This is a genomic window from Paenibacillus sp. EKM301P (assembly GCF_011800295.1).
GTDB lineage: Bacteria > Bacillota > Bacilli > Paenibacillales > Paenibacillaceae > Paenibacillus > Paenibacillus polymyxa.
On the sequence record NZ_JAALFM010000001.1, the window covers coordinates 57,672 to 519,044 of the forward strand.

Sequence of the window (461,373 nt, forward strand, 5' to 3'; positions counted from 1 at the left end):
TGAACCGTAAGTCGGAGATGTATGGGAAAAGTAATTGTTCGTGCTCATGTCCTTCGCCTTCGCTAAGGCTACTTCTGTAAGCTTCGCATTAGATGTGAGGGGCTTCAGACCTTTTTGACTGCGCTCATTGTTTACAAGCTTTACAACCTCAGCTGCAAATTGAGACTTGCTGAGTTGTGCATTAGAATCTGTAGACTGACCTGCACCTGAATTGGTGTTTTGTGTTTGGGTCTGTTGCTTGTTAACAGACTTTGAAGCCTTTTGGTTACCCTGATTCGTCGTTTGCTTGCCAGAAGAAGGATTTGCTGTTTTTGTTTTAGCCTTGTCCTTTTCAGAATAATCCTTAATGACCGTCTTTGTTATTGTCGTCGTCCCGTTGGACATATTGACTGTGTATCCGTTATTTTGAAACCACTGTTGTAATTGAGCAGATAAATCGTCAGCTGGTGAAGCTGATGCCGGAACGATGAATCCTGCGGATAAAATGGCGCTTAGGCTTCCCATCACCAGTGTTTTTTTCAACATATTCTTCATTTCGTCATCTCCTTGTTGTATAAGTGCCTTGGTGTGAACGTCTCAGGTTACAACTTTGTAATCTTTACTCTAGCAGTATATCATGTTTTATAGCATCATCAATGGTATAAAAGTTGGAAAAAAAATAGTCCTGCTCGGCAATGGCGAACAGGACGAAGTTAAAAATAGTGAGGCTTTAAGTATTAGATTGTTTGTTGCAAGCTGATTATCTAAGCTTTTTGCTGAAACGGTAGCCTTGCTTCTCAAAGCCGATTCGGTTGTAGAAAGCACGGGCCTCTACTTGTTTGATGCGGTTATTCGCTCCAGTAATGAATAAATGATAGCATCCTTGCGCACGCCCCCACTCCTCACCACAAGCAACCAACCGCTTGCCAATGCCTTCGCCGCGATACTCCCCGCTCACGACCAGCATGGTGATTTGTACAGCAGGATCAGGATAGGCCAGGCTTTGAGCCGTATGCATGCCGATTACTCCGACTACACGACCATCCATTTCTGCAACCATCATATTCGCTTGACTGTCCTCCTGCGCTGTTCCCATAACTTCTTTCATAACACCACAAGTCATCGGGTATCCGACTTCTCTGAGTAGTCCAGTTACGGCTTCACAATCGCCAAGCTCTACGGAACGAATTGTCAGTACTGGAATCATCACACTGTTAGACATGATTTACCTCCACTTTCAGCATATTGGCAGCTTCTTTGGCTGTCTTCCGTGCTGTTTCCACATCTTCTGCAGCGCTAAGCGCTACAGCCATCCGGCGTCCCGGCTTGGTTTCAGGCTTCCCGAACACTCGCACCTGTGTCCGGGGTAGCAATAGTGCATCATGCAGACCGCTTATTGCGAAATCGCGCGTAGCCACTTCTGCCTTTAAGGTAGCTGAAGCTCCTGGTGTAAGCAGCGTGACGGATGGCACCGGGAATCCGAGAATTGCCCGTACATGAAGCGCAAATTCAGACAAATCCTGCGTAATCATGGTCACCATACCTGTATCATGCGGACGCGGGGATACTTCACTGAATATGACGCTATCAGCCGTTAAAAACAGTTCTACGCCAAACAATCCGTAACCACCCAGTTCATCCGTAATCGTACGGGCAATGTCCTGCGCCTCCGAAAGCTGCTTGTCCGTCATGCCATGAGGCTGCCAGGATTCGACATAATCCCCATCTTTTTGAATGTGGCCAATCGGTGGGCAAAAAGTCGTGCCTGATTCCGATCTGACGGTCAATAAGGTGATTTCGCTCTCAAACGGGACAAAAGCTTCAACAATGACACGTGTCGTTTTGGCACGTGCGCCTTCCAGCGCCGTATTCCAGCAGGATTCTGCGTCTTCGAGTGTCCGGCATACAGACTGCCCTTTACCCGACGAACTCATTAAGGGTTTGACCACGCATGGCGTGCCCAGCTCTTGAACCGCCGACCGTAACTGCTCAAAATCATCTGCAAAACGGTAGGCAGCAGTCGGAAGCTGTAATTTCTCGGCAGCCAACCTGCGGATACCCTCACGGTCCATCGTAAGACGAGCGGCCCGTGCCGTTGGTACTACGTGAAATCCCTCTTGCTCTAATTCTTCCAAAGCACCCGTAGCAATAGCTTCGATTTCAGGTACAATTATGTCGGGCTGTTCCTTGCGAATTAGTGCCTTCAACGCCTCAGCATCCTGCATATCCAGACAGTGAGAGCGATGGGCCACCTGCATTGCTGGAGCCAGCTCATAGCGATCTACAGCAATACATTCCACGCCAAGCCGCTGAGCTTCAATAATGACTTCTTTTCCCAATTCGCCGCTACCCAGCAGTAGCATCTTCTTAGCCTTGGCAGAAAAAGGAGCACCCCACATCTTGAACTCTTCCCCCTCTGACGATATTGCTCTGATCTCTTTTCATCTTTATTTTCAGGGTTTAGCTCCAAGAATGCAATAGTGCTCGGCATTTTAATTTACAAAAAACGCGATTTTTTGATCTTTTTTTTACAAAAATCTGAACTGTGCTTCCACCAGCCCCCGATATATTCCATGTTTTTTCATCAATTGTTCATGATTACCACTTTCTTGGATCTCCCCATGGTCCAGTACAACGATATGATCAGCATTCCGGATGGTGGACAAACGGTGAGCGACCATAAAAGAAGTTCTGCCTTTCAATAGAACCTGAAGGGCCTCCTGAATTTTCAACTCCGTTTCTGTATCAATGCTGGCTGTGGCCTCATCCAGAATAAGAATTCGCGGATTAGCCAGTAAGGCACGGGCAAAGGATAAGAGCTGGCGCTGACCCATGGACAGCATCCCCCCACGCTCCTCTACCTCTGTTTCATAGCCATCTGGCAAATGAACAATAAATTCATGAGCATTGACCGCCTTCGCAGCCGCTTCAATCTCCTCATCCGTTGCATCCAAACGGCCAAATCGGATATTATCACGTATCGTTCCCGAAAAAATAAATGTATCCTGAAGCACGATGCTAATCTGGCTGCGTAAGCTCTCCACTGTGACATCTCGCACATCATAACCGTCAATAGTAAGTCGCCCTGACGTAATGTCATAAAAACGGCTGAGCAAATTAATAATTGTACTTTTACCTGATCCAGTATGACCTACAAGCGCTATAGATTGACCTGCCTTGACAGAAAGATTAATACCTTTAAGCGCCTGACGTCCCTTTTCATATTCAAAAATGACTTTATCAAATTGAATATCACCCCGAATAGGCGGCAAGGCTTTTGCTCCTGGTTTGTTTGCAATATTCGGCTGTTCATCCATGAATTCAAAAATTCTTTCTGACGAAGCCATCGCAACCAGTAGCTGATTATACATTTGACCTAGCCGATTAATCGGCTCCCAAAAGTTCCCTACATAGTTGGCAAATGCAACCAGCAAACCCACCGTCAGCTGATCTGTCTGAATTAAATGCGCTCCAAACCAGAACAGCACAAGCGTACCTAATCCTCCGGTAATATCAATAAGTGGGCCAAAGACCTGATTCATGGCAGAAGCCTTATCCCACGATTTTTTACTGGAGCTGTTCATATCGTCGAAATAAGCCATGTTTTCCTGCTCCTGCGTATACGCTTGTGTCACACGAATTCCCTGAATAGATTCATTCAAATGAGAATTGATACGCGAGTTCTTCATGCGTACTTCTTGCCAGGCGCGACGGATGCGTACTCGCAGCTTGGTCGAAATCAAAAACATGATCGGAACAGTCACAATCACTGCCAAACCGAGCTTCCAGTTAATAAGCAGCAAAATGACAATAATTCCGAAAAGCTGTACGCAGTCAATCAGGACGTTCACTGCACCATTCGTAAATAAATCCTGTAGCGAGTTAATGTCATTCGTTACACGTACTAATACAGAACCCGCTGGTCTTTTATCAAAAAAGTTGAAGGAAAGCTTCTGAATATGCTTGAACAAATCTTCACGCAAATCGTAAATAACCCGCTGACCAATAATATTGGTGAATTTAATACGGTACGTGCTGGCTGCCCATTGGATTAAATATAACAAGAGCACGGCACCCGTGATGAGCAACAATAACTTTACGCTAGGTAGTGCAGGCGATGCAGGAGCAATGGCCTTGTCAATAGCCAGACTGATCAAATATGGAACCGTCAGCTTAGTAATCGTGCCTAGAATCATCATGACCAGAAGAATCGGCAGAATCTGACGGGCATAAGGTTTCATGTATGCTAGCAAACGTTTGAATTCCGCCCAGTTAAACGGTTTATCAATAATCTCATCATCTTGATAGACAAAGCGCTCATTGGTCGGCTTCTTTAACGGTTTGGCTTTTTCTACTGGAATATTCATGGTCTCACCTGTCCTTCGGATACACCGCCTGGAGCCTCCGCTATGTAATCGGCGTATTGAATATGATACACATCTTGGTATGGACCTGGAGTAGCAATGAGCTGTTCATGTGTTCCACGTTGGACGATTCGTCCTTCCTCAAGCACCACAATTTCATTGGCATGACGAAGCGAGGAGATTCGGTGAGCTATAATAAACGTTGTGCGTCCACGCATAACCTCTTGAAAACCGGACTGAATTTCATGCTCCGTCTCCATGTCGACCGCACTGGTAGCATCATCCAGAACCAGAATTTTTGGATTTTTGAGTAGTGCACGCGCAATGGCGATCCGTTGTTTTTGCCCTCCAGACAGTCCCAATCCACGTTCACCAACGACAGTATCGTAGCCCAGCGGTAATTCAGTGATGAATTCATGCGCCTGAGCCAGCTTGGAAACGCGTATGATGTCATCCATACTGACATGACTTAATCCATATGCAATATTGTTGCGTATGGAGGACGAGAACAGAAACGTCTCCTGAAACACGGAAGAAATTTGAGCACGTAAATCACGAATTTTCAAATGACGTATATCCGTCCCATCCAGCTTGATGCTGCCTGCATTCACATTATAGGCTCGCATGAGTAGTTGAATTATGGTCGACTTCCCGGACCCTGTTCCTCCTAAAATCCCAATGACCGATCCCGGTGGCGCATCCAGATTGATGTCAACAACAGCAGGTAGCTTATTTCCGTAAGCAAAGGTAACATGTTCAAACGTCACATGTCCCTTCACCTGATCGGCGTTGAGTGTAAGTGCATTAGCTTCATCAGTTACATCTACAGACTGGTTTAGCAACTCCAAAACCCTTTCACCGGAAGCTTTGGACTGCGTATAGTTATTGATATGAAAGCCAATGCTCCAGATGGGACCGATAATATACCAAATTAAGCTAAAGAAGGCGACGAGTTGCCCCAAGGTCATTGACTTCTGTATAACCAGATATCCACCCATCCCCAGGAGAAGAACCACACTGACCGAGGCAATCAGTTCCATCGCGGGGAAAAATCGACTCCATAAGGAAGCAGCCTGAATCTGGTTGCTCTTGTACTGCTCATTACGTACGGAGAATTTTTCAACTTCATAGGATTCGCGAGCAAAAGATTTAACGGTTCGCACACCTGTAATATTTTCTTGTACCGCTGTTGTCAGGGCGCTGAGAGCAATTCGCATTTCCTGAAAGGTGGGATGAATCCGTGATTCAAATTTGAATGTGACGAAGAGTAGCAATGGCATGCTGATCATCGTAAAGAGGGTGAGCTGCCAATTAATATACAGCATCATGATAGAGCCGAATACGACCATCAGTAGCACATTGAGGAGTTGCGCAAAGCCAAACCCGATAAAGTTGCGGATCGCCTCCAAATCACCAGTCAGACGGGACATAAGATCCCCCGTTTTGGCAGTGTCATAATATCTGAAGGATAGAAATTGCAGCTTTTCGTAACAGGCATTGCGAAGTCGATACGCCAAGTAGTTACCTAGCCGTCCACCAAAAAAACCATGTAAAAATTGCATAAACCCTTTGATGATCACGACTCCCAGTACAGTCAGAGCCAGAACCGGAACTTTCTCGAAGTCGCCGGGAATGATAGCGTTATCAATGAGCCGTTGGAGCAGGTTCGGATACACCAGTCCCAAGGCCGTCGCTATCGCAAGGCATAGAATGGAAAGAAATAGATAATGTCTCCTCTCTCGAAAAAAAACTTGCAGTTGCCTGAGCACTTCCATGTCAAGTCCCTCCATTAGTTGCACGACGTTGTTATATGGCTTAGTGAAGTTTACCATCCGGGTTCCAAGGCGGCAAAGAGGATAATGGGCCGTTTTCAGGCAGGTTCCCAATTGGTAGGTGATTAGACAAATTAAATCGCTTTCTTATCATTGAATATGGCTATTTCCTCAGTTTTCCTTTCTTTTTGAAGTATGCTCAAAACACCGGATTGTCCCGCAACCCGGTGTCCTGACCTTAAAGCAATCGTGAACATATTTATATGGACTCTAAATTCGCGAGCTGACCAGCAAGCTCTTCCCAAACTTGTGGCTCCTCACCGCCCTTAAGTGCATGCTCCATGCCACGAGTAGTCTCCTGCATTTCCTCTCGTAGCTGTGCTTTCTGCCACGTTTGTTCCTCTTGCATCATAGCAACGTAAAAAGAAGACAATCGTTCTCGCTGCTGATCCACAGCTTCCCCGATTAGCTGGCGTAATATGGGCTCCAGTCTAGTTTGTAAATTCGCACGCCCCGTCCCTTCAAAAAATAGCTTTGGATTTTTAAAGCTATTCCAATAATCCTTCCACTGAATGGACTCCTGCAAGGAAATATCCATCAGTTCGGGAACAGCCCATTCTCTGAATTCAGGAACTGTACAATCTAATCCATTCAACTGATGGTTCATGTGATCTACGCACTGTTGGATAGCCTTACGCACTAAAGCTTGCCCGGTTTTTTCCAGTCTGAGTGTGGTTGCTAGCAATTCCTGAGACAGCTCCAGTTCGATCAATCGCATCAGTTCACGACCACAAGATGCAAAAGCCGAACGAAGATCACCTACTCCTTCACGCAGAACAGATGGATGAAACGCTTCTGCCATAAATTCACCCGTTCGGTAGGCTAACCTTTGACGTACATGATACAGCAGTTCATCGGTTTCGTCCGACAACACAGATCCACCATTGCTACCAGTCGAACCAAGGAGCACCTCCTCCAGCTCCCTACGGATTCGATTTAATTGCTCTATTCGGATCTCTCGCTCTTCAGCGCTGTACCGAGCATCAGCAGCATGTTGTTCTATTCGGTTCCGCAGCCGTCCCAGCTCCTGCATAGCAGCTGCAATGGACAAACCTGCCAGCTCTTCGGCTGCAAATGCCGAAAAATCATCTTCAAACGCATCAAACCGTGAAACTGAACGCAGCGAAACCTCTCCCCGCTCGGCTGCTTCCAACGCCAGCATGCTGGAAAGCGGATAAATACGCGGCTTGCGGATTCCGTTCGCTTGAAGTTGTTCCTGTACATGCTGAGTCACAGAATGTAATTCTTCTTCAGAAGAAGCCAAATCAGATGCGTTGACAATAAAAAATGTCTGATCCAGCGCCAATGTCTCTTTGACTCGGCCCAATTGATTCAAGAACTGTCGGTCCCCTTGTGTAAACGCATGATTATAATATGTCACAAATACAAGGGCGTCTGCATGCTTCATATAATTGAAAGTTACGCCCGTGTGCCGCGCATTCACAGAATCGGCACCTGGCGTATCTACTAGCACGATGCCCTGACGAGTCAAAGCGCAATCATAATAAAGGTCGATATGCTCGACGAAGCATGACTTGCGCTCGGATGCAACAAAATCTCGATATTGCTCTAGATTCACCTCAAGCTCTTTTCCCAGCAAGCTTTCAGCTTCTTCCCATCCAGCTGCTGCAGCCTTCAAAAAACTGTAATGAGGCCTTCCCGCAGGATGAATGCCTTCCGGTGATAACGCATTTACGGCTTCTTGCCAGCCCACGGACGCTGGCTCTCCCAATCCTAATAACCGAAAAGAGTATTTAAGATCTTCCCGTAATGCGTCCACTGATTTCATGTAGACGTCAGCCGTGGCATGGCGCTCATGACTTGTAGGCGCCATAATGCGGTTAATCGCCGCTGTCGTCGGATGCGGCGATACGGGCAACACCGCTTCGCCTAACAAAGCGTTGGCAAAGCTGGACTTCCCGGCGCTGAACGCTCCGAATAGCGCCAATGTAAAGCGCCCGCCCTCCAGTGCAGCGGCACGCGCATGTAAATCCCGAACAGCCGCTTGCATGGCAGGGTACGGGCTTATTAATGCAGCGGCGGCCTTCAATCGTGTCGCTGCTGCATCCAGTCGCGTACGGCGGCCCCCGGCGGCAGACCGCGCTGTAGTCGTGCTTGCTTGTGACCGCACCGATCCGTTGCGCGAGCCAGCAATGTCTGGACGCACGGCACCTGTTGATGCCGTATCTGTCGGGGCAGCAGCGGCGGTCTCAGCCGCAGGAGCAGGCGTGCCCACTCGGGGCAACCCGCCAGGCGCGGAAGCCTGCGGCAGCAAGCTACGCAGCAGGTCGGCGTGCGAAGCTGAGGCTTGCACGCGAGTGCTGTAGCGGCCCGCCGCGTCCGCCTGCGCCAGCAACGCTGTGCGCGCATCCGCGAGAGCCTCACGGTGGGAGTTGGCCCGAACCGCAAGCTGGGCCAGCAGGCGGTCTACCAGCGCCAACGCCTTACGGCGGCAATCAGCGGTCACCGCAGCGCGTAGGTCCTTGCAATAGTTCAACGTGTACTCAGGAGACAAAGCATTTTCCTTTACTGTCTGCTCTACCAGTTGCCGATCCATTACAGGGCGGATGTCATCCAGCTCCTGCTCCATCGCAGCGGTCCACAAACCTTGGCCTTCTCCCCATGACCTCAGTAACTCACGCACATGAGGCAACAGCTGTCCCTCCACCTGATCAGCCAGCATCTCTGCCAGCCGATCCAAACGGCGCTCCTTTTCTCGCTCTGTCTTGCCTCCGGCAAACCATAACCCTGTTTTAAAGCCCGGCTTACGGCTCTCTAAATATTCGCCAGCCGCTTCACGTAGCTCCGCAGGCGTGAGGTGAGCGTGTTCTAATAGATGATCCAGCTCTTGACGCAGCCGTTTATGCTCCTGTTCTGGAAGCATCCTCCAGTGTTCATCTTCTTGCTGCAAGGTTTTCTGCTCTATGTCCAGGCGCAAAATGGCTTCTTCTCCACCTGCTTCTTTGAGCAGTACGTTCAGTTCCTCTTCTTCAGCAGCCTGCACTGTCTCCACATGCTGATCTACCAAATGGTGCATAGAGGACACTAAACTATAAGCCAAAAGCTCAGCTTTGCGCTCCAGCAGTTTCGGAATTAAGCACGTCAACTGTTCCCACTGGTTCCAGGGGTGATTTTGCTCCTTCAAGGAAGTAAACAGGATGTCCGTGTAATGTACCTGCCAGGCATGAAAGCTGCTTTCCACCTCATTACGATAACGTGAAAATGATAGCTCCCGCTCTCGGTGCTTATCGATTTGATTGATGATCAAATATAACGGCTTGCCCCAATCCGACAAACTTTTGGCAAAGGACAAATTATTTTCAGATTGGACATGATTGTAGTCCATCACATAAAAAACAATATCAGCCCAATGTAAAGCTGAATGCGTCGCCATCGCGTGTCCGTGGTCTGTGGAATCTACGCCGGGGGTATCCAGCAGCACTCCTCCGCCAGATAATATCGGGATATCCTCCCATACTTCAACGGATTCATAGGCCCCACCATTTTTACAATACTCAGCAAGTTCAGATAGGGAAGCTTCCACGATTTCCGGCTCCGGGTTTTCTGCCGATCGGGCTGGATGAATAAGCGCTCTCGAACGTCCATGACGGATGGACACTACATTAGCACTCGTAGGTACCGGTCCAGATGGCAGCACGGTTTTACCGCACAGGCTGTTAATCAAGCTCGATTTACCTGCTGAAAAGTGTCCGCAAAAGGCAATGGTCAGCTCTTGTGCATGCGCTTTTTCCAGCAAATCCCCTACTGCCTTCGCTCCCGTTTCATCCCCCGCTTTACGCAAGGTATCCTGTATTTGTTCTATCGTATTCAACCACTTTTCTGCGTCTCCTGTAATCGTTTGCATCATAAGCTACGGTTTCACTCCTTGTCTTATCTGCACCAAATAGCTATATTGTAGCATTCCTAAGCCACTGTGAGAATCATCACATTAAAAAAACTAAAAAAGCGCTCCCTGCCTGTACCTGGCTTTCGGGAACGCTGTTCTTGTAAATGGAAACCATAAGTTTATTAATAATATCCAAAACAGATCATTACAGTAATGCTTCAATATATTCTTCCATATCCAGAGGGTCAGTCGTTGCTTCAAATCGTTTGATCACTTTCCCGTTCCGATCAATCAGGAATTTCGTGAAATTCCATTTGATCGAATCTCCTGGTAAGTACTCAGGATGACGCTCATGAATTAAAGGAATAAGTATTTTGGCAACCGAATGCGTTTCATCAAAGCCCTCAAAGGGCAACGACGAAGCAAGATATGTAAACAACGGGTGAGCCTGCTCATCACGTACATTCACCTTTTGAAACATAGGGAACGCGACACCATAATTCAGAGTACAAAATGTTTGCACACTTTCATTGGAATCCGGCTCTTGATCGGCAAATTGATTGCATGGAAAACCGAGAATCACCAAGCCTCTATCCTTAAATTGATCATATAGACGCTGCAAATCCTGATATTGAAATGTAAATCCGCACTGGCTGGCCGTATTTACAATCAACACTACTTTATCTTTATAATCACTAAGGACAATCTCCTTACCGTTCATCGCAATGGCTGAATAATCATAAATGCTCATTTAAGAAACTCCTCTGAAAATGTAATTGAAGATTTCATATTTAAACATGTGAAATCGTCCATATCCAGCGTTTTATGACGTTCTTCAAGGTTTGTGTTAATATGCGCCTACAGGCTGGTTAGACCAGCCGAGCCGCCTACACCGGAACATGCAACGCATGTCGTCCGCAAATTGCACTTAATTAGCTGCAGTCTCAAGCACTGGCAGCAAAATTTCAAATACTTGACCATGCTGTAAAATCGTAATCCCACGGGATTTATCCTTCATTACAACCACTTCTGGCTTTTGTGACATACGCTCCAAGTAATGCTCGGGTACATCACCAGAATGACTAACTGTGATTCCCTCTAGCTCGCGCTCTTCGTTTTCAGCAAACTCTGTTGTTACAATTTGCTCAAAAATATCGGAGAACGCCTCAAAATTGTCTGTATATACCGAAATGCACTTCATTACTCTTCATCCTTTTCTACACATAAATGGTTAAACCCTCTATTACCTTTATAGGTCATTCGGGTCTTTAAGCTCTACGTTTCTTATCTTTTCTGATAAGAGACGTTTTCATACGTTTCTTGCCTTCCCTGCACACATCAAGCAATGGACATACCTGACATTGAGGGTTTTGAGCTTTGCAATGGTAGCGTCCGAAAAAAATGAGTCGGTGATGGGTCACAGACCATTCATCCCTAGGTACCCTTTTCATCAGCTTTTTTTCCACCTCAAGCACTGAATCATCCCACCCTGCAAAGCCGAGCCGTTTGGAAACGCGCTCTACATGCGTATCTACCGCAATAGCTGGTACATCAAAGGCAGTAGATACTACGACATTAGCCGTCTTGCGGCCAACACCAGGTAGCTTGACCAGCTGATCATGCTCCGAAGGTATCTCTCCCCCGTACTGGTCTATTAAAATCCGGCAGAGGTTATGAATATGCTTGGCCTTGTTTCGGTACAAGCCGATTCTACGAATATCCTGCTCCAGTTCCTCAAGAGGAACTGCCAAATAATCCTCAGGTGACTTGTATTTTTGAAACAGGTCTGCCGTTACTTTATTGACCATCTGATCGGAGCATTGAGCAGACAATAACACGGCAATCGTTAATTCAAAAGCATTGTCATGGTTCAGCTCACAATGGGCATCCGGAAACATCGTACCGATGGTGTCCAATATATGACGTGCGGTTGCTGCATTCACGGAAATCCTACCTCCTAGCAAAAAAAACGTCTTGATACGGGATAGCCCGCATCAAGACGGTCACTCTAAATAATCATCCGGAAAGAAACGAATACTATTTGTGCATGACTGCCTGCATAGGCGAGAAATACACTCCTATATTATCATTATCTGTCACAGATTGCACGTGAAAAGTGTGTAAATTCCCAAGAAATTTTCATACAGTCTGATCGATTAGCGGCTCATAGGATGCTCCAAATCTACATGTCCCATTAAGGACTCTAGAGATTGACCATCTACGAGCAAATCCAGCGTTTTGACTTCCTTGAATTGGAACATCGTTTGCTTCAAGGCATCGATAGCCAATTCCTCACCGCCAGCTCCCAATCGAGCCTCATCCGGCAGGGAAATATCAAAGGTCAATGCACCGTTATCCAATTTGATCTTATGCACGGTAATTTTCTCGGACCACAATGGAACCAGAGCAGAATCACCGCTCTTTTGTAGAGCTTCAAACGCTTTTTGGAATTTTTCCAGCTCGCTTGGATAGGTAATTTCCTTTTTCTGTTCTTTTAAGCCGTTCTCTTGTGTATCCGTGTAGTACACCGTGATCTGCTGTGTTTGACGATCTCCTGACTTTTCCGTGTCTGTCTTGGTCTTTGTAGGCTCCGTCGACGGAGATGCAGGTGTTTGACTCGCTCCATTATTTTCAGCAGACTGAGCTGATGGATCAGGGGTCGTCTGTTCGGGTGTACTATTTTGTGCAGCTGAAGTTTGTGTTTCCTGAGATGGAGTCGCAGGAGCCGATGTTTGCTTAGAGGCACACCCTGCACCTGCAATGGCAAATAGTGCCAGCAGACCTGCAATTACGATTTTTTTGTTCATATGTCTGTCCCCCTCCTTACTTGACGTTGGCAAGCGATTTGTTGAAGATTTATTTTACGTCGAGATACTCTGTGATTCCATCTGCAATCCCTTGAGCCACCCGGTTTTGAAAATCTTCATCAAACAGTGTTGCTTCCTCTTTTGCATTACTCAGATATCCTACTTCAAGCAAAACAGCTGGCATCGTCGTTTCCCGAATTACATGGAAATTCCCATAACGAATGCCTCGGTCTGTCAGACCCGTCGCAGGAGCAAAGTACTTATGCATAACGTTGGCGAACGCTTTGCTTGCACTACGCTGGTAATACGTCTCTGTGCCGTTGGAAGCTGAGCTACCGCTACTGTTAGCATGAATGGACACAAACACGTTGGCTTTAAGATTTTCAGCCACTTTTACGCGCTGTTTAAGCTCCAAAAATGTATCATCGCTACGTGTTAACACAACCTCAAGTTTGGGGTTTTGTTTTAATATGCTTTCTACTTTCAGGGCCATCGCCAGGTTGAAGGTCTTTTCATAATTTTTTCTCGAAATACCAACTGCCCCGGAATCTTTTGCTCCATGTCCAGCATCAATAACAACGACCTTTTTACCATTGCTGTTAACCGGGGATGTCTGTGTGTCATCAGGCTGTGACCCATCCGGTAACGTTGCATCTGGCGTTGTATTCACTGAATCCTTGGAGGCCAGATCGACGATAACACGATTCGATCCATCATTATATGCGGTATAATTCATGGCATGTTTCAAATCAATAACAACGCGCACCGTTGATGGTTCCTTTTGGAATAAAGCATATCGGATACCGGACACATCCGCTTCATTCTCAATGTCCAACGAACCATTTAAGTTGCTATCCAGCTTCTGCTGATCTCCGAAATTGTCTGCAAACGCAGTCGCTGGCAAATCTACCACTACCCGATCGGGGCCTGTCATCGTAAACGCTTTCGGCTTGACGGCACTTGCTGTTGTGATCGTTAAACGGTTTTGGCTGAAACTGACTCCCTGCACCTGTGTCACACCTGAACTGGCATTATTGGTTGGCGCAGTTACACTTCCTGTACCTGTACTGTTATTTCCGGACTTGGGAGGTGTAAATTCCCCGTTTCCAGACCCACTACTGCGGGTATATAATTTTACGGACTTGGAGCTGCTGTCCCATTTTACGTCCAGTCCCATTTGCTCGCCGATAAAACGAAGCGGTACAAGGGCATAATTGGAACGCAGCAGAGGCGAAGCATCCAGACTAATGTCGCTTCCATTGACAGTCGCCGTCTTACTTCCGATTATCATTCGGATCGAGGTACTGTCCTTCTCAATCGTTATGGTTCGCGCCTGCTGCTTCCATGTCACGTCATATCCCAAATTTTCAGAAATTACGCGTAGCGGAACCATCGTACTTCCGCCAATTACTTGTGCCTTAGCACCACTAGGGACACTTAACTGTTGATCGTCGAGATAGATTTGTGTTCCACTCGAAGCCGCATGTCCATAACCCGGAACCGCCCACATGAAGACAAATAATAACAACAAAAAACCAAATTTCTTCATTCGTCACCCTTCCATTCATAATTTTTTTGCCACATGCTCCGGTGCGGCGACCTGATATACGCGCTTATGTAATATCAGACAACCTTATAGACGTTATCTCACACCAAAAGTTGCGAATATATTCCATCATAACAGAAATATACGTGCCAAAGAACTATTTTTGTCGAATTTTGACTAAAAATATGGACCATTCGCTTCCCGTCAAAAGTCACGGTCCGTAAAATAAAAAAGCTACTTTTCACCCTCATGAATTTCCATCAAAAGGTGAAAAAATAGCTTTTATTGCACGCCTTCTTAGTTGAATGTTTCAGTTATTCCTGTGCCTGTTCCAAGGTACTCCTTCAGGCCATCGACAATACCTTCGGCAATCTTCTGCTGTGTTTCTTCTGTGAACATGGCCGCTTCATTAGACGGATTACTAAGGTAGCCACATTCCAACAGTACAGCAGGCATTTGTGATTTTCTTGTCACCACATGGTTTGCCACCTTAATGCCGTTATCCTTAAACTCAGTTGCTGCTACAAGATGCTTATGCATGATCGTGGCCAGGCTTAAACTTTCCTGACGTGCATAATAGGTTTCAGACCCATTAGCTTTTCCGTTATTGGAGGTCGGCATACTGTTACCATGAATGGAAACAAACACGCTGGCCTGTTGATTATTAGCGAGCTGTGGCCGTTCATCCAGTGTAGGATACGTATCTCCATTGCGAGTCAATACAATTTGAATGTCAGGATCATTTTGGGCAAGCTGCTGGACCTTTAACGCTACAGCCAATGTAAATTCCTTCTCATGTCGTCCAGTCACACTGCCTGCTCCAGGGTCCTTACCACCATGTCCTGGATCAATTACGACGATTCGCCGTCCTTCGACATACGTTGGTGCTACTATCTCTGGATTCACACTACGTTCACGCAACTGAAGGGTGATATCGCCTACGCCATTAGTCGAAAGATCGTAATCACGTGTCTGATTCAAAGCAATGACAATACGTGCTCCTCCTTTTGTTCCATCTGCAGGAGCAAATCTGATTTCCTGTACATCCTCACTGTCACTAATTGTCAACGCCCGCGTGCCATCCTTGCGAACCGGGAACGACTGGAGAAGATCTGCCGACAGTGAAGCCTCCGGTAAATCTACAACTATACGGTCAGGTCCCGTCATTTTGGATACTTTAGGAGTTAGATCTTTGTTCAGAGAAATCTTTAGCGTTTCACTCTCAAAAGAAATGTTTTGTACAAGCACCGCATTTGCAGTGGTCTGTTCTACATTTTGCTCCTTGGATGTTGATGGTACGACTTCCGTATGCTTGTCTGCTTCAACTGGATTTATTGTCGTCGCTGTGGCTGTAGACGTTTTATTTGTGCTTTTTGGACTCTGTGTTGACGTTTGCGACGGTTGTTGGGATTGAGACTGTTTATTCGCTTGTTGAGTTGCAGTCTTCTGACTGAGATTTACGGATTTATTTTCATTATTCCAATCCACCTTTAACCCCATTTGCTCCCCAACAAAACGCAATGGAACCATGGTCGAGCTGCCTCGCAGCACAGGTGGTGCATCCAAACTAACTGTTTTTCCGTTCACATCAGCCGATGTACGGCCTACATACATAGACATATCGGTACTGTTTTTTTGTATTGAAATTTTATAGGCTTGAGGTTCCCACTTAAACTGATATCCAAGCTGCTCCCCAACCACCCTGAGCGGTACCATGACTTTACCATTGACCATTTCAGGCTTGGCATCTGCAGGCGCTTCCACCCTTTTGCCATCCAAAAACAATTCTGCTCCAGCCGCATTCACATGAGGGGAGGACGGCCACAACCAAATCAAAATAGCCGCTAGTATCACCCAACCATATTTCTTCATCCTCATTCCCCTAACTTATATATGTATTTTTTGTGCTACTTACAGACATAGTCCTTCAACCATTTTACATTTACAATACCATGATGAGTCGAACCGTCAACCCCTTATTTACCAATTTATTTTCTAAACATGATAAAAGCCCGCAGGCAAAAGAGTTGCCAGTACGGGCTGTTTGTCTATCAAATAAATCAACTATATTTCTTCATAATGAAGCTGGACTGGAGATGAACATTATGCTCCTTGTTTCGCAGCACGTTTTTGCTCATAAGCCAGAATTTCAGACTCATGCTGGAGGGTCAAGCCAATATCATCCAAGCCTTGCAGCAGGAATTGACGGCGATGTTCATCCAGATCAAATTCAATACGCAGACCGTAATCGTCAGTGATCGTTTTTTCATTCAGATCTACGTTTAATTGGTAATTATCATGCTTCGCCGTGCGCTGGAACAATTCCTCTACTTGCTCTTCAGACAGCTTGATCGGCAAAATACCGTTTTTAAAACAGTTATTATAGAAGATATCTGCAAAAGACGGTGCGATTACACAACGGAACCCATAGTCCATGATTGCCCACGGCGCATGCTCACGGGAGGAGCCGCAACCAAAGTTGGCGCGAGAGATCAGAACAGATGCCCCTGCATAACGAGGCTTGTTCGGTTCAAATTCAGGATTAATATTGCCCGCTTCATCAAACCGCCACTCATAGAACAAAAACTGCCCAAAGCCTGTGCGCTCGATTCGTTTCAAAAATTGCTTAGGAATAATAGCATCCGTATCCACGTTCACCCGATCCACAGGCGCTACAATTCCTTTTAAAGTTGTGAAAGCTTCCATCGTTAATTCCTCCTCCGTATCCTAGCGGACAACTTCTTCCTGCTTGAATTTCCAATCCCGTACATCAACAAAATGTCCATGAATCGCCGCAGCGGCTGCCATTGCTGGAGATACAAGGTGAGTACGTCCTCCGCGTCCCTGACGACCTTCAAAGTTGCGATTAGAAGTTGACGCACAACGCTGTCCCGGTTGAAGCACATCTGGATTCATCGCAAGACACATGCTGCAACCCGCTTCGCGCCATTCAAATCCTGCTTCTTGAAAAATGACGTCCAGTCCTTCTTCTTCAGCCTGAATCTTCACACGACCCGAACCTGGTACGACGATTGCCGTGACTTTGTCAGAAACCTTGTAGCCTTTGGCTACCTCGGCCGCAGCGCGCAAATCTTCAATCCGACCGTTGGTACAGGAGCCGATAAACACGTAGTCAATCGCAATATCCGTGATCGGTGTACCTGGCTTCAAATCCATATATTCAAGCGCTTTTTCAGCTGCTTTACGTTCGTTTTCTGTCGGCAATTCTGCCGGAATGGGTACGGTTGAGGAAATATCAGTCCCCATACCCGGACTGGTGCCCCAGGTTACTTGCGGTATCAAAGCATCTACGTCAAACTCCAGCACAACATCAAACTCGGCGCCTTCATCGGTGACAAGTGCTTTCCACTCAGCAACTGCTTGCTCAAAAGCAGCTCCTTGCGGCACATGCTCGCGTCCACGCAAGTAGTTGAAGGTCGTTTCGTCCGGTGCAATCATACCTGCTCTGGCTCCGCCTTCAATGGACATGTTACACACTGTCATGCGCTCTTCCATGCTCAACTCGCGGATGGACTCACCTGTGTACTCAATAACATAGCCTGTAGCGAAATCTGTACCGTATTTGGCGATGACACCCAAAATCATGTCCTTTGCCGTCACACCAGGTTTGCGACGCCCTACGAAACGAACTTCCATCGTTTTTGCTTTTGCTTGCTGGAGACATTGCGTTGCCAATACGTGCTCTACCTCACTAGTTCCGATACCAAAAGCGAGCGCTCCGAACGCCCCGTGTGTGGAGGTATGGCTATCACCACACACAATCGTTTTTCCCGGATGAGTCAGACCCAGTTCAGGCCCCATAACGTGAACGACACCTTGATCCACCGTATCCAGATCATATAGTGTGACACCGAAATCGCGGCAATTTTGAGTTAATGTATCAATCTGCTGCTTGGAAATCGGGTCCGTAATGTTGTAACGATCTTTTGTCGGTACATTATGATCCATTGTGGCAAACGTGAGCTCTGGACGACGCACCTTGCGCCCGCTAAGACGTAGTCCTTCAAACGCCTGCGGCGAAGTTACCTCATGTACGAGGTGAAGATCAATGTACAAAATACTCGGCTTGCCCGCTTCCTGATAGATGACATGGTTATCCCAAATTTTCTCGAACATGGTTTTTTTACTCATCAATATTCACCCCTGTGTTTTTCGAACCTAGTGGAGAGAAGCTGTACGGCTCTCTCTTGGATGTCAACAATATACCACGACGTGTCTGATTGGTCTAAGATATGATATCTATAGAAGTGATAGTCTTGACCTATAAGTGTGCTAGAGAAAATATTGAGGCAGGGAGTGAAGTTGGTAGGATAGAAAAATATATCCCCCTAGTTTTCTAACCAACATTTGCCCCGAGAGCTATGTATCTTGGAAGATTAACACACCAAAGGCCGAGGGTTATTTTTCCTTTCGACCTTTGGTATGACTCTATTTTTATATCATTATAGTTTTCTGTTAAACCTTGAGATTCAGTGTTTCTCCATATCGTACAACGTCAACCTCCGCTGACAGTTTACTTCAAATAGGTTCCCGTTTCTCCAATTCCACCACTGCCATTCAATACATATACCCTTGCATTTCCTTTACCGGAGCAAGTCAAGGTGATTTTGCCATCCGTAACGGTTTTGGAATCACCGGTCACTGCATCCACATAGGTTCCGTTCGGAATCCCGGAAAATGTTGCATTACCTGAAATCGTGACCAACGCAAAACTGTCAATGCCTTTGGCGCTGTCGGTATATCTTCTTTTAAACGCAAGATTGCCCGTTACATTCTCTGTAGAATACTGGCCTTTTTGCAAGGCAGGAACAGCTCTTCTAATTAAATTTAGCTGTCTGATATGTTTCGCCAGAGGATGGTTCAGTGATTCCGCAAGCGTGCCAGTAGCGTTTGTGTATTTGCCATAATCTTGTACCATAACACTGCCTTCTATGTGATCCCCGTAATAAGCCCGTCCCGTTTTGCTTAGCGGTGCGTTTGGACCCGGATCAATGACTGCCCCCTTTTGAAATTCGATTTCGGAGCCATAGAAGATGGCGGGTATTCCGCGGAAGGTGAACATCAGATCGAGATTCTCGGCCCAAGTGTCTTGTGTGCCCGCAAATCTTTGATTTTCCGGAGCCTGATCAGGCGCATAGTCATGCGAGTCGACATAGGTTACATTCCACGTAGCATCATTATAGTATTGGTCGCCACTTCTCATATTAAAGGCTTCATGCGCGGTCTTGAATGCCCAATGCATCGGGAAATCAATCACATCCATGCCCGATTTCCTCGAATAGTCAGGTGTATGATAGGTATTGCCGATTAAGAAAGCATTGTTCGAGGTTGGCTGTCCTGCTGTAGTAGAGTTATCCGCCCACTCTTGTTCAACCGACATTTTATTAGAGGCATAGTCATTTTTCCCATCGCCCGGATACGATTTTGAAGCCTTCCAAGTATAGAATGGTGTTGAGATCGCTGGAATTCCGCTGTTCCAAACATCTCTGTACCGGGTGGCTACTTCTCCAAAAACATAGAAATCCGAGCCTCCTCTTGTCTTCCAGGCAGGAATATAGTATTTATTGAAAATATACCGGCTCACATGCTTCACTGTATCGACACGGAAAGCGTCCACACCCATGTCTATATAGTGATTGTAAGTATCAATTAAATATTTGTTAACTGCAGGGTTTTCTGTATTCAAATCCACGCAATCTCCCGCTATCTGACCAGTCTGAACAGTATAGGATTCCCAGGAAAGACTTTTCTCTGTATGGTAAATGTTATTGTTCGTTTCCGTATTCTTCATTAGAGCGAGCCTTGCCTGATACTGCTGATCGGGTGTCATGGAATCATAGTTTGGCGGCAGCTTATCCGTAGTTTTCACCAAGTTGTTACCGGTATCCGGTTTAGCCGGATCTTTCCTAAACATGGGGTACAGATTCTCTTCACCAAAATTGCCGGTATGATTGACGACGATGTCCTGAATGACCTTCAGCCCTTTGGCATGGGCCGCATTGATCAAATCCTGATAAGAAGCTCCCGCCGATTCATACCTTGGGTCTACTTTGGCAAAATTTATAGCATGGTAACCATGATAATCATAACCGCTGGCATTCTGCACAACAGGTGTAATCCAGATGGCACTAAATCCGAGGGCTTTGATATAATCGAGTTTCTGAATCAGCCCCTTAAAATCTCCTCTCCAAGCAGGGTCTGAATCTGGATTACGCGCCTTGGCATCATCCCATGCGTGCACATTGTTGCTTGGATCACCGTCATAGAACCGGGAAGTAATCACGAAGTAAATAGTGTCTTCCCGAAAATCACCTTTGTCTCCAATATTATAAACAAAGCTCTGTTTGGTTTGATTTCCAGCACCGTCTATAACAAGAAATTTTAATGTCGTGGTCTTGGAGATAAGGATGGATGGTCCGGTCAATCCGGCCAATGCGTTACCGAGGATGTAGACTTTTGAGCTTGTGGTCGGTTCCGTACCATCCTCCGTGTAGTATGCCTTGGTCGTTGCCGCCTTGTTATCTTTCAGGTTGAAGGATACAGTCACAGAGGAACCGGAATGCCCGGCAGGCAAATTCGCTGTGATTGTCGGAGCTTGCAGATCGGCATTCAGGTCAATTACATAATCGAAAGAGGATGCATTTCCGGTTTGACCGATTGAATTGACGGCGATGGCCTTGATAGTCAAAGAGGAAGCAACCTGAATTGGAGTGGTATACAAGGTCGAGGAGGTCGTAGGTGTCGAACCGTCTACCGTATAATAAATCTTGTCGCTACTGTTGGTGCTGGAAAGCGTTACCGTTTGAGTCGAATCGTATGTTTTCGGCACGGGAGAGATGGAAACCGCCGGAATTTTTGGAGTTTCCGGGTTGGCATCATACCATACATTATCCGTGTAATACCAACCCTCTTTCACACTGCGAGACAAGTCGGCCGTCTGTTTGCCACTACTGTCATTAAAAACGAGACTTGAGCCTGTCGCCTCGGCAATGGTATAGCTATACCAGTCGTTTCCGTCCGACTTCATCAGAATTCCTGGCCACGCCCCACTAATCGGAACGGTTGACGGATTCAAATTCCAGTAATGGATTCGAATTGTTGAATTCCAGTTTGAAGGCTTCTTAAAGTGAACCGTTAATCCGTTTTGAGTTGCTGTAGGTGTTGCTAAAGGTGCATATGTTGCACTAACGGTAGAAGTAGCAGCCGATGATGGAAGAGCATTCACTGTGGAATTCATATAGGTTGCTGTATAATCGGTATTGCTGGCCGAAGCACCACTAGGTAAACCGAAGAAGTTCAAGCAAAGCGACAATATAATCAACCAAGAAATAAAACTCCCTGTTTTTTTTCTTAGCAAGTTAACACCCTCCTGATAAAATTTAGTGGGTAGATCGTGCAACCGGTTGCATAAAAACAAAAAAAAAAGAAAGACACTTATTTGGATAAAATGAATCTATTGATCGCCTCCTCCGTGTTATGTAGGGAAAATAATCATTGTACGCGCTTACAAAATTAGCACTTAGAAAAGCCCATTTAAATACGGCTCAATAATACCCAATGATTTTTCCTTTTTTGATTATATCATCCATACTTTTCCTCGGTCAATGTATTTGCTAGTGTGTAGATTTCCTCGCTCGCTAAATTCCCAGCACACCTATCTCCAATCTAAACTATGTAAAATTTTGGTTAGGTGTAATGAATTTCACATCTTTCCGGGTCAACCTGTTCTACCATAGAAGAGTGATACGCCGTGCTGGGCAGACCATTTTGGTTGGGACGTCTACTTCCTTTTCTAAATTAGCTACAGAGGCTGTCTGGCATGTGCGGCAAGTACGCCTTTATTTTGATTCGAAGCGGAGTGTCCAGATGTTGAATACCGAATTGGAATACCGTGAGCGCATCAGGAAGCTGGCCGTATGTATTGTCAAGCATTACCGAGGAAAAGGACCGGACAACGTTAAGGTTTCTCTCAACTCACCACTCCGAGTTACAGTAGAGATCCAGGGTACTTTGTCTAATCTGTCCGAAATTCTCGTTCATGAAGGCGCTGTGGAAAAGGTCAGTGATTACTGGAACGTCCTTCGTCCTTATCTGGAAAAGGAGTTTATGAGGGAAGCCGAAAAAACACTTGGCAGTCCCTTCACTTACACTTGGGAGGTCTGCCCCTCCGTCCATGGAGACGGACATATTATCATTACTCTTGAACTACAACACATACCCCGGTTGGATTAGCGGGAAGGAGATTATCTCCTCGCTCGCGGATAAGCCAGTACAGGATGCAGCGTGAAGCGGCATTTTTGTATTGGCTTTTTTTCATGTTACGAGTTTCATCTATTTCATATAAAAAGAGGTGCTGCACACATGGCAGACAAGGTATTAACAGTATGTCCTTACTGCGGAAGCGGTTGTCAGCTTCATTTGCTAGTGGACAAAGGACAGGTAATTGGCGCAGAGCCGGCTAATGGTCGTACAAATGAAGGAACATTGTGTTTGAAAGGACATTATGGGTGGGATTTTCTGAATGATCCACAGATTCTGACTGCACGCTTGCGCAAGCCCATGATTCGCAAAAATGGAGTCATGGAGGAAGTGGAGTGGAATGAAGCCATTCAGTATACTGCCGAAAGACTGTCAGCAATTAAGGAAAAGTATGGACCTGACTCTATCATGGGGACGGGCTCCGCGCGCGGTCCGGGAAATGAAGCCAATTATGTCATGCAAAAGTTCATGCGGGCAGTCATTGGCACCAACAATATTGATCATTGCGCTCGTGTATGCCACGGCCCTTCTGTAGCAGGTTTGACTTACTCGCTCGGGGATGGAGCTATGTCCAACTCTATTCCTGAAATTGAACACTCTGATCTCATTTTCGTATTTGGATACAACGCACCCGAAACGCATCCAATCGTCGCAAGACGCATTGTAGCTGCCAAGCAAAGAGGTGCCAAAATTATTGTTTGTGATCCACGCATGACTGAAACTGGACGCATTTCAGATATGTGGCTACCTCTAAAAGGCGGCTCGAACATGGCTTTGGTGAACGCTTTTGGTCATGTGCTAGTGCATGAAGGGCTGTACGACAAAAGATATGTGGAAGCAAACACAGAAGGCTTTGCCGAATACGTAGATAGCATTAAAAAATATACGCCCGAATATGCAGAAGGCATCACAGGTGTCAAGGCGGCTGACATTCGGGCGGCTATGAGGGAATATGCCAAGGCTCCTACCGCTACAATTCTGTACGGAATGGGCGTATGTCAATTTTCACAGGCTGTTGATGTGGTAAAAGGGCTTGCTTCCCTTGCCCTACTGACCGGAAATCTGGGCAAGCCAAATGTAGGTATTGGACCTGTACGTGGACAAAACAATGTTCAGGGCTCCTGCGACATGGGTGCATTACCTAATGTGTATCCTGGTTACCAGGATGTCATTGACACCGCAGTTCGCAAAAAGTTTGAAAAAGCATGGGGTGTTGAGCTACCGCGTAAAAAAGGATATTCACTTACAGAAGTACCGCATCTCATCCTGAAAGAGAACAAGCTGAAGGCTTATTATATTTTCGGCGAAGACCCTGTACAGAGTGATCCGAACGCTGCCGAGCTGCGTGAAGCGCTAGAACAATTGGAATTTGTCGTGGTGCAGGATATTTTCATGAACAAAACGGCGCTGCATGCGGATGTCATCCTCCCTTCTACCTCTTGGGGCGAGCATGACGGGGTGTATTCTTCGGCAGATCGGGGCTTTCAGCGTATCCGTAAGGCCGTCGAGCCGCAAGGTGATGTAAAGCCTGACTGGGCCATCATTAGTGAGGTTGCTACCGCCATGGGCTACCCTATGTCCTATGCGAACACAGAGGAAATTTGGGATGAAATGCGAAGCCTCAGTCCTTTATTCGCTGGTGCCAGCTACCAGAAAATGGAGGAACAAGGCGGCGTGCAATGGCCCTGCCCTACAGAGGATCATCCAGGTACACCGTATTTGTACAAAGGCAATCAATTTTCCACACCTAGTGGTAAAGGACGATTATTCGCCTGCGAATGGCGTCCGCCGCAAGAACAGCCGGATGCAAAATTCCCGCTTGTCTTATCTACAGTCCGTGAGGTAGGCCATTATTCGGTGCGTACGATGACTGGGAATTGCCGTGCATTACGCCAGTTGTCTGATGAGCCTGGATTTATTCAGATTAGCCCAGAAGACGGAGCAGATCTGAATATTCTGGATGGCGAAATTGTTGCCATCTCCTCCCGTCGGGGACGCATCATGGCGCGGGCACAAATTAGCGACCGTGTGCAACAAGGTGCGACCTACATGACCTATCACTGGTGGGTCGGAGCATGTAACGAGTTAACCGCCGATTTTCTCGATCCGGTATCCAAAACCCCAGAATTGAAATACTGCGCCATCCGGTTGGAACGGATTGCCGACCAAGCGCAGGCTGAACGTGATGTACATGAATCGTACCAAAAGATTCGTAGACAGATGAACGTCCAGGAAGCCGTTCTAGCTGACAAGGTGACAAGATGAGCGGCGTACGAAACACGCTGAACCGTTCGACGAGCAGAATGGGTTCAGCCAATAGAACAAGTGCTGTTGCCTCCTCTTTCGTCGTTGCGGATGGCGGGCAATGTATTGGCTGCAAAGCCTGTGAACTGGCGTGCTTTGCCGTTCACGGTCAGGCGAGCGGCATAGGCGCTTCGATCGGAACCGTCAGCGTGCCTGTGGTGCCCAAGGTGTATGTGGTGCGAGCTGGGGATACGTACGTGCCAGTGCAATGCCGGCATTGTGAGAATGCCCCCTGTGCACATGCCTGCCCGGTGCAGGCCATTCGTCAGGAGGACGGCGTAGTCATGATTGATGAGGAACGATGCATCGGCTGCACCTCCTGTGTATTGGCCTGCCCCTTCGGGGCAATCGAGGTGTCTCCAGTCTATCGAGCCGGGCACGTTATCACGCAGTCCGGCCTGACTCACCGTGCAAATCGAACCGCGCTTCCCCGCACTGCGGCAAGCAAATGCGATCTGTGCGCGGAAACAGAGAACGGACAGCCTGCTTGTGTAGAAGCCTGTCCAAATCATGTGCTACGGCTGGCCAATGGTATATCCGACTCGCCTCCAGAGCCTCGGCGGGAAGTCTTTTTCCCACGCCTGTAAGGTCAAAATCAGCCGCAGAAAGGTAGAAAAACATGTCAACAACAGACAAGATCTCTTCGCCTCCTTGTATGAGGACGTCTGATTCTACAGACCCCGTCATTCATATTGACCCAACGCTCTGCACTGGATGCAGACGCTGTGCGGGTGTTTGTCCGGTAGATGCCATAGAGGGACTGCCTGGAGAACCTCAAACCGTGAACGCAGACCGCTGTGTTATTTGCGGTCAATGTGTGCAAATATGCAGCGTATACGCCTCAGATTGGGCAGATTCATCTCCACAGGCAGCCGCCATCAGACGACAGGAACGTATACGTGAACGCGATATGCCTGCCGACATCGGCGAACCGCTATTTGCTGCCTATTATAGCTATAACCTGAATAAGGTAGCTGACATGATGAAGAAGCCAGGACAGCTTCGAATCGTGCAGTGCGCCCCAGCCATTCGCGTGTCACTCGCAGAGGAATTTGGTATGCCGTTTGGTACCCTGACGCCCGGCAAAATGGCCGCTGCCCTTCGTCGCCTCGGTTTTGATCGAGTATATGATACGAATTTCGGAGCTGATGTAACCATCATGGAAGAAGGCACTGAGCTGATTCGCCGCGTAACCGAGGGTGGACCGCTGCCGATGTTCACATCCTGCTGTCCAGCTTGGGTCCGTTTTGCCGAGATTGAATACCCCGATCTGCTAGACCATCTATCCAGCTGCAAATCGCCAATGCAAATGGTGGGAGCGCTGATCAAGACCTATGGTGCACAGCTGGATGAGGTGGAACCTGCGAATATTTACAGCGTCGCGATCATGCCATGTACCTGCAAACAATTTGAATGCGATCGTCCCGAAATGGAATCCGACGGTTATCGTGATGTGGATGAGGTGCTGACCACGCGTGAGCTGGCATACTGGATCAAGCAGCGCGGCATTGATTTTATGAACCTGCCTGATGAAGAATTTGATGCACCGCTAGGACAATATTCAGGCGCAGGCACTATTTTTGGGGTAACTGGAGGAGTTATGGAAGCTGCCATCCGCACAGGCTATGAGCTGCTGACGAATGAGAAGCTGCCCAAGCTCCAGCTGGATTTTGTCCGTGGCGAGGAAGGCATTCGAGTAGCAGAGGTACAGGTAGGCGAGCTGCAGCTCAAGGTGGCGGTCGTCGCTGGACTCCAGCATGCCTACCAACTCCTGGATCGTGTGCAGGCGGGTGAATGTGATTACCATTTTATTGAGGTCATGGGCTGTCCAGCCGGCTGTATCAGCGGAGGAGGGCAACCCAAGCTCATGTTGGAGAAACAAAAAATCGATGCTTATCGTGCACGTAAATCGTCCATCTATGGACACGATGCTGCATCTCAGGTGCGCAAATCGCATGAGAACCCTTTTATCATCAAGCTGTACGATGAATTTCTGGGTGAGCCGCTAGGTCATGTATCGCACCATCTGCTGCACACGACCTTCCAAAAGCGTGGACCCGGCAAGCAGAGCCGTAGCAATGATATGCCCGTCAAAGGGCATAACGATTATTCCATTCATTAGTGCGCTCAACACATAAGTATGATCATTAGAAATTATATTTTGCTGTTAGTTAGAGAGGAGTCGAGTTGTATGAATCGCTTTGTTTTAGCTGATCCCGATCAGTGTATCGGCTGTCGCACCTGTGAAATCGCCTGTGTTATCGCACATTCGCCGGAGAACCCCTTTATCTCGCCAGATGACGAGTTTCATTTTCACCCTCGCCTTCAGGTGATCAAATCATTCGGAGTCACTGCACCTGTTCAGTGTCGTCACTGTGAGGATGCTCCATGTGCTAATGCCTGTCCGAACGGCTCCATTACGAACGCAGACGGCTGCATTCTTATTAATAGCGAAAGCTGCATTGGCTGTAAAACCTGTATGATCGCCTGCCCTTACGGTGCGATTACCATGGTGCCTCAATACAGAGACGGGCAGCCGGTCGTGCAAGACGGACTGTACACCAATGTGTCGGGTCGTTTGCAACCTAAAGAACGCATGATTGCCAGCAAATGTGATTTGTGCGAAGGTGTGGACGGCGGACCGGCCTGTATTGGAAAATGTCCAACTCAAGCCCTCAAGCTGGTCGAGCCAGATCTGGTTCATGCCCGGGTTGAGGAAAAACGAGCTGCAAGTGCACGTCAGCTGCTGCATATGACACGCATTCCGGCGACGGGTCTATAACATGACTCCGTCTTCTCCTCTGGTCAAAGTTATGCGGACCGAACGGGATGCACTAGGAGACATGGAAATTCCTATGGATGCCTTGTACGGTATTCATACCGCACGTGCGATGAACAATTTTGCAGTCAGCGGCAGGCCCGTGAACAGAAATCTGATTCACGCTCTTGTGTTGGTAAAAAAAACCGCCGCTCAAGTGAATGGTGAGCAGACCCGGTTGTCTGCCCACCGGGTCTCTGCCATTGTAAATGCCTGCGATGAATTACTCGCAGGACGGCATCAAGATATGTTTACCGTGGATGCCATGCAAGGCGGTGCAGGCACCAGTACCCATATGAACGTAAATGAGGTCATTGCTAATTTGGCCATCGTACAGCTGGGGGGGCAGCCAGGACAATATGAGCTTGTACATCCGCTGGATGATGTGAACTGCTGCCAATCTACGAATGATGTATATCCGACGGCGCTACGAATTGCAGCGATACGCCTGCTGCGCCCTTTGTGTGACACGATGTCTTTGTTACAAAATGCTTTACAGCAAAAAGAAATAGAATATGCCGACCTGCTCAAGCTAGGCCGCACACAGCTAATGGATGCCCTGCCTATGATGGCCGGGCAAGGCTTTGGCGCCTACGCAAAAGCTATAGGGCGTGACCGTTGGCGCCTCTATAAAGCCGAAGAGCGGCTACGAGAAATCCCTATTGGAGGCACGGCGATTGGCACAGGTATGAATGCGCCTCGGGCTTACAGCTACCGGATGGTCGAAAAGCTGGCGGACGAGACTGGATTAGGGCTATGCCGTAGCGACCACCCCATGGACCCGATTCAAAATATGGATGTCTTCGTCGAGGTGTCAGGTCTACTTAAATCCGCCGCGGTAAATCTGCTCAAAATATCTAGCGATTTTCGTCTGCTAGCCTCTGGTCCTTTCGGTGGTATCGGTGAATACATGCTACCTCCGGTCCAAGCTGGTTCCTCTATTATGCCTGGCAAGGTCAATCCGGTAATGGCTGAAATGGCCGGATTGACAGCGATGCGTGTGATGGCCGAAGATGCGGCTATCACGATGGCTGCTGCCTCTGGACAGCTGGAGCTGAACGCGTTCCTGCCGTTGATTGCCGAATCGCTGCTGGAATCGCTGCATATTCTCACCAATGCCGTTCAACTGTTCGAGGAACGGTGTGTGCGCGGTCTGATCGTACAGGAGGAACGCTGCTCTGCTAATCTGCACAGCTCAGCTGTGATGGCCTCCGCGCTGGTCGCTGAGCTTGGCTATGATGAAGCTGCTTCCATTGCATCAGCAGCCATTGCACAGGGTCGCACACCAGAGGATATTGCAGAGGATCGCGGTCAGCTGACCCGTGCGCGGATTGACCAATTGTGCCATCCCTATACCGTAACCAAGCCCGGAATTCCGGGGCAGGAAGAAGGAACTCACCATGGGAATGAATGATACCCCAAGAAGTAACCGACCACATATCGTTCTGCTTGGTCGCCGAAATGCAGGCAAATCCAGCATTCTGAACGCCTTGACCGGCCAGCCCGCCGCTGTGGTATCACCTATAGGAGGAACGACTACGGACCCCGTTTTCAAGCCGATGGAGCTACTTCCTGCGGGTCCCATTGTTCTGGTGGATACCGCCGGACTGGACGATGAGGGTGAGATCGGGGAGCTGCGCCGCAACAAAACGCTAGAAATACTTAATAGTACAGACTTGGCTCTGCTGGTCATCGACGCCACTGTTGGAGTCGGACCATTCGAGTACGAGCTGCTCGAAAAGCTACGCACCAAAAAGATTCCTGTCATTGGTGTACTAAATAAAATAGATACCCTTGCTGAATCAGATCCAATGGCTGCAACGCTGGAGACCGAATTGAATCTCGCACTGATTCCTTTCAGTGCATCTATGCTCCGGGGTGACGCAGAACTGAAAAAGGCCATCACAAATACACTCCCCCAAAACGAAGATCGCTTCCGTATCGTAGGTGACCTGTTGTCACCCGGCGATCTGGTCGTGCTGGTGGTTCCCATCGATAAAGCGGCACCAAAGGGACGATTGATTCTGCCGCAGCAGCAAACGATCCGTGATACGCTAGAGAGCGATGCCATCGCTGTCGTGACCAAAGAGCATGAGCTACGTTTGACGCTGGAGCGACTGGGACGCAAGCCCAGCCTGGTCATTACCGATTCACAGGTCTTTATGAAAGTTGCGGCCGACACGCCCAAGGATATACCACTTACCTCTTTCTCCATTCTGTTCGCCCGTCATAAAGGCGATCTGGACGAACTGGTGCGAGGAGCAAGAGCCATTGAACGCCTCAAGGATGGAGACCGTGTGCTCATTGCGGAAGCCTGCACTCACCAATGCCAATCTGACGATATTGGTCGAGTAAAAATCCCTCGTTGGCTGCGTCAAACGATAGGCAAACGCCTCATTATCGAACATGCATCTGGCTCCAGTTTCCCTGACGATTTGAGTGAATATGCGTTGGTTATTCATTGCGGTGCCTGTATGCTCAATCGGCGTACAATGCTTCACCGAATGTCTGAAACGAAAGCCGCCAGGGTGCCGATTGTGAACTATGGTGTGTTTATCGCTTATGTCCAGGGAGTCTTCCCCCGGGCTATTGAATGCTTTCCATCTGCTATGCTAGCCTGGGAGCAAGCCGCTAAAGCAGGAAGTTATTCTTAAAATCTCGTCATTAATATTCTTCTCTCTAGACATACAAAAGCAGCCGCGCTGATTCCAACGCGACTGCTTTTTATTTTCAAATGCTATTATTATCAATTGCTAAAAATACAAATCGCGCTCGCCTGCTTCTAATCGTTCAAGTCTGTCAAGCGTCAAACGGCGCGTTGATTCACGTGGTATACGCTCCAGATTTTCACGCAGAGCAGCAGCTCCCAATTCACGTGCTTCCTCATCCCCATAATCCAGCAGATATTCTTGGAAGGTCAGCAGCGAATTCGGCTGGCACACATTGTGAATTTGTCCGGATTTGGCAAGCTCCATAAAGCGATCTCCAGTTCGTCCCTCACGGTAGCAAGCTGTACAGTAGCTTGGCATATATCCGCCACGGCACAAACTTTTAATAATTTCCGATGGAGAGCGATGGTCTCCCACCTCAAATTGAGGCTTATCTTCCGTCTCCTGTTTTGCATAGGCGCCTACGCCTGTAGCTGATCCAGCACTAATCTGTGACACGCCTAAACCAATGACACGGTCTCTATATTCCGGCTCCTCGCGCGTAGACAGGATCATCCCAGCATAAGGGACAGCCAGTCGAAGAACGGATACAATTTTCATAAAATCATCATCGTTGACCAGGTACGGATACCGCTCCAGGTCTACATTTTCAGCCGGACGCAATCGTGGAACCGAGACCGTGTGAGGCCCGCAGCCAAAGGTTTCTTCCAAGTGTTCGGCATGTTTCAGCATGGCTACAGTTTCATAGCGGAAATCATACAAGCCATACAACACACCGATCCCCACATCATCTATACCCGCACGCATAGCCCGGTCCATTGCGGTGGTGTGCCAATCATAATCCCGTTTGGGTCCCTGCAGATGAAATTTGCGATAGCTCTCCCGATGATACGTTTCCTGAAATAAAATATACGTACCAATACCCACCTCTGCCAGTTTCCGATAGTCCTCCTCGGTTGTGGATGCAATATTCACATTAATCCGCCGAATGCTGCCGTTATCTACCTTGACCTCATAGATCTGGCGCAGACAATCGACGATATAATCAATGGGACAATGGACTGGGTCTTCCCCCGCTTCCAGTACGAGTCGCTTGTGTCCCAATTCTTGAAGCACTCTAACCTCCTCCACCAATTCCTCCGGGGTCAGGCGGCTACGCGTAAAGCTATCATTGGTATGCTTATACCCACAATATTCGCAGTTATTAACACAGTGATTGCTTACATATAAAGGAGCGAACAACACAATCCGGTTGCCATAAATCTGCTCTTTGACTGCTCGCGAAGATTTGAACATCTCTTCCAATAATTCAGGATCATCTACATGCAAAAGAGCCGCCGCTTCACTTGCATTCAGCCCGCGGCAGGCTCTGCCCTTTTCTAAAATTTCCAAAATGCGTTGTCGATTTGTTGCCTCTTGTTTCCCCTGCTCCACTGCGGCCATAATCTCTGCTTCATTAATAAAATCTGCTGACACTTTCTCCCGTACTCCACTCACGTATACCCATCTCCTTATTTATGGTTACTGCAATGTTTCCGTCACGTTCTCACACGGTCCCCTGTCTCATAAGCTGTCGTTGCACTCTCAAACTATCGCCGCGCCCCATATCGACTTCAAATCCCGCTCCACGGATTCGCAGCTCCAAGCAATGTCTACATTGGGCAGACTCATCGCCCAAACATATTTTATTCTCATAAATCGCATACTTAGGCCTCACCGCCAGTGGCGACAAATTAGGCATCACCACATTCGCTCCCGCCTGAAGCGCCTTCTCCCTTCCCTGGGGATGAATCGTCCCCATGGCCGTGGATGCCGGAATAAGCGCATCTGGAACGACCAACCGGGATAATGAAATGATATCAAGTGCCTTTTCCATGCTCCCCTGGCTGGCCTCACGAAGCGGCGTATTGCTATGTGGTAAAAAGGGGCCAATCCCGATCATATCTGGCGACAGGCTATGCAAATAGACCAAATCATCTGCTAATTCACTGTTCGTTTGTCCCGGCAATCCCACCATACATCCAGCCCCGATCTGAAAGCCGATCCGTTGCAAAGCCAGCAGCCGGCTACGCCTGCTTTCGATCGTCATCGTCGGATGCAGCTTGGCGTACAAACTGGGTGAAGCTGTCTCATGCCGGAGCAAAAAACGGTCCGCGCCCGCCTCGTATAGTTGCTCATAAGTTTCGTCATCCCGTTCACCGATGGACAATGTAACCGCCACATCTGCAAAACGGCTTTTAATTTCCCGAATTAGTTTCGTCAGCCGGGCAGCCGTAAACCAGTAATCTTCCCCACTTTGCAAAACAAAGGTCCGATAACCCAGTTCATACCCCTCCGCGCAGCAGGCCAGAATTTCTTCCGGCTGCAAACGGTAACGGTCTGCCTGTTTATTCGAAGCACGCAGCCCACAGTACATGCAATCCTGACGACATATACTTGAGAATTCAATTAATCCTCGTAAAAAAACACCTTTGCCATAACGCTCCAATTTGGTGCGAGCTGCCAGTTGGCGCAGTTGTGCTCGTAGCGTCGGCTCACTATCCAGACGTGTCAGCAGCTCCGTCATTTCCGTATGCGTCCATTCCTTGCCATCAGCCAGACGCAGTAATAATTCGTCCGTGACTCATCCCTTCTTCCCTCGTCCATCCGGACTTTACATCATCAGTGGCTTATATCGTACATGTATTATTCTAGCAACATCAGAGAGAATATAACGTGACTAGTTTCACAAAAAATCCCATTTTCTGAAAACCAATTTCATTCTCACCTTAAAAACTACATATTCATCTCTACACACAAAAAAAGCTGTTCCTCCGTTATAGAAGAAACAGCTTCTCCCGATAGGTCTATTTATCACTGAATCAAATCAATCGCCTGCTGGGGTACAAAATAATCAACGCCGTTAAATACGACTACACCGTTGAGCGTAGAATTTTTACCATTCAGTGTAGCAATATTTTTGTATACTGGAAGCTCCAGCTTGTTACTGCCTTTGGTCACCGTAATGACTTTCGTGTCCGCAGTAAACTTGGCTCCTTTAGCTTCAAAAGCGGCTTTTGCAGGAACAAACAGTTGCTTGCTGACTGTATCCAAATCCAGTCCAAGTACACGTGTCATATACTTATTTACATCTGTATTGTCGATGACACCGGATGGACGGTCACCGTTCGGCGCGTACGTGTACAACACGACATCACCCCCTGTGTGTCCACCTGTAGTCCAGCCAATATTGGCGCGTTTGCTAATAATTGGTCCGACGGCATAGTTCATGCTGCCTTCTTTGGCATCTTTAATTGTTTTTACTTCTTCGTCTGACAAATCGGTGATGCCAAAATACGTGGAAAGCACCTCTTTAATATTGCTGCGATCTGCATTCAGCTTGGATTCCAAGCCTTCACCCGTCAGCTTCGCTTTTTTCAATGGATCTATAAAAGAAGCTAAAGGCGTTTTGTCATAATTGCTAGTTGTATCACTGCTACCAATCGTCAATCCACCGTTTCCGTGGTCTGTCACTGCTACGACGACAGTATTTTGGTTTTGCTTGGCGTAATCAAGAGCAACCTTCACTGCATCGTCAAATGAAAGCACGTCACTAATAATTCCCGTTGGATCATTAGCATGTGCAGCCCAATCCACTTTACTGCCCTCTACCATTAAGAAAAAGCCTTTATCATTTTTGGATAACACATCAATGGCTTTCGTTGTCATTTCTGCCAAGCTAGGTTCCTTCGATGCATCGCGATCCAGGTCATATGCAAGAGCTTCAGGAGAAAAGCTGCCCCAGAGCTTGCTGGAGGTCGAATTTTTCAGCCCTTCAGGTGTTGTGACAAAATCATAGCCCTGGTCTTTAATTTGAGCAATTAAATCTTGGCCGTCCTTACGCCCTGCTGGCTCCAAAAACTTGCCGCCTCCACCTAACACAACGTCAACTCCGTTGTAGGCTTGTTGCATGCTGAGTGCATCATAATTTTTGCGGTCAGGATAATGTGCGGTAAAATCAGCTGGTGTCGCATGCATAATCTCCGAAGTAGCAATAATTCCGGTTGATTTCCCTGCTAGCTTGGAAGCCTCCAGAATGGAAGCTACAGGCTTTTTGGCGTCACCTGCTGCGATCGGTTGCTGTCCGGGCATCGTTGCTTCATCTGGGAGAACGCCTACATACCCAGTATGTGATTTATGTCCTGTGGCAAAAGCTGTACCCGCCGGAGCAGAATCGGCAATCGGTGCATCCGCAGAATGTGTACGCACCATCCCGCTTGCCATGCTGTCTAACGTTAAGGATGATCCTTTGTACCATCTAGCCAATGCAGTAGCGTCATTAGCCATGCCGTCTGGAATCAGAATAATTACATTTTTAATTGTCGTGTCCTTCTCGACTGCCATCGCTGTCCCGCCGCTTACGGTTAGCATCATCGTCGCTAGGAGTGCAGCTACCGATTTTTTCGTATGTATCCCCCAACATTTTAGCATTCATTTTCCTCCCAGACCTTTTTTTGTACAACCAGAACTAAGATTAATTATGTTTTATCAGGAGAATGTTAAGGGAATTAATTATCTATATTAAAAGACTCTATTTGTGAAAAAACGCTTCATCTTATATAAAACTTCTGACACATGAGACCCGTTAGGATTGGGCATTTAATTTTATTATTGTATAATCAGTCTATGATGTAATAGGAAAAGCTTATAAGATAAGGAGCATGAAATTCGATGGAATTCAGACAGCTTCAGTACACCCTGCAAATTGCAGCGGAAAAAAACTTCTCACGCGCAGCAGAAAAACTGCATATCGCTCAGCCTTCGTTGAGCCAGCAATTGTCCAAACTGGAAAAAGAGCTTGGGGTACTGTTATTTCAACGCAACACCAGCACGGTGGAACTAACACATGCCGGAGCAAGCTTTGTGGAAAAGGCAAAAAAAATAGTCGACGCGGTGGAACAGCTCCGACAGGAAATGGACGATATCTCTCAGTTGCGAAAAGGGAAGGTCGTCGTTGGCAGTATGCCTATCACGGGCTCCCATTTGCTGCCACATGTGCTGCCTGTATTCAAGAGGGCTCATCCAGACATTGAAATCGTGTTAGTCGAAGATTCATCCATGAATCTGGAGAAAAAAACGGCAAGTGGCGATACCGATCTCAGCCTGCTCTCTCTTCCCCTAGTAGAACCTACACTTTCTTATGTACCCATCGGTGAAGAGTGGATTGATCTCGCTGTTCCTCCAGGTCATCCCCTAGCCCTGCGTAAAAACGGTAATCAGCCGCAGCCAGTGCACATGGAAGAACTTAAAGACGAGCCTTTTGTCGTCCTGAAAAAAGGGCAAGGCTTTCGCAAGCTGACGATGGATCTGTGTCATCAGGCAGGCTTTGAACCTAATGTGGTGTTTGAAAGCACCAATATGGAGACACTCCAATCGCTCGTAGCGACAGGTATGGGAGTGACGCTCGTTCCCCGTTTTATCGCCCGCGCCGCCAGCAGCGAGTTTGTTCCAGCATTGCTGCCACTAGCCGAACCTACCCCCAGCCGTACCCTGGCGATTGCTTACCGGAACGGACGTTATTTGTCTAAAGCTGCCGAAGCTTTTATTGATACCTTCCGAGAAACGGTCAAGCAACTTTCTCAAAAGTAGCATCGAACGTGAAAAGGACCGTCTTCCTCCCCAGCCCAAGCCAGAGAGGAAGACGGTCCTGGGGCTTCGCCCCTATACTTTCAATACGGCATTTAGATCACGGGTTCGATTACACTGTTGCGATTGCTTCCCTCTGTCTTCAACGAACCACATTTCATGTTCATTTGAAATCCATGTCAGCCTCGCCTGATTACTCTACACTTGCTCGGAAACTCCACTTTATCCATCCCGCATCACTTCTTTCCTTAAGGTCTCTAGTCTTGGTATCCAAGAATGTCCTACCTCAGTTCCAATGTGCTGTGTGATCCCAAAGTGCCTGTCCTCGCCTTGTTGTGATCAGGGTCTCCCTACATGGGGGGGACTTTTATCCTGATCATAGCCCATTTCAAAGTTGTTTCCGACAACCTGTCTATTTAAGCCTCTCGGCCGTGACAGGCCATCCCTATTCGCCAGTTCGGATCTACTTTGGTTATCCATCGTTATCAACCTCCTGGTGTCGGGATACTATTATAATACACCTATGGGCTGTATCTGAAACAGATTCAACAATTTTTTTATCGGGATGAACCAAATGCTTGCTGCACGTCGGATTCACTCACTTGTGTCTTAATAACCAGTTTCGAAGGATCTTGAGGCGAATATATCACCTCTATAATACTTCCCTGTTGCAGTTTGGATAGTTGGGAAGAAAAAACTTCCTTTTGTGTGGTTACATTAAATGTTTCGCCATTGCTTTTCGTCACCGCTAGTGTAAATTGAAGCTTAATTTTATCGGGTCCAGCTTCCCCCATGGGTGTAACATCCAGTATCTTCGCGTAAGCCTGCTCACCGGTTTTGGCGATTTCCATCAGCTCAGGCGAGACGCCCTGCTTGACCATCTGCTCATTCATTAATGCTTGCAAATCCATTTGCGACACCTGACCTTTCAGGTCAAGACCTACCTTCATTTTGTCTTTCTCAGATACGATCAACGGAATGATCGAGCCCGGCTGAAATTGAGCCATGGAGGTCAAAGGAATAATCGTCGTCAAGGCAGTATCATATTTATCTTCACCCTGTTTGGTTACGGTCAACCCGAGCTTTACCTGTGGCTGATTGTTTACATAAGTCCCTGTTTGTTGAACACTTGTAATGATTCCAACCCCCGGAACACCCTTCTTGACTTTACCGCCACCAAAAAACAAACCTAAAATACCCGGTAGAAATATAAGCGCAAAGCCTGTATAAATTAACGGCCGATACCACGGGGCTTCCATAATTAAAAATGGATCATCCCATAAATATTCAGCCAGAAAAGGCGAAAATCCTACCCCAAACACCAGAAGTACCCCGATCAAACTCAAAAATCCTTTCATTCTCCAAAACCCCTTTTTCAATCATTTATTTAAAAAAATGTGCTCGCAAGAATGGTGAAATGCCCGCCAATCATTTACGCTGTCACCAGCCCCATATAAATCAGCTCTGATGGATTTGCCGGATTGCTACCCAGACCCACCACATCTCCAGGTCGCGGAATTTGCAGCTTAGATACGAGCGTTTCCAGCGTTTTTTGGTATCGATTGCCACTAACTTCCGTCACATCTAGTACAAGCACCACAATCGGATCAAAATTCACGAGCTTCCCGGTATCTGTTACCGAAATCACAACCGCAGTTGCTGCCATCGCCAAGCCTCCGTTAGCCGCCGTTTGAGCTTGTCTTGCCGAGTTTAAGCTCTGGTTGATCTGTTCCCGATGCTCTTTGGGGACCAGACCTTTCATAAATAATCCGGACAAGCCCTTATTCATCAGTTGATCTGCATGTTCTATCGCATCCTGCTGTTTTTTCTTCTTACCGAAAAAGTTCATCATGTGGTTGCACCTCATATTTTGTATTGTTGTACCTTATGAATTCAGTATAGAAGACGGTATCCAACACCACAATACGTTTTGACGCATACAAAAAAACCGAAAAAACAGCAGCTTTAAACTGTTTTTTGTCGGTTTAGTTTTGAGCTTTGGGGCGGTTTGCACAAAATTTTGCGCACTTCAGAGCATTCTTTTGCACGATCATCTGAATGTTTTGTGAAAAACGAGTGCATTCAGCCTATTTTTTACGCAAAAGATAGACCAGTTTACGATAATACGCTGATGATTCTTTATAGCGACGACTGTCCTCCGATACTACAGCCAGCGTTTCATATAGTTGCTCAAGCCGCGCTGGATGCTGGAGAGTTTCAAAATAAGGCAAACATTGCAGAGCATGCATCCAAAAAGCATCCTGTTTTCCCTGGGCAAGCGCAAGCTGGCTTTCATAAAAATCAAGCCCCATTTGCTGATCCGTTGTCAGATTAGTTTTACGTAGCTGATCCAGATGCTGTGAGAGCAGTCCCCAGTTTTTTCGGGCAAATGCAATCTCACAACGGTATATCAGCGTAACGGGCAGCATTATTTGTTGCATTTCCTCTCGCTCCCGACTCACCAATGCTTCAAAACGCACTACTTCCTCCAAGGCCTTATCCAGCTCGCCAATCGACGTCAGCATAATAATCCGATTGTTCAGGATCGTCGTAAGCATATCTGCCGCATTTTCCAAATAGACCAAATTCGCCTCCGCCATAGACAACGTTAACAGTGCTTCCTGTACAGAACCCATAGCAAAGCAATATCCGCTATAAGTCACGTACAGGCCCGTCAGACGGTGAAAGAGCCGATCATCATATACCCTGCGCATTGTTTGCTCAAACACCTGTTTGGCCTGATCAAATTGCTTGACCTGAATGCAGGCCTCCATCATAATGTTTTGCGCATTCAGCCAGTTTTCGGTTCCCTCATCCACCAGGCGGAGGAGCTGCGTAACGTTATTTAGTACATCATAATAATGATTTTTAGAGCGGAAATATTGAATTTTATAAAATAAAATTGCTTTTTTTAGTGGTGCGGGCAACTCCACCTCATCCGAGCGACCAAACCTCTCCAAATAAAAATTCAAATAGGTTTGATGCAAATATTCATAGGCTGTTGGGTCATTTAGCTGCTGGAAATAAACAGCCTTCATCAAATAAGTCGTCATTTCCACCACGAGCGAATCGTTGCGATCCTCCAACTGATCCACATAGCTTTCCGTAGCGGGATTAGCCAGCTTGGACAGCTCTGTGAAAATCGTATCCGCTGTAGCCAGCGTCTCCTCATCCTCTGCCGATGCACGTAATAGGTAGGAAGATTGTACACCTAGACGTTCAGCAATTTGCTCAGCTAAATCCTCAGCCAGCGGGTAACGGTCAGCCAATATATTCGCAAAATGTGCAGGGGTAACTAATCCGTCTACTAACTCTTTACGGGATAGGTTTTTCTTTTTACACAAAAATTCAATGCGTTCCTTAAGCATGGATTATCCTTTCTATACTGACTATCGGTCATACAGCAGGGGACGCCGATCTTCAAACACTGGAATACGCCCACGCACGTCCTGAACCAAGGCAGACTCAATTGAGCCTGTGAGAATCTCCTCCTGCTCTCCGCCTTCGGCAATCATTTCTCCCCATGGATCAATGATGAGCGAATGCCCGAAGAAATCGGTATCTCCACTACGACCTACCCGGTTACAAGCAATGACATACATCTGATTTTCAATAGCCCGTGCGGTCAGCAGGGTACGCCAGTGGTGAAGCCGGGGATGAGGCCATTCTGCAGGTACGATCAGCAAATTTGCGCCAGACAGGGCCAGACTGCGAGCCAGCTCAGGAAAACGGATATCGTAACAAATTGACGCCCCAGCCTGTATTCCGCCATCCAGTGTGAATACAACTTTCTCCTCGCCAGGCTGTAAATATTTCTCTTCATCCATAAGTCGGAACAGATGAATTTTAGAATACGACGCTACCTCTTTGCCTGTACGGTCAAAAACGAGCATCGTATTGTATACATGACCGTCGCTTTTTTTCTCTGCGATCGACCCTGCTACTACATTCACTTGATAAGTGGCGGCAAATGCCGCTATCCATGCCCGAGTCTCCGTGCCTTCTTCGTCCGCCAGCTCATGAATGCGATCCAAGGCATAACCTGTATTCCACATTTCCGGTAGAACAATCAGATCTGGCTTTTGTTCGGCCTTTACCGCTTGTTCCATTAAAGAACGGATATGATTGTGGTTTTCGGGAGGATTTCCTATCTCTATATGAGCTTGTATAAGTGCCACACCGAATGGCTGAGCTTCCTGATACGTCAAAGTTCTTCATCCTCTCTATGAGCCGGAACTTTTCCCGTGTCCCATTGTCCGGTATTTTCTCCCATCATAGCCCGATTAGTCTGGGTTACGCAACCATACAAGCTCAATTCCCCCTATACAACTCGGTAAAATCGTGATAGATTGTTTCTTAAACTATTCCAAAAGGTCGTGTACATTGATGACTCATTTTTCTATTCCCTCGGCTGACGTCATGAAACAGTTACCCACTCAATTTTTTGCCACACTTGTACAAAATGTAAACCGTGAAATTGCAGCAGGGCATGATGTCATTAATCTCGGACAGGGAAACCCGGACACTCCTACTCCATCTCATATTGTAAAAGCTTTGCAGGAATCAGCGGATAACCCGCTGTATCATAAATATTCTCCTTTCCGCGGCTACAGCTTTCTCAAAGAAGCCATCGTCCAGCGCTATCAGGAGGATTACGGTGTAACGCTTGACCCGGAAAGCGAGGTCGCCATCCTGTTTGGCGGAAAAACGGGCTTGGTTCAGCTACCGCAAGTTTTGCTCAATCCCGGCGATGTGTGTCTCGTCCCTGATCCCGGCTACCCGGATTACTGGTCTGGCGTAGCCTTGGCTAAAGCGGAAATGTCATTTCTCCCCTTAAAGGAAGAGAACCGTTTTCTGCCTGATTATGAAGCCATTTCCGAAGAAGATCGCCGCCGCGCCAAATTAATGTTCCTTAATTATCCGAATAATCCCACTGCGGCAACTGCCCCACTCTCCTTTTACGAGGATACGGTTGAATTTTCGCTACGTAATGGTATTGTGGTTGCCAGCGATTTTGCCTATGGCGCTATTGGATTCGATGGCAAGCGGCCTGTAAGCTTCCTACAGGCCGAGGGGGCTAAGGATGTGGGGATTGAGTTCTATACCTTGTCCAAAACATACAACATGGCCGGCTGGCGTGTTGGTTTCGCGCTCGGTAATGCCAAGATCATCTCGCTGATTAATTTGCTACAGGACCATATTTATGTAAGCCTGTTTGGAGGTATTCAGGCAGCAGCGGCGACAGCTCTGACGTCCTCACAGGAATGCATAACCGAGCTGGTTGCTCGCTATGAATCACGCCGCAACGCTTTTTATGATGCCCTTGGTCAAATAGGCTGGAAGGCGACGCGTCCAAGCGGCTCCTTCTTCAGCTGGTTGCCTGTGCCGCAGGGCTATACTTCGGCTTCTTTTGCCGATCTGCTACTGCGTGAAGTCAAGGTAGCTGTCGCTCCAGGGATTGGGTTCGGTAGCGGCGGCGAAGGATATGTGCGAGCAGGGCTTCTGAGCTCAGAAGCTCGACTGGCCGAGGCGGCTGATCGAATTGGCAAGCTAAACCTGTTTGGTTAAGCCGTATTTTCCAGCTACAACTTCTTTGCCAAACCTAGTCTTTTCGTGGTATTCTGTATCCAATATCATTTAGCGCGTTGAAGGGACTATTAAGAGAGGCTCGGTCCTGTTCAGAGAGTAAATTCCGATAGGCTGCAAGAATTTACCTGGACTCTCTCCCAACTCCTATCCCCGAGCGCCCTGCGCAATCAGGCGGTCCCTGCCGTTAACAGGTTTTAAGTGGGATGATCATGAATCATCAATGAAGGTGGTACCGCGGAAGCACAAACTTTCGTCCTTTGCATACAAAGGATGGAAGTTTTTTTGCATTAAAAAGAGTAAAATTAAGGAAGTGGACGTCTTGTCAACACGTATCGTCATTAAAATCGGTAGTAGCTCCCTGACTGGAGTGGAAGGTGGCCTGAATCGGGAAGCCATCGCTTATTTTGCTAGGGAAATCAGCTTGCTTCGTGCAAAAGGCCATGAAGTGCTGCTGGTTACATCAGGTGCTGTAGCTGCCGGATTTCGGGAGATTGGGTATCCCTTTCGGCCCAAACTGCTGCATGAAAAGCAAGCGGCAGCTGCCGTCGGCCAAGCTCTTCTCATGCAAGCCTATGAGCAGGCTTTTAAAAATTTTGACCTCGTAATCGCGCAGGTTCTGCTGACCCGTAGTGACTTTCTGAGCCGCAAACGGATGAACAATGCCGGAATGACTGTAGAAGAATTGCTGCGCCAGCAGGTTATCCCGATTTTTAACGAAAATGACACCGTATCGATTGACGAATTGAAATTCGGCGATAATGATATGCTGTCTGCACTAGTTGCCAATCTGGTCAAAGCCCAGCATTTGATTATCATTACGGATACCGATGGCGTATATACGGCTGACCCGCGCAAACATCCAAACGCTGTACGTTTTGAACGTATCGAGGAAATTACAGAGGAGATTTATGCATTAGCCGGAGGTTCTGGATCAGCAGTAGGAACTGGCGGCATGCGATCCAAAATCGAGGCTGCCAAAGTGGCTACACGCGGCGGTGTGCCTGTATATGTGGGACGGGTAAGCGAAAATGGTGATCTGGACGCAGCCGTCGAAGGACACGGACCGGGCACTTATTTTGATACTCACCTCTCCTCACTGCCGATGAAAAAACAATGGCTTGGCTTTATGTCCACCCCTCTGGGCTCGGTGCATGTAGACCAAGGGGCCGAAGAAGCGTTAGTACACGGAGGACATAGTCTGCTTCCGGTTGGCGTACGACGTGTCGAAGGCAGCTTTCATGCTGGAGATGTCGTTGAGGTACTGGGACCGGAAAATAAGGTATTAGGACGCGGCATCGTCAATTATGATGATGAACAGCTTGAAATGGTACAAGGTTTACCTAGCGGTGAGGTTGTGGGCAAAATTGGTCCCATCCATCGGCTTGAGGTGATCCACAGGGATGAATGGATTACATTATGTATGTAGGGAGGCCATAATATGAGTGATTTAACGACAAACACAGCGATAACAGAGGATAACCAGTTCAGCGAAGTACGAACCAAAGCAAGTCTCGCGAAAAAAAGTGCCGGGGTTATGAACCGACTGACTACAGCACAAAAAAACGAAGCATTGCTTGCTATGGCTGAAGCTCTAGTAAACCATGCAGAAGAGCTGATTGCAGCTAATCATAATGACCTGAAACGTGGACGGGAACTGGGAACGTCCGAATCACTGCTCGACCGCCTCAAGCTGACCGAGGAGCGAATCGGGGCTATTGCTGAAGGATTGCGGCAAATTGCGGCACTACCTGATCCGGTCGGCGACACGCTTGAGCAAATTGAACGTCCAAATGGTCTGCGGATTGAGAAAATACGTGTACCGCTGGGTGTCATCGGAATCATATATGAAGCGCGTCCAAATGTGACTGTGGATGCAGCGGGTCTGTGCTTGAAAACAGGCAATCCGGTTGTGCTGCGCGGGGGTTCGGCTGCTCTCTCCTCCAACCGCAAGATTATTGAAGTGCTTCAGCAGGCGCTAGACGCAACAGCCGTGCCACGCGAGGCGCTTCAACTCATTGAAGATTCAGACCGTGCCTCCGTCAGCGAAATGCTCACCTTGAACGGCTTGCTGGATGTAATTATTCCACGCGGGGGGCGTTCACTCATTCAAAATGTTGTTCAGAACGCTACCGTGCCTGTCATCGAAACCGGGGCTGGCGTATGCCATACGTTCTTGGACGCTACAGCGAATGTAGAAATGGCCGAAGCGATTACACTCAATGCGAAGGTACAAAGACCGTCCGTGTGCAATTCGATGGAAACACTGCTCGTACACTCGGATTATGCTCAAGCACATTTAACAGGATTGGCTGAACGTTTTCGTGATGCTGGGGTTGAGCTGCGCGGATGTGCACGGACACGAGAACTAGCTCCTTGGGCTGTCTCTGCGACGGAAGAGGATTATGGCACTGAGTACAATGATTACATTTTGAATGTAAAAGTCGTAAACAATTTGGACGAAGTACTGGAGCATATTGCCCGGTATGGCACGATGCATTCAGAGTGTATTGTTACTGAGAATAAAGCTCATGCTGAGCGTTTTCTGCAAGAAGTGGACGCGGCAGCCGTGTACCACAATGCATCCACCCGCTTCACGGATGGCTTCGAGTTTGGATTTGGTGCCGAGATCGGAATCAGCACACAAAAATTACATGCCCGCGGCCCTATGGGGTTGCCTGCCTTGACTTCAACCAAATACCGCGTGTACGGTACTGGACAAATCAGGGAATAATATCATAAATCAATCCGTATCTTTGGAGGTATGAATCCATGTGTGAATCACAAACAAAGGTGTTAATTAACGAGCAAATTACGTTTTTCGGTGCAGGTTCAATGGCTGAGGCTATTATTCGTGGGATGACGAATCGTTCTGTCGTTAAACGTGGCGGTATTACCGTCATCAACCGCAGTAATCAGGCTCGTCTTGAAGAACTCCAACAGCAATACGGAGTATTGTTCCAAACTGAGGATGCAGCCAAAACGGAACTGCTGCGTCATTCTCCAGTGATCGTGCTTGCCATGAAGCCTAAAGATGCTGCCGGGGCACTTGGACAGCTCGGTCCCCTTCTGTCAGATGAACAGCTGATCATTTCGGTCATCGCCGGGTTGTCTATTCGTACCATGCAAACGTTGCTTGGTCGCAAACAGCCAATCGCACGGACGATGCCCAACACATCCAGTTCGATTGGACTGGGAGCCACAGGCATCAGTTTTTCCAAGGAGATCAGCGAAACTCAACGTAAAAACGTGCTTACGATGTTCGAATCCGTAGGTACAGTAACGGTTATAGAGGAAGAGAAAATGGATGTACTGACCGGCATTTCCGGAAGCGGCCCTGCCTATGTCTACTACTTAATGGAGGCCATGATTGCCGGGGGAATCCGCGGTGGCTTGACTCCTGAACAAGCGCATGAACTAACAGTGCAAACTGCGCTTGGCGCAGCACGCATGGTCCAGCAAACCGGAGAGGAGCCTTCTGCCCTTCGTCATAAAATCATGTCTCCTAATGGCTCCACGGTAGCTGCATTGGAAACACTGGACAAAGGTGACTTCTACGAAACGGTGATTGCGGCGGTGCAGCGTTGCGCTGAACGATCCCGCGAGATGGGAGCTGTACTTAAGGAGGGAATTGAGTGAGCTATTGCCTGGCGACCTACCGAATATACGATGACAAAGCTGATTTTAAGCAAAAGGCCCAATCTATTGCCATCGGCATGACGGTGGGCAGCTGGACTGAGCTCCCGCAGGCCAAGCGGGATGCGATGCAAAAGCATCTCGGCTCTGTTCAATCTGTGGATATTCACGATGGAGGTCCCGGTGAGCGGTACGCCGACTTAACGATCGCTTACCCGGATGTCAATTTCAGCCGTGATATTCCCGCATTGTTGGTTACGGTCTTCGGCAAAATTTCGATGGATGGCCGAATTAAGCTGACGAAGCTGGGTTTCTCGGAAGCATTCCTCTCTGCTTTTTCAGGTCCGAAATTCGGTATCAGCGGCTTGCGTGAGCAGCTTGGCGTGTATGACCGGCCTCTGCTCATGAGCATTTTCAAATCCGTAATTGGGCTCAATTTGGACGAACTGCGTGAACAGTTTACCCGTCAGGCTCTCGGCGGCGTTGATCTGATCAAAGATGACGAGATCTTGTTTGAAAATGGGCTGACGCCGATTGAAAAACGTGTCGAAGCCTGTATCCGGGCTGCCGAAGCGGCTGAACGTGAAACTGGTAAAAAGCTGCTGTATGCCGCTAATTTAACCGGTCCAACCTCGCAGCTCAAGACGCAAGCCCTCAAGGCTATTGACGCAGGCGCGAACGCGTTACTGTTTAACGTGCTGGCCTATGGTTATGATGTGCTGCATGAGCTTAGCAGCGATCCCGCCGTTTCGGTACCGATTGCAGCCCATCCTTCATTAGCAGGTGCTGCATACCCATCACCTCATTATGGTATATCGGCGTCCGTCCTGCTTGGTCAGCTTATGCGGCTAGCTGGTGCTGATCTCGTTCTCTTCCCTTCCCCCTATGGCTCAGTGACAATGCCGCGTAAGGAAAACATGGCGATTCGCGACGAGCTGATCACCCCTGCTCTACCGCTGAAGACCAGCATGCCTGTCCCTTCCGCAGGGATACACCCCGGTCTGGTGCCACTCATTGTACGCGACTTTGGTACTGATGTGGTGGTTAACGCCGGGGGCGGTATTCACGGACATCCACTGGGTACGGAAGCTGGTGGGCGCGCTTTTGTGCAGGCGATTGAGGCGGTGCAGCAGAATGTCCCGCTGGCCCAATACGCCCGCACTCATCCTGAGTTGCAATCTGCGCTCGACACGTGGGGAGGCGAACGATGAGCACAGCCAAGAAGCCTGTCATTTTTTGTGATTTTGACGGGACCATTACGAACAGTGATAATATTGTCGCTATTATGAAGCATTTTAAGCCTGTGGGCTATGAGCCCATCATGCATCAAATTGTGAACGGGCATATGTCCATTCGTGAAGGCGTAGGTGCGATGTTCGCCTTGATGCCTTCGAAGCTTAAGGAAGACGTTATCTCATATGTACTTGGACAAGCGGGTATACGTCAGGGCTTTGCACGCTTTTTGGACTTTGTACGAGAGCAGCAGATTGAATTTTTCGTTACTAGCGGCGGCATTGATTTTTTTATTGATCCATTGCTAGAACCGTTCGGCATCCCGCAGGATCACATTTTTTGCAACGGAGCGGATTTTTCCGGGGCTCACATCCAGATCACGTGGCCGCATCGGTGTGAGGAGCCATGTAAGAATGACTGTGGCATGTGCAAAACGACCGTCATTCGTCAATACCCTCCCGAGCAATACGAACGGATTTTGATTGGCGACAGCCTGACAGATTTTGAAGGAGCCAAAATTGCCGACCTTGTGTACTCCCGCTCACATCTGACATTAAAGTGTCAAGAGCTTGGCGTACCGCATGTACCCTTTGAGACATTTGACGATATTATCGAGGATTTAAAGCAAAAACAGGAGCAGGGGGTACTGTAATGAGTTTTAACTTGGCAGACATTTCGTTTGAGGAAAAACGCCGTTCACTGGAAGAACTCGCTGATGTCAAGGAGCTATTCGCCTCTCGCAACTGGTTCCCAGGTACAAGCGGTAATCTGTCGATCCGAATCGGTAATTTTCACCCAGAACAATTTTATTTTGCAGTCACCGCTAGCGGCAAGGATAAGACCAAACGTACTCCTGAGGATTTTCTGTTCGTAGACCAATACGGAAAAGCGGCAGAAGCCACAAACCTCAAGCCAAGTGCAGAGACGCTCATCCATTGCGAAATTTACCGCCTGACAGGCTGTGGAGCAGTTTTTCATGTGCATACCGTGTTTAACAACCTGATTTCCGAATATTACGGTGAGCAGGGCTTTGTACCTGTGCAAGGCATCGAGCTCATTAAGGCTTTTAACATTTGGGAGGAAAATGCCGCCATTCAGATTCCCGTACTGCCAAATTATGCTGACATCGCCTCAATTGCCAAGCTGGTACCAGACGTGCTGAATGATCAGGTTCCAGGCATTTTATTGCGTAATCATGGCATTTATGCATGGGGTTGTGATGTGTTTGAAGCTAAAAAGCATCTGGAGGCGTTTGAATTTCTGTTTGAAACGACCTATCGCTCCCTGCTACTGAAAAATTCGAAATGAATAAATCATAAATATTAAAGATGCGTATCATTGAATGGTAAAAATGGTCATTGAATATCGAGAACGGTACCTAGCGAAAGCACGGAACGTTCTCTTTTTTATTTAAAAAAAGCAACCTATCCTACTGGCTACCTAAAAACTAACCTGTTTTCTCAAATGGACTTTTTTAATCCCATGAAGGTATCACTGAAAATTGAAAGGCAACCTGGGGTGATAAGTTGAGTAAAGAATTAAAAGATATAATATTAAGTTTAGAAAAGCAGTTAATGCATGCTCGAAGAGAGGATTTTGAAAAACTATTAGCTCATGACTATATTGAGTATGGTTCGTCGGGTAGAAAGTACGACAAGTCAATGCAATTAACCTTTTTAAAGAGTAGGTCTCCATTGAACCATATACCATTTATAATTACTGACTTTAACATAAGGTTGTTATCTTCAGAAATTGTGCATGCAACATACTGTACTGAGTCAAATGATACCGGAATTAAATCATTAAGAAGTTCAATTTGGAAATTAAATGAAGGGCAATGGCAAATTTCAATATTGTAAAAAAACAACGTCCCCTATTGGGGACGTTCCAGCGTGAATTGCTCTCCTAGCTTTGCATAGTTGTTTCCAGCCAACCGACTCACCGGACGCAACTCCTTGGCAATCACATATGTATTTTGGTACGCTTCCTCTGATAAATGATACTGCACTACGCGCCCAATTAATAGGTCACAGGCAGGTGTGTCCTCCTTGCCTCCCAGCGGTATCACCTTCTCCAAAATACATTCCATACGTATTTTCGCTTCAGTCACACCGGGAACTGCAATTTTTGTACTCTTTATTGGGGTGAGACCTGCCAGTGTAACCTCACTCTCCTCCGGCGACAGACGAGAAGCCGTCACATTCACTGCCCCCACATTGTCTTCGTCTGTAATATGTACGACAAAAGCATTGTGCTCCATCGCATTACGCGCTGTATCTTTAGAAACTCCATCGACACGCTGTACGGATACAGACAGCAGTGGCGGCTCGGCGGCAACGATGGAAAAATAACTGAACGGAGCACCATTCAGCACCCCTTCGCTACTCAAAGTCGTTACAAACGCTACTGGCCTTGGGATAATACTCCCGGTCAACAGCTTATAATTTTCACGCTCTGTAAGTGTGTCAGGATTTAAAGAAATCATTTTTCCCCTCTTTTCCGACTACATTCGCTTCGAATGTATATCATCAAGTTACGCCTGGTAAGCAACTACATCTTATAACCAGTCACATGGTGCAACTCAGGCTTCCCTAACAAGTATCGCGTGAATGATACAAAATGTAAAGCTGAAGCTAGAAGCCCTCTCTATTTTTCAATCACATTCCCCTGACTGTCACGCACAGTAACCGCTATTCCCTCAGGGACAGCAATGGTAACGTCAAGCTGATGATGTGTCTGCATAAAACGTGTGGGAACCTGGCTGAGAAGTACATATAGTGTGTCTCCAATTTGCTTTGTCTGATAGAGCTCCGTTCCTTTGAAATCATCCTCATTGCCTGTATATATATAATTCCCGAACACATGCACCTCCGGTGAGGTGGTTGCGTCAATTTTGACCGCATAGGGATCTTCTCCCTGTACAATCACCTTGGTCACTCCGGCAGGCAGTTTTTCATGCCAGTCTGGGAGAGTCCTTGTTTCCTGAACCGAACTCATCATTTCTCTGACTTGCGGAGTGATGCCCAATGAGCTGACTAAGGCAAATCCGATACAACAAAAAACCAATATCGCCGTAATAAACATACTGAACAGATCATAGCGAATGCGCTCACGTGTCCCTTTCCAAGCGGTATACATTAAAATCTCCAGTCCCAGCAAAACAAACACGACAGGCCACCACGTCAATGCTTGATCCAGTATGCCCGCTCCCCAAAACTTAGACGCAAACGTTACGCCGCCCAGCAGTACCAGAAAAAGCCCCATGGACAGCCTTCCAACTTTCCACACACCTGTTGGAGCGTTTGAGCTCTTGGAGGTGCCATTCTTATGGGATGAAGTACCCAATAAACCTATTGCCCCAGTCACGTCGCTCTGAGAGTGATGGGCTCCCTTAAAGGAAGCCTCACTCTTTGAAAATTCAGTATCCATTCTATCGTTTCTCCTTTGCTCGCTTCAATTTGGAATTACCGATCATCATCCAAACACCGCCGCCAATTAATAGAAGGGAGACAATAATGGTTCTTAAATACATATCAACTAAATTGTAAATTTGTCCATCCGGGAACAGACGGTCCAGTGTCGGAACAAGTACGTTAATCAGGATGTAGTATGCACCTAGCAGAAGCAGTCCCAAGCCTACCCAGCGATGATATTGAGCAAACATACCGATCACAGGCTTGTCGATCAGCTGCTCCTGCCCATAACGGCTTACCTGCTGCAATGCATCAAAAAAGCTGTAAAACCAGACCACCGGGATTAGAAACAAAAAGAGTGAAAGATGCAGCACGTCCAGTATATAGATAAATCCTAAAAACAGTAGCATGAGCTGTAGTCCACGTTTTTGCAACCCAATATACATATGTCCGGCACCAGGAAATACCGATAAAATGGTAGCCAGCATTTTACTACGACGTCCCTCAACTCTTCCATGCTCCAGTTCCTCAAACAAAGTCCGGTCCTGAAGAATGTCTCCAGCTTGTTTACGATGTACATGCTGCACCGCATCAAACATGCAATACAGCCAAATAATCGGCAACACGCCTGCAAACGCCAAAAATCCGGATTCGTTCGTTATGCTAGTAATAAAGATGAGGATCGCGCCAAAGCCAAAGAAGGATAACAGAAAAGACAAGCCACGCTGCATCAGCCCCAAATGAAGGTGCCCCAAACCCGGAATGAATGACAGCAAAATCGTAAAAAATCGTTCATTATCCGATCCTTTTTGAAAAGCAGGTGATCCTGCCATACCATAGTATCCTTGTTGATAATACCCGGGACCAGATCCCATACCTCCCCCCGTGGTATTCGTGCCTGTGTCTGTTGCTCCCTCCGGCACCTCTCCTGTTAAACCAGCCTCTCCATAAGGTTCACTTTGCGAGTAAAAGCCATATGGATTGGGTCCTGCATGAGGGGGGTATGGAGCAGCGACTGCACGAGGATCATAACGTAATAAGCTAATCACGATATGCAGCATGCAGAGTCCCCATAAAAGGGCAGCAATAAACATACCCACCAAAAAAAACGCTCCGTCACTTGCTACCACTGACAAAAATATTCCCCCTGCCAGACATCCGAAAAACAAAATGGTATAGACAAACGCATTGGCTTTTCTGGTCCAGTAATAGTGTCCTACACCCGGAATGATGTTCAATAGAAATGCCAATAGCTTGCTTCGTTCCGTATAAGGCATCGCTACACTTCCTTTCTATTTATGGAATCTTGGTAAAATTCCCAACTGAAGTTTAAACTTGTTCGTCTTACCCTTAACTTATTTAGGGCTTTAATTTATCGAGCCAGGTTGTCGTAGCTTGCATGACTTCTTCACTGTAAGAGACGCGTTCTTTTGAAGGAACCGGCTTATTGCCTGTTTGCGGCATCATTTTGTCAAAGGCTCCACTGGATAGCAAGATCAACGTCAGACTTGCGGCAATAACATAGTGGAACACAGGTTTTTCAAACCAACGACGTTTTTTGAACATAATTTGACTCGGTTCAGCTTCTATATTAGGAAGAACGGCCATTACCTGATCTGTGAAGTGCTCTGTATCCATCCAGGCAGAGTGTTCTTCCAATGTCGGCTCTAATTGCTCCAGTGCGACAAGATATAGCATCAGCGCTTGTTCATCTTCCAACAAGAGCTTTTCCAGTCGGGTAGATTCCTCTATCGAACAAGTTCCTGTAATGTATGCATGCCAGTCATTCGTTTGCCCTTCCATCCACGGTCTATCCTGTTGGTCAGTCATTGCCATTCCTCCTCCTTCCAGTGATTCCGAATCCATAGTCGGGCCCGATAGAGTCTGGACTCTACCGTTTTTAAAGCTACCTGCGTCTCTTCTGCTATTTGATCGTAGGTTTTGCCCTGCATATAGTAAGCTTGAATAATATCTCGATGCTGCTGGGGCAACTGGGCGATTTTTTGTGATAGTTCTACCGTTTGCTCTTCACGGATGAGACGGGCCAGTACATCTTCATCCGGGGAAGGGAGCTGCACAAGGGATTGTGCCACGTCTATGAGCTCTGCGGGCCGCCTGTCTTGTTTGCGCTTGATATCCAGCGCTTTATGAAGCGCAATTCGGCTCAGCCACGTTTTAAACCCTTCGTTCCGGTACTGGGGGAGAGACTTGTACACCTGAACGAACGCCTCCTGCGCGGCATCCTCCGCTTCCTTGCTGTCATGCAGTACCGAATAGGCCACATGAAATACATGCTTGCTGTACAGCTCTACGATCTCACGGAACGCCTGCCGATCACCGGACCGGATTCGTTCAATGATTCTCTCTATATCAATGACGCTCTCCCCCTTCCCAATACTATAGACGCCAGGAATTTTTCTTCCCCTGCATATTTCTAAAAAAAATTTAAAAAGGACACACCCTCCTAATCGGAAGGGTGTGTCCTCTATCATTAAAGTCTACTTGCTCACTTTAAATTTCTGCCCTACATTACATGTTGCACAAGCGATACTCCGCGTTGTCCATGTATCGCCATTTCAATGTGACAGCCATAGCGCATCAATTTACTACCTAAAAGGCTCAGTGTGCTACTTTAATTGCGACCGCCACCACGGAATCGCTGGGCATATTCTTTCACATCCTGTGCATTACGAACCCGGTTTCGGCTCCACTCTAGCAGAATGCGATCTATATACCGGAAATGTACCTTCCCAGCAAACACCGCTTCCTTCAGGGCCAGCAAAATAAGCTCCTCCGGATACCGATCCTGATCCACCCAACTGCTGATCGTCTCATATTCCATCGGTGATAATGGTCGGCCGAATTCTTTCTCAAAAATTGTGAATAAATTTCGTTCTTCTGTAAGTGGAGATTCCGATACTCCATTCAGTAAATCCGGCTTCCCGGTAAACAAAATGTCATCTTCATCGTGCTGCTCCGAACGCTCGGCGATCATACATTCAGCCAGCTTGCGATACAGACCCGCCAAGTTATAACGTTCAAATTGGACGGATGAACTGCGGTCTTCCACGGAATCTATTCGCAAAAACCCTTCTTTCATGAGCTTACTGAAATAAAGCGCGATTTCGTTTGCAGTGCACCCAATTCGAGCCTGCAATTGCTCCCATGTCGGAAATTCATTACGTTCCGCTTGTTTAAATGCAAGTAACTGCATCAGTAGCAGCATTTCACCATCCGTCAGCCGAAGCGTCCGATAATGCTTGAGCAGAGCGTAGGGAATTTGAACCATTCCGGTTTCCATAGCATAGGCTACTCCCTCCGCCCAATCTGCCGCTGATGTCTTATCAAATGATCCTGTCATTGATTATGGATACAAACGATACAGCATACGTGGGAACGGAATCGTTTCACGTACATGATCGAGTCCACAAATCCATGCTACTGTACGCTCCAGTCCCAATCCAAAGCCAGAATGCGGAACGGTACCATAGGTGCGCAGATCCATATACCATTGGTAGGCTTCGCGTGCCAGGTTATGCTCGTTAAAACGTTCTTCCATCAATGCTGGATCGTCAATTCGTTGGGAACCCCCGATAATTTCGCCATAACCTTCAGGAGCGATCATATCGGCACACAGAACAACCTCTGGGCGGGATGGGTCAGGTTTCATATAGAATGCTTTAATGTGAGTCGGCCAATGCGTAATGAACACAGGCTTGTTATATCTTTCGGCAATAGCTGTTTCATGAGGAGCACCGAAGTCTTCTCCCCACGGGATGTCGAATCCTTCACCTTGAAGGAAGGCAATCGCCTCATCGTACGTAATCCGTGGAAACTCACCTTGAATTTGCTCCAGCTTCGAAACATCGCGTCCGATAGCTTCAAGCTCCTTCGCACAATTTTTCAGAACAGACTGCACGATATGGCTTACAAACTGCTCCTGAACGCGCAAGGATTCTTCGTGATCCACAAAAGCCATCTCAGGCTCGATCATCCAGAACTCAATCAGGTGACGACGTGTTTTGGACTTTTCCGCACGGAAGGTTGGACCAAAGGAATATACTTTACCCAGCGCCATTGCCGCAGCTTCCATGTACAGCTGTCCGCTTTGTGTCAAATAAGCATCCTCGTCAAAATATTTGATGTGGAACAACTCAGTTGTACCTTCCGCAGAAGAAGGAGTCAAAATAGGCGGGTCTACCTTCGTAAAACCGTTGCCGTTGAAAAATTCCTGTACAGCACGGATAATTTCCGCCCGTATGATCAGAACCGCACGTTGCTTGGCGGAACGTAGCCACAAATGGCGATGATCCATCAGGAAATCTACACCGTGCTCTTTTGGGGTAATCGGGTAGTTTTCGGTCAAATGAATGATTTCAATACCTGTAACCGTTAATTCATAGCCCGATTGACTGCGCGGCTCCTCTCGCACGATTCCAGTTACATAAAGGGAGCTTTCTTGTGTCAGGGATTTGGCGTCATTCCAAATATCCTCAGACACTTCGCTTTTTACGATAACCCCTTGAATATACCCGCTGCCATCACGTAGTTGCAGGAACTGAATTTTACCACTAGACCGCTTATTGTTTACCCAAGCGCCAATTGTAACCGTTTCCCCTACATGGCGACCCACTTGGGCAATCGTACTTTTATTTGTCATGACCGTCTCTCTCCTTGAACCGAAAATCAAACAGCCCTCCCCCTTGGGTTAGGCTGTTTGCTCTCGCTGTTTGGTGCATGTGGTACTTAAACCATAGTTCCACATGTATAAAGTTTACACTTACGGACCGAACTACTGAACCAGACGGAACGTGTCACGGGCAATTACCAGTTCTTCGTTTGTTGGAATGATCAGTACTTCTACCTTTGAATTTGCAGTTGTAATCCGGCGAATCTCGCCAGAACGAATAGCGTTCAATGATTCATCCAGCTCGATACCGAGGAATGTCAGTTGTTCCAACACTCTCTTACGCAGAACGATGGAGTTCTCGCCTACGCCTGCTGTAAATACAATTACGTCTACTCCGTTCATTGCGGCAGCATACGAACCAATATACTTGCGTAGACGGTATTCATACATTTCAAATGCCAATGTAGAATTAGCTTCGCCTTTTTCCATACCTTCAGTGATTTCACGCATATCACTGCTGATACCAGAAATAGCTAGAAGTCCACTATGCTTGTTCAGCATGGAATTGACTTCATTGACAGTCAATTCTTCTTTGTTCATGACATAAGGCACGATTGCTGGGTCCAAATCACCACTACGAGTACCCATCATAAGTCCTTCCAGTGGAGTCATACCCATGGAAGTATCTACAGACAAACCGCCTTGAACTGCTGTTACACTACCACCATTACCGATATGGCAAGTGATGATCTTCAAGTCTTCCAAAGGACGGCCGACAAATTTGGCAGCTTCCTTACTTACAAAGTCATGGGAAGTGCCGTGTGCACCGTAACGACGAACCTTATACTTATTGTACAACACTCTCGGTATGGCGTACATATAAGCTTTTTCTGGCATGGTTTGATGGAACGAAGTATCAAATACCACAACTTGCGGTACTTCTGGCATATTCAATTCAGCCGCTTTAATCCCCATCATGGATGCTGGGTTATGCAGTGGAGCCAGGTCGAACAAGCGACGGATTTCACTCTTCGCTTCAGGAGTTACGAGCGCTGACTGTTTGAAAATTTCGCCTCCATGAACCACACGATGGCCCACAGCCTGAATTTCGCTAATGCTGGAGATAACACCATGCTCTGCATCTGTGAGTGCATTCAGTACTTTACGGATGGCAGTAGTATGCTCCAAAATTTCGCTAACTTCAGTGTATTCTTCCTTATTGGTTGGTTTATGCGTCAGAATCGAAGAGTCCATACCGATGCGCTCTACCAATCCTTTTGCCAAAACGGACTCGTCCGTCATATCATACAATTGGTATTTCAGGGAAGAACTCCCTGCGTTGATTACGAGGATTTTCATATCCGGTCACCATCCTTGTCATACTTAAAGAAGCCTTCGCCCGATTTCACGCCCAGATTACCTGCACGTACCATTTTCTTCAGGACGATGGACGGACGGTATTTCAGTTCGCCAAATTCACGGAACATCCGCTCCAGAGCCGCCAAAACAGAATCCAGACCAAAGCGGTCAGCCATTTCCAAAGGACCGTTTTGGAAGTTGTAGCCGATACGCATAGCATCGTCGATATCTTCGGCAGAAGCTACGCCCTCTTGAAGTACATGAGCTGCTTCGTTAATCAGCAGACAGATAATCCGGCTAGTTACAAAGCCAGGAGATTCATAAATCATGACTCCTTTTTTCTCCACGATTTCTTCCACGAACATTTTCGTGTTTTCAAAGGTATCATCTGAAGTTTTCAAACCACGAATAATTTCTACAAGATCAATACGGGATACTGGATAAATAAAGTGCATACCAATAACACGCTCTGGATACTTGGTCGAGCTGGCAAGCTCGGTCAGGCTCAGCGTGGATGTATTACTTGCAAGGATGATGTTGCTTGGACATACATGATCCAGCTCTTGGAAAACAACTTTCTTCTCATCCAGATTCTCTGTAATGGTTTCAATGACCATATCACAGCTAGCGAGCTCCGCCAGATGGGATACTTTTTCAATACGAGATAAAATCAGTTTTTTCTCTGCTTGGGTAATTGCCCACTTTTCCAGTTGCTTATCTAGACTTGTTTCAATCATATTATAAGCGTAGTCTAGTTTCTCTGGTGTCTGCTCTACTAGCAGCACATCGATTCCTTTGGACGCAAGCATTTCAGAAATACCTTGTCCCATGGTGCCGCCGCCAATGACGCCGATTTTTTTAAATTGCATGGTTCTTAACTCCACCCTTTCCTGGTCACTCTCATATATTGTATCCTTCTTTGTCGAAAAATACATGTTTATGTCCCAATAGATAATAATATCTTAGCACGGACTAAAAGTAAAAAAAAATAACCAGCATAAAAAATTATGCTGGTAATAAAGCATTTTCACTAAATTGACATCTAAATTGATCTCCGGATAGCGTTTCTTCCTTCATCAAGATGTCAAGAGAATTGTCGAACACAGGACGATGCTTTTCCAACAACTCCAAAGTGCGGTTATGCAGGTCATTCATAATCTCGCCATTTTCCCGCATGAGTTCCTCTTTTGTAACCATTTCCATGTTAATAATCCCAAGAGAAGTTAAACCGGAAGTCATCATCGTATGAACGATGTTCAGTGCCTGCTCAAAATCATTACTTGAACCAGTACTTCGACCGCCGTAGTACATTTCTTCTGCTGTAGCACCTGCAAGCGAGATCATAATTTGCTCCTCCAGGTACTGCTTGGTATATAAATAATGCTCTTGCTGTGGGTTGTGACGCACGTAACCGAGCGCTTTCCCACGCGGGCTGAGCGCTACTTGACTTACACTACCAGGACGGACGATTTCAGCCATAATAGCATGTCCCAGCTCGTGAATCGCTACACGTTTTTTCTCTTCGAATGTCGATTCTCGGTCTGTTTTTTCGCCCATCATCACCTTGTCAATCGCCATGGACAGATGACTTTGCGCAATCATTTGCCGATCCTGTCTCATTGCATAGATAGCCGCTTCATTCATGACGCTCTCCAACTGTGCACCGGAAAAACCGTAAGACTCCTCTGCAATTTTGTCCAAATTAGCATCTTCCTGGATCGGTTTGTTTTTGGCATGAATTTTAAGGATATGAAGACGACCCTTTTTATCAGGTAAGTCTACTTGAATATGACGGTCAAAACGTCCTGGACGCGTTAAGGCGCTGTCCAACATTTCTTTACGGTTTGTTGCCGCAATGAGCAATATCCGCGGCGTATCTGCCGAATAAATGCCATCCATTTCTGTCAGCAACTGATTCAAAGTCTGATCATATTCTCGTTGCTGCCCACCCTCACGCTTACCGCCAATAACATCAATCTCATCAATAAAAATGATTGCATTTTCTTTCTTTTCCTTGGCTGCACGAGTGCGAGCCTCCCTAAACAACTCACGGACACGACCTGCACCAACACCTACATACATTTCAACAAATTCACTGCCTGAAGCTGCAACAAACACTGAATTGGTATAGTGTGCAGCTGCTTTCGCCATCAGCGTTTTCCCTGTTCCCGGAGGGCCTGTAAGCAAAACGCCTTTCAATGGACGAATGCCAAACTTGGAAATTTCATCATGACGATTCAAAAAATCCAAGGCTTCACGCAATTCCTGTTTAGCGCTTTCTTGTCCACCAATTTCCTCAAAAGTCAGCTTGTCCGGACCATTTTTTTTACGTTTGCGCTCTTGCCCGGCACCTACGGCCAAGCCGCCACGAGCATGCATGAGCATTAACAAGCCACTGAGCATCACGCCCGCAACAAGAAGAGGGATAATGTTTACCCCAATAAAAACGAGAAATATAATGGCCACCGGCACAATACCGATTAATATTTCCTTGATCCATCTAGGCATTAGGCCATACCCCCATTTGCTGAGATTGACGTGGCAAAACGATAAACTTCGTCGCATTGCCTTCGCTGAGTCGGATATAGACATTGTTCGAATCCATATCGGTATCAGCCTTGATACCTGTCTTTTTCTTTTTCATCTGCTCAACTGTAGATGAAATTTGAGTATACTTTTTATTTTCCATCGCTTCGGCTACAGGAAACATAGCCTCAGACCACCATTGATTCAGTGCTGAATTGGAACGATCTGCGATATCCAGCTTAATGGTGCGGCTGCCAATGATGGATTGCCCTTTTTGCTTAACCACATCGACTAATCCGGCCACATCCGCCTGCGGTTTGAGATCTAGTTTCAATACCACCTGATCCTGTTTAATATCTATTTGAGCGCTTGTCACGCCTGGATATTGAGATACCAGTTTTTCCAGAGGACTTTGCATTGTAACCTGACGGTAAATGAACCATCCTCCAAACATTAACAAGGCTGCCAAAACGGCCGCCACAACAATAGGAACTGCACGCAATTTCAAACAACATCCTCCTCTCAAAATGTAAAACCCAGAAGAAACGGGACGAATGTCAACAAACAACCAAATTGCATGATCTTATAATGATCAGCAACTCATTTATCTATCATTTTTGTCTATCACTTATAAAATATAGTATATCATAACGTAAATCTAATATCGAAGGCAATGTGTGGAGGAGTTGTGATAAGGCAAAAAGATGCTTCTGGCTTTTAGTCCAGCTTTGCGGAGCATTAAGTAAAAAGACGCAAATACGAATTAAATCGTATTTGCGTCTTTTTCTAATACTTTCAATCATTCCAAGCTATATAGACTGAGTATAAAAGTTATTTGGAGTGGCCCCATAGCTGTCAGCCAGCGGAGTGGAACACTTGAATCTGCAGAAGCGAAGCGATCGTAAGATCAAATGGACTACGCAGCGCTCCTAACGCTTTTGGGTACTCCCAAGCCACCAATCCACACTCTTAACATGGTGCTAGTAATTAGGCAAAGTATACTTTATCCCCGTCGATGCTCCATCTGAGAAACGGTAAAAGGTATAGTTGTGATGGCTTTCATCATCGTAAAACAGTTGCCATACATATTCGCCATTGAACACACTCGGTTGGAGCCTTACAATTTTTGCATTTGGAAGTTGCTGCTGAATTATTGCTGTCATTTTTTGCTCGTCGACTCCGTTTTTCATCAGCTCGGTATGAACACCACTTGGATCTGCGGCAGGTATGTTAGGTTGCCCCTCCATTTTTTGAAAAGGAACCCACACCATTATATTTTCATTCTGTGCGTTTTTTCCTTGAACTACCCAATATATCTGATCCCACACAGACTTCCAAGTCTGAGTCGTGCTAACCAGACCACCTGATTGCTTGGCCTTCATGATAGCGGCATTTTTCTCAGCCACCTGGTCTTGAGTAACATACGAATAATACCAGAAAATGCTGACCAGGATCAGTATTACGGCCAAAATGGCGACCGCTATCCATTTCTTCTTATTTTTCAAACCTGTGCTTCCTCTCTAAGGGGATGTGACACCTAAATTAGCGCGACAGCAGCCCTTCAAAGGCGGCTTGTGCCTCATGTTTGATACGTTCCTCGTCCATCGTCAGGCATTCGCCATTTTTCACAACCTGACGGCCGTCTACCCACACATGAGCCACGTCTTTGGCACTTGCAGAGTATACGGCATGGGAAATAAGATCTGTACGCGGCAAGAAATGGGCCTGATCCAGATCTAGCGCGATAAAGTCAGCCTTATTGCCTGCTGCCAGCGCTCCTACCTCTTTTAAACCAATCGACTTTGCACCATACTCTGTTGCCAGACGTAGTGCTTCATTTGCAGGAACTGCCGTTGGGTCGCCAGATACTCCCTTGTGAATGAGTGCTGCCAGACGCATTTCCTCGAACATATCCAGGTTATTATTGCTGGCAGGACCATCTGTTCCGAGTGAAACAGTAACTCCTGCACGCAGCAATTCAGGCACTCTAGCTACACCACTTGCCAGCTTCAAGTTGCTGCCTGGATTATGCGATACCGCCACACCTCGTTCCGCTAACAAAGCTATTTCTTCGTCGTTCAAGTGAACGCCGTGGGCAACAAGTGAAGGACGGGAGAAAAAGCCAAGCTTATCTAGGTGTGCAACTGGACGCAAGCCGTAGTCGCGTACGTTTTGTTCAACTTCGGCGATCGTCTCGGACATGTGCGTATGCAATGGTAAATCGAGATCATGTGCTGCTTGAACAAATTTCTCAATAAACGCAGGCGGGCATGTGTATGGGGCATGAGGAGACATCATTGTTGTGATACGTCCGTCTGCTTTTCCATGCCAGTTACGCGCAAAAGTCACGGCCTCAGCTAGCTTAATCCGCTGTTCTTCTTCTGAACAGAGTCCAATGGCTCCACGCATCAAGCTTGCACGAATGCCCGACTCTTCAGCTACACGAGCCACCTCATCCATATGATCGTACATATCCAGGAAAGTCGTGGTTCCACCTTTCAGCATTTCCAGCACTGACAAAGAAGTTCCCCAGTACACATCCGTAGATGTAAACTTGGCTTCCATAGGCCACATTTTTTCCTGAAGCCACACTTGAAGTGCCAAATCATCTCCATACCCTCGCAGCAGAGACATCGCCGCATGACCATGAGTATTGATCAGACCAGGTAAAAACAATAACCCCTTGCCGTCGATTGCTTCTGTCTCTTCCTCACCCGCAGGCAAAGTCTCGCCAATGTAAGTAATACGGCTATCCTCCACAATCATAAAACCATGGATTACCCCAGCCTCGGGTCCATTCACGGCAAACGAGCCGTTTTTAATCATCCATTTATTCACTGTCATATTGTGCTTCTTCCTTTCCGTCCTCCAGATAATAAGCGAGGCTAAGCAAATCAGTTGTAAAGTCTGTGGCATGTATCCGAATGTTAGCCGGTGCCTTGAGAATGATAGGTGCAAAGTTCAAAATCGCTCCAATTCCACTCTCAATCAGCCTATCAGCTACGTGCTGTGCCTCAAAATCAGGTACAGTAATAATCCCGATTCGTATATTTTTTTCTTTCACAGTCGCTTCCAGTTCATCCATCGGCTGTACGACCAAAGTATTGATTCTGGTCCCAACCTTATCCGGGAACGCATCAAAAACCGCCACAATCTTCATATTGTCTTTTAAATAAGCATTATAGTTCGATAGGGCTTGACCCAGATTACCTGCTCCGACCAATACTACATTAATTTGCTGGTCGATTTTCAGGATATGGCGTATTTTCTCAATTAGATAAGAAACATCGTAACCGATGCCCTTCCGACCAAAATCGCCAAAATAGGCAAGATCTTTACGAATTTGGGCCGGATTCAAATCTAACCTCTGTCCCAGCTCTTGAGAAGAGACCGTAGCCACCTCCCGTTTGTGCAGTGCATTCAGATAACGTAAATATACGGGTAATCTCCGTACGACAGCCTCTGAAATTTTATCTGATTTCATACTTGCTCCCCCTAATTGTAACGGACTTTAAGTGTCCGTCCGTTGTGCCTCAGTCTCCGGGGCGGATTGGAGCCATTCGGCGATGCGAGGCACCATTTGCTCCGATGGCATATGCTCCATTTTTGGTCCCGGTAACGAGTACAAAAAGTGCTTTCCATAATAGGATTCGATCACACGCGTATCGTAAACGATGACGACTCCGTGGTCGCTCGCTGTACGTACCAATCGCCCAAATCCCTGTTTGAAGCGAATAACTGCTTGTGGTACAGACAGCTTCATAAATGGATTCTTCTTCTTCTGCTGGAGCAACTCGCTTTTGGCCTCCAGTAACGGGTGGTTGGGCGGTTGAAACGGCAAGCGAACGATAGCCAGACAAGTCAAAGCTTTCCCTGGAATATCGACGCCTTCCCAGAAGCTACTGGTTCCCAGCAATACAGAAGCTTTCGCTTCCTGAAAACGGCGGGTTAGCTTGCTGCGACTCCCACTGTCCACACCTTGTCCTAACACGGTAATATCGCTGGACGCTAACGCCTCTTTGAGCGGCTCATACACTTGCCGGAGCATCCGATAGGAAGTAAACAGAACGAGCATTCTCCCCCGCGTTGCCTGGGCAGTCGCTCCTAGAGAGCTAACGAGCATCTCTACAAAATGTGCATCTCCTACACTGCCCTTCACACTCGGAAAATCTCGCGGAATGACCAGCAACACCTGATCCCTATAATTAAAGGGTGATGGGAGCTGTGACGTCATTAATCGTCCTTGATCTGCTGCCTCCTGCAAACCGAGTTGATCGGTCATGTACTGAAACGATTTATCTACTGATAAAGTAGCAGATGTCAGAATAATACTTCTTTTTTTGTCAAAAAACATTTCTTTCAACTGGCGGCTCACATCGACGGGCACCGCATAAAATTGCAATGATTTACTACGGAATTGTCCACTCGCTTCAAGCCAATATACGGTTGTTTCATCATCGAGTCGTATAAAGAAGCGCAAATTTTCCCTAATCCCCGCCAAATCCTTAAGCAGACCCGTGATATCTGTAATGAGACTATCCGCCGCATAATCGTCATGTTCTTCCTTGACATCCAGCATCAGCTTGTCGCCCTTGCGCAAAATTTCGCTCAATGTTACATAAAGCTGATTTTCCAATGCCGCCGCCTGATCCCACTTTGCAGGCTTGGCTGACGGTTTGAGACGCGAAGAAAATTGCCCCGTTTCACCTGGTGTGGCATCAGTTCGCTCTGGTAACATGCCAAACAGCTTATCGCTTAGTAGGTCCCAAGTTTCCTTAACCTCTAACACAAGTGGGTACAACTGATCAATGACCGAGGCCCATTCCGTCGACTTCTCATGCCCCGACTTTGCCAACTGCTGACGTAACGAAGGCAATTGCCCATTCTTGCTGTCCTTGAACAATCGAGTCAGCGTATGCACGAGTGTGAAATATTTCATATGCATGCCCAGGTGCTTACCAGCTACTTCCTCTAGATGATGTGCCTCATCAATCACCAAGTGTTCATAGCTAGGCAGCAACTGATGACTTGCTTTGACGTCGGTGAACAGCTTGGAGTGATTCGTTATAACCACATCCGCTGTTCCAGCTTCATGACGTGCACGATGATAGTAGCATTTGCGGAACCATGGACAAGAACGACCAAGACAGGACTCGGAATCACTAGCTACCGTTTCCCAAAAATCCCCTCCACGGTTGCTCAGGTTTAGTTCCTCATCATCACCGGTTTCTGTCAGAGTCAGCCAGACAATCATTTGAGCCGCTGTAATCAAGTCTTCCTTTGGTGTCGCGAAGTCTCTTCTGTTTATTTTATGTTCAAACTTACGCAGACACAAATAATGCCCCCGTCCCTTAAAGATGGCAGCCCGGAACGGGAACGGAATCACTTTGGTCAGCATCGGAATATCACGCTCTCGCAATTGCTCCTGCAGATTAATGGTATGCGTGCTTACGGTGACCCTCTGCCCATATTTTACACTGTGATACAGTGACGGAAGCAAATAGCCCAGGGACTTCCCTGTTCCTGTACCCGCCTCAATCAACAAATGCTTATCTTGACTCAGGGCTTGATTTACACCCTCAATCATTTGTATCTGCGCCTCGCGCTCCTCATATTGGCTCAAGGATGAACGCAAATTGTCCCGTACATCATCCATATACTGCTCAAAGGAAACGCCTGACAGTGGATTCGGGTCATCTTCTCTGCGTGGAGCAGCCAGTTCAGTCCAATCTTCCACTTTAAGCGCAAGCTGACGAAAAAACTGATGTTTCTCCAAATCCTGAATAGGATCTAGCTCTTTCTCTTCTCGTATGCCGTCAAGAAACCAACCCAGGTCGCTGTCTTCCTCTGCGAACAAATCGCTAAGCCGCTGTATCGTTATCAGAGGCAGTGCTTGAAGCTCACCCAGACACTTTAAAAACACCTCAGCCGTAGCCAACGCGTCGCTGTCTGCTTGATGAGGGCGGTCATGCGCCAGCCCAAACTCTGAGGAAACAAAACCTAGCTGATAAGAAGATAATGATGGAAACATAATTTTCAGAAAATCCATCGTATCCAAAATTCTACCGCTAAAGGGTAAATATCCACACCGGTCCAAAGCGCTTTGCAAAAAATTAAAATCAAACGCCACGTTATGACCGACGAGTACGACATCGTCCAGCATAGGCACGAGCTCCATCATCATTTCTTCGAGTGCAGGTGCATCCTTGACGTCATCGTCTGTAATTCCGGTCAATCCGGTGATAAAAGGTGGAATAGATCTGCCAGGGTTTACATAAGAGCCGTAAACACGGGAAATGCTGTTATCATGATCTATAATTGCAAGTCCGACTTGAATGATGTCATCCGCGGACTGGGTGCCTGTCGTTTCAAAATCCAATACCGCAAATTTCATTCGAGCTTAATCCTTTCTTATGACACATACAATAATAATAACTCTGTATAATAGCATAGCAGAAGATTGCCTGTTTGGAAATTAAGACAGCCAAAAAAGACGATGCACACGCCGCCTAAGAGAGGTGGGCATGCATCGTCTTACTCGGTGTCTGACAACTACATCCAGGTCAACATGGAGCTGTCGTAGCGAAGCTTTTCGACACCGGACAAACAGGCTTGCATATTGTGCAGTGGCTCGGGCAACGTTGGATCGAACTGATGCGCGAGAGCAAAATATTTTTGCGCCTCTTTTACGTCAGCCTGCTTTGCCATCAAACAACCCAGCGCATTATAGATGACCGCTTTTAGCCCTGGCTGTTCAGTCAGGTGCAGCACCTTTTGAAACTGGCTTATAGCCTCTGCTGGATCATCCAGTTGAAAATGAGCCATTCCCATATACATGTGACTCTGCCAGCTGTTCGGAAAATGCTGTAGCACCTGCTCAAATTGCTGGATTGCCTCCGGGTACATAAGTAAGCGATAATACCCCTGCCCCCGGTTAAATGCCGGTAGCTCCTTTTCAGGCAGCTCAGCGTCAGACATGTCGGCCTCTGCAGAAAATCCTGCTGCACGCAGGTAAACCATTTTTTCCTCAAAGGCCAGCCACTCATCCATAATTCCGTCACTCATTCTCCGCAGCAGACTCCAGTGCTGTAGCAGCTCCTGTCTGCGGGGGCCCTGGGCTGATGGGTAATGCTTCACGATATCATCTAACATGCTGTTCATTTCTGCGAATACATGCTGGAACATGTGCATCCCGCCCTTACGAAAGATGGATTAATACACTCACATTTTTCGCTTAAAAGACGGGTTTCATCCGCATTCCCATTCATTACATGATCGTTGCATGTACTTCCTTGTTCATCGTTTGGGCTGGTTTATTATGTTCATCCACAAATACCACAGTTGGTTTGTATGTTTTGGCCTCTTCATTTGACATGGAAGCATAGGAAATAATAATGACTGTATCACCGGGCTGGACCAGACGGGCTGCCGCACCGTTGAGACAAATCACGCCGCTCCCACGCGGTCCGGGGATCACATAGGTTTCCAGTCGAACTCCATTATTATTGTTTACAATTTGAACCTTTTCATTCTCCAGTAAATCCGATGTCTCCATTAAATCCTCATCTATGGTAATACTTCCCACGTAGTTCAGGTTAGCTTCGGTAACCGTCGCGCGGTGAATTTTTGATTTCATCATAGTTCTAAACATGGGAAAGTACCTCCACTTTCTGTATTCTTATATTATCAATCAGTCGGGTATTCCCAAATTTTACGGCTAGCGCAACAATGACATCTTCTTGCACATCACATAGGCGCTGCTCAGGGCGAAGGGGCTCCAGGCCAGGAAATGTTAATATTTCAATATAGTCAATATCTGCCAAAGGAGATGAGGCGATGGTCGACTCCACCATTTGACGCAACTGCTCAATCGTAATGGTGTTCTGCACAATATCTTCGCTCACTTCTTGCACCTTGCGCAGTGACTGGGACAGCACTAACGCCTGCTCTCGCTGTTCCGCACTTAAATAGACATTACGGGAGCTAAGGGCCAAACCATCGGCCTCTCTAACGATAGGACAAGGTATGAGGGTCACATTCATATTAAGATCAGTCACCATTTGTTGAAGCACAGCAACCTGTTGCGCATCCTTCATGCCAAAGAAGGCCAAATCAGGACCTACCATGTTAAACAGCTTGGCTACCACTGTAGTCACACCATCAAAATGGCCAGGACGGGAAGCGCCGCACAAGCGGTCTGTCAAAGCGGATACGCGAATTTTGGTTTGAGTTGGCTGTGGATACATTTCTGCTACAGTCGGCAAAAAGACAATATCCACGCCTTCGCGCCGTGCTACTTCCAGATCACGAGCTTCATCGCGAGGATAGCTGTCCAAATCCTCGGTAGGTCCAAATTGAATTGGATTAACGAAAATACTAAGCACGACCGTATCTGCCATTTCACGCGCCTTTTGCATCAAGCTCGCGTGCCCTTCGTGCAGGTATCCCATTGTTGGTACAAAGCCGACTTTATGTTGTTGTACAGAGGCAGAATCGTGTAGCATTTTTGCTCCATTGGCCCCAAGCTGCCGACGCTCGGCAATAACCTTACGCAGTTGAGCCACTTCTCTTACGATGATCATGACTGTGATTCCACCTTTTCCTTAGCTTGTTCCTGCGCTTGTCCTTTTGCCTGACCGTACAAGGACTCCAGGGACTCCACAACGCGATCATCCGCGCTGAACACATGCTCTGCGGCCGGGAATGCCCGCCCTTTCACATCGCTCACATACTGCTCAATGCTGCTGCGGATCAAGCCGCCTACATCGGCATAGGTTTTAACAAAACGTTTACTGAAATATGGCGATGCATATTGAATTAGATCGTGATAAACAAGTACCTGACCGTCACATCCACGTCCTGCACCGATTCCAATGGTTGGAATGGAAAGTTCTTTAGAGATCGCCGTTGCCACTTCCTCAGTCACCAATTCCAGTACAATACCAAAGGCACCCGCCTGCTCTAACGCCTTGGCATCAGCCATTAAGCGGCGTGCGTCTGCTTCGTCCTTACCTTGAATGCGATAACCGCCAATCTGATTAACCGATTGCGGAGTAAGTCCGATATGTCCTAGCACAGGTACACCTGCCTGAACAGTCGCTTTTACGACATCGGCAATTTCAGCTCCGCCCTCCAATTTAACAGCATGCGCATGTCCTTCCTGCATCAGACGACGGATGCCTTGAAGACTTTCAGATATGCTGCCGTGATATGTCATAAAAGGCATGTCCGCTACGATGAACGTATGCTCGGCGCCTCTTGCCACTGTCCGGGAATGGTACACCATATCATCCAGGGTCACTGGGATGGTCGAATCGTAACCAAGAACTACGTTACCCAGCGAATCACCCACGAGAATGATATCAATTCCCGCCTCCTCGGCTATTTTTGCCGATGGATAATCATAGGCGGTCAGCATACTGAGCGGAATGCCCTCTTGCTTCATTTTTTTCATTTTTACAATATTCAGTGCTTGTTTTCCTGCCATTGTGAATGGCTCCCTTCCATCTTTTTTTGGCACAAAAAATAACCTTTTATGAACGCCTGTACATCTGCGTCATCAAAAGGTCCGAACAGCCAAAAAAGACACTCATTTTGAGATCGTCCCTTCTGTCTCGGTCCTGTTCGGCTCAGAGCAGAATCCAACGTAACCTTCAAATGAAGTTATGATGGTCTTACAAACTTACTAAAGTAGAGCATGTGCCCTTGGAGTGCAGCTCGGACCGTCCGATGCCGCCTCCTGCACAGTATAACAAAAAATATCAGCTTTTTCACGTGAAGTTTTACACAGGAAACAGAAAGATTGTGGTCGTATGCTCAGCTAGGGTCGCTTCTACAAATGTATATCCCCTGATATGACCTGGATTCGCTCACCGTGGTCCGTTTCAATTACAAGTGCTCCTGAAGGGTCCAAGCCAACCGCTGTACCTTCTACCGCCATCCCTTGTCCCGTATGTGCCCGTACGCTGCGGTTCATCGTCACGGATAACGCCTCCCACAGCATGGCTATAGGCTGGAACCCCTGATCGGCATATAGCTTGCTTAGCTGCTCCATTTCTTCCAAAACAGCAGCAATCAGCGCAGTACGGTCAATTTCAAGCCCTGCCTCTATTTTCAAAGATGTCCCTACATGGGATAACTCTTCCGGGTAATCTTCTACATTCAAATTAACGTCAATGCCAATCCCTGCAATGCAGTACCGAACCCGTTGATCCTCTGTTGCAGATTCCAGCAGAATACCGGATACCTTGCGACCATGAATCAGCAGATCGTTGGGCCATTTGATGCCTGCCTCTACACCCGTCAGTCGGCGAATAGCCCTACACACCGCCACGCCTGTTAACAGCGTTAGCTGGGGGGTAAAGGCCAAGGGCTGGGTGGGGCGCAATACAATGCTCATCCAGATACCTTTGCCGCGAGGGGAATACCATTTCCGCCCCAGACGTCCCCGACCTGCCGTTTGTTCCTCCGCAAGCACTAACGTTCCCTCCAGCGCACCCTCTTCTGCCAAACGCATTGCATCCTGCTGAGTGGATACTGTTGAGTCCAGAATAACGATACGCTGACCAAACGATTGAGTGGTTAACATACCTGCCAATTTGGAGACTTCCAGCCGGTCTGGCTGAGAGATCAGCCGATAGCCCCGACGTGAGGAGGCATCGATATTATAACCCAGCTCACGCAGTTTGTTGATCTGCTTCCATACCGCTGTACGACTAACCGACAGTCGTCGGCTAATCTCCTCCCCGGATACGTAATCGGATGAACCTTCCTCCAGTATGCCTAACAATCTTTCATGATTATTCACTACTCATCACCCGTTTCACTTCCTGAAGCAATGTTTCTGTTTCATTCGGGATATCTCCGCAAGCGACCGCTTGTAAAAGCCGTTCCATCATCTGTCCCAGCCAAGGTCCACCTGGTCGATTCATTGCCTGAACCAGTTCATTTCCAGTAATATTTAAATCCTTGATCCGAACGACTCCTGCCTGCTGAGTCCACGAGTTTGCCAGTTCGGCAATTTTCTTCACATGCTTTTCTACCCATGGCGGTAATCCACGGAACGAAGAAGGCAGTGTCTTGTGAAGCTCCAGCCAGTCTGAAGCTGTGTCCTTTCCCAGCTTAATTAACAATCGAATCCAGCTACGACGTAATTCCTCATCGTTGATACGGTCAGGATCCCTCGAAACTGAGTTGCCAGCTAGGGCAACAGCATGACTGATGAGCTCAGTCTCCCATTCCAATAAATGAACCAAACGTAGACGTACAGCGTTGGAGAAAGTCCAAGCTCTTAAAAGCTCGTCCGCTGCCTCTGAGCTAAGTCTACAAGACATAAGGAGCAAACCCCACCGCAGCTCTGCTGGCAGCTGCACGATCTCCTGGAGCGCCTGTGCGTCACATTGTTCCCAGGGAACCGGAACCTTCGTACAGCCCAGCAATCCACTACGACCCAGCATCTCCAGCCCACGTAATGGATCAGGTCCCGCTAGCATCTTTTCTAACTCGACTCGCACCCGTTCCATGGCTATGTATCTAAGTCCCTCTCTGCGACGAGTCATACCTTTCCAAGTATTGTAGGCCACTCGGAACCGAAATACAGAGGCAAAACGGATGCAGCGCAGCATTCGCAGCCCGTCCTCCTCAAAACGTTCCTCAGCTCGTCCCACACAACGAACGAGAGAGGCTCGCAAATCTGCTTCCCCTCCAAACGGGTCCACTCGCTCCCCATGTTCAGCCATCGCGATTGCGTTCATCGTAAAATCGCGCCGCATCAGATCCTCACGGATGTCCTTCACAAAGGATACTTCCGTCGGACGGCGGTGATCGGTATAACCGCTTTCCGTACGAAAAGTGGTCACCTCGAACGCATGACCGTCCTGCATGACCGTTACCGTCCCATGCTGGATTCCTGTCGGAATAACATGAGGGAATAGCGCTAAGACCTCTTCAGGTTCAGCCGAGGTGGTCAGATCCATATCATGAATAGCACGTCCTAATAGCTCATCCCGCACACAGCCACCGACCCAATAAGCTTCGTGGCCTGCTGTGGTTAGTGTATGTATGACCTCTCTGCCGTGAAGAGCCATCTCTGGGTCAGCATGTTGCCAAGTATTTGTATTCACAGGGTTTCCCCCTTTGCAAGTATTCAATAAAAAAACGGACGCGAGTCCGCCCCCTTAAACGCTGATCGGTTTAAGATCCGGCACCTCGCGTCCCAACACACGGTAATAAATCTCTTCATATTGACGAGTAATCAGCTTATCACAGAATACGGTACGTGCGCGTGTCAGGCACGCTTCACGGAAACGTTCCGCCATTGCTTCATCGGACAACAGTTCTACAGCATATTCTGCCATCGCCTCTGTATTACCGATTTCAGCCAGATACCCCGTACTTCCATGTACAACGAGTTCAGGTACTCCTCCTGCCTGAGAACCGATTGTTGGCACTCCACAAGCCATGGCTTCCAGCGCAACTAGACCAAAACTTTCTTTCTCCGACGGAAGCAACAGCACATCTGCCATAGAAATCACTTCTGCGATTTGATCCTGCTTACCTAAAAAGAAGACTTTGTCCTGTAAGCCTAAACTTTCGATTTTACAACGAATTTTCGGAAGATCCGGTCCTTCTCCCACCAACAGTAGCTTCGCAGGTACCTTTTGTTGCACTCTGTCGAATATATCCAGCACATCTCCCACCCTTTTGACAGGACGGAAATTGGAAATATGCATCATAATTTTTTCGTGCGGTTGGGCAAAATCTCTCCTAAGCGCAGCAGCATCTCGTGGATAATATACTCGTTTATCTACAAAGTTGTAAGTCAAATCAATAGGTCGTGTTATTTCCAACGCATCAATCGTCTCCCGAATCAAATCTTTGGAGACGGCTGTCACAGCGTCACTTTTGTTAATAGCCAGTCGAATCAGATCCTTTAATGATTCATCCTGTGCCAACACTGTAATATCTGTACCGTGCAGGGTGGTAACCACTTTCAAATGATCGCCCACCATTTCCTTCGCCAAATATGCGCATACTGCATGCGGAACAGCATAATGGACATGGAGTACATCCAAATTCTTCATTTGAGCCACCTGGGCCATTTTTGTCGCTAGCGACAAATCATATGGCGGATATCTAAACACGTAATAATCGTTAACCTCAACTTCATGATAAAAAATATTCTTCTGGAACGCCCCGCCTAATCTGAACGGAATGCTATTGGCAATAAAATGAACCTCATGCCCTTTTTCTGCCAGCAACTTGCCCAGCTCTGTAGCCACAACGCCAGAGCCACCCAGCGACGGATAACAGGTAATCCCAATTTTCAGTTTGTCATTCAAGCTAAGCTGCCTCCTTCCGTCCATCCATAATCACTCGTATGCCCATGTATTTCAGCATTCTACAACATGCGTAAGTATATAGTCCTTATTTGAATAGCTTAACCAGATATGGCGTTTTGGACGCAAATCCTTCTGCATATGAAATCAGTTTACGTTGACCCAACAACGAGTCCCGAGCTTTTACACGTTCCACATACCCCTGATTCAGTGGTGTGGATACCGTATCCTTCCCAGGCGCTGCCTGAAATTGCGAAACATAACTCAACAACGACTGTTCCTTGGCTTCATAATGCTCGGTAATGTCCACGATCAAGTCCGTTCTGCCGATATCATTAATAAAGTAAAAATATAATTGCTCTACCTGTACCGCAGGACTTTCTGGCATAAAGCGTCTCAACTTGGCGTTAAACACAGCTTCCTCTACTAGCTTGCTGCACATGACATGATCCGGATGCCGATCCTCCCAATAAGGAGCAAATACAATTTTTGGTGCATGGCGTCTGATTTCTGCTGTAACTGCAGCTACATGTTCAGGAGTTACATATAACCCACGATCAGGCAGACCCAAATTCGTCCGCACAGCCAGCCCGAGCACTTTTGAAGCGTGTTCAGCTTCTGCCATACGAGTATCCACATCACCATTAGATGACATTTCAGCCCGTGTCAAATCGCACACCCCCACCTTTAACCCAGCGGCTGTATGCTTGGCAATCGTGCCTCCCATTCCTATTTCTGCATCGTCGGCATGGGCTCCGAAAATCAGGATGTCCAGCGTCATTTTACATCACCCTGCTGGTCAATGCCCGGTTTATATTTATGTACCAGCTCACGCCAAGCAAAATCGCCACGATCCAACGCTTTAACCAGTATTTCAGCAGTTGCAACGTTGGTTGCCAAAGGAATCCCCTGTACATCACACAGACGTAATAATGCGCTAATGTCCGGCTCATGCGGCTGTGCCATGAGTGGATCACGCAAAAATATAATCAAGTCCATGTCATTTTGCGCAACCATAGCCCCGATTTGCTGATCTCCACCAAGCGGCCCAGACATGAAGCGGTGAATTTGAAGCTTGGTTTGCTCCATAATGCGCTGACCTGTTGTACCTGTTGAATATAATTGGTGATCTGTAAAAACATGCTCATATGCCGTAATAAAATTAACCATTTCATCCTTTTTGCGATCATGCGCTATAAATGCAATCTTTAACATTCGAAATTCCTCCTGCCTCATTCTATAATTCCATTCATCAATTCATTCGTATATTCTTAATCAATGTAATGCTCAAAACCATATACAAGCCCCGGCTGCTCCATTACCTTCTGGATACCGATTTTAACACCAGGCATGTATCCAGCCCGTTCATATGAATCCTGACGAATTTTCAGAGATTGTCCAAATCCTCCAAATATGACTTCTTGCTGTGCGAACACACCGGGAAGACGGACACTGTGAATGCGGAAGCCTTGATAGTAACCGCCACGCGATCCTTCTAGCGTTTCTTCCTCTTCCGGGTTGCCTTGTCGTAGCTCCTGACGCTGCTCGGCGATCAGTTCAGCAGTCTTAATGGCTGTACCTGAGGGCGCGTCCAATTTTTGGTCACCATGATATTCGATGATTTCCAGATGTGGGAAATACTTCGCTGCCTGAGCCGCAAACCGCATCATCAAAATGACGCCGATCGAAAAGTTGGGCGCAATCAGACCACCAATTTGTTGCTCACGACACTGCTTGTCCAGTTCATCAATTTGTTCAGGAGTAAACCCTGTCGTACCGATAACTGGACGAACTCCATGCTTAATAGCAAGCGCTGTATGTGCGTACGCAAAACGCGGCCCCGTAAAGTCAACCATGACATCGGCTCGGCTCTCCAGTAAAGCCTGCTCTACATCCTCCATAATAGCGATACCAGCTTCCGGTAGTCCGACGAGAAGGCCGGCATCACTGCCGGCGTGTGTTCTGTTCACTGCGGCTACAAGCTGTAGTTCCTCATCCTGAAGAACCAATTTGACCACCTCACGGCCCATACGCCCTGCTGCTCCAACGACAGCCACTTTTATTGGTTCTGACATATCCCTACAACTCCTTATGCATCCATTTGTGCTAGATTTGTTCATTCATCTGCTGGCATAATTTCTTCATGAGGTTGGCAAGCTGCACATTATGAGGAAACAGCGCTGCAGCCTCACGAGCAGCCTGCACAGCCAGCTTATATTCATTCAATTCGTCATAAATCAAAGCGAGCAGTAAAAATGCGTCACCACATAACGGATCAAGGGAAATTGCCCGTTCGAGCAGCAAAATCGCATCCTGGCGCATCTGTGGCGTAGCTCTGTCGACCTCCAGCATTTTTCTGGCTTTTTCTGTATACTGCCTGGCTTCCTGCGCATGCAGATGGAGAACATATTCATCCTGCTGTGGAGCGAGACGGACCGCATGCTCTGCATATGCCAGGGCCTGCTCCAATCGTCCACTGCGAGCATAGGTAACCGAGCAACGGAAATAATGCTCCGCATGATCAGGCTGGGCTGAAATCGCTTTTTCAAACCATTCCACCGCCTGCTCAAAATCGTTCTGCAAAATGCACTGATAAGCTTTTTGAACGTATTCCTCCGCCTTCATGACACTGCACCTCCGGGTAACCGGTTTGGTACAGCATATGTACAAAACGCCTAATCGGTGTCCTTTTTGGTCCAGCGATTCGCGTCACGCGTGTTAAATTTATGCATAACCTTATCATGTGCCTCAGTCAAATTGATACCCAGTGAGTTCGCAAAGCAAACAGTGATGAACAAAATGTCCCCCAGCTCCAGCTCAATGGAATTGTCCGCCTCATCCTTTTTTTTCGGCTTCTCACCAAAGGAGTGATTGACTTCCCTCGCCAGTTCACCGACTTCCTCGGACATCCTGGCCAACATGGCCAAAGGACTAAAGTACCCTTCCTTAAATTGAGAGATGTACTGGTCCACCTCACGTTGAATTTCATCTAACGATTTTTCCATGAAACACGCAATCCCCCCATGTGCAGGTTTATTCATATGTTATCGTAAAGCACATTTTAAAACAAATTTTTTTTAATTGTGAACTAGCGATACCAACTTGCAGTCATCTGTCTTTTAAAGATGCCGCAAAAAGGTATACTAAACATAAGGGTCTGCGATTTAGCAAAAAAATTGTATGTAGTCGCACAGCCTTAAACTGCTACTGTGAGGGATCATATGAAAATATCCAAGTCCATGGAACAGCTTAAATTGATTTTGCCCATCGTATTTGGCACCGCCATCTATGCATTCGGTCTGCTTTATTTTATTATACCCAGTAAACTGATGGAAGGCGGTATTACAGGGATCACCCTGCTGCTAAATTATGCTTTTTCGATTTCACCTTCTCTCTCCACTTTGTTACTGAACATTCCATTATTTTTAATTGGATGGAAAATGCTTGGGGGCAAGCAGATTATATACACGGGGGTTGGTATCGGGTCGCTCACATTCTTTTTGTGGTTGTTTGAAAAAATGATTCATCTCGGATGGATGGGGACCTTTCAGACTGAACACGATTTTATACTTTCTTCATTATATGCAGGGGTTACGCTTGGGGCCGGGTTAGGTATTGTGTTTCGCTTTGGCGGCACTACTGGAGGCTCGGATATTATCGCTCGTATTTTAAACCGGAAGTTTGGCTGGAGTATGGGAAGGATTCTACTGGTCATTGATATTGTCATTATCGGTGCTTCACTACTTTACATACCCAAAGAAAAAATTCTATATACATTAGTGGCTGTGTTCATCGCGTCCAAGATTATTGATTTTATACAAGAAGGGGCCTACTCTGCCAGAGCCTTTATGATTATCAGCGACCATACGATGGACATTGCAGATATTATTACCAGGGACATGGATCGCGGAGTTACCATTATTCCGGCTGTAGGTGCATTTTCCAAACAGGCCAAGCATGTTGCCTATTGTGTCGTGTCCCGTCAGGAAATAAGACGACTGCATCAAATTGTTAAATCAGTTGATCCACGGGCGTTTATCATCATTCAGGATGTTCATGATGTACATGGCGAGGGGTTCAAAGAGGAATAGCCCGGTAATCCGGGCAATGGGCTGACATCTATGAATGGCTTTACAGCCAACGACGCGAATGTTCAAACTTTCATCATTACCCAGTGAAGCCAGCCCGATATTTACGATAACCTGCATAGGCCAGCGCCAACAGCACAATCATGCCGATAGCCAATTCAGCCCGGCGCTCACTCTCACGCGGGATAAATGGCGCCAGTGCGGTAGCATCTTTTTCACGTCCAAACAAGGCATTCAACGTCGGGTTGCCCTGGTCCAATGCTCCTCTAATCGCTGAGGCATCTGCATTTTGCTGATCCCCCAATCCTCTGACGTAGGAAATCCAGGAATCAGTCCGCACGACCTCGGTTGTTCTGCCCTGGATCAATGCTGCTGTACGGATCGTTTCATAGTGATCCTCTAGAACTGCGGTTCCAGCTTTGAATCCCTTCATATTCCCTTTAGCAAACTGGTTATTCAAGCCGCTAACATCTTCTCTTAAAATCTTATAATACTGCTGCCATAAAGGCTGGCGCGGGTGCGCAAGCGCATCTGTCGCAAGCCGTAAATTGGCCACTGCCTTCACCCATTCATCCGGTGATGCTTGAACCGACTGTGTAGCTTGCTGCACCTCCAGGATGCTGCCGGATAGAGCATGAATGGCCTCTACAGATAGCGTGGCCTGTACCTGTCCAGTGCTGAACCATCTGCTCACCTCGGCTACATCCGCACGCGCTTTTTCAATATTCCCGTCCATTACGTCACGGTACAGTGTCGCAGCTGCATGATCCAGTTCTTCAATTTCCTTGCTATTACCTTCGGGTTTTGGCTGATCGCGCGCTTCTGCCATACCTGGAGGGACGTAGACGGACAGCAGCAGGACCATGGATAACACAATACTCGAAACCACACGTAACGTAATACGAACCCCCCGACCCCTAATCATGGGACATCCCTCCTCACCTTACTGTATGGCAAGGTTAACGGGACTAGAACTGGCTTTAGGTGAATCATTCGAAACCGGCTATGCTCTGGACAAAACAGGAAACATAAGTGGATTTTCATTACATCTGTTTGGGTGCTTAGTCATATAAAACAGTGTAGTATAAGGAATGTCGCCCGCTCCAAAAATATCGTAACAGTTCATCGTATCTCCTTCGAAACCTGCAACAACAATCGTATCGTATTGAGGTATGTGCCAAAAAAACTTGTCTTTAAAAAATAACGTACTATAAAATAAAACCAACCACTCATTGTTTTCCGCAGAAAAAAGTGAATACGGATTGAAGTCAGCACTCTTCATTTTCAACAACTGCAAATCCGGCATTTCTTCCATATTTAATTGATCAATCTTTATGTTTAGGTTGCTGGTAGGTGCCTTCCGACTACATTGATACTCAGGTGCCGAAGCGAAGCCCAATCTAGGATAAAAATCCTTCACACTATCATTTCCAAACAGATAGATACCGTCACAATTGCCATGCCAATCTTTCAGCGCTTGCTCTACTAAAAACCGACTCAAACCTTGATTCCTGTAGTTTGCAATCCCCCAATTGAAACCAGGTTTCAAAATCAAAACCAAAACTCTGTTTTGCTAAATAATTAAAGCTTACTTTTATTTTGTGATCATCACGGATGCCTTTTTGGAATACATATTCCTTCTGATTTATAACGATATGCATCTCTATTTCTCCATTCAAAAGACTCAAGCTAGTTCACGATAAGACGATACCTTTCGATTGCGTGCTAGCATGGCAAGCCATGCCGCTACAATACTAACAAGGGTCAGCATGTAGGTAAAAGTACGCACTTGCGTCACATCATCCGTTAGCGTCCTGGGAAGATAAGGGTATATGCCATAGGTATAATCCATCGTATCATTTAACAATGTCCAAAGTGCGGCTAAGCATAAAGCAATCCATTTGCAGCTAAAAAACCGTACAAACAGTAACGCTTCGACCGCCATTGCTGTGTGAGATGCTATCAGCATCCAATCCTGCCACACCATAGGCCCCCCCTGCGCAACTCCCCACAAAATAATAGCCGAAGCCCAAATGCCGTACTTTACACTCGTAACGACAGCCAACGCTTCCATGATTTGGCGAATGACCTTCAAGCTTTTGAATTGCGGAGGATAGAGCAAAAATGCTATGGAAATTGTAAAAAATAGGCTGGCCGTCGGACTATCAGGCACAAATACAATCTGCCACGCCGGGTGATAATTCAGTGTATATTCCAGCTGTCCCCCATACCATATGTACCCATACACCGTTCCAACTAAATTACACCAGAACAGCAGCCACAAAAAGGGCCGGCTCGTCAAGAACGACCGGCTCCACAAATAAGATAACGACACGTCCTTCATCCTCCGTTCATACGACAGTTGCCTTGTACAGGCACTATCCTACAATGACTATATCATATCCAAGCGTATCAAAAAAACCTGACCGCCGTTACAGTCAGGTTTGATGATATAATCTCGAACTGGCGCTTGGTCAAAATGACCACCTTAAGCTTACCAAAAGCGTTCTAACTCATTGCTTTCAGCTCATCCGTAAGATGACGAAAAGCTACTTCATCTCCGGAGGCTAACGCCTCATCAATATCCTTGTAGAGTTTTTCACTCCGGTGTTTACGTAATGCCTCGTCCAAAACCATCTCAGCAGACAGGCCCAACATTACCTCATAAGTAACCTTCATTTTATCCATAGGATGCACCTCCAACATGAGTTTAAGAGATCCTATATTCTTTTCCTTTCGCCACATAGCTGAGTGTCGTTCGTGACATCCGCTGTAAATCTGCATCTGTCAATTCGCGCACCACTTTGGCAGGTGTACCGATAGAAAGAGTATAGGGTGGTATTTTGGTATTTTCCGTAACGACCGACCCTGCTCCTATTAAAGCATATTCACCAAGCTCCGCTCCGTTGAGTACAATGGCCCCCATACCAATTAAAGTGCCTTTGCCTATCGTACAACCGTGGATAATGGCAGCATGTCCTACCGAAATATCATCCGCCAGCAACAGGGGCTGATTCGTGTTCACATGTCCCACGACACCATCCTGAATATTGCAGCGTTCACCGATGATGATAGGCGCCATATCCCCGCGCAGTACGGCATTAAACCATACGGAGGAATCTTGGCCGATCGTTACTTTTCCGACAATTTTTACTCCTTCTGCCACATAGACAGATGAATGGAGTTGTGGCAAGTTTCCGTTGTAGTGAATTAGCATCAACTTCACCCTCTCATATTTTGGGTGAAATTCTATCAACATGTGTACTGCTTGTCAATGGAGCTGTATACCCGAGTCGTTTCGCCCAAGACGGCACTCTCCCGCCAACTTCTGCCCCCAGGCCGTCATTTGTACAGAGGGTCCTGTCGGATGCTCACCTTGTCGAAGCATACCCAAGTGAAGCATCATTCGTATAATCCTCTGATCAAAGACCGAACGGGAGGTATCATAGTAAAACGGTCGGATCAGTGGGCCGATATGCACAAAAAGCGACTCTGAGGAAGTCCATGGCCTGGCACATTCTCCAATCCAGTAGACTAGTGAAAGCAGATTGGGTACGGCTCCTTTATACAATCTTAACCAAAACCTGAATAGCTGTATCATTTCATCCTCAATTGCGAGTTCCTGTTGTGCCTCCCCTTTTGCGGTCAGCTCAACCCTGTCTCCCTTCTCCTCAATATACTTGGAGTGCCGGGCGTAATCATACAGTAATGCCATTCGATCCGGATAAAACTTAAAAGAGGAACCATAGCCAAAACGCCATCCTCCTTTACCCAATAACGGCTCCGCAATGTGCAAATGCTCCATTAGCTGCTGCTGATTGCGACGGTACCAAGCTCCCTCAGGATTAAGCAGAACCTCATGCTGCCTCATATATTGAAGGAAAAGCCGTAAATCCTCCGCCAGTAGATGCCCTTCATCCCGGTACGACGACGGTTCGCTTACCCGGATCATTCCGTTTTGAAAGTCATGTACCATAACACGCCGAAAGCGCTCCTTCATATCCGAAGGAATTTGGTACAAATATCTCGTATTGTGCGTTGAACCATTGAACAACCAGCCGCTAGAACGTAGACGGGTCACAATATCTCGTGGTCGCTCACCAACATCTCCGTCCTGCTCGACAGACTGTTTGGCAATCGCAATCAATTCCTCCATACTGAAATAAGGTCGGTCATCGAACAATAGCGCATTCAAAAACCTTACCTCTGACAACCTCAGCTCCTTGACCTGCGTCTCAAAAAAACTACTACTGCCGAGCTTTGTCAAAATCCCTTGGATCAACTCATGCTTGGAATTAGGTTTGCAGTCACAATCGTAATACACTGCGATTCTGTTCAAATGCACAATATCCGCAAATGTCAGCATATCCGCCAGATTCATTGTTCCATCGCCTCGTCACTGGACTGTCATCCGGAAATGATTCTTACCTGTTGTACCCACAGCTTTGACGGAATCTTCAGACTCTAAACCTCTTTTTTTGCAAAGGTATAATTAAAAAAACAAAAAGACCACGACTCTACAATGAGTAGAAGCCGTGGTCTTTCACAAAGTATTGGAGTTGCAGTCACTTTTTCTCTTGCAAATGCTTCGTGCAATTATATAAAAGCGGTTCCCAGTCCGCATCCTCACGCTGGAGTACACTTAGTGACAAATTTCCAATTCGTTCTGTAAATTTTTCCTGATACAGAGCCTTATACAAATTAGCCAAGAAACCCCCGTGGGAAACGATCAACAGATTCTTGTCCCGATTTTCCGTCCAAAGAGCCTCCATAAAAGCTAGCGCACGAAGCTGAAGATCTGCATCGCTTTCCTGCCCTAAATCCAGCAGATGCCAGTCAACTCCCCACTTCTCTTCACGTTCGGCCTGTGTCATCCCCTCGACCTGACCATAAGCACGTTCTCTTAGTCGATCATCAGGTTCCAGCAATGGCAAATGCAGGGCAGAGGCAATAATATCCCCCGTCTCTTTCGCTCTGGAGAGACTACTTGTAATAAGCCCGTCCCATTGATAAGGCTCTTCCTTCAATCGTTCTGCCAGCAAGCGTGCCTGCCGACGCCCTTCCTCATTCAACGGAATATCACTGTGCCCCTGGATTTTTCCTACCGCATTCCAATCCGTCAATCCATGTCTGATCAAGCCAATAAGCATTGTGTCAGTCCTCCGCTGTTGTGTTATTCAGGCATATAATGAATTTTATATGGAGCCCATCTGCCAGCTAATTTCTAACTCTTCTCGTCCGATGGATCCAGCCCAGAGAAAATAAAGCAAGCGCAAGTGCCAATACAGACAACAACATCCAGTATTGCGGGTAAGTAGGAACAATGCTTGCAACCAGCGGATCCATAATGCCACTATTCACATCTTTAATGTGGTATTGATACTGTGGAGATGTACTTGTAGTTTCCAGCAGGCCTGTCGGTAAAATACCCGTGTCCATGACAGGAGCCGCTTGGGGGGGATTTTCCTGAGAGGAGCTTCCATTCCAGTTCAAAAACAAAAAGCTGCACAAAAATACGGCCAAAAAGCCGGCGATCCATACAGACATATACTTACGGGCTGCTGGGTTCACACGCGCACGTCGATGCTCGCCCGGAACAAGCCACGGTGATTCTTCATAAATTCGATCCATGACTCTACGATTCATTGCCTCTAGCTTATCATCTGTTATTTCAAAGGAAATATCACGAATAGCCGATCGACTTTCTTTTGACAAATTCCAATCATTCTCTTCCGAACCATGCTCCCACCCGGCAGACGAGCTTTTGGCCCGTCTGCGCTCCGAGTCTTGTTTCGATACATTTTTGCCTGTAGCGAACAAATCCTCAGCGTCCCTGGATTTCATTGGCTGCTCATCCCTTCGTTTTCCTCATAGAGAGGCTCAAAAAAATAAGGCTCCAACTGCGTCTTCACACTGGTTCTTGCCCGGAAAAGCAATGACTTCACCGCACTGACCGTCTGTCCTAAAATAGTCGCAATCTCCTGATAATCTAATTGCTCATATTCACGCAAAATCAGCGCAGATCGCTGCTTCTCAGGCAATCTGTTGATTGCTTCACGAACCATCTCTACCTTCTCACCGCGAAGAACAGCCTGCTCCGGAATTACATCCGATGGAGCTACCGGTACATAACCGCTCTCTTCCAATGGAACCTGACCACTACGGTGCTTGCGAAGCTCACTTAGCACCGTATTGCGTGCAATTGTATATAGCCAAGTGGAGAACGATGCATCTACCTCGCGAAAAGAATGCAGGCTCCGATACGCTTTATAAAACGTCTCCGAGCATAAGTCCTCAGCAATCATTTCCAGGTTCGAACTTTTCAGCATATGATAAACAAAAGCTAAAATTTTACGTTGGTGCCGCCTCATTAATTCTGAATAAACCTCAACATTACCTTGTTTGATTTCCTGAATCATCTGGGAATCTGTCATCATCCGAGTGAGACCCTCCTCGCCCATACATGTGCTGTTTTCCCGTCCGATTCTGTCTATATATACCGAACAGGCCAAAAAAAGTTGCGCCCTCTGCGCAAATGGATGAAACAGCATCATGGAACATTTGTTATTTTCTTACCCTATGTAGTGCCAACATTAACGGTGCTATCCCCAACAATATTCAATATCCAAAATGGACTTACCCATTGTACCACAAAATGGCCGCCAGTAAAAAAGTCCAAAATCCCCACGATTTCCATCAAAGGCTCCCTAACGCTGGCAGCTAATTCATTTAAACCGCTTTTCAATGGATTTTAAGTTTATTCAAGATAAATGACAAATCCAATCAAAGTGTTTCATTTAGAGCACCAATAAGGATAATTAAACAAAAAGAAAACGCTTTAAAAAAAATATTGACAAAATGAAAACGTATACATATAATAAAAGTACAGTATGGTTTCTCTCCACTCCTATCCTACTCAGCTACTTTACTAAAAGTAGCTACCACCCGGGGCTTTACCCGGGTGGTCTTTTTTTTCTTTATTAATAAGTAGTAAAGGACTATTCCATCGGCTCTTCAAATAACAAAAAAGCGGGAAGAGAACCTTCGCCCGCTTTAAATCTTTTCTTACTACTTCACTCCAGAAAGTATGATGCTTTTAAGACGGTCCGTAGCGGAGCGATTCATTTGAATCTGGAGAAGCGCAGCGTTCGCCTTTGCCTGCGGATTTTCCCCTTTGTACATATATTCAGAAAATCTGCAGGCAACAGCGATCGTAAGATCAAATGAATCGCGGAGCGGTCTACCTCCTTATTGAACACTCATACTTTCCTTCTATACAACCACTTTATAACCCATCGAATCCAGTAAGGTTTTGGCACGCTCCCAGTCCTGCTCTTGACGGAAGGAAAGCCTCATGATGCCAGGAACATCCTCCCGACTTTCAATGATTCGCATATTGCTCAGATTAATGCTGTGATTTCCTAGTTCCATTGCAATTCTTCCGATAATCCCTGGGGTGTCCGGTACATCAATATACAGATCAAACGTAGAGACAATAACTCCTTTACGACGCTCTGGCAGTTCACTACGGAAATGCCCTGCTGTCAAAAATTCGTCAGCAATTCCCTCTCCGTCTTGTGTTCTCAGCAAATGAGTAAAACGCTCAATCTGCCCATTCCATTCTTCTAACAGGCCCAGTAAAACATCACGATTACTCAGCAAAATGTCCCGCCACACAACCGGATCACTAGAGGCTATCCGTGTAATATCACGAAACCCACCAGCAGCCAATGTACGGTACAACGGATTTTCATCATTGTGCTTTCGTACCTGATTCACCAGCGCTGCTGCAATAATATGTGGAAGATGGCTAATCGCACCGACAATATCGTCATGCATATCAGGTTGGACACGCACAACATGAGCACCGGTATATTTCAACAAACGCTCCAGCGAACTGTAAGCTTCCTCAGGCACACCCTCTGCAGGGGAAAGCACATAATATGCATTTTCAAACAACAACGCAGAAGCGGCCCTGACACCGGAACGCTCCGAGCCAGCCATCGGATGACCCCCGATAAAGTAAGCATTGTGCAAAGATATTTCTGATGCCTTTTTGGCAATCGCCGATTTTGTGCTACCTACGTCGGTAATAATACACCCCGCTTTAAGCGGTAACTTGCTTAACAATTCGAGGTAATGCTCCAGTAAACCAACCGGAACGCATAAAAAAATAAAATCGGCATCCTTGACCGCCTCTTCAACCGAAAGAGTCGCGGTGTCCACGACACCACGGCTTAGCATCGGTTCTATCAGTTCAGGAAGATGAGCATGACCGACCACAGTAATATCCGGCTTCCCTCTAAAACAAAGTGCGAGGGACCCGCCAATCAGTCCCACGCCGAAAATGGCAATCTTCATCTATTATCAAATCCCATCTGCGGAAATTATAGGCGTACTTTCGCCGCTTCCGCCCCCAGGACCTGTTCCAGCGCACGAATAAACAACTCATTTTGCGGCTGTGATCCAACCGACACCCTAATATATGTCGGATATTTGTGATGACCTGCGCGAATAATCACACCTTTACGAAGCAACTCCTGAAATACCTCACCGGATGGACGACGTACGTCCAGCATAATAAAATTACCATGTGCCGGGAAAGACTCCAGCCCCAAACGCTTCAGCTCATTTTGCAAATAAGCTCTACCCTCTGCATTACGATCCCGACATTCCTGAACAAATTCCTGATCTTCCAAGGCAGCAATGGCCGCAGCCTGTGCTACCCGTGAAGTATTAAACGGCTCACGAACCTGATTGATCAAGCGAATGGTTGCCTCGGCTCCCATACCATATCCGATACGTAGCGAAGCCAGACCATAGATTTTGGAGAAGGTACGCAGTACAACCAAATTTTCATAAGCTGACAACAAGCGAATGCCGTCTGGATACGAACGATCTATTACAAACTCAGCGTAGGCTTCATCCAGCACCACCATGATATGCTTTGGCACTTGGTTCAGAAACGCAATCAGCTCAGCTTCGGGTACAATCGTTCCCGTCGGATTATTTGGATTACAGATCCAAATAATTTTTGTACGGTCATTGATATGAGACAGCATGGCATCCAAATCATGTACACCGTCACGCAAAGGCACCTCAACTGCAACTGCTCCCTCAATTTCCACGTTACTTTTATAGACGGAAAATGTCTGATCAGCCATGATGCTTTCTTCCCCTGGAAGGAGGAATGCACGCGTAATCAACGCAATAATTTCGTCAGAGCCACAGCCATAGATAAATTGTTCTTCTTTTAATCCCGTCCGTTTAGCTAGTGCCTGTGTCAGAGCAACTGCACTTCCGTCAGGATATACACTGATGTTAGCAAACTCCTGCTGAATGGCCTGCAACACTTTGGGAGAGCTGCCATACGGATTCTCGTTTGAGGCGAGCTTGATTACTTCATCGAGTCCCAGCTCACGTTTCACATCCTCAATCGGTTTACCGGGCTGATATACTGGCAAATGTACAATATGCGGTTTAGGCTGCATGCCCCTTCCTCCTCTATCCAATCAGAACTAAATTAAATATTTTATATTTGACACCCATTACTGCTTTAATTGTGCCACAAAATCGCGAATTTGCAAAAGCCCTTCTTCTCTGCGTGCAGAATCCTCCAGCAATGGAATGGCTTCCTCCACCTGTCGCACAATGGCACTGCCAACCACAACTCCATCGCAAATGTCTGAAAACCGGACAACCTGCTCACGATTTGAAATACCAAAGCCTATCGCCACCGGAACATCCGTATGCCGTTTGACCTGCGCGATAAAGCCCTCTATACCTTCAAAAAAAGAAGCTCTTTCTCCGGTTACACCCAGCGAAGATACACAGTACACAAATCCTCGGGCCTGACGGGCAATTCGTTCGATCCGTTGTTCAGACGTTGGGGCTACCAGCGGAATCAGATGCACACCTACCTCTGCTGCCCGTCCTCCCAGCTCCTCTGCTTCTTCAAGCGGAAGATCCGGAATAATCAGACCACTGATACCGTGCTCCTGCAAGCCTGCAAAGAAAGCATCCATCCCCATTTGCAATACAGGATTATAATACGTGAACAGAATAAAAGGCAGGCTTGAACCTGCCGCCCTAGCCAGAGACGCTGTCTCCATACAGGTGCGGATTGAAATTTGCCGTTTCAGTGCACGTTCAGACGCACGCTGAATCACAGGGCCGTCAGCCAACGGGTCCGAATAAGGTACGCCTAGTTCCAATATATCGGCTCCGGCTGACTCTAACTGCCGAATGATCTCTATCGTGGTATCCACATCCGGGTCGCCTACCGTCAGAAAAGGAATTAATGCCGTTTTGCCTTCATGTTTAAGGCGTTCAAACGCCTGATCAATTAAGTTCATGACGGATTTCCCCCTAAATACTTGATAATGGAGTCCACATCTTTATCCCCACGCCCAGACAAACAAATAACGATAATATCATCTGAAGTCAACGTAGGTGCCAGCTTGGCGACCTGTGCAACGGCATGTGCCGACTCTAATGCAGGCAGTATTCCTTCGGTACGGCAAAGGAGCTGAAGTGCATCCAGCGCTTCCTGATCAGTAATCGGGACATATTGGGCCCGCTCAATATCTTTTAGGTATGAATGCTCCGGTCCAACACCTGGATAATCCAGTCCAGCCGAGATGGAATGCGCAGGTTGCACTTGTCCGTACTCATCCTGAAGCAGATAACTCATAGAGCCTTGGAAGACTCCTTGCGTCCCCTTGCTCATGGTAGCTGCATGGAATTCCGTCTCGACGCCTTTACCAGCAGCCTCCACGCCAATCAAAGCAACACCTTGATCCTCTATGAAAGGATAAAACATACCGATAGCATTGCTTCCGCCACCGATCGCTGCCACAACAACATCCGGAAGTCTGCCTTCCTTCTCCAAGATCTGACGGCGTGTTTCATCGCCTATCACACGCTGGAAATCCCGCACCATCATCGGATACGGATGCGGACCGACAGCCGAACCCAAAATATAAAACGTATCATGGACATGGCTCACCCAATAACGTAAAGCTTCATTCCCGGCATCCTTAAGTGTACGCGTACCGGATGTCACCGGAATCACTTCTGCACCCAAAAGCTGCATCCGAAATACGTTCAACTGCTGGCGAACCGTATCCTCTTCGCCCATAAACACTTTGCATTCCAATCCGAGCAATGCAGCTACGGTAGCCGTTGCGACACCATGCTGTCCTGCACCTGTTTCGGCAATGACCTTCTGTTTACCCATACGCTTTGCCAGCAATCCCTGGGCCAATGCATTATTAATTTTGTGGGCGCCAGTATGGTTTAAATCTTCGCGCTTCAAGTAAATTTTTGCCCCGCCCAGATGTTGGCTCAGACGCTCCGCATGATAAAGCGGAGTTTCCCGACCCGAATAGTCTTTTAGAAGTCCGTTCAACTCTGCTTTAAATTCAGGATCATCCGCGTATTTTCGGTAGGATTCCTCCAATTCAATCAGTGCGTTCATCAACGTTTCCGGTACAAAACGTCCGCCAAATGTTCCAAAACGTCCGTTGTTATCAGGTAATTGTGTCATGCCTGCTTCACCCTTTCTACGAATGCTGTGATTTTTGCAATGTCCTTGACTCCGTTCGTCTCTACACCGCTGGAAACATCCAGCCCGTCGGGATGATACTCGCTAATCAGCTTTTCTGCGTTATCGGCAGTCAGCCCCCCAGCTACAAACAGAGGGATTCCGTGTTGATGAGTCCAAGCCTGATAGGCGGGAATTCGATCCCACGCAAACGTTTTTCCAGAACCGCCGCCATACAGGGGATCGTATGTATCCAGCAGTAAAGCATCAATTGTTCCGACATAAGCCTCTAATTCGTCTGCTCGGTGTTCGGTCTTCCCCTGCTCTGTCTGCCCTTGGCTGTCCACAGACCAAGCCTTGAATATCTGTATGCCAAAACGTTCCTTAATCTCCCGACAGCGCTGTGGACTTTCCTGTCCATGCAACTGAATGACATCCAATGGTGCTTTCTCCATCACATCGTTTAACAGTGCATCGTCAGGGTTCACAAATACGCCCACGCTGCGCGGTCTGCTGCCCGAGGCCCATTCATCCAATACGCGAAGCAACTCTCCAGCATGTGCGCCGTCAATCCGGCGCTTGCTGTCAGCAAACACAAAACCTATATAATCGACCGGTAAGTTTACCATAGATTTTAGCACTTCAACGCTTTGAAGTCCACAAATTTTTACGCCCGTTTTGTTCATGCTTTAACCCCGTCCATCAATTCGACTACAGCCTGTCCTACATCTTCCTTACGCATCAGATGCTCCCCTACCAGAATGCCGTGCGCACCTACCGAATGCAGATACTTAACATCTTCCGGTCCTGCAATGCCGCTTTCGCTGATGAATGTAACCCCTTTTGGGATCAGTGAGATCAGCTCCTCTGTCGTCTGGAGACGGGTCTCAAATGTCCGAAGATTGCGATTGTTCACACCAACTAAGGTCGCTGTACCCAGATCCAGCACTGCTTTAAGTTCCTCACTGTCATGCACCTCTACCAACGCATCCAGCCCAAGATCCTTGGCGATTTGTAAGAATGAACCTAATACATTCTGTTCCAATATCGCGGCAATCAACAGTACCGCATCCGCTCCCAATAGACGAGCTTCATAGATTTGCCGTTCATCAATGATAAAATCTTTTCGCAGCAGCGGAATTTTCACTTGATCGCGAATTTGCTGTAAATATTCAGGACTCCCCTGAAAATACGTAACATCTGTCAGTACAGAAATGCAATCGGCTCCTGCTCCCTCATATGCACGCGCAATATCCACCGGATGGAAATTGGGTCGAATCAACCCTTTGGACGGAGAAGCCTTCTTTACTTCAGCAATCAGCCCGAGCGGACGGTTGCGTCCGCTAGCGATCGCATTTTCAAATCCTCTCGTCACAGGTAAATCTGCAATTAAGCGTTCGGCTTTATTAATCTCAAAATGCTGCTTAAGCTGCTCCACTTCTTGTCGCTTCGTCACCACAATTTTATCAAGATACATATTGATATTCCCCCGTTGCCTGTATTAATTGATCCAGCTTGGAAAGAGCCAATCCAGAGTCGATAGCTTCTGCCGCTCGCGCTACTCCGTCTGTCAAGGTAGCTGCTGCGCCTGAGACATAAATACACGCTCCTGCATTCGCTAGCACAACATCACGATAAGCTCCATGCTCTCCGTTCAAAATTCGCCGTATGATCTCTGCGTTAACCTGAGCATCGCCGCCCAACACCTGATCGAGAGAATGTGTCTGCAAGCCCAGATCGGACGGATGAAGCTCGAACGTGTGAACCTTGCCGTCCTTGAGCTCGGATACTCGTGTGGCGGCCGAAATACTAATTTCATCTAGCCCATCCAAACTGCTGACGACCATGGCTCGTTTGGAGCCAAGCTGGTTCAATACCTCGGCAATCACTTCCGTTTTGCCAGCATCATAAATACCCAGCAACTGCCGATCCGCACCAGCCGGATTCGTCAATGGACCGAGCATATTGAATACCGTCCGCACACCTAGCTCGCGGCGCGGTGCTGCGGCATGCTTCATAGACGGATGATACAGCTGTGCGAATAAAAAGCAGATACCGATGCGGTCCAGACACGAGCGAGCCTGATCACTTGTCAAATGAATGTTGACTCCGAGTGCCTCAAGGACATCAGCACTCCCGGCACGGCCACTTGCAGAGCGGTTGCCGTGCTTGGCTACCCGTACAGAAACCGAAGCCGCGATAATAGCGGAAATGGTGGAAATATTAAACTTGTGAATACCCGAACCCCCGGTGCCGCATGTATCCAGTAGACGACTGTTCCCCTCTCCAGTTTGCACTGGACTAGCGTAATTGCGCATTGCTTCGGCAAAACCGGTGATTTCATCTACCGTCTCTCCCTTGAGGCGAAGAGCCGTCAGGAGCCCGCCGATTTGCGCCTGTGTAGCACTCCCACTCATAATCTGTTCCATCACGCTACGGGCCTCCGTACGCGAAAGATGCTGTCCTTCAATGATCCGGCTTAACCCTACTTGTATCATGTCATGTCGTTCCATTGTCGTCTCCTCCTCAGAATCAGATTTTTGTGTTACGGAGTGTACAAATAATCTTGGTTGATGACGCTGTTGTAAGGCTGTGTCGTTGCTGGAAACATCGCTTCCGCCGTGCGGATTGCTTTGAGCAGTGCCTTTGCTTTGTTTACCGTCTCCTGATACTCGCTTTCCGGTACCGAGTCCCACACAATTCCAGCCCCTGCCTGGACATAGGCACGGTTCTTTTTAAACACAATTGTGCGAATCGTAATGCAAGCATCCATATTGCCTGAGAAGCCCAAATATCCAATTGCTCCTGCATAGGTTCCGCGTGCTTCCCGCTCCAGCTCAGCAATAATCTCCATCGCCCGTAGCTTTGGAGCTCCGGATACGGTGCCGGCCGGCAGGCAAGACAGGAAAGCATCGAAGAAATCTTTGTCCTCACGCAGTTCGCCCGACACATTCGATACAATGTGCATCACGTGGGAATAGCGTTCAATCTCCATGAATGTATCGCATTTTACGGTGCCAAACTGGGATACACGTCCCAGATCATTTCTTCCCAGATCTACCAACATCAGATGCTCTGCACGTTCTTTTTCATCCTTCAACAATTCTTCAGCAAGCGCCGCATCTTCGGTTTCCGTTACGCCACGCGGTCTCGTTCCTGCAATCGGTCGGGTCTCTACACGGCCGTTTTCCACCTTGACGAGTGCCTCCGGCGAAGTGCCTACGATGATCTCGTCATCCATTTTCAGATAATACATATATGGCGACGGGTTCATCGTGCGCAGCACGCGGTATACCTGTAGTGGAGAGGCCTCTGTATCGATGTGAAAACGCTGGGACAGTACAACCTGAAAAATATCACCGGAGCGGATATACTCCTTTGCCTGCTCCACGTTTGATATAAACTGTTCCTTTGTCACATTGGATTGGATCTCACCCAGTTCCACATCATCAGGAATGGAGGCAGAGCCTAATCGCTCCGGTGGGGACTGCTTGCGCAGATACTGCGCCGTGTTCTCCAACTTGCGTTCCACATCTGCATAAGCAGCACGAATGTCCTCCTCGCGGAACCCTTCACCTATATGAACATTGCCAACCAGCAAAATTTGCTGTTTCACATGATCAAAGACAATGACTTGATCGCAAAACATAAAACGAATATCATCCATATTCAAATCATCTACCGAGTGCTCTGGCAGCTTTTCGTAGTATTGAAGCAGGTCATATCCAAAAAATCCGATAGCCCCGCCTGTAAATGGAGGCATGTCTTTCAGTTTCGGACTACGGTATTTACGAAGTAATGCTTTGAGCGCTTCAATCGGCTTGTCGCTTAATATTTGCCGTTTACCGTGTTGTTCCAAAATCAATCGACCTTTTTTACCTGAGACCATCAGAAATGGGTCTGTTCCGATGAAGGAATGTCGCGCCCACTGCTCGCCTCCCTCTACACTCTCCAGCAGAAAGGCACGGTCCCGCTCAGCATACCGACGGAAAATCCGAATCGGCGTCTCCATATCAGCCAGCACTTTTTTGTACACAGGAATCAGGTTAAATTCATTCGCCATCGCTATCACTTGCTCCACATGCGGCGTTAACATGAGATCACTTCCTTTCCAAATTGGCGCAGAACCCAATGGAGAGAATAAAAAAGCCTCTACCCGTAAGGTAGAGGCTGTCAGTTATTGAAATTATAAGAATGCTCCATATGTAAAATGATCACAGCAAATAGAAAAGCATACACTTATCCCTTTTGCATAACCGCGCAGGTTACCCCAAATAAGCTTCTCTATAGAAGAAGGTCTCTTCATGGACAAAAGCTTACCCGCTACCGCCGGTCTCTGTAATCTCATATGGAATTGGCTAGACTACACTCTTCTCATCTCAACTCTGCTCTGGCTAACTCTACTCTACTCAACTCTGCTACACACACTATATCTCATGGAATGTTACTTTGGCAACCATCAACTTAAAAAATGGACGATTATTTCCCTTGGGAAGCCAGATCTGGTCTTAACATCTGTGCGCCGTTCAAATATACATGTTTCATTTCACGCTGAGATTTATCGGTATTCACCTGTACCATCAAACGGATGCACTTGGGCAAGCTACCAGCTACAGGAATTTCTAATGCACACATGAGCGGAACCATGTCCCAGCCGTCAAGCTGACGGATGGCCATGGCTGGAAAGGCAGCATCCAGGTCATGGGTCACCGTTATCCATACATTACTAATATCCTCCGGCTGAATTTCATTGTAGGATACGATTTCCTCCAGTAGTTGGCTTGTTGCTTCCAAAATTTCGTTTGCTTCATTATTCGTCACGGTCGTCGCGCCACGAATTCCACGATTGTACATCGTTACGCCTCCTCTTTTAACTGTTCAATGACTTCCCGGATGTAAGAGACGGAAATATCCTTCACAACCTCCACACGCCCAATACTGCGTGGGACAACGAAAGTAATACTGCCTTCTTTGAATTTTTTGTCATGCATCATCGCTTCGAGCAGTTGATCTGTATCGAGATGTGACGGAAGAGAAGTCGGTAAGCGCAGCGATGACAGCATATCCTTCGTTTCGTTTACCAAAGAAGGATCTGCCCCCAGCTTCACACCCAGTAGTGCGGAGCCGACCATACCAATAGAAATGGCTTCCCCGTGTAAAAACTCACCATATCCCGCAATCGCTTCAATCGCATGCCCAATCGTATGGCCTAAGTTTAAAATAGCGCGCAAATCATTTTCTCGTTCATCGCGTGATACAACTTCGGCTTTAATGGAGCATCCCTTCTCCAGCCCGTACTCCAGTGCCGTCGCATCCAGTCCGAGCAAATCCGTCGAATGTTCACGGCACCACTGAGCAAAATCAGCATCCCAGATCAAGCCATGCTTGATCATTTCAGCAAGCCCCGCAGATACCTCGCGAGGAGGTAATGTTGACAACGTATCTACGTCATACAGTACGAGTTCCGGTTGATGAAAGGCTCCTATCATATTTTTCGCCAAAGGATGATTGATGCCGACCTTACCACCCACGCTGCTGTCATGGGCAAGGATAGTAGTTGGAACCTGTACGAACTTGATGCCTCTCATAAAAGATGCCGCCACAAATCCAGCCAAATCACCCACCACACCACCACCAAGAGCGATAACAGCTGAATTGCGATCCAAACCGCCCTCAATGGCTGCTGTTATACCTCGCTCAAATACAGCAAGCGACTTGGATGTTTCACCTGGCTTAACGACAAATGATACCGTTTTGTACCCCGCCTCTTGAAGATTGCTTTCCAATGTTGCCAAGTAGAATCCCGCTACATTTTCGTCTGAAACAATCAATAATGGGCTTTTTTGTGCAATTCCTTGTTCCTTCAACGACTCTCCGGCTTGATGCAACAACCCACGTCCGATAAGAATAGGATAAGAACGTTCGCCAAGCTGTACCGTCAGCGTACTCATCTTAGTATTGCTCCAGTTGTTGTTCATAGGATGCAATATTCGCGCGGATTTCTTCAATTGAATCCCCGCCGAATTTCTCTAGTAAAGCTTTGGCTATCTCCCAAGCTACCACATGCTCCATGACTACGCTTGCCGCTGGTACCGCACATGCATCCGAACGCTCAACCTGTGCAGTGAACGCTTCTTTCGTATCAATGTCAACGCTTTGCAGCGGCTTATAAAGTGTGGGAATTGGCTTCATAACGCCACGAACCACCACTGGCATTCCGTTGGTCATGCCACCCTCAAAACCACCCAATCGATTTGTACGACGGTGATATCCACGTTCCTCATCATATAAAATCTCGTCATGCACCTGTGAACCACGCAACTCTCCTGCTTCAAACCCGATGCCGATTTCCACACCTTTAAATGCATTGATCGACATGACACCTTGTGCGATACGTGCATCCAACTTCCGATCATACTGTACATGACTGCCCAGACCAATCGGAACACCTTCCACGATACATTCCACTACCCCACCGACGGAGTCACCTTCTTGCTTGATCAGGTCAATATACGCTTCCATCTTCTTCTCCGTTTCTGGATCGGTTACTCTTACCGAAGAAGCTTCTGTTACGGCAATCAGTTCATCAATCGGCAAATCGCGATAAGGAGCTTCGATTTCACCAATGCGGATGACCTGACCTGCCACCTTGATCCCGAACTCAGCCAGTAATTGACGAGCCAAACCGCCACATGCCACACGAATTGCTGTTTCACGTGCACTGGAGCGTTCCAACACGTTACGAAGATCCTTCAGGTTGTATTTCATTCCGCCATTCAAATCCGCATGACCCGGACGCGGCCGATGAACCCGACGCTTTTCTTCATCACTGCCTTCAATAGGCTCAATATTCATAATATTCTGCCAGTGCTTCCAATCGTTATTTTCCACAACTAGTGCAATTGGTGCACCTGTGGTATATCCGTGACGTACGCCACCAGCAATCTTCGCCGTATCTTTTTCAATCTGCATACGCCGCCCCCGTCCATATCCTTTCTGACGACGGTGCAATTGAAAATTCAATTCTTCAAAATCCAATTTCAAATTACTCGGCATACCCTCTACAATGGCAGTTAGCTGGGGACCATGCGTTTCCCCCGCGGTTAAATAACGTAAACTCATGACGCGTTCCCCCTTTAAACTGTTAAACTGTGCATCGCTAAAATCTTTAACTGTGCTTCATTATAGTATACGCACCTTTCTTTGACAAGAAAAGCCACGTCTGAGGCAGATAAACAAAAAAACACGTCCCTCAGCCAGAAGAGCTAAAGGACGTGCGCTGTTGATAAGCCAGCCATCCATTACTTAAGAATAGAAATAAGTTCCTACGAAACGATGGATGATATGACAGGCTTATGCTTTTTTGCGATAAAAAAAGGTTTCAGTCGATTCCAGCCCATATTGGTTAGGAGAAAAGATTTGCTCGGTACTGCCGACAAATAAAACACCGCCGGGACGAAGGCTGGCAGCAAACTTTTGATACAACGCATGTTTGGCCTCTTCTGTAAAATAAATCATAACATTTCGACAGATAATGAGATCATACCCATCCTCAAACCGATCCAGCAGCAAGTTTTGCTTTTGAAATTTCACAGCCTGTTTTAGACGGTCATCAATCCGATACATGGCACCATCTGGTTTAAAATATTTGCTAGCTACCTGCTCAGGCACATCCTTGAGCGAACGCTCCAAATATTTACCTTCCTTGGCTTTAGCCAATGCACCATCATCAATGTCGGAAGCTGTAATAGAGCAATTCCCTAAAATTCCTTTACCGTCGAGAACCATAGCCAAGCTATAGGGCTCTTCACCTGTCGAGCAGGCCGCACTCCACAGCTTAAGCTTCTGCTTTCCCACAAGCAGCTGTGGCAAAATGATATCCCGCAGCACTTCCCACCGATTGGGATTTCGCCAAAACTCGGAAACATTGATCGTCATACGATCCAAGAATTCATAGAATAGAGGTTTTTCCTTCATCATGGCATCATAAAAAGAAACAAAACTGGGAAACCCGTTTTTGTTGCGAAGCGTCGTTAACCGCCTTTTCATCTGTGCTTCTTTGTATTGTGCAAGATCAATACCTGTGCTGTCCTTGATTTTGCGGATAAACGCTGTGTAATCGGGGTCCGTCTGACCCAGTTCCAGATCCGTCATGCTACCATCCTTCTTCATACGTAATAAACTTACACCCAGGTCGCTACAGTTTTTTCATACCGAACTAATTCTTCCGGTGTGAAAAAATTTGCAATCTCGCGCTCTGCGCTCTCCGGTGAATCTGAACCATGAATGAGGTTAAACGGTGTATGTGCAGCAAAGTCTCCACGAATGGTGCCCGGAAGAGCCTCTGTTACTTGTGTTTTACCAATCAGCAAGCGGGAAAGCGTAACAATGTTATCCCCTTCCCAAACCATGGCAAATACAGGTCCTGATGTGATAAAGCCTACAAGCTCTTCAAAAAAAGGCTTGCCCACATGCTCCGCATAATGCCGCTCTGCTTGTTCTCTAGATACCTGCACAAGCTTGCCAGCCGCCATTTTGAAGCCCTTGTCTTCTAAACGACTGACAATACGTCCAATCAGTCCGCGTTGTACACCATCCGGTTTAACCATCAAAAACGTACGATCCATCGGCTCACTCCCAATCCAATCTAATGTATTTATACAGTACTAATCTGTATTGTAACAGAAAGATTGGAAACGGTTAAAGTATTTTGTCACAGCAAACCTAAAATACAACTTTAGTAGGAGCGGCGTGTCACAAAATGAGCAATATCGCGCAGCGTCTTTTTTGTTTTGACATCTGGTAGTAAGTCCAGCGCGTTCAGCGCTTTATTAATATATCGGTCAGCGAGAATTTCAGCTTTAGCGATTCCTTCACTTTTTTTGATCATATCCACCGCTTTACGTGCGTCTCCTTGCCCGTCCCCATCCTGAATTCGCCGGATTTCAGCCAGCAGATCATCTCGCAGTTCGGGTTGTTCAAGCGCATAAATGACCGGAAGCGTAATATTGCCCTGTCTCATATCGCTGCCTGGCGGCTTGCCGATCTTTTTTTCTGTTCCACACAGATCAAGCAAATCATCCTGAATTTGAAAAGCCATACCTACGTTATAGCCGTAGCTGTACAACAGAGAGTTGACTCTTTCCCGTGCTCCTGCAGCCATAGCTCCCAACTGGCAACTGACCGCAATTAACAATGCCGTTTTGCGCCGAATGCGAAGCAAGTAATTGCGCACACTCTGATCCACATTAAAAAAATCACGTATTTGCTCCATTTCACCAATCGACATCTGCACCAACGCCTTAGACAGCACTCGGTGAATATCAGGATTCGGCAGCCCAGCAGCAATAGATAGTGCGCGTGCATATATGTAGTCTCCGGTGTACATAGCCACCCGATTGTCCCATTTGGACTTCACGGTGGGTTGGCCGCGTCTCATTTCCGCATCGTCAATCACATCGTCGTGAACGAGAGAGGCAGAATGAATCAGTTCCAGAGGTACCGCTATGCGCTTGAGCTTGTCCAGATCATATTCTCCAAACTTGCCCCCCAGCAATACAAATACGGGACGCAAACGCTTGCCCCCTGCTTTAAGCAGATGAAGCGACGTATCATTAATCAACGGCTCCCTACTGTCAATGCTGCGGTACAGCTCTTCTTCTATGAAGTTCATATCCTTTTTTAATAAACCGAACAAATCCAATCGTTTCATTCTTTCACCCGTGTCAGCGTATTGTCACTCCAGAGAAGCGGCTTCACTCGTCGGTCAAGCAGCCCCAGTTCATATGCATACTTAAAATAAAGCTCTAAACCTTGTTGTTGCTTCTCTCCAAAATCATAACACAGATTCGTAAAGTAGCGCTCCCAATAATCTTCTGAACCTCCAATTTCCTTGCAAGCTTCAGAAATAACAGATGTCAGGTCAGACAGACTACGCTGTTTGCTTACGCGGAACGCACTCGCAATTTCAGCCACTGCAGCGGGATTCTGAGCAGCAACAGCACGTCGAACTGCCCATACAGCAAAGGTCATACTATAGCCCGTCCAGCGTTTCCACTCTTCCCCGAGGTCGGTTACGTACAGGCCCTCACTTCGCCAGGAAGCCTTGATCGCGTGATCTCCAATCAGCAGCCCTGCATCTGCCTGTTCCAGCATCAAATCAAGATCCGGTTCACAATCAAAGTAAGTAGGCTGACCTTCCCATGCCTTTTGCATCAAAATTTTCAACAAGTTCACCGATGTGGCTGAAGTATTCGTCAGTGCAATGGTGCCGTTAATGATTTCATTTAGCGGCTTACGTGAAAATAGTAAAATGGATTGGACTGGACCGTCTGCACTAACGGATAAATCGGGCAACAGCAGCATTTCCTCAGCACCTGATGCATACGCAAAGGAGGACATCGCACTCATATCCAAACTCCCTTTCAGCATGCCTCGATTCAATTCAGCCGGAACTTTGGAAACCATCTCCGCCGAATGGAGAAGCTCTGAAGGATTAAAGTAATGAAAAATAGGCCAGGCGTTTGTATATTTAATTTTTCCGATTGTGATTGTCTTGGTGTCCGGTATCGGCATCGGAATCCCCCCATCTCGTAAACAGTTGATGTTCTATACGCAAGCTGTCTAATACTTTGCCTACGAGGAACAGTACAATATCATCCAGCGTCTTTGGATGAAAATAAAAAGCTGGCATGGCCGGAATCATTTTGACGCCGAGTCTCGCAAGCTTAAGCATATTTTCCAAATGAATAGCATGTAGCGGTGTCTCACGAGGCACAAGGATTAGCGGACGACCTTCCTTCATCATCACATCTGCTGCACGTGCCATGAGATTATCAGACGAACCGTGCGCTACCGCTGACAACGTCCCCATCGAGCACGGCATGATAATCATGGCATCTACTAAATAAGAGCCACTCGCTATTGAAGCTCCAATATCTGTGAACGGATGGTATACAAGAGAACCGGGACGGCCTCCGAATTGTTCATTCAAAGCTCCTTCCCGGTCGGTCACATTCCAGCCCAGCTCCTCTTTCAGTACCCGCCAGCCAGCATTAGAAACAATCAGGTGAACTGTATACTGCAAGTCCAGCAGTGTCTCTACTAGTCGTACACCATAAATGCTTCCGCTCGCACCTGTAATGCCAATAACGATTCGTTTGCCTTGATGGTTGCTCACCTGATTATTCATTAGTATTGACGCACCACCAAATCAATCAGTGTAAAAGCAAATACGACAATGCTAAGTACACCGTTCATAGTAAAGAATGCTGTCTGCAAACGACTCAAATCTTTTGGAGATACGATATAGTGCTCATAAAATAAAATAATGTATGAAATAATCATGCCCGCCAGATACCACCAGCTTAAATCTGCGATAAAGAACAGCACAATAAATCCGATCGCCGTAATGACATGGAACACACGGGCGATGTTCAGAGCACCTGCTACACCAAAACGGGCAGGAATAGAATAAACCCCTTCGCTCTGGTCAAAATCAATATCCTGACAAGCATAAATAACATCAAAGCCAGCGGTCCAAAATGCAATCGTGAGATAAAGTACGATAGCAGTTAAATCCATTTGTCCCGTCACTGCAACCCACGCGCCTAGCGGCGCCAAACCAATGGTCAAACCAAGTACAAAGTGGCAAAGCCAAGTAAAACGCTTGGTGTAAGAGTAAAAAACAAGCATAAAAAAGGCCAGCGGGAACAGCTTGAACGCCAGCGGACTTAACTTGAATGAGGCCCAAAATAACAACAACAAGCTAACGATGATGAAAATCACCACTTCGCTCGATTTGAGCAGCCCTGCCGGAATAGCGCGTCCTGCTGTACGCGGATTTTTCCCGTCAATCACACGGTCAATCATACGATTGAAGCCGAAGGCTGCGCTACGTGCGCCAACCATAGCCAGCAAGATCCAACCGATCTGCGGCCATGAGGGAAGGTTGTCCGTCACGACAACTGACCCCAATACAGCCCCCATAAATGCAAATGGGAGCGCAAATAAAGTATGTTCAATTTTAATCATTTCCAAAAAAATAGCAATTTTCTTAAACATGCTGACTCTCCTTGATTCCAATATGCAATGCCGCAATGCCTCCGGTGAGAGAATGAGCCTGAACATCCTTCAATCCGACTTCACGAAAGATGTCAGCCAGTTCATCCCTTCCTGGAAAAAGCGCCAACGAATCAGGGAGCCATTTGTACTGCTCATAACGTTTGGCGAACAATTTGCCGAGCATGGGCAAGATGTGTTGAAAATATGCGTAGTAAATTCCCTTGAACGGCTGCCAAGTAGGTTTGGACAACTCCAAACATACGACCTGCCCACCAGGCTTGACGACACGTTGCATTTCCTGCAACACACGGCGCAAATCAGGTACGTTGCGAAGACCGAAACCAATCGTCGCATAATCAAATGAATTGTCTTCAAAAGGTAGATCCATCGCGTTGCCTCGTACAAGCTTGATTTGCTTTTCACGGGATTCTGATGTAATCTTGCGCTCGCCAACATTTAGCATGTTCTGGCTAAAATCCAGTCCTACGATGTGACCACTTTCACTTGCACGCGCCATCGCAAGCGTCCAGTCACATGTCCCACAACAGAGGTCGATTGCCGTATCGCCGTGATGCATGTTCATTTTTTTCATTGTAAATTTCCGCCAAGCCTTATGTCTGCGAAAGCTCAGTATATCGTTCATCAAATCGTATTTACCGGCTATACTTTCAAACACGCCATGAACGAATTGCTCTTTCGGCTTGGTGTCGCTTGATCCCATGACGTTCACCTAACCTTCCCTCACAACCGGGTGCGAACTGTTTAGCAGCTTCAGGAAAGGCTCAAGCATGCATTCAAATTCCTCAATCCCCGTGTTTTGTTCATCTGACAGGGTCTGCCGGATGTGTGTAACAGCCGTGCGAAGCTTGTCCAGTATCGCATCCTCGGCTTTGTATTTCAGCATAAGCTTACGCCAAACTTCTGTTTCAGTACCAGTCTCTGAAAGCAGCACCTGCTCATGCTGGTCTCCGTTACCGTAAATATGCCAGAAGATATATCCGAAACGGGACTTGTCCGGCTCTGCCCGCTTCTCCCATTCCTCCACCAGCGTGTCACAGAGAGCGAATTCATTAAGAAGCTGCTTCCAGACTTCCTGATCTTGTTCTGCAATAAGTGAAGACAATGATAAAAAAAGCTCCTGTTTGAAGCAAACCATCTGAGATAAATACTGAGCGGCATTCAATCGAAAATGCTTCATCTCCCAGTATAAGCTCATTTTCCCTGCGTTCACTTCACATACAGCATCACTCAGCTTCGAAATGGCCTCGATTCGGCCTGCCAGTGCAAGTAGCTGATAAAAACGGCTGCTGAAGTAGTCACCGGCTAACACTTTCAGCTGTCTGGAACGCATCTCTTCCGGACTTCGTATACCGGATAAAGTATCAATCATATCATGCGTATCCAGTCCCATCTGCACAAGTGATGTAACCAAAGCGTACAGTTCATCCTCACTGGCATGCAGCCCTTGCGCATTCCGGTTCAAAAACTCAAACAGCAAACGGGTACGGCTGTCAGGAAAAGCCGGCATTTCCGTATGTTGTTGAATCATGTCGTATTCCACATATTTCCTTGCTAATTGAGGTACGCGATACGGTTTCATCCTAAGCCTCCGAGCCATGACTTTCTGGTATACTCAAATAATTGCAATGCCTTATATTATATCACAATTTAAAATGATTCGCGACTAAAGTACTGTAGGTCCAGCGGTAGAAACATCTAGTTTGTATATACACCGCTAAACCTGTTTTGCCACATAGGCGTTACTGTAATGCGGAAACGAGATTTCAAATCTTCTGGCAGTTCAGCGCCTTCCCGATTTCTAAGTTGTTCCAATGCCTCGTTCGTCCACTCGTTCCGGCGTATATCGGATGCCAGCAGCAAATGGCGTTCTCCTGACCATTCGTCCTGCGTCACCACCCGCAACAGCAATTGCCGTACATTCGTCGTTCCGTAAAAGCTAAAGGCGGCAAGCTCCGCCATGTTCTGATAAATCTCCAGAGGTGTGGTTTCTTCCTTGGACAGCTTAACATCCAGAGTCAGGACAGAATGTTCCCAGCTTGCACTTGCAATCGGTGTGGTCAATGGAAGCTCGTTCAGTGTATCTACCAGATTGTCATCCGTCAGCAACACTCGTTGCTGGGGCGAGATTGTTGCTTGTGTTTCACGAACTGCTGCGGTACCCGAGTCCAGCATCTGTAAGGACGGCAGCAATATTGCTGCTGCGGCGGTTATGAGAATGGAACCACCGAGTGCAATCCAAGGTTTCATCAGAGCCTCCCCTGACCCCTACCCCATAATGTGGGTTTGCTACGGTAAAGGTCCTCACTCTCATTGTACAACAAAAAAAAGCAGGCTATGCCTGCATTTTACTCCTCCGTATCTACAACCCCGTGCTTGGTCATCACCACGGCCTTGCCGCGTATTTTGATGGCAGAAGTATGATCCGTAAATTGGACGATCAGTATCTCACCCTTGTCCAATTTTTCTGAATGATGCAGGCGTGTATCCTGACCTCTGGTCAGACCAAAAACCTGACATCCGTTGCTTTTTGCTTTAATTACGACGTACTCACTGCTGCCCGTCACGTTATCTTCCATGTCCTTTTCCTCCCTGAGAGCCGAAGCTATATTTTTATGATGGAGATTTAAGCTTGTTTTGTCAACTACCTGCTTCCCACGCTGCCTGCAACAATTAGTGCTTCCTGTGCCATACTATCTGTGCAGTCCCATCTATTAACGAAAGGAACGGATCTGATGGAAAACTATCGTCCCGCCAATCTCAGTCCTACTCAGATAGAGCAGCTTCAACGGCTGGAACATGAATTTGCCGAGCTGACAGGTGAACCCCTGGTGCTGATTGCTTATGCCTCGCGAAACGGCAAGACACCTTCCTCTTCTTCAGTCCATAGCACCTCTACCACAAAGTAAATAGGACAAAAAGAAAAGGCCGTGAATCAAATTCACGGTCCTTTCAGCGCATTGGGAATATGTAAGAAATCTTATTTAATTCCGTCTTTGAGCGCTTTACCCGGTTTGAATGCCGGAATTTTGCTCGCAGGGATTTCGATTTCTTCTCCTGTTTGCGGGTTACGTCCTTTACGTGCGGAACGTTCACGAACCTCAAAGTTCCCGAAACCTACCAGTTGTACCTTGTCTCCGTTTTGCAGTGCTCCAGCGATCGCTTCAAATACTGCATCGATTGCTTTCGTTACGTCCTTTTTGGACAATTCAGTGCTCTCAGAAACCTGATTGATCAAATCCGTTTTATTCAACATATTCACCTCCCAATTCAAGTGTAGTCCAGCATTAAGGTTATCGGTGTGCTCCACCGATAATGAAGTCGCCTGTATAAAATAACCCGGGCGGCATACTGCCTTCCATAATGTTATCATCTGTTTCCGTTTCGTCGTTAAATATACATAGAATATACCTAACCACCGCCATATAGGCCGAAACTGGCGTTTTATGGCACCCTTCTTGCGTGGAACAAGGTTTATAGTAATACAGTCGACAGACAATTTCAAGTACGACGACGGTTCAGTACGTAAAAAGTAACAGCCAGCGCAAGCACCAGCACTACTCCTTTGACAATGTCATGGGCAAAATATTGCACATTCATCATGGTCAGTCCATTAACTAATACGCCGATTAACACCGCACCAATAAATGTACCAATAACATTGGGTTTACCCGCACCAAACACTGAAAAACCGACGAATACTGCAGCTACCGCCTCCATAAGTAAGGGAGAGCCAGCGTCAATTTGACCCGAGCCTACACGCGAGGCATACAAAATACCGGCAATTGCCGCAAATATGCCTGAAGCAATATAGGCCAGTGTACGGACCTTTTTCACCCGTATACCTGACAGACGAGCAGCCTCCTCATTCCCGCCAGTTACATACATTTGACGCCCGTGCTTTGTGTAGGTCAAGAAAACATGCACCGCTGCCACAGCTAGCAACAGTAAAATAACCGAAATCGGGATACCCAACCATTTACCCTGCCCCAGTAAAAGAAATGCTGGAGATATCTCGCCTGGCGCCTTGCTGCCATCAGGAAACTGCATATGATTGTAGATGGTATAGCCTTGTGCGTATGTTTGGTGAATCCCGCTAACGATATACATAATGGCTAGAGTTGCGAGCAAATCGGGGATACGCAGTTTAATAATCAAAAGTGAATTCAACAGCCCAACCAAAGCTCCAACAATCAGAGATACAATAATAACCACTGCAACAGGCTGTTCATACCAGACCATCAACGAGGCTGAGACGACCGTCGTCAAGGATACCGTTGCACCAACCGACAGGTCAAAACCGTCTACAATAAGTGATAACGTCACACCAATGGCCACGAAAGTCACAATCGCAATGGAGCCAAGAATATCCATCAAATTATCATACGTCCAGAAATAAGGTAATGTGGCTGAGAAAAACGCCAACACACCTATAATGACAACTACAGCACCGTAACGAAACGAGACATTTAACCATTTTTCCTTCATGAATGCACCTCTTCACCACCGCTGGCGTACAACAGAAGCTGTTCCTGTTCGACTTCGCCTCGCGCAAATTCCCTTATTATTTTACCGTCATACATGACTGCTATCCGATCACCAATGCCTATACCTTCCGCGAATTCACAGGTAAGATAAATGATTGCTTTTCCTTGTGCAGCCAATTCTCCGATGATACGGAAAATATCGCTTTTTGCCCCTATATCCACACCCTTGGTTGGCTCGTCAAAAACGAATACATCCGCACCGGAATGAAGCCATTTTCCTATCGCAACCTTTTGCTGATTCCCACCGCTCAAATACTTAACATTCTGGCGCAGTGAAGGCGTCTTAATACCAAGAGAGGCGACAACCCCATTACCGTTATTACGTTCTTTATGCCGACTGATGAAACCCAGGACACTCAGCTTGCCCAAGAGCGGAAGACTAAGGTTTCGTTCCACGCTCTCCTCAATCAAGACCCCCTGCTTACGCCGCTCCTCGGGTATGGACACAATTCCTTGAGCTACCGCGTCCGCTGGCTCACGCATACGAATGAAGCGCCCCTTGAAGGTCAGCTCCCCCACATCAGGCTTGTCTGCCCCTGTAAGAAGTCGTGACAGTTCCGTCTTGCCCGCACCGACCAAACCCACAATAGACAGAATTTCGCCGCGTCTGACCTGCAAATCAACGCCGTGAACCCGCAATCCCTTACGGAGTCCTTTTGCTTCCAATACCGTTTCACCAATAGGTACCTCTGTTTTCGGAAATTCCTCATCAAATGTTTTCCCAAGCATATACGTGATAATGTCGCCTACATTTAAATCAGAAGCAGGTCCCGAGAACACGCGCTCACCATCACGCATCACCGTAATACGGTCACTGTGCGCGATGACCTCCGGCAATCGGTGCGTAATGAGAATACATGCTACTCCCTCATCCTTGAGGGTATGAATGGTGCGGAACAAACGCCTCGTTTCTTCCTCGCTCAGCGGTGCCGTTGGCTCGTCAAAAATGATAGTATTCGCCTGCTGTGTCAAAATCCGTGCGATGAGTACAAGCTGCTTTTCTGCCAACGTCAATTCTGACACGTATCGTCGTACATCTATATCAACCTCCAGACGCGCTAATGCCTCACGTGCTCGCCTGCGCATGGACGCTGGTGCAGCCCACCATCGACCATCAGGTGCAGACAAATCGTCCATTACAATATTTTCAGCGACGGTTAACTGAGGCACAAGTGCCGAATCGACTTCTTGATACACGCAGTGAATTCCGGCTCTTTTGGCTTCCCACGGTGAACGAATAATCAGCTCCTTGCCATCCACAACGATCGCTCCCTGATCGAAACGATACGCACCTGACAAGATTTTCATTAATGTGCTCTTCCCTGCCCCGTTGGCACCTAGCAGAGCGTGAATTTCGCCACCCTGCACCGTAAAATCCACGGCTCTCAGCGCATCTACACCAGCAAACCGTTTGCTGATCTTCTTCATCTCCAATGTATATACTTGTGTACTCATGAATGTCCCCTCACTCCCGCTTATGATAAAAGCGCGCCGAAGCGCGCCTTTGCATTTGCGTTATGCATCCATTTTATTTGGACGTTTCATATTCCTTCATCCAATCCTTGTAGCCCTGCTCACTCTTGCCCCATCCTTTCACAAATTGAGACAACTCGGATGTGGAAATTTGCTTATCTGGCAACTCTTCGCGCTGTACATATACTGCCTTCAGCACAACTTTCTCCTCAGGGTTATCCCCATGCAACTTCTGGTATGCATAGCGCACTTGTACGCGCCCGATATCTGTTGGATCTACGGCTGCTGAAGCCACCCACGGGTTTTTCGGGTCCTGAATCATTTGCAAATCTTCATCACTCATATCAATCCCATAAACTTTAATTTCCGTACGCCCAGCTTGTTGTATCGCACGAGCTGCACCTTTGGCAAATTCATCCCAAGCCGCCCACACTGCTGTAATTTCACCCTTAGGATATTGCTTTAGCACAGCTTCCATTTTGGCTTGCGTATCCAAAGCAGGATTCTGAGCCGAACCAAAAGTTGCAATCTCTTTAATATCTGGATTGGCTTTCAAAAATGCGTCATAAGCAACCTGACGGCGCTCCATTGGTGCAAACCCAGCAACCCATACCTTCACAATGTTTCCTTTGCCACCGATGTCCTTTTTCATTTGCTCAAGCGTCAGCTCCGCCATGCTTTGATCATCCTGTGAAAGCACTACCGCACCCGGAACATTGACCGCAGCATCGAACACGATAACTGGAATATTGCGGGAAATTGCTTTTTTGAGTCCTGGCTCCAGCAATGCGTCACCGTGGTCAGTCAAAATAACATCAAACTGCTGGTTAATCGCACTATCTAGCAAAGAAGCCATTTTAGCCTTATCGTTATTGGCAACAAACTTCGTCAGCGTACCGCCAAATTTCTTAACCTCATCTTCCACACCTTGAACATACTGCTGCGAAAACGTACCTGTATTAAACTCCATGATCAAAGCAACCCGTTTACCCTTTAGATTCGAACTATCTGTTTTTCCATCTCCTGTATTCGTTCCTGCAGTGCCTGTCCCTTGAGCGCCGCTTTCTGTTTTCGGCGCGCCACATGCTGTGACCAGTATAATCAGCACCAGCAGCATGATGGCTCCGAGCCCTAGCTTCTTGTTTTTTTGGAGCCCTTTTTGGATATACATGATTTGTTTCCCCCTCGTTCCAAGCACTAATATGTTTTAAATTTGATACTTAATATATCGCGTTAAACCAAGTATGTAAATAGGTTTTATTAAATATAGAAAAATACCGCAAAGAGCAGTCAGCTCTCTACGGTATTTCCCTTACACATTTTTAGTTATAGCTTAGCCTTAAAGAATTATAGCAATAAGACCACCAGAACCTTCGTTAATAATGCGACCCAGCGTTTCTTGAAGCTTGTAGCGTGCATTGTCCGGCATCATGGCAATCTTGCCTTGAATACCTTCACGCACAATAGAATGCAGCGAACGTCCGAAAATGTCAGATTCCCATATTTTGATTGGATCATTCTCAAAATCTTGCATCAGGTAGCGTACGAGCTCCTCACTTTGCTTCTCTGTTCCGATAATCGGAGCAAATTCCGATTCCACATCGACACGAATCATGTGAATGGAAGGGGCTGTCGCTTTAAGCCTCACGCCAAATCTTGTACCTTGTCGAATCAACTGCGGTTCGTCCAGTGCCATCTCGGCCAGTGACGGAGCTGCAATACCATAACCTGTTGTCTTGACCATTTCCAGAGCCTCGGCAAAGCGGTCATATTCACGTTTAGCGTGGGCAAAATCCTGCATCATTTGTAGCAAATGATCCTTGCCACGAATCTCTACCCCAACGACTTCAACCAAAATCTGGTCATACAGCTCATCAGGCGCATACAAATCAATTTCCGCTACGCCCTGCCCCATATTCATACCGCTTAATCCGGCTCTATCGATGAACTCATACTCCATAAACTGGCTGACCACCCGATCTACATCACGCAGGCGTCGAATATCTTTAACCGTATCACGAACGGAATTTTCATAGTTGCTACGCAGCCAGTGATTTTCGTTCAATACCATAACCCAGCTCGGCAGGTTCACATTCACCTCATGCACCGGGAATTCATACAATACTTCACGAAGTACACCCGTAACATCATCTTCCGTCATGGTCGCCGCGCTGAGTGTCATGACTGGAATATCATACTTGGCAGCCAGTTCACTGCGAAGTTGGAGTGTTTCATCACTGCGTGGATGCGTGGAGTTGATAACCAGAACAAATGGCTTGCCAACTTCCTTCAACTCTTCAATGACGCGTTCCTCCGACTCTACATAAGAGCTACGCGGGATTTCAGCAATGGTGCCGTCTGTGGTGACTACCACACCGAGTGTCGAATGTTCTTGAATAACCTTACGTGTACCGATTTCTGCAGCTTCCTGAAAAGGAATGGGTTCTTCAAACCATGGTGTAGAGATCATCCTTGGACCATTTTCATCCTCGTAGCCTTTTGCACCTTCTACTGCATATCCCACACAGTCAACCAGACGTACATTCACGTCCAGTCCTTCCGTTACTTTGATCTGGACGGCATTATTCGGTACGAATTTAGGTTCCGTCGTCATGATCGTCTTCCCTGCCGCACTTTGCGGCAACTCGTCTACGGCGCGGGCACGGTCCGCCTCACTCGTAATGTTGGGCAGTACAATCGTTTCCATAAACCGCTTGATAAACGTTGATTTTCCTGTTCGGACTGCGCCGACGACCCCAAGATAGATGTCTCCTCCGGTGCGTTCGGCAATGTCTTTAAAAATGTCCACTTTCTCCAATGAAATCCCCTCCTCAAAAGTCTCCGAAGGAAAAATGCTTAAAGAGCATCCGCTTCGTGTTCAACCAACTGCTTGATCCCAGATGCGGCAGAACAGCCTTTAAAATGCCCGGAAGTCGTCCGCCGCCGAGATTCAGGAGACTGATGGAATCGGCGAAACGGCGTAAACTCGTACATGCATTTGGACTGATACCATCATATGTATCCCCTCCGTAAAATATGTTTAGTTTTTTAAAAATAGATTACGTCACCGTGATCATTGCAGGAACGATATTTTACGTTTGGGTCCACTCACCTAATATATGCACAGCAAGATTTCCCCATGACTTTGTTGCTAGACCTAAATAAAAAAAGGATATTTCTCTGACCGGTTCTAGCCGTTGAGAAATATCCTTTTCTTGTTCTAATTATTAAAATCGATATTACCACAGCTCGTCATCCAGTGCCTGACGCTCCAGTTGACGTCTAATAGCTGCTTTGAGTCTATCCTCCGGTATGGTTACCTCCATATCACCTTGAACACGTGTCTGGCAGGATAACCGTATTCCTTCATTCAGTAAGGGTCCCAGCTTACGCCGCTCTGCATCGTTAGGACGACCTGCGAGCTCAGCCCGTTCCGGTGCTATCTCTACCTTACACATCAGACAGGCTGCTTTTCCATCACAACGTGTGGGAATGTATACACCTGCTTTACGGGCAGCCTGGAGCAATGACGTGCCCTGACCGACTTGTACGCGCTTGCCTGACGGCTTGAACGTAATCTGCACATTCATGAACGGTCCTCCATTCACCTTTTCTCTTAATACGCACGCAACCTATATTTCATTACTCATCCCGATTAAGGAGTGAAGTTCTGGCCAAGGGAGAAGCTCTATAAGCTTGCCCAACTGCTCCTTATTCCAAATGTTACGGACCAATAGCTGTGTTAGTATCCCTATGTGTTGTTGTGGGTCTCGCTTCATGACATCTGCAATCGCTTGATAGCGGTCAGGACGATTTCGCAACAGATTGAATAGCAACTCGTGACTGAGAGGCATCAAACGCAATGAGGTATTTTCCAGATCAAGCTGAATCCCAGCCGACCAGAGTAGCCGCTCGACCTCTAAGCGATATAAAGCTCCATCACATAAAACCTCAAACCCTCCCACCAATTCGACTGGAAATCCCTCCAGCTCATAGTGGCTTAGCAAAGAAACGTAAGATCCGCTACGGTCAACCTGCTGTGAGTCTATACTTACACCCGGCGAGCGCGCGTGTAACAGCTTTGCTGCATGAATATCCGCATAAATATCAATGTCCCGAGGCAGACGACCTAGTTCAACTTCTTGCACAAGTAGTGCACAGCTCCCCCCCAGCATCCACGGAACCGACACCGCTGACCAGCTCTCAGTCAAGCTACCCAGCGCAACTGCCAGATCGTGAGGAAGCCTGTCCACTAACACTGATGATATTGCCTCCTTCAACATCGTTTCCTCCTTTGCTGTCTTTCCACCCGTTTCCTGATGGGCATCATTATAACATGTTCGACATGGCAGTTCGACATTTTGTGTACTGAAAAAGCACTTTACTGCCTCAAAATATAAAAAAAACCGCGAACCTTCCCGGTTCACGGTGAATAAAACGAACCATCATACGGCCAGTGTTTTATTTTTTCATCATCATTTTCATTAACGCTTCCATATTGGAAGGATTCATTCCACTCTTTTTGACGGCTCCGACAATATCCCTGACTGTATCTTCCGATACCGGAATGTTAGCCATCGCAGACACCTGTTTTATAAGCTGACGCAACTGCGCTTCACTTTGAAGCGTGTCCGGCTTTACCGTGCCTGCCAGCTTTTTCACTGCATTTTCGGATATGTTTTTGCCGCCTTTTTTGTTAATGGCCTTCAATGCATCTTTCGGAAAGTTTTTACTCACAATCTCCCCTCCTCCGCCATTGCTCAACTCAGTCTATGAGTGACGGAGACAAAAGGTGATTAAGCATACAAAAGACATGCCAAACGCCTAACTAAAAAAGGCTATCTCATCGTAGAAAGATCTACTCATGAGACAACCTTTATACTTTAGAAGCTCCTCTGTACTCTTATGAATGCCATTGCTCCCAAGTTTGAAGCGGCATGACTTCCATCTCGGTTTTCGGATCGCGACCCATTAATGCCTCAACGGCTTTGCGGACGTCACGTCCTTCAAACAGCACTCCATACAACACCTCTGTAATAGGCATTTGCACACCCAATTTTTGTGAGATAGCGTATGCTGCTTTTGTCGTACGAATCCCCTCTACGACCATTCCCATAGATTCCAATACGGCATCAAGCTGTTGGCCCTGTCCCAATAATGAACCTGCACGCCAGTTGCGGCTGTGACGACTCGTTGCAGTCACAACTAAATCGCCTATACCAGCGAGTCCGGCAAAGGTTAATGGATTAGCCCCCATCTCAACTCCGGCACGGGTAATCTCAGCCAATCCACGGGTCAACAAAGCCGCTTTGGCATTATCACCGAAGCCAAGTCCATCCGACATTCCCGCGCCCAGTGCAATAATATTTTTTAAAGCACCGGACAGTTCTACACCGAGTAAATCACGGTTTGTATAGACGCGGAAATAGGAGTTCATGAACAGCCCCTGGGCAGCCTGAGCAGCCTTCTCATTGGAAGAAGCTACAACAACCGTTGTAGGACATTTCTTCACTACTTCCTCCGCATGACTCGGGCCTGACAGCACGGCAATATCATCCTCCGCGATTTCCAGCTCTTCCGAGATCACCGTGGACATACGCTTGAGTGTCTCTGTTTCAAAACCCTTAATGGCATGTACTACCAGCATATCCTTGGTGAAATGAGCCTTCAGACTACGTGCAACCTGCCGAGCGGCAGACGAAGGAGATACGATGATCACCGCTTTAGCTCCAGATACCGCAGTCTGCATATCCGTTGTAGCTGAAATGCGATCAGACAAAATAGAGCCTGGTAAATAATGCTCATTCGTATGCTTCTCATTGATCTCAGCAGCTTGTTGTTCGCTTCTCGTCCAGACAGAGACATCGTTGTTATTGGTCGCAAGTACGGAAGCTAAGGCTGTTCCCCAACTCCCTGCCACCAGCACAGCTATTTTCTCAGACAAGACGATCTCCTCCTTTGGAGCCAAGCTTATTCTCATTTCCCCGTGCCAACTTGACTATGTTAGTACGGTGTCTCCACACAGCGAACAGGCAAATGATTAGAGCCGTCCAAAATAACGGCCAAGCAAAACCAAGTACGAGTAATATCCAAGGGGTCAAAATGACAAAAATTAGTGATCCCAGGGATACATAACGCGTTATTACGATGGCAAGTATCGCAATGATTCCGGCATATAATGCCGGCAGCAAGGCAAGAGATGCCAATACACCAATGGCAGTCGCAATCCCTTTGCCTCCGCGAAAGTGAAAATATACCGGCCAGTTATGGCCCGCAATCGCCGCAATGCCACACAAACCCGGTAACCAGGATGATTCTCCACCCAACCAGTGCCCTATCAGCACCGCAATAACCCCTTTAAGTACGTCCAGCAGCAGTACCAGAATAGCTGGGCCTTTTCCAAGCACGCGCAGCGTATTGGTCGCACCGGCATTGCCGCTTCCATGCTGGCGAATGTCGATTCCTTTTAATTTTCCATACAGCAAACTAAAGCTGACAGAGCCAAGCAAGTAACTGAGTACGATGGCAACGATCTGTAAAATCAACCTATTCGCTCCTAACTTTCGTCAGACTTGCGCCGTGTAAATATTCGAATTGGAGTTCCTTCAAAATTAAAGGCGGCGCGAATTTTGTTCTCCAGATAACGCTCATAAGAGAAGTGCATTATCTCTGGATCATTTACGAATACAACCATCGTAGGCGGTTTAACAGCAACCTGAGTCACATAGTTAATACGCAGACGACGGCCCTTGTCTGTTGGCGGTGGATTGATGGCAACCGCATCGGAAATGACATCGTTCAGCAGATGTGTCTGAATACGCATGACATGCTGCTGTGCCACATGCTGTACAACTGGAAGCAACTTTTGCAGACGTTGCTTTGTCTTTGCAGACAAGAACACAATCGGAGCATAGGTCATGAACAGAAAGTGATCACGGATTTTAGTCTCAAACTGATGCATCGTTTTATCGTCTTTATCTACGACATCCCATTTATTAACGACAAACAACGAGGCTTTACCCGCTTCATAAGCATAGCCAGCAATGTGTTTATCCTGCTCAATGATGCCTTCCTCGCCGTTAATAACGACCAGTACAACATCTGCACGCTCAATCGCACGCATCGCACGCATTACACTATATTTTTCTGTCGTTTCGTATACTTTACCACGTTTACGCATACCTGCCGTATCAATCAGTACATACTTTTGACCGTCTTTTTCAAAAGGCGTGTCAATTGCATCACGCGTTGTACCTGCAATGTCACTAACGATAACCCGTTCTTCTCCTAGAATGGCATTAACGAGTGAAGATTTACCTACATTCGGACGTCCGATCAAAGCGACACGTATAACGTCTTCATCATAATGATCTTCTTCTAGTTCAGGTAAATTGGACGTAATTGCATCCAACAGATCACCGATCCCTGTACCATGACTACCAGAAACAGCAATTGGATCACCAAATCCATAAGAATAAAACTCATAGATCAGATCAGCGCGACTGAGGTTGTCCACCTTGTTTACCGCTACGATGATCGGTTTACCCGAACGATACAGCATTTGAGCTACCTCTTCATCCGCTTGCGTTATTCCTGCTTTTGCATCGCTCATGAATACAATAACATCTGCTTCTTCTATTGCAAGTTCGGCCTGCATACGGATGGACTTCAAAATAACATCCTCACCATCAATCTCAATGCCGCCGGTGTCAATAATACTGAAGGACTTACCATTCCACTCTGATATACCGTAAATACGGTCACGAGTGATTCCCGGTTTATCTTCCACGATGGACAGACGATCCCCGATAATCCGATTAAAAATCGTGGACTTACCCACATTCGGACGACCAACGATAGCCACAACGGGTCTTGCCATAAATTCACTCCTCCTGTCAATTCTTCCGCTATCATCATAGCAAAAAACATACCTATTGGCGATATAGTGACGTAACAACAATCGGCGAACCCTCTGGGTCCGCCGATGGTGTACGTTATGCTTATTATAAAATGTATTGATTTAAACTCATTTAAATTTGTTCAGCTTATCGCCAAAACGCTCGCCAAGCGTAATGCTCAGTCCGGAGTTGTTGAGGGAAACGTTAGGATTATTCAGTTCCTCACGAGGTGCGCGAGATGCACGTGGTGCTCTTTCTGCTTTTGGAGCAGCTTCAGGAGCTTCCTCAGTTTCTTTAATGCTCAGGCTAACACGTTTTTCGGAAGGATTCATTTCAAGAATTTTAACTTTAACTTCTTGTCCTTCTTCCAGAACTTCTTGTGGAGTTCCAATGTGTTTGTGGGAAATTTGAGAAATATGAACCAAACCTTCCACACCAGGAGCGATTTCAACGAATGCACCGAAGTTAACCAGACGTTTAACAACACCAGTTACGATGTCATTGTTATTGAATTGTCCAGCAGCCGATTCCCAAGGACCAGGCTGTGCAGCTTTCATGCTCAGGCTGATTTTTCCTTTTTCAGGGTCTACTTTCAAGACTTTCACTTTCACTTGATCTCCTTCGGAAACAGCATCAGAAGGCTTATCAACATGAGTCCAAGCAATTTCAGATACGTGAACCAGACCATCTACTCCGCCAACATCTACGAAAGCACCAAACTGAGTAAGACGTTGAACCGTACCAACGATTTCTTGTCCTTCTTTCAGCTCAGCCATTACTTTAAGCTTGTTAGCTTCAAATTCTGCTTCCAGAACGTCTTTTTGGGAAAGGATCACTTTGTTGTTTTCACGATCCAGTTCTTTTACAACAACACGCAATGTGCGGCCTTTGTAATCACTGAAATCTTCAACAAAATGGCGTTCTACCATAGATGCAGGGATGAATCCTCGCAGACCCACGTCTACTACGATGCCGCCTTTAACAACATCATTCACAACAACTTCAAATACTTCTTTGCTTTCGAACAGTTGCTCCAACTTTTCCCAAGCATTTTCACTGTCGATTGCACGTTTGGACAGAACAAGTTTTTCCTTGCCGTCGTCGATGCTGATAATTCTAGCTTCAACTTCTTGGCCTACTTGTACTGCTTCTTCTGCATTGTCCAGACCAGAAGACAATTCGCGAATTGGAATAACTCCATCGTATTTATATCCAATGCTTACTACCGCTTGGTTATCTTCCAATTTCACAATTGTACCCTTAACGGTGTCACCTTTTTTCAGGGAAACGATTTGATCGAGCTCGTCTTGATTTGCCGCTTCAGCAGCTTCTTGATTTTTAATTTCTTCCGACATGTCAATACCCTCCTCAATTCAAAAAAACCATTTATTTAAACCTGCGCATAGCAGAGTTCAAAACAAAATACATTTTTGTTCTAGTTTTCCAAGCTTAGACACAATTCATGCAAGCCGTTCAATCATTCGTAGGCTTACCCGTTTCCTTCATTGTGCGAATACGTGACATAATTGCTTCTGTTGCCAGTTCAAGAGGATCTCCTTCGACATCGGCACCCTTTTGGTAAGCGTCCAAATTAACAGGTTTACCGTATATCACTTTCGTTTTACGGAAAAGCTTGTAATCACCAATAATGGCGACCGGAACGGCAGCCGCTCCACTACGCAGTGCAAAACTGGCAGCACCCTTTTTACCAATTCCCCCAGCTCCTCTGGAGCCTTCGGGAAAAATCCCCATAACCTTACCTTCACGCAAAATGTTCAATGCCAGCTTAATAGATTCCTTACTCACACCACCACGTTTGACAGGAAAAGCTCCCAGTTTGTCGATCAGTGGTCCCAGTACAGGAACATTAAACAGCTCTGCTTTGGCCATAAAGTGAACCTTTCGCTTCAGCAAAATGCCAACTGTAGGAGGGTCAAGATTACTAATATGATTAGAACACAACAGCACTCCACCCTCAGCAGGTACATTTTCCCTGCCTACCGCCTCAAGCCTAAACAGAACGCGGTAAATGAGACGCAAAATACTGGCGCATACAGTATATATCATTGGCTGATCTCTCCATCCTTCTCCGTTAAGCAATAAGATACGATCGTATCTACGACATCCTGAATGCCCATATGGGTCGTATCAAGCACGATGGCGTCCTCACTGCAACGAAGCGGGGATACCTCCCTCTCCTCATCAAACTTATCACGTGCCGCAATGTCACGTTCAAGCTGTTCCAGAGTGATATCATCAGTTTCGCTCAGTTCTTTAAAACGACGTGAGGCACGTTCCTGAACACTTGCGGTCATGAACACTTTGACTTCCGCATCGGGAAGCACAGTTGTTCCAATATCGCGTCCGTCCATGACGACACCTTTACGCGCAGCCATTTCACGCTGGTATTCGGTCAAGCGTGTACGTAAACCAGCAATACTCGAATACTGTGACACATTGCTAGTCACTTCCATCGAACGAATCACAGTGGTTACATCTTCCCCGTTACAATAAACCTTTTGGCCTGTGGGGTCCGGTACTAATTCAATCACCAGCTCAGGTACATGCTGAAGCACTTTTTGTACATTTTCTGCAGGAATTTCTTTGCACATCATGTACCATGTTGCTGCTCGATACATGGCTCCGGTATCTACATATACATAGGAAAGTGCTTTCGCCACCAAGCGGGCCACTGTACTTTTCCCTGCGCCAGCAGGTCCATCAATGGCTACATTTATTTTGTTAATTGAAGATGCATGTTGCCTTGCCAACAGGGAATTCCTCCTAACCTAACCTCAAGAAAAAAGCAGGCATTGCCTGCGACGTGAAAATTATACCACACATTTATAGGCGATGCAAAATAAGCGACAGGTTTACTAAAAAAGAAAAGCTTCGGATGATTACGATTTCCCCCGAAATTCCAACTGTCTTTCAAAACAATATTTAATCAGTTTTTGGCGCTCCTGGTCAGCGATTTTCTCATATTTCAGCATAATGAGTTTGCGGCCATTTTCCATCTGCTGAATGCGTACAATTTCGGATTGGAACGGAACATGTTCTTGAGTGCCGTTTTTATATGGAACCAAAATCCAGCAAGACAATGATTCTCCTTCTTCAAGATGATGTGAACCCTGAGTCTGAAAAGATACGCCTCCACCTCCTACATCATGCGTCTCTGCTACAAATCTAGATTCGTTTGCACCATGTTTAACCGCAATTTCCAAGTTGGCCTTTACCCTGAGAAAGTTTCGACGCTGAATTTTGCTGATGCTGTCGGGAGCAGGCTTGTGAATGCGAACCATCCGGAGGACGTCTTCATTAAAGCCTGTAACGTGGGTATTAAAATAGTTTTTAATCCCACCCTCGCTCATAAAAAATATAGACAGTTCTTCCCCAAGAAACAGCTTTTTCAAATGCCCGCTTGTTTGTGACATGGGAATTTCGATTAGAAAGTTCTGTGGGTCCTCTTCCGCAATACGTGACTTATATTCAAAAAATTCCTCCTTCTGATCGGTACCGGCAACTTGTATGTATAACACATCGTTAATTTTCGGAAACAAACGATTCACCATCCTTGTCCATTCAAAACTATAATTAAGGTATATAATACCACGACTTTGTGCCTATATTAAGCATTATATTTGCTAGAACCATGACTAAAGCACAAAAAACCTCCTTAATAAAGGAGGTTTAGAGTGACTATAGATTCATTTTAGTGTAATCAACTAGGCATTACTTGCCGTAACTTGTGGTTCATCTGAATCTTTTACCTGTTCAATCGTTTCTTCCATTCCCGTGTTCGCGTTAATGTAAATTCGATAAATGGAACCGTTGATTTTACCGCCAAATTCATAGCACAGAACTTCATTTGACAGTTCATTTTCAATTAGTGCTTTGCGGTGGTAAGTTTCGCGAAACTCAGGATTCAACTTCGCTCGTGCTTCAATCAAATTCAGTTTTGCCTGAGGAATGCGACGGAGGTGACTGTGCTCATAGACATAATCGCTGCATTGGAAACCAATCACTTGTCCGTTATCCAAGCCTGATCTGACTGTGATTTTTTCTGGATAGATAATCACATCCCCTTGTTGGCTTGCAAATGTAATGTTGGCTAAATTCCCGCTTTCATCATATGCTACGGGCTTCATTCCTTTGTATCCCTTTTGTTCAAGATACTCACTTGCATAGCGAACCGCTTCATTACGAGTTGCTTTTTTAGGACCTACTGTTCTCATGTCATGATAAGAAATGAGCTTGCCGCCCTTTTTCGTAAAATCCATCGTGGCTACAGGCTGTTGCTTATTTAACAGCGTAGCCGTATAAGACGCCCATTCTGTTCCTTTGCCATTTTCGTTCACACGAATCTGACTTTCTGGTTTTCCTGTAAATTCAGCGGCATTACGCTTAATTTGTCCAGCATCCACCGCCGGGAGACTCAACTTTTTCACTGAGCGCTTATCATAAATGCTCGCAACAGACGGTCCCCAATCCAGTTCTTTGTAGTTCTCTACTTTTTTGTCCACGGTTTTGAAGCCATCAATAATGGTGTTGTCCTTCGGTCCAGTTTGAGAACCTGCCGCCATATCAACATCCATCCAGCGCAAGTTTTTGCTAATGACCTTTTGCTGCACCTCATGCATGTTTTTCGAAATTTCCTTGGAATTGTTATATAACGTTTTTAGATTCGAAATTTCTTTCTCGTTTAAAGGCTCGTGATCCAGATCACGAACAGCGGTCTGATACGAGAATGCAGATAGATGTGACAGCAAATCTTTAGCATGATTAAAAGGCATTACATTGAGAGGCAACTGATTAACCTCGTTTTGGGCTTCACTTGCAATCCTCCACACGTTCATCAAGCATTTGCGGTGCATCGCGTGTGAAGTAGTATGGACAGCAACCGCGTTACCGAGTTGGGAATGCAGCTGATCCATATGAAACGACAAATCATGAAATGCACGCTGGTATTGGTTTTCCGCTTTAATCGACATGCTATTTGCCTGAGAAGACACCTCTTTTCTCATCTGGTTTTGCTGATAACCCCACACAAATGCTCCTATCATAATCAGGGTAACCACCGGGAACAATACGGCACTAAGTCGTTTATACATATTGGGAGTCTCCTTTCTTCAAATACACTACCGATAGTGTGACAAGAAGAAAGCTCTCTTATGCATGGTTTTCCATGACTTCAACAATAAACTCACAGTTATCGCAAATACAGCGTTTAAAGCCGGTCTGAATCTGTCCTTGCTCCATTCGCCCTCTCAGTACAAAACGTTCTCCGCATCTTTTACAATGAATTCTTACTTTTATACGCAAAAAAGACACCTCTTTCTCTAACAGGTTTGTCAGATCAGTGTGTCCCATTTCGTTACATATTAACCTTTTCTTCCCGTTTTAACATTCGAAAAGGAGAACGGTTATTCGCTCGACTGATTTTTGCCATCCCTCCATACCATAGAAATGCCATCAGCGGAATGATAAACCAGATCCAGTCGTGTGAAAATTTCGTCAAAATTAAATCATACACTCCATGCCAAAACCATGGAAGCACTAATGACAGAAGCAGCATATATTTACTCTTCAGGTCTTTCGAAAACTTGGCTTTCCCCATATAGTAGCCCATCATAACGCCAAACATCGCATGACCGGATACCGGTAGCAACGATCTCATTAACATCATGCTGATCGAAGCATGCCCCGCCCAGGCATATAACAGATTTTCAACTGTGGCAAACCCGAGTGAGACTGCGGCCGCATACAATATACCATCATAAGGCTCGTCGAACTCCGTATGGTTATAGATGATGTGATACAGCAGGAACCATTTAAAAAACTCTTCCACTCCAGCGGAAATACCGAACACCTGAATTAAAGTGTCATCTCCTAGCCAAAGCAGCAACCCACGTTGAAAAATCATGACCGGAAGCACCACCAAAAAACCGAGCAAAAATACTTTAATAACCATGTGCAGAGGCTCCGAATCATATCGATCCTTTAAGTAAAAATACATCAATAAGGCGAGACCCGGCGCTGTAGCTGCCGCTAAAACAGAAAACAGAAGCACCGATCATCCCTCCATAAAAATGAGTCGGCTCTGCTTTCAGCGCAGAGCCGACAAATTAACTTCATTATCACTTTCTAAACCAAATCAAGAACGGCTGTCAAAATGGGTGCAGATGACAGCAACTGCCTGTTCAGGAATGATCAGCTTTCCATACTCTTCCAGCATAGCTGGTGTTACGGATGAACCTTCTCCAAATTCAGCCAGAATCGCGATTAAGGCCGCAAGCTTGGACTCTTCTACTTCTTCTGGCTCCAAATGCAAAATCCATTTTCCTCTATAATGATACAGCTTACCTGCTTCCGTAGTGTTGCTGCGGAGCATATGAGCCGCTTCTATGAGTACTTCGAAATCGCTAAACGCGTAAACGATGGAATCACTGTGCTCCATTGTGACTTCCATTTCGTAGACTTCCTCTGGAAGCTCCTCATCGGGACCCGAACCGTACTGCTGGTGATCGTATTTTCCCCGAGTGACGATAACAACCATTCCCTGAGCAGGAAGCGCAAAGACTTCTACAGCTAACGGTCCCGTGGCGTCGAAGCCCAGTTCGCTGTATGCCTGATCCATCATTTCAGTAAACAGCTCATGAACTCTTGGAATTTCTTGCCACATATCATCTTTTTGGATACCCCGTTCGCTCAAATCGTCAAAGGTAAGGAAAATCCGTATCTTGTCCTGACTTAATCTTTCTATTTTCATACTGGACCCTCCTCCTGGCAGCCGAGTGTTATTAGCAGATTATGATTCAAATATGATGCCTGTGATGAAAATGGTTCTATGTAATCATGTTATCATTTTATAATCGTAAATGCACGAATAAAAATGATAAAAAAAAGAATCATTTGAACGGCTTTAACAAAAAAGCCGCAAAATGATTCGGAATAGAGGTTTCGGGTTACAATCCCGGTACGGCTGTATGAGTTTCTTTCAGTATTTGCTCGACCTCACGTTTAACATCGGGACTTGTGCTAATAAACTCTTTAATCAACTTCATATTCTCTTCTTTGCTCTTGGCAGTTTGGGCGTTATGAACGGTTTTATCTGCTTGTGAACGATGATCATGATCCTTGTGGGTGTCTTGTGTATTCAGCGCAATATCACCCATGCCTGGAAATGCGGCGTCCATCATTTTTGTACGAGCTTTCTGTACCAAATTTCCGCCTTTTTTTCCGCCCATGTCCATGGATAAGCCCAACGCATTGCGGTTACGAGAGATCAGAGAGCTTGCGACAGCCCCCAAGACGATTCCCAGGAAAAATGAAGATGTTTTCACAATTAGAACCTCCCTTTGTGGTAGAATCAAGCATAGTGTTCGTCAGCAGAGACAAACTCATACGGTATAAATACAGGAAGGTGAGATGAATTAATGGGTACAAAAACAGCAGCCATTTTGCTAACAGCATGTCTGCTGCTTAGTGCTTGCACTGCGACGAAGCCGGAATCTGCGGATTCCAGTAACCATCAGGATTCAGTAACTTCTGATTTAAGTAACAGTGCCAAAGATCAGAGCAGTAAATCTTCCCCCAAAGGAAGCAGCAAACAAGCAGACAATGATGAGCAAAAATCAGTGAGTACAACAAATACACAAAATGACAAAACCGTCGTTAAGAGCAACGAGACTACAGTTCCAACAACTGCGGTTACCACTAACAAGATGTATCACTTGGACAAAGCTTACAATGTTATTCCTAATCAACAAGGTGTCGAAAAAAAAGTGGTATTGCTGACCTTTGATGATGGCCCGAAGGAAGCGGTCATGATTAACAAAATCATAGATATATTGGATAAGCACAAGGCAAAAGCGATTTTCTTCGTAAACGGTTATCGTGTAAAAGAACATCCTGAATTGCTCAAGCTTATCCATGACCGTGGACAACCCATTGGCAACCATAGCTGGGACCACATCGTTCTCAAGAACAAGTCTGAGGCTGAGGTCAAAAAACAGATTGAAACAGTACAAAAAATCGTTAAAGACACTACAGGCCAAGCCCCCGTATTCTTCCGTCCGCCTCATGGTGCTGGTGGAGACGTAGGTCGCAAGGTTGCTAAGGAAAATGGGCTCTTGTATATGACATGGTCCGTAGGCTCTCTGGACTGGACCATGAAAAAAAACCAACCTCATAAAACGGAAACTCTTCTCAAAAATGTAACAGAACAACTTCATCCAGGCAGCAATATTTTGATGCATGAACTGCCATGGACAGCGGAGGCACTGGACAGTCTATTGACGCGCCTTGAGCAGAAGGGCTATCAATTTGTCGATCCACAAAGCATTGAGATTCCTACCAGTTAATTATCACTTGCTCATAGGTCAAATGTAGATGATGTAAAATTAAATGATGTAAAAAGCCCCCTCTCCGCATATTTTGTGGGAGTTGGAGGCTTTTTTAGCATAATATTGCACGCACGTACTAGACGCAAGCTATCACAATGCCTTTATATCACCAAAGCATTTCACTAATGGGTGGTGCACCCTTAATTCCCCACCATAATAGTGCTGCTGTAATGAGCACAAAAAGAGTGCTTAAAAAATTCAAAAACCACTTACTCACCCGAATACGGCGGGACGGAAACATCTCTGTCCGTGTTCGGTACTCACTGGCAGGAGTGTCCTCCTCCATTGTCACAGCAACTTCTGGTGCAGCGGCAACATCTACCAACTCTGGCATGGGCCGTGAAGCACGGGAGCGAACCGGTTTTGGCTTTGGCCTGTCCTCCTCCTTGCCTTTGCGGCCATTTCGGCGGCTACCATAGGTCTGCACTCTGCTAAGTTCCTGATTCATTCTTCATACCTCCGAAAACGTAACGCTAAGCCAGATATAAGGTCAATTACAAAATGACAAATGATCGGTGCCCACAGGCTGCCTGTCTGCACGTATATATATCCCAATCCATAACTGCTAAGGAAAACCCAACCCGTGGGAATCCAGTGCCGTAAATATCGGATATGAATAACCGCAAACAAAATGCTTGTCCAATAAGGACCAAAGCTGTACTGAATCGCACCTCTAAACAAAAGTTCCTCACAGATGGAAACGATAGCAGCTATACAAATAATATGCCAAACCGGTCGATTTTGAAACAGCATTTGGTTAATACCACCGTCATCCATGGCATCCTCAGGCATGATCCGAGACAGCAGCAAATCTACTAATAGCATAGCGGCTGCCAAACCCAATCCCCACCATAAGACATGTAGCGTGTTGGGCAATGCAAACAGTTCAAACACATTTCTTTTCTGAAATATAATCCAGATTACGCCAATCAGCAGGGTCAGCCCCTGAGTTAGATACAAATTGTAAAGCAGCAAGCGGTCATTCAATTGATGAATTTGCGCTCTTTTCCATTTCACTTTAAGCTTTTTCATAGTTAGTTAGTCCTCTGCTTAGTCTTCTTTAGCATCATAGCCAAAAAGTCGGGCGGATTCAAGAAGACTTAAATCTTAATTTTTCCGCATTCTGTAGCTATGTTTCTAGTCGTCTATCCACACATGCCGCATGTCCTATTGACATGCCCATGTAAGCCATGATACATTATGAAAAAATTATTAGCGACAACAACAATGATGGAGAAAAGGTATTGATTTCGTCCTCAGAGAACCGGTGTTTGGGTGGAAGCCGGTGGCGAAGTAACTACTTTCAGCGCTCCTGAGTTATTGCATCGAGGTCTGGGAATCATTTTCCGACATTAGATGCAATCGGCAGAAAACCGTTATCCTTTCGGTCATTATATGACCGCTGAAGGCAGTCCATTGCGAAATGGCTGCGAATTAGGGTGGTACCACGATAACTCTCGTCCCTTACTATGGAGATAGTATGTGATTCGGGAGTTTTTTTGATGCCCGAAAACCGTAAAGCAACTCCACATAAGGCCTTTGGTTATCAGTTTGGTGCAAAATACTATTTTATTCCTTTTCTGCGTCAATGCGTTATCACACTAGTATTTAGACCGCTCTCCTGTACTTTTTAGAAGCATTTCAAGTTTTTTTCATGTTCTTTATGGAATGTATTTCAGTTCGAAGTACATCCTGTCCATAAAAGAAGTTAACTTTGAGGAGGAAACCAAATGTTTAAAGTGTTAGTATCCGATCCAATCAGTGACCTGGGCATTCAGCAGCTGATGGATGCAGACGATGTCACGGTGGACAAGAACACAGGTCTCAGTGAGGATGAATTGGTTCAAATTATTGGTGACTATGACGCATTACTCGTCCGAAGCCAAACCCGGGTAACCGAACGCATCATGGCGGCAGGTAAAAACCTCAAGGTTGTCGGACGTGCCGGGGTCGGCGTGGACAACATCGACCTTGAAGCAGCAACACAACGCGGGATTATCGTTATTAATGCTCCTGACGGCAATACAATTACGACATGTGAACACACTTTTGCCATGATGATGGCACTGGCTCGCCATATTCCACAGGCTTACGCTAAAACCATCGGTGGTACATGGGATCGTAAAACATTCCTCGGTGTCGAACTACGTAACAAAACACTTGGAGTTCTCGGCATGGGACGTATCGGCAGTGAGGTGGCTAAACGCGCCAAAGCATTTGGCATGAGCATCCTTGGTTATGATCCGTTTCTGACTGAAGAACGTGCTGAGAAGCTGGGCATCAAGCTGGCCAGCGTGGACGAAATTATCCGCAACGCAGATTTCATGACCGTACACACGCCATTAACACCAGAAACCAAGCATATGATTGCTCGTCCGCAGTTTGAAGTGATGAAAAAAGGAATGCGCATCATCAACTGTGCCCGAGGCGGAGTTATCGATGAAATGGCTCTTGTTGAAGCCATTGATGAAGGTATCGTTGCCGGTGCAGCCTTTGACGTATTCGAGTCGGAACCACCAGCACCGGATCATCCGTTCCTGAGCCATCCAAAAATTATCGTTACACCACATCTGGGTGCATCGACCGTCGAAGCTCAGGAGAACGTGGCGATCGACGTATCTGAGCAGGTGCTGCATATTTTACGTGATGAGCCGTTTAAAAATGCGGTCAACATGCCTCCAGTACCATCCAATGTCATGACGCAATTGCAGCCATATTTCTCGCTTGGAGAGAAGCTGGGCAGCTTTGCCGCTCAGATCACCAATCAGGCTGTACGTGAAATTCAGGTAGATTATGCTGGCGATTTGTCTTCTGTGGATACACAGCCGCTCACACGTTATATTTTGAAAGGTGTACTTAGCCGTCATCTGGGCAGCGATGTGAACATCGTGAACTCTGTGCATCTTGCCAAAACACGTGACGTCCATCTCATCGTCTCTCAGGCGCCTGCCACCAAGGGCTTCACCAACCTGATTACCGTTACGCTCAAAACACAAAGCGGCGAAGAACAACGTGTTTCCGGCACCCTGCTAGCAGGCTATGGTGAACGTATTGTTCGATTGAACCAGTTCCCGGTAGATGTGGCACCGGAGGCTCATTTCCTGCTTATCTCACACAATGATAAACCCGGCATTATCGGCCGTGTCGGCACCTTGCTTGGGGAGAACAGCGTCAACATTGCTTCTATGCAAGTAGGTCGTAAAATTGTTGGCGGTGAAGCCATCATGATCCTGACCGTTGACAAAGCTGTGCCTAAAGACGTGCTGATTCAACTCGTAGGCTTACCAGAACTGAATACTGCCCAAGAAGTAGTACTGGATTAGTTCCAGTCAGTGTTGAAAAATTCCTTGGTTTTATTTATAAAGAGAGGCGCCGGCTACCGAGGCGCCTTTTCTTATACCCTTATCTAACATAGAAGCATCCATCTTGAAACAGAATGTTCCACGTTGAACAAGATAAATGTTGATTTTTCAACAAAAAGCACCCTCTTCCGAGGATGCCTGCAAACTGGGATATATGAGCCGTCGTTATAAGCTTGTTACAGAGCCCAGCCTTGTTTTATTGGAGATCGGCAACAAAATAGTAAATTCCGTCCCTTCTCCCAGTACGCTAGAAGCTGAGACAGAGCCTCCGTGAGCCTCTACGATGTTTCTAACAATAGCAAGCCCCAGCCCAGTCCCTTTGTCTTCACCACGTACTCTGGCTTTGTCTGCCTTGTAGAAGCGGTCAAAAATATAAGGTAGATCCTCACTGGCAATGCCCACACCTTCATCCTTAATCCGAATGCGGATTAACTCATTCCGTTCTCCCAGAATTTGATCCGCCGCAATGGTAACTTTTTTCCCAGAGGGCGTATGTCTGAACGCATTATCCAGTAGATTGGTCAACACCTGCTCCAGTCTGTCTTCATCTGCCTCAGGCAACACTAAGCGTTGACCTGGCTCATAATAATCGAGTGTCAGTCCTCGTTCCTTGGAACGAACCGTAAATTTCCGGTGAACACGCTCGATCAGTTCATTCACATCCACTTCCTGACGGTACATATCTGTATGACCTGCCTCCATTCGGGCCAAGTCGAGCAGATCCTTGACTAACCTTCCCATACGTAATGATTCATCATGGATGACCTGTACTAGCTCCTCGGACTCTTCCGGTGAACCTGCCATGCCGTCCAGCAAAGCCTCACTGTATCCCTGCATCATAGATAAGGGTGTACGGATTTCATGGGATACGTTGGCTACAAAATCACTGCGCATCTTCTCAAGTTTTACTTCTTCCGTAATATCTCTAAGTACAGCTACTGCACCACGAATAGCGTTATCTGTATACAGCGGCGCCATTTGCACTGACCACGAGCCTTTCTTGACATGGATGTAGTCTCCGACATCCTCGCCTCTGTCCATAACCGTATGGAACAAAGGCAGCAAAGGCTCAGGAACAGAAGCTCCGAATTCCTCCAGATCACGTTCCTGCCACTCCAGCTTTTTCCAAATATCCAGCAAACTTTGTGCAGGCGGATTCGTCAAGATGATTTGTCCACTTCTGTCGAAGGTAATTACGGCATCAGACATACTTCGCAGTACACTGGATAAATGGTTTTTCTCCTCATTCAGACTGCGGATCGTCGCTTCCAGTTCCGTAGACATATGGTTAAAAGTTTTCGCCAGCTCTCCAATCTCATCGCTGGTCACCAGCGAAAGCCGAGTATCATACCTTCCCTCACGGATGGCATTCGCCGCCTGAATCAACAGCTGCATAGGCTGTGTGATTTTAGTAAAAAGAAATAGAGCAAAAAAGGTCGTCAATAAAAATCCGACGATACATGTATAGGTGAATAAATGCTTGATTTCCGTCGATTCATGCGCCGCAAAATTTCTATTGATATATGGCAATAAAAAAAGCCCCAGAAAAATAAGCACAGAACCTACAAGACAAATGATGGTGATCCACAGCTTGCCTACCAGCGATCTCCAGAAGTTCACGTTATTTTGGAACCTCCAGCTTATAACCTACGCCCCATACGGTCGTAATCATAGCCGCTGCCTCTGGTGATACCTTATTCAGCTTTTCACGAAGCCGTTTCACATGCGTATCCACAGTGCGGAGATCACCAAAGAATTCGTAATTCCAAACATCTTTCAGCAGTTCTTCGCGTGAGAAGACTTTATCTGGCGACACCGCCAAATAATGCAATAGCTCGTACTCTTTAGGCGTTAGACTGATTTCAATTCCGCCTGCAGTTACCCGGTGGGCATCATGCTCAATAATAAGATTTGGAAAAACAATACTATTGCTTGGCACAGCCTCTTTCGTTAAAAAAGCCGTCTCCGACGATCGTCTTAAAATTGCCTTTACCCGGTAAATGACCTCTCGCGGGCTGAAGGGCTTGACCACATAATCATCAGCTCCAACTTCGAAGCCTTGCACGCGGTTCACTTCCTCACCTTTGGCTGTCAGCATAATCACAGGCGTAGATTTGGTTTGACGTAGACGTGTACACACTTCAATCCCGTCCATACCCGGAAGCATCACATCGAGCAAAATAATACTGTAATCGCTTGCAGTCGCTTTTTGGAGAGCAATCTCACCATCCTCAGCTTCTTCAATTTCGTATCCTTCTTTTTCCAAATACATCCGCAGAAGGCGGCGAATGCGTTCTTCATCATCTACAATTAATATGCGGTTGCTTTGTTCTGACATATTCCCAGCCCCTTCGCTAAAAAAAGCATTCTCTCTATTTTACTATTTTCCCGTGCTTGGTCAAACTTTACTCTCATCCAACAGCCTCTTTACACCAAAAAGGCCGGGGTTATGACCCCCGTCCTGTCCGTTTCTTTTTCGTGTTGTCTGATTTGGCAAGTTGAATGAGACGGTTGATTTCGTCCTTGGTTAGGGGTCTGGTGAGACCGCGCTTCAAGTTTTGCAGCAATAGATCCCCAAAGGCAATCCGCTTGAGTCTGATGACTGGGTGCGAAATGGCCTCAAACATCCGTCTTACCTGACGATTTCTGCCTTCATAAATGGTAATCTGGATCACAGATTCCTTACCGTCCGGATCTACATCCTTATATTCTACCTCGGCCGGTGCAGTAATGCCATCCTCCAGCACGATTCCTTTTTTCAGCTTGTCCAGCTCAGTACCGTGCGGAACGCCTTTGACTGTAGCCACATACGTCTTCGGCACATGATGCTTGGGATGGGTGAGCAGATTGGCGAACTCTCCGTCATTGGTAAGCAACAGCAACCCTTCAGTGTCGTAATCGAGACGTCCGACCGGATATACGCGTTCCTTGACGCCTTTCAGATAGTCAGACACAATTTTGCGACCTTCCGGATCGGAAGCGCTTGTAATGACCCCTTTGGGTTTGTTCATCATCAAATAGATTTTTTTCTCAGTTTTGATCGGGCGTCCCTTTACTGTAATCATATCTTGATCAGGGTCTGCTTTCGTTCCCAGCTCAGTTACGGTAACCCCGTTAACTTCCACACTGCCCGCCTGAATAAGCTCCTCACATTTACGTCTGGAAGCTACACCGGCTTGGGCCAATATTTTCTGCAATCTTTCCATGTTCGCTAATTCACCTCAAGCTAATGATACCCATCCATGAGCAAAATCACAACCCCCGTTCAAAAAACGATGCAAAATTCAAAATACAAGCAAACAAATGGCAATAGCCGCCACAAAACCAACCACATCTGAAAATAGTCCCACTTTCAAGGCATATCGTCCATTGCGGATACCTACCGCACCAAAGTATACAGTTAATACATACAGCGTCGTATCTGTGCTGCCCTGAATCGTTGAAGCAATCCGACCGATCATGGAATCAGGACCATAAGTACGAATTAAATCCGTCGTGAACGCAAGTGAACCCGTGCCCGTCAATGGACGGAGCAAACCTAAAGGCAGCACCTCGCCAGGTACGCCCCAGTTTTTAATCCACGGGGTTACCCAGGATATTACATAGTCCAAAGCGCCGGATGCTCGAAAAATGCTAATCGCCACCATCATGCCTACAAGATGAGGAATAATGCTGATGGCGGTAGAAAAGCCGTCTTTGGCTCCATCTACAAAAGAATCGTAGACAGGGACCTTTTTGGCATATGCATATAAAGGAATAAAAGCGAGAATAACCGGGATGGCCCAAGTCGATACGAGGTTAATAAAATTCAGCATGCCTCCCTCATCCTTTCCAAGTGGTGTCCCTGCCCTTGGTAGCTGTGATTCCCGTTCGCGGTACGGCAGGTGAAGATACGGGCGGTACATGTGAAGAAACCACAGATGTTGGTGCAGGCGAGGTACGTGGCGCCAAGGAAGTCTGGGACGGCGGATTCGCTGGAGGACGGCGACGCAATTCTCGACTACGATACCAACGATCCGCCGCAATGGCGGCAAAGGTAGCTATTGCAGTCGCCACCAGTGTCGTTCCGACGATTTCAGCCGGGTGTGCGGAGTGAAAATTTAGCCGAATGGCGATCAACGTTGTAGGAATAAGCGTAATGCTGGCTGTATTCAGCGCGAGCAGCGTACACATGGCGGGTGTAGCGGTTTGCTTATCAGGATTGAGTGTTTGTAACTCTTGCATCGCCTTGATCCCCATTGGTGTTGCTGCATTCCCCAGTCCGAGTAGATTGGCGCTCATATTGGACAAAATGTAGCCCATAGCGGGATGATTACGAGGAACATCAGGAAAGAGAAAGGCGACCAAAGGAGAAAGCAGCTTAGATATTTTCTGTAAGAGCCCACCGTCTTCAGCCAGCCGCATCATACCCATCCAGAATACCAGCACACTTATCAGTCCAAAGCATACTGTAACACCCGTAGTTGCCCCGTCAAAAGCTGCCTTCGTCACCACCTCTATATTCCCCTGTGCGGCTGCAAATACAAATCCTATACAAATCAAAGCCACCCATATGAGATGAATCATGACTGATTCCCCCCTTTTCCCAATGATGTGACACCGCAGCTTTATAGCATCAAACCTACTTGCCTTATGCTCCAAACAGATTTTCAAGAATTTCATTCCATTTGCTCGTCCAACCTCGTTGCTGAGTATGGTTTGCAGGAGCTTGTGCAGTCGGAGCCTCCTGCTGTGGCTGCACAGTAGTTTGAGCAGGCAGCTTACTACCTTTTTCATATACAGGAACGGAACCGATCAATTTACCTTCCAGTAAAAATTCGACCCGTCCTCGCAAACCAAAAGACACGTCAGCTCTACCTGCCGAAGCGGAATTTTTAAACAATACCAGTCTTTTGTGCAATTGAGTCTTCTCACCCTCATGTAAAGGATAAGAAAAACTCGCACCTGTCAAGAGGGGGTAACCCTCAATAGACTGCTGCTTGTCCGTAATCGGAATGAGGGGATAATAGCGGAAGCCGTAATCAAGCATACGGGCATGATCATTCCAATCGTCCCCGTCATTCAAGGTAACAGCAGCCAGCTGACGCCCCTCACGTGTGGCCGAGCTGACTAGACAGCGAAACGCTTTTTTAGTATAGCCTGTTTTTACACCGTCAGCTCCCTCATACAGCCGCAGCATTTTGTTTTTATTATGCCATGAGTAGTCCCAGGAATCGTTGGGGTTCGGTGCTTTTTTCAGTTCTGTTTTTACGATACGGGCAAAAGTTGGATTATGCAGCGCATAAGCGGTGAGCCGGGCCATATCGTTGGCTGAGGAATAATGTCCGTCGGCATCCAGCCCATGAGGATTAGCAAAATGTGTATGGTTTAGCCCAAGCTGAACCGCCTTGTCATTCATTAAATGGACAAATCCCTCTTCTGTTCCACCCACATGCTCGGCAATGGCAGAAGCTGCATCATTACCAGAACGGAGCATTAAGCCATACAGCATATTTTCCAGCGTCATTTGTTCACCCATCTGCAGAAAAAGCGAAGATCCTTCTTTGGCATACGCCGTTGAACTCACCTTTACTCGGTCCTGCAAGCGTCCATGTTCAATGGCTACGATCGCGGTCATAATTTTGGTTAGGCTAGCTATACGGAGCTCCCGGTCACCTTCGGCTGAATATATGATCCGTCCTGAAGTGACATCAATTAAAGAAGCAGCCTGGGCATGAGTTCCTAACGTGGGCGGTGTTGCTTCTGTTCTCATTGCTCCCAGAACAGGCTGTGGACTCAGCAATGTAAGCGGCAATGACAAAATAAGCATAAGCGCTAGCGGCAAAACAAATGCGCGTGCCTTATTCTTATAATGGATATGTTGTTTTTTTTTAAACATTTGGATTCCTCCGGTTTTGAGCAAGTCTTGTACCATTCTATGTCCAAGCTGTTCAAAGTATGTCCACCTTTATAACAGAAAATTCCTTATACAGGACAGTCATTAGCCGCTCCTGTTTTGCTTTCTTTCTACGTTAACCAAGCAACTTGCAATCCTGAACACATATAATATTAGTTACTAACGTTAAATATGAAATCGAGGGGGGTTACAACATGCAGCGATTACAGTTTGAAATGATTTTAAGATCGCGGATTGTAGAGTCCGCACAAGCATTACATCAAAGTGGTGTATCCTTTGCCACTTTTGCTACCGCGCGTTGCAACCCGCAATTTTGGGAGTTAACGGAAAAAGGCGGTTTTCGGATCAAAGCAGGTGTTACTCCCGCGCAGGGGATCAGAGATATCTTTATAAACGGTCAACAATACGCTTTTGAATGTGCAACAGCAATGGTTATTGTGTTGTACAAAGGAGTACTGGATTCCATTCTAGAAAGTGAGTTTAATCAGATTTTTGCAGATATGCTGTTGTATGATTGGCACTATGACAGTGATCTCAGGCTTATACAACAGCAAGGCAGCCATAAAGCAGTACCTGGGGACATACTGTATTTCAACAATCCAGATGTGTCGTCAGATTCATTGGAATGGAAGGGAGAAAATGTCGTCAAATTGAAGGAAGATTCATTCTATGGCCATGGGATTGGCATCTTGCCGGCTCAAGGTATTATTGATTCTCTTAATCAACATCGTCGCCCCGATGCCACGGTATCTGCTTATTTGACAAATGAAGTGATCTACCCAGACTTCGTTTACCTATCACAGTTCGCACCCGAAGAAAACCGAGAAAATGAACTATCAGTGAATACATTTTATTACCAAGAATTCAGTCACTGTATACATGCTGTCATTGGCGGAAGGCAGTATATTCAGGAATAGGGTCGAGTGCATACTAAAAAGAAGGTATTCCTAGGCCGCGCTCGGCTTGGGGATACCTTCTTAAGAGAACACTTTTAATTTCAATAACTTTTACAAGTAAGCCGGTCCAGATTGACTTTGATCCGTATTAGCATTTGCAGGTACCTGTGGAGGTGGAGTCTGCATGTTGCTGCCTGAATTCTGGAAGATAGACTGAACCTTATCGATCAGGTATGGTGTGGAGTCGATGATTTTCTCAAACAGATGCGTTTGATTGTCCAACGGAACGATTTGTGCTCCCTGTTTGCCGACAACTAGAAAGGCAATGGGATGAATAGATACACCACCACCGCTACCGCCACCAAAAGGATGTACTTCCTTCCCACTATGATTACCCGATGAGGAAGTATGAAGCGACTCTTCATCTACGTTAAAATCACTTCCGCCGGCTGCGAAGCCAAATCCTACCTTACTGATTGGCAAAATAACGGAACCATCGGGTGTTTCCACTGCGTCTCCCACAATCGTATTGACGTCCACCATGGCCTTGATGTTCTCCATCGCGGTTTGCATGAGCCCTTGAATCGGATGATCTGACATGTTTTATTCCTCCTCTGCTTATCTCAAGCGTAGACTGCTTTTCTTTCGCTATTGTGCGCAAAGGTTCAGGAAATATGTATGTCAATCCTCTACACTGTTTATTCTTTACTGTTGGCTTGATGATTCTCAGGAGCTTTGGAAATAACCCGCTTCCATGCCTCTATGCCTCCCGGAACGCGCCATATGCGGAAAGCTAATCTGAGCATGGAAAAGATTAAATAACCGAACGATATTTTTGCTTCACAATTCAAGATGGTAGTAAAACGTAGCCGGTCCACCCAATAAGGCACCACAAACACCTTTGGGGTACATTCCATGCGCACAATGCTGGAGGCAAAACCGATCAAGGTCGTTTTTAATCCCCACAACATACCAGTTGAGGTCGCTGTATAAGCTGCGTCAGCCAGACTAATATTGGTAGACCACTCCATTTTCGACACTGTTACATGGGCCAATGTATGTCTCAGCCATCGCTGTAAGGATTGTGTACCCTTGAGCAAAACCCGTATATCATGTATAAATTGCTTGATTTTTTCGGTATCAATATTTCCGCTATCCACAGAAGCATCCGTTTTATGTATATTTTTATTGCGGTCAAGCCGATAGAGAAGCCCTTTTTTCAAACCTGTTATGAGAATGGCTGGAATATCGTAATCCATTTTGATCAAGCCGTATAGAAATCTGATCTCTAGATGCGCCCGATCATCATTGTCATGCTTGGCAATTTCCAGCTTCAATCGAATACGAGAGAGCAGAATAGCCAGTACAATGAATATAACGATGATGATGGCGATACTGATCCATTTCCACACTGGCGAGTCCTCCCTACCCTTTTGCTATAGAATATCATGGCAAAAATAGTATGACCTTTCAGCGGAAAATCATGCATCTTAAAATGCCAAACAGCCAGCCCTCAACGACGTAAGGACTGGCTGTCTTTTGAATTTTTTGAATTTAAGATTCCGGATCCGAATCGTTCTCCGCAGGCTGGCTACTCTCCAGACGCTCGAACAATAGCTGTGTCTCTTCTTCTAAATTGTCTGAATCCTCGAACTGCTCCGGTTGCGGTAGATCTTCAAGAGAGCCTAGACCGAAATAATCCAAAAATGATTTCGTTGTTCCGTACAATATTGGTCGTCCGATGGCCTCAGCTCGACCTTTCTCTTCAATGAGCTCCTTGTTGACCAGTGTATGTATGGCCCGCTCGGATTTGACACCTCGAATCTCTTCGATTTCAACTCTTGTAATGGGCTGGCGGTAGGCCACAATGGCCAGTGTCTCCAAAGCAGCTTGAGACAATGAGGCACGTGCCGGAGAGTAGGCGAGCTTTTCAAAATAAGGTGCATGTTCGGATAAAGTTGCAAGCTGATAATGACCAGCAATACGGACAAGCTGCAGACCTCTTCCTCCTTGCTCCATATCCTGTTTCATATCCTCCAGACACTTTTCAACCAGCTCTTGCTGCTGTTCTACAATGTCGGCGATCTGCTTGGTGGACAACCCTTCCTCTCCCGCGAGAAACAGTAGCCCCTCAATAATTGATTTCAGCTTCAGATAATCCATTAACCCGTAAATCCCCTCTCCACTCCATTACAATATCATCGAAAAGCTTCTCCTGATAACAGAAGATTTGCTTCATTTTCATCAATTCAAGGATAGCCAAAAAGGTTACAACCACCTCATGCCGATACATATCCTCATGCATCAGCTTGGAGAACAGCAGCCGTCCTCCATTCCCCACCTTCTCTAACGCCCCGATAACTTGCCGGATACGGTCCTTGACTGAAATTTCGTCCCGATGAACACGGGTTACCGTCGTACGTCGTTCAGCTTTGCGCAATGCACGCTGAAAGGCCGCGACCAAATCGCTCGCATGCAGCCCATGCACCGGATTTGCGGGTTCGGTTGGCAGGAATGCGCTCAAATCTTCCGGCTCCTTGCCATAAATCAGACTACGTTCCCACTCCCGTTCGCTGAGATGGCGAGCAATCCCTTTGTATTTACGATACTCCACCAGCTTGCGAACCAGTTCCTCGCGTGGATCATAGTCTTCTTCTTCATAAAAATCCAAATCGTCATATTCCATCACAGGTGGCTTGGGAAGCAACAATTTACTCTTAATGGATAAGAGCGTCGCCGCCATCACTAGAAACTCGCTTGTAATGTCCAGTTCCAGCTCCTGCATACTGTGCAAAAAAGCCATGTACTGATCAGTAATATCGCTAATCGGGATATCCTGAATGTCGATCTCGGCTTTATCAATCAGATGCAACAGTAGATCCAGCGGACCCTCGAATGTTTCCAGCTTGTAATTTACGACTGTCAATGTGCTTCCCCCTGCCTTACTCCAATCATCATTCAACAATACCTTTCCCCATTAGCACTTATGCTCTACGTTATCAATCCCTCTTTCTGTAGTATATACGTCATCGCCTTGCTTAACAATCTAATCCCTTTTCCACTTTGCAGTTTATGCCGTTCTTTCAGCCATTTATATCATTAGAACTGCTTACCGAGATTGGCCATTTCAATCGCAGCCAGCGCAGAATCCCAACCTTTATTACCAGCCTTTGTACCTGCCCGTTCTATGGCCTGCTCAATATTTTCCGTAGTCACTACACCAAAAATAATAGGGACACCCGTTTTCAGACTGCTTGCCGCCACACCCTTGGCCACTTCATTGCAGACGATATCATAGTGTGAAGTAGAACCACGGATAACCGTGCCAAGCGTAATGACAGCATCATACTTTCCACTTGCGGCCATTTTTTGTGCAATAAGCGATATTTCAAATGCACCCGGCACCCACGCTACATCAATTTCACCTTCCTGTGCACCATGTCGTTGAAGTGCATCAAGTGCACCGCTCAACAGTTTGCTTGTAATAAATTCATTAAATCTGCCCACCACAATACCATACTTTAAACCATTCGATACGAGATTACCTTCCAGAAAACGTGCCATGCTTATCAACCTCTCTTTTTTTTGAATTATTTACAATGACAAACGACGACGGTAGTCGATTAAATGCTGAATGCTAATCAGCTTCAATTGATGTCGCTTGGCGATCACGACCAAATCAGGTAAGCGGGCCATCGAACCATCTTCCTTTATAATTTCGCAAATGACCCCGGCAGGCTTAAAGCCGCTGAGTCGGGCCAGATCGACAGCCGCTTCAGTATGACCGGCACGCTGCAAGACCCCACCATCGCGAGCAATTAGTGGGAACATGTGACCAGGTTTGCGAAAATCGCTTCCCGTGATTACTTCGTCGGCTAAGGCACGAACAGTCAAAGAGCGCTCAGCCGCTGAAATCCCCGTTGTTGTCTTCATATGATCTACCGATACCGTAAAGGCGGTACCGTGAAAATCTGTGTTTTGCTCTACCATAGGATGCAATTCCAATGCCTTGGCTCGGTGCTGTGTGATCGGCACACAGACCAATCCGCGACCTTCTGTAATCATGAAATTGATCACCTCGGGCGATGCTTTTTCAGCCAAAGCGATAAAGTCGCCTTCATTTTCCCGCTGTTCATCATCCACTACAATAACGACTTTGCCGTTCTTTAAATCCTCCAATGCTTCTTCGATGGAATCCAATCGAATCTCTTCGTCGTGGTGCAACTCATCCTGCTCCATGATGTTTGTCGTTGCACTTGTTTGGATGCCTCTATCCATAACCCTCTCCTCCTTATGTCTTGTGTCACGAATGCTCCTGAACCAATTTTTCTATTATTCTGTAACAGGCTGTATCAGGCAAAGCCGTGTTTCGCCAAATAGTCCAAACTAAGTGGGGCTTGATCGGCTCTCTCCATCGACGCTGAACCTCTGTAATGTAAAAGTTGCTCCACATATTTGCCCAATATATCGCATTCAATATTCACGGTATCTCCCTCACGTTTGGCTTGTAAGGCCGTTTCGGCTAAGGTGTGGGGGATAATAGATACAGCAAAGCTATTTCTCGTCCGCTGCGCGACTGTGAGGCTGATACCATCAATTGTAATTGACCCTTTGAGAAGAACATATTTAAATAATGCTTGATCAGAAGGCTCAACTTCGAACACTACCGCATTCTGCTCTGATGTCACTCCGCGAATCGTACCCGTCCCGTCCACATGTCCCTGTACGATATGTCCTCCGAATCTTCCACTCGCCGCCATCGCCCGCTCCAAATTGACTCGACTGCCGGATCTGAGTTCCCTTAGATTACTGCTGCGAAAAGTCTCAGGCATCACATCAACCTTAAAATCTTTAGTACCAATCTGTATTGCCGTCAGGCAAACACCATTCACCGAGACACTGTCGCCTATTTTCAAATCGCCTAATACCACAGAACCCGAAATCCCCAGCACCATCGCTTCACCACTTTTGGAAATACTTTGAATGCGACCCACTTCCTCGACCAATCCGGTAAACATGCTTTCACTCCTTTCCACTACATTTCAGTTTATCCCTAATTCATCAGCTGTAAGCGCAAATAACCCCCAGTCAGGATTCAATCCGTCATGGGGGTGATGAGAGTCACATATGTAGTATACAAGCGCAGTTCATACATGTATTAAAATGACATGAAATCATAGGTCTGCCAACAGAAAGCATGATGACAATACAGCCAATTACGCTCAGAACACTATCGAAAAGAAAGCTTAATAAAAGCTGTCGTCCGATGCTGTCCTACAACGAAATAAGCCGTACGAACTTTTACGTATGCTAAAAATTGGCACATGTCACGTCATGCACATGCGCTTCGTATCCTTCTCCCATCCAGACTATACTGTCGGTCCCGGAATTGCACCAGGTCCACCTTCTGCTGATTGTTCAGCATCCGGGTCACGGACTAAGCCATGCTGTGTTCTCAGAAGCGATTCACAAACATGTCATCACCGCCGGTGGGGAATTTCGCCCCGCCCCGAAGGATCTTGCTCTTATTTAATTGAATTAACATTAAACTTGTTACGTATATTAGCACCGACTTCTAAAAAAAGCAAGTTATCTAATCGAAGCTCCTGCTTTGCTTTTGACATATTGAGTGGAGAGTTCCTCAAACCAGGTTTTATCATTCATATGAAGCGCCAGGTCAATCAGATCGGCCAGTTCGTCGACTCCAAGCTGCGTATCATGATCAAAGGTAATGACAGCTGAAGCAACAGGTCCTCGCTCTCCCTCAGAACATGCTTCATAATCCAGTCTTACATCCACATGCCCATCAATAAACTCGCATTTTAGAAAATAAATAATTTCACACATTAAAATAGGGCGCACTTGTGTTTCTAACACGCAATCCATCACCTTGGCAGAATAATGCTGGTTCGTCAGCGTGAATTTGTGTTCTGTTGCCGCCAGCGATGCCCGTCCAAAATCATCCGTAAACTTGAGTTCCACTGGCGTGATGTTCATAACCTTGGGGATTTGCTTCTTTATAATTTCAATTATTTCAACTGTGTTCAGCTTAATCATTACCTGCACCTCATTGCATCTTAAAATTCAGAAGAAGACTTTATAACATACCTTCTATAGGCCTCCACTCCTATATCGGAAATCATTACCTGTTTTTTTATGCTTCAACCCATAAACGCAAAAAAAGATTCCTGGCGCAGCAAGCGCTAGGAATCTCAATCGAACCGGTGCCGAAACAGCGGCTAACAATGTTACACGATTATTATGCAAAAAACAGAATTATAACTCCGAAATTTCATGTTTCTTTTTCAGGATAGTCCAGCGACGCTCAATCTCCTGCTCAAAGGTAGCCAGCGTTGCTTCCTCTTTGAGAAGATGCTTCGTTTTACCCATTAATTTTAGCCATTCTGCGGCTGGAATCCGTTTTCCCTTGTCTTCCGGATTGTACGTAATCGTCGTGCTCCCTTGCTCGATTTCGTACAAAGGAAAGAAGCAAGACTCGACTGCGGCGCCCACGATGCTAGTACCCAATCTGTCTTCGGATTTCCAGTTGAGTGGGCAGGCGCACAAAATTTTACCATATGCCGTACCCACGTTGTTGGCGTACCATTGAGCCTTGGCGGCTTTGCGCAGCATATCCTGCGGATGACTTTCGGCTGCTGTAAAGGCATACGGGATGTTACAGGCGGCCATAATTTGCACAGTATCCTTATGATGCCCTTGTTTCCCTTTTTGCATTTTCCCTACACCCGACGTACTCGTCATATGCCCCATTGGAGTGGAGTACGATTGCTGAGAGCCTGTATTCATGTATCCCTCGTTATCATATTCCAGCATGATCAGTTTATGGTTACGCAGAGCCGCACCAATCGCAGAACCCATACCAATATCCATCCCGCCGTCACCACTGATCATGATAAAGGTCGGATCATCCGACATCTCAATTTCATTACGTCGCTTCATCTCCATGTAAGCTTCCAGCGCTCCTGAAAGGGTAGCGGCCCCGTTTTGAAAAAGATTATGGATCATCGGTTGCTTGTGTGATGTGTATGGGTACCCTGTCGTCACCACATATACGCAGCCAGTCTGGAACAGTACAACAATGTCGCCTTCAATCCCTTTAAAAAACAGTTCTAGTGCAGACAAGGCTCCACAACCAGGACAAGCCCCATGACCCGGAGTAAGACGGCGTGGTTTGGTTGTTAACGAACGCAGAGGTGGTACCTTGACTTTGAGCTTCCCGGTCGCCTCGTCCGGCGTAACCTGAATCAGACCCGTACGGTATGCATTGCCACGTGGTGGCTGCATGACTTGCGGCATCACCTTGTCCGCTGAACCCGGATTAATCCCGTAATAATCAAAGGGCTTCTCCGCTCGTCCAGCCTCTGCCGCCTCAATCGCAAGCTGGAAGAACGCCTCTGCATCTTCCGCATAAAAATCCTTTCCTCCCAAGCCAAAGATACGGCTCAATACGAGGGTTTGATTCAGTGGGTCCTCCTGCAACGCCGCCTTAATTTCGTGCGTCAAATTACCACCATCTGATCCGTACGAATCTGCACGTTCACCCACCAACAACGCCTTGACATGGCGCAACGCCTCCCGCAGTTGTGCGGCTGGAAACGGCCGGATAATATTCGGACGAATCACACCAGCTTTAATGCCACGCGCACGGAGTTGATCCGCCACATCCTTGGCCGATTCAGCCGCCGAATTCAGCAGAAATACCGCAACCTCAGCATCCTCCATATGATACAGGTCCAAAATCGGATATTCCCGACCGGATAAAGCAGCATATTCTGCTGCTACCTGCTCATATACTCCTTCTGAAAGCTTCAACGCTTCGGACAGTTGAACGTGATTATTCGTCAGGTCATCACCGTTCATATGCGCACCCACAGTGACAGGATGATCAAAATCCGTAATATTCGGATAATTCAGGTTCGGATTGGGGCCTACAAAATCGCGCACGGTCTCTGCATCGGCAAAATATTGCACTTTACGTTTTTGATGAGATGTATAAAAACCATCGTATGCGACCATTACAGGCAACCGTACATCGCTATGCTCTGCGATTTTCAGGGCCATGATGTTCATATCATACACAGCCTGTGGCGTACTTGCCGCCAAAATGACCCAGCCTGTATTCAAACCATAATACAGGTCCGAATGATCCCCCCGAATATCCAAGGGACCACTAACAGCTCTTGTCACCAGGTTCATAACCATAGGGAAACGGGTACCTGACTGAACAGGCAACTGCTCCAGCATGTACAGAAAACCTTGCGAACTGGTGGCGTTCACAACCCGCGCTCCAGCTGCCGCAGCTCCATAACAAATCCCTGCCGATCCGTGTTCTCCATCGGCTGCAACCAGTTTAATATTATGCTGACCACGCGTTTTCATTTGATCCAGATACTGCGCTACCTCGGTCGATGGAGTGATCGGGAAATATCCCATCATATGATAATTGATCTGCGCAGCCGCCGTAGCTGCCATTTCATTACCGGATTCGAATGTTGTCACTTGTGCGGCGCCCGTCTGTTTGAGTTCTTCCTCCAGCTTTGCCATTACGCACGCCCTCCTTCATATACTGGAAATTGGTGGGCAACGCGATGCTGCTCCGCCCAGCCCCATTGTTCGCGACGCGAGCTTAATGCCCCTGACGGGCAAATATCTACACACTTCAGACACCCTTTGCAATACTGGTAATCAATCCCTTGCAAAAACGGCATCATTCTTCCGCGTTTGTCTGCTTGCTCTTCCCATACAAAGCAGTAATCCGGGCAAATCGAATCACACTTGGCACAATGAGTACATTTATCAGCTTCATACTCAGGTACATAACCCTGACGTGAACCACTAACATCTTTCGTCATGCTGTTGCCCTGAGTTGCAATAACGCCCCCCAGCAATTGAGTTTCGTACCCTAGCAAAGGCTGCGGACGTTCAAAAACCCGATCCTGCGCGTCATCCGTAACCGGATATACGTGTAGTTCCATTTCCTCAAATCCACGGTTAAACGTACGCAGATTAGGTTCTACCAACTGTGGATTTTTCTTTTCAAAGGTACTGCGTATAACCGATCTCATTGCTTCCGGGTCCAAGAAATCACAGACACGGAACAAGGCCCCCAGCATGGACGTATTCAATTTGGTTCGCTCTTCCAGTGCGATCCCCATTGCATCGACCACTGCTAACGTACCGGATACCAGTCCCAAATCAGCCCTTATTTCTTCTGCAGGACGTGTGGAATTGACCACTACAATCCCATCCGCTGGCAGTCCGCTGATCACATTTACCGTTTTGTATAATGTTTCATGGAAAATGCCTACCACATGCGGTTGCTCAATCGGACTGTGATCCCGAATATCCACCTCCGGCTCACAAAAGCGAACAAAGCTTTTAACCGGGCTTCCCTTCTTTTCCGAACCATAGGATGAGAAATTTGAAGCATTTAGCCCCAGACCAAGCACCCCGGTTTCGGCTAACATTTTGCCAGCCAGATTAGCGCCGAGTCCACCAATGGATTCCAGCCGGATTTCAAAAAATCCGAGTCGATTTGTGCGCGTTAAAATAGACAATGTGATAAGCCCCCTTCTTTTCCAACTCTTACTGAGCTTGAATACTCATATAAAATAAATGGAAAATGCATTCTTATGAAAAGGCTATCACAACACTTACTTTTCGAATGTGATCTTACGCACTGTAATACCTACGTGATTGTAAAAATCAGCAAACCGTCAAACAAAAGACAACAAAAGCCGCCCTGTCCAAAGACAGAACGGCTTAGGTGCAACGCTATTTAAAGGAATTCAAATCATGCATGTAATGTGTAAATTACACGTCAAATACTTTAACCTCTTTCATTTTGTCGCCTTGTTTTACAGCATCAATGAATTCCATACCTTTGGTTACTTTACCAAATACAGTATGTACTCCATCTAAATGCGGCTGTGGAGCGTAGCAAATAAAGAATTGGCTGCCACCTGTGTTGCGACCTGCATGAGCCATGGACAGAACGCCTTTGGCATGCTTGGTTGTATTCGTAGCTGTTTCACAGTCAATGGTGTAGCCAGGACCGCCTGTACCATTACCGATCGGACAACCACCTTGAGCAACAAAGCCCGGGATGACGCGGTGGAAGCTCAAACCATTGTAGTAACCGCTGTTTGCCAGCTTTTCAAAGTTAGCAACGGTGTTTGGAGCTTCTTCTGGGAAAAAGTCAATTTCGACGATACCGCCGTTTTCAAGATCTATTCTACCTTTTTTCATTGTTTGTATCTCCTTTTCAACCTGTTTTGAGAACTAAATAACATCAAGTTCCAGTTTACTATGAATTGGCGCGCTTAGCAAAGCCTTGTCCAAAAAAAGGGGCCATTGTCCCCGGTCATTCTTACCGATGCAATGGCCTGCTTGATTTTAGAATTCCACAATCAGGACGAAACCGTAATCTTGGCATTGGGCTGAACCACTGAGCTGGCTTGATCACGAACCAAGCGCTGTGGCAAAACATCGTTGCGAACAATATCCTCGTAGGTTTCCCGACGCACTACCAGCTCAGCCTCACCGTTGTTGACAAATACAACTGCTGGTCGGCGTATCCGGTTATAATTGCTCGCCATGGAGTAATTATAAGCTCCGGTTGAGGCTACAGCGAGCAAGTCTCCGCTATTCGGGCGAGGCAGTTCTACATCCCAAATAAGCATATCGCCGCTTTCACAGCATTTGCCTGCAATAGACACTGTCTCTTCGTTCGCATCTTGTGCTCGATTAGCCAGCATCGCTTCATACTTGGCCTGATACAGTGCAGGACGTGGATTATCTGTCATTCCGCCGTCTACGGAAACATATTTACGAACCTGCGGAATATCCTTGATGCTTCCTACCGTATACAAGGTTGTACCTGAATCACCTACAATACTTCGTCCCGGCTCAATCCAAATTTCTGGAAGCTCATCGTAAAGTCCTGAAAAATGAGTTTTCACCGCTTCGCCGATAGCCTGTACATAGGTGGATAGTTTCAGCGGTGTGTCCTCCTCTGTATAACGGATGCCAAATCCACCACCAAGATTAATCACCTTGAAGGAAAACTGAAGCTGCTCCTTAATCTCTCTGCAAAAAGCTGCGACCCGCTCGGCAGCCATTTGGAAGCCATTGACTTCGAAGATTTGCGAACCGATATGAGAATGTACTCCCAGCAGATTAAGATGATCCAGCTTGATAGCCTGTTCCACCGCTTGACGGGCTGTACCATTCGCAATGTCAAAGCCAAATTTTGAATCTTCTTGACCTGTGGCCATATATTCATGCGTATGCGCTTCAACCCCCGGCGTAACCCGCAGTAAAATATTGACCTGTTGTCCTTTTTCAGAGGCGAGAGCCTGTAACAAATGCAATTCCATCTTGCTATCAACGACGAAGCAGCCAATGTGCGCCTCTAACGCCATTTCAATTTCTTCCGGCGTCTTGTTATTGCCATGAAAATGGATTCGTTCTGCCGGAAATCCTGCTTGGAGCGCTGTAAACAGCTCTCCGCTGGAAACAACGTCAAGCGACATTCCTTCTTCAGCAGCTAAAGCGCACATGGCCATAACACAAAATGCTTTGCTTGCATAAGCCACTTGAAACTTTAAACCGGTCTCACGAAATGCTTCTATAAATTCCCGGCAACGCCGGCGGACTAACTGTTCGTCTACAATATATAGCGGCGTGCCAAAACGCTCTTTCAAAAGCGTGGTATCACATCCACCAATCTCCAAATGTCCATTGCTGTTAATTTTACTGCTTCCATGCAAATACATGTTCTGGCGCCTCTCTTTCTGGAACAAGCTAGTCATATTCCATCGAATGTTTACACCAGTATAGCAAAAAAAACATCAAGAACAATGGATTTTTATGCAGATCATTTATATTAATGCTCCTGTCCATTGCCTGAGTTCGAATCTGTGTTGGCATCCGTATGGGGCATACGCGTATTGTCCCTCGTTTTATTAAATGACGGGCGGTTAGGCGCATCAAGTACAGGCATACGGAACAAGATGGAAGCTAACGCTTTAGCATTAAAAGGAATGAACGGCCACAAATACGAAGAATTATATGACCGATGCAGCGTCAGCATCAAAATGATCAGTGTCGTGCCGACGACAAAGCCTGGTACGTGAAAAATAGCAACAGCAACCAGCAGGAATAGTCGAATCAGTCTATTCGCGAGTCCCAGCTCATAGCTCGGTGTTGCGAACATCCCTATGGCAGCAACAGCCATGTACAATACGACTTCATTTACGAACAGTCCTGTCTTAACCGCTATATCACCAACCAGAATGGCTGCAATCAATCCCATAGCGGAAGCCAGTGGTGTCGGGGTATGCACAGCTGCCATTCGCATAAGATCGACCCCTAGTTCCACAATGATAAACTGGGCAATCAGCGGAAAATGTGCTTCCTTTTGAGGGCCGATAAAATCGAGAAACGCCGGTTTTAATTCAGGATTGATAACCATTAGCAGCCACATCGGAAGCAGAAACATCGAGGCAAATATGCCTATAAAACGTACCCAGCGCAGATAGCTACCCATAAAAGCGGTTTGCCGATTCTCTTCTGCATGCTGGCACAGGTCAAAAAATGTGGTAGGCAAAATCATTACGCTGGGTGAGGTATCAACGAAAATAACGAGCCTTCCTTCCATAATATGCGAAGCCACAACATCTGGTCGCTCTGAATATCGTACTAATGGATATGGATTCCAACCTTTATTGATAATTGTCTCCTCTAATTGCTTATCGGCCAGAGGAATACCATCCAGATTAACATTTTTAATTTTGTCTCGTACCGTATCCACCATGACCTTATCCACAATATCATCAATGTAGCCCAAGCATACATCTGTTCGGGTTCGGCGTCCGACCTGCATAGCCTCAAATTTAAGTCCGGGGTCTCGCAAACGCCGACGCACTAAACCTACATTCGTAAGCATCGTTTCCGTAAAACCATCGCGTGCACCGCGCACGACTCTCTCCAAGGAAGGTTCTTCTGGACTCCGTACCGGGTAATTACGAGTATCCAGAATAACAGAAAAACGCTCGCCTTCCATGAAGAGAGCACTCATTCCCGTCAACACCTTGTTTATGACGACGGACATCTTATCCGTCTTCTCCACCTGTATATGTGGAATAAAATTTTCAAAATACGCTTGGAGTCCAGCTGAAGTCATGTCATCCGGCGTCAGATAGGTAAGCCGCTTTAGCACCTCAAGCATGATCTGATCCTTGGCAAAGGTATTCAGGAACAGATACCCAATATGGCGGCCACCTGTTGTCATTTCCCTGAACACAACATCAAAGGTCTCTCCCAAACCCAATACCATTTTAAGAGTTTCACGATTTTCCTTCATCTTTGGAGAAATATCATCCTCAACCTGCCAATAACGAATGGATTCCTCTACATTATCAGAACGCTCGCTTTCTTTTTTGTGCTTAAGACGAGCGGCTTCCTGCTCCTGCTTTTGCTTCCAGGAGCCCGAACTTTCCCCATCAGTCTTATTTTCCTTTCCTATTGCTCCGTCTCCATGATAATGCTCCTGCTGATCCTGATCCGTTCTGTGATCCATATCTCTTGCCCCCTTCTTCTTCGCTATTAACGGTTGTATACAAACCAATCAAATAAGGAACCCGTTACCTTGCCAAGCACCATTGCCATTAACAGACCGAACATGTATACAGTCATATGGAGTCGCTTGGCCAGTATGGGCAGGAGATTCAGCACCTCTGTTAGAGCCGCGGCGAGCAAGCCAATAAACACTCCGCAAAATAGCCCGGGTATCCATGTAAACATGCCCGGTAATGGCAAGCAAATGTTCCAAAAATCGGCCACGGTTCCCACCACTGAACCTAAAATCATCGCCTTTTCGTATGCACGTGATTTTTTATACGTCCGGGTGAGTTGTGCTAATCGCGGCATGATATCCAGCACAATAAAAAAAGCAATCACACCGCTACCTACCGCCAGCCCCCCAGCGATACCCAAAATAATCTGAAGTGCAGCCTGTACAAATATCATGGTTTCTTATCCTTTGTCTGCAAACGAGCCATCTTTTCATACTCCTCTGCCACAACATACTGATCCACATTTTCCTGATACAGATACATTTCCACCTCCAGGGGGGTCGGCTCCTCATTCCATTTTTTCTTGAACAAGTGATTAAAAAATACGATCATGCCAAAGCCAATGCCGATCGAGTAAGCAATTTGGAACAAGTACGGATGCTCATCCTTTTGTCCCGTAATCATCTCCACAATCCGAACCTGTACCTCCATCATGCTAACGTCAGCATGAAAGTTCATAATCGTCAGCGCAGAGCCAAAAAACAGCAGCAACCATACTAACACGAACAGTATTTTGGATGGCTTACGGGGTCTTTCCACGAGTTCCACAAGTACATGCGGTTTCCCGAGAGATTCAACTACGACTCCCGGAATATGATCTCTAATTTTTGATATGATTTGTAGCATGTCCACCAGTATTAGGTTACCGTCCTGCTTCTGCGGCCGCTTGAGAACAAGCTCAAGCAGATCCTTTTCCCATTCGGGCTCCGTCAGCAGGTGGGCTACATCGCCCAAATGTAAATCCTGCCCTTGGATCATACGCACACGGCTGCGGAGCCGCAAGTAGACAATAGGAGCCGGACTATGATTCATCCGATTCCCTCCTTATCCTCGTAATTACCGATTAGTATGGGGCGAAGCAAGCAAACCTATTCTGTGTGTTGTCTTTTGTCACACGCAAAAAAGAGTACTCCTGGCCATTAAAATGGCTTTGGAATACTCTTTAGAATGCGTTAGTATAAGGATTTCACTCACTAAAATCCTGTCTTCATTATTGGGCAATCTGATCGCGGATCAGTTGTAAAATCTTTTTTTCCAATCGTGATACCTGCACCTGAGAAATGCCAAGACGACTTGCAACCTCTGACTGAGTCTGATCCCGGTAATAACGCAGGTACACAATCAATCGCTCCCGTTCAGATAATCCGTCAATGGCCTCATTCAGCGCCAGCTTGTCGAACCATCTTTCCTGCGATTCGTCGGCAATCTGATCCATAAGTGTAATCGGGTCTCCGTCATTTTCAAACACTGTTTCGTGAATGGAGGTAGGTGGCTTATTGGCCTCCTGCGCAAAAACAACATCCTCCGGTGTCACTCCCAGCTCATCAGCAACCTCCTTGACTGTAGGCAGGCGATTGAGCCGTTTGGACAGCTCGTCCTTCATTTTGCGGACCTTATTGGCTGTTTCCTTCAAGGAACGGCTAACCTTGAGTGTACCATCGTCTCGAAGGAAGCGTTGAATCTCACCAATAATCATTGGTACTGCATATGTTGAAAATTTGACTTCGTAGCTGAGATCGAATTTATCCACCGATTTTAACAATCCGATGCAACCAATTTGAAAAAGATCGTCAGGTTCATACCCCCGGTTCATAAAGCGCTGCACGACAGACCAGACGAGCCGGATATTACTATTGACCAGTGTCTCACGAGCATCATTATCACCAGATTGACTCAGTGCGATAAGCCGCTTGACTTCTGTATCCTCCAAATAGCTGTGCGAAGTTTTTTTTCCTCCTGCTTCCATAGGATCAACTCCTAATTATATAAAGCTTTCTTGGATTCAATCCTTTTCTTCATCCGGACCGACGTGCCTCCGCCCGGCTCACTGACTGCTTCGAACTCATCCATGAAATTTTCCATAATCGTAAAGCCCATGCCAGAACGTTCCAATTCAGGCTTGGACGTATAGAGAGGCTGCTTGGCCAGCTCCAGATCCTCAATTCCCCGTCCTGCGTCCTCAACGACCAACGTGATCACGTCCGCTTCAATTCCGACTTTAATCGTTACGACACCTGACGGATCACTGTCATAGCCGTGAATAATACTGTTTGTCACCGCTTCAGACACGACGGTCTTCAAATCGCTAAGCTCATCCATTGTAGGATCAAGCCTGGAAATAAAGGCTGCCACAGCCACGCGGGCAAATGCTTCATTTTCCGATTTGGCGGCAAACTGCAAGCTCATGAAATTGTTCCCCGTGCCTTCTCTCATGACACAACCTCCAGTTCCGTGAGCGCATTTACCTCGTTGTCATAAATGGGCATGATTTTAAACAAGCCTGACATATCCAGCAGTCGATGTACCGGCGGATTGACATCACAGACTGCCATTTTCCCGCCCTTTTGCTTGATCAGTTTGTATCGTCCCAAGATAACGCCAAGGCCGGAACTATCCATAAACTGAAGATTCTTCAGACTGAGCACGATATGCTCGCATTGCCGGCGCTGAATCGCCTCATCCATTTGCATACGGACCATATCCGACGTATGGTGATCAAGTTCACCAGACAGCCTTACAATAAGTACTCCCCGGTGATGCTCCATTTCAATTTGCAGGTTCATGCTTACTCACTCTCCTCCCGGTCTTGGACAAGGATTTCTACGTAGTCGCAGACGATTCCTGCCCTCCGACAAAACTAGAAGAAAACCCCGTTAAATCTACAAAGAAAATAGGTTCGACATGGTACGTTTAAACAATTTCCACCAGCCGGCCTTCTCGATAGCCACAGGCGAAGTGATATTAAACTCCTTAAGACGTTGTCCATTCTGATAGACGACCAGCTTACCAACGGGGTCACCCACCCGGACAGGAGCTTTAAGGCTTGGGGTCAACTGTAGCTCGTGACGCAGCGTTTGTTTGTTGCCGCCTTTTTTCACCAGCACACTGTAAGAACGGTCAGCCTGAATTTCCAGCTCTGGCAATACACCTTTTTCAACTTTTACACTGCCCAGCTTTTCGCCTGGCTTATATATGGATTTCATTGTATATTGAGAAAATGCATAGTCGAACATGGAAGAAACCTCATTATTGCGTATCTTCGTGTTCGGCTCACCAAGTACGACAGCTACGACACGTAAGCCATCACGCTTCGCCGTAGCGGAAAGACAGAACTTTGCTTCTGACGTATAGCCCGTTTTCAGACCATCTGCTCCGGTATAGAAGCGAACAAGCTTATTCGTATTCACCAGCCAAAAGGGCTTGACCGAGGATTTGCGCAAATAGTCCTGATAGGCTCCCGTATATTTCGTAATGTGCGGATATTTCAACAGTTCCCGGCTCATAACCGCAATATCATGCGCAGAGGAATAGTGATTTTCTACGGGTAAACCGTTACAATTGGCAAAATGCGTATCTTTGAGTCCAAGCTGCTGCACCTTGGCGTTCATCATCTCGACAAAAGCCTGTTCAGAACCTGCAATTTTCTCAGCCATCGCTACAGAGGCGTCGTTGCCCGAAGCCATCGCAATTCCCTTCAGCATCTCATCAACCGTCATTTCTTCTCCCGGCTCTAAGAAAATTTGCGAGCCTCCCATTGAAGACGCATACTCACTGGCCCGTACTTTATCGGTCAGCTTAAGCTTGCCATCATGAATGGCCTCCATTGTTAGCAGCATCGTCATGATCTTAGTGATGCTTGCTGGAGGAAGCTTTTCACGACTGTTTTTTTCATAGATGACTGTGCCTGTATCTGCATCCATCAAGATCGCCGAAAGGGCCTCGGGAGCCAGCTCAGCTGCTGATCCTACTTTGGTTTTGCTTTCAGGTCTGCTTTCTTCGGCCCAACCGCCGACAGGGACGGCAGTCAAGGCTACCAGACAAGCCAGGATGAACGCCACCACTTTTTTCTTCACAATCGGTCCCCTCCTCAACATATTGGCGTAAAGAGCCGGAGCCCATTTACTGATCTCTCCGGTCTATTCGCGTGCTGCTAACCATTGTCGTCAGAATGAAAGAAAAATATTCCATATGAATAAAAACATCAAATAGCACCAAGCTGAGCCAGCATGGTGCGTATTTCCCGATATATATACGACACAACATCTATCGTCTGTAAAAATGACCTATAAAAATCGTCTAAATCCGGCTAACGGTAAGATATGTAATACCCCCACCCGGTAAAATATCCACTGCATTTTGACTAAACACCCGTATATCAATAAAAGAATTCGCTTCGAGTCTAAGTTCCATTGCTCCACTCAATGCACCATAGTTCAGTCCGCCAATCACCCTGTCATCGAGATAAGCATAGGCAGAACTTCCGGTAAGCTGCTCATCATTCAAGTGAAGTGCCAGCCGTGTCCGGTTACCATCTACTTGGGGATCGGTCGAAATGTAGACTTGTATTCTGTATTTCCCAGCTCGCTTGGCTCGCCATCGGCTATTCGAACCATCGAATTCGGTCAACTCATCATGATTGATTTGATTAAACCTTACTTTCTGCCAGCTACCTGCAGGGATATTTTGCCTTGAACCAAGATAGGCTTTGACAAAGGTTTCATTCAAATGTTCTATACCGTTATTCGAATATTTTTCTACGAGCAACAAAGCTTGCCCTGTCCCATGATTCTCGTCATAACGATTATTGCTATAGCTAAAATCCAAATGGGAGCGAAGTGTCACCTGTTGTGTGGAGGAGCTGCCAGAGAAACAAATAAGCTGTTTGAGATTACGAGGATATCCGCCCACCTCGTCCACCAAAACTTTTTTACCAATGACCACATCCACAAAATAATTGCACACCGATTGGGTGTCATCGTATTTGTCTGCTATCGCCAAAATAGAGTCGCGCAGGGCAACATTTTTGGTTTCTTTCGTAGCACCAATTTGAATAAAAGAAGGTACTGTCATCTTGTGTTCTCTGCTTAGTCCTTCGAACCAGCAGCCTAAAAATTCTGCATTCATAAAATCATTTATTAAAATGGGAATATCACTGGAGCTCCCATCCTTAATGTGCTGACTAGCCATGAATCTCGCCCCGTTAGAACTATTCAGATCCAGCGCCGTATCGTTCCCAAGCGTAAAAAGCGCAATGCTTGTAAACTGTGAACTTCTGTTCTGCAAGTGAATTCCTATTTTATTGTAATTTATCTCCGTGCATTTAAATAAGTTCACATCACTTTCATAGCCCCAAAAAGCCGTTTCAAAATGCTCAATCAACACGTTATCCAGGACAACGCCGCCGCCCTTCCAGTCCTGAATGCCCATAGTCCCTTTGCCATAATACCCGCGCTTCACTGACTGCGAAAACGGATTATTTAAGGTGGCTCTGTCGGTCCCTTCGTACCGGATCGATAAGTCATGGAACTGCACATTTTGAAAGCCACTAAACGATGGCAGACTTTCGTCTCCAATTTGGAAACAAGGACCCGTACCATAATATTCAATCGAAGTAACTCCCTTACCCTGTCGGTATCTGCCCTTATGAATCCCAAAAATGCGCACACCCTGCTTGCGAATCTGAAGGGTAGATGTTATTTTGTATCGACCACTGGGGATGTGAAGAATGGAGTAATCGGGAGTCTTGTTAATCAATTCTTGCAAAGCTGCCGTGTCGTCCTGAATACCATCACCAGCAGCTCCAAACCAGCTTACGTTTACACTGCGTTCCATGAATTCTTTTTCAATGGCTTTAAAATTGTCATTTAATTGCTGAGGCGTTAACTCTTTGCCCGTTCCACTCAAATTCAACTTCAAACGGTCTGTAAAATCCGCCACCCAAACACCCCCATTGTTAAAAACGTGAAAATACTTTCAGACTATACCGAAGAATTCTTCATTTTCTTAGCATGGACTGAGTATATGCACAATAAGGCTTGCTCTAGGTCGCGAAAAATGAAAATAAATATTTTATTATGATTGTACAAGAAGATACATTTTGTATATTATAGATACATAACGTATCAAGGCGGTGAAACCGTGAAACACATACTCACAGTAGCCGGTTTACTGGCTTTCTCGATTCCCTTTGCCTGTCAGGGTTTGTCTCCCAGAGTGATCACGATTTCCCTGCTTATCTTGTTGTTCAGCTACACCATGCTTCTGCCTTCACTCAAGTCATTAATCGCAATCCTAGCTGATAATCCGTTGCTGACCTTACTTATGATGTACATCGCCGCTTCCTGTTTATGGGCTGAACAAGAGCAAACTTCTTCTGTACTAATGGTTGTTAAATTTCTTGCCTTCTCTACCTTTGGATTCTATCTGGTCACCCATTATACAGCACAGGGCTGCATACGCCTCTTAGTCGTTACATTAAGTATCCTGAGCGTACTCAATCTACTTGCCGTCTTACTCGTTCCTTCCTTTGCCATTCATGGCGGTGTAGAGCATACTGGACTGTGGAAGGGAATCTCCGGTCATAAAAATACACTTGGAACCCTCTCGCTGTTAAGTTTTGTTTCACATGTCATATATTTTTTCAGGGGCACACGCAAAGCCTTACATATTGGCTTCATCTTACTCAATGCCTTATTGCTCATCGAATGCCAGTCTACCACCTCATTGGTGCTGACATCTTCACTCTTCGTATTTATTTTATTTATATTGTTATTCAAAAGAATTCGAAGCATCGCGTTGCGGGGGTTCTTTGTTAGCTGTTCCTGCTTACTTGTTCTGTTGGGTTTGGCACTTACCTTTACCTATGGAGATGCGATTGCCTCGGAATTCGGAAAAACAACAACCTTAACCGGAAGAACGGAAATTTGGCAGGGAATTGATGGTGCTATTCAGAGCCACTACTGGTTCGGACATGGGTATGGCTCCTTCTGGGCAGCCCGGCCCAGCATTTATGCGAACGGCATCCGCTTTGATCTGACAAGCAGCCATAGCGGCTTTCGAGATCTGTGGATTGATGTGGGTCTTATAGGACTACTCGCAACGGTTATACTCGTCGTAACTACCTTATTTAAAATCAGAATCGGCAAAACAGATATGTATACATGGCTGACGGCAGCTGTTTTTTTCCTGTTCATCGTATTGAACAATATAACGGATAGCCGTTTTCTAAATTCATTAGCCATTTACTGGATTATTTTCATGGTCATTGTGATCAAGGTGCAAGAGCGACATAGACTAACTGTAGCAGAAAAAGCGAATACAGCTACTTGGAGCACACGCCCTCTTCACTAGGCGATCATACTCAGCTCAACCATGGTATGTAAAAAGAACCCCGTATCCCACGCCATTAAAAGACGCTCGGATATGGGGTTCTTTGGAGATGCCCACCGTTTCGAATGGAAAAGTATACTCCATCTACATTTGTGGAATAATCGCCAGTACCAATTTCAAAAATTGTTCACGTACCTTCTCTGCCGTCTCCATCACTTCACCATGAGACAAAGGCTGGTCGAGAATGCCTGCAGCCATATTGGTGATACAGGAGAAGCCTAGTACCTCAATCCCCGCATGACGAGCTACAATAACTTCAGACACGGTCGACATCCCTACTGCGTCTGCTCCCAGTGTACGCAGCATAACGATTTCAGCAGGCGTCTCATAGTTGGGTCCCAGCAATCCGGCATATACACCTTCCTGCAGGCTGAAGCCTTGTTGGGTAGCCGTTTGTTTGGCAATTTCACGTAAGCGGCGGCTGTACGCCTCCGACATATCTGGGAAACGAACACCCAGAGCAGCATCGTTCGGGCCAATCAACGGATTTTGTCCGGTCAAATTCAGATGATCCGAGATGACCATCAGATCGCCTGCTTTGTAGGAAGTATTTACACCACCTGCGGCATTCGTCACCAGCAGGCTTTGAATCCCCAGTTGCTTCATTACCCGAACAGGGAAAGCTGTCAGCTGTGGACCGTAGCCCTCATACATATGAAAGCGCCCCTTCATCATGACAACAGCGCGACCTTCAATTGTGCCTAACAGTAACTCCCCCTCGTGGCCTTCTACCGTTGATACGGGAAAATGGGGAATATCCTGATAAGGAATACTAACTCCATCTTGAATCAAATCGGCCAATATACCGAGGCCCGATCCCAGAATAAGACCAATCTCTGGGCTTATTCCGCTCTTAGCACGGATATAGTCTGCTGCTTCCTGAATTGTAGCTTGGTTGGCTGTTGACATAAATATCTCTCCTGACTTGTACAATCGTAAAGTTATAGTCATTATCACATTTTCTATGACAGCAAAGCGACGTTACGTTTAATCATTGCTTTCATGAGAAGTGCGGTTACCACCGTGCGGGTGATGCATTTCATATACTTCCTTCATGTTCCGTCTAGCTGTCTGCGCATATACCTGCGTCGTTGACAGATCAGCATGACCCAGCATTTCCTGTACAGAGCGTAAGTCCGCTCCGCCCTCCAGCATATGTACCGCAAAGGAGTGTCGCAGCGTATGGGGCGTGATATCCTTGCTTATGCCTGCTTCCTGAGCGTACTTCTTAATTATTTTCCAAAAGCCCTGTCTACTGAGCCGCTGACCTGATACATTCAAGAACAAGGCTTCCTGCTCTGCTTGAGCCTCTTCACCCTGCCCGGGTCGTAGCAACGCTGGACGCTGCTCGTCCAAGTAGGCTTGTGCCCACTTTGATGCCTCACGACTGATCGGTACAACGCGCTCCTTGCCCGCCTCGCCGCCACAGTGCACAAAGCGCAAATCGATGCGCACATCACAGACGTTCAGGGCAATCAGCTCTGATACGCGGATGCCCGTCGCGTACAGCAACTCTAGCATCGCCTTATCTCGTCCCCCTTGCGGGGCACTCACATCCGGCGCTGCCAGTAAACGATCTATTTCATCCTGCGTTAACACCGAGGGCTTCTTTTTAGCGGCTTTGGGCAGTTCCACCAGAACGGAAGGATCATGGATCGCGATTCCCTCCCGAATGAGAAAATGAAAAAAGGAGCGTATAGAGGCGACGCTACGTGAAATTGTCGCCGCGGCTTTTCCCTGTTCCTTCAGACGCCCCAAATACAGCAACAGATGTGACCGCTGTACATTATCTGGCTGCTCAAGTCCACAGCTTTCTGCAAACTCAGTAAACTGCTGTACGTCCCGTTGATACGCTTCCAATGTGCTGCGTGACAAACCCTTCTCCTCTTCCATATATTGAACGAAAGGTTGAATATACATTTTCATGAGTTCCAAAACTCTCCTTGTCCTGCATACAGCGATTCCGTTGTTGCGCCTGCTTCTTCGTGTGCGACCTTCATATCATCATCTCACTAAGATGATTACATAAACTACTCACCATACCAATAAAAGAAACGTAAACGTTCCAACACCGCTACTCGTTGCTCGGACCCATCATTCACTGTTTGTCCGCCAAATACCTTAACTGCATGTCCTTCCGGTATTCGGTAATGATCTACAGGTGATATCCAATCTGTAAACAGCCTGAGGCTATAAAAGAACATACATGCCAACACCCCAAACAAGATCAGCAAGCGCAGCCATTGTAGTCCTCTCCGCAATGATAGTACCATGTGGATCAGCCGCCTTTTCCCAAAATGTAGTCCCTATTTAGGGCTCTCTATGGAAGGGTATGACAAGCTATTCTGTTTTATACCACATGATCCCATACAGCAAATTCCGAACCAAAAAAGCTCTCCCGAACGCGTCTTCGTCGGTGAGAGCTTGGGTAGTCAGCTTATTAATCCTGTGATTTGTTTTTCTTGGTTTTACCCAAGGATTTTTGGGCGGTCGTATCGTTCTTCGCCTTACAACGATAACAAATACCGTGGAAGTCCAAACGATGGTCCACTACAGTAAAATTATATTCCCGTTCCAAACGCTCCTCTAACGGTCCAAGCCAATCTTCCAGTATTTCATCTACACTGCCGCACTGCACACATATCAAATGGTGGTGGTGATGTTTGGTTGTATCGCCGCGCAAATCATACCGCGCAACGCCATCGCCAAAATTAATTTTCTCCACGACATGCAGTTCACTTAGCAGTTCTAGGGTACGGTATACGGTTGCCAGACCGATTTCGGGAGCTTTCTCTTTGACGAGCATAAATACATCTTCCGCACTCAGATGATCATCTTCGTTCTCAAGTAAAACTCTGACGGTGGCTTCCCGCTGAGGCGTTAGTTTGTAGCCCTGGGATTGCAGCTGCTGCTTAATTTTTTCGATCCGTGCTTCCATGTGTCTCCCTCCCCCTGCAAAGCTACTGCCTACTGCACTTTTTTTCACTCCTATTATTATAGGGGGTCTATACAAATAAAGTCAAACATTTTGAAATGAGATCAAGATGTCACGGAAGCCGTCAGCATAGGAGTGACCCATTGCATCATAACCGGGGTGACCCAAGTTTCAAAGGACGCGCTGCCGATAAGCAGCACCATCATCACAGCAGTCAATCCTGCGTAAGAAAGCAACGGACGCAACATCCCGTCTGATGGCCGAGTAGCAAGTATTTTGGTTTTGATCATATGGATGGAAAAAGTCATCGCAGCCACACTACAGACGAGCAGTATCGGAATCACGAGCAGGTTATGTGGGGCAACGGAAACCAATGAAAATAATAGTCCTTTCCACGAATATTGCCCTACCATATAACCTACAGAAAATCCGATCAGCACACCCTTGAGAAAATTCAGCACAAGAATACCTGGGAGTCCAATGACCGAAAGCCCGCATACCCAAATGAGGCCCACCCATTTAAGATGTAGAGATACGCTGTCCCAAAAGGTTGAGGCCGCCTGCGAATCAGCAAAGCCCTGCTTGTTTTGGTTGACCGTCACAAAAAAATCCTTCAGGTAACGGGACAAATCCTGTAACTGTTCTAGGGAGAGTGCATTTACCATGAGTGCGCCAAAAACAACTCCTACAAGAAACAGCACAGCCAAGAAAACGTAATATGACGTCTGGTCCTTTAACGTATGACGAAACCATTGCATCGAGTCCTGCCCCTTTCATCTGCTTGTTTGTCCAAAAAACAACCGTAATCCGACGGCTGATGGCTAGAATGGGGCAGCTTCCGCTGCAAATCTAACATCACGAATGATGCACCAAGCCAACGGCAGAGATATTTTATGGTTATGAACAAGCAGACGCTGATATGCCTTTTACGGAGACAAGACTTGACTAGGACACTTTACTAGGATTTTGCTATTTTTCCGTATGTTCCACCACCACCGGATACAAGCGCCAGGCGTCCTTCGCGTGAAAGCACAATCTGCTCTGCCAACACTTTACCGACGACCCCTGACAGTTCCTCCTGCGTAACCTCATGTAAAATATTCATTTCTGTTCCGAAGGCTGCTAACAGCTGGTTCAGCTTGGCTTTACCCAAGCCTGGAATAAATTCCAGCGGAATCTGGTAAATGTACGGAGGACGGTGGGAGGGAATTACGGGCTGTTCACGGTCGGCGATGCTCCAGATTCGATCAAGCACACCCCGCACCAGCTTGGTATGGCCACAGTTAGGGCAGCGTTCGTCCGCCATCTGTTGCTCATCAATAATCGTACCGCAGCTCTGACAGTAAGAGCGATGGTATTTTCCAAGTTTGGGATTCAAACCGTAGTTGGCACACACCCGTCGTCCTTCACGTCGCTCCAAAGCCATCCTGAATTCATCAAAACTCGGCTTCGCCAGTGATAATTTGTTGTATTCTCGTCCAATTTTCCCAAGTGAATGGGCATCTGAATTCGTGAGGAAGCTGAAGCGATCCAGTTCCGAAATCAAGCCTGCCATAGATGAATCTGCGCTCAGCCCCAGTTCCACCCCACTAATGAACTCCATATCCAGCAGTTCCTCCATACGGGCTGCAGAACTGCCATAAATGCCCTTATGCGGAGTGAACACGTGCGCAGGCACCATAATGCCTCCACGTCCGTAAATTTGCTGCTGCAACTCACGTGGCGGTGCGTAGATCCGTTGTGAGCTGAGATTGACATTTTTCATATGCTTCGTCAGCCATTGGGTAAAATCCTCCATCGCCGCCAGATCAGGAAAATAGGCCAGTACGTGTGCTTCGGGACGACCTTCAGCCCGTATTTCCAGCTCCGTGCCAAGTAGAATCACTGTATCCCTGTATGCGATACCACCACCGCTGATTTCTTCCATTTCACCTGTATGCAAATAGCGACGAATATCCTCCTGTACATTAGGCGCATGGCAGTCAATAATCCCAATGAGCCCAATCCCTTTGCGACCGGAGGCTTCCTTGGCTATATTGGCAAACGTTAGGTCACGGCTACCACTAATTTTGACTGGAGCTCCTTTCTCCGTTCTGCCAATATGAATATGCAGGTCTGCAAAGTAGTTGTTAAGTTCTATTATATTGGTGTCCATCCGCTTAGAAGCTCCCTGTTTGTTGGCGAAGTTGCCACGCATAGACGGCCAGAATCGTTTTGGCATCACTAATGCGCCCTTCACGAATAAGTGTGTGTGCTTCTTCCAGCGTCACCTCAAATAGCTCCAGAAATTCATCCTCATCTGGTTCCATCTCACCTCGCTCCAGTTCTTCGGCCACATACAAATGTATGATTTCATCCGCAAAGCCAGGAGAAGTATAAAAAGAGTGAAGCAACTTCAACGATTTGGCTGTATAGCCTGTTTCTTCTCTCAATTCACGTCCCGCTGCTTCCATCGGGTCTTCACCTCGCTCCAGCTTGCCTGCGGGGATTTCAACCTCACAGCGCCCCATAGCTTGTCTGTACTGGTCCACCACCAGCATTTTCCCCTCGTGCAGAGCCAAAATTGCCACTGCACCTGGATGCTTGACGATTTCACGCTTTCCAGTTGAGCCGTCGGGAAGCTCTACCGTGTCTACCTGTACCGTAATGACCTTTCCTTCAAAGATAGGCTGTGTGGATACGGTCTTTTCCTCCAGCGCAGGATTGGAATAAGGCTTGCGAAGTGCATGGCTTGTTGGATTGTTCACTTGTTCGTTCGTTTGGTCGTTCATCAGGCATGTTTCCTCCTTCGTCTTCTATCTTTCTTTCATTATTAATTATCTCCAACATTAGTCTAACTTGTCCACTTGGAACATATGCTGGGGGTAGTATATCAAAACTTCTGTTATAAGGAGATTTCAGAACATGAAAAGCTACCGGACTGAAACCACTCTCCATATCGTCGGCAAAGCATGGCAGATTCAAGCCCTCCTGCGTCAATGGCAAAAGGAATATGGACCTACAGCTACTATTGCTTCGCTAATTGTTCCAAAAAAGGTTCAGATCTAAAGGAGGAACACCGTTCCTTTCTTTAGCCTGAACCCTTTATCGTATATTGTAGATGTAAAAAGTAAGTCTTACTTTGTAGTTTCTTGGATCAGAGCTACGACTACTTCAGCAACCTTCACTAGATCATCGGCCTTGATCTTTTCCTCTGTTGTGTGGATGTTCTGGTAGCCCACCGCCAAATTCACCGTTGGAATTCCAAGCCCGTTGAATACATTAGCATCTGAGCCGCCACCCGAATGGAAGGTTGATGTTGCCAGTCCCAGCCCTTGAATAGCACGCTGAGCAACCTGTACAACTTCATCATGCTCCGTAAAGCTGAATGCTGGATAGATGACTTCACTACGGAACTCTCCCTGGGCACCAAATTCACGCGTAGTGGTTTCGAGCGCTTCACGCATATGCTGAATTTGATGATTAACCTTTTCCTGTACAATACTGCGAGCCTCCGCACGGATCAATACAAAATCGCAGACCACATTCGTCGCGCCGCCGCCTTCGAAACTGCCGATGTTAGCGGTCGTCTCCTTGTCAATGCGTCCCAATTTCATTTTAGAAATTGCTTTAGAAGCGACTTGAATGGCACTGATGCCGTCTTCAGGATTGACTCCCGCATGTGCAGACTTCCCAGTAATTCTCATCTCAATACGTGCCTGTGTGGGAGCAGCTATACAAATAGAACCCACCTCACCGTTCGAATCCAAAGCGTATCCGAAGTCAGAATCCAGCACTTCCGGCTTCATCGCCCGTGCACCCATCAAACCAGATTCCTCTCCAGCCGTAATCACGAACTGAATTTGACCATGGGGAATGTTCTGCTCGCGCACGACACGAATCGCCTCGAACAAAGCAGCAATCCCAGCCTTGTCGTCCGAACCCAAAATTGTCGAACCATCACTGCGAATCCAGCCATCCTCACCCAACTGCGGCTTGATACCCTTACCTGGAGTTACGGTATCCATGTGACAGGTAAAAAATATTTTGGGTGCTTGCTCCACACCTTCCGCTTTCCAGGTAACAATCAAATTACCCGAACCATGTCCCGTTCTTTCGCGGGAATCGTCTTCTACGACTTCCAGTCCAAGTGCATTAAACTTTTCTTTCAGAACACGTGATATTTCCTGTTCATGCTTTGTTTCACTGTCCACCTGTACGAGTTCCATAAATTCCTGTACGATTCGATCTTTTACTATCTCTACTGTCATTAAACTTTCCTCTCTTTCCCGATTACGTTACAATACGGATAGATGTTCTTATCTATGACTTAAACCTATCCTAAAGGAGTTACACATGTCTAACAAAAAATGGGTTCGTTTTTTCGTCTACGTTATGCTCGCAGCTATGATTGGTTCTACGCTGTTCATGGTGATTGAGCCGTTTATTATGCCACTATAACAACTACACCGCTCAAGTTTGGGCTACCCAAGATCCGTTACAAGCTATGTGTGGACGAGCTGCTGCACAAGCAAACAAACAGGCGGGCTCCCGTGTCAATCACACAATTGCCCGCCTGACCTTTTATTGGAAGGAATGCGTCTGCCATTGCGCAGCAAATGAAAATTGCTGTTCAAAGTACGGCACAATTTCCCTCGCAATCTGCTCTACCGAAAAAGACTGCTGTGTACAGTCCTCTAATGATGTCACACCGTATTCCTGAATTCCGCATGGAACAATGCCTTCAAAACCTTCATGCTGTATTCCTGACTTGATGTTAAAGGCAAAGCCATGGCTGGTTACGAAGCCCCGACGGTGCTTACACTTGTTAAATTTGACACCAATGGCCGCAATTTTAAGATTCCCGATCCATACCCCCGTATATTCAGGCTTACGACTCCCTTCAATCCCATAAGATGCCAGCAACTGAATGATCACTTCTTCCAAACTTCGAAGGTATCCGTGCAGATTTAACGCCTCTCGGTTTCCAAGCACAAGTAAGGGATATCCGACAAGTTGCCCTGGTCCATGATATGTAATGTCTCCCCCACGATCAATCTGAAAGACGCTGATGCCCTGCTCTTTCAGCTGCTCTGGTGTGAGGAGCAGATGCTCAGGATGCCTCTGGGAACCAATGGTGTAGGTTGGCGGATGCTGGAGAAGCATAAGCGTTTCTCTCGCCTCCCCCGCATCCAGCTTTCCCACAATCTCCTTCTGGACATCCCAAGCATGGGCATATTCCATCCTATTCGTATAGGTTACATCAAGCGGTCGTCTGTTCACGGCCTGTCACTTCCTCTCCGTCCATTTACCTAACTGTTCGGATGATTAGTACAGCTTCGTATCTAAGGTGTAGCCTTCTAGATTTTCTTTAACCCGTTGCAGGAATCGTCCGCAAATCACTCCGTCTAAAATACGATGATCCAGCGACAGACACAGATTAGCCATCGAGCGCACCGCAATCATATCATCAATAACCACTGGTCTTTTAACAATGGATTCAAAGGTAAGAATTGCAGCCTGCGGATAGTTAATCACCGGATAAGATAAAATGGAACCAAAGGAACCGGTGTTGTTGACGGTGAACGTTCCACCCTGCATGTCGTCCAGTTTGAGTGTACCTTCGCGAGTTTTACGTGCCAAATCGTCAATTTCACGAGCTAAACCAGCAATATTTTTTTGGTCGGCTTTTTTAATAACAGGAGTAAGAACGGAGTCTTCCGTGCCTACGGCCAACGAAATATTGATGTCTCTTTTGATGATAATTTTATCGACTGCCCACACCGAATTCATGATCGGATATTCTTTGATTGCATTCACGACTGCTTTCATGAGAAAAGCCAGATACGTAATATTGATGCCTTCTTTTTGCTTGAACTCGTTTTTGATCTTGTTGCGGAGCATCACCAGATTGGTCACATCCACTTCAATCGTCGTCCAGGCATGAGGAATCTCCGAAACACTTTGCCGCATATTACGGGCAATTGCACTACGAATAGGTGTAACATCAATAAAATACTCGGATCTGTTATTGTTCCCACCCTCAACTTCAATCATAGGAACTTTCGGTGCTTCCGTTAAATGAATGCCGCTGTTGCGCACCGGAATTGTAGGGTCCATATTTTGAACTGGTGCACTATGCTGAGCGGCGGACTGCTGTATTCCTGCAAAAGGAGATCCTTGACCTTGGGTCGTCCCAGTCGTTTGGTCAGTCACTCCAGTTGGAGCTGAGCCGCCCTGCTGAACAAAATTCAGCACGTCTTTGCGAGTAATTCTTCCCCCCATGCCTGTGCCTGGCACCCTGCTTAGGTCCACATTGTGCTCAGCAGCCAGAGTTTGAACTGCTGGAGAAAAACGTCCGCGCATGGACTGATCCGATCCAGCACTCTGCTGGGATTGTGCTTGTACGTTGCCTTGAGATGCTGATGCCGCTGGTGCCGCTCCTCCTGTTGATGCTGTAGGTGCAGCCGACTTCGTCTGGATACGGCAAATCAACTCGCCTACCGCTACCGTCTGACCTTCCTCCGCCAACAGGTCACCCATAATGCCATCCAATGTGGATGGGATTTCAGCGTTCACTTTATCTGTAATGACCTCGCAAATTGGCTCAAATTGCTCTACTGTGTCACCAGGTTGTTTGAGCCATTTGGCAATTGTTGCCGATACGAGTGATTCAGCCAATTGCGGCATGGTCACGTCGTTCCATTGTGTTTGGTCTGACATTTTTTTCAACTCCTTAACATCATAGAAGGGCGCGTTTTATCGCTGCCCCACTACTCTTTTGGAATACTTTCGCCCGAATCTGCTCTATATTAATACATGGCGAGACGGCGCATGGCTTCCTTCACTTTATCCTTGTTTAACATATAAAACTTCTCCATTGGTGGACTGATCGGCATGGCTGGCACATCAGGAGCGCACAGACGCTCAATCGGTGCATCCAGTTCGAACAGACACTCTTCATTAATAATAGCTGATACCTCGGCACCGATACCGCCCGTTTTGTTGTCCTCATGAACGATTAAGACCTTACCTGTATGTCGTGCAGCCTCGATAATGGCTTCGCGATCCAATGGCTGGAGTGTGCGCAAATCCACAACATGTGCGGTAATGCCCTCTTCCTTCTCCAATTCCTCAGCTGCCTGCATAACAAAATGCAATGGCTGGCTATAACCGATGACCGTAATATCGTCACCCTCACGCAGTAGATTAGCCTTGCCGATTGGAACGATATAATCATCCTCAGGCACTTCACCCTTAATCAGCTTGTAGGATTTTTTATTTTCAAAAAACAGCACTGGGTCAGGGTCACGAATGGCTGCTTTCAGCAATCCTTTGGCGTCATAAGGTGTAAATGGAGCAACAATTTTCAGACCCGGTGTACCAAAAAAGATAGATTCCGGACACTGAGAGTGATACAAACCACCAAAAATACCGCCACCGATAGGTGCGCGGATCACCACAGGGCAATTCCAATCGTTGTTGGAGCGGTAGCGGATTTTAGCCGCTTCACTAATAATCTGATTCGTCGCTGGCAGCATGAAGTCCGAATATTGCATTTCGGCAATCGGCTTCATTCCGTACATTGCCGCACCAATTGCAACCCCTGCAATCGCCGACTCTGCCAATGGTGTATCCATGACACGTTGCTCACCGAATTGGTCCATGAGCCCCTTAGTCGTTGTAAAAACACCGCCTTTTACGCCGACGTCCTCACCTAATACAAAAACCGTTTCATCCTGCTCCATTTCTTCCTTCATAGCAAGACGTATCGCATCAATATATTCCATCATCGCCATAATTACCGACCCTCCCCATCGCTATCAGCATACACATGCAGTAGCGTATCTTCGGGCTTAGGAAAAGGCGCATTATCTGCATATTCAATGGCTTCCTTGACTTCGAGCAGCAGTTCGGCCGACAGATCTGCATCTTTGGCCTCATCCCAAATGCCGCATTCGATCAAGTAACTCTTCATGCGGGCTACGCCATCCTTGGCCCAGTTCTCATTCACTTCCTCCTTGGTCCGGTAAGCCAGATCATTATCCGAAGTGGAGTGAGGGGACAGACGGTACATCATGGCTTCGATTAGCGTAGGACCTTCACCGCGGACAGCACGTTCACGTGCTTCCTTCACCGCAGCATATACCGCTAGCGCATCATTACCATCGACACGAATACCAGGGAATCCGTAACCCAATGCTCGGTCGCTTACCTTGCCTGCCAACTGCTTATGAATCGGAACCGATATCGCATATTGATTGTTCTCGCACATAATGATGACTGGCAGCTTCTGTACACCCGCAAAGTTACAGCCTTCGTGAAAATCCCCCTGATTGCTGGAGCCTTCCCCAAACGTAACAAACGATACAAAATCCTTTTTCTGCATCTTGGCGGCCAGCGCTACACCGACTGCATGTGGAACCTGTGTGGTCACTGGGCTGGAGCCTGTCACAATACGCAGTCGTTTACTACCAAAATGCCCCGGCATCTGGCGACCGCCGCTATTAGGGTCATCTGCCTTGGCAAATGCCGACAACATCAATTCGCGCGGTGTCATGCCGACTGCAAGCACGAATCCGTAATCCCGGTAATAGGGAAGGAAATAGTCCTTTTCCCGATCTAAAGCAAAAGCTGCACCTACTTGTGCCGCCTCCTGCCCAATACCGGAAACGTGGAAGTTAATTTTTCCTGCCCGTTGCAGGAGCATGTTGCGCTCGTCAAATCTTCTTGCGAGCAACATATATCTGTACATATCAATTACTTGTCCGTGAGTAAGTCCCAGCTGTTCATGTCTGAAGCCAGCGTCTACAGCGCCTTTAGAACTCATTGAGGCACCTCCTTAAATGTCAAACATCCTACTTTCAGCACCTAGTACCATCTTGTCTTAAAACCTGGTACTAAACTCTGACTAACCCCATTATAATCCTTTTCGCCCCAAAAAGAAAAGTACCGATTTATTTGAAACGTTTATATGCCTATCGCTTGTCCATCAACAGCCAGCATCGCTTCTCCCAAAATCTCCGACAACGTTGGATGCGGATGAATAAGCTGTCCGACTTCCCACGGCGTAGCATCCAGCAATTGCGCAAGAGCGGCCTCACTGATCAGATCCGTTACATGCGTACCGATCATATGTACACCGAGAATATCATTAGTTGTCTGGTCCGCCACCACTTTAACGAAGCCGTCCCGACTACCGTATACTAGCGATTTCCCGATCGCTTGGAAAGGGAACTTCCCTGTTTTCACCTGGTGTCCACGTTCACGGGCTTCTTGCTCCGTCAAGCCGATGCTTGCGGCTTCAGGACGTGTGTAAATACACCGCGGAATCATATAGTTGGGTACGCTGTGAAACTCTTCGCCCGCCAAATGATGAACTGCCTGCAAACCTTCATGACTTGCTGCATGGGCCAGTTGTAAGCCGCCGATGCAATCCCCGATGGCGTAGATATGTGGCTCATTTGTCTGCAAATGCTCATTAACCGAGATAAACCCACGCTCCACGCGGATATCTGTATTTTCCAGCCCAATATTTTCCACATTCGCCTGACGACCTACAGAAATGAGCAGTTTGGAAGCACTGAGAGTTTCGGTTTCTTCTCCTTTTTGCACGTCAATCTGTACGCCTTCCTCATCCTTGCCATAGGTTTCGGCCAACACTTGTGCCCCCGTCAGCACCTTGACACCACGCTTGGTTAACAAGCGCTGCATTTCACGCGAAACGTCCTCGTCCTCCGTAGGAATAAGTCGATTTGCGGCCTCAACCACTGTAACCTCCACGCCAAAATCATTCAGCATGGAAGCCCATTCCACGCCAATGACACCACCACCTACGATAATCAGAGATGCTGGCAGCTTCTCCATAGTCAATGCTTCGTCACTGCTCAGAATAAATTCGCCATCTGGCTCTAATCCAGGCAGCACACGCGGACGTGATCCTGTTGCAATAATGAGATGTGCAGGAACAATCGTCTCCATCTCACCATCTTCTAGCTCCACAGCCACTGCTCCGCTTTTAGGAGAAAATATAGACGGTCCAATCACGCGTCCCTTACCGCTCAGCACCGTAATTTTATTTTTACGCATCAAAAATTGAACGCCCTGGTGTAGCTGCTCCACAACGGCTTCCTTACGTTCCTGAACCTTGGGAAATACAAGCTGTGCTCCCGATGTCTCGATACCATATTGCGCACTTTCTTTAATCGTTGCATATACTTCCGCACTGCGCAGCAAAGCCTTGCTTGGTATACAACCTCGGTGCAGACAGGTTCCGCCAAGCTTGTCCTTTTCGATGATAACCACTTCCTTGCCGAGCTGAGCTGCGCGAATTGCTGCTACATACCCTCCGGTTCCTCCACCCAAAATAGCGACATCACAATGTATAGTCATGTTTCTCCTCCATTAACATTGATTATATATAGCTTATTGTACTCTCTTTATTTCACTGTACAAAATATGGCGTTTAGGCATAGGCTGCAAATCATCTACCTAATCTAGATATCTCTCCATATCATTCATACAGCGCATCTCGTAATTTGGTAGACATTCTTGGACTTTGTGCTGATTTGGCTCGTAACGCCTTGCGGAACGATTCATTTTGCTTGTTCAGAAGATCTAGCTCTGTCTCCAGCTCAATGATTAGCTCCAGAGCTTGCGGGCTAATCAGTCCTTGTTCCAGTAATGCTCTTCTTTTGGCACTATAATCCGTGTTTTTTTCGTCCATGCCTTCCACTCTTCCCTTCATTCCACTACGCTTCACCATATCATGCCCGCGGCGGCAGAGCAATGACGACCACATTTACGTTTTAAGAATAGACATACAAAAACATGTCGAAAAACAATATATTTTCTCTAGTCTGTATGTGGCTCGTTATGGTAATCTATAATGGCGTTTTCTTTCGGAGATGAAGATTTACAGCATAATGTACATGTTAAGAGAGGGGAATTCGCTTTGCCTACAGGACGAATTACGATAATTACAGGCCCCATGTTCAGTGAAAAATCCGGCGAATTAATTCGCCGTTGTCAGAAACTAATCCAATACGGGCATCGCAAGGTGGTCGCTTACAAACCAGCTGAAGATAACCGTTATGCCGAGGACGAAATTGTAAGTCGGATCGGATATCGGCTACCCGCTATCTCTATTCCAAGAAAACTTACGGATGAGCTCGTTCAGCATATTTTGCAAGAAACGAAAGATGCCGATGTGGTTGCCTTTGACGAAGTCCAGTTTTTCAGTCGACATATTATGTCGCTCATACAAGAGTTAGCTTATTGCGGAAAGCATGTCATTGCCGATGGGCTGAATCTGGATTACCGAGGCAAGGAGTTTGGCTATGTCGGTGGTCTGCTCGCTATGGCGGATGACATCGAAAAGCTGACTTCCTTCTGCGCTGTATGCGGCAGTTCGGAAGCAGTATTTACACAGCGTATGGTCAATGGAAAACCTTCCACTGTAGGACCTATCGTGATGATCGGTGACTCTGAGGCTTATGAGCCTCGTTGTCGTAAATGTTTTATACCTCCCCATAAAGTGAACTGCGATTAGTAAGCTACATGGGTCAGCAAACTCCATGCGCCTACTTGTTTTCCATTACTTTTTTCTTGCATTTTTTTGGAACGGTTTAAGCTATTTCCCCGTATATCCGGTTAAGCTGTACAGGTTCTTAGTTTTCGTGTGTTTACCATAACCATAAGATTATCGGGGGGACGGAATGATGAGTTTCTTTAACAAGATCTTAGCAAGTGCAGGAATCGGTTCAGCCAAAGTCGATACGTTAGTGGATCAAACTGTATATGTGCCTGGAGAAGAACTTAGCGGCATCATACGTATCAAGGGCGGTAAAATTGATCAGGAAATCGGCAAAATTGATATTGAGCTCAAGACTGAATATATCGTAGAGCACGATGATAAAAAAAACGTCACCACCTGCTGCATTGCGCGGATCAAGGTATCTGATGGCTTTCATCTAAAGCAAGGACAGGAGCTTGAAATCCCCTTTTCCTTCAGATTGCCTTTGGAAACCCCTGTTACTCATGCCAAACAGCCTGTCTGGCTGGAAACAGCATTGGATATTGGCATGGCTTTGGACCCGACCGATCGTGATTCACTTAAAATCGAGCCGCATCCTTATATGAGTACGGTGTTTGAGGCGGTTCACCTGTTAGGCTTCCGATTCCGTTCCTCCACCTGCGAACGTCACCCCAAGCTTGGACGCGGTGTTCCATTTGTGCAGGAGTTTGAGTTTACGCCTGGCTCGGAGTATGCACGGGATATCGAGGAGCTAGAGCTGATTATGCAGTTGGAACCCGAGGGGGTACATGTGCTTGTAGAAGTAGATCGTAGAGGCAGAGGCTTGTCCGGTTGGCTTGAGACTGCCTTTGATATGGATGAGCGTCATGCCTGGTTGAGCTTAAGCAGGGAAGAACTATCCTATGGACCAGATCATATAGCTGATGCGCTAGAGGAATTGATTGACAGGCAACTTCGCTAACAATGTAGTAAATATAGCAAAATACTAACAAAAAACTCCTAACCAATTTATTTACATATGGTTGGGAGTTTTTATGAATTATAAGAATTCTTTAATGATGGTCCTCAATAGTTTGCATAGACTAAAGTGGCAGCATATCCTGTCTTTCCGCCTTATGCTTACACTCTTTACATACTCCATATAGCGAACCATTATCATCAGCATAAAAGGTTAATTTTTCTTCTTTTTTACAAAAGGAGCATTTTTGCTTGCCTGTGCTCTGGATTGAGTCAGACAGTCCAAACCCAGCTTGAGTCTTAATATCTGCCACTTTTGTATTTGTGCGTGTCCCAGAAGACATTTTAGACTTCATTTCATTTGCGGTGCGGGATTGCCGGGCAGGCTTACGAGGACGAAATTCAATGACATTATTGCCCCGATGTTCATTCGCTTGTTTATTGCTGCTACGTCCACGCCATGCCATAACAATCCAACCCAACGCCACTAACAACACGCCGACGATCACCCAAGTCAGACTATTCCACATGCTCTCATCCCCGCCTTTGCTTTAGAATCTTTTGCATCCATACCACTAGCCCGTTCAATACGATGACTTAGCCTATAACATATGATTGTATATATCCGTGTATACAGCCTCTATGTTGGTCATTCGATTGCTACCCATGTAAAAATCTACCCTCCAGTGAAACATCCGACTCGCCTCTTAACGAGACATTGATCATGTTAGGTAAAACATGTTATGCCGAGGAGTAGTTTGAGCCTTTTTACAAATTGTACATCATCCTTTTGAAAAACGATAATATCCACTCTATGGACATCGTGCTCCTTATCATAATGCTTATCTACTTCCCGATGATGAGCACAAAAATGTCTCAGATGGCTACATTACTCCCCTTGATAATAAAAATCAATGAATCTTTTCGTCAACGGATTAAATTTATCAAAACGTTTGCGATGTGGTAAAAAGCCTGACTTATGTACTTGTTCTGCTAGTGTTTCTACATGTTCAAATCGCTTGAAAAAGGGCAGCGCAAAAGTGTAGATATCTTCAGTAATCTCTTGGATCACTCGTTCTCTTTCTGCTTCTGTGGACACAAGATAATCCCTGTTGCCTGTATATTTCTTGGTTAAAGCGATCAACTCACTGTGAAAACAAGCCCCTGTACTATACTTCTTTTTTATACTTTTAGATTCCACGTTAATGTAAACTTTTAATGCACTATATTTGGTCGCGCCAAAACAAATTTCAAATATAAATTCCTTGTTTTCTTTTTTCAAAACTTTTCTGCTTTTCAGATATTTAAAATCATTCAAAAATGGTACAGCTATGATTTTGTCTATCGATAACTGACGCAGGTCACTTGCTTTAAGTTCAGTCTTATTGTCCATGATATCACTCCAACTCAAAGAATTTCCCATCATTATATCATATCTTTCCAATTACAGACTCTGCATATCTCCACGGTAAAATCGCAATCTATTAATTAAAAATGAATAGGAAAAAAGCCCCTCACAATAGAGCGGCTTTTTCCCCTGAAATATAGAAACGGTATACGATTTATACCTTGAATTTACCAATTTGTCCTTGTAGGTCTTCTGCCATTTTGGACAGATTTCTTGCAGAGGAAGCAATTTCCTCCATCGATGCCAGTTGTTCTTGAGTCGCGGCAGATACGTGCTGTGTCCCGGCTGCAGCCTCTTCAGCAATCGCTGAAATTTGTTTAACAAAGCCAACAATCTCATCGGTACTTGCAGACATTTGCTCCGATCCAGCAGAGACCTCTTCAATTTCACTGGCCACTTTATTAACAGTTTCCTGAATAAGCTCAAAGGATGCACCTGCATTTTGCACGACTTCCCGACCTGTCATGACATCTCGCCCATTGGATGCTACCGCCTCAATAGCATGCGAGGTGTCCTTCTGTATCAATCCCACCAGCTCCGTAATTTGTTGAGCAGAATGAGCCGATTGTTCAGCCAGCTTACGCACTTCACCTGCAACTACAGCAAAGCCGCTACCGTGGTCTCCTGCGCGGGCTGCTTCAATGGCAGCGTTCAGGGCAAGAAGATTGGTCTGACTTGAAATATTGGTGATGACATCAATAATCTTCCCAATTTCATCTGAACGCTCTCCCAATCCAGCCATAAGATCAGCCAAGCTATTCATAGAGTCATTCACACTATTCATCTGGACAACAGCCTGCTGGATCAACTGATTGCCTTCAGCTGATTTGTGAGCTGCATCCTGAGCTGATGCAAAAACATTTTGCGCACGGATTGCAATTTGTTCCACACCAATGGACATTTCCTCAATAGCCTGGGATGACTTGGTTACCATATCTACTTGATCGCCCGTCCCTGTAGCTACTTCTTGCACTGTTTCGGTGATTTGTGCAGTTGCTTGGCTATTTTGCTCTGCGCTGGCCGTCAATTCTTCCGAGGAAGTGGTAACCAACTCAGTCGTATTACTTACAGACTGAATCAGTTGACGAAGGTTTTCAACCATAGTATTAAAGGAATGCGTCAGCGTGCTAATCTCATCCTTGCCCTTCACGACAATAGCTTCCCCAGTAAGGTCACCGGACGCAATGCTTTCAGCAGCACGACTGATGCGCAAAATAGGCTTAGAAATAATTTGGGCTATAATGATCGCCATGATCAATGCTAGGATAACGGCTGCAATGCTCAAAACAATTACTAATTGTCTACCTAAAATAAAGTTATCAACAGCTTCTTTTGTAGTCAGTTTTGATCCATCTGCATTCAACTTAATAAGCTGAGCGATCATATCGTTTGAACTATACCATAACTTATAGGATTCCTGGTGAAGGATGCTTGACTGAGTGTAATCATTAGCTCTCCCGGCTGCAATCACTTCTGGCAACTTATCCAAATACTCTGTATACGCTTTGGAGAATTTTTCATACATTTCACGTTCCTTAGGGGTAGCAATTAATTTTTCGTAAGTTTTTCGGCCTTCTTCAACTTTTTTTAAAACCTTATCATATTCGGCCTGAACCTTCTCCATTTCCTCCGGGTCACGTTCTACAATAATATTTAATGAAAGCCGCTCTACATCAGATACATCACCATTTAGTGTTCCGAGGATGGTCACACTTGGCATCCAATGGCTATCAATTTCCATTGAAGTATCGCCTAATTTTTTCATTCTCGAGATCGATACTGTACTAATCACAACCAACAGGATTATTACCGCAAGGAAACCCAATAACAATTTTGTTCGAATGTTAAATTTCATATATTCGCTCCTTAGTTCTCTATATAATAGATATTATATCGACAAGAATCGACACATTGTTTATATCAAAATTAAAGAGAATTTCAGAACTGTTTACAAAAGGAAAACTTTTCTTCGTGATTGTTATATAACTGATTGAGGCATATAATAAGCCGCGTGAGAGTATTATTTTTCAACCATCTAATTCATCTGTTGAAGCATTGCAAGCAAAAAAGAGATACCCCAAAGCGGGTATCCCTTTATGTTTTACTTCCTAGCCACAATCATAAATCGCTCTGCATTTGTCCTAATTCCTTTTGGAGTTTGGTTGTCCAGAATGAATTGTTGGAGTATTTCAAAATCATTTTGTTTTTGTCCAAAGTCAGGAATAATGGGAGTGTGTTTTAAAAGGAAAACTAAGTCTGCAGGAGTCTGATAATATTCGGTTGCATTAAATTCGAATGACTGAATGTCGTTAAAGCCCGCTTCATTTAGTTCTGTAATACATTGAGTTTTCAACGAATCTTTCTTATTACCCAATGCCTGCCCTCTTCCAAACGCTTCTTTAATGTTTAATTTGTCATTTTCGCTTACTTGCTGTGTTAAAAATATACCACCCTTAACTAACACCTTAACTATTTCTTTTGCACAGAAGCACGAATGTCGAGAAGAGACTACATTAAAGAATTCCCTGGGAAAATTCAGATTTTCAGCATCCATCTGTAGAAAACGAACATTCGCTATATCAGATTTGATAGAGTTCTTTGTTGCCGTTTCAATCATTCCAGTAGATTGGTCAATCCCGACTAAAAGTAATGCAGAATTCGCCATTGCTAAAATAGCTTCCCCACCACCCGTGCCGATATCAAGCAATATGTCCGACTTCTCACACGTCTTTGATACTTCATTGTAGAAGTCCCATTTTACTCCTTCAGAGATATATTTCACATTACTGAAATCCCATCCGTTGGTTTTTCCAACCTTATCATAAAACTCTTTATATTCAATTGATTTCATTTTTATCCACCTTCAAATAAGATAATAAACTACAGAATGGCAAACCGAATTTATTCAAAATTTTAGTTTTGTAGTCAACAGGGTAGACTTCCCCCTTAACAGCTGGCACGCGTTTTTTTCCAGCCCGGAAACTAAATACTTCGAACAATATGGAAAGACATCCGATTCACCTCATTTGAAAGTTTGCTTTAATTATATTTCTAATCAGGCATACCAATCAAGAATGATTCGTCGCTAAACTTCTTTGCCCCCTTCTCCTATATGGAGTAGCGTATATCCACTAGAATTAAAGCCCTCCTTAGTGTTAGAGACTTAGTTTAAGGGTAGCAGACAGCAGTACAGGTAGAGGCAAATAGATTGTTAGGTTAAAATTCAAAATTGTTCGTAAAAAAATACCGCTTATTTATCGGTCATGGATGAACCAATAAATAAGCGGTATCCATTAATCATCCTGATCCTTTCAGGACACCTTATTCTCAATCCGCAATTTGTCTGCGACCATCGCTATAAATTCTGAGTTCGTTGGTTTGGACTTGCTGATATTAATAGTGTAGCCGAACAGGTGAGAGATGCTGTCGATATTTCCACGGGTCCACGCTACCTCGATAGCATGGCGAATGGCGCGTTCTACGCGAGATGCCGTCGTTGGTTTATACGGGCAACGTGACGCAAAATTATCCGTGAACCTTTATCGCTATTGCAATAAACTGCGCACCTATTTATCGGAACTTTTTGCGAAATTTCATCGCTAAAGGAGACGGTATAAAATGACCGCGAAAACACCGAAATTTGCATTTGTAACAAAACGCACTCCTTCCGTTAGTATTCCGCTAGAGAAACATATAGCGGAATATCTCGAAACTAAGCGCATAGCTAAACGTTCACCCAAGACAATACTCACCTACGCACAAAGCCTCGATCAATTTCGTAAATGGCACGATGAGCACGGAAAGCCCGATATAACGACGGACTTATTACGCGAGTATATAGCGTATCTGTCTTTCGAAAAGGTACGTTGGGACGACCATCCGACAAGCCCTAACGGTGAGATAGGTCTATCACCTCGTACCGTCAATAATATAATTCGGAACATGCGGGTATTTTTTAATTACCTAGTTCGCGAGCGTATTATCAAAGAGTCTCCGATGAACGCTGTTGACTATCAGACCGAGGAAAAGGAAACGTTTGAGACATTCGTCGACACAGATGTCATCAAGCTCCTAGGCGCGCCCAATCGGCGTGTTTATACAGGTCTTCGTGATTACTGCTTGATGCTTGTGCTCTGCGATTGCGGCTTTCGGGTAAGTGAATTGACAAGCCTAAAAGTTTCGGACGTCGATTTTAAATTACGCCAGATAACCGTTCGCGCAGAGTTCTCAAAGACAAAAACAACTCGCGTTGCGCCCATTTCACAAAAGACAACCAAGGAACTTGAAAATTTAGTTTCCTTTATAAATGTAGAGCAGGACGATTATCTGTGGCTAACGCAATTTGGGGAGCGTTATTTCGGAGGCTCCTTCGCCAAGATGCTTAAGCTATATGCCAAGCGAGCCGGAGTTGACGGCCCTCGCGTATCACCACACACATTTCGTCATTATTTCGCTATTAAGTTCCTGCGTGAAGGAGGCGACCTGGTCGCTCTGTCTCGGATACTTGGTCACACGTCATTGAACGTGACGCAAATATATCTAAAGTACGCTAGTAAAGATCTACACGATCAACACGATAAAGCGAGCCCTGTAGCAAGCTTGCTCGACGCAGGAAACGAGAAAAAACGCGGCAAATTGAAGTTCCGTTAACACTTGCGCCTACCGGCGGAAATATTGCTGGTAGGTTTTTCCTAGGGACTAAAACGGCAACTTTTCGAGTATAATAAGAACACACGTTCTTAACACGGAGGCTCGCAACATGACTACGCAGATAACCGCAGAGGACCACGCACTCGTCCGTACATACTTATTATTACCGATGGTACTTACCGCATTTGAACGCGACAAACGTATACTTTCCGAGTCAGCCGGATTACGCACGCCCGGTCCCTACGTAGAGGTCGTCGAGCGCGCGATGAACGCAGTGAGCGCGGAACTAAAGGACATACGCGCCACTATGCGCAAACGCGGCGTTAAAGTATACGAAGAAACGCGGGATTCCGTCCAGGTAGTTGCGCTATATCAATGCCGAGGCTATCACGGACGCTTTATGATGCTCAACTCGTTCGTGGCGGCAGAAGCCGGGTTATTGATGCGAAAATATCTCGGACTGGATACTCGTAAAGTAAACGCCGCTAGAAATACGCTGCGGCCTTGAACGTACATAGAGTGTATAACGAAGAAAAAGCGCCTGCCTCCGAAGAGACAAGCGCTTAGTTTATTTAATCACTTAATTAGATTTATGGTTACTTTATCCGCATATTGTGTATCAAACATGTTATCTCTGGCATCTAAACTGAAACCTACTGCGTTAATAGGGACTTCAAATGCAACCTGTGCTTTTCGACTAAGCCCTGGGTTTAAGCTATCGAAAGCAAACTGTTCCTTTAAGTACGAATTAGCATCACTACTTGAGTCATATTTACGACCGTTAGAATCGTATAGAGTGAAGTAGTTGCTATCTATGTTAACGGGTTTATTTCCTATATTACGAACCTTTACAGAGACAACTACAAACTTACCTTCCGTCGTTATATCTCCTACGGAGCCTTTTTCGGAGATTCCTGTTGCAGTAAACTCGTAATTTCCAAGTTTTACTTTGTCCCCGATCACAGGACCTTTAGGTTTTGGTGTCACACTTTCGCTCTTATTTTCAGGCACCGTAGCCTTTGGTGCGTCTGCTAAAACTACGGAACTACCTGTACTGGTACTTGCAGGCAACGGTTCTGGACTATCAGACGTCAGCTTTCCACTAACCGCAAGTATTACGACTAGCGCAATTACCGCGCCAATAACGCCGTATATCTTGTCCTTCACATCTTCCCCTCCGCTCTTTCGTATATCCACATAATACCATCGGACTAGGCCACTGTCACTACAGTTACATGAAAAAATAACAATAAACTCCCTGTTACATAAATTTTTTCATCTCAATCTAGACAAAATAATATTACGTATTGTTTATAGTCAATGCTTAGTGTATAATAAAATAAAAATGTAACGCATTACAAAAAGAAAAAGCCGCTAATATCGCAAGACATAGCGCGGCCCTGTTTAGGTATTACTTATGGATAATAGCCGTTGTCTTTGACGGGATGGTCGGCTATTTTTAGCGTCTTATTACAGTGATGAGAGCAGCAAACATTATCATGAGTGACAATGTTTCATAGACAGTCATAGGCGGTCACCTCCCCTCAGAGAGGACCGCTTTTTGCTATGCCTTGCTGTCTAAGTATACTATATCTCCTAACTCACGTAAATGAGTCCGCTAAAGTCCGTTACTTCGCATCTTCCGCCTTCTGCTCCGCTTTAAACGTTGAGTACACGCCAGTCCCGATCAACGCGTACGACACGATATCTACTCCGATTTGCCACGTTCCGAAGTCCGGTGCTACTCCGTACTTTTCGAGAATTTGATACGCGAGACCGACGGCCGCTGCGATGAATAACGGATTAGTTAAACGTTGTTTCATGTTACGCTGCACCTCCCTTCGCGCCAAATACGCCAGCCCTGTCGAGTATCGTTACCAACCGGTAGAAATCGTAAGAGCCGCCATTCGCGGTATCTAAGACCCCCGCCGCCTTCGCGTTAATACACGCCTGCTCCGCCCACGCCGGCACCTTCGCAAGCTTATTCGTAGATTCCAGCGCAACTACACGATCCTGCAACGCTTTGAAAGCGATCTTCTCCTCCGTTGTCATCTCGTCATCATCCTCCGATTTATTCGTTTGAAGTGCGTTAATCTTACCCATCGCTGTATTAAGTTGCGCTTGGCTCGGACGCTTGCCTGCGCGGTAGTCTGCGGTTGATAACCCGAACGTCATCTCGAAATGCGGATAATCCTTAAATGAGCGCCAATCTCCGCCCCAATTCCAGCCGATCCGTTTTGCTTCCGCAACGACCTCGTCCCAATCCGCAATGCCATCCCCGTCGCCGTCACGTTTCATATCCCACGATACGTTTTTCCCGTCCGGCAATAGTAGCGCAAAGTCGATCGCAACGCCGAAGTTGTGGTACGAATAACCTCCGCGAGCATTCGTTACGATCTGACCCGGCTTGGTGCGGCCTTGTGTGTAAAGTCCGTTCTGCTCGTCGATGGTGCGGAGCCCTTGCGTGATAACAATCGGCACGCCGCACGCATAGGCAAAGTCGATAAGCAACTCGGCCGCTTTACGTTGGATGTCAGACAGACCCGCGATCCGATTCGCTGACTTTGCGCGTACTTGATCTAGCGTTAACATTTGGTCATCCCTCCCGTTTAATCGCCGACTTGATATCGTTGACGTCAATACGTAATGTCTCGTACTGGCCCGCGAGCGTTTCGAATTGCTGCGCAATGCCCTCCGCGAGTTTTAGCAAGCGGTCCTCTCGTTCGCGTGCTTCGGTATTGATGCGCAGTTCTCGCGCGGCTGCTTCGTCTTGGATACGGGACTCGCGATCTTTGCCGTCGTCTTGAATGCGCCGGGATTCACGTAGTTGATATAAAAAGAGCGCAACAAAAAGGACGGCGAAGATACCGTCCTTGAGTGCTGCGCTTATTAACGTTTGTTCCATGCGTTAGGCGGCCTCCTTTTGCGGAGTTGCTACGATGGCCTTGCGCTCATCTTCCGTTATAAATTTCGGCGTATACATGGTGAGGCGGGCTTCGCCCACTTTCCGCATCGTCCACATATTAAGCAAAAATGCGTACATAATATCGCTCCTTTATGCGTGAGTTGCTACGTCCATGAGCGTAAGTAGTGCGGCCTCCGTGCTATCCTGGCGAGCCTTGAGTTCGCTCAACTGGTCTGTCAACGGCGTTTGCGGTGTTGGTTCACCGCTGCCGTTGTCGTCAACATATACAAACTCCATCTTGCCCGTTTCCGGGTTGACGATATAGGACTTTGCACGTTGGAAGTCTTCGTAATATTGATGATATGTTAACTGCAATACCTCAACCTGCGCCGGATCGAATCCCTTGAATTGCGGATAAAATCCCATATCATCCTCTTTGGTCGTTTCACGCGCAAAGTCGCTTTCGATTTCCGGCGTGATGAAGATTACCTCGCCGCTTGCCTTTCTCCAATAAACCTTAGAACCTATTTTCATGATGATCTTCCTTTCGTTTTTTTTATTCGTATGCAAACCACTCGAAAGCTTCTATCACAGCTATAGAGCCGCCGCCTGCATAGTCGCGTATCTCAGTGCTGTTTATTGTTGCCGTAAAACCGCCGGGAGATTGAGAGATGCTATATATACTAACGCGATTTTGAAACCTACCGTAAAGAGTCACATCATTATCGTAAGGTATTCCAGCCATCGCAATACCTTCAATGTACAAATTGCCGTACGAATCTTTTAACCTTAACCGAATGAACACCCTTGTTGGCGAGAAGTTCATGGTATTAACGCCTACATTCATACTTGCGCCTGTAGTTGTGCTTGATGATGATGCCGACTGACCGTTGAATGTTCCTTTAGCAAATCGTTTTACAGGCAACCCCAATATAGCTGCCGCTAATTGAGCGCCCGTCATACTGCTATTAGCGTTGCCACCTTTTCCGTTGATGGCGGTGGCTACCTGACCTTTAGTATCAACGGATAATTGAAAAAGCGTGTCATAGTCATCGGTCGTCAATAGTCGTTTCCATCCTGCCCAACTACCGTTATTGTACCCTCCGCGCGTCCAGACTCTTGAATCTGAATGTTGGCGGTAAAGTTGGTTTAATCCTTGACCACTGTTGATTACTTCAAGTACGCCGTACGGGTACGCATTTCCTATAGTATTGTCGCGAGGAAAGTTGGCTACTCCTGTCCAATTGTCAGAAGCGACGATATAATACCCGGTCTGATTGTAGTTATTGAAGTCTCCTGATACTTGACCTCTGAAAACCATAGGTGATCTAACATCCCCTACGGGAGATAACGCCACTTCATTCCAACCAGTCCACGCTCCAGACTCATTTCGCCCACGGGTGTACATCTTAGCCGTAAGAACCGTTATAAATGTTTGTGTAATATACCCCGGCGTATCAGAATTTACCTGCAATATGCCGTAGTCGTCTGGAGCGTTCGGAAACTTGGATTTTTCTACAATTCTGTACACACCTATTTGAGTCAGAGTATCCAAGTTTGTTCCGTTGTTGACGTTTCTCAGGCGCATACCCGCAACCGCTAAATCGTATACAGTTTTAAGCGCATAAGGCGTTACCGCCTTAATTTGCGATGTGTCAGAAATAGCGTTTGACAACTGTACAATACCCTTTTGCGTTAGACTCGCGTCAACTGGGTCCTTTACGTTTAGTTGATCCGCAGGCACCTTTCCGTCCGCACCGAGTACCGCCAATCCTCCCGCAACCCCTACCCTCGCGTCCACCGCCTCGGCCAGCGCATTCATGTCGCGCGGTACGTCCGCAGTCATATTCGGTTCGATCAACGGAAGACTGAGTTTATCCGTATTTGCCATCGTTAAAACCTCCGGTTATATATGTCTTCGTACGTCTTACCTGTTGCCGCAATCTCACCGTACGTTTTTCCTGTATCAAGGAGTTCCGCGTACGTAAAGAACCGGAACACGTAGTCGATTGCGAGATGCGCCGGGATAATCTCCCGTAACGTTTCTTTTAGTAGGTTAATTTGCGCAGGCACGCCGAAAACGCCTACGAACGTAATCGTAAGCGTGTAACTAGCGATGTTCGGCGTCACGTCTACCTCTCCGTTCGCATACGCAGCCGCTACGTTCTCGATGAGCTCCGCGTTGACACGCCCGACGCCGCGGAGCTTACCGCGCAAGACTTCACGCCGCTGCTCGTAGGTTTTCGTTGGGTCCGTGGTGATTCCGAATATCTTCTCCCACCGTGTCAGCCCCCACGTTGCCGAGCCGATGTAAAACTGATCAAGCACGTCGTTAGCGGACGCACTTATTCGCGCCAGTTCTTCCGCTTCCTGGTCGATGATGTTGCCAGCGATACGGGATTCGTTATAGTAATCCGGAAGTGAATCACGCATAAACTGGCGCATTTGTTCCGCTGTCTTTGTCACGATATCGTCACCGTCCCAAGTACCGCGACCTGACCGTCAGCCACGATAATGTTGCCGGTTGTACCGTTAAGTGTAAGTGACGCGTAATCCCTGACTGGCGGAATATCGATAATCACGTTGCCGATCTGATTTATACGAACGATCGGGTCCGCGAAGGCTAACGTTTCGAGGTACTTACGCGCTCCCGCCTCGACTAGCGCTTTTACTTCGTCCAGCGTAGCACCCGGCGCCAAGTCCACGTCAGCTACGATATTAATTGGAACCTCTTCCGCTCCCACAACCGTAGCTACCGCGTCGAGCGGTGCCTGACCTTCGCCGCGTCCGTCCTGAGTCGGATCAATGTACGCTTGGGCTGCGGCTATGACTGCGGAATCGGGCGAGGTTTTGTCGTCACCGAGTAGTACGACCTTAACAGTGCCCGCGCCCTTCCATACCGGATAAACACGCGCATCTGTCACACCGGGTACCTCTCGCGCCCATTGTCGATAGTGATTCGCGTTACCCGACGTAACTGGCCGCCGCGCTCGTTCGTAGTAGCGATCACGAAATGCATCGTCCGTTTCTCTATCTACGCCGCCCTCAAAGTTAACTGCGTTCGTTACCGTTACGACTCCGACTAAATCGCCCACCATCGTATTAACTGCGCCAATACTTACGTTGCCGGATACGCCCGCCTCTTCTGCTGTAGCCGCGACCGTCGCACTTGTGCTTGCGATTGTTACGTCAGCCGTCGTTATAAAATAAACCGGAACCGCCGCGCCCGTCGATGTAACGGTTCCTGCGGGAATAACCGTCCCGTTAGGACCCTTAAACGTTAATGTACCTTTCGCTTTTACCGCTGCTTTGCGTGTCAGTCCGTAATCTGCTGCGCGACGGTCGAGATAGACGTCACTTGTGGTATCCGTAAAGCCCATCGTAAGTACTGTGTCCAATTCCGTGTAAAGTCCGGTCATTTCGATAGCGGCTGGTGAGAGTAAATCGTTCGTAACCGAGCCTTGCCGCTTGTCGATATCCTCCGGAGATGCGTCGAGCATTCGTTGTAGTATCGCGGCCTTCGTTTGATCCTCGTACATCTATAGCGTCACCTCCATCGGTATCGTCTCGTTATCTGTATCCACGTAAAAAGAGACGAACAAATCGCTCGCCTCCCTCGTAATTTCGAACCCATATACGTCGTCAATTCGGTCGTCGTAAATAAGTGCTTCGGTTATGACTCGAGGTATTTCCGTTTCAAGTAGCTCCATCGGAACGTCCTGCCCGATCAGGTCTTCGAGCTCACATCCGTAGTCCTCGTCGTAAATCGTAAAGTGAAAACGTGAGGTTAGTATCGCTTTTAGAATGAACTGGCGAATTGCCTCGCGTCCGTCGATAATTCCACCGACTACCCCGCTACCCAAATCTAGCGCATACGTCCGGCTCGGTTCTACGTCCGATTCGGTGACTACGTCTAAATCTTCGTCGAGATTGACGTCAACCTCCGGCAATGGACTAAGCGCCATCGGCCGCACCTCCTATTCGATCCAACACGATATAACGCTGACCTGCGCCAAACGACGCAACGGCCACGCGGTCGCCCGCCTTCAGCGTGTCGTGAAACGTAATCTCGAACTCGCCGGACGTGAATCCACCGAAATTAAACACGTCGCTGAACGCTTTCGAATTAACAGGCGCAGACGATTCGGTCTCCTTTGTTACCCGCGTGTAACGGTTGAGTTCGAGCGTAGTCGGGATCGTTGCTTTAACAGATATCTTCCGCGTATGTTCACGCAAATGCTCCGGAACAATTACGTCGTCTGCGTCGAGCTCGATCTTCATGTTATCGATCTGTACGCGGAGAGCTGGCGGAGGAGCGAGGATTGTAGCGTATTCGATATCGACTTCAACGTTGTGTCCGAGCTGCTTGATGACATCGCGGAACTGTGATACGCCGCCTCCGTCTATTCGTTCGATCATTTCTTCGCTCCTCCCCGTATCGATTCCATTTCAGAGACAACGTCTAAAACCTTCATCGGGCTGCCGCTACCGCTGTTATTTGCCTTTGAGGATTTTTTCTTCGCTTTCTTTTTCTTCTTCTTCGCTGCTTCTTTCTTCGGCTCTGATTCTTCGTACTCCAATTTCGGCAGGTCATCGGTTTTACTTAACGTAAGCGACATCGTGTGTATACCGTTTGTAAACGTATGAGTATCCGCATTTACGTAATAGCCGCCGACAATGTCCGTCATGCTCTCGAAGGCATAAACGGCAGTTCCCGCAACGACCTGCGTAATACCTAACGCATCTACCGACACGTCTTCGCCGACTTTGCCGAGTTCCTTCAGCTTTGCCTTCGCGAGCTGCTGGATTTGCGAGGCTGTTGCGTCACTGTCCGCAGACTCTACGTGCTGCATCATTCCATATTTTTTAATTAGCGCAGCATCCTTCGCGGTAGACGTTATCGGCTTTTCCTCCGTTCCACCCTGCGCCTTGACCGCTGTCCGCATCTCCTCAATAGACTGGCTACGCCGGGCCGACGTAATGTTAACGCCATCCTCCAGCATCCAGCGGACAACCTCGTCCTTTTTCTCACGGAGGAACAACTTACCTTCACGGCTATAAACGATGAATTTACGGTTATTTTGCTTACGTGTTTCCGTCAGTGCCGTCGTAATCATATCCCATAATGACATATCTCGGAGGATGAGCTTCGGAATAACGTAGCCCGTGTTTGCGACGGTACCAACTGGGATTCCGAACGATTTACACAACGAGGATACGATCGCGCCTGCGGTTTTACCTACGAACTTCTGCGTATCCACGTTTTTCGTAAGATACACGTTTTCATCGTACGCAGTAATCGTCGTGTCACCTTTATCATCGATGTCGTACGTAAAGATAACGCCGCGAAACAGTCCGACATCATCTACGTAAAAACGCAGTTCCTTTCCGAGCTCAAACGCGATCCGCTTATCGTCCGCATTTAACGTGTTGGAGTACGCGATAGTCAACGTACGGTGTGGCTGCGCGACGTCTCCGGACCATGTTGCGGATTTAACGAGCGGCTCAATCCAATATTTACCGTCGTAGAGCAGTTTAATTTCCATTACGGAATCACCAACTTTTGCCCCGGCTTGAGTACGTTAGGGTTCGGACCGATTGCGGACTTATTCTTTGCGTACAACTCCCGCCACCTGTCGCCGTCTCCGAGTACGTCCGCACGCTGTGCAATCTTCCACAGCGAGTCTCCCGCCTTGACCGTATAAGACTTCGCTTTGACCGTCGTATTCGGACGCTTCGCTGAGGAGGTAAGCTTCGGCATCACTTTTGACGCGGAGCCCGTAAGCTTCTTATCATCCGATTTCTTCGCAATCTCGATAAATACGTGTTCCTTTAGGGACAATGTATAGTAGATATCGCCCGGCTCGCCGCCTCGCTCCTCGTACTCAAAGGAGCGGATAGTAACCGCGAAATTGACGGATGTTCCTGTGATGATAAACCGGGCGGGCTTACCGCTACGCATCCAACGTTCAATTATCGCTACGTACTCACGCGGCTCCTTGAGATTCGAATACGAACAGTAGCCGGCGTTGTAGTCTCGCGGGAAAAACGATGAAAACGAGAACTCACGAAGGCGTTGGTTGCCGATTATCGTGTACTCGCCGAGATTCGATATCTCTACGTCCTCATACCCGTGGGTCATCGTTGTTTTGATACTCTCGGGATTAACCGGAAGCCACAGGACCTCTGCGCCGTTATTGTACTTGAGCCAAAACTGCAAATCATCGCCTCCTATCTCGCAAGTTGCATCGCCAGTTGACGGGCTAGTTTATCGATATCCGCATCCTCGCGTATCGTAGTACCGTACATATTAATTACGACACCGCCATGTCCGCCTTTGCCGCGTTGCTGATCACGCCACTCTGACGCTTCGTGTTTCGTAAGGACCGCCTCGTCTTTGTGGAGACGTGCAGGATAGCCGTTATAAGGCACGGTGTCGAGTCCGCTGGCGTGTCCGCTCCAACCACTGTTCCCGGTGGTTTCACGCCACCATTTACTAAAAGCCCCCCCTGACGGCTCCTGCATTACGGTAGGGCCTTTAATAATGGGCTCTCCAGCAGGTCTGTTCTGTGAGTCCTTACTAAATTGGACGAGTCGGTCTGCTTTATTTAGGCCGCTAATTTCTCCAAGGTTTTCACGTAGAAAATCCAGTGTCTTCATTACCCAAGGTGTCGCTATTATGGAAAGAGCGATAGGCAGTCCGATAGGTCCTGGTGCCTTTCCTGCAACAAACAGACCTAAAATAAATGCGAACTCAGGACTCGTAGCGATAGTATTCGCAAAGTTCTTCCCAATGGCAACCGCCGACTCCCTGCCGAACTGCGCAAACTTATCGGAAGCACCACCGCTCCACCAATCGGATAATGTCTTCTTCACGTCGTCGAATACGAACGCTATTTTACTCTTAATATCCGGAAGTTTGTTAAACTCCGGGTTGTTAATGAAATGCGTCTTTAAGTACGTTTTCGACGTATCGACTGCGCGCTGCATAGCCGCCGTAATTCGCGGAGTATACTTAACGACGAAGTCTGCGGCAGCTTGCGCGAGCTTCTTCAGGATCGGCATCGTCGGAAGTAACGCGGAAATCTGCAACGTTTCGATCGCGCCCTGGAACTGTTCGACCGCACCCGCTGCGTTATCCATCTTCTTGGTTGCTACTGACAGCGCCGTTACGTTCGCCATTTCCTGCTGAAACTTCTTAACGCCAGCCGCACCCTCTTTAAAGAGGATATTTCCCGCGCGAATCGCATCGGACCCGAATATCTGATGCAAGTAATATTGACGTTGTTCGTTCGTGAGCTTCCCGAATCGGTTCTTTAACAAGTCCGCTACTTGCGCTAGGTCCTTAATCTGGCCTTTATTATCGTAGAAAGCGGAATGCACGAGGTTACTCGCTGTTAAGAATTTCTTCGTTTCCTTCGCGGCCTTAGACGTGCCGACCTTCAGTCCCGTTTGCGCTGAAACGTACTTCTCGATGTCCTTCGTAACCGCCTGGACGGACGTGCCGGTCGACTTTATTCCCTTCTTGGACATAAACGCGAGTGCGTCAGTAGTATTTACGGTCAAGAGGTTGAAGTCTTCGAACATTCCGTAAGCCTTGTCCGTCATCGGTACGAGATTCGATAGCATCGTTTTCAGCGACGTACCTGCGTCTGAACCTTTCAATCCGTTATTAGCAAACAGACCCAGCGCTGTATTCGTATCTCTAAACGACATCCCTACGCCATCCGCAACGGAACCAACAGCAGCCAACGAGTAACGTAAATCGTGTACGTCTGTAGCCGACGCGTTGGCTGTTCCCGCCAAGATGTCCGCAGCTTGTGACGCAGTTAAGCCGTCTTTTTTAAACGAGTTAAGCGCGGTCGACATAATTTCCGCAGATTCCGCTAGGCCGAGTCCGCCCGCCGTCGCAAGGTTCAGCGCTGCGTTAAGACCGCCCGCTTGGACCTGCGCGGTGGACATGCCCGCTTTCAACAGTTCCTCGATCCCTTGCGCGGCTTCGAGCGCACTATATTTCGTTAATGCGCCTTGTTGGAGCGCGAGTTGTTGCATGGCCTTCGTCTGCTCGTCTGTCGCTCCGGTTAACGCCTGAATCGTAGACATCTGTGACTCGAAACTCATCGCTTTCTTTACGGAGTCAGCCGCGAACGCAATCCCCGTAGTCACTACGCCGAGACCCGTCGCCGCTGCTCCGAACTTGACCATTCCGCCCATCGCTCTACGGAGAGGACGAGACATGTCGTCAATCAGCCGCAAGTGTCCGATTAGGTCGAATGAAATCGTAATTACCTCCCTTCTGCGTTAGTTCTGCCGACCTTTCGCTTCCTTTTCGAGTTGCAGCATCATCGACGCGTAAATAAACATCCGGTGTCTTCGGTTTTTCGCATAAACTTCGTCGGGCGGAATCCCGTGGTGCTGGAAAATCTCATGCAGCATGTACGCCTCCGGATCGCCCGACTTAATTAGTTTTTTGCGTTTTGGATAAGCTCCGCGTCTCCCACGAAGCCGGACAGCGCCAATACCGCTTGAATCAATCGTGCCTGTTCGCCGGGGAGTAACGCTTTCTTCACGCAATCCGCTGCGTCGGACGCTTCGTAATGATCTTTAAGCGCCTTATCGTTAAAATCCGGATCGACTGCGCTCTTTACGATTAACAAGCGGTTAAGTAATGCGTCGTCTACAGAGCCGTCTTTGCCTGTGGTCGCCTGCGCGCGAGCCCGTTCGATCGCGTCCTCGTCGAGCGCCTTAATCGTGAAATGCGTCTTCAAACGCGGAATGTACACCTCTTCTTGCAAATCCGTCGTTGCTCCGAGTAACGCCTCAAGTCCTTTAGTCATCTATGCCAACCTCCGTTATTTTCATAATTAAAAAGAGGTCCCGAAGGACCCCGTATGTTAAGCCGCGCGAATTTTATCCATAACCTCATATCCGCTGAACAAGAACGTTAGCTCCTGTTCGACGATCGAACCGACCTCGTAGTGGATAATCGGAATCTTATCGAATGTGACGTTTTTAAGCCGCACACGATACGCACCGAACGATTCGGGGTCGTCCAATTTGACAACGAGTTCCGTAGTAAATGCTGGACTCTTGTCGTCCGTAACCTGCGCCATTTTTTCGATCCATTCGGACGTCACCATGTAGCTGCCGATTGAGCCAGAGCCTTTCAGCGACGTTACTTTATTGCCAGTCCAACGCGTACCGGCGAGCTTGACGTCCTCGAAGCCGATCTCGATATTCGCCTCGCAAGAATAAACGTTGGACATCCAGTTACCGTCCGCATCATTTACCGCACCATACGCGCCAGAAATGACGCGTGTAGCATCTAATACCATCTATTTTCACCGTCCTTAAACGTTTACTGTGATGAAGATACGTTCCATCGAATCGACTTCCACGTAGGAAATGACGAGGAACACCTGGTCGCCAACGGATGGGAAATTCGGATCGAGCCCGACCGAGGGTCCTGAGAGTACGCCCGATTTCTCGAGACGCTCCAGGTACGCCTTAATCGCAACCATCAACGTAGCCTGACCGTCAGCGTTGTTGTTGAGCTTGCCGATGTAGTTGTCCTCGGCGGTCTTCGTAATGTCCGTGCTGATCGCTTGCCGCGCCCGCATGTTGCGGACTTTTTTTCCCGACGTTACGAGCCCTTGCTTAACCTTGACTTTCGTACCGTCGTTAACGAAAACGAACGAACCTGCCGTAAGCGCTGCGTCAAACTCCGTCTTGGTCAAACGCCGAGTAACGTCATCCGCCGGTACTTGCGCGTAAGTAGTCGAGCGGTTAATCGCAGTTCCCGCAATCAAGCCGGCCACCCACGGAGAAAATGCGGATGAGTGGTACGTTTTGCTGCCGACGACTACGCCGCTAATCAGGTTAACGATGTAGTTATCCGCATTAAGTACGGACCGCGCGTTACCAAGCGCAGGATCGGCGTCCGTAGCGGCATCACCGCCGATTACGGAGATAAAGTGCTTGCCTTCCGTCCGATTGCGGATTGTCCACGTTTTGGTCAACGCTTGCTCGTCCGCGTTAAACTCTCCGTCGAATACGAAAACGTTGAAATCACGTGCGTCGTACGCGTCTCGCATGGCGATGTAGTCTTCCGGCGCGGGTGTCTTCGGCATCGTATAGACGAGTACGTTTTTAGCACCGCCCTGTAGCGCAAATAAGATCGACTGGATATTCGACGCTCCGAACAAATCAGATGCGGCTTTCTCCGTTTCGACCGTGTAAAACGTCTTAGCTGTCGCCTTTGCGCCGTAATTTAATAGCGGGATCGCGACTGTGCCGCGTGCGCCTCCGTTAATCTGCGCTGCGGCCGCTTCGACGTAGTTGAAATAAAGACCCGGTTGAATAGGTAACGCAGTAGGGTCCCATGAACCTCCGGCCATCTAAAAACCTCCTTTGGAAATAAAAAAGAGCGCCCAGTTGGACGCCCTACACGTAACGCGGATGTATGTGATTGATCTTGTCGTACTGTCGTTGCGGCTTCATTTCGCGAACTGTCGTTTGGAGCACGCCGACCGACGCGTATATCTTGTTCTCCGTCAGAACCGGCTGTGAAAAACCGAAGCCTTCGAATCGCATATGCACGTCAGGCAGTCCGCCCTCTGCGTAAATAGCCGTGCTCAGCTCGGACATGACCGGCATCGTCTCCTCCGGGTACTTCGCGAAATGGATGACGTGATAATCGCGGTCAATCCGATAATGCATTCCGGTTTCAAGCGTCCGGCCATCACGCAAAAAGCGGACAACAAAAAGCCCCGGCGTAGGTTGCTCCGGGACTGTCTGCTTCTCGTATGTTGCGGTAGGGTATTTCCGCTTTATGAACGCCTCTATCGCTTCAATCTCGCTAATCAGCGCCATGTTAAAGCCCCTTTCGCTTGATCGCGGCTTTGATTTCCGCCTCAATCTTACGTTGCCACTCGCGTTCGTTTTCCTCCGCGGGCTTATCCAAAAATCCCGGAACAGTGCCCGGCGTAGTTGGATTACGGAAGGAATCGCCGTGCTTTTTCGGATACACGTCGTTAAGATACGTAGCGTAATCGAATTTCCGCTTCCCCTTAACCTCGATTGCGGACGCACTAATTTCGCCGACCCACTTGTCGCCTTGTTTCGTAACGTCCGTTGAAATACTACGCCGCAACGTGCCGGTCTTCAGCGGAGCAATGTTCGTAGACTCCCGACGCCACTCGTCCATAACGTCCTGTATTCCGATCTTCGAACCGGAAGAAACCGCGTCCTCAAGTCGCGTACGATATCCCTTAAAGAACCGTCCAATAACGCGCTTAATAAACGGAGCTCCGCGTGTGGCGTCAAAATCAAGTCTGTTTACCGCCATCTATACGTTCACCTCCGTTATTAACGCCTTACCGGACAATCCCCGTTTAGGCTGGATCGCGATAGGCTTACGTTTAATCGTTACCCCGAGCTCATTCGTGTACGTGATCTCGTCGTCGTACGATATGTCCGCCAGCTTGTCGATTAATATCGTCATGCTAGATACCGTCTCGTCTCCGAACTGATTCGTAACCGTCTTCGTCTGCTCGGATACACGTGCAGATACCGTTACTTCCGCGCCAGGCGATGAGTGACCCCATCCGCTACCTTTCGCAGCCTTCGTTATCGTTATTGTTTGCCGCATGGATATGAGTGGCACGTCACATCACCGTCCATTTCGCGGACCGTTTCGATAGCTTCACGGCATTTTCCGCGCCGATGAGGTCGAGCGCTGTCTGCGGTATAAACTTGCGTAGGTCGTCGTAAGGCATCGTCGTACTTCCGTCCTTAAACGTAACGTTAAATACGCCAGTAAGCCCGAACGATGCGGTACCCTGGCGCTGAAGCCGCCCGGTATCGTTGTAAAGTATCGAAAGTACGTTCGCGAACTCGTAAGTCGCTGCGTCTGGAATGACGTATTTCGGATAAGCAATCGTGAGCGTTCGTCCTGCGACATTTAACATCCGTTGTTTTCTCGCAGCGTCGCTTGATTGCCAATCCTCTACGTCAAGACAGGACGCGTTAATGTACGCATCTGCCGCTAATATCGTAGTTGCCACGGTAACACCCCCGTTTATTCCTCGGAGGCTTCCGTCGTCTGCGCCTTCTTCGCGCGTGGCTTCTTCGGTTCCTCCGGTTCTTTCACGTCAATACGGCTAATCCACGTAGGCACTAACGCGTCCAAACGTGCAATCTCTCCGGCATCTTCGGTTACGTAAACGCCGCTTACGTCAAATTCGATACCATCGAGCGAGTACCGAGGACTTGCGTGATACTCCGCCATTATTTCGCCTCCAATGCCGCAATTCTAGCCGCAAGCTCTGCGAGGATACCCTGTACGTTTGTTGCGGTGCCTGGTGCGATTGCCGTAGCTGTTACGGCACTGGCCGCATGTGAGTGGTTGCCGGCCGCCGCGGTTGATGCGGTAGTACCGAGGGCTAGATTAGACGTGCCCGCCCCGATTGCCGTCCGAGCTGCAGCCGCATCTGCCGCGGTCATAACGGATTTACCTACTGTACTTGCGTCCGAGATTTGTCCCGCAGTATGCGTGTGCGTTGCTGGAGCAAAGGTCGACGGCTTTCCGGTAATATCCGCCCATGCTACGGACGATGGTCCGCCGCTGCCCCCGGATTGAATAGATTGGATGATATCGCCCAATCCGATGTCATGCGCGGCCGGGCTAGTTAGGTTTAGACGTTCTTTGTCGCGATCTGAAATCGCCATTTACGCGGTCACCTCCGTTAAAATTAAAGAGGAGCCGAAGCCCCTCCGATTAAGATACCGATGTGCTAATGTTATCCAGGATAGCGATCTTCTCGCCCGCATTCTTGACGGTTACACCGTACTCGCCACGGATCTGACGGGCCACAAAGTCAGCGCCGGCTACGGTAGCGTCCATGTCATGCAGCGCGCGTCCATTCAGAGCATCAATAGACAAGATATTACGGTCAAACAATGCGATCTTGTTTTTCGGAAAGTTCGGATCGACGATGACGGTTGCTACGGAACCGCCTACGATATCAGAAACGAACGTCTGAATCTTGTGGCCGGTCTCCGTATCTGTGCGTTCTGTTCTGATCGTATCTTTTGCGAACTTCGTGATTTGACGTGCGCCAGCAGTGTTAGTAAGGATAGTGTTTACTGAGCCGCCTCGCAGGTAGATTTGTTCAGACAGGTCATTCAGAAACTCTGGAGTAACCTCCTTGCCCTCAGCATTCTTTTTCGCTGCGCCTTTCTTATCAGCAAAGTAAAGCAAACCGCCAGTTGTGCGCGGCATGCCGGGAGCACCATCAATACGACGACCGTAAATCAACCAGTCATTCATCTCGCGTTGCATCTCTTTTAGTCGCAACTGTACTTGGTAGTTCAGCTCGTCCGTAACGTTGTATGTCCGTACGTTTTGCTGCGTACCGGATACTTGCGCATAACGTTCGATGATCTGCGTTACATTGTAATCAACATAGCGGTCGTGGCCTTCATCTACGCCAGGCAGTGCGCCTTCCAACTGCGGACGTGCTACGATTCTAATCTCGCCACCAGCGGTGATTGCCGCCGCATTCGTGCCGTCATAGCCACGGACAACAGTAATAACGTCACCAGCCAGAGCAGTTACGCGCATATATTCTTCGCCAGAAACTACGATTGCGTTGACGCGGAATTTGAGCCCGTCACCCTCGGCTACCGTGATCGATGTGGCGTCGGCTGCGGCAGCAGAAGCGGCAGTTGCGCGGTTAGAATTCAGGTTATCGGACATCCATTCGAACTTTGTCTGATACAGAGAATTAGATCCTAGCCCGATAAGGCCGAGCAGGTTCGGGGCATCATCGATAATTAGTGAAATACCCGCTTCAAGCTGGCGTACTTGGTCCTGAAAATCGTAAGTTCTCAACATGTATAAATTTCCTCCTTAAATTTAGGGAAAATAAAAAGCCTCGGATTTTCCGAAGCTTTAGCGTGTAAGTTTGTTAGATAATTCAATGACCTTTGCGAAGTCTCTAGCTCGTTTTGCCTCCGCGAGTTGTTGTTCAAGTGTGCGTGTTTCCTTATCGTAGGGGTTTCCACCGGAAGGACCTCCGATCGGCGACGGTTCTTTTTTCGGTTGCTCAACGAGGAACGGTTTATTTTCGATTAGCGCTTTTACTACGTCCTCAACGCCGTTGATACTTCCGTCATCTCCAACGGACGCAGAACTCAAGTCCGCTAAAACATACGCATCGTCGAGCGCATCAGGTCGAACGTTTAGTTCGCGAGCCATCGTACGAAATTCAGCCTTGATAAGACGTTGATTAGCGGCTGTTAGCGCTTTGTCACGCTCAACTCTCGCGTCTTCGGCGGCTTTCAGCGCTGCTGCCTTCTCGGCTTCGAGCCGTTCTGTAACGGTCATTTTCTCCTTCTCACGTTCTTCTTTCTCACGTTCGAAGTCAGACAGTTTCGTCTTCAACTCGTCGTAATCCGCATACTTCTTACGTTCACGAGCGATACGGTCCGCAATTACCTGGTCAAGCTCCTCCTGCGTAAAGGCCTTCACAGGCATCGGATCGGCTGGCGGAGTCGGCGTTGGGTCTGGATCACCCTCCGCGAACAGTTGTAGATTCAGCGGAAACTTAACGTTGATTGTTTTACTCATATGTCTCCCCGCGTTTAAGCGCCGCGTAGCGCATAGTATCCGTCAGTTTTAGGACGTATCGTAGGTCCGACATTATTTCGGATTTCGTATAGGCATCAAGACGTGTCGGCAACGTGGATGAAAAATCTCCCGCCGAGGTAGGTCGCCGTAATACGGGTAATCACCGGGGGCGTCCGGCGTAAGTTTTACAATCCGCCCCTCCCACTTACTGCAAGCGTCCTTTGCTCCGTGACTTGATATCTGCGCATAATAAACGCCGCGACCGAGCGCTTCGTTTATCGTAGCTTGGCGCTGTGTTTCCGCCATTTTTGTACGGACGAGCATATCGACATAGGCTTCCGGCTTCCAGCGGCGACCTTTTGCGTCAATAATCCCGGTGTCTACCGCGTCTCCGAGTATCTTACGCATCCGGTCGACCACGTCCCGCTGAAGCGTCGTGTTTCCGTTTATTCCTTGCGATAGGTTCGAGCGAAGCGACTCCGCAAGAGCCTGGCGGATAGCTGCCTTCGTTTTACGATCCATATTCGCGGTTACAGCAAGCACGTCTGCGTGAGTATCGAGGATCGCAGCCGCCAACATATCGCGATTAGCCCGATTCAGCTTCGCTTTTTCCGCAGCTTCAAGCAGCGTTTTAGCAGCACCAATATCAATTAGCGCGCGCTTCACGCCATCCTGCGCAGCTTTCGTGAGGTTGTCCTTTACCCATTCCTTTGACTCTGCGTTCAGTTTCGCTAGAGCCTCGGAAGCTTCTTTTGCGGCTGCGTCCGCCATCTTGTGGTTAGCTCCTCGCGTAAATAAGCGACTGACGGCGGAACCGATAGCTGAACGAGCACGCCGAAAAGCCCCGAGTAGTTTAGACACGGGGCCATCGTAATTCGGATCGTCCATTAGGCGTCACCGCCAGTTTCAGCGTTAAATATCGAAGCGTCGACAGTGCCGGAAACGCGCTGTTCATCGGCGTCAATCCTGCGGACAAGTTCGGCTGCCTGTGCGTCATCAACCCCGTCGAGGTCTTTAATTGCGTCAGTAACCGACCACGTAGGCTTACCGCCAGTGCGCAGGCTAGCGACCTCTGCCGCTTCCTTCTCGTCACGCGGAATACCGTCACGCCAAGTAATCGTAGGGTACGTCGCTTCGTACGCTGTGAAGTCGTCGACGCCGTCGTTGGCGTGGTTCTCCAGTTTCATCGCCTTCCACAACGCATTACGTAGACCTCGGTCAACGTGCGCTCTAATGCGTTTTACCTTGGACAAGATCGGCATAAATCGAGCTTTAATCGCGCCAGCATCCGTATGCGACGTTCCTGTTCCGCCCTTATCTGAAGCGAGCGTCGTACCAAACAGCCATTGCGGCGTCTCGCTTATTTGGTAAACGAGACCAAGAAGGATATCGAGCTCTTTAAATGCGCCTTCCAGTTGAGAATCCCATACCATGTAGCCGGGCGTTGCATCGTCCTTGGTCACGGGAATATAACGCCCACCACTACGTACCGTCGCGTCGTCGTCCTCCTGAAAATCGGGTCCGTACGCAGTTGGATCGCTGTGCTTCCAAAGGATATAGTCAATTTGGACGAGTCGATCGTTGACCGCGGCCAGTACGCTCTCTAGCTTTTCCGTACCGCTCTCCCCGCGCCAATCTGCGTCCGTTGTCTTGTACGGAATGTGCTCGACGAGCAGTTCCGGCATCCCGGTCGGTACAACGTCCTGCTCCCGTCCGGTCGGAACTTGCTCACCGATGTTATACGTTGGAATAGGCGCCCCCCATCGGTCATCCACGCCTCGCTCCGTAAGTTCATATCTTTCGTACACGATATAGCCCGGTATATGGCGCTCCACGTTTAGATACGGCGTCTCTGTAGTCGGGATTCCGGATAAGAACGACATAATCCGGCTGCTATTTTCGATTTCCCACTCTACCCATGCGATATTCATCGCCTTAAACCGTTTTTTAGAGCCGCGCGAGAGCTCCGGAAATACAATCGAAGCGTCTACGGGTTCAATAATCGGCTCCAGCGGTGCGTCTGGCGCATCTAAACCGAGTTGAAGCGTCTCAGATACATCCGCACGTTGGCCGTAATACGTCTTTAGAAACGAGTCGCCCCGAAAGCCTGCTCCGATTACAATCTCGTGGATCATCTGCGTTAGGTCGTTCTCTTCAACGATACGACTTAGCGCTGTTTGTTCGGGGGATTCCGGATCGTGTCCGGTCTCAAACGTAGGAGCCTCGCCGACCATCAAATCCGCGGGCTTCGTTAGCAGCACGTCCATAAGATTAACCGCAATAAATAACGTTTTGAGCTGCGGCGCAAACGGCGTATCTTTTAGGAGTCCGGAGGCGCGATCGTATATCTCAACGTGGCGCCCTTGATAGATGGCCCGGCCGCGTTCATACTTTGCCAAGCGAGGAATCTCATAAACCGGCGGGTATTGAGCTCCGGTATAAAATAGTTTCGTTTCTCTTGCATCATAAAACTCCGTCACAAAGCTCCTCCTTTCGTGGTATAATTTCCCTATAATATAGAGGAGGGATAATTTTTGAGCTTCTTTGATAGACTGGACAGCAAAATAGAAGAAATTGAAAATGACCAAGACAGAAAACAAGCGATTGAAGACAGGAAACACCTTTTAGGTGAAATAAGAAGTGCTTTTCAAGAATTGCGAGAGGAGGCTGCAAACCAAAACGCAGATTTTAGCGTCACACCACCAGCTTTAGGTACCGATACCACTTGGTTCGTACAGTATCAAGGTCGCTCCTTTGTCGTATTCACTGATGAGGTTATGCACAACCTTAAAGAGAACCAAGGCACTGAGGTTAAATCAGCTATCGAGAATATAATTATTTCAAAAATAAATTAAGTTACATCCATTTTGGCTTATTCCGGAGCTTCTTTCGCCCCGTCTTCGCAATACTTACGGCCATTTCGAGCGCATCCGGTAAGTCGTCATGTGACCCCGACCCGTACAGCTCGAATTGCTCAAGTAATAACGAATGTTTTCGCGTAAATTGAATAGCGCCGCTCTCGATATCCGGGAGCAGCGCTTCTATACGGAGGTCTTTACGGGACCGTTGATGTATTTCCTTAACACGAGTCTGTGCGGGATAGCCCGCAGCCCTCAACGCTTCCTTCAGTTTCTGGACGAAGAACTCCTGCGCCGCCTGTGCTTCAGCCGCGATCGCTGTCGGTTGGTACTTTAGCGTCTTATCGACAATCACACGCATAAACTCGTCCGGCTTAACGCGCTCACCGTACGCATCGACTACGTACTTCGTACCGCTCTGTTTATGCCGCGCAATAGTAACAATTGCGGAGTAGTCACCGCGCGTTTTCCCCATCGCGAAGTCGATTCCGAGGTAAATATCGTAATCGGACGTGAAGAAGTCGCGATCCTCACGGTCCCAATATGTAAAGGACTCCGGATTGAAGATCATTGACTCCTCATCGACCGGATTGTTCATATACTCCGTGTTGAACGCCTTCGTCCCGTTATCCCATTTCCACGTCATCAACTTCCATAGCGGTTGCGCTTCCGGCCAAAGCACGATAGCTCCACGGTCCATTTCCTCGCGATTCATCTCGTACAGTGCTTTTGCGTCCGCAGCTCGATTCGGATTATCTCGATCGACGTAGACGAGACGGCACGCCTCCCATAAGTCCATACGCTCCGGCCATTCGATAACCGCACGATAAACTCGGCTCTTAAAGTCCGATCGCTTGTATAGGACGTTAACAAGTAGTGCCTCGTGATGGACCGTTGTTCCCATGTATACGAAGGCTGTGCGCTTACCTTTCGGATCACCGAGCGGTACGACGGTCTGTGCGAACCAGTCACGCATCTTCTGGCGTAGCTCCGGCGTGGCTGCGTTAGACTTGATGTCCTCCAAGTCGTCACATACGATCAAATCCGGACGGACACCGTTCCAGTTACGTCCACGGAGCGCCTGGCCGGTAGATGCCGCTTCGACCTTCGTGAGCATTTTCGGTATTCCGCTGTCTGTCGGCTCCCACGCGATAAACTCCGAGCTGTTATCCTTCGGGTTCTCCTGCTGTTTCGGAGACAATAAAGGACCGAAGTCCCTTCGCAGCTTCTCGTTATGCTTGAGCTGCATTGAAATCCAGTCCAGGTTGCCGCTCGATACTGCCGGCGTCTCCGATATGATAATTTCGTACTTACGTTTCCGGTACACTATCTCGCGTAGGGGAAACGCCTTGGAAAGATACGTTGATTTAGCGTGAGAACGGGGCGCAGCGACTGCGACCTTATCGTTGGTATTAACGTTCGATACATCGTCCATTATCACGCTAATTTCACGGTGAAAATCAGGCGCTTCGTCTACGCCTGTTATGTCGAATCCGTCCCAATTGCCCGCGTTGCCCGGATTTTTAGCCTCCGAGAAGTATTCGAGTGCGAACGCAATCAAATCCGTTTCAGCTTCGTTAATCACGCTTAACCGCTCGTACTCCGAAAGCTGCGTTTCAATGTCACGTTGATCCTCGTCACCCAAGGCGGCGATATCTACGCCATCAAGTGCGTCAATTAAGTCGGTCAGCTCGTTAATATGCGCTTCCCGCTCTTCCCGACCGATCCATTTCCCGTTAACCCATGCGATAGATATCACCTCCTTCCTTTGTTTTGACGTGGATTTACCGTGAAATTAGCCCGTTTCGTATCTTCCGAATAGTCTCGTTAGGGTCAACGCTCTAAGACGCTAAATTCACGTTAATTTATAAGCAAGCGCTGCGAACATGAGCGCGTCGTTAGGATCGGCGGCGTATCCGTACGCAAAATGAAACGGCTCAGACTTACCAACTCTCGCATAATACACCTGCCAGTCCTTATCGAAAGTAACGTAGGATTCTGGATATAGCGTAAGCAACTCCGCCAGACTTTCGAAGTGTTCTGCGAATAATTTAGCGCGGTCTTGCGGTGACATATCTCTAAGCTCGAACCAGTCGACGCGTTGGCCCACATAGAGCACTCCTCGATCTTCGTAAGCGCTAGTGATTTCTACGGGTTCGATTCGTACCTCATTCTGAAACGCGGGGCGCAGGCACTCACGCACCCACCTATCGTTACCATCAAGCGGTATAGACGATATCAAGACGTTAGGGCGCATCCCGTAGTGATTGAGGCCGCAAAATGCGTAGCCATAATGGTACGCCGAAATCCGAAAGCCACTTGTAGCCGGCGGAAAAATGGCGTTAAGTGCAGCGGCCTCTCCGATTGTTTGCGTAATAACAACGATGAACTTGCGGTCACTCATGCGTTAGCACCTTCGTCCGCATGTTCAAACTGCTGCGCTTCGACCATAGCATTGCGAATAGCCTGTGCCGGCGTGTCAGCGTACCCATATGCGAAGAAACCGCCGGGTATTAATTTGTGATCCGGACCGACTACTGCCTTGTACTCGCTAAGACGCACGTCCCATTCGACCCATACGTAAGTGTATTCCGCAAAGATATCATCCAAAGAGCGCAAGGACTCGATTTCTACGCGTGTTCCTTGTACCTCACGCGCGAGTTCCGCACGGTCAGCGTCAATGTTCCCGCTACGTTCATATATGCAATCATCCGCCGCCTCTGCGTACGCTTCGAGTAATTCGAGCGCGATCTTACGCAGTTGTTCCATACGTTAGCACCTCCGTAAAAGTCAAAAGTTAAATTTGATACGCGGATTGTTTTCGCACCAGATTCCGGGCCGCGCGAGGGGGCGCTTGGGGGTACGGTGATCCTGCGTTATGTTAAAGCGTTAATCAATCGCAATTAAAGCGCAGACTCCCTTCTTCGTTCCCTAATCGTAAAGGTACCGATATACACCGGTATGCACGTACATGTGCACAAAATACACGTTTTGTGAATATGTCTGCGTCCGGAACCCGCACCGTTACTGCGTTTATTCCCGCTGCATAAATCCGCGTTATACATTGCATATACATTTCCAGCGCATAATACGGATAACCCGCGTTGTTATGCGGATTAGCCCCGTTACATACTGGAAGATTATACGTGTATTTCCCGTATCCCCTATCGCGTTTATGCACCGCTTATTCAACGAACGAACGTTCGAAGCACGGTAGCCAATTTGTAGTGTAACGCGTTGTTACGGTGAAGCGTGCGGGCGTGAATCGGAAAGTTTCGGAGGGGGCTTGCGCCAGGAGCTTCGTGTAGGTAAAACACGCCCGCTCCGAAAGTATCCGAAGACGCCACGCACAATTCGCTTCTTATATATACGCGCCTATTCCGTATCTTCGGAATCGCTACCCTTACGCACCTTCAACGCCTCAATCCGTGCCCTCAACGCTTCTACATCCGTAGCATTCGCATCCTTCGTTTCAACCTCGACTTTATCCGTCAACATACCGTTAATCTGAAGCACGAGTTTAGCGGCTGCTGCGTTACCTTCACGTATAGCCCATTCCGCCATAGATTCGACTACTTCCGGTAGCTTTGCGCTATTGTTACGAATGATCGCACGTTTTAGCTCCGCATCAAATGTCGGTGTCTTACGCCAGTTCTCCAACGTACGCGCAGTGACTCCGCAGATAGCTGCGATCTCTTCGAATGTCTTACCGCCCTTATTCGGAATAGATAACCACTCGATAGCTACGTATTGTTCTGCCGTTATTTTCTTCGCCATATGTACGTCCTCCTTTCGTCCTGCTGCCGATAATTACCGTGTTTTTAACGTGTAAATAACTCAAATAACCGCATACCCTACGCTCAGGCAAGGCGTAGAGTAAAGCGGCTAATTTCACGTTATTTTACCGGGTATTTCAACGCTGTATATTCCGTAATCCTATCGACTCCAGAAGCGATATCAATTCGATTAAGATTGTACGCATATACTCCGTTCTCATACGTTTCATCGTAACCGCCATCTGCGTTATGACTTACGAATACAAGCGCAGGAATTCCGTTGTTAAATACTAACGCAGGTTTACCGTCTACCTTCGTCCATATTGACCGTTCGATACTTACGCCCTCCTTCCGCTCACTGTACGTTCGCTTACCGTTTATAAAAGATACTGCGCGTCGCTTCGCTCCTTGCCGTCGCCTATCGGCTCCGAACGCGTATAGAGATTATTTATCAATATACTTTTCTGCGTGATACACAAGGAACGGAGTGACGCAGTGTCGGACGAAGTCCGGTATCAAAGACTAAGAATAAATTTGACCCCCTAAAACGCTGAAACCCGCGCCGCTCTAAGGCGGAATCCACTTTTTTAGTGTTCGCGTTTTTACCGATAGATGGCCTATTTTGTTCGCGTTTTTACCGATAGTTTTTATTTATCACGTCGATTAAAGTTATTTTTCATGGCGAACATCTCTCGTAATGTCGCGTCAGGCTTCCCGTTTTTGCGATAGAACACGAATGGATTAATCTTATAGTAGCGCGAGTTTCCGTACACGACTTCGGCAAATACGTACTGGTCTCCGAATTTGAGATTACGCAGCTTCGTATAAACGGATTTAGCGGAGACTCCCGTAACCGTAGCGATATCCTCTTTCGTAAGCGGTAACGTATTCTCAACGTCTCGCTCGTAAGGATTCGCGCATATCGTATTCGTTTCGAGGTGGATATAGCGGAGTAATTTGTACACGAAGCCGAGATCCTTTGCGTTAACCTCCGTATATAGCTCCTTCACCTTCGCAACGAACGTTTTGACTACGGCCAGGTTATCCGTTTTACCCTGGAAATGGTAACGCGGATTCAACCGATAACGGTCGCCGCACTCGTAAATGACGTCGTGATCGGTCATCTCGCGTAGAAACTGATGCAGCGCCGTCCGTCCGAGCTTCAGCGTGCGCATGATATCAGCGCGGCTCATTGCGGTCTTGTCCGGATTCTCAAGGATTGCGTCATAATTAACGAAGCATTGCAAATAAAGAAGGTACCCGCAATTCTTATCGGATACCTTCTCGATTACTTCGTCGATATTATGCATATTTGTAACGGTAAACTCCGGAGCGCGTCCGGTTGTTTGTATTTTGGCGTAAGACTCGCGTTGTTTTGCCGTAGTAATGCGGTCACCTGCCGCAAGGACTGCGGTGTGTTCGTGTATCTCGCCCGTTTCCGGGTCAATTAGCGTTTTAAATTCTGCCATGTTCGTAGCTCCTTTACGTGGAATTAACGTAAGGGTGTGCGGAGTGTACCCGCAACGTTCTACTTCCTCATAACGTATAGCCGCAAAATCACGAAAAATGTAGGGTAAAACGTTAAAATAACGTAAAAAAGCGCAGGAAATCTGCACCAATTTGTCGAATTATTAGCGTAATCCAGTACGAAAGGACTACGTTATATGAAGACGATTTATGAGGTTTTTATTTGTGCTCATATTTATGCCTACTAAGAAAGGAACGTTGAGTTATTATGAAGTTACTTACAATTGGCTACTTTACTGGTTGGAACTCCAATGTGGTTGATTTTGGTTCTTCCACATCATTTCTAGACTATGATGTTGTGCTAATAGACTTATCAAGTGTTTTAGATGAATATGATGCTGAAGCTATGTCCCCCACCTTCCAAGGTTTGAAGCGCATATCAGACCACCATTCAGCAAAATTAAAGGCGGATATTGATAGAAGAAAGCACGAAATTACGGAACTCCTAAACCTAGGTCGAACAGTGGTAGTTTATACGCCCTTTCCGATACATTGCTATGTAGATTCTGGAAAAAGGGAGTATTCAGGGACCGGCAAAAACCAAAAGAAAACGACAATAGTTAATCTGTTAGACGTAAGATCCATCTTGCCTATTTATCCTGAAACAATGTTAGCGTCTGGATCAAATTTAGAATTTATAGGCGAGTCAGCCTTTAAACCTCTAACGAAACATAAAGACAAACTCAGGTACAACGCCTACTTTACTAAACCACTAGGAAACCCGATTTTTAAAATCAAAGGAACTAAAAATATTGTGAGTTCCTATATAAATACAGGAACAGGCACTCTTCTATTCATACCAGAATTATTCAACCCCGATGATGACGTAGATGAAGGCGTGGAAGAAGAAATAGAGTCGCAATTTTTTAACACATTAACAGCAATTATAACAGATTTGAAAAAAGAAGACGGTGATTTCCAGCTCCCGTCATGGAGTATTGATTATACGCTACCGGGAGAGTTTGAATTAAAACAACAGCTTTTGGAATACGAAAAAGAAATGAAAATGATAGCAGATAAAATTAGCAAGCAAAAAGAGGAACTATTAAAACTTGAAGAGTACAAATTGCTCTTTACTGCAACAGGTAGATCTCTAGAAGTTCAGGTAGGCAAAGTATTTATAGAACTAGGCTTCGAGGTTGAGGAAGGACTCCCTGGACGTGATGATTTAATTCTTAAATATAATGATCAAATAGCAGTTGTAGAAGTCAAAGGCGTATCAAAAAGTGCCGCAGAGAAGCATGCTGCTCAACTTGAAAAATGGGTAAGTGAGTACTTTGTTTCAAAAGGGATTAACCCAAAGGGTATACTTATTGTTAACGCCTTTAAAGATAAACCGTTAAGCGAAAGAACAGAGAGCCCATTCCCTGCACAAATGATGCCCTATTGTGAGAGTAGAAATCACTGTCTTTTAACTAGCACTGACCTGTTATCAATCTTTCTAAGCGTAAAGAAAGATCCTAATAAAAAAGAGGAAATTATTCAAAAAATATTTGATACATCGGGAGTTTACGAAGGTAATAGTTGGAAAGAAAGTATCAAGGCTCCAGAAGCAGCCGTTATAAGTTAGAGATACACTAGCTTCAGCACAGTTCCGTATCTTTTAGTATAACGGAATCTTCAGATCTATGTAGAGAGAAGCACGTTACTTCTATGTATCCGCGCCTTGCTGATTTAATAAAACGCCTATCTCGCGGAGAATAGGCGTTTATATTGCGCTGTTCTTACATACCAAACGCAGGAACTTACGCATTTCCGTCGAATTATTCACGTATGAAAACGCTAATTACTGACGTAGATTTACTAGCCGCAGCACTTACCCAAGCACGCGTTACAGTTTACGAAAAAGACGGTCATATCGTAGATTACGGAGGTGTGATCGAAAGGTACACGCCTGAAAGCGTAAAGATAGCGGGAACGTATTTTATGCGCGAAGTATACGTATTTAAGACGGGAAGCACCCGGGAAAGGTTGGAATAACTCCGCCTTGTGTAATAATTGCGGAAATACCCCGCTAACCTTTACTTGGTCGGCGGGGTTATTTGTATTTTCTACACTCTTTGCAGCTTACGGGCGTTTATTGCGCTTATGACTGATTTACAATACAAAAGCCCTCCATTAAAGGAAGGCTATAAGAATCATAATTTGGTAAGTTGAATTACAATGCATTGTTTGATTATAAATATGAACTAACCAAAGCGATTGCTAAAATAACAAGAATAACCATAAAAAATATTTTATAACCAGATTGCCCGTGTGTATTTTTTTTCTTCTTAATGTAGTAGACAGCCATATAACTTATTCCCCAAATAATCACTAAAGCAGCTAAAATACTGGTCATAGAGTCTCCTTACTGTGTCGTATTACAAAGGTTCAACATCAAACACTGCCGCCCATGAAACAGAAACATAAACTCCGTTACCATTGTTATTAGCGCTCATACGAGCTGCAAACAATGCAAAGTATCCTGCGACTGATCCTGAAATACCTGAAACAGGAGGATACCAAGCAGTTGCCCCTGAAACGAGTGCGCCGCCACCTGCCACACTATTATAGTAATCTATCGCTTGTTTAGTTTGAGAGTCAGTGAATTTCCGATCATATCCCCACCAATGGTAGGTCCAGGATCCGTATTCTGCATTAAGCGAGATGGTATTGTCCTTTATGCTTAAATCGCTATTAACAGTAATTTTACCTGATTTTGATAACTCATTTAATTCATCAAAATGCTTTTGCAAATCCGATAAATTATACTGGTTATAAATACTTTCAGGAACGTCTTTTAGGGACAATACCCCGTCTTTAACTTGTACATAGGGTTTTACTGCCTCAACTGCACTCTTTTGAGTTACACTTGAACTTGAATTTTGTGTGATTTGTTCTGTGGATGATTCAGCAGATGCTGCAATTGGAGCAACTGCTGTAAGAGCCAATACACCTGAAAGAATGATTGCTGTGTTCTTTAACTTCATCCAAAACCGTCCTCTCGAAATGGTATTATTTTGAACTACCAATCCAGTGTACCATAAAATAAGGAATAATTTGTTTGTTTTAAATAATAAAATGGAAAATGACACTATAGAACTATTTGTCTTACAGTAGTCGACAATATTCAAAAAATATAATTTAGTCGAATATCGAATGACAAAAATTTCAAAACTTATTGACAACTGTTAAATTATCGACAACAATAGATTGCAATAATATAAAAGTTTTGGAATTTCTGTATGAAGGGTGGATATGATATGAAGCATACACCTACGATTAGAGCAGAATTAGACAGATATCTAGAACAAAAGGGTTTGAGCTTAGCGCAATTTGGACAACTTGCAGGCATGAATAGGGGGATAATAAGTGCTATTGTGACAGGGAATAAGTCAATGTCTGTTAACCAGCTTGACCGAATCACTGAAGCTATGGGTTTACCAGAAGGGGACTTTTACGATCTGTTTATAGAAAACTTCATCATCGACCATCCTCCGAATATGAGGCGTATCGAGCCATTTTTGTTTCGGTGTGCGGAGTTGGACAAGTTGGATGCGATCCGTCGAGTAGTGGGCGCTATCATGGACAATCTACTCTACTCACCCAAGCTATTTGAAATAGCGGAAGAATTATTGTCACAGGGACGACATGAGGCTGCATTGCTGCTCTATGAGGGGGTAGCTGAAGCGGAGAGATATCAACATTCTGAGCGTTTGGCAGTCTGCCAATATCGTATATTCACGATTCAGATTGGAGACGATCAAAGCCAGAATCTCAAGGCAGCTATTCTGTTTGAGCCTTATGTTGAGCGTTTAGATGAAATTGACCAGCTTGACGCATTAAAGGATTTAGCTAACGTGTATAGGTCTTTGCGTAAATGGGACAAGGTTGACGAAATAGCTAAATTAATGAGAGCTAAGGCGGAAATTCAATATAATTTGAAACTTGAACATAAGAATCGAGAATGTAATGAATCTACTAAAAAGCTGACTCGTCCTTTGTTTGTATACATTTCCTATGCTGACCTGCTGTGTGCAGGTGTGTACGAAGCCCAAGGCGATTACCACCAAGCTCTCAAATATACATACACCTATGCTAATTTAGATTGGGTTAAAGAGACAGACGAAGATACCCAACACTGGATTGGCTTGTTTAAGCACTGGGCAAAAGCTAATATTATTGTCAATAAGCTTTTATCTGGAGATATAAAGGCGCTACAAGATTATATTGAATACATCGATGCAGCGGAGGATACAACTCAAGAAGATAAGGTCATCCAACTACTGAATATTATGATAGCAGCTAACCGATATGATATTGATGTTAGTAACATAATAAAACGCTTTGAAGCGGACATTGTATCATTATCTCAACACTCACCAAGTGATATGTATACTCAACAAGTGGTACCAGATTATTTTGCATGGTGTGGTTACGAGTTGGCTCATTATTATTTACATCGAAATTCTTACGATGATGGTTTTAAACATTTGATGTATTCTATGGTAAGTTATCATACACTAAATAATGAGACTTATTTCATAAATTGTATGGGGCTATTTTTACATTTTCGAGAACATGCGACTCCTGAAACCAAAGCAAATTTTTTAAATCTTATTGAAAAGGTGTGGATGGACAATGTTAAAAAAAATGGCACTGTTGATCGTCGCGGCTAGCTTTTTGTTAATTGTTACTGTACCTATTCATTCGCATGGCATAGAGCCTCAAGTACAGCATGGAGGGGCTTAATCGTAAGTAAAGCAAATCCCCGCTAACCTTAATTTGGTTGGCGGGGATTATTGTTAGACGATAAACTCCATAAACACTGGTATCCGCAAATTCCCTGCCTTAGTCCAGTTACGCATCTTTACGCGAGCCCTTATACGCGGCTCTACGTAAACAAACTCGCGATCCTCGCCGGTCTTTAACGGTGCCACGACGCCGTAAAACGCCTTCTTGTGCGTTGGGCTAGCGCCGTGCTCGATAATGCCGGCGGGACGAAGGTTACCGCGCTCATTAGGCACTGATACAAGCCATCCGAACTCAGTTTTACGATAACCCGTTATAAATACGTCAGCATAGGACCAGTTAATCACTTTTTGCCACGCATTTGATCGGCGACTAACATATGTGCTCTCTTTACGCTTGGCGACCACGCCTTCCATACCGCGCGCTTCTATCTGCTCAAACAACGCCTCGCCGGCGCCTTCAATATACGGAACAACCCCGAAACTAGGGCTAGGAAGCGTTAGACTAGCGAGTATGAACTTGCGCTCCATAAGCGGAAGGCTCCGCAAGTCCTCGCCTTTAAAGCTCAAGATATCGAAGACAACGAAAGTAGCTGGTAATTCAGCTACGAGCTTAGTAATCTTGTCCGCCTTCTTCGCCTGAAAGCGTGACATAACGGATTCAAATTCCGATACACCCGTTGTCGGATCAACGCACGCAATCTCGCCGTCCAACACAATGTCATGCGGAAAGGTGACGCTAGCTATCTCCGGGTATTGGCATGTGCAGTCGTTGTTATGGCGCGTGAATAAGCGTACAATGCCGTTTTGTTGCGAATATATTAAGCGGTGCCCGTCTATTTTCGGTTCGAAGATATAGCGCGAATCCGAAAAGGGAGCAGCCGCTGTTTCGAGTAACATCGGAGAAATAAACATATAAACACCTCACCCCGATTATACCGCGTTGAGCAATTAGAGGAATCCGGTAAGTATTGGAGGACGCACGAAAAAAGCCGGAATAACTCCGGCCTAGTGCGTTATAACAGCGTTGAAAGCTCCGTCCACTTCCCGCCGGCGATGCGCACGTACAAGCGGCCGTTTTCGTAGCGTCCTGCGCAGAATTCACGTCTATTCATTCGTAAGCACCTCCGTGTATCACTTATTTCGGAATACAACAACTGCGACAATTATCGAAGCGACTAAAGCCGCAATACTTACGATCCAAGTTAACGTATCCATACGATTTCCCTCCTATAGAGGGGCCGAAGCCCCGCATTTTACAGACCCACAAACTCACGAGCCGTCTTCATGCATCTAACAGCCTTCTCCATTGGTGTACATCCGGTTTTTACTCTTTCCGCAAATTTAGCACGAAGCCAAATGATAAATTGTTCGTTATTCATACCTTCCTACCTCCCGCTTAAGGCCGCCGCCAATTGTATATATCAAACCGTTATGTTAAGATTGGGTGGAGATGGCGCTGTACTAGCCGCCACCTCGGAAGGAATCCTTAACGTCTGCGCCCACCGCGTCGTTTATTGGTTCCTTTTTTCTTTTTGTTACGGCGATGTGTTTTCCAGATAGCAAGCGCTGTAACCAGTTGTATGATTGCCGTAATCAAGTTTACCCAATCTTTCATAGTGCGTTTCTCCTTTCCGATGACTCTTTTAACGTGTCATCCTTATGTACTTATAATACCACGACTCGTTTAAGGTGTCAACAACTATTTGACACTTTTATCGAGTCAACTTATACTGAAGGTAAAGCTTCATTTTATTTCACTTTAAGGAGGCGGAAAAATTGCTCATTCACTCGAATTTAAAGGCTATCGCAGAGGCACGCGGCCTAACGGTACGACAAATCGCGCGTGATATCGACTACCGCTTCGAAAGTGTACGTACGATGTACAATGACGAAATGGAGCGTTATCCGCGCGATCTGCTCGCTAAATTATGCAGCTATTTGGACGTCGGCATCGACGAACTGCTCACGCTCCGGTAGACGGTCAAGAATACCGACACATTGCGTAAACTCATCCGTTAGCTCTCCGCCAGTCTCGTTAAGATTATACGTAGTGACCGAACTAGGTGCAGTATCCCTGCGGTATCTGGCTGCGCGTAGCTTATTACGAATCTTAGCGTGCTCGTCTACGAATATAAGCTCCTTGATGCTGCGCTTCCTACGCTTAGGTACGCGGTAGTTACGCCCGTCTGCCCCGTATTCCTCCGCCACCTCTAACGGTACCTCGCGTTCACGCCTCCGCTCAAACTGCCGCTCAGATAAAAACGGATATTCGTCATTGCGTGCTTTCATCCGGTCGGTGTTCGTTAGTTCCTCGCGTAAAATATAATCGGTCAGGCGCTCAAGCTGTATCATATCTGGGTACTCTCCGTATCTCATAACGTAGTCCTCGGTGAGCGCGCTAACAGCCGCCATCCTCGCGTCCCGGTCCGCAATATCTTCCGCAATCAGTTCCGTAACATCCTCGGCAAATTTCACTTTGTAGTCAATAATCATGCGCATTCCTCCGTATATTCGTCTTCGATCTCGATGCCCTTATGAATGCGTAAGAACTCTGCACTTTCCTGTTCGTTTAGTACCGGGATGAGTGCGGACGCGTCGTATTCCACTTCGATATCTCCGTAATCCCAACGCCGATAAACTTCCGCAATCTTTTCCTCCGCCGTTTCGATATGTTCGATTAGCGTCGGGCGGGCGATCCCCATAATAGCCGCCGCTTTCTCTTGCGTAAGGTCAACGCCATAAACCCACGCAATAGCTTCCGTCTGTCGATCCGTCAAACCGGCCGAATTAATAGCGCTATGCAAGTCGATTAGAATATCGCTTGCCGCCGTATCGCCTCTAAATCTTGCGGAGCTGATCCGGTGACGATCACGGAGGAGGGAACGTACCCCCGCCGCGTCGTTGAGTGCGTATTTTACCGCGTAGCTGCGGTCAGATTTTGCGATGTCTACTTTAACGTGTCCCATGTTACGCCGCCTCCTTTGTTTGTTGCGTAATTCCCTCGTAATAATCGTCAACAATACGATCCGTCCACGTGAAATCAAACGTACTTACTCCGTCAATTTCCTCGCCAGCCCCAAGCGTAAGCTCGTTCCAGCGGTACGGGCCTTCTGCGGTCGCTCCCGTTTTGTGCCCGTATGTTCTGCTCGCATCCCGGAAGCCATCCCCGTCGTTGTTGGCGTGCTGGAACATAAACGCGGAGACGTCTTTGACGCTGTGCCACGAAGGTATATGCGGGTATAGGTTAGATCGTATTAGGTATTCGTCGGTAAAGTCTTCGAGTAGTTCGTCAAGTTGCGTGAGGCCGTCGCCCCACTTATCCGTACTCTTGCCGTGTTTGTCGTAACCAATATCGGTAACTTGCGCGAAATAGGCGGGAGGCTGTCCCGCGAGAAACTTTGCGTTAAACTGCGTGATATCTTTGTACCCGCCGCGCCTGAAGTTCGATCCCCAACGGTTTGTCGCAGTAGGGATAAGCGGAGTATCTGGCGGTGCCTTACGTACGATCAATATCTGCGTCTCAATCGTCGTACCCGTTAATGCGAATGTTTCACCGGGCAATCCGATAGTCGCTACCTGCCAACACGTTTTATAGAGTAGTTGACGCACCTTTTCCGCATAATTCGCGTAGTTGAGACCTAACGGAAGCACGAACGCGATGTAGCCGCCGGGCTTGACCGCTTTGATTGCGAGTTCAATAAACGCGACCTCCGACTTGCCTTTCGCGCGGCCTTTCGTGGTGCGCAATGTCTCGAAGGTATCCGGTAAGTCGTCCGCGGCTATATCGAGACTGACACCGTAAGGAGGATTACCGATCACATAATCGTAATAATCTCGGAGTCCGTGCGTGAACGCGTCACCCTGGATTACGTTGGCGTGCGGATAAATAAGCGATGCAACTTTCGCGCTCGTCTCGTCCAGCTCCAGCGCTGATATTTCCGCATTCTGCGGCATATGTTCGATGAATACACCGGAACCCGCGGACGGTTCGAGAAAACGCGCATCAGGCGGAAATGAGCCGCCGGATAGTCCGCGTAATGCTTCGACAATAAACCGCGCAACGTGTGTCGGCGTGTAAAACGCACCGCCTGCGTAAGCATTCGGCAATAACCCACCAGTTGACGTGTAGTTATCACGTAGAAACTGAACGTCCTCCTCCGTTATTTCTTCGCGTGGTTTCGCAACAATTGCCATACTGCGGACGTTTCCGTCCCATCTTGCTCGCGACGCTTTTCCCACTATGCCGCCTCCCCTTCCGCACGCCCGACGCGTGATCGGATAATCTCTACGTATTCCGGTTCGCGTTCGATGGCGATATAACCGAAGCCTTCACGCTCGGCTGCTACAGGGGTACTTCCGCTACCCGCGAACGGATCGAGAACGGTTCCGCCCGGCGGCGTTACTAGTCGTACAAGCCACGCCATGAGGTCGGTCGGCTTGACAGTCGGATGCGTATTGCCTGCGCCTCTATCCGCCTTGCTCGCCTTTTTGCAGACTTCGCGCGGTGTGACGTTGAAATATGGGGAGCAGAACGCATCGTCGTACGTAGTGACGCAATTCGCAGGGAATCGTCCGGCATCATGTGGCGTATCCGCCATTCTTTCCGCAAACTTACCGTAAATCCCAGCAGTGACATCTGAGGGTTCGTCCCCATTTACGCCGTATTCGATACGGTCACCTTCTACCCGCCCGATTCTGCAGCCGTCGATATTAATTGCGCCCGTGCCGAACTTCTCAACCGTTTCCGCTACGGTTCCAGCAAGCGGCTTTCGCGCGACGATAATCGGTTCGTGAGCGGGCTTGAGTGCCGTTCCCCATCCGTCCCATTGACGTGCGAGTTCGGTCGCAGGGGCGGTGATGTCGACGACTTTTGATTCGCTAACCCATACGCCATCTCCGAATGCTTGACCGATGCCGGACGTTTTCTCCCCTACCTTTTCACGATCAGCCCAAGCTTCTCCAAGCTGACCTTTTCGTCCGTTCAGCTCATAAACCAGATCGTCCATTTCGTCAGTTAGTCCGAGAACCTCTTTCAGTTTTAAATACTGCTCGATAGTCGGCGCTGACGGTTGGCTGTCAGTATCTCTCGCGGCCCAATGATCAATGAGGCGCGGGTTACAATCACCAAAATGCTGCGTCAGCTCCCGGGATTTCAAGCCTTGAGCGTCCATAGCCGCACGAATGAAGCGGCATACGACCCGAATACGATCTTTATCGTCTCGGCGTTTATCAAACGCCTTCCCCACATCCATAGACTTAGGGAATCCGCTAAAATAAAGCCACTCGATAACGTCACGAATCTCGAATCCCCCTAAACGCAGCGCAATCGTCATCAAGTCCTGCGTTCGTGTTCCGGCGAATACTAACGCGTGCCCTCCCGGTTTCAACACGCGATAAACCTCTTTCCACACGTCCGGATGTGGTACGAACGAATCCCATGACTTACCCATGAATCCACCGTGACCGTGATCGTACGGCTCGCCGGCTATCCATTTCGTGAGGACTTCCGTTACATTCGGCTCTTTAGAGAGACCATATGGCGGGTCCGTCACAACGGAATCGACGCTATTACTCGGCATCTCTCGCAAAACTTCGAGACAATCGCCTTGTACCACCTTACCGTTTACTTCCATATAAACGCCTCCCTTTTTCGATTGAGCGCGTCATCAACGTACTAGTACGTCGAAAGCGCCGCTAATCTATTGTGAATTATTCATATGTTGAGTTTTGCGAATACTAAGCCGCAGTTTCACGTATGATTCCGAGTTCAGCCATCACGTACTCATTTTCGCAGTGTCCGATATGCGTCCTGTCTCCATTGCTGTACGCTGTAAATTCATCGCCTGCGTAAATCCCGTCGCCACACCAAGCACAGTAGGCGGAAATGCGCGGTTCATCACGTGGGTCCGGTGGCTGGAAACGGTCGAAGGCGCTCATTACGCTGCCTCCTGCAAGTCCCGCGCCAAGGTTGCGTTAAGTTGCTCCGCCAGCGCGACTCCGATTAGGTAGGAGACGCGCGATGCGACTCCGTTACCAACGATGCGATACTGTGCGGATAACGAAATATCGTCCGGTAACACGTACCAGTCGGGTACGGATTGGATTCGCAGGCACTCACGGACGGTAAAGCGGCGTGGTTGCGGTTTTGATTCCGGGTGTACGCCTTCATTACGAGCGTGCCCGCCAACTGTAGCGCCCGGCGTTTCCCACGAAGCCTGACGATTAGCCTTCTCGTATGTCCAATCGGGGTTTACGTTATCGAACAAATGACCGTCGTGATTTTGTAAATGTGCGTCGTCTCTGTGCGCGGAATACCCGTCAGGCATAGGGCGGTTTACTGTCCGAACAGTCGGGGAAACTTCGTCAAGTCCGTAAACTGCCCTTCTGTCATAATTTCTTGGATGGCGATAGTAGTAGTCAGAGACCTCTGGCAAGTCACCGACCACATCCCGCAGTACTTGCGTCCGGTACTCTTCCGCACTCGGCTCCGGAAACTCAAATGTGAATCCCAAGTCCTTACGAATACCCACTGCAATCACGCGCTCACGCTTTTGTGCTACCCCGTAGTCCCAAGCGTTAATTACTCGCCATGAAACGCTGTAGTTGATAGATTCAAAATATGCGAGCAGAGCGTCAAAAGTAGGGCGGTGTTTTTTAGATACGAGTCCCTTAACGTTCTCAAATACGAAAGCTTTCGGCTGCTTTCTCGCAATGACTCCGAGGTACGTCCATACGAGCTTACCGCGCTCTCCCTCTTCGCCAGCTCCAGACCCAGCAACGCTATAATCCTGGCATGGCGGTCCGCCTGCGATAATGTCAGCGTCAGGTATCTGCGCCTGTATATCGTCACTCGTTATGTCTCCGTACACAACATGATCACCGATATTATGTGCGTAGGCTTGAACCGCCCGTTTATCGAAGTCGTTCGCAAAGGTTAACGTATAGCCTGCCGATTTGAGTCCAACCGCCATGAGACCGCCGCCGCAAAATAGTTCGGCGACCGTTAGGCCGTTCGGCGGTAATTGCGGAGTTACGTTATAGTTTCGTATGGATACCGACTCCTTTCGTTCTCCCGGATGTAGCGACGCATCTCTCGCACTCGCTAATACGGTATAAGCAGCCTCATCCCAATTGACGACACGCTTACGAGATAAGTAGCGTGACGAATACCTACCGTCCTGTGGGTTAGGCGTGTGATTCGCTATCATCCTCTCCGTCCTCCTTCCGGTAAACACTCCGCAGGGCAGCCGCATAACCAACCGCATACCCTGCGTCATATCCACGTATATAACCGTTGTTAGCCGCTTCTTCTACTGCTACGCGTATGAGTTCGTTAATCATTCCGGCCACTCTCCGGACAAGTACGCGATTATCTCGTCTATTTGCGCGTGGAGTCTGTCGAGTGTTCCGTCGTTCGTCACGGTGAAGTCGGGAAGGTATCCGTCGAGCGCCGTCTCTGTACCGTGGAAAAGGTCAGCGTAGTTAAACACGTCGCCGGATTTGATAGCGCGGTCGATGCGGACGGCATCCGGAGCTTCTACGCGGATGAGGACGTAGCCGGCGGATTTGAGCGCGGCATACTCGTTTGGCTGCCTGCAATCGCCGACGACTGCGCGGAACGGACGAGCCGGTACGGAATGTATGACGTCTCCGTTCAATATAAACTCGTGTGCCCTACGCAAATCCTCTGGAATACTGTCGCGATCCCGCTCGATCGCTTCGAAACACTTACGCACCCAAATGTCCGGATCACGCTCACGCATCGTCTGTCCGAACCATTGATAGAGTTCGCGCGGCTTCTCATCAGGTGCAGGCTCACCGAACAATTCGTGAGCGTAACGTTTGAGTTCGTCTCCGAACGCGAATTGCGTGTAACCGTAGTTATCCGAAAGATAATTACCGACCTCAGACTTCCCACTTCTCAACTTACCGATGAGACCAATGTGAGGGAGCGTAGTCATTCGGCGGTCACCTCGCTTTCGGGACGCATTTCGAACGCGCTGATTACGTTGTTCATGTTCGTCTGTGATTTGGTCGTTGAGGTTTCCTGCGTTAGATTCTCCGCGCGGTACATTGACGCGTAAACTCCGCCTCCTGACGCGCCCGCCATCGCCTTCATAACGGTACTAAACCGAATTCGATCACCTACGCGCCAATCCCTAAACGTCTCTGCGCTTGTTTTACGGGTTATCGCGGTTATGACGAATACTTCGCTGTACAGTCGGATCATTACGCCGCCACCTCCTCGCGTGTGTCGTCGATGACTTCGTAGTCCGCATCGTGTACGCCTTGCTCATACCCGTATTGACTCCGACTAGGTTGTCTAGTTCGCAACCCATATATCTCCGCCCATCCTTCACTTTGATTACGCTCCACCACGCGCCCAACGTCGCCCATATCGTAATAATGCCCGATCCCACTCGTACCATTCCCGCATACCCGTACGACGTCACTTACGCGAACCTCCGTAGGCTGCGGCACGTTCAAGTACTCCGCAGGCACTTCGAGACCAAGCGCGCGATACAGCGCGATTGCCTTACCGATGTGTGCGTTAAATACGTCGTTAGGTGCGCATTTTGCTACCCCGCGGTAATCTACACGCCGACTTTTTATGAAACGGATCAATGCGACAACTGTTCGCTTACCGCGGTCAACCACGTACTCGACGAAATGGCACGGAGTTTTTCCGTTTTTCTCGCAACCTCGCGGCCAGAAAGATGCAGCTCCTTCGAATTCCATCCTAGACTGGTGTTTGTTTTCGAGACGTTTAACGTCGGCCTTCGCACGCTCAACGATTTCGTCCCGACGCTGCTGCGGCGTTTTGAGCGCATCCGATACGCTCCGCTTCAGCCCCTCGGAAAACCTACGAACAGCCTTGAGAACCTCCTCCGTATCGACCGCGGTAGTCGGTTGCGTTGCATAGGCCGCATCTACCTTCGCTTCCAATGCATCCATACGTTCAGTCAACGCATCCAACCGTAATGCTAACGCGCTGATCGTAGCTGCGGCTTGGTCTTGCGCAGACTGTTCGGATAGGAGTGGCGCAGCGGTTAGCGGTTCGAGCACGAGGTAATCTCCGTCCAAAATGTACCAACCGTTAACAAGCGGGCGATCAAGCAAACGCGAATCTACGTCTCCAGCTTCGCCTATTTTGTGTCGGAAGGCACAGCCGACTGACTTCGTTTTGTCCGAGCTCACGATGATTACACGCTCGCCCACCGTTGCCTTACGGTCGACCATACGGAGTCGTTCACCTGCGATTTGTACGATATTAGTCGGTTCGAGGACTACGTATTCGTCGTCACCGACGTAAATGTGACCACCGATGTCCCATCCTTCGGCAGTCTCGACCGTGTGGACTCCGCCGCTACCTGTGCTATAAACCGTCATTACGTCGCCCCTTTCGTAATCACCGAAAGATGCGATCGGATTTACGATTTTAATGCGTTCACCCGTGACTGCTTTCCGTTTAACTTCGCGGTATTCACGTTCGATGCCGTTGAGGTATTCGTCGGGAAGTACGGTGATGTTGGCGTTAGTTTCTCGTCTGTTTCGAGTACGAAATGGTCACGGTAGCTTTCGCCTTCCTCGCCCGGTTCGATCGACCAGCAATGTTCGTCACCGTCGTCATCCAGGAATACGAACAGACCGTCTACTTCACCAATTATCTCGTAGCGTTTACCCGCTGTGATGTATTGACCACTCTTAAAGCAACGCAAATACTTCGCCATATAATCCGCTCCTTTGTGGTTTCCGATATATTAAGTAAAGGGGGTATTCCAGTGAATGAAATGGAAGAGAAAATTAATAGAATTAGGAAGACTTGCAAGAAATATGAGACGATTAGCGACTCCGATTTAAGAGCGCTCGAAAAGTACTATCTAGCCGATGAAGATAACGCAAAACAAATGTCGTTACTAGGTTCGTTGATAGCCTACGTGATACCGCTAGTCTTACTGACCGTGAATAAGCTCCTAGGTGAAGGGCGAGATTGGTTTGCGATTTCCATAGCCGCTGCATACTTCTTAGGAGTATCCGGTACCCTGGTAGCTGCAACGGGGCTTCACTGGAGGACCGCCACAAATCTACGTGCTGTCCAACTCGTTATTGAAGAACGCGAACGTTTAGCCGCCGCTTCCCAAAAACAACCGCCCGCCGAATATCCTTTACGTAGACGTCGATATGTCCGTCAGTAATCCGACCGCCTCGGTCCCAACACGTTCGGACTCCGACACTTTCGATATCGACACGTGTACCGAACGGAATGGACTTCGGACAAGCTGCGGTTACGCCGTTCTTGACGCGCCTACCTGATGCGGTGATGCCATGTGTTGGCGTGAATCCGTCGCCAAGTGCGTACGCAGTGACTACGTAAGTAGAAGACGGGGAATTGCCTGTTTTCTCCGTCTTTACTACGGGCGTTGGCGTCGGTTCCTCCGGAGGATTGATTGCGACCATTGCTGCGATGAAGAGTTCGATGAATGTCCGCGAGACTACGCCACCTCCTTGAATTGCGCCTCAACTTGCGTGAGGATTGCGGCTTTCGCTTCGGCGGGCGTGAGTTTAACGAGTTGCGACTCAGTGTTCCACCAGTAAAAGTCCAATTCGTCGGAATCTAGCTCGGAATCTAGCACAGGTATGGTTTTAAATGGTAGTGAACTTTGATCATCAAACACGACTTTAACAATTTGCCCCGTAGCTACACGGCACGCATAATCGCCGACCTTCAGCGTCTTCTCGTCCGCTAATTTCGCTTCAAGCTCCGCAATGGTCGCGGTAACCTTGGCGAGTTCTTCACGCTGGGCTGCGAGGAGGATTTCGGTAGGAACTCCGCCCCGGAATACCGTTAGCCCATCGTAGTTTCGCTCGCTGAAATAAAAGGCATCATCGTCCGTGTCCCGCACATACTCGTCTCCGTCCTCGTCAGCGTTAACTCCGTAAAACTCGTCAGCACGCAGATAATCCGATATATCACCTCTAACCAGTACGATATCGCCCTTCCGAGCCCGCCCCTCTACTTTTACGTAGTCCTTTCCTTCGTAGCAAATTACGGTGACGGCACTACCTACGCGCACTACTCCGCTTAATTCCGCCATTCTCCCACGCCCCTATTCGAATAAATTTACGTCAACTGTTTCGATGATTCGCGAATCATTCAAATCGTTAACAAGTACGCCGTACTCGCGTGAGTTAACGCCAACCGACGCCGTTAACGTATCGCCATCGAGTCGGTCCGATCCGAGTCCTGCGATGATGACACCGGCTATCTCACCGCGCCGAGCTGCGGCCGCCCAAGCTTCGAGTACGTCGGCGACTGCGTTGGGGAACGGGATGACTTCGGCTAATCGCGGTTCTTTTTCTGCCATGTTACGATACCTCCTTGTTTTAAGAAGTGATATAATATAGACAAATTAAAGGAGTTGGTATTGTGAGTAAAATCAAAATAGGACTTAATTGCAAAAAGTATCCAAACTGTGAGTGTGATAAAATAGAGTTTCCGTACACCTCAATACCGAGGATAGCATGCGAGACTTTTGATGTAGACTACGACAATTCTGGATACGTATCTCGAATGGAAGTCCTTACTCAATACATCAGGTTAGGACACACTAGAGAGGAGTACATAGAGAGATTCGATAATGACTTTTTTGCTGAGGATGACCTCCATACTTTTAGGGGTTAACCCCCGTGTGCCCAAAGCCGCCCGTCCCACGCTCCGTTTCCGAAAGCTCCTCGTCCGTCTCGATGAGATTGACGTGAGGAATCGGGAGGATAAACGCCTGAGCTACACGGTCACCTTTACGGATGAGATACGTAAATAAGGGCGCTGGTTCCGCTATAAGGTGCTCTGTAACCTCACCGTTGATTCCATATAGGTACGGCTTAACAAATCCGCTATTTGTGGGCGAAATGTTATCGAACATCATCGCAACTTCACCGCGATAATCCGAATCAATCACGCCGATTCCGTTCGGTTGCCGCAGCTTCGTCTTCAGCGCAACCCCCGACCGCATCGCTACGATCATTACGTAGCCCTCCGGAATTTCGAACGCGAGGCCGAGCGGAACTTTCTTCGTCTCGCCTGGCGCGATGATTACGTCCTCAACCGCTACGAGGTCGAAGGCGGCCGCGCCGGGCGTTGCGTATTGCGGGATAACTGCGTCTGGATGTAGACACTTGATTTTAACGTTCATTTACTCGTCCCCCTCGATTCCAACTGCTGCGAAAAATAAGATAACGATAAACAACGTCAGCACCGTACTAACCCGGTCCAACACGTAGGTTCCTGCGATGACTCTAATGAGGACACTCGTCCAATACCCCGCACACAACCAACCGAATGTACGTAAAATCATTCGCTCGCCTCCTCTACAGCTTCGAGAATATTTACTGGCTCCGTCGAAATAATCAGCGTAATTTCCTCGTGCTCATACCGTCGCAATATCTCGATTAAATCGTGGTCACCGACCCGTAATTCATCCGAATCCATCGGTGTCCACTCCGAGTAGCCCCACCCGGTCTCGACGAAGAGTTCGCCAGTAAACGTCGAATCCGCAATCCCTACGATAACAGGGACGTTGTCAAACGCGTTGTTAATCGCAGCAACTACGTCCTCGCCTCCGATTAAGACTGCACCGGGTTCGTCTACGTCATCACACCGATAGGCGTCTCCGCAAGTTACAACGCCTTTAAATACGAGATTCACTAAGCCGCAACTCCTTCCGTAATAACGCTGTAGTCAACGTCGGTGTCGTCGAGTATCGAAACGTTCCCGATCAGGTTCCAACCTGTTCCAGCAAACCCGTCAACAACGAGACCGAGTTCAGCACTCATAAACTCAGTAGGACGCAAGGCTGTTACCACGCCAACTTTTCCGCCGTCATACATATCGTGATCTACTCCACGAACAACCGAACCAACCCGCGGCTCATCCGGTTTCGGCGCGTTCGTATACTCGCTCGGCACCATCAAGCCCAACGCGCGGCGGAGTGCGATCGCCTTACCGATTTCTGCGTGGAATACGTCGTCAGGCGCAGCTTTTGCGATGCCTTTTTCGAGGATTGCATTGCCGTAGATGCCTCGCACCAGCACGGTAACGGCACGTTTGTTCCGGTTAATGTGAAACTCCGGTTTTGAGGTGAGCGTATTAAACGTACGGTTTCCGTCTGAATTAGCGATCGGACTACGCATTTTCCGAGTCAACTCCGCAACATCGGCGCGTGCCTTTTCGATAACGGCTGCGCGGGTTAAGGCGGCCGGCTCCGTTTTGGTTACGTTAGACGCGTCACCGAGAATAGCCCGGATCGTATCGGCATTGTCGCGGATGAATTGCGTGAAAGCACTCGCTAGGGCTTCGTTAGTACCTGACGTTGTTACCGGTTCGAGTACGACGTATTCTCGGTGATAGACGCCGCGCTCGCTCCCGTTAAGCATCGCGTGTACTCCTACGGACACTCTCTCCGTTGTCGTGCCTTCGTCGCCCTCACCGTACCCGAGCGCGAATTGTGGATTTACGATCTTAATCCGTTCACCTACGTTAGCCTCACGCTTAACCTCACGATAATTTTGTTTCGTCATAATCCGAATCGCCTCCGTTTTAGTTTTGCGTTACTCGGCGGTCATTCCGCCCTACACTACGTTTGTTTCCAGCGGAATGAGATTCGCACAGTTGAGCGTAATGTTTTTTTCCGCCTTACATTTACTTCAACGACACTCAACACCCTGTGACACACTTTTACGAAAATAAAAAAAAAACGGAGAAGCCCGTAGGCCCTCCGTTATGTACTCACGCGTTTGGTCGGAACCATCCGCATTAACTCGTCTATTTTCCGCAGCTCTGCGTCCGTTAAGTCGTCAAATTCCGAAGCGTGGCGGAGAAACGGGTGTAGCCGAAACGTCCGCAACATCTCATACATAATTACCGAAGACATACGCATACCTCCTTATCGTATAGGACAAGCTCCGCCCTCACAACCGTCCATCCCGTCTAGGTCGGACTCGCCCGTTGTTTCATAACGTTGTAGCAGCGCCATATCGAACGGACGCATAGCCGCAGAAAGCTCCTCGTACTTCTCGCGCGTAATCGCTTCGTACGGTGCGAGGTCGTATGACCCACCGTCTAACGCCAGGAAAGACACCGCCGTAAACTCGTCCCAACGTGAATATACGATTTCCTCGGCGGTATCCCACTCGTGCGGGCGAACCGTGATTGTATTCGACGAATTGTGCTCGGTGTAATGGCGTTGAAACTCGAAATACGTATCGAGCTGTTCCGCTGCGCTTACGTCATCTTTTGTGCGCGCTGCTCCACTAGCTACCGGGAAGTCGATGACGTACGTCCGGGCGTTGCTCATACGTTCTTCACGCGTCTCGCCAGGCGTACCTACTTCCGGATTTACCGTCCAGCCGAGGTCGATAACCGCTTGAGCCAGCGAATCGGACGCGTTGATGCGAATACGTCGGATGTAATACGGAGAGTGCGACCAATGCAGACCGGACGAGACTCCGCCCGCTACTTGCGAAATCGTGCCTTCCGGCTTAACCGTTGTAACGAGCAGAGGCGCGGATACGCGGAGTTCTTTTGCGTAACGGTCCGCCTCTTCGCGGGCAGTCGCGCCTAGCGTGCCGAGGAATCCCGATTCTTTTGCGGTAGAGAATCCGACTGCAGCAAACGCATCTTTAACGCCGGTCAGTGATGTACCGAGCAGACGATCACGCTGCTGAATCGCGTTCCAATGCGGCAGTTCCAGCTCCGCAAGGGTCATACGTAGGCCGGCTCGTGCGGAAAGGCGCTGCGCCTCGATCAAGCCGCGTACATCAAATTCACCGTTGCGAACGAACGTCGTCATATTTACGGTCGTCAGATTACACACGCCGTATGAGTCGAGGAGTATTTCCGCACATGGGTTTAAGCCTTCCGCGTTCGGTCGACGTTTTCGCGCTTCCTCTAGGTTTACGAAGCCCGGCTCGCCTTCCGCTTGCATCATCGTAAATACGAGGTTCAGGAACTCGCGCGAAGGTTGCTCCGTAAATGCGATCGAATTATTCGACATCCTGCGGTGATGCAACGGACGGGCATTCGGGTCGAACGTCGGTAAGCTCTCAAGGAATCGCGCTTCCTTTTCGAGACCGAGAGCACGCGTCTTCTCGATGACCTTCGCGTGTTTATCTGCGTCCCATATTCCGTTGAGTCCGTACTTCGCGAAAATACACTCGTAGTCATCTGCGTCCATAAGGAAAATTTCCGCAGTACGTCGCACGCCCCCGACCACAACGTTATTACCGATAAGGTTTCCGATATCGAGAATGTGTATCGGACGCACGTATTGGTAGCCCGCCGGATGCCCGTGTTGTAACGTTAGTCCCGTCGACTCATGATAAAACGGAGCCATTACGTCTACTAGCGGAGCCAAGCCCGGATCAATCTCGTTCTTTAATACACGATCAATCCCTGCGAATATTTCACGCAAAGGCTCCGGACCGGACGCCGTACCTCCGAAAGTGTTCAAGCGTTCTCCGTTTGGTCGTACGGAATTGTATGAAATCTTGATGGTGTGTATGTGTTCGTATTCGCGTTTCGTAAGAATATTGAGATACATACGCAGGGATTCGACCCATCCCTCTTTTGAATCGCCTACGTAAATCTTCGCATATCCGTTCTCCATATCACGAAGCTGCGTATGCTCATAACGAGCAGCTTTCGGAACTGGCTCGTACTCCGAATGCAGTAACATCGTATTTGTCCGGATTGGTGCGAGGTTTGCCGCCATTTCCTTCGTACACTTAAACCCGACGCCGGTACCAACCATTAGCAGGTAGAATAAATCGCCGAGGTCTGACCATGACGCGATATTAATAAACGAGCAATTGAAATTTGCTAATGGATACTTCTCGGCTACTCCGTTCTCTGCACCACCTACCCACAACGTCCGCCCGCTGAGGAATTGACGCAAGTGAAACATATTATCGAATAATAGCTCGGCCTCTTTCCGATGCCACTCAATATCAGCTCCGTATCCGATTCTATCCATATGTTTAACGCCGAGACTTACGTTATATTCCGTCGCACGTCGGACTGTCTCCTTCCACGTTTCGCGCCGTGCTTGTTCGGGCAACCAACGCGAATATGTTCGAAGATAAACGAAGTGACCCAGCGGGTTCATCTCCGCAGGAAAATCAGGGTATTGTCCGATAAATTCGTCCGTTAACAATTTCGTATTAATAGCGCATCTCTCCCATTCTCTTCTCTAATTTCACGAGTGCTGACCGTGCCTCCGCGAGCCGACGTCCGTAATCTTCGATATCACGTTGTTTGTACGCAAGAGCGTGCTCTAATGACGCGACCTGCTGACGTAGGTGCTCCGCTAGCTGTGCGTTAAAATCGTCCGTCATACTAGAGCCACATCCGCATATTTGCGGATCAATGGGCGTATAACTCGTGCAATTTCCTCGTCCGTCATTGCGTTTAACTCCGGCGTATCCGTCAGTTCCTCGAACTTTGCGACTTCGGCTTCTGTAAGAACTTCCGCCGGATCGCCTCCGAATTCCCGAAGCGCTAAGGTCAATGCGCCACAGATAATAAACGCGTGTAATTTTTCGCCAGTTAGTACGCTACCCATTCTCAACCGCCTCCTGTAATAAATTACGTATAGCTTCCTCCGCATTCTCAACACGTCCAGGAACACGGACATACACATCCAAGTAACCGCCGGTGCTCGTATACACCTTCGCCCCTATTCGGGTGCCCATCGTCGCGACGCGTTGCACTGTTGTTGAATGCATTTCGACAATATCGTAGTCGATCTCGGTAACGTAAATTCTCGCACTCACGCCGCAACCTCCTCCGTATCAATCAAGCCCTCACGTATCAAGTACGCCAACGCCACCGCGCACGCGTCCGAGTCGTCATAGCCGGTTTTAAACACGTAATCTTCACCTAGCCGCAACAGTCTCCGTACAGCCGCCGCCACTTCCGCCTTTTCTGCCTTTCCGTTACCCGTAACTAACCGCTTAACCGACGTCGGAGCCAGCGCAGGTTTTAAATCCGCCGCCTGATATCCGTACGAGTACAACGCACGATCCGCCGCAGCCCACGAGCTGAATATCGTTTGTGTAGCGCGTTTATTTCGGCCGGCCGTAAAGTCCTCGCGGACAACGTGGTCAAACGGACGGTACATGCGTACAAATTGCGCTACGAACGTCTCAACGATGTAATTGCGGACTGCGTCTGGATCTTCTGTAGACGTTGCAACGGAGGAACAGGCGACGAGGTACGGTTGCCTGTTTCGTACCTCAATCGCAGCTATCCCGGGACTTAGTGATAGGTCGAGCCCGAGCACACGTAACGGCTTAGGCCGCGTCGTCTTCGCCAATTCGCAACACCTCCGCTGATTTCTCGCGGATGAGGTCCGCCAACATCGCCAGTTGTTCTTCTGCCGTAAAATCTAACTCTAGCTGCGCAGCCATGTCGTAAAGCACGTCCGCATCTTTGTCTGGCAGTAAGCCTCGTAGGACACCACCGTTCTTACTAAACGTTAGCAATAGCGCAGATAATATGATATATTCACGCGCATCGTAAGCACGTTCGATCTGCTTGCGCTCCTCCAGGCGGTTACGTGCGTCCTCTTTTTCCTGGCGCGTAGCCTTAAATATTCCGTCATTCTTCAGCACCTCTTCGGATTTCCCCTCAACGAAGCCCGCTACGAAAGCCCAAATTGCGAGTAATGCGAAGAAGATACGCATCCACCAATCCGAACCCTCTCCGAAAATTAACGCTAAGGCGAATAGACCGCCGAGCAATACCGAGAACACCACACCTACGTACATAACTCCGTTGCTGATTCTTCGTCCGTAATTCATTTACGCAGCCTCCTTCGTATGACTCTCCGTCATTTCCGCTCTAATCCGTATGATATCTGCCAACGCCTCACTCGGTCCGCGCTTCTTCCAATCCGGCAATGACGAATGGTTCAGCGCGACTACCTTACGCTCCAACTTCGCAATTTCCGCCTCGGTGAGAGACAACGCGATCGTACGCTTGAAGTCGTTGAAAAGCCACTTATCGAGGTCCAGAGCTGGCGCGTTGCCCGTCTCAGCCGCATGAACAATGCCCGCAAAATGGTCGAGTACGTCGTTACGCATCTCGTCCGTAATGTATAAGCCGAACGCCAAGATATCCGGGTTTTTCGCGAACTCATCTTCCGTCATATTCCACGACTTCTTCGAACCGTTAACGTAGAGGATGACGTAGTAGTCAACATCGTACATCACCGAGTAACAGACGCATTGCTTAACGTGGTCCTCCTTCGGACCTTTCCGCGCAGAGAAGCCTGACGTCATCGAATACGTTGTCTGTTTCGATTTGATTTCGAGGCCGACGCGTAGCACTTCGCCATCCTCGGAAACGTAGAGCATAATGCCGTCGCACGTACCGTAGAGTGCAAACGTCTTCCCTCCGTGTTCGATTAAGCGACTAACCTTTGCGAAGTCTTCGAACATCGGCTCGCCACGTCCGTTATACTCAAACGAAAACTTTGACGGAGGCTGCGAATTGTGCTTATCTGCGAAGAGGATATCGCGTTGAATTGTGTCTCCGATAGCCGTCCCGATGCGCGTCCATCGTCCTTGGTGCGCAGGCTGACCCGTCTTCTCCTTCTTAGCCCCACGCATCTTTTCGTAGAGACCGCGAGCATCCGCATTCGCCGACGATGGAGAGAAATACGGAATGTCTCGCGGCGGCCAGATTTTACGGGACTTGTCCGTTAGGAAATCCGCATACCAACGATGAATTTGTGCGTCGAGAGCATCGTCGTATACTTCCGGTGCAGCGTGCCAGGCGTTAAGGTGAAGCGTGAGGTCTTGCGCGATTTTATTTGCGAGTTCTTGCGACAGTTAAACCGCCTCCTAGTAAGATTCGTATTGGTAATCGTAAATGCCGATCCTACCTCTTTCTGTTACGTAAGCAATCGCATAGCAATCAATACTGTAACCGGAGCTATCGAAGCCACCGCAGTGTTGGTACGCGCACGTTACGCTGAAATAGAACCTAACCACGTCGACTGCGTGGCGGCATATTTCCTCTCCACCGAAATCCGGGTTTGCTTCCGCGCTCGATATCGCGTCAGTTATTTTTAAGCGTATCTGTGCTTCAGTAGCCATTTACGCAACCTCCTCTTTTCGTTTAAATTGCTCAATAGCCTGTGCCGCATCCGCAATGGAGTCGTGGTAGCCAAGGAAATGCGTTACCCCATTCCGCGATATCTGTGCTACATACGTGAAATACTCACGTCTAATGCGGGTAACTCCAACAGGTAAATCTTTGTTGCGTGACCTCTTTCTCGTTATGTTTCGGTTGTTTTCTGCAAGCGTAACTATCCGCAAGTTTGACCTACGGTTGTTAAGTGGATTCCCGTCTATGTGGTCGATAACCATTCCTTCCGGAGGATTCAAGAGCATTCTGTGAAAGTATACATTGGTGTAATTTAGATACCCTTTAACGTAAAATCTCATCCCGTCGCGAGAAGGTGCAGTGTTCCACTTACGCACAGGCATGTCAAGAACTGCGTCGAGGTCGGAGGTGTCGATTATCAACTCGTACGTTGTTTCCTTGTGCTTGACAAAGATGGCCGTTTCTTCACCGCGTACCTCGTACTCATTTCTCACTATCTCTCACCTCCTTCGGCCTCCCTAGTGTAAAGTCCCAATCATCGGGGCGCGTCTCCTTCATCCAAGAGACTTCAATCACCGTGTCACACTCAAGCGGACATGCAAACGTAACAGTATTCGTCATGATGTCCGTATATAGAGCGACTGCCTCTTCCGTAATATCTTCGTTTGGCACCGCGTGCTTCTGCTCGTCATGCAGCGTCAACGTAAATTCCCATCCGCGACCCAGTGTGAGCTCGTAGTAACTGCGGATCATACACAGTTTCAAAACGGCGGCACCGCTGCCTTGAATCCGATGGTTAAACGCAGCTCTCTCATCACGCCCGGTCAGGCGAATAAGTTGCCAGAACTCCGACCGCAGATTAGGCGAAAGCTTATACGACTTCTTACTGAGTTCCGGATCGTTCTTGTCGCGGATGCCGGCGAGCCGCATAATCTCGCATAAACGGCGCCAGTTCTTCCGATACTCCGGAAAGCGGCGTTTCTGTCCCCACAACGTAGCCGTCCAGCCATGTTCACGTAGGTGTTCAAATGCCGCGTTAACCATCGTACTGAAGCCGGGCAGTATCTCATCGAACTTCGCATATGCACGCTTACCGGATTCCTCCGTAATACCGCGTTTGACCGCTGTTTTTACGAACTGATCCTCCGCCTGTCCGTACCCTTTCGCAAGAAACATGTCTTTCGTCAGCTTACGGTACGGAATCGGTGTGAGCCCGTCCTTGTACGCCTTTTCGAAACAAAGCTCACGGTCAACCTCGAACATGATAGACGCAAACTCTACGTACGGATCGAGTCCTTTGCGATACATTTCCGCGAATATCTCATCGCCATGCTCAACCGACATGATATGCGCTTGAAGTCTCGGCTCAATGGAACTCAAGTCACTACCGAGGAACGTATGACCGGGCGGAGGAATGAACATCGTACGAACACGTTCGCCCTCTTTTGTCCGGGCCGGTATATTTTGAATGTTGGTTCCCTTTGCGACGGATTTCTCCGCACACTCCACGCGCATCCGCATCATGTCCAGATAGTTATCATCCGTGATAGGTTCGGTCTGCAACTCGTTAGGTTTGCCGCTATAGCCCTTTGAGGAATAACGCCCCGTTGAAACAGTATCTAGTTGCGTGTGCAATCGCCCATCAACGTCCAGAGCTTCCGGAATTTTATCGATGTACGTGTTCAATAGCTTCTCGTAAGCGGACACGTTAGCCAGCGGTTTGAGCGCTTCTTCCTCCTCAAAGTACCGATCGAGCACGTCCTTAGATACGGCGCGTGTCTTCGATTTATCCTTTACGATCTGCTTCGTACGGTCTTCGATACCGAGGTGGTCGTAAATCAAATAGCGCAGGTGGTTGTCGTTGGTGAATGAAAATTCCGTAACAAATGGCGGCGCGTATTCCGGCTCTGCTGGCGGCAAATCTTCCGTTTTAAGTTCCGCAAGCCTGGCGACGGCGTTCGTATACTTTTTTAACGTAGTCTTACCGGCCGCTTCACACTCAGCGATAATCACACGTTGCTTCCGTTGTGCCTCTTGGTTACGCGCAATTTTCCTACGTTGTTTATCAACCCAATCCGTAATTTTCGGTGCGTTTAACGTCCGGTCCATTTTGCGTAAAAACTCCGGATCGGTTACGCCATATGCTGCGGTTACCTCTTCTTGAGCCTGCGCCAGTTTCGGACGAAGTTCGTCACCCAACGCCTTGAGCCCGTCTAGGTCGATTACGAAACCGGTACGTTCGATTGCGACGTTGACCTCGGACAGATACTGCGTTATCTCGAAAAACGCAGTTGCGAGTTGGTCCGTGGCTACGAGGTTATCTATCTGCCAACGTGTAAGCGCCCATCCCTTGAGTACGTCCTTAATCGCGTAGATGCCAACTACTTCGACCGGATGAATCATCGGAGACTCATTTCCGAATAAGTCCTCGTACGTGAAATCGTCGATATCAATTCCGATAGCCGATTTGTATTTCGTGAGCAACGGCTTCAGTGCGTATGTCGGCTCGTGGTCGTTGAGTGTTCGCATTGCCTCAGCGGAATCGTACCGAACCCCCTGCGGCTTCAGACCGTCATTGAGCAACATCGCTAAGTCAAACGGCGCGTTATGAAACGATTTAATCTGCGAAGGAAGCGACATAAACTTTGCGATTGCCCCGAGAGCCTTTGACCGCGTACATTGCTTCTCCCCCGTTAAATGCCCGTACGCTACGTAATAGCCCTCGTTCAGTAACGGAAGCCATACCGAGTATCCTCCGGTTAGGTCGATCATCTTGTCTAGTCCGGATGTTTCCGTATCCCATACGGTTAGTGACTGAGCGTCAGGAATCGTAATCCCACGCTCGGCCAATTTCCGTTTAATTAACGTATCGTTAAAGAGAACGAATACCTTACGGAACCACTCGTCGTCCTTCTGTAGCCGTACCTCTTCACGAAGTCGCGTCATCATTCCGGGCAACTCCGCGTCATCCGTAATGATGTGGAAGTTATCCGGTTTCGTCCGTAACGTCTCCGCAATCCTTTCCGCCCTTTCCTGACGTTGCGCATCCGCCAAGATACGCTCGCCCGCTGTAACTACGTCAGCCTTCGTAATAGAACCCCCGCCAGTACGAAGTGTAATAGCGGACGAGGGATTGCCTGTTTCCCTCGTCAACGCTACTCTAACCGCCACGACTGCGTTGCGTTCGCGCTCCGTCAACGACATTGCGCTAATGCGTTCGACTGCTTCGGCTGGCGTTTCCTCTGCGGCTTTCTTACGTTTGGCTGCGTCGGCTACACGTTCGGCTACGTCAGGGTCTGCGGTTGGCTGGCGGAGATTAAGCGTCAATTTAACGTCAGCCATAATTGCGGCACCTCCTTATGCTGCGGCTTTTGTAGCCTCAAGTTCCATCCGGTCAAATCGCTGTTCGACCGGAGTTACCAGCGATGATACTGACACCGACCATCCGATGTCCGTTACGCTAACTGACCCAGCACTATCAGAGTCATGACGTACGGTCACGAGTTGCCCACGTTCCAACGGCGCTCCACACGGTCTAGATACGATGACAACATCGCCCGCCTTATACTCGTTTACCTTCCGTCCGATCGACGCCCACTTCGCAGTCTCTGCGTCAACGCGTTCGAGTTCGTCCTGCGTGTAATAATGGTACGCACTTCCGTCAAGCAACGTTGATTTAAACGGACTAAAATCCTCGTCATCTCGCACGACCTTCACGATAGATCTCATCGGAATGCCTTCTTTTGCAACGAGAGTACGCGCATATTCGCCGACTTTGAAACGTACTGGCTTCGGTTGTGGCTGTGGCTTCTCTCCGTCAGTAACGAGAGTCAACTCGGACAGTAACGCGTGCCAACGCGATTGTTCGGGAAATTCTACGCGAGCGGAATTTCCATTAATACGCGTCACCTTTCCGATAGCTCCGTTACTCACGCCGCCCCATCCGTACGCCGGTTTCTCCCCGTCCTTAAGCGTAAGGCGAACGGTAGAGCCGACTTCGATCGTGAGTTTTGCGAGTTGCTCCGGTTTAGCGTAACCACGCGAGAGATCACCGCCGACGATCTTAATAACAGGTCCGGATCTGTGCGTATCGTAAAGGGGCGTATCGACTTCGTAAATTTCTCCGTCGTCGTATCCGACCAGCGGCCACTCGCCGCCTCCGTTAATCAAACGCACCTTTTCGCCTTTTGCGAATTGACTCCGAGGGTCTGTAGTCGTTTCAGCCGCAAGTTTACGTTTAGCTTGCGCTACCTCTTCGTCTGTTGCGCGAACTAGCTCGGACTCCGTAAACCAGCCGGCATTCTTACCGTCGATAGTATCCGTGTGGAACGGACGACTTCGGCCGTCATCTTCCGTAATCTTGACTACGTCACCGACCGAGACGTACTCTGTTGTATACATTCGGCTCTTCCCGACTACCTTCGCAAATTCGCCGACCTTCAAGCGTTTTTGCGCAAGGAACTCCGCTTCGGTTGCGGGCTCTACGTCCTTCTCCGCTAAGAAATTCCCCTCGGTTCCGTCCGCTTTTTCTGCGCGATAGGGTGACTCATCGTTATCGTCACGTACGATTTTTACGAAGGAGCCGATCGTATAGTTGTGGATCGTACTATTAGCGATAACTTTGGCGTAATCACCAACGGTTAAGCGCTTAGGTGTGGACTCCCTTACCCATATCGGCTCCAGCACCACATATTCGCACAGCGCTACCATTACCCTATCCTCTGATTCAACCGTAACGCGTACATCACCGTCACCGTCTACGGAATCAACAACGAACTCGGCTCCGTTCTCATAGCGCTCCTCTCCGGAATACTTACGCACAATGCGGATGCGTTCTCCCGGCTCGGCCCAACGTTTAACCTCTCGATATTCTCCGGTCGTCTCCGATACTTTCGCATACACTTCGAACTCTTCACCGCAAAGGTCGTGGTCGTCTCCATCGTCGTCAGAAATGTGCGGATCGTCTGCGCCGTCAATACGTGTCACTGCGTAAAACGCACCTTTTGTTACGTAGTCGCTGTCGTCCATATAGCGGATAATATCCCCAACTTGCGTGTCACGGTCGACAACTTTACGATACTTAACGCCGTTTACCTCTACGTCTACAGCCGGTACAGTTACGTTCAATTTCGCCATTTATTCGGTCTCCTTTAGGGGCTCGTTGGCCCGCGATTTATTTGGACTTACGTAAAAACTACGACTAAGCTGCGAGTGCTAACGCTGACATCTCCGGTTCGGGTTCGTCGAGGTTTCGGTTCAATGCGATGGACAATTCGATCCAACGTTCGGATGCTTTGGCCTCGCTGCACCAATACTCTGAGAGACAGCGGTTTTCGAACATGAATACACGGGGCACCTCTCCATCGACCGCCCATACGCCAACGATATAGTCAGCCTCGGATAAGTCGTACGTCGTACCGTTGCCTTTCTTTGCGTAAACTACGAGGTCAGCCACGCCGTCACCACGCTCGCGATCCGAGCGTCGGCGTACCGTTTTGACCTGAATCTTAACGTGGCGGCCCGTAAGTGGCTCCGTCGCTAACACGTCGTAAGCCTCTGCTGTTTCCGAAGTGTGTACGGTCCATCCGTTAGCTAACAGCGCAAGACGCGCCGCCAGCTCGGAGTATTTGCCGGTAATTTCCGTTTGATGTGCGATATTACTCACCTCCTTTCGTAGGTTAGAACGGCAGGTCTTCTTCGCTGATATCGATAGGTGCATCCGTTTGTTGCGGCTCGGTCGGCGGAGTTTGTGCGGCTGAGGTTCCGAGTACAGATTTATCGACGTGTTCCGGGTCTGCCTCGGTCAATAGCGTGATGATATCGTCCTCTTCGCGGAAGTTTGCGAGTTCTTCGTACGGAAATGTAAAACCGAGGAACTGTGCGGCTTCTTCCGGCACCTCTGCGTCACCAGAACCAAGCGAAAAAGACTTTCCATCTGTCGTTTTAGTAAGCGTAAAGACATCGCCAACAAGCGTATAGTCTTTGCTGAACTTCTTCGCAGCCTTTTCGAGCTTGTCGTAGTCACCAATCAAGTTCATGGCGTGGAACTCCTTGATGTCTAGAACACGCCAAGTCTTGTACTCAAGATCAAATACTGGAATCATGAAGTATAGTTTGCGCTTGGCTTTAGCTTTGCACGAGATACATACGTTGCCGTTCGGCTTGCTGTACGACTTAATCTCCGAACCTACGCCGCGTGGTGAGTGTAAGCAAGTGTGCTTTTTGACATAAGTCACAAAGGGACTAAACGTGCTATCCTCGTGGCAAAAGTAAAAATACCACTGGTCAGGGTCCGCAAGCATTACGAACTGGCGACCCTCGCCGAGTTCCGACGCTTTCCCACCCAAACGAACATACCTCGTTACGCCTTCCGGAAGCCCCTCATTCAAGCCGCCACCTTTCGGAGTGTTGCGGTCTTCCTCACGTTGCTTCAACTGATCGCGAATACTCATTCAATCACGTTCCCCTCGTTTAATTTTCGGATTTCAGATTAGCGTCGTTACACGCCTTATTCCTACGTCCGCTACACGGCGCCAGCGGTACACTCTCACGTTGACACCGCGTAGCCGGCGTAAGAAATTCCGGCTTATATAAAGGAAGCGATTTTTCAAACGTAAGCAACAACGGACTTCATAAGGTTCGTTTTCTCGCGTTTAATCTCGAAAAGTTCACGCTCAAGGTTTCGTAATTCCACGTCAATATCGTTTACACGGGCGTTCATTTCTGCGATAACACGGTTGGACTCGGATTTTATACAGCGCAATTCTGCTTCCGCACGTTCGACCGCTAGTTCCGCTTTACGGACGTTAATACGTTTTACTTCGCGTTTTTCCTTGCGCTCGGCGGCTTTAACTGCGCGTTGAATTAAGCGTTCGATCGGGTTGCGGATGACTTCGTTTGCCTTGTGCTGCGGATAGAGCGTGTAAACAGTAGATTCCGAGGGATGAACGATAAACACCGTACGCCGATACGCAAACATGCGACCAGGCTTGCCGTCTTCGTCGATTACGTGTTCGGAAATTAACGAAGATTTACGCAGCAAATCCATTACGTACATCGGAGCCTTCGCACGTTCCACTCCGAAATGCTCGACGGCGCGGTCGCAAGCGTGCGGCGATACGAATATTTTTCCGATAAAATGCGTGCCGGCTTTCGGGTCAATTGCGATACTCATGCGATGCGCACTCCTCTCACCGCGGGTAGACGAACATAGTCCGCAAGGTCTTCGTATGGAGCGGGCGATCCTTCGTAGTAAACGTGGGTATAACGCTCCGATATCGTATAAGCGTTGTTAGACGCATATTTTTTATGCGATTTTTTACGTGTCATCGTAAGCACCTCCGTGTGTGATTGCGCCATTTTCGTTGACAATAGTCAACGTCGCTGGTAAAATGCCTATAGGTAATAGAATTTCCAGTAAAAATACATAATGCATATACAACGATTTGGTTTAACACACAATTCATTGTGTTATAATGCATATAGGGAAAGTCGGGTTCATGCCTGAAACTCCGACTCGACCTTATAGTCAGTTACGCGGATATGTATTTTCTATTCACGCGTAACCCCTCGGGCAAGTAATCGCTAATGTTTCCGAAACGATTGGCGTCGAATCGGTGAGCTAATTTGCGTAGCTTGCGACTAACCGCTTCAGGGTGTAGTCCTAGCGCTTTGGCGAGCGCTCTGACAGATTCATATTCATCCTGTAGAAATGTTGATACGATGGCTGTCGTATCAGAATCGACCTGGGTAGGGTCTGAAAGGTAGGCGATCAGTTTGCTCTGGTCGTCTTCTTTCTTTAGTACTTCACCATCCGTTTCTATTGAATCTCTGATTTCGAGCATTGGCGTACTCTCGTCAAAGCTTTTATCCAAACCTAACTCGCACCGTCTATTTCTTCTTAGTGAGACTTTTAGGAAGTCCTTTCTGGCGTTACTCAATGAAGTTGAGAGTTGCAGCCCGAAGTTTTGCAGACACTCTCTTGAGGTTAGTCTTAGCAGAACATCATCAAAGACTGCGTCAGCTTCATTACGGGTACATAAACCGCTAGCCATTAACCGTCTTCGATGTTGGATTAAGAACTCAACTTTTGCCGACTCATAAAGTAAGTTAAAGTTATCTGGAGTCTTGTCCTTAAAGAAAGCATCTGATGTTTTATTTAGTTTTTCAAAACTCAGAGGAATCACCGCCTTTTGTTTCTTTCCTTACACTTACTTCAACGACACTGAAGGTCTCGTGACACACTTTTCTTAAATTATTTTATTTATTTTTTTTTACGGAGGCATTTATGGCTTACATAGCTACTAAATGCCTGCTCGGACATTTGCTTAAAAACTCCGGATTAACTCAAGCTGAACTTTCAAGGAGAACCGGAATACACAAAAGCCAAATTAGCGCGTATGTTAACATGAGGTATGGTAAAACTATGGAGATAGCACATGCTCGTTCTATTTCAATGGTTCTTGAACTACCTACGCCTTACTGTTTATACGAATGGACTGAGGAACATCCGAGCGGGCGCACGGACGATTAAATCGTTACGTGTGGCCTAGATGGACGTGATTCACGTCAATTCCTAATATTACATTATTTGACGCAGTTTGCCAACGGGAAGTTGCATTCCTACGCAAAAACTCTCGCGTACTGCCCCGTCACATATCGCTCGCACCGTCTCCGCTTCCGGAATATCGTTAATATCCTTATATTCAGGCGGTATCCTCACGTCGTATAGCGCACAGCTTGACGCCAGCCTTTCCCGTATTTGTGCCCGTAAAGCACGGCCAGCACGATCATTATCCCCGCCGAGTAGTAGTTCCTCAATCGGACTCTTTCGTATAATATCCGCCTTTTCCGCCGTAAACGATGAACCGCCAACCGCAATCGCAGGCACTCCGCAGCTCCAGGCATACAAGCAATCCGTTTCACTCTCTACGAGTAGGACACGCTTAATCTTACGCTGATTTATGATATGGATACCGTAGACTAGCGATCTAATAGGCGCACCGCCTTTACGATACCAAAACGTCTTGTCCGAAATTCTTCTGTATTTCAGATTCATTAATCGGCCGGTGCTATCGAGCCAAGGCAATGTAACTGCTCGGGATATCGGGTCATAACCAGTCTGAAATAACGCTTGTATATCCGTTGTTATCCGCCGACTCGATAGATACGATGAGGAGACACGTTGATAATCAGCGAGTATTCCGCTATCAAGCGGTACTGGACGTTTATTTACCGTTGGGCCTTGAAGTCGCAGCGTTATGTAATCGACCGGAGCATCCCGACCCTCATGGAGTAGTTCGCGTGCTTCCTCCTCGGTTATGTTACGTAAAAATGCGACTAACTTAGCGGGCCCACCCGATCGCCATTCCGGGTCTTCCGCTCCTGGGTCGAACCAGCATCCGTAATAAGGACCATTACGTAGATCGACGAAGAATGATGGGGTATCATCCGTATCGCGAAACGGTGAACATGCGATGAATTTATCCGGCGTCCTGCGTGCACTGTTCCATCGGTCTGAATTCAAAAGACCAAGGAAGATGTCCAAAGATGCTCCCTCCTTTAGTTAACTTCGCAAGCTCTGCATATGCACCAACTTATCCCGCAAGTTGTTGAATTGCTCAATAGTATGTTTAAGACTTACGATGGCTTCAATTTCTTGTATAGTCAGCTCCTTTAAATAGTTTTGTTGAATCTCGATAATAGCTTCATTTATATTCGCGTCCTGAATAGCCCCCTGTATTGTCACGGCTCCGTATGTTACCATTCCCATAAGTAGATTTTTCTTTTCAGGTGGGCTTGGCTTTTTATTCTTACCATCCCTATCAAATTTGGGATGAGCTTTTCGTATAAATTCGAAAAGTTCATTTGTAGGGAAAAGGAAGACGTTTCGATAGGAAACTTTTCTCTTTTCGACATACTCCGGGAAACTATCCGCTAAATTCCACAGGCTGTTCTTAATTAAATGCTCGGGGATAACATAATCAAAAGAAAGTTCGAGCTCCGTCTCCCTCATGAGGTCAGCCTGTTTTATTCCGCTTGGGAATTGAGCCAGAAGCCTAAGAGCGGTCCGCCTAACATGCTCAGGCGTTAGATTATTTGGGTCAGACATTCAAAAACCTCCATTAGACATTAGACATTAGTTAATGTAATCTAGTTGTATTATCTAACTACGGTCTGTGTTTGTCAACCATTAAAATCCAGACACAAATTTCCCCGCATCCTCCACCGATTGGATCTCGCGTACGATCCCGTAATTCGGCAGGTACACGATTTCGACACGTGCGTCCTCGCCACCATTACGCCCCTTACCGAGCTCTATCACGCCTCGCCCTTCATGGGCCAACGTATCGATGCCGAACGTATTTGCAGCGTCTTCCAATACGGCTTTCGTCTTCTTGATCTCTGCACGTTTTGGCGGTTTCAGCTCACGCACGCCGTCGTCACCTTTTTCGGACGGATTCTCGTCGGCCTGAGTAATTACGTGGATTACGCTCTTGGTTCGCCCCGCTAATAGACGTAGCTTCTTGGACGTAGCTGCCGCGTCGCCGCCCGCTGTTTTAGATGTATTAGCCTCGTAATCCATATAGTAAATCGGATCGACGACTACCACATCCGCTCCAGTTTCAAGAATATCCGCCTCAAGCTGGCGTACGGACTTATCCCAGAAGTCTGCGTCATCTGCTGCTCGGAGGATAATTCGCCCAGCAACTGAGTCGTTGAGCGTGCGTAGAAAGTCGGCAAGCGCGACCTCCCCTGCGTCGTCTAAACACCCCCTAAGCATCGCCTTGTTATCGAATCCCGCTTGGTAATCTATTCCGTCGAAGTTAGCGTTAAATACACCCGTCTTTGCACTTAAATATGAGTAAGCCCTAGCCATCCACTCAAAAGCACTCATCTCCAAGGCCCAACACAGTACCGTCGCTCCCTGGATCGCAGCTTCTAACGCCTCGACCATCACAATGACGGACTTGCCTCGACCGGATCGTGCATAAAAAGTGTAGAGATTTGATGAAAAATATCCGCCAATCTGTTGATTAATATATGGAAATGCCGATCTCCAAATACTGAAAGAATCTCCGGACTTACGCGCTTGGTATTCGTCAAGGAAGCGCTGAAAATCCACCTTAATGTCCGTTGCCAAACGGGAACGTAAGTTTGTTTTTGTTTTAATGTTGTCAACCATCTCACGTAAGTAATTCCCAAACTCATTCGGTGATAATTCGTCGAACTTCGCAGCTACCTCTGACTCATAAACGCGACCCGTCTCTTCATCCTTATACCCATTTATCTTTTCGAGGTACATGCGCTTGGCCGCTGCTTCTTTTAGACCGCGTACAAGATATTCGAAGCTGTCGGTTACTCCTGGAATATACGTAATATCCTGGCATTCTGCGGTAAGTGTTGCGTAAGATGGCGTCTGTCCGTTGTTTTCTTCTGCGTACCTAATTATAAAGTCAAATGCACGTCGCTCACCGACAGTAGGAAAATCCTCTCGTTTAATCCCTAGAGATGATAACACAGTAATCTTTTCGCTATCCACAACCTTAGAGATAATCTGTTCTCCAAATACTCCCAATCGCTCCACCTCCGTTATGCTATCACTTAATGACGTACTTAGCAAGCACTATATTTAGTGTTAGATTTAACTATAGTACTACATATAGTACCAACGATAATTTATTTCATTATTTTTGTTTATCTAAACAACTTAATAAAGTCATTTTTATTTACGAATCCCTCTCTTGCTACTACCTATAAACGGAATTACGGCACACATATCCCGAACGCGATCGGCCAACCTCGCATCAAATACTTGCGTCAAATCTCCGATCGCGACGTTAGACGTATACACCGTCGGTAATCCGTTTGCCACACGGTAGTTGACGATACTGTGTAAATCCGCGCGGAACGCATCGGTTGCCGACCGTACGCCTATATCGTCCAAGACTACGAATGGTGTCACTTTGGCGCGTGATTCCATTGCGTAATACTCGGCGGCATAGCGTTCCGCTGTTTCGGCCGGTACATGACAACGGTTGAACCCGAGGAATAACGTTTGCCAAGCGTTAACATCGAGAAAGTAGGCCGGACGTTCCAAAGGCTGCCTGTCCCTTTGGAGCGATCCGATATAATGACGCACGATGTACTCGTGTAATATCGCGCTCGCTGACGTCGTCTTGCCGGTGCCGGGTGACTCCGAATAGAGGTATAACGACTTTATACGCTCTTCTTCATTATCGAATTGCCGCTTGAACGTATTAACGTACGCGTCCATAACCTTATAGGCCTCCGCTTGACCCTCTCTTGCCGGAGAGTTTTGGAGCGTCACGCCTGTGTACTCTTTTGGGACATCTGCCACTGCGATTCGTCCGCCTGCTCCGTTGAATCCGTGAACTGCGATCAAGGACGAGCAGAGGTTATTACAGCTTGGTCCGCCAGCCTGAGAGCAATGAGGCGAAAGTATACACTTGTCTGCGTTAGACATTGCGTTCCTCCTTCTGTATGAAGAAATCGTATCAAATTGTCGAAAATCCGTAAAACTCTGAATATTGACGTTTTGGAGGCGTGTGAGGCATAATTTAGGAAATGAAACTTCTCCTACCTCTTTTTTTCTCGCGTTTTCTTAGATTCTCTACTTCTACAGAATGTTTGTAATCTCTTCAAGTGTCATCCCTTCATTAACCACCGCCGACTTCGCTTTTTCCTTACGCTGCCTATCTGCGATGATACGTGGAATTACCGTGTTTAAACGGTAGCTAATAGCGAACCCTGCCGTAAGTATCGGATAGTCCGGCGTAGGCTTATATTCACGGAAAATCTGCGTGAATGATTCGTGTAAAACGTCTGCTCCGTGCTCCGCCAAAGCACGTTTAATTGCGCCCTGCTCGAAACCCCAGTTACGCATCGGTAGGTACGTTTCGACTCCGAAGTGCTCGCGATTTAATTCGGCGAACATTGCGTGAACGGTTCGTACGTTCCATTGTGAGTGTGGTAATGTGCGCCAGTCTGTGCGATCGACCTTCTTTGCTCGCATTATATGTTCCCCTCCTTTGTAGCTTAGGGCCTGATTAAAAATCAGGTCAATAATTATTTTACAATATCAGGATAACAATATTTTGATAATTAATTAGTTAATTCGTTGTTATATGATTTATTAAAAGATTATGATTTGCAAAAATGATTCAATATACCTGTCTAGTTTTGATAGCTCTGTTCAACTTCTGAAGATAAGATCACACAGCGTCGGGTTTAGGCTAAATCCTGCAACTCACTAGTTCCTCTATATTATATTTATAATTTATAATTTAGAAAAACAGCAAAATAGGCAATTACGTTATTAATTCAATAATTTTAGGTATGAACAAAATCCGAAATTTTGTGTTCCTAAAAGTATCAAACTAATTTTAGAGACGCTAAATTATACCTTGAATACAAATTATATACTTAATATCGAGTCTAACCCAGCTTACGAATACTTATTAATACTCCCGTTTTCTTACGTTTTCATTTTAATTTGATTTCTACCACCTTTCACTTAGTATCAATCGTCGTTATCATTCAAAGTAGCCATGCCGCACACAACGCTATGTCAGCGTATAAATCTCACATTTCGTTCCGCCTCCGTATTATAGATTGACAGGCATGCTCTGGTAAAACCGCGAAATCAGGATTTCGTTATTTTCAAAGCTTAACAAAATTAACAGCACACAATTGTTAGTACAATGAAAAACATTTGATTAGTGAAATAAAATATTGCGTAATTGAAATCAAATGTTGCGTATACGAAATCAATTATTTAACATCTGCTGCTGCACAACTTGTTATATATTTGGTATTACAATCAACCTAAACTCGTCAAATCTCACCCATACTCTTGTTTTCTCACGTTTTCATTTCACGGAGATCTCGCATATTTTCATCAACGTCACTGCGCCTGACTCCTTCGATTATAAAGAGACTGGTGCAATTTGAAAAACCGCAAATTCGGCGATTAGCCTTTTTAACTGTAAGTAAGATGAGCGGTTGAGTGCTGAAGCCTTACCGTGCAGCTTTCTAACTATTTAGTTTACAGCACGTCTATCTACCAAATAATGCACAAAATGGAATACAAAATAGTGTGCCATTAATTCGCGCTTATCTCCCGAAATCTCCTTCTTCCTCCATTTTTCTAAGATTTAAAATAAATATGCTGTAGCGTCAGACATATTGCTCTCAATACCTCCATTTGCACTAACGTTTCTGCAAACCCCTGTCAGCTCACCCTGCCTTCTTACTCGTAATGTTACCTTGTATTTGTAGGAGTGACTTATAACATTTTAAAAAGTTTTTCGATTTTTTTTCAAAGAGATTCTCAGACCCCTTCCGAGTTTTTATTGTCGCGATACCATTCGAGAATATCGTCGACCGTTTCGAGCTTTCCGTTGTTCATGTTGCGTTCAACCTTTCGTTATAAATATCATAGCAAATAGCGTGCTGGAAATGGGTGAATAATTTGCGGGTGAAATGCGGGACAAATGCTGCCTAAACGATGAATTTGCTTCAGTCCATACCGCCACCTCCTACGTAATATCAAGCGCATGAACGTTCTCAAACACGTACACCTGCGAACCGTATTTACGTTGCGCCCACTCTCCCGCTTGATTGCGTGACTTGGCGTAAACGACCTCCTTGATCTCAGTTCCTACGTATACTACGAATGTGCCTGGTGCCATCGGTTTACCTACACGTATCATTTTCCCGTCTCCTTTACGTTAAATTAGCGCCTTTACTCGTTACCCTACCGAATACCCTTGCCTAACCGTTACGCGCCTAATTTGACGGTAAAATCAAGCGATCCCGCTGCGTTTATAGTCGCAACCAACTCGGCCGTCTCCGCGGACAAGACTGCCATAAAATCCGCTAAAGTTTCCGCAGAATTCGCAGCGGCCACCGCCGATCGAACGCGGACCGAATCAAGCGCCACGTGGAGACCGACTGCGTTGAGCGGATAATAAGCCACATCGTCCCAACGTTCGCGGAGTTCCGGAGTCGACGCGCCCTCGACCGCTTTATAGCCGGGTGCCTTAGTAGGGTCAACAATCTTGCGTTGACTAACGATAAACTGCGTACCGTCTGAGCGTAGTGCGTAATTAGCGGTTAGCTGTACGTTCATTTAGCGAAACACCTCCGAGATTATTGTTGTGTTCATGTCAGCGGGACTTCCCATCTGTTAGCGTAAGCGTCAGACGCGGGGCGCAATCGACCTCTTTAATGTACGCGTTCAACGAGCGTATCAAGTCAGAGCCGCGCCCGTCCTTGAGTACCTTGTTGATCTTTGACTTGCCGTGATCTCCATATGGCAACCGAGCGCCCTTGTCTCCTACAGAGTACCCCGTATCCCGCTCTAGTAAGTAGTAAGCGAACTCCCAAGATGTACTCCACTTATCGTCAGGAAGCATGTGACGGTAGTCCATCATTCCAACTTTGCCTACCAGACTCCTAATAGCGACCCTCTGGTCTTCCCATTGCCGTTGGTATTCAGTCAGGTCTCTTGGTTTCCTTCCCCGCTTTTTAGCTCGTTTATTTGATGCTTCCCCTGAGTCTGAGGGCAACAACTCTGCGGTGACGCCTAACATAGTGACTTTAGCCAGTAGAGGTAAGAATAACGTGGTGATGTCTACCGCCTTGTCGAAAATAAAATGGTGGTTCCCCTCGGAAGTGAGCGTGTATTGAAATTTATTCATATAAATTCCCCTTTCAGATGTGGGTTATTGTTCTTACATTTCGAAAATCACTGGCCCGCGTTCGCTAACGTCATCCAGAATCTTACGCATCCCGTGTACAAAGTCGCCCAACGCGGCTATCGTAGTCTCGTATTCTTCGCGACTTGCATCGGAGATATTAACAAAGTTGGCGCGGTAGACGGTAAGGTGCGCGTAATTTAATAGAAGGGTCTGGACGTCGTCTGCGAAGTGTGCGGCAGCTCCGTCTACCTCAGTGTGGTTCGTTATCCTTTCCGTAACTACTCCGTCAATGTCGCCGAACCTAGTCTCATACCGTTTTAGGCGGTCGCTCATATCCGGGTCAGCCACGTATTCAGTCTTGGCCGGGTGACCCGCTACAGACTCTAACGTATCCCTCACCGTCTCGTAATCGTCTTCAGCCTTCTCCGCACGTGCCTCCGCAAGTTCCCGCGCTTTACGCTCCGCCTTGAGTGCAGCTTTAACTTCACGTAGTTCGCGTACGGTCATTTCGTCCGGGCCCTTCGTAACACCAGATTTCAGCGTGTATTCCCGAGTACGTTCGTCAGGCGGAAGCGTTGCGATCTCGTAGAGTGCGCGTAGCCCTAAACGTTGGTACGTACCAACATCGCCCATCTCATCAAAAACCGTAATGAACCTGTGTGCGTGTGAACGATCGAAGTCTACGTGTTCCTCAAGCCAGCGTATCCACCCGCCCGCTTCTTCACGTTGTTGAGCGAGTTTCCTTACTTCCCGGTCCGTACTATCTAATTTCGCATCGCGTACGGACTTGAGACGGCGTCCTATTTCGAAGATAGCCTCTCCCGCAACGCGCTTGTATGCGTTGATTTCCGCAGTCATCGTAGGTAAATCGGATGATAAAGTTAAGACTTCACTCACGTTAATTCCTCCTTTCTTTACGTATGTTGCCGGTGGATGAGTTTTCGCACAGCGGCGGCCCGGAACTTGTTATCTTTTTCTTTTGTTTTTTTCTTTTCACGCCAGAAGATATTATTATAGATAAGTGCTCGCGTACGCTAGGAATGAGGAACGAATGACGACGCGTAATGTTTTATCTAGTTCTTAATGGCTCTTGTTAAAAGACTGGTTATAGTTAATGTCTTCCGTAGCCGTGTCGGTACTCACCATGTCGGTATTCGCGGACATGGACGTATCTAACCGGTGTCGAGCACGTCCGGCTCCGCATCAAATATCGCGAGCTGACTGATCGGTAGCACCGTATATCTCGTATTCTGCCACGTACCTGTCGGCGACCTCTCTCGTACTGCACGAATAACGGGGCGTCCGTTCCAGCGATATTCCGTCAGCTTCTTAACGTATCTATTCGCAGTCTGACGATTGACTCCGAGATACCTTGCGATCTGATCCTGCGTAGGGTAACAGTTGCCGGCCGCATCCATGAACGAAGCGATAACGCAGAGTGTCGTCCAATTTTGCGCGCCCATACTTGCGATGAGTCCCGCTTTAGCCGCGTCGACGTACATCTTAACAAAGATGCGCGTTTCGGTTACACCGGATGTGACGGAGTATTCCGTTTGTGACTCGATGCTAACGAGGCGTTGTGTATCGGTCATGCTGCGTCCTCCTTTCTGTTTGCTTTATACCGTATTATCTACGATCAATTTTCAAGCCGCACACTTTTACGGATATTTTTTCGACTTCTCCCTACTTGTGTTTCCGTTCTTGTTAACTTCGCACACTTTCAAATAAATTTGCTTTCATTAACTTCAACGACGACCGTTCTTCCGTGACACACTTTTCCGTAAAAAAATAACGCTCACCTCCGAAGAGATGAGCGTTACGCACATACTTGTTTGTATTTTCGTACATATTCCGTTAGTATTAGTTTCAGCAAAATTTCCTATAAATATGTGCGTAAGTTTAATCCAATTGCAGAAAGGTTTATCGGAATGACTAGCGAAAGTTTATCGGAACCTCCGCTGCAACGGCCGATAAATTATGCGAACCTAAGTTCCCCTTGCGTCCAATTTCCCGCGCCACGCCTACTTTCAGGACACCTTATTCTCAATCCGCAGCTTGTCTGCGACCATCGCTATAAATTCTGAGTTCGTTGGTTTGGACTTGCTGATATTAATAGTGTAGCCGAACAGGTGAGAGATGCTGTCGATATTTCCACGGGTCCATGCTACCTCAATAGCATGACGAATGGCGCGTTCTACGCGGGATGCCGTCGTTTTGAACTTTTCGGCAATTGCCGGATATAGAGTTTTAGTGATGGCTCCCAAAATTTCGATATTATTGTACACCATCGTAATGGCTTCACGTAGATATTGATAACCCTTGATGTGAGCTGGTACACCAATCTCATGGATGATAGCAGTGATGCTGGCATCCAGGTTTTTCGTCTTACCCATAGGCACAACGTTGGACCGCATAGATGAAACGGTTACCGGGCTGTTGCTGACTAATTGCGGTCCTACCAATTGGCGTATACGGTTAGCAAGCACTTCCATATCAAACGGCTTCAAAATATAATAAGATGCCCCGAGTTGAACGGCCCTTTGTGTAATATTTTCTTGACCGAATGCAGTCAGCATAATGATTTTCGGTTGTGGAGTCAGGTTCATTTCTCTCAAACGCTCCAATACACCGAGACCATCCAGATGAGGCATAATAATATCTAAAATAAGTACATCAGGTATGTTGCGGGATTCTGCGATGCGTTGGAGTACTTCTTCACCATTGAAGGCGATTCCTGTAACTTCCATATCCTCCTGATCGGAAATATATTCAGCAAGCAAATTCGTAAATTCCCGGTTGTCATCAGCCAACAATACCTCAATTTTTTGCAATGTACTTCCTCCTTAGTGAGTGTTATTCCATTGGGACATCTGTTTGCATTAAATAAATATTTCTTGTCGGAGTATATGATTTCGACATCGAATTATGAATTCCTTCTGTCGAAAATTATTTTTATTTATTTTTTTTATAAATTCAATTATAATTGAATTTTTATCTTGCAAATCTGAGTTATTCCTCTCCTTTTCGACAAAAAAATCTTAAGGCCACTAGCTCGCCTTAAGATTAGAGGATGACTTCAAGCTCAGTTTATTATGCATGATTCCTGCGTCACGCAACATCCATTCGATAAAACATCCGTAACCTGATTTAGGATCATTAACAAATACATGCGTTACAGCTCCGATCAGCTTACCATTTTGGATAATCGGACTCCCACTCATTCCTTGCACGATTCCGCCGGTCTTATCTAATAGCTTTGGATCTACAACCCGAATCACAAGCCCTTTGGTTGCTGGTTTATCCTGCTGAGAAATGTGTACAATTTCTGCCTGAAAACGCTGAATTTGTTGACCTTCCAGTACAGTCAAAATTTCTGCTGGTCCTTCTTTTACTTCATTCGCAAGTCCCACCGGAATGGGCGTCGAATACAATCCATTTTGCGGCTCATCTGACATTTTCCCAAATATTCCAAAGCTCGTATTTCGTTCAATATTTCCTAAGATCCGATGATCCTTGAGAAAATGAGCACGCTTCTCTCCGGGTTCCCCACTCTGGCTTTTCGCAATTGACGTCACATTGGATTGAACAATCTCGCCGCTGCCCACGACAATGGGAGTTTGAGTATTCATATCGGTAATTACATGGCCCAAGGCCCCGTAAACCCCCTGATCCGGTGCATAAAACGTTAATGTACCTACGCCTGCAGCCGAGTCTCTAATATATAACCCGAGCCGCCACGCTTTATCCTCTTGATCATATGCTGGGGTTAACTTGGTGGAGATCGTCTGTTCGCCTCGACAAAGCGTGATGTCAAGCGGCTTTTTGTTTTTACCTGCCTCGTCCACGGCTTCCGCTACCCTGGCGAGACTATTGAGGGGTTTGCCGTTCATGTGTGTAATACGGTCCCCTAGGCGAATACCAGCTGTCTCACCAGGTGACACCTTACGATCATTGCTTTCCTGAATGATATGGTGACCAACGACAAGCACTCCTGAAGATTTTACTTTGACCCCGATCGTCTGACCCCCTGGGTATACTTTCAAATCGGGAACCACGCTTTCCTGGGTTGTTTTCATGCTTTTAGAGCCGAACAAATCCAAAGAAGCTTGTAGAGGCAGCGCTGCTTGCACATGCTGAGCGTTACCGAGAGAACACATAAGAAAAACAAGCAAAAGACCGAGCAATTTGATCCTGGAGAAAAAATTCAATGGCTGTCACGCTCCCTTTGCTTCTTTCGCTTGACGAGTAAAGGTGGTCGCCAATTGCGTACCTATAAGGTAACCTTGCCCCCAGGCTTTTATAACTGTTAATCATTACGCCAGCCGCTCTTTTCAGGCTTTCTTTCCTTCCGCCAAATTCAGCATTTCCTGTGCGTGATGCAATGTTTTTTCGGTAATTTCTACGCCGCCCAGCATCCGTGCCAATTCCTTGACCCGACCTTCCTCCGTTAGTCCCTCAATTTGAGTCATGGTTCGTCCGTCATGCACATTTTTTTCAATCAGGTACTGATGATCTGCCATACACGCCACCTGCGGCAAATGAGTAATGGAAAACACCTGACAAACGGAAGACAAACGATACAGCTTCTCGGCTATAGACTGAGCTGCACGACCACTTACCCCGGTATCCACCTCGTCAAAAATGAGCACCGGTATTTGATCATGACGCGCAAAAATACTTTTCATTGCCAACATAATACGTGATAACTCACCACCAGAAGCGATTTTACCGAGTGGGCGAAGTGGCTCACCTGGATTGGGCGAAATCAGAAATTCCGCATTATCTATCCCTTGCTTGGTAGGTCGTACCTTTAGCCCCTTATATTCATATCCCCGTGGATCTTCAATTGGATCAATGCGTACCTTGAGTGACGTTCTTTCCATTTGAAGATCTTTTAATTCCTGCTCTACTTGCTCTGCAAGCTCTTCGGCACAAATTTCACGCGCTTCTGTAAGCTCTTCAGCAATCTCCAGCAAATCCGAAAGCAACTCATCCCGCTTTGCAATGAGCTGCTCCAGCCGCTCATCTTTATTTTCCAACAGATCGGTTTCCTGCTCAATACGGCTATAGTATTCCAAAATCTGTTCTATACTATCACCATATTTTCGCTGTAGTCCGGTAATTTGATTCAAACGTTGCTCCACCTCATGCAGCTTGCCCGGATTAAATTCAATATCCTCACGATAAGAACGTAATTGAAACGCTGCATCTTCCAACTGATAGAAAGCAGACTGAATCTGCTCCGCAATGGGCTGAAGACTTTTACTATCATAGCTCTGAACATCATTTAATCTGGACAACACGTTATTGACCGTATCCAGCCCGCCTCTGCCACTTAACAGCTCATATGCTCCTGATATTCCATCCATCATTTTCTCACTATGGGATAGCTTGACCCGTTCCTCTGCCAATAATTCATCTTCACCCAATTTTAATTCTGCCGCAGCGATCTCTTCCAATTGGAAACGATACATGTCCAATAGCTGATAAGCCTTTTGACTGGAGCTTTGCAATTCCCTTACTTCTTTTTCCGCTTTGACAAAAGCATTGTAGCGCTCCCTGTAAAGCGCTTTGACTGGACCGATGACTGAATCACCGAACGTATCCAGCAGCGCCAGATGGCGATCAGCACGCAGCAAGCTTTGATGTTCATGCTGCCCGTGGATATTAACGAGTTGCTCACCTACCTCACGCAACATCGTTAAATTAACCATCTGACCGTTAATTCGAGATGAACTTTTCCCTTGAACCGTAAGTTCTCGACGAATCAGTAAATGCTCTTCTGGGTTAGCCTTAATCCCTTGTTCCTCCAACGTATTCCAAACGGGATGTTTGATCGGCAATTCAAATAAGGCTTCCATTTCTGCTTTATCACAACCGTAACGCACAAGGTCAGCAGAGCCCCTGCCGCCCGCAATCAGCCCAAGTGCGTCAATAATAATGGATTTACCAGCACCAGTTTCCCCGCTCAATACATGAAATCCTTTATAAAAATGAACATCGACAGCCTCTACGACTGCCAAATTCCGTATAGACAAAGTGACCAGCATCGTTCTTTCACCTCTATGATGTACAAATTAAAACGCCTAATATGCGTAGCCTTTATAATTAGGAAATGTAGCCCATAAGACGATTCACGATAGTTTCACTGTTTTCTTCCGATCGGCAAATAATCAAAATGGTGTCATCCCCGCTAATCGTACCCATGACTTCAGACCATTCAATATTATCTAATAAAGCAGCAATCGAGTTAGCTGTTCCTGGCAGGCACTTCATCACAATCAGATTGGTTGTGTAGTCAATATGCAAAAAGTTGTCAACCAATGTACGTTTCAGTTTCTGCGTCGGATTGTAACGCTGATCTGAAGGCATCGAATATTTATATCTGCCGTCGTCCATTGGGACCTTTATGAGCAGCAGTTCTTTGATATCCCGGGATACAGTGGCCTGGGTGACCTGAAAACCAGCCTCACGCAATGCTTCAACTAGATCATCCTGCGTTTCAATCTCATGTTGTGAAATAATTTCCCTGATTTTAATATGTCGTTGACCCTTCATATAATCCTCCTATGGATTAACCTTCATATTCCTCTTCTTCGAGGTCTTCCACTAATGTAATAAGGCGAATACTTTTCTCGTCCGTATCAACGTACAATACCCCCGCACAGCCCGGATAGAGCAGCAAATAAGGCATAAGCCTGTCCCGTAAATCAGGACCGTTCCACTCCATAGGTTTCTTGCGGCGTGACGTTTTGACCATATATGTCGAACCGTTACGTACAGCTACGTAGTCAATAAACAAACGGCTATACACGGTATGTCCATTCACTTTAAAAGCAAGCGGTATTTTCATTTTCCCGCCCACCACCTCATATCCTGCTTCCTCCAGTTGGTCCACAGCAGGTCCTTCGTTCAAATCCTCATTAATCGGTATCGTTTTTAGCACAAGCGGTCCCGGCTCCTTTAACCAGGCACGCAGGCTATAAAAAGCCCATATCCCTAATATCACCCCGATCACAGTGATGATAACCGTATCGTATCGCGTGTCCATGAACCGATCACCTCATGGACATATTCTAGGACTTGACGCAAAATTCCTTTTCATCTGTACATCCATTATAGGCGAACGTGAGTTCCACAAGCAATCTCTCACACCAAAAAGAGGTTCTCTTAAGTTCACAGAACTCATGGAGAACCCCTGAATGTCACTTACGCGATGGGCCATTATTAAAAGTCTGACCTGCTTCCTGAACAGTTCGTTCAATCAGTGGACTGTAATCCATCTTTTCCAGCTGCGATTCTGCGGCCGGGAGCCCATCCAAACGCCAATGCGCTAAAAATTCAATATTTCCTTCGCCGCCTGTAATCGGGGAAAAGGCCAAGCCTTGCAACGTAAGTCCAAGCTCATGTGCAAACATCAAGATGGTCTGCAACACTTCTTTATGCGTAGCAGGTTCTCGAACCACGCCAGATTTCCCAACCTTTTCGCGACCAGCTTCGAATTGAGGCTTGATTAGAGCTACAATATCAGCAGGTTGATGCAGCAATGCAAGCAATGGCGGCAAAATAATTCGTAACGAAATAAAAGAAACATCAATACTTGCGAAATTAGGCACAGGACCGCTCAAATCCGCAGGTGTCATATATCTGAAATTCGTTTTCTCCATAACGCATACACGCTCATCATTACGAAGTGACCAATCCAGCTGATTATACCCCACGTCAATGGCATACACGTACTGAGCTCCATGTTGAAGCGCACAATCCGTAAAGCCTCCGGTTGATGAACCGATATCTAGCATCGTCCTGCCCTTCATGTCCAGCTCGAATTGACGGATGGCCTTTTCGAGCTTCAACCCTCCACGGCTTACATACGGATGCACCGAACCTTTAACTTTAAGCTCACTGGAACGGGGTACCTTCATTCCCGCTTTCTCGATCCGTTCACTGTCCGCCAACACTAAACCTGCCATGATCGCGGCTTTAGCTTTTTCGCGGCTTTCAAAAAAACCTTGTTCTACAAGCAATACATCAATGCGTTCCTTCGGAACAGACATGTTAATCTCCCTTTAGGCAGCCAGGCTGCTCTTGTCATACTTTTTATAAAATCATGTTGTTTACTTTAAGTTATCCTATACAGATTGCCCCATGCCATATGCTGGCTCAGCGGACCACTTACGCAGCTTTAAGCACACAGCTTCAACGGTAAGTCCCACTTCAGCGCGTTGCTCTTTGATGGAGCCGTGCTCCACAAACAGATCGGGAATCCCCATTAACCGCACCTGTGCATCTTGTATTTCTTCTTTGGCGTAAAATTCCAGTACAGCACTACCCAAACTTCCTGCTTCAGAAGCTTCTTCCAATACAATCAGCTTCGTATGCTGGCGGGCCAGCTCACGCAACATCTCCTCATCCAAAGGCTTGAGGAAGCGAGCATTCACAACGCCCACTTGCATACCCTCACGTTTCATCGCCTCCGCAGCCTCTGTCGCCACTTGGAGCATCGGTCCTGAAGCGATTACAGCGAAGCCCTCACCTTTACGCAGAAGCTCCCAACTGCCGATAGGAATAACCCGCAATTCTTTATCCAACGGCACGCCAACCACATTAACACGTGGGTAACGATAAGCAATTGGACCGTCTTCGTAGTCAAGTGCTGTTTTCATCATATGACGCAGCTCATTTTCATCCTTTGGCATCATAAGCACAAGATTCGGGATATGACGCAAAAATGCTACATCAAACACGCCATGATGAGTTTCACCGTCTGCACCAACAAAACCAGCACGATCAATCGCGAACATCACATTGGCATTATGACGACAAATATCGTGCACAATTTGGTCATATGCACGCTGCATAAAAGTGGAATACACCGCAAATACCGGCTTCATCCCTTCCATTGCTAACGCTGCACACATGGTTGCAGCATGCTGCTCAGCAATGCCGACGTCGATCATACGTGTAGGAAACTCTTTACTAAAAGGTACTAGTCCTGATCCACCAGGCATTGCAGGGGTGACCGCAATGATGCGCTCATCCTGTTCAGCCAGCTCAATCAGCGTTCTACCGAAAATTTCCGTATACATCGGATTGCCTACAGCTTTGAGTACCTGACCTGATTCAATTTTGTATGGACTGATGCCGTGCCACTTGTGTGAATCGGCCTCCGCAGGCTTATAGCCTTTACCCTTGGTGGTTACGACATGCACTAATACAGGGCCAGTCACGTTATCAGCCTGCTGAAAAGTCTCAATTAGCTTGGACAAATCATGTCCGTCCACCGGACCAAGATACGTAAATCCCAGCTCTTCAAACAGCACACCTGGAACCATCATATATTTAAGACTGTCCTTGACGCGGCCAGCCGATTTGGCAAGTTTACCGCCTATAGCGGGTATTTTTTTCAGCAAAACTTCCAGCTCATCCTTTGCCCGCAAATAGTGACGGTCCGAGCGAATTTTGCTCAAATAATTATGCATGGCCCCTACATTCGGGGCGATGGACATTTCATTATCATTCAGAATGACCATTAAATTTTTACGTTCATGACCAATATGGTTTAATGCTTCGAAGGCCATGCCCCCAGTCAACGCGCCGTCCCCGATCATTGCAATAACTTTATTGTCCTCGCCCTTCAAATCACGTGCCAAGGCCATCCCCATTGCAGCCGAAAGGGAAGTGCTGCTATGTCCAGCTTCCCAAACATCATGCTCGCTCTCACTTCTTTTTACAAAACCACAAAGTCCATCACGCTGACGAAGTGTATCAAAACGATCCATTCGCCCTGTCAATATTTTGTGCACGTAGGCTTGGTGCCCAACGTCATAAATCATCTTGTCCTTTGGACTGTTATAGCAATAATGCAGGGCGATCGTGAGCTCAACCACTCCCAGATTCGATGCCAGATGCCCCCCAGTCACGGACAGCTTCTCAATCAAAAAGCTCCTGATTTCCTCGGCTAGAGAAGCCAACTCCTCAACCGACAGTGATTTCAGATCGCCTGGTTGCTTTATGTGTGGAAGCAGCACGCATATCTCCCCGCTTTCCTTCAAGTTTGTGTGTAAAGTTAACAAGTATTATATCACACTTTTGGACTGTGCTTAAACGCAGACAAGTCAAACCAGTTCTAACGCTACTAATGATCACGCTTCATCAGGTAATCCGCTATCTCCAGCAAGCGCGAAGAATCGGGAATACCACCTTCTGCAATCACTTTTTTGGCGGACGCTGTGAGTTCCTCCACTTGCCGTAGAGATGCGTCCATACCGATGAAATACGGATAGGTAACCTTCTCCTGTTCAACATCACTCTGCGTTTTTTTCCCCATTTTGCTTTCATCGCCTACGAGATCCAATATATCGTCCTGAATTTGAAAGGCCAAGCCCAGATCTCGTCCAAAGCGGCGAAGCGCCTCTAGTTGACTCTTGTCTGCCCCACCAATCCGTCCACCTGCCAAGAGTGAGAAAATGATCAAATCAGCCGTTTTATGAAGGTGGATATATTCTAGTTCCTCGATCCCCGTCATTCCCTGCTCGCCCGACATATCTGCGACCTGTCCACCTACCATGCCTCTGGCACCGCTCATTTCGGATAAATCCTCAACTATGGACAATAGCGCATCGGAAGAAACCCCGTGACGACGACCCGCCTGCACGATGCTATAAAATGCATGGGTCAGCAAAGCATCGCCCGCAAGAACAGCAACCGCCTCGCCGTATACCTTATGATTCGTCAGCTTTCCTCGCCGATAATCATCATCATCCATCGCCGGCAAGTCGTCGTGAATGAGGGAATACGTATGTACCATTTCTACCGCACATGCTACTGGCAACGCCGCTTCCCTGCTTCCACCAAATGCTTCCGCAGCGGCGATCACAAGCAGAGGCCGCAGCCGTTTACCGCCTGCGGTCAGTGAATAGTTCATAGATTCTCGAAGAACATCTGGAATGTCCCAATGCGCCGGAAACTGCTCGGTCAATGCAGACGAAACTGCATCCGCCGTCACAGTCAAATATTCCTTGAACGACAGTCTATTCAAGCCCTTCACCGCCGTTTTCATCCAATCCGCCGCCGAAAGGCTTCTTGCGCAAATCTCCATCCTCTTCCACGATCATTTCAATTTTACGTTCGACCTGTTCCAGCTTCTGACTGCAAAGCTGAGACAGCTTCATCCCCCGCTGGAACAAATCAATGGCTTGCTCCAGAGGAACGTCTCCATGCTCCAGTTGTCCGACAATTTCTTCAAGAGCGGCCATGGCCGCTTCAAAATTCAATTCCGCTTCATTCGCCACCGTGCTTCGCGTCCTCCTTCATTCCCCATACTTGACAGTCTAACTGTCCGTCACTCACTTTTATCTTGATAGAATCTCCCGGTTGTACATCTTTGAGCGACTTGATTAGCCGTTTCTCCTGCTCATCGTATACCAAGCTGTAGCCTCGGGCCATGACTTTGAGCGGACTCAGCGCGTCCAGCTGACGAATTCCGGTATGCAGCTGCTGCCGCCCCGTTTTTGTGATCGCACGCATCGCAGACTCCAGCTGACGTTGTGCCATATCCGTCTGCTTGCGCGCCGAACGAATTTGTTCACGCGGATTAAACCGCTCTAGTACCTGACGCATACGCGCGTTTTTCTCTGCGTTTAAGCGTGAACGGTTAGCCGCTGCGCGGATCAGACGCTGATGCAGCATGTCCATCCGCTCTGCATGCTGGAGCATGTAGCGGCGCGGATGCAGCAACACTGGCGAACGCCGAAGCCTCATCAAGCGTTCACGACTGGCTTCCAACCGCTGCCTAAGGGCATTACGCAACCGCTGCTCCCGCTGAAGCAGCTGATCCCGAAGCTCTCCCTGATGAGGCACAGCCAGCTCAGCTGCTGCGGTCGGCGTCGCTGCGCGTAAGTCAGCCACAAAATCGGCAATGGTAAAATCCGTTTCGTGTCCAACGGCCGAAATCACAGGAATGACCGATGCGTAAATGGCACGCGCAACCGCTTCCTCATTAAACGCCCACAGTTCTTCTAAGGAGCCACCACCCCGTCCGACGATCATCACCTGAACCTCCTGCATACGATTCATGGCTTCAATTGCCTTAACGATCGAGGGGGCAGCACCTTTTCCTTGCACAAGAACTGGATACAACACGATTCCAGCCTGCGGGTATCGCCGTTGAAGTGTAGTGATAATATCACGCACAGCCGCTCCGGTCGGTGACGTAATTACGCCAATGGTCGCAGGGTGAGCAGGGAGATTCCGTTTGCGAGTGGTATCAAACAGCCCTTCTGCATCAAGCTTTTGTTTGAGTTGTTCATAAGCCAGATAAAGGCTGCCTATACCGTCAGGCTGCATTTGAGTCGCATAAAATTGATATTGACCATCCCGTTCATACACGGATACGTTTCCCCGGGCGATAACACGCGTACCTTCTTTCGGTACGAAAGGGAGCCGTCTATTATGAGTTGCAAACATAATCGAACGTATGCGGCTCCCCTCATCCTTGAGCGTAAAATACATGTGACCACTCGAATGATGCGTAAAGTTAGAAATTTCCCCGCGTATCCATACATCAGACAGCACCTGATCGGATTCCAGTTTCATCCGGATATAGCGATTCAGGTCCTGTATAGAATAAATACGTTGTTGTTCAGCCACAGGCAGCTGCCTTTATGCCAAACCGTGCGACCGCTTGGCCGCTACGAGCGTATTTTGCATCAGCATTGTAATCGTCATTGGGCCTACTCCGCCGGGAACAGGCGTAATCGGACCGGACACTTGCTTTACGCTCTCAAAATCAACGTCACCCGCCAGCTTTCCGTTCTCCAGACGATTCATTCCCACATCGATAACTACTGCACCCGGCTTTACATACGAAGCATCGATGAAATTGGCTTTGCCGATGGCAACGACCAAAATATCCGCTTGTTTACTGAGCTCGGCAATATTCGCTGTACGAGAGTGACACATCGTAACCGTAGCATTTTCACGCTGCAGCAATAATGATACCGGCTTGCCAACGATATTACTGCGACCAATAACAACTGCATGTTTACCAGCTATTTCTACTCCAGCGCGTTTGATTAACTCAATGACTCCAGCGGGAGTGCAAGGCAATAGGCTATCATCGCCGATGACCAGATTCCCTACGTTTACCGGATGAAATCCGTCAACATCTTTCTCCACTGCAATCGCGTCAATGACAGCTTTTTCCTGAATATGCTTTGGCAATGGCAGTTGCACCAAAATCCCATGGATATTACTTTGATGATTCAGCTTATCCACCAGTTTCAGTAATGCTTCTTGCGAAGTATCTGCCGCCAATCGATGAACCTCAGAGTAATAGCCGAGATCATGACACGCCTTTTCCTTATTTTTAACATACACCTGAGAAGCAGGATCTTCGCCTACCAGTACAACAGCCAGTCCGGGTTGAAAGCTGTGTTCTTTCAAACGAATAACCTCTTGCTGAATGCTTGCCCGAATATCCTGAGAGATTTGTTTACCATCAATGATCGGTGCTGACATGTTTAACCACTCCCCAACCTGATTCAGTAGTCTCTAATTAAAAACGTGCTTTCAATTGCTCCAGCTCTTGTATCACTCGTCCCAGCACACCATTAACAAATTTACCCGATTCCTCGGTACCAAAGTGCTTCGACAACTCAATGGCTTCATTGACTGCTACCTTGGCTGGAACATCCTCGCGGAAAATCATTTCATATACCGCAAGCCTCAAAATTTGACGATCTACACGTGAAAGTCGGCTGATCTGCCAGCCTTTCAGGTAATCCGCCAACAGCCCGTCAATCGCTTCCTTGTGCTCCCATGTGCCACGCACATGCTCCAAAACATACGCTCTTAACACTGCCGCGTTTTTAATTACGACTTCGGCTTCGTTTTCCTCAGCCGCTTCCTGAAGCAGCATGTCCACAGCTGCCGCCGCTTCCACTTCATTCATTTCCATATGGTACATACTCTGTACCGCTAATTCCCTCGCCAGACGTCTTTTCATGCCCTGCCTCCTACGCTTGCCTATATCTATTTTTCATTCTAACCAATTTCCACAAAAAAACCTGTGAACGCATCCTCCAAAACCGTTGGGCGCAAATAAGCTACAGCTGTATTTTGGAGAACACGTATCACAGGGTTCATTTAAAAGGACGCCAACGCTGCGACAACCATTCGCTCCATTCTTTCCAAGGGAAGAATGGACCAAGCGCTGAATCGCTACGTCTTCCTAGCGTATATCCGATGAACACCATCAATGCAAAGAACAACATATTCCAAAAGCCTGCCCACAAGTAAATAAAACCGAAAAAAATACCGGCCGTGATCCCCATGATCCGGCCCTTGTAACTTCCCCATATTTCTTTCCAGGGCATCAGGGAAAATCACCTCTATTCCACACGACTCTTAAAGCTTGGTGACTGAGAAACATTAGCGATGTACACCGACACATTGGATACTGGAATTCCTGTAATCTCTTCCACATGGTCGTGTACCCCCTTTTGTACCTCGGAGGTTAACACCGGAATGGAGCTTTCCCCGTCAACAATCGCCCGAATCGTAATATCAAGTCCCGATTCCAACACACGAACGCGTGCTTTCAGATCCTGCATCCCGCGAAATCGGGAAGCCGCTTTGAGGCACAGGTTTTCGATGGTATCCACCGAAATCTGAATATCACCGTATTCGGTTCGCTGATCAATAGAATGCTGTACGGTTTGGTTCCGTCGAATAGAGATATAAAAAACCCGAAGACTCAATAACAACAGAACTCCTGCAATAATCAAGCTGGTAAACCACACCACTCGCTCATCCTCAATACTTAAAACATACGGAATGGCCCCGCTCAGGAGGAGGATGGCGAGAATGGAGATAATTCCGATACTTAAGCTGTACAAAAACAGCAGAAGTCTGTCCATAACTTTAGCCACGAAACGCACAGCCTCCTTAAATTAGAGTAAACCCTCGACCCATAAGGGTCGGGGGTTTGTACAAAGTATCGCTCTATTTAACCCGTCCGGCGCCCAGCACTTCCGGCTCTTCTACTTTTTCAGCATTTTTGAATTGAACATCGTGAATTTGCACGTTCACTTCTACCACGTTAAGACCTGTCATGTTTTCAATGGAACGCTTAACATTATGCTGAATAGCAGCAGCCACCTCAGGCAGACGGTTACCATACTCAATAATGACGGAGACGTCTACAGCAGCTTCACGCTGTCCGACTTCCACTTTTACACCTTTAGATAAATTTTTGCGGCCTAGCAGTTCGGCAAATCCGCCAGCAAATCCGCCACTCATTCCCGCAACGCCCGGCACCTCAACGGTAGCCAGTCCGGCAATGACTTCAATAACTTCCGGGGCAATTTGAATCTCCCCAATTTCTGTACGTTCGAATTCGGTTGGCACTGTGCTCATACCTTCAACACCTTTCGGTCAAAATAAGTTTCATTCCAGCTTTGGATATCAAAGCAGACATGCTCACTTATTATCCATACTATATCATTTGGCGTTCATTATGACAATCTGAGGAAATATACCGATTAAACTTCGTTTTCCTCCAAAAATTTAATATCAAAATCGCCTTCAATAAAGGTCGGATGCTCTAGTAAGCGCTGGTGAAAAGAAATCGTTGTGGGTATGCCCTCAATAGCAAACTCAGCTAAAGCCCGCTTCATTTTGGCAATCGCCTCCTGCCGTGTAGGCGCCCATACAATCAGCTTGGCAATCATAGAGTCATAATAAGGAGGAATGCTATAACCTGGATAAGCAGCGCTGTCTACCCGCACTCCAGGACCGCCTGGAGGCAGATAAAATCCGATTTTACCCGGTGCAGGCATAAAATTACGATCCGGGTCCTCAGCGTTAATGCGGCATTCGATTGCCCAGCCATTAATCGTGACTTCTTCCTGCGTAAAGGAAAGCGGATGCCCTTCAGCGACCGAAATCATTTCTTTAATCAGGTCTACACCGGTAATCATTTCTGTTACTGGATGTTCCACCTGAATACGTGTGTTCATTTCCATGAAATAGAATTTATTGTCCGGACCAAGCAAAAATTCAAGCGTACCTGCGCCAGAGTATTGAACGGCCAAAGCTGCACGAACAGCTGCCTGTCCCATTTCTTCACGAACATCCTGCGAAAGTACTGGACATGGTGCTTCCTCCAACAACTTCTGACGACGACGCTGAACAGAGCAGTCCCGTTCACCCAAGTAGGCAACATTACCATGCTTGTCCGCTATGATCTGTATTTCCACGTGTTTCATACCAGTCAGATATTTTTCCAGATACACGCCCGCATTACCAAAGGCCTTCTGCGCTTCCTGCTGAGCAGTCGTGATTTGCTGGATAAGATTATCCTCATCTTCAGCGATACGAATACCTTTACCACCACCACCTGCTGTGGCCTTGATAATGACCGGATATCCGATATCACGTGCGATACTGATTGCATCCTGTACATCCTCAACCAGTCCGTCTGAACCTGGAATAACCGGAACCCCGGCATCCTTCATGGTCTGCTTGGCTACAGCCTTATCTCCCATTTTGTTAATTGCTTCAGGAGAAGGTCCAATAAACGTAATATTGCATGATTCGCAAATTTCAGCGAAGTCTGCATTTTCCGCCAAAAATCCGTAACCTGGATGAATGGCATCACATTCAGTCAATGTAGCAACACTCATCAGGTTCGTAAAATTAAGATAGCTGTCCTTAGACAACGTCGGTCCGATACAGTAAGCCTCATCTGCGAGACGCACATGTAACGAATCCTTGTCAGCTTCCGAATAGACGGCAACTGTCGAAATATTCATTTCGCGGCAAGCGCGAATGATACGAACTGCAATTTCTCCACGGTTCGCGATTAATACTTTTTGAAATGTCATGACTTTATCCTCCCTGGGAGCAGTCTTGCCGAACCCTCAAAAAGGGGTCAAACAAGCTTTTTACTCCGGTTTCACAAGGAACAATGGCTGGCCATACTCAACCAACTGTCCGTTTTCGGCCAAAATTTCCACAATTTCGCCCTTCACTTCAGCTTCCAACTCGTTCATCAACTTCATCGCTTCAATGATACATACCGTTGTTTTATCGCCTACTTTACTGCCGATACTCACATACGGAGCCGTATCCGGGGATGAAGAACTATAGAAAGTGCCTACCATCGGAGATACGATTTTATGTAGATTGCTTGCATATTCCTTCGGTTCCCCAGCAGTTGCATGTCCAACATCGGACTGTACTTGTGGATTCGGAATTGCAGCTTGTGGCGCCACTGTATAAGCAGGTGCTGTTACAGGAGCCTGTACCGTAACGATCTCGCTTTTACCCGGTTTACGGATCATGAGGCGAGTTCCTTCATTTTCAATTTCAAGCTCATGCACAGACGTTTCATCCACCAGCTTGATCAATTCCTTAATCTCGCTTAATTTAAACATCTCTATTAATCACTCCTTCAGCATTTTGCCGGTTGCTGATAACATTTTTGAAACAGCTTTATGTATTATATCACAATCATTAAAAATAGAAAGAGCCCGGGATTGTGCAGAAATCCGGGCTTTTTCGCGTTTTTTGTCTTATTGTGTAACATACTGGACACTGATCTTGTCCTGCGTTACGTTTAATTCCTTCATGACTTTATCGACAATCGTTACCGCTTGCTTAGCATCCAATTTTTCACTCAGAACCACTACTTTGTATTTATCAGCATTTTCCTCGCGGACGACTGCATTGGCGAATTGCTGCTGCAGTTCTTCTTCGATACCGGTAATTTTGGCCTGTTTATCTTCAAGTACATGCAATTCCTTTTGTGCCTCTGCAGCTTTCTGCGGTGTACTATCATTCATTGCCGTAGTCAGCTCGTCATTTTTCTTTTGATTTTCCACATCCCGCTCCAGTAAATAGTTGTCAATCACAGCTGCCGCTGTTGGTTGGGCTGCTTGTTCGTTTGCTACTTGATCAAGTACCTGCTTGTCGGTTTTGGCGCTAGAAGCTGCTTTGTCATCACTTTTAGCTGTCGTGCCTGTCTTAGCTGTAGTTGTGTTTTGATTGGATGCAGTCGATTCAGTAGCAGGGGCGGCGGCTGTGTCTTTATCACCTTTTGATGGTTCTGTTGCTGGATCAGTTGTAGAAGCTGTGTCCTTTGTGGAAGTCTCTGCCGTTCCGTCAGTTACTTCTCCATTGGTTACTACTTCATTTACTTTCAGTTCGTTCATTTGTTCTTCTGCCTTTGTCGTTGCTTCCTGTGCAGCATCCTGTTTAACCTTGCTCACCTGCTCGCTGTCCGCTACTGGCGGATTCGCCGGACTTGAGTCCTCCGTAAACAAATAATATGCAGACAGTACCACCATTAAACTCAGCATGGACACCAGCCAAACGGTTTGTCTTTTATTATTCATGTTCTGTCCTCCATATTCATAAGTGGTTTGCAATATTAACTTCTTTGTTCCCCAATTCCATATTATCCCTGCTTACGCGGAACGACTGATATTTTGTATGAAGGTACGTTTAGTCCCTTCTGCACAGCATCCACAATGAGCTGCTTCACCGTAGGGTTTTCTGCCCCCATAGCCACAACAAGCACTCCCCTTACCTGTGGTTTTACTTTTTTGGTAACAATCGGGGTGTGCTGACCGCCCGATGATTCATAGGTGACAATCTCACCATCGCGTGTATATTGAGTAGTGTGCCTTTGTCCACCATTGGCGTCCGACTCGTTATTTTCTTCCTGCATGTCTTTCACATTCCGTTGAACGATCACTTCTTCGGTAGAATCTACCGTAACCATGACATCGACGGTTCCTACGCCAACAATCTGCTCCAGCATCTGTTTCATATTGTCCTCAAAAGCCTTCTCGATTCCGGCAAAGGAACTGTCCTCACCTACCGTTGTTTCTAACGCAGGCTCATTTTTCATTACGCCAGGCGGTTCTCTCCCTACGTTTTCCGGGTCGACTTTTTTCACATTAACGAATGAATTAAAGAGCATAATCGCTACACCGATAAGGCCAAGAATAAGTAGCCAACGAAATGAATTGAACCTTTTCGCTCCGTCCCCCCCTCCACCCATCCATTGCTCCAGCTTTTTCCTCCATTTGCCCATTTCGGTTCACCTCCTGTTACCATTCATGTGTTCCATCCTGCGAATTAATCACCTGAACATGTGTGCTGTCGATCCCCCATTTTTCACGTAGAATTCCTGTGATTAAACCAAAAGCTTTCTGATCCGCAGATTTGCCATTCTCTGTGGTTTCGTCAGGACTACGATCATCTTCTCGCGTTCCTTCATTATGATTAGAGGGTTTTGACTGTGTCGGCTCCACACGAATATTCACTGTCTTTTCAGCTACAGGCTCCACCATAATCGGCTTGACATCTGTACCCAGCGGGATGTTTGTGTTTTCTTCTTTTTCTGCCTTCTGCTCCGCCAATTTAACCACTACTGACTGAACACCCGTTCCTGCCTCTAGCCCCGATTCTTTCTGCTGAATCTGCGTAAGGGTCACCTGGACCGACTGAATTGCTAACCCAGTGTACTGCTCCAATTGCCCTTTCATTTCCTTAGCTACCTCTTTGCCTGCCCATTGCATGGAGCTTTGTTCCTGCTGTTGCTTTAGCTGTTTGCCTTTGGCTAAGATCTCTTCCAATGTCGGTTCCCTATTACCTGTCTCTGCCTGGCGTTGCAGATCCAATGCGCGCCCCAGAACCTCTGAGGGACTGCTGCTCAGCAAGCGCACAATCGGAGACAGCAATGTCAGCAATACAAGCAGGCTGAGTACGAGTTTGACATACCTTTCCATAGATCGGCTCGGTAAGATCATATCGACAAAAGAAGCCAGCAGCACGATTAGCACTAGTTCCTTGAGCCAGCCTCCCAGCCAGGTCACGTCACTCGCCTCCCTCTCGTTGGATTATGTGCATGTATTCACCTCATCATGACCGTCATGTTACCTGCTGCGAGCATGACGGTAATCGCAAGGAAGGACATTAATCCCACTGCCGCCAGTGCCGCAAAAACATAAATCATACTCTTGCCGATGGCATCCAAACATTCCACAATAGGCGTATCTCCCAAAGGCTGCATGATTGCTGCGGTCACTTTATAAATGAGGGCTAGTGTCAGAATTTTGAGAGCAGGAAAAGCACACAGGAACAAAATAATGATGACTCCCACAAGGCCGATGGCATTTTTAACGAGCAGTGATGCCGAAATGACCGTATCCGTCGCATCTGCCAGCGCCTTGCCTACCACCGGAACAAAGCTACCTGTAATATATTTAGCTGTACGGATTGTTAATCCGTCAGTAACCGAAGAGGTTAATCCCTGTACCGAAATGACTCCTAGAAAAATAGTCAGAAGCACTCCCAGCACGGCAACACCCGCGTTCCGCAGTAGATCAGCTAACTGGGTCAGCTTGTATTTGCCCGTGAGCGAGTTGACCAAGTACAGCACAGCCGAGAAGAACAGCAGCGGGAAAACAAGCGTATGAATAACTGTTCCGACCGTGTTGATCATAAATACAATCAGCGGGTGGGTCACCGAAACGGTGACAACGTTACCCATCGAGGCCAACATGGTAAACAGCAAGGGCAACATCGCCATCATGAAATGAATCATGCTGTCAATTGCTTCTTTGGCATAACCAATCGCTACACTAAAGCTATTAATCGCCAAAATGATAATGACCATGTACACGATAGCGTAGGCAACTTTGCTGACCTGCTTGCTTTCAAAAGCGCTTTGCAGCGTTTCCAGCACCATACTCATAATGCTGAGCATGACGATGGTGACGAGCAGCTTGGCATTCACCCGGATTTCATGGATGAAAAAATCAGCTATGGCCATCAACACACCTTTTATACTGAATCCTTCACCACCCGGAAGCAGCATGTCCATGAAAGAAGGCGTTTTCTGGTCAGGGAAAAATCCGCCGTATTGCTTCATGAGTCCGTCCCAATAATGTTCAACATCATCTTTGGGCATTTGCTCCGCCTGTTGTCTGATCCATTCGTTTGTAGGTGTATCTGCGAAGAGGACCGCAGCCGAGGCGCACCAGAGACATAGCAGCAAAATCACAATAACTTTGAGATTCGGCATGCCCCCCAGCCTTTTCATGGCATCACCCCCTCAGGCGGGCATCAGCTTCAGAATGGTATCAATAATAATGCTGATAATCGGGATTGCGAGTACCATGATGAGTACCTTTCCAGTAAGCTCTATTTTGGAAGCTATGCCGTCTTGTCCCGCATCCCGTACGATCTGTGCTCCAAATTCAGCAATATAAGCGATACCGATTATTTTTAATACGGTTTTAAAATAAATCATGTCCATCCCTGAAGACCTGGCCAGTCGCTCCAGCACGGCAACCACAGATCCGATCTTGCCAATCAGCAGCAAAAAAATGACGATTCCCGCAGCTGTTGCAATCAAAAAGGCAAACATCGGCTTCTGTTCCTTGATAACTAAGATGAGGACTGTGGCAACGAGGGCGAAGCCCACCACTTGTATGATTTCCATGTGTTCACCTACTGAAAAAGAAAAATAGATTTGATCTCTTGCAGAAGGTTATCCAGCATTCGTACCACCATGAACAGCACGACAACGAAACCGATGACCGTCACCCAGTGTGCCATGTCTTCCTTGCCCATTTGCTTTAGTACGGTATGAATCATAGCGATAATAATGCCAATTCCGGCAATCTGGAAAATTGCGTTCACTTCTAAATTCATTCGAGCACCCCGCTAATAGATCAAAATGACGATCAATGCTCCGATCAGCAGTCCCAGGCTTCTGCTCATACGCTCGTATCTCACCTGATCTGCCTGCGCCTGCGCTTCTTCATGGGATAACTGCTGGATGGTCAGCGCAATGTGCTTGATCTGGTCTTCACGGTCGCTGGTTCCAAGGCTGTAAGCAAGCTGACGCATCGCTTCCTTCTCGGCCTGCTTCATAGAGGAACGGCTCCACGAGACTTCAATCGCTTTATGCAAGCTTTCTCTGGCGGTCAGGCCAAAAGAGGGGTGCATCCAGCGTGAGGCTTGCTGAAACAGAGAGCGCAGCGGCTCTCGCAAGGGCTCTCCAGTCTTGGCGAATGCATCTGGTAACGGAGACACCCCGTAAGAAACCTCGGTGGTCAGTCTTTGCAGTGCGAGAATTAACTCTCTGATTTGCCGCGGCCTCATGGCAAATTGTCTTGCCCGCTGCCAGCCTGCCAGTGTGGTGGCTAGTATAACCAAGACAGCTCCCAGCAGCTTAAGCATAGGAGATGCCCCCGTTCTGCCCTTCCCCAGGCAGTGTCAGCCTGCGCTGCTTGGCATCTGCCAGCCGAAAAGAGACGCCCCGGCTCGTCCGCTCCAGCATGACATAGAGCTGGAACAGCTCCTGTCCTGTAGCTAATCCGGCAAAGGCAGATCGGCTTGCCATTTCAGCCACATCACGACCATGTGCGGAAGCAATGACTGCGATGCCTGCATGAAGCGCTTCACGTACCGCTTCCGCATCTTCTGGCCGCCCGATTTCATCCACAATCAGGACATCTGGTGACATCGAGCGAATCATCATCATCATGCCCTCCGCTTTCGGACATCCGTCCAATACATCGGTGCGAGGTCCGACATCAAAGCCGGGGATGCCCTTGTGACTACCGGCGATCTCAGAACGTTCATCTATAATGCCCACCTTAAGTCCATTTCGTCGCCCTCCGTTGCTTTGCATCCCTCCGTAACTCAGTTGTCGAGCCAAGTCCCTAAGCAACGTCGTCTTGCCATGCTGAGGCGGTGACAAGATGAGCGTATGCCGTATCGTCCCGGATTTTTGATCCGCTACATAAGGTAATATCCGATCAGCTATGCCAGGAATGGCCCGAGCAATTCGTACATTAAAGCTGCTTATATCCCTCAAATGCTCTACTCGCCCTCGGTTAAGCACAGTTCTCCCTGCCAAGCCAACACGATGACCGCCAGGGATGGTAATAAACCCTTTGCGAAGCTCCTCTTCCATGGTGTAGAGGGAATGATTACTGATAAAATCCAGCAATCGGTGGGCATCCTCGCGGTTAGGCTTATAGGCTTCAACAGGATTCAAAGTCAGCCGACCAGCAGTCGTTACAAAATGATGATCACCATTCGCATTAACTTCCAGCGGCCTTCCTTCCCGGACCCGAATTTCTTCCAGTTGCTTAAATACCGTTTCTGGAAGCCTTCCGAGTATACCGTGCAACGGTTCCGGAAATAACTCCAGCCATTCCATACCAATGCCGCCTCCTCACAGTTGTCCTTTTTCTTTAAGACAAGTCTATGGCTGACTCTCGCTTTTTATGCCGAAAATATATTGAAAATCCAGTCGAACTTTTGATCACTCCTATCCATGCTCAGCAGACCTTTCCCCGCTCATTCAAGCACCTTTCCCTGCTTTGTATAATAAAAAAAGGCTCCCTCGATGCCTTGGTGGCTAAGGGATACCCTTAAATAAAAAAGCTAGATTTACAGCAAAAAGAGGCTGTTCCACAGTCTGTCTCTTACTGATGGAACAACCTCTTAACCTACTGCTGTATTCTATGATTTATCAATCTATAAATAGGGAACGTATAATTTATCGACCTTTCCCCGTCATAGCATTTCTCTATATCAATTGATGTTATTAACGACGGTCTTTAGGGCCGCCTACAAACGCTTGCTCCTCGGTATCCAGATTATAAGCTGTATGCAACGCTTGGATAACCTCATGAAGCTTTCCAGCTTCAATTACACACGATACCTTGATTTCGGATGTGCTTACCATTTTAATGCTAACGCCTTGCTCGGCCAGCACGGCAAACATTTGTGCTGCAACACCCGGGTGGCTAACCATTCCTGCACCTACAATGGAGACCTTCACCAAATTTTCCTCAGACGTTACTTCACGGTATGGAAGCTCCCCGCGAATACCTTCCAGCGTCTTAAGTGCAGCTTCACGATCCGTTAGAGCTACCGTAAAGGAGAAATCTGCTTTTCCTGCCTCAACCCCGCTCTGTACAATAATGTCTACATCAATTTTGGCTGCTGCCAGTGTTCCGAAAACTTTTGCCAGTACACCAGGGATATCTGCAACGCCCAAAATACTGATTCTTGCTACATTTTTATCATATGCAATTCCACTGACTACAACGCCTTGCTCCATTACTGCATCCTCCTTTACGACTGTTCCTTCATTATGGTTAAAACTGGACCGCACAATCAACGGTACCCGGTTATGTTTGGCATACTCTACCGCACGGGGATGTAAAACAGCCGCACCTAAATTGGCTAATTCCAGCATCTCATCATAAGAAATTTCTTTTAGCTTACGTGCCACCTTCACAATCCGTGGATCTGTTGAATATATGCCGTCCACATCCGTGTAAATTTCACAGGCATCCGCTTGAATTGCCGCCGCCAGCGCAACGGCCGTCGTATCAGAACCACCACGTCCCAGCGTCGTAATATCTCCATCTGCAGACATCCCCTGGAAACCAGCTACAACAACAATCTTGTTGCTGCTCAGTGCATCCAGCACACGCTGAGGTTGAATATCCGTAATCCGTGCCCGACCAAAGTCAGATTCAGTACGGAAGCCTGCCTGCCATCCCGTAAACGATACCGCTTCATGACCCAGTTGCTGAATAGCCATCGACAACAATGCGATTGAAATTTGCTCGCCTGTCGTCATCAACATATCCAGCTCACGTGCAGGCAACTGCTCATTTAATAATTTGGCCTGGTCAATCAATTCGTCTGTTGTGTCTCCCATTGCGGAAACGACCACTACACATTGATGCCCTTCACTCTGTTTCTCAACGACGCGTTTTGCCACGCGTTTCATGCGCTCCGTGTCACCGACGGAACTGCCTCCGAATTTCATGACATACAAAGACAACGATATTCACTCCCTCAGACTCAACAGTATGTAACCTTGAGATGGCACCAAACGATTTGAACGTGACATCCTGCGGCATATCTTTAGTACAGTATAATACGAAAGTGCTGTGTGGAGCCAATGTTTTTTAATATTCGTACATATAAAAATATCCTCTGCCCTTAATAAGGACAGAGGATACCTGAAAATGTAAATTCTATGCGCGAGACATGTATTTGCCGTCACGAGTATCAATTAACAATACGTCATCTTGGTTAATAAACAGAGGAACTTGAACATTCAAGCCTGTTTCCAGTTTGGCATTTTTGGTTGCACCTGTAGCTGTATTCCCTTTAATACCTGGTTCTGTTTCAATTACTTTGAGTTCCACGCTGGTAGGCAGGTTGATACCCAGGATTTCTCCGTTGTAGCTTATGATATTTACATTCATGTTTTCTTTCAGGAAGTTAAGCTCCCATTTCAGCTGATCGCTGGACAATGTAAATTGATCATATGTTTCGTTGTCCATGAATGTATGATCGTCTGCACTAGCATACAGATAAGATACACCACGATTTTCGATTTGCGCCCGGCCGATTGTTTCACCCGCACGGAATGTACGTTCAACCGTATTACCATTACGCAGGTTTTTCAACTTGGAGCGTACGAATGCTGCACCTTTACCTGGTTTTACGTGTTGAAAATCCAGAACTGTAAAAATATCTCCGTCTACCTCGACGGTCAAACCTGTTTTAAAATCATTAACGTTAATCACTAAAATACCCCTCCTACAGGACTGTTATCGTTATTAAACGACTGTAAATTCTTTGCTCGAATGCGTTAATACTTTGATGCCGTTATCTGTAATAACGATATCATCCTCGATCCGTACACCGCCCAATCCAGGCACATAGATACCTGGTTCGACCGTTACAACCATGCCCGGCTCCAGAATATCATCACTTGCCTTCGACAGACGTGTAGATTCATGCACTTCAAGACCCAGACCATGACCTGTACTGTGTCCGAAATTGTCTCCATACCCATGGCTAGCAATAATATCCCGGGTCAGCGCATCCGCTTCACGGCCTGTCATGCCCGGCTTAATATGTTCGAGTGCGTGAAGCTGCGCCTTAAGTACAATATCGTAGATCTCGCGCAACTGAGGCGCCAAATCCCCTTGTGTAGCCACTGTACGGGTCAAATCGGAGCAGTAGCCATCCAGCAACGCACCAAAATCAAACGTAATCAGCTCACCTGCTTGTACTAACTTTGCACTGGCTACTCCATGAGGCAATGCCGAACGAACTCCGGATGCCACAATCGTGTCAAATGAAGAAGAAGTAGCTCCCTGCTTGCGCATGAAGAATTCCATTTCCAGATCCAGCTCACGCTCGCTGACTCCTGGTTTGATGTAAGGTAAAATGTGTGCAAATGTAGCATCCGCCAAATCCGCTGCCCGTTGCATCACTTCGAGCTCTTCCGCATCCTTGTACACCCGCAGCTTTTCCACAATGCCCGATACCGGAACCAGCTTAATAGGTGACAGATCTTCGCTATAAGCTTTATGTGTCGCAACAGTTACATCATCCTGCTCAAAGCCTGTTTCGCTAATCTGATGGGAAGACAGCAATTCTCTTACTGTTTCCATGACCTGCGCAGCGTGCTGCACTACCGTAAAGCCTTGGGCTTGTTCGGTCGCTTGTGTCATATAACGAAAGTCAGTCAGCAAATAGCTATGGGATTCTGTAATCAGCACATAGCCCGCTGAACCTGTGAAGCCTGTCAAATATCGACGATTGACAGGGCTAGTAATCAGCATAGCCCGCAGGTTATGCTCGCCCAGCGCCTGCCGCAACTTTAGCACCCGGTCATTCTTCATCTTCATTCCGCTCCCCTCTGTCAAATAACCAAATGCTATTTTAACACAGGGGATAGGCGCTTGAGAAGTTTTTGTTACGTTCTGTCCCCAGCCTTCTCAGGCTCGCGCATTCTTTCATCCGTATACTCGACAGCAACGGTATATCCGATAAATAGTCCCCACAGTATAAATACGCAAACTTCCGTATATATGGAATTCCATGTTAATCGATAAGGAGGGTTCATCATCCCTAACTTAGGGCCTGTTAACACAAATAAAATAACCCACCAAATCAGACCGTATATAATACCGGGTATAGGGCCATTAAACCTACGCAAAATCAGGGTGTACACCAATGACGCTACCACGGACAATGCAATAAAAAACAGCAACCCCACCAAATGCCCTGCCATGGTGTTCATGAACGAATGCTTGAAAAACGGCTCTGCCAGAAAGCCAGGCGCCACTACTGTAAAGTGCAGCGTATAAAACAGCCAGCGCAGCAATCCCCAGAGCAAACCCGCAAAAAAACCCAGCTCAAGTGCAAAGGGAATGAGCGGTGTATGTACTTTGCCTGACTGTTGTCTGCCTCTGCTACTGTTGTCATTATGATTACGTTGATCTTGAGATTCACGGGACTGTTCCTGATCATGACCTATTTTCGGTATAGAGTAAGTTTCACTCATGTGGTTGGATCTCCTTTCAAAATGAATAAATTTTCTCATGGTAAGGACTCATTGTTATAAGGAAAAGCATGTGTACTTCCACCAAATTCGTGCCTATCCATTTTGAGAGGTAGTATGCTCCAATGGGGGGCAGTTTAACAATGAAGTCGAAGAGTGGATTTAATAATCTTTGCATTGACAAAATTTCAATCCTGTTTCATAATATATTGATGAAAATGATAATCATTATCATTTTATAATACGTTTATACAGGAGAACGCAATCTATGAAAAAGGGATTTATCGGATTCTTATTGTTACTGACTTTTATGCTCACACTGGCAGGTTGTGGAGCAACTGACAATGCAGCAGATAAAGGTCAGACAACTACGTCGGGTAGCAAACCCACTGAAGCAGCGACCGGTCCTGTGACAGTAAAGCATAATCGTGGTGAACTCACGCTTGACAAGCCCGCGCAGCGTGTCGTGGTGCTTGAATGGACATTTACGGAGGATTTGATTGCATTGGGCGTTCAGCCAGTTGGTAATGCGGACAATGCCAACTATAAGGTGTATGTGACTCCAGAGGCGGCTCTGGACAGTAACGTGGTCGATGTCGGTACACGCAACGAGCCTAATTTGGAGGCGATTGCTTCATTAAAGCCGGATCTCATCATATCCAATTTTGATGGGAATGAAGCAATCTATGAGCAGCTCAAGGCCATCGCACCGACGATTGAATATAATCTGAACGATGGTAACGGCTACGACTATGATAAGATGGTGAAGATTTTTAATAGTATCGCAGTCGCTCTTGGAAAAGAGGATAAAGCTAAGCAGGTACTTGCCGATCTGGACCAGCATTATGCCGAAGCCAAACAAAAGCTCGCCGCTGCAAACAAATCGGATTTCCATTTTATACTGACACAGGCTTTTACTTCGCAAAATGCAGCCAGTCTGCGTATGTTTTCAGATAATTCAGTCGTTGTGGGAACACTGGCGAAGATCGGTTTGGTTAACGATTGGAAACCGAGCAAGGTTGAATCGTATGGCTTTTCAACGGTTGGCATTGAAGCTCTGTCAGCCGTTCAGGACAGCAACTTTATCTATATTGTGCAGCCAGACGATAATGTTTTCGGCTCATCTATGAAAAACAATTCTGTTTGGAACGGTTTGAAATTCGTCAAAGAAAAACGTACTTATCCGTTGGCCAGTACAACATGGACGTTTGGCGGCCCGGTCTCGTCAAAGGGACTGGTGGATGAGACTGTCGGGGCAATTACGCAATGAATTTGATCTGGCGATTCCGTCTGATTTTATAACTGGCGATAATAAGCATTTATGGGGGCAGTCTGACCGCTCTCATAAATGCTTTTTTAAACCTATGGCATGATATCTCCCCACACTACAAGGATTTCCATCTTCTCCGTTATGATTAAATTTCCTTTTCGAATGATAAAATTAGCAGGTCACTACATCCCATTTTCGTCTAACTAGATATTCCCTTCCAAATTCGATACAATATACAAAAAAGCATGTATTAAGAGAGGTGAGACGGTTGTCACAAGCATCCAAGCCTGTGAGCTACGGCGGTCAGGCAGTCATTGAAGGTGTCATGTTCGGCGGCAAGCGTGTCAATGTCACGGCAGTTCGCCGCAAATCTGGCGAAATCACATATTTGGAAGTACCACGTAAGGAGCAATCCTGGGTGTCCAAATTCCGCAGAATTCCGTTATTGCGGGGGATTGTCAGCATCATCGACTCCAGTGCCAAGGGCACCAAGCATTTGAACTATTCAGCCGATGCGTATGCTGATGATGAAGTAGATCCGGAAGAACGCGCTGAACAAAAGAAAAAAGAGGAATCCCGTTGGAGCCTGAGCATGATGATCGGCGTGGCTGCGGTCGGTATATTGTCCTTCCTCTTTGGCAAAATTGTATTAACCCTGGTTCCGGTTGTTGTGGAGAGTTTCCTGTTTGGCGGCTTGTTTCACAACCAGATTTTGCATAATCTCGCTGAAGGAGCTATTAAGCTGATTTTGCTGCTCGCTTATTTATGGGGTATTTCCCAAACTCCGTTAATTAAGCGACTGTTTCAATATCACGGCGCGGAGCATAAAGTGATTACTGCATTTGAAGCTGGGGAAGAACTGACTCCAGCCAACGTACAAAAATATAGCCGACTGCATTATCGCTGCGGCAGCAGCTTTATTATGCTCACCGTGATTATCGGGGTACTCGTCTACTCCCTGTTTACCTACGATAATCTGTGGGAGCGCATGGGGCAACGTCTTTTACTGCTTCCGATCGTATTGGGTCTTTCTTTTGAATTTCTCAAGCTGACCAATGCACTTCGGGAAATTCCAGTGCTTCGTTATCTAGGTTACCCCGGCCTATGGCTGCAGTTGCTTACCACCAAAGAACCGACCGATGATCAAGTGGAGGTATCGATTGCCTCATTTAAGCGTATGCTTGAATTGGATGCTGAGTTAGAAAATGTACCTGTAAAGGAGACTCTCAACAGTCCGGTCCTTGATCCTGTGAAAGGATGAGTGAATGATGTACAGACATGCCGTTATTTTCTGGCTTACCCTTGCTTTGGGCGCATATGGAATTGTAGATATGCTATGGAAAGGTAGCTGGGGCTTTCTCATTAGTTTACTAATCCCCGTCTTTATTTTTGCAGTTATATTTCTGCTGTACAAATACCAGCCAGTACAACGCAAGCGAACTCCCAAAGTTAAGCCCTCTGTGCGCACCATGGCCAAAACAGCCAGTGCACGTAAACAGCAGACTACAAGCAAACGAAAAACGTATCCTTTTCATGTCATTGAGGGTTCCAAGGGCAAAAATGAAGAGGAACAACCTAAATTTCATTAATCATTATCAACCTTTAAAATGTAACACAAAGGAGCCATCACCCGTGTTTTGCAATATGACCGGGAAGAGGCTCCTTTTTTACTTTCTTTAAAATTACTTCAGCTGCCAGTAAGTGGTGCTTATTTCATGGCGTACATGGTATCTTTCATCAATTGATACTTACTATACTGCTGCTGGTAAGAAGTGATGCTCCATTTGTGGAAAAAAGCTTCTCCTGCCTGCACACCGGAAGCATACAACAAATCACTTTGCTCTGGTGAAATGCTGAATTGGGCAGTGCGGATACCCAAAGTTGGAATTTTAATGGTCCGATACCGATTCTCCTGCTCAATATACCGTTCATCATGTGCCGATAGCATGGTATCAAAAATAGCCTGCAGCATGGTCAATGGGCCTCGTATATAAGAAACCTTGGTCTCCGTCCCTGTTTTGCCCACCATTTGAAATCCTACCGTTGGAATCGTTTTGGCCTCACGTTCATTGACAGGCTCATCAAAAAGCCATAGAGGCAGATTGCTGAGTAAGGCTCCATCAACAACAAATACAAATTGCTGGGAAAAGGTTTTTCCCTTGGCAAGTGCAGAATCAAGTCTTAACATAACAGGATCAAAAAAATAAGGGATACTCGTGCTCATCCGAATGGCCTTGGCTACCTCTAGTGAAGAGGGGTTTATACCAAAACGTTTGATATCCTCAGGAAGCACCAAAATGCGTCCATTCGTAATATCTGATGCAATAATGCGCAGCTTGCCAGGAGGTAGATCCGCGAATGTACGCACTCCTTTAGCTAGTAACAGCTCGCGTACCCAATGCTCCAGTGCCTCCCCTGAGTAGAGCCCTTTTTTAAGAAAGATACGTGCTGCTGGCCCAACCCACTTAATATTGAACACTGGAGAACGTCTTAACAACTTGACCAAGGGAGTTTTCTCAATTACGGCTTTCATTTCATCCGCCGTATATCCCGCAGCCAATAAAGCAGCTACAATAGCACCTGATGATGTACCAGCCAAACGATTGAATACAATATCATGCTCCTCCGCAGCCTTAACTGCACCCGCCAGCGATATTCCCTTAACCCCTCCACCCTGGAACACAGCATTGATCAGCATAGATCAAAAAACCTCCGTTCTCTTGGGAGTAAGCAGTTCTACTGCTTATGTATGAGAACGGAGGTCCATATAGAACCTAAATGATCCAATTTATATCATAATTGATAATAATTTTGAAGAAGTTGAATGAGTCCGTATGGATTTTTCCGCAAATGCTGTGCACTAAAATAAATATCCCCTTTGACCTGCTTATAATTCTCGTTCAGTTCAAGCTGCTTAATTAACTCTTGAGCGGATTGCCATCCTTTTTCAGGGGTGCCGATTTTATAAGGTGAATGGCCAATATACAGCTTAACATCTGAATTTTTGACCTCATTGGACCACCATGCGACAAGCTTGTCATATCCAGCCGCTGGGAAACCGATACTCCAGTAAATTTGTGGAGCTACATAATCAATCCATTCTTTGTTAATCCAGGTTCTAACATCTGCAAATGTCGTGTCATACGCAGTAACGCCTGCCTTGGTGTCTGAACCCGTTAAGTCCTGAGACTTGTTGCGCCACACGCCAAAAGGACTAATCCCGAATTGAACTTTCGACTTGCTGGCATGAATGCTTTTGCCCAAATCGCGAACAAAACTATTTACATTATCTCTCCGCCAGTCACCTTTGTTAGAGATTTTGTTGGCGTTATATGCTTTGAATGTCGCGTCATCATCAAAAGTCCCGCTGTAAGGATAAAAATAATCATCCAAATGGACACCGTCAATATCGTATCCGTTTACGACCTCCATAATCGCAGCAATGACATGCTGACGTGCAGCTGGAATTCCTGGATTGATGTACAACTGGCTACCATTCTTAACAATCCAATCCGGATGTTGATTAGCCACATGGTTTGCTGCCAAACCGCTAGTTGTTCCTGTAGAATTAGCACGGAACGGATTAAACCAGGCATGGAATTCCATCCCCCGCTTATGTGATTCACTAATCATAAATTTCAACGGATCATAGCCTGGATTTTTACCCTGGGTATTCGTTAAATACTTGCTCCATGGCACAAGATCAGACGGATAAAGCGCATCCCCGCTGGCACGAACCTGAACAAATACCGCGTTAATGCCCATACCCTGCAAATCATCGAGCATTTTTGTAAACTCCTGCTTTTGCTTCTCGGAACTGCTTCGTGCAGATGAAGAAGGCCAGTCTCCATTAATGGTGGAAATCCATGCTCCACGCATAGAGGTTGTAGCCTTCACCTGAGCCACATTTCCCTGTGAGGAACCTGAACCTTCCTCATTAGTAGAGGTTGACGGTGAGGTAACAGCGTCCTGTCCATCCTCCTTGGCTCCCTGATCGGTACTAACACTCTCCTGATTGCCAGATGCTGAGTTATTTGATGTTGAGCTGCTGTCTCCCACAGAAGTACTCCCACCAGTAGAGGTACCTTCTTTACCACTGCTTAACGTAATGACCCGCTCTGAGGCTTGCCAGTCTACTTTTAACCCCAACTCTTCCCCAACAAAACGCAGTGGTACCATGACTCTCCCACTTGACATACGCGCAGATGCATCCAATCGAACCGACTTGCCATTCACAGTAGCGCTTTGTGCACCATTATCCATAGATATATTTTTGTTCTGTGCTGTAATCGTTACCGTACCAGACGATGCCGACCAGTTGACCTGTGCGCCTAATCCCTCACTAATCACTCGCAAAGGAACCATCGTGACATTCGCGCCCTGTACAATGTACGGCGACGCATCACTTTGCAGGGACTGTCCGTCCAATATAATCTCAATCTCACCAGTTGATGCCGCTTGAACTCCAGGCACAATGGCAGTCTGTACTGCTAAGAGTAGACCCGCAGCCATGAGCCCTATTTTCTTCCGATTCATATCTTTATAATCCTCCGCTACCCCTGTTAATTTTAACCCCTATCTTGTCCTGCTATATAATGGATAGACGCTAATAACCAGATATTTGTTGCGGTCAGGAAAATAAAAAAAAGCATTGTCCGTAAGGACAGATGCTTTTAGGAATCCCCACTCAATTCCTTGTGTATGTCATGAAGCTGGCGCAAGCGATCTTCATCTCGGCGGAAATATTCAACCAATGTCTCGATACGTGTGATGGAATCCCAGCTCAAATGGTGTTCAATACCTTCCACATCTTTATATATTAGGTCCTTGTCAACCCCAATCATATCCAGAAATTGCTCTAGTAACTGGTGGCGGTCAACCAACCGTTTGCCGACCTTTTTCCCTTTCGGTGTCAAAATCAGTCCCCGATACTTCTCATATACAAGATAATCGTCCTTATCCAACTTCTGAATCATCTTGGTGACGGACGAAGGATGCACCTCCAAACCCTCTGCGATATCCGAGACACGAGCATATCCCTTCTCATCGATCAGTTGGTAAATGCGCTCCAAATAATCTTCCATGCTTGGCGTTGGCACTTGTTTCCCTCTTTTCTGTTATTGAACGGGCGCTTACCGCCTTCATTTCCTGCATTAAACCTACTATGTAATGATACATGTTATCATCGCTCATTGGCAAGTCTCGTCCCTCCACTCACATCTATTGCCACGATTTGTTCAATTTAAGCAGGGTACACTAATGTTGTCGCCCCTGTATCGTTACTTTCTGCGGAGATGCTTTAGAGTTGGACACCAGAGCACAGAGGATTTATTTCGAAAGGAGCGTTAGCCATGTCTACGCTTGAGCGTACTCCTGTCCAAATCAGAGGAACCAAGCCATTCATGCCTGATCTGGTGTTTTTTGAACCAGACGCACTAAATTATCCCAAAGGCCAGCGTATTATGGATTGGGTCAAAGCCAAGGATATTCCGTATCGTATGACGACCTCTCACAACCGAATTACCAATTTACCAGGTGAAACTGAAGTTGAAAAATACCGAATGGCAAAAAAGACACTGGTTGTCGGCATCCGTAAAACATTAACTTTTGACCAATCCAAGCCCTCTGCCGAATATGCCATCCCTATTTCGACTGGTTGCATGGGGCACTGTCACTACTGTTATTTACAAACAACCTTAGGAGCAAAGCCGTATATTCGGATCTATGTCAATACTGACGATATCATATCAGCAGCTAAAGCCTATATCGAGGAGCGGGCGCCTGAAATTACTCGTTTTGAAGCAGCTTGTACCTCTGATCCGGTTGGTTTGGAGCATATCACTGGATCACTTGGAGACTTGATTCGTTTCATGGCAGATGAGGAATTTGGCCGACTTCGTTTTGTTACAAAATATCATCATGTTGATCCATTGCTGGATATTAAACATAATGGCCATACTCGCATCCGCTTTAGCATTAATTCCGATTATGTTATTAAACAGTTTGAACCTGCAACTTCGCGCTTTGAGGAACGTATTGAAGCAGCGGGCAAAATCGCACGGGCCGGTTATCCGCTGGGGTTCATCATCGCACCCATCATTTGGTATGACGGCTGGGAAGAAGGATACGGAGAGCTGCTGCGTAGATTGGGAGAAACCTTGCCCCAGCATGCTACGAAGGATCTGACATTCGAATTAATTCAGCATCGCTTTACCAAAACATCCAAAGCTGTTATCGAGAAACGTTACCCGAAAACCAAACTGGAAATGGACATAGAAAAACGTAAGAAAAAATGGGGCCGCTGGGGCCAGAATAAATATGTTTATCCCGATGAACAGCAAAATGCACTACGGGAGTTTATCACAGAACGCATTTTTGAACATTTTCCTTTAAGTCGTATCGAATATTTCACATAACCAGCATCCAATCCGGGGTAATCCGTTGTAAAAAAAGCGTAACATCTGTCATATGATCCGTTACCAGCAGACCGCCAGTGATCACAAGCAGCATGCCACCTATTTGGATAAGGATGGAAGTATAACGGGACGATAACTTAACAGAGCCTGCCAGCAAAGCCAATACAAAAAACGGAATCGCAAAACCAAGTGCGTAGCCAGTAATCAGCTTGAACCAAATGTGATGCTCTACTGCCGCCAAAGCGATAATAGCTGTTAGCATAGGACCGATACAGGGTGACCAGCCTGCCGCAAACCCAATTCCGATTACAAAGGAACCGGCGTAACCGGCAGGCTTCCATGTCCAGCGCAGCTTATGCTCTCTCATTAGAAATAATGGACGCACGAAACCAAGAGATACCAGACCCATGAGTATAATAAGTAGTCCCGCTACGACTCTTAGCGTATCCCCATAATTGGCAAACCATTCTCCAAGCAACCCGACACTTGCCCCCAGTGAATAAAAAACAACCGAAAAGCCTAATACAAAAGCAAGCGTGTGTCCCATCGTACGATAGCGAACCTCTGCCCTGTGCCGTCCTTCAGCCAGTTCACGTGCCGACATTCCTGTTATATACGATAAATAGGATGGATATAGTGGCAAGCAGCACGGTGAAAAAAAAGAAACCAGTCCAGCAACGATGGCCAACCCGGCGTTGACATCTGACATCATCATTTCCTCCCACCTGTCTTAGTGAACACGCAGAGCAAATACAAGCCCTACCTACTAAAACATACGTATAGACAGAGAAAAATATGATGCAAGCCAAAAAGCGTATGCCTGGGAGAATAATATCCAAGCATACGCTTTTTACGTTCTTTTATTTTATATAGCCTCTTATTTTACAATCGCACCATTTGGCATACCATCCGGTACAGTGGCCAATGTAAGCTGATCCCCATGTGATGCTGCCAAAATCATACCCTGCGACAGCTCACCCCGAAGTTTTACTGGCTTAAGATTGGTCACACAGATCACCTTACGCCCAATGATATCCTCAGGTGTATAAAACTTCGCAATTCCTGATACCACCTGTCGCTGCTCATAACCAAGATCGAGCTGAAGCTTCAATAGTTTATCGGCCTTCTTCACAGGCTCACAGGCAACAACCTGGGCAACGCGCAGTTCTACCTTGGCAAAATCCTCAATGCCAATCTCTTCTTTCGGCTCTGGTGCTTCCTGGCTCGCCTCAGATGCATTCATCGGTTGAGCTTGTGTGGCAGCTTCCTCCGGTTTCTTACCTCCAGTCATTGCTTCTACGATAAAAGCAACCTCTTGCTCAGAGTCCAGACGGGGGAAGATCGGATTACCTTTGACCAACTGCGTTCCTTCTGGAATACGTCCAAATTGCTTGCCGCTATCCCATGTAGTCAGCTCCCCTTGACGAATACCGAGTTGTTCCCAAATTTGATGAGGTGCACGCGTCAAGAAAGGCTGAAGTAAAATGGAAGCAATACGTAAGCTTTCTACCAAATGCACCATAACAGATGCCAATTCGCGACGTTTTGCCTCATCCTTAGCCAGATTCCAAGGTTGCGTCTCGTCAATATACTTGTTGCTACGGCTAATAAATTGGCTAATCGCCGTTAAAGCCACGGAAAATTCCATGTTTTCCATAGCTTCTTCAACTTTACTATAAGTCGATGTTGCCATATCTACCAAAGCTGCGTCGAATGAGGTTACATTGGCTTCATAAGCGGGAACTTTGCCGTCAAAATATTTGTCTACCATCGCTACCGTACGATTCAACAAGTTGCCCAGATCATTGGCTAAATCCGAATTTACACGATCTACAAAACTTTCAGGTGTGAATGTTCCATCCGCTCCAAATGGCACCTCGCGCAGCAAGTAGTATCGAAGTTGATCCAGACCATAACGGTCAATCAACGTTACCGGGTCTACCACATTGCCTTTAGATTTCGACATTTTGCCATCTTTCATGAGTAACCAACCATGTGCAAATACTTTTTTAGGCAACGGAAGGTCCAGTGCCATCAGCATGATTGGCCAATATATCGTGTGGAATCGGACAATCTCTTTACCTACGATATGCACATTTGCTGGCCAAAATTTATCGTACAGCTCAGTATTAGAAGAGCCATACCCCAAGGCAGTGATGTAGTTAGAAAGTGCGTCAATCCACACGTATACGACATGCTTCGGGTCCCCCTTGACCTTAACACCCCAGTCAAAAGTTGTACGGGAAACAGCCAGATCTTCTAACCCCGGCTTGATGAAGTTGTTAATCATTTCTTTTTTCCGGGATTCCGGTTGGATAAACTGCGGGTTCTCTTCATAAAATTGCAGCAACCGATCAGCATACTTGCTCATGCGGAAAAAGTAACTCTCTTCCTTGACCAGTTCTACAGGGTGTCCACTATCCGGGCTCTTACCTCCAGTTACATTACCTTCAGCGTCCTTCACGACGTCAACGAGTTGAGTTTCTGTGTAGTAAGTCTCGTCAGGAATGCTGTACCAACCTTCGTATTCTCCCTTATAAATATCGCCTTGTTTTAATAAACGATCAAAGATTCCCTGTACGACAGCCTTATGACGTTCCTCCGTAGTACGGATAAAATCGTCATTGGAAATGTCGAGCTTCCGCCACAGGTCTTGAATACCTGCCACAATGTCATCTACGAAACGTTGCGGCGTTTTGCCAGCTGCACTTGCCTTTTGCTCAATCTTCTGGCCATGCTCATCCGTTCCTGTCAAATAACGAACCTCATAGCCCCGTAGCCTCTTGTAGCGAGCCATCGCATCACCCGCTACCGTCGTGTAGGCGTGTCCTATATGGAGCTTGTCACTGGGATAATAGATCGGTGTTGTAATGTAAAATGTGTTCTCAAAAGACATGTATGTTCCTCCTGTTTTGTTCACGACAGCAAAAGATTTGCTACCATGATAAGTACTCCAATTCATGAATTCGACACAAATTGGGCACAAAAAAGACCCCCGTCCCTATGGGACGAGAGTCACCTCACGCGTTACCACCCAAATTCCCTGTACCCTCGCAGAATACAGGCTTCACCGGTCACATCTGACCGCCCATTAACGCTGGATCACGCCTCCTCCTTACGATTGCCTCTTGAACATAGCTTCTTCACTGTGGCAAATACGCTCGAAAAAGGTTCCTCCAGGACCATATTCAGGCTTCACTCCAGACCGGTTTTCAGCTAACTCCGGCTCTCTGTACTGGACGACTTACCTTACTCATCCCTTCACAGGAAAACAATATTAACCAAAATATAACCAAATCGGCATGGCGCTGTCAAGTCAGACCCTTCTCGGTGTGGGTAACCAAACGATCTTTGTCAGACTGATCTAACCCCTTTTTTGCAGGAGGGACCAAATCTACACCGCCGGGATGAAATGGATGGCATTTAGCTATACGCTTTGCAGCCAGCCATGAGCCTCTGAGCGCACCATGCACTTCTACCGCCTCCAGCGCATACGCCGAACACGTCGGATAGAACCTGCAGGTAGCCGGCTTTAATGGTGAAATGTAAGCACGATAAAACTGAATCGGAGCCTGTACCACTCTGCGTGTGGTGATTTTCATTTCAGTAGCCCCCGTGGCTGTGAGTGTGACTGCTCGTCTGTTTGAAACCCCCATCCGAATTACTCTCAGTATGCCCATTCTTCTGCTGACAGTCTTTGCAATAACCAAAAATTTCAAACTTATGCTCGACGATTTGGAATTGATCTGTTGTATCTGTCATTTGCATTGGACAAAAAGAAATCGGCAATGTTTTCTGACAGCTCAAGCAAATCATATGGTGGTGGTGATGATGTTCATTACAGCTCACCTTGAACTTCATCCCATCCTCAAAAGATACCTGCTCCAGTACACCCAATTCCTGCATTACACGCAGATTGCGATATACTGTATCAAAGCTAAGTCCGCTGTACTTCTTACCCATATATTCATAAACGTCTTTAGGGGACAGATACCCTTCATTCTCGGAAAATAGCGTGGCCAACGTCTTGCGTTGATCTGTAATACGCAGCCCCTGAGCGGACATCGTTGCGATAATCTCATCCTTTGTCAGCATGCGTTTCACCCTCCCCTGTCTATAGTTTCAGGTTTTCTAATGCAGGCTTAGGCTTGCATCTATTCATTATACCACGATTAAAGTCAATATTATAAGAGATATTCGCGCTACTCATAAGAAAAAGACGTTCTCCAGTGCTGCAACCAAGTTCGCAACGGGAGAACGCCTATATACTGCAAGTAACATCGACTTTTAAAACGGTGAATGATGAGACTCAAGTGGTCTATACCGGTAAACAGCACCGATTATTTAAAATTAGTTTTTAATAGCTGGTAAAGGCATAACTACTACGGAAACCGGCAGATTACTACCAGCAGCTGCAGTGAAATACATCTCTACACTTTCTTCGATATGACCTGTGCGATACAGCACACTCATCTCATTCGGAGCTTGCACAGAACCATTTGTTGGTATACCCACAACCTGATTGTTCACCATCGCATAGCCGGCGTATTCGCCTCCACGTGGGTTAAACGTAATCAGTGAATACGGCGCTACATGATCCAACTTAACCTTATATACAACACCAAAGTTGCCGGCATTGGAAGCAGAAGAGCCATCCAGACCGTCGGTACCAATCAGATTCGGGTCCACCTTATTATCACCAAGAACGATACGTTGAGCTGTTTTACCAACCTCTTCGGTATAATTGAGTGAAATATCCGAATTTGCGTACGTTCCACGGTTATGAATGCCGTCCTTAGGCAGTTTTGCCAGAGTAGGCAACGCAGTCAACGGATCTACATTAGCATCTAGCACAACTACCGTGTATTGAATAGGTTGATCCGTGTACAGATCGGATAACAAAGAAATAACTTGTTTTTGCTTGATTTTTTGCGCGTTCAAATCTTGTAAAATAACACGGCTCTCACCCGGATTTAGAACTGTGCTGGAATGCTTGCTTCCATCCAACATAGATTGAAAGTACCTTTGAATCGAAACTTTACCCGCAGCTGTGGCAAATTCAGATGGTCCAGCAAAACCGGAATTTTCGACATTTATATTGGTTGGAGTGATATTGTTGTTGGTCGCAATCACGTACATCTTCACATCTCGACCCGTTTCATTGACATGATGGACAAGAATACGCGTACTGCCTGATCCGGTTTCCTGATACACGATACCATCCTGGAACACACGCTCTGGGCTGTTAGCACGGATCAATAGACGTGGGGAAGAAGTACTTGTCACTGGAATAGTAGCCATAGCAGGCACCTGACTGCCATCTACACTGTATTTATCACCATATGGCGTGAAAATTTTATTGAAATCATCTTCGTTGTACAGCAGTTCATTCGTAATTTTAATCGTTTCACTTTTGGTACCTGTTGCACCATGCTTATCAGTCACGGTCAGGGTAATGGTTACATCACCTGGCTGGAAGAAGGCAAGTTTCTTGTTCTCCCAATCACGCTTAGTGATCGCATTTTCGTCGTCAGTACTCAGGTCGGTAATGGTAATTTTTTCACCCATCTTGTACTCTTTTTTATCCGTTGTAAACAGAGCTACCGGCGGCTGGTTTGGCGGTCTTACTGTAATTGTTACTGAGTAAGGATCACTCCAGTTCCCAGCAGAGTCAAGAACGGAATAGGTAACTACATATGTACCCGGCTCCTGAAATACGTCCTGCTTACCTTCCCAACGTTGGTTCACAATCGGAAGACCTGTAGGAGAAGATTCCTTGGTCAAATACGTAACTTGAGTTTCACCCGCATAGATATCCTTTTGTTGAACCGTGAAAGAAGCTTTTGGCTTCTGATTCAAATCCATGATAACTTGTTTAGTTGTATTATTCACAGTATAAGGAATATTTAGGGCCTGTGTAATCGAAGTCAACGGTACCATAAATACGTTCTTTTGTTGGAAAGCAGGTCCCTTCATTTGTCTAGCTTCACCGTTAACCGTATAAACTTTGCTGTCTGTTTTGAAGCGCAGGACATTTGTTCCTTGGGTGATTACGGTTTCTTTGGTGGTAGTGTCATAACTAAACTGCAATCCGACACGGCTGACAAGAGAACGGATAGCTACATAGGAAACTCCGTCTTTGACTGTCATCGGCTGAGTTGCCGTATATACCTGTCCGTTTTGTTCCATTTTAGCACTGTTCAAATACAAAATCAGTTGATTCGCATTCATGGATGTTGGAGCTCCACCAGGATTGGTGATCGTTCCGTCTCCACCGTATACATCATTGGTTACGTTCGATCCGTTAGTGGTATCTGTAGGCAGCCCAGTCAATGGATCATTGGATACACCCGTGTTATCAGGTGTTACCGTATTAGCTGGTGTGCTTGTTCCATTTTGATCTCCGATACTATTCTGAACGCCGGAATCAGCAACATTGGTCGTCTGCTGGGCGCTAACCGAATCGGTGGATTGAACGCTTGTTGATGCTGCTTCTGCTCCTACAGGGGCTACTGCAGCCACCTGAGCTACCGCCAAGGCGGTGAGCATGGTCCATTTCTTGAAATTCATTGTCTGTCTCCTTCTATCCCCAAATTATTATCATTCCCGTGAAAAGTCATACTATTAGACGCGACAGTTGTCAAAAAGTTTCTGGAAATTTTGACGATCATGAAAAAAAGGTAACTTTCTCCTGTGACTGCAAAAATTCAACAACAAAAAAACCGCCGTCCATCTGATCTGATGTGACGGCGGCTTTATAACCTGAAAGTAGTTCTGATCCATTTACATTATGATGGACGGCAAGCAGTATTCGTTCCTGCAGTCTCCAGACGACCCTCTTCAATGAGTCGGTAAGCACGTTGAACTTCTTCATCTGTAGGAGACGGAACTCCCTCCAGCGGATACGCCTTACCGAGCATTTCCCATTTGTAAACACCCATTTGATGGTAAGGTAAAATTTCGAATTTCTCGACTCCGTTCAACGTTCCAATGAACCGTCCCAAATTGAGTAGATCTTGCTCGTCGTCATGGATACCCGGTACAAATACGTGTCTAATCCACATTTTTCGCCCTTGCTCAGACAACCAGCGGGCCGTACTTAGCATACGATCGTTGGATTTGCCTGTAAGCTTAATATGCTTGTCGTTATCAATGTGTTTAATATCTAGTAGTACCAAATCCGTTACGTCCAGTAGATCATGGATACGACCTGCATCATTAAAGCCGTTACTGTCCAATGTCGTGTGCAAATTCCAGCGACGTTTCACTTCTTTGAACAGCTCTGCTACAAAATGAGCTTGTAATGTCGGTTCTCCACCGGAAACTGTTAATCCGCCTCCCGAAGAACGGTAATAGGCTAAATATGGTTCAATCTCAGCCAATACTTCTTCTAACGTCATCGGATTACCTTCATTTAAGGCCCAAGTGTCCGGATTATGGCAATATTGACATTTCAACAAGCATCCTTGCATAAAGAGCACGAAGCGGATGCCGGGACCATCTACGGTCCCGAAGGTTTCCAATGAGTGTATGTGACCTTTCAACATGTTGCATCATCCTTCCCGCATCCGCTATGCGTGCGTCAGTGTATTATATGATACGTAAAACTTATTTACATTGTACCGTGGAAAGTACGGTTAATAACATCCAATTGTTGCTCACGAGTCAGCTTGATAAAGTTAACAGCATAACCGGAAACACGAATCGTAAGTTGTGGATAGTTTTCTGGGTGTTCCATTGCATCCAACAGTTGTTCACGAGCAAACACATTGACATTCAGATGATGTGCGTGGCTTCCAAAGTAGCCATCCATCATCGAAACAAGGTTTGTTTTGCGTGTTTCTTCTTCTTTACCCAGTGCTTTAGGCACGATGGAGAAGGTATTCGAGATACCATCTAAGCTGTGTTCATAAGGCAATTTGGCTACAGAACTCAGAGATGCCAGAGCACCTTTTTTATCACGACCATGCATTGGGTTTGCACCTGGTGCGAACGGTTCGCCTGCTTTACGTCCATCAGGTGTTGTACCTGTTTTCTTACCATATACCACGTTGGAAGTAATGGTCAGTACAGATTGAGTAGGAACCGCATTACGATAAGCTTTATGTTTGCGGATCATGCTCATGAAGCTTTCTACCAGTTCTACAGCGATAGTATCTACGCGGTCATCATTGTTACCGTAGCAAGGATATTCGCCTTCGATTTCAAAGTCAACAGCAATTCCTTTTTCGTTGCGAATTGGTTTAACTTTTGCATATTTAATGGCGCTCAAGGAGTCGGTAGCAACTGACAGACCCGCAATACCACAAGCCATGGTACGAAGAATATCACGGTCATGCAACGCCATTTCAATGCGTTCGTAGCTATATTTATCATGCATATAGTGAATAACATTCAAAGTGTTCATGTACAGTTTTGCCAGCCATTCCATCATAGGTTTGAAACGGCTTAACACTTCTTCGTAATCCAGCACTTCGCTTGTAATAGCTGGGAACTCAGGTCCTACTTGAACGCCGGATTTTTCATCCTTACCGCCGTTAATGGCATACAGTAGAGCTTTTGCCAAGTTGGCACGAGCGCCAAAGAATTGCATTTGTTTACCGATTCTCATAGCGGATACACAACAAGCAATACCATAATCATCGCCGTAGATTGGACGCATCAAATCGTCATTTTCATATTGAATGGAGCTAGTTTCGATAGAAACTTTTGCACAATATTTTTTAAAGCCCTCAGGCAGTTTTTCTGACCATAGTACAGTCAAGTTAGGTTCTGGAGCAGGTCCTAAGTTGTACAGTGTGTGCAAGAAGCGGAAGCTGTTTTTGGTAACACGAGTTTCTCCAGTGACAGACATACCACCAATGGATTCTGTTACCCAAGTTGGGTCACCACTGAACAGTTCGTTGTAGTCAGGTGTACGCAGGAACTTAACAATACGCAGTTTCATAACAAAATGATCGACCAGTTCCTGAGCTTGTTCTTCGTTCATCGCACCTTCCTCAAGATCACGTTGAGTATAAATATCAAGGAATGAAGATACACGTCCCAAGGACATTGCTGCACCATTTTGTTCTTTAATCGCTGCAAGATATCCAAAATATACCCATTGGAAAGCTTCTTTTGCATTGTTAGCTGGTTTAGAAATATCAAAACCGTGCTCAGCAGCCATTTGTTTCAATTCATTCAAAGCACGAATTTGTTCAGAAATTTCTTCACGCAGACGGATTACGTCTTCTTCCATGGAATCAACTTCAAGGCTTTTCAATTGAAGTTTTTTATCTTGGATCAAGAAGTCTGCACCATACAGAGCTACGCGACGATAGTCACCGATTATACGACCACGACCGTATGCATCTGGCAGACCAGTAATGATGCCAGCTTTACGAGCTGCTCTCATTTCATCTGTATAAGCGTCAAATACACCTTGGTTGTGTGTTTTACGAATATGAGTGAAAATGTCAACAATGCTTTGTGGCACTTCAAAACCATAGGCTTTACAAGCATCGATCATCATCCGAATTCCACCAAACGGCTGCAAAGAACGTTTGAATGGAGCATCTGTTTGTACGCCGACAACTTGTTCTTTGTCCTTGTCCAAATAGCCTGGTTTATGTGAAATAATGGTGGATGGCGTATTTACGTCTACATCAAGAACGCCGCCGTTTGCCAACTCTTTTTTAGTAAGATCAGATACAATTTCCCACAATGCAGTTGTATTGGCGGTAGGACCAACCAAAAATTCTTCATTGCCAACATAAGGTGAGATATTTGTTTCAATAAAATCGTTGACGTTAACTTCTTTAGTCCATTTTCCTTTTTTAAAACCTCTCCAGCCAGATTGTTGCTCTTGTAATTCTCTCTCAATCACCGACATGTAAATCCCTCCAAATTGTTTGGTCTTCCGGACTTGTGATTTTTTTCACGTTTAAACTATTTCTTGAGCCCGGCCTTTTCACCGATGCCTTACGCTCAGTGTCGGGACCTTTCTTACACTCTTATTGTAGAATAATGATAGAGTGTAGTATGTGACAAAAATCACAATATGAGTGATTTTTGTCACTTTATTTTCCCTAGCTTCACGCGCATACCTCTAGCCTTGCCGTTCACCTCCCTTCCCAAACCAAGAGGCCCTCTATATAGAGAGCCTGCATTGGTATTGTATAGAAAAATGCTTAGTTACAAGCCTCTTCATACTATTATATTATTGATCAAAGCGTCCGTAGAAGGCATTACGGTATACATCAGCCAATTCAGTAACCAGCGGCAGCTTTGGATTTGCAGTTGTACATTGATCCTCAAAAGCGCGGTCAGCCAAATAATCTACACGTGATTCAAAGTCTTTTGGATCGAAACCAAGTTGTTGGAACGATTCCTCGATACCGAGTGTTTTGTTCAACTTACGGATCGCGTCAATTAAGCTGTTAACCCCTTCTTCAGTGGTACGTGCAGGCAGTCCCAGTATGCGTGCGATTTCTGCATAGCGCTCATCTGCAACAAAGTGCGAATATTTAGGGAACGATGCAAATTTTGTCGGTTTTTTCGCATTGTAGCGAATAACGTGCGGCAGCAAGATAGCATTCGTGCGGCCATGTGCTGTATGGTATTGTCCGCCCCATTTATGTGCAAGACTATGGTTAATACCCAAGAATGCATTAGCAAACGCCATACCTGCAAGTGTAGAAGCATTATGCATTTTTTCGCGAGCCAGCTTATCACCAGTCAGAGCCGATTGCTCCAGGTATTGGAATACCAGTTGAATAGCTTTAATTGCCAGACCATCTGTATAATCATTGGCCATTACAGACACATAAGCCTCGATAGCATGCGTCAGAACGTCCATACCTGTATCGGCTACAGCAGTTTTAGGCAGCGAATATACAAACACAGGGTCAATAATTGCCACATCAGGAGTCAACTCATAGTCAGCCAGCGGGTACTTCGTGTTACCCAGGTTTTTGTCCGTAATAACTGCAAACGATGTAACTTCCGAACCTGTACCCGAAGTTGTAGGGATAGCCACAAATTGTGCTTTTTGACCCAGACGTGGGTACTTGTAAATCCGTTTACGGATATCCATGAATTTTTGTTTCAAGTTATTGAAATCAGTATCCGGATATTCATAGAACATCCACATGCCTTTAGCAGCATCCATTGGCGAACCGCCACCGAGTGCGATGATGCAATCCGGTTGGAAACGTCTCATCATTTCAGTACCGCGCTCTACCGTAACTGTCGATGGATCTGGCTCTACTTCGGAGAACACTTCAATAGCAACCGGTGTTTGACGCTGGTGCAAATAATGGATGACACGGTCCACATATCCGAGTTTCACCATCATAGGGTCAGTGATAATGGCTACACGTGTGATATCAGGCATTTTAGCAAGATACTGTGTCGAATTTTTTTCAAAATAGATTTTGGAAGGTACTTTGAACCATTGCATATTCACCGTCCGTTTCGCCACCCTTTTCACATTAATCAAGTTAACTGCAGATACGTTCGACGAAGTCGAGTTACGACCGTACGAACCGCAACCAAGTGTCAACGAAGGAAGGTTGGTGTTGTAAATATCACCGATTGCGCCATGTGTGGAAGGTGCATTTACAATGATACGTCCTGTTTGCAAACGATCTGCGAAGCGAGCAATAACATCCTCATCTTGCGAATGGATTGCTGACGAGTGACCCATACCGCCGAACTCTACGACTTCAGCAGCACGTTGGATACCTTGCTCTGCATTTTTTACTTTGTAGCAAGCCAATACCGGACTCAATTTTTCCGCAGATAATGGGAATTTGGTTCCTACTCCTTCAATTTCAGCGACCAAAATTTTGGTTCCTGCCGGTACTGTAATACCGCTCATTTCAGCGATTTTTACAGCAGACTGGCCGACAATGGCCGGGTTCACTGCACACTTTTCTACATTCATAGCTCCTTGAGTGAGCTTAGCTGCCTCTTCTTTATTTACAAAGTAGCAACCATTAGCAATCATCAATTTCTTCACTTGCTCGAAGATAGGCTCTTCAATAATTACAGCTTGTTCCGAAGCACAAATCATACCGTTATCAAAAGATTTAGAAAGGATAAGGTCGTTCACGGCCTGTTTGATATCGGCTGTTTTCTCAATAAAGCAAGGTACGTTACCAGGACCTACGCCAAGTGCAGGTTTACCACAGCTATAAGCTGCCTTAACCATGCCTGATCCACCAGTTGCCAAAATCAACGCTACATCAGAGTGGTTCATCAGTACATTTGTTTTATCCATCGAAGGTGCTTCAATCCATTGAATACAATCCGCTGGAGCACCATGTTTAACAGCTGCTTCAAGCAAGACGCGAGCTGCTTCCGCACTACACGATTGAGCAGATGGATGGAAGCCGAAAATGATTGGGTTACGTGTTTTAATGGCAATTAACGCTTTGAACATCGTAGTCGAAGTTGGGTTTGTTACTGGAGTAATCCCCATGATAATACCGACTGGTTCAGCTATCTTTTGAAAACTATCAAAGTCATTGTCTTCAATGACACCGACGGTTTTCTCATTTTTGATGCTATGGTAGACATATTCTGTTGCAAACATGTTTTTGGTGATTTTGTCCTCGTACACACCGCGTCCTGTTTCTTCAACAGCCAACTTCGCGAGGTGCATGTGCTTATCCATCCCTGCGAGTGCCATAGCTTGTACGATTTCGTCAATCTGCTCCTGATTCATACTCATGAAAGCTTGCTGTGCCCGGTTCGCCCGGTCAATCAGCGTTTGAATATACTGCTCTGCGCTTTGCTCTTTTTGGATAACCTCGTTTTTAACAGCCATTTCCCTCATCCTCCTGTTATCTCGTGTACTATCTCTTGTTCACGCACTGATCGTAACACAGCTTTCTAAGATATTTTGTGATTTTTTTCACAATCTATTTAAAATTTTATTTTATGAAGTGAATTAAATCACAAAGTTTGGAATTCTGCCACTTTTACCCCCTCATCTTGCCCCAAAAACGCATTGCACAGGTATATAATGAATTTGAATTGATCAAGTTGCAGATAAAATAACATAGGATACAAAGGGGAAATGGACGATGAGAAACCCTACAAATGTAATGGAAGCCCGCGGCAACACCTGTTGCTTCTCGGAGGCCAGCTTCAACCGGCTGCAAGTGATGATGAAAGATCGAGTTATGCCAGAAAGTTCGCATCTGTTCTGGGAAGGAGATACAGCGGATAAGCTGTTTTATATTAAGCGCGGACGCGTAAAAGTGACCAAAACAACGGATGAGGGTAAGGAACTTATTCTATATATGTATCAAAGCGGCGATCTTGTTGGTCAAGCTGATCCTTTCTTCGGCACTAAGCATTCCTTTTCTGCTGAGGTTCTGGAGGACAGTGATATTGGCGTAATCGATCATACAGATTTGGAGTTGCTTATTTGTCAGCATTGTGATTTTGCGATTGACTTTATGAAATGGATGGGATCGCATCACCGCATTACCCAGACCAAGTTCCGCGATTTGATGATGTACGGCAAGCCTGGCGCTCTATGTTCCACACTCATCCGACTATGCAACACCTATGGTGAGCCTCACGGCGACTATATTCTGATTCATAAAAAGATTACTCATACTGACTTATCAAATATGATCGGTGCTACCCGGGAAAGTGTAAATCGGATGCTCAGTGATCTGCGTAAGAAAAATGCAGTCGAATACGATAATGGTATGATTGTTGTCAAGGATTTGGAAATGCTGCAAGGTGTATGTCATTGTGAATTGTGCCCACGTGAGATTTGCCGGATATAATAAATTTTTTTAATGTAAAAGGGAGTGCTGTAAGCCATTATTAGCTTATAACACTCCCTAATTTTATTCCACTCCCCATTTTTTAGAGAACGGACGGGACAGTAACAAAGCACATAACTCGACCTTCTTCTGCCTACCCACTTTAAAACTGCAAACATAGATAACTTAAATTTCCCATCTCATAGCTTCTATGGATGACCTTAGCTTTGTTTGCAGGGTCGCCACTACCCATTGCAATAAACAACGGTACAAAGTGTTCTGCTCTAGGTACAGCCTGACGAGCATACGGCGCTTCGCTTTCATAGTGATCTAAAGCTTCTATATCTCCGCTTTGCACTTTTTCGATAATCCAGTCATCAAAATCAATTGCCCAACGTTCCGTTTTCGTTTCTCCCCATTTGACAATACGCAGATTATGGACAGTCACGCCACTGCCAATGACCAGAATATCTTGTTCTCCCAACTCACGCAGCACTTCACCAATGGCAAATTGTGCTTTGGGCGAGAGGTACGGATTTACGGAAATCTGAACTACCGGAATGTCTGCCTCAGGATACATACGATGCAACAATGTCCAGGAACCATGATCCAGTCCTCTCACATGATCAGTTTGTACCTCGATGCCGTTTTGTTCATATAACTTTTTCAACTTATTAGCTAGTTCAACAGAACCATGTGCTGGATATTTCACTTCGTACAGTTCCGGTGGGAAACCTCCAAAATCATAAATTGTATCGTATATGTCATCCATTGAACTAATCGTTAACATTTGTGTCTCCCAGTGAGCTGTAAAGATAACAATCGCCTTAGGATGAATGCTTTTCCCCAACTGCTCTAAAAATGCAGTATAGTCCGTCTGTTCAATAGCAAGCATAGGTGATCCGTGGGCTAAAAATAAAGATGGTATCATTAAAATCTCCTTATCGTATACAGTTTATTTTATTCATATAGTAACTTTATGTAAGTTATAATACATAAGTAATAGAGTAATGTCAATCTCGATGCCAGCATATACTCAAAGATCAGCAATTTCTTTAAATAAAGATTGATATAGGTATAAAGTCATAGTAATATGTAACTAATAAATTTTAAAATACTACTATATTCCGATACAAAGGACTGGTTTCTATGGAGATACATACTTCGAATTGCCCAAAATGCGGTTCCATTTTCCGTCAAAATCTTAGAAACCTGTGTAGCACTTGTATTCAAGAAGAAAATATATTCTTTGACCGCTGTTCTAACTATCTATGGAGGCATCCTTCTACTCATACCCGCCAACTCAGTGATGTGACTAGCACACCTATGGATTTGCTCACAGATTGGGTAAGAGCAGGCAAATTTCCCTCCACATACAGTCAGCTTGATTATCCTTGCGAGTCTTGCCGTTCTCCCATTTATGCAGGAAGACTTTGCCACTCGTGCTTAGGCACATTTCGTACAGCCGCACTGGATATTCAATCCCGTGTCCCCCGCCGTACAACAGCCGGAGTATTCTCAGTAGCAGGCCGTGCTAAAAGCTATTAAGCCGTACTACCTATCACAAAATAAAAAAACAGCCTTTTTCCTAGGAAAAGGCTGTTTTGCTATGAAAAACACTTAATGAGTTTGGTGATCATCTAATCCATTCCTCAGCCCAAAATTGAATCTGCTCCATAACCGGCTGAAGTGCACGACCTTTGGTGGTTAGCTCATATTCAATGCGGACAGGAGTTTCCGGATATACATGGCGTGTAAGAATCCCTTCATTTTCCAGATCCTTCATCCGCTCTGATAACATTTTGTCACTCATTGTGGGAATCAGATTGGAAATATCCTTAAACCGCTTGGGACCGCTCATCATGGATTGAATAATCAATCCATTCCAGCGCTTACCCAGACATGAAAAGGCGGTTTCAAAACGCGGACACATTTTTGTAAATTGCGGTTGACTCTCCAAATTTTTCACCTTCTTTTGCATTTCGGTTTGATAAAGCTTTCCTTTTGTTAGTATATATCATTTTAGCATACTTTATCCCGAAAGAAAACACTTTCTTAAATTTAATTACCTGTGATGATAAAGTTGCCATGACCAAAACTGATTATACAACAAACCAATGCGGCAGGTATATGTCTAATTCGTTAAATACAAAAAGGCGGAATCCCAGAGGTTCCGCCTGTAAATCTGTTCTTTATAGAATTTATCATAATGTGATAATTGTAACTATACCAACACTCCACCAAGAGGCCTTACTGGTTCACTCCTACCATATATTGGTTTTTTATTGCTTGTCGGAGAAGCCCAACGGATGCTGTTAGCAATGACCTTCAAAATATCAGGTTGGTAATAAGTTGGATAGGTTTCATGCCCTGGTCTGAAATAAAATATTTTACCACTGCCTCGATGGAAGGTGCATCCAGTTCTAAATACTTCGCCGCCTTCAAAGTTACTGATAAAGACCAGTTCATCCGGCGCAGGAATATCAAAGAACTCTCCATACATCTCTTCCTGCTCTAAGAGAATTTTGGCGTCTATCCCTTCTGCAATGGGATGTAACGGATTTACTGACCAAATAATCTCCTGCTCGCCTGCAACTCTCCATTTTAAATCACAACTGGTGCCCATCAGAGCTTTAAATGGCTTAGAAAAATGGCCTGAGTGCAGTACGATGAGGCCCATCCCTTCCTGCACACGCTTGACGACACGCGCTGTAACTTCATCGCTCACCTGGTCGTGGGCTTTATGTCCCCACCACAGCAGCACATCTGTGGAATTGAGGATTTCTTCTCCCAAACCATGCTCGGCATTATCACGCAGAGTAGCTGTTCGAATGGCAAAACCTTCATCTGCCAAGCCGTCAGCCAATGCTTGGTGTATGCCGTTAGGATAAATCCGTTTGGCTTCTTCATTTAACTTCTCGTTCAGAAATTCATTCCAAATGGTGACGTTAATCATCACAGTTCCCCCTATTAGGTTAGACCCACCACATCTCGCTCAGCGGTTCTTCAATCAGGACCTGGCGAAGATTATGGACAGCCTTAGTAAAGCCTTCTTCTACAGACATCAGACCGTCTTCATGCTCAATACTTACTACATAATCGTATCCCACCAAACGCAGAGCACTGATAATATCTGCCCAGGTTTTTACATCATGACCATAGCCCACAGTACGGAACTGCCATGCTCGATCTAACATATTCGTATACTCCTGCATATCAGTAAGTCCGTATTTATTAACATTGATCGGATCAATCGTCGTATCCTTGGCATGGAAATGGTGGATGGCTCCCTCTCGGCCCAAAATTTGAACCGCCTGTACGGGATCAATTCCCTGCCACCACATATGGCTCGGGTCCAAATTAGCACCAATGACCTCTCCTGCCGCTTCACGCAAACGAAGTAAGGTTGCTGGTGTATGCACGGAGAAGCCCCCGTGTAACTCCAGCCCTATTTTAACATGGTGATCTGCTGCAAATTTACCTGTCTCGGTCCAGTAAGGAATAATTTTATTCTCCCATTGCCACTTCAATACTTCCTGAAAATCATTAGGCCACGGAGCCACGGGCCAGTTTGGATACTTCGCGTCCTCGTGATCCCCCGGACAGCCTGAGAAAGTGTTCACGACAGGAACTTCCAGCTTTTCTGCCAATCGGACGGTTTTCAAAAATGCATCATGATCTGCCTGTGCCAAATGCTTTTGTGGGTGAAGCGGATTGCCATGACAGCTAAGCGCGCTAATCGTTAGTCCGCGAGATTCTACTGCCTTTTTAAAATTTTTTAGCGCCGTATCGTTCTCCAGCAGCTCATCAGGCTTGCAATGCTTATCTCCCGGGTTGCCACCTGTTCCAATTTCTACAGCATCCATTCCCTGAGAAGCCACATAATCCAGCGCCTCCTCTAGCGAACGTCCACCAAACAGCACCATAAATACTCCAAGTTTCAAAAGAAATCCCTCCCTGTATCATATGTGAAAAAAGCTGCTTTCATTATAGTGATTGTCTATTCGGGATAATTATAGGCTTAGTCAAAGTAAACTGCTTTTCCCGTGCGGGCCGATTCATAGATGGCTTCCAAAATTTCAGTAACAACCAGTGCCTGCTCCGGCTTCACAAGAAGTTCTTTGTCGTCCAGAATAGATTCGATCCACAGACGGGCTTCACGGTCTGCTTCATTTTCCGTTTCACCGGAGTAAAAGGCAACTCCTCCTGCATTCAGATCTATTTTTGTATCAAACAAACGGCTATTCTTTTCTCCGTTAATGCGCAATCCATCCTGCATATCTGCTCCGCCTTCGGTACCGCATAACAACGTCTTGGCTTCACCAAACTCTACAACATTTAATGCCCAGCTGGATTCCAATACAATTGTAGCTCCATTTTGCATGGTGATGAATCCAAAAGCTGAGTCCTCTACTTTAAATTCATCAGGATTCCACGGTCCAAAAGCGTTTGCTGCATTTTTTCGGTCTCCCAGCTTATGGAAGGTTGAACCTAGTACGCTTTTAGGCTTGTAATTATCCATCAGCCAAAGTGTCAGGTCGAGTGCGTGTGTGCCGATATCAATAAGCGGGCCACCCCCCTGTTTCTCTTCATCCAAGAACACTCCCCAGGTTGGAACCGCACGGCGGCGTAGAGCAATGGCTTTACCCAGATAAATCTCACCAAGCTCTCCTTGCTCGACCAATTGCTTCAGATACAGACTGTCATCACGATAACGATTTTGATAAGCAATGGACAGCTTTTTGCCTGTACGGTTGGCCGCATCAAGCATTTCCCGTGCCTGCTCAGCAGTTTTAGCCATCGGCTTTTCACATAGCACATGCTTACCTGCCTCCAGCGCCGCTACTGTAATTTCTGAGTGCGAGTCGTTAGGGGTACATACATGTACAACTTCAATGTCTTTATTTTCTAGCAACTGACGGTAATCGCTATAAACTTGCGATCCTTCTGCACCATACTTTTCAGCAGCCTCTTCAGCACGTTCTGGTATAATGTCACAGAAAGCAATGATTTCTGCTCTCTTTTGCTTGGCAAGACTCGGCAAGTGTTTGCCGTTGGCAATGCCCCCACAACCGATAATCCCGATCTTGAGTGTTTTAGACATGAATATTTCCTCCTTGAGCTGCGTATTGTTGGAGCCACTTCATACTGGTTTCAATGCTTTCGATTGGAGGATTTGAGCTGAAATCCTGTTCCACGACAACCCAATCCACACCTGCTTCAATAGCGGCGTCTGTAATAGCCTGAAGCTGCACTTCTCCTTTGCCTAACTCTACAGTAATTGCTTTCTGCTGCTCGTCACGTGCCATATCCTTTAAGTGAATGATAGGTAGGCGTCCACGATATCGTCCGATGTATTCCACTGGATCATAGCCTCCATAGTATACCCAACAAGTATCCATTTCGACCTGTAACAAATCATCGGGAACCGCATCATATAGAGCATCGAATACCGGGCGATCATTGATTTTCTCTGTTAGTTCAAAATCATGATTGTGATAGGCGAGTATCAACCCATGCTCCTTTACTTTTTCACCAATATGATTCAGATTAACAAAAAGGTCATCCCACTCCCGCTCTTCTTCGGTTAAATAAGGAACAATGAGGTATTTATTGCCCAATTCTTTGTGATATGCAATTTCCTCATCCAAATGATGCAGCAAGCGGCTGTATTGTATATGGGTTCCGACAACCTCCAGATTCAGCTCATCCAAAAGCGCTCTGACATCCTTGGCACTACGTCCGAAAAAGTTATGAAACTCAACCCCTTTGTAGCCCAGCTCAGCTACCTTGCGCAATGTACCTTCAAAATCCTGTTCAATCTCTTCCCTAACTGTGTATAATTGCAATCCTACTTTAGTCATTCTCCTTCACCTCTTTGTCAGGATGAATTTCCGTTATATCTGTTCCATTACACCTGCTTGCCCGCCTCTGGTATCGCACATCTGCAGTGCCTGGCAGCCAGGTACCGGCAGATAAATGCAAGCTCCATCTCAAGCCGAAGCATCGATCCTTCCACTTTGTATACGTTTTCAACACTCAATTTATCGACCCTCTCCTTGGCCCTTCCATTCAATAGATCACCAAAGGTCACTACTTCAAAGGGCGGGTTGGTTTGGAGAATTTTAAGATATACCGAGCTAGTGTTACCACAGCTGATAATCCCGGCCTTGATTCGTTTTACGTCTTCACACTCCTTGGCCTCTAACATGTACTTTCTCATCTAACATGTAAGCTTTACAGTTCACATGGTATTCTATTTTGCTTTCGTTTAAAATGAATAATATGATTAAAACATGAACAATCTGGTCAATATTTGAAACAGCCATATGCCCAAAGGAGTCATCATCATGTCTATCATTGAGCCTTGCCAGGTTCTTACCGCAGGCTATTCCTTCCACCGTAAGCCCTTTTATTCGAACCAGCCTGATGGAATCAAAAATTATTTATTCCGTCTGCAAACAGATGGACGCTGTCAAGCACGCATTGACGGGAAAATGACACGGATTGAGGCAGGTGATCTGCTGCTGTTCAATCCAACCGAGCCTTATGAACTGGATATTCACAGTGAGTTGAATCCCATGGGAGAACAGGTTGTTGAAAGTGGGGATTATCACATTTTTTTCGGTGGTCCGTGGGTAGATGAGTGGTGGAATCATCACAAACGTCCCAACCGAATTAAGGTTCAACTCACAGAAGCCCTGCTTGGTCTATTTCGTCAGCTCGTGTTGGAGCAGCGACGTATTTCTAATCCTTACCCGGAAATATCAAGCTATTACATACGCATTTTATGTTTGGAGTTTGACCGTATACTATCTGAGCAGCCCATTGCTACTCATCATAACTATCTTGCTTATCAGATAAAAAATTATATTGAAGAAAATGCATCATCTAATTTTAAGCTGGATGATGTCTCTTCACACGTTGGAATCAGCGTATCACGAGCGGTACACCTTTTTAAAGAAACGTTCGATACGAGCATTATGCAGTACACACTGGACATCAGGCTCAACATGGCAAGGGAGCGTATCATTTTCAGTCCCATGTCACTGGAACAAGCCGCCGAATCGTCAGGATTTGCGAACTACACATACTTTCATCGTGTATTTCGTTCCCGCTTTGGTATGTCGCCCAAGGAATTTAGGTTGATTCACCGCGAGCAATTGTAGGAAAAAGAGAGCGTTCAGGGGAACGCTCTCTCTTTTTTATAACAATATACCGATACTACTCACATACCACAATCTGTTTTTACGGAGCAATCGTCAGAATCACAACTGACATCGGTGGCAGTGTAACATCCAAATGCTGACCTTGCAGCTGATAAGATGTAAAAGCTTCCTTTTTCACCCGCTCTGGCTGATCAAATGTATTATGTGCCTGCATATCGTCACTGGCTAAGACAACACCATTGATCTCCTTAACCTCTTCGAGCCCTCTTAGCTCAAGGCTCAAATTTGCCGATTCACCTGGATGGACGTTGCATAAGCTTATATGAATAAAGCCATCTTGTGCCTTAGAGGCGGACACACTTACTTGTGGGATGGAATCTCCATCATACTCATAGTTGCCTACATTCGCCTGAATAGCCAGTGCTTGTGCATCCTGATGCACTTTGAACATTTCAAATACATGGTATGTCGGCGTCAACAGCATAGCAGGGCCTTCTGTCAAAACCATCGCTTGCAAAACGTTGACCATTTGAGCAATGTTGGTCATTTGCACACGATCATGATGATTATGGAATATGTGCAGGTGTAGTCCGGCTACCAGCGCATCCCGCATCGTATTTTGCTGATAAAGGAAGCCAGGATTGGTACCCGGCTCGGTCAGGAACCAAGTTCCCCATTCATCGACGATCAGCCCGACCCGTTTGTCAGGATCATATTGGTCCATAATGGCAGAGTGACGAGTAATCAGTTCATCCATATGCAATGATTTTTTCATCGTCTCAAACCATTCTGCTTCATCAAAACCAACTGCGTGTCGTTTCCCTTCCCAACTCCCCGGAATTGTGTAGTTGTGTAGACTCAAACCGTCCATCAGATGCCCGGCTTCGCGCATCAGCACTTCGGTCCAACGGTAATCATCCACATTCGCCCCACCAGCTATTCGATAAATGCGATTCTCTCCATAGTTACGGACATATGTCTGATAGCGGCGATACAAGTCGGCATAATATTCAGGGCGCATGTTACCGCCACAGCCCCAGTTTTCGTTACCCACTCCAAAATATTTGAGCTTCCAAGGTTTTTCACGACCGTTTTCCTGACGCCATGCAGCCATAGGAGACTCCCCGTCAAAGGTCATGTACTCTACCCACTCCGACATTTCCTGCACTGTACCACTGCCTACATTCCCACAAATATACGGCTCTGCATTCAATAGCTCACACAGCTGGAAAAACTCATGTGTACCAAAATGGTTATTTTCAACCACACCGCCCCAGTGCGTATTTACCATTCTTTTGCGGTTTTCTTTCGGTCCAATCCCATCTTTCCAATGATATTCATCCGCAAAACAGCCCCCAGGCCAGCGCAGCACAGGAATGTTCAGCTGTTTCAGCGCTTCTACCACATCATTTCGAATTCCGTCAGTGTTAGGGATTGGAGAGTCCTGTCCCACCCATAAGCCTTCATAAATGCATCGTCCAAGATGCTCAGCAAATTGCCCATAAATATTTTTATTAATGACACCCTGTTCCCAATCGGTATTTACAATAACAGAACCCTTCACAACAAACCCTCCCAAAACATTAAGATTGTTGGAACATCACACAAATGATTGCGCTTTCATAACGGTATAAATTACACTCTCACTACCGTTATCTTCTTGGAATCTAATGTTACACATTGTCATGCCTAATAACCTCTTTATTAATATAAATATTAATAATTAAACAAAAACATTTTACGTGTTTAATATATTTTATTGTCTACAATTTGTCAATTGCTAACAACAAAGTCCAAGCAAACTAAAAAGGTCTGCCATTAAGGCAGACCAGGGGATGACTACTTTAGCCTGTAATCTCAGGTTTAACTGAGTCTGGGCTTTACATTTTTCAAGCTGATCCTCGCCAACGTGAACCGTGGTAACTGGGACAATTTTGAGTTGCTGCCAAGGCACGTATACGAACAATACTTCCACTAATGCCACATGTGTGCCCGGACATTAACTCATTGCATTGTGCGCAGGCTAACAGTCTGGCTTCGTACACTTCATCGTTTACACATTCCATTTTGGGTCTCATATTGTTTAGAATTCTGGTAATTTGCTCTTCCGATAAAGCGATATCTCTTTCACAGCCTTTACAAGTGCTTGGCACAGGTATATCTTCCATCGTCAGCTTACCCTCCTGATCAACAATATCCTCAGTAAAAATAGTTTATTTCCACGATGCCACGACTGACTTTGCCAGATACTTTATTTTAGCTGGACTTATTTCCGTTCCGACGGGAGCTGGGCAGACGCCTCAGATACGACCATCGCCAAGTCCTCATTTCCGAACATGGACAGGACGCCTAATACCGTATCCAGCGGAATATCACCTGCTTCTTCTCGCGATACAGTCAGTTTGCGTATTCGTAGCAGACGCTCGTTGCTATCCTGCTGTGGATAGGCTTTACGATATAGTTCCTCTGGCTCCAAGCCGTTATTAATGCACCATTGAGCAAACACAAGGATCATCATATCTTCTTCTTGCTTATAATTTTCAATGATGGCTTCTTCTAACTGTTTTCCGCGGTTGTCTTCCATTGATACATTTCTCCTTCAACCTATAACTCTTGATGTCTCGATCGTCATAGTTCGATATTAATCACTCAAACGATTAATCAGTTCTTCCGCCAGCATATGGCTTTCCAACACTTTTCCAGCTTGTATAGCGCATTCCTCCGGACGATGAATATGCTCCAGAAAATGATTCACCACCCCGGTAAATCCCCGTCTTTCTAATATTGTATCCCAACTTCCAAAAGTTTGAGTTTGTGATAAATTATTTTTTTGCATGAAAACAGCCTGTTCCATATTCGTTACTTCTACAGACCGTCCTGCCCCGTGAAGCTCCAGCTTCTCTATGTCAGCCCCTGCCTGTCTGCTCATACTGTATGTACCGGCAGCATCCCCCAAACGCAAAGTCCCAAATGCAGCGTCCATGTAACCTTCACTCGTTGTATCCAGACTACTATGCAGTAGCTCATAATTATCGCCACCCAGCCATAATAGCAAGTCAAGCATGTGAATTAAATCATCATAAACCGTCTGTGCCGCCGGTCTACGATCATATCCAGTTCGGTGTTTAATCGCCGCACATTGACTGAAACCACCCACTTCCTCTAGCCAAGCTTTTGCAGCCACATAGTGCGGAGCAAAACGCCGATTAAAACCTACCGCCAGCAGTACAGCCTGCGCTTCCGCGAAAGCAGTCATTTCCAAATTCTGACGAACATCATAGGACAATGGTTTATCCACGTACACCGCTATCCCTTTTTCAATACACGCCATGACTAGGTCAAAATGAGCTTCGGTGGCCGCATGTATAAATATTGCTTCCGGCTCCCATGCCAGCATTTCCTTCACATCCGTCGTTCCTCTTGGTAGTCTATACTGCTCCATAATAGAACTGACCGGCTCCTGTGAACGGTTCATGACACCTACGATGTCTACACCTTGGTGTGCAGCCAGTAACGGCAGGTACACTTTACGAGCGATACCACCCAATCCTGCAATCGCTACTCTTGTCTTGATTTGCTTGTCCATATCGTTCCACCTCTAATCACTCATTTCATCTGTTGTCTAGTTTACATGGAAGTCCGCTGACAAGCAAAGAAAAGAGGCTACTCCCGATCCAGATGGACCTGACGGAACAGCCTCTAAGACTTGAGTATCCAGCTTCAGCCAGATTACTTCAATATAAGTTAGCTTATGCGTGCAATGCTTCCTTTTTTGTTTTCTCACTTTTTATTTTTTTAACACGCATCCCAATGGCTACAACCAAAACTACAACCAAGGCTTCGAAACCATATTTAACGACTCCATTTGCGAACCAATGTGCAATTAATGGCTCAGCCACCACCATTTTAGCAGCGGTATACGCTAATACTGCGGCTCCAATTGTAATCACTACCGGGTAACGTTCTGTCAGTTTCAGAATAATCGTGCTTCCCCATACCATGATCGGAACGGAGATTGCCAGACCGAGAATAACAAGTAGCATATCCCCATGAGCGGCTCCCGCAACAGCAAGCACATTATCGAGTCCCATCATTGTATCCGCAATAATAATGGTGCGAATCGCTGCCCACATCTGATTTGTAGCTGAAATTTCATGTTTTTTCTCTTCGACCAACAACTTATAGGCGATATAGATAAGGGCGAGACCCCCAACCAAACGCAATCCATATATTTGCAGTAAGTATGTGACCAGCACGGTAGCAATCACACGAATGATGACTGCTCCGACCGTTCCCCAGATAATGACCTTCTTTTGATTGGCCTTATCAACATTCCGCGCCGCCAAGCCGATTACGATCGCATTATCACCAGCTAGTACCAGATCAATGATAATGATGGACAATAATGCGGTTAAAAACTCGATTGACAAAAAATCCATACGTTTCTCCCACCTTCTTTATTTATTTTGTTATACTGTACATAGTTCAGCGCTTTATACTAAAAAAGCGCCATTTCGCAGAATCCGGAAACGGCGCTTGACCCCATTTTGGCATCAAAAAAAGACCATTTACCCGGATTCCTAAAATCCTGGCAAAGGTCTCGCTTACAACATTACGTTGCCAATAAAGCCGGGGATTAAGAATCCCGTAATGACGACTTTACTCGCTGAGCTACTCCCCTTTGGGAACTATTCTGTTAGTGGCAGTATAGCATACATTTTTGGGAATGTGAACCCTATTTTTTCTGTATAAGCAAAAAGCCGAACAGGGATATTGAAAGAGGTATGTAAATGAAAAAATGGTTACTCCCCGCGGCTTATGTTTCGCTGCTCTGCATCGCGTTTATCTACAGATATGATTGGCTCGCATGGGCGGACCAGCAAACCTCCTTTCCGGTTCTGCTGCTGCTCGCATTTTTATTCGCGTTAATTCCGTTTATCCCTTACAAGCTGATTATCGCTTCCATTGCTTATGCAGCAGGCGCCTGGCAAGGTGCTCTGATTTGCTGGCTTGGCACTACTTTCGCTGCGTTAGTCGTATACAGTGCCGTACGTACCCTGTTTCGTGACAAAGGACGTGCTTATTTGGAGCGTGTTCCCGCACTGGAGCGCTTCAATCAGGTCATGGAGAAAGAGCCTTTTACTGCTGTGCTACTGGCTCGCCTGATTCCAGTCATTCCTCAGGCAGCTGTAAATGTATATGCCGGAGTAGCAGGGTTTCCGTTCTGGAGCTTTATGCTAGGCACAGCGATCGGCAAGCTTCCCGCAATTGCAGTGTATGCTTATGCAGGCGGTACCTTTGCGGAACATCCAATCACGGGTTTGTTTATTTTACTGCTATATACTGCACTGGTAGGTGGCGGATTTGTACTTTACCGAAAAAGAGTTAGGCGCGCCAACAAAACATGATAGCAATGAGTTTGTACCGGTTCTGTAGAATGTTTGATTGCTTTTTTTGGGACACACTACAGCTACGCAGCTGAGTACTTTCTGATGTTTCGTTGGATTTTGCAAAAATCCCGTATATAATTTAATTGTAAGCTATTTAAATAACAACTAATTAAACATTCTCAGATTGGAGTGATAAAATATGAGCACCAACAATCCAAACACGGTAGAAAAGGCAACTTTTGCGGGCGGCTGCTTCTGGTGCATGGTCTCCCCTTTTGAGGAAATGCCCGGTATTTTGAAGGTTAGATCTGGATATACAGGGGGTCACACCGAAAATCCTACCTATGAAGAGGTATGCTCTGAAACAACGGGACATGTGGAAGCCGTACAGATTACATTCGACCCCCAAGTGTTCCCGTATGAAAAACTGTTGGAGTTATTTTGGCAACAGATTGATCCAACGGATGAAGGTGGACAATTTCACGATAGAGGTTCATCCTACCAAACGGCTATTTTCTATCATAATGATGAACAACGCATCAAGGCAGAGGCTTCCAAAGAAGCTCTTGCTCAAAGTGGCCGTTTTGACAAGCCCATTGCAACATCTATTCTGCCTGCCGCAACTTTTTATGAAGCAGAAGAATATCATCAGGACTATCATAAGAAAAACCCCGCTCACTACAAACGCTACCGCAAAGGGTCGGGACGTGAAGATTTTATTGAGCAAAATTGGGCTGTCAAGATTGATAAGTCCGAGCTCAAAGATCGGCTGACGCCTATTCAATACGAAGTAACACAAAAAAACGCGACCGAGCGCCCATTTCAAAATGAGTTTTGGGATCATGAAGCTGAAGGCATTTACGTGGATATCGTATCAGGAGAGCCTTTGTTTAGTTCACTGGACAAATATGATGCGGGTTGCGGCTGGCCTAGCTTTACCCGTCCGTTGCGCAGTTACAATGTCAAAGAAAAGACCGATCTCAGCCATTTCATGATTCGTACCGAGGTGCGAAGTCGCGAAGCAGACTCCCATTTAGGGCACGTATTCGATGATGGTCCAGGTCCAGAGGGTTTGCGTTATTGTATCAATTCTGCCGCGCTCCGCTTTGTGCCTCAGGAAGACTTGGAGCGTGAAGGATATGGAGCATATAAGTCATTATTTGAAAAGTAAGCAGCCGTAAAATCATTAAGGCTGACCCGGAATCATCTTTATTAGATGGTCACGGGTCAGCCTTTTTTGGATATGGCAGCACATCTTTACTGATCTAGCTCATCACCCACCCAAGCCAAATGGCTAGCGGTACCAGCAATAGCTGAGCTAATAAAGTTCCTGCCAAACGCGAGATGATCATCCAACCGTACACACTATTCATCCGAATTAGGGGTAGCTCCCCTCGTAGCGTTTTTTCTGACAACACCGCCAATCTTGGATCAATTAACAAGGTCAACAATACCGTTGCGACGCCATTGATTAAGCCTGACGACATTGACATTGCCGTACCTTGGGCGGGCCATAGAAATGACGCATACAAGGCAGATACCACTCCAGTTGTATAAATTGCGGTAACGGCAATATTTAAAATAATTAGACGCTTGGGGATCACTCCACTGATCAGGGAGGTAAGCATGGACCAGCTAGGGCGCTTTATGTAGTAGCCTGCATGCTTCCAGCGATTTCGACTCATTAAATGACGTATTAAAGCTGGAATAGATCCAGTATGCTCCAAATGCACAATCCATCTGGCTGACATGCGCACCACTGTTGGATACAGTAATATAGCAAACATAGTTCCAACGGTGGCGGCCAGCAATACCCCGTGCATATACAGTTCCAGTCTCGTATCCGTTCCGCCCAATTGTGCTGACTCTTTAGCCTGATCGACCATCCCTCCAAGTAAAGGCCCCTGCGCCATATTGGAGGTGCGTGAAACCAACAGCAGCATTCCGGCCACGGTTAAGGCCAATCCAATCCGACGTGCTCGCAAACCACCAAGCCGAAGAGCATAAGACAAGCTATCGGTAGTATGAATGATGATGGTTAGTAAAAAAACGAAACCCCAGGCAAGCAAATGTTCCACTCCTTTTTCTGGTATTCTGCACACCATTATACGCCTTTTCTCAAGATATATTTTACAATACATTCATTACCTTAATTTTTGTTTGTCTAAGCCAACAACGGGTAATACATAATACAACATCTGCTAAAAAGGAGTGTGCAACAATGCCTTGGAACAAACATGATTACCCGCCATCCATGAAAAATCTGGAACCCCGGGTGCGAGAAAAAGCCGTTGATATCGCTAACGCTCTACTCCGCGAGGGCTATGAAGAAGGGCGTGCTATTGCGATTGCCACTGCTCAAGCTGAAGAATGGAACGATAATCATCCAGTAGAAGAAAATAAGAAGTAGAAAAAATATAAAAACAGCATTCAAGTTACAATGGGTATGACCAAAATTTTGCTTTTTCTAATTCTAAAGAGTCCTTCATGTGCTGCTGAACGTGAATTGCCGAGCGATCAAAGAAGAGGGAGATGAAGCTGAATACAGCGAAAGGGTGTTACGTAAGAAGATTTCTCTCCTGACGTAACACCCTTTCCTTATTGACGAAGGCTGTGGACGACCCGCACTGTTTTGGCAACTACCTTTTTAGCGGGATTAGCCGCTGGCAGTACCTTTTTCACAGGTCGGTGCAATTGGAACGTGGTCGTCCATGTAATTATTTTTCCGGCAAGCCACACAGCCAGTATAGTAAACATTGTTTCCTTTACAGGCAGATACAACAGCGATAATCCTAGCACGATGATGTCACTGACAATAAACACGTTGCCGATTTTCCATCCGCGCCACTCGCTCACCAGCAGAGACAAAATATCATCGCCCCCGGTTGCTCCACCGAATCGCAGTACGATTCCGGCTCCTAAACCTGTGAGCACCCCACAAAGTAGAGCTGCTATCAGCAGATTTCCATGCAGATCTATAACCAGAGTCGAGTATTTCTCAAATCCTGCATAAAACAGTGAAAAGGCGACGGCTCCGATTAATGCTAGCATCATAAATCTTTTGCCCTTCAGTACCCATGCCAGCAATATGACAGGAACATCAAGCAACAGCATACTCCATGCTGGAGATATGCCAAACGCATAATGCCCCAGCAGAGCTAAGCCTGCAAATCCGCCCTCTGACAAATGATTCTGGGCGTTAATGTGATAGTACGTAAAAGCTAAAATGCATGTTCCGAGCAACATGACAGCAATCTGTCTCAGTGCTCCATTGTTCACGATAGATTCGTAAGTTTTCCTCATACAGGCTCCCTCGGTTTCTCGTAAGTTTGATGTGGATGAACCCACTCTTACGGAAGCAACCTGGTAAGATGTGCCTGGAGGACTTGGTCCTTCGCATGTACAATCCCCTCTTCCGCAGAGTTGGCTTTCGCAACTTGACGTTACTCCGCGGAAAAGCTAAGTATAAGACAGATCAAATCGTTTCCAAATCGTCCTTTGGGGAAGTATCCTTCGGGGACACATGGTATCCTGATCCTTTCTTTTGTGGAATAAAACTCCGACATTTCTGTGGTGCATATAATTCTATAATTTATTATACCACACCTTGTCACCTGCTAAACAGCTTGCTTTTTTGCTGCACCATATTTTATTTTATGTGTGAGCATGCTTTATTGTATGTGCGAGTTGACGCATTATACCAAAGGTTTGGCGAGTACACACTCAATGACCTGAGTGTGTTTTATTTTCACTTGGAGTTATTACCCTTAGTTTGGCTGTTCTGCGCTGATTGGCCATAAATACGCCCCCGAGTATAAGAACCAGACCGGTCAGCACGTTCCAGCCGATATGCTCATTCAGAAGTAAAAAGCCCCATACGATGGCACTCACTGGTACAAAATACGTTACCGAAGAAGCGAATTCCGCACTCCCCCGCAAAATCATATAGTTGAACAAGATATATGCTACCCCTGAACCCAAAACTCCTAGTCCTATTAGGGAACCTAATACTCCTGGAACAGAAACGATCGACAAATCTGGTCTCTCTACAATTACCATCATAATACCACCCCCTGCTGCCGCACCAAACAGTGTCGCAAAGGTAGCCTGATACATGGAAAGATTGGAGAGAAAACGTTTGGAGAGCTGTGTTCCAAATCCGTAGCAGAGAGTCGCAAGCAGCATACATCCAAAACCTACCGGATCAACAGAAATAATAGAGGCAGGATTAATACCCAATAAAATAATAATTCCTATAAAAGCGAGCCCCATTCCTAACCACTGCAGGCGATGAAATATAGCTCCGAAGAAGACAAGACCCACCAACATAGTCCATATTGGCGTGGTGGCATTCAATACAGAAGCCATGCTGCTAGCTATTCTGGTCTCACTAAAACCAATCAATGTCCATGGTAAAACCATGTTGACACATGCTACCAGAATAACCGATTTCCACGGAATGCTTTTGATTTTAAACGGCTTGCGTATAAGAAGCATTAATAAGATGATAAAAATAAGACCAAAACTGGATCGCAGAAATACAATGGTCCACGGTCCTACTTGATGTAGCAATAACACCTTAATAAACATAAAAGAACCGCCCCAAATAAGGCTCAACAATAATAAAGCTACATATAACGAACGTGACAATATGTAAACCTTCTTTCTCGACTTTCTTAAGTTAAAAGTAGAAAACGACCGCTATCAGAACGCTATCCCTTCTATGTAAGTTTTTTATCCATTAGCTTAACACAAATTTTGTTTGACTGTCATCGGTCATATACGAAAGAATCTTTACCACAATGGCACATGGAATTAGGACTTCCTGACACTTTTCCAATAATTGATGATTGCTTTGGCAACAGAAAAATCCCTATGATGAGGTATATCCAGAACGTATGTTCTATATACTTATTATATATTGTACTTTCACTCCGCGTAAAGGAGATATTTATGACAAACAAAAAGGTACTTGCTAACAAGCATAAAGCTCCTCTGCCTTCTGAAGAAGACGCAGGACTGATCAAAATGTGTGTACTTCTAACACTTGTACTGGATGTGCTGGAGCGAGACATTCGTATTATGAATATCTCTCCTCTAAAAATGCCCGATTTGTATATTCGTAGCCTGACTGGAGTACAACAGCGCGTAACTGTTCAATTAGCAGACACAAAAGCACGAATGAAAAGACAGGGAGTGAAAATATACAGCGAAATCCGAAATCATGAAGGCGTAGAGGTTTTGTATGTATGCCGCGGTTACCAAAGACGATTTTTCATGCTTTCATCCTTTGCCCGCAGTGAGGTTCGGCGTAAACTCGGATACTACCTGGGAATTGATCTGACCCAAGACTATGACCCCTTATAATTTCGCCTTGCCTACTTGCCTGAACAAAGAGAAAATTTTAAAGCCCATTGGTTACATGCAAATAATTTGGCTCGTATTTTCAAAAAGGAGAAATCTAAAATATGAAAAAAGAGCAGAGCCGCATAAAATGCTGGCTCTACTCATAATTACAACAGGCTGCTGGGATCAGGACAGCTTAAAGGATGCCAGATTGGCAAATGCATCGATTTATGATCTTACTCCTAAGGGCCTACTCCAGCAAACACTAGAAGTTGTAGATGAATCTCAAACCAATGAAGGTAAAGTACCAATGAAGTTTATTCAGGCACCGAGAATTCTGTCCGACAGATGTACCGGAGCCTGACTATCCAACTTCCCATTCAAGGTAGCCATTGTAATGGAATAGCGTTGGAATGAGGAGTATCCCCGTGTCCGTTTTCATCCGCAGGTCACTGTCAATATTGTTGGAAACGGTGTTCTAAACTAGATCGTCCATGTTGCTTAGTTGTTGGATTGATCAGTCGTTGGTTCAGGATCGATAACCTCATCAGGCTGAGTTTTTGGAGCACCACTCTGGTTCTCTGATTCAGAAGGTGTCTCCGGCACGTTTTCAATAGAAGGTTGCGAAGTATCTGTTGATGGCACATCGTTATTCTCATCAGGCGGTTCGATCTCTGCGTCTGTGTCAGGAACAGAAGGAACTGTTTCCTCTGGTGGAACCTCCTCTTGATCTGTTGCTGGTACCTTGATCTCAGGGACATCTTCTTTCTTGATATCTGGTTTGGACGGAACTACTGGTCTAGCAGAACGTGGAAGCTGTTCTCTTCCGACTTCGGTCGGCACGTACTTTTGGTTAAACCAGTCAGTCACGAGGTGACCTGATTGGCGGGAATAGCGCCCTGGCAGCTTACCTGTAAGACTAGATACCGTAACTTTCACAACGCCTTCCGGCTGTATAAAATGCTTATTCTTAAAAAGCTCAGGCTGGTCCTTGACCGCCTCATTCATGATCAACGCCCACACCGACTGTGCTCTGGTGTGACCTTCTTGAGATAATGTATTAACCTGTTGACGATAACCAGCCCATACGCCTAGCGTAACGTCAGGTGTGTATCCCATAAACCACACATCACCAAAGTTCTGTGTCGTACCCGTTTTACCCGCAATATCAATGGTACCGTAGCTCTTAAAAGCTTTTTGCAGACGTTTGCCAGTTCCTCTTGGGTCTGATATAACGGTTCTGAGCATATCCGTCATCAAAAATGCGGTTTGCTGCGAATATACACGTTTCGTCTGTGGTTTAAATTCATATACAATCTTACCGTTGGCATCTGTAATTTTACTGATCAAGTGAGGGGCATTATACACGCCCATATTGGGAATTGTTCCGTATGCTGCAGTCAGTTCCTCGACAGATACCCCCTTACTAAGTCCACCTAGAACTCCTGTTTGAGCATGTTCATCCTGCGGCTGAATCGTCGTAATTCCAAGAGAACGCACAAAATTCCAAGCGTTTGGAATTTTAACTTCATATAAAAACAGCCTCAGTGCAGGGATGTTAATTGACCGATTGAGTGCTTCACGGGCTGTCATAAGCCCCTCATACCTTCTGTTATAATTTTTAGGAATATGATAACCCTTTCGTCCGTCTTTCAATATGATTTGTGAATCATCAATAAGACCGGCGGGCTGAGTGTAGCCCTTCTCCAAAGCAGGTAAGTAAGCAGCAATAGGCTTCATGGCAGAACCGGGCTGACGTGTCATTTGAGTTGCATAGTTCATTTGCTCGGTATTAAAATCCCGGCCCTCGATCATACCGAGGATAGCCCCTGTTTTATGATCAATCATGATTGCCGCAATCTGTTCTAGTCCCTTCTTCTTACTGTATGGAGAAAAATTTTGTGGATTAGCTGCAATCTGTCGCATATTGCTATAAATTTTTTTATTTATCGTTGTATAAATTCGATAGCCGGACCGTTGCAACTCTTCTCGCGTATTTTGAAGAAGTTCAGCATGCTCAGGCTTAGAAATCTCGGCTGCTGTGAGATTCGGATTTTGCTGGAGTGCTAACAGCTGTGCGGCCTCCCGCTCTGTTTCCAGCATCAAATAAGGGAATGTGTTATAGCTTTTTTCGCGATGGGGTGCAAGAGTCGCTCTCACATCAAATTGAAGCGCATCATTATATTCGGACAGTGTGAGCTTGCCTGTTTCCAGCATTCTTCCCAACACAACACGTTGGCGCTCCATCGCTTTGTTGAAACCTTCTTCATCAAAATTCCCTTTACCATCAAAAGCGGAATAAACAGATGGCAGCTGTGGAAGACCTGCCAAATAAGCCGCTTGAGCAATATGAAGCTTATGTAGATCACTTACATTAAAAATTCCTAACGAAGCAGACTTGATTCCATACAAATTGTAACCAGCGGAACCATTACCAAAAGGCATTTTATTTAAGTAAGCCGTTAATATTTTGTCTTTGCCCATAAAACGCTCCATACGTAGTGCCAGCAGCATTTCCTTCACCTTTCGGCTGTCCGTTTTATCCAGACTGAGGAAAACTCTTCGGGCTACCTGCTGCGTCAGTGTACTGCCGCCAGTTTGGCGGTTTTCATTCAAAAGTTTCTGTTTGACAGCACGAGCCGTCCCCTTTAAATCTACACCATGGTGCTCATAAAATTGGCTATCTTCTGTTGAAATGAGGGCATCCACAATGGACTGAGGGACATCCTTCAGGTCAACGAGCTGTCGGTCCTCTTCCATGCGCATTCTTCCAACCGGAGTTACCTGATCATTAAAAAATACAAAACTGGTCAGAGCATTCTCATTTACCTTTTCATATATCAATTGACGTGATCGTACAGGTTCATCATGAACCAGTGCCGCCACATAACCGGATATAAGACCTCCGGCAAACAGCACTCCAAGTACACCCGCAAGCGAGAACCACTTGATATTAATCAGCAAAACTCTGCCAAAAATGCGCCACCTACTGCGTTTTTGAGATGATGGTCGACGTTTTGGGTTCATAAAAATGGTTTTCTCCCCTCAATATTCATTCATTTCCACTTGTTTTTGTTCAAGATAATATGATACGCCATGCTAGGTTTCCCGTAAACTGTAATGTTCCAAAAAATACATTTGTATTAGGAACACTTGTTCTATATATAATACTACTATAAGGGTATATGTTCAAGAATATTCTGGAATATGATTAATCACATGCCAGGAGAGGAGGTCAACATTGTGAAGGAGCGTGGAAGTAGAACCATATTTCTAGCGGACTGCCAAAGCTTTTACACGAGCGTCGAAAAAGCGGATAATCCCGCATACCAACATAAGTCGCTCGTTGTGGCCGGTGACCCTGCACTTCGTTCAGGCATTATTTTAGCCACGTGTCCGCTGGCCAAAAAACATGGTATATCCACTGCAGTACGTCTGGGGGAAGCTGTAAAAAATGTCCTGACCTTATCATTGTACGCCTGCGCATGCAGCATTATATCGATGTCTCATTAAAAATAACAGAAATCTATAATGAGTATACGGATTTGGTTGAGGTTTTCAGCATTGATGAACAATTTCTGGATATGAGCGGAAGTCTCTCCCTGTTCGGAGATCCGTTGAGTATTGCAAGTGAAATTCAGCGGAAAGTGCTGGGACAAACAGGAGTATGGATTCGAACCGAAGGAAAAGTATAAAACACAGCTAAAATACCAAATAGCATTGTAGTATTAACAAAGTCCAGCAATAATTTTCTAGACTTTAATTCAAAGATTAACAGTTTTTTAGTTTTACCTGTTTCCCAAGAACTCTTCAGACCAATATGTAGTGGGATCTGACCTTGCTCTAGTAATTCTAAATTACATCAGTATATCCCTTCATTTATTTATAATGCCCCCCGATTTTTAGGGATCTCTCCAGTGCCTGACCAGCTTGGGTCAAAGAGGACGCTCTTACGATAGCTGCGCTACCATAGCGTTCTTTAATTTTATCTGTTGCTTCTTCCAAGGAGCGGATACGCTCATGATCCTCAAAGAAGGAAAGTTGATAAGTTTGGTCGTCAACCAACCCACTTAAAGTGACACCTAAGCGTCGTATCGGCATACCGTTCCAAAAATTATAAAATATTTTTTTTGCTGCGTTGTACACTTTATTCGTATTGTTAGTCGGATCTGTAAGCTTCATTTGCCTGGAAAATCCGGTGGGAGCCTCATATGGGCTACATATACAACTAACGGTCACGACAGAGCCCATGCACCCCTTACGACGACTGTCTCGACAAACTTCTTCCGAGAGTTCAAGCAGGATGGTCTCTACTTCATTTGGTTCCAGATAATCTTGGGGTAGGGTCATCATATGGCTTACCGACTTTTGTGGAGAACTGAAGGTATACGGAGCTACAGGACTCTCATCTAGACCATTGGCTGTTTTCCACATGACCTCCGCCTGTATATCCGACTGTTTTCCAAAACGAGCGCGAAATTTAGACTTAAGATCTGGTAGAGACGTTCTAGCGATATCTCCAATGGTTGTCATACCAAGCCGCTCAAAATGGGACGACATCCGCGAACCTACCCCAAACATTTTATTAACTGGCTGTGGCCAGAGCAGCTGCTCTAATTCTGTCTTGGGCAACGTGAATATACCGCTTTTAATTTTTTTAGCCCAAATATCGGTTGCGCTTTTGGCAAGAACCTTATTGGAACTGATTCCTATTCGTACCCAAACCCCGGTTTGTAAAAGAACCTTCTTTTGAATTTCTCTTGCAACGGTTAAAGAATCTCCAAAAATTTTAAAACTACCCGAAATGTCCAGAAACTGCTCATCGATACTAAACACCTCTACCAGGTCAGTGTATTCCTTGTATATATCCGTAATTGCTAAAGAGACATCGATATAGTGTTTCATACGGGGACGGACGATCACAAGCTCAGGACACTTCTTGAGGGCTTCACCGAGCCGTTCTGCTGTAGACACCCCGAAACTTTTGGCCATAGGACATGCTGCTAAAATAATTCCAGACCTGCGTGCAGGATCGCCTGCTACCGCAAGCGGTTTATTTTTATACTCTGGGTAGGAAGCTTTTTCTACACTCGCATAAAAAGACTGGCAATCCGCCAAAAGAATTGTCCGCTCAGTTGTTTTAGTCATGCTGCACCCTCCAAAAAAACGATCATATACGTACGAACATGTATTCTTATTTATTATAATGCCAAACATTAGTTCTGTATTCAGGTAATTTATAGGATTATGTAAATCAATCATCAAAATTGGGTATCTGGTACGAGCGTGGATCATCACATTATTTCTGTGATCATAAAGGCCAAGAAAGCTTAATGTGCTCGTGGGGGATGAGGATCGGAACGGAATTCTGGTTGGCTGGGCTTCATCTTTTAAATGTCAACAAAATAAAGAACCAATGTATAACATTTTATCTTGTCTTGAAAAAGCGGAAACTTGGTATACACATTTGAATTCAATTAAAAAAAGGCTTTCTTCAACGATGTCGTAGGTACATTTCCGCTGTATGGACTGAATTTCATGACATTTATAGTTCCCAATGTACTTTTAATTTCTTGAAAAGCTCTAGTAAGCTGTGCTTTGTTAGTAATATCCGCAGCAAAACCTTGAGCCTCAATTTAGTTAATTGCTCAGTATACTGGTCTAGTTTCTCTTATGTTCTTGAAATCATAGCGAAATCCGTGTTTACCAAACGTTTTAGCCAGTGAAAAGTCCAATCCGGGATCTGCACCAACTATGGCCAATGTTTTCAATGCAAATTCACTTCTTCTCTTTTTAAATTCTTATGAGTTAATTTACTAGCGTATTTATAAATTAGAAAAGCGGACGAGCAGCAATTCGTCCGCTCTATTGTAAGTCCTGTCTTTCAGATAAGTGCTTTTGATGATGTTTGGTCTATTGAGTTATCCTCGAAAATACGACTTAAAAGGTAGATGTATCAATAACAAATCGATATCGTACATCATTTCGGATAAGTCGCTCAAAAGCTTCGTTGATTTGATTGGTGTGAATTACCTCAATTTCAGGGACAATACCATGCTCTGCGGAGAAATCAAGCATTTCTTGGGTTTCAAGAAGATCGCCTCCAGGCGTTGCTGCAATTCTGCGACGACCCATAAGCAAACTGAGCGTATTAAATTGGTTCGGCTTACCGGAATCACCGATGATAACAAACGTACCATTTATATTAAGCATGGATACGTAAGCATCTAAATTAAGACTTGCAGAGGTCGTGTTGAAAATCACATCAAATTGACTAGCTAGCGTCGAGAATGTGTCAGGATCGTTCGTTGCATAGTAATGATCGGCGCCAAAACTTAGCGCATCGCTTTTCTTATCCATTGTCTGACTCAAGGCCGTAACTTCAGCTCCTAATGCATGGGCATATTTGATAGCTAGGTGGCCGATACCTCCAATACCGACGATAGCGACTTTTTTGCCTGGACCTACTCCCCAATGTTTCAAAGGATAGTAAGCCGTAGCTCCTGCACAGAGTAGTGGACTGGCAACATCTAAGCCCAAACTATCTGGGATCTGAAGTACGTAATTTTGCTTCACTACAATTTTTTGACTGTAACTACCGTAAGTAATATTTCCATCGTAGTCTACGGAATTATACATCATGACCATGCCCTTTTTACAGAACATATTCTCACCACGTAGGCAATTCTCGCACTCTCCACAAGAGTTCACGAGAGGCCCTACTCCAACCCGGTCACCCACTACAAACTTAGTTACTTCCGTTCCAACCGCTTCTACAATTCCTGTCATTTCATGACCGGGAACCATTGGGAATTGAGAGTAACCTCCATCATTATGGACCATATGAACATCGGTGTGGCATACACCACTATACTTAATATCGATTAGAACATCATCTGGGCGCAATACCCTCCGTTCAATCATCGTCCGTTCAAATGGCGCATTCGCACTGGGAACACTCAATGCATGAACTTTACACATACTTGTTATACCCCTTTCATTTTTCATATTATATATTTCAGATATTAGCTAAATTGTTGTATTTGAATTGTATTCGTATCCCTATCTCATCCCCCTTCATACACTATTTCCAGCCTACACTTAGGTACAGCGTGATAACGCATCTAAGGTTGTCTTAATGGATACTTATAGTTTAAAACTCCAGATCTGTGGTTAACATAGCCTGATTACAGACAAAGTTGTCCCTATTACTGATTATTAGGAAAGAAAATGAATACAAAAAGCCCCTCAACTTCAGGAAAGCAGAGGGGCCATCGTTAAACCTTATTATTGCTCCGTACTTATTTATTCATATAAGGGCTAATAACCTTTTGGCAATAATCCCAAACTTTTATTTCGTTTTCTACAGAATAATATCGATCCCTTGGTTTTTCCTCCTTCATGTTACCAAAGAATTTCCCATTAACCTTTTCTACTTCTTGTGATGTGGCCAAATATACGGTTGTAGCAGCTCCTTTTTCTGGCGTATTCATGAATGGAAGTGCCAACTTAAACACTATATTATTAATAAAACCTTTATCGTTGTCTTGTCCAAATCTAGTCGCAACAGCACCAGGATGTAACACGTTCGCAGTTATATTTTTCAGTCCCCTTCTCATTAGTTCAGCTGACCAGTGTCTTGTGATCCAAATCGTATACAATTTGGAGGATGCATACGCACCGGACGAGGTGTAGTCCTTTTCCAACTGTAAATCGCTGAAATCTGGTTTTTTGGCAATCCTATGTGTTGCGGAAGAGGTATTAATGATCCTTGCTGAGGGGCTTTTTGAAAGAACATCTAATAATAACTCTGTTAAGAGCAATGGTGAAAATACATTAAGGGTCATTGTCTTTTCAAGTCCCTCCTTGGTTAGCTCCCTATCTTTACTGAATATAGCACCAGCATTGTTAATCAGGACATCCAACCGATCGTATTTCTGTTTAAAAGCTGCAGCCATGCGTTTGACCTCAGCAAGAGAAAACAAATCACCTGTTATAATGTCCACCTTATTGTTGCCTGTTTTAGCAATTATCTCTTCACATACTTTCTGTGCTTTGTTTTGATTCCGTCCATGAATGATCACAGTGTGTCCCTGCTTTGCCATGGTTTTCGCCGCAACTTTTCCGATTCCATCAGTAGCTCCAGTAATAAGGATGATTTTTGTAATCATCGTAATTCTCCTTTTCATTTAAGTAATATATTTATACTGCAACCCATTCGATTAGGTACATATCCAGGTTACTGATGATATTGTCCAGATTACTGATAAATAGTTCTGTAATTCAAACAAGTTTATCGTGGATTAGACTATGTCTTACTTGAAATTCAAAGGATATGATAAGAAGAGCTTTCTATTTGCGAGGAATTGTTTTGTTCATAAGGAGGGCAAATCATGTTAACGGTTGAATCAATATCTGACTTACATGAATTACTCGGATACAATAAACCTAAACATCCATTAATTACTGCGATGAATTTTGAAAATGCTAATCCATCGGAAACCATGTTTAACACTGACGTCATGTTGAATTTTTATGTGATATCTCTAAAAAGTGGTACTCAATGTGATTTTAAATACGGCAGAAAAAACTATGATTTTCGTGAAGGCAGCCTTGTTTTCACAGCTCCTGGTCAAATCATGATTTCTGAGGGCAATTATACACCTGAATATTCGGATGGCTGGATGCTTTGTGTTCATCCTGACATGATCAGAGGAACCACACTATGGTCAAAAATATCCGAGTACAGCTTTTTTGAATACGAAGCAAATGAAGCCTTGCAGCTCTCTGAACAAGAGAGAGAGACGATTGAACGTATAGTGAAGAACATTGAGAATGAATACAGTAAAAATATAGACCTTTACACGAAAGAACTCGTTGTGTCCAATTTGGAATTACTCTTAAACTACGCTAAACGCTTTTATGGCAGGCAATTTATCACTAGAGCAGTGGTTTATAAAGACGCCGTCACCAAGTTCGAAGAGCTTTTAAATGAACTGTGTACTGTGGATATTATTGAAAGATCAGGTACACCAAGTGTAAAAGGTCTTGCTCAAGCAATGGGGTATTCACCTAATTATCTTTCGGACATGCTAAAAAAAGAAACCGGTAGAACAGCTCAGGATTTTATCAAATCCAGGGTGCTGGAACTTGCAGAAAACTTGCTTTTAACGACTAAAGAGCCTATTCATCAAATTGCTGAGAAGCTTGGATTTGAACAGCCTTCTAGCTTCACAAAATTTATAAAAACGCACTTAGGTTTGAGTCCAATGGATTTCAGAAGACAGCATTTGGTATGAATAAAATTAAAAAAGGGTTTGTCTCTATGTTTATTTTGAGACAAGCCTTTTTCCTAATGTTCATCCTATCCATCGAAATAGAATAAAAACATTATATTGACACTTTTTGAGCCTCTCAAAACTGTAAAACATCATTGCATTTATTAATTATTATAAAATACAACTAAATAAGCTTGTCCGAATAACACACCTATCTTAAACACCTGTAATCAGGAAGTATGCGCAACGAAATTTCTGCCATGTACAAAGCTGGTCTGTCACATATATTAATGCACCACATTTATGACTGTAGTAAAGTGCAGTAAACCGATGACCTTTCTATTATTTATAAAACTGCTTTTACAGCGGGAGATGTTATTTCAATCTCAAAAGCTACTCACCTGAAAACTACTTCCTTTGACAGTGATTGCGCGTCCTATGACCGCTGTTAAACACAAAATTCCAAAAAAACTCTATGCAAATGGTTAAACCATTCACATAGAGTTTTCTCATTATCCGTTTACTTGCGAAAGCTAATATTTTTAATATTTCTCAATATTTCCGCCTCGGTCAGCCGCAATCTGTAGCTTGCAGCGCTGGACGAGAACGGGTACGCTACAAGCTATCTCAAAAGGTACGGGTGTGTAATCAGCGCATTCCGCTAAATTCAATTGCTAAATCTCAGAGCTTGACCAGGCTGATCAATCCTACTCCGGCCATGATTACCGCAATGCCGACCAGTAGACGAAGCCATTCCTTGGGACTCTTCTTTTCCCTAAAAATCAGAATACTGCCAACGCAGGAGATGGCGATACTCGCCTGAGAGATCGGAAAACTGGCAGCGACTCCAATAAGCCCATTCGAAATGAATAGGGCCAAATTCGCTACGCTCCACGACAAGCCTGTAGACAAGTTGCGCAGTATCTGAACCAGATGGAGCTTTTGCCCTCCCTTGCAGTTCATTAAAAGCGCTGAACACAGCATGCCAAGTGATTGCGGCAAGATGACCGACAGACCGGAGACATGAAAGACTTGATTAATAATAACATACAAGGTTAAGGCAATAGCTGAACAAACCAACATGACAAGAATTTGAAGGGGCAAAGGCTTGGACAAACCACTTGATTTGCCCTGATAGCTCGTCAGCAAGATGCCAGACAAAATAAATATAAGCGCTGCTAATCCAATACCAAATTGGTACCCAGTCGTCCATTCGCCCAAGATTAGTGCTGCAAAAAGCGTCGTTCCCATAAGTTGTAGCCCACAAATAATAGGAATGGCCGTTGAAACGCTTACTTTCTGGAAAGCTTGAAATTGAAGCAACTGTCCTACGGACCAAAACACACCTGAGACAAAGCTCACAATAAATGGTGTGATTTGAAAGTTAACAGGTGAGTACGAATACAGGCACAGTGCGAACAATACGGCACCGATGACCGTCCCCGTCAGTTGCTCGCGAGGACTGGCTTTTGTCATTTGCGCCAGTATGGGCATGAATCCCCAGCCTATGGCTGGAATAAAGGCAATGAGTGTATCCACATGCAGTTCCCCTCTCGTAAAGTGAGTCCTTCCGTGCAATCCTTTAAAATACCATGCAGGAAAAACTAACAGCTTTACGATATCAAAATACACCCACCTCAATCACCAGTATTTTTAGAAGATATATATAGCAAAATCAAAGAATATTTTCACGATAAGCGCTGGGAGAAATGCCCATCATTTTTTTAAACGCCCGTGAAAAGGTCAGTTGATCCGAGTAACCGACCGAATTGGAGATTACTTGAATAGAGTAACTGGTATCCTGTAACAGCTCGCATGCCTTTTTAATCCGAATGTTCATTAAATATTGCTTTGGTGTTTCGCCTATTTCCTGCTTAAAAACAGAGGTTAAGTAATTTGGGTGAAGGCCGAGATACTCTGCCACCTCATTGATTTGAATGCCACCGTTGTAGTTTTTCTCCATATAGTTGATAGCTTGAACTGAATAGGGAAGCTCTTGTTTCACAGGCATCGTTTCACCCGATTCATGCACCAGCTTGGCGAGAATATGGCACAAATACCCCTGAATAGCCAAGGATGAAGAAAGCGTATTATTCCCTATACGAAGCATTTCAAGAATGGTCGAATGAAAAAAAGTGATGTCTCCGATACTTACCACATACGGATTATCCTGAACAAGAGAGATGTTCTGCAAGTACATTTCGGATTTGATCCCCATAAACCCCACCCAGCTGTACTCCCATGGCTCGTACTCATCAGCTTGATAATAAGCGGCCTTATTGGCAGGGATTAAAAAAGCCTGTCCTTTCCCTATGTTATATGTTTCCTTATCTAATACCAGTTTGCCTCTCCCCTTTAATACAAAGTGGATAAGATTGAAATCCCTGGCGATAGGCCCAAAGTCCTGGTTGGGAGAACAAGGCTCGGAACCACAATTATATAGGATTAAATCTGTAATATTTTTATGTTTTGAACTGGTACGTGTATCTACAAATTGAATCATATTCTCACTCATTCCTAACCTCCACGTTTCAGAATTTAAAAGTTAACCAAGGGCGGTGTTCCCGTAACAAATATAGCATAAATTAAGAATTATGTTATAAGAGCTAAAAAGAAACTTCAACCTGTGAATATTTGCGACAATCTTTGTTTTTGCTATCATCTGCTTTAGAAAAATCATGTACTCCTCCTGCAGCTTTTGTTATTCTGTATCTCAAGATAACGCTTACAAGTTTGCGTTAAACGTATCATTACAGCTGTTATGATCGTCAATTTTTGAAAGGGGTTAAAACATGCTTACTTCTGCATCTGCAAAAAATAATGACAAAGTCAGTTTAAAAACGCTGATCTCTTACTCACTGAGTAGTTATGGGATGAATGTTATTTACAATTTAACCGCCGTTTATCTTATGTTCTTCTATACTGACAGCTTTGGATTGAATGCGCTTGCAGTTGGGACATTACTGATGGTGGCACGGGTGATTGACGCGGTAGTTGATATCTTTATCGGCATTGCAGTCGACAACACGAATACGCGTTGGGGGAAGTTTAGGCCTTACATGTTCATCGGGGCTTTCTTGGTAACACTCACCACCTTCGCACTCTTCCTCAGTCCGGACCTTTCTTCCGCCGGGAAGCTGGTTTATGCCTATGTTACCTATATCGCTTGGAGCATTAGCTATTCCATATTGGATATTCCGTATTGGTCACTGTCCGCCGCTATAACCAAAGATGCTGCAGAACGAACCAAGGTCGTGACTGTTCCTCGTACGGTTGCAAGTGCCGGCTTGTGGACGGTCAATGTCGTAGCGCTTCCCCTCGTCCATTTCTTCAACGGCTGGGCTGGAGCGGTTGCTGTACTTTGTGGCCTGTTCTTCGTCTGCATGATGTTTACGGTGTTTGGCGTAAAAGAAAAACACGTAGTGCCTCGCCATGAAAAACAAACGTTAAAAGGAGTACTCCGCCTATTCTTCATTGAAAACCGACCTTTGCGGCTGTTGATCATCTCGTTTTTTATTATCGAAATGACTGCCAACATTCGTAATGCCTTTACTTTGTATTATTTCAAATACAACCTAGGTGCCGAAGCATTCATTCCACTGTTTATGGGACTAACCGTGGGATTTCAAATCGCAGGTAACGTCGCAGTTCCGTTCATTGCCAAGTGGATCGGCAAAAAAGGCACTAGCATAGCAGGGGTGCTAATCACCTCCATATCCATGATAGCTCTTTTCTTCTGCGGCAACTCTATTGTACTTGTCTTTATTCTCAGCTGTATCATTTCTTTCGGTGTGGGGCTGAACTATGTTGTCATGTCCACAATGCTAGCAGATTGCGTCGATTATGGAGAGTGGAAAACTGGAAACAGATCAGAGGGGATGGTTTTCTCAGCTAACGTTTTCCGGGCCAAATTGGCGGCCGCAATCGGCAGCGCCGTGGGTGGTTATGCGCTGGCGTTAGCGGGTTATCAGCCTAATATCGTCCAAACAAATACAACCCTAATTTGGCTCACACTACTATTTACAATTATTCCGGGGGTTCTGACATTTCTCTCCGTATTTCCAATGAAGAATTATGAGCTGACGGAAACAATGAACAGAAAAATTGTTCAGGAGGTTCGGGCAAGACGGGAACAAGGTGAACCATCCGTACAGTAACCGGATTCTGGTCCTTCGCGTGATGCGCTTACTGGAGCAGTCACCGTGCTAGCCTATACAATTTTCTGGAGCGGAGGCGTTCTCTGCACCGAACAACGGTACGTCCAGGTGTACAGGCCATGGAACGGTCTATCAAGATTGGTGGTTATTACGAATAGAATTTCACACTAAAAGACTACTGCCTATTGCCCGGGGAATGAAATACAAAAGCCTTAAATAAAGCCAAAAAGGATCGCCTAACATCAGGCAATCCTTTTTTATCTATGCTTCACATAAAACATGGAAAGTGCTTTGAAGCACCCGTTCGAACAGCATCAACGGAACATTCCCCATAGCTTGATCAGATGGAACGTATTAGATGGATCAATTTTTTGTGCCAATACGAAGGCAGTCAGTTGCTCCTCCTGTGTAGCCGTCAATCGCTCGTTTAAAATAGCAGAAGTGGTCTTCACAAGATGACGCACCTTAGCTTTGTTTTGCAGATCTGCTTTGGTCACGCCCTCGATCTGCTGCTTAACCCGCTCCTTGAGCGCACGATTTTTCATTTTTAGCTTAATCCGCTCCACCAGTTGCGGACTAATTCCATATTGCTGATAGCTCAATGTTGCCACACCTCCCATATCATTCGGTCATTCCCAAATATATGACGGTCAGCCTGTCCATTGTACCTATCTGTTAGAAACGTTTAGAACATCCTCATCATTCATGGTGGGTCAGTCGATAAGATCCCCTTGGAAAATCTGCTCTTTTTGCAAATAACCGCGAAGTGCTTCATGCTGCGGAGATGTCCAAAAAGAGGAGTCCTTGATTAGATCAGTTGCATCCTCACGTGCCTTTTCCAGCACCTCAAAGTCCGCTACCATATCTGCTAACCGAAACTCGGGCAACCCGCTCTGCTTGGTGCCAAAGAAATCCCCCGGCCCTCTCAAATCCAGATCGCGTCTAGCAACCTCAAAACCATCGTCCGTATCGGTCATTACCTTCATCCGCTCTTGACCAACCTCCGACTTAGGATCAGCGATCAGTACACAGTATGAGGCATGTGCGCCCCTTCCAACACGTCCACGTAACTGATGTAGCTGGGACAATCCAAAGCGATCTGCATCCATAATAATCATTAGCGTCGCATTGGGCACATCTACCCCCACCTCTACAACCGTGGTTGAAACGAGTAGCTGAACCTCATTTGCATAGAAGGAACGCATAACTTCTTCCTTTTCTGCAGGAGTCATTCGTCCGTGCAACAGCCCAACGCGATAATGTGGAAAAGCCTGCTGCATTTGGATATGCAGATCGATGGCATTCTGTACATCCAGCTTCTCTGACTCTTCAATCAACGGGCAGATTAGATAAGCCTGCCGTCCCTGATCTACCTCACGAGAAATAAAACCGAGCACTCGATCCATCAGTTCGTGCTTCACCCAATACGTAGAAATTGGAATCCGTCCCTTTGGCCGCTCTGATATTGTAGAAACATCCATATCACCAAAAGCAGTAATCGCCAGCGTACGCGGGATCGGTGTGGCGGTCATGGTCAGCACATCGGGGTTGTAGCCCTTGCGGCGCAGTACACTACGCTGGTTGACTCCGAACCTGTGCTGCTCATCCGTTACAACTAGTCCAAGCTGGCGGAAATACACATCCTCCTGAATAAGGGCATGCGTGCCCACCACAATATCCAGCAGACCCATTTGAAGAGCGGCAAGCAACTCCTTACGCTTCTTCCCAGTTGTACTTCCTGTCAGTAACCCCACGCTGATTCCAAAGGGTTCAAACAGCTTGTGAAGCGACCGCATATGCTGCTCGGCCAATATTTCGGTTGGCACCATCAGTGCTCCCTGAAAACCGGAACGTACTGTTGCGAATAAACCGATGGCGGCAACCACAGTTTTCCCCGACCCAACATCCCCTTGAAGCAGACGGTTCATACAATAAGGTGAGCGTAGATCGTGCAGTATTTCAAGCTCAACCTTCTTCTGTGCATCCGTTAATTCAAAAGGCAAAGCCCTCACAAATTCACGGATCGTGGCGTTATCCACCGTATGCACCACCCCATCCGCTCGACCACGATTTAACGCTCGGAAAGCCTGCATTTTCAGCTGGAATAAAAAGAGTTCCTCATACACCATCCGTCGCCGAGCCTCTTGTCCCTCTCGATTGTCCTGAGGTTGGTGTATACCTGCAATGGCCTGCTTGCGCGGCATCATACTATACTTGCGTACCAGCAGATCTGGCAATATCTCGGGAATCATTTCACCAAACTGCTGGAGCGTCTGATTCATTATTTTTCGCATCCAGCTCTGCGTAATCTTGCCACCTATAGAGTACACCGGTTGAAGTGTCCCCGAACGAGCCACTCCTTTATCAGGGAACTCAGAGTCTGCAACAGTCATCTGCATTCGCTTAAGATCCCATTTCCCAGTCACCACAATTTCACGACCTGATGTTAGCTGATCCTTCAAAAAATGCCGATTAAACCATGTTGCAGTAAACATCCAATCCTCAGCCATCAATTTACAAGTTAACCTTGATTTGCGTCCGTAACGCTGAAGCACCGGAATGCCCATAATTTTCGCCTGTACTGTAATCTTATCTCCGTCCTTCACTTCGCTTAGCGATCGCAGTCGGTAATCTTCATACCGAAACGGATAATATTCCAGCATATCTTGCACGTTAGAAATGCCAAAAGCGTGAAGCTCCCCTTCTTTGAGAGCACTCACGCCGTGTATTTGTTTTAATGGTATTTGATCCAATTGCAGCATATTACCTCTCATCTCCGGCCGGCCATGCAAAAATACCAATCGTTCCTGGTCCCACATGTGTTCCGATCACAGCGCCAAGTTCAGTATATATTTGATCTCCCAGTTCAAAATGCTCTGCCAGCTGAGCCACAAACGCTTCTGCCGCCGAGCGATCTGCCGTATGACCCACAGCAATATTAATTTTTTGGCCTTTTAAATCCCGCTCCAGCAGTTCAATAATTCGTGCTGTCGCTTTTTTATGCCCTCTCGCCTTATCAGCCGAATAAATAATACCTTCTTTGTCAATCGAAAGAATTGGCTTAATGTTAAGCAACGTACCAACCATAGCCGCTGCCTTGCCAATTCGTCCGCCTTTTTGCAAGTATTCCAGTGTATCCACCAGGAAATACAAACAACGGCGTTCCCCGAGACGTTCCACACCCTGAATAATTTCAGCCGGGGATTGCCCGGCAGCTGCCAGCTCTGCGGCGTAAACCACGAGCATACCGTATCCGTACGAGGCCGACTTGGAATCCATAACGGTCACTCTATCTTCATGCTTCTCCAACATGGATTTACCCAGCAGAGCGGACTGGTACGTTCCGCTCACACCGGAGGATAAATGGATAGAGATAACCTGGCTCTCGGGGTATTGCTCCAGCAGCTCCGTGTACGTCTCCAAAAAACGGGCTGGTGATGGCTGTGACGTTGTAGGTAGTTCATCAGCCCGTACCAGTTCGCTGTAAAACTGTGCAGCTGACATCTCAATACCGTCCAGGTAAGCTGTGCTGCCGAACATCACCGTCAATGGTACAATGACTATGCCGAGACGATCTGCTATTTCCTGTGGAATATCAGCCGTGCTATCTGTCAAAATGATAGTTCTCATCAGTCAGACCTCCTTTGTAGTGGACTACCATGGGTGTGCCAAAGCACATCAGGTTTCCACTGAGAACAGATAAGGATAAATCGGCTGACCACCTTCATGAACTTCCACTTCAACATCCGAATAATTTTCTTCAAGCCACGCAACAAGCTGATCTGTCTCTTCTTGTTTTGCGTCCGAACCTGTAAGAATCGTAACAATTTCATCGCCATTCACCAGCATTTTCGCCAGCAAAAGACGGGATGTTGCCATTAATTGCTCCTCAGTCGCCACGATCTTAGAATCCTGAATACCAATGTAGTGGCCCGCTGTAATATGCAGATCATCAAGTGTCGTATCCCGAACCGCATAGGTCACTTGTCCAGACTTCACACGGGTAACTGCGTCCCGCATATTATCTTGGTTTACCTCAAAGGCTTCTTCCTCTTGGTAAGCAAATGCTGCTGCAATGCCCTGAGGAATTGTTTTGCTTGGAATCACCGACACGAAACGTTCCACCTCTAGCAATTCACGCGCTTGTTCAGCAGCCAAGATTATATTGGAATTATTCGGCAGAATAAAAATATGTTGAGCCGCGATCGAGCGAGCCGCATTCACGAAGTCTTCTGTGCTCGGATTCATCGTCTGACCACCCGAAAGGACAACATCAACACCCAAGCTTCTGAAAATATCAGCAATCCCTTCACCAGAAGCCACAGCTATAAAGCCAAAAGGTGCTAGCTCATGAGCTGGAGGCTCAGATGGCTCCTCCTCACGTGCAGGCTCTGTTGGTATTTCTGCAAACCATTCAGGCTCAGGAGCACCATCCATACCTGCTGACAGCAAATCACGATGCTGCTCGCGCATATTCAAAATTCGAATCTGTGTAATTTCCCCGTAACGCAGCGCAAGATTCAAGACTTCACCTGGAGCCTTCGAATGCACATGAACCTTGATGACATCATCATCCGAAATAACGATAATCGAATCACCATCTACTGACAACGCTTTCCGGAAAGCTTCCTCATCAAAATTTGTACCTTGCGCTTCGCCCAATTGTCGATTAATAAAAAACTCCATATCATACAAAAATTCAATATTCTCCGTTTCGAGCTTCGCCTGCGCAGAAATCGGCGCATCTGGAGAAGGAGCAACAGGCGCAGCTGTAGGTCTCTCCAATACATAAGGAGCAAAAACCGGGCGTACACTATCGCCTTTTGAAGTTGGAGATGTCACCAATCCGCTTCCAAGATGCTGCATAAATCCTTCATAAATATACACAAGTCCTTGTCCACCCGAGTCTACAACCCCTACTTGCTTCAGTACAGGGAGCATGTCCTGCGTCATGGCGAGCATTTCCTTTGCTTTGGCAAGCACTTCTTCCATCAGTTCTGTGATGTCGTTCGTCCGGCGCGAGAAAAACACAGCATGTCTGGCCGCTTCCTTCGCCACGGTAAGAATTGTACCCTCCACCGGCTTAACCACCGCCTTGTAGGCCGCATCCACCCCGCTCTGCAATGCCGATGCGAACTGAAGGGTATTCAATTCCTCGTATGGGGCAGCGTAACGGCTGAAGCCACGGAACAACTGAGACAGGATAACCCCTGAATTGCCGCGGGCCCCCATCAGCAAGCCTTTGGATAAGATGCCGGACATGACACCGATGGAGGAAGAATCTCCCCTCTTCAATTCCGTTACGCCCGCGCTCATCGTCAGATTCATATTGGTTCCCGTATCACCATCTGGCACCGGGAATACATTTAGTGAATTGACATGCTCCGCATGCTGCTGTAATTGTTCCGCCCCGGCTAAAACCATCGCGGTAAAGTCTGTTCCATTCAAAGAACGATTACTCAAGAGAATTCCCCTTCCTAGCTTAATACAATTGTTTTACAATCCATCTTCACAACACATGTTCAAGGTTCAATTGAATTATACTAAAGCCAGACGACGAATACGAATGTCACCCTTTCGTAAGCTTCCGTAACCATCCTCTGGTTTCTTTCCACAGCTCATATAATATGAAAAACCAGTCAACTGCCCAACAAAAAATCATTGGCCGGAATGATGATTATGGTCCCGCCTCTGAACTGCCCGGCATGACTGGAATAAGAATTCACATTCCATTAAAAAACAAAATAGTCGCAGCAATAGCTATCCCATATTGTACTATAATGCGAAAGAGAAATAAATAAAGTTTTTGAATCAGTTGACGGAGCTTTTTTGACTATGATATTATATTTAAGTATTGTTTTGTTCAGGTTAGTGACTTATAAAGTCCGGCTGACCCAGTCGGCCTGAAGAGCGACCCATTCCATATGGAGTTTGGTTATTTTCAGAATAGGAGGTGGAATCATGTCTCGTAAATGTTCTGTAACAGGCAAAAAGCCTGGCAGCGGTAACCACGTATCTCACGCTAACAACCGTAATCGCCGTACTTGGGGCGTCAACGTACAAAAAGTTCGCATTCTCGTTAACGGTAAACCGAAACGCGTTTATGTCAGCACTCGTGCATTGAAAGCCGGTAAAGTGACTCGCGTGTAGTCGTAAAAAAATATCGTTATAAACAAAAGGCACCTCGTTTTAAACGGGTGCTTTTTTGATTATTCGAATAATATCCCACTGATTCAGGAGGACAAAATGTCAGGCAACTTCCCGCGCATTCTTGTCTTTTATTGCCGAGCTATCAATCTGCTGTGCCCGGGAAGCGTGCCTCCTGTGTACCTTTCGCCTTCATCCTACATCCTGTGTCAACGTTACTTTGATTTCAGTTCTTCTGGAATGTATTCAAAATGGCTTTGACGAATCCACCCAGAAATTTTGGCAGCTTGATTGTGTAAAACTTCATGCCTCACCCTCCCCATCATCCTCCTGCATCCGTTCTCTGTAGTTTATGCAACCTGTCAAGGGTTGTTGCCCCACAAAAAAAGGCTACATGAGAATCCCGCTCATGTAACCATATTTATGCACAACCATCCCAGGCTATACCATCAGACAAGTCCGCGAACATAGAGATATGCTGAGAGTATAAAAATAAACAGAATATAATAAAGCACACTGCAGACCACAAAACCGATACGCAAACCACGCCGTTCATTTTTACGAAAATAAAACAGGACAATAAGAACAGCCAAAAGTGAAAGTATAGCATTCCAAGGCATCTTCACTAGCGAGAAACAACTGAGTGTCAAACCGGTCAGCATGCTCGCTAAGGTCATCCACAGTGCTTCAGTTAGCTTCACTTGGACAAATGAGCGACACTATCCCGAATAGCAGCAATAGCCGCTGCACGGTCTGCTCTGCCGTACACTGCACTGCCTGCCACTAACACGTTAGCACCCGCTTCAAATACGGCTGGTGCCGTCTCCTCCGCAATACCTCCGTCCACCTCGATATGTACGTCTGGACGACCCAATTCGTTCAACCAAGCACGGATTTGTCTGATTTTATTCAACGTCTCTGGAATGAAGGACTGGCCCCCAAAACCAGGGTTAACCGTCATCACAAGAATCATATCTACATTGGGCAGCACTTCCTTGATCGCGTATGGTGAAGTCCCCGGATTGAGAGCCACTCCCGCCAGAGCGCCTTGCTGCTTGATCATGTGAAGGACACCATGCAAATGAACACAGGCCTCCGCATGGACCGTGATGATATTAGCTCCTGCCTTTACAAAATCACTAATATAACGTTCAGGCTGCTCAATCATCAGATGAACGTCCAGTGGGAGAGTTGTATGCGGCCGAATAGCCTGAACGATAGGGGGGCCCAGTGTAATATTGGATACAAAATGACCATCCATAACATCCACATGAATCCAGTCTGCCCCCGCTGCTTGGACTTCCGCGACTTCACTGCCCAAACGAGCAAAATCAGCGGATAAAATCGACGGTGCTATTTTTAACATATGCTCAATACCTCCGTTTTTTTTCTTTTAATTCCTGATAAAACTGCAGATAGCTATCATAGCGTCCCTGTGAAATATGTCCCTCTTCCAAGGCCTCTCTTACTTTACAGCCAGGTTCGTGAATATGCGTACAACCCCGAAATTTGCATCCTTCCGCATATTGTTGGAATTCTCGAAAACAAGGCGATAACTCATCCACACCCAGCTCTAAAAAATCCAGTTGGCTAAACCCCGGTGTATCTGCTACAAACCCGCCGTTGTCTAAAGGAATTAGCTCCACATGGCGAGTCGTATGTCTTCCTCGTCCCAGCTTATTGCTTATGGCGCTCGTCTCCAGCGTTAAGCCAGGCTCCAAAGCATTAAGCATGGAGGACTTCCCTACACCTGACTGACCGGAAAACACGCTGATTTGGCCGGCCAACAGCTTCTTGAGCTCAGCCGTACCCTCTCCAGTACGGGCGCTGGTTACCAGCACCTCGTAACCAATCTTCCGATACATTTCCTGAACCATCAGCACCTTATCATCCTCTGAAGGGCTGCCTTCATACAAATCGCGCTTGGTCAGACAGATAATCGTATCCAGCCCAGCGTGCTCAATATGGACTAAAAATTTGTCCAGTAAAGGCAGGTTTAAATCCGGCTCACGCAGGGAAAACAGCAGCACGGCCAGCGTGGTATTAGCTACTGGAGGGCGAATTAGCTCCGTCGTACGCTTTCTAATCTCCTTGACCATACCTTCCCCGTTTTCAGTTAGTTCGTAAAGGACCCGATCACCAACAAGGGGCGTAATCTCTTTTTTCTTGAAAAGGCCACGTGCTCTGCATTGTACCGTAGCTTCGCCGGATACCGGACGCCCATCCTGATCCAGGCTGGAGACATAATAATATCCGCTAAGCGCCTTGACGATCAGACCTTCAGGCATGTGTAAGATGTCCTCCTTCATAATGTTCAAGTTTCATAGTGTGGAACAGGTTAAGCTTCTTTCTCTAGTAAGTTTACTGATGCTGCACAGCCTCGATCACTTTGTCCTTCTTTTTGCGGGAACCGTGACCGGGGTTGTTTTTTTTGCTAACCGCCAACTCACTGCGCGTAACTCCTGAGGAATCGGTTCCTGGGGCAAAAGCAGAAGGATCACCATCGCCTTCTGTCCCCTCCTGGTTGTTAGAGTCGCCTCCACCATTACCACTATCGTTAGAAGATTCCCCGCTGTTTCCTTCCTCACCGTTTCCACTTCCATTCGGTGAGGAAGTACCACCAGATGTATCAGTCGGTGATGTTCCTGCAGGTGGAGCAATTTGAGGCATCGTCACCGTTCCATTTTTTGCATCAATATAAGAAACAGGATACGTGTCAACAAAAGCACCATCTCTAAATACGGAGACGACACTGTCTTTGTTAGGGGCCATCAGCAGGTTGATCGTAAACACCTGTGTCGTATTAATCGTACGGCTGCCCCACTCCTGATTTTCTCCACGTGCATCTGTATAAGTGATACGAATTTTACTGTTTTTGCCCTCTTCCTTCGGCGCCACAGGTACATTAAACGGTAACGTAATCGCTTCTGGCGGGTAACCCGTACTTACATAAAACGTAATTTCCGTATTTGGGGGCAGATCACTGCCCGCCTCTGAAGGCCATTGTTTGGTTACTTTTCCTTTATCCTGCTCATAGCTAAATTCCTCTTTAATTGAGCCAACCTTCAGCCCCGCCTTTTTGACCTCATTTTCCGCCTGGCTCTGCGTCATCCCTACAAGATTCGGCATTTTAACAGTGGCAGCGCCTTTGCTGACGGTGAGCACTACCTGAACCGAATCCTTATCAAATGGCTCATTTGCAGCAGGTGTCTGACTAATGACGGTTCCTTCAGCCTGATCACTGAACTGCTCATTTTGCTGAATCTGCGTTTCCTTAATCTGCTGGGCGGTCAGTAGCTTGACAGCATTCTCGTAGCTTTGTCCTTTGACATCTGGCATCGGGGTGAGCGGCTTGGCAATCCCGACTTTCAGACTAATCTCCGTTCCTTCCTTGACTAAAGAACCTTCAGGGTAGCTTTGATAAAAAACAACTCCCGGTGCAATCCCCTCTTTATATTCATGCTGGATTGGATCATCAATGACTAGTCCTGCTTTACTTAGAGTGACCTTCGCTTGGTCTTCTGTTTGTGTCAGTACACTTGGTACTTTCACCTCAGGTACGACAAGCACACTTTGCACATAGTACACCACGCCGCCCATGCACAAAAGTAGTACCAACACTAGTGTTACCCAGAAGATCGTTTTTTTTCTATTTTTCTTGGACGTTTGCTTGTTCGGAAGCTGTTCAGACTCCCGAGGTTGGACAGGCACATCGTCACCACTGGAAGACACACCTAATTGTTGAGGCTTAATAGCTGGGATAACCCGCGTTTGGTCCTCATCATCCAAATGTGTAAACTCCAGCTTGGATTCATTGCGCCGCCCCGGTAGCAGACAAGTCTCCAAATCCCTTAGCATTTCGTCTGCTGATTGGTAACGTTCCTCCGGATTTTTACGCATCGATTTTAGAATGACATTTTCTACACTTTGCGGAATCAACGGATTAATTTTACGCGGTTCCTCAAATTCCTCTTGCAAATGCTTGAGTGCCACACTAATTGGGCTTTCTCCCAGAAAAGGAAGCTGTGCCGTTAGCATTTGATATAAGACAATACCTAAAGAATATAAGTCCGATTTTTCGCCGGTAATGACACCCTTTGCATGCTCAGGTGAAAAATAATGAACAGAGCCCACAACAGAACCTGTCTGAGTAATTGTCGTTGACGTAACAGCTCGAGCAATCCCAAAATCGGTTACCTTAACCCGTCCATTACGTCCAATTAAGATATTATGAGGCTTAATGTCCCGGTGAATAATCTGATTTTGGTGGGCATGTTCCAGCGCATCACAAATCTGGGAAGCAATCCGCACTGCTTCATCCACTTGTAATGGCGCACGTTCTTTAATAATCTCATTCAAATTTTTGCCTTCAACGCACTCCATTACAATATAATGGATTTCATCCTCTTGGCCGACATCATAAATACTGACCACGTTCGAATGAGAAAGCGAGGCCGCTGACTGTGCCTCACGCCGAAACCGGCGAATAAATTCCTCATCATGAACAAATTGCTGACGCAACACTTTTACCGCGACATTGCGATTCAGCAAAATGTCTTGAGCCTTATACACCAGCGCCATACCGCCGCCACCGATGCGCTCAATAATTTCGTACCTTCCCCCAAGCAGGTGCCCGATCATGCTTCACACCCCTTTTCACTCAATGAAACCGTGTTGTCGGGCAATTCAAACAAAGCTACAGTAATGTTATCGTCTCCACCGGCAAGCAGCGCCAGATGTAGCAGACGATCCGCACGTTCCTCCAAAGGATTTTCTGCGGCACCTACTACCTTACTGATCTGTTCTTCTGTTACCAAATTGCTTAATCCGTCACTGCATAGTAATAGTACATCGCCTTTTTCCAGCGTAATGGTGTCAATGTCCACCTTCACCTCGGAATCAGTGCCCAATGCCCGTGTCAGCACATTGCGACGGGGATGGTTCTCCCGCTCTTCCTTACTGATCTGACCGTTTTTGAACAACTCATTAACCAAAGTATGGTCTTCTGTAAGCTGACGTACCGTTCCTTTGGATATGACATAGGCGCGACTGTCACCAATATGTCCGATAATTCCAGATGCATCATTGAGCAACACGGCAACAACCGTCGTTCCCATATTATGATACTGGTCATCGCGCGCAGCCGTTTGGAAGATGACTTCATTGGCATGCAAAATAGCGTCGCTGAGCGCCGCCGTCAAAGAATGTGCGGATAATCCGCTCTCCAGCGTCGCCAAATCAGCGGCAAGTGTCTCTACCGCAAGGCGGCTGGCCGTATCACCGGCCAGATGCCCTCCCATACCATCGGCAACAATTCCAAGAATATAGCCTTGCTCCAAGTGCCTGATCCAGGCAGAATCCTCATTTACCGAACGCACACGTCCGACATGGCTGACATGAACTGTTTTGATCAAATGGTTTCACCCCAACTCCATATGCTTTGCACGCAACTGACCGCAGGCAGCGGCAATATCGTGACCCTGTTCACGCCGGATCGTCACATTGACGCCTTTTTCGGCAAGAATACGTTGAAAATTAAAAATATCGCTGCGCGATGTACGCACATACTTGCGCTCAGGCACATGGTTGACTGGAATCAAATTGACGTGACACAGCATGTCCTTCAACACATCCGCAAGCTCTTCAGCATGTTCTGCCTGGTCGTTTACTCCGCCGATCAAGGCATATTCGAACGAAATTCTCCGCCCCGTCTTAGCAAGATAATAACGAAGAGAATCCATAACATCCTTAAAAGGATAACGTCGATTTACAGGCATCAGCTTCGAACGCAGCGCATCATTGGGCGCATGGATAGATATTGCCAGATTAATCTGTGTATCCTCGTCAGCAAATTTATAAATATTGGGCACAATGCCGCTGGTTGACACCGTAATATGACGTTGACCAATATTCAGGCCCTTTTCATGAATCATTGTACGCAAAAACGTCATTGTCGCTTCATAGTTCTCAAAAGGCTCACCCGAGCCCATAATCACGATACTGCTCACTCGTTCATTCGTTTTATCCAGAATTTTCTGAGCCTGCACCACCTGTGCCGTAATTTCGCCAGCCGTCAGGTTTCTTTTGAGACCCCCAAGCGTCGAGGCACAAAAAGTACAGCCAATCCGGCAACCCACTTGAGTCGTTACACAAATACTGTTTCCGTAATTATGTCTCATGATAACCGTCTCAATAGCATGGTCATCGTGTAAGCCAAACAGAAATTTAACAGTCCCATCTTTCGATTCCAACTTTGTTATTTCGTGAAGCGTCACAAAACTGAATTGCTCCTCCAGCTTTTCTCTCAGCCCCTTGGACAAATTCGTCATCTCACTGAAATTATTGACCCGCTTTACATACAGCCAGTCAAAAATTTGTCCTCCCCGAAAGGCAGGCTCACCATTGTTTTTGGCCCAGTCCTGAAGCTCTTCCAGTGTTAAATCATATATAAAAGGTTTCATCAATATTTGCACCCGTTCCTTCTTCATTAAGTTCTGTTTAATCGCAGACAGTGTTTTTCATTCTTCCTATTTTAGCACAAATCCCTGAGGGGGTAAAAATTTTTCATCTTCATGCAAAAAACCGCCGGAAGTGTCCGGCGGATTGTGGAAATACTGGTGGGCAGCTACCTGGAATTCTCTTCCGAGCTACTTTACCCGGCGCAGACGCGCAATATAAAATCCGTCACTGTGAAAATGCTGCGGTAACAGCTGTACCGAGCCTTTCTGTATACCATCCATTTCATGACTCACGGCTGGAAAAGAATGATCCTTTGCCAACTCATACTCTGGATGTTCGCTTAAAAACCGAGCCAATTGTCCTTCATTTTCGTCAGGCTCAATCGTGCAAGTACTGTATACCAGAATACCACCCGGCTTTAACAGTCCGGCCACACTATCCAGCAACTCGTGCTGCAGTTGAGTAATGTCGCGAACATCCTGCGCAGTTTTGCTCCAACGCAGATCAGGTTTACGGCGAATCACCCCAAAGCCCGAGCATGGCGCATCCAGCAAAATACGGTCAAAAGAAGCCGGAGCATATCGTTCCTTTAGATCCAACGCATCACCAGTAACCGTCTCAACAGCATCCAGGCCAAGCCGATTCGCTTGCTCACGGATTAGTTGATGCTTATGGGCATGCAGATCGTTTGCAACGATCCGGCCGCGATCCTTCATCAACTCAGCCATATGAGCTGTTTTGCCGCCTGGAGCTGCGCAGCAGTCCAACACTGCCATGCCAGGCTCAGGAGCGACCGCTTCAGCAACAAGCATGGAGCTTTCATCCTGTACAGACAACAATCCGTCCGTATACCACGAGGTAAGCGCCATATTTCCGCCGCTACGAACAACAATCCCATAGGGGCTAACGGCCGAAGGAACGGCATCAATCCCTTTTGCAATCATCTCGTCCAGCAGCTGATCACGACTGATCATCGTCGTATTCACTCGCACGCTGACTGCAGGGGGCTCGTTATTAGCCTTGCAGATAGCCTCAGCTGTATCGGTACCGTATTGCTTGATCCAGCGCTTAACTAGCCACTGTGGATGGGAATGTTCTAACGAAATCCGTTCCTCTGCTGACAAACCGTCAGGAATACGCAGCTTGTCCGACTCACGCAGCATGCTGCGAAGCACACCATTGACCATACCGGAAATCCCCTGATGCCCACGCCGCTTGGCAATGGTCACTGCTTCACTAACAACTGCATGATCCGGAACTCGATCCAGATACACCAGCTGATATACGCTCATCCGCAGCAACGAACGTACCCAAGGCTGAAGCTTGGCCGTTCCTTTTTGAACAAATTTATTCAAAAAATAATCCAGTGTATTTCGGCGTGCCACTGTACCGTATACAAGTTCCGTCGTCAAACCAACATCACTTGCAGATAAACCTGCCTGCTGAAGCCGGCGATTGAGCTCAAGATTGCTATACGCGCCCTCTTGCTCCACACCGGTCAGCACGTCAAGTGCAACTTCCCGCGCCGTCTGTTTGCGAGTTTTGTCGGATCTGGTCCCCACTCCCTTGCGTTGGTCTCCCTGACGGGAGTGTCGCCCGCTCATCCGAGCACCGTGCCGGGCTTCATCTGTCCGCCGCGTGCAAAGGTTCCGGCTTCCATAACCTTCTTGCCTGCCGGTTGAACCTGGGTCAGCCAGAGAGTGCCTTCGCCTGTCTGCACCTCAATGCCACGGGCGGTTAATTGAAGAACCGTGCCGGGTGCTGGAGCATTTGAGCCACTCGCTTCATTATTTATGGAAGGCTGCTCCGCAGCCCATATTTTAAAAACATTGTTCTCCCAAAGTGTAAACGCGCCAGAAAAAGGAACCAGACCGCGAATCCGGTTGTATATTTGCTGTGCATTATCACTCCATGTAATGCGCTCATCATCACGGTTCAGGTTCGGGGCATAGGTCGCCTCGTCCTCATTTTGCGGCGTACGGTCTGATTGCCCTACCAGCAACTTGGGCAGCTCGTCCTGCAAAAGTCTAGCTCCGGCTACACTTAGCTTTTCAAAAATTGTGCCCGATGTATCCTCCGGCTCTATAGCCACCTCAACCCGCGATATCATATCGCCGGTGTCCAGCCCTTCCGCCATATACATTAGCGTCACACCTGTCACAGTTTCACCGTTAATAATCGCACGCTGGATCGGTGCACCTCCCCGATATCGGGGAAGTAACGAACCATGCACATTCAGACAGCCGAAACGAGGCAGGTCTAATACGGACTTAGGCAAAATTTGGCCATAAGCTGCGGTTACAATCAGGTCGGGACGCAACTCTGCTACCTGAGCCACTGCTTCCGGCTGCCGTAGGCGGGTCGGTTGCAGCACAGGTAATCCGCGCTTTTCAGCCGCTTCCTTGACTGGTGTTGGCGTCAATATTTTTTTTCGTCCCTGTGGTTTATCTGGCTGAGTAATTACACCGACCACGTTATATCCGTTGTCCAGCAACATGTTCAGCGATGGGACTGCAAATTCAGGTGTACCCATAAAGATAATACGAATGTCTTGGCTCATCGAACCTCACTCCCCTGTCTGACGGTTCGGTCCTGGCTGTTCCAGAGCAACCTCATATACTTTTTCTGCAATATCCGTGAACAATACTCCATTTAGATGATCAATTTCATGCTGAAAAGCACGAGAAAGCAACCCTGTCGCTGTAACGGTAATAGCCTTGCCCTCGCGATCCAGTCCCTTGACTGTAACCTTCTCGGCACGACGTACATCCCCGTTTAACCCTGGAATACTTAGGCAGCCTTCAGGTCCCAATTGCTCTCCTTCTTCGGCCACAATTTCTGGATTGATCATTTTTATCAAGCCATGCTCATCTCCAGCATCTACGACGATGAGCCGCTTCAAAATACCTACTTGTGGAGCAGCTAGACCTACTCCTTCCGCTTCATACATCGTATCTGCCATATCGTCCAGCAGCTTTTGCACATTAGGCGTAACTTTAGTAACTTCCTTTGCTACTTTGTGCAATACGTCATCCGGCTCCAACACTATAATTCTAATTGACATGACAACAGAACACCTTCCTCTTTTTCCTTCATTTAGGCTTTACTGTATTCATCACAAAAGCGACTGCTACATTATCCTATGTACGGACGGCTTGTCCGCATCAATTGTGCGAATAACTTTAGTGTTAACACTTTACATTAGCATCTGCGGATCAACATCCAGACTAATCAGCAACTTTTGTGCCTGTGCAGATTCGGCCATTTCATCAGCCACTTGCTGAGCCAAACCAATCGCGTCGATATTTCCACGCCATTTTATCATACATTGAAATCGGTATCTATTCTTGATTCTCGAAATGGGTGAAGCTACTGGCCCCAAAATGTCCAGCACATCCGATGTAAGCCGGTCCATATTCCCGAACCAGCCCCGTTGTCTGGCTCGTCCCTGTAGTGTCGTTGAATAATTTTCAGCCAATCGGACTAGCACTGGAAGCTGTTCATGAGAAAAGGTCACCAAAATAAGTCGGCAATATGGCGGGTAGTGCAAATTACGGCGGTGTTTCAACTCTTCCCTCACAAAAGATGAATAATCATGACGGCTTGCATGGACCACCGAATAATGCTCTGGAGTGTAGGATTGTACGAATACTTCCCCCGGCAATTGATGCCTTCCAGCACGCCCGGCTACTTGTGTTAACAGCTGAAAGGTCTTTTCCGCAGCCCGAAAATCCGGTAAATTAAGAGCAGAATCCGCAGTAATGACACCTACCAGCGTTACATCGGGAAAGTCCAGCCCTTTGGCTACCATTTGAGTACCCAGTAGTACGTCTGCTTTTTTATCACGAAATTGCTTAAGCAGCTTTTCATGAGCGTTTTTTTCAGTCGTTGTATCGACATCCATTCGGACAACACGTATACCAGGGAATAGCTTAGCCAACTCTTCTTCCACTCGCTGAGTACCTGTACCGAAGTAACGAATATGCTCACTACCGCATTCCGGGCAAGTCTGAGGTACAGGCTCGGAATAGCCGCAATAATGACAACGTAAATTGTTCGACCGCTGATGATAGGTAAGCGAAATATCACAATCCGGACATCCCGCCACATAGCCGCAGCTCCGGCACATGACGAACGTGGAGTGACCACGCCGGTTCAACAGTAATACCGTCTGCTCGTTACGCTCTAATCGCTCTGCGATTCCATTATGCAACGCGCGGCTGAACATGGAGCGGTTGCCGGCCCGTAGCTCCTCACGCATGTCCATAATATGAACTTCGGGTAACGTGTTCCCCAATGCGCGGGTCGGCATTTCAAGCAGTAGCGGCGCAAACTCGTCGTTGCTTTGGGAGCGAGCAGCGTAATAGCTTTCCAGTGATGGTGTAGCTGAACCGAGTATAACGACAGCCCCGTGCTGGTGTGCTCTGCGAATGGCTACATCACGCGCATGGTATTTGGGTGTCTCTTCCTGCTTATAGGACGTTTCGTGCTCCTCATCCATAATAATGAGCCCTAGCTCACGAAAAGGGGCAAATACCGCTGAACGAGCGCCAATCGCTACTTTTACACGGCCTTCGCGTATTTTGCGCCACTCATCGTACCGTTCTCCCCCGGACAATCTACTGTGCATCACTGCGACCTGGTCGCCAAAACGTCCTTTGAAACGTTCGACCATTTGTGGAGTTAATGATATTTCGGGTACGAGCACAATCGCCTGGCGATTCTGCTCGATACAGCGCTGAATGGTCTGCAGATAGATTTCCGTCTTACCGCTTCCTGTGACTCCATGCAGCAAATAAGCTCCTTGCTCACGCATGTCCAGCTGACGAACAATCCGTTCATACACCGACTGCTGCTCTGCCGTAAGAGGGAGTGGGTCTGTAGGCTTGAAGTGTCTGCCCCGGTAGGGATCGCGGAACACTTCAACATCTTCCTGTAACACATAGCCCTTATCTTCCAGTGCTTTAACCGTCGCAGCTGATACACCTAACGAGGTCATAACTTCCTTCAGCGGCAGAGGCAGAAACTCGCTACGTTCCAGCAAAAAAGCAAGTACCTCCCGCTGACGCTGCGCCTTGGCAGAAAATTGCTCCAGTGCCATGGATGCTTCATCTATGCTGATAGCCAGATCAACAGCTTTCATCGTCTTTTTGCCAAGCTTGTCTTTAATAACCTGGCTTTCCTGAAGCACTCCGCGGCGTAACAGCGATTTAATAACCTCCGCCTCCTCGGGGAAACGTCTACTAAGTTGCTGCAACGGGACTTGCTCCTTATTCTGAATGAAGCTGACAATCTGACGCTCCGCCGGGTCGCTCATACCGTCGTCAGTCAGAAGGGCCCATTCGATCTCATCCCCCTGATTAGACAGCATAGGCCGCTGTGGATTCGTAGACTCTTGCTGTTCGGCAATGGAGATATAACGTTCCGCCTTGCCCTTAAGCGCGGTAGGAATCATCACTTGCAGTGCCATAATTTGATTACAAGCATAACGCTCGCTCATCCATTTGCCCAGTTCAACCAAATCGGGAGATAAGGGTGGTACCAGATCCAGCAACTCCTGAATCGCCCTCATCCTATATTTCGGCGGCTCTTCAGCTGGAACTACCGAGATAACAAAAGCCTGCACCGTCCGTTTGCCAAATGGCACAGCTACCCGACTACCTGGCTCAATCCAAGGTCTCATGGAATCTGGGATCAGATAATCGAAGGTACGATCTGTATCCTTGGCAGGTACATCGACAATGACCTTGGCAACTAAATTGCCTGTCTCCATTAATGCAGCACCCCACCCATGCGTCCCGCGGCTAGAGTAAGCAATTTACGCGCAACCTCTTCCTTTGACTGTACAGGAATCTGCTCTACCATCCCGCTTCGGTCATATATTTGAACAGCATTTGTATCGACGCCAAAACCTGCACCATCCACAGTTACATCGTTTGCCGCAAGCAAATCACAATTTTTACGTTCTAATTTACCTATTGCATACGTCTCCAAATTTCCCGTTTCTGCTGCAAAGCCAATTAAAAATTGATGTTTCTTGCTGCGTCCGAGTGATTCCAGAATATCGACGTTCTTCACTAACTCCAGTGTAAATACACTATCATTTTTCTTAATCTTGGTCTGTGCCACCTCACGTGGTCGATAATCTGCAACGGCAGCAGCCATAACGACCATATCACTCGTTTCCCATTGTTTTAGCACAGCCTGGTACATGTCTTCAGCTGACTGGACTCTTTCAAGCGAAATACCTGAAGGCGGTTCCGCACTGGTATTGGCAGCAATCAAATGCACCTCTGCCCCCATCTCCTGAGCGACTTTCGCAATGGCAAAGCCCATTTTACCAGATGAATCATTCGTAATATAACGGACAGGATCAATTCGCTCAATCGTGCCTCCAGCCGTGACAATGACTTTTTTTCCCGAAAGCGCTAATTCATTCTTATTTACAAGTCGCTCGGTTACTTGTTTCTCCGTAGATTCTTCTCCAAACCACCGTGCTTCAGACTTGATTGTGGCTTCAGGCTCCTGAGCTTGCTGATCAAAAAAGCGCTCAATCGTTTGCACAATAGTTTCTGGCTCTTCCAAACGTCCTTTGCCAACATAACCACAAGCCAGTAATCCTTCACCAGGCTCAATCATCTTCACACCACGGGATACCAGTGTCTCCATATTTTGCATGACTGCAGGATGAGTGTACATATGTACATTCATCGCAGGGGCCACCATAATAGGCGCTGTCGTAGCCAGCAACGTTGTCGATAACATATCATCAGCAAGACCATGCGCCATTTTCCCGATGATATTCGCCGTTGCAGGAGCAACTAGCACCAGATCAGCCGCATCCGCCAGATGAATATGGGATACGATAGACGGCTCTCTTTCATCAAATGTATCACTGTACACCGGATTGCGAGAGAGTGACTGCAGCGTAAGTTCGGTAATAAACTCCTTGGCAGAAGCCGTCATAATAACATGTACATCGGCTCCCTTTTGCGTCAACTTACTGCAGAGCGCAGCCCCTTTATAGGCAGCAATTCCGCCGGTTATACCAAGAATAATAACTTTCCCCTTCAACATCGTTAACTCCCCCTGACCGAAAAAAATAACAACCTTGCGGTTGTCAAAGGAATTGGCATTGCGCCTGGTTATAATGATTGTCTATAATTCTTATTCTTCTTCGCCGCTTTCAAGCAAAAGATGATCTGCATAGATCTCTTCCAGAGCTACTCCAACCTGTTTGTGAGATTTAGGACTCTTCAAGCTCGTCTTCTCGCCCTCACGCAACTGTCTAGCACGGCGTGATGCCGCTACAACCAGCGAATATTTACTATCTACCTTTTTCATCATTTCATCAATGGAAGGATACAGCACGAATAGACACCTCTTCATGTAGTTTTAAGCTGTATAAGCTGAACTCCAGTGTACACCTTCAAGCTCAGCTTATACAGTATTATTTCTCTTTTGGTACGCTTGGCATATGTAAAGCCTCGCTTAAGGTCGAACCTTACAATGTTCGGCGATAATAATGGATTCTATTCGTTTACAAGCGAAATCAATCTCATCATTGACAACCGCATAATCATAGTGACGCAACAGGTTCATCTCGTCCACAGCTACCGACATACGGTGATCAATGGTTGCTTGAGTTTCTGTGCCACGTCCCCGAATTCTATCCTTCAACTCATCCAGCGAAGGTGGAAGCAAGAATATAAATATGCCTTCTGGAAATTTTTCTTTAACCTTTAGCGCGCCCTGAACTTCAATTTCCAGAAAGATATCTTTACCCTGCGCAAGCGTCTGGTCTACAAAATCACGTGGAGTGCCATAGTAGTTACCTACATACTCTGCGTACTCCAACAATTCATCCCGTTCAATCATGCCTAAAAAATCTTCACGCGTTTTGAAAAAATAGGTCACTCCATCTTGCTCGCCCGAACGAGGTGTTCGAGTTGTAGCAGAAACAGAATACGTTATCTCAGGTAGCTTTTCGCGCAATGCATTGCCTACCGTTCCTTTACCGACCCCCGAAGGTCCGGATATTACAAATAATAATCCCTTAGCCATAGTACACTCCATTTTTATTCGTCATTGTCATCATCTTTAGTGGATAGGCGATGAGCGACCGTCTCCGGCTGCACCGCAGACAGGATTACATGATCACTGTCTGTAATAATAACAGCCCGTGTCCGGCGGCCATAGGTAGCATCAATTAGCATATGACGGTCCCTGGCTTCCTGTATAATCCGCTTGATCGGAGCAGACTCCGGACTGACGATGGAGATTATTCGGTTGGCCGACACGATATTGCCAAAGCCAATATTGATCAATTTGATTGCCATATTCAGGTCTTTCCCCCTATACATGTGACTATTGCAGCCGTGCCGCTACCAGGTAGCTACTCAATATTTGCAGCCTGCTCACGAATTTTTTCGAGCTCTGCTTTCATCTCAACGACCAGATTAACTAATGTGAGATGATTAGCCTTAGAGCCGATCGTGTTGACTTCCCTGTTCATTTCCTGGATTAAAAAATCTAATTTGCGACCGGCCGGCTCGTCCGACAGCAGCAACCTTTTGCACTGTCCAAAATGACTTTGAAGCCGGGTAAGCTCCTCATCAATATTGCTGCGATCCGCGAATAACGCAATCTCCATTCCGAACTTATGTTCATCAAGCGTAAATGAACCGTCCTGAAGCTCTTTAAGCCTGTGCTTCAGCCTGTTACGGTAGTCGCTCACAACATGAGGAGCCAACACCGCCATTTCATGATGAAAGGATTCCAAACGTAAAATGCGGGATTCCACATCTTGTGCCAAATGCCCGCCTTCTCGCCTTCTCATCTCCAGCAAACCTTGCAAAGCTTCGTTCAAAGCTCGCTGTAGCTGCTCTTCCCAGTCATCTTCGTCTCCATTGCAAGCCTCTCCAGGCTCACCCAGAACATCAGGCAAAGCAAGGATATCACTTATACCTAACGTTCCTTTCACGCCATAACGATCCGCCAGCTGCTCCGCTGCACGCAGGTAAGCCTGCACCACAGTGTCATTCAACCGTGCGGCGGGTATCTGTTCTTCATCACGTTCCCTGTGGATGAAAACATCGATACGACCGCGTTTAATCTGCTGTTGAACCGTTCTTCTCAAGCCATCTTCATAACGAGTCCATTCACGTGGAATTCTCATCATCACTTCGCAATAGCGGTGATTGACCGATTTCAATTCCAAGCGCACTTTATACCCCTCATGATGAAGGATGGCTTGACCGTATCCGGTCATACTCAATGACATCGGCATCACATCCATTATACTATTGTAATTGATTATTATAGTCGAAACAAGGGGGCCTGTACTCGGCCTGATTTTTCCCATACATATGAAGTCAGCTCAGCTGTCATTTCATAGAACATAAAAGGAGTCATGAAATAGATCCCATTAAAATGTTCCATGGCCGTATCAAGCAGCTCCTTGGCAATAGACACGCCCATTGCTCGTCCTTCCGGGCCCTCTAGTCCCGACATACGTGCACGCACCTCATCGGATAACTGAATGCCTGGCACTTCATTGTGCAAGTATTCTGCATTGCGGCCACTAGCCAGCGGCATAATACCGATAAAAATCGGTATTTCCAAATGCCGTGTCTCTTCTGCAATGGCTATAATCAGCTCAGGATCGTAAACAGGCTGGGTCATAATATAATCGGCCCCGGAGGCAATTTTCTTTTCCAACCGCTGTACGGCTTTACCCAAATGCTTAACATTCGGATTAAAAGCAGCTCCCACCACAAAATTAGCTTTCTGCTTGAGTGGTTTACCGGAAAATGCGACGCCATCATTTAGCTGCTTGATCATGCGTATGATTTCAAAAGATGTCATATCATACACCGAACTGGCGCCTGGTAAATCACCAAACCGCGCCGGATCACCAGTAACCGCCAGTACATGGTCAATACCCAGTGCGTCAAAACCCATCATATGGGATTGAGTACCAATCAGATTACGGTCACGACATGCGATATGAATTAATGGACGCAAGCCTGTTTCAATACTAACCAGATGCCCAAGCGCCATGTTGCTCATACGAGTGACTGCGAGCGAATTGTCAGCAAGTGTAAGTGCATCGGCTCCGGCTTTCTTCAAGGCATGCGCACCTTGCATAAACCGGGTAATGTCCAGATCTCGCGGAGGATCCAGTTCTACAATGACCGTATGCCGTTCCTTAACCAGATCCACAATGTTGGGTTCGCTGGCATGTCTGCCATTGCCTCGTCCCCCTTCATTTGCTGTCTGCTCCACCACATGAATGGACTCTGTCGACAAAGCTTCTTTTGGAGCCAACGGGGGCGGTTGCAAATTTTTTAAAGCTTTGGAAATAGCAGCAATATGGTCTGGCGTAGTTCCGCAACAACCACCAATCAGCCTGGTCCCGAGATCTACAAAGGACCTGGCACATTCTCCGAAATATTCAGGTGATGCACCGTATACATAGTGACCGTCCACATAATCTGCCAGCCCCGCATTTGGATATACAGACAGCGGTACAGACAAAGGACCATCCAGCTGCTCCATTACACTCATAATTCCCTGCGGACCGGAGTGACAGTTAAACCCGAGGATGTCAGCTCCTTCACTACGCAGTGTTGAAAAAGCTTCTGACACTAGAAAACCATCTTGGGTACGACCAACCTGATCGACCGCAAATTGACAAATTACCGGAATGTCACTGTATTTACGTACACTGTGAAGCGCAATGCGCATTTCGTCCAGTGAATAAAACGTTTCGCATAAAATGCCGTCAACCCCTTCGGAAAGAAGGGCATCGATCTGCTGCTCGTAATTTCTTGACAGCTCCAGCTTGGATATGTTAAGACGTTTGCCTCCGCATATGGAACCGACCGCACCTACTACATAATGTTCAGGTCCGGCAGCAGCCTTGGCAATTCGCACACCAGCACGATTAATCTCTTCCACCTTAGATTCCAGTCCAAAGCGGGCTAACTTATAATCATTTGCAGAGAATGTATTCGTCTCCAGCAATCGTGCTCCTGCATTTAAATACTGACCATGTACGTCTGATATAACATCTGGCGAAGTAATGTTCAGTTCTTCGTAAGACGTATTTACTGGAAATCCTAGCTGGTACAAAAAAGTCCCCATAGCGCCGTCTCCGACAATAATTTCACGATTCAGCACAGTACGCAAATCCGGTTTCATGTCCTCTGCTCCACCCCGCTCTTTATTTTCATACTAATGTAACATAAAGAGACTACAAACATAAGCCAAAAACAAAAAAAGCCGCCTCACGTCCCGACAAAATGATACCAGGAGTAAGGCAACTTGAGTTATCATTTTCTATTTACCATTACATTTTCATAGCATTTTCCCATCAGAAGAATGGAGAGAAAACTCGTAAAAAGTCCCTTTTTTATTTACTTTAGCCACAATAGAATCCGTCCCCTTTTGCTGCTTGGAGAACGTATATTGATTTCCTTGAACATTCACTTTATAGCCGGACACATTGATATTGAACAATAGTTGAACCTTAGGCTTGACCAGCTTCAATGCTTCGGCGGCGGTATATTTTGGACTTGCAAAAGATTTTTTGAAATCTGCGTCATCATTCCAGTCCATCCCAGAGGTGGATACAGCCAGCACTTTTCCAGTTACCGCTCCAATTTTGACCTCATTCGCCTCGCTTGCATCCTCGAACGACCAATAAGAAAGCCCATTCTTCTCATCCTTGTAGCGTGAGGCATGCTGCACTGTGATTCGCTGTCCACTCACTCGCTTAAATGTGTTCATTGCACGGTTCAATAATACTGGGTCCACCTGTCTCATCGCATAGTCCGCATTGACGGTAATAGCATTACCTTGATCCACATCAACATACAATGAGGAAGCTTTTTCTCCTGCTCCCCAGAATACCCAGTAATTCGAAGGCTTGTTGGACTGATAGGGGGATTTGACCCGCCAGAATGCTTCAAATTGTAAGGGACGCTTGCTGTCAAACGCTTTGGCGCTGTTTAATACTTTTGCCTTGAGTGGCGCGTTCATCGCCTTTCCCAAACTACTTATTTTATATCGTATAGTTGTAGAATCTACTCTGTTTTTCTCTTTATTATATTCTGTCTGCAACGTAGCTGTTCCGTCTTCCAATTCACCCTCGACAATCCAGGTTTTCCCCATATCCGTTACATCGTCAAATTGAAATGCAGCTTTTGAACCGATAAGTTCTTGTACTGCTTTTTCTAAACGGCTTACGACTGTCGGAGTTAGCGAGCCCACCTGCTTGTCCGTCGTTCCCGTGGCAGCAGGAATAGTCGCCGCTTGTACCGGAAGCGCGGTGGCTACAAGTATGAGGACTGCAACTGCTGAAATCCAACGAAATTTCCGCACTATGAACGGCCTCCTTATCGTTTTCTCATTTTCTATATTATACATTGTTCAGACGTCAAAAAAAGACAGAATATCGCTTGGTTCACCATTTCCCCAGTAAACAGCGGCATAAAAGGGCAAAAAAAGAAGACCTACTCAGGTCTTCTTCCCCTTCATTTCTATATATTCTTAGGTCATTTACGGACTATTCTTATCATCACATCAATTCAGAATAGACGACCTTCGAATACAATCTCAGCCGGACCTGTCATATAAATGTGATTATCATCCTCGCTCCATTCAATATCCAGATCGCCGCCCTTTAGGCTTACCATGGCGCGGCGGTCGCTGTATCCATTTAGTACAGAAGCAACAAGCGTAGCACAGGCTCCAGTTCCACAGGCTAGCGTAGGTCCTGCTCCCCTCTCCCATACCCTCATATCTATACGCTTCCGACTCCGTACCGTGGCGAACTCAACATTTGTTTTTTTAGGAAACAATGGATGACACTCCAGCTTTGGCCCCCAGGCCTCCAGATCAAAGCTAGGCGCATCCTCAACATAAATGACACAGTGCGGATTTCCCATAGAAACAGCCGTAAAGCGAAAACCACTTCCTCCAGCTTCAATGGGCTCATCTATTACGTTAGTCAAATCGAGTGTAGTTGGAATTTTCAATCCTTCCAGAATCGGCTCTCCCATATCGACCTTTACCATTCGTACAGTTCCGTTTTCCACAGTCAGTTCAACCTGCTGCACACCTGCACCCAGCGTCTCAATCGTGATCTGTTCATGGTTGATATGCTTACGGTCATACACATATTTGGCAGCACAACGAATAGCGTTACCGCATTGCTCGGCCTCCGAGCCGTCCGAGTTAATGATGCGCATGCGAAAATCTGCTTTTTCAGACGGCAATATATATACCAATCCATCGGCGCCAATACCAAAATGTCGATTACATAGCCGAACAGCTAATTCCGAGGCGTCAGACGGCAATTCCTGATGCCCGTACCAAACGATAAAATCATTACCCAGACCATTCATTTTAGTGAATTCCATAGCTTCCTCCCGCCGTTGCTGCTGATCTCATGCTCCTCTTGAAGCTTTGACCCCATAATATCATACAGGGCAAAAGCGGGAAAGCGATGCGATATGCAAGACCCGAATTCTAGGCTGAGAACTTTGTACGTCCCGCTGAAAATCGTGTATTTCCGCCGTGACGACGGTTACGTCGACCGCCCCATACACTTCCCGCTCCCATCAGGAACGTAGGAATTCCAGCTGCGACAATAGATAGTGCCCATTCACGTAAACCAAGAGGTACCGTTTTGAAAATAGGTTGCAGCACAGGCACATACATTACAACCAGCATCAGTACAATGGAGGACAGTACGGCAAGCACGAGATAACTATTTTGAAACGGATTACGATGGAAAACGGAGCGGGAGCTACGGCAATCAAATACATGAATTAACTGCGCCAGCACTAACGTAGCAAATGCAACCGACTGCGCTTTGATCAATTGCCCTGCATCATTCGGAGCAATCCGTAATGTCAACCAAAAGGCCGCAAGTGTACATAAGCCAATCAACAGACCGCGACTAATAATTTTCCAGCCCAGTCGACGTGCAAAAATATTTTCCTTTGCGCCACGAGGCTTATGCTCCATAAGATCCTTTTCCGGCTGATCCACACCCAGAGCCATCGCTGGCAAACCGTCAGTTACCAGGTTCACCCACAAAATCTGAATGGGTAACAAAGGTAGCGGCAGCCCAGCCATCATGGCAAAGAACATCGTCAAAATTTCGCCAACATTGGAGGCGAGTAGATAACGAATGAATTTACGGATGTTCTCGTAAATATTTCGTCCTTCCTCAATTGCCGCTACAATCGTTGAGAAATTATCGTCACTCAGTACAAGTGCAGCTGCTTCTTTGGTCACGTCTGTTCCTGTAATGCCCATGGCAATACCGATATCCGATGCCTTGATCGCAGGTGCGTCATTGACGCCATCTCCGGTCATAGCTACGACATGTCCGCGTCTTTGCAGCGACTTGACGATTCTCAGCTTGTGTTCCGGCGACACCCGCGCATACACAGAGACGGTATCAACAACGTTATCCAACGCCGCATCATCCATGAGAGACAGTTGCTGTCCTGTCAATACATTTGAGCCGCGTTGGAGAATGCCCAGCTGCTGTGCAATGGCCTCCGCAGTTGTACCATGATCGCCCGTAATCATCACCGTGCGAATGCCGGCACGACGGCACTTGCCAATGGCCTCGCGAACCTCGCGGCGTGGCGGATCAATCATGCCGGTCAGGCCGATAAAAATCAGCTGTGTTTCAGCCTCCTCAACCGTAGAGACACGCTCATGCGAGCGGATATCACGGTAAGCGACGCCAAGTACACGCAGCGCCTCCGATGCCATACCTTCATTGGCTGCCAATACCTTTTGGCGTAGCGTACCCGTTAACGGAACGACATTCCCTTCCCATAAAATGTAAGAGCACTGGCCCAGTAGCACGTCTGGCGCTCCTTTGGCAAATACAATATGTCCTCCCTGGTGGCGTACGAGTACCGACATCCGCTTCCGATCTGAGTCAAAAGGAAATTCTCGCTCCCGTGTGTACAGTTCGTATAGCCCTTGTCGCGTGACTCCGCCTTTGGCAGCTAACGTGACCAGCGCTCCTTCTGTCGGATCACCTTTCAGCTCCCAAACAGCGGAAGGCGTCGGCTCTTTGGTTTTCTTTTTTGAACGCAGCTCATCTATGTCAGCTTGAACAATCTCCGCATTATTACAAAGTACACTAGCTTGCAGCAATCTACGCAAGGATTGTCCGTTTTTTAGGTCGGCCGGAAGATCCCTGTCCATAATATGACCGTGTGGATCATAACCTTCCCCGGTAACTCCCCAGAAACGACCATCCAGCCACAGTTTGGTGACTGTCATTTTATTTTGGGTCAGTGTGCCCGTTTTGTCAGAGCAAATGACAGACGCACAGCCGAGCGTCTCAACGGAAGGCAGCTTGCGCACAATGGCCTTGCGTTTGATCATACGCTGTACACCCAAAGCGAGTGCAATGGTTACAATCGCGGGTAATCCTTCTGGTATAGCTGCCACAGCCAAGCTCACGCCGGCCAAAAACATGCTCATGGCTGGCTGACCATGCAAAATACCCGCTACGACCACGAGCACGGTTAGCGCTAACGCCACAATAATCAAAATTTTGCCCAATTGTTCCAGTCTGTGCTGTAACGGTGTCTCCTGCGACTCCGTATTTTCGATCAAGTCTGCGATCTTTCCCATTTCGGTACTCATGCCTGTGCGAATGACCACGCCTTGTGCGGTGCCTCTGGTCATCATGGTGCCCATAAAACCGATGTTCTTTTGGTCCCCAAGAGGTACTTCGGCGGCATGAATAGGACGGGAATGCTTACTCACCGGAACCGATTCACCTGTCAGGGCAGACTCCTCCACATCACAGCCATTTGTACTCAACCACCTTACATCTGCAGGGATACGATCACCACTTTCCAGCAGCACGATATCACCCGGCACCAGCTCTCTGGCCTGAACATGTATTCGTTTTCCGCCTCGCAGCACCTTGGCGGTTGGAGCCGAAAGCTGTCTTAAAGCTCGCAATGAACGTTCAGCTCTGAATTCCTGCACAAAGCCGAGAATTCCATTTAGCACAACGATAGCAATAATGGTAATCGCATCCAGATACTCGCCGAGTAGGCCAGAGATCAGGGTCGCTCCCATCAATACAAGCATCATAAAATCCTTGAACTGGTTGAGCAGCAGCAAAATTGCCGAAACACGCTTGCCCTCGCTCAGCTCATTCCAACCCGTCCTTTCTCTTCGTTCCGCAATCTGTTCCTCCGAAAGACCCTGCTTCGGGTCGACTTCCAGACTAGTTGAAAGCTGTTCATTGCTTAATTGGTGCCAGTGTGCTTGTTCCATTCTCCCCAATTCCCTCCCGGTCAGATAGTCCGTTTCCGTCGGTTGTGCGTAGGATGGCTGCCCGTTATTCTATTTTTGTGCCACGATTGCTGATATGCTGGACAGACTTTCTTGATTCAATCTATTCGGACAGGACTCGAAATATCACAAAGCCGCTTAAGTTTTGTCCCAAAGTTATGTATCATAGAAGGAAGGCGAAAATACATTTGCTTCAAAGGAGAACATACATTATGGCATTGGACGGAATCGTAACCCGCGCTATCGTACACGAACTGCAAGCCATCCGGGGCGGGCGCATTAATAAAATACATCAGCCAAACGAACGCGATATCGTGCTGAACCTGCGGGCACAAGGCGGGAGTGTAAAGCTGTTGCTGTCGGCTAATCCGACATTTCCGCGCGTACATTTTACAGAGCAAAGCTTTCTCAATCCGACAGAAGCTCCCATGTTTTGTATGCTTCTTCGCAAACATTGCGAAGGAGGCATTATTGAGAACATCACGCAGGTGGGCATGGAGCGCATTATTCATATGGATATACGTCAGCGTGATGAGCTGGGGGATATTTCATTGAAGCGCATTATTATTGAAGTGATGGGTAGACATAGCAATATTATTTTGCTTGACCCGGAAACAGGTATGATGCTGGATGGCATTCATCATGTCACACCCTCTATCAGCAGCTATCGGGTCGTTATGCCAGGCTTTCAATACACAGAGCCTCCTGAACAAAATAAGCTGAATCCACTAGAAGTCGAAGAAGCAGCCTTCATCTCCTCGTATCAAGCAGCCCTTGAGGCCGAAGAAGCTCCCAAACGCTGGCTCGTGAACACTTTTACCGGACTTAGTCCCCTTATTGCTGAAGAGATACTAATCCGAGCATCTAACGAAGAAGCATCTGGTGACAAGGATCGTCGACTGTGGAGGACATTCAGTGACATTATGGATGACGTGCGGAATCATCGTTTTCAGCCAGTATCTGGACTGAACGCACAAGATAAAGTAATATTTTCAGCCATTCCACTGACGCTGATCGAAGGAGAACGTAAGGAATACGCTACCATCAGTGAGTGTATGGAGGACTTTTTCGGTGAAAAAGCAGAAAGGGACACGGTTAAGCAAAAGGTTAGCGACCTACTGCGGTTTCTACAAAACGAGCGGAGCAAAAACGTAAAAAAACTCGATCATCTCCATCAAGATTTGGCCGAAGCGGAAGATGCCGATCAATTTCGGATTTACGGAGAGCTGCTGTTCGCTTCACTGCATGAGGTAAAAAAGGGAGACAAGGAAGTAACACTCACTAACTTTTATGACGAGGAACAGGGTGCGATCACCATTCCATTGGACCCGCTACTCAACCCTTCAGATAATGCACAACGTTATTTTAAAAAGTATAACAAATATAAAAACAGCCTGGCTGTCATTGACGAACAACTAGCAAAAACACACGAAGAAATTCGTTATATGGACAATCTTCTTCAGCAGCTAGCCCATGCCTCTATTAACGACATTGAGGAAATACGTGAAGAGCTGGTTCAGCAGGGCTATCTCAGAGATCGGGTTAAAAAAGGAAAGAAAAAGAAGAAAAATGACCGCCCGACCTTGCACGTATATACATCATCCGAAGGCATCGAGCTGCTGGTCGGCAAAAATAACTTGCAGAATGAATATGTGACCAATCGACTGGCCGGACCCAATGACACGTGGCTGCATACAAAGGATATTCCAGGGTCACACGTCGTTATTCGTGCCGAGAAATTCGGAGACGCAACGTTGGAGGAAGCTGCTCAACTGGCTGCCTATTTCAGCCAAGCCAAGCAGTCTAGCAGCGTACCTGTAGATGCCACTTTGATTCGGTATGTACGCAAGCCAAGCGGTGCGAAGCCCGGCTTTGTCATCTACGATCATCAGCGTACGCTCTTTATCACACCTAATGAGGAACTGGTCAAAAAGCTGCCGAACCGCATCAAAAACGGCTAAGTTCCACCAGCATATGGAATCTACAAAAAAAGCCCTTTGCCCGTTGCACGTACACTTCTAGTGTTCCATGCGGTAGGCAAGGGGCTTTTTCTCATTTACTTTTGTCCAACAGCAGCCTTTCTCAATTCCTCGACAACCTGACCTTCCACACTACGGCTACCCAGATCACCGTGGAAAATCACACCTTGGCGTGCACCGTGAAAATCCGAGCCGCCTGTTGCGATAAGCCCATAGTGCAGCGCCATTGCAGTATATCGGCTCTCAGCCTCAGCATCATGGTCTGAATGGCTCACCTCCAACCCTACAGGCTTCGCTGCCTCTATAATGGAGCGCACCAGTTCATCATTTCCATACAAGCCAGGGTGGGCCACTACAGGCACACCTCCTGCTTCACGAATCCAGCTTATAGCCTCCGCAGGCTCTACACGGGGTACAGATACGTATCCGGGCGCACCTTCTGCCAAGTAACGGTCAAACGCATCACGCATGTCCTTCGCGTAACCTTTTTGAACCAGGGTATCTGCCATATGCGGACGTCCAATGCTTTCATCTGGCGCTAGTGGTCTGCCCATTGTAGCCACCACCTCATCTAGCGTGATTTCCACGCCCAAGCTACGCAATCGACTCAAAATCAAATCATTACGGGTATCCCGCGCCTGTCTCAGCTTTTCCAACCGTTCCAAAAATATTTTATTACGGTAATCCATAAAATAACCTAGTATATGAATATCTTTGCCACCAGCACGTGTACTGATTTCCACACCCGGCACCACGGTCATTCCAATGCGTCTTCCCTCCTCCAAGGCTTCCTCCAAACCGGCCACCGTATCATGATCTGTAATAGCCACACCGGCCAACCCTTTTTCCTTCGCCCAGCGCACATTATCAGCAGGTGATTGCATACCGTCAGATGCTTGGGTGTGTGTATGTAGATCATATCGTTGTGAATTAATCTGTTCCTTCATTACGCAATTGCTCCTCCTCTTTCATCACTACAAGTTTGTCCTGCGAGTCCTCGAATACGTCCAATCCCTGATCATGACGACGCAAGTAAGATAAAAAAGTTACTACCGGGATTGGCAACAAAGCTGATTTCAGATGAATCGCATAAAACTCTCGTTTGAAGGTAATATCTGAAATATTTACAATTTTCAACAACCCGAGCGCAACCTCGTGTTTGACTGAAGAAGGTGACAGCATGGTAATCCCCAGTCCTGCCTCTACCGCTGATTTGACCGCTCCAGTGCTGCCCATCTCCATTACAATATCAAGTCGAGAGGCATCCGCACCACGATTTTTGAGCCCGTCTTCTATGACTTGTCGTGTACCAGAACCTTTTTCTCTAGCTACAAAAGGATGCTTGAATACATCTTCTAAAACTACTTTTTTGGCCTTGGCTAACACATGCCCCGAAGGAACAATCAGCTTCAGTTCGTCCTGCATCACAGATTCCACCACAATATCCGGGTGTTGAACCGGGGCCTCAATCAGCCCTAAATTCAACTGATGCTTTAGTATATCATCCATAATTTGAGTCGTATTCATTACATTCATTGCCATGCGTATGTGAGGGTACTCCTGACCAAACGGGCCCAACATTCTTGGCACAATATATTCACCAATCGTTAGGCTGGCGCCAATATGCAATCTTCCCTCCAGCATGTGAGTAAAAGCAGACATTGCCTCGTCAGCTTCCCTGATCAGTTGCATACTTCTTTTTGCAAAAGGAAGTAATGTCGCTCCTGCCTCCGAAAGCTCAATTTTTTTAGTCGATCGGTGCAGTAGCTTCGTGCCAAAATAATCTTCCAAAGATTGAATTTGCATCGTCACCGCAGGTTGCGTCATATGCAGCGCTTGCGCCGCCGCCGAGAAGCTTCCGCGCTCCGCTACGGTATAAAAAATGTGCAGCTGATGAAAGTTCATATTGACAGCCCTCTCCCCTCTGATCTCCTTATTTTAGCATAAGAAAAACGTCTGCGAACAATTTCCGAGTAAACTTACCGAAATGAGGAGTATATGCTTGCAAAATAAAAAAGCATGCAGCTGATAACTGCATACTTCTACTCAAACTCGACGGTGTCAATGAGCGCGGTTTTAATGGAACCGTTCGCCAAATCACCGTCTATTTTTGCTTACGAGTGCTTTTCATCAGTGTCATGCGCCGCGAATGGCGCAACCATGAATAGTAGGATTTTAAGTCCCTCAATTCGATAGTCTCTGACATCCGACCCAAAAAGGTAATAATAATCATCTTATGAAGCGGATTTCCCGCAATGTCCATCTCACCTGGCAACTCACCAAATTCGGCGACAACGACCAGATCACCATCAATTAAATATACATCCTCTTCATTATGATAGTAGGACTCCATCCTGTTTTGCTTCAGGCATTCCCAAAGCCAGGCGGCGATATGATTCGTCTCGGACTGTTTCTGCTCTACCCGATCTAAATAACGTGTTTTCGCATGATTTGTAATCACGATATCGGCGACTTTCTTATCGCCCATCTCCACGTAGAACGGTTCGTATGTACTCCATCGCTGCATTGCCTTGTCACGCACGGGATCACTCTCCCCACCAGATAGGTCTTTATATCTACCAATATATTCATATGTTACCTCAACAGACCCGGGACTACAAGTTACAAAATTGAAGTTTATGGGTGTTTTTTAAAGATTTTTTAGGTCTAACAGCATTAAGATTAGTATGCAAAAGTCCTGGCTTCACAAAAAAAAGCCAGCCCGTAGGCTGACCTTTTTTAAGAATTCTGAATGTATAGACAATCAAAGCTTATATTTCATATTCTTTCATCTTTTCCTTATCGTCGTTGTACTCCGTCCTAATCTCATTTCGGAAAGAGCGCTCAACCTTACGTACATAGGAAAGTCTGCGAATATTTTTAACGGTGTCCTCTGCCCGATCCGCATTCATATAAATAACTACATAATGCATACGCTTTGAAATATAGTGGACATTTCCGTATTTCTCCAGATTGCGGGCAGCCTTGATATCGCTTACCCAAATGATGTACCCTGTCCGCTCGGCAAACATTCGCTTCATCTCCCCTCCGTATCATTCCTATGGCCTATCCGCAGGAGCATTTCCCTCCGCTGCCGCATCCGCCCTTTTTCACATTCGGGTCGTTGCTCGGCACCTTAATGGTCTCGGACACGGAATATGCAATCGTTTCAGACATGGCATGAAGCATATCATCCAGCGCCTTTTCGGCCCGTTTGAACTCCTTAACAGCCTCAAATTGTTCTAGCTCCAGTTCAACGACCTGCACTGCGTCCTTCGCTTCATGATAGTTGGGATGAAAATGCCCAAAACGCTCCGTTTCAGCGAAAAGCTCCTTTTTGGCATCCAGCTTGCGTACACACGCCTGAATAGACGGATTCAATTCCACACGCTGCTTCCAATATAAATAATCCGATACCTCAAAGGACCGGTTGACCATATCGCCCAATTCATAGGCGTTAATAAGCACTTCTGCCATATTGACCGTGTTCAATTCGGCTACGCTCATGAATGTCATCTCACTTTATATAAAGTTCTACCCAATAAAAGTAGACTCATTTATCATACCACATCCTTCTTTTGAGAAGAAGGAGTTTCATGCACTTCCTGACACGACTATGTAAAAGGAACCAACAACCTCATCTCGGACCAATCCCTTGGCTGCAAGGTTGCACGAGAAGGTGTTTCCTCATCCATTCCTGAGGCGTACCAGCCTGTGACACTCCAGGGATCGCCCGAAACCACCGATTCCGGTATCCATTTAACCTCTTTCCCACTAATGCGCAATCCCACCGCCGCCTGCCAACGGATCGCTTGCTCCATCAACTGCCTGGAAGTGGACGTATGGTAACTCCTCCATTCTTTTGTCCATGAAGAGGGTACTGTAGATCTTTCTGGAAAATAGTCGGACGGATTAGGCAGGGTGTGCTCTTGTTCATAGAAATGCAACGTACGCCCTGTGTAAACCAGACCAGCTCTTCCCTCTTGTGAAAATAGGGGACGGCCTGCTTCTAGGTTCTCTGTCTCCGTCAAAAGTGGATAATGATGAGCTGGCTCATCCGCACCTTTTGGCTCAAGACGCGGACTTAATCCAATTGCAGCGAGCGCTTTTCTTATTTTGTCAGCAGAGCGCACCGGGATAATAAAATCTTTGTCACCGAGTCGCTCCAGTGATCCTTCCAGTGCAGGATGACGCGCAACTATGTCCGCATCATCCTGAGTACCGCATCGCAAAAGTGTTACCGTCGCAAAAGCCGTTCGTCCGACATCGCCTGCCCACTGCTCTACTGCCAGCCGTACATGTTCTGGCACCCCTGTCCGACTGTACTTGTCCAAAAGAGCAGGAATCGCCTTAGCCTCCATGCCCAGCTCGATTGCCTCTGTAATACTCTCTCTGGTAATCCGATATACTACCATCCGGTCTCCTGTCACACGTTCACAGCAGCATTCCAATCGCCAGCGCACATCATATGCGACATCTGGCGGCACTAATATTTCAAAATCAGGCTGCACATAAAAGGCACCTTGCTCTTGATGTGTATCCTCGTCATGATAGGGACGAAGCAGATCTGTCACAGAGACATTCCAGCGAAAACACAATTCACCTGATGTGGTCTGACCCCAATCCCCCATTCCAAAAGCCGTCAGGGCCTTCAACCACCCCTTTATATCTTCCATAAAAGGTCCATTAAAATTAAAATCAGATACTGTTTCCTCCGCAAGCCCATTGAGAGTTGCGTTTGTAGGAACAATATCTATAAGGGTACTGTTTGTGGAATCATCTCCCTTTAAACGATTTTGCGGCATTAAGCCTACCTGAAGCATCCATTGCAGCAGACACTGAATAGATATCCATCCGTCTGTTCCTACATACTGCGAGACGGCACACAGCATATAGCGAAAATGCTGTATGGGCGCTTCAGCCTTGCCGTATCTTTCCATGAGGGTGGCAAAAATATGCTTGCGCATTTGCCCAGCAGACAAGCGAATCCATGTCGCCAGTTCCGCTTCCTGAATGCGGAAAGACACAGTTTCTTTCACAAGCAGGCCCAAACTAAGTAATAAATCGATCATGACCACCGTTTGTACTGGATACAGCTCGGCATGTGCATAATGCAACCCAAGTCCTTCCAGGTCCTCTGGACGAAAGGGGGTCAGTTCATTTAATTTTTGCAATGACCGCTTATGTATGGTTCCTTTGGCCGTCAAAGGAACCCCCTGTATTGCAATACGTGACAACACATGCAGCAACTCCGACTCCAGTCCTGTCATTGCTTCATGTACTGTTATCGGATGATCCGTATGTATCCCGTTCATTGGAGTTTGCTTTAACAGCATATCGTACAGAGCGGGTAGTCGATCAATCGGAATATATAAAATCCGCTCACCCCACGATTTGGTGACTGCCTCCAGCCACCCCCGGGTGCGAAGCCCATGCAGGACCAGTTTTGTTTCGACTCCGCTTAAGGCACCTTGGGTAAGCTGCACAGGCTCCTCTTCCCTCATAGGTTGTGCAGCATGCCGGATAAAGCATCGTTTAAGCACCAGCAGTTCATCCGCTGAAAGCTCATTCCAGCTGCCTTGCGTATTCGTTACGCCCATCCTTGATTAGGCCTCCTTTTTCTTTCCGCCATCTTCTGTCTCATCCTCCTGGCTTCTGCTAGCCATTGTCCTATCAAACCTGCGAACCGCATATTCATAGCCCTGCTCAATCAGAAACAGCTGACGACGTGCTGCAAAATCCGTCTCCTTACTGTTCTCTGTCACTAATGCATAAAAATAAGCTTTATTCTCGCCTGGCTTTGGTCGTAAAATGCGGCCAAGTCGCTGCGCTTCTTCCTGACGTGAGCCAAAGCTACCCGATACTTCTATGGCCACCGCTGCATCCGGCAAATCCACCGCAAAGTTCGCCACCTTGGATACCAACAGGGTTTGAATACTGCTCTTGCGAAACGCATCGAACCAACGCACCCGCTCACTCTGAGTCATGGATCCCGTAATCAGTGGAACGTCCAGCTCCTGAGCTAATTTACGTAACTGGTCTAAATATTGACCAATAATAAGCGTGGGTAGACCCTTGTGTTTCTCCATTAGACTGCGTACTGCCTCCAGCTTAGCCGGATTTTCGGCTGCAATTCGGTATTGCTGTCTGCCTTCAGCGCGCATACTTCGCTCCAAAAGGTCAGCGGTCATGGGCAAACGCAGCTCTACACAATCGACCTGAGCAATCCAGCCCTGTCGTTCCAGTTCCTTCCACGGCATATCGTACCGTTTGGGTCCAATTAAAGAGAACACATCCCGCTCACACCCGTCCTCTCGAACTAACGTAGCTGTTAATCCCAAACGACGGGTAGCCTGAATATCAGCCGTCGCTCGAAATACTGGCGCAGGCAGCAAATGTACCTCATCATATATAATGAGTCCCCACTTCCGCTCACTCAGTAGCTTAATATGTTCAAACTCTCCGTCTTTGGTGCGACGATGCGTCAAAATCTGGTAGGTTGCCACCGTTATCGGTCGCACCTCCTTTTTCTGACCACTGTATTCCCCGATAGAATCGACAGGAATATTCGTCTTTTGCTTCAATTCTTCGATCCATTGCCGCACGGAGATAGTATTAGAAGTTAAAATAAGCACCTCACACTGAAGGCGATTCATCACTGCCATACCGATCACTGTTTTTCCGGCTCCACATGGGAGGACCAGTACACCACTCCCCCCTAAGCCGTCTGCACCTTCAAATGCATCAGCGGCTTTCACCTGGTAATCACGAAGCTGCAACTCCGTTTGTCCCTTTCCCAAGGTAAAACGAAGCAGATTACCCTCAAGATAACCTGCCGTATCCACAACAGGATATCCCAAGCGAGTTAATTCCTGCTTGAGCAAGCCACGATTTTCGGGCGGTACGGATGCACTTGTCTCATTGGTGCGAAGCAAACCAAGCTGTTTTAGCTCTTTCTTGTTTAATAGCTCATCCAGTAAAGCTGGGGTCTCTGCCGTCAAGATCAAGTGATCCCCTATTGTGTATGTGTTGGTTTTACTCGCCTTTGTATCTCTGTCTGACTCTTGCTCATCACGATTCGCGTCAATCGTATCAGTGCCGTAAATTTGTTCTTCTTTTGCACTTGCCCGTGACAGCGTCAACGTCCCGTAACGAGATACAAGCTGTTCAATATCTCTCAACAAATCACGCGGAATATCCCAACGAGACATAGAGTGCAAACTATTTTGAATGTCCTCAGCACTCCACCCGAGAGCGGCCGCATTCCAGAGCGACAATGGAGTGATGTGATATGTATGAAAAGCGGACGGACTTTTTACCAGCTCTGCATAAACCTGCAACTGTGAACGGGCCCATTCCGAATCGGGCAAACCCATTTCCAGCAGAACGGTAAAATCACGTTGTACAATACAAGGATGATCTGGGTTCATGACTACCTCCTGACACTCAAAAGTTCTATAATAAATAGCTTATCCGTTTATTCGCATATCAACCGGAATAGCAAGGAGTCCAACCCACACTCGGGTTGAACTCCTGATCAGAAGCTCGGGATAATGACCGTCCCAAACTGGTACCTGCTATATTATCCTTCTAGTGAACCTGCTCGGAAATTTGGCTAAGCGCCTCTCCAGCGTTGTCTGCAAAAATATTACGAACCGCTAAATCCCCAATCGAAACAATCCCGATCAGACGGTCTCCTTCTGTCACGGGCAAACGACGAATTTGCTGCTCTGCCATCAGTTCAGCTGCCTGATCCACCGACATGTCCACACTAGCTGTACGAATACCTGTCGTCATTACCGCATCAACTGAGCTGGAACCGGAATGCTTGTCCGCATAACCACGAACGACAAGGTCACGGTCCGTTATTACACCGATCAACTTGTCACTGCCTTCTCTTTCCACAACTGGGATAAAACCAGTATCATTGTCCTTCATTTTGACTGCAACCTCATAAATATTGTCTTGTGGGGTCACCGTTACACATTTTTTAGTCATAACTTCCTGAACCTTTTTCATGGGTACTCCCTCCTTTTCAAGAGTAGGTTACCCCATTTCATTCAGCTCATACTCCAGATTAGACCCTTCCCAATTTAGCTCGTATTAGCCGTTAATTGCCCCTTCTTTTCGTCCAGCAACATATCCGGTAGACATAGCAATAAACAGACGAACTGCGTTGATCATGGCATCCTCATCAAAATCAAATTTTGGATGGTGATGCGGATAAATTGCTCCTTTGGCCGGATTACCCGCCCCGACGAACATAAAACAACCTGGCACACGTTCCAAATAATACGCAAAATCTTCGGCAGGCATCAACTTTGGCGCTTCCTGTACATTCCCCTCGCCGAACACAGGCTTTGCTTCCTTAAAAAAGCGGGATGCTTCCTGGGCATCGTTAACAACTGGCGGGTATCCCATAATGTAACGAATTTTTGCTGATGTCCCATATGTTGCTGCTGTAAGCTCAGTTACCTCATGCAATCGCTCTTTCATGACCGTCCGGGTCTGCTCATCAAACGTACGAATGGTTCCACTCAAGCGGCAGGTTTCTGCAATTATATTTTGCGCAGAGCCCCCTTGGATGGTTCCCACCGTCAACACAGCAGGCTTTAACGGGTCGACTGAACGGCTTACGATACTCTGCAGTTGCATAACAAGAGCTGAGCCTGCCACCACACTATCATTAGTGGACTGGGGCATACCGCCATGCCCACCCTTACCTGCAATTTCAATATAAAAATCGTCGGCAGCCGCCATCAACGGCCCTGCACAACTCGCAGCGGTCCCGACCGAGAAGGGTGTCCATAAATGGATGCCATAAATCACATCCACACCTTCCAGTACGCCATCTTTGATGACATTAACCGCACCCCCAGGCAGCAATTCCTCCGCAGGCTGGAACAAAAACCGGATTTCTCCCTCCAGCTCATCGCGGTTCAGACTGTAATAGTATGCTGTCCCAAGCAAAACAGACGTATGTCCGTCATGTCCGCAAGCATGCATGGCCCCATCCACACTGGAGCGATATTCACATTCCTTTTCATCCTGAATAGGAAGAGCGTCCATATCGGCGCGCAACATAACCACAGGTCCAGGTTTGGCACCACGAATGGTACCTACAACACCGTGTCCCCCTACCTGTCGGCGAACATCTAATCCCCAGCTCTCTAGCTTATCCGCTACAAAAGCGGCAGTTTTACTTTCCTGAAAAGAAATTTCGGGATTCTTATGTAAATGTCTACGCCACTCCACCATGTTTTGTTGTAATTGATTAAACCAGGTTTGGTCCATCGCCTGTTGTGTCATTATGTTCCACCTCTCCTTTTAAAACATCGGGCAAGTTTCCGATAAATCATGTAGCTTTACCCCATACGCGCCGTTTCTCTCAAGTCTTTATTTTTATCCTATTGTAGCAGATATGGAATTGTTGTGATATCTGTTGCTCCAGATGGTTGCAGAAGCCTATCAAACATACTATGATAAAATGGATAAACGATAAAATGATAAACGTCTGCGAGGAATATACCTTGCGGCGAATACCGGGGGAAGCTGATATGAGAAATACGAAGCCGGAGACTCGAAGAAGAGGGACACCGGATTTCCAATTGCTGATCCTCACTTTGTTGCTGGTTGGATTCGGTGTAATCATGGTATTTAGCTCCAGCTCCAGCGTAGCTCTGCTGAATAAAGAATACAATTTTGACTCTTTATATTTTGTAAAGCGCCAGTCCGCATTTGCTATACTCGGACTTTTTATTATGCTGGTAGCTATGAATATTAAGATGGAAAAATATAAAAAACTTTTTGTACCTTTATTTTTCATAACCATATTACTGCTAATCATCGTACTTTTTACAGGCTCTCTGAATGGCGCAAAAAGCTGGCTCAGATTTGGTAGTATTGGCTTCCAGCCAACGGAACTTGCAAAAATATCCATCATCCTTTACTTATCCGCACTAATTGTCAAAAAAGGAGATCGGTTTAGAGATTTACGGACTGGCTACATACCTGTAACGGTCATTGTAGGCTCTGTCGCAGGACTCATCATGCTTCAACCGGATTTAGGCTCCTGCTTTATTTTGGTAGCCACCAGCGGCCTGATTATTTATGCCGGGGGAGCCAGCGTCAAACACATTACAGCATCAATCATCCTGCTCGTGCTAGGCGCTTCCATCGTATTTGGTATTGGATCGTTGTTTGGAGGAGATTCCGACAGCGCAAATGGACAAGCTACTGCTGCCAAGCAAGATTATAAAATCGGACGCTTTCAAGCCTTTCTTAATCCCGAGAAGTATAGACAAGGCACAGGATACAATCTGGTGCAGTCCCTGCAAGCTATTGGCGAAGGCGGCTTAAACGGATCAGGATTTGGTAAAGGCATTATCAAGCTTCATTATCTGCCCAATTCGTTTAATGATTTTATCTTTTCAGTTATTGGTGAAGAATTCGGATTTATCGGAACAGCCATTTTCCTAATGCTATATTTGTATTTCATTTGGCGAGGCATGATCATTGCTCTGCGTTGCCATGATCCGTTCGGAACGTTGGTGGGCACTGGCATCATGGGTTTGATCGCCATTCAGGCCTTCATTAATATCGGTGGGGTAACCCAAACGATTCCAATCACTGGCGTAACTCTTCCGTTTATTAGCTTTGGTGGTTCCTCCCTGCTTGTCATGATGTTTTCTATGGGCATCATGCTCAGTATTTCTCGTGAGAACACCAAACAAGCAGTGCAAGAACGCACTACAGGGGTGACGGTCCGTAATGAAGTTCCCACTCGCTTTCAAACTCGTAGAACCAACCGTTACCGCTAAAAAAAAAGAACTTCCATATGACCACTAATCACGGTGGCATTGGAAGTTCTTTTTTTGTATATGTATATAACTACAGGTCCGTCTGCAAAATGTTAACCAGCAGATTCACAAAACGAAAACTGGCGTTTTATAACCACCAGTTTTCGTGTTCTTATGCGGATTATCGCACGGAATTCCCGGCATCTATACCATTGGTGAAAAATGTCCATTTAGCATGCAGTGGTTCTATTACACTGCGTCGTCCTTGAACGCGACACCTTCCACTTTTACGTTCACTTCCACGACCCGCAACCCCGTCATGCTTTCGACGGCTTCTCGCACATTTTGCTGAAGAATTCGGGACACCTCATGAATAGGTGTTTCGTAGAGCACGATAATACGTAGATCAATGGCAGCTTCCAGTTGTCCAACCTCCACTGATACGCCCTTTTGCACATTTTTACCGCTCAGCCTTTTGGCCCAGCCTTCCGATAAGCCGCCTGACATTGCAGCAATGCCTGGTGTCTCTAATGCGGCCATCCCGGCAATTTTTCCTACGACATCGTTGGAAATCTTGATGTTTCCTGCTTCCAGTTGTTGAATTTGCTCTGCCATGACCTATGTCCCCCTTCATCCATCCTTTATTTGTATTGTAAAGCCTCAGCCACTCCAAATGCAAACCTTACGTATAAAAACATCGTTCGTTTACAACCTATATCATTTTGGGTATATTAATTTAGAAAAATCCATACAAGTGACAGTATTCACCAAACTTGTACACATCTATTGATATCGAGGTGCTCTTCATTGAAAAAATGGTTATCTCCCGCTTTACTTATAGCGACATTTGCTCTTAGTGCAGTCGCTCATTACACACATTGGAATGCCATAGCCCAATTTGTCATTTGTGCGATTTCTGTTGTATTCGTAGCCGGTTTTCTCGGTAGGGCGACTGAAAGTGTTGCTCATTATGCTGGTCAACGTTTAGGTGGATTCTTAAATGCCACCTTTGGTAACGCAGCCGAGCTAATCATCGCCATTTTTCTCGTCAAAGAAGGTCTTTACGATATGGTAAAGGCCAGTCTTACCGGTTCGATCATCGGCAATCTGCTGCTGGTGCTCGGAGCGAGTCTGTTCGCTGGCGGATTGAAATATAAAGTGCAAAATTTCAATATATCGCTGGCTGGATTAAGTGGCTCCCTGATGATTGTGGCTGTTATTGCCTTGTTCGTTCCAGCTGTCTTTCTGAACACACATGTGATCACGGATAGCGAGTCAGATACACTCAGTCTCATTGTTGCAGGCACGCTCATTGTCGCATATATTGCGTGGCTTATTTTTTCTATGATTACGCATAAGGACTATTTAGCTGACGTGACCGAACAAAAAGATGAAGAATTGCCGCATGAGCATGCCCCTGTATGGTCTAGAAATAAATCCATTGCCTATTTGGTACTCGCTACCGTTATGGTCGCTTTTGTCAGCGAATGGCTGGTAGGTACACTGGAAGTATTTACGACCCAATTTGGACTCAGCGAATTGTTTGTGGGTGCATTTCTTGTCGCTATTATTGGTAATGCGGCCGAACATAGCGCTGCCATTTTACTAGCCATGAAGAACAAAATCGGTGCATCTGTTGAAATTGCTGTCGGCAGCAGTTTGCAAATTGCCCTATTCGTTGCCCCTGTGCTGATTTTTGTCAGTTACTTTATGGGAAACACGATGAATATCGTTTTCACCACCATTGAATTGGTAGCCATTGCCGTCGCTGTATTTATCGCCAAATCCATCACTCAGGACGGCTCAACCAACTGGTATGAGGGACTCATGCTACTGGTAGTGTATGTATTGTTGGGTGTATCCTTCTTCCTGGTGTAGCTTCCAAAGTTTAAAATGTAGATTACATTGTAGTGACTTCTTCGCGTTTCATTTATTCTTCTGATCACTAATGCCCTTGAATTTTTAAGACGATATAACCCCTTAAACTGTAAAAATTCAAGGGCAAAGGTGAACGCTATAAGCAACCTCTCGTCCCCTTTTTAAAAAATGGCATCAAAAAAAGCATGCTCTCAAACTTCGCATGCTCTCATCAATTCAACCGTCTTCCTAATTAGCCTTATTATTCATGGCCTCATATAGAATAGCCAGATTGCGTTCCAGCTCACTGACCAGCTGTTTACCTACCATTTCCGGAAGAAGTCCGGCGCGAACCGCAAAATCCACTTCCTTGGAAAATCCGTACATCTGAGTATCCAGCACTTCCTCATAGAGAGGGCAATAACGGGTTGCCAGATTCTCCATCTGTACTTCAATAAGCTTCTTTATTTTATCTGCATCTTCCTGAAGCAGATTAATGGCCTTGATATTCAATTGTTCCTGCAAATCAGATGAAGTCATGGATTCTTCCCCCCTATGTCTCAATGTCGCACAAGACGTCCTAACCTTAATATTAGACCAAATTGCAGGCTAATACAAGAACCTGACAAAAAAAGCATCCCTACAGTTACAGGTAGGGATGCTTTTGCTTCCTCAATAAGTTAGGTGGCTACTGAAATGTGCAGCCCGTGCTTCTGGAACACCTCAATAATCGCTTTTTTGGCTTCCTCGGCGTCAGGCCCGTGAACATGCAGCTCATAACTGTGACTGCTGACCAACGTCGTAAACAAGCCCAGTATACTTTTCACATCAATATACTTATTTTCGGAATGAAGGACGATGGAAGAAGTGAATTTGCTCGCCGTCTGTGCAATTTCAACAACCGCCGCATTATTGTTGGACATAGTAAGATCCCTCGCTTTACTGGATTGTCGTGTATCAATGCTCATTCATTATGATACATTGAAATCGCTTTCTCAGCAAGAACAGATATCGTTATTTCAAGTTTTCAGGATTTAAAGGCTCCAGCTCAGGCAGCACAAAAATGCCATCCTTACGGATTAGAACATCATCAAAATAAATTTCACCGCCACCATATTCTGGACGTTGAATCAATACCAAATCCCAATGAATCGAAGAACGGTTACCGTTATCCGCCGTTTCATAAGCTTGACCTGGTGTAAAGTGCAAGCTGCCTGCAATCTTCTCGTCAAACAGAATATCCTTCATTGGGTGTAAAATGTGTGGGTTAAACCCGATGGCAAACTCGCCAATATAGCGTGCTCCCTCATCGGAATCGAGAATATCATTTAACCGCTTTGTATCGTTGCTTGTCGCTTCCACTATTTTACCATTTTCAAAACGGAATTTAACATTCTCAAAGGTAATTCCATTATACAGGGTTTGTGCATTATAGCTAATAGTTCCGTTAACTGAATCACGTACAGGCGCGCTGTATACTTCGCCATCCGGAATATTGCATTGACCCGAACACTTAATGGCTCCGATTTGCTTGATAGAGAAGCTCAAGTCAGTACCTGGACCGCTGATCCGTACTTGGTCTGTCCGGTTCATCAAGTCTGCCAATGCATCTTGAGCCTTGTCCATTTTTGCGTAATCCAGGTTACATACATCGAAATAAAAATCTTCGAATGCTTCGGTGCTGATATTGGCCAATTGAGCCATGCTGTCATTCGGATAACGCAGCACTACCCATTTTGTGTGTTTCACTCGTTGTTCGCTATGTACCGCATGCTGATAAATTGAATTATACATTTTCATTTTATCTTCCGGTACATCTGACAGATCATTTACATTTTCGCCTGCACGAATTCCGATGTAACAGTGCATTTGTTTCATCCGGTTGAGGTCAATTTCAGCCCAAGTTTCCAGCATTTCCTTTGTCGCATTGCGAAGCATAGCGCTCTGCACCTTACGATCTGTAAGCTGAACAAAAACATTTCCACCCTTTTTACCAACTTCATGAATGATGGCGTTAAGCAAGTCACGCTCTGTACCAATCATTTCGATCAATACATTTTCTCCAGGCTGCACTTCAACAGAGTAACCTACCAGATTTTCCGCCAGCTTAAGTATTCTAGGATCTTTCATGTAGTGTCTCTCCTTCTTTATTCACTCTTTTTGAACAACGGTTAATTCAAATTCCATTGTATCATGCCCGCTCCGTTACTTGTAGTCCTCAAAAACAACTCGGGTGATCAGAGCCTCCTGATGCTGCTCTTCATTCGCAACCTGTCGGGAAATTCGGCATTCCGATGATAGCTTTAAGGGTAAACCCGTTTGGCGATCTATAGTTAAATGGTACACAGTCCGAACATTAGAATGCTCCAACTGGTTGTTCATATCCTCACAACTCTGCTTCCATACTTGGCTCAGCTTTTGTTGCAGCTCTTGGTTCGTTTCTGTATGCTGCGTTTTTAATATCCTGATTTGAGGATTTAACGTATTCATCTCTTTCATTAAACGTTCTTTTAACCAACGCTTTGCCGAGGCAGGTTCTGGTTCAATCCTCACCACCCAAGTTCCCCGGGCAGCTCCCTTTTCCATACGAATGCTCTTATTCAGTGTATTTAATTCCTCGAGCTCCTGAATCGGATTGAAGCGATTTAACATGCCATTTTGAACCATAGAAGTATCCCCAGATGTCAGCGTAATCCATTTCCCATTTTGACGAAGAAATCGTTCATGTGTAACACTAGGCTCGGACTTATCTTCTTTTAGTGCTACATAGTCGCCTTGCTTACGGAAAGCCTCTGTAGATCCCCAGTGCATGATTAATTCATCGTGATTTCTTAGCTTCCCGCGATATTCAAACTGTTTAGCCGTAGGCAGACCGCCGTCAGTTCTGATTCCAGTCTGTCCGCTAAATGTTATCCTCTCTCTGCCAGCCATTCCTGCAACAGCTCTTCTAAAAATCTGCTCAGGAGTATATTGTCGATCCAGTACACAACCGCTTAACACACATATAATTAGAAACACACAGCCCTGCATTACCCATTGCTTTCTCCAATGCATACCATCATCCGTCCTATCCTAAACATGACTATAAATCATGATAAAAATTCTGTTTTAGAACATCCATGTTATAGCTACGCTTAGGATTACCTGTCTACAAACGGTTATGCAAAACAAAAAGAGAACATTCCCTAAGGATATTCTCTACACATCGCCTATATGATCAATAACTATACGATTACGGCCTTCATTTTTTGCTTCATATAAGGCCATGTCAGCCCTATAAAATAAAGATTCGATACTGATCTGCTCGTCCAGCCAGTTCCATTCAGCAATCCCGCAAGAAACAGTCACCTGAGGATTAGTTTCATATTGTACACGGCTACGTATTTTTTCTGCATACCCCAGTGCCTGCTGCACCCCCAGCTGCGGCAAATAAATGGCAAGCTCCTCTCCGCCCCATCTGGCACATACATCCTCATCACGGGTCGCCGAGCGAACAATATTGCTGACGCTTTTCAGAATTTCGTCCCCCGTCTGGTGGCCATACGTATCATTCACCTGCTTGAATTGGTCAATATCGACCAAAATAAGAGAGCCACAGAAATCCTTTTCCTGATGCTCCTGAATGATTCGGTCTACATAATGACGCACATATAAACCTGTTAGCATGTCCATATTAGCGAGACGCCGCACCTCGGCATGCAGCATAGCATTAGTTACGGCCAGTCCGATATGAGGAGCCAGCATTTGCAGCATCTTGTAATTATCGTAAGAAAAAAAGTGTGGGAGCTTGCTCGATAATAATATAACCCCTCTAGGAGTCCCCCTGTTCTTCATAGGCACAGCCATCAAAGACTGAGAGTCCGTCGCATCCATAAACCGAGAGGATATCTTTCCATCCTTCCTATAGTCAGACACAATCACAGGCTCTCCTGTTTTGCATATCAGTCCAGCAAATCCGCCTTCACGAGGGTAACTCTCCAGCTTTAAACTTTCCACATTGCTTGACATCACCCTAAAGCAACTTCCATCCTGATCCAGCTGCACAATACAACAAAAGTCGGCCATGAACATTTTTAATAACTCCTGCACGGCAAACTCAAATATTTCATTTAATTTCAGACTCTGATTCAAACGCTGAACCAGCTCATTAATGAGCCGTAATTCATGGATAAGTACATTTGATTGCTCCAGCAGCTTCGCATTTTCAAATGCGGTGCCAGCTGTATCTGCCATCATCGCAATCAGCTCTACGTCTACTTTTTCCATACTATCCGCACCTGCTGGAAGAATCATATGAAAAACACCATATACGCCCTGCTTACCACGTAACGGGATACCGATTTCAGTTATTTCATCTTGTGGACCGGCAGGCTCATTCACAGCCATTTGCCCTTTCATAAATGCACGGACACATACATCCTCGTCCCGTTCATGCAGCAACAAAGGCTTGACCTGAGGATTTCGACTGTGCCGATCCTGACTCATATACAACGTGATATCCACATGAGGAAACAAATAGGCGATACTTCCAAATACCTCATCCAGCACGCCTTCCACATCAATCTTGTCATGCATCCGTTTTACAATCTGAAATAAAATAGAGCGGCGTCTGCCTTCACGTTCGCTCCGATTCTGCATCCCTAGTATATCTTCCATAAATATATACTCAAACTTCGAGTAAAAGCAGGATCTAAAATGCAAAGAAGCCACTAACAATGCGTCCTGATTCAAGACAGAATGTTGAGCAGGCCGTGTAAAACGAAGAGCGGCGAAAGGCTCTCTCTTGTAATTGCGGCATAGTATGGGAACCATGTATACAAATGCAAGGCTTCCATCTCGAAGTTTACGCTGGCTCACTTCCATCTCTCTAGATATGCAACAACGCTCGACCAACTCTAAATCCTCGTCATCATCCTCTTCCCTACCAGCGACCCGAACACCTGTAAAATTGAAAACAGCAGTACACTCTTCACTGATCCAGGATATACCATTGCTCTGCTGTAACCAATTCCGATATCCTTGGACGAGAAGCTGATTAATATAGGGGTAATCATAGGGTGTCATATCCATGTTCTGGAGCCAGGCAAAAGACGTATATCCTTTATCATCAAACAGCGGAGCACCGCTAGCCTGCACTGTTTTACTGTCAAGCGTTTGCTGATCCGTTGTTGAAAATTCCGACATATTAAGGCGCTCCTTCACAGCAAAATTAGCTGTACCAAGACAGCGGCTATACACCACTATAGCTCATAATATGATCTATTTTACTCTCAACTTTAGAAATTTGCATCCATTTTTCAGAAATTCGTCCCACTTTTTTAGTTCTAAAGCCCTATCGACAAATTTTGACGTTTTCATTCTTTTTCTCTTCTTGACATTGACCCACTATAACATATAATATATATTATTGAAAAAGACTGTACGGCAGAACTATCTACTGTGCGGATCTTAAATTTTGGGCGTAACAGTTTGTGTCACCCTCATCTTATTTGTTGCTGACAGGACAGCGGCTGAACTTTTCTGTCAGTAGTGCGTCTCACCTTACTAGGTAGCGCCGAACAAATTGGAGCGCAAAGAGAGCCCCAACTCAAATTTTAATTATGAAGGAGTTAACTCTATAATGGCACGTTACACTGGTCCTAAATTTAAATTGAGCCGTCGTCTCGGTATTTCCCTGAGCGGCACAGGTAAAGAATTGAAACGCCCTTTCCCTCCGGGACAACATGGTGCAAACCAACGGAGAAAAATCAGTAACTACGGTATGCAGCTTCAAGAAAAACAAAAGCTGCGCCACATGTACGGTTTGGGTGAAAAACAATTCCGTACCCTGTTCAACAAAGCTCAACACATGCACGGTATTGCTGGTGAGAACTTCATGTTCTTGCTGGAAAGCCGCCTGGACAACCTTGTGTTCCGTCTTGGCTTTGCTAATTCCCGTGCAGGCGCACGTCAATTGGTAGCTCATGGTCACGTTACTGTGAACGGAAAAAAAGTTGACATCGCTTCTTACCAAGTAAGCATTGGCGACGTGATCGGTCTTCGTGAAAGAAGTCGTTCCCTGTCTTCCATCAAAGAAGCTTTGGAAAACCGTAACCACTTGGTAGCTTATCTGGAGTACAATGACGCAGCTCTGGAAGGTAAATACATTCGTTTGCCTGAGCGTGCTGAATTGTCCCAAGATATCGATGAAAAACAAATCGTCGAATTCTACAACCGCTAATCCTTGCATTAGCACCGAAAAGCACCCGAATTCATTCGGGTGCTTTTTTATATTCCCCACGCATTAAGCCTGAGAATTTTATTCAATGGGGATGTAGACTTTTATATTCAAATGATCAGGATAGGAATTCATCACGTCCGTAATTTCAAAATCAGGCCCCTCCCTCCGTTCAAAATTAGAATTAGGAAGCCATGTGCCGTAAATAAAATCTCGTATATTCTGAACTCGTCCATTTGATCCTGAAGCGTCAAACTCAGCATACTTGCCTGCTGGAATCTCCATATATATGAAACCTTCAGCCAGTTCTTTCGACTCTTTTTCAACTGCCTCTCCCACCACAAATGAAAATGCACCGTTGTCTTCAAATTGACAGGCAATCCCATATGACATTCCCGGTGCGATTTTATTCGGAATACACATATAATATTCATGTGCGCCAAAGTGTTCATAAAAGCCTGGGATTTCTTTATAGTGTTGCTCATTATTCAGATTTGTTTTATATTCATATCCTACAATTTTGGTCGTTTCGAGTTGCAATATCACAGGCTTGTTCACCTCTAATTCCTCCGTTGCGTTTTTTTGATAATCCAAAAAATTGATTTTGCTTTGCCCGGAAAGCTCAATATCACAGTTGCGATATTTCCCAGGGGTGATCCCAAAACTTTTCTCAAAAGCGCGGGTAAAAGCTTCTTGCGAATTGTACTGATACTCAATAGCAATGTCCAATACCTTTTCATTGGATTGCTTTAGCCGTTTTGCCGCCTCGGACAATCTTCTCCTTCTTATATATTGTTGAACTGTAAAACCCGAAATGGCCTGAAAAACCCGCTGGAAATGAAAAGCTGAAAAGTATGCCTGTGAAGCAATCTCGGCAATTTTTAAATCTTCCCGGAGATTCAATTCAATAAACTCAATCGCACACTGAATTCGTTTAAAGTAGTCCATATAATCCTTCCCCACACTTGTTATTTATCTAGACTTCACCCACATTGGGCAACCCACGTATTCATTATGTAAAACTCTGTATCTATTTGTTTGATTATTTGTGCTAAGTTTACCACGGCTTTTCGCTTGGTAGAAATAAAAAAAGCAGCACTGAGATACGAGATCAATCTCAACGCTACTTTTAAATGTATTTTAATTATCCAAGCTTGATTTTAGCAAATTTCCGTTTACCTACCTGTACAATGTCGCCTTCCTGCGGCTTGTATGCTTCGTTCACATCGGTCCACTTCTCTTCATTAATTTTGACCGACCCCTGCTGAATACTACGCTTGGCCTCACCGTTAGATGCTGCAAAGCCTAGATGAGTCAGCAACTGGATCACACGAATGCCACCTTCTTCTAACTGATCTGCTGTTAAGGTGAATTCTTCAATGTCATCAGGAAGCGCGCGTTGTTGGAATACAGTCACAAAATGCTGCTTGGCCGCTTCTGCCGCCTCTTCATCGTGGTACATGCGAACTAATGTTCCGGCCAGTTTCATTTTGGCATCACGTGGATGCACCGAACCCTCCTTAACACCTTTCGCCAGCTCTGCCAGCTCCTCATTGGTAATATCCGTTGCAAGCTCAAAATATTTCAGCATCAACTCATCAGGAACGGACATCGATTTACCATAAATTTCATTTGGCTCCTCATCCACACCAATGTAGTTACCCAAACTTTTACTCATCTTTTGAACGCCATCAAGCCCCTCAAGCAGTGGCAATGTAATGGTTGCCTGCGGTTCTACTCCGTATTCCTTTTGCAGGGTTCTGCCCATCAGCAGATTAAACTTTTGATCTGTTCCTCCCAATTCTATATCGCTTTGGAGAGCCACAGAGTCCATGCCCTGCATCAGCGGGTAAAAGAACTCATGGATGCTGATCGGCAAGCCGTTTTGGTACCTTTTTGTAAAATCATCCCGCTCCAACATACGGGCAACCGTTACTTTGGCAGACAGAGTTACCACATCCGCAAAAGACATCGGTCCTAACCATTCGGAATTGTAGTATACCTTTGTCTTTTCAGGATCGAGAATCTTAAAAATTTGTTCCTTGTATGTTTGTGCATTACGCTGTACATCTTCCTCAGTCAGTTGCTTGCGGGTCTCCGATTTACCTGTCGGATCACCAATTCTGCCTGTAAAATCTCCGATAATCAGTTGCACTTGATGCCCTAATTCCTGGAACTGGCGCAGTTTGTGCATAACAACCGTATGTCCGATGTGAATATCGGGTGCAGACGGATCTAGACCCAGCTTAATTTTAAGTGGCTCGCCGCTAACAACCGATTTAATAACCTTACGCTTCAGCTCATCCTCAGGTACAATTTCCGCTACTCCACGACGGATCACTTCTAGTTGTCGTTCTACCTCTGCCTGTTGCTCAGGCTTCAATTCTTCCCACTTCATCCTGAATCCCTCCTATTTTCCATCCAATAATTACTATTTAAACAAACCAAAAAGCCCCTTTCATCCCAAGGGACGAGAAGGAGCTACTCGCGTTACCACCCTAATTAAAGAAACGTATGCAAAAAACCAACGTTTCTTTCACTTCATTCCTATAACGGGTTTACACCCGGTACCGGATTACTATGGAGAGCTTCGCAAACCTGCAAAAGCTTCCATTCATCCAGACAGCTCCAGACGGTAATTCAAAGGAGGGACGCTACCGATTCACACCACCCATCGGCTCTCTGCACAACGTGATTCCACCTTCTACTGAAGTCTTTCTCTGCTTTTCACGATATTTACTTTGACCTATTTATAACACACTGTTTTTATGTAGTCAACGACACCAAAAGACAGGCTTTTTAGCATATGGGTTCATTTTGTAATTTTATGCTATAATAATGGCTGTTATAAAGGAGGAAGACTTAATGGTTGAAGAAAAAAACAATGTATCAGAGCCTAAGCCTTCCCGCTTACGGAGAACCATGCGAAGGCTCGGCCGTGTCATAAAGTGGGTCGTCATCATCGGTTTTATGGGGGCACTATTCGCAGGGGGAACCGCCGCTGGCTATGTTGCTTCTATTGTAAAAAACGAGCCCGTGCGTTCCAGATCTACGATTCTACAGGAAGTGGATAAGAATGCAATTACAGGCTTCGCTTATTTCAATGATGGCTCTCCCATCGGGCAGCTTCGGACCGAGGAAGATCGAAGACCTGTTACGTTTAAGGAGATTCCTCAACTCGTCATTGACGCAGTTATTGCCATTGAAGATAATCATTTTTACGAGCATAAAGGTGTCGATTTGTCGGGAACGCTGCGTGCTGTGAAGCAAAAGGCACTACATGAATCCGTACAAACTGGAGGGAGTACGCTTACCCAGCAGCTTGCACGTCGTGTCTTTTTAAATCTTGATCGTACGGATGACCGCAAAGTCAAAGAAATTTTGCTATCTCTGCGCCTTGAGCGCTTCCTGAGCAAGCAACAAATAATTACAGCCTATCTCAATAAGGTACCTTTCGGTAACGGATCAAGCGGTTACAACGTCTTTGGTATTAAAGCAGCAGCCAAAGGTATTTTTAATGAAAATGATTTGGGCAAGCTTAATGTAGCCCAAGCTGCCTATCTGGCAGGTCTGCCGCAACTCCCTTCTTCTTATTCTGCTTACAACGGTAAAGGTGAGTTTAATGAAGCCGGATTTAAAAGAGCGATTAACCGCCAGCACCTGGTGCTCAGCCGAATGCTGGAGGAGAACAAAATCAATACAGCACAATATGATGAAGCGATGGCTTTTGATATCAAAAAATCTCTAGCACCACGCACTGTTAAGGCTTATAACACCTATCCATATCTTATGATGGAAACAGAGCGGCAAGCTGCTCAGGCACTCATGTCTGTCACCAATCCGAGTCAAGCAGCTAATGCCAGTGCAGATACCAAAACCAAGGATGATAACGACATGCTCAAAGAAGCTGAACAGCAGCTTCGCACGGGCGGCTATATGGTATATACCACCATTGATAAGAGCGTGTACAAATCCATGCGTCAAATTGCAGAAAATAAGGACAACTTCTCTGCTACAAGTAAAACCAAGGGTGACGAGCAAGCGGCGGCCATTCTGATTCAGCATAAAACCGGCGCCATTCTCGGTATGATGGAAGGTCGGGACTTCCAAAAAGAGCAAATGAACTATGCTACCCAGATGGTACGCCAGCCGGGTTCAGCCATGAAACCGATTGCTGCTTATCTGCCTGCTTTGGACAGCGGTCTTGTACAACCTGGCACGATTGTGGATGATGCTCCTATTATTTTGAAAGATGGCAGTAATGGATATCACATCCCGAAAAATGCCAACAACCGCTACCAAGGATTAGTCACAGCGCGTTATGCACTGAATCAATCGCTAAATACGATAGCACTCAAGCTGTTTAACGAAAAGGTAGGGATTAATAAGGCTTGGGCTTTTGCTAAAAAACTGGGTATTACCACCTTGGAACCAAGTGATAACAACGCCCAAACCGGTGTACTCGGCGGCTTGGCCCACGGGGTAACCGTTGAGGAACTAACCAATGCATATGGAGCCATCCCAAATGGCGGTGTGTTTAATGATGCCTACATGATCGAAAAGATCGTGGATTCGCAAGGCAATATTGTATACAAGCATCAGCCTAATCCTGTACAGGCCTTCACACCACAAACCGCCTACCTGATGACAGATATGTTACGTACAGCCGTATCGGAAGGCACAGGCAGACTGGTGAAGCGTAACTTTAATCAATCCGGCAAGATTCCGATCGCCGGCAAGACAGGTACTACGCAATCCTACACCGATGTGTGGTTTGAGGGTTTTACGCCTGACGTCACGCTGGGAGTGTGGGTTGGTTACAAGCAACCTGTCAATAAGCTTGAAACGAAAGCACAAAAAGAGCGGGCTCGTCGTCTATGGGCTCTAATCATGAATGAAGTAACGGCTAAAGATTCTCAGTTATTCCAAACGGACAGTTTCAAGAGACCTGACGGTATTGTAAGCCGGACAGCGTCCGCCTATGGTTCAGACATTTATAACAGTAAATATTTACCCAAAAACAGTGAAAATGGTGTTACCCGTGCGAAATACATTACCTATCAGGGTGTAAATTACATTCCACGTGATGGTACGCCAGATGATATGTTGTATGAACGGACCGTTAGAAAACGGGAAAAGCCAATCTCAGAATTGATTAAAGAGCTTCAGCAAGCCTTTAGAGTGATGAGACGGCATAATTCGTTGTCCTACTATCTGCCTCAAGATGCAGATAAAGAAGCACCTACTCAGATTGATCCACGCAAGGACGATGGGGCAGCTCCTAACGCTCCATCTAGCGTCAGCGTAAGCTATAGTGACGGCAAAGCCATAATTAGCTTTAGCCCAAGCGGAAACAGTGATGTTGTAGGTTACCGTCTATATCGTTCTACAGATGGAGGCAGCTTCCAACGGCTTGGTAAGGTTGTCATGGCTGATGGCTCCAAGGTATTCTCTGATAGCCCTGGTGGAAGCAGCGCAAGTTACTATGTGACCGCCGTTGATGTGGGAGGACATGAATCTGGGCCAAGTACCCAAGCAAGTGCAGCGCCTGTAGTGCCACCTGCAGATTCTGAATCACCAGATATTCCGGGCGAGGGAGATGGAACAGGTGCGCAGCCTACAGAAGTTCCTACTGCTCCTGGGCAGCCCCAAGCTAAAGCGGCAGGCACGTCCGTAGTCCTCCAATGGAGTGCAGGAAAGCCTGCGGACGCTATAACAGCCTATAACGTATATTACAGTGAAAGCGGTGCGGAGCCTTTTAAAAACATAGGCTCTACCGCAAACACCAGCTTTGAGTATAAACCAGGCCGCAAGCCCAAAGGCTGGTTCCGTGTTACTTCCATGAATACCATGGGGGAATCAGCTCCTTCTGGAGCCGTTCGTCCATAGTTCAAAACAAAAACAAGAAGCGATAGTTTGGGTGAGATGCATGAGTTCACCCTAATAAAAAAGGGAGTCTCCATAGCTATAATAGCTATGGAGACTCCTTTTTGGTGCAAACATGCATCAATTCAATCCTCAATAGTAGACAAGTCACCTGTAGGAAGGTTAAGCTCCCAAGCTTTCAGCACACGTCTCATAATTTTGCCGGAACGGGTTTTGGGTAACCTTTCCTTAAATTCAATTTCACGCGGAGCAGCATGAGCAGACAGCCCTTCCTTGACGAAGCGGTAAATGTCCTGTTGTAACGCTTCCGACGCGGTATAGCCATCACGCAGGGCGACAAAAGCTTTAATGATCTCTCCTCGTACAGTATCTGGTTTGCCAATGACTCCTGCTTCCGCTACGGCAGGATGCTCCAGAAGCTTGCTCTCCACCTCAAAAGGACCGATGCGCTCTCCAGAGGAGTTAATAACATCATCAATTCTTCCCTGAAACCAGAAATATCCGTCCTCATCCATGTAAGCTGAATCACCGGATACATACCAACCGGAAAAGCGGAAATATTCCTGAAACTTATTGGGGTTGTTCCATATGCGGCTCATCATGGATGGCCATGGTGTACGAATCGCCAAATGTCCCATCCTATTAGGAGGCAACACCTGGCCTCTGTCGTCCAAAATAGCAGCCTGAATACCTGGAAGTGGCTTTCCCATCGAGCCCGGCTTAATCGGTAGCTCTGGGTAATTACAGATCAACTGTCCTCCTGTTTCCGTCATCCACCAAGTATCATGAATACGCTGTGTGTATACTTGCCAACCCCATCTCACTACCTCGGGATTCAGTGGCTCCCCAACGGATAATACATGCCGCAAGCTGCTTAGATCATAATTGGCAACTACCTGCTCCCCTGCGCTCATCAACATCCGAAACGCCGTAGGAGCACTATACCAAATAGTCACTTCGTGACGTTCAATCGTGCGGTACCAATCCTCTGGGCTGAAACGTCCTCCACGGATGACATTCGTGGCTCCATTTAGCCAAGGAGCAAAAATACCATATGATGTTCCCGTAACCCAACCAGGGTCCGCAGTACACCAATACACATCATCTTCCCGCAGATCCAGTACCACTTTCCCCGTATAGTAATGCTGAATCATTGCATTTTGCACATGATACACGCCTTTGGGCTTGCCCGTTGAGCCTGACGTATAGTGAATAATTAATCCATCTTCACGCCCCAGCCATTCGGGCTCAAGATCTTCTGAGGACGTGAGCATTTCCGTTTCGAAATCAATAATTCCCTGCTCTCGTTCGTCCATATCACCAACCACAAAAATATGACGCAACGCAGGAAGCTCCTCACGTTTCACCCGTGAAAGAAGCGTAGGTGTGGTTACTAATGCCACCGCCCCGCTATCCTCCAAGCGATCTTTAACCGCCGTTTCCATAAACGCCTCAAATAGTGGACCGACAACAGCCCCTACCTTTAAAACCCCAAGCATGCTAATGACCAGTTCAGGTGAACGGGGCATGAATATAAACACACGCTCCCCTTTACCAATACCGTATTTGCGCAGCACATTTCCGAACCTGTTGGAGCTGGCACGGAGCTGAGAAAAAGTGTAGGTTTCATGACGGTTTGCGTCGCAATACAAAAGTGCTGCTTTCTCTCCCCGGCCTTCCTCTACATGTCGATCAATCGCCTCATGTGCCATATTCACTTTGCCTGTTTCATACCACGTAAAATGACGTTCTACATCTTCCCACTGAAAGTTGTTGTAAGCTTGTTCATAAGGGCCCATGTTGGATGTGGGAACTACAGCCTGGAGTTCTTCAATCTTCATGCGTTCAGCCTCCTCACAATGGAATAATGAGAATTACACAGAACAAAATAGCGCTTACAAAATTAATGATGCAAATCAAATCTTTTGATTTGTGGTTTGATTTAAAGCATTTAATTGTGAACAATTCGTGTCTAAATCAGTATATCATAGGTGAGGATGTGACGACCATCCTTTTCATTTATTTGTTTTTTTGTTATAAGTAGGGGATATGAAGAGGTACTGATGGCAAACAAGGAGGTCGCACCCATGCAGCATTTAAAATTGTACCACTTGGACACACTGGATCATAACGGACAAACCATCCATGTAGAAGGACCGGTATCCGCTGATCGATTGCGTTCATTTCAAATGCATACGCAATTGGACGCCTTTCGTAAACCAAAGGAGCAATTCGACGCGCTGGTGGAAATTTCAGAACTGCCTGAAGGCAGAATCATCATTGCCCATGATGGAGAAACCCTTCTGGGATATGTCACTTTTCACTATCCAGATGAGATGGAACGCTGGTCGGAAGCTGGCATGAAGGATTTACTGGAACTCGGAGCTGTCGAGGTAGCCGATGACTATCGCGGACTGGGCCTGGGTAGCCGAATGATTCGGATTGCCTTTGAAGACGGACAGCTCGAATCCTATATTATTTTTACAACTGAATATTACTGGCACTGGGATTTAAAAGGCAGCGGTCTTTCCGTATGGGAATACCGCCGCATGATGGAACGTCTGATGAAAACCGTAAATATGGTATGGTACGCCACGGATGATCCTGAAATATGCTCACACCCTGCGAACTGTCTGATGGTACGAATGGGAGATGATGTGCCCCTCGAATCACGAGAACAGTTTGACCGTATCCGGTTTGTTCGAAGATTCATGTATTAAAAATATTACACTCTTATCCCAAATGCTTGAGCATGAACTCCACAATACGGTGCGAACGATGTGAGGCTTCTACCGTAAACTCAGCATAATTCACGTGAGCCGATCCATCAGCCTTATCTGACATAGATCGTAGGACAACATAAGGCACAGCGTTCATATGAGCTGTCTGAGCCACTGCGGCGCCTTCCATCTCGGTACAAGCACCGTCCATTTCTTGATGCAATGCTGTCACTATCTCACGATTTGCGACAAATTGATCGCCGGAAAGTACTTTCCCGACAATGTATCGATCGCCAAACGATTTGCAGGCTTGTTCAGCCAGACGGACAAGCTCGGGATCGGCCGCGAACTCTGAGGTGTCCTGATAAGGAATGACCCCTCTGGCATAACCCAAAGGCGTTACATCCATGTCATGCTGCATACATGTTGATGAGATGACAATGTCCCCAATGTTTAAATCCGGGTGTACCGCCCCTGCCACTCCCGTGAATATAATTTGTTCGACGCCAAAATGATCAATCAAGATTTGTGTTGTTACCGCAGCATTGACTTTGCCTACACCGGACTTGCAGACGACTACCCTTTGCCCGTGAATCATTCCGGTAGTGTATGTGATTCCCGTCTTGGTCGTCTTGCTTGCTTCCGTCATTGCCGAGAGCAGCAATTCAATTTCTTCATCCATCGCACCCATTAATCCATAAAGTCGGCTCATTACGCATCCCTCGTTTCTTAGTTTGATGATGATGTCACAAGAAGCTATGTATCTACGAAAAAAGCTCCGTCAAAGGAGCTTTCATCGAAGGTGTATCCTATTCGGCACTGTGCCTAGTCTAAATAATTAACTGATAACCGCAAAATAGTCTCATGCGGCAAAATAACGCGAGAGTTCTCCACGTTTTCCTTCTTCATCAGCTTGGTCAGCAAACGCATGGCTACCGCACCCAAATCGTACATTGGTTGTGCGACGGTCGTCAGCTGAGGACGAACCATGGAGGCCATACGAATGTTGTCAACACTGATTACCGAAAAATCATCAGGTACTTTCAATCCCTCATCCTGAATACTATGAATCGCACCAATTGCCATTTCATCCGTAGCGGCAAAAATAGCACTTGGTTTCTTCTTCAGACCAAGGAAGTATTTCATGGCTTCAACACCGGATTCATAGCGGTAGTTTCCGATTCTCACGAGATCCTCCTGATAATCAATTCCAGCTGTTTCCAATGCTCTCTTGTAACCTTGGAAACGTGCATAGCCGTTTGCAGGGTCTTGAAGCGTACCACTGATCATTGCGATTTGACGGTGTCCATGGCGGATCAACGTGTTAACTGCATCAAAAGCAGCGGCTTCATGGTCAATATCAACTGAAGGATAGCTACCTTTTTCATCACTCGTTGCACATAGAACAATAGGAACTGCAGCTGTATGGAAGGCCTGAATATGCTCGTCCGTTACTGTGCCGCCCATGAACAGCAGTCCATCCACTTGCTTTTCAAGTAATGTGTTGATAACGCGGATCTCTTTTTCTTTACGCTTGTCGGCATTACATAAAATAATGTTATAGTGATACATATTTGCAATATCCTCAATACCGCGTGCAATTTCTGCAAAAATTGAGTTCGATATATCCGGAATAACCACGCCAACAGTCGTTGTCTTCTTGCTGGCCAGACCTCTAGCTACCGCATTCGGGCGATATCCCAATTGTTCAATCGCTTCGTACACCTTCTTGCGGGTCTGAGGTTTTACATTAGGATTATTGTTAACTACGCGGGACACCGTGGCCATTGAGACACCAGCTTCGCGAGCTACATCATAGATCGTTACCGTCACATTCCTTCTCTCCATTGCCAATAAATTTTCAACCGAATCCTAGATCAACTAATTAGAACCATGATACGACAAAATACTACTTTATGCAACGACAGCACTCATTCTATCTATGTGAGATGATCGTGAAGCGCACGGGCTGTAATATTCGAATGGGATGTATGCCAGACAGCCTCCCCGTCCTTGATTAAAATGGCCTGCGGCGATTCATGTTTCACCTGAAGCTTGTCCGCAGCCGCATTGGACACCGGCCGATCTTCTACTACATAAATGATACCGTATTCAATATTTTCGTCGGGAGCACCTTCCAAATAAGACTCCACTTCCTGATATGCACCTGCACTTATCGGACAACGTGTACTGTGCTTAAAGAGGAGTAACGGCTTGTCTGATGACGCTTCCAGAGCCGTATTTAATTGTTGAATAGTAGTCATTTTCGTCATCGTCGCCATTGGATATACATTCCTTTCTGTGTCTTGTCGTATGGCCTATTCTCATCGTAACAAAAAGAACATGTAAAATCCAATGGTGACCATGAAAATTTTCATATTTTTTAGTTTTTCGTATTCGTAAACACCGATTTACTGGTAAAACCGGATAATTGAACCAATCTTTTCTCTACATCATTCATCCAATCTTCATCTCCTAGGCTTCTCGCATAGCGATAAAGATCCAGTAAGAGATTAATTCGAAGCTCCATTCGCTCCTCCAAAGCGGATTGCCAATCCACATTGGGATTATCCGCTTCCTCCAGTACAAGCTTACGAATAATTTCTGCCAGTTCATTGTTGCGTGCAAAAGATATTCGCCGGGGTGCAGGTTTGCTCCCTAAACTTTGTAATAGTTCCTTAATGTCCTTCGTCACATGCTGCAAAACCTCACTGGAAAAGCATGACGGACATGAGAATACAGGGACATGCAAAATTTCAACCTTACTCGCATATATTACCTTTCGCAATTCCAGCCCCATCGGTTCACCACATTGGCATTGCTTATGCATTTTACCACCTCATTACGTAGGATCAAACTTATATGAGGATCTCATCAGAATCCAGATATATCTATCTACTAGTCTATAAAATATTTGTTAACTCAATAAAATCTATCATACCTTTTTTTATTTCGACTTTGGGGCCTCAAATCCTTCCACAGATTGCAGCAATGAACAAATTACCAAAGCTTTGGGGGTCAAAAAATGACGACGATTGTTGTTAAAGAGCGACTCCTAACCCGAGAATCTGCGGAGGAATGGACTTCGGGCGTACTTTTTCTTAAGATGTAAAAGTACAGATTACAAAACAAAGGTGTCATCATGTGACGCACGAAAGGATGGTTGGATGTCAAGACTTACCGGAAAAAAGGTAATTGCCCTGGTAGATGAGGAATTCGAGGATCTGGAATTATGGTACCCGGTGTATCGCGTTCGTGAAGAAGGCGCGGAAGTACATTTAGCCGGTGCTGAAAAGGGTAAAAAGTATATTGGAAAATACGGCGTACCTGCTGAAGCAGAATATGCCTTTGAAGAACTGAATAGCAGCGATTATGACGGAATTCTCGTTCCTGGCGGATGGGCGCCCGATAAACTGCGCCGCTATCCCAAGGTCATTCAACTCGTACAGGAATTTCATGCCGCACATAAACCCATCGGACAAATCTGCCATGCAGGCTGGGTACTGATTTCTGCAAAAATATTGGATGGTGTTACGGTCACCTCCACACCAGGTATTCGTGATGATATGGAAAATGCAGGAGCCATCTGGAAGGATGAAGCTGTGGTGACAGACGGACATATTGTATCCGCTCGTCGACCGCCTGATCTTCCCCCTTACGGAAAAGCGTTCTGCGATGTATTAGCTAATAGCGCTCAGAAATAAGATATCCAGTCCGCACATTCAGGACTTGAGTAACCCTTATCTATAGCTATATCGAAAAAGCACCTTCAAAACCACTTTATTCATGGTTTTGAAGGTGCTTTTTTGTACGAGCCAAGCTAAGCTTTCAGATTTTAAAGCATTACTGCCGCCCAGGTCCGGCCGGGATGCAGCTGATATTAGCTGCAGTCAGCTTGTCTTCGATCGCTGCACCAGTAGACATGCCAAAGCAAGCACGAGCAACTGTCATCGCCTCAGATGCGGTCGTATTCAGCACACGATGCTTGACCCGCAATAAAGATTGGGGGGACATACTGAGCTGATGTATTCCTAGTTCCAGCCAAAGTGGAACGGATCGTTCATCTCCAGCCATCTCACCGCAGACACTCACATCAATTCCGGCTTGATGTGCCGCCTGTGCAGTCATGCGCAGCATTCGAAGTACAGCCGGGTGGTATGGATGGTACATATGCGCAATCTGCTCATTCATACGGTCCACAGCCAGCACATACTGAACTAGATCATTTGTTCCGATACTAAAAAAATCGGTTTCAGCTGCTAATAGATCCGCGATCATCGCCGCAGCCGGAACCTCAATCATAATTCCTCGCTGTATTTTGGGATTATAGGCAAGCCCTCTTGCATCCAGATCCGCCATAGCCTCCTTTAAAAGAACATCTGCCTGACGGACTTCCTCCACAGATGAGATCATCGGGTACATGACCTTGATATTCCCCGTTGCACTGGCTCGCAAAATTGCAGTCAATTGAGTTTTAAACATTTCCTTCCAATCCAAACTAATCCGTATAGCACGATAACCTAGAAAAGGATTTTCTTCCTCTGGGAGTTCAAGATAATCCAACGGCTTGTCGCCGCCGATATCCAATGTACGGATGACTACGGAGTGATTGCCTGCCTTTTCCGCTATTAGCCGATATACTTCATACTGTTCCTCTTCATCAGGAGCAGATTTGCGATCCATATATAAAAATTCCGTGCGGAACAGCCCCACACCCTGAGCTCCATGCTTCAAAGCGGCCTCCAGCTCTTTAACGGAGCTAATATTGGCCGCCAGCCTCAGCGTGGTTCCATCCTTGGTCACAGCTTCTACCGAAGCGAGTACCTGAAGCTGCTCTTTTCTGCGTCGCTGCTCGTCACGCAAAACGATATAGTGGTCTGTTACTGATTTTTCCGGATTTACATACACCCTGCCCAGGTCTCCGTCCACAACCATCATATCTCCGGTTTGAACGGGCAAATTCAAATTGCTCTCCAATCCTGAAACGAGTGGGATACCAAGCGCACGGGCCATAATCGCGGAATGCGATGTTTTACCACCATTCATAGTCACAATCCCCAACACGTAGCTGGGATTCAGGTGTGCCGATTGGGATGGCGAAAGCTCCTTGGCTACCAGAATATAAGGCTGTGTGTCGTTGGGAAGAGTCACTTCCGGTGCGCCCAGCAAATGCTTGAGCAGTCGGTTCCCCACATCCTTAATGTCGATTGCCCGCTCCTTCATATATTCATCATCCAGCAAATCAAACATGGTCACAAAATGATCAATAGCTTCCTTCACAGCCACCTCGGCCGCCTTATACTGACGCTGAATAATTCCGCTAATTTCATTCATGAATTCCGGATCTTCTAATATCGCAAGATGAGCATCAAAAATGCTGGATTCCTCCGGTCCCACCATCTCTCGAAACTCATCCTTAATAAACTGGATTTCACTTTTGGATGTACGTATCCCTTCATACAATCGTTCAAATTCCTTCGCTAGATCTACCGTATCCATTTTTTGATCTGGTAAATCCCATTCCCAGCTCGGCAGGACAAATGCCTTCCCGATGGCCACACCTGCTGCGGCGCCGATGCCTTCTATCATGTTTCTACCCCTCCAACATTCCTGTCATGCAGCACAACGGACATTACCGAGGCCTGACCTTTTTTCACTGTTTTAAACGGAGCAAAGCTCCACGACTTGACGCGATCCGGATTCGTGATGACCATAGGAGTCACCAGCGATGGAGCTTGCTCTCGTAGCGCCTGCAAATCAAATTTGATCAGCAATTGCCCCGGTTCCACCGTATCGCCTGCTTCTACCATAGCAGTAAAATTCCCTTTTAGCTGTGAAGTATCAATCCCGATGTGAAGCAGAACCTCAAGTCCTTCTCGTGTGGAGATGCCTAAAGCGTGCATGGTCGGATACAAATGCATCACAGTACCATACACCGGAGACACAAGTTCACCGCGTTCAGGAACAAAAGCAACACCGTCCCCAACCAGCTTCGTTGCAAAAATTTTGTCAGGCACTTCATGAATCGGTAGCATTTTTCCATGTACAGGAGCATTGAACAAAATTTGAGGAAGATCACGTTCCATCAACTTCGCAATTTCCTCACGGATCAGTTCTGAATATGTTCCAAATACGACTTGTAAATTACCCCCGCCCAGATTAATAAGCCCGGCCGATCCCAAAGCCTTCATTGCTCCGGTATCAATCAGCCTGTCATTGTGAACGGTCAGCCGTAAACGGGTAATGCAGGCCTCTACCTGCACAATATTCTCCTTCCCACCGAGTGCTTCCAAAATAAGTGGAGCACTGTAAGGAATATTACCGGCCCAATCCTCCAGAACTGAGCCTTCCTCGCGACCAGGGGTTGGAATACGGAACCGACGGATCGCCCATCGAAATAGTACATAATACACAAGTCCATATGCCACTCCGACTGGAATTAGTAACCAGGCGTTATGTGACAGATGGAAGTTAAGGACATAATCTATAAAGCCCGCCGAATATGAAAAGCCATGATGAATGTCCAGCTCAAAGGTAAGCCACATGGCCAGACCGGACATAACCGCATGAACGAGGAACAAATAAGGAGCAGCAAACAAAAAGGCAAACTCAATCTGTTCCGACACTCCGGTAAAAAAGCAGACCAATGCGGCCGTCAGAAACGTTTTCTGCACCTTTGGCTTCAAATCTTCACGAGCTTCCTGAATGATCGCTAACGCAATCGCAGGGATCGCAAACATCATAATGGGAAACAACCCAGACATGAAATAGCCCGCTGTCGGATCGCCAGCAAAAAACCGGGGCAAATCCCCCTGCACAACGTTGCCAGACGGCGTTTTATATGTACCCAGTTGAAACCAAAATATATTATTAAGCAGATGATGAAGACCAAAAGCTGCCAATAATCGGTATAGAATACCGTAAATAAGCAGTCCAAAACCGCCCAAGCTCGATTCCAGGCCTACTATAAATTCCAGTCCTCGCTGGATCAGCGGAGCAATAATCAACATAAGCCCTGCAAATACAGCAGAGAACAGGCCAATAAGCAGCAGAACAAATCGGGTTCCCCCAAAAAACTGAAGCACTTCGGGCAACTTAATGCTTTTGAAGCGATTATAAGCCAAGCCTGAAATAATCCCCAAAATGATACCTATGAGCGTCGCTGGCTGAATGAGTCCGTTTCCAAATCTCAATGTGACCTGATCATATATAGCCATACCAGCCAATGCAGCCAGTCCCGCCTGACCTGCTTGATTCGACATGCCCAGTGCAACACCCACCGCAAACAAATACGGCAAAAAATAAAAAATCCCGTGTCCCGCCGCATTTGCCATATCAGACACCATAGGAAATCCCCACGTGGCCCAAGGAAGGCTGCCGAGACTTAGCAATATTGCAGCTGCTGGTAGCACCATCGTCGGGAGCATGACAGCACGACCAAGCTGTTGTAAGGATCCGAGCCAATTCATGGCATTCCTCTCCCTTCTATCCCTGATGGTAAGCCGAATAAATACTTTTGTCAAAGCAATGGTTCCGTCAGCCAAAAATATTTATTTACGCTTTTACAGGTCATATAACTTATTACTCAGCGATAACCCTATGAATTTAACTAGACCCTATCATATTCCAAGCATACATACATTATATGGATTCCTGAAAGTATAATATACTGTATAATAGTTCTGATTTCACACCAAAAACCTTCAACCCTATGAAATAAGGGAAGAAGGTTTTTTTCATGCTCATATAGCATGATTCAGCGATGTGATTATCCTTTACGTACAGCTTGGGTCACTGAATCCTCCACCTTAATGCAACGATCCATAATAACCGTCATTCCATGCTCCTGCGCAATGTCAGCGGCTTCCTGGCTTATAATTCCCTGTTGCAGCCACAATATCTTAGCTCCAATAGCAGCGGCTTCACGCGCAACCTCTGCGCAGTATTCGCTACGCCGGAATACATTAACCAATTCAACGGGCTCTGGTACTTCAGCAAGACTGGCATAGCAAGTCTCTCCAAGAATCGTTTGTCCTGCGGCCGCAGGATTTACCGGAATGATCCGGTATCCCCGCTGTTGCATAGCATAAGAAACCATGTATGAGGTGCGGTCTGATTTATCAGACAAACCAACAACCGCAATATTGCCTACTTGTTCCAAAATATTCTTAATCTCTTCTCTGGACGGATTTTCAAAAGCCATTTTTTCTCCTCCTGTCTGCATCTTAACTTACCTTTATTTTACCCATTCTACAGAAGCACCAAGCGTCGTCAGATGGTCGAAATACTGTGGATACGATTTGGCGACATGATGCGCATCCTTGATCACTAGCGGCTTCTGCGCACGCAAACCTACAACCGTCAATGCCATAATGACACGGTGATCAAAATGCGCGTTGATTTCCACACCACCTTCGACACCCTCCGGTCTACCATGCACAATGATTTCCGCTTGACGTTCTTCTACCCGAGCTCCAGCCTTGCTCAATTCATTCAAATAATCGGTAATACGGTCACATTCCTTATACCGTAAATTTTCCACGTTATAGAAACGGGACGTACCTTCGGCAAATACAGCCGCAGCTACCATGGCAAGCACAGCGTCTGTCGCAGCATCACCGTCAAACTCGATGGCTTTCAATCGACCGTTCCCCTTTACGACAACGGTATCGTTCTCATGTGTCAGTGGCACTTCCATCATACGCAGCACGTCTACAATAGCACGTTCTCCCTGTTTGCTCTGTTCTTTAAGACGATGGATGGTTACATCGGAATTCGTTACTGCAGCCGCCGCCAGCACCGCAGCACTCCCTGGATAATCCCCTTGTACAGTATACGTACGTGGCTGATAGGATTGCCGACCCGGTACGCGGAAAGACATGTAGTCATCACTTGCATGAATGGTAATACCAGCCTCTTGCAATACCTCCAGCGTCTGCCCAATGACCACTTTGGATTTCAAATCATGCAGCACTTCAATTTCACTATCTTCCTCCAGTAGAGGTGTAAGGAACAACAGAGCGCTTAAATACTGTGAGCTAACCGAACCGGACACTTGGATTTTACCGCCCTTCGCCTGACCACCCTGAATACGTATTGGCAACTTGCCTTCACGATGATCTACTTTAACCCCCAGTTGGCCCAGTGCATCAATTAGATCATCATGGGGTCTTTTCCCCAAGGAGTCGGGATATGTATTCACAAATGTAACATCCGGACATAGGGACGCAATTCCCATCAAAAAACGGAGCACCGCTCCTGCATTGCCCACGTTCAGTTCCTTCACAGCTTGAGGATGGCTACCAAAACCTGTAATCACGATTTTTTCATCATCCTCTTCCAGCACTGCTCCCAGATCGGTGATACAACGACGCATAGCATCACTGTCTTCACTATGAGCTGGATAGTAAATAGTACTTTGCCCATCAGCTAGTGCAGCCGTTAGCAGATAACGAGTAGTGTAGTTTTTGGAGGACAAAGCCCCAATCTCTCCTTGCAGGGAAGGGGTAGGTCTAACGATAACATCCATATTATACATGCTCCTTTTCGATTCAAACCATCCTAGTTTACGTTAATTATACAAGTTGTAACGTTCATTTCTCCACCTAAAAAATAAGGAATATTCATCTAGGTCTGTCGAGGTTTAGCAACCTGGTTGACCAATCTTTATTTGATTTTTAGATTTAGGCTAATTGACAGCTTAGAGATCGCTTCGCTATCATACATAGAGAGTGTGACGTTTCTCACACGTCAACAATACAAATAGTACCCATTTACATTAGAAAAGAGGTCCAGCCATGACGCAAATCGCTCTGATTGAACCTTCTGAGCTTCGCGCACGCCTGCAAGCAGGAGAGCAATTGCAATTGATCGACGTCCGTGAAGCGGAAGAAGTAGCGGAAGGTATGATTGAAGGTGCCAAGCACATTCCGCTCGGACAGATTCCGGGCCGCCTTGAGGAAATTGAACGCACCGGTGAAATCATCTTTATTTGCCGGAGCGGTTATCGCAGTGAACGTGCCTGCGAATATTTGCAGCAGTTAGGTTACGAGGGTTGCACCAATATGACTGGTGGCATGCTGCAATGGTCACAGGAGCAGTAAAACAGCTAGTCTATAAAAGAGACGGGAATCTTCCGTCTCTTTTATTTAAACTCAAAGCTTAGACGCGGTAAAGCATTAAAACATCATACTTCTATCATACCATAGCGTCAAAAGATTACACAATCCTTTAGCGAATTCAACATTGTATCTAAAATACCAAATCAAAAACGGAAGCTTTTTCTACCCAGAGGGCAAAAAAGCTTCCGTTGTGTTACATACTGCATTCTTACATATTCGTCAGTTCATTAAAACCATTGATGATGGAATACGCCTTCTTTGTCCACACGCTTGAAAGTGTGTGCACCAAAGTAGTCACGTTGCGCTTGCAGCAGGTTTGCTGGCAAACGCTCCGTGCGATAGCTGTCATAGTAAGCAAGCGCGCTGGAGAAGCCAGGCACTGGAATACCTTGAGATACAGCCACGGAAATCACTTGACGCCATGCATCTTGATACGTTTCTACTACATTTTTGAAATAAGAGTCCAGCAATAGGTTTTTCAGAGCAGGATCACGGTCATACGCATCCTTGATGTTTTGCAGGAATTGCGAACGGATAATGCAACCACCGCGGAAGATCATTGCAATTTTTCCGTATTTCAAATCCCAATCATATTCATCGGAAGCTGCACGCATTTGAGCGAAACCTTGAGCATAAGACACAATTTTACTTGCGAACAGGGCTTTACGTACACTTTCGATAAATTCTTTTTTGTCGCCGCTGAAGGATTCAGCTTTAGGACCGCTCAGCACTTTGCTTGCCGCAATACGCTCATCTTTCATAGCAGACAAGAAACGGGAGAATACGGACTCGGTAATCATGGACAATGGCACACCCAGATCCAGCGCGCTTTGGCTTGTCCATTTACCAGTACCTTTTTGACCTGCAGCATCCAAGATCACATCTACCATAGGCTTGCCTGTTTCAGCATCATACTGGGAGAAGATGTCAGCTGTAATTTCGATCAGATAGCTGTCCAGTTCACCTTTATTCCATTCTGTAAAGATTTCATGAAGTTCTTCCGCACTCACATTCAGGACTGATTTCAGCAAGTGATATGCTTCACCAATCAATTGCATGTCGCCGTACTCGATACCATTATGCACCATTTTTACATAGTGACCAGCACCGTCGGGACCGATATATGTACAGCATGGGTCGCCGTCCACTTTTGCAGAGATTGCAGTCAGAATCGGCTCTACGAGTTTGTAGGCACTTTCTTGTCCACCCGGCATAATGGCAGGACCATTCAAGGCACCTTCTTCACCACCGGATACGCCTGTACCAATAAAGCGAAGTCCTTTTTCCTCCAGCTCCTTGCTGCGGCGCTGTGTATCAGGGAAGTAGGCATTGCCTCCGTCTATAATAATGTCGCCCTTGTCCAGATGAGGCACAAGCTGTTCAATCGTGGCATCTGTAGCTTTACCAGCTTGAACCATGATCAGGATTTTACGGGGTGATTCCAGTGAGTTCACAAATTCTTCAATGGAGAAAGTACCCGTCAGTTTCTTACCTTCTGCTTCTTTGATAAGATCGTGCGTTTTTTCTGGAGAGCGGTTAAAAACCGAAACGGTGAAGCCTCTGCTCTCAATATTAAGGGCCAAGTTTTTACCCATTACCGCCAGGCCGATCACACCAATTTGCTGTTTTGCCATCTGGTTCCTCATCCTTTGCAACATATTTTGTATTCTATATCGCCGCTTTACCGCATTACACTTTATGTGAATCGGAACACGTGCACTTCTATTTTAACGTTTTTAGTGTCAGAAGTGAACCCCTGTCTAATCACAGATCAAAACACCCCATTTGCATGAGGTGTTCCGATGTACTACGCTTCCATCATCAGCAGTTGGTGAGATAGCGTTTGCAGGCGTTTGTGGCAATTCTCGATTTTAATCGTATCTTCCTCGGTCATGGCTGTGAACAGTTTCTCCAATTCATCGTCCACTTCCATTTTGAGCAGCAGCAGCCGGGTTTCCCCTTCATTGGAAGCGTACATATCTTCCATTTCCTGAGCGGACAGCACGGGTCCTTTCTGATAAATAACACGCTGCTTAAAGCCAGTAACCTCGACTAGACGAATGACCTCGCCGAACAAAATATTTTCTACCAAGATATGATGATCCTTGACTCTTTTGACAATGGCATGACCACGGGTGCTTCCAATCAGCTTCTCCAACCACTCAGCCAGCTTGGCATCGCGGATTACATAATCTCCAGCCAGCTTATAGTGTCCTGTGCGCAATTGTTGAAAACGGAGCTTCACCAGCTTGCGCCCGGTTCTCACCGACAAAACCAGATACGACTCATCCTCGCTCCAGTACAGCGAATACCCTTCCGATATCAAATCCTTGATCAGATTATGGATATGCCGACGGCTAAACCGGAGCTCTAGATTGCAATATTCTACCTCACAGCCCTTGTTCACGGCATTCCCTCCTTTTTCAAGTCCGATTCAAGAAGTCCGGCTACAGCAAGCCTGCGGCTTTCCCGCTTGATCTTCCCTTGCTCTATTTTATACTTCATTTTATGTAAGGGTACTTGGTTATTTGACCTATTTTTATGAGTAACAGCGCACAATCCTACTTTTGCCTTATGTGCTTGTACCGAGCCTGGTCTAAAGACGGTCAAGCCCGCTGACATTATGCTATAATCGGACATAATACGCCACACGATATGGCTTAGCCTAGTTACAGGAGGAATAGGAATGACATTTAGTGGATTTACTGCAAAGGACTTTGATGTTTTTGAGATACCAGGATTGGAACCTCGCATGGAGGTGCTGATTCAGCAGGTTCGGCCCAAGTTGGAGGCGATTGGTGAGGAGATAGCCCCCTTCCTGACGGACTTATGCGGGGAGCCTATGCACGTTCACGTTGCCAAGCATGCACGACGCAAGGTCAATCCCCCGATCGATACATGGGTAGCCTGGGCGGCAAATAAACGCGGGTATAAGGCGTTGCCGCATTTTGAGGTAGGTATGTTCGCTTCCCATATATTCGTCATATTCGCTGTCATTTATGAAAGTCCGAATAAAATCACATTTGCCCAGGCGCTTGAAACCAACCTGAGCGATGTGCGATCTAACATACCAGGTCACTTTTACTGGTCCATGGATCATATGGCTCCACAAGGTACAGAACAGCAGCAAATGGACACTGAAGAGTTTCAAATCATCATTAACAAGCTGCAGCAGGTGAAAAAAGCCGAGGTCATGTGCGGGCTCCGCATTGATCGTAATGATCCTCTCGCTAGTGACGGAGCTGCGCTACTGCAGACAGTGCGTTCCACTTTTGAGCATTTGCTGCCACTGTACCGGATGTCTTTTCCAAAGGAATAGCTTCAGAATAAATGCGGCCCTGATCCACTTCTAAAAGCACCGTTCAAGCCTTAACAACGGTTTTTCTCCGTGGATTGCGCGCCAAAGCCAGATGGCAGCCAAACATGAGCAGCATCACGATCCCACTGATGATAAATGGAGCTGTGTGTCCAGCGCGGTCCCATAGCACTCCTGAAACGAGCGGACCGATAACCATGCCAGAGCCTTGGAGTGTTAAAAAAAAGCCCCATACTGTTGCACGCTCGCTTTCCGGAATCAGTTGGGCAAGAAACGTGTTCCATGCAGGCAAAATGAGCGCATATCCCAAGCCAATAATTGCTACGGATACAAACACAAGCGGGATGGTCTGTACTGTTGAAAAGAAAAATAGCGTGGTCCCGGCAAGCAAAAATCCGATGTGCAAAAAGTACTTGGTTCCAAGGCGATCCACCAGCTTGCCACAAGGGATCAATGCCAGCACAGTCACCCCACCGCCGGCAATCAGAAGCACGCTATACAAGTTCGGTGAAATTCCGAGATCCGTCCGCGCGTACAGCGTTAGCACAGGGCTGATCAAACCGATGACAAAGGACTGCAAAAACAGCGCAGGGTAAATTAACGGATTCACATTAAGCTTGGTTTTGAGCGTGTTGATCGTCTCCTGGATACCACTCAGCACTTGCCGCTTCTGCTTGGACTTCCCATCAGAAGATATGAGAGCGCTCTGTTCGAGGTCACCTTTGCCAGCAGACCTGTTCGTTCCAGGCAGCATAAAAGCAACCAGTAGTAATACAATACTGCATCCTATCAAAATCATGAACACCATACCGTAAGAGTGTCCGTAGTGGGATATGGCGAAGTTCATAACGAGTGGACCCAAGCCCGTTCCGCCCATGGACGCAATTTCCAGTGTTCCCATCGCTGCACCATTATTGTTATTAGGTCCGGACATTTCGGTCGTTCCAGTCATCACACAAGGCCAGAGCGGAGATGTCCCCAGTCCTAGTAGCAGACACGCGATGACGAGCCACACAGGTTCTGTCAGTGCGCTTAGCATAATGATCGCTACAAGTGTAAACAACAACGCGGTTGACATCGTGCCACGGTAACCGAGCCGTTCAGCCATCCAGCCCGCCGGTGCCCGGAATGCATTGTCTCCGAAATACTGAAGCGAAAAGGCTAAACCGATAATTCCGGCCGACAGCCCCAACGTTTCTCCCATATATACCGGCAGGATCGATACCAGAAGAGATCCCTTCATAAATTCGACCAGAAACACCAGTATCCATAATTTGGCGAAAAAAGGAGTCCACAGCCGCTGCGAAGCTTTTTTTCGTCTAATTTGCTTCATCTATCCCACATCCTCCGCCTTTGTTTTTTGTCTATACATTCGGGGTTCTCCGCCTACTCCACTCTTTCGCAAATAAATGCGCCCTCAATCGCTTGCATTCCTACTTCAAACTGCTATACTCAATTTTGTTCTATTATCAATTGCACAGGATTGTCGAAATCCTGCATGAAAGGTTGTGACAACACTAATGAATCAAAGCAACACCCCGCTTTTTACTGCTTTGAAAAAGCATGCTCAGAGCAACCCGGTTCAATTTCACATCCCAGGTCATAAAAAGGGAGTGGGGGCAGATCGGGAATTTCGCGAATTTATGGGGGATAATGCTTTTTCCATAGATATGATCAATATCGCTCCATTGGACGATCTGCATCAGCCATCAGGCGTCATTGAAGAAGCTCAAAAGCTTGCAGCAGAAGCCTTCGGAGCTGATTATACTTATTACAGTGTACAGGGGACAAGCGGAGCCATTATCACCATGATTATGTCCATTTGTATGCCAGGTGATAAAATTATTGTACCCCGAAATATACACAAATCCATAATGTCTGCCATCATCTTCGCTGGTGCGAAGCCGGTATTCATTTCTCCGGTCAGTGATGAGAATCTCGGTATTCACCACGGGGTTACAACCAAGTCCGTACGCCGGGCATTGGAACGTCACCCTGACGCCAAGGGCGTCCTTGTCATCAACCCGACATATTACGGTGTGTGCGCCGATTTGAAGGAAATTGTAGATCTCGCTCACAGCTATAATGTGCCGGTCCTGGTCGATGAGGCTCACGGAGTACTGATTCATTTTCACGCTGATTTGCCGATGTCCGCCATGGAGGCGGGGGCAGACATGTCAGCTACAAGCGTTCACAAGCTGGGTGGTTCTTTGACTCAAAGCTCGATACTAAATGTAAATACAAAAAACGGATTCGTTAATCCGCAGCGTGTACAAACTATTTTCAGTATGCTGACAACGACGTCCACTTCGTATATTCTGCTGGCTTCGTTGGACACATCCCGACGCAATTTGGCCCTTAACGGCCATGAAATCGCACAACGTGCTCTGGAATTAGCTGAATATTGCCGCGCAGAGGTCAACAAAATCGAAGGGCTATATTGCTTTGGCAGTGAAATTCTTGGCACGGAAGCTACCTATGATTATGATCCGACCAAAGTGACGGTTCATATTCGCCATTTAGGCCTTACCGGATATGATGTGGAAAATTGGCTGAGAGATCACTACAATATCGAAGTTGAGCTTAGCGATATGTATAATATTCTCTGTTTGGTGACTCCTGGTGATACCAAAGAGGAAATTGACATTTTATTAAAAGCTTTGCGCGAGCTGGCTTCACTGCACTATTCCACAGGTCAGCAGCATGAGCTGGTTGTAAAGATACCGGATATACCGCAGCTCTCCCTTATTCCGAGAGACGCTTTTTACGGAGATACGGAAATCGTACCCTTCAAGGAATCTGCTGGCCGTATCATTGCAGAATTCATTTATGTATATCCACCAGGCATCCCAATCCTATTGCCGGGCGAAGTTATTTCGCAGGACAATATTGATTATATTGTAGATCATGTGGAAGTAGGCCTGCCTGTTAAAGGACCTGAGGATCGAACGGTACATCAGGTGAAGGTTATCGTTGAAACTGACGCTATTTCTTAAACAATGATCTGTTAGCATCTGCATGCAAAAAAATGTTGATGGTCAACAAAAAAAGCCCCCATTCGGGGGCTTTTCTAGTGTTTTGAAGAGCAAGAGCAGCTGCTGTATCCAATCTTATTCGTATTGGGCAACAAGCTCGCTATAAGCTGCTTCTACACGCTTCCACTCATCTTCGTCCTCAATATTGTAAAGCACCATTTCTTCGTTTTCTTCTTCCATACGAAGAATGATACCATCCGCTTCGGGATTGCCACGCTCAAGCAACAGAGCATACACGTGATCTTCTACGTCAAAGGTCTCTACCAGCACCATTTCTACATCTTTGCCATTTTCATCAGTTAGCGTAAGAACCATTTCTTCATGTTCGTGGTCATGATCGTGGTTGCAGGCTTCACCGTGTTCATGTTTGTGATCACTCATGGAAATACCTACCTTCAAATTGTTTTATTTTCCCTCGTATCGTAACATGATCAAGAGTGCAGGTCAATTTGTGGTATGCCTAATTTATCGCTGTAATGACTTTTTCGGATACCAGTGTATAACTACCGTCTTTACTTTCTTTAATGTAGAAACCGACTCGATAGTTCCCTGCTGTTTTGAAATCATACGTAAAGTCGTTCGTACGGAACCAGAAGTTATCCTTTTGCGCTCCTTTGATATCTTGGGACTGAATATCCTTTACATTTCCCGAAGGGTCGGTAATCGCTACTTTCACTCCGGAGATATCTGTTTTCAGGGTATCAATTTGACTGAAAACATTAAACTTCACTTTGTTACCTTTATTCACGTTACCAAACACAGTATCTCCCTTGAACAGGAACATATGCACGTTTGGCTGGTCGAAGACAACTTTTCCACCAGAGGGATCAAAATTTACAAGCCCGTTAAAGTCACGGATAGGCACATAAGTTTTCCCATCAATGACAACTGCGCCATCTTTTGACACCTCTCCGTTAATAATCAACTGCACCTGGTCCTTGGCGGACTCCGCCGAAATGACGGTCCCTCCCATTATTGAAAAGGCCATCACTAGGGCCATCACTTTTCTCCATTTCATACTACATATCCCTCCATCGTTATCTGTTAAAAACCATCTGTCGTACATTTATACCTAGCTCAGCCGCACAAGTTGCGCTGTGTTTCACAAATTGTCCAAAGTTTTTACATAAGGAGCCAAATCTTTAGTTCCTGCAGCCTAGATGTTAAAATACGATTGTAGAGTGTCTTATAACACATCGTCTGGAGGGTGAATCCATAATGGGCCTAACGATACAGATGCTTGGTACAGGTAGCGCCTTTGCCAAGCATTATTACAACAACAACGCGCTGCTGGATAGCGGGGAAGGCAAGCTGCTGATCGATTGCGGTACAACCGCATCTCTAGCATTACACCAGATGGGTGTCCCTTTGCCTGATATTGACGCTATTTTAATCACACATATTCACGCAGATCATGTCGGAGGCCTAGAGGAATTTGGTTTTCAAATGAATATCCTCCATCGTCGCAAACCTCTGCTTTATATCGCCGAACCATTAATCCACCCTTTATGGGAGCATACGCTCAAGGGCGGCATGTCACAGCAAGGTATGATTGACAAGCTTGAGGATGTATTCGAGGTAAATGTCATAACCCCTGGCGTACCCACCACCTTAGTACCGGGTATCCAGGTAGAGCTGATCCCTACACGGCATATTCCTGGTAAAAACAGTTACTCTTTGTTCATTAATGATCGTCTTTTTTATAGTGCGGACATGGTTTTTGATCCCGATTTACTTCATCATCTGGTGCATGAACGGGGATGTCGAAGCATCTTACATGAGGTTCAATTACAAGGTGCCGGAGAAGTCCATACAACGTTAGATGAGCTGCTAAGCTTGCCAACACCTCTTCAAGAGCAAATTCATCTGATGCACTATAGTGACGATATGGAACAATTTAGAGATAAGGCAGGGATTATGTCCTTTCTGGAGCAGCAACGAGTATATCCGCTAGTAGAATTGGAACGTGCAGAGTAACCGAGCTAAAGGGAGTATTAACAATTAACAAAAAGCCGCCCGACTTTCCTACAAAGGATAGCTAGGCGGCTTGCTGCATATTTTTTGTATACAATGATAAGCTTGGACGTTAATGTTGCGAGTCAAGGTCAGAACAATGGCAGTTGATCCAGGTTATTAGAAGGATCTCCATCGGCATCCCCTCGAATTCGTTTGCTTCCATCCTTGGCCTTGAAGACGTTGACGCCTGCAATTGAACCTGCTTCAATCTCGTTCAACGCTTGGCTATAATCCAAAATCCGTCCAGTAGACGTCTGAAATGACGCAAGATCGCCATCCCCGTTTTTACGTACTGCCGTAATTTGTTCTCGTTCTGTATTAGCCATGCTGCATCGCTCCTTATCCATAGTATAGTGGAGGAACTTTTACTAGCATGCGCATTGTACAGCTTTGTATACACCCTGTGCCTCGACTACAACTTTTTACGCATACGTACATGCGGTATTCCCGCATCGTCAAAAGGTTCATCGGAGATCGTTTCATAGCCAAGCTTTTCGTAAAACTTCTCAGCTTGACATTGAGCATCTAACAACGAGTATCTCAGCCCAAGTTCACGTGCACGTTCCTCCAGTGCTAGCAGTAATACACGTCCATAACCTGCTGCACGATGCTCCTTGAGAACGGCAATACGTTGCATTTTAGCTGTCTCTTCATCGTAATATGTCAGCCGACCAGTAGCCACCATTTCCCCATGCTCACAAATTAGCAAATGATGGGCGGTATCTCCCAGCTTGTCATAATGATCAATTTCAAGATCCAGAGGAACCTTCTGCTCATCGACAAACACTTTGGTACGGATCAATATTGCCTTCTGCAGTTGCTCTTCTGTTGTTACAGTTATAATTTCTGCGGCCATCATCTGTTCCTCCTATCCTTAATTTCAAATGTAAACTCACTAAATTTGAATTATATATATAAATAGTCATGAAGTACAGGCTGATTTCTATTTTTTCACTTTACATATATGGTTAATACATGATATTATCTAGTAACTACAGGACGGTAGCTCAGCGGGAGAGCATTATCTTGACAGGGTAAGGGTCATGGGTTCGATCCCCATCCGTCCTATACCGAAACCCCCTTGATTCATAAGGGGGTTTTCTTATTTTTATAAACTCATATCCGATACGAAATATGGCTCTGATACGAATTTAATACGAATCACTTTTTGATACGAAGAAGCAGCGGCCAAGATCAGCTGCTTTCGTTGTTTTGAAAACATCAAAATTAGCACCATCAAGCCAGTTAAAAAAATACCAATTTGCTAATATATATTTCCCTGCCAGAAACTCGTAGGTCTTTTTTGGGCTCATCTTCATTATTTCCTCAACATGCTTGGGGCGCAGAGTCATAGGGTATTGCGCCCAATCATTAGCCACTTTAATTTCGTTCATTTTCCCACTCTTTCTCTACTCCTTCTCAACAAGAAGGTTCATAATAGAAGCAAACTTATTATATATCTTGTATTTCTCAAGAACTGCCTCTACAGCAGCCTGTGTCCGTTTCCGGTCGATCTCAGGAGAGAGGCTGCGCAGAACAATGGCGGAAAGAGTTTCAGAGCGAATCGAAAATGACGAGCAGTATTCATAAGGTCCAATTCCAAAGCAATACGCGTATCAAATCCACCAAGCTTTTATAATCCAATCTGCTCAACTCCGCTTCTATATTGTTTGGGTACGAGAGATACTAAAATACTTTGTTATTTTCAGTACCAATAATGCTCAATTCCTTCTTGGCTCGACCAAGTTATTCACATCAACCACCAACTCCCGGATCTCTTCCACTTGCATGAGCGGTTCAAGAAACTCCGGTATGTCTCCGACAAAACTACCAAACTGAAATAACCCGCGCGATGGGATCGGCGGGCCAATGTAAATTAATATGCTCTCTTTTATTGTTAACACCTCCTTCCTGGTGGAATAAGGGCAAAGAAAAAAGCTACCTCTCAGCGACCATATAAACTAGAACTCGGTATTTTTAAAACTTGAAAATGAGCCTTGAATATTTCCAATTTTAGACGAACCAATTCATTGTAATTTATTGTTTCAGAAGCGGTTAAATAATCCTCTAATTCACGTAAGAGCAAGTTCAAAGTTATAACATCATTAACAAATAACTCCTTGTTGTGAACCTCAGAAAGTGAACTGAATCTCGGAGCAGTCTTAAGAACTCTCAATAAGTTTGTTTTATCGTAGTTACTGTTGTCTTTAAACAAATCTATTTCGAAATATACTTGCCTTAGAAAGTAAGACATTATCTGTTTCTCTTCTTCAAATTGTTTTATCCAACTTGTCCTTTTATCCTTCTCTCTATAGTATTCTGTCATAACCCACCCTGTACCGATCCCTGTTATAATGGCTATCACAACATCTTTTAAAATATCAAGTATAATCCCCATTGCTTCCTCCTAAGACATCTAAAAAAGCACCACTTAAGGTGCTTATCTTCAAAATTCAAATTTTGCTGGCAAACTTAGCTTGTTCCCCTTCACTTTCTCGTGCTCAACCTTTACCCCATATACTCAGCGGCGAGATCTTCTTTAAAGGGAGTATGAACAATCAGTTCTACTTGATACCACGGTGAATCAGACGATAATGCGAAGAATTCACCTTCAACAGGGACTCTACTAAAGTCAAAATATTGATTCTCCCAGTTGGCTTTCCCCATGTCATGAGTATGAACAAAAACTTTGGGCACTTCAAACACCTCCTTCCTTCGACACAACAATTCGACACATAGGAAGAATATTCCTTTTTATGCGCCGAAAGTAATAGTACGAAAGGAGGTGTTTATGTTGCATATACTTGAAGATATCTGGGACGGTGTCTATGAACGAATAGTTAAGCCCCTTTTACAGAACGTTGCTGCGGTAGCCATTGCACTAACACTTTTAACAGCCGTATCCTACTATTTTTCATAAGGGAGAATAACTATGACAACATACTACGTTACTGGTACAAAGCAATTTACCAGTGAATTGCAAACAAAGCTCATGGAGTTGTCAAATAATGAGTTGAAAACTCCACATCCGTACACTCAGGAACTGGAACTTTTAATGTTCGCAATTACTCGGAGCAGCACTCCTGGCAAAAAAGACTTAGATTCGCGTTTCGGCGAATAATACCAGTTTATTCTGTTGAACGAACATGCGAAGAATTTACTGATAGACTACAAAGTCCCTTTTGAAATACTTGGAACTGTAGAATATGAAGATCCGATCAATGAAGGATTTAGTCTCTTGATCAGAAATACAAGATTCGTTTAAATAAATGGCACCTTGCGGACTCGAACCGCACATTTTCCTTTAGGCGCTTAAAGTCCCCGGAGTTGATCCGGGGATAAACACTATTGCAGCTCTTTGACTACCTTGGCTATATGGACCGGAATCGTAAGGCCCTCGCTCTCAGTCAATGAACCATCTACATGCAGCTTGATAGCCAATTGGTCGTATTCTCCCGTGCCTGTAGGGACTACAGAGTTACCATATGCGTGTGGACCTGCAAAGCTTACTACTCTACCAGTGGGGCTATACTTACGAGCTTCAGCCTCGGTATTTACCACCTTAAAGATATTATCCGAACCAAGATACCCAAATCCGCCGTTACGTACTGCGCTTGCCTCTGTACTCATTACAAAACACTTCCTTTTCTATTATTGTGAAAACAAAAAGAGCGACGCATATATGCCACTCTCATTAGGTCTTTTAATTAGGTGCACGGTGTGGGAATTGAACCCACGCCTTTAGGTCTGTTTTACTCGGGCCCGCCTGTGCTCTACCATTGAGCTAACCGTGCATAATAGTGATATTGAAGAAACTAAAAAGGTCGGCACGATAGCCGACCTCCTCACTGCATTTAAATTATTATTGCAATTCCTCTCTTGTGTTACCTATGCGAACCGACATACCACCCTCCATAGGACCGCCTGGTGAAGTAAGGTTTACATAGAAACTACCAACAGTCCAAGCACTTGAGTTGATTTCATCAAATGTTTCACCTTTCGCTATTCTTCCCTTCATCTTAACCGGACCACTAGCTGACCCCTGAGTTACTGTTATATTAATCGGGGCTTTCCCATCATTATGCACATACACTCTAGCATATCCGTAGTGCGGATCAATGTAGAAACGCTCTGACATGTCAGTGTTCGCAAGAGACTTGTTCAGCACCTTATTTGTGTCTTGAGGAGTAATAACATGATCTCCCGCTTTTGGTGTATTCACATCGGTCGATGTGTTTGCAGATTGGGAAACTGCTGTAAAGTCAGTTGTAGCTGGTGCAACATCTGTAGCTGCCGCAGAAGCAGATAAGGGAATTGCAAGAGCTAATGATAAAACAGATACTGCAGAAGCTTTTTTAAGGTTTTTCATACTCATAAGCCCACTTTCTTTGATTTTTTTATCCTGCCAACTCTATCAACCAGCACAGTATGTAAGAAACTATTAGAGCATTCATGATTGATAAAGTTTTTACAGGTATTTATGAACATTTACATTATAAGTCTTTTATTGTAATTATTCAACAAAAAATGGGTTTTGATTCCATGTTAGCAGAAGCCCGGATTTGAACCGGGACCAGCCAGAAATGAATCCAGTAGCACACCAAGTATTCTGCATGAAACCGCTGGCGGATTCGAACCACCGACACACCCACCCATTCTTTTTCGCGAGAGGAATCGAACCTTCGTGGATATACCCCACTGCAGTTATGATAATAGATGTGGACATGGCACTTTCACCCTTGCATGCAGCCTTTTTCTAGGTACTTTCTTACGCGACCAGTTGCGCTCCTGATCCACTCTTTAGCGGCTAGGATCACTGTCACGAGGAGTGCGCTTGTCAGACGCACATTAGCAAGAGTGGAGTAGTGAAAACAGAAAGAGCAACATGCCCACTTATCCTACCCTAGCGGCTCTCTGTAGGTCTTATAGCAAGAGGATAACTGGTACCGCTCGTTTTACACCTACCACCGTCAAACAGGCATGTGTTTGTGCGGGGTGCTGCTCTCTCTTTGTTTTCCATGTTACTAATTTACCATGTGTGAAACCTAATAGATCACAAATATTTTCATTTTACGATCAATTTTCACGTAGTATTTTTTCAATTCAATAGTTTGCTAGCATACTATTATTGAAAGGGATATAAACAAAGAGGATTTGCGGCTTCAACTGGGGATATCTGCTGCTGCAATGGCAAAGATGAAAATATATAATCATACACTAGTCTCACTTGGACACCTTGCCATTAGCAGCATCACACCACGCCACATTCAAGACTTTTATAATGATCAGCAAAAACCCTGTTTCGTTAGTCGAACGGCTAAAGCTCGAAAAAAGGAAATGCAGGTATGGACCTTGGAACAGGCACACGCCTTCCTAGAAGCTTCAAAAGACGATATGTATTATATTGTGCTCCTTCTTACTCTAACTACCGGAGTGCGGAGATATTAGGAATTCGGTAGAAGGACGTGGATTTCGGTAAGAAAACTATATCAATCACTCAGATTATGAGTAGTGATGGTAAAGATTTTTAAGTTGGTGCTGAGAAGAGAAACTGGTCATTGTTTAAGATTTAAGCGAAAAAAAAGCCAACCAGAAGTAAGGTTGACTTTTTATATACACCACGCTTAAGCAGCAATGTCTCTTTTTTCAGCAAGATTGAATTCTAGAGAATTGTTCGGCAATACGTATCTCTTCTATTATATAGAAGAACAACTAAGCCCAGCACCCCAAGCAAATAAACCTAATGCCCCTAGATTACGATGTAAACTGCTCCACTCTCACTGTCAATCTCCGTCGGGTAAGTGGTCACACATCCAGTATCCGGCTCTTGCACCTGACCAGTGGACAGGTCGACTTTCCAATCATGGAGCGGACAATGGACCACCGATCCGCATATCATTCCTTCGGATAGCCGTCCCCCTTTGTGTGGACAACGGTTCTCAAGCGCACGCACGCTGCCGTCACTAAGGCGAAATACGGCTATCTCTGCATTATGAATGCGAACTGTTCTTGCTCCACGTCGGTCAATCTCGTTCAGATCTGCTATCCTGATTCTGCTGGTTATCGTATTGCTCTCCATTTGGTCAGCCTCCTATTCCATTACTGCCTTAAGCTCCGGCAGCTGTACAAAGTTTTTGCGCAGCTCTTCGTTATGAATGATTTCGTGCCACGGATCAGTCGTTGTGCTTAACGTCTCCTCAATTCTGCTTACCAGTTGCTGCCTCGTCTCCGCATTTGCTAATACCTGTTTGATCGACTCTACGCCTACCCGTTCTACCCAATGAGCTGTTCGCTCGTTCCAATTCGCCTGCTCACGGTAATACTGTAAATAGGCACCAGTCCATTCCATCACTTCATCCTCGGTTTTTACAGTACACAGCAGTTCTGCTGCCCGCACTTTAATACCGCCGTTACCTCCAATGTATATCCCCCAGCCACCGTCAATAGCGACAACACCCAAGTCCTTGATCGTCGCTTCTGCGCAGTTACGCGGACAGCCCGACACAGCCAGTTTGACTTTGGATGGCGCATTCAGACGTTCGAATGCCTTTTCCAACCGGATGCCCATGCCCATAGCGTCCTGTGTGCCGAAGCGACAAAAAGTGTTACCGACACACGTCTTGACGGTTCGCAATGTCTTTCCATATGCATATCCCGATGGCATATCCAATTCGGACCAGATTCCCGGTAGATCTTCTTTTTTTACACCAAGCAGGTCAAGACGTTGGCCACCCGTAAATTTAACCAAAGGCACATTGTATTTCTCCGCGACAGCAGCAATCTTCTTCAGGTCGGCAGGTGAAGTAACTCCTCCATAAATGCGGGGCACCACAGAGTAGGTGCCATCTTTCTGAATATTGGCATGGTACCTTTCATTCGTAAATCTGGATTCCTTCTCATCCTCATAATCCAGTGGCCACAGCATACCTAGATAATAATTGAGGGCCGGCCGACATTTGGTGCATCCTTCAGCTTCGTTCCAGCCCAGCACGTTCATCACTTCTTTGACGCTCTTCAACCCCATTTCTCGGATACCATCAATAATCGCTTCCCGATCAAGTGTCGTACAGCCACATATCCCCTCTTTAATCGATTCTCCGGCTTCTGCACCTGCGTACAGCTGTAAGAGCCCCTCCACTAATGGCTTGCAGCCGCCGCATGATGCCGATGCCTTCGTGCAGGCCTTAATTTCCCCAAGACTCTTACAGCCAGCCGCAACCGCCTCTCCAATGTCACCCTTGGATACACCATTACATCCGCATACAATTTCGTCTTCAGGCATCTGCTCCAGCATCATGGTGCCACTACCTTCTGATTGACCAGGGTTAAAGCCAAGTAACAACTCTTTCTCTCGACCAACCACCGACTCCCCACTTTTAATCAGAGAAAACAACTTGGCTCCATCAGAGGTATCCCCAAACAGAACGGCACCGATCAGTTTTTCTTCCTTAATGACGATTTTTTTGTAGACGCCATCAATATCATCCTGATACCGCAGTGATCGCGTTCCCGACTCATCCTTGTAATTTCCTGCTGAAAATACATCGACGCCCGATACCTTCAATCTTGTAGAAGTAACGGAACCACTGTAGCCAGGAGTCTCCATTCCCGCGAGTCGCTGAGCCAGGACGCCCCCCTGCTCATATAATGGGGCAACCAGACCGTAAGTGATTCCCCGGTGTTCTGCACATTCTCCAACGGCATATATGCCAGGAATATTCGTTTCCATGTGATCATTTACGATGACACCGCGGTTTACGGGGATTCCCGCTGACACCGCCAGTTCAATGTCTGGTTTGATACCTACCGCCATAACGATCAAATCCGCTTCCAGTTCGCTTCCATCAGCAAACTTTAGCCCTTCCACGCGACGACGCCCGGTGATAGCCGCCGTCCGCTTATTGACCAGAAAAGTCATTCCCTGTTCCTCCAGCTCGCGCCGTAACATAAGGGAAGCAGCCTCATCCAGCTGCCGATCCATAATATAACCGTTAATATGAATAACTGTAACGTCCATCCCCAAATTGAGCAGCCCCCTGGCTGCCTCTAGCCCAAGCAATCCGCCGCCGATAACAGCCGCTTTTTTGTGCGTCTTCGCCGTCTCCATCATCGTCTCGCAGTCACGAATATCCCGGAATCCAATCACACCATCCTTGTCGGCTCCTGGAAGCGGCAAGATGAAGGCTTTAGAACCTGTTGCCAACAACAGTAAATCATAAGAGACGCATACACCGGATCGTGAAGTCACCTGCCGCTTTTCCGTATCGATCGCTGTGACAGGATCATCGGTATACAATCGGATATTATTGTCTTCATACCAATTCCAATCGTTGATGATAATATCCTGCAAACCTGCTCCACCGGCCAGAACAGAGGACAGCATGATCCGATTATAGTTTGGATGGGGCTCGGCCCCAAATACCGTAATCTCATAGGCACCTGGTGCGATCTTCAGCAAATGTTCGAGAGTGCGTATCCCCGCCATTCCGTTGCCGACCAGCACTAATTTTTGGATGTAGTTCATTAGGTCACTCCCTCTCCATTTCTATCCTTAAAACATAAAAAGCCTGCTTCACATACGGGGATGCAAAACATCCCTCCACATGTGAAAACAGGCTCCATTGCCGTTTCATCGAATACGCCGTTGTATCCATCAGAGTATGAATTTAAAGTACTGTAGCCAATATATAACGATTCAAATCACATGTCAATATTCCTTACGCAAAATCTCGTAAAAATAATATTTTATCACTAAGTAACATATTGATGACGTATAAAATATCACTCTTCTACAAAATTAGGATTGATTTTCAGTCCAAAACACGCCAAAATGGTTTAAAAGTCCGTTTCCACTTCATTATGATGGAAAAGCAAACCCATCTCATCAAGTTATATGTCACATTTCTTATCAAGACATACAATCCTCATGCTTATTTACCCTTCATGTTAAAGAGAGGAGGAGCCCGCTTGCGTTCCTTGTTGGTAATTCACTCACATGCTGACCCTGCATCCGAGCAGGCAGACACCATTCCCTCATGGCAGGCAGAACCTGAGCACCTTTTAGAATCCAACGGATACCTGCCTTTGCCCTGCCGCCATGAATCTGAAATCAAACAGCTCATCCATAATGCAGATGCGGCCGTACTAAACATACCTGTCGGCACAATCAGTATGTGGAGTAGCAGGTTGGAGCAAACCAAAGCAATTCCGTTGCTCTGGTGGTGCAGCGCGACATCAGCGCTGTCATCGACGGAGGCTTGTGAAGCAGACGTGACTGTCGACGGTATTCTAACCCCTTCCATGGCAGCCCATGAGCTGAATTGGGCCCTTCATTTTAGCGCCAAATGCTTTTTTGAACGCCAGCATTGGCAAAGTGAACGCAAACAACTGACCGCTCGGCTGGAAGAACGCAAATGGATTGATATGGCGAAGGGGATACTTGGCGAAGTAAACGGCATCCCGGAAGCGGAGGCATATGATCTGCTGCGTAAAAAAGCGATGAATGAGCGCAAACGAATCGTTGATGTGGCCATCTCCATTGTGAAAGCACAGCAAATGCTAAAAGCATAAATCTGAAAGGGGCCTTGAACATGAATATCATTGAAATATTAAAAGAAGTTGGGCGCGGCAAAAGAGGCGCTCGTGATCTGAACTATGCCGAAGCCGAAGCTGCCGCCGAACTGATTATGACCCGGTCAGCAACCCCAGCTCAAATCGGTGCCTTCTTTGCCGCGGAACGCATCAAAATGGAGAGTGTTGCCGAGCTGGAAGCATTCGTTAATGTCTGTCGCAAATATTCCCACCGCTTCCCCATGCAGGAAGGCATTGATTTCGCCGGTCCGTACGACGGTAGGAAGTCATCATTTATTGCTACCTTCGCAACTGCCTTTCTACTTGCCTCATACGGATTACCTGTAACGATGCATGGGAGTGCACCCCTCCCTCCCAAATGGGGGGTTACACTCCCACTTTTGTTGCAGGAGATGGGGGTAGCGACTGCGGACATGTCACACGAAACCGCCATTCATGCTGCGAAGCAGACAGGCGTGCTTTTCGTTGTTTCCGAACAATGGTGCACGCCCCTGCGGGATCTGCGGTCTATTCGCGAAGAGTTGGGGCTTCGCACAGTACTGAACACAGCCGAGAAACTGGTTGATTATGGTTCCTCCCCGTACATTGTATTTGGTGTTTTCCACAACACCGTATTCGACAAGACGGCGAAGGTCATGCAAAATCTGAGTTATCGCAGGGCTTTGATCGTCCAGGGGAGCGAAGGATCGGAGGACCTATTCATCGATCGACCGACCCGGACTTACCTGTTTGCTAATGGTAAGGTGTCCCTCCAGGTTATAGATCCCGAAATGTACGGGCTGGATTCGGTAGTACCAGAACACCACTGGACCCCTGCTGAACAGCTGCGCATATCAGAGGAAGTGCTGCAAGGCACAGCTCCTACTGCCTTCTCGAATCAAGTGTTGCTCAACGGCGCGGTACGACTGTTCATTGCAGGGCGGGTCGACTCCATTGAGGAAGGCCTGTACACCTGCAAGCCGCTGCTTGAAAACGGGAACGCCTGGGAGTTGTACTGCCGCTGGCGTGAAGCTATGTTGAGAAAAGAAATAAAAACGGGTGCCAACACATCCGAACCCCATTTTCATTTATAAAACTCGTCTCCTACAGTCCAGCATTTATCGGGACATAAACTGAACTACTCAAAAAGGTCCGCCCCCATGCTCATGCAAAGGGGGCGGGCCTTTTATGCAAGGAAAAAGAAAATGCACTCACACCTTCCTGTTCTAGAACTGTGACCACTCCCCGTTATGTCCACTGGTTGCAGCTACAGCTAGGCGGAGGGGACGGATGCATACAGCTGCCGTCTTGAAGCCGGGCATCCGGCAGAACGGATCAAGGTCTGGACGGGTCGCCCGATTTACATTTTGCGTCCCGCCCCAATGCATGGGCACGAAAAGCGTGTCTTCGCGAATATGTGGCCTGATCCGGCTGCGGACGGTGAAGCTGCCGCGCTGGGATGTTATTTCCACCCACTCCCCGTCCCTGATATACCAGCGCTGCGCAGTACGCGGATGAATTTCTACATAATTCTCAATCTCACGCGCGGCCAGCGAAGGACTTCTGCGTGTTTGCGCGCCAGTCAAATAGTGAGCCAGCACGCGGCCATTCGTCAAAGTAAGCGGATATTCCTCGGATATTTCCTCTCCTGCTCCACAGCTTTCAACCACTGTAAAAACAGCCCTTCGGTTGGAAAGAGCAAAACTTTCCCGAAACATCGTATCCGTACCAGCTTCATCCATAGATGGGCATGGCCAATACACCCCTTCCTCGCGACGCAGCCTATCATAAGTAATACCGTAATAATCAGCAAGTCCCCCTCGGCTAGCGAGACGCAGTTCTTCAAAGATATCCTCTGCATCCTTATATGCGAAGTACCTCCCCTTGTTCAACCTTGCAGCTATTTGGCATAAAATGCTCCAGTCATCTCTAGCTTCGCCCGGTGCAATCCGCACCGCTTCCCGCAGTAAAACGCGGCCTTCTAGATTAGTCATCGTCCCCGTATTCTCCAAATAAGACGTCACAGGCAAAACAACGTCGGCCATTCGCGCCGTTTCAGTGAGAAACATATCCGCCACAATCAACAAATCCAGCTTTTTCAGCGCCTCCTCGACCAACCGGGCATTCGGGTTAGATACAACAGGATTAGAGCCCATCACGAACAGAGCTTGGATTTTTCTCTGATGAACCAGTTCCATCATTTCATAGGCCGACACTCCTTTTCCCGGCAAGCTGCTTGGTTCAACTCCCCACACGGACGCAACATAGGCTCGATCTTCTTCATTCTCAATCGATCTGTAGCCAGGAAGCTGGTCAGCCTTTTGACCGTGCTCTCGTCCCCCTTGCCCGTTTCCCTGACCTGTGATGGCCCCATACCCACACCCTTCTCTTCCAATCTTTCCGGTGGCCAGCACAAGATTAAGAAATGCACGCACTGCCATGTGCCCATCCGTCTGCTGTTCGACACCCCTGGCAGTAAAAACGATACCCGTTTCCACACTGCCAAAGGCACGCGCTGCCTGCCGGATCATCTCTGCCTCGACTCCGCACAGCGCAGCTGATTCGTTCAGATCCACCCCATCCAAATGAGTCAACAACTGTTCATACCCGTTGGTCCGCTTGCGGATAAATTCTTCATTTACCAATCCCTCATCCACGATGACCTTTAGCATGGCATTGGCCAGCACAGCATCCGTACCCGGTCTGATTTGCAGGTGCAGATCGGCTATTGCCGCTGTGGGTGTCGCGCGCGGGTCAATTACGATGACAAACGCACCATTTTCCTTCGCTTGGTGAAAATAAGGCATTAACGTCGGCTGACATTCAGCGATATTCGTACCTGCAAGCACAATACAACGAGCCAACGGAATATCAGCCAGCCTGCAGGTCAGTCCGCGGTCAATACCAAACACTTTGCTACCAGCAGATGCTGCCGCCGACATGCAGAAGCGCCCGTTATAATCAATATAGCGCGTACCTATAGCCACTCTGGCAAATTTCCCAAGTAAATAAGCCGTTTCATTCGATAGTGAGCCTCCGCCGTAAATGCCGATTCCATCAGGACCCTGCGTGGACAGTAGCGAGGAGAAACTGTTAGTTACAGCATCCATCGCCTCTCCCCATGGGACAGGAACGAGCCTGCCCTCTTTGCGCAGGAGAGGCTGTGTCAGCCTTTCTGCATGAGTTGCATGCTGATGCGCATTCATTCCCTTGATGCACAACCTGCCTTGTGAGGCTGCATTAGGTTTCCCTTCCGCTTTATACACCGTTCGAACGATACCCGCGAGTGCTTCCGTTTCCGTACTAACGGTCATCTTACATTGCACGCTGCAAAATGGGCACTGTGTCTCCACCACAGGGAGGACGTATTGACCGGCTTCCAGTTTGTTTTCTCCTAACTGACACATAAAAGTCACCTTCCCTCTCCATTCACTACAACTCCCACAATCCGTTAACCTGTCAGCATGGTGGACCGCAGGCTAACGGTCAGCTCACTTCGCAGAGTAACGTCGAGCACACTTTCCCGCAGCGCTAGAACGCCAGTCCGTTCAATCCATTCCCACATTTTCTCCCCATACCTAGCACTATGCCTGTATATTTGCAAGCAGGTTACAACCATCAGCACCACTTCTTCCGGATTCTCCTCCAATCCAAGCAGCAACCCCTGACGAACCGGATGTCCTGCATGGCCACCAGCATAAACCTCCCAACCTGCTGGAGATCGGGAGATTCCAATGTCATGGACAAGCACGCCATCGGGATACTCTGAACCCGGACTAACAGCAACCGCAACTGGTGACGGTAATGAAAGACTGCCCCATACTGCTGCCAGCCGCTCTCTCAGCCAGATCACTCCACCAGAAGCCTGATCGATCGGGGCAGGATCAACAAAATCCCTACGTTCAACATCCAAATTTGTAAAACTCAGGCCCACAGAACCCGCTTCCCCTTCGTATGGTACGGTGGGCTGAAGCGCAACGCCTATTCCCAGTTGATTTGTTGCAGATCCGTTCCGCAAACCTAGAGATTCCAGATAATAAAGTACAGCAGGACGACATAATTCACAGCCCTGCTGCCTGGTCCAACCGAGACGAGATACTACTTCCTCTAGAGTTCGACAAACTGCGTCCACCATCGCTGTCTTAAGCGAATCATGATCATAATGCGTACAACCACACACAGGGACAACCTCTTGAGCAGTCGGAGTAACCACAGGTCCAGAAGCTGTCGCTCGGGACAAACCATTTTTGACCAGTGCAGCCACTAGCGGCCGGCAACCACCGCAGGAACCGGACGCTTTGGTCCGGCTCTTCACCTCTTCGACTGTTTTCAGCTTATCCGTGGCAATCACTCGCAAGATATCCCCCTTGCTCACACCGTTACATGCGCATACCGTCTCTCCTTCGGGCAATGCTTCCGCAGCATCCTCTGCTTTGCTTTTGCTGTTATTCTGAGGTGTAAGCCCTGTAGGTGGCGCGCCGCGCCGTACCATTCCAAGCAGCGAGGTGCTTTCCGCCGTATCCCCGAATAAAATCGCTCCAGTAATAGCGCCAGCGCGCATCATCACTTTTTTGTACATCTCCTGCATACCGTTATATTCCATGATCGCAATCTCGTTTCCCTCTTCACGAATGTCTCCTGCCGAAAACACATGAATTCCCGCAACCTTGAGCTGGGCATAGGGAACCGTCCCTTCATAAGGAGCCGTTTCACGACCACAAATCACCTTTGCCAGCACTTTGCCCTGCTCATATAGCGGCGCCACCAGCCCATATGAAATTCCACGGTGCTCAGCACATTCGCCAACTGCGTAAATACCAGGAATACTCGTGCGCATATAATCATCCACGACAATGGCACGGTTTACTGTCAGACCACTGTCCTGAGCCAAAGCGATATTGGGCCGGATACCAACCGCCAGCACGACCAAGTCTGTTTCCAATCTGTTCCCGTCCGCAAACATCAATCCTTGTGCCCGGTTGCGGCCTATAATATTGACCGTATCCTTCGCCAAATGAAACCGCATGCCCTGCTGCTCCAACCGCCGTTGTAAAAGCACAGCCGCAGTACGGTCAAGCTGACGATTCATCAGATACTGCGCATTATGAACAACGTCAGTTTCCATCCCTAGATTCAGCAAGCCTTGAGCAGCCTCAAGCCCCAATAGCCCTCCTCCGATGACGGTGGCCTTGCGATACGTTTTGGCATATCTGGCCATGGTTTCACAGTCATTTACATCACGAAAAGCGATTACTCCCTCTTTTCGGACTCCGGGAATGGGAGGTATGAAAGGCAAAGAGCCAGTTGCCAGTATGAGAATGTCATAGGGCTCTTGAATGCCGGATTCCGTTTCCACCATACCGGTTGCTACATCAATACGACACACACGTTCACCAGCTTGCAACTTTACCCCATTTTCTTCGTACCAGTCCCAGCTATGGGTAACAATATGTTGGAACGAGCTCTCCTCCTGAAGCATTTTGGACAGGAGCACACGATTGTACCCGGGACGTGGCTCTGCACCAAATATTGTGATTTGGAATCGCTCCGGCTCCAGACTGAGAATTTCCTCAACACATTTGATGCCTGCCATACCATTACCGATGACGACCAGTCTTTTTATCATAATTAATCCAGCCCCATTCTCTGAACCTAAAATAAGACAGAAAAAGCCCTTCTCCATTCGATGGAAAAGGGCACCGTTGCCGTAAATGTCGGCACATCGTTGTACCGATATGTACTTAAGATTACTGAATTGTGAGTATTATGTCAATATTCAATACATGAAACCTGTATTTAAACCTATTTTTTAATTTATTATAATTTTAATGTTATGTATATTGACACAAGTAGAATGTCTTTTTATAATTTGAATTAAAATCACTACCATGTGATCATACCCAAGCGATGCACAATGAAGTGTGTCAAACACGGCAATGAAGCCGCAAAACGTTCCCAATATCAATGACGGGACGATTTGCGGCTTTTTATGTTCAGCAGAGGGCTGAAGTCTAAGGCCTGAGCTCTACAAACCCCAATAAGAACAGGAGAGATGGAGAATGAAGAAAAAAAGTTTCTGGCACAGCGGACACAAGCCCACCCTTTTTGGCTCTTTTTTGTATTTTGATATTAGCTTTATGATATGGGGAATGATTGGACCGTTGGTCGTTGTCATTGCTAATGATTATCCAATGGACCCTGTACAAAAAGCCAACCTTGTCGCTCTCCCGATACTCAGCGGCTCTCTGTTGCGACTCGTGCTTGGATTCATGTCAGATTATATCGGTCCGAAGCTCACGGGACAGATCGGTATGCTTATCACGATCATTCCTCTCCTGCTCGGCTGGCTGTGGGTTGATTCGCTGGAGCAGTTGTACACTGTCGCCCTGCTTCTGGGTGTGGCCGGCGCCTCATTTGCAGCTGCACTACCGTTGGCTGGCCAATGGTACCCCAAAGAGCATCAAGGTCTGGCCATGGGAATTGCCGGTGCCGGCAACAGCGGGACCGTCCTCGCAACTTTGTTTGCCAACCGTATTGCCCAACATTTTGGCAGTTGGGAGGTCGTGTTTGGATTGGCCATTATCCCAATTTTCATCGTCTTTGTTCTGTTCAGTATTTTTGCCCGCAACAGCCCTCATCGCCCAGTACCAAAAAGTCTGGCGCAATATGCTTCGGTGCTCAAACAGAGGGATGCCTGGGTGTTCTGTGCCTTTTATTGCGTGACGTTCGGTGGGTTCGTCGGCCTTTCTAATTATTTGACCATTTTCTTCAATACCCAATACGGCCTCTCTGCGGTGCATGCCGCTGATTTTGCAACCGTTTGTGTGATTGCCGGAAGCTTCTTTCGTCCTGTAGGCGGCTTTTTGTCTGACCGGATTGGTGGTTCTCGCATGTTAATGTATTTGTATGCCGGGGCCGGGATGATGCTCGCCAGCATAGCATTTTTGCCACCACTTGCCGTAGTCGTAGTTCTGCTGTTCGTAGGCATGATGTGCCTTGGGGCTGGCAACGGCTCCGTATTCCAGCTTGTGCCGCAGCGATTCGGCAACGAAATCGGGCTTATGACCGGCATCGTCGGGGCTGCTGGTGGCATAGGCGGATACTGTCTTCCTCTTATTCTGGGCCATCTGTACAAATTAACGGGTTCTTACATGCCTGGCTTCATCTGTCTAAGTCTGATCACATTCTGTGCTTTTGTCCTCGTCATTATCATGCAATTGAAATGGCGCAACAGCTGGATGCAACGCTCTGCTCCAGGCGCTAATGAAGCCGTTAACCGAATCGGAGAATTAAATATCTGACTATCCACTAAATAGACAGCCACCAAACGTTTAGATTTTAAGCCTCAATTATCCCTTATAATAAAAAATAGCTTAACTTCATTTATAGAAAAATGAAGTTGAGCTATTCCTCTATACACATTCAATCAAATTATAAGAGCTATGAAAAAAGTCACATTTATTGAATATTTACCGAAAATATTATGAAAATTCAATGAATTTTTCATTTGAAAATCATTGAAAACCGCTTTCATTTTCATATTTTTTCTTATGTAAACACTTATATAACCATTTTTCACACAACATACTTGTTCACTTGGTTTAAAATAAGGCGTATACTTGTTCACGAATTGTTCAAGGATTAACCGAATGTATTTTTTTAGAAAGAAGGAATTGGAAATGCGCGCTTTTCATGTTACGGAAAATGGAACTATCGAAACCAAATTAACCGGAAAAGATCTTCTTGCCAACCCACTGCTGAACAAAGGAGTGGCTTTTACGCTGGAAGAACGTCAGCAACTTGGACTTGACGGCCTCCTTCCTCCTACCATATTAACGATTGAGGAACAGGTTCAACGGGTGTATGAGCAATTTCAAAGCCAACCGGATAATTTACGTAAAAACGTTGCATTAAATGATCTTTTTAATCGGAATACTGTCCTTTATTATCGTTTGCTTTCCGAGCACTTGAGCGAGATGCTTCCGATTGTCTATACACCAACAGTCGGTCAGGCTATTCAGGAATACAGTCATGAATATCATAAACCGGGCGGTATGTATCTATCTATTGATAATCTTGCTGGCATCAAAGAAGCTTTTAAAAATTTGAACTTGGGTCCTGATGATATCGATCTGATCGTAGCCACAGATTCTGAAAGTATTTTGGGAATTGGGGACTGGGGAGTTGGCGGTATTAACATCTCTATTGGTAAGCTTGCTGTATATACAGCCGCTGCTGGTATTGATCCTAGCCGGGTACTGGCCGTTGTGCTGGATGCAGGTACAAACAATGAAAAGCTGTTAGAAGATCCTTTATACATGGGGAATCGTCATAAGCGTGTACGTGGAGAACAATATGATCAATTTATTGATACTTATGTTCAAGCTGCACTTTCTTCTTTCCCGAACGCACTGCTGCACTGGGAAGATCTAGGTAACGTTAACGCTCGGAATATTATTAATAAGTACGGAAATAATATTTTAACGTTTAATGATGACATTCAAGGCACTGGTGCAGTTACACTTGCAGGTGTGATGTCTGGTGTCCAATTGTCCGGAATCCCTCTGAGCAAGCATCGGGTTTTAGTGTTTGGTCCAGGAGCTGCCGGAATCGGCAATGCAGACCAAATTAGTGCGGCCATGATGCTGGAAGGATTGTCAGTAGCTGAAGCAAGACGTAACTTCTGGGCATATGATTACCGTGGCCTGCTTACCAATGAAACGGAAGGACTTTTGCCATTCCAGGTCCCTTATGTGCGTGATGCTGCCGAATGCCGTGACTGGGAGCATGCTGAAGATGGCAAAATCCCTCTGCTTGAAGTTATTCGCCGCGTGAAACCGACGATTATGATCGGAACTTCCGGTGTTGCTGGAGCATTTAGTGAGGAAATCGTGAAAGAGATGGCCAAGCATACAGAACGCCCTATTATTATGCCAATGTCCAATCCGACTCCTCTGGCGGAGGCAACTCCTGAAGACCTGATCCACTGGACTGAAGGAAAAGCGCTTATTGCAACAGGAAGCCCTTTTGAGCCAGTAATCTACAACAATATTACGTTTGAAATTGGGCAATCCAACAATGCTTTTGTATTCCCGGGTCTTGGTCTTGGAGCAATCGTAGTAAAATCCAAAATTATAACAGATAGCATGTTTGCAGCAGCTGCCCATGCAGTAGCTCAAATGGTTGATTTGTCACAGCCTGGTGCTTCCCTGCTGCCAAAAATCAACGAACTGCGAGAAGTATCTGAAGCTGTAGCAGTGGCCGTCGCCAAGGCAGCCGTTCAAGATGGAGTAGCGCGTCATCAGCCGGATGATATCGTACAAGCGGTTCGGGAATCCATGTGGGAATGCAAATATAAACCCATTAAACAGTATGGACAGGAAGCCGTTCTGGTTTAAAAATAGCGAACAACATCAAAATTTATACTTGCTGTAAGCAAAGTGATTATTTAACTGATGTCCGCCATTTTTGGCGGACATCTTTATTGGAGGCGACATCATGGCTACAGGTCATATTTTTATTATTTTAATTCCTATTTTCTTTGTCATTTTAATTGGTTATTTTGCAGGTTTTTTTAAGGCCTTTAACCCAGCTTCTTCTAAGGGACTAAATACACTGGTAACCAAATTTGCTTTACCTGCACACTTGTTTATTGGTATTACGACGACACCACGAGAGACGTTAATCCAAAAGTGGCCCTTTCTTGTTGCTTTGCTGCTTGGGGTGATTGGCTTTTATATTGTATTGCTCATCTTATATCGCTTGATTGCAAAAAAAGGCCTGACAGAATCCTCCATGTTCGCATTGAATTCGACACAGCCCTCTTTTGCATTCATGGGGATTCCCGTTTTGGGAAGCTTGTTCGGAAGTGCGGCAGTCGCCATTCCTATTGCGATTACCGGCATCGTTGTTAATGCGATTCTTGATCCACTTGCAAGTATTTTGGGAACGGTCGGCCAGCGCAAATCAACACAATCTGACGACACAAAAGGCAATTTATTTAAAGTCACTATAAAATCTGTCCTTCATGGACTCAGTGAACCGCTGGCTTGCGTACCCTTGATTGGTGTTGTATTGACTTTATGCGGATTCCAAGCTCCAAAACTTTTGCAATCTATGTTTGACCAAATCGGCAATATTACTGCGGGTACGGCTCTATTTGCTATTGGGGTAACTATTGGGATTAAAAAGATTACGTTCAGTCCAAAAGCACTTAGTATCGCTGTGCTGAAAGCGATCGTAATGCCTATGGTTATGCTCGGTATTGCTGTTCTGATCGGACTGTCCCCTGAGGATGTAACCAAAGCCGTACTGCTTGTCGCATTTCCCGGCTCTGCTGTAGCCGCTATGATCGCGACCCGCTATGAATCACTGGAAACAGAAGCGGCATCTGCATTTGTTATAAGCTCAGTATTATCGCTTATTTCGCTCCCTCTGCTCATTTCACTACTTGTATAATGACAGAAAGCTTTCAACGTTCAGCGAAAGACTGTTATATATAATGATTAAGGGCATTCGTTCGCCCGCATTTATCTTATTTTTTAAATATTGTTCAAACAATAAAGTAATTTAGTTGTATTTGAGTTGAAACCAGCTATCCTGTCTTGCTAGCAAGCGGCGACCTACATTTATTGCATGTGGGTTGCCGCTTTTTATTTTTGGTAAGCTTCCATACAATTTGTTGGTTCTCATCATTATTTTCATTATCCATCAGTAAGTATATCCCAATTGTAATAATTCGCTAACATTTATAAAGGAAATTGACGAAATATATAAGGGATAGCTGTACTGTAGCATTAAATTAAAATTTAAAGGAGAAGAAACTTGTGAAAAACTTGAAGTGGAGCACTATGTCCTTTTTTGGTAAAAATCTATTAATATCTTTTCTTAACATCGTATTAATAGGTGCTATTCTTATCACATCTAGCTATATACTTCAAAAGAACATTCTCACCACGCAGCTGCAAGATCAGGTTAAAGTGCTGACCAAAAAATGGGCAGAAGATGTTGACAAAACAAAAGTACAACAAGCATTAAGCGAAAAAGATTATAACGGTTCTGTTCAACAGGAATTACGTAAATTTCTAGATTCTATTCACACATTTTATCCTAACGTCGCCCAAGCTTACATATTTGGGACAGAACTAAAAGAAGGAAATCAAACCTCCATTATTGGCGTTCCCACTAATTTGGTGCAAGCTTTCCAAGACTCGAAGATGAATATTGGGGATATGTACACTCTGCCTGACGAAAATGCAGAAGCCGTAAATAAAGTGCTTCAATCCAATGAATCAGCATTGAGCAGCTTTTATACGGACGAATATGGCACATGGACTACGATTGTTTACCCGATTACAGATGCAAGTGGTAAAGTCACAAGTGCAATTTACTTTGACGTAGATGCGAGCTCTGTACCTACGGGTCTTCATAAGCTGCTTGTATATGGTGTTTCACTGCTCATTCTGTTTCTTGCTATCTTCTTGACGATTCAATACTTGCTGGTAAAACGCACGCTCTCCCCAATTCGTTCCTTGATGAAGGGAATTGAAGAAGTCAGCGAGGGTAATCTGAATGTAAAAATTAAGACAGGACTAGACGACCTTGGTATTATTAATCAAAAATTTAATTCTATGATCAAGCGCCTTAACGATACAATGGTGAAAGTACAGGATACGACGCAAGAAGTAACGGGATCAGCCCAGGAATTGTTAAGCATCAGCGAGAAAAACAGTACGAATACAAACGTCATTAACAGCAATATCCGGGAAATAACCCAGGGGCTTGAGGCTCAGGATCACGCAGCACTTGAAAGCTCCAGGGCTATGAATGAAATGTCTACAGTGATCCAAACCATCGCTGAAAGCTCCTCTTCTGTTGCGGATCAAGCTTATTCCATGGAAAAGCGCTCCGTTGAAGGCAATCAGGTAGCTCAAAAGCTATCCACTCAGATGGATTCTATCTCCACTACAATGGAAAGTACAGTTGATTCCGTTAATGCATTGCAGAACCGTTCTAACGAAATCAGTAATATTGTAAGCATCATTACCGGTATTGCCAGCCAAACGAATCTGCTTGCCCTCAACGCTTCGATTGAAGCTGCCAGAGTCGGCGAAGAAGGCAAAGGTTTTGCAGTAGTAGCTGGAGAAGTGCGTAATTTGGCTGAACAGTCTCAAGAATCCGCCAAACAAATTGCAGAGCTTATTGAAGAAATTCAAAAAGAGATTGAACAAACTGTAAAAGGCATTAGCCTGGGTACAAAAGAAGTTCACGTCGGACTGGAAGTTACGAAGCAGACAGGCGAAATGTTCTCTGAAATTTTAGAAGCGTCCAACAAAGTGTCGTCACAAATCCAGGAGGTATCCAGTGCAACTGAGCAAATCTCGGCCAGCACGCAGGAAATGTCAGCTACCTCGGACGAGTTGTCTTCCACAGTTAGCAAAACAGTCAACAGCAGCAAACAAATTGAACAAACCATTGGGGAACAGACAGAGTCTATGGCTTCGATTGTCCAAGCTTCGGACAAGCTTACATTGATGTCCGGGGAGCTGGAAGAGCTTATTTCATTCTTCAAGGTAAACCGGGAAGTCTAAACATTATAACTACCCAATCATCATAAAACAAAGAACCTCTAATCTGCATAGAATGCGCATTAGAGGTTCTTTGATATGCTCTTACATCGTTCTTTAGTTTAAAAAGCCTTCCAACGCTGAGGTTGGCTTACCGTCAGCCTGCCAAGCACCTTTGTTATAGCCTTGATTATAACCTGGGGTTGCAGCTGGCTCCCAATAAAATACGCCCACGCCTTTACCGCCTCCGATACTCCGCACCTTCGTTTTGATTGCGGAAATAAATGCCTTGGAAGCAGCAGGTTCATTATATTCCATCCCGATTTCACTGATAACAATGCCTTTACCATATTTCGCAATGAGGCTATTGGCATTGGTAATCGTCTGATCCACCTTACCCTGCCAGTCAGAGGAAGACGGATATAGAGACAGTCCAATAAGGTCAAACTGAGCTCCATTATCAATCAGTCCACCAATGTTCCAGTTTAAAACGGAACTGTTATCCCCGTTAGCTAAATGTACGATCGTCTTGGTGCTGCTGCTTACGGATTTAACAGCGTTATTCCCTGTATTGACGAGCCACGCATAGTTTTTCATATTCACTGAGGCTTTGCCGTCATCCCAGAGCATGCCATTGTTCGTTTCATTGCCGATTTGCACCCAATCCGGTGTCACACCCTTGCTCTTCATCGTGTTCATAACATAGACGGTATGGGACCAGACCGCATCCATAAGTTGTGTAAATGTAAAATTGCGCCATGCGTAAGGCTTATTCTGCTGTCCTGGGTCAGCCCATGAATCGCTATAATGCAGGGTCAGCATAACGCTCATGCCTAACTTTTGAGCTCGCTGCGCAAGTTCTGCTGCCTTCTCGGCATTCATGTATCCGCTTGCATAATCCTTCATGTCAGGATTTACCCACACTCGAATACGAACCGAATTGATCTGATAATCGTCCCGTAAAATTTGCAGCACATCCCGGCGAACCCCTTTTTTATCCTTCCAGGTCATACCTTGGGCTTCCATCCCTGCGACCCAGCTTATATCTGCTCCTTTGGCGAAAGCAGGGGCGGCCGAAGCCGCACCCACTCCCACAGAGCCCAATGGGTACAAAAAGCTGGATAACAAGATCAACATCGCAAATACCATAGTACGTTTACCTGTTTTCATAAGTCATCCCCTATCTAAATTGTATACTCACATTGCCTCTGGCCAATCCACCTGCTCCCTCACTCGGGAATCAGCGGCGATCACATGTATAACGTGTCTAATTATTGCGCTCTGTCTTTAGAACCTTAACAGCATAGGCACCCAATTGAACGCTGCTGTCTGCTATCACAAGATTTTCAAGCATATCCGTATAAGTTCGTCCATCCAGTGTAATCTCTTGCGGCTCATGCGTAAAATTCATTACAAAAATATAATCATGAACTCCATCGGTACGAATCGCTGTGTTCACTCCATGTGGCAACTGCACATCGAGTGCTTTACTGAGACCTGCCTCATCAATTAAACTCTTGTAAAAATGACTATGGAATAGTCCGGTGTTGCGTGATGCGATGTAATAAGCTTTTCCCTGTCCCAAACGATTCACCGTCAAAGCCGGACGTCCTGCATAAAAGTCTGTCCCGTACTTAGCCAGTACCTCTGCACCCTCCGTATGAATGAGATCACACAATTCAACAGCTTCATATTCCCCTTGTAGATCCAGCTCATTGCCTTCAATCGGTATAATGTAGTTACGATCGTGATCATGTAATCCATCAATTTCTTCCAACCAGATGCCCAGCGTTTTACGAAGCGGCCCTGGAAAGCCTCCAAGGAAACACAAATCATGTTCATCCACAATGCCAGACCAATAGGTTGCTACGAAAATGCCGCCATTTTCGACAAACTTCTGTATGCGCTCCCCTACACCGCTGCGGACCATATACAACATCGGAGCGACCAAAAGTTTATATTTGGAGAAATCTGCATCCATATGAATGACATCTACTGGCACTCCCTGCTCCCACAATGCCAAATAATGTGCTTCAGCTGTCTCCTCATATTTCACCCCTTTGTTCCGCGGTCCCTGTGAATCGTTGATTCCCCAACGGTTCTCCCAGTCAAAAATGACTGCGGCCTCAGCCGGTACGGATGTACCAATCACCTCCTCCAGTTTTTCCAGCGCATGACCGACATCTGTCACGTCCCCGAATACCCGAGTATGCTCATGACCAACATGATCGACGACCGCACCATGCAGCTTTTCACTCGAACCGCGGCTTTTCCGCCACTGAAAATATTGAACAGTGTCTGAGCCGTGCGCCACAGCCTGTAAAGACGATAGCAGATGCATGCCCGGTCGCTTCAGCTTGCTAACGTCTTGCCAGTTCGTCAAACTTGGCGTACTTTCCATGAGCATCCAAGGTTTCCCACCTTTAATGGAGCGAATAATATCGTGCATCATAGCCACTCTTGCAGCTTGACGGCTGTCATCTCCTTCACGGTCATGCCAGGTCGGATAACTATCCCAGGAAATAACATCGAGCAGATCAGCAAACTTCCAGTAATTCAATCCTTCGAAAAACTCCATTAAATTGGTTGTGACTGGAATGTCCGGATTTGCAGCCTTAAGCGGCACAATCTCATGCTTGATAAAATCTGCGGTCTGTTCGGTTACAAACCGTCTCCAGTCCAAATTCATGGCATGAACCTGCGTTTCACCATGAGGTGCTGGAGATTCGACTTGGCTCCAATCTGTAACTGTATGACTCCAAAATGTTGTCCACCATGAATGATTAAGCTGATCCAGCGTACCATATTTATCCTGCACCCAAGTGCGAAACGCCTCCTGACAATAATCACAGTGACAGTCTCCACCAAATTCATTGGAAATGTGCCAGCCAATAACAGCAGGATGATTAGCATATCGCTCAGCCAGCTTCGTATTCATGATACGTACTTTTTCCCGGTATACAGGCGACGTATAACAGTGGTTATGTCGAAACCCGTGCAAGTTACGGACACGGTTAACCCCTACACGCAGCACCTCGGGATATTTTTGCGACATCCAGGCTGGTCTTGCTCCGCTCGGAGTGGCCAAAAACGCATAGATTCCGTTCTCAGCAAACGAATCCAGAATACGATCCAGCCATTCAAACGTAAATACACCTTCCTCAGGCTCCAAGGATACCCATGAGAAAATGCCGACAGACATTACGTTGCATTTGGCTAGTTTCATCAAGCGGATATCCTCCGCTAACACCTCGGGATATTGCTGCCATTGCTCCGGGTTATAGTCTGCTCCATGCAGCATACGCGGAACTCGCTCACTAATGGGAGGGTACTTGGTTATGTTTGGATATGTCACTGTAAATCATCTCCTTGTATTAGTTCTGTTACTCTTTGACGGAACCTAACGTCATACCTTTAACAAAATACTTTTGTAAAAATGGATATACAATAAGAATAGGCGCTGCACCAATGAAAATTTGTGCTGCATTAACCGTCGTCTGAGACAGTAATTCCATCTCTTTGGGACTCATGCTCATGGAGCTCATATCCTTCTGTATAATTACAGTTTGCAGGAACGTCGCCAGCGGATAATCCTTTGCATTGCTCAAATAGAGCAGACCATCAAACCATGAGTTCCAATGAAATACCATACTGAACAGCGCAATCGTCGCAATGGAAGGCATGGATATCGGTAAGAAAATACTAAACAATGTCCGAAAATGCCCTGCTCCGTCGATCAATGCCGCCTCTTCCATCTCTTTGGGGATACCTCTGAAAAAGTTCAGCATAAGAATGACCAGAAATGTATTGACCGCTCCTGGCAATACAAGTACCCAGAAGCTGTCCATAAGATGAATCTTTTGAATAACCATATAAAATGGAACCAGACCACCGTTAAAAATCATACTAAATACAAACAGCCATGAATAAATGTTGCGACTACGGAACACCGTGGTTTCCTTCGAAAGCGGATAAGCAGCTAAAAAGGTAATCAGCAGCGTCAAGCCGGTTCCCAAGACAGTTCGGCAGACGGAAATCCAGATGGAGTGCAGAAAAATTGGGTTATTCATCGTCTTCTTATAGGCTTCTAAAGAAAATTGCACTGGCCACAGTCCAACCAGATTGGCATCTGCTGCTGATTTAGCACTAAACGATACCGCCAACACATGGATCAGTGGAACGATACACATGATAGACAATATCACAAGCAAGCAAATGTTGAACACATTAAAAATGCGGTATGGCGTTGTTTTATGATACATGACTCTCCCTCTTTCAGCCTCGTGGAATCAGAATATGCGGTAACCTGCCCATTTGTAAGCAAGCCGATAAGATATCAGAATGAGAATCATACTGATAACGGATTTGAACAATCCAATGGCGGTAGCAAAGCCCATCTCCCCATTGATCAATGCTGTCCGGTAGACGAATGTGTCAATAATATCGCCTTTTTGGTATACCAGCGGATTATAAAGGTTGAAAATCTGGTCAAAACCAGCATTCAGAACATTACCAAGGGCAAGCGTCCCAACAACGACCACCATCGGAATCAATGATGGTACAGTAATGTGCAGCGTCTGTCTCCATCGGCTCGCTCCATCCATTTCAGAAGCCTCATACAACGAAGGATTGATACCCGCCAGTGCAGCGAGGAATACGATGGTATTGTAGCCAAACTCTTTCCATATGTCCGATACAATGACGGTAAAACGAAACCAGTTGTTATCTCCCAGAAAGAAGATAGGCTGGATTCCTATACTTCCAAGAATCCGGTTCATAAATCCGTCAGTAGCCAACAGATCAATCAGAATGCCACCCAAGATTACCCAGGACAGAAAGTGTGGCAGATACACCAATGTCTGAATGGAGCGCTGAAGTCCGACCTTGCGAATTTCATTCAGCAGGATAGCAAAAACAAACGGAACCAGCAGATTGAAAAACATCTTTAACACAGCAATAATCAGCGTATTCCATACGACCTGAAGACTGTCCTCCCGTTGGAACAAAAAGCGGAAATTATCCAGTCCAACCCATTCAGAACCAGTTATGCCTAGCCAAGGTTTGTAATTTTGAAAGGCCATCACGATGCCGCCCATTGGAATGTAGCTGAATACAATTAAGAAAATGATGGCTGGCAGCAGCATGATATGAAATGGCCACGTACGTTGCAGACTTCTCATTGCAGTTCCTCCTGTAATTCTCATGGTATACCTCAATTATAAAAGCGTTTTCGCAGTCCCAACAGTTCAAAAAACCAACATACATGGCACAAAAGCAATCATTTTTATTTAATCCATATGAAGCTGAAGTAAAAAGGCTGTCCACCTTGGGACAGCCTTTTTCAATCTGTTTTACACCATCGACAACTTTTACTTTTCGACGCTCTTATACCATTCGTTTACTTCCTTTGTAATTTGTTCGCCACCAGCGGCTTTCCACGTCTGTACAAAGGTATCAAAAGCGGAAATCGGCTGTTTGCCATAAATAATTTCATTGAACGTCTGGCTTTCAATCTTATCGAGATAATCCTTTTTAGCCTTCATCGTTGGCGTGGTTGGTCCTGTAAACTGATCTTTCATAGAGATATCCTTTTGTTCCATAAGCACTTTGGCCGCTGCGGGAGTGTCTTTCCCGTAATTCACCATTACATCTTTCTCCAGTCTGGTTTTCGGTTCTGCACCGTCAGCCAAGCTTAACAAAGCCTTCATTTGGGCATCAGGGATACGTGCACCATCACGAACCAGCAAATAACGAATAGAGTTTACATAACCACCCGGTATTTTATCAATAGACACCAGCTTTCCATTGGCATCTAAATCATAATCGTAGCCCTTAAACAGCCCATTCGACAAATCACCGTCCGGTTTGGCATTTGCATAATGATCAAACAAGTAATTTTGATATGTGAAGAAGGCTTCAGGATGCTGCATTTGTTTGTTGATGAGTACGACACCATTGGTGTACTGCGTTCCATGACGCATAGCTTTGTTGTCAGGTCCGGCTGGAATCTTGATCGGCTTCCATACAGCACTCGGCGCATTTTTAACCGTATCTTGAAGCGGCCATCCACTCATCCAATATGGCCCAGGAATCATCCCGGCTGTCCCTGCAACTGTAGGTTCTGATGTTTTATTTTCATCCCACAATGCTGCTTCCTGAGGGATATATCCTTTTTTGAGCCACTCGCTCAGTTTTTGCAGACCCAGCTTCATGCCAGGCTGGACAGAGCCATATTCCAAGCTGCCGTTTGCACCTTTGTTCCACTGCTGGGGTAGTGTGCCATAAGCCCCGAAAATCCAGGATGGGTCACCCATCCAAGTGTTCATGGATGTTTTGAAACCGATGCTGAGCGGGGTCACTTTGTCCGGAGCCAATCCGTCCGGATTTTTGTTTTTAAAGGCATCCATCACTTTTTCCAGATCATCCATCGTCTCAGGAGCCTTCATCCCCAGCTTATCCAACCAATCTTGTCGTACCCACAATACATAATCATGGTTATAGGCGAAATCAAGCACAGGGATACCCATTTTTTTACCATCCCGGCTATACTGATTCCATACATTCGTATCCTGACTCATGGCCTGCTTCCAAGAATCCGAAGCATATTTATCAAACAACGGGCCAACTTCAGCGAACATACCGGAATCGATCATATCCTGGGCCAGCTGCTCATTCTCCGTTCCCAGTACAACGACATCAGGCATCTCCTGACCAGAGGACATCGCCAACCGCAGCTTGGTAGCAAACGCACCGTTTGTATCCGTGACAGACCAGAGTGATTTTATATTAATACCAAATTTCTCTTTGGCCCATTTCGTCGCAACGTTATTTTCGATAGATTCGCCATTTTTAAATTTTAAGGCGGGATCTACACCCCATACCGTGGATATTGTAACTTCTGGGTTGTATTTTTCTTTGTATACGTTTTCAGTTTTAGCTGTACTGTCCGCATTCCCATCATTTCCTGCACCTGAGCAGCCCACAAGGCCAACCCCTAATACCATAGTTGCGGCGAGCAACGACAATAGCTTTTTCTTCGAATGAACTCGCATCTTGTTCCCCCTCTAAAAATCATTTTCTACTCTTTTATTATAAGAGGGCTTTTCTTAGCAGCCTATGTCACAAAATAAATATTTCTGCACCTTTCCCAACTGATCTTTACTCATTCGTCTTTACTGGTCCCGAAATTCATGCGGAGTCATTCCATAATGTTTTTTGAACATCTTGCTGAAATATTGGGGATTCTGATAGCCGAGTTCAGTTGTTATTTCATATATTTTTTTGTTGGAATATTTGAGCAAATAAAGAGCCCGTTCCATTCTCATTCGGATAATATAATCTCCCAGGCCTTCCCCAGTTTCGGCTTTATAGATTTTGGACAAATAGACGGGATGAAGATAGACCTGATCGGCAATCGTCTTAACAGACAGCTCCTGTCCTTTATCCTGAGCGATCAACTCCTGAACCTGCTTGACCACATAGCTTTTGGCGCTTTGCTCGCTTGCGGACCACTCGGCTTTAAGCTTGTTCATCATGGAAAATATCCACTCTTTGAGGTGGGGAAACGAATGAACCAATTTCTGCGCATGTAACGGATCGAAGCCTACCTGGTCCATTTGTGTAATGAAGCGTCCTTGTTTGTGAGCTGTATACATAAAGGCGCTCGTTACCGAAATAAACAGTTCATACAAATGCTCGCGTGTATAACCTGCCTCTTCCATTTTGCCAAATACACGGCTTACTTTTGCTTCGGCCTCTTCCCATTGCCTGGACTCTAGCAGATGAGTAAGCGTAGGGTGCGTATAAAGACCCTCCAGCGACTTCACTGAGCTATGTGACTGTTCTGTCTGCTCTTCTATGAATAGCAGTGGATTCGTTTCCTCCTGTTGGTTCCAATATAAGGATCTGATTGCTGTCTGATATAGCTTAGGCAGCTCATCCGGGAAATGAAACCAATTCGTTAATGTGACGTAAATTTCACCTTTCAAGTAATTGCTCACATTTTTTCGAAAGGTCTCAATCGCTGCACGCAAAAAATGATTCTGTTCATCCACAGTCCTTTCAGCAAATAAATCCCAATTTCCTTCAATTAACACGATTAGGCAATCATGTGGCGCTTTGCAATGCCAAACATGAAAATCAGGAGCAAACACTTCTTCTGCAATATTTCCAATCGCATACTCAATTAAGGACACTGAGTGATAATCCATATCAGAAAAATGCTTGCCCAACTGAATAAGCAGCATACTGGCAGGATGTTCTGTACGTAGCTTGATTTCATATTCGGACATTTTGTCCGTTATTTTCTGTACAGTCAAATCACGCCCGAGTAACAAATCGTGCATCAAATGAGTGCGCAGCACACCGAAATCGTTCCTGCGACTGTATTGTAATTGATGAACCTTGTCAAATGCTTCCCATTCTTCCTTTAGCGAATCCATAGCAGCTGACACACATTTGATAAACTCATCATCATCCACCGGCTTTAATATGTAATCAAAAGCCTTAAGCTGGAGCGCTTTTTTAGCGTATTCAAAATCAGCATAGCCTGTCAGTAATAAACTTCGGATGTGCGGCCAACGTTCGTTTACTTCAACAATCAGCTCTAATCCCGTCATGCCAGGCATACGAATGTCCGTAACCAGAATATCAATATCATGCGCTTCCAGCACATCTACTGCTGCCAAGGCTGAAGCTGCTTGATGTACCCTCTCAATTCCCAATGACTCCCAGGGTATGGTAGCCGCCAGGCTTTCGGTAACATAGCTCTCATCATCGACTAATAATATCTGAACCATCAGTATCCTCCAATTTACTATTTCTTGAATTTGATGAAGAATGGAACACCCCGTCTTCCTGCCCTTCTTCCATTGACAGTGGCCATTTTAAAATCACTCTCAATCCTCCCAACGGAGACAACGAGAATTCCAGCCCGCCGTTTTCACCAAAATGTAATCGCATTCGTTGATGCACATTCCATAAACCATAGCCACTTTTCTCGTCCACAGGCTTCTCAAGTGCTAATGTCAAGGATGTTATATCCTCTTCACTCAAACCGAGTCCGTTATCGTCCACAATCAAGTACATGGATGAGCCGATGCACTCAGTCATAATACGGATGATCCCCTCCTCCGCCTGAGGTTCTATTCCGTGCAGCACTGCATTTTCCACCAGGGGTTGCAATACAAGCGGTGGAACCAGCAGACTACTCGCCTGTGAAGAAATATCAATAGTGAACGTTAACCGTGGCATACGCATCTGCTGAATTTTCAAATAATATTGTACAAACTCGACTTCATCCGATAAAGGAACCAAATCTCTTTCCTGTCTTGTCGTATAGCGATAATATTTGGACAAATTATGAGCCATAGCCACGACCGCCTCATGATTGCGCAGCTTTGCCATACTCGTAATAAAGGAAAAACAATTATAAAAAAAATGGGGATTGATTTGAGACTGGAGCTGCTTTAGACGAGCTTCCTTTACATGCAGCTTCTCAACGTAAACCTTCTCAAACAGCTCTTGAATCTGTTCGACCATCAGGTTGAATTGACGTGACAGAAATGCAAATTCATGACTACCCTTAGGACTCAAACGAACAGCATAGTCTCCATCCTTTAATCTCCTAAACGCCCGCACAAGCTGGAGAATCGGAACTTGTACCTGTGAGTGAAGAAGATAAGCACCAATGATCCCCACCAGTAGCGAGCCAACAACGGTTAGATAAAATAGTCGGTTAGATGAATAAATCGGAGACATCATATCGGACAAAGGCATGTAGTCAATCAAATACCAACCTGTTGTTTGCGAAAGAACGGCGTGAACAAGGTAACTCTCTTCTCCAATTTTCACGGTCAAATTATCAACTTCATGTAATCCCAATTTCTCCAGTTTCGCAATCAGCTGGCTTGACAATTCTTCATTTGCAGAGCGATTGTAAATCACGCCTACACCTTTTTTATAATAAAAAGGCTCCTTTCGCCCATCGCCTTTAAAGCGGTCAAGCATGTCCTGAATGTTGCTGCTATCGAATTCCACTTTAATAATTGTGTTAGCGGTTTCTGGATTGGCTAGTGAGGAAAACGGGGATAAGGTATACAATGAAAATATAAATTGATCCTTACCGTACACTCTTTTTTTAGATACCTGCCAGCCGTTTGTAATCGATTGTCTTAATTTCTTCTGATCATAATAACTGGCTCCATTCTCCGATACAACTCGTCCAAGCGAAGGAGAATATATACTCAGCCCTGTTCTCCAGTTCGAAGAGCTTTCCTGAAGCCCAAGCTTGGTTTGAATCCGCTTGACAAGGTTAATTCCATCCAGGTTGAGAGTCTTATCCTTTAAAAAAATTGCTTGGAAACTGGCTACATCAGGATCATGAATCAGCAGATGCGGCCAGGAGGAAATCATTTCAATATTCGTATTCACCTGGTTTTGAAAAAAAGTCAGCTGGTTATAATTGGATTGATTCAGTTCTTCACGTAATACGCCTGTCGTTGTCTGATTAGAGTAGACATACAGAAGCAGCACAGGTATCAGCAATACGATAACGATGGAAACGATTTTAGTATAAAAATTAAATTTTAACATGAGTTTTACACATCCTCTGCACAAAAAACAGGCATACTTAAAAGGTATGCCAGAGCCCTGACCTTCGTTGCCGCCACTACATACTATACATTATTAAGGGTTGGCGGTGATAATATGTTTGACGCTAAGCAAATGGAATGGTTAGATCAACTATCTGCTGAAGACCTGGCCATATTAGGTGCCGGCTTCAATACACTAGGTGATTTTTTTGATTTTTTGGCGCTGATTAAAGCCAAACAGGAAACATCTAAGGAGCTAAAAGGTAAAAACACTAAATCAAAAACTATTTAATAACGAATTTTACACGAGTCCCATCCTCATACTGATCTAACTGGTGACTGACCCATGATCCTGCCCCACGATTATCCTTAGGAGCTATGTATTTGATATTTGCACCCTTACCCCCTTCTGAGCACATAGCCATCGGCCATTCATCACGATCAAACCCTTTACGAGTAGGAACACCCGCAAGTGAATGCTGACGATTTTGCTCGGCTCCTTCCCGGTCAATTGTGCATACTGGTGATTTTCCCGCTTGAATGGCTTCCTTAATATGCTGCGCCGTTTCAGGATAACGACCTGACGGAAATTGCAGCGTTACCTGAGCTGATGAAGGCGGGTTCTCTCCTGTTATTTTCGTAAAAAGATTGTCTCCTTCAAACCAGTACGCTCCCACAGCTAGCAACACTAAGGCTATAAAACTTAGCAACTTTTTCTTCAATTTCCCTCTTCCTTTCAAGCTATTCCAGTAAATGACCTTCAGCTAAGGTAATCCCCAGATTTTATTTTTTGTAACCCCTTACCGACTATAAAAAAAGGTTAAATATCCGACGACAAATAGTATAGAGAGGAGGTTGTACGAATGAACGATGAGATCAAACTGGCCGTGAGCCAAATGCAAGCTGTTGTAATCCGGTTACTGAATGGAAATACCGTAATTGGCTGGCCTAAGCTCCTATCTGACCAAGAAACTCAGCAATTCAAGCTCTACGATGACGAACACGTATATACGATTTCCGTTAATGACGTGGATACAGTCGCAAGAGTTATTGTATAAGATACAGAGAACGACTTAATGAGTCATCCAGCGGACAAGCCCAAACAAGGCGCACCACAGGAGAAGACTAATCAGAATTCCCCAAAATAAACCTTTAAAAAGCTTCATACCATACTGACAACCTTTCCGACTGGGCTTTTTCCCCATTATAGCATGTCAGAAAGACAGCTGTCGCAGCCTGCTCTTACATTGTCTTCGTATCATATATTTTAAATTTTGAAATCACGATACCAAGAAAAAAGCACAAAATTCCGAGATTAGGACTGATCACCATTGAAAATGCAATCATGACATAATAAAAGTCACAATTTAACCGAAATTTAATGAAATTTTTCCGAAAATGATGTATAATTATTGACATAACAAAACGCACGAGGTGATCATCATGGCATTATTAAACAGAGTTAAAGAATTAAAATTACAACTGCCTAACGAGCATCATAGCATTTCACAATACGTGGAGCATGCATTGCATTCGATTGACAGTTTTGTAGAACAACATCGTCAATTTGTAGCTGCTCAAGCTTTATATGGTGAAAAAATCAACGGTACGGAAGAAAGATTATTTCGTGACACAATCGCTGAGATTAAAGCCCAACTAGTAGCTACTCTGGAGAAAACAGTTGAAGATTTCGCGCACAAAGGCGATAAGCACTGGAAAAATCATTATCAGGACGGCGTAGAATAAGCTGAAAATAAAACCCCCGGTCTTTGGACCGGGGGTTTATTTGTTTGGTATACGCCAGATGTGGCAATGTACGTAGACTATTTTAACACTTTGGCAGACGTCGTTACCTTCTTACCACCATAGACTACTTTAATACTGGAGCTTCCGCTATCCAAGGCCTTCACCTGACCAGCTGTAACCTGTACGATCGACGGTTTGGAGGATGTCCACACCGCTGAATTGGTCACATTCGCAGTCGCGCCTGAATCATAAACTGCACTCACGCTAAGCACTTGAGATGAGCCCTTAGGCAGCTTCAGGTTTTTATTGCTCAATACCAGCTTAAGCAACTTAGGTGTAACCTTAATCTCCACGTTAAACGACTTATCCTGGTACGTACCCGTAATGGTTGCTGTTCCAATTCCAACAGCTTTAATGGAAGACCCTTTTACGACCACTACAGAAGCATTCGATGTTGTCCATTTCACTTTGCTGCTCAGGGTAACTTTTTTACCATCTGTATAATTGCCGACGACTTTGATGGACTTACTTCCCTTCAAATTCATCTCAGCATTCGAAAAACTTGGTGTCAATGTAGAAATGGCTCCCTCCACAATGACAGGCACTTTCACGTATTTATTCATATACATTGCCTTGATTCCCGAGTTTCCACCACTCACCGCTTTTACTTTGCCATTTCCCACTGTAACTGCCGCTGTTGTAGCTACCCAGCTTACCTGGTTGGTCACATCCAGTACTCCGCCACCAGCCATGTGTGCTTTTACAGTCGGAATACTCGTTTCTTGGCCTGCAACCAATACATATTTTTTCTCAGAAGCCGTCAGCTTAAGAACCTTATATTGTACGGTCACTGGAATGTCCAGCTTGAGCGCACCTACTGTCGCTGTCAATGTTGCACTACCTGGGTTTACTGCTACCAGTTTACCATTTGCAATTTTGACTGCACTCTCACTGCTTAAGCTCCATTTTACATCGGATTGAACTGCTTTTTTGGCTCCATTGACCAAATAAGCAGATATACTCGGAAGAGATGTTTTGCTGCCAGTTTCAAGAGCCAGACTGGCTTTGCTTGAGACCAGTTTTTCGACAGTTGGAAGTACATTAATCTTCAGAGTCTTACTCAAACCATGATAGGAAGCTGTAATGGTCGAATTCCCTACATCCATCGGTGTGATTTTCCCTTGCTCTACAGTGGCAACCAGCGAATTAGAGGAAGTCCATTCTGCTGTGTTGGTCACATCTGTTTTGCCGCCAGTCAGGTTCACATCGGTTGCAGTAACCTGAATGGGGGAGCTCCCCATATAGACCGATTTGGAGCCAGTCTCACTCAGTACCAGTGCTTGGGATGAAGAGCGCACATACACGATCAATTGAGCATTAAGGCCATCTTTGGCGGCTTTTATATAAGTCACGCCTTTGGCAAGAGGACGTACAAGTCCATTTTCTACGGTAGCAACAGCTTCATTCGTGGAGGTCCATTCCACGCCGGACACATTTTCCGTGCCACCTCCGCTAAGCACACCTTGAGCAGTCAGTTGCTTCGATTCTCCGCCAATAGTCAGATTCAGAGGACCCGTCGGATTGAATTGCAACTTGCTGTAAGGCGATTTTACCGTAATCGTCGTACTTACCGTTTTCTGACCATATGTGGCAACAATCTTAATCTGCCCTTTGGACACTGGGGTAATGAGTCCCTTTTCTACCTTTAAAATACTTGAGTCCCCGGAGATCCATTCAGCTTCTTCGGTTACATCCGTTTTACCAGTCTGCGTCACAGACCACACTTTTAATTGAGCGGGGCTTCCACCCAGATTGATTGTGGTTGGATTTTGACTGTCCCACTGTACTGTGGAGGTCGTTTTCTCCTCAGCCCGGATCAAACCTGCTGGCCATGCTGCGAATACAAACATCAGCAAAGCAAGTAAGAAGGTACTCCGTTTGCTCATACGTTTCATACGCTCCATTCGTTTCTCTCCCTTGGTTTCATTCTATAAAACAGGATATTATTAACAATCCCATTATCTTTTATCGGTAAGCAGCTAACTAAATTGAACCCTTCATCAAAAAAAGGTGAATTATAACAGTTAAAGTTCGCCACGCAGTGACCTCACTACAAATAAATGCTCTGCCTTGGATAAGGTTTGTCCATCCTCAAGAGTCACATGGTCTGCCGAGTGACTAACCAGCTTTACATTATAAGCAATCAGTTGATCATCTCTCCAAATCGTCACCGCCGACTGAAAATGAATGGCATTATCAAACTGTAACGGAACATTCATTACATAACCGAAAGCGTTCAGCCTCGCTGGCTGGCGGCTTTTACGCTCACGTCCCGGAGGAAGCATGGTAATATGCGTAATATTTTCAAAAGGAATAGCCAGCATTTTCGGGCCCAAAATAACGCATTTTCGTATATCATCCCATTTTTCAAGTGTGCCGCGCACCTTCTGGGTATGACCATTGTTGCCGTGATATAAAATGACCTGACGTCCCTTCCATTGACGCATGTCCTCACCTCCCGTGCTAGCGGTTAGGAATCTCCCACCGAATCGGTTCCATTCCATGCTCTTGCAAAAATGCATTGGTACGTGAAAAAGGCTTGCTGCCAAAAAAACCTCTATGAGCCGCCAATGGACTCGGATGAGCAGATTTCAGCACCAAATGTTTGCTGGTATTCACGAAGCTTGCTTTTTTCTGAGCATGGCTCCCCCACAAAATGAACACTGCCGGCTGTTCACGTTCATTAATCGCTTCAATGACAGCATCCGTGAAACGTTCCCAACCTATTCCCTGATGAGATTGCGGTTGTCCTTCGCGCACGGTCAACACGTTGTTCAGCAGCAGCACACCTTGCTCCGCCCAAGGAACGAGGTATCCCTGATTCGGAATGGGAGTGCCGACATCATCGCGCAGCTCCTTGTATATATTTTGTAGAGACGGCGGTGTACGCACACCGGGTCTAACCGAAAAGCTCAAGCCGTGAGCTTGTCCCTCTCCATGGTATGGGTCCTGCCCTAATATAACCGCTTTGGTCAGATGATATGGCGTTAATTTGAGTGCTGAAAACAAATCTTCCTTTGGAGGATATACCTTATGTAACTTGTACTCTCGAGCTAACGTATACCTTAATTCATTAAAGTAAGGCTTTTCGACCTCTTCCCGTAGTACATCATCCCAGTCATTCCCAAACATACCGCTGTCTCCTCTCAATATGTAAATCTGTGAAAGCTGTTAACTTTTGTACAAACAAATAAAGCTGACCCCTCATCCGGAGCCAGCTTATTTATTCGTTACTTGTGTTTCTATGCCGAAGGACCAGAAAAGTATTCTTACGATAGTCAACTACCGCGGGGTCTAAATTCGATTTCCTTATTATAGCATTCACGGTATTGATGTCAAGTAACTGAATGCTTAAATTCCTCAGAAGTAAAGCTCTTAATTGCTGTATTGGTTACGATTTTGGATGAGCATTCAGGTATTCCAATGCATTGTATAACATAACAGCAGCTTCGGCACGTGTAATCGCACTTTTGGGATGGAAATTTCCTTTCCCATCCAGGACATTGACCTTGTACACTAGCGAGCGTTGAATGCTGCCTTGGTAAGAAGGCTCCAGCTCGCTGTCATCTGCAATATTTGCAGGTGCGATTTTAATCATGGGAAGAGCACCTGCTTTTTCCATGCCCTGAATCAACATGTGAGTGAACTCTTCTTTGGTTAGTGCTTTGGCAGGATTGATATCTTTTGGAATGTCTACACCGTTATAATACGCGTTAATAAAAGCTTCGGCGTACCAGGCGGTATCCCTAACCTGGGTAAACAGTCCACTCGCCTGCGGCGCCTGGTTCAAATCAATGGCGGCCAAACTAAGCTGAAGTCCGCCCGAGATCAACTGAATGCCTTGGGCAGCGGTCACTTTAGATGAGGGGAGAAACTGCGTGTCAGAGGCACCTTTAAGTAACCCCCGCTCTTTAAGGGATATGATTTTTTCTTTGCTATTTACATGGCCCAAATCCTTGAATTGACTGTCTGCCGCAGACAAATGACCTCCAATCGAGAAGGACAGTAGAGCTATAGTCGTAAGGGCTGCGATTGCACTTTTTCTCATGCTCATGTTAAGTTCCACCTTGTAGTTGAATTAGGCCGCTTGGCCGTTAACAACTTCTTGACGTGGTTCACGATAGAAAGGTTGCAGCAGTTGCTACTAACCTAAATTGAACAATCTAAGCTACATAAAAAAACTCTCCTCTGCTTCTAGCAGGGAGAGTTTTTAGCTCACTCAATCGGATTTAATTGCGTGCTGGATTCAGCTTTGCTTGCAGTATCTTGTTGAATCCGTTCATTCTGTTTGTGGCTTGGCATTTGCCAATTTTATATGAACATCTCTCAATTGTTTGTCAGTAACCTCTGAAGGGGCTCCCATTAATACATCCTGTGCTTTACTGTTCATTGGAAAAGCAATAACCTCTCGAATATTCGATTCATTTGCAAGGATCATTACAATCCTATCAATTCCAGGTGCTATACCTGCGTGAGGGGGTGGCCCAAATTGAAAAGCATTAAAGAGTGCAGGAAATTTACTCTTAATCTCTTCATATGTATAACCCGCGATCTCAAAGGCTTTTACCATAATCTCTGTATCGTGGTTACGGACAGCCCCCGAGGACAGCTCAATTCCATTACATACAATATCATATTGGTACGCCAGGATCTCCAGAGGATTCATATTCAACAGCGCATCCATGCCACCTTGCGGCATCGAAAATGGGTTATGGCTGAACTCTATTTTATGAGTATCAGGGTCCAATTCAAACATGGGGAAATCAACAATCCAGCAAAACTTAAACGTATCCTTTTCCAATAAATCCAGCCTTTTTCCTAATTGGTTTCGGACAGCGCCAGCTATTTTTTCGACATTTTTAAGCTCATCGGCAGCAAAAAACAGGGCATATCCCGGACCAGCTTGCGTTACATCGATCAATTCGTTTTTTACCTTCTCCGGTATAAACTTTGCAATCGAGCCGCTGATAGACATATCATCATTAACCTTAATCCATGAGAGACCTTTCGCTCCAGCCTCCATAGCAAAGTTCACGATATCGTCGTAAAAGCTTCTTGGCTGTGCTTCACAACCAGGAGTAGCAATAACTCGTATCGTTTTATTTTTAAACACTTTAAAATCACTCTCTATAAAAAGCTCTGTAACATCATGGATAATTAATGGATTTCTTAAATCAGGTTTATCGCTCCCATATTTGAGCATGGCTTCTTGATAGGGAATTCTACTAAAAGGCTTTGAAATTTTAAAATGTGTAAATTCAGAAAAAACTTCATACAGCATATTTTCAACTACATTAAAAACATCTTCCTGTGTAGCAAAAGCCATTTCCATATCCAGCTGATAAAACTCACCGGGTGATCTGTCTGCTCTTGCATCCTCATCTCTAAAGCACGGAGCAATTTGAAAATATTTATCAAAGCCGGAGACCATTAATAGTTGTTTGAATTGTTGAGGTGCCTGAGGCAAGGCATAAAATTGACCTGGATGCACTCTACTAGGAACTAAATAGTCTCTGGCGCCCTCTGGAGATGAACTTGTCAGAATCGGTGTCTGAATCTCCAAAAAATCCAAATCAATCATCTTTTTTCGGATACTTTGAATGACTTTAGAGCGAAGTACAATATTATCATGCAGATTTTCATTGCGCAGATCCAGGAAACGATACTTTAATCTTAAATCTTCCCGGGCTTCATGTGCTGAAGATACTTCAAAAGGCAATGGGTTCATGACCTTCCCTAACACTTCTATCTCCTTGGCAACGACTTCAATATATCCGGTTTTCATTTGGGGACTGATCGTGCTTGCAGACCTGTGACATACAGTTCCTACGACAGAGATGGTTGATTCCCTGCTGATCTTGGATGCAAAATCTTTTAACTCATTAGGATCAGAGACAACGATTTGCGTAACCCCATAATGATCCCTAAGGTCAATAAAAACAATCCCGCCAAGGTTACGCATATTTTTAATCCAACCTGCAATTCTCACGATTTCCCCGACATGCGTTTGATCCAATTCTCCACAGTTATGAGTTCTATATCTATGCACAGAAACACCCTCTTTCTTTTACCCTAGTATCTACATGGTTTCAATGATGTAACCCATGGTCTGATTGCATATATTGCTACTCTATTCTGCATGAATCCGGCCATGGGCTTATACGGTTAGAACATACTGCACTTCATTATTAGCTTCTTGCCCTAGCTTGAATCCAACTAGATTGTAAGACTAGCAGTTAAAGCTTTAAATCTTTCATTCAGGTGCTCTGCAGTCTCAACCATTATTTTTTGTCCTATATCGTCAACATGTCTATTCTTCCAATTCTCAAGATCTGTCCCCTTAACCCATTGATTAAAAGCGCCGAGGGCTGGTCCGCAGTGTACTTGATAATCGACTCTGTTGTTTTTGTCGCCATTAATGGCAAGTCGAGTAGAATAAGTAAAGTACCATCTAAATATCAAGGCCATCTTCCGTTTCGGGATTCTTTCAGCTTTTTCAATGATTTCAGGCGGATAATAAGCTTTAATATCTTCGTAGACTTGTTCAATACTCTTCTTAAAATACTTTTCTTCAATATAGTGTTTTGTTTCTCTATCAATTTCATCTATGGAATTATAATTACGGTAAAGGTCATATAATTTATTCGCCCTGGCTGGGAAAAACACTCCTTTTTTCATAACCTGAACTTTTGCGCCCATTTCAAACATATCCCCTGCTGGAGCGTAGTCCGTATCCTGAATGTTTAACTGCTGAAGCAAATCTTTTACTTCATCACTCGTCCCTGCTTCAACTGTGCACTGATTGATTGAACCCGTCATGATAAAATCAGCACCCAGTATAAACGCCGCCGCTGCAGCTTGTGGAGTCCCTATTCCCCCGGCTGCCCCTACCCTTATACTTTTATTGTATTTATACTTTCGAATCGCTTCATCCCTCATCTGAAGCATCAGCGGGACCAATACATAAGCAACTGCATGGTCAGTATGCCCACCTGAGTCAGCCTCGACGCACAAATCATCTACCATGGGAATTTCCATCCCCATCATCGCTTCTTCCCGGCTGATCCTATTTTCCGCCAGCAGCTTATTGATAATATTCTGAGGCGCAGGACTCAGGAAGGCTTCAACAACCTCTGGCCTGGATACTTTCGCAATAATTCTGTTCTGTGGCGTAACATTTCCCTGTGCATTCCGTCTCAGCCCCTTCAGCCTGTACCTAACCAAAGAAGGTGTGATACTCATAAACGCAGAGGCTTCAATATTTCTAACACCGTATTTTATGTACAAATCAACGATGTTATTTTCTATGTCTGGGTGGTCCGGCACATGAATCAGATTCATTCCATAGGCTTCGCCATGGTTCAATTGCTTCTGAATATACTTTATGGTTTCCTCCAGAGCATCCATCTTCACTCCCCCAGCTCCAAAAAATGCCATCATTCCTGCCTTTCCTGCTGTTACGACCATCTCTTTTGAAGAGATTCCCTTGTACATAGAGCCTATAAGATACGCATACTTAATTCCGTAATCTTGTTTAAATTCGCTATGCCCAAGAGACTCTGCCGTAAATCGTTTGCTGGATTCCAGTACGTCATGACCGGATTTTGTTCTGGGAGCCAGTCGCTTTTCGAATATCGATTCATCATTTCTCAACGTATCCTTCGACATCCTCTTCTGTACCTGTTCGTTTCGGTCTTCAACCTCTGTCACGATCAATGGCTCGGCTTCTCGTTGTATGGCATTAACCAATCCTGCCACAACATTTCCAGGCCCGATTTGGATAAACTGGGTTACACTTTTACCCATCAGATACCGTATACTCTCCGACCACTTGACCGGGCTTACAATCTGGTTGATCAACGTGCTTCTTAAGTCCTGCTGCTTGTAGGGTCTGGCATGGACATTGGAAATAACGGGTATTTTGATGTTCGAGAATTCAAATGGCGCCGCATAGGCCTCAAATTTCTGTTTGGCATTTTCCATATACCTGGAGTGAAATGCTCCACTTACATTCAAAACCACATAATTTCGGGCTCCTGCATCTTCAAAAATCGGTTTCGCCTGCTCAATCAGTTCCTTTGGCCCTGAAATGACAATCTGGCTGGGCGAATTATAGTTGGCAACATCGAGCTCTATTAATTTATTTTTCTCCATTACTTCCCGAAACACTTCTTCTTTCAAGCCTAAAACTGCCGCCATTCCGCCACCAGTAGCCCGAGCCATCAGCTCTCCTCTTTTTTGGACCAGCTTCAAGCCGGTTTCAAAATCAAACGCTTCCGCGGCAAATAAAGCATTATATTCACCCAAGCTATGTCCTGCAACATAATCGGGTTTTCTTCCGGTCTCTCTTATTTTTTTCAGATAGCTTAAAGCGTTTACGACGAATAGGGCTGGCTGGGTAAAATCCGTTTGCCCGAGCTGGTTGGCAGGGTCTTCAAGGCACAGCTTCTGGATAGAATAACCAAGAACTGCATCCGCTTTGGCAACCAATTCTGGAAATTCATCAAACAGTCCTTCGCCCATACCTTTTACTTGAGCTCCTTGTCCAGGGAACAGATATGCAATCATTGATTTCCTCCTTGTTAGTAATGGATGCATATTAGGCAAATATTTCGAACAGACGATCCAAATTTTTTATGTCCTGTTGGAAAGGGGAGAGAATGGAACAAACGCTTGCCTTTTTCTTGGGGCCAAAATTATACTTTACAAAATTAGCAAGCGTGCCCGAGGGACCGAGATCAATATAGACAACCCCGTCCCTGTCTCCCAGACACTTTAGAGCGCTCTGAAATTGCATAGGCTTTCTAGTAACATCCCAAAGAAAACGGTTGTCAAGCCATGTCGTCTTCCCGCCGTACATAGATGAAATCATATTTATTTTAGGGCTTCTTATGGTCTTAAGCTTCAAGAACGCCATATATTCCAATGCAATTGGATCCATTAAAGAAGCGTGAAAAGCATAGTGAACTGGCAACCTTTGATAGATCGTTCCATTTGCTTTCAAATAATGTTCAATCTCTGTCAGACCCTCGCAGCTGCCTGAAATAACAAAATGCGAGTCAAAGTTGATGGCTGCCAGTTCTGAGTTGTTATGCAATACGGGCGCTTCGTCATACAGACCGGAATCGCCAATGACGGCCATCATGCCCCCTTTCGGACAGTACGCCTCCACCAGCTGTGCTTGCTTGATAATGCATTGAAGTGTGTCCTCATAGCTCATGCAGTCAGCCACAGCAACAGAAACAGACTCACCCAGGCTAGAGCCCAAAACATAATCAGGATAAATTCCCTTTTCCAATAACACCTGTGTGAGCGCATATTCAACCATGAAAATTGCAGGGTGAGTATCTAGCAGGGTGTCAAACTCTTCTCCCCTGCGACGCGTGTCATCGTACAGCGTTTTTAATACAGACCTGCCTGTAATATCCGTATGAATCTCATCCAACCTGGTCATCCATGTTCGGAAAACCGGGTTGGACATATATAATTCCTTTCCCATGCCGTAGTATTGCGAACCTTGACCTGAAAACATAAAAACCACTGATCTGTCCATCCGAGTAACCCCCACAACGTATTGATCAGACTCGCCTAAGCAGTTCCTCTATCATTCACAGTTCATAACAAATTGCGCACTAATTGCATTTGGGATGCCGTAGGATTACTTTCATTAAGGACATTCTCCATATGCTGCCTGATTGCAGGTTTGAATTTCGGTTCTGTGATGATATATAGCTGCCCTTTTCGGATGCCCTCAAAAATTTGATGGGCCACATCCTCTGGAAGTATGCCATTTTGGACAGCCTTGCGAGCCAATTCGGTAATGACTTGTCTTTCGGGCGGAAGATTTCCACTCCCATCTGGCTTACGCAGCTCTGTCGGGCGGTTTCGCTCTGCATCCATAATTTGAGTACGGACGAATCCCGGACACACAACCGACACTCCCACATTAGAACCGATCAATCTTAGCTCTTGGTATAGCGTTTCAGACAGGCTTAAAACGGCATGCTTTGACGCGCTGTATATTCCATTTCCAGGACCGGACAGCAGACCAGCAATCGATGCTGTATTTACAATATGGCATGGAGTTTTTTGTTTCACCATAATAGGAACAAAAATTTCGGTAGCAAACAGAATTCCCCAAATGTTTACGTTAATTACCCACTGCCAATCTGCCACAGTATTCTCCCATAATAAGCGGCCTGTGCCGGCATCCACACCTGCATTATTGAACAAAAGATGCACAGCACCAAAGGTCTGAACTGTTTTTTGCGCTAATAAACGAATATCAGCTTCTTTGGAAATATCGGTCACAACAGATAGTGTAGCTGCGCCCATTTCTTGCAATTCTCGTTCAGTCCTTAGAAGAGCCCCCTCCTCAATATCCGCCAGAACAATCTTCATCCCTTCATTGACACATCGGTCTGCAATAGCTCGGCCAATTCCGCTGGCAGCTCCCGTAATCACAGCTACCTTATCTTTAAACTCCCTCATGTTTACCTCCGGAATATTCGTATTTTTCGTTAGACAGGGTTTTGTTCCCCAATGTGTGCTCAGAAAGGAGAGGTCGGTAAGGGAATTCTACGAACAGTGTGTCCCTCATGGAGAGCCTCCCACGTAATCCTGCCTCCCTGGGTCCAATACATCGCAATATTTTCCAGATTTCTCTCCTCTAGAAGTATTTGAGAAACTTTCTCGCCTACTTTTCCTGACAGAAGTGCACTTTTATTTGAATCTTCTCCGCCTTCTCCGATAAATACTGGAATAGATGCTCTCTCCGGCTCGTTGCCCTGGCCGACTGACTCGATAAGCTCTCTAAGACCAGTTCGCAATTCCTCCCGTGAGCTCGCTACGATTGCCGCCCGGCACTTCATCGCTTCACGGCCTGTCTGAAGGGTGAAAGCAATATCATGTAAGGAAAGCTCGTGCTGCTGCTCTACATATTCAAGTAATTGACTCGCAAGCGCATTTAGTCGCTCCCAGTTTATGTCTGAGAGAATCACTACTTCTGTCTGATCTGCCCCTTGCAACTGGACAGCTTCTTTTGGCGAAGGCATGTATTCTTCCAGAATAAAATGAACATTCGATCCCCCAGCACCGAAGGAGCTTACTGTTGCCCGTAGCGGAAATTCCCGCTCTTCTCCCTCCAGCTCTATTACAGGCCGCTTCCATTCCTGAAGCTCCCGCTGCAAATAAAATGGAGTATTGCTGAACGTAAGATTAGGATTCAGCTTTTCCGCTTTAATGGTGGGAACCAGCTTTCGATGCCACAATTGCAATATGGCCTTGGTAAGCTGCGATATCCCCGAGGCCGCTTCTGCATGGCCTATATTGGATTTAACCGAACCCATGGCACAAAAGTGCTGCTCATCCGTAAATTTCTGGAAAGATTTTTTCAAGGCGACTAGCTCAATCGGGTCTCCTAATGTAGATCCATTGGCTGCTGCCTCTACATAGCTGACTGTCCGAGGGTGAATGCCGGCTTTCAAAAAGTTCTCTTCAACTAGTTGTGCCTGTGCATTGGGATTGGGGACCGTGTACCCGTTACTGTGTCCTCCATGATTAGTGGCCGTAGATTTTATGACTGCTAAAATGCAGTCTCCATCCTCCTCTGCCTTATGAAGCGGCTTTAAGAGAACTGCCCCAACACCTTCAGCAGGAAGATATCCGTCTCCATCCGCAAAGCTTCGACTTTCTTCATGGCTTCCGATCAATTGGTTCTGGCTGGATTCAATATACTTTTTGGGGCTTGTCAACAGATTCCCACCGCCAGCTACTGCGATTTGACACTCACCTCTGATCAGGCTTTCACATGCCATATGGACAGCCACAGCAGAGGAAGAGCTCATCGTATCAATGGATATGCTCGGTCCCTGGAAATTGAAATAATGCGACATGGGGTTGGCGACGGCAACAGAACCAAAGGATGTGATCCGAGGGGCATCCGTATTTGTATCACAGGTGCAGTATTTATGATACGTAGCACCAACGTAGACCCCAACCTTGGATTGGTGTTTTTTCTGTAGCATCTCTCGCGTATATCCCGCACTTTCCAGCAGGCTCCATATCATTTCCAGGAAAAGCTGTTCCATAGGGTCCATCAAACTCACCTCATAAGGAGTGAGGTGAAAGAAAGAAGAATCCAACGGATTTATTCTGTTTAGGAAGCCCCCCCACTTGCAGTAGGTTTTTCCCGGTTTATTTCTTTCTTTATCAAAGTAAAGATCGTGATCCCAGCGATCTTTGGGAACTTCGGTAATGCAGTCCTTGCCCTCTTGGAGATTTCTCCAAAATTCTTGAATATTTTCCGCTCCAGGATATTTTCCAGACATCCCGATGACAGCAATGTCCATCGCTCCTGTTTCTGTTTTTGTTTCTATTTTTGTCTTCGTTTCTTTTGCCTCCTCCTTAGGCTCTACTCGCACTGACGAAATAGGTGAGTGCCGAAATAAAGGAGAGGGCGCCTTTGCATGCTCTACGATGCGCATGGATTTCGTGCTGGCTGCCGCGACTAGCTCTTGCTCAGCACCAAACAAAGCGTTCAATTCCTCCCGATGAGATTCCAAGAAGTAATCCGTTAAACTCTGGATATTCGGATATTCAAACAGTAAGGTTCTGGACAGTGATCCAAACGTTTCTTCCAACTGATCGGTTATTTCCATAGACTTTATGGAGTCAACCCCATAGTTTTCTAAGTTTTTATCCTCTTCAATGCGCTGTTCCGGCAGTCCAGTGGATGAGGAAAGTAAGCCCTTTAGATAACCTGTTATCTGATCACGCAACCGCTCTTCTCCAGCCAGGGATTTTGTCTCATTGGCTACGGAAGCCGTGTCAGCTATTGCACTTACAGTCGCTACCTGATCCAGACCAAACAAAGTGCTTAATTCGTCTCGGTGAGATTCCAGAAAATATTCGGTTAAGCTTCGGATATTCGGATATTCAAACAGTAAGGTTCTGGACAGCGATCCAAACGTTTCTTCCAGCTGATCGGTTATTTCCATAGACTTTATGGAGTCAACTCCATAGTTCTCCAGGTTTTTATCCTCTTCAATGCGCTGTTCCGGCAGTCCGGTAGACGAAGAAAGCAAGCCTTTTAGATAACTTGTCACCTGATCACGCAACTGTTCTTCTCCTGGTCGAAGTTCTGTATCCATTGCTGTCGTAGCGGTGGTGGCTTTTACACCTACAGTTACTGCCTGCTCCAGACCAAACAGAGCGATTAATTCGTCTCGATGAGATTTTAGAAAATACTCGGTTAAGCTCCGGATATTCGGATATTCAAAAAATATCGTCTTCGACACCTGATCGAACGTTTTCTCCAACTGGTCAGTCAGTTCCATGGACTTGATAGAATCCACCCCGTAATTTTCCAACGGCGCATCCTCTTCAATTCGATATGCAGGCAGTTCGATTGACGAAGACAACAAAGTCTTCAAGTAATGGGCCGTCTTTTCACGCAGCAGATGTTCATCTTGAACAGACACTGTCTTATTTTCTGAGAAAGGAGCGATGTTGTCTTCTGATCCGAGTCTCTGATCTCGGGCTGCTTCTCCGCTGTCTTCAAGCTGTCCTTCTATAATCATCATTCTGCTGATCAGCTCAATGTCTCCTTCTACCACCATCGCTTGATTCGATATGCAGGCTATACTTTGATACAACGCACGAATACCAGTCTCTGTCCTCATCGCATACATGCCTACATTCTGCAAAGCTTTTTCCGTCTCCTGGTCAGGTCGCATTCCGCCGTCTTTCCATAACGGCCAATTGATCGACAGCGTTTTGCCCATACGCTCCCAGGAGGATACCAAAGTATTACGATACCAAGCATAGGCATCCATGAACGCATTCGCGGTGGCATAGTCAGACTGACCCGCATTTCCGCCCACTCCGGCAGCTGATGAGAAAAGAATAAAGAAATCTAGGGGCATGTCCTTACTGGCCTGATCCAAATTGGCTAGTCCGGCCACCTTCGGTGCCAGAACTTCCCTGAATTCTGCGCTCGTCTTTTTGATAATATAGTTATCTTTAATGATTCCAGCACTGTGCAGAATGCCGTTAATTCCGCCGTATGCCATTTGGATGTCCTCAATCAGGCCAACCACCGCTGCCTTCTGCGTGACATCCACCTGTCTGTATTCCACCTTGGCGCCCAAAGCCTTCAATTCTTCCAATTGGGCCAGCTTGTCCTCGGTCAGCAGGGACCGCCCAGTCAGAATCAAGGTTGCTTCCCTGGTCTGGCGCGCAATTTCTTTGGCAAAAATTAGACCCAGGCCCTTGGCACCTCCAGTAAGCAGGTAAACCCCATGATCTTTCCATGGAATTTGTGGTGTCGCTGGCATTTCAACCTTGTTCCAGGCAGGAATCCAACGTTTACCTTCTACAAACCGGATGCGGCTGTCCTCTGGACGCTGACTGCTCGACCTTAATATTTCAATGAGTCCTTCATTTTTTTCCGTTTCCCCTACTTCAATCAGTTGCCCGTAGAACTTTGGATTTTCCTTATGAGCCGTTTTGAGTATGCCACACAGCCCGGAGAAAAGTAGTTTCTCATTTCCAGACATCGTTACCATTTGTACCAGCACTTTGCCTTTAGGCTTGTCAATTAGGATGCCTTGTATTTTCTCAAAAACCTGAACGGCATATGTTTCAAAGCGTCGGTCGACCTCTTCCATGCGGGCTTGTAGGGTGATGCATTCCACGCCTGTCAAGGAGGCCTCGACATGTACTGCAGCTATGGCATCTGTCTCACAAAGTATGACCACATGCCGTTCGTAGTCGGTTGCTATGGTTTCCTTATTAGCCGCCTGTTCTTTCCAGAATGGCTGTAGCATCATTGCACCGAGCGGTTGCTCACAAGTCTCCGCTTCCTTATAGGAGACCCCTTTTATGCGCACACAGATTCTGCCTGCCTCGTCGCACAAATCAATATCATACTTGTGCATCTTATGATTAATCTGATTTCCTCTTCCATGCCGTACTAACGCCCACATTTTGCTCGGACATTCCTGAAATATTTGAAGCTTATCTATCGCAGTCGGCAGTATTTTTTCCCGAGAATCAATGCCATTGAACTGCATAACATTTTCATTATTCGAAAGCAGGTATAACGGCAATTGCAGGGCAGCACTTGTCATGAAGGGATGCATAACAAATAGGCCCCCAGTATTCGCAATACCGGAAGGCAGTGATAGCTTGGCCAACACCAAACCCTGACCTATATAAACTTGCTCAGCGGACTGGAATTCCGAATTGTAGTTGGCTCCAGTCGTGCGCAGTGCTTCATCGTCTCCCCTAGGTAAAATATGATCAATGCACTCCATCTGCAAAGCCTGAATATCTAATGTTTCCGTTCTATTTAAAGCCTCCAGCTCGGCACTTCCCTCGCTGTGTAAGACAGGATCTCCTGCTTCGGTTCGTGTGCTGTAAATTTTGAAGCCAATTCCACCTTGATCTCCCGGAAAGAGTCCTATATGTATTTCCGGCTGATCTCCTATGACAGGAGCATGTGTCCATACCATGTCTGTGAGTGTGATGCCTGCCTGACCCTTCTCCTGAACTGTTAACGATTGTTCAACCGCTGCCCGCGCCATTTCAAGACATGCTCCATCCGACAGGACAAGTCTTCCATCAACGACGGAGTTATTCAGATAAAACTCCTGACCGTTGAAGATTGAGCTGAATCTTTGCTCAGAAAGAACGGAGGTATTGTGATGCAGTAAGGGGTGCAGATATGCCGGAGTGACGCCAGCGGGCTTTTCTTCATCTACTGATATCCAGTAGCGTTCCCTAGCAAAGGGATACGTGGGCAAACTGATGCGGAAAGGCTGGACATCACTGTAAAGTCTGTTCCAGTCAATGTGCACACCCTTGACCCACAATTCCGAAAGCCTGCCGTATTTCTCTGCTAGATTCCAGGCATCAGAGGATTCATCCAGCGCTTCTTCCTGCTTAACGACATCTAAACTCTCCTTATCTCGTTTAGCCTGTCCCCGATAAAGCTGTACAATATTCTGCCTTCCCCCAATAAATTCCTGCAGCTTGTTTCTAAGTTCCTCCACTGACTGAACGACCACAGCAAGGCGCTCTTCCATCGCCTCACGCCCTATCTGCAAGGTGTAAGCCACATTTATCAGGTCATTATCCGAGAAGTCATTTTTATCCATTGCAGCAGTCAATTGAACAGCCTGCTCTTTCAATGCTTCATTACTTTTGGCCGACAATACGATGACAACTGGCCTTTGCGGAGTAGAGGCAGCCTGTTCTGCTGGAATGTATTCTTCAAGAACGATATGGGCATTAGATCCTCCGGCTCCGAAGGAAGATATTCCTGCAATTCTCGGGTATTCCCGTTGCTCGCCGTTTTCCTCCAGAATCGGACGTTTCCATTCAGCAAGTCCCTGCTGAACTGCAAATGGCGTCTTGGCAAAATTTATATTGGGATTCAATACTTTGGCATGCAGACTTGGGGCAATTTTCTGGTTTTTCATTTGCAGTATAATTTTAGCGACACCCGCAATCCCTGCGGCCGCCTCCAAATGGCCTATATTTGATTTTACCGAGCCAATCGCACAGAACCCTGTATCCTGTGTATCCTTCTTGAAAGCCTGGGTAAGTCCGGTAATTTCAATAGGATCACCAAGCTCTGTCCCTGTTCCGTGGGCTTCAATATAACTGACTGTTCGAGCATTGACGCCTGCTTTATCCAAAGCCTCTCGGATCAATTCTCCTTGTGCTACCGGATTAGGAACGGTATATCCGTTCGTTTTTCCACCATGATTGATACTAGTTGCGCGAATAACCGCATAAATATGATCCTTGTCAGCAATGGCCCGAGATAAAGGTTTGAGCAGCACAACGCCCGCACCTTCACCAGGGACAAATCCATCCCCCCCTTCGCCAAAACTCTTGCAACGTCCCTCTGGCGATAGCATTCGCATTGTGCTTAGAAAAACATAGTTGGAAGGATGAAGATATAAGTTGACTCCACCTGCAATGGCAATCTCGCATTCTCCGTTATGAATATGCTCACAAGCCTCATGGATTGCAGTTAATGACGAAGAGCACATGGTATCGACCGAAAAGCTCGGCCCCTTCAAATTTAAGAGATACGATATTCGATTGGCTACCGAACTGAAGGATGTGCGAGGAAAGATCGGTTTGCCTTGCTCCCACAGCTTGGGCCCGTATAAATTGAAGCCTGTTGCGGTAATGCCTGCAAAGACGCCGATTCGCCCATTGTATTGCACTGCAAGCTGATCTCTGCTATATCCAGCATCCTCGAAGGCCTTCCAGCATTCTTCCAGGAATATCCGTTCCTGAGGGTCCATACTCATCGCTTCCCGGGGCGATATATTGAAGAAAAGAGGATCAAAATCTGCAAAATCCTCCACAAATCCTCCAGATTTGCTATAGCTTTTGCCCTTCTCCACAGCTTCCTTGATGTCAGGAGAGTAAAATCCTTCTCTCTTCCAGCGATCCGCAGGGACCTCTGTAATACAATCTTTGCCCTGTTGTAAATTGCTCCAGTATTCTTCCATATTTTTTGCTTGTGGAAATCGTCCGCTCATGCCAATAATGGCTATTTGCTCGTGTTTCGCACTGCCTGTGTCTATAGCTGCGCTGCTGATACGTTGGTTTTCTTCCTTTGGCAGAGTCGGCAATGATAATTCGCTATTAACATGCAAGGATGCAGGGACGAAGTTTTCTTCCGGCTCCAGCCGTCTGCCAAGTCCTGTCCACCGTACGCATTCCTCATAGTAGTCAGCAATAAAATATTTCGCTACCGCTTCCAACGTCTGATATTCAAAAAACAGGGTCATCGAGATTTCACCAAAAACTCCCTGAAGCTTTTGATTGAGCCTTGTAATCATGATGGAGTCTATGCCGTAGCTCTCCAAAGGCTCACTGACATCAATCTTTTCAACGCTCAGCTTAGTCACTTCTCCAAACAACACTTTAAGCTGGTGCAAGGTTTTTTCCAGAAGCAGCTCAGGATTTATTGGTGAAGAAGCTGTCTCTTCAACGTACACGTTCTCCTGTGGCTGAGGCTCCAATAGATGCTTCCGCAATCTGGACAAATCCCCCTCTATCACCAGCACCTGCTTCTGGCCAGAGGCCAGGCTATCATATAAAGCCTTAACGCCGTTTGAAGTTTGCATGGCCACCATGCCAATACTTTGCCAAACCCTCTCCGTTTCAGCATCCGCATGCATGCCTCCATCCTTCCAGAGAGGCCAATTGACAGACAGCGTCTGCCCTTTGCGCTCCTTGCAAGAGACGAGGCTGTTTCGATAAAAGGCATAGGCATCCATAAACGCATTTGCTGCGGCATAGTCGGCCTGACCAGGATTGCCCATAATCCCTGCGATGGAAGAGAAGAAAATGAAGAAATCAAGATCTAGCTCCTTCGTCGCCTGATCCAAGTTGACCACCCCGGCTACTTTGGGCGCCATTACTTCCTTGAACTCTTCCTGTGTCTTATGAATCATAAAACGATCCTGTATCACCCCTGCGCTATGGAGGATGCCATCAAGCCCCCCGTGCTCCTCTCGGATCTTTAGGAGCAGTTGCGAGACCTCTTCCTTTCGGGATACATCCGCTCGTTTGTACTCTACGCGGGCTCCCAGCGCCTTCAACTCCTCCAGTATGACCTGCTTGCCTTCATCAAGCATGGAACGTCCTACAAGGACTAGCGTAGCTTCTCGGACTCGCCGGGCGATATCTCTCGCCAAAACAAGCCCTAAACCTCCTGCACCGCCCGTAATCAAATAAATCCCCTGATCCTTCCAGGGCACTCTTCCCGGAGTTTCAGGGGCTTTCATTTCATTCCAGCTGAGAATCAGACGTTTACCGTTCTCATACCGTATCCTTTTGTCTTTGGGGTATTGACTGTTCTCTTTCAATTTCTCAACGATCTCTTCCAAACCTGTAGCTTCCAATTCAACAAATTGCCCTACGATTTTTGGATTTTCTTTTTCGGCTGTTTGCAGCAATCCCAAAAGCCCAGCAAAGAGCTGCTGCCCGGTTTGTGAAGAAGCAGCAATCTGTACCAACACGCTGCCCCTCAAGTTCTCTTTGAGGAGCATTTGCACTTCTGCAAGCAGTTGAAGGGCATAGCGCTGAAAGCGTTCATCCATGCCGGTCAAACCGGCATGGAGCTTGATGCATCGGGTTCCTTTCATGAGCGCTTCAATACTTCGCTCTGAGATATGATCAAGTTCACAAAGCACCACCAGATGCTGGCTACATTCATGAAGAGTCGCTTTTTGGAGCGCAGCTTGCTCTTTCCATGAAGGCTCAAGCATAAGGACTCCTGTATCCGCCAGAGCCCCCTCCGTGTTCCCTGCTCTGCTGTGCAGAGTTCCATCTGAAGCCATTTGAGCTTGAATTTGGCGTATTCTGAGGAGAGCCTCCTCTTTCTGCATCCGTCCGCTTTTTACCTCACCCAGAATAGTTTGAAAAAAGTCCTTCATCTTCGATTGCCTCCCAGCATGTAGAAACTTCTCATTTACGTATGAATATATTGAAGATTTCATTGGCGGCCTCATCAACAGACATGGCGTCGTTCATCATTTCATCCAAGAGTCTGCCGCACAATTGATCATCAAAATCTACATTGCTTTCATTTTGCGACAGTAATGCGTGGGCTTTTAATTGATCCTTGCTATCCGAAGTCCAATAATGCTCTTTTGCAAATGGGTAGGTTGGCAGGCTGATACGGTGAGGTACCTTCCCCGTATAAACTTTTTCCCAATCCAAATTTAGCCCTTTGGCCCACAGCTCCAGAAGCTTTGTATATTTCCTTTTGGAAATCCAATGTTCAATCAGTTGTTGCAGGTCTTCGTCCCCCGTAAAAATGGACAACGCTTCTTTGTTGCGTTTTACTTGACCTCTATACAGGTTGAGCATGCTGTGGCGTCCGTCCACAAATTCCTTTAATTTCTCCTCAAGATCTGTGATCGAATCCACGAGCATGGCTAGACGCTCCTCCATCGGTTCGCGTCCCACCTGGAGCGTATAGGCAATATCCAATATGCTGGCCGAGGATAGCTGACCCTGAAGAGCCTCAAGCAGCTGTCGTCCTTTTTCCTTAAGCTGCTCCTCACTCTTGGCTGATAGCACGATCATCGCAGGTCCCTGAGAAGCAGGTTCTATTCCTGATGGCTCCTGAACCTCGGGAATATACTCTTCAATCACGATATGAGCGTTGGCCCCACCTGCACCGAAAGACGATATTCCAGCCCGTCTCGGACACTCCTGAGTGATTCCATCGGTTGTAATTACCGGTCTCTTCCATTCTTCTAGATTCTGCTGAACGACAAAAGGAGTATTGCTGAAATGAATTTCAGGATTCAACTTCCTAGAATGTAAGGACGGTACTAACTGGCGATGCTTAAGCTGCAGCAATATTTTAGTTACTCCTGCAATGCCTGCTGCGCTCTCGGTGTGACCAATATTGGATTTGACCGAACCTATGGCGCAGAACTGCTTGTCTTGTGTGAATTTCTCAAAAGCCCTGGTCAATCCGGCAATTTCAATAGGGTCTCCCAAAGCCGTGCCGGTTCCATGGGCTTCAATATAACTGATGGTTCTTGCATCAACATTCGAACGCCGTAGCGCATCCTCAATCAGTTGAGATTGAGCTTGAGGGCTAGGCACGGTATAACCACTGGTTTTACCTGAAGCATTGAGCATGCTCCCTTTGATGACACCATAAATATGGTCACCGTCTGCAATAGCCTTCTCCAGCGGCTTTAACACGATAGCGCCGACGCCCTCCCCATCAACGAATCCATCCGCTTGGTCTCCAAACGACTTACATTCGCCAGTTTTCGAAAGCATCGTCATCGCTGACAGCTTGATATAGTGGATTGGGTCTACGATCAAATTGACCCCTCCGACAATAGCGCACTCGCTGATACCGCTATACAGACTTTCCAAAGCTAGATGGATAGCCGTCAATGAGGAGGAACAAGCGGTATCGATGGTCATACTTGGACCTTGGAAATCCAAATGATAGGATATCCGATTGGAAATGGAATTGTATTGAGGTCCCAAACCGTAATTTCCATTCATCACGCCTGCGAATACGCCCACTTTACGACTCTCACAAAGATTGGCAGGGGTATATCCGGCATCCTCTATACTTGCGTATGCAGCTTCCAGAAAGAGCCGTTCCTGCGGGTCCATAGTTTCGGCTTCTGCAGGAGAAATCTTGAAAAATAGCGGATCAAATAAATCGATTCCATCGATAAAGCCGCCTGATTTCGTATAGATGGTACCTCGTTTTCCTTTTTCTTCGTCAAAGTAGGTCTTCCAATCCCAACGATCTTTCGGAATTTCAGTGATGCAGTTTTTACCCTCTTTTAGGTTGTTCCAATATTCCTCTACATTACGAGCTCCTGGATAGCGCCCGGACAAGCCCACAATCGCAATATCTCTGATATTAGAGGAGTGCTCCTGCGGCTTCTCACCTTTACTGGCAGACGGCTTAAGAAAGCGTCCTTCCTGTGCAAACCTCATCGGGACAATATCGACTACCTGTGGAGCAGGGACTTCTTCCACTCTGGAAGTTTCTTCGCTCATCTCTGTCTCCTTCATACCTACCAGCTTCTTCAACGAATCCTTTTGCGTTTGAAGCAGGTACGCTACCAGATCATCTATGGTGTTGTACTCAAAAAACAGGGTGCTGGCAAAATCCTCGATCACTTCACGCAAAACATTGGTGATTTGCACAACCAATATCGAGTCGATCCCGTACTCTTCCAGGGCAACCGTAGAGTCGATGCTTCCCGGTTCCATTTTTAGAGTTTCGCCAAGTAAATTTTTAAAGTAGGCCGTACTTTTGCTGCGCAGCACATTATCTGATTCCGCTGATTCCGCCTGTACTGCCTCTCTTTTGGGCTGAGCTGATTGTTTTATTGATCCTGCTTCAACGGTTCTATTCTCTATCGATAGGGATTTCTGCTTTGGCTGTCGCATTTGCCGAACCAAGCCATCGCTTTGGGCTGCAACGATCTGCTGGCCCCAATCATGCGCCTCCTGTGCCGGGAAAAACGCTGTGTGAAAGCCTTCTTTGGCCAATACGCTTTTCCATACGTGAGGATAAAGTCCAGGGCAGCCGGGAATACGTAATTCCGAATCCTCATAAGCCCACCAGCCATCCAGCAATCCGAAGGTAAGGTGGGTAAACACGCTGCTGCCCATGAGTTCATTTAATAGAAGCAGGCCGTTGCTTTTCAAAGCCGCTTTCGCATTACGCAATGCCTGACGAATATCTTTTGCCGTATGAAGCACATTGGCAGCAATGACAATGTCATATTTACCCGCATCAATACCTTGTCCAGCAATAGGTTCTTCCACATTAAATATTCGATAACTAAGATACGGATTGTCTGGCCCATACTCTTTTTCCGCATGCATCAAAAAGGCCTTCGAAATATCGGTATAACAATATTCCTGAATGTGTTTGCGATATGGCCGTAATTTGAGGAATACGGTGTTGCTGGTTCCTCCGGTGCCTGCTCCAATTTCGAGAATTCTGATTTCTGCAGCAGAGTCGCTCATAATTCTCTGCTGAACATAGGCGGCGATCGTATCGGAAAGAACTTCATTAAAATAGTCGGCTACCAGACTGTCTTTATAAATCCCTTCCACTAATTCCATCGAGGAATTGGGGAACATGATTTCCGTTGCAGGACATTGGCCGGTAATAATTTCAGGCAACGCCCGCAGCGTTGTCTCAGCCAAATGTACCCTCGCCCGCATCTGCGGATATTTCAGCCATGTATGCTTGTGCTCTTCCCATTCCTGCCAGACATCCTCTCGATAAGTCGAGTTGGAGCCATTTCCATCTGTAAGGGCATCATTCAGCCGTGCCAAAATCTTTACACTCTCACCTAGCCATTTGCCGTATAACTCAGACAGTCCATGCTTATGTTTGAACTCGTCAACAGACTGACGATCTGTCCCTGACAGCCCCATGGACCAAAGCTGCTCCTGCAACAGCTTGCCCAGAAGGTGTTCCAATTCCTTTTCCTGCAGGCTGCCAGCATCCTCTGCCGCATAATCCTCGGCAAACTGGTCTTTTGATTTGATTACTACAGCCATACTTTCTTGTATATCCCGAAGATCGGGATCCGTGTTGTGCGGATATAGGCCAATTGCTTCCGCCGGATTAGTCCCTTCCAGCTCCAAATGTTTTGTTGTTTTCATCAGTCCCATTTGACCCAGCGGTGAGGCAAGCAACGTCTCAAGTGCCTCCATCCCCTCGTGAGGCTCAATAAGTCCGACGCCGATCTGCGCTAGTTTTGAGTAATTATCGACTTCTTGCTGCCTGTCTTGGGAGGTATTGTTTGCGTCGTTCCCCCAGTATCCCCAGTTCATGACTTTCACCGGGCAATGCCATTCCTGTGAAAGCCGCTGCGCAAACGCATCCTTAAAGGTACATCCGGCAGCATAGCTGCTTTGTCCCGGATTTTTTACATAGGCAATAATAGAAGAGAAAAACAACACGAAATCCAGCGGTTCATTTTGAAAAACCTGAGCCATACGCACACTGACATTGACCTTTGCTGAAAGCCCGGACCGGAGCCCTTCCTCCGTCAAATCTTCCAACCCCTTCTCCAAAAAGGCAATGGCAGAGTGGACTACGCCGTTGATCTTGGAGTACCGCTGCTTTATCTCCTCATATGCCCCCTGCAGCGACCTTTCATCTGCTGCATCTGCCGTAATATAGTATGGAACAGGTCCGTGGCCTTTAAATTCGTCCAATTTAGCCTGGATGGACGCGTCCTTTGGCCTTCTGCCTATCCACACCATCTGGGCCTGATAGGTCGAAGCCAAATACTTGCTCCACGCCACTCCGATGTTGCCTGCACCACCGATAACCACATAGATACCTCCGGTTTTGTACAGCGTCTGTCCTTTTGAGCCTGGAGTCTGCTTAAACGGAATCAGCTGCTGGCGATACCACTGACCGCCTCTGAAAACCCACATCCGTCCCTGACGGTCTGAAGGCAGCGTAAATAGTTCGGATAACGGCCAGTCATAGTCGGATTGCAGGTCTATGATACGAACCTTCCAGTTCGGATATTCTTTGGCCATCGTGCCTACCAACCCATGCAAACTTGCGTGGGCCGGGTGGACTGTATCGTCCTGATCGATCGACTGAGCCTGGGTGGTTATGATGGTCCAGCCTAGCTTTTTCGTCCCATACCCCAGCAGGAGCAGCGCCTTGACCATTCTAAAGAAGAGCAAGACTCCGGGCTCCTGTTCCTCAATCAAGGATTCAGCAGTGACCGATTCGACAGAAATCGTAGGTGCAATCCACAGTATATGGTCAACGGCTCCATATTCTTCAACCTTTGAGGCAACCGTTTCTATGGAATCCTGCGCCTGCAGCTCCAAAAAATGCGCCTTCGGATAATATTCCCGGATGGCCTGTCTATCTTTGTCCGTACCACCTGCAATGACCATTCGGTCTGTCGAAGATGGGAAAGCTGATTCTTTTTTAAGCGCAACCGGGTCCCATTTGGGGATGAGCATAACGGCTCCTACAAGCGGATCGGCGGCATGATCTCCTGCAACTACGCCTTGTGCATGCTCAGTGCGGATATCTCCGTCCAGCGCTCGGGTGGATAGTCCCGTTATTCTGACACAAACGTTCCCTTCCTCATCACATAAGTCGATATTGAGCTTCTGTACCTTGTCCTCTCTCTTGCTGCCCTCGCTGTATTGAATCAACGACCACATATTCTGGGTGCATGCCCCATGGATTTCGATCTCTTGAAGGGCGAATGGCATAGAAGGCGTATTGGGTACTGTGCTGTCCGGCAGCTCTCCATCTTGACCCATGATTAATCCAATGGATGCATGCAAGGCCGCATCCATTAGGCTAGGGTGAAGAACAAAGCTGTCAGCCGAATCGGAGAGCACGGAGGGCAATGCTAGCTTGGCCAGTACCTTGCCCGGATGTGTATACACTTTCTCCACACACCTGAAGGCTGGGCCGTAATCCATCCCGATTTTTTGGAAGATATCGTAGCAGCGCGCTCCCTCAAATCCATGTGGATCAAATTCTGCCCGTAGTGCCTCTAGGTTAAGCACTGACTTTTGTTCTACGTTAAACTGCACCGCATTGCCCTGGCTGTGCACGGTATGTCCGATATCGCTTCCTGCTTGCTTACTATATACCTCAAAGCTGATTTTTCCCGCGTCTTCCAAAAATAGGCCTGTGTGTACTGGGAATGGCTGATCTTCGACCACAATTGGCCGAATCCAGTTTACATTTTTCAACCGGATTCCTGTTGTGCAGTTGTCCTCATCTCCTATAGAGCGTTCCACAGCCGCCCGCACCATCTCAAGATAAGCGACGCCTGGTAGAATCCGTTGGCCTTTTACCGTATGATCTCTGAGGAAAAATTCCTCGCCTGTAAACGTTGAGCTGAACCGCTGCTTCAAGAAGTTTGAAGTGTTGTGGTGCAGTAAAGGCGACAAAAATGCAGACTGGCCTAGGGTGGCTGTCATACCATCGGTCTTTACCTGGTTTACGGGCACCCAATAGCTTTCTCTGGCAAAAGGATAGGTTGGCAAACTAATCCTGCGAGGCTTCTTTTCCCCATAAAGCCTATTCCAGTCCAACAGCAGTCCTGTCACCCAAAGCTCGGCGAGCTTTCCATATTTACCTTTGCTCACCCATGCACCCACCATTTTAGCCATATCCTCATCGATTTCCTGAGTGACCAATACTCCTTTGTTGCGCTTTACCTGTCCTCTATACAGTTCTTCTATACCTTCCTTTTCCAGCAGGAAGCTTTCCAATTTCCAATCCAGCTCTTGGATGGATGTGGCGATGATCGCAAGCCGTTCTTCCATCGCTTCTCGTCCGATCTGCAGCGTGTAGGCGATATCTGCGAGACCTATACGCGGGTCATTCAGCTCTCTAATGGCAGATAGCAATCTTTGCGCCTGCTCGTTCAGCCTTTCCCTGTTCTTGGCCGATAGCACAATCATGGCAGGATGAAGAGACGCAGGAGCAGCTTGCAGCTGACCAGTCTCTGCTGGAATGTACTCTTCAATTACCACATGCGCGTTAGACCCACCTGCCCCGAAGGCCGAGACTCCTGCCAACCTTGGATATTCCTTGATTTCACCATCCATGGATACGACAGGTCTTTTCCATTCCTCTAATGTCTGCTGTACTTTAAAAGGACTATCACTAAAATCGATGTTGGGATTTAACTTGCTTGAATGCAGTGAAGGCACCAATTGTTTATATTTCAACTGCAACAGCACCTTTGTCACCGCAGCAATACCGGCTGCGCTCTCACAATGTCCGATATTAGACTTGGCAGACCCAATTGAACAGAACTGCTTGTCTCTGGTATATTCCCGGAACACCTTTTGTAAGCCTGCAATTTCAATCGGATCACCCAGAGGAGTTCCTGTCCCATGCGCCTCTATATAGCTAATGGTTCTAGGGTTGATTCCCGCCTCCTGAATAGCCTGCCCAATCACGCTAGCCTGTGCGTTAGGGTTGGGTACGGTATATCCATTGGTTTTTCCTCCGTGATTCACTGCAGTACCTTTTATGACGCCATATATCCGGTCTCCATCTGCTATAGCTTTGGCCAGCGGCTTGAGCAGCAAAGCCCCGACTCCTTCTCCTGGCACATATCCGTCACCCTGTCCGAAGCTTTCACACCGCCCATTGCTTGATGCAAAGCTTCCCTGTCCGAGTAATAGATATTTGTTAGGATGGACGGAAACGTTGACTCCCCCTGCAACCGCCAGTTCACATTCTCCATGCTGCAGTCCGTGACAGGCCATATGGATTGCTGTCAGTGACGAAGAGCACATCGTATCCACAGCGATACTTGGTCCATGAAAATTACAAAAATACGATACACGGTTGGCAACCGCCGAAGCATTCCCGAGAAGCCCGAGCATATTCCCTTTGGCTTGTTCCTGGGCTCCATAAAGCTGATATTCGTGATACATTACTCCGACATAAACGCCAACATTGCCTTCCATGCCGCCAAGTCCCCGGTCTGCACCAAGAGTTTCGCGCGTATAGCCCGCATCCTCTATGGTTTCATACACACATTCCAGGAAAAGGCGCTCTTGAGGGTCCATTGTTTCCGCTTCTCTTGGCGAAATGTTGAAAAACAACGGGTCAAACCAGTCCACCCCATCGATGAACCCTCCCCACTTGCTGTAGGTTTTCCCGGGCTTCCCTTTAGTTTCATTAAAGTACAGGCTGTGGTCCCAACGCTCCTTGGGAATCTCAGTGATGGAGTCCTTCCCATCCCTTAGATTTTTCCAGAACTCCTGGATACCTGCTGCCCCCGGATATCTTCCCGATATCCCTATAATGGCAATGTCCAAGCCCTTCTCTTCCTGATGGGGCTGCGTACCTGTCAGGAAAGGCCATGTACGTCTGCGACTCGCAGCGATCGAAGTCAAAGGCTCTATTGCTGCTTTTGCAGGTTCGTTCGCCACTTTATGAGGAGCCGCATTCTTCTCCTGCGCTTTTAAAACGTCTACCAGCCGGCCGTGGTGCGATTCAAGAAAATATCCAGTTAATGAGCGAAGATTATGATATTCAAAAAATAATGTCTTCGGCAGTGAGCCAAACGTTTTCTCCAATTCATTCGTGAGCTGCATGACCAATATGGAATCAATCCCATACCTGTCCATAGGCGCATTTACATTTATACTTTCAGCTGGCAGCTTGATTACAGCCGAAAGCAATGTTTTCAAATAGTCTTCAGCTTTTTCTCTTAGCCATTCTTCGCCGATAATCGAGGCTTCCCCATCTTCCATTCTGGAACGGCCTGAAATCTCTGTTCCTGAAGGCTGTCCCAGAATGGCCGTCTTAATCGTTTGAGGATACCCTTCGATAACCATGACCTGGCTTTTACCGGAAGATAAGCTTTGATACAAAGCCTTTATTCCACTCTCTGTTTCCATGGCAATCATGCCCAGACCTTGCATTGCCTTTTCCGTTTCCCCATCGACATGCATCCCACCGTCCTTCCACAACGGCCAGTTGATCGACAGCGTGTGCCCCTGGCGCTGCTTGCCTGCCGCCAAAGCATTTCGATAAGAAGCATAAGCATCCATAAAGCCATTGGCAGCAGAGTAGTCAACCTGACCTACATTGCCAACACTTCCGGCGCCGGAAGAAAACAGGATAAAGAAATCCAGAGGCAGGGAGCTGCTGGCCTGATCTAGATGGATCAACCCTGAGACTTTGGGAGTCAGCACTTCTCTAACTTCTTCTATCGTCTTTTTGATGATGAAGTTGTCCCGTATCACTCCTGCTGTGTGCAAAATACCGTTAAGACCGCCATATTGCTCGACGATGCCATGAATTAACTCGGTGACCGCTTCCTTTTGACCCACGTCCACCTGTCTGTACTCTATATGACCTTCCAGCGCTTCCAATTCGCTTAACAAGGTCTGTTTATCCGCTGACAGAGGTGATCGTCCTACCAGTACGACGGTGGAGTTTTTCACATTGCACAGGATGTCTCTGGCAAAAATCAGTCCCAGGCCGCCTAGACCGCCAGTGATGAGATAGGTCCCTCCATCTTTCCATGGCTGGGCTGCATCTTCACGCAAGGTTTCAATTTCTTGCCACTTTAAAGCCTGTCGCTTGTCGCCATGATATCGTATCCGTTCGCCGTACTGGCCGTAACGGTTCTCTTGTATTTTTGCAATAATCCCCTCAGGACCATCCTTGGCATTAAGCTCTAGCAGTTGACCCATGACATTCGGGTTTTCTTTCTGGGCGGTTTGCAGCATGGCAAAGAACCCGGAATAAACCTGGTGGTCATTTCGGGCAGGGACTGCAATTTGCAGCAAAGTTTTTTGTTTGTGTATGTCCAGCATTATATTTTGCAATTCTTCAAATATCTGAATAGTGTAGTCTTCAAACCGCGCATCCAAGTCATTACTCGATGACTGTAAAACAATGCAGCGAGTACCATCCATACGAGCTGCAATATCCTTTCTGGAAATACCTTCAAATTCGCACAGGATCACAATATGCCGTATATCTTTGAACGCGTTCTCTCCTGCAAGGACTGCCTCCTCCTCCCAGACCGGCTCCAGCATGAGTGTGCCCACATTCTCGACGAAATCTGCTTGCCCTGCTCCTTTTTCCAGTTCTCTGGATGAGAGCCCTTTGAGCTGCACACAAATCTTTCCGGTCTCGTCGCAGAGATCGATATGTACTATGCTCAATCCATTTAGTGTCTCCTCACTCGCTTGTCTGGAAATCCGTGCCCACATCACAGAAGTGCATTTTTCGAATATTTTCAGTTCCTGCAAGGCAAAGGGTACCGAGAGGTTGCCTTCAGACACATGTTCTTCCCGATCCATCACCAAGCCGATTGTGGCCTGCAAGGCTGAATCCATTACAGCCGGATGCAATACAAATTCACTTTGGGTATGAGATACATTGGATGGAAGGGACAGCTTTGCCAGCACGAAATCCTTTCCCCGTAAGATGGTCTCGATCCCCCGGTGTCCCGGGCCATAGTCTATTCCCATAGCTCTGAAAGCTTCATAGCATTGGCTTGAAGATAGAGAACTGTGAATACATTCTGCCTGTAAAACATTCAGGTCCAGGTACTGCGGCTCACCGCTTCTCTCCAACACAGCTATCCCCTGGCTGTGTATAATATCTTCGGCGTTTTCTTCCACGCCGCTGTATATTTCAAACGCAATCGCTCCATCGTCCTGAGGATATAGGCTGGTGTGTACCCTGATCGGTTTGTTAGCTACAACGATGGGCTGAGCCCATACTACATTTCTCAGTTGAATACGGGTCTCACCCTCCATGACATCCCCTGCTGCTTCTTCGACGGCCGCTCGCACCATTTCAAGGTAAGCCA

General features: G+C 46.4%; 440 protein-coding genes, 2 tRNA genes, 2 pseudogenes, 1 riboswitch and 2 other annotated features (2 of these 447 running past the window's edge). Of the genes and pseudogenes, 72 read left to right on the plus strand and 372 right to left on the minus strand.

The window, feature by feature from the left end:
- From HFD99_RS00265 to HFD99_RS00335, 15 genes are all read right to left on the minus strand, one after another.
- Positions 1-534: the 5' portion of a CAP domain-containing protein gene (locus HFD99_RS00265; protein WP_016822129.1), read on the minus strand. 204 nt of this gene lie to the left of the window's left edge; the window shows 534 of its 738 coding nt (coding positions 1-534); the start codon lies at positions 532-534; its stop codon lies off the left edge, out of view.
- A 205-nt stretch (positions 535-739) separates the two neighbouring features.
- Positions 740-1,201, minus strand: a complete 462-nt coding sequence (locus HFD99_RS00270; protein ID WP_016822130.1) for a GNAT family N-acetyltransferase — start codon at positions 1,199-1,201, stop codon at positions 740-742.
- Positions 1,194-2,378 (minus strand): formate-dependent phosphoribosylglycinamide formyltransferase, encoded by a 1,185-nt coding sequence (purT, locus tag HFD99_RS00275; protein WP_016822131.1) that lies wholly within the window; start codon positions 2,376-2,378, stop codon positions 1,194-1,196. Before purT ends, HFD99_RS00270 begins: the two co-directional genes overlap by 8 nt.
- A gap of 129 nt (positions 2,379-2,507) precedes the next feature.
- Positions 2,508-4,346 carry an ABC transporter ATP-binding protein gene (locus HFD99_RS00280; protein WP_025365088.1) on the minus strand — a complete coding sequence of 613 codons (1,839 nt, stop codon included), beginning with the start codon at positions 4,344-4,346 and terminating at the stop codon, positions 2,508-2,510.
- Positions 4,343-6,118, minus strand: coding sequence for an ABC transporter ATP-binding protein (locus HFD99_RS00285; RefSeq protein ID WP_019687817.1), 1,776 nt, complete (start codon positions 6,116-6,118; stop codon positions 4,343-4,345). Before HFD99_RS00285 ends, HFD99_RS00280 begins: the two co-directional genes overlap by 4 nt.
- A gap of 256 nt (positions 6,119-6,374) precedes the next feature.
- Positions 6,375-10,043 carry a dynamin family protein gene (locus HFD99_RS00290; protein ID WP_025365089.1) on the minus strand — a complete coding sequence of 1,223 codons (3,669 nt, stop codon included), beginning with the start codon at positions 10,041-10,043 and terminating at the stop codon, positions 6,375-6,377.
- A gap of 184 nt (positions 10,044-10,227) precedes the next feature.
- Complete coding sequence (locus HFD99_RS00295) at positions 10,228-10,773, minus strand: glutathione peroxidase (protein WP_019687820.1); 546 nt, start codon at positions 10,771-10,773, stop codon at positions 10,228-10,230.
- Positions 10,774-10,950: 177 nt separating this feature from the next.
- Positions 10,951-11,223, minus strand: a complete 273-nt coding sequence (locus HFD99_RS00300; RefSeq protein ID WP_013310628.1) for a hypothetical protein — start codon at positions 11,221-11,223, stop codon at positions 10,951-10,953.
- A gap of 67 nt (positions 11,224-11,290) precedes the next feature.
- The gene (nth, locus tag HFD99_RS00305) at positions 11,291-11,965 is read right to left on the minus strand and encodes an endonuclease III (RefSeq protein ID WP_025365090.1); all 675 of its coding nucleotides are present in this window, start codon (positions 11,963-11,965) and stop codon (positions 11,291-11,293) included.
- A 213-nt stretch (positions 11,966-12,178) separates the two neighbouring features.
- A complete protein-coding gene (locus HFD99_RS00310) occupies positions 12,179-12,829 on the minus strand; it encodes a GerMN domain-containing protein (RefSeq protein ID WP_025365091.1) in 651 nt (216 codons plus the stop codon).
- A gap of 49 nt (positions 12,830-12,878) precedes the next feature.
- A complete protein-coding gene (locus HFD99_RS00315) occupies positions 12,879-14,378 on the minus strand; it encodes an N-acetylmuramoyl-L-alanine amidase family protein (RefSeq protein ID WP_017427585.1) in 1,500 nt (499 codons plus the stop codon).
- 294 nt (positions 14,379-14,672) lie between these two features.
- Positions 14,673-16,247, minus strand: coding sequence for an N-acetylmuramoyl-L-alanine amidase family protein (locus tag HFD99_RS00320; RefSeq protein ID WP_025365092.1), 1,575 nt, complete (start codon positions 16,245-16,247; stop codon positions 14,673-14,675).
- 231 nt (positions 16,248-16,478) lie between these two features.
- Positions 16,479-17,081, minus strand: coding sequence for a 3-isopropylmalate dehydratase small subunit (leuD, locus tag HFD99_RS00325; RefSeq protein WP_016822140.1), 603 nt, complete (start codon positions 17,079-17,081; stop codon positions 16,479-16,481).
- 21 nt (positions 17,082-17,102) lie between these two features.
- Entirely contained in the window at positions 17,103-18,527 is a 1,425-nt protein-coding gene (gene leuC / locus HFD99_RS00330) for a 3-isopropylmalate dehydratase large subunit (RefSeq protein ID WP_017427582.1), read from the minus strand.
- 382 nt (positions 18,528-18,909) lie between these two features.
- Positions 18,910-21,753: an alpha-amylase family glycosyl hydrolase gene (locus HFD99_RS00335; RefSeq protein ID WP_025365093.1), complete on the minus strand. Its 2,844-nt coding sequence runs from the start codon at positions 21,751-21,753 to the stop codon at positions 18,910-18,912.
- A gap of 338 nt (positions 21,754-22,091) precedes the next feature.
- Between HFD99_RS00335 and HFD99_RS00340 the strand changes: the two genes are divergently transcribed.
- The 7 genes from HFD99_RS00340 (at position 22,092) to hydF (ending at position 30,431) form a co-directional block, all read left to right on the plus strand.
- The gene (locus HFD99_RS00340) at positions 22,092-22,628 is read left to right on the plus strand and encodes a hypothetical protein (protein ID WP_225164765.1); all 537 of its coding nucleotides are present in this window, start codon (positions 22,092-22,094) and stop codon (positions 22,626-22,628) included.
- A gap of 129 nt (positions 22,629-22,757) precedes the next feature.
- On the plus strand, positions 22,758-24,920 hold the full coding sequence (gene fdhF, locus HFD99_RS00345) for a formate dehydrogenase subunit alpha (protein WP_016822143.1): 2,163 nt from the start codon (positions 22,758-22,760) through the stop codon (positions 24,918-24,920).
- A 236-nt stretch (positions 24,921-25,156) separates the two neighbouring features.
- The gene (locus tag HFD99_RS25585) at positions 25,157-25,546 is read left to right on the plus strand and encodes a 4Fe-4S dicluster domain-containing protein (protein ID WP_269204148.1); all 390 of its coding nucleotides are present in this window, start codon (positions 25,157-25,159) and stop codon (positions 25,544-25,546) included.
- 32 nt (positions 25,547-25,578) lie between these two features.
- Positions 25,579-27,081, plus strand: a complete 1,503-nt coding sequence (locus HFD99_RS00355; RefSeq protein WP_225164766.1) for a [FeFe] hydrogenase, group A — start codon at positions 25,579-25,581, stop codon at positions 27,079-27,081.
- 69 nt (positions 27,082-27,150) lie between these two features.
- Positions 27,151-27,741: a 4Fe-4S dicluster domain-containing protein gene (locus tag HFD99_RS00360; RefSeq protein WP_016822146.1), complete on the plus strand. Its 591-nt coding sequence runs from the start codon at positions 27,151-27,153 to the stop codon at positions 27,739-27,741.
- Between the two features lies 1 nt (position 27,742).
- Positions 27,743-29,191, plus strand: a complete 1,449-nt coding sequence (locus tag HFD99_RS00365; RefSeq protein ID WP_031461641.1) for an aspartate ammonia-lyase — start codon at positions 27,743-27,745, stop codon at positions 29,189-29,191.
- Positions 29,178-30,431, plus strand: coding sequence for a [FeFe] hydrogenase H-cluster maturation GTPase HydF (gene hydF, locus HFD99_RS00370; RefSeq protein WP_031461642.1), 1,254 nt, complete (start codon positions 29,178-29,180; stop codon positions 30,429-30,431). Before HFD99_RS00365 ends, hydF begins: the two co-directional genes overlap by 14 nt.
- 99 nt (positions 30,432-30,530) lie before the next feature.
- On the opposite strand, the gene hydG is transcribed toward hydF, so the two are convergent.
- The 3 genes from hydG to HFD99_RS00385 form a co-directional block, all read right to left on the minus strand.
- Positions 30,531-31,943, minus strand: coding sequence for a [FeFe] hydrogenase H-cluster radical SAM maturase HydG (hydG, locus tag HFD99_RS00375; protein WP_031461643.1), 1,413 nt, complete (start codon positions 31,941-31,943; stop codon positions 30,531-30,533).
- A gap of 49 nt (positions 31,944-31,992) precedes the next feature.
- Positions 31,993-33,045 (minus strand): [FeFe] hydrogenase H-cluster radical SAM maturase HydE, encoded by a 1,053-nt coding sequence (gene hydE, locus HFD99_RS00380; protein WP_256620845.1) that lies wholly within the window; start codon positions 33,043-33,045, stop codon positions 31,993-31,995.
- Between the two features lie 254 nt (positions 33,046-33,299).
- On the minus strand, positions 33,300-34,916 hold the full coding sequence (locus HFD99_RS00385; RefSeq protein ID WP_019687829.1) for an alkaline phosphatase: 1,617 nt from the start codon (positions 34,914-34,916) through the stop codon (positions 33,300-33,302).
- A gap of 240 nt (positions 34,917-35,156) precedes the next feature.
- Between HFD99_RS00385 and HFD99_RS00390 the strand changes: the two genes are divergently transcribed.
- Complete coding sequence (locus HFD99_RS00390; RefSeq protein ID WP_017427573.1) at positions 35,157-36,074, plus strand: LysR family transcriptional regulator; 918 nt, start codon at positions 35,157-35,159, stop codon at positions 36,072-36,074.
- Positions 36,075-36,410: 336 nt separating this feature from the next.
- Here the strand turns inward: HFD99_RS00390 and HFD99_RS00395 are convergent, their stop codons facing one another.
- The 5 genes from HFD99_RS00395 to HFD99_RS00415 all read right to left on the minus strand — a co-directional run bounded on the left by HFD99_RS00395 (position 36,411) and on the right by HFD99_RS00415 (position 40,279).
- Positions 36,411-36,551, minus strand: coding sequence for a hypothetical protein (locus tag HFD99_RS00395; RefSeq protein ID WP_016822153.1), 141 nt, complete (start codon positions 36,549-36,551; stop codon positions 36,411-36,413).
- Positions 36,552-36,628: 77 nt separating this feature from the next.
- The gene (locus tag HFD99_RS00400) at positions 36,629-37,429 is read right to left on the minus strand and encodes a hypothetical protein (RefSeq protein WP_025365098.1); all 801 of its coding nucleotides are present in this window, start codon (positions 37,427-37,429) and stop codon (positions 36,629-36,631) included.
- A 74-nt stretch (positions 37,430-37,503) separates the two neighbouring features.
- Complete coding sequence (locus tag HFD99_RS00405; RefSeq protein ID WP_016822155.1) at positions 37,504-37,923, minus strand: hypothetical protein; 420 nt, start codon at positions 37,921-37,923, stop codon at positions 37,504-37,506.
- A gap of 235 nt (positions 37,924-38,158) precedes the next feature.
- Positions 38,159-39,439: a helix-turn-helix domain-containing protein gene (locus HFD99_RS00410; RefSeq protein WP_031461644.1), complete on the minus strand. Its 1,281-nt coding sequence runs from the start codon at positions 39,437-39,439 to the stop codon at positions 38,159-38,161.
- A 21-nt stretch (positions 39,440-39,460) separates the two neighbouring features.
- Positions 39,461-40,279 carry a carbon-nitrogen family hydrolase gene (locus tag HFD99_RS00415; RefSeq protein WP_123797326.1) on the minus strand — a complete coding sequence of 273 codons (819 nt, stop codon included), beginning with the start codon at positions 40,277-40,279 and terminating at the stop codon, positions 39,461-39,463.
- A gap of 178 nt (positions 40,280-40,457) precedes the next feature.
- Here HFD99_RS00415 and HFD99_RS00420 point away from each other — a divergent pair, with 178 nt between their 5' ends.
- The 8 genes from HFD99_RS00420 (at position 40,458) to HFD99_RS00455 (ending at position 48,385) form a co-directional block, all read left to right on the plus strand.
- Positions 40,458-41,639: a pyridoxal phosphate-dependent aminotransferase gene (locus HFD99_RS00420; protein WP_123797327.1), complete on the plus strand. Its 1,182-nt coding sequence runs from the start codon at positions 40,458-40,460 to the stop codon at positions 41,637-41,639.
- A 241-nt stretch (positions 41,640-41,880) separates the two neighbouring features.
- On the plus strand, positions 41,881-43,086 hold the full coding sequence (gene proB, locus HFD99_RS00425; protein WP_123797328.1) for a glutamate 5-kinase: 1,206 nt from the start codon (positions 41,881-41,883) through the stop codon (positions 43,084-43,086).
- Between the two features lie 12 nt (positions 43,087-43,098).
- The gene (locus HFD99_RS00430) at positions 43,099-44,391 is read left to right on the plus strand and encodes a glutamate-5-semialdehyde dehydrogenase (RefSeq protein WP_123797329.1); all 1,293 of its coding nucleotides are present in this window, start codon (positions 43,099-43,101) and stop codon (positions 44,389-44,391) included.
- Positions 44,392-44,429: 38 nt separating this feature from the next.
- Positions 44,430-45,296 (plus strand): pyrroline-5-carboxylate reductase, encoded by an 867-nt coding sequence (proC, locus tag HFD99_RS00435; protein ID WP_016822162.1) that lies wholly within the window; start codon positions 44,430-44,432, stop codon positions 45,294-45,296.
- Entirely contained in the window at positions 45,293-46,504 is a 1,212-nt protein-coding gene (locus HFD99_RS00440; RefSeq protein WP_123797330.1) for a 2,3-diketo-5-methylthiopentyl-1-phosphate enolase, read from the plus strand. The genes proC and HFD99_RS00440 overlap by 4 nt, the downstream gene beginning before the upstream one ends.
- Complete coding sequence (locus HFD99_RS00445) at positions 46,501-47,178, plus strand: 2-hydroxy-3-keto-5-methylthiopentenyl-1-phosphate phosphatase (RefSeq protein WP_016822164.1); 678 nt, start codon at positions 46,501-46,503, stop codon at positions 47,176-47,178. Before HFD99_RS00440 ends, HFD99_RS00445 begins: the two co-directional genes overlap by 4 nt.
- On the plus strand, positions 47,178-47,834 hold the full coding sequence (gene mtnB / locus HFD99_RS00450) for a methylthioribulose 1-phosphate dehydratase (protein ID WP_017427566.1): 657 nt from the start codon (positions 47,178-47,180) through the stop codon (positions 47,832-47,834). The genes HFD99_RS00445 and mtnB overlap by 1 nt, the downstream gene beginning before the upstream one ends.
- 218 nt (positions 47,835-48,052) lie before the next feature.
- Positions 48,053-48,385 carry a nuclear transport factor 2 family protein gene (locus HFD99_RS00455; protein WP_123797331.1) on the plus strand — a complete coding sequence of 111 codons (333 nt, stop codon included), beginning with the start codon at positions 48,053-48,055 and terminating at the stop codon, positions 48,383-48,385.
- Positions 48,386-48,399: 14 nt separating this feature from the next.
- On the opposite strand, the gene HFD99_RS00460 is transcribed toward HFD99_RS00455, so the two are convergent.
- From HFD99_RS00460 to HFD99_RS00590, 27 genes are all read right to left on the minus strand, one after another.
- Positions 48,400-49,011: a flavin reductase family protein gene (locus HFD99_RS00460; RefSeq protein WP_025365106.1), complete on the minus strand. Its 612-nt coding sequence runs from the start codon at positions 49,009-49,011 to the stop codon at positions 48,400-48,402.
- Positions 49,012-49,172: 161 nt separating this feature from the next.
- Positions 49,173-49,955: a hypothetical protein gene (locus tag HFD99_RS00465; RefSeq protein ID WP_016822168.1), complete on the minus strand. Its 783-nt coding sequence runs from the start codon at positions 49,953-49,955 to the stop codon at positions 49,173-49,175.
- A gap of 1 nt (position 49,956) precedes the next feature.
- Positions 49,957-51,216, minus strand: coding sequence for a hypothetical protein (locus HFD99_RS00470; RefSeq protein ID WP_025365108.1), 1,260 nt, complete (start codon positions 51,214-51,216; stop codon positions 49,957-49,959).
- Between the two features lie 82 nt (positions 51,217-51,298).
- Positions 51,299-51,769: a hypothetical protein gene (locus HFD99_RS00475; RefSeq protein ID WP_123797332.1), complete on the minus strand. Its 471-nt coding sequence runs from the start codon at positions 51,767-51,769 to the stop codon at positions 51,299-51,301.
- Positions 51,766-52,431 (minus strand): RNA polymerase sigma factor, encoded by a 666-nt coding sequence (locus HFD99_RS00480; RefSeq protein ID WP_123797333.1) that lies wholly within the window; start codon positions 52,429-52,431, stop codon positions 51,766-51,768. Before HFD99_RS00480 ends, HFD99_RS00475 begins: the two co-directional genes overlap by 4 nt.
- 140 nt (positions 52,432-52,571) lie before the next feature.
- Entirely contained in the window at positions 52,572-53,300 is a 729-nt protein-coding gene (locus tag HFD99_RS00485) for a DnaD domain-containing protein (RefSeq protein WP_123797334.1), read from the minus strand.
- Positions 53,301-53,303: 3 nt separating this feature from the next.
- Entirely contained in the window at positions 53,304-54,599 is a 1,296-nt protein-coding gene (gene asnS, locus HFD99_RS00490) for an asparagine--tRNA ligase (RefSeq protein WP_016822173.1), read from the minus strand.
- A gap of 132 nt (positions 54,600-54,731) precedes the next feature.
- A complete protein-coding gene (locus tag HFD99_RS00495; RefSeq protein WP_013371630.1) occupies positions 54,732-55,928 on the minus strand; it encodes an acetate/propionate family kinase in 1,197 nt (398 codons plus the stop codon).
- Positions 55,925-56,797, minus strand: a complete 873-nt coding sequence (locus HFD99_RS00500; RefSeq protein ID WP_013371631.1) for a 3-hydroxyacyl-CoA dehydrogenase family protein — start codon at positions 56,795-56,797, stop codon at positions 55,925-55,927. Before HFD99_RS00500 ends, HFD99_RS00495 begins: the two co-directional genes overlap by 4 nt.
- Before the next feature lie 136 nt (positions 56,798-56,933).
- Positions 56,934-58,436, minus strand: coding sequence for an AAA family ATPase (locus HFD99_RS00505; protein WP_016822174.1), 1,503 nt, complete (start codon positions 58,434-58,436; stop codon positions 56,934-56,936).
- Positions 58,429-58,962, minus strand: a complete 534-nt coding sequence (locus HFD99_RS00510; protein ID WP_016822175.1) for a hypothetical protein — start codon at positions 58,960-58,962, stop codon at positions 58,429-58,431. Before HFD99_RS00510 ends, HFD99_RS00505 begins: the two co-directional genes overlap by 8 nt.
- Before the next feature lie 472 nt (positions 58,963-59,434).
- Positions 59,435-59,959 (minus strand): cell wall elongation regulator TseB-like domain-containing protein, encoded by a 525-nt coding sequence (locus tag HFD99_RS00515; RefSeq protein WP_016822176.1) that lies wholly within the window; start codon positions 59,957-59,959, stop codon positions 59,435-59,437.
- Positions 59,960-59,996: 37 nt separating this feature from the next.
- Positions 59,997-61,298: an amidohydrolase gene (locus HFD99_RS00520; RefSeq protein ID WP_016822177.1), complete on the minus strand. Its 1,302-nt coding sequence runs from the start codon at positions 61,296-61,298 to the stop codon at positions 59,997-59,999.
- Positions 61,285-61,938 carry a redox-sensing transcriptional repressor Rex gene (locus tag HFD99_RS00525; RefSeq protein ID WP_016822178.1) on the minus strand — a complete coding sequence of 218 codons (654 nt, stop codon included), beginning with the start codon at positions 61,936-61,938 and terminating at the stop codon, positions 61,285-61,287. The genes HFD99_RS00520 and HFD99_RS00525 overlap by 14 nt, the downstream gene beginning before the upstream one ends.
- A gap of 27 nt (positions 61,939-61,965) precedes the next feature.
- Positions 61,966-64,848 (minus strand): ATP-dependent DNA helicase DinG, encoded by a 2,883-nt coding sequence (gene dinG, locus HFD99_RS00530; RefSeq protein ID WP_123797335.1) that lies wholly within the window; start codon positions 64,846-64,848, stop codon positions 61,966-61,968.
- Between the two features lie 158 nt (positions 64,849-65,006).
- Positions 65,007-65,639 carry a tetratricopeptide repeat protein gene (locus HFD99_RS00535; protein WP_016822180.1) on the minus strand — a complete coding sequence of 211 codons (633 nt, stop codon included), beginning with the start codon at positions 65,637-65,639 and terminating at the stop codon, positions 65,007-65,009.
- An 82-nt stretch (positions 65,640-65,721) separates the two neighbouring features.
- Positions 65,722-66,105: an aspartate 1-decarboxylase gene (panD, locus tag HFD99_RS00540; RefSeq protein WP_123797336.1), complete on the minus strand. Its 384-nt coding sequence runs from the start codon at positions 66,103-66,105 to the stop codon at positions 65,722-65,724.
- Complete coding sequence (gene panC / locus HFD99_RS00545; protein WP_019687846.1) at positions 66,098-67,036, minus strand: pantoate--beta-alanine ligase; 939 nt, start codon at positions 67,034-67,036, stop codon at positions 66,098-66,100. Before panC ends, panD begins: the two co-directional genes overlap by 8 nt.
- Entirely contained in the window at positions 67,033-67,941 is a 909-nt protein-coding gene (gene panB, locus HFD99_RS00550; protein ID WP_016822182.1) for a 3-methyl-2-oxobutanoate hydroxymethyltransferase, read from the minus strand. The genes panC and panB overlap by 4 nt, the downstream gene beginning before the upstream one ends.
- A 345-nt stretch (positions 67,942-68,286) precedes the next feature.
- Positions 68,287-69,261, minus strand: coding sequence for a biotin--[acetyl-CoA-carboxylase] ligase (locus HFD99_RS00555; protein ID WP_016822183.1), 975 nt, complete (start codon positions 69,259-69,261; stop codon positions 68,287-68,289).
- Positions 69,254-70,576 (minus strand): CCA tRNA nucleotidyltransferase, encoded by a 1,323-nt coding sequence (locus tag HFD99_RS00560; protein ID WP_016822184.1) that lies wholly within the window; start codon positions 70,574-70,576, stop codon positions 69,254-69,256. Before HFD99_RS00560 ends, HFD99_RS00555 begins: the two co-directional genes overlap by 8 nt.
- A 54-nt stretch (positions 70,577-70,630) precedes the next feature.
- On the minus strand, positions 70,631-71,794 hold the full coding sequence (gene bshA / locus HFD99_RS00565) for an N-acetyl-alpha-D-glucosaminyl L-malate synthase BshA (protein ID WP_016822185.1): 1,164 nt from the start codon (positions 71,792-71,794) through the stop codon (positions 70,631-70,633).
- An 85-nt stretch (positions 71,795-71,879) separates the two neighbouring features.
- Positions 71,880-72,572: a bacillithiol biosynthesis deacetylase BshB1 gene (bshB1, locus tag HFD99_RS00570; protein ID WP_016822186.1), complete on the minus strand. Its 693-nt coding sequence runs from the start codon at positions 72,570-72,572 to the stop codon at positions 71,880-71,882.
- A complete protein-coding gene (gene mgsA / locus HFD99_RS00575; protein ID WP_013371648.1) occupies positions 72,569-73,006 on the minus strand; it encodes a methylglyoxal synthase in 438 nt (145 codons plus the stop codon). Before mgsA ends, bshB1 begins: the two co-directional genes overlap by 4 nt.
- A 56-nt stretch (positions 73,007-73,062) precedes the next feature.
- Positions 73,063-73,866: a 4-hydroxy-tetrahydrodipicolinate reductase gene (dapB, locus tag HFD99_RS00580; RefSeq protein ID WP_016822187.1), complete on the minus strand. Its 804-nt coding sequence runs from the start codon at positions 73,864-73,866 to the stop codon at positions 73,063-73,065.
- A gap of 31 nt (positions 73,867-73,897) precedes the next feature.
- Positions 73,898-74,416 (minus strand): tetratricopeptide repeat protein, encoded by a 519-nt coding sequence (locus HFD99_RS00585; protein WP_016822188.1) that lies wholly within the window; start codon positions 74,414-74,416, stop codon positions 73,898-73,900.
- Between the two features lie 50 nt (positions 74,417-74,466).
- Positions 74,467-74,796, minus strand: a complete 330-nt coding sequence (locus HFD99_RS00590) for a nucleotide pyrophosphohydrolase (protein ID WP_019687850.1) — start codon at positions 74,794-74,796, stop codon at positions 74,467-74,469.
- Between the two features lie 216 nt (positions 74,797-75,012).
- Between HFD99_RS00590 and HFD99_RS00595 the strand changes: the two genes are divergently transcribed.
- Positions 75,013-75,882, plus strand: coding sequence for a YitT family protein (locus HFD99_RS00595; RefSeq protein ID WP_016822189.1), 870 nt, complete (start codon positions 75,013-75,015; stop codon positions 75,880-75,882).
- A 76-nt stretch (positions 75,883-75,958) separates the two neighbouring features.
- Here HFD99_RS00595 and HFD99_RS00600 read toward each other — a convergent pair whose 3' ends face one another.
- The 30 genes from HFD99_RS00600 to mtrB all read right to left on the minus strand — a co-directional run bounded on the left by HFD99_RS00600 (position 75,959) and on the right by mtrB (position 102,084).
- Positions 75,959-76,804 (minus strand): sporulation protein YpjB, encoded by an 846-nt coding sequence (locus tag HFD99_RS00600; protein ID WP_090890195.1) that lies wholly within the window; start codon positions 76,802-76,804, stop codon positions 75,959-75,961.
- A 78-nt stretch (positions 76,805-76,882) separates the two neighbouring features.
- The gene (locus HFD99_RS00605; RefSeq protein ID WP_225164769.1) at positions 76,883-77,434 is read right to left on the minus strand and encodes a GNAT family N-acetyltransferase; all 552 of its coding nucleotides are present in this window, start codon (positions 77,432-77,434) and stop codon (positions 76,883-76,885) included.
- Between the two features lie 129 nt (positions 77,435-77,563).
- Positions 77,564-78,214 (minus strand): DUF1405 domain-containing protein, encoded by a 651-nt coding sequence (locus HFD99_RS00615; protein WP_113050328.1) that lies wholly within the window; start codon positions 78,212-78,214, stop codon positions 77,564-77,566.
- Positions 78,215-78,387: 173 nt separating this feature from the next.
- Entirely contained in the window at positions 78,388-78,567 is a 180-nt protein-coding gene (locus tag HFD99_RS00620; RefSeq protein WP_013371655.1) for an IDEAL domain-containing protein, read from the minus strand.
- A 22-nt stretch (positions 78,568-78,589) separates the two neighbouring features.
- Positions 78,590-79,096, minus strand: coding sequence for a gamma carbonic anhydrase family protein (locus tag HFD99_RS00625; RefSeq protein ID WP_090890187.1), 507 nt, complete (start codon positions 79,094-79,096; stop codon positions 78,590-78,592).
- A 54-nt stretch (positions 79,097-79,150) separates the two neighbouring features.
- Positions 79,151-80,260: a hypothetical protein gene (locus HFD99_RS00630; RefSeq protein ID WP_016822195.1), complete on the minus strand. Its 1,110-nt coding sequence runs from the start codon at positions 80,258-80,260 to the stop codon at positions 79,151-79,153.
- 184 nt (positions 80,261-80,444) lie between these two features.
- Positions 80,445-81,029: a histidine phosphatase family protein gene (locus HFD99_RS00635; protein ID WP_025365124.1), complete on the minus strand. Its 585-nt coding sequence runs from the start codon at positions 81,027-81,029 to the stop codon at positions 80,445-80,447.
- A gap of 67 nt (positions 81,030-81,096) precedes the next feature.
- Positions 81,097-81,723 (minus strand): hypothetical protein, encoded by a 627-nt coding sequence (locus HFD99_RS00640; RefSeq protein ID WP_013371659.1) that lies wholly within the window; start codon positions 81,721-81,723, stop codon positions 81,097-81,099.
- Positions 81,720-82,316, minus strand: coding sequence for an RNA polymerase sigma factor (locus HFD99_RS00645; RefSeq protein WP_013310707.1), 597 nt, complete (start codon positions 82,314-82,316; stop codon positions 81,720-81,722). The genes HFD99_RS00640 and HFD99_RS00645 overlap by 4 nt, the downstream gene beginning before the upstream one ends.
- Before the next feature lie 835 nt (positions 82,317-83,151).
- Positions 83,152-84,240: a prephenate dehydrogenase gene (locus HFD99_RS00650; protein WP_090890180.1), complete on the minus strand. Its 1,089-nt coding sequence runs from the start codon at positions 84,238-84,240 to the stop codon at positions 83,152-83,154.
- Between the two features lie 26 nt (positions 84,241-84,266).
- Positions 84,267-85,370 (minus strand): histidinol-phosphate transaminase, encoded by a 1,104-nt coding sequence (gene hisC, locus HFD99_RS00655; protein ID WP_017427553.1) that lies wholly within the window; start codon positions 85,368-85,370, stop codon positions 84,267-84,269.
- A 57-nt stretch (positions 85,371-85,427) separates the two neighbouring features.
- A complete protein-coding gene (gene trpA, locus HFD99_RS00660) occupies positions 85,428-86,234 on the minus strand; it encodes a tryptophan synthase subunit alpha (RefSeq protein WP_016822199.1) in 807 nt (268 codons plus the stop codon).
- Positions 86,231-87,427 carry a tryptophan synthase subunit beta gene (gene trpB / locus HFD99_RS00665; protein ID WP_016822200.1) on the minus strand — a complete coding sequence of 399 codons (1,197 nt, stop codon included), beginning with the start codon at positions 87,425-87,427 and terminating at the stop codon, positions 86,231-86,233. The genes trpA and trpB overlap by 4 nt, the downstream gene beginning before the upstream one ends.
- A complete protein-coding gene (locus HFD99_RS00670) occupies positions 87,424-88,110 on the minus strand; it encodes a phosphoribosylanthranilate isomerase (protein ID WP_017427552.1) in 687 nt (228 codons plus the stop codon). Before HFD99_RS00670 ends, trpB begins: the two co-directional genes overlap by 4 nt.
- Positions 88,107-88,901, minus strand: a complete 795-nt coding sequence (gene trpC / locus HFD99_RS00675; protein ID WP_044785204.1) for an indole-3-glycerol phosphate synthase TrpC — start codon at positions 88,899-88,901, stop codon at positions 88,107-88,109. Before trpC ends, HFD99_RS00670 begins: the two co-directional genes overlap by 4 nt.
- A complete protein-coding gene (trpD, locus tag HFD99_RS00680; RefSeq protein ID WP_090890173.1) occupies positions 88,891-89,937 on the minus strand; it encodes an anthranilate phosphoribosyltransferase in 1,047 nt (348 codons plus the stop codon). Before trpD ends, trpC begins: the two co-directional genes overlap by 11 nt.
- Positions 89,938-89,969: 32 nt before the next feature.
- Positions 89,970-91,520 (minus strand): anthranilate synthase component I, encoded by a 1,551-nt coding sequence (gene trpE / locus HFD99_RS00685; protein WP_016822204.1) that lies wholly within the window; start codon positions 91,518-91,520, stop codon positions 89,970-89,972.
- 383 nt (positions 91,521-91,903) lie between these two features.
- On the minus strand, positions 91,904-92,278 hold the full coding sequence (aroH, locus tag HFD99_RS00690; RefSeq protein ID WP_016822205.1) for a chorismate mutase: 375 nt from the start codon (positions 92,276-92,278) through the stop codon (positions 91,904-91,906).
- 2 nt (positions 92,279-92,280) lie between these two features.
- Positions 92,281-93,375: a 3-dehydroquinate synthase gene (gene aroB, locus HFD99_RS00695; RefSeq protein ID WP_167440713.1), complete on the minus strand. Its 1,095-nt coding sequence runs from the start codon at positions 93,373-93,375 to the stop codon at positions 92,281-92,283.
- Position 93,376: 1 nt separating this feature from the next.
- Complete coding sequence (aroC, locus tag HFD99_RS00700) at positions 93,377-94,546, minus strand: chorismate synthase (protein WP_019687864.1); 1,170 nt, start codon at positions 94,544-94,546, stop codon at positions 93,377-93,379.
- 231 nt (positions 94,547-94,777) lie between these two features.
- Positions 94,778-95,578: a CheR family methyltransferase gene (locus HFD99_RS00705; RefSeq protein ID WP_013371673.1), complete on the minus strand. Its 801-nt coding sequence runs from the start codon at positions 95,576-95,578 to the stop codon at positions 94,778-94,780.
- Between the two features lie 29 nt (positions 95,579-95,607).
- Complete coding sequence (ndk, locus tag HFD99_RS00710) at positions 95,608-96,051, minus strand: nucleoside-diphosphate kinase (RefSeq protein ID WP_013371674.1); 444 nt, start codon at positions 96,049-96,051, stop codon at positions 95,608-95,610.
- 110 nt (positions 96,052-96,161) lie between these two features.
- The gene (locus HFD99_RS00715; RefSeq protein WP_016822208.1) at positions 96,162-97,136 is read right to left on the minus strand and encodes a polyprenyl synthetase family protein; all 975 of its coding nucleotides are present in this window, start codon (positions 97,134-97,136) and stop codon (positions 96,162-96,164) included.
- On the minus strand, positions 97,133-97,999 hold the full coding sequence (locus HFD99_RS00720; RefSeq protein WP_167440714.1) for a menaquinone biosynthetic enzyme MqnA/MqnD family protein: 867 nt from the start codon (positions 97,997-97,999) through the stop codon (positions 97,133-97,135). Before HFD99_RS00720 ends, HFD99_RS00715 begins: the two co-directional genes overlap by 4 nt.
- Positions 97,956-98,615, minus strand: a complete 660-nt coding sequence (locus HFD99_RS00725) for a UbiX family flavin prenyltransferase (RefSeq protein WP_016822210.1) — start codon at positions 98,613-98,615, stop codon at positions 97,956-97,958. Before HFD99_RS00725 ends, HFD99_RS00720 begins: the two co-directional genes overlap by 44 nt.
- On the minus strand, positions 98,615-99,487 hold the full coding sequence (locus tag HFD99_RS00730) for a UbiA-like polyprenyltransferase (protein ID WP_016822211.1): 873 nt from the start codon (positions 99,485-99,487) through the stop codon (positions 98,615-98,617). Before HFD99_RS00730 ends, HFD99_RS00725 begins: the two co-directional genes overlap by 1 nt.
- A complete protein-coding gene (locus HFD99_RS00735) occupies positions 99,480-100,208 on the minus strand; it encodes a demethylmenaquinone methyltransferase (RefSeq protein ID WP_017427546.1) in 729 nt (242 codons plus the stop codon). The genes HFD99_RS00730 and HFD99_RS00735 overlap by 8 nt, the downstream gene beginning before the upstream one ends.
- A gap of 9 nt (positions 100,209-100,217) precedes the next feature.
- Complete coding sequence (locus HFD99_RS00740) at positions 100,218-101,087, minus strand: heptaprenyl diphosphate synthase component 1 (protein ID WP_123797337.1); 870 nt, start codon at positions 101,085-101,087, stop codon at positions 100,218-100,220.
- A 116-nt stretch (positions 101,088-101,203) separates the two neighbouring features.
- A complete protein-coding gene (locus HFD99_RS00745; RefSeq protein ID WP_123797338.1) occupies positions 101,204-101,755 on the minus strand; it encodes a hypothetical protein in 552 nt (183 codons plus the stop codon).
- Between the two features lie 98 nt (positions 101,756-101,853).
- Complete coding sequence (mtrB, locus tag HFD99_RS00750) at positions 101,854-102,084, minus strand: trp RNA-binding attenuation protein MtrB (protein WP_025365133.1); 231 nt, start codon at positions 102,082-102,084, stop codon at positions 101,854-101,856.
- Positions 102,085-102,240: 156 nt separating this feature from the next.
- Between mtrB and HFD99_RS00755 the strand changes: the two genes are divergently transcribed.
- Positions 102,241-102,414 (plus strand): hypothetical protein, encoded by a 174-nt coding sequence (locus HFD99_RS00755; RefSeq protein ID WP_167440715.1) that lies wholly within the window; start codon positions 102,241-102,243, stop codon positions 102,412-102,414.
- A gap of 71 nt (positions 102,415-102,485) precedes the next feature.
- Here the strand turns inward: HFD99_RS00755 and HFD99_RS00760 are convergent, their stop codons facing one another.
- The 19 genes from HFD99_RS00760 to HFD99_RS00850 form a co-directional block, all read right to left on the minus strand.
- Positions 102,486-102,758, minus strand: a complete 273-nt coding sequence (locus tag HFD99_RS00760; RefSeq protein ID WP_014599981.1) for an HU family DNA-binding protein — start codon at positions 102,756-102,758, stop codon at positions 102,486-102,488.
- A gap of 248 nt (positions 102,759-103,006) precedes the next feature.
- A complete protein-coding gene (locus tag HFD99_RS00765; protein WP_044785209.1) occupies positions 103,007-103,993 on the minus strand; it encodes an ABC transporter permease in 987 nt (328 codons plus the stop codon).
- A complete protein-coding gene (locus HFD99_RS00770) occupies positions 103,990-105,507 on the minus strand; it encodes a sugar ABC transporter ATP-binding protein (protein WP_102999115.1) in 1,518 nt (505 codons plus the stop codon). Before HFD99_RS00770 ends, HFD99_RS00765 begins: the two co-directional genes overlap by 4 nt.
- Positions 105,508-105,580: 73 nt before the next feature.
- A complete protein-coding gene (locus HFD99_RS00775) occupies positions 105,581-106,696 on the minus strand; it encodes a sugar ABC transporter substrate-binding protein (RefSeq protein WP_017427541.1) in 1,116 nt (371 codons plus the stop codon).
- A 168-nt stretch (positions 106,697-106,864) separates the two neighbouring features.
- Positions 106,865-108,343 carry a stage IV sporulation protein A gene (gene spoIVA / locus HFD99_RS00780; RefSeq protein ID WP_017427540.1) on the minus strand — a complete coding sequence of 493 codons (1,479 nt, stop codon included), beginning with the start codon at positions 108,341-108,343 and terminating at the stop codon, positions 106,865-106,867.
- 421 nt (positions 108,344-108,764) lie between these two features.
- Positions 108,765-109,115, minus strand: a complete 351-nt coding sequence (locus HFD99_RS00785) for a 2Fe-2S iron-sulfur cluster-binding protein (protein WP_102999116.1) — start codon at positions 109,113-109,115, stop codon at positions 108,765-108,767.
- A gap of 42 nt (positions 109,116-109,157) precedes the next feature.
- Complete coding sequence (locus tag HFD99_RS00790; RefSeq protein ID WP_123797339.1) at positions 109,158-109,808, minus strand: hypothetical protein; 651 nt, start codon at positions 109,806-109,808, stop codon at positions 109,158-109,160.
- A gap of 178 nt (positions 109,809-109,986) precedes the next feature.
- Positions 109,987-110,262: a stage VI sporulation protein F gene (locus HFD99_RS00795; RefSeq protein WP_016822222.1), complete on the minus strand. Its 276-nt coding sequence runs from the start codon at positions 110,260-110,262 to the stop codon at positions 109,987-109,989.
- 166 nt (positions 110,263-110,428) lie between these two features.
- A complete protein-coding gene (locus HFD99_RS00800; RefSeq protein ID WP_013371696.1) occupies positions 110,429-111,469 on the minus strand; it encodes an NAD(P)H-dependent glycerol-3-phosphate dehydrogenase in 1,041 nt (346 codons plus the stop codon).
- A complete protein-coding gene (gene plsY / locus HFD99_RS00805; protein ID WP_016822223.1) occupies positions 111,462-112,070 on the minus strand; it encodes a glycerol-3-phosphate 1-O-acyltransferase PlsY in 609 nt (202 codons plus the stop codon). Before plsY ends, HFD99_RS00800 begins: the two co-directional genes overlap by 8 nt.
- A gap of 11 nt (positions 112,071-112,081) precedes the next feature.
- Positions 112,082-113,404 carry a ribosome biogenesis GTPase Der gene (gene der / locus HFD99_RS00810; RefSeq protein WP_013371698.1) on the minus strand — a complete coding sequence of 441 codons (1,323 nt, stop codon included), beginning with the start codon at positions 113,402-113,404 and terminating at the stop codon, positions 112,082-112,084.
- Positions 113,405-113,551: 147 nt separating this feature from the next.
- Entirely contained in the window at positions 113,552-114,778 is a 1,227-nt protein-coding gene (gene rpsA / locus HFD99_RS00815) for a 30S ribosomal protein S1 (RefSeq protein WP_013371699.1), read from the minus strand.
- Positions 114,779-114,896: 118 nt separating this feature from the next.
- A complete protein-coding gene (locus HFD99_RS00820; RefSeq protein WP_025365137.1) occupies positions 114,897-115,490 on the minus strand; it encodes a lysophospholipid acyltransferase family protein in 594 nt (197 codons plus the stop codon).
- A complete protein-coding gene (gene cmk, locus HFD99_RS00825; RefSeq protein WP_017427536.1) occupies positions 115,487-116,194 on the minus strand; it encodes a (d)CMP kinase in 708 nt (235 codons plus the stop codon). Before cmk ends, HFD99_RS00820 begins: the two co-directional genes overlap by 4 nt.
- A 129-nt stretch (positions 116,195-116,323) precedes the next feature.
- A complete protein-coding gene (locus tag HFD99_RS00830; RefSeq protein WP_123797340.1) occupies positions 116,324-116,983 on the minus strand; it encodes a flagellar brake protein in 660 nt (219 codons plus the stop codon).
- 165 nt (positions 116,984-117,148) lie between these two features.
- The gene (gene ypeB / locus HFD99_RS00835) at positions 117,149-118,534 is read right to left on the minus strand and encodes a germination protein YpeB (protein WP_123797341.1); all 1,386 of its coding nucleotides are present in this window, start codon (positions 118,532-118,534) and stop codon (positions 117,149-117,151) included.
- A gap of 263 nt (positions 118,535-118,797) precedes the next feature.
- On the minus strand, positions 118,798-119,493 hold the full coding sequence (gene prsW / locus HFD99_RS00840; RefSeq protein WP_016822228.1) for a glutamic-type intramembrane protease PrsW: 696 nt from the start codon (positions 119,491-119,493) through the stop codon (positions 118,798-118,800).
- Between the two features lie 84 nt (positions 119,494-119,577).
- The gene (locus HFD99_RS00845) at positions 119,578-120,192 is read right to left on the minus strand and encodes a genetic competence negative regulator (RefSeq protein ID WP_016822229.1); all 615 of its coding nucleotides are present in this window, start codon (positions 120,190-120,192) and stop codon (positions 119,578-119,580) included.
- A gap of 196 nt (positions 120,193-120,388) precedes the next feature.
- Positions 120,389-120,766, minus strand: coding sequence for a hypothetical protein (locus HFD99_RS00850; RefSeq protein WP_013371707.1), 378 nt, complete (start codon positions 120,764-120,766; stop codon positions 120,389-120,391).
- Between the two features lie 93 nt (positions 120,767-120,859).
- Between HFD99_RS00850 and HFD99_RS00855 the strand changes: the two genes are divergently transcribed.
- Entirely contained in the window at positions 120,860-121,786 is a 927-nt protein-coding gene (locus HFD99_RS00855) for a polysaccharide deacetylase family protein (RefSeq protein ID WP_123797343.1), read from the plus strand.
- Between the two features lie 148 nt (positions 121,787-121,934).
- Here HFD99_RS00855 and HFD99_RS00860 read toward each other — a convergent pair whose 3' ends face one another.
- Positions 121,935-122,276, minus strand: coding sequence for a hypothetical protein (locus HFD99_RS00860; RefSeq protein ID WP_013371709.1), 342 nt, complete (start codon positions 122,274-122,276; stop codon positions 121,935-121,937).
- Entirely contained in the window at positions 122,273-122,860 is a 588-nt protein-coding gene (locus HFD99_RS00865; protein ID WP_017427533.1) for a type II CAAX endopeptidase family protein, read from the minus strand. Before HFD99_RS00865 ends, HFD99_RS00860 begins: the two co-directional genes overlap by 4 nt.
- A 186-nt stretch (positions 122,861-123,046) precedes the next feature.
- Positions 123,047-123,296, plus strand: a binding site (T-box leader).
- A gap of 262 nt (positions 123,297-123,558) precedes the next feature.
- Between HFD99_RS00865 and serA the strand changes: the two genes are divergently transcribed.
- Positions 123,559-125,151 carry a phosphoglycerate dehydrogenase gene (gene serA / locus HFD99_RS00870; RefSeq protein WP_017427532.1) on the plus strand — a complete coding sequence of 531 codons (1,593 nt, stop codon included), beginning with the start codon at positions 123,559-123,561 and terminating at the stop codon, positions 125,149-125,151.
- A 204-nt stretch (positions 125,152-125,355) separates the two neighbouring features.
- Here serA and HFD99_RS00875 read toward each other — a convergent pair whose 3' ends face one another.
- The 6 genes from HFD99_RS00875 to HFD99_RS00900 all read right to left on the minus strand — a co-directional run bounded on the left by HFD99_RS00875 (position 125,356) and on the right by HFD99_RS00900 (position 131,068).
- Positions 125,356-126,810: an ATP-binding protein gene (locus HFD99_RS00875; protein WP_016822235.1), complete on the minus strand. Its 1,455-nt coding sequence runs from the start codon at positions 126,808-126,810 to the stop codon at positions 125,356-125,358.
- Between the two features lies 1 nt (position 126,811).
- Positions 126,812-127,528 carry a response regulator transcription factor gene (locus tag HFD99_RS00880; RefSeq protein ID WP_013371713.1) on the minus strand — a complete coding sequence of 239 codons (717 nt, stop codon included), beginning with the start codon at positions 127,526-127,528 and terminating at the stop codon, positions 126,812-126,814.
- Positions 127,529-127,637: 109 nt separating this feature from the next.
- Positions 127,638-128,396 (minus strand): pseudouridine synthase, encoded by a 759-nt coding sequence (locus HFD99_RS00885; protein ID WP_013371714.1) that lies wholly within the window; start codon positions 128,394-128,396, stop codon positions 127,638-127,640.
- Between the two features lie 78 nt (positions 128,397-128,474).
- Positions 128,475-129,005 (minus strand): spore maturation protein, encoded by a 531-nt coding sequence (locus HFD99_RS00890; RefSeq protein ID WP_014599983.1) that lies wholly within the window; start codon positions 129,003-129,005, stop codon positions 128,475-128,477.
- Between the two features lie 7 nt (positions 129,006-129,012).
- Positions 129,013-129,756, minus strand: coding sequence for a nucleoside recognition domain-containing protein (locus HFD99_RS00895; protein WP_044785216.1), 744 nt, complete (start codon positions 129,754-129,756; stop codon positions 129,013-129,015).
- Between the two features lie 64 nt (positions 129,757-129,820).
- Complete coding sequence (locus tag HFD99_RS00900; protein ID WP_123797344.1) at positions 129,821-131,068, minus strand: D-alanyl-D-alanine carboxypeptidase family protein; 1,248 nt, start codon at positions 131,066-131,068, stop codon at positions 129,821-129,823.
- A gap of 212 nt (positions 131,069-131,280) precedes the next feature.
- Here HFD99_RS00900 and HFD99_RS00905 point away from each other — a divergent pair, with 212 nt between their 5' ends.
- Positions 131,281-132,003, plus strand: coding sequence for a protein-glutamine gamma-glutamyltransferase (locus HFD99_RS00905; protein ID WP_103042499.1), 723 nt, complete (start codon positions 131,281-131,283; stop codon positions 132,001-132,003).
- Positions 132,004-132,093: 90 nt separating this feature from the next.
- On the opposite strand, the gene ytfJ is transcribed toward HFD99_RS00905, so the two are convergent.
- From ytfJ to HFD99_RS01005, 20 genes are all read right to left on the minus strand, one after another.
- Positions 132,094-132,582: a GerW family sporulation protein gene (gene ytfJ, locus HFD99_RS00910; protein ID WP_016822238.1), complete on the minus strand. Its 489-nt coding sequence runs from the start codon at positions 132,580-132,582 to the stop codon at positions 132,094-132,096.
- A 98-nt stretch (positions 132,583-132,680) separates the two neighbouring features.
- Positions 132,681-133,394: a DUF2953 domain-containing protein gene (locus tag HFD99_RS00915; RefSeq protein WP_103042500.1), complete on the minus strand. Its 714-nt coding sequence runs from the start codon at positions 133,392-133,394 to the stop codon at positions 132,681-132,683.
- 142 nt (positions 133,395-133,536) lie between these two features.
- A complete protein-coding gene (gene scpB / locus HFD99_RS00920) occupies positions 133,537-134,145 on the minus strand; it encodes an SMC-Scp complex subunit ScpB (protein ID WP_016822240.1) in 609 nt (202 codons plus the stop codon).
- Entirely contained in the window at positions 134,114-134,908 is a 795-nt protein-coding gene (locus HFD99_RS00925; RefSeq protein WP_017427525.1) for a segregation and condensation protein A, read from the minus strand. Before HFD99_RS00925 ends, scpB begins: the two co-directional genes overlap by 32 nt.
- Before the next feature lie 173 nt (positions 134,909-135,081).
- Positions 135,082-135,546 carry a 6,7-dimethyl-8-ribityllumazine synthase gene (ribH, locus tag HFD99_RS00930; protein ID WP_017427524.1) on the minus strand — a complete coding sequence of 155 codons (465 nt, stop codon included), beginning with the start codon at positions 135,544-135,546 and terminating at the stop codon, positions 135,082-135,084.
- A gap of 30 nt (positions 135,547-135,576) precedes the next feature.
- Entirely contained in the window at positions 135,577-136,260 is a 684-nt protein-coding gene (gene ribB / locus HFD99_RS00935) for a 3,4-dihydroxy-2-butanone-4-phosphate synthase (RefSeq protein WP_185094028.1), read from the minus strand.
- 74 nt (positions 136,261-136,334) lie between these two features.
- Positions 136,335-137,000, minus strand: a complete 666-nt coding sequence (ribE, locus tag HFD99_RS00940) for a riboflavin synthase (protein ID WP_044785221.1) — start codon at positions 136,998-137,000, stop codon at positions 136,335-136,337.
- A 330-nt stretch (positions 137,001-137,330) separates the two neighbouring features.
- Positions 137,331-137,503, minus strand: a riboswitch (FMN riboswitch).
- Positions 137,504-137,571: 68 nt separating this feature from the next.
- The gene (locus tag HFD99_RS00945) at positions 137,572-138,039 is read right to left on the minus strand and encodes an IDEAL domain-containing protein (RefSeq protein WP_016822245.1); all 468 of its coding nucleotides are present in this window, start codon (positions 138,037-138,039) and stop codon (positions 137,572-137,574) included.
- A 219-nt stretch (positions 138,040-138,258) separates the two neighbouring features.
- Positions 138,259-140,547 carry a thiamine pyrophosphate-dependent enzyme gene (locus tag HFD99_RS00950; protein ID WP_123797345.1) on the minus strand — a complete coding sequence of 763 codons (2,289 nt, stop codon included), beginning with the start codon at positions 140,545-140,547 and terminating at the stop codon, positions 138,259-138,261.
- Positions 140,547-141,560, minus strand: coding sequence for a 2-oxoacid:acceptor oxidoreductase family protein (locus HFD99_RS00955; protein ID WP_113050338.1), 1,014 nt, complete (start codon positions 141,558-141,560; stop codon positions 140,547-140,549). Before HFD99_RS00955 ends, HFD99_RS00950 begins: the two co-directional genes overlap by 1 nt.
- 256 nt (positions 141,561-141,816) lie before the next feature.
- Entirely contained in the window at positions 141,817-142,251 is a 435-nt protein-coding gene (locus HFD99_RS00960) for a peptidylprolyl isomerase (RefSeq protein ID WP_013310775.1), read from the minus strand.
- Between the two features lie 161 nt (positions 142,252-142,412).
- Entirely contained in the window at positions 142,413-143,780 is a 1,368-nt protein-coding gene (gene lysA / locus HFD99_RS00965) for a diaminopimelate decarboxylase (protein WP_016822250.1), read from the minus strand.
- Positions 143,781-143,890: 110 nt separating this feature from the next.
- Entirely contained in the window at positions 143,891-145,585 is a 1,695-nt protein-coding gene (locus tag HFD99_RS00970) for a spore germination protein (RefSeq protein WP_045244455.1), read from the minus strand.
- Positions 145,586-145,611: 26 nt separating this feature from the next.
- Complete coding sequence (locus HFD99_RS00975) at positions 145,612-146,034, minus strand: stage V sporulation protein AB (protein WP_016822252.1); 423 nt, start codon at positions 146,032-146,034, stop codon at positions 145,612-145,614.
- Positions 146,031-146,672, minus strand: a complete 642-nt coding sequence (locus HFD99_RS00980) for a stage V sporulation protein AA (protein WP_016822253.1) — start codon at positions 146,670-146,672, stop codon at positions 146,031-146,033. Before HFD99_RS00980 ends, HFD99_RS00975 begins: the two co-directional genes overlap by 4 nt.
- A 178-nt stretch (positions 146,673-146,850) precedes the next feature.
- A complete protein-coding gene (sigF, locus tag HFD99_RS00985; protein WP_013371734.1) occupies positions 146,851-147,606 on the minus strand; it encodes an RNA polymerase sporulation sigma factor SigF in 756 nt (251 codons plus the stop codon).
- Between the two features lie 11 nt (positions 147,607-147,617).
- Positions 147,618-148,073: an anti-sigma F factor gene (gene spoIIAB, locus HFD99_RS00990; protein WP_013310781.1), complete on the minus strand. Its 456-nt coding sequence runs from the start codon at positions 148,071-148,073 to the stop codon at positions 147,618-147,620.
- On the minus strand, positions 148,070-148,423 hold the full coding sequence (spoIIAA, locus tag HFD99_RS00995) for an anti-sigma F factor antagonist (RefSeq protein WP_016822255.1): 354 nt from the start codon (positions 148,421-148,423) through the stop codon (positions 148,070-148,072). Before spoIIAA ends, spoIIAB begins: the two co-directional genes overlap by 4 nt.
- Before the next feature lie 96 nt (positions 148,424-148,519).
- On the minus strand, positions 148,520-149,713 hold the full coding sequence (locus HFD99_RS01000; RefSeq protein ID WP_016822256.1) for a D-alanyl-D-alanine carboxypeptidase family protein: 1,194 nt from the start codon (positions 149,711-149,713) through the stop codon (positions 148,520-148,522).
- Positions 149,714-149,936: 223 nt separating this feature from the next.
- On the minus strand, positions 149,937-151,577 hold the full coding sequence (locus tag HFD99_RS01005) for a glycosyl hydrolase family 28-related protein (RefSeq protein WP_025365147.1): 1,641 nt from the start codon (positions 151,575-151,577) through the stop codon (positions 149,937-149,939).
- 201 nt (positions 151,578-151,778) lie between these two features.
- Here HFD99_RS01005 and HFD99_RS01010 point away from each other — a divergent pair, with 201 nt between their 5' ends.
- The gene (locus HFD99_RS01010) at positions 151,779-152,990 is read left to right on the plus strand and encodes an O-antigen ligase family protein (protein ID WP_045244454.1); all 1,212 of its coding nucleotides are present in this window, start codon (positions 151,779-151,781) and stop codon (positions 152,988-152,990) included.
- 123 nt (positions 152,991-153,113) lie between these two features.
- Here the strand turns inward: HFD99_RS01010 and HFD99_RS01015 are convergent, their stop codons facing one another.
- From HFD99_RS01015 to HFD99_RS01045, 7 genes are all read right to left on the minus strand, one after another.
- Positions 153,114-153,938, minus strand: coding sequence for a purine-nucleoside phosphorylase (locus HFD99_RS01015; protein ID WP_016822259.1), 825 nt, complete (start codon positions 153,936-153,938; stop codon positions 153,114-153,116).
- A 78-nt stretch (positions 153,939-154,016) separates the two neighbouring features.
- Positions 154,017-154,955 carry a site-specific tyrosine recombinase XerD gene (gene xerD, locus HFD99_RS01020; RefSeq protein ID WP_017427516.1) on the minus strand — a complete coding sequence of 313 codons (939 nt, stop codon included), beginning with the start codon at positions 154,953-154,955 and terminating at the stop codon, positions 154,017-154,019.
- Between the two features lie 104 nt (positions 154,956-155,059).
- Positions 155,060-155,302 (minus strand): YqzK family protein, encoded by a 243-nt coding sequence (locus tag HFD99_RS01025; protein WP_017427515.1) that lies wholly within the window; start codon positions 155,300-155,302, stop codon positions 155,060-155,062.
- A gap of 167 nt (positions 155,303-155,469) precedes the next feature.
- On the minus strand, positions 155,470-155,967 hold the full coding sequence (gene fur, locus HFD99_RS01030; protein ID WP_016822262.1) for a ferric iron uptake transcriptional regulator: 498 nt from the start codon (positions 155,965-155,967) through the stop codon (positions 155,470-155,472).
- A 101-nt stretch (positions 155,968-156,068) separates the two neighbouring features.
- Positions 156,069-156,722, minus strand: a complete 654-nt coding sequence (gene spoIIM / locus HFD99_RS01035) for a stage II sporulation protein M (protein ID WP_016822263.1) — start codon at positions 156,720-156,722, stop codon at positions 156,069-156,071.
- 200 nt (positions 156,723-156,922) lie between these two features.
- Entirely contained in the window at positions 156,923-158,119 is a 1,197-nt protein-coding gene (locus HFD99_RS01040; protein WP_031461684.1) for an endonuclease Q family protein, read from the minus strand.
- A 4-nt stretch (positions 158,120-158,123) separates the two neighbouring features.
- On the minus strand, positions 158,124-158,735 hold the full coding sequence (locus HFD99_RS01045; protein WP_016822265.1) for an NUDIX domain-containing protein: 612 nt from the start codon (positions 158,733-158,735) through the stop codon (positions 158,124-158,126).
- Positions 158,736-158,868: 133 nt separating this feature from the next.
- Between HFD99_RS01045 and mciZ the strand changes: the two genes are divergently transcribed.
- A complete protein-coding gene (gene mciZ / locus HFD99_RS01050) occupies positions 158,869-159,012 on the plus strand; it encodes a Z-ring formation inhibitor MciZ (protein ID WP_016822266.1) in 144 nt (47 codons plus the stop codon).
- A gap of 68 nt (positions 159,013-159,080) precedes the next feature.
- Here the strand turns inward: mciZ and HFD99_RS01055 are convergent, their stop codons facing one another.
- Positions 159,081-160,214, minus strand: a complete 1,134-nt coding sequence (locus HFD99_RS01055; RefSeq protein WP_016822267.1) for a tripeptidase T — start codon at positions 160,212-160,214, stop codon at positions 159,081-159,083.
- A gap of 85 nt (positions 160,215-160,299) precedes the next feature.
- Here HFD99_RS01055 and prli42 point away from each other — a divergent pair, with 85 nt between their 5' ends.
- Positions 160,300-160,404, plus strand: coding sequence for a stressosome-associated protein Prli42 (prli42, locus tag HFD99_RS01060; protein WP_016822268.1), 105 nt, complete (start codon positions 160,300-160,302; stop codon positions 160,402-160,404).
- A gap of 123 nt (positions 160,405-160,527) precedes the next feature.
- Here the strand turns inward: prli42 and lipB are convergent, their stop codons facing one another.
- From lipB to HFD99_RS01090, 6 genes are all read right to left on the minus strand, one after another.
- Positions 160,528-161,226, minus strand: a complete 699-nt coding sequence (gene lipB / locus HFD99_RS01065; protein ID WP_016822269.1) for a lipoyl(octanoyl) transferase LipB — start codon at positions 161,224-161,226, stop codon at positions 160,528-160,530.
- 45 nt (positions 161,227-161,271) lie between these two features.
- Positions 161,272-162,666: a dihydrolipoamide acetyltransferase family protein gene (locus HFD99_RS01070; RefSeq protein ID WP_025365153.1), complete on the minus strand. Its 1,395-nt coding sequence runs from the start codon at positions 162,664-162,666 to the stop codon at positions 161,272-161,274.
- 89 nt (positions 162,667-162,755) lie between these two features.
- Positions 162,756-163,742: an alpha-ketoacid dehydrogenase subunit beta gene (locus HFD99_RS01075; protein ID WP_016822271.1), complete on the minus strand. Its 987-nt coding sequence runs from the start codon at positions 163,740-163,742 to the stop codon at positions 162,756-162,758.
- A gap of 2 nt (positions 163,743-163,744) precedes the next feature.
- Positions 163,745-164,773, minus strand: a complete 1,029-nt coding sequence (locus HFD99_RS01080) for a thiamine pyrophosphate-dependent dehydrogenase E1 component subunit alpha (RefSeq protein WP_123797346.1) — start codon at positions 164,771-164,773, stop codon at positions 163,745-163,747.
- 140 nt (positions 164,774-164,913) lie between these two features.
- Positions 164,914-166,335 carry a dihydrolipoyl dehydrogenase gene (lpdA, locus tag HFD99_RS01085; protein WP_123797347.1) on the minus strand — a complete coding sequence of 474 codons (1,422 nt, stop codon included), beginning with the start codon at positions 166,333-166,335 and terminating at the stop codon, positions 164,914-164,916.
- A gap of 121 nt (positions 166,336-166,456) precedes the next feature.
- Complete coding sequence (locus HFD99_RS01090) at positions 166,457-166,690, minus strand: hypothetical protein (RefSeq protein ID WP_017427510.1); 234 nt, start codon at positions 166,688-166,690, stop codon at positions 166,457-166,459.
- 207 nt (positions 166,691-166,897) lie between these two features.
- Here HFD99_RS01090 and HFD99_RS01095 point away from each other — a divergent pair, with 207 nt between their 5' ends.
- Together HFD99_RS01095 and HFD99_RS01100 are read left to right on the plus strand one after the other, a co-directional pair.
- Positions 166,898-167,494: a thymidine kinase gene (locus HFD99_RS01095; protein ID WP_026065459.1), complete on the plus strand. Its 597-nt coding sequence runs from the start codon at positions 166,898-166,900 to the stop codon at positions 167,492-167,494.
- A 169-nt stretch (positions 167,495-167,663) separates the two neighbouring features.
- Positions 167,664-168,440 (plus strand): sporulation protein, encoded by a 777-nt coding sequence (locus tag HFD99_RS01100; RefSeq protein ID WP_025365154.1) that lies wholly within the window; start codon positions 167,664-167,666, stop codon positions 168,438-168,440.
- Positions 168,441-168,561: 121 nt separating this feature from the next.
- Here the strand turns inward: HFD99_RS01100 and HFD99_RS01105 are convergent, their stop codons facing one another.
- The 5 genes and pseudogenes from HFD99_RS01105 to HFD99_RS01125 form a co-directional block, all read right to left on the minus strand.
- A complete protein-coding gene (locus HFD99_RS01105; RefSeq protein ID WP_045244451.1) occupies positions 168,562-168,966 on the minus strand; it encodes a hypothetical protein in 405 nt (134 codons plus the stop codon).
- A 359-nt stretch (positions 168,967-169,325) separates the two neighbouring features.
- Positions 169,326-169,829, minus strand: coding sequence for a hypothetical protein (locus HFD99_RS01110; RefSeq protein ID WP_045244450.1), 504 nt, complete (start codon positions 169,827-169,829; stop codon positions 169,326-169,328).
- A 169-nt stretch (positions 169,830-169,998) separates the two neighbouring features.
- The gene (locus tag HFD99_RS01115; RefSeq protein ID WP_016822278.1) at positions 169,999-171,699 is read right to left on the minus strand and encodes a methyl-accepting chemotaxis protein; all 1,701 of its coding nucleotides are present in this window, start codon (positions 171,697-171,699) and stop codon (positions 169,999-170,001) included.
- Positions 171,700-171,945: 246 nt separating this feature from the next.
- A complete protein-coding gene (locus HFD99_RS01120; protein ID WP_044785227.1) occupies positions 171,946-172,695 on the minus strand; it encodes a class I SAM-dependent methyltransferase in 750 nt (249 codons plus the stop codon).
- 460 nt (positions 172,696-173,155) lie between these two features.
- Positions 173,156-173,341: pseudogene (locus tag HFD99_RS01125) on the minus strand (sporulation initiation factor Spo0A C-terminal domain-containing protein); the annotation flags it as partial.
- Between the two features lie 121 nt (positions 173,342-173,462).
- On the opposite strand from HFD99_RS01125, the gene HFD99_RS01130 reads away from it, so the two are divergent.
- On the plus strand, positions 173,463-174,494 hold the full coding sequence (locus HFD99_RS01130) for a tyrosine-type recombinase/integrase (protein WP_167440716.1): 1,032 nt from the start codon (positions 173,463-173,465) through the stop codon (positions 174,492-174,494).
- Between the two features lie 109 nt (positions 174,495-174,603).
- The gene (locus HFD99_RS01135; protein WP_167440717.1) at positions 174,604-175,002 is read left to right on the plus strand and encodes a hypothetical protein; all 399 of its coding nucleotides are present in this window, start codon (positions 174,604-174,606) and stop codon (positions 175,000-175,002) included.
- A 68-nt stretch (positions 175,003-175,070) separates the two neighbouring features.
- Here the strand turns inward: HFD99_RS01135 and HFD99_RS01140 are convergent, their stop codons facing one another.
- The 29 genes from HFD99_RS01140 to HFD99_RS01265 all read right to left on the minus strand — a co-directional run bounded on the left by HFD99_RS01140 (position 175,071) and on the right by HFD99_RS01265 (position 194,511).
- Complete coding sequence (locus tag HFD99_RS01140) at positions 175,071-175,661, minus strand: DUF4352 domain-containing protein (protein WP_167440718.1); 591 nt, start codon at positions 175,659-175,661, stop codon at positions 175,071-175,073.
- Positions 175,662-175,953: 292 nt separating this feature from the next.
- Positions 175,954-176,022 (minus strand): putative holin-like toxin, encoded by a 69-nt coding sequence (locus HFD99_RS26035; RefSeq protein WP_225164908.1) that lies wholly within the window; start codon positions 176,020-176,022, stop codon positions 175,954-175,956.
- 100 nt (positions 176,023-176,122) lie between these two features.
- A complete protein-coding gene (locus HFD99_RS01145; protein WP_167440719.1) occupies positions 176,123-176,317 on the minus strand; it encodes a hypothetical protein in 195 nt (64 codons plus the stop codon).
- Between the two features lies 1 nt (position 176,318).
- Positions 176,319-177,086 carry a M15 family metallopeptidase gene (locus HFD99_RS01150; RefSeq protein WP_167440720.1) on the minus strand — a complete coding sequence of 256 codons (768 nt, stop codon included), beginning with the start codon at positions 177,084-177,086 and terminating at the stop codon, positions 176,319-176,321.
- 4 nt (positions 177,087-177,090) lie between these two features.
- Positions 177,091-177,399, minus strand: coding sequence for a BhlA/UviB family holin-like peptide (locus tag HFD99_RS01155; protein ID WP_167440721.1), 309 nt, complete (start codon positions 177,397-177,399; stop codon positions 177,091-177,093).
- 3 nt (positions 177,400-177,402) lie between these two features.
- Positions 177,403-177,537 (minus strand): hypothetical protein, encoded by a 135-nt coding sequence (locus HFD99_RS25865; protein WP_263639566.1) that lies wholly within the window; start codon positions 177,535-177,537, stop codon positions 177,403-177,405.
- A gap of 12 nt (positions 177,538-177,549) precedes the next feature.
- A complete protein-coding gene (locus tag HFD99_RS01160) occupies positions 177,550-177,933 on the minus strand; it encodes a hypothetical protein (RefSeq protein WP_167440722.1) in 384 nt (127 codons plus the stop codon).
- A gap of 22 nt (positions 177,934-177,955) precedes the next feature.
- Positions 177,956-179,290 (minus strand): pyocin knob domain-containing protein, encoded by a 1,335-nt coding sequence (locus tag HFD99_RS01165; protein ID WP_167440723.1) that lies wholly within the window; start codon positions 179,288-179,290, stop codon positions 177,956-177,958.
- A gap of 2 nt (positions 179,291-179,292) precedes the next feature.
- Positions 179,293-179,865, minus strand: coding sequence for a putative phage tail protein (locus tag HFD99_RS01170; RefSeq protein WP_167440724.1), 573 nt, complete (start codon positions 179,863-179,865; stop codon positions 179,293-179,295).
- Entirely contained in the window at positions 179,862-180,938 is a 1,077-nt protein-coding gene (locus HFD99_RS01175; protein WP_167440725.1) for a baseplate J/gp47 family protein, read from the minus strand. Before HFD99_RS01175 ends, HFD99_RS01170 begins: the two co-directional genes overlap by 4 nt.
- Positions 180,939-181,364: a DUF2634 domain-containing protein gene (locus HFD99_RS01180; RefSeq protein WP_167440726.1), complete on the minus strand. Its 426-nt coding sequence runs from the start codon at positions 181,362-181,364 to the stop codon at positions 180,939-180,941.
- Positions 181,354-181,818, minus strand: a complete 465-nt coding sequence (locus HFD99_RS01185; RefSeq protein ID WP_167440727.1) for a DUF2577 domain-containing protein — start codon at positions 181,816-181,818, stop codon at positions 181,354-181,356. Before HFD99_RS01185 ends, HFD99_RS01180 begins: the two co-directional genes overlap by 11 nt.
- Positions 181,815-182,945 carry an XkdQ/YqbQ family protein gene (locus tag HFD99_RS01190; protein WP_185157159.1) on the minus strand — a complete coding sequence of 377 codons (1,131 nt, stop codon included), beginning with the start codon at positions 182,943-182,945 and terminating at the stop codon, positions 181,815-181,817. Before HFD99_RS01190 ends, HFD99_RS01185 begins: the two co-directional genes overlap by 4 nt.
- Positions 182,945-183,361 carry a LysM peptidoglycan-binding domain-containing protein gene (locus HFD99_RS01195; RefSeq protein WP_238797201.1) on the minus strand — a complete coding sequence of 139 codons (417 nt, stop codon included), beginning with the start codon at positions 183,359-183,361 and terminating at the stop codon, positions 182,945-182,947. Before HFD99_RS01195 ends, HFD99_RS01190 begins: the two co-directional genes overlap by 1 nt.
- A gap of 269 nt (positions 183,362-183,630) precedes the next feature.
- Positions 183,631-185,637 carry a phage tail tape measure protein gene (locus HFD99_RS01200; RefSeq protein ID WP_167440728.1) on the minus strand — a complete coding sequence of 669 codons (2,007 nt, stop codon included), beginning with the start codon at positions 185,635-185,637 and terminating at the stop codon, positions 183,631-183,633.
- 63 nt (positions 185,638-185,700) lie between these two features.
- Positions 185,701-185,835 (minus strand): hypothetical protein, encoded by a 135-nt coding sequence (locus HFD99_RS25870; protein ID WP_263639567.1) that lies wholly within the window; start codon positions 185,833-185,835, stop codon positions 185,701-185,703.
- Positions 185,836-185,861: 26 nt separating this feature from the next.
- Positions 185,862-186,236 carry a phage tail assembly chaperone gene (locus HFD99_RS01205; protein ID WP_167440729.1) on the minus strand — a complete coding sequence of 125 codons (375 nt, stop codon included), beginning with the start codon at positions 186,234-186,236 and terminating at the stop codon, positions 185,862-185,864.
- 57 nt (positions 186,237-186,293) lie between these two features.
- Positions 186,294-186,734 carry a phage tail tube protein gene (locus tag HFD99_RS01210; protein WP_167440730.1) on the minus strand — a complete coding sequence of 147 codons (441 nt, stop codon included), beginning with the start codon at positions 186,732-186,734 and terminating at the stop codon, positions 186,294-186,296.
- A gap of 15 nt (positions 186,735-186,749) precedes the next feature.
- Positions 186,750-187,796: a phage tail sheath subtilisin-like domain-containing protein gene (locus HFD99_RS01215; RefSeq protein ID WP_167440731.1), complete on the minus strand. Its 1,047-nt coding sequence runs from the start codon at positions 187,794-187,796 to the stop codon at positions 186,750-186,752.
- A 46-nt stretch (positions 187,797-187,842) separates the two neighbouring features.
- Positions 187,843-188,271, minus strand: coding sequence for a hypothetical protein (locus tag HFD99_RS01220; protein WP_167440732.1), 429 nt, complete (start codon positions 188,269-188,271; stop codon positions 187,843-187,845).
- Position 188,272: 1 nt separating this feature from the next.
- Entirely contained in the window at positions 188,273-188,746 is a 474-nt protein-coding gene (locus HFD99_RS01225) for an HK97 gp10 family phage protein (RefSeq protein WP_167440733.1), read from the minus strand.
- Positions 188,747-189,049, minus strand: a complete 303-nt coding sequence (locus tag HFD99_RS01230) for a hypothetical protein (protein ID WP_167440734.1) — start codon at positions 189,047-189,049, stop codon at positions 188,747-188,749.
- 16 nt (positions 189,050-189,065) lie between these two features.
- The gene (locus tag HFD99_RS01235) at positions 189,066-189,464 is read right to left on the minus strand and encodes a hypothetical protein (RefSeq protein WP_167440735.1); all 399 of its coding nucleotides are present in this window, start codon (positions 189,462-189,464) and stop codon (positions 189,066-189,068) included.
- Between the two features lie 14 nt (positions 189,465-189,478).
- Complete coding sequence (locus HFD99_RS01240; RefSeq protein WP_167440736.1) at positions 189,479-189,688, minus strand: hypothetical protein; 210 nt, start codon at positions 189,686-189,688, stop codon at positions 189,479-189,481.
- A complete protein-coding gene (locus tag HFD99_RS01245; RefSeq protein ID WP_167440737.1) occupies positions 189,688-190,128 on the minus strand; it encodes a hypothetical protein in 441 nt (146 codons plus the stop codon). Before HFD99_RS01245 ends, HFD99_RS01240 begins: the two co-directional genes overlap by 1 nt.
- A gap of 49 nt (positions 190,129-190,177) precedes the next feature.
- On the minus strand, positions 190,178-191,296 hold the full coding sequence (locus HFD99_RS01250; RefSeq protein ID WP_167440738.1) for an SU10 major capsid protein: 1,119 nt from the start codon (positions 191,294-191,296) through the stop codon (positions 190,178-190,180).
- Positions 191,297-191,353: 57 nt separating this feature from the next.
- Complete coding sequence (locus tag HFD99_RS01255) at positions 191,354-191,938, minus strand: phage scaffolding protein (RefSeq protein WP_225164774.1); 585 nt, start codon at positions 191,936-191,938, stop codon at positions 191,354-191,356.
- Positions 191,939-192,103: 165 nt separating this feature from the next.
- Positions 192,104-192,802, minus strand: a complete 699-nt coding sequence (locus tag HFD99_RS01260) for a phage minor capsid protein (RefSeq protein ID WP_225164775.1) — start codon at positions 192,800-192,802, stop codon at positions 192,104-192,106.
- Between the two features lie 116 nt (positions 192,803-192,918).
- Positions 192,919-194,511 (minus strand): phage portal protein, encoded by a 1,593-nt coding sequence (locus HFD99_RS01265; RefSeq protein WP_225164776.1) that lies wholly within the window; start codon positions 194,509-194,511, stop codon positions 192,919-192,921.
- 54 nt (positions 194,512-194,565) lie between these two features.
- Between HFD99_RS01265 and HFD99_RS01270 the strand changes: the two genes are divergently transcribed.
- A complete protein-coding gene (locus tag HFD99_RS01270) occupies positions 194,566-194,886 on the plus strand; it encodes a hypothetical protein (RefSeq protein ID WP_167440741.1) in 321 nt (106 codons plus the stop codon).
- A 1-nt stretch (position 194,887) separates the two neighbouring features.
- Here the strand turns inward: HFD99_RS01270 and terL are convergent, their stop codons facing one another.
- The 5 genes from terL to HFD99_RS01295 all read right to left on the minus strand — a co-directional run bounded on the left by terL (position 194,888) and on the right by HFD99_RS01295 (position 200,134).
- A complete protein-coding gene (gene terL, locus HFD99_RS01275; RefSeq protein ID WP_318252227.1) occupies positions 194,888-196,648 on the minus strand; it encodes a phage terminase large subunit in 1,761 nt (586 codons plus the stop codon).
- A gap of 96 nt (positions 196,649-196,744) precedes the next feature.
- Positions 196,745-196,999: a hypothetical protein gene (locus HFD99_RS01280; RefSeq protein WP_167440742.1), complete on the minus strand. Its 255-nt coding sequence runs from the start codon at positions 196,997-196,999 to the stop codon at positions 196,745-196,747.
- A gap of 290 nt (positions 197,000-197,289) precedes the next feature.
- Positions 197,290-197,658 carry a hypothetical protein gene (locus tag HFD99_RS01285; RefSeq protein WP_167440743.1) on the minus strand — a complete coding sequence of 123 codons (369 nt, stop codon included), beginning with the start codon at positions 197,656-197,658 and terminating at the stop codon, positions 197,290-197,292.
- Positions 197,659-198,264: 606 nt separating this feature from the next.
- Positions 198,265-198,666: a phBC6A51 family helix-turn-helix protein gene (locus HFD99_RS01290; protein WP_167440744.1), complete on the minus strand. Its 402-nt coding sequence runs from the start codon at positions 198,664-198,666 to the stop codon at positions 198,265-198,267.
- Positions 198,667-199,312: 646 nt separating this feature from the next.
- The gene (locus tag HFD99_RS01295) at positions 199,313-200,134 is read right to left on the minus strand and encodes a hypothetical protein (RefSeq protein WP_167440745.1); all 822 of its coding nucleotides are present in this window, start codon (positions 200,132-200,134) and stop codon (positions 199,313-199,315) included.
- A gap of 266 nt (positions 200,135-200,400) precedes the next feature.
- Between HFD99_RS01295 and HFD99_RS01300 the strand changes: the two genes are divergently transcribed.
- Both HFD99_RS01300 and HFD99_RS01305 read left to right on the plus strand, forming a co-directional pair.
- Positions 200,401-201,762 (plus strand): hypothetical protein, encoded by a 1,362-nt coding sequence (locus tag HFD99_RS01300; protein WP_167440746.1) that lies wholly within the window; start codon positions 200,401-200,403, stop codon positions 201,760-201,762.
- Between the two features lie 203 nt (positions 201,763-201,965).
- Positions 201,966-202,172, plus strand: a complete 207-nt coding sequence (locus HFD99_RS01305; RefSeq protein WP_167440747.1) for a hypothetical protein — start codon at positions 201,966-201,968, stop codon at positions 202,170-202,172.
- Between the two features lie 196 nt (positions 202,173-202,368).
- Here the strand turns inward: HFD99_RS01305 and HFD99_RS01310 are convergent, their stop codons facing one another.
- Complete coding sequence (locus HFD99_RS01310) at positions 202,369-202,533, minus strand: hypothetical protein (protein ID WP_167440748.1); 165 nt, start codon at positions 202,531-202,533, stop codon at positions 202,369-202,371.
- Positions 202,534-202,555: 22 nt separating this feature from the next.
- Positions 202,556-203,164, minus strand: coding sequence for a hypothetical protein (locus HFD99_RS01315; protein WP_016822008.1), 609 nt, complete (start codon positions 203,162-203,164; stop codon positions 202,556-202,558).
- 273 nt (positions 203,165-203,437) lie between these two features.
- Between HFD99_RS01315 and HFD99_RS01320 the strand changes: the two genes are divergently transcribed.
- Positions 203,438-204,853, plus strand: coding sequence for a helix-turn-helix domain-containing protein (locus HFD99_RS01320; protein ID WP_167440749.1), 1,416 nt, complete (start codon positions 203,438-203,440; stop codon positions 204,851-204,853).
- 126 nt (positions 204,854-204,979) lie between these two features.
- Here the strand turns inward: HFD99_RS01320 and HFD99_RS01325 are convergent, their stop codons facing one another.
- The 3 genes from HFD99_RS01325 to HFD99_RS25880 all read right to left on the minus strand — a co-directional run bounded on the left by HFD99_RS01325 (position 204,980) and on the right by HFD99_RS25880 (position 206,543).
- Positions 204,980-205,840 carry an ATP-dependent DNA ligase gene (locus HFD99_RS01325; RefSeq protein WP_167440750.1) on the minus strand — a complete coding sequence of 287 codons (861 nt, stop codon included), beginning with the start codon at positions 205,838-205,840 and terminating at the stop codon, positions 204,980-204,982.
- A 341-nt stretch (positions 205,841-206,181) separates the two neighbouring features.
- Positions 206,182-206,307, minus strand: a complete 126-nt coding sequence (locus HFD99_RS25875; protein WP_258012385.1) for a hypothetical protein — start codon at positions 206,305-206,307, stop codon at positions 206,182-206,184.
- A gap of 107 nt (positions 206,308-206,414) precedes the next feature.
- Positions 206,415-206,543 (minus strand): hypothetical protein, encoded by a 129-nt coding sequence (locus HFD99_RS25880; RefSeq protein ID WP_263639568.1) that lies wholly within the window; start codon positions 206,541-206,543, stop codon positions 206,415-206,417.
- A 161-nt stretch (positions 206,544-206,704) separates the two neighbouring features.
- On the opposite strand from HFD99_RS25880, the gene HFD99_RS01330 reads away from it, so the two are divergent.
- Positions 206,705-206,905, plus strand: coding sequence for a helix-turn-helix domain-containing protein (locus tag HFD99_RS01330; RefSeq protein WP_167440751.1), 201 nt, complete (start codon positions 206,705-206,707; stop codon positions 206,903-206,905).
- On the opposite strand, the gene HFD99_RS01335 is transcribed toward HFD99_RS01330, so the two are convergent.
- The 14 genes from HFD99_RS01335 to HFD99_RS01405 all read right to left on the minus strand — a co-directional run bounded on the left by HFD99_RS01335 (position 206,855) and on the right by HFD99_RS01405 (position 216,294).
- Positions 206,855-207,421: a hypothetical protein gene (locus HFD99_RS01335; protein ID WP_167440752.1), complete on the minus strand. Its 567-nt coding sequence runs from the start codon at positions 207,419-207,421 to the stop codon at positions 206,855-206,857. The genes HFD99_RS01330 and HFD99_RS01335 overlap by 51 nt on opposite strands.
- A complete protein-coding gene (locus tag HFD99_RS01340) occupies positions 207,418-207,894 on the minus strand; it encodes a DUF134 domain-containing protein (protein WP_167440753.1) in 477 nt (158 codons plus the stop codon). Before HFD99_RS01340 ends, HFD99_RS01335 begins: the two co-directional genes overlap by 4 nt.
- 1 nt (position 207,895) lies before the next feature.
- Positions 207,896-209,167 carry an HsdM family class I SAM-dependent methyltransferase gene (locus HFD99_RS01345; protein WP_167440754.1) on the minus strand — a complete coding sequence of 424 codons (1,272 nt, stop codon included), beginning with the start codon at positions 209,165-209,167 and terminating at the stop codon, positions 207,896-207,898.
- Entirely contained in the window at positions 209,167-210,561 is a 1,395-nt protein-coding gene (locus tag HFD99_RS25560) for a DNA-methyltransferase (protein ID WP_202984353.1), read from the minus strand. Before HFD99_RS25560 ends, HFD99_RS01345 begins: the two co-directional genes overlap by 1 nt.
- Positions 210,562-210,664: 103 nt before the next feature.
- A complete protein-coding gene (locus tag HFD99_RS01360; protein ID WP_167440755.1) occupies positions 210,665-210,865 on the minus strand; it encodes a hypothetical protein in 201 nt (66 codons plus the stop codon).
- A complete protein-coding gene (locus HFD99_RS01365; RefSeq protein ID WP_167440756.1) occupies positions 210,865-212,136 on the minus strand; it encodes a DNA cytosine methyltransferase in 1,272 nt (423 codons plus the stop codon). Before HFD99_RS01365 ends, HFD99_RS01360 begins: the two co-directional genes overlap by 1 nt.
- Positions 212,114-212,269, minus strand: coding sequence for a hypothetical protein (locus tag HFD99_RS01370; protein ID WP_167440757.1), 156 nt, complete (start codon positions 212,267-212,269; stop codon positions 212,114-212,116). The genes HFD99_RS01365 and HFD99_RS01370 overlap by 23 nt, the downstream gene beginning before the upstream one ends.
- Positions 212,266-212,889 (minus strand): AAA family ATPase, encoded by a 624-nt coding sequence (locus tag HFD99_RS01375; RefSeq protein WP_167440758.1) that lies wholly within the window; start codon positions 212,887-212,889, stop codon positions 212,266-212,268. Before HFD99_RS01375 ends, HFD99_RS01370 begins: the two co-directional genes overlap by 4 nt.
- Positions 212,886-213,158, minus strand: coding sequence for a hypothetical protein (locus HFD99_RS01380; RefSeq protein WP_167440759.1), 273 nt, complete (start codon positions 213,156-213,158; stop codon positions 212,886-212,888). Before HFD99_RS01380 ends, HFD99_RS01375 begins: the two co-directional genes overlap by 4 nt.
- Positions 213,158-214,318, minus strand: coding sequence for a hypothetical protein (locus HFD99_RS01385; protein ID WP_167440760.1), 1,161 nt, complete (start codon positions 214,316-214,318; stop codon positions 213,158-213,160). The genes HFD99_RS01380 and HFD99_RS01385 overlap by 1 nt, the downstream gene beginning before the upstream one ends.
- A 41-nt stretch (positions 214,319-214,359) precedes the next feature.
- Positions 214,360-214,647 (minus strand): hypothetical protein, encoded by a 288-nt coding sequence (locus HFD99_RS01390; RefSeq protein WP_167440761.1) that lies wholly within the window; start codon positions 214,645-214,647, stop codon positions 214,360-214,362.
- A gap of 385 nt (positions 214,648-215,032) precedes the next feature.
- Positions 215,033-215,386, minus strand: a complete 354-nt coding sequence (locus tag HFD99_RS01395; RefSeq protein WP_167440762.1) for a 3D domain-containing protein — start codon at positions 215,384-215,386, stop codon at positions 215,033-215,035.
- Between the two features lie 35 nt (positions 215,387-215,421).
- Positions 215,422-216,024: a hypothetical protein gene (locus HFD99_RS01400; protein WP_167440763.1), complete on the minus strand. Its 603-nt coding sequence runs from the start codon at positions 216,022-216,024 to the stop codon at positions 215,422-215,424.
- A 12-nt stretch (positions 216,025-216,036) separates the two neighbouring features.
- Positions 216,037-216,294 carry a hypothetical protein gene (locus tag HFD99_RS01405; RefSeq protein ID WP_167440764.1) on the minus strand — a complete coding sequence of 86 codons (258 nt, stop codon included), beginning with the start codon at positions 216,292-216,294 and terminating at the stop codon, positions 216,037-216,039.
- A 62-nt stretch (positions 216,295-216,356) separates the two neighbouring features.
- Here HFD99_RS01405 and HFD99_RS01410 point away from each other — a divergent pair, with 62 nt between their 5' ends.
- Positions 216,357-216,611, plus strand: coding sequence for a hypothetical protein (locus HFD99_RS01410; RefSeq protein ID WP_167440765.1), 255 nt, complete (start codon positions 216,357-216,359; stop codon positions 216,609-216,611).
- Here HFD99_RS01410 and HFD99_RS01415 read toward each other — a convergent pair.
- The 18 genes from HFD99_RS01415 to HFD99_RS01500 all read right to left on the minus strand — a co-directional run bounded on the left by HFD99_RS01415 (position 216,601) and on the right by HFD99_RS01500 (position 231,940).
- The gene (locus tag HFD99_RS01415; protein ID WP_167440766.1) at positions 216,601-217,122 is read right to left on the minus strand and encodes a dUTP diphosphatase; all 522 of its coding nucleotides are present in this window, start codon (positions 217,120-217,122) and stop codon (positions 216,601-216,603) included. The genes HFD99_RS01410 and HFD99_RS01415 overlap by 11 nt on opposite strands.
- A complete protein-coding gene (locus tag HFD99_RS01420) occupies positions 217,123-217,284 on the minus strand; it encodes a hypothetical protein (protein ID WP_167440767.1) in 162 nt (53 codons plus the stop codon).
- Entirely contained in the window at positions 217,281-217,634 is a 354-nt protein-coding gene (locus HFD99_RS01425) for a hypothetical protein (RefSeq protein WP_167440768.1), read from the minus strand. The genes HFD99_RS01420 and HFD99_RS01425 overlap by 4 nt, the downstream gene beginning before the upstream one ends.
- Positions 217,634-218,119, minus strand: coding sequence for a hypothetical protein (locus HFD99_RS01430; RefSeq protein ID WP_167440708.1), 486 nt, complete (start codon positions 218,117-218,119; stop codon positions 217,634-217,636). The genes HFD99_RS01425 and HFD99_RS01430 overlap by 1 nt, the downstream gene beginning before the upstream one ends.
- A 587-nt stretch (positions 218,120-218,706) precedes the next feature.
- The gene (locus HFD99_RS01435; protein WP_167440769.1) at positions 218,707-218,859 is read right to left on the minus strand and encodes a hypothetical protein; all 153 of its coding nucleotides are present in this window, start codon (positions 218,857-218,859) and stop codon (positions 218,707-218,709) included.
- A 12-nt stretch (positions 218,860-218,871) separates the two neighbouring features.
- The gene (gene nrdJ, locus HFD99_RS01440; protein ID WP_167440826.1) at positions 218,872-221,091 is read right to left on the minus strand and encodes a ribonucleoside-triphosphate reductase, adenosylcobalamin-dependent; all 2,220 of its coding nucleotides are present in this window, start codon (positions 221,089-221,091) and stop codon (positions 218,872-218,874) included.
- A 225-nt stretch (positions 221,092-221,316) separates the two neighbouring features.
- Positions 221,317-221,547, minus strand: coding sequence for a hypothetical protein (locus HFD99_RS01445; RefSeq protein WP_167440770.1), 231 nt, complete (start codon positions 221,545-221,547; stop codon positions 221,317-221,319).
- Positions 221,540-221,758, minus strand: a complete 219-nt coding sequence (locus HFD99_RS01450) for a hypothetical protein (protein WP_167440771.1) — start codon at positions 221,756-221,758, stop codon at positions 221,540-221,542. The genes HFD99_RS01445 and HFD99_RS01450 overlap by 8 nt, the downstream gene beginning before the upstream one ends.
- Positions 221,755-222,300, minus strand: coding sequence for a crossover junction endodeoxyribonuclease RuvC (locus HFD99_RS01455; protein ID WP_167440772.1), 546 nt, complete (start codon positions 222,298-222,300; stop codon positions 221,755-221,757). The genes HFD99_RS01450 and HFD99_RS01455 overlap by 4 nt, the downstream gene beginning before the upstream one ends.
- Positions 222,278-222,787: a hypothetical protein gene (locus tag HFD99_RS01460; RefSeq protein WP_167440773.1), complete on the minus strand. Its 510-nt coding sequence runs from the start codon at positions 222,785-222,787 to the stop codon at positions 222,278-222,280. Before HFD99_RS01460 ends, HFD99_RS01455 begins: the two co-directional genes overlap by 23 nt.
- Positions 222,788-223,135 (minus strand): hypothetical protein, encoded by a 348-nt coding sequence (locus HFD99_RS01465; protein ID WP_167440774.1) that lies wholly within the window; start codon positions 223,133-223,135, stop codon positions 222,788-222,790.
- 951 nt (positions 223,136-224,086) lie between these two features.
- Positions 224,087-224,590, minus strand: a complete 504-nt coding sequence (locus HFD99_RS01470; RefSeq protein ID WP_202984354.1) for an HNH endonuclease signature motif containing protein — start codon at positions 224,588-224,590, stop codon at positions 224,087-224,089.
- Complete coding sequence (locus HFD99_RS01475) at positions 224,580-227,438, minus strand: DNA polymerase (protein WP_167440775.1); 2,859 nt, start codon at positions 227,436-227,438, stop codon at positions 224,580-224,582. The genes HFD99_RS01470 and HFD99_RS01475 overlap by 11 nt, the downstream gene beginning before the upstream one ends.
- A gap of 15 nt (positions 227,439-227,453) precedes the next feature.
- Positions 227,454-229,232: a hypothetical protein gene (locus HFD99_RS01480; protein ID WP_167440776.1), complete on the minus strand. Its 1,779-nt coding sequence runs from the start codon at positions 229,230-229,232 to the stop codon at positions 227,454-227,456.
- Between the two features lie 64 nt (positions 229,233-229,296).
- Positions 229,297-229,761, minus strand: a complete 465-nt coding sequence (locus HFD99_RS01485; RefSeq protein WP_318252234.1) for a hypothetical protein — start codon at positions 229,759-229,761, stop codon at positions 229,297-229,299.
- Between the two features lie 13 nt (positions 229,762-229,774).
- Complete coding sequence (locus HFD99_RS01490; RefSeq protein WP_167440777.1) at positions 229,775-230,548, minus strand: single-stranded DNA-binding protein; 774 nt, start codon at positions 230,546-230,548, stop codon at positions 229,775-229,777.
- A gap of 155 nt (positions 230,549-230,703) precedes the next feature.
- Positions 230,704-231,270 carry a hypothetical protein gene (locus HFD99_RS01495; RefSeq protein ID WP_167440778.1) on the minus strand — a complete coding sequence of 189 codons (567 nt, stop codon included), beginning with the start codon at positions 231,268-231,270 and terminating at the stop codon, positions 230,704-230,706.
- Between the two features lie 358 nt (positions 231,271-231,628).
- A complete protein-coding gene (locus tag HFD99_RS01500; RefSeq protein ID WP_167440779.1) occupies positions 231,629-231,940 on the minus strand; it encodes a hypothetical protein in 312 nt (103 codons plus the stop codon).
- A gap of 443 nt (positions 231,941-232,383) precedes the next feature.
- Between HFD99_RS01500 and HFD99_RS01505 the strand changes: the two genes are divergently transcribed.
- Positions 232,384-232,629 (plus strand): helix-turn-helix domain-containing protein, encoded by a 246-nt coding sequence (locus tag HFD99_RS01505; protein ID WP_167440780.1) that lies wholly within the window; start codon positions 232,384-232,386, stop codon positions 232,627-232,629.
- A 48-nt stretch (positions 232,630-232,677) separates the two neighbouring features.
- On the opposite strand, the gene HFD99_RS01510 is transcribed toward HFD99_RS01505, so the two are convergent.
- From HFD99_RS01510 to HFD99_RS01700, 39 genes are all read right to left on the minus strand, one after another.
- Complete coding sequence (locus HFD99_RS01510) at positions 232,678-233,643, minus strand: toprim domain-containing protein (RefSeq protein ID WP_167440781.1); 966 nt, start codon at positions 233,641-233,643, stop codon at positions 232,678-232,680.
- 18 nt (positions 233,644-233,661) lie between these two features.
- The gene (locus HFD99_RS01515) at positions 233,662-234,207 is read right to left on the minus strand and encodes a hypothetical protein (protein WP_167440782.1); all 546 of its coding nucleotides are present in this window, start codon (positions 234,205-234,207) and stop codon (positions 233,662-233,664) included.
- A gap of 81 nt (positions 234,208-234,288) precedes the next feature.
- Positions 234,289-235,674 (minus strand): AAA family ATPase, encoded by a 1,386-nt coding sequence (locus tag HFD99_RS01520; RefSeq protein WP_167440783.1) that lies wholly within the window; start codon positions 235,672-235,674, stop codon positions 234,289-234,291.
- Positions 235,675-235,821: 147 nt separating this feature from the next.
- Positions 235,822-236,583 carry a DNA replication protein gene (locus tag HFD99_RS01525; protein WP_167440784.1) on the minus strand — a complete coding sequence of 254 codons (762 nt, stop codon included), beginning with the start codon at positions 236,581-236,583 and terminating at the stop codon, positions 235,822-235,824.
- 153 nt (positions 236,584-236,736) lie between these two features.
- Positions 236,737-237,054, minus strand: coding sequence for a hypothetical protein (locus HFD99_RS01530; protein WP_238797204.1), 318 nt, complete (start codon positions 237,052-237,054; stop codon positions 236,737-236,739).
- A 1,603-nt stretch (positions 237,055-238,657) separates the two neighbouring features.
- Positions 238,658-238,831 (minus strand): hypothetical protein, encoded by a 174-nt coding sequence (locus HFD99_RS01535; RefSeq protein WP_167440786.1) that lies wholly within the window; start codon positions 238,829-238,831, stop codon positions 238,658-238,660.
- A gap of 68 nt (positions 238,832-238,899) precedes the next feature.
- On the minus strand, positions 238,900-239,250 hold the full coding sequence (locus HFD99_RS01540) for a hypothetical protein (protein ID WP_167440787.1): 351 nt from the start codon (positions 239,248-239,250) through the stop codon (positions 238,900-238,902).
- 37 nt (positions 239,251-239,287) lie between these two features.
- The gene (locus tag HFD99_RS01545) at positions 239,288-239,821 is read right to left on the minus strand and encodes a hypothetical protein (RefSeq protein WP_167440788.1); all 534 of its coding nucleotides are present in this window, start codon (positions 239,819-239,821) and stop codon (positions 239,288-239,290) included.
- Between the two features lie 33 nt (positions 239,822-239,854).
- Complete coding sequence (locus tag HFD99_RS01550; RefSeq protein WP_167440789.1) at positions 239,855-240,718, minus strand: DUF3102 domain-containing protein; 864 nt, start codon at positions 240,716-240,718, stop codon at positions 239,855-239,857.
- 275 nt (positions 240,719-240,993) lie between these two features.
- Positions 240,994-241,413, minus strand: a complete 420-nt coding sequence (locus HFD99_RS01555; RefSeq protein ID WP_167440790.1) for a helix-turn-helix domain-containing protein — start codon at positions 241,411-241,413, stop codon at positions 240,994-240,996.
- A gap of 435 nt (positions 241,414-241,848) precedes the next feature.
- A complete protein-coding gene (spo0A, locus tag HFD99_RS01560) occupies positions 241,849-242,652 on the minus strand; it encodes a sporulation transcription factor Spo0A (RefSeq protein WP_013371763.1) in 804 nt (267 codons plus the stop codon).
- A gap of 216 nt (positions 242,653-242,868) precedes the next feature.
- Positions 242,869-244,029, minus strand: a complete 1,161-nt coding sequence (gene spoIVB, locus HFD99_RS01565) for a SpoIVB peptidase (RefSeq protein WP_016822280.1) — start codon at positions 244,027-244,029, stop codon at positions 242,869-242,871.
- 123 nt (positions 244,030-244,152) lie between these two features.
- A complete protein-coding gene (gene recN / locus HFD99_RS01570) occupies positions 244,153-245,871 on the minus strand; it encodes a DNA repair protein RecN (protein ID WP_016822281.1) in 1,719 nt (572 codons plus the stop codon).
- 58 nt (positions 245,872-245,929) lie between these two features.
- Positions 245,930-246,379 (minus strand): transcriptional regulator AhrC/ArgR, encoded by a 450-nt coding sequence (gene ahrC / locus HFD99_RS01575; protein ID WP_013371768.1) that lies wholly within the window; start codon positions 246,377-246,379, stop codon positions 245,930-245,932.
- Positions 246,380-246,395: 16 nt separating this feature from the next.
- Positions 246,396-246,872 carry a hypothetical protein gene (locus HFD99_RS01580; protein WP_016822282.1) on the minus strand — a complete coding sequence of 159 codons (477 nt, stop codon included), beginning with the start codon at positions 246,870-246,872 and terminating at the stop codon, positions 246,396-246,398.
- Positions 246,873-247,026: 154 nt separating this feature from the next.
- Positions 247,027-247,878, minus strand: a complete 852-nt coding sequence (locus HFD99_RS01585) for a TlyA family RNA methyltransferase (protein ID WP_016822283.1) — start codon at positions 247,876-247,878, stop codon at positions 247,027-247,029.
- Between the two features lie 75 nt (positions 247,879-247,953).
- The gene (gene dxs, locus HFD99_RS01590; protein ID WP_016822284.1) at positions 247,954-249,852 is read right to left on the minus strand and encodes a 1-deoxy-D-xylulose-5-phosphate synthase; all 1,899 of its coding nucleotides are present in this window, start codon (positions 249,850-249,852) and stop codon (positions 247,954-247,956) included.
- A gap of 107 nt (positions 249,853-249,959) precedes the next feature.
- On the minus strand, positions 249,960-250,883 hold the full coding sequence (locus HFD99_RS01595; RefSeq protein ID WP_016822285.1) for a polyprenyl synthetase family protein: 924 nt from the start codon (positions 250,881-250,883) through the stop codon (positions 249,960-249,962).
- Positions 250,855-251,115: an exodeoxyribonuclease VII small subunit gene (gene xseB / locus HFD99_RS01600; protein ID WP_013371773.1), complete on the minus strand. Its 261-nt coding sequence runs from the start codon at positions 251,113-251,115 to the stop codon at positions 250,855-250,857. Before xseB ends, HFD99_RS01595 begins: the two co-directional genes overlap by 29 nt.
- Complete coding sequence (xseA, locus tag HFD99_RS01605) at positions 251,105-252,418, minus strand: exodeoxyribonuclease VII large subunit (RefSeq protein WP_049800037.1); 1,314 nt, start codon at positions 252,416-252,418, stop codon at positions 251,105-251,107. The genes xseB and xseA overlap by 11 nt, the downstream gene beginning before the upstream one ends.
- Positions 252,419-252,484: 66 nt before the next feature.
- The gene (gene folD, locus HFD99_RS01610; RefSeq protein WP_016822287.1) at positions 252,485-253,342 is read right to left on the minus strand and encodes a bifunctional methylenetetrahydrofolate dehydrogenase/methenyltetrahydrofolate cyclohydrolase FolD; all 858 of its coding nucleotides are present in this window, start codon (positions 253,340-253,342) and stop codon (positions 252,485-252,487) included.
- Between the two features lie 37 nt (positions 253,343-253,379).
- Positions 253,380-253,829 (minus strand): transcription antitermination factor NusB, encoded by a 450-nt coding sequence (nusB, locus tag HFD99_RS01615; protein ID WP_019687905.1) that lies wholly within the window; start codon positions 253,827-253,829, stop codon positions 253,380-253,382.
- Positions 253,830-253,965: 136 nt separating this feature from the next.
- Positions 253,966-254,199 carry a DUF2273 domain-containing protein gene (locus HFD99_RS01620; protein WP_016822290.1) on the minus strand — a complete coding sequence of 78 codons (234 nt, stop codon included), beginning with the start codon at positions 254,197-254,199 and terminating at the stop codon, positions 253,966-253,968.
- A gap of 15 nt (positions 254,200-254,214) precedes the next feature.
- A complete protein-coding gene (gene amaP, locus HFD99_RS01625) occupies positions 254,215-254,754 on the minus strand; it encodes an alkaline shock response membrane anchor protein AmaP (protein WP_013371778.1) in 540 nt (179 codons plus the stop codon).
- 73 nt (positions 254,755-254,827) lie between these two features.
- Positions 254,828-255,241, minus strand: a complete 414-nt coding sequence (locus tag HFD99_RS01630) for an Asp23/Gls24 family envelope stress response protein (RefSeq protein ID WP_013310820.1) — start codon at positions 255,239-255,241, stop codon at positions 254,828-254,830.
- Positions 255,242-255,366: 125 nt separating this feature from the next.
- The gene (gene accC / locus HFD99_RS01635) at positions 255,367-256,710 is read right to left on the minus strand and encodes an acetyl-CoA carboxylase biotin carboxylase subunit (RefSeq protein ID WP_013371779.1); all 1,344 of its coding nucleotides are present in this window, start codon (positions 256,708-256,710) and stop codon (positions 255,367-255,369) included.
- Positions 256,711-256,770: 60 nt separating this feature from the next.
- On the minus strand, positions 256,771-257,262 hold the full coding sequence (gene accB, locus HFD99_RS01640) for an acetyl-CoA carboxylase biotin carboxyl carrier protein (protein ID WP_016822291.1): 492 nt from the start codon (positions 257,260-257,262) through the stop codon (positions 256,771-256,773).
- A gap of 138 nt (positions 257,263-257,400) precedes the next feature.
- Complete coding sequence (locus HFD99_RS01645) at positions 257,401-258,222, minus strand: SpoIIIAH-like family protein (RefSeq protein WP_103042509.1); 822 nt, start codon at positions 258,220-258,222, stop codon at positions 257,401-257,403.
- A gap of 62 nt (positions 258,223-258,284) precedes the next feature.
- The gene (gene spoIIIAG, locus HFD99_RS01650) at positions 258,285-258,926 is read right to left on the minus strand and encodes a stage III sporulation protein AG (RefSeq protein WP_016822293.1); all 642 of its coding nucleotides are present in this window, start codon (positions 258,924-258,926) and stop codon (positions 258,285-258,287) included.
- Between the two features lie 16 nt (positions 258,927-258,942).
- Positions 258,943-259,710, minus strand: a complete 768-nt coding sequence (spoIIIAF, locus tag HFD99_RS01655) for a stage III sporulation protein AF (protein WP_044785233.1) — start codon at positions 259,708-259,710, stop codon at positions 258,943-258,945.
- A gap of 38 nt (positions 259,711-259,748) precedes the next feature.
- Complete coding sequence (spoIIIAE, locus tag HFD99_RS01660; protein ID WP_017427498.1) at positions 259,749-260,939, minus strand: stage III sporulation protein AE; 1,191 nt, start codon at positions 260,937-260,939, stop codon at positions 259,749-259,751.
- 12 nt (positions 260,940-260,951) lie between these two features.
- A complete protein-coding gene (gene spoIIIAD / locus HFD99_RS01665; protein ID WP_013371785.1) occupies positions 260,952-261,341 on the minus strand; it encodes a stage III sporulation protein AD in 390 nt (129 codons plus the stop codon).
- Positions 261,342-261,349: 8 nt separating this feature from the next.
- Positions 261,350-261,553 (minus strand): stage III sporulation protein AC, encoded by a 204-nt coding sequence (gene spoIIIAC / locus HFD99_RS01670; RefSeq protein ID WP_010345636.1) that lies wholly within the window; start codon positions 261,551-261,553, stop codon positions 261,350-261,352.
- 12 nt (positions 261,554-261,565) lie between these two features.
- Positions 261,566-262,084 (minus strand): stage III sporulation protein SpoIIIAB, encoded by a 519-nt coding sequence (spoIIIAB, locus tag HFD99_RS01675; protein ID WP_013371786.1) that lies wholly within the window; start codon positions 262,082-262,084, stop codon positions 261,566-261,568.
- A complete protein-coding gene (gene spoIIIAA / locus HFD99_RS01680; RefSeq protein WP_025365164.1) occupies positions 262,077-263,072 on the minus strand; it encodes a stage III sporulation protein AA in 996 nt (331 codons plus the stop codon). Before spoIIIAA ends, spoIIIAB begins: the two co-directional genes overlap by 8 nt.
- 390 nt (positions 263,073-263,462) lie before the next feature.
- Entirely contained in the window at positions 263,463-264,716 is a 1,254-nt protein-coding gene (locus tag HFD99_RS01685) for an aspartate kinase (RefSeq protein ID WP_013371788.1), read from the minus strand.
- 196 nt (positions 264,717-264,912) lie between these two features.
- Positions 264,913-265,470: an elongation factor P gene (efp, locus tag HFD99_RS01690; protein ID WP_013371789.1), complete on the minus strand. Its 558-nt coding sequence runs from the start codon at positions 265,468-265,470 to the stop codon at positions 264,913-264,915.
- Positions 265,471-265,503: 33 nt separating this feature from the next.
- A complete protein-coding gene (locus HFD99_RS01695) occupies positions 265,504-266,577 on the minus strand; it encodes a M24 family metallopeptidase (RefSeq protein WP_039269268.1) in 1,074 nt (357 codons plus the stop codon).
- Positions 266,578-266,651: 74 nt separating this feature from the next.
- A complete protein-coding gene (locus tag HFD99_RS01700; RefSeq protein ID WP_016822299.1) occupies positions 266,652-267,242 on the minus strand; it encodes a YqhR family membrane protein in 591 nt (196 codons plus the stop codon).
- A gap of 265 nt (positions 267,243-267,507) precedes the next feature.
- On the opposite strand from HFD99_RS01700, the gene HFD99_RS01705 reads away from it, so the two are divergent.
- From HFD99_RS01705 to HFD99_RS01715, 3 genes are all read left to right on the plus strand, one after another.
- Positions 267,508-268,509 carry an ABC transporter substrate-binding protein gene (locus HFD99_RS01705; RefSeq protein ID WP_016822300.1) on the plus strand — a complete coding sequence of 334 codons (1,002 nt, stop codon included), beginning with the start codon at positions 267,508-267,510 and terminating at the stop codon, positions 268,507-268,509.
- A gap of 268 nt (positions 268,510-268,777) precedes the next feature.
- On the plus strand, positions 268,778-269,770 hold the full coding sequence (locus tag HFD99_RS01710) for a DUF1385 domain-containing protein (protein WP_016822301.1): 993 nt from the start codon (positions 268,778-268,780) through the stop codon (positions 269,768-269,770).
- A 7-nt stretch (positions 269,771-269,777) separates the two neighbouring features.
- Positions 269,778-270,098: a hypothetical protein gene (locus HFD99_RS01715; protein ID WP_173426157.1), complete on the plus strand. Its 321-nt coding sequence runs from the start codon at positions 269,778-269,780 to the stop codon at positions 270,096-270,098.
- A 119-nt stretch (positions 270,099-270,217) separates the two neighbouring features.
- Here the strand turns inward: HFD99_RS01715 and HFD99_RS01720 are convergent, their stop codons facing one another.
- From HFD99_RS01720 to mntR, 3 genes are all read right to left on the minus strand, one after another.
- Complete coding sequence (locus HFD99_RS01720; protein ID WP_016822303.1) at positions 270,218-271,207, minus strand: patatin-like phospholipase family protein; 990 nt, start codon at positions 271,205-271,207, stop codon at positions 270,218-270,220.
- Between the two features lie 95 nt (positions 271,208-271,302).
- Entirely contained in the window at positions 271,303-273,045 is a 1,743-nt protein-coding gene (locus HFD99_RS01725; protein WP_016822304.1) for a family 10 glycosylhydrolase, read from the minus strand.
- Between the two features lie 137 nt (positions 273,046-273,182).
- Positions 273,183-273,608, minus strand: coding sequence for a transcriptional regulator MntR (gene mntR, locus HFD99_RS01730; RefSeq protein WP_007430946.1), 426 nt, complete (start codon positions 273,606-273,608; stop codon positions 273,183-273,185).
- A 252-nt stretch (positions 273,609-273,860) separates the two neighbouring features.
- Here mntR and splB point away from each other — a divergent pair, with 252 nt between their 5' ends.
- Positions 273,861-274,925 (plus strand): spore photoproduct lyase, encoded by a 1,065-nt coding sequence (gene splB / locus HFD99_RS01735; RefSeq protein WP_017427491.1) that lies wholly within the window; start codon positions 273,861-273,863, stop codon positions 274,923-274,925.
- Here the strand turns inward: splB and HFD99_RS01740 are convergent.
- From HFD99_RS01740 to adhE, 8 genes are all read right to left on the minus strand, one after another.
- A complete protein-coding gene (locus HFD99_RS01740) occupies positions 274,918-275,634 on the minus strand; it encodes a cytochrome c biogenesis CcdA family protein (protein WP_025365168.1) in 717 nt (238 codons plus the stop codon). The genes splB and HFD99_RS01740 overlap by 8 nt on opposite strands.
- Before the next feature lie 168 nt (positions 275,635-275,802).
- Positions 275,803-277,821 (minus strand): methionine--tRNA ligase, encoded by a 2,019-nt coding sequence (gene metG / locus HFD99_RS01745; RefSeq protein ID WP_016822307.1) that lies wholly within the window; start codon positions 277,819-277,821, stop codon positions 275,803-275,805.
- A gap of 415 nt (positions 277,822-278,236) precedes the next feature.
- Positions 278,237-278,527, minus strand: coding sequence for a membrane protein insertion efficiency factor YidD (gene yidD, locus HFD99_RS01750; protein ID WP_016822308.1), 291 nt, complete (start codon positions 278,525-278,527; stop codon positions 278,237-278,239).
- A 1-nt stretch (position 278,528) separates the two neighbouring features.
- Positions 278,529-279,020, minus strand: coding sequence for a Fur family transcriptional regulator (locus HFD99_RS01755; RefSeq protein ID WP_016822309.1), 492 nt, complete (start codon positions 279,018-279,020; stop codon positions 278,529-278,531).
- Positions 279,021-279,275: 255 nt separating this feature from the next.
- The gene (locus HFD99_RS01760) at positions 279,276-281,495 is read right to left on the minus strand and encodes a copper amine oxidase N-terminal domain-containing protein (protein WP_016822310.1); all 2,220 of its coding nucleotides are present in this window, start codon (positions 281,493-281,495) and stop codon (positions 279,276-279,278) included.
- Positions 281,496-281,713: 218 nt separating this feature from the next.
- Positions 281,714-282,472, minus strand: a complete 759-nt coding sequence (gene pflA / locus HFD99_RS01765; RefSeq protein WP_013371803.1) for a pyruvate formate-lyase-activating protein — start codon at positions 282,470-282,472, stop codon at positions 281,714-281,716.
- 65 nt (positions 282,473-282,537) lie between these two features.
- Positions 282,538-284,799: a formate C-acetyltransferase gene (pflB, locus tag HFD99_RS01770; RefSeq protein WP_016822312.1), complete on the minus strand. Its 2,262-nt coding sequence runs from the start codon at positions 284,797-284,799 to the stop codon at positions 282,538-282,540.
- A 327-nt stretch (positions 284,800-285,126) separates the two neighbouring features.
- Positions 285,127-287,739 (minus strand): bifunctional acetaldehyde-CoA/alcohol dehydrogenase, encoded by a 2,613-nt coding sequence (adhE, locus tag HFD99_RS01775; protein WP_016822313.1) that lies wholly within the window; start codon positions 287,737-287,739, stop codon positions 285,127-285,129.
- Between the two features lie 259 nt (positions 287,740-287,998).
- On the opposite strand from adhE, the gene HFD99_RS01780 reads away from it, so the two are divergent.
- A complete protein-coding gene (locus tag HFD99_RS01780; RefSeq protein WP_014599995.1) occupies positions 287,999-288,715 on the plus strand; it encodes a Crp/Fnr family transcriptional regulator in 717 nt (238 codons plus the stop codon).
- Between the two features lie 142 nt (positions 288,716-288,857).
- Here HFD99_RS01780 and HFD99_RS01785 read toward each other — a convergent pair whose 3' ends face one another.
- From HFD99_RS01785 to HFD99_RS01815, 7 genes are all read right to left on the minus strand, one after another.
- A complete protein-coding gene (locus HFD99_RS01785; RefSeq protein WP_016822314.1) occupies positions 288,858-289,625 on the minus strand; it encodes a dioxygenase family protein in 768 nt (255 codons plus the stop codon).
- 705 nt (positions 289,626-290,330) lie between these two features.
- Positions 290,331-290,675 carry a winged helix-turn-helix transcriptional regulator gene (locus HFD99_RS01790; RefSeq protein WP_013371810.1) on the minus strand — a complete coding sequence of 115 codons (345 nt, stop codon included), beginning with the start codon at positions 290,673-290,675 and terminating at the stop codon, positions 290,331-290,333.
- Positions 290,676-290,918: 243 nt separating this feature from the next.
- Positions 290,919-291,650 (minus strand): ThuA domain-containing protein, encoded by a 732-nt coding sequence (locus HFD99_RS01795; protein WP_019687920.1) that lies wholly within the window; start codon positions 291,648-291,650, stop codon positions 290,919-290,921.
- A 19-nt stretch (positions 291,651-291,669) separates the two neighbouring features.
- Positions 291,670-292,638, minus strand: a complete 969-nt coding sequence (locus HFD99_RS01800) for a sugar phosphate isomerase/epimerase family protein (RefSeq protein WP_167440791.1) — start codon at positions 292,636-292,638, stop codon at positions 291,670-291,672.
- Positions 292,639-292,715: 77 nt separating this feature from the next.
- The gene (locus tag HFD99_RS01805; RefSeq protein ID WP_016822317.1) at positions 292,716-293,798 is read right to left on the minus strand and encodes a Gfo/Idh/MocA family protein; all 1,083 of its coding nucleotides are present in this window, start codon (positions 293,796-293,798) and stop codon (positions 292,716-292,718) included.
- Positions 293,791-294,558, minus strand: a complete 768-nt coding sequence (locus tag HFD99_RS01810; protein ID WP_019687921.1) for a sugar phosphate isomerase/epimerase family protein — start codon at positions 294,556-294,558, stop codon at positions 293,791-293,793. Before HFD99_RS01810 ends, HFD99_RS01805 begins: the two co-directional genes overlap by 8 nt.
- A gap of 47 nt (positions 294,559-294,605) precedes the next feature.
- A complete protein-coding gene (locus HFD99_RS01815) occupies positions 294,606-294,905 on the minus strand; it encodes a hypothetical protein (protein ID WP_019687922.1) in 300 nt (99 codons plus the stop codon).
- A 139-nt stretch (positions 294,906-295,044) separates the two neighbouring features.
- Here HFD99_RS01815 and HFD99_RS01820 point away from each other — a divergent pair, with 139 nt between their 5' ends.
- Complete coding sequence (locus tag HFD99_RS01820; RefSeq protein WP_013371816.1) at positions 295,045-295,863, plus strand: AraC family transcriptional regulator; 819 nt, start codon at positions 295,045-295,047, stop codon at positions 295,861-295,863.
- 79 nt (positions 295,864-295,942) lie between these two features.
- On the opposite strand, the gene HFD99_RS01825 is transcribed toward HFD99_RS01820, so the two are convergent.
- From HFD99_RS01825 to HFD99_RS01845, 5 genes are all read right to left on the minus strand, one after another.
- On the minus strand, positions 295,943-297,427 hold the full coding sequence (locus HFD99_RS01825; protein WP_045244438.1) for an alpha-N-arabinofuranosidase: 1,485 nt from the start codon (positions 297,425-297,427) through the stop codon (positions 295,943-295,945).
- A gap of 325 nt (positions 297,428-297,752) precedes the next feature.
- Positions 297,753-298,031 carry a hypothetical protein gene (locus HFD99_RS01830; RefSeq protein ID WP_045244437.1) on the minus strand — a complete coding sequence of 93 codons (279 nt, stop codon included), beginning with the start codon at positions 298,029-298,031 and terminating at the stop codon, positions 297,753-297,755.
- A 98-nt stretch (positions 298,032-298,129) separates the two neighbouring features.
- A complete protein-coding gene (locus tag HFD99_RS01835; protein ID WP_031461702.1) occupies positions 298,130-298,447 on the minus strand; it encodes a hypothetical protein in 318 nt (105 codons plus the stop codon).
- A gap of 57 nt (positions 298,448-298,504) precedes the next feature.
- Positions 298,505-299,449: a Gfo/Idh/MocA family protein gene (locus HFD99_RS01840; RefSeq protein ID WP_123797352.1), complete on the minus strand. Its 945-nt coding sequence runs from the start codon at positions 299,447-299,449 to the stop codon at positions 298,505-298,507.
- 163 nt (positions 299,450-299,612) lie between these two features.
- A complete protein-coding gene (locus tag HFD99_RS01845; protein ID WP_025365176.1) occupies positions 299,613-300,302 on the minus strand; it encodes a TerC family protein in 690 nt (229 codons plus the stop codon).
- Positions 300,303-300,653: 351 nt separating this feature from the next.
- Between HFD99_RS01845 and HFD99_RS01850 the strand changes: the two genes are divergently transcribed.
- Together HFD99_RS01850 and msrA are read left to right on the plus strand one after the other, a co-directional pair.
- On the plus strand, positions 300,654-301,271 hold the full coding sequence (locus tag HFD99_RS01850; protein ID WP_045244435.1) for a TVP38/TMEM64 family protein: 618 nt from the start codon (positions 300,654-300,656) through the stop codon (positions 301,269-301,271).
- 181 nt (positions 301,272-301,452) lie between these two features.
- Entirely contained in the window at positions 301,453-302,424 is a 972-nt protein-coding gene (msrA, locus tag HFD99_RS01855; protein WP_045244434.1) for a peptide-methionine (S)-S-oxide reductase MsrA, read from the plus strand.
- Between the two features lie 94 nt (positions 302,425-302,518).
- On the opposite strand, the gene HFD99_RS01860 is transcribed toward msrA, so the two are convergent.
- A complete protein-coding gene (locus HFD99_RS01860) occupies positions 302,519-303,322 on the minus strand; it encodes a lipid II flippase Amj family protein (protein WP_017427474.1) in 804 nt (267 codons plus the stop codon).
- Positions 303,323-303,474: 152 nt separating this feature from the next.
- Between HFD99_RS01860 and HFD99_RS01865 the strand changes: the two genes are divergently transcribed.
- Complete coding sequence (locus tag HFD99_RS01865) at positions 303,475-303,663, plus strand: hypothetical protein (RefSeq protein ID WP_017427473.1); 189 nt, start codon at positions 303,475-303,477, stop codon at positions 303,661-303,663.
- A gap of 188 nt (positions 303,664-303,851) precedes the next feature.
- Here the strand turns inward: HFD99_RS01865 and HFD99_RS01870 are convergent, their stop codons facing one another.
- Together HFD99_RS01870 and HFD99_RS01875 are read right to left on the minus strand one after the other, a co-directional pair.
- The gene (locus HFD99_RS01870; protein ID WP_025365179.1) at positions 303,852-304,556 is read right to left on the minus strand and encodes a YitT family protein; all 705 of its coding nucleotides are present in this window, start codon (positions 304,554-304,556) and stop codon (positions 303,852-303,854) included.
- Between the two features lie 420 nt (positions 304,557-304,976).
- Positions 304,977-305,903 (minus strand): DMT family transporter, encoded by a 927-nt coding sequence (locus HFD99_RS01875; protein ID WP_016822329.1) that lies wholly within the window; start codon positions 305,901-305,903, stop codon positions 304,977-304,979.
- Positions 305,904-306,206: 303 nt separating this feature from the next.
- On the opposite strand from HFD99_RS01875, the gene HFD99_RS01880 reads away from it, so the two are divergent.
- Positions 306,207-306,620, plus strand: coding sequence for a hypothetical protein (locus HFD99_RS01880; RefSeq protein ID WP_025365180.1), 414 nt, complete (start codon positions 306,207-306,209; stop codon positions 306,618-306,620).
- Positions 306,621-307,100: 480 nt separating this feature from the next.
- Here the strand turns inward: HFD99_RS01880 and HFD99_RS01885 are convergent, their stop codons facing one another.
- Positions 307,101-309,626: a transglycosylase domain-containing protein gene (locus HFD99_RS01885; RefSeq protein WP_045244433.1), complete on the minus strand. Its 2,526-nt coding sequence runs from the start codon at positions 309,624-309,626 to the stop codon at positions 307,101-307,103.
- 192 nt (positions 309,627-309,818) lie between these two features.
- Between HFD99_RS01885 and HFD99_RS01890 the strand changes: the two are divergent.
- Positions 309,819-310,276 (plus strand): annotated as a pseudogene (locus tag HFD99_RS01890) (Y-family DNA polymerase); the annotation flags it as partial.
- Between the two features lie 202 nt (positions 310,277-310,478).
- On the opposite strand, the gene HFD99_RS01895 reads toward HFD99_RS01890, so the two are convergent.
- From HFD99_RS01895 to HFD99_RS01905, 3 genes are all read right to left on the minus strand, one after another.
- The gene (locus HFD99_RS01895) at positions 310,479-311,747 is read right to left on the minus strand and encodes a DNA polymerase IV (protein WP_016822332.1); all 1,269 of its coding nucleotides are present in this window, start codon (positions 311,745-311,747) and stop codon (positions 310,479-310,481) included.
- 792 nt (positions 311,748-312,539) lie between these two features.
- Positions 312,540-313,580: an NAD(P)-dependent alcohol dehydrogenase gene (locus tag HFD99_RS01900; protein WP_017427469.1), complete on the minus strand. Its 1,041-nt coding sequence runs from the start codon at positions 313,578-313,580 to the stop codon at positions 312,540-312,542.
- A 320-nt stretch (positions 313,581-313,900) separates the two neighbouring features.
- Positions 313,901-314,770: an SDR family NAD(P)-dependent oxidoreductase gene (locus HFD99_RS01905; RefSeq protein ID WP_123797353.1), complete on the minus strand. Its 870-nt coding sequence runs from the start codon at positions 314,768-314,770 to the stop codon at positions 313,901-313,903.
- 222 nt (positions 314,771-314,992) lie between these two features.
- On the opposite strand from HFD99_RS01905, the gene HFD99_RS01910 reads away from it, so the two are divergent.
- Complete coding sequence (locus tag HFD99_RS01910) at positions 314,993-315,898, plus strand: helix-turn-helix domain-containing protein (RefSeq protein ID WP_016822335.1); 906 nt, start codon at positions 314,993-314,995, stop codon at positions 315,896-315,898.
- Positions 315,899-316,558: 660 nt separating this feature from the next.
- Here the strand turns inward: HFD99_RS01910 and HFD99_RS01915 are convergent.
- Together HFD99_RS01915 and HFD99_RS01920 are read right to left on the minus strand one after the other, a co-directional pair.
- A complete protein-coding gene (locus HFD99_RS01915) occupies positions 316,559-317,416 on the minus strand; it encodes a GRP family sugar transporter (protein ID WP_123797354.1) in 858 nt (285 codons plus the stop codon).
- Positions 317,417-317,552: 136 nt separating this feature from the next.
- The gene (locus tag HFD99_RS01920) at positions 317,553-318,392 is read right to left on the minus strand and encodes an AraC family transcriptional regulator (RefSeq protein WP_031461715.1); all 840 of its coding nucleotides are present in this window, start codon (positions 318,390-318,392) and stop codon (positions 317,553-317,555) included.
- Positions 318,393-318,669: 277 nt separating this feature from the next.
- On the opposite strand from HFD99_RS01920, the gene HFD99_RS01925 reads away from it, so the two are divergent.
- A complete protein-coding gene (locus HFD99_RS01925) occupies positions 318,670-320,034 on the plus strand; it encodes an MFS transporter (RefSeq protein WP_031461716.1) in 1,365 nt (454 codons plus the stop codon).
- 314 nt (positions 320,035-320,348) lie between these two features.
- On the opposite strand, the gene HFD99_RS01930 is transcribed toward HFD99_RS01925, so the two are convergent.
- From HFD99_RS01930 to HFD99_RS01945, 4 genes are all read right to left on the minus strand, one after another.
- A complete protein-coding gene (locus tag HFD99_RS01930; RefSeq protein ID WP_016822341.1) occupies positions 320,349-320,636 on the minus strand; it encodes a stage VI sporulation protein F in 288 nt (95 codons plus the stop codon).
- A 111-nt stretch (positions 320,637-320,747) separates the two neighbouring features.
- On the minus strand, positions 320,748-322,796 hold the full coding sequence (gene recG, locus HFD99_RS01935) for an ATP-dependent DNA helicase RecG (RefSeq protein WP_031461717.1): 2,049 nt from the start codon (positions 322,794-322,796) through the stop codon (positions 320,748-320,750).
- A gap of 1 nt (position 322,797) precedes the next feature.
- On the minus strand, positions 322,798-323,664 hold the full coding sequence (locus tag HFD99_RS01940; protein WP_016822343.1) for a DegV family protein: 867 nt from the start codon (positions 323,662-323,664) through the stop codon (positions 322,798-322,800).
- A gap of 48 nt (positions 323,665-323,712) precedes the next feature.
- Positions 323,713-325,497, minus strand: coding sequence for a DAK2 domain-containing protein (locus HFD99_RS01945; protein ID WP_031461718.1), 1,785 nt, complete (start codon positions 325,495-325,497; stop codon positions 323,713-323,715).
- A 498-nt stretch (positions 325,498-325,995) separates the two neighbouring features.
- Between HFD99_RS01945 and rpmB the strand changes: the two genes are divergently transcribed.
- Positions 325,996-326,184, plus strand: coding sequence for a 50S ribosomal protein L28 (gene rpmB / locus HFD99_RS01950; protein ID WP_013310881.1), 189 nt, complete (start codon positions 325,996-325,998; stop codon positions 326,182-326,184).
- 223 nt (positions 326,185-326,407) lie between these two features.
- On the opposite strand, the gene spoVM is transcribed toward rpmB, so the two are convergent.
- From spoVM to HFD99_RS02045, 19 genes are all read right to left on the minus strand, one after another.
- Complete coding sequence (gene spoVM, locus HFD99_RS01955; RefSeq protein ID WP_010345573.1) at positions 326,408-326,488, minus strand: stage V sporulation protein SpoVM; 81 nt, start codon at positions 326,486-326,488, stop codon at positions 326,408-326,410.
- Positions 326,489-326,878: 390 nt separating this feature from the next.
- Positions 326,879-327,547, minus strand: a complete 669-nt coding sequence (rpe, locus tag HFD99_RS01960) for a ribulose-phosphate 3-epimerase (protein WP_016822345.1) — start codon at positions 327,545-327,547, stop codon at positions 326,879-326,881.
- Positions 327,548-327,551: 4 nt separating this feature from the next.
- Complete coding sequence (rsgA, locus tag HFD99_RS01965; protein WP_017427460.1) at positions 327,552-328,469, minus strand: ribosome small subunit-dependent GTPase A; 918 nt, start codon at positions 328,467-328,469, stop codon at positions 327,552-327,554.
- 73 nt (positions 328,470-328,542) lie between these two features.
- Positions 328,543-330,822: a Stk1 family PASTA domain-containing Ser/Thr kinase gene (gene pknB, locus HFD99_RS01970; protein ID WP_016822347.1), complete on the minus strand. Its 2,280-nt coding sequence runs from the start codon at positions 330,820-330,822 to the stop codon at positions 328,543-328,545.
- Entirely contained in the window at positions 330,819-331,595 is a 777-nt protein-coding gene (locus HFD99_RS01975; protein ID WP_016822348.1) for a Stp1/IreP family PP2C-type Ser/Thr phosphatase, read from the minus strand. The genes pknB and HFD99_RS01975 overlap by 4 nt, the downstream gene beginning before the upstream one ends.
- Positions 331,596-331,601: 6 nt before the next feature.
- Positions 331,602-332,642 (minus strand): 23S rRNA (adenine(2503)-C(2))-methyltransferase RlmN, encoded by a 1,041-nt coding sequence (gene rlmN / locus HFD99_RS01980; protein ID WP_025365198.1) that lies wholly within the window; start codon positions 332,640-332,642, stop codon positions 331,602-331,604.
- 186 nt (positions 332,643-332,828) lie between these two features.
- The gene (gene rsmB / locus HFD99_RS01985; protein ID WP_123797355.1) at positions 332,829-334,244 is read right to left on the minus strand and encodes a 16S rRNA (cytosine(967)-C(5))-methyltransferase RsmB; all 1,416 of its coding nucleotides are present in this window, start codon (positions 334,242-334,244) and stop codon (positions 332,829-332,831) included.
- Positions 334,241-335,200 (minus strand): methionyl-tRNA formyltransferase, encoded by a 960-nt coding sequence (gene fmt / locus HFD99_RS01990; RefSeq protein ID WP_123797356.1) that lies wholly within the window; start codon positions 335,198-335,200, stop codon positions 334,241-334,243. Before fmt ends, rsmB begins: the two co-directional genes overlap by 4 nt.
- Before the next feature lie 6 nt (positions 335,201-335,206).
- A complete protein-coding gene (def, locus tag HFD99_RS01995) occupies positions 335,207-335,704 on the minus strand; it encodes a peptide deformylase (RefSeq protein WP_016822352.1) in 498 nt (165 codons plus the stop codon).
- 132 nt (positions 335,705-335,836) lie between these two features.
- Positions 335,837-338,413, minus strand: a complete 2,577-nt coding sequence (gene priA, locus HFD99_RS02000) for a primosomal protein N' (protein ID WP_123797358.1) — start codon at positions 338,411-338,413, stop codon at positions 335,837-335,839.
- Entirely contained in the window at positions 338,413-339,717 is a 1,305-nt protein-coding gene (gene coaBC / locus HFD99_RS02005) for a bifunctional phosphopantothenoylcysteine decarboxylase/phosphopantothenate--cysteine ligase CoaBC (RefSeq protein ID WP_123797359.1), read from the minus strand. The genes priA and coaBC overlap by 1 nt, the downstream gene beginning before the upstream one ends.
- A gap of 90 nt (positions 339,718-339,807) precedes the next feature.
- Positions 339,808-340,011, minus strand: coding sequence for a DNA-directed RNA polymerase subunit omega (gene rpoZ / locus HFD99_RS02010; protein WP_013371850.1), 204 nt, complete (start codon positions 340,009-340,011; stop codon positions 339,808-339,810).
- 120 nt (positions 340,012-340,131) lie between these two features.
- Positions 340,132-340,704 (minus strand): guanylate kinase, encoded by a 573-nt coding sequence (gene gmk / locus HFD99_RS02015; protein WP_016822355.1) that lies wholly within the window; start codon positions 340,702-340,704, stop codon positions 340,132-340,134.
- 14 nt (positions 340,705-340,718) lie between these two features.
- Positions 340,719-340,979 (minus strand): extracellular matrix/biofilm regulator RemA, encoded by a 261-nt coding sequence (gene remA, locus HFD99_RS02020; protein ID WP_005548256.1) that lies wholly within the window; start codon positions 340,977-340,979, stop codon positions 340,719-340,721.
- 56 nt (positions 340,980-341,035) lie between these two features.
- Entirely contained in the window at positions 341,036-341,923 is an 888-nt protein-coding gene (locus HFD99_RS02025) for a YicC/YloC family endoribonuclease (protein ID WP_044785265.1), read from the minus strand.
- 35 nt (positions 341,924-341,958) lie between these two features.
- Positions 341,959-343,845 carry a bifunctional homocysteine S-methyltransferase/methylenetetrahydrofolate reductase gene (locus tag HFD99_RS02030; RefSeq protein WP_123797360.1) on the minus strand — a complete coding sequence of 629 codons (1,887 nt, stop codon included), beginning with the start codon at positions 343,843-343,845 and terminating at the stop codon, positions 341,959-341,961.
- A 156-nt stretch (positions 343,846-344,001) separates the two neighbouring features.
- Positions 344,002-345,027 carry a hypothetical protein gene (locus tag HFD99_RS02035; RefSeq protein WP_123797361.1) on the minus strand — a complete coding sequence of 342 codons (1,026 nt, stop codon included), beginning with the start codon at positions 345,025-345,027 and terminating at the stop codon, positions 344,002-344,004.
- Between the two features lie 206 nt (positions 345,028-345,233).
- A complete protein-coding gene (dapF, locus tag HFD99_RS02040) occupies positions 345,234-346,067 on the minus strand; it encodes a diaminopimelate epimerase (protein WP_123797362.1) in 834 nt (277 codons plus the stop codon).
- A 109-nt stretch (positions 346,068-346,176) separates the two neighbouring features.
- Positions 346,177-348,975 (minus strand): calcium-translocating P-type ATPase, SERCA-type, encoded by a 2,799-nt coding sequence (locus HFD99_RS02045; RefSeq protein WP_107733362.1) that lies wholly within the window; start codon positions 348,973-348,975, stop codon positions 346,177-346,179.
- A gap of 230 nt (positions 348,976-349,205) precedes the next feature.
- Between HFD99_RS02045 and HFD99_RS02050 the strand changes: the two genes are divergently transcribed.
- Positions 349,206-350,954 carry an Rqc2 family fibronectin-binding protein gene (locus tag HFD99_RS02050; RefSeq protein ID WP_017427796.1) on the plus strand — a complete coding sequence of 583 codons (1,749 nt, stop codon included), beginning with the start codon at positions 349,206-349,208 and terminating at the stop codon, positions 350,952-350,954.
- 95 nt (positions 350,955-351,049) lie between these two features.
- On the opposite strand, the gene HFD99_RS02055 is transcribed toward HFD99_RS02050, so the two are convergent.
- From HFD99_RS02055 to HFD99_RS02095, 9 genes are all read right to left on the minus strand, one after another.
- Entirely contained in the window at positions 351,050-351,919 is an 870-nt protein-coding gene (locus tag HFD99_RS02055; RefSeq protein WP_031461723.1) for a PHP domain-containing protein, read from the minus strand.
- Positions 351,903-352,877 (minus strand): selenium metabolism-associated LysR family transcriptional regulator, encoded by a 975-nt coding sequence (locus tag HFD99_RS02060; protein WP_016822363.1) that lies wholly within the window; start codon positions 352,875-352,877, stop codon positions 351,903-351,905. Before HFD99_RS02060 ends, HFD99_RS02055 begins: the two co-directional genes overlap by 17 nt.
- A gap of 199 nt (positions 352,878-353,076) precedes the next feature.
- Positions 353,077-353,514 carry a hypothetical protein gene (locus HFD99_RS02065; RefSeq protein WP_013371860.1) on the minus strand — a complete coding sequence of 146 codons (438 nt, stop codon included), beginning with the start codon at positions 353,512-353,514 and terminating at the stop codon, positions 353,077-353,079.
- Positions 353,515-353,743: 229 nt separating this feature from the next.
- Entirely contained in the window at positions 353,744-354,004 is a 261-nt protein-coding gene (locus HFD99_RS02070) for a YlbG family protein (protein ID WP_017427798.1), read from the minus strand.
- A 34-nt stretch (positions 354,005-354,038) separates the two neighbouring features.
- On the minus strand, positions 354,039-354,479 hold the full coding sequence (locus tag HFD99_RS02075; RefSeq protein ID WP_016822365.1) for a YlbF family regulator: 441 nt from the start codon (positions 354,477-354,479) through the stop codon (positions 354,039-354,041).
- Positions 354,480-354,586: 107 nt separating this feature from the next.
- Positions 354,587-356,572, minus strand: a complete 1,986-nt coding sequence (locus tag HFD99_RS02080; RefSeq protein WP_123797363.1) for a helicase-associated domain-containing protein — start codon at positions 356,570-356,572, stop codon at positions 354,587-354,589.
- Positions 356,573-356,578: 6 nt separating this feature from the next.
- Positions 356,579-358,402, minus strand: coding sequence for a DNA repair helicase XPB (locus HFD99_RS02085; protein ID WP_167440792.1), 1,824 nt, complete (start codon positions 358,400-358,402; stop codon positions 356,579-356,581).
- A gap of 160 nt (positions 358,403-358,562) precedes the next feature.
- On the minus strand, positions 358,563-358,991 hold the full coding sequence (locus tag HFD99_RS02090) for a CBS domain-containing protein (protein ID WP_025365208.1): 429 nt from the start codon (positions 358,989-358,991) through the stop codon (positions 358,563-358,565).
- An 84-nt stretch (positions 358,992-359,075) separates the two neighbouring features.
- Positions 359,076-360,281, minus strand: a complete 1,206-nt coding sequence (locus HFD99_RS02095; protein ID WP_016822368.1) for a M20 family metallopeptidase — start codon at positions 360,279-360,281, stop codon at positions 359,076-359,078.
- A 248-nt stretch (positions 360,282-360,529) separates the two neighbouring features.
- Between HFD99_RS02095 and ftsW the strand changes: the two genes are divergently transcribed.
- On the plus strand, positions 360,530-361,792 hold the full coding sequence (gene ftsW, locus HFD99_RS02100) for a putative lipid II flippase FtsW (protein WP_016822369.1): 1,263 nt from the start codon (positions 360,530-360,532) through the stop codon (positions 361,790-361,792).
- A gap of 228 nt (positions 361,793-362,020) precedes the next feature.
- Here ftsW and HFD99_RS02105 read toward each other — a convergent pair whose 3' ends face one another.
- Complete coding sequence (locus HFD99_RS02105; RefSeq protein WP_013310912.1) at positions 362,021-362,386, minus strand: Asp23/Gls24 family envelope stress response protein; 366 nt, start codon at positions 362,384-362,386, stop codon at positions 362,021-362,023.
- A 192-nt stretch (positions 362,387-362,578) separates the two neighbouring features.
- Between HFD99_RS02105 and cax the strand changes: the two genes are divergently transcribed.
- Positions 362,579-363,649, plus strand: a complete 1,071-nt coding sequence (cax, locus tag HFD99_RS02110; RefSeq protein WP_013371868.1) for a calcium/proton exchanger — start codon at positions 362,579-362,581, stop codon at positions 363,647-363,649.
- A 228-nt stretch (positions 363,650-363,877) separates the two neighbouring features.
- Here the strand turns inward: cax and HFD99_RS02115 are convergent, their stop codons facing one another.
- The 5 genes from HFD99_RS02115 to HFD99_RS02135 form a co-directional block, all read right to left on the minus strand.
- Positions 363,878-364,168: a YlaN family protein gene (locus HFD99_RS02115; RefSeq protein ID WP_007431028.1), complete on the minus strand. Its 291-nt coding sequence runs from the start codon at positions 364,166-364,168 to the stop codon at positions 363,878-363,880.
- A gap of 140 nt (positions 364,169-364,308) precedes the next feature.
- Positions 364,309-364,551: an HPr family phosphocarrier protein gene (locus HFD99_RS02120; RefSeq protein WP_013371869.1), complete on the minus strand. Its 243-nt coding sequence runs from the start codon at positions 364,549-364,551 to the stop codon at positions 364,309-364,311.
- A gap of 91 nt (positions 364,552-364,642) precedes the next feature.
- Complete coding sequence (locus HFD99_RS02125; RefSeq protein ID WP_031461726.1) at positions 364,643-365,758, minus strand: aminopeptidase; 1,116 nt, start codon at positions 365,756-365,758, stop codon at positions 364,643-364,645.
- 75 nt (positions 365,759-365,833) lie between these two features.
- Positions 365,834-366,658 carry a hypothetical protein gene (locus HFD99_RS02130; RefSeq protein ID WP_031461727.1) on the minus strand — a complete coding sequence of 275 codons (825 nt, stop codon included), beginning with the start codon at positions 366,656-366,658 and terminating at the stop codon, positions 365,834-365,836.
- Between the two features lie 168 nt (positions 366,659-366,826).
- A complete protein-coding gene (locus HFD99_RS02135) occupies positions 366,827-368,812 on the minus strand; it encodes a sensor domain-containing diguanylate cyclase (protein ID WP_031461728.1) in 1,986 nt (661 codons plus the stop codon).
- A 436-nt stretch (positions 368,813-369,248) separates the two neighbouring features.
- Between HFD99_RS02135 and rpsD the strand changes: the two genes are divergently transcribed.
- Positions 369,249-369,848, plus strand: coding sequence for a 30S ribosomal protein S4 (gene rpsD / locus HFD99_RS02140; protein ID WP_031461729.1), 600 nt, complete (start codon positions 369,249-369,251; stop codon positions 369,846-369,848).
- 78 nt (positions 369,849-369,926) lie between these two features.
- Here the strand turns inward: rpsD and HFD99_RS02145 are convergent, their stop codons facing one another.
- Together HFD99_RS02145 and tyrS are read right to left on the minus strand one after the other, a co-directional pair.
- The gene (locus tag HFD99_RS02145; protein WP_031461730.1) at positions 369,927-370,793 is read right to left on the minus strand and encodes an AraC family transcriptional regulator; all 867 of its coding nucleotides are present in this window, start codon (positions 370,791-370,793) and stop codon (positions 369,927-369,929) included.
- 196 nt (positions 370,794-370,989) lie between these two features.
- Positions 370,990-372,243, minus strand: a complete 1,254-nt coding sequence (tyrS, locus tag HFD99_RS02150) for a tyrosine--tRNA ligase (protein WP_025365213.1) — start codon at positions 372,241-372,243, stop codon at positions 370,990-370,992.
- Positions 372,244-372,308: 65 nt separating this feature from the next.
- Positions 372,309-372,575, minus strand: a binding site (T-box leader).
- Positions 372,576-372,710: 135 nt separating this feature from the next.
- Here tyrS and HFD99_RS02155 point away from each other — a divergent pair.
- Positions 372,711-375,734, plus strand: a complete 3,024-nt coding sequence (locus HFD99_RS02155; RefSeq protein ID WP_107733354.1) for a transglycosylase domain-containing protein — start codon at positions 372,711-372,713, stop codon at positions 375,732-375,734.
- Between the two features lie 122 nt (positions 375,735-375,856).
- Here the strand turns inward: HFD99_RS02155 and acsA are convergent, their stop codons facing one another.
- On the minus strand, positions 375,857-377,572 hold the full coding sequence (gene acsA / locus HFD99_RS02160; protein WP_044785280.1) for an acetate--CoA ligase: 1,716 nt from the start codon (positions 377,570-377,572) through the stop codon (positions 375,857-375,859).
- A 246-nt stretch (positions 377,573-377,818) separates the two neighbouring features.
- Between acsA and HFD99_RS02165 the strand changes: the two genes are divergently transcribed.
- Positions 377,819-378,451, plus strand: coding sequence for a GNAT family N-acetyltransferase (locus HFD99_RS02165; protein ID WP_016822378.1), 633 nt, complete (start codon positions 377,819-377,821; stop codon positions 378,449-378,451).
- A 13-nt stretch (positions 378,452-378,464) separates the two neighbouring features.
- On the opposite strand, the gene HFD99_RS02170 is transcribed toward HFD99_RS02165, so the two are convergent.
- The 4 genes from HFD99_RS02170 to HFD99_RS02185 all read right to left on the minus strand — a co-directional run bounded on the left by HFD99_RS02170 (position 378,465) and on the right by HFD99_RS02185 (position 381,281).
- On the minus strand, positions 378,465-379,163 hold the full coding sequence (locus HFD99_RS02170; protein WP_016822379.1) for a 5'-methylthioadenosine/adenosylhomocysteine nucleosidase: 699 nt from the start codon (positions 379,161-379,163) through the stop codon (positions 378,465-378,467).
- Positions 379,164-379,276: 113 nt separating this feature from the next.
- Positions 379,277-380,284 (minus strand): catabolite control protein A, encoded by a 1,008-nt coding sequence (gene ccpA, locus HFD99_RS02175; protein ID WP_013371881.1) that lies wholly within the window; start codon positions 380,282-380,284, stop codon positions 379,277-379,279.
- Positions 380,285-380,391: 107 nt separating this feature from the next.
- Positions 380,392-380,733: a bacillithiol system redox-active protein YtxJ gene (gene ytxJ, locus HFD99_RS02180; RefSeq protein ID WP_016822380.1), complete on the minus strand. Its 342-nt coding sequence runs from the start codon at positions 380,731-380,733 to the stop codon at positions 380,392-380,394.
- A 101-nt stretch (positions 380,734-380,834) separates the two neighbouring features.
- On the minus strand, positions 380,835-381,281 hold the full coding sequence (locus HFD99_RS02185; protein WP_016822381.1) for a hypothetical protein: 447 nt from the start codon (positions 381,279-381,281) through the stop codon (positions 380,835-380,837).
- Positions 381,282-381,618: 337 nt separating this feature from the next.
- On the opposite strand from HFD99_RS02185, the gene HFD99_RS02190 reads away from it, so the two are divergent.
- Complete coding sequence (locus HFD99_RS02190) at positions 381,619-382,155, plus strand: type 1 glutamine amidotransferase domain-containing protein (protein ID WP_017427809.1); 537 nt, start codon at positions 381,619-381,621, stop codon at positions 382,153-382,155.
- 139 nt (positions 382,156-382,294) lie between these two features.
- Here HFD99_RS02190 and ptsP read toward each other — a convergent pair whose 3' ends face one another.
- The 4 genes from ptsP to aroA all read right to left on the minus strand — a co-directional run bounded on the left by ptsP (position 382,295) and on the right by aroA (position 387,980).
- Entirely contained in the window at positions 382,295-384,040 is a 1,746-nt protein-coding gene (gene ptsP, locus HFD99_RS02195; protein WP_025365216.1) for a phosphoenolpyruvate--protein phosphotransferase, read from the minus strand.
- Positions 384,037-385,920: a glucose PTS transporter subunit IIA gene (locus HFD99_RS02200; protein WP_013371886.1), complete on the minus strand. Its 1,884-nt coding sequence runs from the start codon at positions 385,918-385,920 to the stop codon at positions 384,037-384,039. The genes ptsP and HFD99_RS02200 overlap by 4 nt, the downstream gene beginning before the upstream one ends.
- A 299-nt stretch (positions 385,921-386,219) precedes the next feature.
- Entirely contained in the window at positions 386,220-386,654 is a 435-nt protein-coding gene (locus tag HFD99_RS02205; RefSeq protein ID WP_019687968.1) for a CoA-binding protein, read from the minus strand.
- A 33-nt stretch (positions 386,655-386,687) separates the two neighbouring features.
- Positions 386,688-387,980 carry a 3-phosphoshikimate 1-carboxyvinyltransferase gene (aroA, locus tag HFD99_RS02210; protein ID WP_025365217.1) on the minus strand — a complete coding sequence of 431 codons (1,293 nt, stop codon included), beginning with the start codon at positions 387,978-387,980 and terminating at the stop codon, positions 386,688-386,690.
- Positions 387,981-388,248: 268 nt separating this feature from the next.
- On the opposite strand from aroA, the gene HFD99_RS02215 reads away from it, so the two are divergent.
- The gene (locus HFD99_RS02215) at positions 388,249-388,554 is read left to right on the plus strand and encodes a rhodanese-like domain-containing protein (protein ID WP_013371889.1); all 306 of its coding nucleotides are present in this window, start codon (positions 388,249-388,251) and stop codon (positions 388,552-388,554) included.
- A gap of 245 nt (positions 388,555-388,799) precedes the next feature.
- On the opposite strand, the gene gndA is transcribed toward HFD99_RS02215, so the two are convergent.
- Together gndA and HFD99_RS02225 are read right to left on the minus strand one after the other, a co-directional pair.
- The gene (gndA, locus tag HFD99_RS02220; RefSeq protein WP_013371891.1) at positions 388,800-390,206 is read right to left on the minus strand and encodes an NADP-dependent phosphogluconate dehydrogenase; all 1,407 of its coding nucleotides are present in this window, start codon (positions 390,204-390,206) and stop codon (positions 388,800-388,802) included.
- 173 nt (positions 390,207-390,379) lie between these two features.
- Entirely contained in the window at positions 390,380-390,979 is a 600-nt protein-coding gene (locus HFD99_RS02225) for a hypothetical protein (RefSeq protein WP_016822387.1), read from the minus strand.
- 279 nt (positions 390,980-391,258) lie between these two features.
- Between HFD99_RS02225 and HFD99_RS02235 the strand changes: the two genes are divergently transcribed.
- Positions 391,259-391,891: a YktB family protein gene (locus HFD99_RS02235; protein WP_025365218.1), complete on the plus strand. Its 633-nt coding sequence runs from the start codon at positions 391,259-391,261 to the stop codon at positions 391,889-391,891.
- Between the two features lie 43 nt (positions 391,892-391,934).
- Here HFD99_RS02235 and HFD99_RS02240 read toward each other — a convergent pair whose 3' ends face one another.
- A complete protein-coding gene (locus tag HFD99_RS02240; protein ID WP_025365219.1) occupies positions 391,935-393,221 on the minus strand; it encodes an MFS transporter in 1,287 nt (428 codons plus the stop codon).
- Between the two features lie 187 nt (positions 393,222-393,408).
- Between HFD99_RS02240 and HFD99_RS02245 the strand changes: the two genes are divergently transcribed.
- The gene (locus HFD99_RS02245; protein ID WP_016822391.1) at positions 393,409-394,884 is read left to right on the plus strand and encodes an aminotransferase class I/II-fold pyridoxal phosphate-dependent enzyme; all 1,476 of its coding nucleotides are present in this window, start codon (positions 393,409-393,411) and stop codon (positions 394,882-394,884) included.
- Between the two features lie 114 nt (positions 394,885-394,998).
- Here HFD99_RS02245 and HFD99_RS02250 read toward each other — a convergent pair whose 3' ends face one another.
- The gene (locus HFD99_RS02250) at positions 394,999-395,304 is read right to left on the minus strand and encodes a DUF1292 domain-containing protein (protein WP_007431055.1); all 306 of its coding nucleotides are present in this window, start codon (positions 395,302-395,304) and stop codon (positions 394,999-395,001) included.
- Between the two features lie 79 nt (positions 395,305-395,383).
- The gene (locus HFD99_RS02255) at positions 395,384-395,941 is read right to left on the minus strand and encodes a hypothetical protein (RefSeq protein WP_013371897.1); all 558 of its coding nucleotides are present in this window, start codon (positions 395,939-395,941) and stop codon (positions 395,384-395,386) included.
- A gap of 200 nt (positions 395,942-396,141) precedes the next feature.
- Here HFD99_RS02255 and HFD99_RS02260 point away from each other — a divergent pair, with 200 nt between their 5' ends.
- Positions 396,142-396,900, plus strand: a complete 759-nt coding sequence (locus HFD99_RS02260) for an MBL fold metallo-hydrolase (protein WP_017427816.1) — start codon at positions 396,142-396,144, stop codon at positions 396,898-396,900.
- Between the two features lie 128 nt (positions 396,901-397,028).
- Here HFD99_RS02260 and HFD99_RS02265 read toward each other — a convergent pair whose 3' ends face one another.
- Together HFD99_RS02265 and HFD99_RS02270 are read right to left on the minus strand one after the other, a co-directional pair.
- The gene (locus tag HFD99_RS02265) at positions 397,029-397,265 is read right to left on the minus strand and encodes a DUF3892 domain-containing protein (protein WP_016822393.1); all 237 of its coding nucleotides are present in this window, start codon (positions 397,263-397,265) and stop codon (positions 397,029-397,031) included.
- 86 nt (positions 397,266-397,351) lie between these two features.
- Positions 397,352-397,795: a GNAT family N-acetyltransferase gene (locus HFD99_RS02270; protein ID WP_123797379.1), complete on the minus strand. Its 444-nt coding sequence runs from the start codon at positions 397,793-397,795 to the stop codon at positions 397,352-397,354.
- A gap of 140 nt (positions 397,796-397,935) precedes the next feature.
- On the opposite strand from HFD99_RS02270, the gene HFD99_RS02275 reads away from it, so the two are divergent.
- Positions 397,936-398,007: transfer RNA gene (locus HFD99_RS02275), tRNA-Val, on the plus strand.
- A gap of 83 nt (positions 398,008-398,090) precedes the next feature.
- Here the strand turns inward: HFD99_RS02275 and HFD99_RS02280 are convergent.
- The 3 genes from HFD99_RS02280 to HFD99_RS02290 all read right to left on the minus strand — a co-directional run bounded on the left by HFD99_RS02280 (position 398,091) and on the right by HFD99_RS02290 (position 399,636).
- Complete coding sequence (locus HFD99_RS02280) at positions 398,091-398,333, minus strand: hypothetical protein (RefSeq protein WP_016822395.1); 243 nt, start codon at positions 398,331-398,333, stop codon at positions 398,091-398,093.
- A gap of 551 nt (positions 398,334-398,884) precedes the next feature.
- Entirely contained in the window at positions 398,885-399,337 is a 453-nt protein-coding gene (locus HFD99_RS02285; protein WP_123797368.1) for a hypothetical protein, read from the minus strand.
- Between the two features lie 110 nt (positions 399,338-399,447).
- On the minus strand, positions 399,448-399,636 hold the full coding sequence (locus HFD99_RS02290; protein ID WP_016822397.1) for a hypothetical protein: 189 nt from the start codon (positions 399,634-399,636) through the stop codon (positions 399,448-399,450).
- Between the two features lie 94 nt (positions 399,637-399,730).
- Between HFD99_RS02290 and HFD99_RS25885 the strand changes: the two genes are divergently transcribed.
- On the plus strand, positions 399,731-399,859 hold the full coding sequence (locus HFD99_RS25885; RefSeq protein ID WP_016822398.1) for a hypothetical protein: 129 nt from the start codon (positions 399,731-399,733) through the stop codon (positions 399,857-399,859).
- A gap of 425 nt (positions 399,860-400,284) precedes the next feature.
- Here HFD99_RS25885 and HFD99_RS02295 read toward each other — a convergent pair whose 3' ends face one another.
- The 3 genes from HFD99_RS02295 to HFD99_RS02305 all read right to left on the minus strand — a co-directional run bounded on the left by HFD99_RS02295 (position 400,285) and on the right by HFD99_RS02305 (position 401,314).
- Positions 400,285-400,569: a hypothetical protein gene (locus tag HFD99_RS02295; RefSeq protein ID WP_016822400.1), complete on the minus strand. Its 285-nt coding sequence runs from the start codon at positions 400,567-400,569 to the stop codon at positions 400,285-400,287.
- Between the two features lie 82 nt (positions 400,570-400,651).
- A tRNA-OTHER gene (locus HFD99_RS02300) sits at positions 400,652-400,733 on the minus strand.
- A gap of 68 nt (positions 400,734-400,801) precedes the next feature.
- Positions 400,802-401,314 carry a hypothetical protein gene (locus HFD99_RS02305; protein ID WP_016822401.1) on the minus strand — a complete coding sequence of 171 codons (513 nt, stop codon included), beginning with the start codon at positions 401,312-401,314 and terminating at the stop codon, positions 400,802-400,804.
- Between the two features lie 779 nt (positions 401,315-402,093).
- On the opposite strand from HFD99_RS02305, the gene HFD99_RS26040 reads away from it, so the two are divergent.
- Entirely contained in the window at positions 402,094-402,387 is a 294-nt protein-coding gene (locus tag HFD99_RS26040) for a hypothetical protein (protein WP_016822402.1), read from the plus strand.
- A 301-nt stretch (positions 402,388-402,688) separates the two neighbouring features.
- Here HFD99_RS26040 and nirD read toward each other — a convergent pair whose 3' ends face one another.
- Both nirD and nirB (HFD99_RS02320) read right to left on the minus strand, forming a co-directional pair.
- Positions 402,689-403,018 carry a nitrite reductase small subunit NirD gene (gene nirD / locus HFD99_RS02315; protein WP_019687974.1) on the minus strand — a complete coding sequence of 110 codons (330 nt, stop codon included), beginning with the start codon at positions 403,016-403,018 and terminating at the stop codon, positions 402,689-402,691.
- 12 nt (positions 403,019-403,030) lie between these two features.
- The gene (nirB, locus tag HFD99_RS02320) at positions 403,031-405,463 is read right to left on the minus strand and encodes a nitrite reductase large subunit NirB (protein ID WP_044785285.1); all 2,433 of its coding nucleotides are present in this window, start codon (positions 405,461-405,463) and stop codon (positions 403,031-403,033) included.
- Positions 405,464-405,906: 443 nt separating this feature from the next.
- Between nirB (HFD99_RS02320) and HFD99_RS02325 the strand changes: the two genes are divergently transcribed.
- Positions 405,907-406,509: an ANTAR domain-containing response regulator gene (locus HFD99_RS02325; RefSeq protein ID WP_123797370.1), complete on the plus strand. Its 603-nt coding sequence runs from the start codon at positions 405,907-405,909 to the stop codon at positions 406,507-406,509.
- 20 nt (positions 406,510-406,529) lie between these two features.
- Positions 406,530-407,603 (plus strand): anthranilate phosphoribosyltransferase, encoded by a 1,074-nt coding sequence (locus tag HFD99_RS02330; RefSeq protein WP_044785287.1) that lies wholly within the window; start codon positions 406,530-406,532, stop codon positions 407,601-407,603.
- 132 nt (positions 407,604-407,735) lie between these two features.
- Here HFD99_RS02330 and nasC read toward each other — a convergent pair whose 3' ends face one another.
- Both nasC and nirB (HFD99_RS02340) read right to left on the minus strand, forming a co-directional pair.
- Entirely contained in the window at positions 407,736-409,916 is a 2,181-nt protein-coding gene (gene nasC, locus HFD99_RS02335) for an assimilatory nitrate reductase catalytic subunit NasC (RefSeq protein ID WP_123797371.1), read from the minus strand.
- A 44-nt stretch (positions 409,917-409,960) separates the two neighbouring features.
- Positions 409,961-412,135, minus strand: coding sequence for a nitrite reductase large subunit NirB (gene nirB, locus HFD99_RS02340; RefSeq protein WP_123797372.1), 2,175 nt, complete (start codon positions 412,133-412,135; stop codon positions 409,961-409,963).
- A gap of 433 nt (positions 412,136-412,568) precedes the next feature.
- Between nirB (HFD99_RS02340) and HFD99_RS02345 the strand changes: the two genes are divergently transcribed.
- The 4 genes from HFD99_RS02345 to HFD99_RS02360 all read left to right on the plus strand — a co-directional run bounded on the left by HFD99_RS02345 (position 412,569) and on the right by HFD99_RS02360 (position 419,099).
- Positions 412,569-413,810 carry a nitrate/nitrite transporter gene (locus HFD99_RS02345; RefSeq protein WP_123797373.1) on the plus strand — a complete coding sequence of 414 codons (1,242 nt, stop codon included), beginning with the start codon at positions 412,569-412,571 and terminating at the stop codon, positions 413,808-413,810.
- A gap of 378 nt (positions 413,811-414,188) precedes the next feature.
- Positions 414,189-415,907: an NAD-dependent malic enzyme gene (locus HFD99_RS02350; protein ID WP_123797374.1), complete on the plus strand. Its 1,719-nt coding sequence runs from the start codon at positions 414,189-414,191 to the stop codon at positions 415,905-415,907.
- A 100-nt stretch (positions 415,908-416,007) separates the two neighbouring features.
- Positions 416,008-416,967, plus strand: coding sequence for an AEC family transporter (locus HFD99_RS02355; RefSeq protein ID WP_016822411.1), 960 nt, complete (start codon positions 416,008-416,010; stop codon positions 416,965-416,967).
- Positions 416,968-417,335: 368 nt separating this feature from the next.
- Entirely contained in the window at positions 417,336-419,099 is a 1,764-nt protein-coding gene (locus HFD99_RS02360; RefSeq protein ID WP_019687983.1) for a methyl-accepting chemotaxis protein, read from the plus strand.
- Positions 419,100-419,192: 93 nt separating this feature from the next.
- Here HFD99_RS02360 and HFD99_RS02365 read toward each other — a convergent pair whose 3' ends face one another.
- From HFD99_RS02365 to HFD99_RS02395, 7 genes are all read right to left on the minus strand, one after another.
- On the minus strand, positions 419,193-420,245 hold the full coding sequence (locus HFD99_RS02365; protein WP_016822413.1) for a glycoside hydrolase family 53 protein: 1,053 nt from the start codon (positions 420,243-420,245) through the stop codon (positions 419,193-419,195).
- 97 nt (positions 420,246-420,342) lie between these two features.
- A complete protein-coding gene (locus tag HFD99_RS02370; RefSeq protein WP_167440793.1) occupies positions 420,343-422,430 on the minus strand; it encodes a beta-galactosidase in 2,088 nt (695 codons plus the stop codon).
- Positions 422,431-422,458: 28 nt separating this feature from the next.
- Positions 422,459-423,337: a carbohydrate ABC transporter permease gene (locus HFD99_RS02375; RefSeq protein WP_016822415.1), complete on the minus strand. Its 879-nt coding sequence runs from the start codon at positions 423,335-423,337 to the stop codon at positions 422,459-422,461.
- Positions 423,338-423,364: 27 nt separating this feature from the next.
- Positions 423,365-424,255: an ABC transporter permease gene (locus HFD99_RS02380; RefSeq protein WP_016822416.1), complete on the minus strand. Its 891-nt coding sequence runs from the start codon at positions 424,253-424,255 to the stop codon at positions 423,365-423,367.
- Between the two features lie 189 nt (positions 424,256-424,444).
- Entirely contained in the window at positions 424,445-426,127 is a 1,683-nt protein-coding gene (locus HFD99_RS02385; RefSeq protein ID WP_045244408.1) for an extracellular solute-binding protein, read from the minus strand.
- A 120-nt stretch (positions 426,128-426,247) separates the two neighbouring features.
- On the minus strand, positions 426,248-427,873 hold the full coding sequence (locus HFD99_RS02390) for a response regulator transcription factor (protein ID WP_039276118.1): 1,626 nt from the start codon (positions 427,871-427,873) through the stop codon (positions 426,248-426,250).
- Positions 427,848-429,668, minus strand: coding sequence for a sensor histidine kinase (locus HFD99_RS02395; RefSeq protein ID WP_045244407.1), 1,821 nt, complete (start codon positions 429,666-429,668; stop codon positions 427,848-427,850). Before HFD99_RS02395 ends, HFD99_RS02390 begins: the two co-directional genes overlap by 26 nt.
- Before the next feature lie 114 nt (positions 429,669-429,782).
- Between HFD99_RS02395 and HFD99_RS02400 the strand changes: the two genes are divergently transcribed.
- Positions 429,783-429,959, plus strand: coding sequence for a hypothetical protein (locus tag HFD99_RS02400; protein ID WP_016822419.1), 177 nt, complete (start codon positions 429,783-429,785; stop codon positions 429,957-429,959).
- Here HFD99_RS02400 and HFD99_RS02405 read toward each other — a convergent pair.
- Positions 429,952-430,389 carry a NucA/NucB deoxyribonuclease domain-containing protein gene (locus tag HFD99_RS02405; RefSeq protein ID WP_016822420.1) on the minus strand — a complete coding sequence of 146 codons (438 nt, stop codon included), beginning with the start codon at positions 430,387-430,389 and terminating at the stop codon, positions 429,952-429,954. The two genes, HFD99_RS02400 and HFD99_RS02405, sit on opposite strands and share 8 nt — an antisense overlap.
- Before the next feature lie 141 nt (positions 430,390-430,530).
- Here HFD99_RS02405 and HFD99_RS02410 point away from each other — a divergent pair, with 141 nt between their 5' ends.
- Together HFD99_RS02410 and HFD99_RS02415 are read left to right on the plus strand one after the other, a co-directional pair.
- Positions 430,531-430,725, plus strand: a complete 195-nt coding sequence (locus HFD99_RS02410) for a hypothetical protein (RefSeq protein ID WP_016822421.1) — start codon at positions 430,531-430,533, stop codon at positions 430,723-430,725.
- A 385-nt stretch (positions 430,726-431,110) separates the two neighbouring features.
- A complete protein-coding gene (locus HFD99_RS02415) occupies positions 431,111-431,413 on the plus strand; it encodes a hypothetical protein (protein WP_013371923.1) in 303 nt (100 codons plus the stop codon).
- Positions 431,414-431,490: 77 nt separating this feature from the next.
- Here HFD99_RS02415 and HFD99_RS02420 read toward each other — a convergent pair whose 3' ends face one another.
- From HFD99_RS02420 to HFD99_RS02465, 10 genes are all read right to left on the minus strand, one after another.
- Positions 431,491-433,377 carry an Ig-like domain-containing protein gene (locus HFD99_RS02420; RefSeq protein WP_025365234.1) on the minus strand — a complete coding sequence of 629 codons (1,887 nt, stop codon included), beginning with the start codon at positions 433,375-433,377 and terminating at the stop codon, positions 431,491-431,493.
- A gap of 120 nt (positions 433,378-433,497) precedes the next feature.
- Positions 433,498-433,920, minus strand: coding sequence for a hypothetical protein (locus HFD99_RS02425; RefSeq protein ID WP_016822423.1), 423 nt, complete (start codon positions 433,918-433,920; stop codon positions 433,498-433,500).
- 16 nt (positions 433,921-433,936) lie between these two features.
- Positions 433,937-434,605: a uracil-DNA glycosylase gene (locus HFD99_RS02430; RefSeq protein WP_016822424.1), complete on the minus strand. Its 669-nt coding sequence runs from the start codon at positions 434,603-434,605 to the stop codon at positions 433,937-433,939.
- Positions 434,606-434,864: 259 nt separating this feature from the next.
- Positions 434,865-435,527 carry an S-layer homology domain-containing protein gene (locus HFD99_RS02435; RefSeq protein WP_025365235.1) on the minus strand — a complete coding sequence of 221 codons (663 nt, stop codon included), beginning with the start codon at positions 435,525-435,527 and terminating at the stop codon, positions 434,865-434,867.
- 225 nt (positions 435,528-435,752) lie between these two features.
- Entirely contained in the window at positions 435,753-437,522 is a 1,770-nt protein-coding gene (gene aspS / locus HFD99_RS02440) for an aspartate--tRNA ligase (RefSeq protein WP_025365236.1), read from the minus strand.
- 167 nt (positions 437,523-437,689) lie between these two features.
- Entirely contained in the window at positions 437,690-440,041 is a 2,352-nt protein-coding gene (fabD, locus tag HFD99_RS02445) for an ACP S-malonyltransferase (protein WP_025365237.1), read from the minus strand.
- 31 nt (positions 440,042-440,072) lie between these two features.
- Positions 440,073-441,026, minus strand: coding sequence for an acyltransferase domain-containing protein (locus HFD99_RS02450; protein ID WP_025365238.1), 954 nt, complete (start codon positions 441,024-441,026; stop codon positions 440,073-440,075).
- Positions 441,027-441,088: 62 nt separating this feature from the next.
- Positions 441,089-441,964 (minus strand): SDR family NAD(P)-dependent oxidoreductase, encoded by an 876-nt coding sequence (locus HFD99_RS02455; protein WP_025365239.1) that lies wholly within the window; start codon positions 441,962-441,964, stop codon positions 441,089-441,091.
- A 59-nt stretch (positions 441,965-442,023) separates the two neighbouring features.
- Entirely contained in the window at positions 442,024-450,942 is an 8,919-nt protein-coding gene (locus tag HFD99_RS02460; RefSeq protein WP_167440794.1) for a hybrid non-ribosomal peptide synthetase/type I polyketide synthase, read from the minus strand.
- 31 nt (positions 450,943-450,973) lie between these two features.
- A protein-coding gene (locus HFD99_RS02465) for an SDR family NAD(P)-dependent oxidoreductase (RefSeq protein ID WP_167440795.1) crosses the window boundary here: on the minus strand, positions 450,974-461,373 show its 3' portion. The gene runs 3,007 nt beyond the window's last position; the window shows 10,400 of its 13,407 coding nt (coding positions 3,008-13,407); the start codon falls outside the window, past its right edge; it ends in the stop codon at positions 450,974-450,976.

Coding starts and splice junctions, on each gene's coding strand:
- HFD99_RS00270 (WP_016822130.1), bottom strand. CDS start 1,201: ATGTCTAACAGTGTGATGATTCCAGTACTGACAATTCGTTCCGTAGAG.
- purT (WP_016822131.1), bottom strand. CDS start 2,378: ATGTGGGGTGCTCCTTTTTCTGCCAAGGCTAAGAAGATGCTACTGCTG.
- HFD99_RS00280 (WP_025365088.1), bottom strand. CDS start 4,346: ATGAATATTCCAGTAGAAAAAGCCAAACCGTTAAAGAAGCCGACCAAT.
- HFD99_RS00285 (WP_019687817.1), bottom strand. CDS start 6,118: ATGGAAGTGCTCAGGCAACTGCAAGTTTTTTTTCGAGAGAGGAGACAT.
- HFD99_RS00290 (WP_025365089.1), bottom strand. CDS start 10,043: ATGATGCAAACGATTACAGGAGACGCAGAAAAGTGGTTGAATACGATA.
- HFD99_RS00295 (WP_019687820.1), bottom strand. CDS start 10,773: ATGAGCATTTATGATTATTCAGCCATTGCGATGAACGGTAAGGAGATT.
- HFD99_RS00300 (WP_013310628.1), bottom strand. CDS start 11,223: ATGAAGTGCATTTCGGTATATACAGACAATTTTGAGGCGTTCTCCGAT.
- HFD99_RS00310 (WP_025365091.1), bottom strand. CDS start 12,829: ATGAACAAAAAAATCGTAATTGCAGGTCTGCTGGCACTATTTGCCATT.
- HFD99_RS00315 (WP_017427585.1), bottom strand. CDS start 14,378: ATGAAGAAATTTGGTTTTTTGTTGTTATTATTTGTCTTCATGTGGGCG.
- HFD99_RS00320 (WP_025365092.1), bottom strand. CDS start 16,247: ATGAAGAAATATGGTTGGGTGATACTAGCGGCTATTTTGATTTGGTTG.
- leuD (WP_016822140.1), bottom strand. CDS start 17,081: ATGGAAGCTTTCACAACTTTAAAAGGAATTGTAGCGCCTGTGGATCGG.
- leuC (WP_017427582.1), bottom strand. CDS start 18,527: ATGAGTAAAAAAACCATGTTCGAGAAAATTTGGGATAACCATGTCATC.
- HFD99_RS00340 (WP_225164765.1), top strand. CDS start 22,092: ATGAATTTCACATCTTTCCGGGTCAACCTGTTCTACCATAGAAGAGTG.
- fdhF (WP_016822143.1), top strand. CDS start 22,758: ATGGCAGACAAGGTATTAACAGTATGTCCTTACTGCGGAAGCGGTTGT.
- HFD99_RS00355 (WP_225164766.1), top strand. CDS start 25,579: ATGTCAACAACAGACAAGATCTCTTCGCCTCCTTGTATGAGGACGTCT.
- HFD99_RS00360 (WP_016822146.1), top strand. CDS start 27,151: ATGAATCGCTTTGTTTTAGCTGATCCCGATCAGTGTATCGGCTGTCGC.
- HFD99_RS00365 (WP_031461641.1), top strand. CDS start 27,743: ATGACTCCGTCTTCTCCTCTGGTCAAAGTTATGCGGACCGAACGGGAT.
- hydF (WP_031461642.1), top strand. CDS start 29,178: ATGGGAATGAATGATACCCCAAGAAGTAACCGACCACATATCGTTCTG.
- HFD99_RS00385 (WP_019687829.1), bottom strand. CDS start 34,916: ATGCTAAAATGTTGGGGGATACATACGAAAAAATCGGTAGCTGCACTC.
- HFD99_RS00390 (WP_017427573.1), top strand. CDS start 35,157: ATGGAATTCAGACAGCTTCAGTACACCCTGCAAATTGCAGCGGAAAAA.
- HFD99_RS00395 (WP_016822153.1), bottom strand. CDS start 36,551: ATGGATAACCAAAGTAGATCCGAACTGGCGAATAGGGATGGCCTGTCA.
- HFD99_RS00400 (WP_025365098.1), bottom strand. CDS start 37,429: ATGAAAGGATTTTTGAGTTTGATCGGGGTACTTCTGGTGTTTGGGGTA.
- HFD99_RS00405 (WP_016822155.1), bottom strand. CDS start 37,923: ATGATGAACTTTTTCGGTAAGAAGAAAAAACAGCAGGATGCGATAGAA.
- HFD99_RS00410 (WP_031461644.1), bottom strand. CDS start 39,439: ATGCTTAAGGAACGCATTGAATTTTTGTGTAAAAAGAAAAACCTATCC.
- HFD99_RS00420 (WP_123797327.1), top strand. CDS start 40,458: ATGACTCATTTTTCTATTCCCTCGGCTGACGTCATGAAACAGTTACCC.
- proB (WP_123797328.1), top strand. CDS start 41,881: ATGAAGGTGGTACCGCGGAAGCACAAACTTTCGTCCTTTGCATACAAA.
- HFD99_RS00430 (WP_123797329.1), top strand. CDS start 43,099: ATGAGTGATTTAACGACAAACACAGCGATAACAGAGGATAACCAGTTC.
- proC (WP_016822162.1), top strand. CDS start 44,430: ATGTGTGAATCACAAACAAAGGTGTTAATTAACGAGCAAATTACGTTT.
- HFD99_RS00445 (WP_016822164.1), top strand. CDS start 46,501: ATGAGCACAGCCAAGAAGCCTGTCATTTTTTGTGATTTTGACGGGACC.
- mtnB (WP_017427566.1), top strand. CDS start 47,178: ATGAGTTTTAACTTGGCAGACATTTCGTTTGAGGAAAAACGCCGTTCA.
- HFD99_RS00460 (WP_025365106.1), bottom strand. CDS start 49,011: ATGATTTCTTTAAATCCTGACACACTTACAGAGCGTGAAAATTATAAG.
- HFD99_RS00465 (WP_016822168.1), bottom strand. CDS start 49,955: ATGGATACTGAATTTTCAAAGAGTGAGGCTTCCTTTAAGGGAGCCCAT.
- HFD99_RS00470 (WP_025365108.1), bottom strand. CDS start 51,216: ATGCCTTATACGGAACGAAGCAAGCTATTGGCATTTCTATTGAACATC.
- HFD99_RS00475 (WP_123797332.1), bottom strand. CDS start 51,769: ATGACTGACCAACAGGATAGACCGTGGATGGAAGGGCAAACGAATGAC.
- HFD99_RS00480 (WP_123797333.1), bottom strand. CDS start 52,431: ATGATAGAGGACACACCCTTCCGATTAGGAGGGTGTGTCCTTTTTAAA.
- HFD99_RS00485 (WP_123797334.1), bottom strand. CDS start 53,300: ATGACAGGATCATTTGATAAGACATCAGCGGCAGATTGGGCGGAGGGA.
- asnS (WP_016822173.1), bottom strand. CDS start 54,599: ATGACAAATAAAAGTACGATTGCCCAAGTGGGTCGCCATGTAGGGGAA.
- HFD99_RS00495 (WP_013371630.1), bottom strand. CDS start 55,928: ATGAAAATCCTCGTAATCAACGCAGGGAGTTCTTCCCTGAAATACCAA.
- HFD99_RS00500 (WP_013371631.1), bottom strand. CDS start 56,797: ATGCAATTTAAAAAAATCGGCGTCATTGGCGGCGGCACCATGGGACAA.
- HFD99_RS00505 (WP_016822174.1), bottom strand. CDS start 58,436: ATGCCTAGATGGATCAAGGAAATATTAATCGGTATTGTGCCGGTGGCC.
- HFD99_RS00520 (WP_016822177.1), bottom strand. CDS start 61,298: ATGACAGTGAATAAATGGATGATTAAAAACGGCTCGTTTGCCGTGAAT.
- HFD99_RS00525 (WP_016822178.1), bottom strand. CDS start 61,938: ATGAAATCAGATAAAATTTCAGAGGCTGTCGTACGGAGATTACCCGTA.
- dinG (WP_123797335.1), bottom strand. CDS start 64,848: ATGAAATTTGCGGTATTGGATTTTGAAACGACAGGCACCCAGTCCGCG.
- HFD99_RS00535 (WP_016822180.1), bottom strand. CDS start 65,639: ATGTTCCAGCATGTATTCGCAGAAATGAACAGCATGTTAGATGATATC.
- panD (WP_123797336.1), bottom strand. CDS start 66,105: ATGTTTAGAACTATGATGAAATCAAAAATTCACCGCGCGACGGTTACC.
- panC (WP_019687846.1), bottom strand. CDS start 67,036: ATGATCATCGTAAGAGAAGTGGCTCAACTGCGTAAGGTTATTGCCGAG.
- panB (WP_016822182.1), bottom strand. CDS start 67,941: ATGGCAGGAAAACAAGCACTGAATATTGTAAAAATGAAAAAAATGAAG.
- bshB1 (WP_016822186.1), bottom strand. CDS start 72,572: ATGACGCTGGACATCCTGATTTTCGGAGCCCATGCCGACGATGCAGAA.
- mgsA (WP_013371648.1), bottom strand. CDS start 73,006: ATGTTAAAGATTGCATTTATAGCGCATGATCGCAAAAAGGATGAAATG.
- dapB (WP_016822187.1), bottom strand. CDS start 73,866: ATGTCAGAACCAATAAAAGTGGCTGTCGTTGGAGCAGCAGGGCGTATG.
- HFD99_RS00585 (WP_016822188.1), bottom strand. CDS start 74,416: ATGAAGGCGGAGGAATACGTTCAAAAAGCTTATCAGTGCATTTTGCAG.
- HFD99_RS00590 (WP_019687850.1), bottom strand. CDS start 74,796: ATGGAAAAATCGTTAGATGAAATTCAACGTGAGGTGGACCAGTACATC.
- HFD99_RS00595 (WP_016822189.1), top strand. CDS start 75,013: ATGAAAATATCCAAGTCCATGGAACAGCTTAAATTGATTTTGCCCATC.
- HFD99_RS00600 (WP_090890195.1), bottom strand. CDS start 76,804: ATGATTAGGGGTCGGGGGGTTCGTATTACGTTACGTGTGGTTTCGAGT.
- HFD99_RS00620 (WP_013371655.1), bottom strand. CDS start 78,567: ATGGATAAAATGAAGGTTACTTATGAGGTAATGTTGGGCCTGTCTGCT.
- HFD99_RS00625 (WP_090890187.1), bottom strand. CDS start 79,096: ATGCTAATTCACTACAACGGAAACTTGCCACAACTCCATTCATCTGTC.
- HFD99_RS00630 (WP_016822195.1), bottom strand. CDS start 80,260: ATGAATCTGGCGGATATGCTGACATTTGCGGATATTGTGCATTTGAAC.
- HFD99_RS00635 (WP_025365124.1), bottom strand. CDS start 81,029: ATGCTTATTGGCTTGATCAGACATGGATTGACGGATTGGAATGCGGTA.
- HFD99_RS00640 (WP_013371659.1), bottom strand. CDS start 81,723: ATGAAATCCAGGGACGCTGAGGATTTGTTCGCTACAGGCAAAAATGTA.
- HFD99_RS00645 (WP_013310707.1), bottom strand. CDS start 82,316: ATGATGACAGATTCCCAGATGATTCAGGAAATCAAACAAGGTAATGTT.
- HFD99_RS00650 (WP_090890180.1), bottom strand. CDS start 84,240: ATGAAGATTGCCATTTTCGGCGTGGGACTGATTGGCGGGTCCCTCGCA.
- hisC (WP_017427553.1), bottom strand. CDS start 85,370: ATGCAGCCTAAACCGCATATTGTACATTTGCCAGTATATCAGCCCGGT.
- trpA (WP_016822199.1), bottom strand. CDS start 86,234: ATGAACTTAATTGATCAGGCGTTTGAACGCCTTAAACATGAAGGCAAA.
- trpB (WP_016822200.1), bottom strand. CDS start 87,427: ATGACACAATTACCTGATAACAACGGACGTTTTGGAACATTTGGCGGA.
- HFD99_RS00670 (WP_017427552.1), bottom strand. CDS start 88,110: ATGAACAAAACGGGCGTAAAAATTTGTGGACTTCAAAGCGTTGAAGTG.
- trpC (WP_044785204.1), bottom strand. CDS start 88,901: ATGTATCTTGATAAAATTGTGGTGACGAAGCGACAAGAAGTGGAGCAG.
- trpD (WP_090890173.1), bottom strand. CDS start 89,937: ATGGAACGACATGACATGATACAAGTAGGGTTAAGCCGGATCATTGAA.
- trpE (WP_016822204.1), bottom strand. CDS start 91,520: ATGTTAACGCCGCATGTGGAGCAAGTGATAGCGATGGCGAATGAATTT.
- aroH (WP_016822205.1), bottom strand. CDS start 92,278: ATGTACAATCGTGGAATTCGTGGCGCGACGACCGTGACGAATAATGAA.
- aroB (WP_167440713.1), bottom strand. CDS start 93,375: ATGAGTACGCTGACGGTACAGCTTGGCGAACGTTCTTATCCTATTCTT.
- aroC (WP_019687864.1), bottom strand. CDS start 94,546: ATGAGTTTACGTTATTTAACCGCGGGGGAAACGCATGGTCCCCAGCTA.
- HFD99_RS00705 (WP_013371673.1), bottom strand. CDS start 95,578: ATGACGGATCTGGAACTGGGTCAGACGGACCCCGATTACACAGCGTTT.
- ndk (WP_013371674.1), bottom strand. CDS start 96,051: ATGGATCGTACGTTTTTGATGGTTAAACCGGATGGTGTACAACGCGGA.
- HFD99_RS00715 (WP_016822208.1), bottom strand. CDS start 97,136: ATGAAACGATTGGATTTGTTCGGTTTATTAAAAAAGGATATGAACTTC.
- HFD99_RS00720 (WP_167440714.1), bottom strand. CDS start 97,999: ATGCCGATACCGGACACCAAGACAATCACAATCGGAAAAATTAAATAT.
- HFD99_RS00725 (WP_016822210.1), bottom strand. CDS start 98,615: ATGAATAATCAGGTGAGCAACCATCAAGGCAAACGAATCGTTATTGGC.
- HFD99_RS00730 (WP_016822211.1), bottom strand. CDS start 99,487: ATGTTTAAGAAAATTGCTATTTTTTTGGAAATGATTAAAATTGAACAT.
- HFD99_RS00735 (WP_017427546.1), bottom strand. CDS start 100,208: ATGGGATCAAGCGACACCAAGCCGAAAGAGCAATTCGTTCATGGCGTG.
- HFD99_RS00740 (WP_123797337.1), bottom strand. CDS start 101,087: ATGAAACCGTATCGCGTACCTCAATTAGCAAGGAAATATGTGGAATAC.
- HFD99_RS00745 (WP_123797338.1), bottom strand. CDS start 101,755: ATGAAACCTTGGATTGCACTCGGTGGTTCCATTCTCATAACCGCCGCA.
- mtrB (WP_025365133.1), bottom strand. CDS start 102,084: ATGGAAGATAACGTGACGGGCAGCAGTGAGTACGTCGTAATTAAAGCA.
- HFD99_RS00755 (WP_167440715.1), top strand. CDS start 102,241: ATGGAAAACTATCGTCCCGCCAATCTCAGTCCTACTCAGATAGAGCAG.
- HFD99_RS00765 (WP_044785209.1), bottom strand. CDS start 103,993: ATGAAGGAAAAATGGTTAAATGTCTCGTTTCGTTACGGTGCTGTAGTT.
- HFD99_RS00770 (WP_102999115.1), bottom strand. CDS start 105,507: ATGAGTACACAAGTATATACATTGGAGATGAAGAAGATCAGCAAACGG.
- HFD99_RS00775 (WP_017427541.1), bottom strand. CDS start 106,696: ATGTATATCCAAAAAGGGCTCCAAAAAAACAAGAAGCTAGGGCTCGGA.
- HFD99_RS00785 (WP_102999116.1), bottom strand. CDS start 109,115: ATGAATGTGCAGATTACGTTCAAGCCGTCAGGCAAGCGCGTACAAGTC.
- HFD99_RS00790 (WP_123797339.1), bottom strand. CDS start 109,808: ATGTTGAAGGAGGCAATATCATCAGTGTTAGTGGACAGGCTTCCTCAC.
- der (WP_013371698.1), bottom strand. CDS start 113,404: ATGGCAAGACCCGTTGTGGCTATCGTTGGTCGTCCGAATGTGGGTAAG.
- rpsA (WP_013371699.1), bottom strand. CDS start 114,778: ATGTCGGAAGAAATTAAAAATCAAGAAGCTGCTGAAGCGGCAAATCAA.
- HFD99_RS00820 (WP_025365137.1), bottom strand. CDS start 115,490: ATGATATATACTGTATGCGCCAGTATTTTGCGTCTCATTTACCGCGTT.
- ypeB (WP_123797341.1), bottom strand. CDS start 118,534: ATGTATAAACGACTTAGTGCCGTATTGTTCCCGGTGGTTACCCTGATT.
- HFD99_RS00845 (WP_016822229.1), bottom strand. CDS start 120,192: ATGAAAATAGAAAGATTAAGTCAGGACAAGATACGGATTTTCCTTACC.
- HFD99_RS00855 (WP_123797343.1), top strand. CDS start 120,860: ATGGGTACAAAAACAGCAGCCATTTTGCTAACAGCATGTCTGCTGCTT.
- HFD99_RS00860 (WP_013371709.1), bottom strand. CDS start 122,276: ATGAATCAGGAACTTAGCAGAGTGCAGACCTATGGTAGCCGCCGAAAT.
- HFD99_RS00865 (WP_017427533.1), bottom strand. CDS start 122,860: ATGAAAAAGCTTAAAGTGAAATGGAAAAGAGCGCAAATTCATCAATTG.
- serA (WP_017427532.1), top strand. CDS start 123,559: ATGTTTAAAGTGTTAGTATCCGATCCAATCAGTGACCTGGGCATTCAG.
- HFD99_RS00880 (WP_013371713.1), bottom strand. CDS start 127,528: ATGTCAGAACAAAGCAACCGCATATTAATTGTAGATGATGAAGAACGC.
- HFD99_RS00885 (WP_013371714.1), bottom strand. CDS start 128,396: ATGGAAAGATTGCAGAAAATATTGGCCCAAGCCGGTGTAGCTTCCAGA.
- HFD99_RS00890 (WP_014599983.1), bottom strand. CDS start 129,005: ATGCTGAATTTTATTAACCTCGTATCGACTTGGGCCATCCCGGTTATT.
- HFD99_RS00895 (WP_044785216.1), bottom strand. CDS start 129,756: ATGATTCATCTCATATGGGTGGCTTTGATTTGTATAGGATTTGTATTT.
- HFD99_RS00900 (WP_123797344.1), bottom strand. CDS start 131,068: ATGTTTAAAAAAAAACAACATATCCATTATAAGAATAAGGCACGCGCA.
- HFD99_RS00905 (WP_103042499.1), top strand. CDS start 131,281: ATGCAGCGATTACAGTTTGAAATGATTTTAAGATCGCGGATTGTAGAG.
- ytfJ (WP_016822238.1), bottom strand. CDS start 132,582: ATGTCAGATCATCCGATTCAAGGGCTCATGCAAACCGCGATGGAGAAC.
- scpB (WP_016822240.1), bottom strand. CDS start 134,145: ATGGATTATCTGAAGCTGAAATCAATTATTGAGGGGCTACTGTTTCTC.
- ribH (WP_017427524.1), bottom strand. CDS start 135,546: ATGGCACGTTTTCTGGAAGGTAATCTCGTATCGAATGGTTTAAAGTAT.
- ribB (WP_185094028.1), bottom strand. CDS start 136,260: ATGGATAGAGGCATCCAAACAAGTGCAACGACAAACATCATGGAGCAG.
- ribE (WP_044785221.1), bottom strand. CDS start 137,000: ATGTTTACCGGATTGGTCGAGGAAGTGGGTCGCATTCAAAGTATTTCC.
- HFD99_RS00945 (WP_016822245.1), bottom strand. CDS start 138,039: ATGATTAAGCTGAACACAGTTGAAATAATTGAAATTATAAAGAAGCAA.
- HFD99_RS00950 (WP_123797345.1), bottom strand. CDS start 140,547: ATGGCAAAGCTGGAGGAAGAACTCAAACAGACGGGCGCCGCACAAGTG.
- HFD99_RS00960 (WP_013310775.1), bottom strand. CDS start 142,251: ATGAAAAAAGGTAGAATAGATCTTGAAAACGGCGGTATCGTCGAAATT.
- lysA (WP_016822250.1), bottom strand. CDS start 143,780: ATGTATTTGCATGGAAGCAGTAAAATTAACAGCAATGGACATTTGGAG.
- HFD99_RS00970 (WP_045244455.1), bottom strand. CDS start 145,585: ATGGATCACAGAACGGATCAGGATCAGCAGGAGCATTATCATGGAGAC.
- HFD99_RS00975 (WP_016822252.1), bottom strand. CDS start 146,034: ATGATATTTGTACAGGCTGCACTTCAGATTATTTTGGGTATCGCTGGG.
- HFD99_RS00980 (WP_016822253.1), bottom strand. CDS start 146,672: ATGAATCATAGTCCGGCTCCTATTGTCTACTTGCGGCTCCGCAGCCGT.
- sigF (WP_013371734.1), bottom strand. CDS start 147,606: ATGGAAGCAGGAGGAAAAAAAACTTCGCACAGCTATTTGGAGGATACA.
- spoIIAB (WP_013310781.1), bottom strand. CDS start 148,073: ATGAGAGAAGGCACGGGGAACAATTTCATGAGCTTGCAGTTTGCCGCC.
- spoIIAA (WP_016822255.1), bottom strand. CDS start 148,423: ATGAACCTGCAAATTGAAATGGAGCATCACCGGGGAGTACTTATTGTA.
- HFD99_RS01015 (WP_016822259.1), bottom strand. CDS start 153,938: ATGTCAACAGCCAACCAAGCTACAATTCAGGAAGCAGCAGACTATATC.
- xerD (WP_017427516.1), bottom strand. CDS start 154,955: ATGAAAATGTATATTCAACCTTTCGTTCAATATATGGAAGAGGAGAAG.
- HFD99_RS01025 (WP_017427515.1), bottom strand. CDS start 155,302: ATGGTACTATCATTGCGGAGAGGACTACAATGGCTGCGCTTGCTGATC.
- fur (WP_016822262.1), bottom strand. CDS start 155,967: ATGGAAGCACGGATCGAAAAAATTAAGCAGCAGCTGCAATCCCAGGGC.
- spoIIM (WP_016822263.1), bottom strand. CDS start 156,722: ATGCAATGGTTTCGTCATACGTTAAAGGACCAGACGTCATATTACGTT.
- HFD99_RS01040 (WP_031461684.1), bottom strand. CDS start 158,119: ATGGACACCAATATAATAGAACTTAACAACTACTTTGCAGACCTGCAT.
- HFD99_RS01045 (WP_016822265.1), bottom strand. CDS start 158,735: ATGAACGACCAAACGAACGAACAAGTGAACAATCCAACAAGCCATGCA.
- mciZ (WP_016822266.1), top strand. CDS start 158,869: ATGAAAAGCTACCGGACTGAAACCACTCTCCATATCGTCGGCAAAGCA.
- HFD99_RS01055 (WP_016822267.1), bottom strand. CDS start 160,214: ATGACAGTAGAGATAGTAAAAGATCGAATCGTACAGGAATTTATGGAA.
- prli42 (WP_016822268.1), top strand. CDS start 160,300: ATGTCTAACAAAAAATGGGTTCGTTTTTTCGTCTACGTTATGCTCGCA.
- HFD99_RS01070 (WP_025365153.1), bottom strand. CDS start 162,666: ATGTCAGACCAAACACAATGGAACGACGTGACCATGCCGCAATTGGCT.
- HFD99_RS01075 (WP_016822271.1), bottom strand. CDS start 163,742: ATGGCGATGATGGAATATATTGATGCGATACGTCTTGCTATGAAGGAA.
- HFD99_RS01080 (WP_123797346.1), bottom strand. CDS start 164,773: ATGAGTTCTAAAGGCGCTGTAGACGCTGGCTTCAGACATGAACAGCTG.
- lpdA (WP_123797347.1), bottom strand. CDS start 166,335: ATGACTATACATTGTGATGTCGCTATTTTGGGTGGAGGAACCGGAGGG.
- HFD99_RS01090 (WP_017427510.1), bottom strand. CDS start 166,690: ATGAAGGGAAGAGTGGAAGGCATGGACGAAAAAAACACGGATTATAGT.
- HFD99_RS01100 (WP_025365154.1), top strand. CDS start 167,664: ATGAGTTTCTTTAACAAGATCTTAGCAAGTGCAGGAATCGGTTCAGCC.
- HFD99_RS01105 (WP_045244451.1), bottom strand. CDS start 168,966: ATGTGGAATAGTCTGACTTGGGTGATCGTCGGCGTGTTGTTAGTGGCG.
- HFD99_RS01110 (WP_045244450.1), bottom strand. CDS start 169,829: ATGGACAATAAGACTGAACTTAAAGCAAGTGACCTGCGTCAGTTATCG.
- HFD99_RS01115 (WP_016822278.1), bottom strand. CDS start 171,699: ATGAAATTTAACATTCGAACAAAATTGTTATTGGGTTTCCTTGCGGTA.
- HFD99_RS01120 (WP_044785227.1), bottom strand. CDS start 172,695: ATGAAATCAATTGAATATAAAGAGTTTTATGATAAGGTTGGAAAAACC.
- HFD99_RS01130 (WP_167440716.1), top strand. CDS start 173,463: ATGACCGCGAAAACACCGAAATTTGCATTTGTAACAAAACGCACTCCT.
- HFD99_RS01135 (WP_167440717.1), top strand. CDS start 174,604: ATGACTACGCAGATAACCGCAGAGGACCACGCACTCGTCCGTACATAC.
- HFD99_RS01145 (WP_167440719.1), bottom strand. CDS start 176,317: ATGAAACAACGTTTAACTAATCCGTTATTCATCGCAGCGGCCGTCGGT.
- HFD99_RS01150 (WP_167440720.1), bottom strand. CDS start 177,086: ATGTTAACGCTAGATCAAGTACGCGCAAAGTCAGCGAATCGGATCGCG.
- HFD99_RS01155 (WP_167440721.1), bottom strand. CDS start 177,399: ATGGAACAAACGTTAATAAGCGCAGCACTCAAGGACGGTATCTTCGCC.
- HFD99_RS25865 (WP_263639566.1), bottom strand. CDS start 177,537: ATGTACGCATTTTTGCTTAATATGTGGACGATGCGGAAAGTGGGCGAA.
- HFD99_RS01160 (WP_167440722.1), bottom strand. CDS start 177,933: ATGAAAATAGGTTCTAAGGTTTATTGGAGAAAGGCAAGCGGCGAGGTA.
- HFD99_RS01165 (WP_167440723.1), bottom strand. CDS start 179,290: ATGGCAAATACGGATAAACTCAGTCTTCCGTTGATCGAACCGAATATG.
- HFD99_RS01175 (WP_167440725.1), bottom strand. CDS start 180,938: ATGTACGAGGATCAAACGAAGGCCGCGATACTACAACGAATGCTCGAC.
- HFD99_RS01180 (WP_167440726.1), bottom strand. CDS start 181,364: ATGGCGCTTAGTCCATTGCCGGAGGTTGACGTCAATCTCGACGAAGAT.
- HFD99_RS01185 (WP_167440727.1), bottom strand. CDS start 181,818: ATGATCGAACGAATAGACGGAGGCGGCGTATCACAGTTCCGCGATGTC.
- HFD99_RS01190 (WP_185157159.1), bottom strand. CDS start 182,945: ATGGAAATTAAACTGCTCTACGACGGTAAATATTGGATTGAGCCGCTC.
- HFD99_RS01195 (WP_238797201.1), bottom strand. CDS start 183,361: ATGCGTAGCGGTAAGCCCGCCCGGTTTATCATCACAGGAACATCCGTC.
- HFD99_RS01200 (WP_167440728.1), bottom strand. CDS start 185,637: ATGTCTCGTCCTCTCCGTAGAGCGATGGGCGGAATGGTCAAGTTCGGA.
- HFD99_RS25870 (WP_263639567.1), bottom strand. CDS start 185,835: ATGCTGCATGAGATTTTCCAGCACCACGGGATTCCGCCCGACGAAGTT.
- HFD99_RS01205 (WP_167440729.1), bottom strand. CDS start 186,236: ATGACTAAAGGACTTGAGGCGTTACTCGGAGCAACGACGGATTTGCAA.
- HFD99_RS01210 (WP_167440730.1), bottom strand. CDS start 186,734: ATGGTATTAGATGCTACACGCGTCATTTCTGGCGCGTATGGTGCGGTA.
- HFD99_RS01215 (WP_167440731.1), bottom strand. CDS start 187,796: ATGGCCGGAGGTTCATGGGACCCTACTGCGTTACCTATTCAACCGGGT.
- HFD99_RS01220 (WP_167440732.1), bottom strand. CDS start 188,271: ATGGCGCTGATTAGCGAGATTGAAGCGATAGAGGCGTTCATAAAGCGG.
- HFD99_RS01225 (WP_167440733.1), bottom strand. CDS start 188,746: ATGGCGGTAAACAGACTTGATTTTGACGCCACACGCGGAGCTCCGTTT.
- HFD99_RS01230 (WP_167440734.1), bottom strand. CDS start 189,049: ATGCGGCAAACAATAACGATAACGAAGGCTGCGAAAGGTAGCGGATGG.
- HFD99_RS01240 (WP_167440736.1), bottom strand. CDS start 189,688: ATGGCGGAGTATCACGCAAGTCCTCGGTACTCGCTCGATGGTATCGAA.
- HFD99_RS01245 (WP_167440737.1), bottom strand. CDS start 190,128: ATGGCGATTTCAGATCGCGACAAAGAACGTCTAAACCTAACTAGCCCG.
- HFD99_RS01250 (WP_167440738.1), bottom strand. CDS start 191,296: ATGTTGAGAACTTACGATTTTCAGGACCAAGTACGCCAGCTTGAAGCG.
- HFD99_RS01255 (WP_225164774.1), bottom strand. CDS start 191,938: ATGCCTGTGAAGGCCTTTACGCAGGAGGAGCTTGACCAGGTAATTGCG.
- HFD99_RS01260 (WP_225164775.1), bottom strand. CDS start 192,802: ATGGCGGACGCAGCCGCAAAAGAAGCTTCCGAGGCTCTAGCGAAACTG.
- HFD99_RS01285 (WP_167440743.1), bottom strand. CDS start 197,658: ATGGAACAACTGCGTAAGATCGCGCTCGAATTACTCGAAGCGTACGCA.
- HFD99_RS01290 (WP_167440744.1), bottom strand. CDS start 198,666: ATGGCGAAGAAAATAACGGCAGAACAATACGTAGCTATCGAGTGGTTA.
- HFD99_RS01295 (WP_167440745.1), bottom strand. CDS start 200,134: ATGGCAGAATTTAAAACGCTAATTGACCCGGAAACGGGCGAGATACAC.
- HFD99_RS01300 (WP_167440746.1), top strand. CDS start 200,401: ATGAAGTTACTTACAATTGGCTACTTTACTGGTTGGAACTCCAATGTG.
- HFD99_RS01305 (WP_167440747.1), top strand. CDS start 201,966: ATGAAAACGCTAATTACTGACGTAGATTTACTAGCCGCAGCACTTACC.
- HFD99_RS01310 (WP_167440748.1), bottom strand. CDS start 202,533: ATGACCAGTATTTTAGCTGCTTTAGTGATTATTTGGGGAATAAGTTAT.
- HFD99_RS01315 (WP_016822008.1), bottom strand. CDS start 203,164: ATGAAGTTAAAGAACACAGCAATCATTCTTTCAGGTGTATTGGCTCTT.
- HFD99_RS01320 (WP_167440749.1), top strand. CDS start 203,438: ATGAAGCATACACCTACGATTAGAGCAGAATTAGACAGATATCTAGAA.
- HFD99_RS01325 (WP_167440750.1), bottom strand. CDS start 205,840: ATGTTTATTTCTCCGATGTTACTCGAAACAGCGGCTGCTCCCTTTTCG.
- HFD99_RS25875 (WP_258012385.1), bottom strand. CDS start 206,307: ATGAATAACGAACAATTTATCATTTGGCTTCGTGCTAAATTTGCGGAA.
- HFD99_RS25880 (WP_263639568.1), bottom strand. CDS start 206,543: ATGAAAGATTGGGTAAACTTGATTACGGCAATCATACAACTGGTTACA.
- HFD99_RS01335 (WP_167440752.1), bottom strand. CDS start 207,421: ATGATTATTGACTACAAAGTGAAATTTGCCGAGGATGTTACGGAACTG.
- HFD99_RS01340 (WP_167440753.1), bottom strand. CDS start 207,894: ATGGGACACGTTAAAGTAGACATCGCAAAATCTGACCGCAGCTACGCG.
- HFD99_RS25560 (WP_202984353.1), bottom strand. CDS start 210,561: ATGGAAGTAAACGGTAAGGTGGTACAAGGCGATTGTCTCGAAGTTTTG.
- HFD99_RS01360 (WP_167440755.1), bottom strand. CDS start 210,865: ATGAGCGCCTTCGACCGTTTCCAGCCACCGGACCCACGTGATGAACCG.
- HFD99_RS01365 (WP_167440756.1), bottom strand. CDS start 212,136: ATGATAGCGAATCACACGCCTAACCCACAGGACGGTAGGTATTCGTCA.
- HFD99_RS01370 (WP_167440757.1), bottom strand. CDS start 212,269: ATGATTAACGAACTCATACGCGTAGCAGTAGAAGAAGCGGCTAACAAC.
- HFD99_RS01375 (WP_167440758.1), bottom strand. CDS start 212,889: ATGACTACGCTCCCTCACATTGGTCTCATCGGTAAGTTGAGAAGTGGG.
- HFD99_RS01380 (WP_167440759.1), bottom strand. CDS start 213,158: ATGATCCGACTGTACAGCGAAGTATTCGTCATAACCGCGATAACCCGT.
- HFD99_RS01385 (WP_167440760.1), bottom strand. CDS start 214,318: ATGACGGTTTATAGCACAGGTAGCGGCGGAGTCCACACGGTCGAGACT.
- HFD99_RS01395 (WP_167440762.1), bottom strand. CDS start 215,386: ATGGTCGCAATCAATCCTCCGGAGGAACCGACGCCAACGCCCGTAGTA.
- HFD99_RS01400 (WP_167440763.1), bottom strand. CDS start 216,024: ATGGCGGAATTAAGCGGAGTAGTGCGCGTAGGTAGTGCCGTCACCGTA.
- HFD99_RS01405 (WP_167440764.1), bottom strand. CDS start 216,294: ATGGCAGAAAAAGAACCGCGATTAGCCGAAGTCATCCCGTTCCCCAAC.
- HFD99_RS01415 (WP_167440766.1), bottom strand. CDS start 217,122: ATGAACGTTAAAATCAAGTGTCTACATCCAGACGCAGTTATCCCGCAA.
- HFD99_RS01420 (WP_167440767.1), bottom strand. CDS start 217,284: ATGATTTTACGTACATTCGGTTGGTTGTGTGCGGGGTATTGGACGAGT.
- HFD99_RS01430 (WP_167440708.1), bottom strand. CDS start 218,119: ATGCGTAGTCCGATCGCTAATTCAGACGGAAACCGTACGTTTAATACG.
- HFD99_RS01435 (WP_167440769.1), bottom strand. CDS start 218,859: ATGTCTTCGGTAATTATGTATGAGATGTTGCGGACGTTTCGGCTACAC.
- nrdJ (WP_167440826.1), bottom strand. CDS start 221,091: ATGAACCCGCTGGGTCACTTCGTTTATCTTCGAACATATTCGCGTTGG.
- HFD99_RS01445 (WP_167440770.1), bottom strand. CDS start 221,547: ATGGGTAGCGTACTAACTGGCGAAAAATTACACGCGTTTATTATCTGT.
- HFD99_RS01460 (WP_167440773.1), bottom strand. CDS start 222,787: ATGAATTACGGACGAAGAATCAGCAACGGAGTTATGTACGTAGGTGTG.
- HFD99_RS01465 (WP_167440774.1), bottom strand. CDS start 223,135: ATGACGGAAGATGAGTTCGCGAAAAACCCGGATATCTTGGCGTTCGGC.
- HFD99_RS01475 (WP_167440775.1), bottom strand. CDS start 227,438: ATGGCTGACGTTAAATTGACGCTTAATCTCCGCCAGCCAACCGCAGAC.
- HFD99_RS01480 (WP_167440776.1), bottom strand. CDS start 229,232: ATGGCGAAATTGAACGTAACTGTACCGGCTGTAGACGTAGAGGTAAAC.
- HFD99_RS01490 (WP_167440777.1), bottom strand. CDS start 230,548: ATGAGTATTCGCGATCAGTTGAAGCAACGTGAGGAAGACCGCAACACT.
- HFD99_RS01495 (WP_167440778.1), bottom strand. CDS start 231,270: ATGAGTATCGCAATTGACCCGAAAGCCGGCACGCATTTTATCGGAAAA.
- HFD99_RS01500 (WP_167440779.1), bottom strand. CDS start 231,940: ATGCTCGAAATCAGAGATTCAATAGAAACGGATGGTGAAGTACTAAAG.
- HFD99_RS01505 (WP_167440780.1), top strand. CDS start 232,384: ATGGCTTACATAGCTACTAAATGCCTGCTCGGACATTTGCTTAAAAAC.
- HFD99_RS01515 (WP_167440782.1), bottom strand. CDS start 234,207: ATGTCTGACCCAAATAATCTAACGCCTGAGCATGTTAGGCGGACCGCT.
- HFD99_RS01525 (WP_167440784.1), bottom strand. CDS start 236,583: ATGTCTAACGCAGACAAGTGTATACTTTCGCCTCATTGCTCTCAGGCT.
- HFD99_RS01530 (WP_238797204.1), bottom strand. CDS start 237,054: ATGTTCGCCGAATTAAATCGCGAGCACTTCGGAGTCGAAACGTACCTA.
- HFD99_RS01535 (WP_167440786.1), bottom strand. CDS start 238,831: ATGATACGTGTAGGTAAACCGATGGCACCAGGCACATTCGTAGTATAC.
- HFD99_RS01540 (WP_167440787.1), bottom strand. CDS start 239,250: ATGAACGTACAGCTAACCGCTAATTACGCACTACGCTCAGACGGTACG.
- HFD99_RS01545 (WP_167440788.1), bottom strand. CDS start 239,821: ATGAATAAATTTCAATACACGCTCACTTCCGAGGGGAACCACCATTTT.
- HFD99_RS01555 (WP_167440790.1), bottom strand. CDS start 241,413: ATGACCGATACACAACGCCTCGTTAGCATCGAGTCACAAACGGAATAC.
- recN (WP_016822281.1), bottom strand. CDS start 245,871: ATGCTGGTCACTTTGTCTATACGGAATTTGGCAGTCGTAGAGGCTGTC.
- ahrC (WP_013371768.1), bottom strand. CDS start 246,379: ATGAAGGGTCAACGACATATTAAAATCAGGGAAATTATTTCACAACAT.
- HFD99_RS01580 (WP_016822282.1), bottom strand. CDS start 246,872: ATGGACACGCGATACGATACGGTTATCATCACTGTGATCGGGGTGATA.
- HFD99_RS01585 (WP_016822283.1), bottom strand. CDS start 247,878: ATGTCTGTTCCGAAGGAACGCATTGATGTATTGCTTGTAGAACAAGGT.
- HFD99_RS01595 (WP_016822285.1), bottom strand. CDS start 250,883: ATGAAAACGGCGGTGAAGGGCTTGAATAGACTGTCGTTCAAGGAATAT.
- xseA (WP_049800037.1), bottom strand. CDS start 252,418: ATGAAACTGGAATCCGATCAGGTGCTGTCTGATGTATGGATACGCGGG.
- folD (WP_016822287.1), bottom strand. CDS start 253,342: ATGTCAGCACCGATCATTGATGGTAAACAAATCTCTCAGGATATTCGG.
- nusB (WP_019687905.1), bottom strand. CDS start 253,829: ATGAAAAGACGTCTGGCGAGGGAATTAGCGGTACAGAGTATGTACCAT.
- HFD99_RS01620 (WP_016822290.1), bottom strand. CDS start 254,199: ATGCCCTGGAAAGAAATATGGGGAAGTTACAAGGGCCGGATCATGGGG.
- HFD99_RS01630 (WP_013310820.1), bottom strand. CDS start 255,241: ATGAGCACAGTGCCAACCGAATTCGAACGTACAGAAATTGGGGAGATT.
- accC (WP_013371779.1), bottom strand. CDS start 256,710: ATGACATTTCAAAAAGTATTAATCGCGAACCGTGGAGAAATTGCAGTT.
- accB (WP_016822291.1), bottom strand. CDS start 257,262: ATGTTTAAATTAAGCGAGATTAAGGAATTGATCAAGCTGGTGGATGAA.
- HFD99_RS01645 (WP_103042509.1), bottom strand. CDS start 258,222: ATGAATAATAAAAGACAAACCGTTTGGCTGGTGTCCATGCTGAGTTTA.
- spoIIIAG (WP_016822293.1), bottom strand. CDS start 258,926: ATGGGCAAATGGAGGAAAAAGCTGGAGCAATGGATGGGTGGAGGGGGG.
- spoIIIAE (WP_017427498.1), bottom strand. CDS start 260,939: ATGAAAAGGCTGGGGGGCATGCCGAATCTCAAAGTTATTGTGATTTTG.
- spoIIIAD (WP_013371785.1), bottom strand. CDS start 261,341: ATGGAAATCATACAAGTGGTGGGCTTCGCCCTCGTTGCCACAGTCCTC.
- spoIIIAC (WP_010345636.1), bottom strand. CDS start 261,553: ATGAATTTAGAAGTGAACGCAATTTTCCAGATTGCCGGAATTGGCATT.
- spoIIIAB (WP_013371786.1), bottom strand. CDS start 262,084: ATGCTTAAGCTGCTGGGAGCTGTCTTGGTTATACTAGCCACCACACTG.
- spoIIIAA (WP_025365164.1), bottom strand. CDS start 263,072: ATGGAATGGCTGGAGTTATTTCCGGAACCGTTGCACGGTATACTCGGA.
- HFD99_RS01695 (WP_039269268.1), bottom strand. CDS start 266,577: ATGAAGAATGACCGGGTGCTAAAGTTGCGGCAGGCGCTGGGCGAGCAT.
- HFD99_RS01700 (WP_016822299.1), bottom strand. CDS start 267,242: ATGAGTGAAACTTACTCTATACCGAAAATAGGTCATGATCAGGAACAG.
- HFD99_RS01705 (WP_016822300.1), top strand. CDS start 267,508: ATGAAAAAGGGATTTATCGGATTCTTATTGTTACTGACTTTTATGCTC.
- HFD99_RS01715 (WP_173426157.1), top strand. CDS start 269,778: ATGTACAGACATGCCGTTATTTTCTGGCTTACCCTTGCTTTGGGCGCA.
- HFD99_RS01720 (WP_016822303.1), bottom strand. CDS start 271,207: ATGCTGATCAATGCTGTGTTCCAGGGTGGAGGGGTTAAGGGAATATCG.
- HFD99_RS01725 (WP_016822304.1), bottom strand. CDS start 273,045: ATGAATCGGAAGAAAATAGGGCTCATGGCTGCGGGTCTACTCTTAGCA.
- splB (WP_017427491.1), top strand. CDS start 273,861: ATGTCTACGCTTGAGCGTACTCCTGTCCAAATCAGAGGAACCAAGCCA.
- HFD99_RS01740 (WP_025365168.1), bottom strand. CDS start 275,634: ATGTCAGATGTCAACGCCGGGTTGGCCATCGTTGCTGGACTGGTTTCT.
- metG (WP_016822307.1), bottom strand. CDS start 277,821: ATGTCTTTTGAGAACACATTTTACATTACAACACCGATCTATTATCCC.
- yidD (WP_016822308.1), bottom strand. CDS start 278,527: ATGAAAATCACCACACGCAGAGTGGTACAGGCTCCGATTCAGTTTTAT.
- HFD99_RS01755 (WP_016822309.1), bottom strand. CDS start 279,020: ATGCTGACAAAGGATGAGATTATCGCAACGATGTCCGCTCAGGGGCTG.
- HFD99_RS01760 (WP_016822310.1), bottom strand. CDS start 281,495: ATGAATTTCAAGAAATGGACCATGCTCACCGCCTTGGCGGTAGCTCAG.
- pflA (WP_013371803.1), bottom strand. CDS start 282,472: ATGTTGAAAGGTCACATACACTCATTGGAAACCTTCGGGACCGTAGAT.
- pflB (WP_016822312.1), bottom strand. CDS start 284,799: ATGTCGGTGATTGAGAGAGAATTACAAGAGCAACAATCTGGCTGGAGA.
- adhE (WP_016822313.1), bottom strand. CDS start 287,739: ATGGCTGTTAAAAACGAGGTTATCCAAAAAGAGCAAAGCGCAGAGCAG.
- HFD99_RS01780 (WP_014599995.1), top strand. CDS start 287,999: ATGAGAAACCCTACAAATGTAATGGAAGCCCGCGGCAACACCTGTTGC.
- HFD99_RS01785 (WP_016822314.1), bottom strand. CDS start 289,625: ATGATACCATCTTTATTTTTAGCCCACGGATCACCTATGCTTGCTATT.
- HFD99_RS01790 (WP_013371810.1), bottom strand. CDS start 290,675: ATGCAAAAGAAGGTGAAAAATTTGGAGAGTCAACCGCAATTTACAAAA.
- HFD99_RS01795 (WP_019687920.1), bottom strand. CDS start 291,650: ATGATTAACGTCACCATTTGGAATGAATTTCTGAACGAGAAGTTAAAT.
- HFD99_RS01805 (WP_016822317.1), bottom strand. CDS start 293,798: ATGTCTAAAACACTCAAGATCGGGATTATCGGTTGTGGGGGCATTGCC.
- HFD99_RS01810 (WP_019687921.1), bottom strand. CDS start 294,558: ATGACTAAAGTAGGATTGCAATTATACACAGTTAGGGAAGAGATTGAA.
- HFD99_RS01815 (WP_019687922.1), bottom strand. CDS start 294,905: ATGTTAGAGGCCAAGGAGTGTGAAGACGTAAAACGAATCAAGGCCGGG.
- HFD99_RS01820 (WP_013371816.1), top strand. CDS start 295,045: ATGTCTATCATTGAGCCTTGCCAGGTTCTTACCGCAGGCTATTCCTTC.
- HFD99_RS01830 (WP_045244437.1), bottom strand. CDS start 298,031: ATGGAAGATATACCTGTGCCAAGCACTTGTAAAGGCTGTGAAAGAGAT.
- HFD99_RS01835 (WP_031461702.1), bottom strand. CDS start 298,447: ATGGAAGACAACCGCGGAAAACAGTTAGAAGAAGCCATCATTGAAAAT.
- HFD99_RS01840 (WP_123797352.1), bottom strand. CDS start 299,449: ATGGACAAGCAAATCAAGACAAGAGTAGCGATTGCAGGATTGGGTGGT.
- HFD99_RS01845 (WP_025365176.1), bottom strand. CDS start 300,302: ATGGATTTTTTGTCAATCGAGTTTTTAACCGCATTATTGTCCATCATT.
- HFD99_RS01850 (WP_045244435.1), top strand. CDS start 300,654: ATGAAAAAATGGTTACTCCCCGCGGCTTATGTTTCGCTGCTCTGCATC.
- msrA (WP_045244434.1), top strand. CDS start 301,453: ATGAGCACCAACAATCCAAACACGGTAGAAAAGGCAACTTTTGCGGGC.
- HFD99_RS01865 (WP_017427473.1), top strand. CDS start 303,475: ATGCCTTGGAACAAACATGATTACCCGCCATCCATGAAAAATCTGGAA.
- HFD99_RS01870 (WP_025365179.1), bottom strand. CDS start 304,556: ATGAGGAAAACTTACGAATCTATCGTGAACAATGGAGCACTGAGACAG.
- HFD99_RS01880 (WP_025365180.1), top strand. CDS start 306,207: ATGACAAACAAAAAGGTACTTGCTAACAAGCATAAAGCTCCTCTGCCT.
- HFD99_RS01885 (WP_045244433.1), bottom strand. CDS start 309,626: ATGAACCCAAAACGTCGACCATCATCTCAAAAACGCAGTAGGTGGCGC.
- HFD99_RS01895 (WP_016822332.1), bottom strand. CDS start 311,747: ATGACTAAAACAACTGAGCGGACAATTCTTTTGGCGGATTGCCAGTCT.
- HFD99_RS01900 (WP_017427469.1), bottom strand. CDS start 313,580: ATGTGTAAAGTTCATGCATTGAGTGTTCCCAGTGCGAATGCGCCATTT.
- HFD99_RS01905 (WP_123797353.1), bottom strand. CDS start 314,770: ATGATTACAAAAATCATCCTTATTACTGGAGCTACTGATGGAATCGGA.
- HFD99_RS01910 (WP_016822335.1), top strand. CDS start 314,993: ATGTTAACGGTTGAATCAATATCTGACTTACATGAATTACTCGGATAC.
- HFD99_RS01920 (WP_031461715.1), bottom strand. CDS start 318,392: ATGAGTGAGAATATGATTCAATTTGTAGATACACGTACCAGTTCAAAA.
- HFD99_RS01925 (WP_031461716.1), top strand. CDS start 318,670: ATGCTTACTTCTGCATCTGCAAAAAATAATGACAAAGTCAGTTTAAAA.
- recG (WP_031461717.1), bottom strand. CDS start 322,796: ATGCTGCAATTGGATCAAATACCATTAAAACAAATACACGGCGTGAGT.
- HFD99_RS01940 (WP_016822343.1), bottom strand. CDS start 323,664: ATGAGAACTATCATTTTGACAGATAGCACGGCTGATATTCCACAGGAA.
- rpmB (WP_013310881.1), top strand. CDS start 325,996: ATGTCTCGTAAATGTTCTGTAACAGGCAAAAAGCCTGGCAGCGGTAAC.
- spoVM (WP_010345573.1), bottom strand. CDS start 326,488: ATGAAGTTTTACACAATCAAGCTGCCAAAATTTCTGGGTGGATTCGTC.
- rpe (WP_016822345.1), bottom strand. CDS start 327,547: ATGTTAAAAATAGCACCGTCGATTTTATCCGCTGATTTTGCTCGTTTG.
- rsgA (WP_017427460.1), bottom strand. CDS start 328,469: ATGCCTGAAGGTCTGATCGTCAAGGCGCTTAGCGGATATTATTATGTC.
- pknB (WP_016822347.1), bottom strand. CDS start 330,822: ATGATCGGGCACCTGCTTGGGGGAAGGTACGAAATTATTGAGCGCATC.
- rlmN (WP_025365198.1), bottom strand. CDS start 332,642: ATGAAACCTTTTATATATGATTTAACACTGGAAGAGCTTCAGGACTGG.
- rsmB (WP_123797355.1), bottom strand. CDS start 334,244: ATGAGCGGGCGACACTCCCGTCAGGGAGACCAACGCAAGGGAGTGGGG.
- fmt (WP_123797356.1), bottom strand. CDS start 335,200: ATGAGCCAAGACATTCGTATTATCTTTATGGGTACACCTGAATTTGCA.
- def (WP_016822352.1), bottom strand. CDS start 335,704: ATGTCAATTAGAATTATAGTGTTGGAGCCGGATGACGTATTGCACAAA.
- priA (WP_123797358.1), bottom strand. CDS start 338,413: ATGGAGACAGGCAATTTAGTTGCCAAGGTCATTGTCGATGTACCTGCC.
- coaBC (WP_123797359.1), bottom strand. CDS start 339,717: ATGTTGAAGGGGAAAGTTATTATTCTTGGTATAACCGGCGGAATTGCT.
- gmk (WP_016822355.1), bottom strand. CDS start 340,704: ATGGCTAAGGGATTATTATTTGTAATATCCGGACCTTCGGGGGTCGGT.
- remA (WP_005548256.1), bottom strand. CDS start 340,979: ATGGCAATCAAATTGATCAATATTGGCTTTGGCAATATCGTGTCGGCC.
- HFD99_RS02025 (WP_044785265.1), bottom strand. CDS start 341,923: ATGTCATTGAGTATGACCGGATACGGTCAAGCCATCCTTCATCATGAG.
- HFD99_RS02030 (WP_123797360.1), bottom strand. CDS start 343,845: ATGAAACCGGATTTGCGTACTGTGCTGAATCGTGAAATTATTGTCGGA.
- dapF (WP_123797362.1), bottom strand. CDS start 346,067: ATGGAATTCACTAAAATGAATGGTCTGGGTAATGATTTTATCGTTTGG.
- HFD99_RS02045 (WP_107733362.1), bottom strand. CDS start 348,975: ATGGAACAAGCACACTGGCACCAATTAAGCAATGAACAGCTTTCAACT.
- HFD99_RS02050 (WP_017427796.1), top strand. CDS start 349,206: ATGGCATTGGACGGAATCGTAACCCGCGCTATCGTACACGAACTGCAA.
- HFD99_RS02055 (WP_031461723.1), bottom strand. CDS start 351,919: ATGAAGGAACAGATTAATTCACAACGATATGATCTACATACACACACC.
- HFD99_RS02060 (WP_016822363.1), bottom strand. CDS start 352,877: ATGAACTTTCATCAGCTGCACATTTTTTATACCGTAGCGGAGCGCGGA.
- HFD99_RS02070 (WP_017427798.1), bottom strand. CDS start 354,004: ATGTTTGCCGAGCGGACAGGGTACATCATTTGGGTAAGCGATATCAAG.
- HFD99_RS02075 (WP_016822365.1), bottom strand. CDS start 354,479: ATGAGCGTAGCCGAATTGAACACGGTCAATATGGCAGAAGTGCTTATT.
- HFD99_RS02080 (WP_123797363.1), bottom strand. CDS start 356,572: ATGGGCGTAACGAATACGCAAGGCAGCTGGAATGAGCTTTCAGCGGAT.
- HFD99_RS02085 (WP_167440792.1), bottom strand. CDS start 358,402: ATGAACCCAGATCATCCTTGTATTGTACAACGTGATTTTACCGTTCTG.
- HFD99_RS02090 (WP_025365208.1), bottom strand. CDS start 358,991: ATGAAAAAGGTTCAGGAAGTTATGACTAAAAAATGTGTAACGGTGACC.
- HFD99_RS02095 (WP_016822368.1), bottom strand. CDS start 360,281: ATGACACAACAGGCGATGGACCAAACCTGGTTTAATCAATTACAACAA.
- ftsW (WP_016822369.1), top strand. CDS start 360,530: ATGAGAAATACGAAGCCGGAGACTCGAAGAAGAGGGACACCGGATTTC.
- HFD99_RS02105 (WP_013310912.1), bottom strand. CDS start 362,386: ATGGCAGAGCAAATTCAACAACTGGAAGCAGGAAACATCAAGATTTCC.
- HFD99_RS02115 (WP_007431028.1), bottom strand. CDS start 364,168: ATGACTTCATCTGATTTGCAGGAACAATTGAATATCAAGGCCATTAAT.
- HFD99_RS02120 (WP_013371869.1), bottom strand. CDS start 364,551: ATGTCCAACAATAATGCGGCGGTTGTTGAAATTGCACAGACGGCGAGC.
- HFD99_RS02125 (WP_031461726.1), bottom strand. CDS start 365,758: ATGAAAGATCCTAGAATACTTAAGCTGGCGGAAAATCTGGTAGGTTAC.
- HFD99_RS02130 (WP_031461727.1), bottom strand. CDS start 366,658: ATGCAGGGCTGTGTGTTTCTAATTATATGTGTGTTAAGCGGTTGTGTA.
- HFD99_RS02135 (WP_031461728.1), bottom strand. CDS start 368,812: ATGTCGGAATTTTCAACAACGGATCAGCAAACGCTTGACAGTAAAACA.
- rpsD (WP_031461729.1), top strand. CDS start 369,249: ATGGCACGTTACACTGGTCCTAAATTTAAATTGAGCCGTCGTCTCGGT.
- HFD99_RS02145 (WP_031461730.1), bottom strand. CDS start 370,793: ATGGACTACTTTAAACGAATTCAGTGTGCGATTGAGTTTATTGAATTG.
- tyrS (WP_025365213.1), bottom strand. CDS start 372,243: ATGAAGTGGGAAGAATTGAAGCCTGAGCAACAGGCAGAGGTAGAACGA.
- HFD99_RS02155 (WP_107733354.1), top strand. CDS start 372,711: ATGGTTGAAGAAAAAAACAATGTATCAGAGCCTAAGCCTTCCCGCTTA.
- acsA (WP_044785280.1), bottom strand. CDS start 377,572: ATGAAGATTGAAGAACTCCAGGCTGTAGTTCCCACATCCAACATGGGC.
- HFD99_RS02165 (WP_016822378.1), top strand. CDS start 377,819: ATGCAGCATTTAAAATTGTACCACTTGGACACACTGGATCATAACGGA.
- HFD99_RS02170 (WP_016822379.1), bottom strand. CDS start 379,163: ATGAGCCGACTTTATGGATTAATGGGTGCGATGGATGAAGAAATTGAA.
- ytxJ (WP_016822380.1), bottom strand. CDS start 380,733: ATGGCGACGATGACGAAAATGACTACTATTCAACAATTAAATACGGCT.
- HFD99_RS02185 (WP_016822381.1), bottom strand. CDS start 381,281: ATGCATAAGCAATGCCAATGTGGTGAACCGATGGGGCTGGAATTGCGA.
- HFD99_RS02190 (WP_017427809.1), top strand. CDS start 381,619: ATGTCAAGACTTACCGGAAAAAAGGTAATTGCCCTGGTAGATGAGGAA.
- ptsP (WP_025365216.1), bottom strand. CDS start 384,040: ATGATAGAAGGCATCGGCGCCGCAGCAGGTGTGGCCATCGGGAAGGCA.
- HFD99_RS02200 (WP_013371886.1), bottom strand. CDS start 385,920: ATGAATTGGCTCGGATCCTTACAACAGCTTGGTCGTGCTGTCATGCTC.
- HFD99_RS02205 (WP_019687968.1), bottom strand. CDS start 386,654: ATGGCTTTTGAAAATCCGTCCAGAGAAGAGATTAAGAATATTTTGGAA.
- aroA (WP_025365217.1), bottom strand. CDS start 387,980: ATGGATGTTATCGTTAGACCTACCCCTTCCCTGCAAGGAGAGATTGGG.
- HFD99_RS02215 (WP_013371889.1), top strand. CDS start 388,249: ATGACGCAAATCGCTCTGATTGAACCTTCTGAGCTTCGCGCACGCCTG.
- gndA (WP_013371891.1), bottom strand. CDS start 390,206: ATGGCAAAACAGCAAATTGGTGTGATCGGCCTGGCGGTAATGGGTAAA.
- HFD99_RS02235 (WP_025365218.1), top strand. CDS start 391,259: ATGACATTTAGTGGATTTACTGCAAAGGACTTTGATGTTTTTGAGATA.
- HFD99_RS02240 (WP_025365219.1), bottom strand. CDS start 393,221: ATGAAGCAAATTAGACGAAAAAAAGCTTCGCAGCGGCTGTGGACTCCT.
- HFD99_RS02245 (WP_016822391.1), top strand. CDS start 393,409: ATGAATCAAAGCAACACCCCGCTTTTTACTGCTTTGAAAAAGCATGCT.
- HFD99_RS02250 (WP_007431055.1), bottom strand. CDS start 395,304: ATGAGTGATCACAAACATGAACACGGTGAAGCCTGCAACCACGATCAT.
- HFD99_RS02255 (WP_013371897.1), bottom strand. CDS start 395,941: ATGAAATGGAGAAAAGTGATGGCCCTAGTGATGGCCTTTTCAATAATG.
- HFD99_RS02260 (WP_017427816.1), top strand. CDS start 396,142: ATGGGCCTAACGATACAGATGCTTGGTACAGGTAGCGCCTTTGCCAAG.
- HFD99_RS02265 (WP_016822393.1), bottom strand. CDS start 397,265: ATGGCTAATACAGAACGAGAACAAATTACGGCAGTACGTAAAAACGGG.
- HFD99_RS02270 (WP_123797379.1), bottom strand. CDS start 397,795: ATGGCCGCAGAAATTATAACTGTAACAACAGAAGAGCAACTGCAGAAG.
- HFD99_RS02280 (WP_016822395.1), bottom strand. CDS start 398,333: ATGAACGAAATTAAAGTGGCTAATGATTGGGCGCAATACCCTATGACT.
- HFD99_RS02285 (WP_123797368.1), bottom strand. CDS start 399,337: ATGGGGATTATACTTGATATTTTAAAAGATGTTGTGATAGCCATTATA.
- HFD99_RS25885 (WP_016822398.1), top strand. CDS start 399,731: ATGTTGCATATACTTGAAGATATCTGGGACGGTGTCTATGAACGAATA.
- HFD99_RS02295 (WP_016822400.1), bottom strand. CDS start 400,569: ATGAGTACAGAGGCAAGCGCAGTACGTAACGGCGGATTTGGGTATCTT.
- HFD99_RS02305 (WP_016822401.1), bottom strand. CDS start 401,314: ATGAGTATGAAAAACCTTAAAAAAGCTTCTGCAGTATCTGTTTTATCA.
- nirD (WP_019687974.1), bottom strand. CDS start 403,018: ATGGAGAGCAATACGATAACCAGCAGAATCAGGATAGCAGATCTGAAC.
- nirB (WP_044785285.1), bottom strand. CDS start 405,463: ATGAACTACATCCAAAAATTAGTGCTGGTCGGCAACGGAATGGCGGGG.
- HFD99_RS02330 (WP_044785287.1), top strand. CDS start 406,530: ATGAATATCATTGAAATATTAAAAGAAGTTGGGCGCGGCAAAAGAGGC.
- nasC (WP_123797371.1), bottom strand. CDS start 409,916: ATGTGTCAGTTAGGAGAAAACAAACTGGAAGCCGGTCAATACGTCCTC.
- nirB (WP_123797372.1), bottom strand. CDS start 412,135: ATGATAAAAAGACTGGTCGTCATCGGTAATGGTATGGCAGGCATCAAA.
- HFD99_RS02345 (WP_123797373.1), top strand. CDS start 412,569: ATGAAGAAAAAAAGTTTCTGGCACAGCGGACACAAGCCCACCCTTTTT.
- HFD99_RS02350 (WP_123797374.1), top strand. CDS start 414,189: ATGCGCGCTTTTCATGTTACGGAAAATGGAACTATCGAAACCAAATTA.
- HFD99_RS02355 (WP_016822411.1), top strand. CDS start 416,008: ATGGCTACAGGTCATATTTTTATTATTTTAATTCCTATTTTCTTTGTC.
- HFD99_RS02365 (WP_016822413.1), bottom strand. CDS start 420,245: ATGAAAACAGGTAAACGTACTATGGTATTTGCGATGTTGATCTTGTTA.
- HFD99_RS02375 (WP_016822415.1), bottom strand. CDS start 423,337: ATGTATCATAAAACAACGCCATACCGCATTTTTAATGTGTTCAACATT.
- HFD99_RS02380 (WP_016822416.1), bottom strand. CDS start 424,255: ATGAGAAGTCTGCAACGTACGTGGCCATTTCATATCATGCTGCTGCCA.
- HFD99_RS02385 (WP_045244408.1), bottom strand. CDS start 426,127: ATGCGAGTTCATTCGAAGAAAAAGCTATTGTCGTTGCTCGCCGCAACT.
- HFD99_RS02390 (WP_039276118.1), bottom strand. CDS start 427,873: ATGGTTCAGATATTATTAGTCGATGATGAGAGCTATGTTACCGAAAGC.
- HFD99_RS02395 (WP_045244407.1), bottom strand. CDS start 429,668: ATGTTAAAATTTAATTTTTATACTAAAATCGTTTCCATCGTTATCGTA.
- HFD99_RS02400 (WP_016822419.1), top strand. CDS start 429,783: ATGTTTGACGCTAAGCAAATGGAATGGTTAGATCAACTATCTGCTGAA.
- HFD99_RS02410 (WP_016822421.1), top strand. CDS start 430,531: ATGAACGATGAGATCAAACTGGCCGTGAGCCAAATGCAAGCTGTTGTA.
- HFD99_RS02415 (WP_013371923.1), top strand. CDS start 431,111: ATGGCATTATTAAACAGAGTTAAAGAATTAAAATTACAACTGCCTAAC.
- HFD99_RS02420 (WP_025365234.1), bottom strand. CDS start 433,377: ATGGAGCGTATGAAACGTATGAGCAAACGGAGTACCTTCTTACTTGCT.
- HFD99_RS02425 (WP_016822423.1), bottom strand. CDS start 433,920: ATGCGTCAATGGAAGGGACGTCAGGTCATTTTATATCACGGCAACAAT.
- HFD99_RS02430 (WP_016822424.1), bottom strand. CDS start 434,605: ATGTTTGGGAATGACTGGGATGATGTACTACGGGAAGAGGTCGAAAAG.
- HFD99_RS02435 (WP_025365235.1), bottom strand. CDS start 435,527: ATGAGCATGAGAAAAAGTGCAATCGCAGCCCTTACGACTATAGCTCTA.
- fabD (WP_025365237.1), bottom strand. CDS start 440,041: ATGATTGCATATCTGTTCCCTGGACAAGGAGCTCAAGTAAAAGGTATG.
- HFD99_RS02450 (WP_025365238.1), bottom strand. CDS start 441,026: ATGGACAGATCAGTGGTTTTTATGTTTTCAGGTCAAGGTTCGCAATAC.
- HFD99_RS02455 (WP_025365239.1), bottom strand. CDS start 441,964: ATGAGGGAGTTTAAAGATAAGGTAGCTGTGATTACGGGAGCTGCCAGC.
- HFD99_RS02460 (WP_167440794.1), bottom strand. CDS start 450,942: ATGAAGGACTTTTTTCAAACTATTCTGGGTGAGGTAAAAAGCGGACGG.